The 461,373-nt window shown below is 49.3% G+C and carries 437 protein-coding genes, 25 tRNA genes, 3 rRNA genes, 1 other RNA gene, 14 pseudogenes and 11 riboswitches (2 of these 491 only partly in view); of the genes and pseudogenes, 114 read left to right on the forward strand and 366 right to left on the reverse strand.

The genetic code is table 11. The annotated features are described in order from the left end of the window. Positions 1 to 471 carry the final stretch of an NAD(P)/FAD-dependent oxidoreductase gene (locus D5E69_RS17615; RefSeq protein WP_048007028.1) on the forward strand. Its footprint begins 597 nt before the window's first position, so 471 of the gene's 1,068 nt are visible here — the last part of the coding sequence; the start codon falls outside the window, past its left edge; it ends in the stop codon at positions 469 to 471. Between the two features lie 69 nt (positions 472 to 540). Here the strand turns inward: D5E69_RS17615 and D5E69_RS17620 are convergent, their stop codons facing one another. Beyond that, entirely contained in the window at positions 541 to 861 is a 321-nt protein-coding gene (locus tag D5E69_RS17620; RefSeq protein WP_048007029.1) for a YuzD family protein, read from the reverse strand. A gap of 243 nt (positions 862 to 1,104) precedes the next feature. On the opposite strand from D5E69_RS17620, the gene D5E69_RS17625 reads away from it, so the two are divergent. Then, a complete protein-coding gene (locus tag D5E69_RS17625) occupies positions 1,105 to 1,344 on the forward strand; it encodes a NifU family protein (RefSeq protein WP_048007030.1) in 240 nt (79 codons plus the stop codon). Positions 1,345 to 1,387: 43 nt separating this feature from the next. Here the strand turns inward: D5E69_RS17625 and D5E69_RS17630 are convergent, their stop codons facing one another. Continuing rightward, on the reverse strand, positions 1,388 to 2,350 hold the full coding sequence (locus tag D5E69_RS17630; protein WP_048007031.1) for a 2-hydroxyacid dehydrogenase: 963 nt from the start codon (positions 2,348 to 2,350) through the stop codon (positions 1,388 to 1,390). Positions 2,351 to 2,419: 69 nt separating this feature from the next. Then, on the reverse strand, positions 2,420 to 3,421 hold the full coding sequence (gene yutH / locus D5E69_RS17635) for a spore coat putative kinase YutH (RefSeq protein ID WP_159129971.1): 1,002 nt from the start codon (positions 3,419 to 3,421) through the stop codon (positions 2,420 to 2,422). Positions 3,422 to 3,641: 220 nt separating this feature from the next. On the opposite strand from yutH, the gene D5E69_RS17640 reads away from it, so the two are divergent. Together D5E69_RS17640 and sda are read left to right on the forward strand one after the other, a co-directional pair. Beyond that, positions 3,642 to 4,124, forward strand: a complete 483-nt coding sequence (locus D5E69_RS17640) for a phosphatidylglycerophosphatase A family protein (protein WP_222115406.1) — start codon at positions 3,642 to 3,644, stop codon at positions 4,122 to 4,124. Positions 4,125 to 4,442: 318 nt separating this feature from the next. Then, positions 4,443 to 4,571 (forward strand): sporulation histidine kinase inhibitor Sda, encoded by a 129-nt coding sequence (gene sda / locus D5E69_RS17645; RefSeq protein WP_063191390.1) that lies wholly within the window; start codon positions 4,443 to 4,445, stop codon positions 4,569 to 4,571. On the opposite strand, the gene D5E69_RS17650 is transcribed toward sda, so the two are convergent. The 3 genes from D5E69_RS17650 to D5E69_RS17660 all read right to left on the reverse strand — a co-directional run bounded on the left by D5E69_RS17650 (position 4,560) and on the right by D5E69_RS17660 (position 6,647). After that, positions 4,560 to 4,808 (reverse strand): helix-turn-helix domain-containing protein, encoded by a 249-nt coding sequence (locus D5E69_RS17650; protein WP_053071949.1) that lies wholly within the window; start codon positions 4,806 to 4,808, stop codon positions 4,560 to 4,562. The two genes, sda and D5E69_RS17650, sit on opposite strands and share 12 nt — an antisense overlap. A 586-nt stretch (positions 4,809 to 5,394) precedes the next feature. Continuing rightward, positions 5,395 to 6,159 (reverse strand): TIGR01457 family HAD-type hydrolase, encoded by a 765-nt coding sequence (locus tag D5E69_RS17655; protein WP_048007035.1) that lies wholly within the window; start codon positions 6,157 to 6,159, stop codon positions 5,395 to 5,397. A gap of 50 nt (positions 6,160 to 6,209) precedes the next feature. After that, positions 6,210 to 6,647: a DUF86 domain-containing protein gene (locus D5E69_RS17660; RefSeq protein WP_048007036.1), complete on the reverse strand. Its 438-nt coding sequence runs from the start codon at positions 6,645 to 6,647 to the stop codon at positions 6,210 to 6,212. 131 nt (positions 6,648 to 6,778) lie between these two features. Here D5E69_RS17660 and D5E69_RS17665 point away from each other — a divergent pair, with 131 nt between their 5' ends. Continuing rightward, complete coding sequence (locus D5E69_RS17665) at positions 6,779 to 7,048, forward strand: DUF3055 domain-containing protein (RefSeq protein WP_048007037.1); 270 nt, start codon at positions 6,779 to 6,781, stop codon at positions 7,046 to 7,048. Positions 7,049 to 7,108: 60 nt separating this feature from the next. After that, entirely contained in the window at positions 7,109 to 7,399 is a 291-nt protein-coding gene (locus D5E69_RS17670) for a hypothetical protein (RefSeq protein ID WP_048007038.1), read from the forward strand. A 36-nt stretch (positions 7,400 to 7,435) separates the two neighbouring features. Here D5E69_RS17670 and D5E69_RS17675 read toward each other — a convergent pair whose 3' ends face one another. Then, a complete protein-coding gene (locus D5E69_RS17675; protein WP_048007039.1) occupies positions 7,436 to 7,711 on the reverse strand; it encodes a YutD family protein in 276 nt (91 codons plus the stop codon). 115 nt (positions 7,712 to 7,826) lie between these two features. Between D5E69_RS17675 and D5E69_RS17680 the strand changes: the two genes are divergently transcribed. Then, positions 7,827 to 8,528 carry a YhcN/YlaJ family sporulation lipoprotein gene (locus tag D5E69_RS17680; protein WP_048007040.1) on the forward strand — a complete coding sequence of 234 codons (702 nt, stop codon included), beginning with the start codon at positions 7,827 to 7,829 and terminating at the stop codon, positions 8,526 to 8,528. A 408-nt stretch (positions 8,529 to 8,936) separates the two neighbouring features. On the opposite strand, the gene lipA is transcribed toward D5E69_RS17680, so the two are convergent. Beyond that, complete coding sequence (gene lipA, locus D5E69_RS17685) at positions 8,937 to 9,854, reverse strand: lipoyl synthase (protein ID WP_048007041.1); 918 nt, start codon at positions 9,852 to 9,854, stop codon at positions 8,937 to 8,939. 257 nt (positions 9,855 to 10,111) lie between these two features. Here lipA and D5E69_RS17690 point away from each other — a divergent pair. Then, positions 10,112 to 11,076 (forward strand): annotated as a pseudogene (locus D5E69_RS17690) (M23 family metallopeptidase). A 42-nt stretch (positions 11,077 to 11,118) separates the two neighbouring features. On the opposite strand, the gene D5E69_RS17695 reads toward D5E69_RS17690, so the two are convergent. The 6 genes from D5E69_RS17695 to D5E69_RS17720 form a co-directional block, all read right to left on the reverse strand. After that, a complete protein-coding gene (locus D5E69_RS17695) occupies positions 11,119 to 11,232 on the reverse strand; it encodes a methionine/alanine import family NSS transporter small subunit (RefSeq protein WP_079515657.1) in 114 nt (37 codons plus the stop codon). Then, positions 11,232 to 12,761: a sodium-dependent transporter gene (locus D5E69_RS17700; protein WP_063190414.1), complete on the reverse strand. Its 1,530-nt coding sequence runs from the start codon at positions 12,759 to 12,761 to the stop codon at positions 11,232 to 11,234. Before D5E69_RS17700 ends, D5E69_RS17695 begins: the two co-directional genes overlap by 1 nt. Before the next feature lie 253 nt (positions 12,762 to 13,014). Then, the gene (locus D5E69_RS17705; protein WP_048007043.1) at positions 13,015 to 14,580 is read right to left on the reverse strand and encodes a Na+/H+ antiporter NhaC family protein; all 1,566 of its coding nucleotides are present in this window, start codon (positions 14,578 to 14,580) and stop codon (positions 13,015 to 13,017) included. A 114-nt stretch (positions 14,581 to 14,694) separates the two neighbouring features. Beyond that, positions 14,695 to 14,876: riboswitch (Lysine riboswitch) on the reverse strand. Between the two features lie 133 nt (positions 14,877 to 15,009). Further along, on the reverse strand, positions 15,010 to 16,119 hold the full coding sequence (locus D5E69_RS17710; protein ID WP_159129972.1) for an HD-GYP domain-containing protein: 1,110 nt from the start codon (positions 16,117 to 16,119) through the stop codon (positions 15,010 to 15,012). 135 nt (positions 16,120 to 16,254) lie between these two features. Beyond that, positions 16,255 to 17,616 (reverse strand): bifunctional metallophosphatase/5'-nucleotidase, encoded by a 1,362-nt coding sequence (locus tag D5E69_RS17715; RefSeq protein WP_063190416.1) that lies wholly within the window; start codon positions 17,614 to 17,616, stop codon positions 16,255 to 16,257. Positions 17,617 to 17,659: 43 nt separating this feature from the next. After that, positions 17,660 to 18,502 carry a DUF72 domain-containing protein gene (locus D5E69_RS17720; RefSeq protein WP_159129973.1) on the reverse strand — a complete coding sequence of 281 codons (843 nt, stop codon included), beginning with the start codon at positions 18,500 to 18,502 and terminating at the stop codon, positions 17,660 to 17,662. Positions 18,503 to 18,761: 259 nt separating this feature from the next. Between D5E69_RS17720 and D5E69_RS17725 the strand changes: the two genes are divergently transcribed. Continuing rightward, positions 18,762 to 19,271 carry a DoxX family protein gene (locus tag D5E69_RS17725; RefSeq protein WP_063190418.1) on the forward strand — a complete coding sequence of 170 codons (510 nt, stop codon included), beginning with the start codon at positions 18,762 to 18,764 and terminating at the stop codon, positions 19,269 to 19,271. A gap of 97 nt (positions 19,272 to 19,368) precedes the next feature. On the opposite strand, the gene sufB is transcribed toward D5E69_RS17725, so the two are convergent. The 19 genes from sufB to D5E69_RS17815 all read right to left on the reverse strand — a co-directional run bounded on the left by sufB (position 19,369) and on the right by D5E69_RS17815 (position 36,962). Then, positions 19,369 to 20,766 carry a Fe-S cluster assembly protein SufB gene (gene sufB / locus D5E69_RS17730; RefSeq protein ID WP_048007050.1) on the reverse strand — a complete coding sequence of 466 codons (1,398 nt, stop codon included), beginning with the start codon at positions 20,764 to 20,766 and terminating at the stop codon, positions 19,369 to 19,371. Positions 20,767 to 20,805: 39 nt separating this feature from the next. Further along, positions 20,806 to 21,246: a Fe-S cluster assembly sulfur transfer protein SufU gene (gene sufU / locus D5E69_RS17735; protein ID WP_048007051.1), complete on the reverse strand. Its 441-nt coding sequence runs from the start codon at positions 21,244 to 21,246 to the stop codon at positions 20,806 to 20,808. Beyond that, positions 21,236 to 22,465 (reverse strand): cysteine desulfurase, encoded by a 1,230-nt coding sequence (locus D5E69_RS17740; RefSeq protein ID WP_148796492.1) that lies wholly within the window; start codon positions 22,463 to 22,465, stop codon positions 21,236 to 21,238. The genes sufU and D5E69_RS17740 overlap by 11 nt, the downstream gene beginning before the upstream one ends. Beyond that, positions 22,465 to 23,775, reverse strand: coding sequence for a Fe-S cluster assembly protein SufD (gene sufD, locus D5E69_RS17745; protein ID WP_148796490.1), 1,311 nt, complete (start codon positions 23,773 to 23,775; stop codon positions 22,465 to 22,467). Before sufD ends, D5E69_RS17740 begins: the two co-directional genes overlap by 1 nt. A gap of 17 nt (positions 23,776 to 23,792) precedes the next feature. Next, complete coding sequence (sufC, locus tag D5E69_RS17750) at positions 23,793 to 24,578, reverse strand: Fe-S cluster assembly ATPase SufC (RefSeq protein WP_048007054.1); 786 nt, start codon at positions 24,576 to 24,578, stop codon at positions 23,793 to 23,795. Between the two features lie 306 nt (positions 24,579 to 24,884). After that, positions 24,885 to 25,061, reverse strand: a complete 177-nt coding sequence (locus D5E69_RS23415; RefSeq protein ID WP_162838966.1) for a YuzK family famiily protein — start codon at positions 25,059 to 25,061, stop codon at positions 24,885 to 24,887. A gap of 241 nt (positions 25,062 to 25,302) precedes the next feature. After that, the gene (locus D5E69_RS17755; RefSeq protein ID WP_048013290.1) at positions 25,303 to 25,668 is read right to left on the reverse strand and encodes a carboxymuconolactone decarboxylase family protein; all 366 of its coding nucleotides are present in this window, start codon (positions 25,666 to 25,668) and stop codon (positions 25,303 to 25,305) included. A gap of 74 nt (positions 25,669 to 25,742) precedes the next feature. Then, positions 25,743 to 26,570, reverse strand: coding sequence for a MetQ/NlpA family ABC transporter substrate-binding protein (locus D5E69_RS17760; protein WP_048007056.1), 828 nt, complete (start codon positions 26,568 to 26,570; stop codon positions 25,743 to 25,745). A 16-nt stretch (positions 26,571 to 26,586) separates the two neighbouring features. After that, positions 26,587 to 27,255, reverse strand: a complete 669-nt coding sequence (locus D5E69_RS17765) for a methionine ABC transporter permease (RefSeq protein ID WP_048013292.1) — start codon at positions 27,253 to 27,255, stop codon at positions 26,587 to 26,589. Next, positions 27,252 to 28,262: a methionine ABC transporter ATP-binding protein gene (locus D5E69_RS17770; protein ID WP_048007058.1), complete on the reverse strand. Its 1,011-nt coding sequence runs from the start codon at positions 28,260 to 28,262 to the stop codon at positions 27,252 to 27,254. The genes D5E69_RS17765 and D5E69_RS17770 overlap by 4 nt, the downstream gene beginning before the upstream one ends. A 154-nt stretch (positions 28,263 to 28,416) precedes the next feature. Continuing rightward, positions 28,417 to 28,523, reverse strand: a riboswitch (SAM riboswitch). 97 nt (positions 28,524 to 28,620) lie between these two features. Then, positions 28,621 to 28,974 carry a hypothetical protein gene (locus D5E69_RS17775; RefSeq protein ID WP_048007059.1) on the reverse strand — a complete coding sequence of 118 codons (354 nt, stop codon included), beginning with the start codon at positions 28,972 to 28,974 and terminating at the stop codon, positions 28,621 to 28,623. A 240-nt stretch (positions 28,975 to 29,214) separates the two neighbouring features. Beyond that, on the reverse strand, positions 29,215 to 29,526 hold the full coding sequence (locus tag D5E69_RS17780; protein WP_048007060.1) for a thioredoxin family protein: 312 nt from the start codon (positions 29,524 to 29,526) through the stop codon (positions 29,215 to 29,217). Positions 29,527 to 29,528: 2 nt separating this feature from the next. Next, positions 29,529 to 29,888, reverse strand: a complete 360-nt coding sequence (locus tag D5E69_RS17785) for a toprim domain-containing protein (RefSeq protein WP_048007061.1) — start codon at positions 29,886 to 29,888, stop codon at positions 29,529 to 29,531. A gap of 135 nt (positions 29,889 to 30,023) precedes the next feature. Next, positions 30,024 to 30,257: a YusG family protein gene (locus D5E69_RS17790; RefSeq protein WP_222115231.1), complete on the reverse strand. Its 234-nt coding sequence runs from the start codon at positions 30,255 to 30,257 to the stop codon at positions 30,024 to 30,026. A gap of 88 nt (positions 30,258 to 30,345) precedes the next feature. Then, positions 30,346 to 30,729 (reverse strand): glycine cleavage system protein GcvH, encoded by a 384-nt coding sequence (gene gcvH / locus D5E69_RS17795; RefSeq protein ID WP_048007063.1) that lies wholly within the window; start codon positions 30,727 to 30,729, stop codon positions 30,346 to 30,348. A gap of 95 nt (positions 30,730 to 30,824) precedes the next feature. Then, a complete protein-coding gene (locus tag D5E69_RS17800) occupies positions 30,825 to 31,181 on the reverse strand; it encodes an arsenate reductase family protein (protein ID WP_048007064.1) in 357 nt (118 codons plus the stop codon). Positions 31,182 to 31,527: 346 nt separating this feature from the next. Next, a complete protein-coding gene (locus D5E69_RS17805) occupies positions 31,528 to 33,312 on the reverse strand; it encodes an acyl-CoA dehydrogenase FadE (protein WP_048007065.1) in 1,785 nt (594 codons plus the stop codon). A 63-nt stretch (positions 33,313 to 33,375) separates the two neighbouring features. Further along, a complete protein-coding gene (locus D5E69_RS17810; protein WP_048007066.1) occupies positions 33,376 to 34,554 on the reverse strand; it encodes an acetyl-CoA C-acetyltransferase in 1,179 nt (392 codons plus the stop codon). Positions 34,555 to 34,577: 23 nt separating this feature from the next. Continuing rightward, positions 34,578 to 36,962 carry a 3-hydroxyacyl-CoA dehydrogenase/enoyl-CoA hydratase family protein gene (locus D5E69_RS17815; protein ID WP_283957836.1) on the reverse strand — a complete coding sequence of 795 codons (2,385 nt, stop codon included), beginning with the start codon at positions 36,960 to 36,962 and terminating at the stop codon, positions 34,578 to 34,580. 201 nt (positions 36,963 to 37,163) lie between these two features. On the opposite strand from D5E69_RS17815, the gene D5E69_RS17820 reads away from it, so the two are divergent. Next, a complete protein-coding gene (locus D5E69_RS17820; protein ID WP_082139392.1) occupies positions 37,164 to 37,295 on the forward strand; it encodes a YuzL family protein in 132 nt (43 codons plus the stop codon). Between the two features lie 32 nt (positions 37,296 to 37,327). Here the strand turns inward: D5E69_RS17820 and D5E69_RS17825 are convergent, their stop codons facing one another. Then, positions 37,328 to 37,825, reverse strand: coding sequence for a GNAT family N-acetyltransferase (locus tag D5E69_RS17825; protein ID WP_048013294.1), 498 nt, complete (start codon positions 37,823 to 37,825; stop codon positions 37,328 to 37,330). Between the two features lie 57 nt (positions 37,826 to 37,882). After that, positions 37,883 to 38,800, reverse strand: coding sequence for a proline dehydrogenase family protein (locus tag D5E69_RS17830; RefSeq protein ID WP_048007069.1), 918 nt, complete (start codon positions 38,798 to 38,800; stop codon positions 37,883 to 37,885). A gap of 229 nt (positions 38,801 to 39,029) precedes the next feature. Here D5E69_RS17830 and D5E69_RS17835 point away from each other — a divergent pair, with 229 nt between their 5' ends. The 5 genes from D5E69_RS17835 (at position 39,030) to D5E69_RS17850 (ending at position 41,202) form a co-directional block, all read left to right on the forward strand. Then, the gene (locus D5E69_RS17835; protein WP_048007070.1) at positions 39,030 to 39,281 is read left to right on the forward strand and encodes a ferritin family protein; all 252 of its coding nucleotides are present in this window, start codon (positions 39,030 to 39,032) and stop codon (positions 39,279 to 39,281) included. A 12-nt stretch (positions 39,282 to 39,293) separates the two neighbouring features. After that, positions 39,294 to 39,632 carry a spore coat protein gene (locus tag D5E69_RS17840; RefSeq protein WP_048013295.1) on the forward strand — a complete coding sequence of 113 codons (339 nt, stop codon included), beginning with the start codon at positions 39,294 to 39,296 and terminating at the stop codon, positions 39,630 to 39,632. A gap of 97 nt (positions 39,633 to 39,729) precedes the next feature. After that, positions 39,730 to 40,038, forward strand: coding sequence for a hypothetical protein (locus D5E69_RS17845; protein ID WP_048013296.1), 309 nt, complete (start codon positions 39,730 to 39,732; stop codon positions 40,036 to 40,038). Positions 40,039 to 40,555: 517 nt separating this feature from the next. Beyond that, positions 40,556 to 40,681 carry a hypothetical protein gene (locus D5E69_RS23900; protein ID WP_262370562.1) on the forward strand — a complete coding sequence of 42 codons (126 nt, stop codon included), beginning with the start codon at positions 40,556 to 40,558 and terminating at the stop codon, positions 40,679 to 40,681. Beyond that, positions 40,648 to 41,202 carry a hypothetical protein gene (locus D5E69_RS17850; protein ID WP_249931510.1) on the forward strand — a complete coding sequence of 185 codons (555 nt, stop codon included), beginning with the start codon at positions 40,648 to 40,650 and terminating at the stop codon, positions 41,200 to 41,202. Before D5E69_RS23900 ends, D5E69_RS17850 begins: the two co-directional genes overlap by 34 nt. 134 nt (positions 41,203 to 41,336) lie before the next feature. Here D5E69_RS17850 and D5E69_RS17855 read toward each other — a convergent pair whose 3' ends face one another. The 6 genes from D5E69_RS17855 to D5E69_RS17880 all read right to left on the reverse strand — a co-directional run bounded on the left by D5E69_RS17855 (position 41,337) and on the right by D5E69_RS17880 (position 46,053). Then, entirely contained in the window at positions 41,337 to 42,023 is a 687-nt protein-coding gene (locus D5E69_RS17855; protein WP_063190423.1) for a hypothetical protein, read from the reverse strand. Positions 42,024 to 42,158: 135 nt separating this feature from the next. Continuing rightward, the gene (locus tag D5E69_RS17860) at positions 42,159 to 42,419 is read right to left on the reverse strand and encodes a DUF2573 family protein (RefSeq protein ID WP_048007073.1); all 261 of its coding nucleotides are present in this window, start codon (positions 42,417 to 42,419) and stop codon (positions 42,159 to 42,161) included. A 3-nt stretch (positions 42,420 to 42,422) separates the two neighbouring features. Further along, on the reverse strand, positions 42,423 to 43,175 hold the full coding sequence (gene fhuF, locus D5E69_RS17865) for a siderophore-iron reductase FhuF (RefSeq protein WP_063190424.1): 753 nt from the start codon (positions 43,173 to 43,175) through the stop codon (positions 42,423 to 42,425). After that, positions 43,172 to 43,990 carry an ABC transporter ATP-binding protein gene (locus D5E69_RS17870; RefSeq protein WP_048013298.1) on the reverse strand — a complete coding sequence of 273 codons (819 nt, stop codon included), beginning with the start codon at positions 43,988 to 43,990 and terminating at the stop codon, positions 43,172 to 43,174. Before D5E69_RS17870 ends, fhuF begins: the two co-directional genes overlap by 4 nt. 14 nt (positions 43,991 to 44,004) lie before the next feature. Then, positions 44,005 to 45,060 (reverse strand): FecCD family ABC transporter permease, encoded by a 1,056-nt coding sequence (locus D5E69_RS17875; protein WP_063190425.1) that lies wholly within the window; start codon positions 45,058 to 45,060, stop codon positions 44,005 to 44,007. A 3-nt stretch (positions 45,061 to 45,063) separates the two neighbouring features. Continuing rightward, on the reverse strand, positions 45,064 to 46,053 hold the full coding sequence (locus D5E69_RS17880; protein WP_375540493.1) for a FecCD family ABC transporter permease: 990 nt from the start codon (positions 46,051 to 46,053) through the stop codon (positions 45,064 to 45,066). Between the two features lie 220 nt (positions 46,054 to 46,273). Between D5E69_RS17880 and D5E69_RS17885 the strand changes: the two genes are divergently transcribed. The 6 genes from D5E69_RS17885 (at position 46,274) to D5E69_RS23420 (ending at position 51,715) form a co-directional block, all read left to right on the forward strand. Further along, positions 46,274 to 47,218 (forward strand): ABC transporter substrate-binding protein, encoded by a 945-nt coding sequence (locus D5E69_RS17885; RefSeq protein ID WP_063190427.1) that lies wholly within the window; start codon positions 46,274 to 46,276, stop codon positions 47,216 to 47,218. Positions 47,219 to 47,357: 139 nt separating this feature from the next. Next, positions 47,358 to 48,869 (forward strand): spore germination protein, encoded by a 1,512-nt coding sequence (locus D5E69_RS17890; protein ID WP_082139393.1) that lies wholly within the window; start codon positions 47,358 to 47,360, stop codon positions 48,867 to 48,869. 19 nt (positions 48,870 to 48,888) lie between these two features. Further along, complete coding sequence (locus tag D5E69_RS17895) at positions 48,889 to 49,974, forward strand: GerAB/ArcD/ProY family transporter (RefSeq protein WP_159129974.1); 1,086 nt, start codon at positions 48,889 to 48,891, stop codon at positions 49,972 to 49,974. Continuing rightward, the gene (locus tag D5E69_RS17900) at positions 49,971 to 51,065 is read left to right on the forward strand and encodes a Ger(x)C family spore germination protein (protein ID WP_159129975.1); all 1,095 of its coding nucleotides are present in this window, start codon (positions 49,971 to 49,973) and stop codon (positions 51,063 to 51,065) included. The genes D5E69_RS17895 and D5E69_RS17900 overlap by 4 nt, the downstream gene beginning before the upstream one ends. Positions 51,066 to 51,125: 60 nt before the next feature. Beyond that, positions 51,126 to 51,440: a thioredoxin family protein gene (locus D5E69_RS17905; RefSeq protein WP_159129976.1), complete on the forward strand. Its 315-nt coding sequence runs from the start codon at positions 51,126 to 51,128 to the stop codon at positions 51,438 to 51,440. 125 nt (positions 51,441 to 51,565) lie between these two features. Beyond that, positions 51,566 to 51,715: a hypothetical protein gene (locus D5E69_RS23420; RefSeq protein ID WP_187427141.1), complete on the forward strand. Its 150-nt coding sequence runs from the start codon at positions 51,566 to 51,568 to the stop codon at positions 51,713 to 51,715. 65 nt (positions 51,716 to 51,780) lie between these two features. Here the strand turns inward: D5E69_RS23420 and D5E69_RS17910 are convergent, their stop codons facing one another. From D5E69_RS17910 to D5E69_RS17920, 3 genes are all read right to left on the reverse strand, one after another. Beyond that, on the reverse strand, positions 51,781 to 52,635 hold the full coding sequence (locus D5E69_RS17910) for a dimethylarginine dimethylaminohydrolase family protein (protein ID WP_048007082.1): 855 nt from the start codon (positions 52,633 to 52,635) through the stop codon (positions 51,781 to 51,783). Between the two features lie 156 nt (positions 52,636 to 52,791). Beyond that, positions 52,792 to 54,372: a long-chain-fatty-acid--CoA ligase gene (locus D5E69_RS17915; protein ID WP_048007083.1), complete on the reverse strand. Its 1,581-nt coding sequence runs from the start codon at positions 54,370 to 54,372 to the stop codon at positions 52,792 to 52,794. A gap of 167 nt (positions 54,373 to 54,539) precedes the next feature. Continuing rightward, positions 54,540 to 55,859 (reverse strand): DEAD/DEAH box helicase, encoded by a 1,320-nt coding sequence (locus D5E69_RS17920; protein WP_159129977.1) that lies wholly within the window; start codon positions 55,857 to 55,859, stop codon positions 54,540 to 54,542. A 95-nt stretch (positions 55,860 to 55,954) separates the two neighbouring features. Between D5E69_RS17920 and D5E69_RS17925 the strand changes: the two genes are divergently transcribed. The 3 genes from D5E69_RS17925 (at position 55,955) to D5E69_RS17935 (ending at position 57,453) form a co-directional block, all read left to right on the forward strand. Next, the gene (locus tag D5E69_RS17925) at positions 55,955 to 56,413 is read left to right on the forward strand and encodes a hypothetical protein (RefSeq protein ID WP_048007085.1); all 459 of its coding nucleotides are present in this window, start codon (positions 55,955 to 55,957) and stop codon (positions 56,411 to 56,413) included. A 79-nt stretch (positions 56,414 to 56,492) separates the two neighbouring features. Beyond that, positions 56,493 to 57,029 carry a flavodoxin family protein gene (locus tag D5E69_RS17930; protein ID WP_048007086.1) on the forward strand — a complete coding sequence of 179 codons (537 nt, stop codon included), beginning with the start codon at positions 56,493 to 56,495 and terminating at the stop codon, positions 57,027 to 57,029. A gap of 136 nt (positions 57,030 to 57,165) precedes the next feature. Then, positions 57,166 to 57,453 carry a hypothetical protein gene (locus D5E69_RS17935; protein ID WP_048007087.1) on the forward strand — a complete coding sequence of 96 codons (288 nt, stop codon included), beginning with the start codon at positions 57,166 to 57,168 and terminating at the stop codon, positions 57,451 to 57,453. Positions 57,454 to 57,455: 2 nt separating this feature from the next. Here D5E69_RS17935 and D5E69_RS17940 read toward each other — a convergent pair whose 3' ends face one another. Next, positions 57,456 to 57,890, reverse strand: a complete 435-nt coding sequence (locus D5E69_RS17940; RefSeq protein WP_053071946.1) for a MarR family winged helix-turn-helix transcriptional regulator — start codon at positions 57,888 to 57,890, stop codon at positions 57,456 to 57,458. A gap of 185 nt (positions 57,891 to 58,075) precedes the next feature. Between D5E69_RS17940 and D5E69_RS17945 the strand changes: the two genes are divergently transcribed. The 3 genes from D5E69_RS17945 to D5E69_RS17955 all read left to right on the forward strand — a co-directional run bounded on the left by D5E69_RS17945 (position 58,076) and on the right by D5E69_RS17955 (position 60,598). Next, positions 58,076 to 58,498 (forward strand): organic hydroperoxide resistance protein, encoded by a 423-nt coding sequence (locus D5E69_RS17945; RefSeq protein WP_048007089.1) that lies wholly within the window; start codon positions 58,076 to 58,078, stop codon positions 58,496 to 58,498. 502 nt (positions 58,499 to 59,000) lie between these two features. Next, the gene (locus tag D5E69_RS17950) at positions 59,001 to 59,216 is read left to right on the forward strand and encodes a hypothetical protein (protein WP_159129978.1); all 216 of its coding nucleotides are present in this window, start codon (positions 59,001 to 59,003) and stop codon (positions 59,214 to 59,216) included. 299 nt (positions 59,217 to 59,515) lie between these two features. Further along, on the forward strand, positions 59,516 to 60,598 hold the full coding sequence (locus tag D5E69_RS17955) for an MBL fold metallo-hydrolase (RefSeq protein ID WP_159129979.1): 1,083 nt from the start codon (positions 59,516 to 59,518) through the stop codon (positions 60,596 to 60,598). A 22-nt stretch (positions 60,599 to 60,620) separates the two neighbouring features. On the opposite strand, the gene D5E69_RS17960 is transcribed toward D5E69_RS17955, so the two are convergent. The 3 genes from D5E69_RS17960 to D5E69_RS17970 form a co-directional block, all read right to left on the reverse strand. Beyond that, entirely contained in the window at positions 60,621 to 61,598 is a 978-nt protein-coding gene (locus D5E69_RS17960; protein WP_159129980.1) for an LLM class flavin-dependent oxidoreductase, read from the reverse strand. A 119-nt stretch (positions 61,599 to 61,717) separates the two neighbouring features. Next, positions 61,718 to 62,569, reverse strand: a complete 852-nt coding sequence (locus tag D5E69_RS17965) for a VOC family protein (protein ID WP_048013311.1) — start codon at positions 62,567 to 62,569, stop codon at positions 61,718 to 61,720. A 15-nt stretch (positions 62,570 to 62,584) separates the two neighbouring features. Then, positions 62,585 to 62,959 (reverse strand): DoxX family protein, encoded by a 375-nt coding sequence (locus tag D5E69_RS17970; protein ID WP_048013312.1) that lies wholly within the window; start codon positions 62,957 to 62,959, stop codon positions 62,585 to 62,587. 146 nt (positions 62,960 to 63,105) lie between these two features. Between D5E69_RS17970 and D5E69_RS17975 the strand changes: the two genes are divergently transcribed. Together D5E69_RS17975 and D5E69_RS17980 are read left to right on the forward strand one after the other, a co-directional pair. Further along, positions 63,106 to 63,417 (forward strand): winged helix-turn-helix transcriptional regulator, encoded by a 312-nt coding sequence (locus D5E69_RS17975; protein ID WP_048007094.1) that lies wholly within the window; start codon positions 63,106 to 63,108, stop codon positions 63,415 to 63,417. 123 nt (positions 63,418 to 63,540) lie between these two features. After that, complete coding sequence (locus D5E69_RS17980; protein WP_159129981.1) at positions 63,541 to 64,737, forward strand: MFS transporter; 1,197 nt, start codon at positions 63,541 to 63,543, stop codon at positions 64,735 to 64,737. A 48-nt stretch (positions 64,738 to 64,785) separates the two neighbouring features. On the opposite strand, the gene D5E69_RS17985 is transcribed toward D5E69_RS17980, so the two are convergent. Next, entirely contained in the window at positions 64,786 to 65,973 is a 1,188-nt protein-coding gene (locus D5E69_RS17985) for an MFS transporter (RefSeq protein WP_048007096.1), read from the reverse strand. Positions 65,974 to 66,155: 182 nt separating this feature from the next. Between D5E69_RS17985 and D5E69_RS17990 the strand changes: the two genes are divergently transcribed. Both D5E69_RS17990 and D5E69_RS17995 read left to right on the forward strand, forming a co-directional pair. Next, positions 66,156 to 66,596 (forward strand): MarR family winged helix-turn-helix transcriptional regulator, encoded by a 441-nt coding sequence (locus D5E69_RS17990; protein WP_048007097.1) that lies wholly within the window; start codon positions 66,156 to 66,158, stop codon positions 66,594 to 66,596. A gap of 16 nt (positions 66,597 to 66,612) precedes the next feature. Then, positions 66,613 to 67,347 (forward strand): sugar phosphate isomerase/epimerase family protein, encoded by a 735-nt coding sequence (locus D5E69_RS17995; RefSeq protein ID WP_048013314.1) that lies wholly within the window; start codon positions 66,613 to 66,615, stop codon positions 67,345 to 67,347. A gap of 104 nt (positions 67,348 to 67,451) precedes the next feature. On the opposite strand, the gene D5E69_RS18000 is transcribed toward D5E69_RS17995, so the two are convergent. Next, positions 67,452 to 68,432: a zinc-binding dehydrogenase gene (locus D5E69_RS18000; RefSeq protein ID WP_159129982.1), complete on the reverse strand. Its 981-nt coding sequence runs from the start codon at positions 68,430 to 68,432 to the stop codon at positions 67,452 to 67,454. 138 nt (positions 68,433 to 68,570) lie between these two features. On the opposite strand from D5E69_RS18000, the gene D5E69_RS18005 reads away from it, so the two are divergent. Beyond that, on the forward strand, positions 68,571 to 68,948 hold the full coding sequence (locus tag D5E69_RS18005; protein WP_048007100.1) for a winged helix-turn-helix transcriptional regulator: 378 nt from the start codon (positions 68,571 to 68,573) through the stop codon (positions 68,946 to 68,948). A gap of 68 nt (positions 68,949 to 69,016) precedes the next feature. Here the strand turns inward: D5E69_RS18005 and D5E69_RS18010 are convergent, their stop codons facing one another. The 3 genes from D5E69_RS18010 to D5E69_RS18020 all read right to left on the reverse strand — a co-directional run bounded on the left by D5E69_RS18010 (position 69,017) and on the right by D5E69_RS18020 (position 71,461). Further along, positions 69,017 to 69,961, reverse strand: coding sequence for an arginine deiminase family protein (locus D5E69_RS18010; protein WP_159129983.1), 945 nt, complete (start codon positions 69,959 to 69,961; stop codon positions 69,017 to 69,019). Positions 69,962 to 70,042: 81 nt separating this feature from the next. Further along, entirely contained in the window at positions 70,043 to 70,771 is a 729-nt protein-coding gene (locus tag D5E69_RS18015) for a YqcI/YcgG family protein (RefSeq protein WP_048013317.1), read from the reverse strand. A gap of 60 nt (positions 70,772 to 70,831) precedes the next feature. Further along, a complete protein-coding gene (locus D5E69_RS18020; RefSeq protein WP_048007103.1) occupies positions 70,832 to 71,461 on the reverse strand; it encodes a LysE family transporter in 630 nt (209 codons plus the stop codon). Between the two features lie 148 nt (positions 71,462 to 71,609). Between D5E69_RS18020 and D5E69_RS18025 the strand changes: the two genes are divergently transcribed. Continuing rightward, complete coding sequence (locus D5E69_RS18025) at positions 71,610 to 72,206, forward strand: spore coat protein (protein WP_048007104.1); 597 nt, start codon at positions 71,610 to 71,612, stop codon at positions 72,204 to 72,206. A gap of 100 nt (positions 72,207 to 72,306) precedes the next feature. Beyond that, complete coding sequence (locus tag D5E69_RS18030; RefSeq protein ID WP_048014585.1) at positions 72,307 to 72,801, forward strand: L,D-transpeptidase family protein; 495 nt, start codon at positions 72,307 to 72,309, stop codon at positions 72,799 to 72,801. Here D5E69_RS18030 and D5E69_RS18035 read toward each other — a convergent pair whose 3' ends face one another. Both D5E69_RS18035 and D5E69_RS18040 read right to left on the reverse strand, forming a co-directional pair. Next, positions 72,802 to 74,013, reverse strand: a complete 1,212-nt coding sequence (locus D5E69_RS18035; RefSeq protein WP_159129984.1) for an aspartate kinase — start codon at positions 74,011 to 74,013, stop codon at positions 72,802 to 72,804. Between the two features lie 11 nt (positions 74,014 to 74,024). Further along, a complete protein-coding gene (locus tag D5E69_RS18040) occupies positions 74,025 to 75,266 on the reverse strand; it encodes a homoserine dehydrogenase (RefSeq protein ID WP_159129985.1) in 1,242 nt (413 codons plus the stop codon). 105 nt (positions 75,267 to 75,371) lie between these two features. Continuing rightward, a riboswitch (SAM riboswitch) is annotated at positions 75,372 to 75,476 on the reverse strand. A gap of 229 nt (positions 75,477 to 75,705) precedes the next feature. Here D5E69_RS18040 and D5E69_RS18045 point away from each other — a divergent pair. After that, a complete protein-coding gene (locus D5E69_RS18045) occupies positions 75,706 to 77,091 on the forward strand; it encodes a DUF2254 domain-containing protein (protein WP_048007107.1) in 1,386 nt (461 codons plus the stop codon). A gap of 76 nt (positions 77,092 to 77,167) precedes the next feature. Here D5E69_RS18045 and D5E69_RS18050 read toward each other — a convergent pair whose 3' ends face one another. Next, positions 77,168 to 78,871, reverse strand: a complete 1,704-nt coding sequence (locus D5E69_RS18050) for a M3 family oligoendopeptidase (RefSeq protein ID WP_159129986.1) — start codon at positions 78,869 to 78,871, stop codon at positions 77,168 to 77,170. 402 nt (positions 78,872 to 79,273) lie between these two features. On the opposite strand from D5E69_RS18050, the gene D5E69_RS18055 reads away from it, so the two are divergent. Then, positions 79,274 to 80,521, forward strand: a complete 1,248-nt coding sequence (locus tag D5E69_RS18055) for a DUF5068 domain-containing protein (protein WP_159129987.1) — start codon at positions 79,274 to 79,276, stop codon at positions 80,519 to 80,521. A 288-nt stretch (positions 80,522 to 80,809) separates the two neighbouring features. Further along, complete coding sequence (locus D5E69_RS18060; protein WP_048013323.1) at positions 80,810 to 81,223, forward strand: VOC family protein; 414 nt, start codon at positions 80,810 to 80,812, stop codon at positions 81,221 to 81,223. 38 nt (positions 81,224 to 81,261) lie between these two features. Here the strand turns inward: D5E69_RS18060 and D5E69_RS23905 are convergent, their stop codons facing one another. The 3 genes from D5E69_RS23905 to D5E69_RS18075 all read right to left on the reverse strand — a co-directional run bounded on the left by D5E69_RS23905 (position 81,262) and on the right by D5E69_RS18075 (position 84,633). Beyond that, positions 81,262 to 82,644, reverse strand: a complete 1,383-nt coding sequence (locus D5E69_RS23905) for a M28 family peptidase (RefSeq protein ID WP_159129988.1) — start codon at positions 82,642 to 82,644, stop codon at positions 81,262 to 81,264. Positions 82,645 to 82,733: 89 nt separating this feature from the next. Continuing rightward, positions 82,734 to 83,531 (reverse strand): alpha/beta hydrolase, encoded by a 798-nt coding sequence (locus D5E69_RS18070; protein ID WP_048007112.1) that lies wholly within the window; start codon positions 83,529 to 83,531, stop codon positions 82,734 to 82,736. A gap of 240 nt (positions 83,532 to 83,771) precedes the next feature. Further along, a riboswitch (SAM riboswitch) is annotated at positions 83,772 to 83,874 on the reverse strand. Between the two features lie 192 nt (positions 83,875 to 84,066). Then, positions 84,067 to 84,633, reverse strand: a complete 567-nt coding sequence (locus D5E69_RS18075) for a hypothetical protein (protein WP_048007113.1) — start codon at positions 84,631 to 84,633, stop codon at positions 84,067 to 84,069. A 164-nt stretch (positions 84,634 to 84,797) separates the two neighbouring features. Here D5E69_RS18075 and D5E69_RS18080 point away from each other — a divergent pair, with 164 nt between their 5' ends. Next, on the forward strand, positions 84,798 to 85,559 hold the full coding sequence (locus D5E69_RS18080) for an SDR family NAD(P)-dependent oxidoreductase (protein ID WP_048013326.1): 762 nt from the start codon (positions 84,798 to 84,800) through the stop codon (positions 85,557 to 85,559). 49 nt (positions 85,560 to 85,608) lie between these two features. On the opposite strand, the gene D5E69_RS18085 is transcribed toward D5E69_RS18080, so the two are convergent. Further along, complete coding sequence (locus D5E69_RS18085) at positions 85,609 to 87,342, reverse strand: ABC transporter ATP-binding protein (RefSeq protein WP_159129989.1); 1,734 nt, start codon at positions 87,340 to 87,342, stop codon at positions 85,609 to 85,611. A gap of 134 nt (positions 87,343 to 87,476) precedes the next feature. Here D5E69_RS18085 and D5E69_RS18090 point away from each other — a divergent pair, with 134 nt between their 5' ends. From D5E69_RS18090 to D5E69_RS18100, 3 genes and pseudogenes are all read left to right on the forward strand, one after another. Continuing rightward, entirely contained in the window at positions 87,477 to 88,919 is a 1,443-nt protein-coding gene (locus D5E69_RS18090) for an ABC transporter permease (RefSeq protein WP_159129990.1), read from the forward strand. Between the two features lie 13 nt (positions 88,920 to 88,932). After that, a pseudogene (locus D5E69_RS18095) lies at positions 88,933 to 90,437 on the forward strand (ABC transporter permease). A gap of 24 nt (positions 90,438 to 90,461) precedes the next feature. Next, a complete protein-coding gene (locus D5E69_RS18100) occupies positions 90,462 to 92,255 on the forward strand; it encodes an ABC transporter substrate-binding protein (RefSeq protein WP_159130382.1) in 1,794 nt (597 codons plus the stop codon). 46 nt (positions 92,256 to 92,301) lie between these two features. Here D5E69_RS18100 and D5E69_RS18105 read toward each other — a convergent pair whose 3' ends face one another. The 11 genes from D5E69_RS18105 to D5E69_RS18155 form a co-directional block, all read right to left on the reverse strand. Further along, positions 92,302 to 93,003, reverse strand: coding sequence for an ABC transporter permease (locus D5E69_RS18105; protein ID WP_159129991.1), 702 nt, complete (start codon positions 93,001 to 93,003; stop codon positions 92,302 to 92,304). Next, the gene (locus D5E69_RS18110) at positions 93,000 to 93,869 is read right to left on the reverse strand and encodes an ATP-binding cassette domain-containing protein (RefSeq protein ID WP_048014575.1); all 870 of its coding nucleotides are present in this window, start codon (positions 93,867 to 93,869) and stop codon (positions 93,000 to 93,002) included. Before D5E69_RS18110 ends, D5E69_RS18105 begins: the two co-directional genes overlap by 4 nt. Positions 93,870 to 94,000: 131 nt before the next feature. After that, on the reverse strand, positions 94,001 to 94,558 hold the full coding sequence (locus D5E69_RS18115; RefSeq protein ID WP_048014574.1) for an isochorismatase family protein: 558 nt from the start codon (positions 94,556 to 94,558) through the stop codon (positions 94,001 to 94,003). Positions 94,559 to 94,603: 45 nt separating this feature from the next. Beyond that, positions 94,604 to 95,005, reverse strand: a complete 402-nt coding sequence (locus D5E69_RS18120) for a DUF5360 family protein (protein ID WP_159129992.1) — start codon at positions 95,003 to 95,005, stop codon at positions 94,604 to 94,606. After that, a complete protein-coding gene (locus D5E69_RS18125) occupies positions 95,002 to 95,364 on the reverse strand; it encodes a DMT family transporter (protein WP_048007122.1) in 363 nt (120 codons plus the stop codon). Before D5E69_RS18125 ends, D5E69_RS18120 begins: the two co-directional genes overlap by 4 nt. A gap of 186 nt (positions 95,365 to 95,550) precedes the next feature. After that, positions 95,551 to 95,964, reverse strand: coding sequence for an NUDIX hydrolase (locus D5E69_RS18130; protein WP_159129993.1), 414 nt, complete (start codon positions 95,962 to 95,964; stop codon positions 95,551 to 95,553). 2 nt (positions 95,965 to 95,966) lie between these two features. Beyond that, positions 95,967 to 97,229 (reverse strand): MFS transporter, encoded by a 1,263-nt coding sequence (locus D5E69_RS18135; protein ID WP_231888667.1) that lies wholly within the window; start codon positions 97,227 to 97,229, stop codon positions 95,967 to 95,969. Continuing rightward, positions 97,223 to 97,846 carry a TetR/AcrR family transcriptional regulator gene (locus tag D5E69_RS18140; protein ID WP_048007125.1) on the reverse strand — a complete coding sequence of 208 codons (624 nt, stop codon included), beginning with the start codon at positions 97,844 to 97,846 and terminating at the stop codon, positions 97,223 to 97,225. Before D5E69_RS18140 ends, D5E69_RS18135 begins: the two co-directional genes overlap by 7 nt. Before the next feature lie 91 nt (positions 97,847 to 97,937). Then, a complete protein-coding gene (locus D5E69_RS18145; protein WP_159129994.1) occupies positions 97,938 to 98,429 on the reverse strand; it encodes a GNAT family N-acetyltransferase in 492 nt (163 codons plus the stop codon). Then, a complete protein-coding gene (locus D5E69_RS18150) occupies positions 98,416 to 99,255 on the reverse strand; it encodes an alpha/beta fold hydrolase (RefSeq protein WP_048013337.1) in 840 nt (279 codons plus the stop codon). The genes D5E69_RS18145 and D5E69_RS18150 overlap by 14 nt, the downstream gene beginning before the upstream one ends. 83 nt (positions 99,256 to 99,338) lie before the next feature. Continuing rightward, positions 99,339 to 100,439 (reverse strand): tartrate dehydrogenase, encoded by a 1,101-nt coding sequence (locus D5E69_RS18155; RefSeq protein WP_159129995.1) that lies wholly within the window; start codon positions 100,437 to 100,439, stop codon positions 99,339 to 99,341. A gap of 202 nt (positions 100,440 to 100,641) precedes the next feature. Between D5E69_RS18155 and D5E69_RS18160 the strand changes: the two genes are divergently transcribed. Then, the gene (locus D5E69_RS18160; RefSeq protein WP_249931511.1) at positions 100,642 to 102,267 is read left to right on the forward strand and encodes an SLC13 family permease; all 1,626 of its coding nucleotides are present in this window, start codon (positions 100,642 to 100,644) and stop codon (positions 102,265 to 102,267) included. Positions 102,268 to 102,334: 67 nt separating this feature from the next. Here the strand turns inward: D5E69_RS18160 and D5E69_RS18165 are convergent, their stop codons facing one another. The 4 genes from D5E69_RS18165 to D5E69_RS18180 all read right to left on the reverse strand — a co-directional run bounded on the left by D5E69_RS18165 (position 102,335) and on the right by D5E69_RS18180 (position 104,819). After that, the gene (locus D5E69_RS18165) at positions 102,335 to 103,084 is read right to left on the reverse strand and encodes a GntR family transcriptional regulator (protein WP_249931512.1); all 750 of its coding nucleotides are present in this window, start codon (positions 103,082 to 103,084) and stop codon (positions 102,335 to 102,337) included. Positions 103,085 to 103,229: 145 nt separating this feature from the next. Next, complete coding sequence (locus tag D5E69_RS18170; RefSeq protein WP_048007130.1) at positions 103,230 to 103,697, reverse strand: endolytic transglycosylase MltG; 468 nt, start codon at positions 103,695 to 103,697, stop codon at positions 103,230 to 103,232. Further along, positions 103,694 to 104,071 carry a beta/alpha barrel domain-containing protein gene (locus tag D5E69_RS18175; RefSeq protein ID WP_159129997.1) on the reverse strand — a complete coding sequence of 126 codons (378 nt, stop codon included), beginning with the start codon at positions 104,069 to 104,071 and terminating at the stop codon, positions 103,694 to 103,696. Before D5E69_RS18175 ends, D5E69_RS18170 begins: the two co-directional genes overlap by 4 nt. Positions 104,072 to 104,252: 181 nt before the next feature. Further along, the gene (locus D5E69_RS18180; protein ID WP_053071942.1) at positions 104,253 to 104,819 is read right to left on the reverse strand and encodes an XRE family transcriptional regulator; all 567 of its coding nucleotides are present in this window, start codon (positions 104,817 to 104,819) and stop codon (positions 104,253 to 104,255) included. 116 nt (positions 104,820 to 104,935) lie between these two features. Between D5E69_RS18180 and D5E69_RS18185 the strand changes: the two genes are divergently transcribed. Next, positions 104,936 to 105,904, forward strand: coding sequence for a DMT family transporter (locus tag D5E69_RS18185; RefSeq protein ID WP_159129998.1), 969 nt, complete (start codon positions 104,936 to 104,938; stop codon positions 105,902 to 105,904). A gap of 30 nt (positions 105,905 to 105,934) precedes the next feature. On the opposite strand, the gene D5E69_RS18190 is transcribed toward D5E69_RS18185, so the two are convergent. After that, a complete protein-coding gene (locus D5E69_RS18190) occupies positions 105,935 to 106,360 on the reverse strand; it encodes a MarR family winged helix-turn-helix transcriptional regulator (RefSeq protein ID WP_048007211.1) in 426 nt (141 codons plus the stop codon). Positions 106,361 to 106,374: 14 nt separating this feature from the next. Continuing rightward, on the reverse strand, positions 106,375 to 107,331 hold the full coding sequence (locus D5E69_RS18195) for a ring-cleaving dioxygenase (RefSeq protein WP_159129999.1): 957 nt from the start codon (positions 107,329 to 107,331) through the stop codon (positions 106,375 to 106,377). Between the two features lie 135 nt (positions 107,332 to 107,466). Between D5E69_RS18195 and D5E69_RS18200 the strand changes: the two genes are divergently transcribed. Then, on the forward strand, positions 107,467 to 108,450 hold the full coding sequence (locus D5E69_RS18200; RefSeq protein WP_159130000.1) for a ring-cleaving dioxygenase: 984 nt from the start codon (positions 107,467 to 107,469) through the stop codon (positions 108,448 to 108,450). Positions 108,451 to 108,744: 294 nt separating this feature from the next. Here the strand turns inward: D5E69_RS18200 and D5E69_RS18205 are convergent, their stop codons facing one another. Further along, positions 108,745 to 109,293, reverse strand: coding sequence for a hypothetical protein (locus D5E69_RS18205; protein WP_159130001.1), 549 nt, complete (start codon positions 109,291 to 109,293; stop codon positions 108,745 to 108,747). Between the two features lie 122 nt (positions 109,294 to 109,415). Continuing rightward, positions 109,416 to 109,724 carry a 2Fe-2S iron-sulfur cluster-binding protein gene (locus D5E69_RS18210; protein ID WP_159130002.1) on the reverse strand — a complete coding sequence of 103 codons (309 nt, stop codon included), beginning with the start codon at positions 109,722 to 109,724 and terminating at the stop codon, positions 109,416 to 109,418. A gap of 180 nt (positions 109,725 to 109,904) precedes the next feature. On the opposite strand from D5E69_RS18210, the gene D5E69_RS18215 reads away from it, so the two are divergent. The 5 genes from D5E69_RS18215 (at position 109,905) to D5E69_RS18230 (ending at position 112,301) form a co-directional block, all read left to right on the forward strand. Continuing rightward, positions 109,905 to 110,504 (forward strand): nitroreductase family protein, encoded by a 600-nt coding sequence (locus tag D5E69_RS18215; RefSeq protein ID WP_159130003.1) that lies wholly within the window; start codon positions 109,905 to 109,907, stop codon positions 110,502 to 110,504. Positions 110,505 to 110,770: 266 nt separating this feature from the next. Then, complete coding sequence (locus D5E69_RS23490) at positions 110,771 to 110,950, forward strand: hypothetical protein (protein ID WP_213085555.1); 180 nt, start codon at positions 110,771 to 110,773, stop codon at positions 110,948 to 110,950. Positions 110,951 to 111,175: 225 nt separating this feature from the next. Continuing rightward, positions 111,176 to 111,493 (forward strand): winged helix-turn-helix transcriptional regulator, encoded by a 318-nt coding sequence (locus D5E69_RS18220; protein WP_048007138.1) that lies wholly within the window; start codon positions 111,176 to 111,178, stop codon positions 111,491 to 111,493. Positions 111,494 to 111,517: 24 nt separating this feature from the next. After that, positions 111,518 to 112,153, forward strand: coding sequence for an NAD(P)H-dependent oxidoreductase (locus tag D5E69_RS18225; RefSeq protein ID WP_048007139.1), 636 nt, complete (start codon positions 111,518 to 111,520; stop codon positions 112,151 to 112,153). Then, positions 112,131 to 112,301 (forward strand): hypothetical protein, encoded by a 171-nt coding sequence (locus D5E69_RS18230; RefSeq protein WP_159130004.1) that lies wholly within the window; start codon positions 112,131 to 112,133, stop codon positions 112,299 to 112,301. Before D5E69_RS18225 ends, D5E69_RS18230 begins: the two co-directional genes overlap by 23 nt. Here the strand turns inward: D5E69_RS18230 and gdh are convergent. From gdh to D5E69_RS18275, 9 genes and pseudogenes are all read right to left on the reverse strand, one after another. Continuing rightward, positions 112,298 to 113,083, reverse strand: a complete 786-nt coding sequence (gene gdh, locus D5E69_RS18235) for a glucose 1-dehydrogenase (protein ID WP_048007140.1) — start codon at positions 113,081 to 113,083, stop codon at positions 112,298 to 112,300. The genes D5E69_RS18230 and gdh overlap by 4 nt on opposite strands. A gap of 45 nt (positions 113,084 to 113,128) precedes the next feature. Then, on the reverse strand, positions 113,129 to 113,989 hold the full coding sequence (locus D5E69_RS18240; RefSeq protein ID WP_048007141.1) for a RhaT/GlcU family sugar-proton symporter: 861 nt from the start codon (positions 113,987 to 113,989) through the stop codon (positions 113,129 to 113,131). A 503-nt stretch (positions 113,990 to 114,492) separates the two neighbouring features. Next, positions 114,493 to 115,632: a glycerate kinase gene (locus D5E69_RS18245; RefSeq protein ID WP_063190447.1), complete on the reverse strand. Its 1,140-nt coding sequence runs from the start codon at positions 115,630 to 115,632 to the stop codon at positions 114,493 to 114,495. Between the two features lie 19 nt (positions 115,633 to 115,651). Beyond that, positions 115,652 to 116,916: pseudogene (locus D5E69_RS18250) on the reverse strand (GntP family permease). A gap of 124 nt (positions 116,917 to 117,040) precedes the next feature. Beyond that, entirely contained in the window at positions 117,041 to 118,093 is a 1,053-nt protein-coding gene (locus tag D5E69_RS18255) for a CdaR family transcriptional regulator (RefSeq protein ID WP_159130005.1), read from the reverse strand. Positions 118,094 to 118,106: 13 nt separating this feature from the next. Next, a complete protein-coding gene (locus D5E69_RS18260) occupies positions 118,107 to 118,547 on the reverse strand; it encodes a polysaccharide biosynthesis C-terminal domain-containing protein (protein WP_249931513.1) in 441 nt (146 codons plus the stop codon). Positions 118,548 to 118,588: 41 nt separating this feature from the next. Continuing rightward, the gene (locus tag D5E69_RS18265) at positions 118,589 to 119,707 is read right to left on the reverse strand and encodes a putative polysaccharide biosynthesis protein (protein WP_159130006.1); all 1,119 of its coding nucleotides are present in this window, start codon (positions 119,705 to 119,707) and stop codon (positions 118,589 to 118,591) included. 66 nt (positions 119,708 to 119,773) lie between these two features. After that, positions 119,774 to 120,520, reverse strand: coding sequence for a class I SAM-dependent methyltransferase (locus D5E69_RS18270; RefSeq protein WP_048013346.1), 747 nt, complete (start codon positions 120,518 to 120,520; stop codon positions 119,774 to 119,776). Positions 120,521 to 120,991: 471 nt separating this feature from the next. After that, a pseudogene (locus D5E69_RS18275) lies at positions 120,992 to 122,238 on the reverse strand (MDR family MFS transporter). A 98-nt stretch (positions 122,239 to 122,336) separates the two neighbouring features. On the opposite strand from D5E69_RS18275, the gene D5E69_RS18280 reads away from it, so the two are divergent. The 5 genes and pseudogenes from D5E69_RS18280 to D5E69_RS18300 all read left to right on the forward strand — a co-directional run bounded on the left by D5E69_RS18280 (position 122,337) and on the right by D5E69_RS18300 (position 126,923). After that, positions 122,337 to 123,983 carry an ABC transporter substrate-binding protein gene (locus D5E69_RS18280; RefSeq protein ID WP_159130007.1) on the forward strand — a complete coding sequence of 549 codons (1,647 nt, stop codon included), beginning with the start codon at positions 122,337 to 122,339 and terminating at the stop codon, positions 123,981 to 123,983. Between the two features lie 83 nt (positions 123,984 to 124,066). After that, positions 124,067 to 124,444 carry a DUF3221 domain-containing protein gene (locus D5E69_RS18285; protein ID WP_159130008.1) on the forward strand — a complete coding sequence of 126 codons (378 nt, stop codon included), beginning with the start codon at positions 124,067 to 124,069 and terminating at the stop codon, positions 124,442 to 124,444. A gap of 85 nt (positions 124,445 to 124,529) precedes the next feature. Continuing rightward, a complete protein-coding gene (locus D5E69_RS18290) occupies positions 124,530 to 125,396 on the forward strand; it encodes an ABC transporter permease subunit (protein WP_159130009.1) in 867 nt (288 codons plus the stop codon). Further along, positions 125,393 to 126,400, forward strand: a complete 1,008-nt coding sequence (locus tag D5E69_RS18295) for an ABC transporter permease (RefSeq protein WP_159130010.1) — start codon at positions 125,393 to 125,395, stop codon at positions 126,398 to 126,400. The genes D5E69_RS18290 and D5E69_RS18295 overlap by 4 nt, the downstream gene beginning before the upstream one ends. A gap of 80 nt (positions 126,401 to 126,480) precedes the next feature. Beyond that, positions 126,481 to 126,923: pseudogene (locus D5E69_RS18300) on the forward strand (GNAT family N-acetyltransferase). A gap of 44 nt (positions 126,924 to 126,967) precedes the next feature. On the opposite strand, the gene D5E69_RS18305 reads toward D5E69_RS18300, so the two are convergent. From D5E69_RS18305 to kdpF, 7 genes are all read right to left on the reverse strand, one after another. Beyond that, on the reverse strand, positions 126,968 to 127,615 hold the full coding sequence (locus D5E69_RS18305) for a prolyl hydroxylase family protein (protein ID WP_152915683.1): 648 nt from the start codon (positions 127,613 to 127,615) through the stop codon (positions 126,968 to 126,970). A gap of 239 nt (positions 127,616 to 127,854) precedes the next feature. Continuing rightward, positions 127,855 to 128,046 (reverse strand): hypothetical protein, encoded by a 192-nt coding sequence (locus tag D5E69_RS18310; RefSeq protein ID WP_156183292.1) that lies wholly within the window; start codon positions 128,044 to 128,046, stop codon positions 127,855 to 127,857. Between the two features lie 86 nt (positions 128,047 to 128,132). Continuing rightward, a complete protein-coding gene (gene kdpDN / locus D5E69_RS18315) occupies positions 128,133 to 129,251 on the reverse strand; it encodes a KdpD-like non-kinase potassium sensor (RefSeq protein ID WP_159130011.1) in 1,119 nt (372 codons plus the stop codon). Between the two features lie 22 nt (positions 129,252 to 129,273). Next, entirely contained in the window at positions 129,274 to 129,843 is a 570-nt protein-coding gene (gene kdpC, locus D5E69_RS18320) for a potassium-transporting ATPase subunit KdpC (protein WP_159130012.1), read from the reverse strand. Between the two features lie 24 nt (positions 129,844 to 129,867). Then, positions 129,868 to 131,952 carry a potassium-transporting ATPase subunit KdpB gene (kdpB, locus tag D5E69_RS18325; RefSeq protein WP_159130013.1) on the reverse strand — a complete coding sequence of 695 codons (2,085 nt, stop codon included), beginning with the start codon at positions 131,950 to 131,952 and terminating at the stop codon, positions 129,868 to 129,870. Positions 131,953 to 131,968: 16 nt separating this feature from the next. Next, a complete protein-coding gene (gene kdpA / locus D5E69_RS18330; RefSeq protein WP_048013465.1) occupies positions 131,969 to 133,603 on the reverse strand; it encodes a potassium-transporting ATPase subunit KdpA in 1,635 nt (544 codons plus the stop codon). 49 nt (positions 133,604 to 133,652) lie between these two features. Then, on the reverse strand, positions 133,653 to 133,727 hold the full coding sequence (gene kdpF / locus D5E69_RS24080) for a K(+)-transporting ATPase subunit F (protein ID WP_082139404.1): 75 nt from the start codon (positions 133,725 to 133,727) through the stop codon (positions 133,653 to 133,655). Positions 133,728 to 134,110: 383 nt separating this feature from the next. After that, positions 134,111 to 134,247: riboswitch (cyclic di-AMP (ydaO/yuaA leader) on the reverse strand. A 233-nt stretch (positions 134,248 to 134,480) separates the two neighbouring features. Between kdpF and D5E69_RS18340 the strand changes: the two genes are divergently transcribed. Further along, on the forward strand, positions 134,481 to 134,846 hold the full coding sequence (locus tag D5E69_RS18340; RefSeq protein ID WP_159130014.1) for a Na-translocating system protein MpsC family protein: 366 nt from the start codon (positions 134,481 to 134,483) through the stop codon (positions 134,844 to 134,846). Positions 134,847 to 134,885: 39 nt separating this feature from the next. On the opposite strand, the gene wrbA is transcribed toward D5E69_RS18340, so the two are convergent. Genes wrbA through D5E69_RS18355 form a run of 3 tightly spaced genes read right to left on the reverse strand, consistent with a single transcriptional unit; the run spans position 134,886 to position 137,130 of the window. Beyond that, positions 134,886 to 135,548: an NAD(P)H:quinone oxidoreductase gene (wrbA, locus tag D5E69_RS18345; RefSeq protein WP_048007156.1), complete on the reverse strand. Its 663-nt coding sequence runs from the start codon at positions 135,546 to 135,548 to the stop codon at positions 134,886 to 134,888. 33 nt (positions 135,549 to 135,581) lie between these two features. Further along, entirely contained in the window at positions 135,582 to 136,175 is a 594-nt protein-coding gene (locus D5E69_RS18350; protein WP_159130385.1) for a flavin reductase family protein, read from the reverse strand. A gap of 16 nt (positions 136,176 to 136,191) precedes the next feature. Beyond that, positions 136,192 to 137,130 (reverse strand): ring-cleaving dioxygenase, encoded by a 939-nt coding sequence (locus D5E69_RS18355; RefSeq protein ID WP_159130015.1) that lies wholly within the window; start codon positions 137,128 to 137,130, stop codon positions 136,192 to 136,194. A gap of 730 nt (positions 137,131 to 137,860) precedes the next feature. Here D5E69_RS18355 and D5E69_RS18360 point away from each other — a divergent pair. Both D5E69_RS18360 and D5E69_RS18365 read left to right on the forward strand, forming a co-directional pair. Continuing rightward, the gene (locus tag D5E69_RS18360; protein ID WP_159130016.1) at positions 137,861 to 138,814 is read left to right on the forward strand and encodes an ABC transporter ATP-binding protein; all 954 of its coding nucleotides are present in this window, start codon (positions 137,861 to 137,863) and stop codon (positions 138,812 to 138,814) included. Then, complete coding sequence (locus tag D5E69_RS18365; protein ID WP_048013359.1) at positions 138,811 to 140,328, forward strand: ABC transporter permease/substrate-binding protein; 1,518 nt, start codon at positions 138,811 to 138,813, stop codon at positions 140,326 to 140,328. Before D5E69_RS18360 ends, D5E69_RS18365 begins: the two co-directional genes overlap by 4 nt. 37 nt (positions 140,329 to 140,365) lie before the next feature. On the opposite strand, the gene D5E69_RS18370 is transcribed toward D5E69_RS18365, so the two are convergent. From D5E69_RS18370 to rfbA, 8 genes and pseudogenes are all read right to left on the reverse strand, one after another. Continuing rightward, positions 140,366 to 140,878 (reverse strand): hypothetical protein, encoded by a 513-nt coding sequence (locus D5E69_RS18370; protein ID WP_156183291.1) that lies wholly within the window; start codon positions 140,876 to 140,878, stop codon positions 140,366 to 140,368. Continuing rightward, a complete protein-coding gene (locus D5E69_RS18375) occupies positions 140,875 to 141,069 on the reverse strand; it encodes a hypothetical protein (protein WP_048007162.1) in 195 nt (64 codons plus the stop codon). The genes D5E69_RS18370 and D5E69_RS18375 overlap by 4 nt, the downstream gene beginning before the upstream one ends. A gap of 245 nt (positions 141,070 to 141,314) precedes the next feature. Beyond that, positions 141,315 to 142,910 (reverse strand): glycosyltransferase, encoded by a 1,596-nt coding sequence (locus tag D5E69_RS18380; protein WP_347566743.1) that lies wholly within the window; start codon positions 142,908 to 142,910, stop codon positions 141,315 to 141,317. After that, positions 142,893 to 143,558, reverse strand: a pseudogene (locus D5E69_RS18385) (class I SAM-dependent methyltransferase); the annotation flags it as partial. The gene D5E69_RS18380 and the pseudogene D5E69_RS18385, both read right to left, overlap by 18 nt. Positions 143,559 to 143,626: 68 nt before the next feature. Further along, positions 143,627 to 144,448, reverse strand: coding sequence for a dTDP-4-dehydrorhamnose reductase (rfbD, locus tag D5E69_RS18390; RefSeq protein WP_249931622.1), 822 nt, complete (start codon positions 144,446 to 144,448; stop codon positions 143,627 to 143,629). A 5-nt stretch (positions 144,449 to 144,453) separates the two neighbouring features. After that, a complete protein-coding gene (gene rfbB, locus D5E69_RS18395; RefSeq protein ID WP_249931514.1) occupies positions 144,454 to 145,440 on the reverse strand; it encodes a dTDP-glucose 4,6-dehydratase in 987 nt (328 codons plus the stop codon). Continuing rightward, positions 145,433 to 145,975, reverse strand: coding sequence for a dTDP-4-dehydrorhamnose 3,5-epimerase (gene rfbC, locus D5E69_RS18400; protein ID WP_159130019.1), 543 nt, complete (start codon positions 145,973 to 145,975; stop codon positions 145,433 to 145,435). The genes rfbB and rfbC overlap by 8 nt, the downstream gene beginning before the upstream one ends. After that, positions 145,972 to 146,838 (reverse strand): glucose-1-phosphate thymidylyltransferase RfbA, encoded by an 867-nt coding sequence (rfbA, locus tag D5E69_RS18405; protein WP_048013363.1) that lies wholly within the window; start codon positions 146,836 to 146,838, stop codon positions 145,972 to 145,974. The genes rfbC and rfbA overlap by 4 nt, the downstream gene beginning before the upstream one ends. Positions 146,839 to 147,007: 169 nt before the next feature. On the opposite strand from rfbA, the gene D5E69_RS18410 reads away from it, so the two are divergent. Continuing rightward, positions 147,008 to 147,328 (forward strand): hypothetical protein, encoded by a 321-nt coding sequence (locus tag D5E69_RS18410; RefSeq protein WP_048013364.1) that lies wholly within the window; start codon positions 147,008 to 147,010, stop codon positions 147,326 to 147,328. Positions 147,329 to 147,537: 209 nt separating this feature from the next. Continuing rightward, a complete protein-coding gene (gene gad, locus D5E69_RS18415) occupies positions 147,538 to 149,007 on the forward strand; it encodes a glutamate decarboxylase (protein ID WP_159130020.1) in 1,470 nt (489 codons plus the stop codon). Positions 149,008 to 149,124: 117 nt separating this feature from the next. Here the strand turns inward: gad and D5E69_RS18420 are convergent, their stop codons facing one another. From D5E69_RS18420 to D5E69_RS18435, 4 genes are all read right to left on the reverse strand, one after another. Beyond that, positions 149,125 to 149,904, reverse strand: a complete 780-nt coding sequence (locus D5E69_RS18420) for an SDR family oxidoreductase (protein ID WP_148796425.1) — start codon at positions 149,902 to 149,904, stop codon at positions 149,125 to 149,127. 51 nt (positions 149,905 to 149,955) lie between these two features. Further along, positions 149,956 to 150,963 (reverse strand): ABC transporter permease, encoded by a 1,008-nt coding sequence (locus D5E69_RS18425; protein WP_048013366.1) that lies wholly within the window; start codon positions 150,961 to 150,963, stop codon positions 149,956 to 149,958. Further along, positions 150,960 to 151,817, reverse strand: coding sequence for an ABC transporter permease subunit (locus D5E69_RS18430; protein ID WP_331458356.1), 858 nt, complete (start codon positions 151,815 to 151,817; stop codon positions 150,960 to 150,962). Before D5E69_RS18430 ends, D5E69_RS18425 begins: the two co-directional genes overlap by 4 nt. A gap of 71 nt (positions 151,818 to 151,888) precedes the next feature. Then, entirely contained in the window at positions 151,889 to 153,613 is a 1,725-nt protein-coding gene (locus D5E69_RS18435) for an ABC transporter substrate-binding protein (protein WP_148796421.1), read from the reverse strand. 96 nt (positions 153,614 to 153,709) lie between these two features. On the opposite strand from D5E69_RS18435, the gene D5E69_RS18440 reads away from it, so the two are divergent. Next, the gene (locus tag D5E69_RS18440) at positions 153,710 to 154,963 is read left to right on the forward strand and encodes an MDR family MFS transporter (protein ID WP_159130021.1); all 1,254 of its coding nucleotides are present in this window, start codon (positions 153,710 to 153,712) and stop codon (positions 154,961 to 154,963) included. A gap of 42 nt (positions 154,964 to 155,005) precedes the next feature. Here D5E69_RS18440 and D5E69_RS18445 read toward each other — a convergent pair whose 3' ends face one another. Further along, positions 155,006 to 155,530 carry a GNAT family N-acetyltransferase gene (locus D5E69_RS18445; RefSeq protein WP_048007174.1) on the reverse strand — a complete coding sequence of 175 codons (525 nt, stop codon included), beginning with the start codon at positions 155,528 to 155,530 and terminating at the stop codon, positions 155,006 to 155,008. 38 nt (positions 155,531 to 155,568) lie between these two features. After that, entirely contained in the window at positions 155,569 to 156,324 is a 756-nt protein-coding gene (gene gpmA, locus D5E69_RS18450; RefSeq protein WP_048007175.1) for a 2,3-diphosphoglycerate-dependent phosphoglycerate mutase, read from the reverse strand. A gap of 114 nt (positions 156,325 to 156,438) precedes the next feature. Here gpmA and D5E69_RS18455 point away from each other — a divergent pair, with 114 nt between their 5' ends. Continuing rightward, a complete protein-coding gene (locus D5E69_RS18455) occupies positions 156,439 to 158,139 on the forward strand; it encodes a pyruvate oxidase (protein ID WP_048007176.1) in 1,701 nt (566 codons plus the stop codon). Between the two features lie 45 nt (positions 158,140 to 158,184). Here the strand turns inward: D5E69_RS18455 and D5E69_RS18460 are convergent, their stop codons facing one another. Beyond that, on the reverse strand, positions 158,185 to 158,655 hold the full coding sequence (locus tag D5E69_RS18460) for a DinB family protein (protein ID WP_148796419.1): 471 nt from the start codon (positions 158,653 to 158,655) through the stop codon (positions 158,185 to 158,187). 143 nt (positions 158,656 to 158,798) lie between these two features. Here D5E69_RS18460 and D5E69_RS18465 point away from each other — a divergent pair, with 143 nt between their 5' ends. Then, positions 158,799 to 159,347, forward strand: coding sequence for a hypothetical protein (locus tag D5E69_RS18465; protein WP_148796418.1), 549 nt, complete (start codon positions 158,799 to 158,801; stop codon positions 159,345 to 159,347). Positions 159,348 to 159,383: 36 nt separating this feature from the next. Here D5E69_RS18465 and D5E69_RS18470 read toward each other — a convergent pair whose 3' ends face one another. Beyond that, a complete protein-coding gene (locus D5E69_RS18470; protein ID WP_148796416.1) occupies positions 159,384 to 159,947 on the reverse strand; it encodes a GNAT family N-acetyltransferase in 564 nt (187 codons plus the stop codon). Between the two features lie 175 nt (positions 159,948 to 160,122). Here D5E69_RS18470 and D5E69_RS23495 point away from each other — a divergent pair, with 175 nt between their 5' ends. After that, complete coding sequence (locus tag D5E69_RS23495; protein WP_213085556.1) at positions 160,123 to 160,347, forward strand: hypothetical protein; 225 nt, start codon at positions 160,123 to 160,125, stop codon at positions 160,345 to 160,347. Between the two features lie 244 nt (positions 160,348 to 160,591). On the opposite strand, the gene D5E69_RS18480 is transcribed toward D5E69_RS23495, so the two are convergent. The 15 genes from D5E69_RS18480 to D5E69_RS18550 all read right to left on the reverse strand — a co-directional run bounded on the left by D5E69_RS18480 (position 160,592) and on the right by D5E69_RS18550 (position 175,757). Then, positions 160,592 to 161,563 carry an alpha/beta fold hydrolase gene (locus D5E69_RS18480; protein ID WP_148796414.1) on the reverse strand — a complete coding sequence of 324 codons (972 nt, stop codon included), beginning with the start codon at positions 161,561 to 161,563 and terminating at the stop codon, positions 160,592 to 160,594. A gap of 86 nt (positions 161,564 to 161,649) precedes the next feature. Next, on the reverse strand, positions 161,650 to 162,042 hold the full coding sequence (locus tag D5E69_RS18485; protein WP_148796412.1) for a hypothetical protein: 393 nt from the start codon (positions 162,040 to 162,042) through the stop codon (positions 161,650 to 161,652). Between the two features lie 135 nt (positions 162,043 to 162,177). Beyond that, positions 162,178 to 162,678, reverse strand: a complete 501-nt coding sequence (locus D5E69_RS18490; protein ID WP_148796410.1) for a DinB family protein — start codon at positions 162,676 to 162,678, stop codon at positions 162,178 to 162,180. A 1,131-nt stretch (positions 162,679 to 163,809) separates the two neighbouring features. Then, positions 163,810 to 164,739 carry a cation diffusion facilitator family transporter gene (locus tag D5E69_RS18495; RefSeq protein WP_048013378.1) on the reverse strand — a complete coding sequence of 310 codons (930 nt, stop codon included), beginning with the start codon at positions 164,737 to 164,739 and terminating at the stop codon, positions 163,810 to 163,812. 200 nt (positions 164,740 to 164,939) lie between these two features. Continuing rightward, positions 164,940 to 165,533, reverse strand: a complete 594-nt coding sequence (locus D5E69_RS18500; RefSeq protein ID WP_048013379.1) for a class D sortase — start codon at positions 165,531 to 165,533, stop codon at positions 164,940 to 164,942. Further along, positions 165,530 to 166,153, reverse strand: a complete 624-nt coding sequence (locus D5E69_RS18505) for an ECF transporter S component (RefSeq protein ID WP_375540504.1) — start codon at positions 166,151 to 166,153, stop codon at positions 165,530 to 165,532. The genes D5E69_RS18500 and D5E69_RS18505 overlap by 4 nt, the downstream gene beginning before the upstream one ends. Positions 166,154 to 166,221: 68 nt before the next feature. Continuing rightward, the gene (locus tag D5E69_RS18510; RefSeq protein ID WP_159130023.1) at positions 166,222 to 167,844 is read right to left on the reverse strand and encodes an ABC transporter ATP-binding protein; all 1,623 of its coding nucleotides are present in this window, start codon (positions 167,842 to 167,844) and stop codon (positions 166,222 to 166,224) included. Continuing rightward, a complete protein-coding gene (locus tag D5E69_RS18515) occupies positions 167,817 to 168,704 on the reverse strand; it encodes an energy-coupling factor transporter transmembrane component T (RefSeq protein ID WP_048007191.1) in 888 nt (295 codons plus the stop codon). The genes D5E69_RS18510 and D5E69_RS18515 overlap by 28 nt, the downstream gene beginning before the upstream one ends. 18 nt (positions 168,705 to 168,722) lie before the next feature. Next, entirely contained in the window at positions 168,723 to 169,649 is a 927-nt protein-coding gene (locus D5E69_RS18520) for a DUF4430 domain-containing protein (RefSeq protein WP_053072528.1), read from the reverse strand. 10 nt (positions 169,650 to 169,659) lie between these two features. Continuing rightward, positions 169,660 to 171,753 carry an LPXTG cell wall anchor domain-containing protein gene (locus D5E69_RS18525; RefSeq protein WP_156185281.1) on the reverse strand — a complete coding sequence of 698 codons (2,094 nt, stop codon included), beginning with the start codon at positions 171,751 to 171,753 and terminating at the stop codon, positions 169,660 to 169,662. A 161-nt stretch (positions 171,754 to 171,914) separates the two neighbouring features. Continuing rightward, positions 171,915 to 172,108: riboswitch (cobalamin riboswitch) on the reverse strand. A gap of 131 nt (positions 172,109 to 172,239) precedes the next feature. Continuing rightward, positions 172,240 to 172,719, reverse strand: coding sequence for a GNAT family N-acetyltransferase (locus D5E69_RS18530; RefSeq protein ID WP_249931515.1), 480 nt, complete (start codon positions 172,717 to 172,719; stop codon positions 172,240 to 172,242). Positions 172,720 to 172,844: 125 nt separating this feature from the next. Beyond that, a complete protein-coding gene (locus D5E69_RS18535; RefSeq protein WP_159130025.1) occupies positions 172,845 to 173,111 on the reverse strand; it encodes a CD3324 family protein in 267 nt (88 codons plus the stop codon). Positions 173,112 to 173,313: 202 nt separating this feature from the next. Next, positions 173,314 to 173,850, reverse strand: coding sequence for a nucleoside/nucleotide kinase family protein (locus tag D5E69_RS18540; protein WP_159130026.1), 537 nt, complete (start codon positions 173,848 to 173,850; stop codon positions 173,314 to 173,316). A gap of 45 nt (positions 173,851 to 173,895) precedes the next feature. Next, complete coding sequence (locus D5E69_RS18545) at positions 173,896 to 175,131, reverse strand: aminopeptidase (protein WP_159130027.1); 1,236 nt, start codon at positions 175,129 to 175,131, stop codon at positions 173,896 to 173,898. 95 nt (positions 175,132 to 175,226) lie between these two features. Continuing rightward, a complete protein-coding gene (locus tag D5E69_RS18550; protein ID WP_159130028.1) occupies positions 175,227 to 175,757 on the reverse strand; it encodes a nucleoside-triphosphatase in 531 nt (176 codons plus the stop codon). 246 nt (positions 175,758 to 176,003) lie between these two features. On the opposite strand from D5E69_RS18550, the gene D5E69_RS18555 reads away from it, so the two are divergent. Beyond that, positions 176,004 to 176,147 (forward strand): hypothetical protein, encoded by a 144-nt coding sequence (locus tag D5E69_RS18555; RefSeq protein WP_159130029.1) that lies wholly within the window; start codon positions 176,004 to 176,006, stop codon positions 176,145 to 176,147. Positions 176,148 to 176,231: 84 nt separating this feature from the next. Here D5E69_RS18555 and ssrA read toward each other — a convergent pair. The 13 genes from ssrA to rpoN form a co-directional block, all read right to left on the reverse strand. Beyond that, positions 176,232 to 176,595: a transfer-messenger RNA gene (ssrA, locus tag D5E69_RS18560) on the reverse strand. A 125-nt stretch (positions 176,596 to 176,720) separates the two neighbouring features. Then, positions 176,721 to 177,194 carry an SsrA-binding protein SmpB gene (smpB, locus tag D5E69_RS18565; RefSeq protein ID WP_048006753.1) on the reverse strand — a complete coding sequence of 158 codons (474 nt, stop codon included), beginning with the start codon at positions 177,192 to 177,194 and terminating at the stop codon, positions 176,721 to 176,723. 101 nt (positions 177,195 to 177,295) lie between these two features. Further along, positions 177,296 to 179,644 carry a ribonuclease R gene (rnr, locus tag D5E69_RS18570; RefSeq protein WP_048006752.1) on the reverse strand — a complete coding sequence of 783 codons (2,349 nt, stop codon included), beginning with the start codon at positions 179,642 to 179,644 and terminating at the stop codon, positions 177,296 to 177,298. Positions 179,645 to 179,665: 21 nt separating this feature from the next. Further along, a complete protein-coding gene (locus tag D5E69_RS18575) occupies positions 179,666 to 180,412 on the reverse strand; it encodes an alpha/beta hydrolase (protein WP_048006751.1) in 747 nt (248 codons plus the stop codon). 893 nt (positions 180,413 to 181,305) lie between these two features. After that, complete coding sequence (gene secG / locus D5E69_RS18580; protein ID WP_048006750.1) at positions 181,306 to 181,533, reverse strand: preprotein translocase subunit SecG; 228 nt, start codon at positions 181,531 to 181,533, stop codon at positions 181,306 to 181,308. Positions 181,534 to 181,677: 144 nt separating this feature from the next. Beyond that, complete coding sequence (gene eno, locus D5E69_RS18585; protein WP_048006749.1) at positions 181,678 to 182,970, reverse strand: phosphopyruvate hydratase; 1,293 nt, start codon at positions 182,968 to 182,970, stop codon at positions 181,678 to 181,680. Positions 182,971 to 183,054: 84 nt separating this feature from the next. After that, positions 183,055 to 184,590 (reverse strand): 2,3-bisphosphoglycerate-independent phosphoglycerate mutase, encoded by a 1,536-nt coding sequence (gene gpmI / locus D5E69_RS18590; RefSeq protein ID WP_048006748.1) that lies wholly within the window; start codon positions 184,588 to 184,590, stop codon positions 183,055 to 183,057. Beyond that, a complete protein-coding gene (gene tpiA / locus D5E69_RS18595; RefSeq protein WP_048006747.1) occupies positions 184,583 to 185,347 on the reverse strand; it encodes a triose-phosphate isomerase in 765 nt (254 codons plus the stop codon). Before tpiA ends, gpmI begins: the two co-directional genes overlap by 8 nt. A gap of 47 nt (positions 185,348 to 185,394) precedes the next feature. Next, positions 185,395 to 186,579: a phosphoglycerate kinase gene (locus D5E69_RS18600; RefSeq protein ID WP_048015739.1), complete on the reverse strand. Its 1,185-nt coding sequence runs from the start codon at positions 186,577 to 186,579 to the stop codon at positions 185,395 to 185,397. A 176-nt stretch (positions 186,580 to 186,755) separates the two neighbouring features. Then, positions 186,756 to 187,763 carry a type I glyceraldehyde-3-phosphate dehydrogenase gene (gene gap, locus D5E69_RS18605; RefSeq protein ID WP_048006745.1) on the reverse strand — a complete coding sequence of 336 codons (1,008 nt, stop codon included), beginning with the start codon at positions 187,761 to 187,763 and terminating at the stop codon, positions 186,756 to 186,758. 53 nt (positions 187,764 to 187,816) lie between these two features. After that, a complete protein-coding gene (locus tag D5E69_RS18610; protein ID WP_048006744.1) occupies positions 187,817 to 188,839 on the reverse strand; it encodes a sugar-binding transcriptional regulator in 1,023 nt (340 codons plus the stop codon). 159 nt (positions 188,840 to 188,998) lie between these two features. Next, positions 188,999 to 189,244 carry a glutaredoxin family protein gene (locus D5E69_RS18615; RefSeq protein WP_048006743.1) on the reverse strand — a complete coding sequence of 82 codons (246 nt, stop codon included), beginning with the start codon at positions 189,242 to 189,244 and terminating at the stop codon, positions 188,999 to 189,001. A 10-nt stretch (positions 189,245 to 189,254) separates the two neighbouring features. After that, positions 189,255 to 190,532: an RNA polymerase factor sigma-54 gene (gene rpoN / locus D5E69_RS18620; protein ID WP_048006742.1), complete on the reverse strand. Its 1,278-nt coding sequence runs from the start codon at positions 190,530 to 190,532 to the stop codon at positions 189,255 to 189,257. Positions 190,533 to 190,770: 238 nt separating this feature from the next. Between rpoN and D5E69_RS18625 the strand changes: the two genes are divergently transcribed. The 5 genes from D5E69_RS18625 (at position 190,771) to D5E69_RS18645 (ending at position 193,522) form a co-directional block, all read left to right on the forward strand. Then, complete coding sequence (locus D5E69_RS18625; protein ID WP_331458305.1) at positions 190,771 to 191,307, forward strand: GNAT family N-acetyltransferase; 537 nt, start codon at positions 190,771 to 190,773, stop codon at positions 191,305 to 191,307. 52 nt (positions 191,308 to 191,359) lie between these two features. Beyond that, on the forward strand, positions 191,360 to 191,812 hold the full coding sequence (locus D5E69_RS18630; RefSeq protein WP_048006740.1) for a hypothetical protein: 453 nt from the start codon (positions 191,360 to 191,362) through the stop codon (positions 191,810 to 191,812). Between the two features lie 232 nt (positions 191,813 to 192,044). Continuing rightward, entirely contained in the window at positions 192,045 to 192,377 is a 333-nt protein-coding gene (locus D5E69_RS18635; RefSeq protein WP_048006739.1) for a PadR family transcriptional regulator, read from the forward strand. Next, the gene (locus D5E69_RS18640) at positions 192,364 to 192,927 is read left to right on the forward strand and encodes an HAAS signaling domain-containing protein (RefSeq protein WP_048006738.1); all 564 of its coding nucleotides are present in this window, start codon (positions 192,364 to 192,366) and stop codon (positions 192,925 to 192,927) included. Before D5E69_RS18635 ends, D5E69_RS18640 begins: the two co-directional genes overlap by 14 nt. Before the next feature lies 1 nt (position 192,928). Then, entirely contained in the window at positions 192,929 to 193,522 is a 594-nt protein-coding gene (locus tag D5E69_RS18645; protein ID WP_048006737.1) for an NDxxF motif lipoprotein, read from the forward strand. A gap of 292 nt (positions 193,523 to 193,814) precedes the next feature. Here the strand turns inward: D5E69_RS18645 and D5E69_RS18650 are convergent, their stop codons facing one another. Both D5E69_RS18650 and D5E69_RS18655 read right to left on the reverse strand, forming a co-directional pair. After that, positions 193,815 to 195,164 (reverse strand): sensor histidine kinase, encoded by a 1,350-nt coding sequence (locus D5E69_RS18650; RefSeq protein WP_048006736.1) that lies wholly within the window; start codon positions 195,162 to 195,164, stop codon positions 193,815 to 193,817. Then, on the reverse strand, positions 195,142 to 195,852 hold the full coding sequence (locus D5E69_RS18655) for a response regulator transcription factor (protein ID WP_082139372.1): 711 nt from the start codon (positions 195,850 to 195,852) through the stop codon (positions 195,142 to 195,144). Before D5E69_RS18655 ends, D5E69_RS18650 begins: the two co-directional genes overlap by 23 nt. A gap of 327 nt (positions 195,853 to 196,179) precedes the next feature. Here D5E69_RS18655 and D5E69_RS18660 point away from each other — a divergent pair, with 327 nt between their 5' ends. Continuing rightward, complete coding sequence (locus D5E69_RS18660) at positions 196,180 to 196,770, forward strand: undecaprenyl-diphosphatase (protein WP_048006735.1); 591 nt, start codon at positions 196,180 to 196,182, stop codon at positions 196,768 to 196,770. Positions 196,771 to 196,825: 55 nt separating this feature from the next. On the opposite strand, the gene D5E69_RS18665 is transcribed toward D5E69_RS18660, so the two are convergent. From D5E69_RS18665 to D5E69_RS18685, 5 genes are all read right to left on the reverse strand, one after another. Beyond that, positions 196,826 to 197,464 carry a DedA family protein gene (locus D5E69_RS18665; protein WP_152915680.1) on the reverse strand — a complete coding sequence of 213 codons (639 nt, stop codon included), beginning with the start codon at positions 197,462 to 197,464 and terminating at the stop codon, positions 196,826 to 196,828. A gap of 84 nt (positions 197,465 to 197,548) precedes the next feature. After that, positions 197,549 to 198,238 (reverse strand): polysaccharide deacetylase family protein, encoded by a 690-nt coding sequence (locus D5E69_RS18670; protein WP_048006733.1) that lies wholly within the window; start codon positions 198,236 to 198,238, stop codon positions 197,549 to 197,551. Between the two features lie 39 nt (positions 198,239 to 198,277). Continuing rightward, positions 198,278 to 199,450, reverse strand: coding sequence for an MGDG synthase family glycosyltransferase (locus D5E69_RS18675; protein WP_048006732.1), 1,173 nt, complete (start codon positions 199,448 to 199,450; stop codon positions 198,278 to 198,280). Positions 199,451 to 199,585: 135 nt separating this feature from the next. Then, positions 199,586 to 200,197 carry a DedA family protein gene (locus D5E69_RS18680; protein WP_159130031.1) on the reverse strand — a complete coding sequence of 204 codons (612 nt, stop codon included), beginning with the start codon at positions 200,195 to 200,197 and terminating at the stop codon, positions 199,586 to 199,588. A 181-nt stretch (positions 200,198 to 200,378) separates the two neighbouring features. Continuing rightward, on the reverse strand, positions 200,379 to 201,575 hold the full coding sequence (locus tag D5E69_RS18685; protein WP_048006730.1) for a YhgE/Pip domain-containing protein: 1,197 nt from the start codon (positions 201,573 to 201,575) through the stop codon (positions 200,379 to 200,381). 153 nt (positions 201,576 to 201,728) lie between these two features. Between D5E69_RS18685 and D5E69_RS18690 the strand changes: the two genes are divergently transcribed. From D5E69_RS18690 to D5E69_RS18700, 3 genes are all read left to right on the forward strand, one after another. Then, positions 201,729 to 202,334, forward strand: coding sequence for a TetR/AcrR family transcriptional regulator (locus D5E69_RS18690; RefSeq protein WP_048006729.1), 606 nt, complete (start codon positions 201,729 to 201,731; stop codon positions 202,332 to 202,334). Between the two features lie 427 nt (positions 202,335 to 202,761). Further along, on the forward strand, positions 202,762 to 203,640 hold the full coding sequence (locus tag D5E69_RS18695) for an SDR family oxidoreductase (protein WP_048006728.1): 879 nt from the start codon (positions 202,762 to 202,764) through the stop codon (positions 203,638 to 203,640). Between the two features lie 78 nt (positions 203,641 to 203,718). Continuing rightward, positions 203,719 to 204,930 (forward strand): AGE family epimerase/isomerase, encoded by a 1,212-nt coding sequence (locus D5E69_RS18700; protein ID WP_048006727.1) that lies wholly within the window; start codon positions 203,719 to 203,721, stop codon positions 204,928 to 204,930. A 49-nt stretch (positions 204,931 to 204,979) separates the two neighbouring features. Here the strand turns inward: D5E69_RS18700 and ytvA are convergent, their stop codons facing one another. From ytvA to D5E69_RS18715, 3 genes are all read right to left on the reverse strand, one after another. After that, a complete protein-coding gene (ytvA, locus tag D5E69_RS18705) occupies positions 204,980 to 205,753 on the reverse strand; it encodes a YtvA family blue-light photoreceptor (RefSeq protein ID WP_159130032.1) in 774 nt (257 codons plus the stop codon). Positions 205,754 to 205,948: 195 nt separating this feature from the next. Beyond that, positions 205,949 to 206,020, reverse strand: a tRNA-Arg gene (locus tag D5E69_RS18710). A gap of 132 nt (positions 206,021 to 206,152) precedes the next feature. Then, the gene (locus D5E69_RS18715; protein WP_048006725.1) at positions 206,153 to 206,911 is read right to left on the reverse strand and encodes an MBL fold metallo-hydrolase; all 759 of its coding nucleotides are present in this window, start codon (positions 206,909 to 206,911) and stop codon (positions 206,153 to 206,155) included. A gap of 273 nt (positions 206,912 to 207,184) precedes the next feature. Here D5E69_RS18715 and clpP point away from each other — a divergent pair, with 273 nt between their 5' ends. Continuing rightward, positions 207,185 to 207,781 (forward strand): ATP-dependent Clp endopeptidase proteolytic subunit ClpP, encoded by a 597-nt coding sequence (clpP, locus tag D5E69_RS18720; RefSeq protein WP_048006724.1) that lies wholly within the window; start codon positions 207,185 to 207,187, stop codon positions 207,779 to 207,781. Positions 207,782 to 207,859: 78 nt separating this feature from the next. On the opposite strand, the gene D5E69_RS18725 is transcribed toward clpP, so the two are convergent. From D5E69_RS18725 to abc-f, 3 genes are read right to left on the reverse strand one after another with little or no spacing between them, the layout of a single operon-like run. Next, complete coding sequence (locus tag D5E69_RS18725; RefSeq protein ID WP_159130033.1) at positions 207,860 to 208,216, reverse strand: hypothetical protein; 357 nt, start codon at positions 208,214 to 208,216, stop codon at positions 207,860 to 207,862. Next, complete coding sequence (locus D5E69_RS18730; protein WP_048006722.1) at positions 208,213 to 208,794, reverse strand: histidine phosphatase family protein; 582 nt, start codon at positions 208,792 to 208,794, stop codon at positions 208,213 to 208,215. Before D5E69_RS18730 ends, D5E69_RS18725 begins: the two co-directional genes overlap by 4 nt. A gap of 45 nt (positions 208,795 to 208,839) precedes the next feature. Then, on the reverse strand, positions 208,840 to 210,471 hold the full coding sequence (gene abc-f, locus D5E69_RS18735; protein ID WP_048006721.1) for a ribosomal protection-like ABC-F family protein: 1,632 nt from the start codon (positions 210,469 to 210,471) through the stop codon (positions 208,840 to 208,842). A gap of 1,036 nt (positions 210,472 to 211,507) precedes the next feature. On the opposite strand from abc-f, the gene D5E69_RS18740 reads away from it, so the two are divergent. Beyond that, positions 211,508 to 212,062 carry a GNAT family N-acetyltransferase gene (locus tag D5E69_RS18740; RefSeq protein ID WP_048006719.1) on the forward strand — a complete coding sequence of 185 codons (555 nt, stop codon included), beginning with the start codon at positions 211,508 to 211,510 and terminating at the stop codon, positions 212,060 to 212,062. A gap of 118 nt (positions 212,063 to 212,180) precedes the next feature. Here the strand turns inward: D5E69_RS18740 and D5E69_RS18745 are convergent, their stop codons facing one another. The 13 genes and pseudogenes from D5E69_RS18745 to D5E69_RS18800 form a co-directional block, all read right to left on the reverse strand. Next, positions 212,181 to 215,042 (reverse strand): ATP-binding protein, encoded by a 2,862-nt coding sequence (locus tag D5E69_RS18745; RefSeq protein ID WP_159130034.1) that lies wholly within the window; start codon positions 215,040 to 215,042, stop codon positions 212,181 to 212,183. Continuing rightward, complete coding sequence (locus tag D5E69_RS18750) at positions 215,035 to 215,400, reverse strand: response regulator transcription factor (RefSeq protein ID WP_048006717.1); 366 nt, start codon at positions 215,398 to 215,400, stop codon at positions 215,035 to 215,037. Before D5E69_RS18750 ends, D5E69_RS18745 begins: the two co-directional genes overlap by 8 nt. Before the next feature lie 2 nt (positions 215,401 to 215,402). Next, positions 215,403 to 218,617: pseudogene (locus D5E69_RS18755) on the reverse strand (hypothetical protein). Further along, positions 218,614 to 220,026 carry a glycosyltransferase family 2 protein gene (locus tag D5E69_RS18760; RefSeq protein ID WP_159130035.1) on the reverse strand — a complete coding sequence of 471 codons (1,413 nt, stop codon included), beginning with the start codon at positions 220,024 to 220,026 and terminating at the stop codon, positions 218,614 to 218,616. Before D5E69_RS18760 ends, D5E69_RS18755 begins: the two are co-directional and overlap by 4 nt. Continuing rightward, positions 220,023 to 221,063, reverse strand: a complete 1,041-nt coding sequence (locus D5E69_RS18765; protein WP_159130036.1) for a HEAT repeat domain-containing protein — start codon at positions 221,061 to 221,063, stop codon at positions 220,023 to 220,025. The genes D5E69_RS18760 and D5E69_RS18765 overlap by 4 nt, the downstream gene beginning before the upstream one ends. Positions 221,064 to 221,068: 5 nt before the next feature. Then, complete coding sequence (locus tag D5E69_RS23710; RefSeq protein WP_249931517.1) at positions 221,069 to 221,488, reverse strand: response regulator transcription factor; 420 nt, start codon at positions 221,486 to 221,488, stop codon at positions 221,069 to 221,071. Next, positions 221,485 to 222,651, reverse strand: a complete 1,167-nt coding sequence (locus D5E69_RS18770) for a diguanylate cyclase (protein WP_249931518.1) — start codon at positions 222,649 to 222,651, stop codon at positions 221,485 to 221,487. The genes D5E69_RS23710 and D5E69_RS18770 overlap by 4 nt, the downstream gene beginning before the upstream one ends. 302 nt (positions 222,652 to 222,953) lie before the next feature. Continuing rightward, positions 222,954 to 223,211, reverse strand: a complete 258-nt coding sequence (locus tag D5E69_RS18775) for an HPr family phosphocarrier protein (protein WP_048006712.1) — start codon at positions 223,209 to 223,211, stop codon at positions 222,954 to 222,956. Between the two features lie 27 nt (positions 223,212 to 223,238). Next, complete coding sequence (gene whiA, locus D5E69_RS18780; protein ID WP_048006711.1) at positions 223,239 to 224,186, reverse strand: DNA-binding protein WhiA; 948 nt, start codon at positions 224,184 to 224,186, stop codon at positions 223,239 to 223,241. A gap of 25 nt (positions 224,187 to 224,211) precedes the next feature. After that, positions 224,212 to 225,177, reverse strand: coding sequence for a gluconeogenesis factor YvcK family protein (locus D5E69_RS18785; protein WP_048013413.1), 966 nt, complete (start codon positions 225,175 to 225,177; stop codon positions 224,212 to 224,214). Continuing rightward, complete coding sequence (rapZ, locus tag D5E69_RS18790; protein WP_048013414.1) at positions 225,174 to 226,067, reverse strand: RNase adapter RapZ; 894 nt, start codon at positions 226,065 to 226,067, stop codon at positions 225,174 to 225,176. Before rapZ ends, D5E69_RS18785 begins: the two co-directional genes overlap by 4 nt. A 51-nt stretch (positions 226,068 to 226,118) precedes the next feature. Continuing rightward, complete coding sequence (locus D5E69_RS18795) at positions 226,119 to 226,577, reverse strand: 8-oxo-dGTP diphosphatase (RefSeq protein WP_048013415.1); 459 nt, start codon at positions 226,575 to 226,577, stop codon at positions 226,119 to 226,121. A 378-nt stretch (positions 226,578 to 226,955) separates the two neighbouring features. Further along, a complete protein-coding gene (locus tag D5E69_RS18800) occupies positions 226,956 to 227,672 on the reverse strand; it encodes a GDSL-type esterase/lipase family protein (protein WP_159130037.1) in 717 nt (238 codons plus the stop codon). 544 nt (positions 227,673 to 228,216) lie between these two features. On the opposite strand from D5E69_RS18800, the gene D5E69_RS18805 reads away from it, so the two are divergent. Then, positions 228,217 to 228,588, forward strand: a complete 372-nt coding sequence (locus D5E69_RS18805; protein WP_048016200.1) for a VOC family protein — start codon at positions 228,217 to 228,219, stop codon at positions 228,586 to 228,588. Between the two features lie 209 nt (positions 228,589 to 228,797). Here the strand turns inward: D5E69_RS18805 and D5E69_RS18810 are convergent, their stop codons facing one another. Both D5E69_RS18810 and D5E69_RS18815 read right to left on the reverse strand, forming a co-directional pair. Further along, positions 228,798 to 228,965: a hypothetical protein gene (locus D5E69_RS18810; protein WP_156183433.1), complete on the reverse strand. Its 168-nt coding sequence runs from the start codon at positions 228,963 to 228,965 to the stop codon at positions 228,798 to 228,800. An 80-nt stretch (positions 228,966 to 229,045) separates the two neighbouring features. Continuing rightward, positions 229,046 to 229,360 carry a MerR family transcriptional regulator gene (locus tag D5E69_RS18815; RefSeq protein ID WP_048006705.1) on the reverse strand — a complete coding sequence of 105 codons (315 nt, stop codon included), beginning with the start codon at positions 229,358 to 229,360 and terminating at the stop codon, positions 229,046 to 229,048. Between the two features lie 183 nt (positions 229,361 to 229,543). On the opposite strand from D5E69_RS18815, the gene D5E69_RS18820 reads away from it, so the two are divergent. Beyond that, entirely contained in the window at positions 229,544 to 229,696 is a 153-nt protein-coding gene (locus tag D5E69_RS18820; protein ID WP_156185284.1) for a hypothetical protein, read from the forward strand. Positions 229,697 to 229,738: 42 nt separating this feature from the next. Here D5E69_RS18820 and trxB read toward each other — a convergent pair whose 3' ends face one another. The 27 genes from trxB to D5E69_RS18955 form a co-directional block, all read right to left on the reverse strand. Beyond that, positions 229,739 to 230,686: a thioredoxin-disulfide reductase gene (gene trxB / locus D5E69_RS18825; RefSeq protein ID WP_048013419.1), complete on the reverse strand. Its 948-nt coding sequence runs from the start codon at positions 230,684 to 230,686 to the stop codon at positions 229,739 to 229,741. A gap of 128 nt (positions 230,687 to 230,814) precedes the next feature. After that, complete coding sequence (locus D5E69_RS18830; RefSeq protein WP_048006703.1) at positions 230,815 to 232,326, reverse strand: tetratricopeptide repeat protein; 1,512 nt, start codon at positions 232,324 to 232,326, stop codon at positions 230,815 to 230,817. A 123-nt stretch (positions 232,327 to 232,449) separates the two neighbouring features. Continuing rightward, positions 232,450 to 233,073, reverse strand: coding sequence for a bifunctional phosphoribosyl-AMP cyclohydrolase/phosphoribosyl-ATP diphosphatase HisIE (gene hisIE / locus D5E69_RS18835; protein ID WP_159130038.1), 624 nt, complete (start codon positions 233,071 to 233,073; stop codon positions 232,450 to 232,452). Further along, complete coding sequence (gene hisF / locus D5E69_RS18840; RefSeq protein ID WP_159130039.1) at positions 233,070 to 233,828, reverse strand: imidazole glycerol phosphate synthase subunit HisF; 759 nt, start codon at positions 233,826 to 233,828, stop codon at positions 233,070 to 233,072. Before hisF ends, hisIE begins: the two co-directional genes overlap by 4 nt. Then, positions 233,822 to 234,550 carry a 1-(5-phosphoribosyl)-5-[(5-phosphoribosylamino)methylideneamino]imidazole-4-carboxamide isomerase gene (gene hisA, locus D5E69_RS18845; protein WP_159130040.1) on the reverse strand — a complete coding sequence of 243 codons (729 nt, stop codon included), beginning with the start codon at positions 234,548 to 234,550 and terminating at the stop codon, positions 233,822 to 233,824. Before hisA ends, hisF begins: the two co-directional genes overlap by 7 nt. After that, the gene (gene hisH, locus D5E69_RS18850) at positions 234,547 to 235,179 is read right to left on the reverse strand and encodes an imidazole glycerol phosphate synthase subunit HisH (RefSeq protein ID WP_063190649.1); all 633 of its coding nucleotides are present in this window, start codon (positions 235,177 to 235,179) and stop codon (positions 234,547 to 234,549) included. Before hisH ends, hisA begins: the two co-directional genes overlap by 4 nt. A 2-nt stretch (positions 235,180 to 235,181) precedes the next feature. Further along, positions 235,182 to 235,769, reverse strand: coding sequence for an imidazoleglycerol-phosphate dehydratase HisB (gene hisB, locus D5E69_RS18855; protein WP_159130041.1), 588 nt, complete (start codon positions 235,767 to 235,769; stop codon positions 235,182 to 235,184). 14 nt (positions 235,770 to 235,783) lie between these two features. Further along, the gene (hisD, locus tag D5E69_RS18860) at positions 235,784 to 237,058 is read right to left on the reverse strand and encodes a histidinol dehydrogenase (RefSeq protein ID WP_159130042.1); all 1,275 of its coding nucleotides are present in this window, start codon (positions 237,056 to 237,058) and stop codon (positions 235,784 to 235,786) included. Between the two features lie 21 nt (positions 237,059 to 237,079). Beyond that, positions 237,080 to 237,703 carry an ATP phosphoribosyltransferase gene (gene hisG / locus D5E69_RS18865; RefSeq protein ID WP_048013425.1) on the reverse strand — a complete coding sequence of 208 codons (624 nt, stop codon included), beginning with the start codon at positions 237,701 to 237,703 and terminating at the stop codon, positions 237,080 to 237,082. After that, a complete protein-coding gene (locus tag D5E69_RS18870; RefSeq protein WP_048006695.1) occupies positions 237,700 to 238,887 on the reverse strand; it encodes an ATP phosphoribosyltransferase regulatory subunit in 1,188 nt (395 codons plus the stop codon). The genes hisG and D5E69_RS18870 overlap by 4 nt, the downstream gene beginning before the upstream one ends. Positions 238,888 to 238,955: 68 nt before the next feature. Beyond that, positions 238,956 to 239,129, reverse strand: a complete 174-nt coding sequence (locus D5E69_RS18875; protein WP_156183429.1) for a hypothetical protein — start codon at positions 239,127 to 239,129, stop codon at positions 238,956 to 238,958. A gap of 74 nt (positions 239,130 to 239,203) precedes the next feature. Next, entirely contained in the window at positions 239,204 to 239,749 is a 546-nt protein-coding gene (locus tag D5E69_RS18880; RefSeq protein ID WP_048006694.1) for an acyltransferase, read from the reverse strand. Beyond that, a complete protein-coding gene (ppaX, locus tag D5E69_RS18885; RefSeq protein ID WP_048013428.1) occupies positions 239,749 to 240,393 on the reverse strand; it encodes a pyrophosphatase PpaX in 645 nt (214 codons plus the stop codon). Before ppaX ends, D5E69_RS18880 begins: the two co-directional genes overlap by 1 nt. Next, the gene (locus tag D5E69_RS18890; protein WP_048006692.1) at positions 240,365 to 241,327 is read right to left on the reverse strand and encodes a nucleoside recognition domain-containing protein; all 963 of its coding nucleotides are present in this window, start codon (positions 241,325 to 241,327) and stop codon (positions 240,365 to 240,367) included. The genes ppaX and D5E69_RS18890 overlap by 29 nt, the downstream gene beginning before the upstream one ends. Before the next feature lie 14 nt (positions 241,328 to 241,341). Then, positions 241,342 to 242,175 carry a prolipoprotein diacylglyceryl transferase gene (gene lgt, locus D5E69_RS18895; RefSeq protein WP_048006691.1) on the reverse strand — a complete coding sequence of 278 codons (834 nt, stop codon included), beginning with the start codon at positions 242,173 to 242,175 and terminating at the stop codon, positions 241,342 to 241,344. 39 nt (positions 242,176 to 242,214) lie between these two features. After that, the gene (gene hprK, locus D5E69_RS18900) at positions 242,215 to 243,153 is read right to left on the reverse strand and encodes an HPr(Ser) kinase/phosphatase (RefSeq protein ID WP_048006690.1); all 939 of its coding nucleotides are present in this window, start codon (positions 243,151 to 243,153) and stop codon (positions 242,215 to 242,217) included. Between the two features lie 129 nt (positions 243,154 to 243,282). Next, positions 243,283 to 243,633 carry a phage holin family protein gene (locus D5E69_RS18905; protein ID WP_048006689.1) on the reverse strand — a complete coding sequence of 117 codons (351 nt, stop codon included), beginning with the start codon at positions 243,631 to 243,633 and terminating at the stop codon, positions 243,283 to 243,285. Next, positions 243,633 to 243,836 carry a PspC domain-containing protein gene (locus tag D5E69_RS18910; RefSeq protein WP_048006688.1) on the reverse strand — a complete coding sequence of 68 codons (204 nt, stop codon included), beginning with the start codon at positions 243,834 to 243,836 and terminating at the stop codon, positions 243,633 to 243,635. Before D5E69_RS18910 ends, D5E69_RS18905 begins: the two co-directional genes overlap by 1 nt. Positions 243,837 to 243,851: 15 nt before the next feature. Next, the gene (locus D5E69_RS18915; protein ID WP_048006687.1) at positions 243,852 to 244,991 is read right to left on the reverse strand and encodes a DUF4097 family beta strand repeat-containing protein; all 1,140 of its coding nucleotides are present in this window, start codon (positions 244,989 to 244,991) and stop codon (positions 243,852 to 243,854) included. Positions 244,992 to 245,201: 210 nt separating this feature from the next. Continuing rightward, positions 245,202 to 248,075 (reverse strand): excinuclease ABC subunit UvrA, encoded by a 2,874-nt coding sequence (uvrA, locus tag D5E69_RS18920; protein ID WP_048006686.1) that lies wholly within the window; start codon positions 248,073 to 248,075, stop codon positions 245,202 to 245,204. 7 nt (positions 248,076 to 248,082) lie between these two features. Continuing rightward, complete coding sequence (gene uvrB / locus D5E69_RS18925) at positions 248,083 to 250,065, reverse strand: excinuclease ABC subunit UvrB (RefSeq protein ID WP_148796339.1); 1,983 nt, start codon at positions 250,063 to 250,065, stop codon at positions 248,083 to 248,085. A 389-nt stretch (positions 250,066 to 250,454) separates the two neighbouring features. Beyond that, entirely contained in the window at positions 250,455 to 250,685 is a 231-nt protein-coding gene (locus D5E69_RS18930; RefSeq protein WP_048006684.1) for a CsbA family protein, read from the reverse strand. Positions 250,686 to 250,752: 67 nt separating this feature from the next. Next, the gene (locus tag D5E69_RS18935) at positions 250,753 to 251,391 is read right to left on the reverse strand and encodes an HD domain-containing protein (protein WP_048006683.1); all 639 of its coding nucleotides are present in this window, start codon (positions 251,389 to 251,391) and stop codon (positions 250,753 to 250,755) included. Positions 251,392 to 251,533: 142 nt separating this feature from the next. After that, positions 251,534 to 252,709, reverse strand: a complete 1,176-nt coding sequence (locus D5E69_RS18940) for a phosphoglycerate dehydrogenase (RefSeq protein ID WP_159130043.1) — start codon at positions 252,707 to 252,709, stop codon at positions 251,534 to 251,536. Next, on the reverse strand, positions 252,696 to 253,784 hold the full coding sequence (gene serC, locus D5E69_RS18945; RefSeq protein WP_159130044.1) for a 3-phosphoserine/phosphohydroxythreonine transaminase: 1,089 nt from the start codon (positions 253,782 to 253,784) through the stop codon (positions 252,696 to 252,698). Before serC ends, D5E69_RS18940 begins: the two co-directional genes overlap by 14 nt. Before the next feature lie 193 nt (positions 253,785 to 253,977). Further along, complete coding sequence (locus tag D5E69_RS18950) at positions 253,978 to 255,300, reverse strand: TrkH family potassium uptake protein (protein ID WP_048006680.1); 1,323 nt, start codon at positions 255,298 to 255,300, stop codon at positions 253,978 to 253,980. A 2-nt stretch (positions 255,301 to 255,302) separates the two neighbouring features. Further along, entirely contained in the window at positions 255,303 to 255,959 is a 657-nt protein-coding gene (locus D5E69_RS18955; protein WP_159130045.1) for a potassium channel family protein, read from the reverse strand. A 163-nt stretch (positions 255,960 to 256,122) separates the two neighbouring features. Next, positions 256,123 to 256,253: riboswitch (cyclic di-AMP (ydaO/yuaA leader) on the reverse strand. Positions 256,254 to 256,445: 192 nt separating this feature from the next. On the opposite strand from D5E69_RS18955, the gene D5E69_RS18960 reads away from it, so the two are divergent. Together D5E69_RS18960 and D5E69_RS18965 are read left to right on the forward strand one after the other, a co-directional pair. After that, entirely contained in the window at positions 256,446 to 257,282 is an 837-nt protein-coding gene (locus D5E69_RS18960; protein ID WP_048006678.1) for a DUF1206 domain-containing protein, read from the forward strand. A 55-nt stretch (positions 257,283 to 257,337) separates the two neighbouring features. Further along, positions 257,338 to 258,555, forward strand: coding sequence for a dicarboxylate/amino acid:cation symporter (locus tag D5E69_RS18965; protein WP_063190643.1), 1,218 nt, complete (start codon positions 257,338 to 257,340; stop codon positions 258,553 to 258,555). Here D5E69_RS18965 and D5E69_RS23500 read toward each other — a convergent pair. From D5E69_RS23500 to D5E69_RS19015, 11 genes are all read right to left on the reverse strand, one after another. Then, a complete protein-coding gene (locus D5E69_RS23500) occupies positions 258,524 to 258,718 on the reverse strand; it encodes a hypothetical protein (RefSeq protein ID WP_213085558.1) in 195 nt (64 codons plus the stop codon). The genes D5E69_RS18965 and D5E69_RS23500 overlap by 32 nt on opposite strands. Before the next feature lie 988 nt (positions 258,719 to 259,706). Continuing rightward, a complete protein-coding gene (locus D5E69_RS18970; RefSeq protein WP_048006676.1) occupies positions 259,707 to 260,240 on the reverse strand; it encodes a chromate transporter in 534 nt (177 codons plus the stop codon). Further along, the gene (locus D5E69_RS18975; RefSeq protein WP_048006675.1) at positions 260,237 to 260,797 is read right to left on the reverse strand and encodes a chromate transporter; all 561 of its coding nucleotides are present in this window, start codon (positions 260,795 to 260,797) and stop codon (positions 260,237 to 260,239) included. Before D5E69_RS18975 ends, D5E69_RS18970 begins: the two co-directional genes overlap by 4 nt. A gap of 35 nt (positions 260,798 to 260,832) precedes the next feature. Beyond that, positions 260,833 to 262,443, reverse strand: coding sequence for a gamma-glutamyltransferase family protein (locus D5E69_RS18980; protein ID WP_063190642.1), 1,611 nt, complete (start codon positions 262,441 to 262,443; stop codon positions 260,833 to 260,835). Next, entirely contained in the window at positions 262,440 to 263,441 is a 1,002-nt protein-coding gene (locus D5E69_RS18985) for an ABC transporter ATP-binding protein (RefSeq protein ID WP_063190641.1), read from the reverse strand. The genes D5E69_RS18980 and D5E69_RS18985 overlap by 4 nt, the downstream gene beginning before the upstream one ends. Next, positions 263,407 to 264,414, reverse strand: coding sequence for an ABC transporter ATP-binding protein (locus D5E69_RS18990; protein ID WP_048006672.1), 1,008 nt, complete (start codon positions 264,412 to 264,414; stop codon positions 263,407 to 263,409). Before D5E69_RS18990 ends, D5E69_RS18985 begins: the two co-directional genes overlap by 35 nt. Before the next feature lie 8 nt (positions 264,415 to 264,422). Further along, positions 264,423 to 265,946: a glutathione ABC transporter substrate-binding protein gene (locus D5E69_RS18995; protein WP_048006671.1), complete on the reverse strand. Its 1,524-nt coding sequence runs from the start codon at positions 265,944 to 265,946 to the stop codon at positions 264,423 to 264,425. A gap of 19 nt (positions 265,947 to 265,965) precedes the next feature. Beyond that, a complete protein-coding gene (locus D5E69_RS19000) occupies positions 265,966 to 266,850 on the reverse strand; it encodes an ABC transporter permease (RefSeq protein ID WP_392398069.1) in 885 nt (294 codons plus the stop codon). Positions 266,851 to 266,882: 32 nt separating this feature from the next. Beyond that, complete coding sequence (gene nikB / locus D5E69_RS19005) at positions 266,883 to 267,824, reverse strand: nickel ABC transporter permease (protein WP_048006669.1); 942 nt, start codon at positions 267,822 to 267,824, stop codon at positions 266,883 to 266,885. 324 nt (positions 267,825 to 268,148) lie between these two features. After that, positions 268,149 to 268,598: an Lrp/AsnC family transcriptional regulator gene (locus D5E69_RS19010; RefSeq protein WP_048006668.1), complete on the reverse strand. Its 450-nt coding sequence runs from the start codon at positions 268,596 to 268,598 to the stop codon at positions 268,149 to 268,151. 417 nt (positions 268,599 to 269,015) lie between these two features. Beyond that, positions 269,016 to 269,756, reverse strand: a complete 741-nt coding sequence (locus tag D5E69_RS19015; protein ID WP_159130046.1) for an alpha/beta hydrolase — start codon at positions 269,754 to 269,756, stop codon at positions 269,016 to 269,018. Between the two features lie 166 nt (positions 269,757 to 269,922). On the opposite strand from D5E69_RS19015, the gene D5E69_RS19020 reads away from it, so the two are divergent. Both D5E69_RS19020 and D5E69_RS19025 read left to right on the forward strand, forming a co-directional pair. Next, complete coding sequence (locus tag D5E69_RS19020) at positions 269,923 to 270,819, forward strand: LysR family transcriptional regulator (protein WP_159130047.1); 897 nt, start codon at positions 269,923 to 269,925, stop codon at positions 270,817 to 270,819. Positions 270,820 to 270,824: 5 nt separating this feature from the next. Next, positions 270,825 to 272,021: an MFS transporter gene (locus D5E69_RS19025; RefSeq protein WP_159130048.1), complete on the forward strand. Its 1,197-nt coding sequence runs from the start codon at positions 270,825 to 270,827 to the stop codon at positions 272,019 to 272,021. A gap of 47 nt (positions 272,022 to 272,068) precedes the next feature. Here the strand turns inward: D5E69_RS19025 and qoxD are convergent, their stop codons facing one another. From qoxD to qoxA, 4 genes are read right to left on the reverse strand one after another with little or no spacing between them, the layout of a single operon-like run. Continuing rightward, complete coding sequence (qoxD, locus tag D5E69_RS19030) at positions 272,069 to 272,368, reverse strand: cytochrome aa3 quinol oxidase subunit IV (protein ID WP_048006664.1); 300 nt, start codon at positions 272,366 to 272,368, stop codon at positions 272,069 to 272,071. Beyond that, entirely contained in the window at positions 272,369 to 272,986 is a 618-nt protein-coding gene (qoxC, locus tag D5E69_RS19035) for a cytochrome aa3 quinol oxidase subunit III (protein ID WP_048006663.1), read from the reverse strand. Between the two features lie 3 nt (positions 272,987 to 272,989). After that, positions 272,990 to 274,960: a cytochrome aa3 quinol oxidase subunit I gene (gene qoxB, locus D5E69_RS19040; RefSeq protein ID WP_148796324.1), complete on the reverse strand. Its 1,971-nt coding sequence runs from the start codon at positions 274,958 to 274,960 to the stop codon at positions 272,990 to 272,992. A 16-nt stretch (positions 274,961 to 274,976) separates the two neighbouring features. Then, entirely contained in the window at positions 274,977 to 276,005 is a 1,029-nt protein-coding gene (gene qoxA / locus D5E69_RS19045) for a cytochrome aa3 quinol oxidase subunit II (RefSeq protein WP_159130049.1), read from the reverse strand. A gap of 510 nt (positions 276,006 to 276,515) precedes the next feature. Here qoxA and D5E69_RS19050 point away from each other — a divergent pair. Then, on the forward strand, positions 276,516 to 277,385 hold the full coding sequence (locus D5E69_RS19050) for a cation diffusion facilitator family transporter (protein WP_048006661.1): 870 nt from the start codon (positions 276,516 to 276,518) through the stop codon (positions 277,383 to 277,385). Between the two features lie 130 nt (positions 277,386 to 277,515). Here D5E69_RS19050 and D5E69_RS19055 read toward each other — a convergent pair whose 3' ends face one another. The 25 genes and pseudogenes from D5E69_RS19055 to hpf all read right to left on the reverse strand — a co-directional run bounded on the left by D5E69_RS19055 (position 277,516) and on the right by hpf (position 304,772). Further along, a complete protein-coding gene (locus D5E69_RS19055) occupies positions 277,516 to 278,724 on the reverse strand; it encodes a PDZ domain-containing protein (protein ID WP_249931519.1) in 1,209 nt (402 codons plus the stop codon). A gap of 2,021 nt (positions 278,725 to 280,745) precedes the next feature. Beyond that, a complete protein-coding gene (locus D5E69_RS19060; protein WP_063190638.1) occupies positions 280,746 to 281,762 on the reverse strand; it encodes an alpha/beta fold hydrolase in 1,017 nt (338 codons plus the stop codon). Continuing rightward, positions 281,762 to 281,968 carry a hypothetical protein gene (locus D5E69_RS19065; protein ID WP_048016177.1) on the reverse strand — a complete coding sequence of 69 codons (207 nt, stop codon included), beginning with the start codon at positions 281,966 to 281,968 and terminating at the stop codon, positions 281,762 to 281,764. The genes D5E69_RS19060 and D5E69_RS19065 overlap by 1 nt, the downstream gene beginning before the upstream one ends. Before the next feature lie 13 nt (positions 281,969 to 281,981). Continuing rightward, a pseudogene (locus D5E69_RS19070) lies at positions 281,982 to 282,745 on the reverse strand (glucose 1-dehydrogenase). 173 nt (positions 282,746 to 282,918) lie between these two features. Continuing rightward, positions 282,919 to 284,349, reverse strand: coding sequence for a S41 family peptidase (locus D5E69_RS19075; protein ID WP_048006657.1), 1,431 nt, complete (start codon positions 284,347 to 284,349; stop codon positions 282,919 to 282,921). 109 nt (positions 284,350 to 284,458) lie between these two features. Further along, entirely contained in the window at positions 284,459 to 285,526 is a 1,068-nt protein-coding gene (gene metX / locus D5E69_RS19080; RefSeq protein WP_159130050.1) for a homoserine O-acetyltransferase MetX, read from the reverse strand. 13 nt (positions 285,527 to 285,539) lie between these two features. After that, positions 285,540 to 286,835 carry an O-acetylhomoserine aminocarboxypropyltransferase/cysteine synthase family protein gene (locus tag D5E69_RS19085; RefSeq protein WP_048016175.1) on the reverse strand — a complete coding sequence of 432 codons (1,296 nt, stop codon included), beginning with the start codon at positions 286,833 to 286,835 and terminating at the stop codon, positions 285,540 to 285,542. A 128-nt stretch (positions 286,836 to 286,963) separates the two neighbouring features. Then, positions 286,964 to 287,077, reverse strand: a riboswitch (SAM riboswitch). 131 nt (positions 287,078 to 287,208) lie between these two features. Beyond that, positions 287,209 to 288,347, reverse strand: a pseudogene (locus D5E69_RS19090) (trans-sulfuration enzyme family protein). Positions 288,348 to 288,427: 80 nt separating this feature from the next. Further along, positions 288,428 to 289,000: a peroxiredoxin family protein gene (locus D5E69_RS19095; protein ID WP_048016173.1), complete on the reverse strand. Its 573-nt coding sequence runs from the start codon at positions 288,998 to 289,000 to the stop codon at positions 288,428 to 288,430. Between the two features lie 13 nt (positions 289,001 to 289,013). Continuing rightward, positions 289,014 to 289,538, reverse strand: a complete 525-nt coding sequence (locus D5E69_RS19100; protein ID WP_148796312.1) for a class I SAM-dependent methyltransferase — start codon at positions 289,536 to 289,538, stop codon at positions 289,014 to 289,016. A 200-nt stretch (positions 289,539 to 289,738) separates the two neighbouring features. Next, entirely contained in the window at positions 289,739 to 290,092 is a 354-nt protein-coding gene (locus D5E69_RS19105) for a hypothetical protein (RefSeq protein ID WP_159130051.1), read from the reverse strand. A 20-nt stretch (positions 290,093 to 290,112) separates the two neighbouring features. Beyond that, entirely contained in the window at positions 290,113 to 290,358 is a 246-nt protein-coding gene (locus tag D5E69_RS19110) for a type B 50S ribosomal protein L31 (RefSeq protein ID WP_048016172.1), read from the reverse strand. Positions 290,359 to 290,370: 12 nt separating this feature from the next. Further along, positions 290,371 to 290,640 carry a 30S ribosomal protein S14 gene (gene rpsN / locus D5E69_RS19115; protein ID WP_048006649.1) on the reverse strand — a complete coding sequence of 90 codons (270 nt, stop codon included), beginning with the start codon at positions 290,638 to 290,640 and terminating at the stop codon, positions 290,371 to 290,373. A 174-nt stretch (positions 290,641 to 290,814) separates the two neighbouring features. Further along, complete coding sequence (locus D5E69_RS19120; RefSeq protein ID WP_048006648.1) at positions 290,815 to 291,087, reverse strand: hypothetical protein; 273 nt, start codon at positions 291,085 to 291,087, stop codon at positions 290,815 to 290,817. 97 nt (positions 291,088 to 291,184) lie between these two features. Then, positions 291,185 to 291,271, reverse strand: a riboswitch (cyclic di-GMP riboswitch). 151 nt (positions 291,272 to 291,422) lie between these two features. Next, positions 291,423 to 292,748 carry a peptide MFS transporter gene (locus D5E69_RS19125; RefSeq protein WP_048006647.1) on the reverse strand — a complete coding sequence of 442 codons (1,326 nt, stop codon included), beginning with the start codon at positions 292,746 to 292,748 and terminating at the stop codon, positions 291,423 to 291,425. Positions 292,749 to 293,155: 407 nt separating this feature from the next. Then, on the reverse strand, positions 293,156 to 294,520 hold the full coding sequence (locus D5E69_RS19130; RefSeq protein ID WP_159130052.1) for a murein hydrolase activator EnvC family protein: 1,365 nt from the start codon (positions 294,518 to 294,520) through the stop codon (positions 293,156 to 293,158). A 39-nt stretch (positions 294,521 to 294,559) separates the two neighbouring features. Continuing rightward, positions 294,560 to 295,444 carry a permease-like cell division protein FtsX gene (gene ftsX, locus D5E69_RS19135; protein WP_048006645.1) on the reverse strand — a complete coding sequence of 295 codons (885 nt, stop codon included), beginning with the start codon at positions 295,442 to 295,444 and terminating at the stop codon, positions 294,560 to 294,562. Then, positions 295,434 to 296,120 (reverse strand): cell division ATP-binding protein FtsE, encoded by a 687-nt coding sequence (ftsE, locus tag D5E69_RS19140; RefSeq protein WP_048006644.1) that lies wholly within the window; start codon positions 296,118 to 296,120, stop codon positions 295,434 to 295,436. The genes ftsX and ftsE overlap by 11 nt, the downstream gene beginning before the upstream one ends. 471 nt (positions 296,121 to 296,591) lie before the next feature. Continuing rightward, positions 296,592 to 296,900 carry a cytochrome c551 gene (gene cccB, locus D5E69_RS19145; protein ID WP_048006643.1) on the reverse strand — a complete coding sequence of 103 codons (309 nt, stop codon included), beginning with the start codon at positions 296,898 to 296,900 and terminating at the stop codon, positions 296,592 to 296,594. A 65-nt stretch (positions 296,901 to 296,965) separates the two neighbouring features. After that, on the reverse strand, positions 296,966 to 297,832 hold the full coding sequence (locus D5E69_RS19150; RefSeq protein ID WP_048006642.1) for a YitT family protein: 867 nt from the start codon (positions 297,830 to 297,832) through the stop codon (positions 296,966 to 296,968). Positions 297,833 to 298,032: 200 nt separating this feature from the next. Beyond that, positions 298,033 to 299,134 (reverse strand): peptide chain release factor 2 gene (gene prfB, locus D5E69_RS19155; RefSeq protein WP_148796310.1). Its coding sequence is split into 2 segments (ribosomal slippage): positions 298,033 to 299,061 and positions 299,063 to 299,134, totalling 1,101 coding nucleotides; the frame shifts between segments, so codons are not numbered across the junction. A 76-nt stretch (positions 299,135 to 299,210) separates the two neighbouring features. After that, a complete protein-coding gene (gene secA, locus D5E69_RS19160) occupies positions 299,211 to 301,721 on the reverse strand; it encodes a preprotein translocase subunit SecA (RefSeq protein ID WP_048006640.1) in 2,511 nt (836 codons plus the stop codon). A gap of 237 nt (positions 301,722 to 301,958) precedes the next feature. Continuing rightward, complete coding sequence (locus tag D5E69_RS19165) at positions 301,959 to 303,071, reverse strand: YecA family protein (protein WP_159130053.1); 1,113 nt, start codon at positions 303,069 to 303,071, stop codon at positions 301,959 to 301,961. A gap of 129 nt (positions 303,072 to 303,200) precedes the next feature. Continuing rightward, positions 303,201 to 304,036 (reverse strand): annotated as a pseudogene (locus tag D5E69_RS19170) (DUF1028 domain-containing protein). Positions 304,037 to 304,190: 154 nt separating this feature from the next. Beyond that, positions 304,191 to 304,772 (reverse strand): ribosome hibernation-promoting factor, HPF/YfiA family, encoded by a 582-nt coding sequence (gene hpf / locus D5E69_RS19175; RefSeq protein ID WP_048006637.1) that lies wholly within the window; start codon positions 304,770 to 304,772, stop codon positions 304,191 to 304,193. Positions 304,773 to 304,884: 112 nt separating this feature from the next. Between hpf and D5E69_RS23425 the strand changes: the two genes are divergently transcribed. After that, entirely contained in the window at positions 304,885 to 305,160 is a 276-nt protein-coding gene (locus D5E69_RS23425) for a hypothetical protein (protein ID WP_200843190.1), read from the forward strand. Here the strand turns inward: D5E69_RS23425 and D5E69_RS24085 are convergent. From D5E69_RS24085 to D5E69_RS19275, 21 genes and pseudogenes are all read right to left on the reverse strand, one after another. Continuing rightward, positions 305,116 to 305,673, reverse strand: a complete 558-nt coding sequence (locus tag D5E69_RS24085) for an REP-associated tyrosine transposase (RefSeq protein WP_148796302.1) — start codon at positions 305,671 to 305,673, stop codon at positions 305,116 to 305,118. The two genes, D5E69_RS23425 and D5E69_RS24085, sit on opposite strands and share 45 nt — an antisense overlap. Positions 305,674 to 305,769: 96 nt before the next feature. Further along, a complete protein-coding gene (fliT, locus tag D5E69_RS19185) occupies positions 305,770 to 306,111 on the reverse strand; it encodes a flagellar protein FliT (protein WP_159130054.1) in 342 nt (113 codons plus the stop codon). Then, positions 306,111 to 306,515, reverse strand: coding sequence for a flagellar export chaperone FliS (gene fliS / locus D5E69_RS19190; protein WP_159130055.1), 405 nt, complete (start codon positions 306,513 to 306,515; stop codon positions 306,111 to 306,113). Before fliS ends, fliT begins: the two co-directional genes overlap by 1 nt. A 21-nt stretch (positions 306,516 to 306,536) precedes the next feature. Further along, positions 306,537 to 308,039 carry a flagellar hook-associated protein 2 gene (locus D5E69_RS19195; protein WP_159130056.1) on the reverse strand — a complete coding sequence of 501 codons (1,503 nt, stop codon included), beginning with the start codon at positions 308,037 to 308,039 and terminating at the stop codon, positions 306,537 to 306,539. Between the two features lie 18 nt (positions 308,040 to 308,057). Continuing rightward, on the reverse strand, positions 308,058 to 308,405 hold the full coding sequence (flaG, locus tag D5E69_RS19200) for a flagellar protein FlaG (RefSeq protein ID WP_159130057.1): 348 nt from the start codon (positions 308,403 to 308,405) through the stop codon (positions 308,058 to 308,060). Between the two features lie 159 nt (positions 308,406 to 308,564). Then, the gene (gene fliB / locus D5E69_RS19205; protein WP_159130058.1) at positions 308,565 to 309,785 is read right to left on the reverse strand and encodes a flagellin lysine-N-methylase; all 1,221 of its coding nucleotides are present in this window, start codon (positions 309,783 to 309,785) and stop codon (positions 308,565 to 308,567) included. A gap of 62 nt (positions 309,786 to 309,847) precedes the next feature. Beyond that, positions 309,848 to 310,672: a flagellin N-terminal helical domain-containing protein gene (locus D5E69_RS19210; RefSeq protein ID WP_159130059.1), complete on the reverse strand. Its 825-nt coding sequence runs from the start codon at positions 310,670 to 310,672 to the stop codon at positions 309,848 to 309,850. A gap of 153 nt (positions 310,673 to 310,825) precedes the next feature. Continuing rightward, positions 310,826 to 311,047, reverse strand: a complete 222-nt coding sequence (gene csrA, locus D5E69_RS19215) for a carbon storage regulator CsrA (protein ID WP_159130060.1) — start codon at positions 311,045 to 311,047, stop codon at positions 310,826 to 310,828. A gap of 4 nt (positions 311,048 to 311,051) precedes the next feature. Next, a complete protein-coding gene (gene fliW, locus D5E69_RS19220) occupies positions 311,052 to 311,495 on the reverse strand; it encodes a flagellar assembly protein FliW (protein ID WP_159130061.1) in 444 nt (147 codons plus the stop codon). 3 nt (positions 311,496 to 311,498) lie between these two features. Next, a complete protein-coding gene (locus D5E69_RS19225; RefSeq protein ID WP_159130062.1) occupies positions 311,499 to 312,080 on the reverse strand; it encodes a DUF6470 family protein in 582 nt (193 codons plus the stop codon). A gap of 60 nt (positions 312,081 to 312,140) precedes the next feature. After that, the gene (flgL, locus tag D5E69_RS19230) at positions 312,141 to 313,046 is read right to left on the reverse strand and encodes a flagellar hook-associated protein FlgL (protein ID WP_159130063.1); all 906 of its coding nucleotides are present in this window, start codon (positions 313,044 to 313,046) and stop codon (positions 312,141 to 312,143) included. A 15-nt stretch (positions 313,047 to 313,061) separates the two neighbouring features. Continuing rightward, a complete protein-coding gene (gene flgK, locus D5E69_RS19235; protein WP_159130064.1) occupies positions 313,062 to 314,639 on the reverse strand; it encodes a flagellar hook-associated protein FlgK in 1,578 nt (525 codons plus the stop codon). Positions 314,640 to 314,660: 21 nt separating this feature from the next. Beyond that, on the reverse strand, positions 314,661 to 315,158 hold the full coding sequence (locus D5E69_RS19240) for a flagellar protein FlgN (protein ID WP_148796286.1): 498 nt from the start codon (positions 315,156 to 315,158) through the stop codon (positions 314,661 to 314,663). Positions 315,159 to 315,175: 17 nt separating this feature from the next. After that, on the reverse strand, positions 315,176 to 315,442 hold the full coding sequence (flgM, locus tag D5E69_RS19245; protein WP_148796283.1) for a flagellar biosynthesis anti-sigma factor FlgM: 267 nt from the start codon (positions 315,440 to 315,442) through the stop codon (positions 315,176 to 315,178). A gap of 88 nt (positions 315,443 to 315,530) precedes the next feature. After that, positions 315,531 to 315,944 carry a TIGR03826 family flagellar region protein gene (locus D5E69_RS19250; RefSeq protein ID WP_148796282.1) on the reverse strand — a complete coding sequence of 138 codons (414 nt, stop codon included), beginning with the start codon at positions 315,942 to 315,944 and terminating at the stop codon, positions 315,531 to 315,533. Positions 315,945 to 316,003: 59 nt separating this feature from the next. Next, positions 316,004 to 316,495, reverse strand: a complete 492-nt coding sequence (locus D5E69_RS19255) for a ComF family protein (protein WP_249931520.1) — start codon at positions 316,493 to 316,495, stop codon at positions 316,004 to 316,006. A gap of 169 nt (positions 316,496 to 316,664) precedes the next feature. Continuing rightward, a complete protein-coding gene (locus tag D5E69_RS19260) occupies positions 316,665 to 318,152 on the reverse strand; it encodes an ATP-dependent helicase ComFA (RefSeq protein WP_159130066.1) in 1,488 nt (495 codons plus the stop codon). A gap of 93 nt (positions 318,153 to 318,245) precedes the next feature. Continuing rightward, positions 318,246 to 319,019: a S66 peptidase family protein gene (locus D5E69_RS19265; protein ID WP_347566711.1), complete on the reverse strand. Its 774-nt coding sequence runs from the start codon at positions 319,017 to 319,019 to the stop codon at positions 318,246 to 318,248. Beyond that, entirely contained in the window at positions 318,943 to 319,155 is a 213-nt protein-coding gene (locus D5E69_RS23715) for an LD-carboxypeptidase (protein ID WP_249931522.1), read from the reverse strand. The genes D5E69_RS19265 and D5E69_RS23715 overlap by 77 nt, the downstream gene beginning before the upstream one ends. 416 nt (positions 319,156 to 319,571) lie before the next feature. Beyond that, a pseudogene (locus D5E69_RS19270) lies at positions 319,572 to 320,422 on the reverse strand (DegV family protein). Between the two features lie 151 nt (positions 320,423 to 320,573). Beyond that, positions 320,574 to 321,491, reverse strand: a complete 918-nt coding sequence (locus tag D5E69_RS19275; RefSeq protein WP_159130067.1) for a DMT family transporter — start codon at positions 321,489 to 321,491, stop codon at positions 320,574 to 320,576. Positions 321,492 to 321,673: 182 nt separating this feature from the next. Here D5E69_RS19275 and D5E69_RS19280 point away from each other — a divergent pair. Beyond that, positions 321,674 to 323,682: pseudogene (locus tag D5E69_RS19280) on the forward strand (bifunctional 2',3'-cyclic-nucleotide 2'-phosphodiesterase/3'-nucleotidase). 357 nt (positions 323,683 to 324,039) lie between these two features. Here D5E69_RS19280 and D5E69_RS19285 read toward each other — a convergent pair. Beyond that, complete coding sequence (locus D5E69_RS19285) at positions 324,040 to 324,483, reverse strand: hypothetical protein (protein WP_063190612.1); 444 nt, start codon at positions 324,481 to 324,483, stop codon at positions 324,040 to 324,042. Positions 324,484 to 324,621: 138 nt separating this feature from the next. Here D5E69_RS19285 and murB point away from each other — a divergent pair, with 138 nt between their 5' ends. Next, the gene (gene murB / locus D5E69_RS19290; RefSeq protein ID WP_048013192.1) at positions 324,622 to 325,542 is read left to right on the forward strand and encodes a UDP-N-acetylmuramate dehydrogenase; all 921 of its coding nucleotides are present in this window, start codon (positions 324,622 to 324,624) and stop codon (positions 325,540 to 325,542) included. A 279-nt stretch (positions 325,543 to 325,821) separates the two neighbouring features. Here murB and D5E69_RS19295 read toward each other — a convergent pair whose 3' ends face one another. From D5E69_RS19295 to D5E69_RS19355, 13 genes are all read right to left on the reverse strand, one after another. Then, positions 325,822 to 326,289 (reverse strand): hypothetical protein, encoded by a 468-nt coding sequence (locus tag D5E69_RS19295; RefSeq protein WP_159130068.1) that lies wholly within the window; start codon positions 326,287 to 326,289, stop codon positions 325,822 to 325,824. 66 nt (positions 326,290 to 326,355) lie between these two features. Continuing rightward, the gene (locus D5E69_RS19300) at positions 326,356 to 327,285 is read right to left on the reverse strand and encodes a helix-turn-helix domain-containing protein (RefSeq protein ID WP_283957837.1); all 930 of its coding nucleotides are present in this window, start codon (positions 327,283 to 327,285) and stop codon (positions 326,356 to 326,358) included. Positions 327,286 to 327,331: 46 nt separating this feature from the next. Further along, a complete protein-coding gene (locus tag D5E69_RS19305) occupies positions 327,332 to 328,231 on the reverse strand; it encodes a helix-turn-helix domain-containing protein (RefSeq protein ID WP_159130070.1) in 900 nt (299 codons plus the stop codon). 23 nt (positions 328,232 to 328,254) lie between these two features. Continuing rightward, positions 328,255 to 329,160, reverse strand: coding sequence for a helix-turn-helix domain-containing protein (locus D5E69_RS19310; protein WP_213085559.1), 906 nt, complete (start codon positions 329,158 to 329,160; stop codon positions 328,255 to 328,257). 24 nt (positions 329,161 to 329,184) lie between these two features. Then, on the reverse strand, positions 329,185 to 330,084 hold the full coding sequence (locus tag D5E69_RS19315; RefSeq protein WP_159130072.1) for a helix-turn-helix transcriptional regulator: 900 nt from the start codon (positions 330,082 to 330,084) through the stop codon (positions 329,185 to 329,187). A gap of 376 nt (positions 330,085 to 330,460) precedes the next feature. Then, positions 330,461 to 331,012 carry a helix-turn-helix domain-containing protein gene (locus tag D5E69_RS19320; protein ID WP_159130073.1) on the reverse strand — a complete coding sequence of 184 codons (552 nt, stop codon included), beginning with the start codon at positions 331,010 to 331,012 and terminating at the stop codon, positions 330,461 to 330,463. Between the two features lie 38 nt (positions 331,013 to 331,050). After that, on the reverse strand, positions 331,051 to 331,389 hold the full coding sequence (locus D5E69_RS19325; RefSeq protein ID WP_159130074.1) for a hypothetical protein: 339 nt from the start codon (positions 331,387 to 331,389) through the stop codon (positions 331,051 to 331,053). 18 nt (positions 331,390 to 331,407) lie between these two features. Next, positions 331,408 to 331,950, reverse strand: a complete 543-nt coding sequence (locus D5E69_RS19330) for a helix-turn-helix domain-containing protein (RefSeq protein ID WP_159130075.1) — start codon at positions 331,948 to 331,950, stop codon at positions 331,408 to 331,410. 9 nt (positions 331,951 to 331,959) lie between these two features. Next, positions 331,960 to 332,853 (reverse strand): helix-turn-helix domain-containing protein, encoded by an 894-nt coding sequence (locus D5E69_RS19335; RefSeq protein WP_159130076.1) that lies wholly within the window; start codon positions 332,851 to 332,853, stop codon positions 331,960 to 331,962. Between the two features lie 22 nt (positions 332,854 to 332,875). Then, positions 332,876 to 333,784, reverse strand: a complete 909-nt coding sequence (locus D5E69_RS19340; RefSeq protein ID WP_159130077.1) for a helix-turn-helix domain-containing protein — start codon at positions 333,782 to 333,784, stop codon at positions 332,876 to 332,878. A gap of 868 nt (positions 333,785 to 334,652) precedes the next feature. Next, positions 334,653 to 335,039, reverse strand: coding sequence for an SMU1112c/YaeR family gloxylase I-like metalloprotein (gene gloA2, locus D5E69_RS19345; protein ID WP_159130078.1), 387 nt, complete (start codon positions 335,037 to 335,039; stop codon positions 334,653 to 334,655). Positions 335,040 to 335,091: 52 nt separating this feature from the next. Continuing rightward, a complete protein-coding gene (locus tag D5E69_RS19350) occupies positions 335,092 to 336,018 on the reverse strand; it encodes a manganese-dependent inorganic pyrophosphatase (RefSeq protein WP_048016121.1) in 927 nt (308 codons plus the stop codon). A 211-nt stretch (positions 336,019 to 336,229) separates the two neighbouring features. Next, entirely contained in the window at positions 336,230 to 338,203 is a 1,974-nt protein-coding gene (locus D5E69_RS19355; RefSeq protein WP_159130079.1) for a penicillin-binding transpeptidase domain-containing protein, read from the reverse strand. A gap of 235 nt (positions 338,204 to 338,438) precedes the next feature. Between D5E69_RS19355 and trhO the strand changes: the two genes are divergently transcribed. Next, entirely contained in the window at positions 338,439 to 339,404 is a 966-nt protein-coding gene (gene trhO, locus D5E69_RS19360) for an oxygen-dependent tRNA uridine(34) hydroxylase TrhO (protein WP_048006543.1), read from the forward strand. A 1,376-nt stretch (positions 339,405 to 340,780) separates the two neighbouring features. Next, the gene (locus tag D5E69_RS19365; RefSeq protein ID WP_159130080.1) at positions 340,781 to 341,899 is read left to right on the forward strand and encodes an NADH-dependent flavin oxidoreductase; all 1,119 of its coding nucleotides are present in this window, start codon (positions 340,781 to 340,783) and stop codon (positions 341,897 to 341,899) included. Positions 341,900 to 341,961: 62 nt separating this feature from the next. On the opposite strand, the gene D5E69_RS19370 is transcribed toward D5E69_RS19365, so the two are convergent. Next, positions 341,962 to 345,747 (reverse strand): 5'-nucleotidase C-terminal domain-containing protein, encoded by a 3,786-nt coding sequence (locus D5E69_RS19370; protein ID WP_159130388.1) that lies wholly within the window; start codon positions 345,745 to 345,747, stop codon positions 341,962 to 341,964. 650 nt (positions 345,748 to 346,397) lie between these two features. Between D5E69_RS19370 and D5E69_RS19375 the strand changes: the two genes are divergently transcribed. Together D5E69_RS19375 and D5E69_RS19380 are read left to right on the forward strand one after the other, a co-directional pair. Continuing rightward, positions 346,398 to 346,598, forward strand: a complete 201-nt coding sequence (locus tag D5E69_RS19375) for a helix-turn-helix transcriptional regulator (protein ID WP_159130081.1) — start codon at positions 346,398 to 346,400, stop codon at positions 346,596 to 346,598. Continuing rightward, positions 346,595 to 347,056 (forward strand): hypothetical protein, encoded by a 462-nt coding sequence (locus D5E69_RS19380; RefSeq protein ID WP_156489262.1) that lies wholly within the window; start codon positions 346,595 to 346,597, stop codon positions 347,054 to 347,056. The genes D5E69_RS19375 and D5E69_RS19380 overlap by 4 nt, the downstream gene beginning before the upstream one ends. A 539-nt stretch (positions 347,057 to 347,595) precedes the next feature. Here D5E69_RS19380 and D5E69_RS19385 read toward each other — a convergent pair. From D5E69_RS19385 to D5E69_RS19395, 3 genes are read right to left on the reverse strand one after another with little or no spacing between them, the layout of a single operon-like run. After that, the gene (locus D5E69_RS19385) at positions 347,596 to 348,408 is read right to left on the reverse strand and encodes a MetQ/NlpA family ABC transporter substrate-binding protein (RefSeq protein WP_048013201.1); all 813 of its coding nucleotides are present in this window, start codon (positions 348,406 to 348,408) and stop codon (positions 347,596 to 347,598) included. Between the two features lie 17 nt (positions 348,409 to 348,425). Then, positions 348,426 to 349,091 carry a methionine ABC transporter permease gene (locus tag D5E69_RS19390; protein WP_048006548.1) on the reverse strand — a complete coding sequence of 222 codons (666 nt, stop codon included), beginning with the start codon at positions 349,089 to 349,091 and terminating at the stop codon, positions 348,426 to 348,428. Further along, complete coding sequence (locus D5E69_RS19395; RefSeq protein WP_048006549.1) at positions 349,081 to 350,094, reverse strand: methionine ABC transporter ATP-binding protein; 1,014 nt, start codon at positions 350,092 to 350,094, stop codon at positions 349,081 to 349,083. The genes D5E69_RS19390 and D5E69_RS19395 overlap by 11 nt, the downstream gene beginning before the upstream one ends. Before the next feature lie 70 nt (positions 350,095 to 350,164). Further along, positions 350,165 to 350,269: riboswitch (SAM riboswitch) on the reverse strand. Between the two features lie 259 nt (positions 350,270 to 350,528). On the opposite strand from D5E69_RS19395, the gene D5E69_RS19400 reads away from it, so the two are divergent. From D5E69_RS19400 to D5E69_RS19415, 4 genes are all read left to right on the forward strand, one after another. After that, positions 350,529 to 351,209 (forward strand): response regulator transcription factor, encoded by a 681-nt coding sequence (locus D5E69_RS19400; protein WP_159130082.1) that lies wholly within the window; start codon positions 350,529 to 350,531, stop codon positions 351,207 to 351,209. Further along, positions 351,209 to 352,204 (forward strand): sensor histidine kinase, encoded by a 996-nt coding sequence (locus D5E69_RS19405; RefSeq protein ID WP_159130083.1) that lies wholly within the window; start codon positions 351,209 to 351,211, stop codon positions 352,202 to 352,204. The genes D5E69_RS19400 and D5E69_RS19405 overlap by 1 nt, the downstream gene beginning before the upstream one ends. A gap of 90 nt (positions 352,205 to 352,294) precedes the next feature. Then, positions 352,295 to 352,978: an ABC transporter ATP-binding protein gene (locus D5E69_RS19410; RefSeq protein WP_048015859.1), complete on the forward strand. Its 684-nt coding sequence runs from the start codon at positions 352,295 to 352,297 to the stop codon at positions 352,976 to 352,978. Then, positions 352,975 to 355,488 carry an FtsX-like permease family protein gene (locus tag D5E69_RS19415; RefSeq protein ID WP_159130084.1) on the forward strand — a complete coding sequence of 838 codons (2,514 nt, stop codon included), beginning with the start codon at positions 352,975 to 352,977 and terminating at the stop codon, positions 355,486 to 355,488. The genes D5E69_RS19410 and D5E69_RS19415 overlap by 4 nt, the downstream gene beginning before the upstream one ends. A gap of 314 nt (positions 355,489 to 355,802) precedes the next feature. Here the strand turns inward: D5E69_RS19415 and D5E69_RS19420 are convergent, their stop codons facing one another. Continuing rightward, positions 355,803 to 358,106, reverse strand: coding sequence for a glycerophosphodiester phosphodiesterase family protein (locus D5E69_RS19420; protein ID WP_159130085.1), 2,304 nt, complete (start codon positions 358,104 to 358,106; stop codon positions 355,803 to 355,805). Between the two features lie 168 nt (positions 358,107 to 358,274). Between D5E69_RS19420 and D5E69_RS19425 the strand changes: the two genes are divergently transcribed. Continuing rightward, positions 358,275 to 358,880, forward strand: a complete 606-nt coding sequence (locus D5E69_RS19425; protein ID WP_347566712.1) for a glycerol-3-phosphate responsive antiterminator — start codon at positions 358,275 to 358,277, stop codon at positions 358,878 to 358,880. Here D5E69_RS19425 and D5E69_RS19430 read toward each other — a convergent pair. The 5 genes from D5E69_RS19430 to D5E69_RS19450 all read right to left on the reverse strand — a co-directional run bounded on the left by D5E69_RS19430 (position 358,832) and on the right by D5E69_RS19450 (position 364,158). Continuing rightward, positions 358,832 to 359,608 carry an HAD-IIA family hydrolase gene (locus D5E69_RS19430; protein WP_053072167.1) on the reverse strand — a complete coding sequence of 259 codons (777 nt, stop codon included), beginning with the start codon at positions 359,606 to 359,608 and terminating at the stop codon, positions 358,832 to 358,834. The genes D5E69_RS19425 and D5E69_RS19430 overlap by 49 nt on opposite strands. A 17-nt stretch (positions 359,609 to 359,625) precedes the next feature. Beyond that, a complete protein-coding gene (locus tag D5E69_RS19435) occupies positions 359,626 to 361,317 on the reverse strand; it encodes an ABC transporter permease (protein ID WP_159130086.1) in 1,692 nt (563 codons plus the stop codon). Beyond that, the gene (locus tag D5E69_RS19440; RefSeq protein ID WP_249931523.1) at positions 361,314 to 362,426 is read right to left on the reverse strand and encodes an ABC transporter ATP-binding protein; all 1,113 of its coding nucleotides are present in this window, start codon (positions 362,424 to 362,426) and stop codon (positions 361,314 to 361,316) included. The genes D5E69_RS19435 and D5E69_RS19440 overlap by 4 nt, the downstream gene beginning before the upstream one ends. Positions 362,427 to 362,468: 42 nt before the next feature. Further along, a complete protein-coding gene (locus D5E69_RS19445) occupies positions 362,469 to 363,500 on the reverse strand; it encodes an ABC transporter substrate-binding protein (RefSeq protein WP_148794306.1) in 1,032 nt (343 codons plus the stop codon). A 229-nt stretch (positions 363,501 to 363,729) separates the two neighbouring features. Next, the gene (locus D5E69_RS19450) at positions 363,730 to 364,158 is read right to left on the reverse strand and encodes a VOC family protein (RefSeq protein WP_048013208.1); all 429 of its coding nucleotides are present in this window, start codon (positions 364,156 to 364,158) and stop codon (positions 363,730 to 363,732) included. 79 nt (positions 364,159 to 364,237) lie between these two features. Between D5E69_RS19450 and D5E69_RS19455 the strand changes: the two genes are divergently transcribed. Then, positions 364,238 to 365,161 carry a helix-turn-helix transcriptional regulator gene (locus D5E69_RS19455; protein WP_159130088.1) on the forward strand — a complete coding sequence of 308 codons (924 nt, stop codon included), beginning with the start codon at positions 364,238 to 364,240 and terminating at the stop codon, positions 365,159 to 365,161. Between the two features lie 41 nt (positions 365,162 to 365,202). Here D5E69_RS19455 and D5E69_RS19460 read toward each other — a convergent pair whose 3' ends face one another. The 13 genes from D5E69_RS19460 to D5E69_RS19520 form a co-directional block, all read right to left on the reverse strand. Continuing rightward, positions 365,203 to 366,216 carry a LacI family DNA-binding transcriptional regulator gene (locus tag D5E69_RS19460; RefSeq protein WP_048006561.1) on the reverse strand — a complete coding sequence of 338 codons (1,014 nt, stop codon included), beginning with the start codon at positions 366,214 to 366,216 and terminating at the stop codon, positions 365,203 to 365,205. A 78-nt stretch (positions 366,217 to 366,294) separates the two neighbouring features. After that, positions 366,295 to 368,232 carry a beta-galactosidase gene (locus D5E69_RS19465; RefSeq protein ID WP_159130089.1) on the reverse strand — a complete coding sequence of 646 codons (1,938 nt, stop codon included), beginning with the start codon at positions 368,230 to 368,232 and terminating at the stop codon, positions 366,295 to 366,297. Between the two features lie 21 nt (positions 368,233 to 368,253). After that, entirely contained in the window at positions 368,254 to 369,396 is a 1,143-nt protein-coding gene (locus tag D5E69_RS19470; protein ID WP_159130090.1) for a galactokinase, read from the reverse strand. Continuing rightward, the gene (locus D5E69_RS19475; protein WP_159130091.1) at positions 369,393 to 371,618 is read right to left on the reverse strand and encodes an alpha-galactosidase; all 2,226 of its coding nucleotides are present in this window, start codon (positions 371,616 to 371,618) and stop codon (positions 369,393 to 369,395) included. The genes D5E69_RS19470 and D5E69_RS19475 overlap by 4 nt, the downstream gene beginning before the upstream one ends. A 14-nt stretch (positions 371,619 to 371,632) precedes the next feature. Next, positions 371,633 to 372,454, reverse strand: a complete 822-nt coding sequence (locus tag D5E69_RS19480; protein WP_159130092.1) for a carbohydrate ABC transporter permease — start codon at positions 372,452 to 372,454, stop codon at positions 371,633 to 371,635. After that, positions 372,451 to 373,305 carry a carbohydrate ABC transporter permease gene (locus tag D5E69_RS19485; RefSeq protein ID WP_048006566.1) on the reverse strand — a complete coding sequence of 285 codons (855 nt, stop codon included), beginning with the start codon at positions 373,303 to 373,305 and terminating at the stop codon, positions 372,451 to 372,453. Before D5E69_RS19485 ends, D5E69_RS19480 begins: the two co-directional genes overlap by 4 nt. Before the next feature lie 93 nt (positions 373,306 to 373,398). Next, on the reverse strand, positions 373,399 to 374,691 hold the full coding sequence (locus tag D5E69_RS19490; RefSeq protein WP_231578871.1) for an ABC transporter substrate-binding protein: 1,293 nt from the start codon (positions 374,689 to 374,691) through the stop codon (positions 373,399 to 373,401). A gap of 1,841 nt (positions 374,692 to 376,532) precedes the next feature. Beyond that, positions 376,533 to 377,912: a Glu/Leu/Phe/Val family dehydrogenase gene (locus D5E69_RS19495; RefSeq protein ID WP_048006570.1), complete on the reverse strand. Its 1,380-nt coding sequence runs from the start codon at positions 377,910 to 377,912 to the stop codon at positions 376,533 to 376,535. A 125-nt stretch (positions 377,913 to 378,037) separates the two neighbouring features. Beyond that, entirely contained in the window at positions 378,038 to 379,030 is a 993-nt protein-coding gene (locus D5E69_RS19500; protein ID WP_053073027.1) for an aldose epimerase family protein, read from the reverse strand. Positions 379,031 to 379,042: 12 nt separating this feature from the next. Next, a complete protein-coding gene (gene galT, locus D5E69_RS19505) occupies positions 379,043 to 380,530 on the reverse strand; it encodes a UDP-glucose--hexose-1-phosphate uridylyltransferase (protein WP_159130093.1) in 1,488 nt (495 codons plus the stop codon). Next, the gene (gene galE / locus D5E69_RS19510) at positions 380,527 to 381,531 is read right to left on the reverse strand and encodes a UDP-glucose 4-epimerase GalE (RefSeq protein WP_159130094.1); all 1,005 of its coding nucleotides are present in this window, start codon (positions 381,529 to 381,531) and stop codon (positions 380,527 to 380,529) included. Before galE ends, galT begins: the two co-directional genes overlap by 4 nt. Beyond that, complete coding sequence (locus tag D5E69_RS19515; RefSeq protein ID WP_375540505.1) at positions 381,528 to 382,706, reverse strand: galactokinase; 1,179 nt, start codon at positions 382,704 to 382,706, stop codon at positions 381,528 to 381,530. Before D5E69_RS19515 ends, galE begins: the two co-directional genes overlap by 4 nt. Before the next feature lie 274 nt (positions 382,707 to 382,980). After that, positions 382,981 to 384,522 carry an AbgT family transporter gene (locus tag D5E69_RS19520; protein WP_283957838.1) on the reverse strand — a complete coding sequence of 514 codons (1,542 nt, stop codon included), beginning with the start codon at positions 384,520 to 384,522 and terminating at the stop codon, positions 382,981 to 382,983. Positions 384,523 to 384,774: 252 nt separating this feature from the next. Here D5E69_RS19520 and D5E69_RS19525 point away from each other — a divergent pair, with 252 nt between their 5' ends. Continuing rightward, positions 384,775 to 385,980 carry an amidohydrolase gene (locus D5E69_RS19525; RefSeq protein ID WP_159130095.1) on the forward strand — a complete coding sequence of 402 codons (1,206 nt, stop codon included), beginning with the start codon at positions 384,775 to 384,777 and terminating at the stop codon, positions 385,978 to 385,980. 52 nt (positions 385,981 to 386,032) lie between these two features. Here D5E69_RS19525 and D5E69_RS19530 read toward each other — a convergent pair whose 3' ends face one another. From D5E69_RS19530 to D5E69_RS19540, 3 genes are all read right to left on the reverse strand, one after another. Continuing rightward, positions 386,033 to 386,251 carry a DUF2922 domain-containing protein gene (locus D5E69_RS19530; protein WP_048006576.1) on the reverse strand — a complete coding sequence of 73 codons (219 nt, stop codon included), beginning with the start codon at positions 386,249 to 386,251 and terminating at the stop codon, positions 386,033 to 386,035. Between the two features lie 36 nt (positions 386,252 to 386,287). Further along, positions 386,288 to 386,506 (reverse strand): DUF1659 domain-containing protein, encoded by a 219-nt coding sequence (locus D5E69_RS19535; RefSeq protein WP_048006577.1) that lies wholly within the window; start codon positions 386,504 to 386,506, stop codon positions 386,288 to 386,290. Positions 386,507 to 386,610: 104 nt separating this feature from the next. Then, positions 386,611 to 387,717: a histidine kinase N-terminal domain-containing protein gene (locus D5E69_RS19540; protein WP_231578877.1), complete on the reverse strand. Its 1,107-nt coding sequence runs from the start codon at positions 387,715 to 387,717 to the stop codon at positions 386,611 to 386,613. A 461-nt stretch (positions 387,718 to 388,178) separates the two neighbouring features. Between D5E69_RS19540 and D5E69_RS19545 the strand changes: the two genes are divergently transcribed. From D5E69_RS19545 to D5E69_RS19560, 4 genes are read left to right on the forward strand one after another with little or no spacing between them, the layout of a single operon-like run. Further along, entirely contained in the window at positions 388,179 to 389,000 is an 822-nt protein-coding gene (locus tag D5E69_RS19545) for a glycoside hydrolase family 16 protein (protein ID WP_048006579.1), read from the forward strand. Between the two features lie 2 nt (positions 389,001 to 389,002). Beyond that, positions 389,003 to 390,349, forward strand: a complete 1,347-nt coding sequence (locus tag D5E69_RS19550; protein WP_048006580.1) for a glycosyltransferase family 2 protein — start codon at positions 389,003 to 389,005, stop codon at positions 390,347 to 390,349. Further along, complete coding sequence (locus D5E69_RS19555) at positions 390,346 to 391,008, forward strand: polysaccharide deacetylase family protein (protein WP_159130096.1); 663 nt, start codon at positions 390,346 to 390,348, stop codon at positions 391,006 to 391,008. Before D5E69_RS19550 ends, D5E69_RS19555 begins: the two co-directional genes overlap by 4 nt. After that, on the forward strand, positions 391,005 to 391,274 hold the full coding sequence (locus D5E69_RS19560) for a polysaccharide deacetylase family protein (protein ID WP_159130097.1): 270 nt from the start codon (positions 391,005 to 391,007) through the stop codon (positions 391,272 to 391,274). Before D5E69_RS19555 ends, D5E69_RS19560 begins: the two co-directional genes overlap by 4 nt. A gap of 35 nt (positions 391,275 to 391,309) precedes the next feature. Here the strand turns inward: D5E69_RS19560 and D5E69_RS19565 are convergent, their stop codons facing one another. The 9 genes and pseudogenes from D5E69_RS19565 to D5E69_RS19605 form a co-directional block, all read right to left on the reverse strand. Continuing rightward, on the reverse strand, positions 391,310 to 393,697 hold the full coding sequence (locus D5E69_RS19565; RefSeq protein ID WP_148794294.1) for a putative bifunctional diguanylate cyclase/phosphodiesterase: 2,388 nt from the start codon (positions 393,695 to 393,697) through the stop codon (positions 391,310 to 391,312). A 13-nt stretch (positions 393,698 to 393,710) separates the two neighbouring features. Continuing rightward, positions 393,711 to 394,883 (reverse strand): beta-ketoacyl synthase N-terminal-like domain-containing protein, encoded by a 1,173-nt coding sequence (locus D5E69_RS19570; protein WP_159130098.1) that lies wholly within the window; start codon positions 394,881 to 394,883, stop codon positions 393,711 to 393,713. A gap of 162 nt (positions 394,884 to 395,045) precedes the next feature. Next, positions 395,046 to 396,746: a laminin G domain-containing metallophosphoesterase family protein gene (locus tag D5E69_RS19575; RefSeq protein WP_063190585.1), complete on the reverse strand. Its 1,701-nt coding sequence runs from the start codon at positions 396,744 to 396,746 to the stop codon at positions 395,046 to 395,048. Positions 396,747 to 396,861: 115 nt separating this feature from the next. Beyond that, complete coding sequence (locus D5E69_RS19580) at positions 396,862 to 397,875, reverse strand: MupG family TIM beta-alpha barrel fold protein (protein ID WP_148794290.1); 1,014 nt, start codon at positions 397,873 to 397,875, stop codon at positions 396,862 to 396,864. Further along, positions 397,872 to 399,229 (reverse strand): annotated as a pseudogene (locus tag D5E69_RS19585) (PTS transporter subunit EIIC). Before D5E69_RS19585 ends, D5E69_RS19580 begins: the two are co-directional and overlap by 4 nt. A gap of 58 nt (positions 399,230 to 399,287) precedes the next feature. Beyond that, entirely contained in the window at positions 399,288 to 400,187 is a 900-nt protein-coding gene (gene murQ, locus D5E69_RS19590; RefSeq protein WP_048013223.1) for an N-acetylmuramic acid 6-phosphate etherase, read from the reverse strand. A 237-nt stretch (positions 400,188 to 400,424) separates the two neighbouring features. After that, positions 400,425 to 400,889, reverse strand: coding sequence for a competence protein ComK (locus D5E69_RS19595; protein ID WP_048006586.1), 465 nt, complete (start codon positions 400,887 to 400,889; stop codon positions 400,425 to 400,427). Between the two features lie 176 nt (positions 400,890 to 401,065). After that, the gene (locus D5E69_RS19600; protein WP_048013224.1) at positions 401,066 to 402,664 is read right to left on the reverse strand and encodes a M20/M25/M40 family metallo-hydrolase; all 1,599 of its coding nucleotides are present in this window, start codon (positions 402,662 to 402,664) and stop codon (positions 401,066 to 401,068) included. Positions 402,665 to 402,678: 14 nt separating this feature from the next. Further along, on the reverse strand, positions 402,679 to 403,329 hold the full coding sequence (locus tag D5E69_RS19605; protein WP_148794289.1) for a GntR family transcriptional regulator: 651 nt from the start codon (positions 403,327 to 403,329) through the stop codon (positions 402,679 to 402,681). A 119-nt stretch (positions 403,330 to 403,448) separates the two neighbouring features. Here D5E69_RS19605 and D5E69_RS19610 point away from each other — a divergent pair, with 119 nt between their 5' ends. Both D5E69_RS19610 and galU read left to right on the forward strand, forming a co-directional pair. Further along, on the forward strand, positions 403,449 to 404,813 hold the full coding sequence (locus D5E69_RS19610) for an FAD-binding oxidoreductase (protein ID WP_148794287.1): 1,365 nt from the start codon (positions 403,449 to 403,451) through the stop codon (positions 404,811 to 404,813). An 80-nt stretch (positions 404,814 to 404,893) separates the two neighbouring features. Continuing rightward, entirely contained in the window at positions 404,894 to 405,772 is an 879-nt protein-coding gene (gene galU, locus D5E69_RS19615; protein WP_200843170.1) for a UTP--glucose-1-phosphate uridylyltransferase GalU, read from the forward strand. A gap of 34 nt (positions 405,773 to 405,806) precedes the next feature. Here galU and D5E69_RS19620 read toward each other — a convergent pair whose 3' ends face one another. From D5E69_RS19620 to D5E69_RS19635, 4 genes are read right to left on the reverse strand one after another with little or no spacing between them, the layout of a single operon-like run. Beyond that, complete coding sequence (locus tag D5E69_RS19620) at positions 405,807 to 406,367, reverse strand: flavin reductase family protein (RefSeq protein ID WP_231578880.1); 561 nt, start codon at positions 406,365 to 406,367, stop codon at positions 405,807 to 405,809. A 59-nt stretch (positions 406,368 to 406,426) separates the two neighbouring features. Continuing rightward, positions 406,427 to 407,935: a sodium:solute symporter family protein gene (locus tag D5E69_RS19625; protein ID WP_048006590.1), complete on the reverse strand. Its 1,509-nt coding sequence runs from the start codon at positions 407,933 to 407,935 to the stop codon at positions 406,427 to 406,429. 3 nt (positions 407,936 to 407,938) lie between these two features. Then, positions 407,939 to 408,196: a hypothetical protein gene (locus D5E69_RS19630; protein WP_048006591.1), complete on the reverse strand. Its 258-nt coding sequence runs from the start codon at positions 408,194 to 408,196 to the stop codon at positions 407,939 to 407,941. 50 nt (positions 408,197 to 408,246) lie between these two features. Then, positions 408,247 to 409,449, reverse strand: a complete 1,203-nt coding sequence (locus D5E69_RS19635) for a CaiB/BaiF CoA transferase family protein (RefSeq protein ID WP_048006592.1) — start codon at positions 409,447 to 409,449, stop codon at positions 408,247 to 408,249. A 152-nt stretch (positions 409,450 to 409,601) separates the two neighbouring features. Here D5E69_RS19635 and D5E69_RS19640 point away from each other — a divergent pair, with 152 nt between their 5' ends. Beyond that, entirely contained in the window at positions 409,602 to 410,255 is a 654-nt protein-coding gene (locus D5E69_RS19640; protein ID WP_048006593.1) for a GntR family transcriptional regulator, read from the forward strand. 14 nt (positions 410,256 to 410,269) lie between these two features. Further along, complete coding sequence (locus D5E69_RS19645) at positions 410,270 to 411,154, forward strand: hydroxymethylglutaryl-CoA lyase (RefSeq protein WP_159130099.1); 885 nt, start codon at positions 410,270 to 410,272, stop codon at positions 411,152 to 411,154. 48 nt (positions 411,155 to 411,202) lie between these two features. Here D5E69_RS19645 and D5E69_RS19650 read toward each other — a convergent pair whose 3' ends face one another. From D5E69_RS19650 to D5E69_RS19660, 3 genes are all read right to left on the reverse strand, one after another. Further along, positions 411,203 to 411,772, reverse strand: coding sequence for a serine O-acetyltransferase (locus D5E69_RS19650; protein ID WP_053072506.1), 570 nt, complete (start codon positions 411,770 to 411,772; stop codon positions 411,203 to 411,205). 108 nt (positions 411,773 to 411,880) lie between these two features. Continuing rightward, the gene (gltT, locus tag D5E69_RS19655; RefSeq protein ID WP_048013228.1) at positions 411,881 to 413,140 is read right to left on the reverse strand and encodes a glutamate/proton symporter GltT; all 1,260 of its coding nucleotides are present in this window, start codon (positions 413,138 to 413,140) and stop codon (positions 411,881 to 411,883) included. 86 nt (positions 413,141 to 413,226) lie between these two features. Continuing rightward, positions 413,227 to 413,365, reverse strand: a riboswitch (cyclic di-AMP (ydaO/yuaA leader). Positions 413,366 to 413,575: 210 nt separating this feature from the next. After that, the gene (locus tag D5E69_RS19660) at positions 413,576 to 414,370 is read right to left on the reverse strand and encodes an SGNH/GDSL hydrolase family protein (RefSeq protein WP_063190576.1); all 795 of its coding nucleotides are present in this window, start codon (positions 414,368 to 414,370) and stop codon (positions 413,576 to 413,578) included. A gap of 293 nt (positions 414,371 to 414,663) precedes the next feature. Between D5E69_RS19660 and D5E69_RS19665 the strand changes: the two genes are divergently transcribed. Next, positions 414,664 to 415,152, forward strand: a complete 489-nt coding sequence (locus tag D5E69_RS19665; protein WP_048013230.1) for a sigma-70 family RNA polymerase sigma factor — start codon at positions 414,664 to 414,666, stop codon at positions 415,150 to 415,152. Between the two features lie 93 nt (positions 415,153 to 415,245). On the opposite strand, the gene D5E69_RS19670 is transcribed toward D5E69_RS19665, so the two are convergent. The 45 genes from D5E69_RS19670 to D5E69_RS19895 form a co-directional block, all read right to left on the reverse strand. After that, positions 415,246 to 415,698: a ZIP family metal transporter gene (locus D5E69_RS19670; RefSeq protein ID WP_063190575.1), complete on the reverse strand. Its 453-nt coding sequence runs from the start codon at positions 415,696 to 415,698 to the stop codon at positions 415,246 to 415,248. 79 nt (positions 415,699 to 415,777) lie between these two features. Then, positions 415,778 to 417,700, reverse strand: coding sequence for a BglG family transcription antiterminator (locus D5E69_RS19675; protein WP_048006617.1), 1,923 nt, complete (start codon positions 417,698 to 417,700; stop codon positions 415,778 to 415,780). 38 nt (positions 417,701 to 417,738) lie between these two features. Continuing rightward, the gene (locus D5E69_RS19680; RefSeq protein ID WP_048006598.1) at positions 417,739 to 419,115 is read right to left on the reverse strand and encodes a glycoside hydrolase family 1 protein; all 1,377 of its coding nucleotides are present in this window, start codon (positions 419,113 to 419,115) and stop codon (positions 417,739 to 417,741) included. After that, on the reverse strand, positions 419,112 to 419,441 hold the full coding sequence (locus D5E69_RS19685) for a PTS sugar transporter subunit IIA (RefSeq protein ID WP_048006599.1): 330 nt from the start codon (positions 419,439 to 419,441) through the stop codon (positions 419,112 to 419,114). The genes D5E69_RS19680 and D5E69_RS19685 overlap by 4 nt, the downstream gene beginning before the upstream one ends. Positions 419,442 to 419,474: 33 nt before the next feature. Beyond that, complete coding sequence (celB, locus tag D5E69_RS19690; RefSeq protein ID WP_048006600.1) at positions 419,475 to 420,779, reverse strand: PTS cellobiose transporter subunit IIC; 1,305 nt, start codon at positions 420,777 to 420,779, stop codon at positions 419,475 to 419,477. A gap of 16 nt (positions 420,780 to 420,795) precedes the next feature. Continuing rightward, positions 420,796 to 421,104, reverse strand: a complete 309-nt coding sequence (locus tag D5E69_RS19695) for a PTS sugar transporter subunit IIB (protein WP_048006618.1) — start codon at positions 421,102 to 421,104, stop codon at positions 420,796 to 420,798. A gap of 152 nt (positions 421,105 to 421,256) precedes the next feature. Further along, the gene (locus D5E69_RS19700) at positions 421,257 to 421,457 is read right to left on the reverse strand and encodes a hypothetical protein (RefSeq protein WP_048006601.1); all 201 of its coding nucleotides are present in this window, start codon (positions 421,455 to 421,457) and stop codon (positions 421,257 to 421,259) included. Between the two features lie 70 nt (positions 421,458 to 421,527). Continuing rightward, positions 421,528 to 422,253 carry a tyrosine-type recombinase/integrase gene (locus D5E69_RS19705; protein WP_213085560.1) on the reverse strand — a complete coding sequence of 242 codons (726 nt, stop codon included), beginning with the start codon at positions 422,251 to 422,253 and terminating at the stop codon, positions 421,528 to 421,530. 1,055 nt (positions 422,254 to 423,308) lie between these two features. Then, a 5S ribosomal RNA gene (gene rrf, locus D5E69_RS19715) occupies positions 423,309 to 423,425 on the reverse strand. A gap of 109 nt (positions 423,426 to 423,534) precedes the next feature. After that, a 23S ribosomal RNA gene (locus tag D5E69_RS19720) occupies positions 423,535 to 426,468 on the reverse strand. Positions 426,469 to 426,659: 191 nt separating this feature from the next. Continuing rightward, positions 426,660 to 428,210, reverse strand: a 16S ribosomal RNA gene (locus tag D5E69_RS19725). The 16S, 23S and 5S rRNA genes sit together here with 24 tRNA genes alongside, the layout of an rRNA operon. A gap of 261 nt (positions 428,211 to 428,471) precedes the next feature. Further along, positions 428,472 to 428,546: transfer RNA gene (locus D5E69_RS19730), tRNA-Asn, on the reverse strand. Between the two features lie 8 nt (positions 428,547 to 428,554). Continuing rightward, positions 428,555 to 428,631, reverse strand: a tRNA-Ile gene (locus tag D5E69_RS19735). Positions 428,632 to 428,645: 14 nt separating this feature from the next. Further along, positions 428,646 to 428,719 (reverse strand) — tRNA-Gly (locus D5E69_RS19740). Positions 428,720 to 428,734: 15 nt separating this feature from the next. Further along, positions 428,735 to 428,819, reverse strand: a tRNA-Leu gene (locus D5E69_RS19745). Positions 428,820 to 428,838: 19 nt separating this feature from the next. Then, a tRNA-Cys gene (locus D5E69_RS19750) sits at positions 428,839 to 428,912 on the reverse strand. 4 nt (positions 428,913 to 428,916) lie between these two features. Continuing rightward, positions 428,917 to 428,991, reverse strand: a tRNA-Gln gene (locus D5E69_RS19755). A gap of 6 nt (positions 428,992 to 428,997) precedes the next feature. Next, positions 428,998 to 429,073: transfer RNA gene (locus tag D5E69_RS19760), tRNA-His, on the reverse strand. A gap of 12 nt (positions 429,074 to 429,085) precedes the next feature. Further along, positions 429,086 to 429,159: transfer RNA gene (locus D5E69_RS19765), tRNA-Trp, on the reverse strand. Positions 429,160 to 429,201: 42 nt separating this feature from the next. Beyond that, positions 429,202 to 429,285, reverse strand: a tRNA-Tyr gene (locus tag D5E69_RS19770). 5 nt (positions 429,286 to 429,290) lie between these two features. Next, positions 429,291 to 429,366, reverse strand: a tRNA-Phe gene (locus D5E69_RS19775). Between the two features lie 33 nt (positions 429,367 to 429,399). Further along, positions 429,400 to 429,476 (reverse strand) — tRNA-Asp (locus tag D5E69_RS19780). Positions 429,477 to 429,578: 102 nt separating this feature from the next. After that, a tRNA-Met gene (locus D5E69_RS19785) sits at positions 429,579 to 429,652 on the reverse strand. 23 nt (positions 429,653 to 429,675) lie between these two features. Beyond that, positions 429,676 to 429,768 (reverse strand) — tRNA-Ser (locus D5E69_RS19790). 11 nt (positions 429,769 to 429,779) lie between these two features. Further along, a tRNA-Ile gene (locus D5E69_RS19795) sits at positions 429,780 to 429,853 on the reverse strand. 20 nt (positions 429,854 to 429,873) lie between these two features. Continuing rightward, a tRNA-Met gene (locus D5E69_RS19800) sits at positions 429,874 to 429,947 on the reverse strand. A 36-nt stretch (positions 429,948 to 429,983) separates the two neighbouring features. Next, positions 429,984 to 430,059: transfer RNA gene (locus D5E69_RS19805), tRNA-Ala, on the reverse strand. 8 nt (positions 430,060 to 430,067) lie between these two features. Beyond that, positions 430,068 to 430,144 (reverse strand) — tRNA-Pro (locus D5E69_RS19810). Positions 430,145 to 430,150: 6 nt separating this feature from the next. Continuing rightward, positions 430,151 to 430,227: transfer RNA gene (locus D5E69_RS19815), tRNA-Arg, on the reverse strand. Positions 430,228 to 430,317: 90 nt separating this feature from the next. Next, positions 430,318 to 430,392, reverse strand: a tRNA-Gly gene (locus D5E69_RS19820). Positions 430,393 to 430,395: 3 nt separating this feature from the next. Then, a tRNA-Leu gene (locus tag D5E69_RS19825) sits at positions 430,396 to 430,480 on the reverse strand. A 10-nt stretch (positions 430,481 to 430,490) separates the two neighbouring features. Further along, positions 430,491 to 430,566, reverse strand: a tRNA-Lys gene (locus D5E69_RS19830). Positions 430,567 to 430,598: 32 nt separating this feature from the next. Further along, positions 430,599 to 430,674, reverse strand: a tRNA-Thr gene (locus tag D5E69_RS19835). Positions 430,675 to 430,830: 156 nt separating this feature from the next. Then, a tRNA-Val gene (locus tag D5E69_RS19840) sits at positions 430,831 to 430,906 on the reverse strand. A gap of 4 nt (positions 430,907 to 430,910) precedes the next feature. Beyond that, positions 430,911 to 430,985 (reverse strand) — tRNA-Glu (locus tag D5E69_RS19845). 193 nt (positions 430,986 to 431,178) lie between these two features. Next, a complete protein-coding gene (locus tag D5E69_RS19850) occupies positions 431,179 to 431,325 on the reverse strand; it encodes a hypothetical protein (protein ID WP_156183389.1) in 147 nt (48 codons plus the stop codon). 135 nt (positions 431,326 to 431,460) lie between these two features. Beyond that, positions 431,461 to 432,861 (reverse strand): TcaA NTF2-like domain-containing protein, encoded by a 1,401-nt coding sequence (locus D5E69_RS19855; RefSeq protein WP_159130102.1) that lies wholly within the window; start codon positions 432,859 to 432,861, stop codon positions 431,461 to 431,463. Between the two features lie 39 nt (positions 432,862 to 432,900). Continuing rightward, a complete protein-coding gene (locus D5E69_RS19860) occupies positions 432,901 to 433,728 on the reverse strand; it encodes a DUF6574 domain-containing protein (protein WP_148794718.1) in 828 nt (275 codons plus the stop codon). A 256-nt stretch (positions 433,729 to 433,984) separates the two neighbouring features. Continuing rightward, positions 433,985 to 435,382 (reverse strand): TcaA NTF2-like domain-containing protein, encoded by a 1,398-nt coding sequence (locus D5E69_RS19865; protein ID WP_159130103.1) that lies wholly within the window; start codon positions 435,380 to 435,382, stop codon positions 433,985 to 433,987. A gap of 30 nt (positions 435,383 to 435,412) precedes the next feature. Further along, on the reverse strand, positions 435,413 to 436,102 hold the full coding sequence (locus tag D5E69_RS19870; RefSeq protein WP_213085561.1) for a hypothetical protein: 690 nt from the start codon (positions 436,100 to 436,102) through the stop codon (positions 435,413 to 435,415). A 265-nt stretch (positions 436,103 to 436,367) separates the two neighbouring features. Next, positions 436,368 to 437,168, reverse strand: coding sequence for a TasA family protein (locus tag D5E69_RS19875; protein WP_056538684.1), 801 nt, complete (start codon positions 437,166 to 437,168; stop codon positions 436,368 to 436,370). Positions 437,169 to 437,450: 282 nt separating this feature from the next. Continuing rightward, the gene (locus D5E69_RS19880) at positions 437,451 to 438,122 is read right to left on the reverse strand and encodes a TasA family protein (protein WP_056538687.1); all 672 of its coding nucleotides are present in this window, start codon (positions 438,120 to 438,122) and stop codon (positions 437,451 to 437,453) included. A 71-nt stretch (positions 438,123 to 438,193) separates the two neighbouring features. Then, positions 438,194 to 438,787, reverse strand: coding sequence for a signal peptidase I SipW (sipW, locus tag D5E69_RS19885; protein ID WP_056538690.1), 594 nt, complete (start codon positions 438,785 to 438,787; stop codon positions 438,194 to 438,196). Beyond that, positions 438,735 to 439,508 (reverse strand): amyloid fiber anchoring/assembly protein TapA, encoded by a 774-nt coding sequence (tapA, locus tag D5E69_RS19890; protein WP_213085562.1) that lies wholly within the window; start codon positions 439,506 to 439,508, stop codon positions 438,735 to 438,737. Before tapA ends, sipW begins: the two co-directional genes overlap by 53 nt. Before the next feature lie 246 nt (positions 439,509 to 439,754). Beyond that, positions 439,755 to 440,372, reverse strand: a complete 618-nt coding sequence (locus D5E69_RS19895; RefSeq protein WP_159130391.1) for a GntR family transcriptional regulator — start codon at positions 440,370 to 440,372, stop codon at positions 439,755 to 439,757. Between the two features lie 150 nt (positions 440,373 to 440,522). Here D5E69_RS19895 and garR point away from each other — a divergent pair, with 150 nt between their 5' ends. Genes garR through D5E69_RS19910 form a run of 3 tightly spaced genes read left to right on the forward strand, consistent with a single transcriptional unit; the run spans position 440,523 to position 444,259 of the window. Continuing rightward, entirely contained in the window at positions 440,523 to 441,470 is a 948-nt protein-coding gene (gene garR / locus D5E69_RS19900) for a 2-hydroxy-3-oxopropionate reductase (protein ID WP_159130105.1), read from the forward strand. Beyond that, a complete protein-coding gene (locus D5E69_RS19905; protein WP_148794703.1) occupies positions 441,467 to 442,885 on the forward strand; it encodes a four-carbon acid sugar kinase family protein in 1,419 nt (472 codons plus the stop codon). Before garR ends, D5E69_RS19905 begins: the two co-directional genes overlap by 4 nt. A 30-nt stretch (positions 442,886 to 442,915) precedes the next feature. After that, positions 442,916 to 444,259, forward strand: a complete 1,344-nt coding sequence (locus D5E69_RS19910) for a GntP family permease (RefSeq protein WP_048012425.1) — start codon at positions 442,916 to 442,918, stop codon at positions 444,257 to 444,259. 39 nt (positions 444,260 to 444,298) lie between these two features. On the opposite strand, the gene D5E69_RS19915 is transcribed toward D5E69_RS19910, so the two are convergent. Next, positions 444,299 to 444,979, reverse strand: a complete 681-nt coding sequence (locus D5E69_RS19915; protein ID WP_048006509.1) for a GntR family transcriptional regulator — start codon at positions 444,977 to 444,979, stop codon at positions 444,299 to 444,301. 180 nt (positions 444,980 to 445,159) lie between these two features. Here D5E69_RS19915 and D5E69_RS19920 point away from each other — a divergent pair, with 180 nt between their 5' ends. The 3 genes from D5E69_RS19920 (at position 445,160) to D5E69_RS19930 (ending at position 448,659) form a co-directional block, all read left to right on the forward strand. Continuing rightward, on the forward strand, positions 445,160 to 446,791 hold the full coding sequence (locus D5E69_RS19920) for an SLC13 family permease (RefSeq protein WP_159130106.1): 1,632 nt from the start codon (positions 445,160 to 445,162) through the stop codon (positions 446,789 to 446,791). Positions 446,792 to 446,809: 18 nt separating this feature from the next. Further along, entirely contained in the window at positions 446,810 to 447,877 is a 1,068-nt protein-coding gene (locus D5E69_RS19925) for a tartrate dehydrogenase (RefSeq protein ID WP_148794701.1), read from the forward strand. 140 nt (positions 447,878 to 448,017) lie between these two features. Continuing rightward, positions 448,018 to 448,659 (forward strand): glycosyltransferase, encoded by a 642-nt coding sequence (locus D5E69_RS19930; protein WP_249931525.1) that lies wholly within the window; start codon positions 448,018 to 448,020, stop codon positions 448,657 to 448,659. A gap of 70 nt (positions 448,660 to 448,729) precedes the next feature. Here the strand turns inward: D5E69_RS19930 and D5E69_RS19935 are convergent, their stop codons facing one another. The 6 genes and pseudogenes from D5E69_RS19935 to D5E69_RS19960 form a co-directional block, all read right to left on the reverse strand. After that, positions 448,730 to 449,557, reverse strand: coding sequence for a carbohydrate ABC transporter permease (locus D5E69_RS19935; RefSeq protein WP_048006506.1), 828 nt, complete (start codon positions 449,555 to 449,557; stop codon positions 448,730 to 448,732). A gap of 14 nt (positions 449,558 to 449,571) precedes the next feature. Further along, positions 449,572 to 450,467: pseudogene (locus D5E69_RS19940) on the reverse strand (carbohydrate ABC transporter permease). A 132-nt stretch (positions 450,468 to 450,599) separates the two neighbouring features. After that, positions 450,600 to 451,850 (reverse strand): ABC transporter substrate-binding protein, encoded by a 1,251-nt coding sequence (locus D5E69_RS19945; RefSeq protein WP_159130107.1) that lies wholly within the window; start codon positions 451,848 to 451,850, stop codon positions 450,600 to 450,602. 66 nt (positions 451,851 to 451,916) lie between these two features. Continuing rightward, positions 451,917 to 454,022, reverse strand: a complete 2,106-nt coding sequence (locus D5E69_RS19950) for an amylo-alpha-1,6-glucosidase (RefSeq protein WP_159130108.1) — start codon at positions 454,020 to 454,022, stop codon at positions 451,917 to 451,919. Positions 454,023 to 454,114: 92 nt separating this feature from the next. Beyond that, positions 454,115 to 455,119 carry a LacI family DNA-binding transcriptional regulator gene (locus tag D5E69_RS19955; protein ID WP_159130109.1) on the reverse strand — a complete coding sequence of 335 codons (1,005 nt, stop codon included), beginning with the start codon at positions 455,117 to 455,119 and terminating at the stop codon, positions 454,115 to 454,117. 143 nt (positions 455,120 to 455,262) lie between these two features. Next, positions 455,263 to 457,152 carry a S8 family serine peptidase gene (locus D5E69_RS19960; protein ID WP_159130110.1) on the reverse strand — a complete coding sequence of 630 codons (1,890 nt, stop codon included), beginning with the start codon at positions 457,150 to 457,152 and terminating at the stop codon, positions 455,263 to 455,265. 189 nt (positions 457,153 to 457,341) lie between these two features. Between D5E69_RS19960 and D5E69_RS19965 the strand changes: the two genes are divergently transcribed. The 3 genes from D5E69_RS19965 to D5E69_RS19975 form a co-directional block, all read left to right on the forward strand. Continuing rightward, on the forward strand, positions 457,342 to 458,574 hold the full coding sequence (locus tag D5E69_RS19965; protein WP_159130111.1) for an MFS transporter: 1,233 nt from the start codon (positions 457,342 to 457,344) through the stop codon (positions 458,572 to 458,574). Positions 458,575 to 458,804: 230 nt separating this feature from the next. Continuing rightward, positions 458,805 to 460,085: an IS110 family RNA-guided transposase gene (locus tag D5E69_RS19970; RefSeq protein WP_159129661.1), complete on the forward strand. Its 1,281-nt coding sequence runs from the start codon at positions 458,805 to 458,807 to the stop codon at positions 460,083 to 460,085. Positions 460,086 to 460,709: 624 nt separating this feature from the next. Beyond that, positions 460,710 to 461,373: the 5' portion of a hypothetical protein gene (locus tag D5E69_RS19975; protein WP_159130112.1), read on the forward strand. Its footprint extends 1,595 nt past the window's final position; 664 of the gene's 2,259 nt are visible here — the first part of the coding sequence; the start codon lies at positions 460,710 to 460,712; its stop codon lies off the right edge, out of view.

Here is a 461,373-nt window from a genome sequence, read left to right on the forward strand (position 1 = left end):
GAGATCGTGAACAATTCCAACATCACGAAGGTGGATCCGACAACCCTTCACAATCACGAAGAGCAGATTCACTGTGATGCCATCGTATGGACGGCGGGAATCCAACCGAGCAAGGTGGTCCGCGACATGGATGTCGAGACAGACGCGAGTGGGCGTGTCGTCATCAGCAAGTACCATAACCTTCCGAATGATGAACATGTATACATCGTCGGGGATTGCGCCAGCCTCCCACAGGCACCGAGTGCACAGCTCGCCGAAGGCCAGGCCGAACAGATCGTCACGATCCTGCTGAAGCGCTGGGCCAATGAACCCCTTCCGGAGACGCTTCCCAAGATCAAGCTGAAAGGGATCCTCGGCTCCCTCGGCAAGAAGCATGGCTTCGGGCTGGTGAACGAGCGCTCCATTACCGGGCGTGTCGCACGACTATTGAAGTCCGGCGTCCTCTGGATGTACAAATACCATAATGGATGATGGAAGCGCCTGGTGATCCCAGGCGTTTTCTTTATTGAAAAAAGCATTCCATCATCGGAATGCTCTTGTTCATATAGCCTTGTACCCGTACTTTTCCAGCTCTGAATACACATCCTTCAGGCGTGGGTTCCCTTCCCCCACGATGGTTCCTTCCACCGTCACTACGGGATAGAAGAGATCCTCTTCGATTACACGTGCGGAAAACTCCTTGAAGGCGTCATTCTCAGGAGGTGAATGGATATCGATATACGTGATGGTGAATGGCTGTTCGGGGTACTTCCTCCCGATTGCGGCCTCCAGCCACTCGTACGTTTCTTTTGATGACGGCAGATTCACACAGCTTGGACATGTGATCTCTGCTCCATACACACATAGCTCGACCGGTTTCATGACAGACTCCCCTTTGGCGTGGTTCTATGACCATTTTACAAAAATGCCGGTTGATTTGGAACTCCAATTTTGACATTGGAGGTGTTTTTATCATATCTTGGTAGTAATCCATTAACCACCAGCGGGTGGAGATGACGGGATCGTCGATCTATGCCACGAAAAAAATCACCATTCTTTTCAGGTTGATAGATTTTTTGTGGATATGTCATTATAATAGGAGATAAGGAAAGGAGTCGATCAAATATGACTGAACAAACAGATATGATGTCGTCCGTACAGGAAGTATTAGATAAATTGCGTCCGTTCCTCCTTCGCGATGGCGGTGACTGTGAGCTCGTCGACGTAGAAGACGGGATCGTCAAACTTCGCCTATTGGGTGCATGCGGAAGCTGCCCAAGTTCAACCATCACCCTCAAAGCAGGTATCGAGCGTGCCCTGGTTGAAGAAGTGCCTGGAATCGTCGAAGTAGAACAAGTCTTTTAATGACATGAAGAACAGCTCCGGAACCCCGAAGCTGTTCTTTTTTTTATAGGGCCGTTCTCGGTTCCTTTCCTTCGAGCACTGCCTGTATGTTTGCGGTGCATAACCTCACCATATCATACCTCGTATCGACGGATGAACTCCCGATATGAGGGAGCACCACGACCCTATCCAGTGAAAGGAGGGGGTGATCCATGTCAATCGGCTCCTTGGTGAACACATCCAGTCCTGCTCCGGCAATCATCCCTTCACGAATCGCTTCCACCAGCGCATCCTCATTAACAATGGGTCCCCTGGCGGCATTGATGAAAATCGCGCTGTTTTTCATCAGGGCAAACTGCTCTTTCTGGAACAAACCTTTCGTCTCCTCAGTGAGAGGGGCAAGGACCACAACGAAATCGGACTCCTTCAACAGATCATCAAGGGACCTGAAAGCAGCTCCCAAGGCTTCTTCCGCTTCCGGCCTGCGGTTCCGGTTGTGATACAGGACATCCATGCTGAACCCTTTGGCTCTCCTCGCCACCGCTTGCCCGATGCTGCCCATCCCGACGATCCCCAGGGTCTTGTGATGGATATCCGCTCCCGCAAGGAGGAGTGGCGACCAGCTTTTCCATTCGCCTTCCCTTATGTACCGATCACCTTCGACAATCCTCCTGGCCGTAGCCATCATCAAACCGAAGGCAAGATCGGCCGTCGTTTCTGTCAAGACGTCCGGGGTATTGCAGACCACGATGCCATTTTCCTTGGCGTACTCCACATCGATATTGTCATACCCCACTGCCAGATTGGCAACGACCTTCAGGTTCTCCGCTTGATCGAGCAGTTCACGATCGATCCGGTCTGAAAGCATCGTCAGGAGCGCGGACGCCTTCCCTGCTTTCTCCAACAGGATTTCCCTCGGTACTTGCACATCATCCTGCTCCCACATCTCCACTTCATACCGATCCTGAAGCGATTCAATCAATGTTCCAGGTAATTTACGCGTAATGTAAATGAACGGTTTCAACAGCTGTTCCCCACTTTCATGTTGGTAGTCGACTATACTACCAGTGTAGCATAAAAGCAGGGGATCTACTTTTTACAGCCAGTCGATCACAGGGATCCCCCATTTCTTCACCGGGACCTCGGACATATGGTAAAAGTCTGCGAGAAATGATTCATACTGACCAGAATTCCTTAAATGACCGTTCAATTGGTCCTCCACGAGCTTTTTTTGCTGCTCAGATGTAGAGATATAATACTCTTCGATACACTCGAAATAATGGAGCGGGAAAAGGAGGCGGGAATACATCAATCTCCACGCAAAGGGTGATAGGGGATTGATTTTTTCATACTCCCGGATGAATTCCTGCAGCTCGGGGTGGAACGTCTGACTCTTCTCGAAATACTTCTCCCTTACCCACTCGGCCAAATCCCGCGTACTGTGATCGAAGACCCACTGAAACGGGAAATGGATACAGTTCTCGGTCCCCCACGTATGCTGACCGAACCGTTCGTGACAGATCGTCCCGGCATCGGCGACATCGGGGTCCTCATCAAGCTCCGTATCCACAAGATACTGGATGGCATTCTCGGCGAGAGCGGTGTAATAGGGATAGCTTTCGACGAACCGCTCTTCGAATTCATCGACAGGTTGATCCTGGATCACTTGATAATACGCCTTCTCAAGCTGGGATAGCCTCCGTTCCCACAGCATCTTCCACTGCCCCATGCGGTTGATTTTTTCGACCTTTTCTTCATAAAGCCTACCCCTGAAGTGAAACTTGCCCAATTTCCTCCCGAGTGCATTCCCATCAGGAGGCTGAAGCGGTTCATTCCGGAGGACTACAAAATCCTTCTCCCCTTCCGTCACGAGGAATTTCCCCTCATTGCTCTGAACGAAACGGGAGGTATACCGATCCCCTTGAGCGCTGAGGTGCTCCGACAATTTGTAGATCTCCACCAGCGTTTCCTGTTCCGTATTCGATACGCCGACAATACTATATAAAGATCCCCCCGCCATGTAACGGTTCATCGTCCCATCAAAGAATGTTCGTTCTGGGCGCAAACCAAAGTGGTTCATCAATAATTCTGAAGACATCACGTTCTCTCCTTAACAACCAGAATAGTGGCCCATATAGTTATCATATATATGAATACGCTCATCGTGCCGAGGGCATGAATGAAATGAATGACTTATTAGTAAAGTCTATTTTCCATGCCATCATCATATGAGTAAAAAACAGGGCTTCGTCTAATCGAAACAGGGGCTATTATTATCTTCCAAGGAAAAGGTGAATAGGATGAAGGATAAAGAATCGATGGATTTATTAGAGAAAACAGCACGTAATTGGCTTCTGGAAAGAGGCGTGACAATCGAAGATATTGCAGAACTGGTCATGTTCCTGCAGAAGAAATATCATCCTGATCTTGAAATGAAGGAATGCATCCATAATGTCGAGAGGGTGCTGACGAAACGGGAAGTCCAAAATGCAATCCTGACCGGGATCCAGCTGGATAAGCTGGGGGAAAAGAAAATGCTTGAAGAACCCCTGCAAGCGATCATTGAAGTCGACGAAGGGTTATACGGGGTGGATGAAATCCTCGCATTTTCCATCGTAAATGTCTATGGGTCGATCGGTTTCACCAATTACGGATATATCGATAAATTAAAACCGGGAATCCTGGAACGCTTAAACGATAAGTCTACTGGTATGTGCCACACTTTCTTAGATGACATCGTCGGTGCCATCGCAGCAGCTGCTTCAAGCAGGCTTGCTCATCGGGCCAAGCATCAGGACTAAGGATAAAAGAAAAATCAGACGGGGCCCCGTCTGATTTTTTAGTGTGTTAAGAAGCGATGCCCAGTGACCTTTCTCCCAAGGAAACATTTCCCTCATTCAACCATCGTATAACCGATTAATAGAACCTTTTTACTAACTTACTGTTGCACTATGTGCTATACTTAGGATATAGTTACAATTATAGTTGTAATAATTATCACTATAGTGGTACTAAAGCATTGAACGGCAAAATACATCTAACAAGGCGATCACTTCATGCGTTTCGCAGAATTCGAATCAAATTTCACGCTACCCAAAACGGAAATAGAGGTGGATTCCATGAAAACATTAAGTGATCAAGCCCTTTTAGATGCATATAAAAAAGCAAAGTTATTAAACCTCAGCTCTGAATTCATTCTATTAATCGAAGAGGAATTGAAGAAGAGAAAATTGGGATCAACTCAATAGTTCTTTCTCGCAAATGACTTTTTGCTCATCCTTCGTCGGCATGATATCCGACCAATGAACTTCCAATGCATTGATGATCGCATGGAGTTTATTCAACGATGGATTCGCCTCCCCTTTTTCAATTAACGAGATGTAATTGACCGTTAATCCGCATACACGACTTAATTCCTGAATGGTGATCTCTTTCGACCTTCTATGATGTCTGATTTTCTTCCCGACAAGTTCTGTAACACTCATTACCTCACTACCCTTTTAAAATTCTTTAGAATTGATGTGTGTTGTTTCGCGTCCAAATAAGAAACAATGTCTTCCATTCTTAAAGTTGCCTTACTTTTCGTAAAGAATAGTTAGAAATTGAAAAGGTACCAATGCTAATAGTCCCCAATTTTCATCTTGTCTGTTGTATTTACCCGATTAGATATCATTTAACACATGAAAAGATTAGAAAAATTGTAGCTTTTTTAAACCTTTTCAAACTCTATCAGTATTGGCAAGAAGAAGACCTTCTGTTCAAAATTGATGGTACTGGGAAAGTTAGCTAGAGGGAGTAGTTAAATCCTGATGGAGTAAACGCAAATTCCACGAACGCTCATACGCTAAGTTGAATGAGGGATGTCACAATCATAGGGTTTGTAGGCTTTCCAAACAGAGATCTGTCTTTTTTGCTTCTTAAACACTAGTTCTATTTTACTTATACAAGACAACGTTGTCCACGGAAAATGTGTTATTTCTTATGGAATTTCCCTTTTAAATCCCAATAAATTCACACTTGATTATGAGAGAAGCCTGCCCTCCTTCAGGAGGGCAGGCTTCTCTCAAGAGATCATATCGTCCATTGGCCAAGATGGTCCAGAGAATAAGTGGGCTGTTCCTTTTTCTCCTTCAGCATCTCCTTCGGTGTCACACCCGTGTGCACCATCAGGGTATCGATTCCCGCACGGATCCCAGCCATGATGTCGGTGTCATAGTTATCTCCTACCATGAGGGTCTCTTCTTTACTGGTACCTAGTACCGTAAGAGCCTGTTCCATGATGATCGGTTCGGGTTTCCCGATAAATACTGGCTCCGTCCCCGTCGAAACGGTCACGACTGCCGTCAACGAGCCGTTCCCCGGGAGAAGTCCCCTTTCAGTGGGAATGGCGATGTCTCCATTGGTCGAGATAAACTCTGCCCCGTTCCGAACCGCAAGGCAGGCAAGCGATAATTTTTCATAATTGATCTCCCTGTCGATTCCAACAATGACGAAGTCCACACCTTCATCTTTCAGGGTGATTCCTTTATCCACGAGTGCATCGCGGATTCCTTCCTCACCAATGACATAGGCACTGCCACCGGCTTTACGATCATGTACGTATTGAGCGGTCGCCATCGACGTCGTAAACACTTGCGCGGCTTCCGCCGGGATATCAAATCCACGCAGCTTTTCTGCCACCTGTTCCGGTCTACGGGAGGAGTTATTCGTCACAAACAGATAAGGAATTCCCTTGTGTTGGAGACTGCGGATGAAATCACCCGCTTCTTCAATCTTTTCCGACCCTTTATACATCGTCCCATCCAAGTCGATGAGATACCCTTTATAATCCTTCATTTTCTTCACCTCATCAAGAAAACGCTTTCTGTACAGAAAGCGTTTTGTTATCAATTTTTAAATGCCGATACCGGTCCAAGCTCGTTCTCAAGATAGCTCCTGATTTGATAAGGGAACCGCTCCAGATTCGCCTTGATATCTTCCAGCAAGGCATGGATCTCCTGAATGTCGACAGACGGATAATCCTGAACAAGGTCCTTCCGTTTGGCAATGAACCGCTTGAAGTCTTCACTCATCGCTTCGTCGATCACGTTTTCATCGAGGAGGATATCAATGATATCATCATAACTCCCTGGATCCCTCATGATGAAACCATCGATCATGCTGTTGCCTACATCCAGGATCGATTCAATCAAGGTATGGGCAATCCGCTCAAGGGCAAGCTTCCCGTAGGGCTTGTCCCATCCCTGGCCTTCAGTATAGAGGACCAGTTGATGCTGCATGAATACGAGTCTTTCTTCAATCTTTTCCCTATCCACAAAATACATTATGTCCACCTCATCTCGCAGTACTGTCCCCATTTTATCACAGATTCCAGTAACCGACTAAGGACAGATGTTGCACATAAACCTGATTTTGTTATGATGAATGAAGCGATATACAAATGGAGGGAATACAAGTGGAAGAACGTTTTTATCTTTATGACGACATTGAACAGACCCGTACCCGCTTTGTCAGCTTCATGGGAGAAGAGCAGCGATACGACCTGGCCATCACCCAGACAGAACGCTACTACGGGAAATCCCTGGTTTTTGATCTGCAGGGTAACCGCTTCGCCATCATCGGGCGCGATGACCTGGATGAACCCGGTTATCTGGAAAGCACATTCAAGCTCACAGAAGAAGAAGCCATCGAATTAAGGGATTTCCTCTCTGAAGTCATCATGTAATCATGAATGAAGCTTCCCCGCCTTTCACATACTATTCCCAAACGAAAGTGAGGGAATACCATGCCGGATAAAGAGAATCAGTCGTATACAGACTTCTCCAATGTAGAAACGGGTAGAAACTTCCTCGTCCCTGAGACCCTTCCAGAAGGGCCGTATGGTTCGCCCATCGGGAAGAAGACCCCCGTTGAGAACAAAAGCACCCCCTGGAAAGACGGACAGCGCTATTATAGCGCCTTCAACTACGAAAACAAATCGCTCCATCAGGATATTCCTCGGCAAATGCCGGGTGCCCATCCTCCCCATGCGGATCCGGACCGGAATGAAGAACCGCCTTATACTGAAAATGAGTAAAAACAAAAGGAACAACATAGGCGTTGTTCCTTTTGTTCATTTCTTGACTTTTTTCACAAGAAAGTATGCACAACCGAAGTTACAGTACTCGTACAGGTAATCCTTATGGGTGCTCACCTTTGTATCAAAGGAAGACTTCTGGTTCTGATCATCGAAGAACCCCTTCAGCCGAAGCTGACCGTACCCCCAGTCCCCCAAGATGTAATCATATTTACTCAAGATATCACTGTAACGTTCCTTGAATGCTTCCTCATTGAATCCATCCCGATACTCATCTATGATTTCATAGCATGCATTCTGTATGCAGATCATATGCTCCCACCTACTTTCCTTTTTCTCTCTACTTTAAATTATAACGGATTGTCCATTAATTACTATGATAAATTGCATTTCAGGTTGGTCACCCTAGAAATAGGGGGTGTTTTGATTGAAGAAAACATTCGTAAGCTTTGCCATTCTCGGCCTAACTGTGACAAGTGCCGGCTGTAATGGCATCAACAAGTCGAATGAAGAAATGTTCCATGACAACGGAAATACGATCAATGTCAACGACAGAGAAGATCTCTATAACGAAGACAGCTGGACCAAAAAAGGCTCACAACGCGGGGAAGACTTCGGATACGTGCGACACCAAAAGAACCCCGGCAACAACGCCATGCCCATGAAGGATATGTACAGCATCAACAGGGAACAAGTGGCTGATACGATCAGTAAAATGAGCGTTGCCATCCCACATGTCAAAGACTGTGCGACCCTCGTTACCGACGAAGAGGTCCTCGTGTCATATGTAACGGATAAAACCGATAAAGACGGACGATTCAATGTCGCCGATCAGGTGAAAAAAACCGCCATGTCAGTCATCCCAAGATGGTACCACGTATATGTAACCGATGATAAAGCCCTCATGAGGGACGTCGAAAATCTGGCCAAGATGGATACCGATAGCGAGAACGTAAGCGACAGCATCGATAACACCATCAGCCTCATGCTACAGGATTCCCCCCAGGGCCGGGAAATAAACAACGGTGAAAACGCCAACGGCGAAATGTCCTCCGATTACGAAATGCAAGACGACGACGTCCACCAGATCAATCAGGATAAAATCAGAAAAGACTATATCATGGACTAACGAAAAGCGGAGGCGGGTCGCACTGAGGCGACAAGCATAAGGCGAAGCACTCAGAAAGGCGCCCTTTGCCTTTTTGAGTGCTTTGACTTATGACCTCGAGCCTCAACACGCCGGAGCTGGACATCACGAAAAGCGGAGGCGGGTCGCACTGAGGCGACAAGCATAAGGCGAAGCACTCGGAAAGGCGCCCTTTGCCTTTTTGAGTGCTTTGACTTATGACCTCGAGCCTCAACACGCCGGAGCTGGACATCACGAAAAGCGGAGGCGGGTCGCACTGAGGCGACAAGCATAAGGCGAGACATCCGGAAAGGAGTTCTTTGCCTTTTCGGTTGTCTTGACTTATGGCCTTGAGCCTCCCGTCCCCAAACATCAAGAAAGCATCCCGGGTTCCGGGATGCTTTTTGGGTATTATGCGTTTTGGATTTCTTGTTCACCAGCTGCCTGTCTTGCTTTGGCTGCCGCATTGACTTGTTCGTCCGCGTGGTACGAAGAACGTACAAGCGGGCCTGCTTCACAGTGGCTGAAGCCTTTTTCCATGGCGGCTTCACGAAGTTCTGCGAACTCATCTGGGTGGTAGTATTTTTGTACTTTGAGGTGCTTCTTGGAAGGCTGCAGATATTGACCGAGCGTCACGATATCCACATGGTTTGCACGAAGGTCGTCCATTGTTTCAAGGATCTCTTCCTTCGTTTCACCAAGCCCCACCATGATGCTTGATTTCGTCGGGATGTCAGGGTTGAGTTCTTTGGCACGGCGAAGGAACTCAAGGGTACGGTCGTACGTTGCACGGGCACGAACTCTTGGAGTCAAACGGCGTACCGTTTCCACGTTATAGTTCATGATATCCGGTTTCGCATCCATCAATGTTTTGATGTTTTCGAAAACTCCGCCCATATCGGATGGTAGTACTTCAATAGACGTGAAAGGACTCTTGCGGCGGATCGCACGCACCGTTTCAGCAAATACTTGGGATCCTCCATCTTTCAAATCATCACGAGCAACTGCTGTGACAACCACGTGTTTCAGGTTCATGAGCTGCACAGAATCCGCAACGCGTTCAGGTTCTGCCAGATCAAGTTCATTTGGAAGGCCTGTTTTGACCGCACAGAAGCGGCAGGCACGCGTACATACGTCACCAAGGATCATGAATGTAGCCGTACGGCGTGTTCCCCAGCATTCATGGATATTCGGACAGCGGGCTTCTTCACATACTGTGTGAAGATTCTTTTCCCTCATCATTTTCTTAAGACCCATATAATTATCATTCGTATTCAGCTTAATTTTAAGCCAATCCGGTTTTCTGATATGTTCTTCTTTCTTACTCATCCTCCACATCTCCTATCCTAAATAGTTGACTTAGGCAAAGAGTGAAACGCAAATACAGCTCGTTCATCTTATGTAAAAAAGCCATCATCAATAAGTCTCTTTTGTCACTTTATCATACTAAAAATGCGAAAACAAGCATGCTGACCATGATTACCATTTATTGATGTTAATGAAAATGCGTTCTGGAAACAAACTAAAAACAGATAGAAATCCTAGGAGGGTTGCCCTTGTTGAAAAAGGTGATATTCGCTGCTCTCATGTTCTTCTTCATTGTCATCCATCCGGTTCAACTGACCGTCGCAAAGGAAATGTCAGAGGAACAGATCCATAACAAAAGGATGGGGCTTTTCAAAAAAAATGAAGCCCTCACCCAGATTCCCTGGTATTATATGGCGGCCATCGATCAATACGAGAGGAGTTTACGCTTCTCCAGGCAGGACAGGGAAAAACCCACCTCGCCGATCTCCATTCACATCAGCCCTGAAACATGGACCGGCGCCCTCAATCCCAACCGGGAAGATGCCAATCCATTGACCATCTCCCTATTCGACGGGTTCGGTCGCGATGGAGACCTTGACGGGAAAGCCAGCCTGCTGAGTGATGAGGATCGCCTTGCATCCCTTTCCCACTTCATTCTCCGCTACGGGATCGATCACGATAATGTGAAGCTTGCCCTATGGGAGTATTACAAGCGGGATAAGACTGTCAGCATCATCATGGGGAAAGCACTGGTGTACAAGAAGTTCGACACGATCCACCTCAACGCGAAAGCATTCCCGCTCCCCCAGAGGTATAACTACAGCTACCGGAATACATGGGGTGATGCCCGGGGTTGGGGCGGTAAACGGATGCATGAAGGCACAGACCTGTTTGCCGATTACGGGGTACCGGTCCGGTCGACTTCATACGGCATCGTCGAAATGAAAGGATGGAATCGATATGGGGGATGGCGCATCGGAATACGTGATATCAATAATACGTATCACTATTATGCACATCTAAACGGATTCTCCAAAGATCTGAAGATCGGACAGGTCGTTAAGCCCGGCACGGTGATCGGAGGAGTGGGAAGTTCCGGATACGGCCCCCGGGGACGGCAGGAAAATTCCCGCCCCACCTTCATTATGGTATGTACAAAGACAATGGAATCACTGAGTGGTCCTTCGACCCGTATCCCCATCTGAAAATGTGGGAGCGGAAGGATCGGGCCAAGGGAGAATAAAAAAAGCAGACAAGGGAGGTCATCCCATCGTCTGCTTTTTCCTTATGCCTGCTTCTGCTTTTTCGAACTGATGACGGCATTGGCTATGCTCGCTACAAGTCCGCCCCAAATGATTACGATACCAACGATCATGCTGATGATTGCTCCTGTACCCATTAGCTTACCTCCTTGTATGTGGTGTCAGCTTCTGTTTTGGAGCTCCAACGCTTGACGGTAAAGAGGAATCCAAGTACAAGGGCAAAGGCTGCAACAGCCCATCCGCTTAAGTTGATGAACATATCTGGATACCCTTCATAGTTTCCGTTTTCAGTGTCAAATTGTTTCAGAAGATTGATTTTGAACAATCCAAACATCATGAAACCGAGGACAACCGGTGTGATGACTCCTAGACAAACCTTCCACCAGGCTCCGAGACGGATATCAGAGATTTCATTGGCATGCGCTTGAAGCGGGTTGAGCTTGCGCAAGAACCAAACGACCACGATGACTTCGATCAAGCCGACGAATGCCACTCCGAATTGATTGATGAAGTAGTCAGCTACATCGAGGAAGCGCAACCCGTTCTGAGTCGCAAATAGAATAGAGACAATTGCCGAAAGTCCACCGCCGAACAAGACAGCCTTCTTGCGGGAGATTCCAAATTTCTCTGAGACCGCTGCGACATATGTCTCTGTGATTGAAATAAGAGAGGTCAAACCGGCTAAGACGAGAGATGCGAAGAAAAGGAAGCCGAATAACCCATTGAGTGCAGGAAAAGAATTGATGATCTGCGGAAACACTACAAAGGCGAGACCAACGCCCCCACTAACGACATCCTGGACGGAAAGACCTTGGGATTGAGCCATGAATCCTAGTGCTGCAAAAACCCCAATACCGGCCAGCAACTCAAAACTGGAGTTACCAAATCCAGTGATGAACGCATTGTTGGTGATATCTGACTTCTTCGGAAGATAACTTGAGTACGTAATCATGATGGCGAATGCAATGGATAAACTGAAGAAAATCTGTCCATATGCTGCTACCCATACGCTTGGATCAGCGATCTTTGAGAAATCAGGTTTGAAGAATGCATCCAGACCTTCCATTGCACCAGGAAGAGTGACGGCTCTGATTACAATGATTAAAAAGATAATAACAAGTGCAGGAATGAAAATCTTATTGGCTACTTCAATTCCTTTCTTAACTCCCCGGAAGAGAATCCCCAACGCCACCGCCCAAACGATGACCAATGGAATGAACACTCCAGGTACAATGCTTCCCGTCTGTCCGGCATCCGCTGACAAATTCAAATATTTCCCGAAAAGAAACCCTTCTGTATCATCTCCCCATCCAAGATTGAAGGAGAATACGCTGTAAGACATGGCCCATGCAATGATGACCGAGTAGTAGGTCGAGATAATAAACGCAATGGCAACCTGCCACCAACCAAGCCATTCAAGCTTGCGGTTCATCCTGAAATAAGAGAGCGGAGCGGACCCTCGATATTTATGCCCGATCGTGAATTCCATGATCAAAAGTGGAATCCCCGCCGTTAAGAGGGCAAATAGATACGGGATGAAGAATGCCCCTCCTCCGTTCTCATAGGCGACTGCCGGGAATCGCCAGATATTCCCTAGTCCGATGGCGGATCCGACAGCCGCCATGATAAAACCTGCACGGGTGCCGAACTGACTGCGATTTTCCATCTTATTTCCCCCTGTGTCATTCCAATCGGATTCGATTGAAATTTTTATATTTTCTGAACATTAAATCTAAAGACAGTATAGCTAGTTCTAGGACAATTGTCAAAGAGATTTTTCATAATTCTGACACATTACAAGAGAATGCATTACTTATTCACCACGCCTCTTTCCCCATGTGAAGATGTACCTGCGGAGAACGGCTGACTCCCCATCATCCCCCAAAAAAAAGAAGCCGGGATGAATTCCCGGCTTCCTGCTAATGCTGTTCTGCCACTGTTTCTGATTTCTTCCCGATCAGGAACGACACACCCACGACAAGCACGATGACCGTCAGCAGCCCGAGCCACGTGTTCTCGGTGAATCCGAGGACAAGATAGCCGACTGCCGCTGCACCCGCTGCAATGAGGGCATATGGCAGCTGGGTGAGGACGTGGTCGATGTGATTGCTCCCTGCTCCGGTGGAGGAAAGGATGGTAGTATCCGAAATCGGAGAGCAGTGGTCTCCGAATACCGCTCCGGCAAGGACGGCCGCCATGGATGGAAGCAGGATCGTGATATCCGTATTGGCCGCGATCTCACCTGCAATCGGGAGAAGCAACCCGAAGGATCCCCAGGAAGTTCCCGTCGAAAAGGCCATGAATCCAGCCACAACGAACAGGATGAAAGGCAGGGCCGCTACAGGTATGCTCGATTGTTCAACGAGACCCGCAAGATACTTCCCTGTCTCCAATTCTCCGATCAGCGTAACGATCGTCCAAGCGAAGAACAGGATGTAAACGGCTGGCAACATCGACTTAACCCCCTCGATGATCCCTTTACCGAGTGCACTCCCTTCCACGCCTTTCATACTCACCTGTCTGAGGAAGAAGAGCAGGGAAACGATAAATCCGACAACCCCTCCGAGAATCAGCGAAAGTGTTACATCGGTGTTCTCGAACACTTTGAGAAGATCGAAGGATCCCACCGCACGGTATCCGGTCCACAGCATGGCACCGACCGTTCCGACGACGAGAGCAACAATCGGCCAGACAAGGTCACCGACTGTTCCCCTTGGGCTGACGGGAAGCTCATTTTTAAGTTCTCCTGGGATTTCTTTTGATGCATCATACAGCTCACCTGTCTGGATCGCTTTCACTTCATGCTCACGCATTTTCCCAAAGTCGATGCCCCTGATGGCAATCAACAATACGAAAAGGATCGTGGCCCAAACGTAAAAGTTCATCGGAACAACTTGCACGAAGGCAGAAAATGCCGAAATGTCGGTCACATTATGCGCAGCCAGGATCGTCCCCATGATGCCGATGATGTACGCCCCCCAGCTTGAAACCGGTGAAACCACACAAATGGGAGCTGAAGTCGAATCAATGATATAGGCAAGTTTTGCCCTTGAAATATTGTGACGGTCCGTGACAGGACGTGCTACCTGACCGACCGCAAGTGCATTAAAATAATCGTCGATGAAGATGATGATACCGAGTACGGCTGCAAGGAGTTGTGCACCCCTGCGGGTCTTCACTCGCTTGATGGCCCATTCACCGAAGGCACGGCTTCCGCCCGTGATATTGATGAATGCCGTGATGATACCAAGCAGAAGCAGGAAAAGGATGATGAAGATATTCCCTTTATTCCATTCTCCATCTGCGTATAGATTCCCGATGAAACCATCCCATACGAGGGAGATCGTTTCTACGATTGAAAAATTGGCTATTAAGAGTGCTGATGCTACAATCCCTACACCGAGGGATAAAAGTACCCTCCGCGTCAGTACGACCATCAAGATGGCCAAGAGTGGCGGGATCAATGAGTAAATGGTGTTTTCCATGAGTTCCTCCTATGAATTGATAGGGGGGAAGTGCTGAAACATGATAGAAGGCAAACAAAAAAGGCAATGATAGAGATACTATCATTACCTTGTCAGTAACGTAAGTGCTCCATCACGATCTGTAGCTCCCCATTATAGAGTACCTCTATAATGACAGTGTCATCCTTTTTCAAGATAACCCCAGCACCCATGCATTCGACATACATGGCTACTTCGGCAAAAGTTCCCTTTCATCTGTTCTCTCAGTTGTCATCCTCAAACAGCTTACTAATGAACCCTGCGCCTCTACCCCATCGGATTGATGATGTGGTTGCTTATAAAATTTTCTATACAACTATATCAAACTGCCGGGTCTTTGACAATGGATATTCCCTATATGGAAATATTTTAAACCATTCAACGCAAAAAAGACCCCACGATAGAGGGGGGTCATGTACGGGAAGGGATCCCGACTTCAAAATCCGGATCAAAGCCCGTGATGATGATATCAAATTCCTTGCTCAAATCGATTTCATAAGGGGTTTCCAGACGTTCTCCCAGCTCTTCGACGATCCGTACAACAGGACGGTCGGTCACCCCTTGATTCTGCTCGGCCACGATGGCTTTCCGATCATCATTCAGCTCGATGATCATCCCATTCGGATAGATGGCCACGGAGCGCCTGAAGGCTTCGATGACCTCCCTGTCGAACAGGGTCCCCGCTCCTGCATAAAGGATCTCGAGCGCCTGATGGGGAAGCATGGCATCCCGGTATACCCGGTTGGAGGTCATGGCATCAAAGACGTCAGCGACCGCGATGATCTTGGCGAATGGATGGATATCTTCTTCTGTGATTCCCCTTGGATACCCGGATCCGTCTAATCTCTCATGATGCTGATACGCACAGTGCGCTACCAGGATGGATACCGAATGGAGACCGCGGAGAATTTCGAATCCCCTCTCGGAATGGAGTTTGATTTCAGCAAATTCCGCTTCCGTCAGTCTGCCCGGCTTCATGAGGATTTCCTCCGATATGCACATTTTGCCGATATCATGAAGAATCGCTCCAACCCCGAGCTGTTCGAGCTGCTTTTGGGGAAGATTCAGCTTAAGGCCGATCGAAAGGGTATAGAGTGTCACATTGAACGAATGATGGAAGATATAAGAATCATAGGAGAAAACATCTGTCAGGATCGTCAGAAGGTCATTGTTCTCCTTGACTTCCTGCAGGACGACTCCGATGATGCCAGTCATTTGCCTAGCACTCTCCTCAAACAACACGCTTTTCGGGATGCCCGATTGCTTGACCTGACTGAATGCCTTCTCGATGCTTTTGATCGTCTCCTGTCTCACTTTCTTTGAAACGGTCTCTTTGACCTCGATTCCATGGGAAAGAGAATCTTCGATATAAACATATTGAATATTCAACTCTAACAGCCGCTGAATCATGCGGTCCGTGAGCGGCACGCGATCATGAATCAGCATCTTTCCTCTCATGTTATAGACCGGTGAACCTAGAACCATGCCGGATCTGATGGACCTTGTAGAAATGAGCATCATACTAATCTCCTATATATCCCCTTCATTTTTCGACAAAATTTACTAATATGTCCATTATAAAGGAAACCTGTAATTCTGCAAGGTATAATTACCTATTGCAAGGATTATTCATAGAAGAAAGGAAAACCTGTTGCTTCAATTATTCATTTTGCCGAGTTTCCACCCAAGGACATCCCGCAAGAACTCAGGCATGAAATACTTTTTCGGTTTTGTTTTTAGAGAAGGGAAGAAGTGACCGAATGTAAACATATCCGGCAGTGCCACCTTGTAGCTCTCATGAGGATCAAGACGCTCTCCTTCCACCAACAGATCACCTTCAGTAAAGCTGATATTGGTGTAAACGAATTGCCCGAGGACCTTACCCCTGAATCCCAGACCTTTCACTTCAAGAGCTGGCCACGATTCATTTAAGGTGAGCGTGATGATCTCCTTCAGCTCTTCTCCCGTGAGCGTGATCAGACACGGATTAATCGGGTGTGGCAGGATGTGATGCAGGTCCCTCTTTGTGACGGCCCCTGTTTGCAGGCCTTCCATGAGGAGTCCCGCATTCACGAACGAACAATCGGCATCTGTCCACTCCATGAGCGCTTCACTGAGAAGGAGTGGTAGCGGCGACGGAGCATACCAGTCGACGGAGAGCCCTGTTTTCAGATCAGCAATTTCTTCCTCCAGTAATGCTTGACCCTCCAGTACCCACCTTCGTTTTTCATCCGGCTCAACCCCGGTCTCAGGAAGATCTTCATACGCATAGAGCCCGGCTTTCCTCGTGAGGATTTTCTTGCTTGAAGAATCCACTTCGATCACCATATGACCGACAAAATTCCCGTACTTGCCCGCTGCACCGAGAAGGGTGCCGTTGACCTCCTTCCCTTCCTGAAGGATGTGATGGGTGTGGGCTCCGAGGATGACGTCCACTTCGGGGAACTCCTCCCCGATCCATTCATCATCACGGATGCCCAGATGGGATAAAAGGATGAGCACGTCCACTTTCGGCCTCAGTTCGTCCAACAGCTTCCTCAGCTCAGCGATCGGCTCGGTGACGGTCCAGCCCAGCGCCTGATAAAAAGGATAGAAAGGCGCCGTTAAACCAAGGACCCCGATCTTCACGTCCCCTTTCGTCCGGTAGATCTGATAAGGGGTGACCCAATCCGGCATCGCCATGGATTCGTCGAAGAGGTTCCCAAGGATGATCGGGAATGCCGCTTCATCATACAGGTGATTCAATTCTTCATGATCAAGGGTGATGCCCTCGTTGTTCCCGATCGTGACTCCGTCGTACCCTGCTTCGTTCAGGAACTTGATGTTACCCTTTCCGAGGGTGGCCTCTGTGAGAGGATGGGAGCGATCGACATGATCTCCTACATCAAATACGAAGACCTCTTCTCCTTCGCTCTCATGCAGCAGTCTCCGGTCCTTCATGAGGTCCCTTATCCTCGACCAGTGCTCAAAATGACTATGCAAATCATTGGTGTGATAAATATGGATCGTTTCTTTCAATTAAGTTCACTCCTGTAAGGCTTTGCCTTTTTCTACATGTGCATCAGAACAGATCCAGCTGCTTCGGTGCAAGGCCGCTGTACTGTATTCCAAGCAGTTCGATCATCTGTTTGGCATTATCCGCTGCGTCACCGCCTGAATTATTATTGAAAAGGATATACAGATCCTTCGATTCTTGCTCAAGCTTCCTGATATGGGGAATCCACTCCTCAAGCTCGGCCTGATTATACCGGTAGAGATAACGGACCTCACGCCAGTTTTCCTGACCCGTGTGATTCCAGCCATACACATTCCGTCCGTGGAACCGGATGAGGGTGGCATCTCCATTCGTCGCTTCGACCACTCTTGGGACAGATCCCTCTCCAGCCTGAGGCTCATCACAGATCGAATGGATCCAGTCTTCATCCTTCATGAAACCGAGCGTCCCCTGGCGGAAATCAGGTGAATACCAGCTTTGGTGACGAAACTCAAGAGACACCGGGATCCCCTGCATCTGTTCCCTACAATATCTGATATAGTTCACATTATCTTTTGTACAGTCGAACCATGGCGGGAATTGGAATAGGACCATGGCAAGCTTACCGCTCTCTAGGAATGGAACGAGGGATTCCTTGAATGCCTCAAACATGGCATCCTTTGATTCAAACGGGATCTCACCGCGCTGATGCCCCGTCATCCCCTGATAGGCCTTCACGATGAATCGGAACGCATCAGGTGTTTCATCCACCCATTTCCTTACATTCTTCACCGGCTGTACGGCATAAAAGGATGCATCCACTTCCACCACCGGGAAGTGGGCGCCGTACTCCTTCAGCTTATCCCTTGCCGGGACGTTTTCATAAAGGGTGTCATGGTCCCCCCACCCAGTCACGCCAACATAGATCATCGTTCAGCACCTGCCTTTTATGTGAATTCATTCTATCACACAACCCATTCGATTTCCGTTTGGAGGTGTCGGAATTGCTTATTAAAATGACCTCATGATCCCTTTTAACCCTTTCATCCAAAAGTTAACAAGTTTGTCATGAAGAAATGTCTAGTTTGTGAAATACTGAACAAACTTATCGTCTTTTTTCTCTTACTTGCTTATACTGAAAGTGTAGAGGAGCTAGCCCTCTTAAAACGGAATCAGGGAGTGAATGGTGATGGTAAACGCATTTTTACGTAACAATAAAGCAGTGGCAGGCGTATTGACGATTATCAGGCTGTATCTGGGGTACTTCTGGCTGACTTCCGGCATTGGGAAGATCACCGGTGGATTCGAAGTCACCGGGTTCCTCCAGGGAGCAATTGGCAAGGCGACAGGTGATCATCCGGCTGTACAGACGTGGTGGGCAACCTTCCTTGAACAGGTCGCACTCCCTAACCATGAGTTGTTCGCCACACTCGTCATGTGGGGAGAGGTTCTCGTCGGAATCGGCTTGATCCTCGGACTGTTCACGAATCTTGCAGCCCTCGGCGGCATCACGATGAACTTCAGCTTCCTTCTCAGCGGAACCACCAGCACCAACCCACAGATGGTCATCCTCACGATCTTCCTGCTTGTCGCAGGAGCGAATGCCGGCCGGTGTGGACTGGATCGGTGGGTAATGCCTTATGTGAAGAAACAGCGGCAAAATCGAAAAGGGCATAAGAAGTTAGCTCCGGCGGTATAGGACCCTGTGAACGGACCACCAACAGGAAATTTTCTTCCTTAAGAAGATAAAAAAGACGGAGCCGAAATGGGCTCCGTCTTATCATCTGCGTTGATTATTATCCGATTGAACCTTCCATCTCAAACTTGATCAGACGGTTCATTTCAACGGCATATTCCATTGGAAGTTCTTTCGTGAACGGCTCGATGAAGCCCATTACGATCATTTCCGTTGCTTCTTCTTCTGAGATTCCACGGCTCATCAAGTAGAAGAGCTGCTCTTCAGAAACCTTCGATACTTTCGCTTCGTGCTCAAGGGAAATGTTATCGTTCAGGATTTCGTTGTAAGGGATCGTATCAGAAGTGGATTGGTTATCCATGATCAGCGTGTCACACTCGATGTTCGAGCGTGCGCCTTCCGCTTTGCGTCCAAAATGCACGATTCCGCGATACGTTACTTTCCCACCGTGTTTCGAGATGGATTTGGAAACGATCGTAGAGGACGTGTTCGGTGCAAGGTGGATCATTTTGGCACCGGCATCCTGATGCTGCCCTTTACCCGCAAGTGCGATAGAAAGCGTCATACCACGGGCGCCTTCCCCTTTAAGGATGACAGCAGGGTATTTCATCGTCAGTTTTGAACCGATGTTTCCATCGACCCATTCCATCGTTGCGTTCTCTTCACATACTGCACGCTTCGTTACAAGGTTGTAAACGTTGTTCGCCCAGTTTTGGATCGTTGTATAACGGCAGTACGCATTTTTCTTGATGATGATCTCGACGACAGCCGAGTGGAGGGAGTTCGTTGTGTAGACAGGTGCTGTACATCCCTCTACGTAATGAACGCTCGCATCTTCATCAACGATGATGAGCGTACGCTCGAACTGACCCATATTCTCCGAGTTGATACGGAAGTAGGCTTGAAGTGGCGTATCCACTTTGATGCCCTTCGGTACATAGATGAAGGATCCACCTGACCATACAGCCGAGTTCAATGCTGCGAACTTGTTGTCTGTAGGCGGGATGACTTTCGCCCAATGCTCACGGAACAGCTCTTCATTTTCTTTAAGAGCAGAATCTGTGTCCTTGAAGACGATCCCCATTTCCTCGAGGTCTTCCTGCATGTTGTGGTAAACCACTTCGGACTCGTACTGAGCCGATACACCGGCAAGGTATTTTTGCTCTGCTTCAGGGATTCCAAGCTTATCGAACGTCTGCTTGATTTCTTCCGGAACTTCATCCCAGCTGCGCTCGGACTTCTCAGATGGCTTCACGTAGTACGTGATATCATCGAAATTCAGTTCCTGAAGATTTCCTCCCCACTGAGGCATCGCCATATTATAGAAATGATCCAATGATTTCAAGCGGAAATCAAGCATCCATTTCGGTTCATCTTTCATACGGGAGATCTCTTCAACGATTTCCCGCGTCAAACCGCGTTTTGAACGGAAAATCGATACGTCTTTATCGCTAAAACCGTATTTGTAATCTCCGATCTCAGGCATCTTCTTCGCCATGTTGATTCCTCCATTCGTTAATGGAGCAAGAAGAAAAGCTTAGTTCTGCTCTTCTTCACGCACTCCTTTTTCCATCGCCTTCCACGCGAGCGTCGCACACTTGATGCGGGCCGGGAACTTGGCGACTCCTTGTAATGCTTCTATATCTCCAAGATCGACATCATCGTCATAGTCATTTCCTTGCATCATATCCGAGAAGATCTTCGAAAGCTTGAGTGCTTCGTCGATCTCCTTGCCTTTGACCGCTTGGGTCATCATGGATGCCGAAGCCATGGAGATGGAACATCCTTCTCCGTCGAACTTCGCATCCTGGACGATCCCGTCTTCCACTTTCAGTGTAAGGTGGATGCGGTCACCGCACGTCGGGTTGTTCATATCGATGGTAAAGCTGCCATCATCGAGAGAACCCTTATTCCGTGGATTCTTGTAATGATCCATGATGACCTGCCGATAGAGCTGATCTAAGTTATTAAAAGACATCGCTGAAAAACTCCTTCGTCTTCACTAGCCCCGCGACCAATCTGTCGATTTCTTCTTCTGTGTTGTACAGATAGAAGCTGGCGCGGGCTGTTGCTGATACATTGAGCCATTTCATCAGCGGCTGTGCACAGTGATGGCCGGCACGGACGGCTATGCCTTCCGAGTCAAGGACGGTAGCGACATCGTGTGGATGGACGTCATCGATGTTGAACGTCACGAGTCCGGCACGCTGTGCAGGATCCTGTGGTCCGAAGATCTTCATGCCTTCCACAGCACTCATTTTTTCAAGGGCATAAGCGGCAAGCTTATGTTCATGGGCTTCAATGTTGGAAAGACCGATATCTTCGAGGAAGTCGATGGCGGCCCCAAGACCGATCGCACCAGCGATGATCGGGGTGCCCCCTTCGAACTTCCACGGGAGCTCTTTCCAGGTAGAGTCGTAAAGCCCGACGAAATCAATCATTTCGCCGCCGAACTCTACCGGCTCCATCGCTTCCAGGTGCTTCTTCTTCCCGTACAGAACACCGATTCCAGTAGGTCCGACCATCTTATGGCCTGAGAAGGCAAAGAAATCACAGTCGAGATCCTGCACGTCGATCTTCATATGCGGGGCAGCCTGGGCACCGTCCACCATCATGACCGCTCCGTTTTCATGGGCGATTTTCGTGATCTCCTTGATCGGATTCATCGTACCGAGTACGTTTGAGACCATCATGATGGCCACGATTTTCGTCTTGGACGTGATCGTTGCACGGACATCCTCCAGGGTGATGGTTCCATCTTCCTGCAGGGGAACGTACTTCAGGACGGCCCCTTTTTCCTTGGCAAGCTGCTGCCATGGAATGATGTTGCTATGGTGCTCCATGTGGGTGATGACGATTTCGTCGCCTTCTTCCACATTGGCGCGGCCGTAGCTTGCTGCGACGGTGTTGATGGATGTCGTCGTCCCACGGGTGAAGATCACTTCTTCCGTAGTCGCCGCATTGATGAAGTAGCGTACCTTTTCACGTGCTCCTTCATATCCATCCGTCGCCCTTGTACCGAGGGTATGGACCCCGCGGTGGACGTTCGAATTATAGCCTTTATAGTAGTCGCTCACAGCCTCGATGACCGAAATCGGTTTTTGAGAGGTGGCTGCACTATCCAGATACACCAATGGATGGCCGTTCACTTCCTGGTCGAGAATCGGAAAATGTTTACGAATCTCTTGAATATCCATTAGTTGACTTTCCTTTCGATTACCTCGACAAGCTGTTTCTTCACGCCCTCGATCGGCAGCTGGTTGACAACCGGCGCCAGGAATCCGTGAATCACGAGACGTTCAGCTTCTTTCTGAGGGATCCCGCGGCTCATGAGGTAGTAAAGTTGAAGCGGATCAACGCGCCCTACAGAGGCAGCATGTCCTGCAGTTACATCGTCTTCATCGATCAATAGGATCGGATTTGCATCTCCGCGCGCTTTTTCACTCAGCATGAGGACGCGTGATTCCTGCTCGGCATTCGATTTCGAAGCACCGTGCTCGATCTTTCCGATTCCATTGAAGATGGAAGAAGCTTCATCTTTCATCACACCATGTTTAAGGATGTAGCCTTCGGAATTTTTACCGAAATGAACAACCTTGGTGGTGAAATTCTGCTTTTGTTTACCGCGACCGACAACGACTGATTTCGTATCGCCGTAAGAACCGTCACCGATCAGGTTCGTCACGTTTTCAGAAACCGTATCTCCGTCGTTCATCAGGCCTAGTGCCCACTCGATGCGCGCATCACGTGATGCCACACCGCGTCGGTTGACGTATGTCGTCACTCCGCTGTTAAGGGTATCCACGGCACCGTAAGCGACCTTGGCATTATCCTTAGCCACGACTTCTGATACGATGTTGAACACGCCATTCTCCACGTCCACTGTAGAAAGATAGTTTTCCACATAAGTGACAGAACTATTGTCTTCTGCCACAACAAGTACGTGGTTGAACATGGCTACTTCCGCATCATCATGGATGAATACGGCCTGAACAGGTTCAGTCAGCTCCACATTTTTAGGAACGTAGAGGAACGTACCTCCGTTCATAAGGGCCGCATGAAGAGCGGTAAGCTTGTTCTCATCCACTTTCACACCATCGGTCATGAAGTATTTTTGGACAAGGTCACTGTGCTCTTTCACAGCAGTGAAGATATCGGTGAAGATGACGCCGTTGTCCTTCAGTTCATCCGTGATCTTCAAGTGGGCAGGAGTATTATTGCGCTGGATATACAGGCTCCCTGATTCACTTTCAGATTCTACTAGTGCTTTAATTTCTTCGGGCAGCTCGCTCATGGATGAAAACGCAGCACTTTCGACTGTATGCTTCTGGAATTGAGTGAAGTTCCAGTTGGTGATCTTCGTTTTATCCGCAACAGGGAGGTTCAGGTGTGAGACTTTGGCGAATGCGTCTGTACGCAGGGCCGTCATCCATTCTGGTTCTCCGAGTTGTTTTGAGTAGGAGCTGACATAGTCTTGATCTACTGGTAGTTTCGTTTCTACAGTCATATTCATCCTCCTAACTCTTACGCTTCTTGGCCGACAGTTTCGTCTTTGATTCCCAGTTCTTCTTTGATCCAGTCATAGCCTTCTGCTTCAAGGCGTTGAGCAAGTTCTTTACCGCCGGACTTCACAACGCGTCCTTGCATCATCACGTGAACGTGATCAGGTGTGATGTAGTTCAACAGACGTTGATAGTGAGTGATGATGAGGCAGCCGAAGTCTTCTCCGCGCATTTTGTTGATTCCTTTTGAAACGACTTTAAGGGCATCGATATCAAGTCCTGAATCGATCTCATCAAGGATGGCGATCTTAGGCTGAAGCATCATCAACTGAAGGATTTCGTTACGTTTCTTCTCCCCACCGGAGAATCCTTCGTTCAAGTAACGCTGTGCCATATCCGGATCCATTTCAAGGTATTCCATTTCGGAATCCATTTTGCGGATGAACTTCATAAGGGAGATTTCTTCCCCTTCTTCGCGTCGGCTGTTGATGGCAGAACGAAGGAAGTCGGCATTCGTCACACCGCTGATTTCACTTGGATATTGCATAGCCAGGAAAAGACCTACGCGTGCGCGTTCGTCCACTTCCATTTCAAGGACATCTTCACCGTCGAACGTGATGCTTCCTTTTGTCACTTCGTATTTCGGGTGACCCATGATTGCAGATGAAAGAGTGGATTTACCAGTACCATTCGGTCCCATGACCGCGTGAATTTCTCCACCTTTGATTTCAAGGTTGACACCCTTGAGGATTTCTTTACCTTCGATCTCAACATGAAGATCTTTGATTGTTAAAGTAGAACCTGCCATGTATATTACCTCCGTGACTTTATAAATGAAATAAAGGGATTCTTTATCCATTCTCAATTTATTATCATTACAATCTTATAACAAATAAAAGCTATAATCAACTTTTTCAGACAAAAGGGGACGGCATGGAAACGGGAAAAAATACCCTTCTATTGTTGGCCCAAACGCCCTTCTGCATACATGATTCGCCCTTTGACCGAATCATGTTCCCACATCCCCTACCTTATCACGGATGGATGACCATTTAAACCTCTATACATAAGAAAAACCAGTGATTCATCCATCACCGGCTCCTCCGTCATTCTTCTATATATTAGCATGCACTTTTCGATCGAGTGCAGCAATCATCCTGCGGCTTTCCCTATAATCCTTCTCTCTCTGCTTCTCTACTTGCATCCGAACTTCATGCTTTCGTTTGTACACCTCGTACCCTACTCCGTGGGCTCCATGCATGGCCTTTTCCATTTCGCTTGTGTACGACATACTGTCAAGAGAGTCGATAGTGAATCATTCCTTTCAGGTTTTTGTGTTACTCATTAAGGATACTACCCTGCCATTCTTTTGCCAAAACGTGTGTGGGGTGATTTTTTGAGAAAATCATCCTTCACTCCTGTTCTGCACTAAATTGTCAGACTTTCTTACACGTTTCCGCCTGTATCCTCCTGAAAGGAGTTCATCCTCTTTGAAAAGCGAAAAAAGAGAGTCCGAAGACCCTCCTTTCCGTTTAATGCTTCAGTTCATTGAGATCGTGCATGGATTGTTGTACAAGCGTGACAGCCTGGCTCATGGCTGCACCGCCGCCGAATGCAGCGGTCACACCCACGGCTTCAAGGATTTCTTCTTCCGTACACCCTTGATCGAGACAGCCCTTTGTATGGTAGATGATGCAGTACTCATCTTGAGAATACAAACTGATGCCAAGGGCGATCAGCTGCTTCTCTTTCTTCGATAGTACTCCTTCACGGAAACAATGCTCCGTGAAAGCATTGTATTGTTGCGCCAGCTCCGGCATTTTTTCAGTGAAGATCCCGAGCCCCGTCTTGTAATCGAGCAGGGCCGCTTCCGTTGTATTTCTAGGCTCTACCTGCATTCACTTTCAGCTCCATTCTAATTCGAGTGATCGAAAATAGTATGAGCTTATTGCAAAAAGATTATGTTTGGTATTTATTCTTTGACCGGAACGACGGACCCTTTCCACTCTTTATTGATGAAGTCCTGGATCTCATCAGACTGGAGCACCTTGACAAGCTCCTTGATCTCTTTTTTGTTTTCATCACCTTTTTTGACTGCAATGATGTTCACATACGGTGAATCCTTGTCTTCGATGGCAATGGAATCCTTGACCGGATCCAGTCCGCTATCGATGGCATAGTTGGAGTTGATGACGACGGCATCGCCTTCCTCGTTATTGTAAAGCTGAGTAAGAAGCGCCGGCTCATATTCGTAGTCAAATTTCAGCTTTTTAGGATTTTCGGCGATATCATCCAGTGTTGCTTGGGTTTTATCGATTCCATCCTTCAGTTTGATCAGCCCGTTTGCTTCAAGCAGGGTAAGGATCCTTCCGTGTTCTGCCACGGAGTTACTGAATAGAATGGTTCCGCCTTCCGGGATATCTTTAAGGGATTTATGCTTCTTCGAGTAGACAGCCATCGGTTCAATGTGAATTCCGCCGGCACTGACGAAATCATATCCGTGTTCTTTCTTTTGCCCCTCAAGGTAAGGAATGTGCTGGAAGTAGTTCGCATCCAGGTCCCCGCTGTCCAGATCTTTATTCGGAAGTACGTAATCCTGATACGTCTCGATCTTCAGGTCGATCCCTTCTTTTTCAAGGATCGGTTTTGCTTCTTCCAGAATCTCAGCATGAGGGACGTTAGATGCTCCGACCACGAGTTCCTTTGAATCGCCTGAGCTACCGTTGCTCCCGCTGGTTCCGCATGCTGCCAATCCTACAATACTTGCTGCTGCAATCGTGCCCACTAACCATTTTTTCATCTGATTTCTCTCCTTTTTATCGTTTATCTATTTTATTGGTGAAATAATCACCGACAAGCTGAATGATGAATACAAGAACCAGGATCAAGATGGTCGCCGCCAGGGTGACATCGGTCCTGCTGCGCTGGAATCCGTCCAGGAAAGCAAGGTTTCCCAGTCCCCCTGCACCGATGACGCCCGCCATTGCGGTGTAACCGACTAATGCGATGGCCGTCACTGTGATTCCGGAGATGAGGGCAGGCATGGATTCAGGAAGAAGGACCTTCATGATGATGGTGCTCGTTTTTGCTCCCATCGCTTTTGCCGCCTCGATGACCCCTTTATTGACTTCGCGCAGGGCGATCTCGACCATGCGGGCATAGAACGGGGCAGCCCCGATGATCAAAGCAGGCAACGCTGCGTTCGCCCCTCGGATCGTACCAATCAACACTTTGGTGAAGGGGATCAACAGGACGATCAGGATGATGAAGGGGATCGACCGGAAGACATTGACCACAGCGTTGGTGATGGAATAGGCCACCTTATTTTCCCAGATGTTCCCTTTTGATGTGAGGAACAATAAAATCCCTAGTGCGAGCCCGAGGACAAATGTTACGATCACCGACATACCAGTCATATACAGGGTCTCAAGAGTGGCTTCCCACATCTTTTCCCAATCGACGTTCGGAAAGATTTTCTCGATCATCGCTCCATCACCTCCACTTTCACCGATTGTTCTTCAGCGAAGGCGACCGCCTGATCGAGGATTTCACGTTCACCCTTCAGATGGATGAACAGCGTGCCGAATGCTCCTTTTTGAGTTTGCGAAATCTGGCCCTGAAGGATGTTCACCTCAAGATCGAACCTTCGGATCAGTGAGGTGATGAGAGGCTGATCCGTACCGCTTCCAACGAATGTAAGCTTCAACACTTTCCCATCCGGATACTGATCGAGGATGTCATCCGACTCCTGCTGCTGTGCGACCTCTTTCACGAAGCGCTTCGTCACTTCCTGACGCGGATTACGGAATACCTCTAGGACATCCCCCTCTTCGACCACTTTTCCCGCTTCCATGACCGCCACCCTGTGACAGATTTTACGGATGACGTGCATTTCGTGGGTGATGAGGACGATGGTGAGCCCAAGACGCTCATTGATATCAACAAGAAGATCCAGGATGCTGTCCGTGGTTTGGGGATCCAGTGCGGACGTAGCTTCATCACATAGGAGCACCTTCGGATCATTCGCAAGTGCCCTTGCAATCCCGACGCGCTGCTTCTGACCTCCACTGAGTTGCGCCGGATAAGCATCCCCCCTGCCTTCAAGTCCTACCAGATGGAGAAGTTCATTCGCCTTCCTGATCCGTTCTCCTCTTGGCACTCCGGCTATCTCGAGTGGGAACTGGATGTTTTCAAGTACCGTACGGGACCAAAGGAGATTGAAATGTTGAAAGATCATCCCCATGGACTGCCGGGCTTCACGGAGTTTACGTCCCTTCGCCTTTGATATCACTTGACCGTTCACATCCACAGATCCATCAGTGGGTAGCTCGAGCCCATTCAGCATCCGGATCAACGTGCTCTTTCCTGCACCGCTGTACCCGATGACACCGAAGATTTCCCCATCCTTGATGGTCATATCCACCCCATCGACAGCTGACACCGTACCATTTTTGGTTTGAAAGATTTTTTTTACATCAGAAATCGTAATCATGTTGTATCCACCTCGTCATCAGTAAAACCACCTGTTTACTAGGAATTATATCCAAATACGTCATTATTGTTAAAACATCCAACCTCATTTTTTGAAAAACAAAAATGCCTCCCTGCGATAAGCAGAAAGGCATACTATTTCAATAGTTGACTTTCCCTCATCTGTCGAAGCCTTCGCTTCGAGTGAATTGGCACCATTTCAATTTTAATTGACGGTTGCCGGGTTTCATCGGGCACTTCCCTCCACCACTCTAAATAAGAGATAAACGTTATTCAATTATTCATACTAAATACTCAGAAATTTGTTACTAAACAGATACTATCACCGAATAAACAAGGTGTCAATTCTTTTTTGCACATTATACGCTCACTGGTTCGACCATGTGAAATCGGGTCAACCAAAGCACCGATTCAGCAAACAACAGATGCCGGTAACCTCCACGGACTTCGATTTCCTTTTTATCGACAAGGGAAGTCAATCGTTCATTCCCTTCAAGTAAAGCAATCAACCGCCGGACATCTCCAGCCGTTATCGTCAGGTTGGGATCTGGGTGAGGATCGGGAAGTACGTTGCAGCCCTTATTAGAAATGGACAGACTGTGGCCGCTAGTGCCGCATTGGAAATGTAGGACGAACGGGGTGTCTGGAAATAACAATTGTAAGTGATACCTGGTCTCGCATTGATCTACGACTTTCTCTAAATACTCTCTCATGCAACCCCTCCAGTATCTCGGATACTTAACTAATTCCACTATTGGATAGTTTATCCTCCTGTACTTTCTCGACAGATTGTGGACGCACTGTCGAAGGAAGGACCCAACAGACAATAAGTTGGCGGGTTCGCTTCATTTCCCGAGAAATATGTCCCGGTATGTAGAAAAGTCGCAGTAGTTTCCGTGAGAATCTTTCAGTTTCTATTACCATTCGAACAAAAAAAAGGCCTTTTCGGCCCTTTATGCTACCTTATTCAAAGCTTCATACAAAAACGGTACAGATTGAAACGCATAGATCCGTTCCACCTCGACTCCATCTTTGAATAGCAGGAGGCAAGGAACGCTTTCGACCGCATGCTCTGTTGCAAATCCTGCCAGGTAATTCAGATTTGCCTTTGCAAAAACGAATGGTTGAGGCAGTTTCTCTACAATATCAATCATCCTACCTGCAACCTGGCAGGTGCCGCACATGGGGGTGTACAGATAGAGCGCAAGCAGTCTTTCATTCTCCCGTATCGTGTGCAGCGCTTCCTGGCTGTTCAACTCTTTCAAAGCTAATTCATCCTTTTTCCAAGATATTGTTTGTGGACATCAATGTTGGCTCCGATCAAGACGGAAGCGAGGTGATATTCAGGGGCAGCCGCCACTTCCTTGTACATCCTGTCGATATACAGGTGACCCGCTTCGGGGAACTCCCGCTTGAATTGCTTGCGGAGTTTCTCACCGGCTTCATCGGCATCCACCAAGATGTATACATCCCTGTCGAATAATGAATCGATTAGTTCGTCCATTTTGGTCAGACTGATCGTACCATTGGTACAGATGATTTCTACGGGCTCACTGATGATATCTTTAACCTTTCGTTTGTCGGATGTCCCTTCTACGATCAGAACTTTTTCATCCACGACTTCCATGACAATCACCTTGACTTTCAGTGAAGTAGTAAAAGATTTGATGGATCCACTTATTATCTCTATTTTCTCATGTCAGTGGGATTTTGCAAAGGATTTGATCCAAAAGAACACCGGGGGTGATCCCCCGATGTCATTCTAACACCATCCACCTTCATCGCAATCCGTATAGCGGGCATCATGCCCTTCTGATGAGGTATAGCTCTGGTAGATTTTGTTTTCTTTCGCCTCGAAATTCGGCTGCATGCTGATCCCCTCCAACGAAAGGGGGACTTTCCCGATTGACTGGTTATCGAGGAACAGCTCAATGGAGCCATCCTTCACTTTTCCAATGACACGATCGGTCACATCGGCCTGTTTGGGTGTAAGCATGACCATCATCCTTTCCTTAAAGGTTGAATTTATCTTGCCCCTCCGGATAAAAAAACACCTTGAGAATTTATCCCAAGGTGTTCCTGTTTTAGCCTTCGTTGATCATTTTATCGTATTCTTCAGATGTCATCAGTTTGTCCACTTCACCAGCGTCTGAAGGTTCCACAACAACCATCCATGCTTTCTCGTATGGAGATTCGTTGACGAATTCAGGGCTGTCAGACAGGTCTTCGTTCACTTCGACCACTTTTCCTGATACAGGAGCGTAAAGTTCAGAAACGGTCTTGACCGATTCAACGCTTCCGAAAGGCTCGTTCGCTTTGACTTCATCGCCGACTTCCGGCAGCTCGACAAAGACGATGTCACCAAGTTCTGATTGTGCGAATGCTGTGATTCCGATTCGGACGTTACCGCCTTCGGACTTTACCCATTCATGTTCTTCTGAATAACGCAGTTCTTTCGGTGTGCTCATCTTTATCCCTCCACATGCTAGTTATACAAACTAATATTGACACATTCTTTAAGAGAAAAGCAAGGAAGTCTTGCACAAATATTCTGTTGCTTCCATTACTTCCAAGCATCTTCAAACGTTTCTTCCTTGAAGCCGAGGGTCACCTTTTGACCATTGGTCGTGAGGGGGCGCTTGATCAGCATCCCATCTGAAGCCAGTAGTTCGAGGAGTTCGTCGTCTGAGGCGGTATTTATCTTGTCTTTCAAGCCTAATTCCCTGTATTTCATGCCGCTTGTATTGAAGAATTTTTTCAGGGGCAGTCCGCTTTTTTCATAAAGTTCTTTCAGCGTTTCCTTAGACGGTGGCTCCTCGACAATATGTATTTCGTTGAAGTCAACATCTTCTTGTTCAAGCCATTTTTTCGCCTTGCGGCATGTCCCGCATTTAGGGTAGGAATAGAATGTGATTGCCATTGTTTTCACCACCTTTCGTTTGAGTGCTTTCCTCTTCATTATATCCGTTTTTGTCCTTGGCGAACAATACCGGCTGTCGAATGTTGTAGAGAAATGACCGGCCATTATGGTCTGTTACATTTAATGAGAGATTTTCCTTCCTCAGCTATCCTGTTATTGCGCAACCTGCACACGTTCCCGCCTGGAGTGTCTCTCCCGCAGTTATCACATTGGGGCGAAATGGGGTGATGGTTGAACATGCTCTGCATGAAGTGACATTCTGTTCTGCATACCGGGCTCTTTCTCGATTTTCACACTCTATATGCCTCCATGAAAAAGGGGCTGCATACAGGCAGCCCTCTTCTCCTTACACGATATATTTTTCGGCGTCGATCAGTTTCACGGATGCATCGCGTTTGAGGGCGATGACGTTGACCGGCGTGTGGCGGGTGAATTTTTTCAAGGCCGACAGCATGATGCGGAGCGTGTCCCCTGATTCCGTCGCCACCAACGTTTCTTTTGCATGCTGCTCGATTTTATTGAAAGCCTCCTGACAGAAGATCTGCGTGTAAAGATGCTTCTGCTTGGCTTTCTCCAAACCGGCCGATGCAATTGCTTTTTCGGTTCTCAGTACCACGGATTCCATTGCATATGCTTCTGAGACGATGTCGGCGATATTCACAAGGACCTCCTGCTCTTTCTCCAGGTCCTTACCGAATTTTTGTGCTGCAAGTCCCGCAAGCATCAGGCCGATCTTTTTCGCATTGCGTACAAGATACTTTTCTTGTGCAAGAGGCTCGTCGCTCACTTCTTCAGGCATAAGCATCATCAGTTCTTCCTGCAGGGCCTGTGCTTTTTGAAGGAGTGGAAGTTCACCTTTCATGGCTTTTCGCAAATAGGTGCCTGGTACAAGGAGGCGATTGATCTCGTTCGTCCCCTCGAAGATCCGGTTGATGCGGGAATCCCTGTAGAGTCGCTCGATTTCATATTCCTGCATGAACCCGTAACCACCGTGAAGCTGGACGCCTTCATCCACGATGTAGTCCAGCACTTCCGTACCGAAGAATTTATTGAGTGAGCATTCGATCGCATATTCCGCAATGGATTTGGCCACTTCAGACCCGTTTTTGACTTCTTCATCAGAGAGCTTGCTCATCCGGTCCTCGAAGAGACCGACCGTACGGTAGACGGAGCTTTCTGCGGCATATAGCTTGGATGCCATCGTTGAAAGCTTTTCTTTTGTCAGGTTGAAAGAGGAGATTGGCGTCTTGAACTGCTGACGCTGATTCGTATAGGCAACCGTTACTTCAAGCGCACGCTTGCTCGCTCCGACTGCCCCCACCCCAAGCTTATAACGGCCGATGTTGAGGATGTTGAATGCGATGATGTGCCCTTTCCCTGCCTGACCAAGAAGGTTTTCAACCGGTACTTCTGCATCTTCAAGGATCAGCGTACGGGTGGAGGAACTCTTAATTCCCATCTTCTTCTCTTCCGGCCCTGTGGATACGCCAGGGAAATCTTTCTCTACGATGAAGGCAGAGAATTGCTCCCCATCGATCTTGGCGTATACGATGAAGACATCGGCAAACGCTGAGTTTGTGATCCACTGTTTCTCTCCGTTCAATACGTAATGAGTCCCGGCTTCGTTCAGCTTGGCCGTCGTTTTGGCCCCCAGTGCATCAGATCCGGATCCAGGCTCTGTCAGGGCGTACGCTGCAAGTTTTTCTCCCGTGGAAAGAGGCGGCAGATACTTTGTTTTCTGATCTTCATTCCCGAAGAGGACGATTGGAAGAGAACCGATCCCGACGTGGGCACCGTGGGAAATCGAGAATCCTCCTGCTCTGGACATACGCTCTGCAATCAGGGCTGAACTTACTTTATCGAGGCCGAGTCCGCCATACTCCTCTGGTACATCGGCACCGAGTAGTCCCAGTTCACCCGCTTCTTTCAACAAACGCACGGAGTGATCGAACTCGTGGTTTTCAAGATTCTCGATGACAGGAACGACTTCGTTCAGTACGTAGTCCTCCGTCGTCTTGGCGATCATTTTGTGCTCATCGCTGTAGTCTTCAGGCGTGAACACCTGCTCATACGTAACATCTTCAATCAGGAAGCTTCCGCCTTTGATCAATTTATCTGTTTGATTTGCCATTTTGGTCTCCTCCAATTTCTCTGGTTTCATAGAATAGTGTGATTCTTCATTGGCTGATACGCATCAGCCGATCAGTTCAAAGACTCCCGCGGCGCCCATTCCGCCACCGATACACATCGTGACGATCCCGAACTGTTCGTTGCGTCTTTTCATCTCGTGCATCAGGGTGAGGGTCAGCTTCGATCCCGTGCATCCAAGTGGGTGCCCGAGGGCGATGGCCCCTCCGTTCACGTTCACCTTCTCTTCATCCAGACCAAGATGACGGATCACCTGGAGGGACTGGGAGGCGAATGCTTCATTCAATTCGAACAGACCGATGTCTGAGAGCTCAAGCCCAGCCATCTTGAGTGCCTTTGGAATCGCCTCAACAGGACCGATCCCCATGATTTCAGGTGGAACACCTGCAACGGCAAAGCTTCTGAATTTCACCAATTGCTGAAGTCCAAGAGAGCCTGCTTTTTCGCGATCCATGACCATGACCGCAGCTGCCCCGTCACTCGTTTGGGATGAATTCCCGGCGGTGACCGATCCCCTTACGTTGAATGCCGGACGAAGTTTTGCCAGTACGTCGGCACTCGTTCCTTCCCGAACCCCCTCATCCGTAGCGAATGAGAAGGATTTTTCCACAAGTTTGTTGGCGTCTGACACGGAGCGTCTCACGACATCGACAGGAACGATTTCGTCGTTGAATTTCCCTTCAGCGATGGCCCTGGCCGCTTTTTGGTGGCTTTTAACTGCAAAGGCGTCTTGATCTTCACGTGAAATGCCGAATTTCCTGGCCACTTCTTCGGCTGTGTGGCCCATGCTCATATAGTATTCAGGAGCCGTTTCAGCCAAGGTTGGATTCGGTCTCGCCACATGCCCCATCATCGGGACCATGCTCATGCTTTCTGCACCGCCTGCGATGGCTGTGTCTGAATGGCCAAGCATGATTTTCTCCGCCGCGTAGGCAATGGATTGTAAACCGGAAGAACAATAACGGTTGATGGTTATGGCAGGTACCGTGTCCGGGAGTCCCGCAAGACCTCCGATGTTACGGGCCATATTCAACCCCTGCTCAGCTTCGGGCATGGCACAGCCGATGATGAGATCATCGATGTTCCCTTCATATCCGCCTGCACGTTTCAACGTTTCCTTGACGACCAGTGCTCCAAGATCGTCCGGTCTCACCCCGGCAAGCGAACCTTTCCTTGATTTCCCCACCGGTGTACGAGCACCGGCGACAATGACTGCTTCACGCATGATGATTCCCCCGCTTCCTTCGATTAGTTGCGCAATGGTTTTCCTTTAACGAGCATATGCTGCATCCGCTGCTGTGATTTCGGTTCTGCTACAAGACTGAGGAACGCTTCCCGTTCAAGGTCCAGAAGGTATTGTTCATCCACTTCCGTACCGAATGGAACTTTCCCGCCTGCAATTACGTAGGCAAGCTTCTTGGCGATCTTCAGGTCGTGCTCCGAGATATACCCGGAATGAAGCATGGCCTGTGCTCCGAGCAATAATGTCCCGTAGCCTGTTTCGCCTACCACCGGCACTTTTTTGCGTTGCGGGGCACGGTACCCGGTCTGATGGAGGGCAAGGACTGCCTGCTTTGCATCATAGAGCTGGTGATCCTGATTGACACTCACTCCGTCACGCTTATTGAGGAAGTTGTTTTCCCTCGCTTCATCACCCGACGTGGACACCTTTGCCATGGCGATTGTTTCGAATACTTTATTCGCTACCTTCTGAAGGTCGAAGTCCACTCCGTTCGGAAGGTCCTGCAGGTGCTTCATATAAAGCTCCTTATTGCCTCCCCCACCAGGGATCAATCCGACTCCGGCTTCAACAAGTCCCATATACGTTTCCATGGTTGCCTGGATGCGGGCTGCCGGCAGGCAAACTTCGCTTCCACCTCCGAGAGTCATACCGAATGGTGCAGCCACAACCGGTTTGGATGAATATTTGATCTTCATCATCGCCGATTGGAAATGACGGACGACCATATCCAATTCGTACACGTCATCCTGCGCTTCCATGAGGATCATGGCGAGGTTTGCCCCGACGCAGAAGTTCTTGCCCTGGTTCCCGATCACCAAGCCTTTGTAATTCTTCTCCACTTCGTCAACAGATGAGTTGATCATCTGAAGGATGTCGAGGCCGATGGCATTGTTCTGAGAATGGAACTCTAGGAGTGCTACGCCATCGCCGATATCGATCAGGCTGGCACCCGTGTTTTTCTTGATGACTTTCCCTTGCTTCTTCAGCTGTTTCAAACTGATATGCTTGGGATTTTTCTCTTCCGCTCTGTAGCTTCCTTCGTGGTAGAAGGAGCGCTGGCCCGATTCATCTTCGCTGTAGAACGTCGTGAATCCTGCTTCAAGCATTTGGTCTACCCAAACAGGGACGTTCAGCCCTTCTTCCTTCATTAAAGAGACGGAACGCTCCACCCCGATGGCATCCCATGTTTCAAACGGTCCCTTTTCCCAGCCGAAGCCCCATTTCATCGCCTGGTCGATGGCAACGATATCGTCGGCAATTTCACCGTGGAGCTCTGCGGAATAGAGAAGGACCGGAGATAATATATTCCATAGTAAGGAACCAGCACGATCCTTGGCATAGACCAATGCTTTCATCTTATTGTTCAAGCCTTTTTCATTACGGCTCAGCTCTGTTGAGGCCGTTTTCAATTTTTTCCTCGGGCCATATTCAAGTGTTTCCGGATCAAGCTCAAGGATCTCTTTACCCTGCTTCAAGTAAAAACCCTGACCGCTCTTGCTTCCATACCACCCTTTTTCAAGCATGGTCTGGATGAAGGCCGGGATCTCGAATACGTTTTTCTCATCTCCGTCCACCTGGTCGTACACGTTTTTCGCCACATGGGCGAATGTATCGAGCCCCACAACGTCAAGGGTCCGGAATGTCGCACTCTTCGGCCGTCCGATGGCAGGACCCGTAATGGAGTCCACCTCGCCGACGCTGTATCCGCCTTTGAGCATTTCCTGTACTGTGACGAGGAGGCCGTACGTCCCGATACGGTTGGCGATGAAGTTCGGCGTATCTTTCGCAAGGACGACGCCCTTCCCAAGCACATCTTCGCCGAATTCCTTCATGAATGACAGGACCTCAGGATCGGTTTCGCCCGTCGGGATGACCTCCAGCAGCTTCAGGTAGCGGGGAGGATTGAAGAAGTGGGTGCCGAGGAAGTGCTTGCGGAAGTCCTCAGATCGCCCTTCCTTCATCGCTTCGATGGAAATACCGGACGTATTGGAGCTGATGATGCTCCCCTCTTTTCTGAACGGCTCGATCTTCTCGAACACCTGTTTTTTCACATCCAAGTTCTCAACGACCACTTCAATGATCCAATCACAGTCTTTCAATGATTCAAGATCGTCTTCCAGGTTTCCTGGAGTGATCAAGCTGAGATTCCCTTTCACCGTGAGTGGTGCCGGTTTTTGTTTCAATAGCTTCTTTAAAGCGTTTTCACTAAATTGGTTCCTAAAAGAAGGATGCTCCATTGTCCATCCTTTTGCTGCGTCTTTGTCGGAGAGGTTTTTAGGGACGATGTCGAGAAGCATGGTGGGGATCCCGATATTTGCAAGGTGTGCAGCGATGCCGGAACCCATGACACCCGATCCCAATACTGCCGCTTTCTGAATTCTACGTACCAATCTATTTTCCCCCTTTGAAGGTTTTGAATGAATACTCATTCATTTTATGTCGAAAAAAAAGACCCGAATGAGTTTCTGTTACCTATAATATAAACGAAAATCAAAACTATCGCAATATTTAAACGTTTAAAAATTCTATTTTTTGTTAACGGTACATCTCCCTCTCCGCCTGCGGGCACGCTAAGGATGGAGGTGAGAAACGTGGCCAAACATAAGAAGGATCCATCAAAAGGCGGGGTCAGCGCAGCCAGCATCAAAGGTGATGCCGGTCCTGGTACTGAACCTGGCGGCAAGCGCAATAGCCAGAACAACCAATACAAAAAACAACCGTAATGCGAGAGGCGTTTCCTAAAGGGAACGCCTGTTTACGTAAGTCTTTTGCCCATGATGAAATATTCTTCCGGCACATGGGGGTAGAATCCTTCCTTTACGACCACCCAGCCTTTTCTTTCGTAAAATCGGATCGCACCTGTATTTTCCTTCCTGACGGTCAGGAGCGCCTTCTCTTCCCTTCTTCCTTCAAGGAGGGCATCCATGAGTCTCCCTGCAATCCCCTTCCCTCTATGTTCAGGAGCCACTCCCAGCTCCACTAGTTCCATGGCATGCCTCACCCATTCTTTATCAGGCAGCAGATGCCGGGCGAGAAGATCGTGATAATATTGGCCGGCAAGTGACGTGTAACCATAAATGTATCCGATGACAGCCCCATTCTCCACCACAAGATACCCTTCATGCCCCGGGTATTTCGCATGTTTTCTGAACTGGATCTCCATCGGTATGCGTTCCACGTTAAAAAGTCTGCTGTACAACCTCACCATCCTTGGAAAATAAGGACTGCGGATCTCCATCGGTATAAACTCCATCCCACCCCTCCATTCTCTCCAACCAAAAAGACCCCATTTGAGGGGTCCTTGACATTCTTATTTCTTCATGACCCCTTTTAGAACAAACGCGACGTTTGCCGGTCTTTCAGCGAGCCTCCTCATGAAGTATCCATACCAGTCGGTACCATACGGAACATAGACCCGCATTTTGTATCCTTCCTTCACGAGTTCATGCTGACGCTCCACCCTGATCCCGAACAGCATCTGGAATTCGAATTGATCATAAGGGATGTTATATTCTTCAACGAGCTGTTTCGTGTATTCGATCATGGCATCGTCATGAGTCGCGATGGCGGTATAATTTCCGTTAAGGAGGTGGGTCTTGATGATGCGCTTGAAGCTCTCATCTACGTCCTTTTTATCCGGAAATGCCACTTCAGGGGATTCTTTGTATGCCCCCTTCACCAATCGCAGATTGGGTGAATAGTGATTAAGATCGTCGATATCCTTTTCCGTTCTATATAGATAGGCTTGAATGACCGTACCGATGTTGTCATATTCGGATTTGAGCCTCTTGAAAATATCGATGGTCTGGCCGCATCGTCCGTAATCCTCCATGTCGATGGTGACGAATACATTTTGTCTTGTGGCCTCATCGAGGATCATCCTCATGTTCTTCATGACCACTTCTTCTGAGATATCCAGCCCCATGGACGTCATCTTCAAGGACAACTGGGAGTTCAGATGTTCTTTCCCGATGGCGCGGATCGCCTCTACGCACTCCTTCGCCATGGCATTCGCCTCTTCTTCGTTATCCACAAATTCACCAAGGTAATCGATGGTGACGGCAAGATTCTGTTTGTTGAGCTCCCGTATGACCTCTGTTGCCTGGACGATCGATGATCCTGCCACGAAACGTGCGGCACCGAATCGCAAACCATACTTTTTGGCGAGCTTCGTCATTGATTTATTTTTTGAAAGGAATAGAAAGAAATTACGCATTGCCTGTTCCATGTTGTTATGCCCCCTGTAGAACAATTATCTTTATCCGGAAAACGTTTTCTTTAATGCCAAAAAATAAAATGTTCAAACAATTATCATATTTACCAACATTCTATCACCTTTTGTCGATTTTGAATATAGCCTTTGATTACTTTATCAGGAGAACGTTCAAGCTGAATACTTGATGGGTATGGAGGCACAATAAGACCTGTTCGCCCATTAAGTAAAGGAGGAACCCATTTTGGAACAACCAATGAATATTTCCCAAGGCAACGTCTATCAACAACCGCCGCAAGTGATCACAACAAAGGATTCCCTTTATATAAACGATATGCTGGCGTGGAACCTCAATGCCATGAAAAAATGCCATTTTGCCGCTGCCCACACACAGGATCCATCCATCCGCTCCCTGCTGGATCGATGCGGTCAAATGCATCAGCGTCATTACGAACAATTGATGAATCATCTTCAGAAGCATACGATGCAACAATAAGGAGGAATTTACATGGATCAATCCAAGATTCAAAACCCCAAGACCCAAGTACCTGATACCCCTCAGATGAATGATCGGGATTTCATGACCGACATCTTGACACTGGAGAAGCATATGACCGCTTCCTATGGGACCGCGTTGAATGAAGCGAGCCACGATGGATTGTACCAGGATATCCTCTCCGTGTTCACGGAAACCCAGAACGCCCAACGGGACATCTACAACGAAATGTTCCGAAAAGGCTGGTATTCACTGGAAGCTGCGGATAACCAAACGCTGCAGCAGTCCCTCAAGCAACACCAGCAGACCGCAGCTCAGTTCCCTTATAAGGAGAACGGACCCATTCAATAACGATACAGCAGACAGGCGAACATTCCTGTCTGCTTTTTTTCTGCTCCTGACCGTCCGGCATGGTATGATTATCAAAAAGGTGAAAGGAGAGGAAAGAATGGGTACGATTACAATTTCAAGAGAATCACAATTCATGAACAAAATGCGCAGTTATGATATCTACGTGGATGGGGAAAAAATAGGTGAAATTAAAAATGGAGGCACTGAAGAGATACCCGTTCCTCCAGGAGAACACGTCATACAGCTGCAGATCGACTGGTGCAAAAGCAAAGAAATCCCCTTCCGTCTATCAGAAGGCGAAAAGCAATCCTTCCAGTGTGGAAGCAGGCTGAAGGGATGGAAAGTATTGAAGGCCTCTTCAAGCATGGATAAAGAGGATGTTTTTGTCTATCTGGATCAATTGTAAGGACTGGGGCGTTTCTATTCTTACAGAGAATCCCTCTTTATGAACCCTAGCAGAAGGCATCGTTCATCGGTGAGTGCTATCAGATAGGAAGCTTGAAAAGGGATGGGACAGGAGTCCGTTCCGTTCCGCTGCGGCCACCCGCTTACCATGGGTGTGCGGTCCAGCTGAGTCGGGTAACCTCCGCTGCACTGCACTCTCTGCATCTGGAGGGGTGATCGCTTTCTGGCAATCCACCTTTTCACACATACACCACCCATTACCATCACAGAGTGGACATCGTTCACTCCTACTTTTTTTGCATTCTCCTGAGGAAAAATGGCCAATTCACTTAGGACTCGCTCGGACAATTACTTCTGCACACTCACTACCCACGCCCTTTTATCAGGGCGTTTTTTTCATAGAGGGGAATCGCCGATCGGTAAGGGGCGATACTCGGAAATCTACTCTTCTAAATTCCACAGAAATAGTCCGAACACTTCTCTATCATTTTCATACACTATTACTAGAAACGGAGGTGATGACATGGCAAGAAACCGAAGACATCAAAGAGGGGAAGGTCCTCCTGCTTCTTCAGATCATGACGAAACGTGCATGGTTCACAAGGAGTGTATGGACAGGGCATTCCGTCTTCCTGTTTTCTTAAGTACTACCAACACCCTCAATCCCCGTCAGCAGCGCTTCCTTAATCGGCTGATCGCCGAGATGGAAGAAGCCCTTCTCTTTCCACGAACCGGCCCTATTACCGAAAACTACCCTGAAACCATATTAACCAACGTCCGAAGACTGGTTTCATCAAGCTACGGCATGCTGGCAATGAACTTCCGCCGCTTTCTAGTAGAAGTGGTGGATACCAACGTAGGAGGGACACCTTCTCCTGAACCATTTTGGCAGGGATCCAGCTTTGCTCAGATCGAGCCCGCGATGGCCTTCCAGCGAGGCATCCCGATCCTTCTGGTCAGGGAGAAAGGAACAGATTTGACGAACGGTCTATGGCTAGGAGGAATCCCACCACTCAACACGTTGATCGAATGGGATTCAGAGAACCAAACCGTGGATGAATTCTTCGAGAGCGTATCTTGGAGAGAGGTCTTTGCCTTCTGGACGGCGGAGGTCAGGACCACTTATTACAATCTGACTGAACCGGATGTACAATACAGGTGCTGATTCATGCGCACCGATAAAAGCCCATCCCGGCGAGTGGCACCACTCACTGGGACGGGCTTTTATTGTAATTCATTTGTAGGAAGGCGTTTATCTGCATCCCTCACTAAATCACTCATCAGAAAGAGCCCTCAATCTTAGTTTTCATCAACGGCACGCTGAATGGCATTGAAAGGATTCTTGTCTTCTGAATCAATGGTATAGACTGTTTTTCCATCCTGCCACTTCACTTCCGTACCGGGATGCTCCTTGAATCCATTGATGGTGATGATTCCCCGGTCATGCGGTGCAGGAAGAGTATGTTCTTCCAGGTATGCTACGACTTCCTTGGCCATATCAAGGCCTCCGTCATAGCCGTCAATGGCATATTGTTCGTCAGTGGGAAAATCGACCCTGATCAGCCAATTCCCCTCATTCCACGAGACATATTCATGCCCTGCCGCCCCTTCTTGAAGCGCTTTGAGACCGTGCCCCAAATCGGCATTGGTCTGTTCCACTGTCGAATAATTCTTGATAGATCCCGCTGCTTTTTCAGCCGTTTCAAACTTCTCTTCTTCAACCTTCAGCTGATTTTCCTCGGGTTGTTCTCCTGACGTCTGCTCATCCTTCTCTTCACTACTATCATCCATTTCATCTTTGTCGGATTCGGAAGTCCCTTGAGCCTCTTCCATTTCATCAGACTTCACGTCATCGGACTGGTCGGTTTGTTCCTGGGAGGCAGCCTTTTGATCCCCGTCAGCAGAAGCACTACTTTCCTGGCTGCACGCTGACAAAGCAAGGAATCCTGCCAAGAAAAACGCCGCTCCGGCATAATATCCTTTCATAGATTGGCACCACCTTTTCGTTGAATATATAGATTGTTTTCCCTTCTCCCTCCCTATAAAACATGGAGCCATACACAGATACAAAAAGAGCCACCCGAAACGGTCCGCATTCTGCGCCCCGTTTGGGAATGGCTCTTATGAATCATCCTGGCCTTTCGTTTGCTCGCGGTGGATCCTGTTCCACTCCTTGATCTGCTCCACCATCTCTTTCATATCCGCTTTTCCTTCTGGATATAGGGAGTTCCAATGCTTGACGAGGGCAGGCATATTTTTGGCAATGAAGGAATACAGCGCATAGCGGGTGACCATCTCTTTCTTTTCAGATGTGCTCTCACCAAGGAGCAGCTCCGTGTATTTCTCAATCAAGGCATCAAACTGATCGTCAAATTCACTCATGGTTCAACTCTCCTTTCTGTTCCCGTCATGAAGGGGACAGGTTATACATTTACCGGCGACTCCTCCGACCCGGTATGAAAAGCAACACGTCTTTCTCACTCTCACCAATTCCCCATCGACTGGAGATTTCTCTCCAAAAAAGCGGTTGAGGGGATTTTTCCTGCAGGTCCCGAACCAGTGGGCATGTTCTTCAGACAGAAGCATCCGGAAGTCCTCATCCCTGTCAGCTCCATTCCTTTCACCGGTAAAAAAATCGTCCGTCTCATAGATCCAATAGATATAGACTGCGACATTTTCCCAAAGAATCATCTCTGGCACGTTGAATGAAGATTTCGCGGCCTTGATCACTGGAACAATCGTTTCGTTAAAGAGGGCTTGAGTATATGTCCTTTTCTCTTCTGTAGAATGGAACGTTTCCATATCTGCGTTTTTCAAATGCACATGGGGGAGCCACAGTCCACTTTTCATGTGATCGACTAGAACCATGTTCTTGGGGTTCACGTCCACCTTACGATTCCAGCAGGTCATTGCCATGAGCGCCATGGCAGCGGTGAAAGCGTATCGTTTCATAAAGATTGATGAGGCTGCCGTACGGTCTTCCGTCCCGATTAAATGGAGCCTGTTTGAGATGTACACGTCCAATTCGGCAGGATCGAGTAAAGATGCCACATCGGTACCGTCTTCACCATCGTGCACCGTGAAACGATATTTCTCCAGTATGCGCCATTGGTCCCTGCTCAGACCGGCTACCGTCATCCCGTGACACCGACAGGTTTGAGGATGCAGCGCCCTTTCCCGAACGGAATGCAGAGCGGAGTGCCGAATAATGGATCACTTGAAACCTGACAGTCCATGCCGAATACATTCTTCACCAATTCACAGCTGATGACATCCTCCGGCTTACCTTGTGCATAGACTTCCCGGTCACGAATGGCCACGATATTGTGAGCATATCGACATGCAAGGTTGATGTCATGAAGGACCATGACGATCGTGCGGCCCTCCCTTTCATTCAACTCAAACAGGAGATCGAGGATTTCGATCTGGTGGGTCATGTCGAGATAGGTCGTCGGCTCATCCAGGAGGATGATATCCGTATCTTGTGCGAGGGTCAGGGCAATCCATGCACGCTGACGCTGACCGCCGGATAGTTCATCCACTTTACGATCGCGGAATTCCTCCATTCCCGTTGCACGAAGCGCATCTTCAACGATTTCTTCATCCTTTCGGGACCACTGCTTGAGCCATGACTGGTGGGGATACCTTCCCTGCTTCACAAGTTGAAGGACTGTCAATCCTTCAGGTGATACCGGAGTTTGCGGGAGAATGGCCATTTTCCGGGCAACTTCCTTCGTCGACAAACGGGAAATGGATTCACCATCAAGAAGGACGGACCCCTCCTTCGGTTTCAATAAGCGGGCGATAGAGCGCAGCAGCGTCGATTTCCCACAGCCATTCCCTCCGATGAAAACCGTGATTTCACCCTTGGGGATGTCGAGGTCCATCTGATCGATGATCGTTCTTTCTCCATATGCCAATGTCAGATCCTTCGTTTGAAGACACTTGCTCATTCTGGCCAACTCCTTTAAGAATGTCTGGTTTTGAATAATAGATAGATGAAGTAAGGGGCTCCGATCGCGGCGGTGAACACGCCAGCCGGTACTTCCAGGGGAAGGAACAGTGTCCTTCCGATCAGGTCTGCGAGCATCACAAGCAGTCCGCCGATCAGTGCCGCCACGGGAAGCAGTGCCCCGAATGACGAGCCCACGAGTCGCCGCGCCATATGGGGGGCCATCAATCCGACGAACCCGATCCCACCTGCGAAAGCGACCGCTCCCCCGACCAATGCCGTGGACATGAGGAGCAGGATGAATCTTTGTCGCTGGACGTTGGCACCTGCACTTGTCGCCACTTCCTCACCAAGCTCCTGAATGTTCAGCTGACGGGTGATCATGAAGCTCAGGAAGATGAAGATGATGCTCCACGGAAGCAGGATCCATACGTCCTGCCAGTCTGATCCATTCACCGTGCCGGTGATCCATATGTTTGCCTGACTTGCCCGGTAGATCGGACCCATGATCATCAAAAGCGTCGTGCATGCCTGGGTAAGGGCAGAGATCCCGATTCCGATGAGGACGAGCCTTACGGGGGAAACACCCTTCTTCCACGCCAGGAAATAGACGAGGAAAGCGATGATCGCCGCACCGATGAAAGCTGCCACCGGGAGCCATTTGATGCTGACCATCAATGTATTATCCTTGTTGCTGAAAATCGTCAGAAAAGCGACGACGGCTGCCCCTGCACCACCTGTCACCCCGATGATATCCGGGGAAGCAAGGGGGTTGCGGATCATGCCCTGAAGGATCCCACCTGCAACGGCAAGGGCCATCCCTGCCAGAAGCGCGATGAGGATCCTTGGAAGCCTGAAGGATGTGACCACTAGCTGATCGATGCTCGAACCGCCCCCGAAGAAGACGGATACCACCTTCCACGGCGCAATCTGCATATCACCGATGCCGGTGCTGATGATCACGGCAAGCATTGTGAGTACCATCAGCAGAACGATTTTCTTTAAAGCTGATGTATCCATAAGAACGGATACCCGTTCTTTCAACCATCTTTTCCCTGTAAAACGACTCATTGCTCAGTACCCCCTCCTGGCCACATACACGAAGAATGGTGCCCCGATGACAGCCGTCATCACGCCGACAGGCACTTCCTGCGGCATGATGATATAGCGGGCCCCGATATCTGCTGCCAATAGAAGGATGGCACCAAGCAGGCCGGAATACGGGATGAGCCAGCGGTGATCCACTCCGATCATCTTCCGGGCGATGTGGGGGATCACGATCCCGATGAAGCCGATCGGCCCTGCCACCGCCACGGATCCTCCTGCCAAAAGGACCACTGCAACGAGGGAGATCACCTTCAGGATATTCGTCTTGACGCCCAGTCCTTTGGCGACGTCTTCCCCCATGGCAAGTATATTCATCTTACCGGCTATCATGAGGGCAAGGATCCACCCTGCGAGGATATAAGGAAACACCCCTGCAAGGATTTCAAGGCTCCTTCCCTGGACCGAACCGGCCAACCAGAACAACACCTGTTCGAGTGCCGCTTCGTTCAGAACAAGAAGTCCCTGGGTGAAGGATGAAAACATAGCGGTGATGGCTGCGCCGGCAAGCGTCAGCTTCATGGGCGTCAATCCGTTGGAACCCGATGCGCCACCGATGATGAAGACTCCGACAGCAGCGATGGCCGCACCGAGGAATGAGAGCCATGCGAAGGATTGAAGGCTTGTGACGCCGAAAAGGGTCACGGCCATGACGACCATGAATCCTCCTCCCGCATTGATCCCGAAGATTCCGGGTGAAGCAAGGGGATTCTTCGTCAAGGTTTGCATAAGCACCCCTGAAATGGCCAGGGAAGCCCCGACTGCCGCAGCAATGAGCGCACGGGGAAGCCGGATATTTTGGATCACCAGGTGTTCAGTCGAGCCATCTGGTTCCATAAATGTATCGAACGCTGCCTTCCAGGACGTATCCGTGTATCCATACACGATGCTCAGTGCAATGAATGCGATCAGCACTACGACCGTCCCTGCGAATAGAAGCAGCTGATTCTTCGGTTTCATCATCTGTTTCCCTTTCCATTAACCAGGATCCGGACGCAGACCCGAGACCGATCTTTACGCCCGCCCGTTCTCTTTTTATCTCTATCTATTTTAAAGAAGTTTGAAGGTTGCGTCAATGACTTTGAAAATCATTATCAATTAAGGATTGACAATGAAACCCTTCTCAATTATTATAAAATTTGTAATTGATAACGATTATCACTCAGGAGGATACGTACATATGAAATGGAAAAGTTTACTGACGCTATTATTCATTTCTTCCATACTCTTGCTCGCTGCCTGCGGCAACAATGAAGAGAAGGAAGACTCTTCAGGCGGCAAGGAAGACAGCTATAAAGTCGAGCATGCCATGGGGACTGCAACCGTCAAAGGAACTCCGAAACGGGTCGTGATCTTGACGAATGAAGGAACCGAAGCCCTTCTCGCTCTTGGTGTGAAGCCGGTAGGAGCCGTTCAATCATGGACCGGTGACCCTTGGTATGATCATATCGCCGATGATATGAAGGATGTTGAAGTCGTCGGGACCGAAAGCGAACTGAATCTCGAAGCCATCGTCAAGCTCAAGCCGGATCTCATCATCGGGAACAAGATGAGACAGGAAGAGCAATATAACCAATTGAAGGAGATCGCTCCGACCGTCATGGCCGAGACCCTTCGAGGCAACTGGAAAGAAAACTTTGAGCTATACTCTAAAGCCGTGAATAAAGAAGAAGAGGGCAAGAAGGTCATCGCCGATTATGATCAGCGTGTGGAAGACTTGAAAGGGGAGCTGGGCGATCAGCTGAAGAAAGAAGTGTCCATGGTGCGCTTCATCTCTGGCGATGTCCGCATCTATCATAAGGACTCCTTCTCCGGTGTGATCCTCGACCAGCTCGGATTCGCACGTCCTGAATCACAGGAAGTCGATGACCTCGCCGAGCAAGGCGTGACGAAGGAACGGATCCCTGCCATGGATGGGGACGTCCTCTTCTACTTCACTTACGAAACCGGGGACGGCGAAGCCAACAAACTGGCTGAAGACTGGCTGAACGACCCCCTCTTCAAAAACCTGAACGTCTCAAAAGAAGACCAGGTGTATGAAGTGAGCGATGCCATCTGGAATACAGCAGGCGGCGTGCTTGCAGCGAACAAGATGCTGGATGATATTGAAAAGATTTTCCTCTAAAAACAGTGAATTCCTGCCCAGAAGGCTCCAGGCCTTTTGGGCTTTTTTTGCGTTCCTTCCTGTCTTGAACCATTCATTCATATTTCTTCTAAGTTCGGAAACACTACTCTTTAGACAAACATCGATAAGAGGGATCAACATGTTTCCATTTTTCAATTCTAAAAAAAAGAAAAAACCGGATTCGAAAAACAAAAAAGAAACCTTTGAAACCGTAGCAAAGATTGCCGGGAAGTCTGCGGATTTCAAGGAATCCCACTACCGGAATCCGTTCACTGGTAAAGATTTCAGCCTGTATTTCGTGACGACCATGATCGATCCGAAGATTCTTCAGGAAGACGTCCTTCCTTCCTTGTTATCCAAGGAATTCCATTCCATTGATGATCTCGTCACCTTGGTCCCGATCCTCGATATTCAGATTTCGAAAAAAGAAGAAGACATCGAGCAGAAATTGTATAACGGCTACACCCTTCTGAAAATGAAGGGCAGTCACAAATTCGCCTTCATCGCCACGAAAAATGAAATGGGACGGGAAGTGTCGCAACCTGAGGTCGAGTTCAGTGTCGTCGGACCGAAGGAAGCGTTCGTGGAGAATCTGAGTGATAACATCAACCTTGTGAGGAGAAGACTCCCTATCAAAGAGTTGGTGGTCGATGAAATGAACGTAGGTTCCATGACCCACACACGGGTGGCCATGATTTATCTTGATGGGCTGGCTGACGTAGCAAATGTGGAGATTGTGAAGAAACGACTGCAGGCAATCGACTTCGATCAAATCATGGATAGCTCCTTTATCGAGCAGATCATTGCAGACAACAACTATTCTCCCTTCCCCCAGCTCCTTGATTCCGAACGTCCTGACCGTGTGGCGTCAGTGCTTTCTGAAGGGAAAATCGGCATCATGGTCGATGGTTCCCCGCAAGTATTGATCGGCCCCACAACCTTGGTTGAATTTTTCAATGCCTATGAGGATTACTTCCTTAACTTCTCTATAGCCTCATTCTTCAGGCTGATCCGCGTCTTTGCCGTTGCGTTCTCGGTTCTGATCACTCCCATCTATGTGGCTGCACTCACTTATCATTATGAGCTGATTCCAAAAGACCTGACGGCCACTCTCGTCACATCAAGACAGGAAGTGCCTCTTCCGCCGATCCTAGAGGCGCTTTTCCTCGAACTAACCATCGAACTCCTCCGGGAAGCAGGGGCTCGGCTCCCGACCAAGGTTGGGCAGACCATTGGTATCGTAGGCGGTATCGTGATCGGGACAGCATCCGTAGAGGCGGGGATCACGAGTAACGTCCTGCTCATACTTGTTGCCCTTGCCGCACTGGCATCCTTTACTACGCCCGTATACCGGATGAGCAATACAATCAGGATCCTACGATTCCCTTTTCTACTATTTGCACAACTGTGGGGACTGCTCGGAATCGTATTCTGCTTCTGCCTCCTGATGGGACACCTCCTTCAGTTAACATCCATGGGCAGACCGATCCTTGCGCCGATTTATCCTCCAAGGCTAAAGGATTTAAGGGATTCCTTGATCAGATTTCCGTTCAGCACCCAGACAGAGCGCCCTCAATTCTTACGAACACAAAAGCCCTTCCGTTTCCGTGAAACGGAAGGAAGCAAAAAGAAGAAGGATATAGACGAGTGATTTCAGGAGGTGATACCGCATGCAGCCCGTACCGGAGAATCGAAAAATATCGCCTGGCCTAGTCTTCTTCCTTGTCCACTCGATTCAGGTGGGGACAGGAGTGCTTGGTTTTCAGCGAATCATTTCCATGCATGCGGGATATGATGGATGGATGTCGGTCATCCTTGCCGGGATGCTGACCCATGTCATCATGTTCTTGATGTACAAAATGCTGGGTACGGTGAAGGGTGATTTGGTGTCGATCCACACCTACGTGTTCGGTAAATGGATCGGTCACTTCTTTTCATTTCTTTACGCCCTGTATTTCAGCTTGCTGGTGATTACGATCATCCGCTCCTATGTAGAAGTCGTGCAGGTTTGGATGTATCCGCGCCTCAGCACCTTCCTGTTCTCCCTGTTCTTCCTATTGCTTGCATACTACATTATAAGCGGGGGTGTCAGGACGATAGCAGGGGTATCCTATCTCGGCACTCTGCTTCCAAGCTATCTGGTTCTGACCTTCGTGTTCACCTTTAAATATGCTGACTTCAGGAACCTACTCCCGGTGTTTGATCACAGCGTAATGGATATCCTCCTGTCGACGAGGGATATGTCATTAACCTATCTTGGTTACGAATCGATCCTGATGCTCTACCCATTCATAAAGGACCCTGAACGATCCCAGAAGTTCGCGCAGTGGGGACTGTTTTTGACTACGTCCATCTATACCGTCATCGCTATCATTTCCTTCGGATTCTTTGCACCTGCCCAGCTTGATAAGACCATCTGGGCAACCTTATCCATGTGGAAAATTGTCGAGATGCCGTTTGTGGAAAGATTTGAATATATCGGCATTGCGAACTGGTGCCTGATCATCCTGCCCAATGTGTGCATCACCCTTTGGTGTGCAAGCAGAGTGGTCAAACGGATGACCCCCATCAAGCACCGCCATACACTGATCCTTATAGCAGTCCTGTGCCTATGTGCCCTTACATTCATTGATAAACGTGATCAGGTCAATGTATTGAACACCATTTCGGGACAAACCGGGTTTTATTTCAACTTTCTCTATATCCCGCTGCTTTTTGTATTAGTGTATATCGCGAAGAAGGTGAAAAAACAATGAAGCGTCATGTCCTTCTGATTTTTATGGCAAGCGTGCTCCTTTCCGGATGCGTAGAAAAAGAGATTCTGGATGACCTCTATCTCGAAACCGGTAAAGCCTACGATTATGTATCGGAAAATCGGATCCGGGGCACAGCCGTCTTCCCGATCTATATGCCCGACAAGAGCATCGAGAACGGCTTCTTATCTGAGGAAGCTTCCTCCACACAAGAAGTCATCGAAAAGATCGAGCGGCGTGCGCAGCAGCCCCTTGTGCGCGGTGCCCTGGATGTCGTACTGATAGGGGAGAAACTGAGTGAAAAAGGGATCATCGACATCGCTGACTCCCTTCAGCGCGATGCGAGTGTCGGAGCGCGCGTTTTCCTGATTATCACGGAGGGGGATGCGAGCGATGTGATCCAGGGTACATATGGGAATCGCGGGAACGGGATCTATATCTACAATCTTATTGAACACAATATTTCCAAAAGAGAGTTGCCTGAGACAAATCTCCATATGTTCCTTTACGATTATTATCAAAAGGGGCAATCCTCTTATCTGCCTATCATTAAGAAGACACCTGATAACAACGTGGCCATAACTGGAATCGCCCTTCTAAGCTACGATAAGGTTGTAGGAAAAATTCCCGATGAAGACATGTTCTTCTTCAAGATCATGGTCGACAGGATCGCTGAAGGCAGTCATGTCATCAAGATGGGCAAGAATCCGAAAAAACCCGAGAAAAATATTGAAGCGTCCGTCACCAGCCTTCACTCTAAACAGAAGATCATCATGAATCGGAAGGCAGATCCCGTGAAAGTGGACGTGGAGATCAGCATCAGAGGCATCATCAAAGAATATACGGGGGATACCCTCGGTGCCAAACAGATGGCGGAAGTTGAGAACCGGATGAAGGCGGATATCGAGAATAAGTGCAATGCCATGGTAAAATCATTCCAGGAGCTTGGGATCGATCCATTGGGGATCGGGCAATATCAAAAGCACGGGGTCCGCGGATTCGATCTCAAAGAATGGAAAAAAGAGGTCTATCCGAAAGCCGACATCAAGGTGAAAGCCAAGGTGAAAATCCTTGAAGCCGGTACAGTCGAGTAGAACCGATTTACAATCTCTCATTATCCGGTATAATAAATGGGCATAAGGGGGTAATACATCATGCAATCCATTAAAAACGAAGAAACCTTTTATGAATTCATCAACTCTGGTGATCCGGTCATCGTTAAGTTTCATGCGGACTGGTGCCCTGACTGCCGCCGGATGGATATGTTCATCGACGACATCATGGCTGAGTACAATCAGTTCAAGTGGTACGATGTGAATAAGGACGAGCTTCCGGCACTGGCTGAAAAATACGACGTCATGGGGATTCCAAGCCTGCTTGTTTATAAGGATGGCGAGAAGATCGCCCATCTTCACAGTGCAAATGCCAAAACACCAGAGCAAGTAACCGAATTCCTCGGCAGCTTATAAATGCTCAACGGCCGGTCAGGTCCCATGTGGATCTGGCCGGCTTTTTTCGTCCTCGGGTCCCGAATAAGTTTTCTGTATGCGGAAATCCTACTTATGAATCTAAATTTATCAAGGAGGATTTGATCATGACCAGATCACCGAATGAGGGAAGCAAGAATCAAAATTCACCAAAGCGCGGAACAACTGAATTCGCCAAAGAAATCACAAGTGGCGATAACAGCAAGGGAAATAAACATAATAAAGATCAGCAGAATAAAACAAATAAGGACCATTGATTTAATCCGTATTGAAAAGACCGCATCCTTTACCACGGATGCGGTCTTTTCAATCGGTCTCATCATCATTGTCTGATTAACGGAAGCGTACAGCATCTGAAAGATCCACCAGATTTGATGATTTCAGACAGATCCACTTCCTTTACGGTAAACCCTTCAGCTGCAATGCGTCGGTTCAACTCTTTATTCTGTGGAAGGCTGATGATCTTGCCGTCCCCGATGGAAAGGACATTGGGTCCCATCCTGAACTGCTCTTCTTCAGAAACCGTGATGACGTTGTAATGCTTCCTGATTTCTTCATAATCGGATTCAGTGAATGCCGGCGGATAAACGAGGGCCCATTCACTTGATATGATCGTGAACACACAGTCGAGGTGGAGGATGCCTTCTTTCAGAGGCAGCGTATGGACCTTGAGATCCGGCAGCTGTTTCCTCAAATGCTGAGCCGCGAGGTCATTCGTGCGTCCGCTGATGCCTACCCAGACATGCTCCCCGTCAACAAGGACATCCCCACCCTCAATGGAATGCCGCAGTTCGTGATACGGAATATCCTCCTCGTCAAGCCATTTTTTCAACGTGATGACTTCATTCTGACGAATCTCCGTGTTCATGGCGGAAACGAAGAACCGGTTATGGATGGAGATTCCGATATCCCTAGTGAACACCTGCTCGTTCAGTTCTTTGGAAGGATCGAGATGGATGACCTCGGAACCGTTGCTTTCAAGGACCCTGACGAACTCACGGTGCTGCCTGACGGCTTTCTCCGTATCGATATTCTCTTTCAGGAAATGCTTTTGGGTTTCATTGATGATTTCTTCTATGTGCATGTACTCTGGTGAAACGACCACCACTTTTTTTAGTGGATCATATTCATTCGGGCAATGGATGGCATCCCCCATCACCGGGAAATGTAAACTCATAGTGACACCCCTTCAATAAAGATTCTCTGTCTGAACCTTTTCCCTTTTAGTATGAATCCAAAACGTCTAATTAAACCAATGGATCCTTTCAGCCCAGCATATCTCAATGGACTTTCCATATAAAGGAGTTGAGCAGGGTGTCTGACAAAGCGTTCGTTATTGCACCAACCGGTCCCGGTCTTTCCAAAATGCATTCCGGATGACGACCTTCTGGATCTTACCCGATGCAGTCTTTGGCAGCTCATCCGTGAAGGTGATCCCTTTAGGTGCCTTGAAGTGCGCCATCCTGTCCCGGCAGAAATCGATCAATTCTTCTTCCGTGACGTCCACCCCTCCCCTCACCACGACCACTGCATGGGGGACTTCCCCCCACCGCTCATGGGGTACGGCGACGACCGCAGCTTCCAACACACCCGGATGCTCATAAAGCATCCCCTCCACCTCAATAGAAGAGATGTTTTCCCCTCCACTGATGATGACATCCTTCTTACGGTCAACGATATCAATGTAGCCGTCGGCATCCACCGTCGCCATATCTCCCGTGTGGAGCCACCCATCCCGGATCGCAGCAGAGGTTGCATCCGGATTCTTAAAGTACCCTTCCATCACCGTGTTGGTCCGGGTGACAATCTCTCCTGTCGTCAACCCGTCATGAGGAACCTCCCTTCCGCGTTCATCCACAACCTTCACGCGGGATCCAATCATGGCATAACCGGCTTTCGCCTTCAACCGGTATTGGTCCTCCCGTTCGATTTCCTTTCCGGCTGAGCGGATCACTGAGGTGGTGATGAGGGGAGCGATTTCGGTCATTCCGTATACTTGGACGAACTCCCATCCAAGGTCCTCCTCCACTTTCCTCACAAAAGCAGGAGGAGGGGCAGAACCAGCAATGATAACCCTTACATTTTGGTTCAGGGTGGGATTCGATGCTTCGAACTCATCGAATATCATCGTAAGGACCGTCGGTGCCATATGCATGACCGTTACCTTGTGCTCGTTAAGAAGCCGGAAGATGTTTTTCGGGTCCACCTTCCTCAGCATCACCTGTGTGGCACCATTTGCCGTATAGTAGAAAGGCGAGCCCCAGCCGTTCACATGGAACATGGGGAGGACATGCAAAAGCGTATCCCTGTCGGATACACGTAAATGGTGCATGGCAGACATGGCGTGCAAGAAGTTGGTACGGTGCGTCAACAGGACGCCCTTCGGATCTCCAGTCGTTCCGCTCGTGTACAGAAGGGAGGCAATATCCGTCTCCTCAAGCGGCTCCCGATTGAAAGGGTCCCCTCCGAAAGAAGCAATCCATTCTTCATAATTGGCATACTCCCCCCTATACTCTCCATGTACCACTACCTTCTCCAGTGTAGGCACCCCATCAAGGATCGGCTCGACCAAATGAAGGAGCTCGCGATCAACAAGAAGCACCCTGCTTTCACTGTGAGTGAGGATGAACCGGTATTCTTCCGGTTTCAGACGGGTATTCAACGGAGTCATGATGCCGCCGACACTGAATACACCGTAAAACCCTTCAAGCATTTCCACCGAATTCGGAGCGAGGTATGCAACCTTATCCCCTTTCTCCACACCGGCGTTCTTCAATCCCCGTGCCAGACGATTCACCCGTCGATTCAAATCACTATAAGTAAACGTTCTTTCCTCATCGATGACCGCGACCTTATCACCGTACAATTCAACAGCCCTGTCCAAAAAATCCGTTAAAACCAATGGTACATGCATGAACTCCACCCCTTCATTTGTCCTTGATTCATTTATAAGGTAATTTTTGTGAATTTTCAATCATTTAGTTCCATAATAAAGGACCAGTGTCTCCCTTTTAAACAGGCGGCCGATTACATTTGTTTCTCCCTGGAATAAAAAAACGGAGGCAGTGGCCCCCGTTCACATTATCGACTTCTTCTTTGATCCGTGCTTCTCTTTCGCTCACCACCACGGCGGGATGAACCAGACCCTTGAGATTTCCCCGCTCTCGGTCTTTCCTTCGAGCGGTTCCCCCTGTTGCGGTCCCTGCTTTCGCGGATGTTCTTTTCCCTGCGATCTTTGGTGGACTCCCCACCTGACACCTTTGGAGTCGGCTGGGATAACGCTACTTCCACGATCCTGCGCGGAAGATTCAATCCCAGTCCTTTTTCAATCGTCTGGAGATCCTGCTTGTCCTTAAGCGCCACGAATGTGATGGCAAGGCCGTCTTTCCCCGCCCTTCCCGTACGACCGATCCGGTGGATGTAGCTTTCCACATCCTGAGGAATATCGTAATTGAAGACATGGGTGACGCCATCGATATCGAGACCTCGGGCGGCTACGTCGGTTGCGATCAGGTACTGGAGCTTCACTTCCCTGAACCGTTTCATCACGCCTTCACGTTTAGCCTGGGAAAGGTCTCCGTGGAGTTCGTCCACGAGGAAGCCACGTGCCTTGAGCTCTCCGTAAAGCTTTGATACCCTTCTTTTCGTCCTGCAGAAGATGATGCCAAGGAATGGTTGCTCTTCTTTGATCACCTTGGAGAGGGCATCGAGCTTTTTCCTGTCTGTTGTCTCGACGACTTCCTGACGGATCTCTTCGACGATCCGCTCCTTTGTCCTGATCTCCACATTGCTTGGGGACTTCATGTAGCGCTTCCCGATCTTGCGGATATCCTTGGACATGGTTGCCGAGAATAAAGCCGTCTGTCTTGTGAATGGCGTCTCCCTGATGATGGATTCCACTTCATCAAAGAATCCGATATGAAGCATCTGATCTGCTTCATCGAGTACAAGGAACGAGACATCGATGAATTCGATCGTTCCCCTCCGAACGTGATCAAGGATCCGCCCAGGAGTCCCGATCACCACATGGATGGCTTGATTTTTCAGCCTGTGGATCTGCTTTTCAACATCCTGACCACCATATACGGCGAGGACATTGATGTCTTCCTCGGTTGCAGCAAGAAGCTGCTTCAACTCTGCTGTGACTTGGATCGCCAATTCGCGCGTCGGAGTCACGATCAGTGATTGGATCGTGTCCTTGTTACTATCTATGGAATGAAGCATCGGAAGCAGGAAGGCCAAGGTCTTCCCTGTCCCCGTCTGGGCTTGCCCGATGACGTCCTTTCCTGCCATGAGCAAGGGGATCGTCTCTTTCTGGATCGGGGTCGGCTCCGTGATGGACTGCCCTTCCAATGCCTGGATATACTGTTGATCAATGCCTAACTCTTTAAACTCATTCATACTGTCACCTCTTGGTCCATTATACATGGAACGAACCAAGATACATAGGCTCTATGCTATAATGGGACAATCGAAAACAGAAATGAGGATGAAACATGCTGACGTTTGAACAAAAATGCACGATCATAGAAGGGTTCGAGGAGCTGACCCGCAAGGACGTATCCCTCGGCCGGGTGAACTATCACTTCGAAGACAGCCTGTACGAAAAAACGACCGTCGTTTATCACCTTCACCCGAATGGGAACGGCTTCGTCTATACAGGCAATCTTCCGGGTTATTCGCCAAATGCCAAAGGACTTGTGAATGTAAGGGACTTTGATGAAGAGCAATTACGCACAATCATCGCAGATTCAATCTCCTTCCTAAGTACGGAAGAAGAAATCCTTCCGCCTGAAGAACAGACCTGGATCGACGCAGAGGGACACACCCTCTTGCTCACTGAAGAAGATGATCGCTGGAATATTTATTCAGGGGAAAATCTCGAAGACAGTTTCGGCGGATATGAAGACGCTGCCCATTATCTCCGGGAAGAAGGCTTCAAGCGCCGGAAGTAAGAAAAGAAAGTGACACCTACCAAAGTGTGTTGACATACTAAATATACTATCGCCTATTTCACAAAAGGAGTGACTTCGATTGAAGATTTTGACTTTGCTAGGTAGTACGAGAAAAAATGGGAATTCAGAAACCCTTGCCCGTAAAGCAGTGGAAGGGACCGATCACACCATCGTCACCCTGGCAGACCTTACCATTGAAGCCATCACCGACCTCAGGCACACGCCTGAAGGATTCTCACCGGTGGATGATGATTACGAAAAACTCGTCACCCTCATGGAAGAGCATGATGTCCTATTATTCGCCACCCCTCTGTATTGGTACGGAATGAGCGGACCGATGAAGGACTTCTTCGATCGCTGGAGCCAGTATCTTCGCGATGACCGTTTCAACCTGAAGGAAGAACTGAAGAAAAAGAAAGCCTACGTTATCATCACAGGTGGTACCAGCGCCAAAGTGAAGGGGCTCCCCCTTGTACAGCAATTCAATTACATTTGCGAATTCGTAAACATGGAATTTGTCGACTATATCATAGGTGCCGGTGTCAAACCGGGCGAAATCCTGAATGATGAAGCATCCCTTCTTAAAGCAGCACGCTGGAATGAAGCATTCAAGTAACCGATATAAACACCATTTCAAAAAGCCAGGCATGGTCAATGCCTGGCTTTTTACGTTGTGCTCCACGTTTACAAAAGAATAAGCCATGGGAACCCGGTTATACTACTACTAATTCAGTTGAAGAGGTGGAGACAGCATGGACTTTCCGACGATCCATACGAATTTCTGGGATGCCGTCACGGCCATTCCCATCATCATCGTCCTGACCCAGTTGATCAAGATCACCATCAAACCACGCCCATTCTGGGTACCGACGATTGCCACCATCCTCGGACTTCTCCTCTCAATATTCGTCAGCCACAAAGGTCATCTTGCCACCGGGATCTTCATGGGCTTCTTTTATGGATATGCAGCCATCGGCAGCTTCGCATCCATGAAGACGTCTTTCCTGACTTACAGGGGGATGAAGGAAACAGCCGAATAACCTTATTCCTGATGCCGCAGCTTCTTCAAGATCGTTGATAGCGTGCCATCAAGCTGCATCAATTCCTCAGGGTTCATATCCAGGTTCTCAAGAAGGCGGGTCGGCACACATTCAGCTTTTTCCCTCATGTTTTCCCCTTCCTGTGTGAGGGTAATACATACACTACGTTCATCTTCAACAGAACGCCGGCGTTCCACCAACCCGTTCGCCTCCATCCTTTTCAGCATCGGAGTCAGCGTACCGGAATCAAGGAAAAGATGTGTCCCGAGCTCTTTGACGGTCACCGTCCCCTTCTCCCAAAGAACCAGCATGGCCAGATACTGAGGATATGTGAGGCCGATCTCATCCAAAAGTTCTCTATATAATTTCGTAATCTCCCGCTCGGCAGAGTAGATTTTAAAACAGATTTGATTTTCAAGAAGCAATAATTCCTTCATGGATTTCATGTCCTTTCTTATTAGAACTCATTATCGATATCATACAGAATAAAAACAAAATCATCAAATTTAATTGCACACAATTAAATTGTTGACAACTCAAACAAACGGATGTATCATAGGTTTTGTAGTAATTAATTGTGCACAACCTAATTAAAATAAAAAACCTCAAGGAGTGAATGAACATGGAAGCATTATACACAGCAAAATCAACAGCAGATGGCGGACGTACTGGTAAGGTGGTAAGCAGCGACGGATTGATCGATTTCGATTTGGCGATGCCTAAGTCTCTCGGCGGATCTGGAGACATTGATTCCACCAACCCGGAACAATTATTCTCAGCGGGTTACGCAGCATGTTTCGATAGCGCCCTCAACATGGTCGCACGCCAAGAACGCAAAAAAATCGACTCGCGCGTAACAGCAGAAGTCTCTATCGGTAAAGACACCGACGGCGGCTTCAAACTGGCAGTCGTCCTGACAGCTGCCATCAACGGCGTTGACGAAAGCGAAGCAAAAGACCTGATCGAAAAAGCCCACCAAGCTTGCCCTTACTCCAAAGCAACACGCGGCAACATCGACGTGGAATTGAAAACAGAAAGCTTCTGATTCATACCAAGCACATAAGAACCCGAGCCGATTCTCGTTATGAGATTCGGCTCGGGTTTTCTTTTTATACGATTTGATTGACTCCAAGCAAAGAAAGAAGGGCCACCTTCCTTTCTTATTCCGTGTATGAAGGATGTTGCGGCCGACTCCTGCGGTGGATCAGAGCCAAGGTTGAGACCCCGGAGGCTCCAGCCGAAGCGGCTCAGGCTACCTCCCCGCCGGAAAGCAGCCGCCGAAGCGTAATGGAACGGTCTTAATACTACTACTATCTACCTCAACAGCACAAAATCAATCATGATTTGTAAGGAAACAGTAACTTTCCCTTTCTGCAATGAAGTGGTGGCGGCTGACTCCTGCGTGAATCAGAGGCAAGGTTGAGACCCCGGAGGCGTCAACCGAAACGGCTCAGGCTACCTCCCCGCCGGAAAGCAGCCGCCGCAGCGAAATGGAACGGTCTTAGTATTACTACTCCCCACTTCAACAGCAAGAAATTAACTCGATTGTGAATGAAGCAACAACTTCCCTTCAACCACTGAAGAGTGCAATGAAGCGGAGGCGGCTGACTCCTGCGTGGATCAGAGGCAAGATTGAGACCCTGGAGGCGCCAGCCGAAGCGGCTCAAATGCCTCCCCGCCGGAAAGCAGCCGCCGCAGCGAAATGGAACGGTCTTAGTATTACTACTCCCCACTTCAACAGCAAGAAATTAACTCGATTGTGAATGAAGCAACAACTTCCCTTCAACCACTGAAGAGTGCAATGAAGCGGAGGCGGCTGACTCCTGCGTGGATCAGAGGCAAGGTTGAGACCCTGGAGGCGCCAGCCGAAACGGCTCAGGCTACCTCCCCGCCGGAAAGCAGCCGCCGCAGCGAAATGGAACGGTCTACTAATACAGACTCCACTCACAGTTCTTAGTACAAAATAACCAACACCACTTCTGACTATCCCCCATCTTGGACAGAATAACACCAATCAAGCTATACTTTTCCTATCTAAACCACTCTCGAAAGGAACGACGCCATGACTGCCATCATCACCATCGTCCTCATCCTGCTCATCTCAACCATTGCCATCCTGAGCTTCTACCCACCCCTGGGAAGAAAGCCTTCCAAAACCCGCGTGGAATCTTCCACAGCATTCAAGGATGGATCATTTAAAAATAAAGAAGAAATCAACATGGGCACCAGCTTCTCCTCCAGCGTCGGAATGTTCAAAGACTTCATGAAAAAAGACACGGAGCGGAAGCCTGCAGAGGCCATTCCCATGGTCCATGTCAAGCCGGGAACCCATATACATGAGACAGCCATCACGTGGTTCGGCCATTCAGCCACCCTACTTGAACTAGAAGGAAAACGACTTCTCTTGGATCCCATGTTCGGAAAAGCTCCCACTCCATTTCCGTGGCTTGCCGGAAACCGGTTCAGCAAAGGCCTTCCGTTCTCCACCGAGGATCTTTTGCCCATCGATGCCGTCCTTTTCACACATGATCATTACGATCACCTGGATTACGGCACCATCAAACGATTGAAAGATCACATCCCTCAATTCTTTGTCCCGATCGGGGTCGGAAGTCATTTAGAGCATTGGGGAGTCAAGGCAGAACGAATCACCGAAGCAGACTGGTGGGATGAAGAGGATTGGAAAGGGCTCAAGCTTGCCTTTACGCCGTCGAGACATTTTTCTGGACGGAGCCTGAATGATCGGAACGCTACGCTTTGGGGTTCCTGGTGCATACTGGGAAAATCGAAAAAGGTGTTTTATTCAGGCGATGGCGGTTACGGGTCTCATTTCAAGAAGATCGGGGAGCACTACGGACCGTTCAACCTGACCATCATGGAGTGCGGCCAATATGATCCCCGCTGGAAGGACGTCCACATGATGCCGGAAGAAACGGCCCAGGCCCACCTTGATGTGGGCGGTGACCTCATGCTTCCGGTCCACTGGGGTGCATTCGTCCTTTCATTCCATTCATGGACCGATCCGATCGAACGGGTATCGGCCGCTGCACAACAATTGGATATCCCCCTCCTCACCCCCAAAGTCGGGGAACGACTGATAATGGAAAAAAGAGAGAGAGGTACACCCTACTGGTGGAAAGCATAAGGAGGCGCCTCCTTATGCTTTTTTATAGAACGGCTTCTGCCAACAGTTCATACGACCTTTTCTTCGCCTCAAAGTCGGCTATGTTCGTGATGATCATGAACTCGTCCGTCCTGTATACTTCACTGAGCATATCCAGCTCTTCTTTCACCTTCTGGGGAGTTCCGATAAGCATCCGCTTTCGGTTTTCTTTGACCTTCTCTATTTCCGAAGGGCGTAGAATCCTGCTTTCCGACGATGCCTGTGTGGGGATGCGGGTATCGATGCCCCTTTCAACTTCAAGCAGCCAATGATCCTGCGTCATGGCAAGGCGCTCGGCTTCTTCCTGTGTCGGGGCACAGACGACGAATATGCACACGTTGCTCTTTGGATCCTGAAGTCCTGCTGATGGCCGGAACTGTTCATGATAAAGATCCATCGCCCTCTTCCCGTTGGCCGGTGAGATGAAATGACCGAAGGTGAACGCTGTCCCGAGCTCCGCCGCAAGCCTTGCTCCCCTGTGGGTGATGCCGAGGATCCACGGAAGCACACGTCCTTCTGTCATGGGGAATGCCCGGACCTTGGTTTCTTCCAGGTTCCACAAGTAGGATTTAAGGGCCTCTACTTGATGAGGGAATTCGTTCATGCTCTTTTTCACCCCATCAGTAAGGGCGATCCTGGTCTCATACGACCCACCCGGTGACCGACCGATTCCAAGGTCGATTCGGCCGGGAAAAAGCGTTTCGAGAACCTTGAAATCTTCCGCGATCTTCAGCGGGCTGTACTGAGGCAGGAGGACGCCTCCAGAACCGATCCGGATCTTCTCTGTAATGGAAGCAAGATGTGAGATAAGCACCTGTGGAGCAGTCCCAGCCATGCCGTTTGTATTATGATGCTCGGCCACCCAGAACCTTGTATAGCCCCATTCTTCTGCCAGCCGCGCAAGCTCCCCTGTCTGTTTGAACGCCTCCCCCGCCTCTTCTCCTACGGTCCGGACCGTTTGATCCAATACGCTTAATTTCATGAGTCACGCCCCTTTCTTGTTGTATCATTATCCCACTTTCATGAGTGGTTTAACACGGAATTGCTCATATCAGTTCAACCAAAAAAAGGGCTCCCGTACAGTGCGGGAGACCCTTCTTCTTAGATGGTGATCAACTTGATTTTATTACCTGCCGGGTCTTCGGTCAGGAACCCATCTTCAGATACGTCTGCCTTCGCTCCGATTGCCCGGAGGTTCGCTGCCGCTTCATCGAGCGCGGACTGAGATGGATATATGAGCGTATAGGCATCCAGGCCAACCTGGTTCTCTGCCGGACGCGGCGCCCCTGTCCCGTTCCACGTGTTCAGTCCGATATGATGGTGATAGCGCCCTGTCGACATGAAGATCGCCTGGCCACCGTAGCGGGTGACGACATCGAATCCGAGTCCGTCATGGTAGAACGCCTCGGCTGCCTTCAGGTCGTCTACATGGAGATGGATATGTCCCATGACCGTTTCGGCAGGAAGACCCGTCCACGGCTCGTCATTTGATTCAGCAAGGACGGCTCGTGCATCCACAGGCTCGGTACCCATCCTGACCTGATCGCCGTTCCATACCCAATCGGATGATGGGCGGTCGCGATAGATTTCGATTCCGTTGCCGTCCGGGTCAGAAAGATACAGGGCTTCGCTGACTTCATGATCCCCTGATCCGAGTTGGATGTTGGACGCGAGAAGATGATGGAGACTCTTGCCCAGTTCCTTCCGTGAAGGCAACAGGATGGCAAAATGATAGAGCCCTGTCGTTCTCCCCTGTTTTGCCTGCACTCCTTCCGGCTGGATGATCGTGAGAAGGGGCACCTTCCCATCAGCGGTCAGGACCACCTTATGGCCGCCGTGTTCCAAAACATCAAAACCGATGACCTCTTTGTAAAACGAGAGCGAGCGCTCCAGATCTGTCACCTTGATTGTCACATTCCCAACATACGTATTCGGAGATTCATGAAATCCCATTGCGCTGTTCCTCCTCTATGCTTTCTTCCAGCGATTATCTAATGCAAAAGCAGATTGACTTGATAAAATGAAGTAAACCGACATGGCCAGCAGGGCCACATCCAATTCATAGCCTCCCACAAAACCGGCAGAAAATTTAACCGTCACGATGGCACCGAGCATAACCAAGGTAAATAGGACGGCGATGATTCTTGTTCCAAGCCCGAGGATCATGGCCACGCCTCCCACTAGCTCGATGACTGCTACGATATAGGCCATGAATCCCGGGATTCCCATACTCGAGAAGAAGTCCGCAGTATTGGAGAGCCCTCCCTGAAATTTATCCAGCCCGTGGACAAAAAATGTAAATCCAAGAACGATACGTAAAATGAATGAAGCGATTGAGTGCATAAAGATCTGTTCCTCCTTGTTGTAATAAACCATAAGGTTACTTTATGTAACTTACTTTACTTAAATAACTAAGTTATGTCAAGTAAATAAATTACTAAAAAACTTCAAATGTGTTATACTAGGCATATAGAAGGAGGCGCAAGGCTGTGAAACAATCAGAAATTTGTCCTCGATTTGAGAAAGCGATCGGTATCCTCAGTCAAAGATGGACGACCTTGATCATCTATCAGCTATTGAACGGTCCTCAGCGGAACAGTGCCATCAAAGATGCCATCGGGATAAGCGGCAGACTGCTCTCGGAAAGACTGAAGGATCTTGAGGAAGAAGGAATCATCAAACGAACCGTATACCCCGAGACACCCGTAAGGATCGAATACTCCCTGACGGAAAAAGGGTATTCCCTTGAACCCCTCATGAAGGGGATCGAGAAATGGTCCCAGGACTGGATCGACCTATAAAAAGAGGCAGGGGCTCCATGTCTCTTTGTTTGTCATAAGGTTCATAAACATGAAAATACTTGTTCCAAACATAGCCCTTCCAGTGTATATTTAGAGGAGCGAAATAACGGAAGGAGGTTGCGTATGTGGAAAAACAAAAACGTATGGATCCTGCTGAGCGGTGAGTTCATCGCAGGACTCGGGCTGTGGCTCGGGATCATCGGGAACCTCGAGTTCATGCAGGAAAAAGTACCGTCAGATTTCATGAAATCACTGATTCTTGCTTCGGGATTGCTTGCCGGTCTCGCCGTCGGCCCCTATGCTGGGAAGCTGATTGACAGGATGAAGAAAAAAACGGTCATGCTGGCTGCAGGTTTCATCCGGGTGGTGAGCGTAGTGTTCATGCTGATCGCCATCCAGACCGGGTCCGTCCTGTGGATGGTCGTTTTCCTCATGGTTATCCAGCTGTCGGCGGCTTTCTATTTCCCTGCGCTTCAGGCAGCGATCCCCATGGTCGTAAAGGGAAAAGAGCTGCTGCAGATGAACGGGGTCCACATGAATGTGTCCACCCTCTCAAGGATTCTCGGGACGGCTCTTGGGGGCGTGCTCCTCGTCATCATGCCCCTCTATATGCTCTATATCCTTTCCCTCCTGGCGTATGCCATCCTATTCGGCCTTACCTGGTTCCTTTCATTCCAGGAAGAAGAGACATCAACGATGGCAAAAGGGAAAGCAGGTGGATTTAAAGAAGTCTTCCCGGTGCTGAAGAACCTTCCCATCGTCTCCATGACGCTCATCATGACCCTCATCCCCCTCCTTTTCATCGGGGGATTCAATCTGATGGTCATCAACATCAGCGAAATCCAGGACAGTACTGCCATCAAGGGATGGATCTATACGGCTGAGGGCCTCTCGTTCATGATCGGCGCCTTTGCCGTGAAGCGAATCGGGGAAAAGATCTCCCCTTACAGGATCCTGTTCACCTTCTCATTCATCATCGGGATTGCCCAGTTGGTTCTGTACTTTGCCGGGAACCCGGTACTTTCGGTGCTGTCGTTCATCATCTTCGGTTTTGCCGTCGGCTGCTTCTTCCCGACGGCGGCCACCATCTTCCAGACCCGGATCCCGAAGGACTATCACGGAAGGTTCTTCTCGTTCCGGAACATGCTCGACCGGATGGCCTTCCAGGTTGTCCTATTGATGACGGGGCTGCTCCTCGATCTTGTCGGGCTGCCGGTCATGACCGTCCTGTTCGGAGGATTCTCCCTGATCATGACCACGATCTTCTACGTGAGATTCAAGGCACTGCAAGAGGGAAAGACACAAGAAATCGAAGCATAAAAAAAAGACTGGGGCCTCCTCTGCGGGGGCTCCAGTCTTTCTTGTTTCTTATGAAGCTTCAGATGTTTCCAGCTGACGTCCACGGCGTTTCTTCGAGACAAATGCGTACGCAGCAATCGTAATGATGATGATGCTTCCGCATACCACATAAAGGGAAGAATAACCGAGATGGGATGAGACGATTCCGAGAGCGAATGAACCGATGGCAATTCCAAGATCGTACATGATAAAGAATGTAGACGTGGCATGCCCGGTCCGTTCTTTAGGTGCTTTCTGGATCGCCATGGTCTGATAACTTGGGAGAAGTGCCCCATATCCAAGACCGATCAATCCGGCGGAAACCAGCAGCAGGCCAGTGGTATGCGTCACGCTGAGCATGAACAGCCCGATGGCAAAGATCACAAGGGACGGGTAGATGACGGCACTTGGACCTGAACGGTCGAATAGTCGGCCAGTGAACGGTCTTGAGAGCAGCATGATTGCTGCAAACACAACGAAGAACAAACTGACTGATTCAAACAGGCCAAGGGATTTCGCGTAAACCGAGATGAACGACATGATCCCTGAATAGGCGAGGGACGTCAAGAATCCTACGAATGCGATCGGTAATGCCTTGAATTCAAAGATATCTTCGAGGGTCATGCGACCTTTCGGCGATACCTTCGTTTTCTCTTCTTCCACCACTTCGATCCCGAACGAACAGGCGAAGCCGATCAGCAATACGGCCGCAAGACCGAGGAAGATCATTTTAAACGGAAGGATCTGAAGCAGGGCCAGTGATAGGAATGGTCCTACAACTACGGCCAGGTTCATGGACATGGCGAAATAGCCGAGCCCTTCCCCTTTGCGCTCCGCCGGTACCATATCCGCTGCAAGCGTCATGAGGACGGTCGAACACAGGGCGAAAAAGATCCCGTGTACAAAACGCAACACCATCAATAGGAAGAAGCTATTGACGAATGGGTAAACGAACGTAAAGATACAAAATAAAAAAATGCCGGCGAGAAGTACTTTTCTCTTACCGAACACCTCAAGGATCTTACCTGCAAATAAACGGACGATGATGGCTGCAATCAAGAAAATCGTTGTCACGAGTCCTGCCTGGCCTTCATTTCCATGAAGATCATCCAGTACATATACCGGCAGTATGGTCAGCAACGAATAAAAGACGAGGAACATAAAGAAGTTATTAATGACGGTCATGATGAATGGCCGCGTCCAGATTGGCTTATTCATAACATTTCTCCTTACTATTATTTAATATACTTAATTAATGTCATACTAATTATAACGCGCATTTATGAATTTGTAAACATAATTGCCATGACAACTACTTACGTCTATGATAAAATTACCCTTCCTCATTCACTTTTACGTTATGATAGAGGCAAGAATCTACTACTAGCAGGTGATGAAAAATGAACACGACTTTTGATGAATCCATCGGTTTGAATACGAGTCATACCATTCGCAACGTCATCCGGTATCTTACCGTCCATTTGAAGGAATTTGATCTTACGCCGGAGCAGTGGACCGTACTGAAACGCCTGGCAGCCAATGACGGTATCAGTCAGAAAACACTAGCAGAGCTTGCCGACAAAGATCAGCCTACCGTCACAAGAATCCTCGATATCCTTGAGCGCAAAAATCTGATTTCAAAGAAAAAGAACGTCGACGATCGCCGCTCATTCCTCATCCACATCACGGAAAAAGGGAAGAACGTCCAGCAAGAACTCACCCCATTCATTGAAGATGTATTTGAAAATCAGATTTTGAAAGGGATTCCCGAAGAGAAGTTAGAAGTGTATAAGGAAGTCCTTCAACTCATCAATCAGAATATGAGGGACAGGACGGACTGAAGAAGGAGGCAGAACCTTGAGGAAAATACCTGTTGCCCTGCAGCTGTATACGCTGAGGGAGGAAGTGGAGAAGGATTTCAAAGGTACATTGAGAAAAGTGGCTGAGATGGGGTTCGACGGAGTCGAGCTTGCAGGTCACGGCGGGCTGGGTATCCTGGAGGTCAAGGAGGCACTTCAATCCTGTGGACTACAGGCCGTTTCCAGCCATGTGCCCCTCGCAGATCTGCGGAATGATCTGGAGAAGACCTTGGAGGAGCAACTGGAGCTCGGTGTGACGTTTATTGTATGCCCTTATCTGACTGAGGAGGAGCGGGACTATGCTCTTTTAATCTCAGACCTGAATGCCATCGGCAAACGATGTCATGAAGCGGGCCTTACTCTATGCTATCACCATCACGATTTTGAATTGCGGGCAGAATATAAAGGACGCCCGGCCCTTTCTTCCATATTGGAAGAAACGCAGGTAGAGCCGGAGCTTGATATTTACTGGCTGACATATGCCGGGGAACGTCCTTCTGAATGGATCGAGCGCTACAATCCTCCCCTCGTCCACTTGAAGGATATGACAACGGATGGTGAACGCTTCTTCGCAGAACTCGGGACAGGCGGCGTTGACCTGGATTCCGTCTTCGCTTCCGGAGAGAGCGCTGACATCCAATGGTGGATCGTCGAACAGGATGCCTCGAAGACGAGCCCGATCGAAAGCGTAAGGAAGAGCATGGACTATTTAATACAAATCGGATTAACGTAACAAAAAAGAATTCTGCTGCATCGCGGCAGGGTTCTTTTTTTGTTGCGGACAGGCCCACATAAAAAAGACCCCGGCCGCAGGGGCCGGGGTAGCTCTCGTGCAACTTACTTGATCAATGCCACGATCTTCCCTTTTACATGACGCTCGGAAAGACGTTTAAGGGCGCCTGGTACTTCTTCCAAGCCTACGGTTTCCGCCAGCATGGGATCGATCTTGCCGCTTGCCACAAGGTCTAGAAGTGCATCGCCGATCACTGCAAAATCTTTTTCGGCGTGAAGATCTCCCGCATGATGACCTGCCTGCAGGGCAATTTCATGCACCGATGGCACGATGGAAAATGAGGACACGCCAGAAAGGTCGGGGGCCCCGGCGATGTAAGCGATATGCCCCATATAGGCAAGCATGTCCAATGATTCCGTGGCACTTTGCCTGCTGACGGCGTCCACTACTGCGTCAACTCCGCGTCCATCGGTCAGTTCCCTCACCTTCTTCACGACATCTTCCTTTTTGTAGTCGACGACGTAATCCGCTCCAAGGGATTTCACATATTCATAGTTATGTTCAGACGCCGTGGAGATGATCGTTTTTCCTTGAAGCTTCGCAAGCTGGACGCCGAATCCACCGACGCCACCTGCTCCTCCGTGGATCAGGATCGTCTGGATTTGATCCAGTGGCAATTTCCGGTGAAGGGCCTGGTAGGCTGTGTATCCGGCAGTCGGCAATGCGGCTGCTTCTTCGAATGAAACCGAATCCGGAATAATGGATACCGTGTGCGCTTTCACCGTGCTGAATTCAGCAAATGCACCTTTCTTGGTCCAGTCTCCGTGATAAAGGACGCGGTCCCCTATCTTCAAATGCTCAACGCCTTCCCCAAGTTCAACCACAACCCCCGCCCCGTCAAGACCGAGGATATGAGGATAGCTCCAGGCGGCGTTTCCATTGGTACCCGTTTTGTAATCCACCGGATTCAATCCTGCCGCATGGATTTCCACAAGGATTTCTCCTTTTCCTGGTGAGGGACGATCCACTTCTTCCACCTTCATCTCTTCCCATTGATTCTTCCCTTTTAACAGCAGTGCTTTCATCTATAATTCCTCCTTCATTTTCATGCTATGAACTGAGTGCTTCTAGGTATATAATATATACTGTCCAACCAGACGGCAAGTAGGCACTATTCCGTGCCCCAGTTACCGAATGGAAACCATACAGGGAGGAAAAACACCATGAAAGAACTTCAGCAGGACTACCACTGTGCCATCGACATGGTCATTGAGTTGATCGGAGGGAAATGGAAAGTATTGATTTTGTGGAATCTGAACGAAGGGGACAAACGATTCAATGAGTTGAGGCGATCCATCCCCGACATCACCCAGAAAATGCTCACCCAGCAATTACGGGAGCTGGAGGCCCACGGACTTGTATCCAGGACCGTATTCCAGGAAGTCCCTCCCCGAGTGGAATATGCTACGACCGACCTCGGAAAAAAACTTCAGAAAACCCTTTTTGAAATGTGCAGATGGGGAGATGACTATGCGGAGGAGAAGGGCATCAACATGAACCGCTGCTGGACTACGTATGATTTCATGGGAAAACAGCCGTGATCCCAGGTCTGAATAAATGACAGCATTCAACGTCTATTTCCCGGGAAACATGTTGAATGCTGTAGAACTTACAGGCGTACGAAAGGAAGAGTCATGCAGCGGATTCCCCCGCCACCTTTTTCCAATTCATTCACATCCACCTCGATGATGCGTAATTTCTTTCGCTTCGGGTGGTCCTTCAGGATATGCCTGTTCATTTTCGTCGAGACAAGCAAGGTTTCAGGATTCAGATTCAGGAAATTGATATCCGCTACAGTATGGGACACGTCATCGGTCCAAAGGATGTCATAACCGTGCCGGGTCAGATAATCCCCCAGCATATAGTAATGGGATCCCCCCTCATGGACGACCTGAACTGGCAGGAAGCGCATATACCCCTTGGCCACGATCACCCCTTCACCGGCCGCATTGAGGTTCATATCCAGATGAAGGGTATCACCTCTCCGCGGGAGATCGATGATGGCGATTTCGCTATAGCCTGCGGCAAACATCTTCCCCTGCACGGCTTCAATGCTTTCGATACTCGTCCTTAGACCGGTATTGACAAGGATTGCGTCTTTATTAAGCAGCATGAGGTCTCCGTACTCCAATGCCTTCAGTTCATTGTTATCCTCGATCCGGAAGGTCTTCGGTTCGAACCACTCACTGAAGAGACGATGGGAATGGATATATTCGGGTGCCCTCATCGATGTCCCGGCATCTCCCGGTATTATTCGGTCACGAAACACGCAGGCAAGATCCCGCACAAAGATGCGGTTGATCAGCTGACGACTGAGAGCGGCCTCTTCCTCCTTCAGATAGTCCGCGTAATCAATGACCTTGACACCCTCGGATTCCATCGCTCCCTTCATTGCAAGGAAGTTCTCCAACGCGATGTCATGGTCTACGGGTTTCTCCCACTGTACATAATCCGCTGTTTTTTGGTCGGGAACGTCCAGGACGGACGGCGAACAAACCAGTACGGCCTTCAATTCCCCGAATTCATTCTCACATCTTGGCTGTATGTTATCCATGTCTTTGCCTCCATCACTTCATATGCTCATTAGATTCCCCTTTGTGTGAGCTGCCCATACAAAAAAAGAGACAAGGCATCCTCATCTCTTCGCGGCTTTCAAGCTATTCAAAAACGGACATTTACCAAGTGAAGTATCGTCATCCCCCAAGTAATATTGCTGCCATTCAAAATTATCTTCCTGACCGTACCACTTCAAACTGGGATGCACCGCCACCTCATCGTACTTCTCAAGGCGATCCCTGATGACTTTTTTCATTTTTTGACCGAGGGGTGTTCCGGAATTAATATCCTCGAACACCCATCGAGGCTGAAAGGCCATCATGAAATAGGGGAAATGCCTGCTCTTCCGCTTCTCATGAGCAGGTGTCGCGCAGAATGCAAAGTACGATTCTCCGTGATGGCAGAATTCCCATGAATGGTGGGCGGGGTCTTCTGAAATGCCTTCCGGCCATGGGATGGGGTCATCTGCATAAAGCTGATTCAACAGCGCCCAGAACCGATCCCTGAATCCATCCACAGTCCCTTCCTGCCATTCGAAAAATACGACGAGGGAGGTGTAGTTCCCGGCTGATCTCGAGGTGCGGGTATACTCTGACAACATGGAAGCGAGCTCTCCCCCTGCCGTTTCCGGTTCACCGGAAGCGAATCCATACCTTAACATATCTTTCTGAAATCCTTGAATTCCCGGAACGCAAGGGTATGGCTGATTCCGGTCTTCCATCATTGCCCTGAAATAGTCGAACGCCCCCTGCTCCCATCCCTTCATGGAGTCCCTGTTTCCTTCGATCCACTCTCTTGTCACAATCATCGGTGTCCCCCCTCGGAAATACACCACATGATATGTAACGTTCAGGAACTGGGTGTCTGTCTAGGCGAACAATACAGCCGCTGCCCGAATCGCAAAATAAATGCCGAAACCGAACATGACGACCCCAGAGAGAATCGAGATGAAGCGAAGGGCACCGGGATGTACGTATTTCCTAGCGCCCGTTGCAATGAAGGCCATGGTGATATCCCAAATCGTGATACCGATAAAGATCCCCAAGCTATATAAGAGGAGATGCCCTGTCCCATATGAAGTAGTGGTCTGGGCAAGGATCGAGCCATATATCCCAAGCCAGAAGATGATGCTGAGAGGATTGGAGAGAGCCATGATGAATCCTGTCCACAGTGATTTTTTCTTGGATTCCCCCTCCTCCCCCTGCTGCGGTTGAGTGAGCTCATGGGATTTCGCAATACTTTCAATACCGGTGAAGATCAGGATGAATGCTCCCGACATCCACAGGATCAACTGGATGACCGGCGTGTCGATGAACGGTGCAAGTCCAAAGTAAATGGCAAGCATAAAGATGGCGTCGGCTCCCATGCCTCCGACGCCTACGAGCCATGAATGCCAAAACCCATAGCGTATCCCCTTGTCCAGCTGAGCCGCATTGATCGGCCCCATCGGCGCAGACAACGATAATCCGAGGAAGATATAACTGAAGAAAATACTCATGAATGCCCACCTTTATCACGTCTTTCTTCCATTGTATTCAAGCTTGTCTCGAAATAGTCGTGGATATTGGGAGGGATCTGCTTGGTATGGCTCACCGGGCTCTGTACATACTAATATGCGAATGACATTTTACCAGGAGGGATACACAATGGACCAACAGTCCTTCAATCAGCCACACACGCAGACACCACCGAATCATGGGGGGCATGAACTATTTGACGCCCACGAAGTGATCGCAGGCATCATCTCCATGCTTGATCAGTACCAAATGTATGAGCCCCATATCCAGGATCCTGCCCTGAAGGACATCCTTCATCGTCAGTCCGCATTTGTAACAACCCTGTATAACACCATTGTCGAAAGCTTCTCAACAGGGAGTAAGCCTCCGGTTCCGACACAGGTATACGAGATGACTCAAGACCATCAGACAGTATATGGAATCAAGGCAGGAGCTCCTAAAAAGCCGAACGCATCCGTACAGGATCTATCGGATAATGGATTATCCGCCTACATGCTCGGTCAGACCAAGTCCCTTGCCTCGCTCCTTGCGATGACGGCCCTTGAAATGACCAATCCTGTTCTGAGAAGAGTGGTGGCCGACAGTGTGCCGAACTTCATCGAGATGAGCTATGAGATCTTCCTTTATCAGAATAAACATGGGTACTACCAGGTGCCCCAGCTACAGGCTCAGGACATGGCCCTTATGCTTCAAAGCTATGGCCCTGCCAGTCAAACAAAACATTGATCAAAAAATCCCGTCCTGCTGATCGAGGACGGGATTTTTTTCACATGCCCACCCATCCGGACATAGGATGGTTGATAAAAAGGCATGGAGGTGTATTTCGTTGATCCATATTGTCAAAACAGGAGAAACGCTGTATCAGATTGCCACCGATTTCCGTAAGCCCCTTAAGACCATCATCGATGCCAATCCCGGTGTGAGCCCGGGAGCGATCTACCCCGGTCAGCCCATCGTCATTCCGGGCATCCCGAATACCCATACCATCCCATACAGGATCGAGGTTTCAGTGAATAAACGGTGGCTCCGCCTTTATAAAAACGGGGCACTGGTCAAGCAATATCCTATAGCCGTAGGAAGGATGCTCCATGAAACCCCGATCGGTGAATTCATCGTGATTAACAAATCTCCCAATCCAGGTGGTCCATACGGGACGATGTGGATGAGCTTGTCGAAGCAAGGTTATGGCATCCACGGAACCAACGATCCAAGCTCGATTGGAAAAGCGGTGTCGGCTGGATGCATCCGGATGCAGAATAAGGACGTGGAGGAGCTGGCAGGGACCATACCGGTCGGGACACCCGTGATGATTACCCCTTGATCACCTCACGACCCTTTTGGCCCCAGAAGCATCGAGACCGGCAAACGTGTGGAGCACGTCAGCAGCTCTATAAATATCCTCCGATCCGATAAGGGCCGTTACCTTCTCCGGATCTTCATGGATGGAGAATACATCGATTCCGGAATCATCAAGAGTGGATCTCACCCCGAACCTCAGTATGTCTGAACCGGGAGATTTCACGATGGTCACTTTTGCCTGCTCCATCTTCTTCGAGTATCCCTGGCCAAGATCGCGCAACAGATGCTCAACGTCGCTGCGGTCAGACGCATCAACCGTCAAGGTCAGATCCTGCCCCTTCCATTGCAAATCTGGTTTTACGTGGATGACTTCCAGGGATTCCTTGAGAAGGGATTCCAACCCGTAAGCAGCATCCTCCATGCTGATGGACACGACCTCATCTTTGAACGCAACACCGACGGCATGGCCCCGATCAGCGATATGGATGTGGTCATCTACGAGTGTCCCTTCTCCTTTGATCAAGCCCGGAAGGATGCGGAACGGGATCCTGCTCTTTTTTGAATGAAAGACGGCCCTCGGATGGATGACGGCTGCCCCGGAATCGGCGAGACAGAGAACCTCACGGTAGGTAAGATGTGGGATTCTCGTCGCAGCGGGGACAACCCGGGGATCGGTCGTATAGATTCCATCTACATCCGTATAGATATCACAGCGCTCCGCACCAAGTGCTGCAGCAAGTGCCGTCGCCGTTGTATCGGACCCTCCCCTTCCAAGGGTCGTGATTTCCCCCGTATCGGTGATTCCCTGAAATCCTGCCACAACGGGGATGCTTCCTCTACGGAGCTCTTCCCTCACCCGGGATGGGTCAATACCTTTTATCCTGGCCTTCCCATGGACGCCATCAGTTCTGATCCCCGCTTGCCGCCCAGTAAGGGAGACGGCTTTGAATCCCGCCTCTTGAATCGACAGGGTCAAGAGGGCAATGGTGATCTGTTCACCTGTGGATAACAGGAGATCCATCTCCCGTTTTGGGGGATGGGCCGTGATCTCCCTCGCGAGCTTCGTCAAATGGTCGGTCGTGTCACCCATGGCAGACACGACGACCGCCACCTCTTTCCCCTTTTGCTTCTCACGGATGACATGTTGGGCCATCCGCTTGATTCTTTCCACCGATCCCACTGAAGTGCCTCCGAATTTCTGTACGATGATCTCCACCATGTCCCCTTCTTTCATTTAGTAAATGGTTAACGCACCGATGCTTCCCTTCTCAGACTCGACTCGAGGGGAAGTTCTTTCAACACAGGATAGGGCTGCAGCGTTTCATCCGCATGCTTCACCGCATCCCACGCTTCTTCACTTCCTCTGATGAAGAGATACAGGTGGCCGTTGAGCTTGATTCGATCCAATAGATCGAATCGTGCCACCCATTCCGGTAATGCTTCATCCGGAGTCCTCACCACCCATTCGCCATCCCGGCCGGTTAGGGCTTCGACTCCTACCCTGGCATGTGCTCCAGATGATGCGTATCTCCCTTCGATCAAGGATAGAAAATCCTCCACCATGGCACTTCCCGTCGGTAATTTGCCCGCTCCCGGTCCGGACAGGGTCACCCTTCCGACCAGGCTCCCTTTTACAGACACGACGTTTTCAACATCCTCCACTCCGTAGAAAGGATGGGACTCCTTCACCAATACCGGCTCCACTGCTCCACAGATGTCTTCTCCTTCCCTTTGAATCGACCCGATATGCTTGAACCGGAGGGAGAAGGATTCGGCAGCCTGCAGCCAATCACTTGTCAGATCCGTGATGCCCTTTCTCGGGACCGCTTCCCAATCAGGTTGACTACCAAAGGCAGCGCGGCTTAGGATCATCAGTTTATAGAAAGCATCCTGCCCTTCCACATCACTTGTGGGATCTGCCTCTGCGTATCCCTTTTCCTGTGCAGTGGAGAGGGCACGCTCAAAGGACACGCCTTCTTTCCTCATTTGGGAAAGGATGAAATTGGAGGTTCCGTTCAATATGCCTTGGATATGTGTGATTTCATTCACATTCAATAGTTGCCTGATGGCCCCGATAATGGGAAGCCCTCCTGCCGTAGTCGCTTCATATCCCACTGTTACTCCCCGTTCACGCGCACGCCTCAAGAGATCCTCACCCTTGGAGGAAAACATCGCCTTATTGGCAGTCACTACATGGATTCCCCTTTCGATGGCCTTCTTGAGATAGGTGTATCCAGGCTCTTCGCCGACAATCGCCTCGAAGACCACATTGATCCCTTCTTCTTCAAGGATTTCGTCAAAGTCCGTCGTAACCTTGATGCTTGGATCGATTTGTCTTTCCTTTGAGGGGTCTTTGATCAAGATGGCACGGATCCGCACCTCTTTTCCTGTGATCTCCTTGATCCTTTCTCGATGTGTGTCCAGGGCTTCGTACACCCCCTGGCCGACGGTTCCGAATCCGAGTAGTGCTACATGCAGTTCTGACATGGTTCTTCCTCCTAAAGGGTTGAATGACTTGGTTGAACGATGGCAGGGGATACAAAAAAGCCCCCTTCTTATGGTTAAGAAGAGGGCTTATCAGGCAGGCTCCTCCCCTTATCTTCCAGATCACCATCGATCTGTAGGAATTGGCACCTTTCATCATTGCAGGTTGCCGGGCTTCATCGGGCCTATTCCCTCCGCCGCTCTAGATAAGAGTGTGTGTTTTTCTGAATTGTTCAGTCAATAAGTATGAGTAGGATTATATAGGGAATCCGGTCTTCACGTCAATAGATTTTTTATCTTTTCTGATAATTAGACCCTTTTTCGCCCCTTTTGATACAGGGAGAAAAAGATTTATTTTAAATACCTAATTGGATGTTTTAACCCGGACATGTAGGGAAACAGATGACTACTCAACATCATTCAGAAAGGATCGGATTACATCATGTTCAAGAAATTCCTTCCAAACGACGTACAAAAGTACCTGCTCATGTCCAAAAGACAGCGGGCTCACGAAATCCAGCTCACCATCTGGTTCATGCCCTTCCTTTACATCTGCCTGTCCCTGCTGCTTGTGGCGTGCACCTTGTTCCTTGACCTGAAGGTGGAGCTGTCCCAGTATGTTCCCAAGCTCTTCAGCATGGATGCATCGGTGACCAGGACGCTTGTCAGCACCCTGATCGGCGGGGTGCTCACGCTGAGCGCCTTTACACTGAACTCCCTCCTCGTCGTCCTTACGACGTTCAGCGGACAGTTCTCGCCCCGCATGCTGCTGAACTTCATTTCCGATAAAAAGACCCAGCACGCGCTCGGCATCTTCAATGGAAGCTTTGTCTTTGTACTCTTCATCTTCCTCTTCATCGGAAGTTCAAAGAAAGAAATGTTCACCGCCGCACCCGTCTTGACCGTCATTGTCGCCTTCATCGCAGCCATCACCTTCATCTTCTTCATCAATCACGCCTCCACGTGGATGCAGGTACATAATATCACCTACAACATGAAGAAGGTATCCGAAGTCATGATCAATCAAACACTCAAAAAAGATCTGGAGTGCCACCGGACAAAAGATGATCATCCCCGGTTCGAACTGGATGAAAGCAAGTGCCTGAATGTCAAAGCAAAAGCATCGGGCTACGTACAGCTCATCGACTTCCACTCCATGATCGAGAAAGCCCGGGAGGACGGGATCATCGTCCGCCTGCACTTCAAGATCGGCGATTTCGTCCTCTGCGGCAACGACCTTATCTGCCTGTACGGAGCGGATGAAGAAAAGGTCGACCAGGAACAATACCTGGCCCTCATCGAAATCGGCCACAAGGAAACAGAAATACAGGATCTTCAAATGGGGATGCATAAACTGGCAGAAGTGGCTATCAAATCTCTCGGCAATGACGATCCGAAAACGGCGTCCAATACGATCCATCAGATTACAGACCTGATGCTCACCATCAATCATCACCTATCGTTCTCCCCTTATTTGATTGACGATGATGATGATGTCCGGGTCATTCTCGAGATTGAAGACTTTGATTATTACCTGTATCGAGGATTCGGATACGTACGGCATTATGCCAGAGGTAACCATCTGATCATCACGGATATCGTCAAAGCACTTTCCCGCCTTTCAGAAACCTTGCCGCGCGAACGGCATCAATGCCTATGGGATTTCGCCGCCAACACCATCGATCATATAGAAGAAGCCGTCATCTATGAACTTGATAAAACCTTCTTGCTCACCGAACTGAAAATCCTTGCCAAGATCACCGGTCATATGGAAGAGTACCGACACATCCACCAAAAATTCTATCCCGATGCCAATCGGAACGTTTAACCGGAGCTTCGTGTACGCATACAAAAAGAACCAATTGGAAACTGTAAATCCGCATCCAATTGGTTCTTTTATCATGTCATGAATTTTTCACGGTTGAACCTTCAAGCTCGGCAATCTCTTCTTCCACGAACGCCACAAGCCCCTTGATCATATCAGCGGAAAAATCAAATGAGAGTCCTGCCGCTTCATACACGTCGGATAGGGAGGTCGTATTCCCGAGGCGGAGCGCTTCCTTGTATCCTTCGATTGCCCGATCCGGGTCCTCTTTGTAAATCCTGTAGAGCTGCAAAGCCCCAAGCTGGGCAATGACATATTCGATGTAATAGAAAGGGACCTCAAAGATATGAAGGACAAAGAGCCATTGCTTCTTCTTCACCTCTTCATACCCACTCCAATCCTCTTCCGACGACAGATAGCTGTCTACGATCCTTCCGTACGCCTCTGATCGCTCCTCCTTGGAATGACCAGGGTTCTCGTACATCCAGTGCTGGAACTCATCGACCCTGATTCCTGACGGGAAGAATTGGATGATGTCCCTCAGCATATCAAGCTTGGCCTGACGCACCTGCTCATCGGAATAAAAATGATCCCAGTGATCCATGGACAATAACTCCATCCCCATGCTCGCAAGCTCAGCCGATTCCATCGGAGTGGCCCGGTCAAAAGCGAGTGGAAGCGTCCGCTTGAAATCATTGTGGATGCAGTGCCCCATTTCATGGATCAAGGTCGTCACATCCCCATGGGTGCCCGAAGCATTCATGAAAATGAACGACAGGCCGGAAACAGGAAGCGACTCACAAAATCCTCCCGGGGACTTATTCTTCCTGGTCTCAAGATCCAACAGCCCTTTTGTATCCATCAGGTGGATAAGTTCAGAAAATCGAGGGGAAATCTCGCCCAATACGCGTCCGGTCTTCTCCACCAGTTCGTCACCCGTCTTGAATGGCCGCAGTGGCTCTTTATCCAGGGGAACGGCCCTGTGGTCATAAGGACGGATGGATTCCACACCCAACTCTTCTGCTTTCTTGGACAAGATCCTTCCGATTGCCGGAACAACATGCTCACGGATTGAATCCGCCAGTTCCTTACAATCTTCTGGTGTATAGTCGAAACGATTGTATTTCTTGAACATATAATCCCGGTAGTTCGCCAGCCCGCTATTGGCAGCCTTCTGCTCGCGGATCACCATGAGCTCATCCATGATTGCCTGCAGTTCCTCTTCTACCCCTCTTAGGGCACCGAATAGTTGATCGTAGACCTTTTTCCGTTTGGTTCGATCCGGATCTTCGAGCAGTGGAAACAGCTGGGGAAGCGTCAGTTGCTCTCCTTCCCACTCTGCCGTCAGAGCACCCGTCAGTTCAAAGTATCGAGTGGCGAGCCGATCCTCCTTCACTTCAAGATCGATATTCTTCTCCCTGTAAAGCTCTGCAGCCGTTTGTTTACTTCTGATCAGGCGCCCATACACGTTGTTGTCCAATGCATGTGGACTCGATAACAACTTTTGATCCAGTTGTGCCTCATACCTCTTAAGGAGGGGAAGCACATGCTCTTGATCGAACTGATACGTTTCCTGAACCTCTTTGTCCTGATTGTGCGTCTGGAAATCGATGTAATGGCCATCGATGGCTTCCCGGAGTTCATCCTGATAATCCGACACCTGTTTCAACCAATCTTCCACCTCTTGCACCGTATGGAACGGAGCAGCCAGAAACTCTTCGAATCTCGTTTTCATCGTTTCTGTATCTCTCATATCATGGGTTTCTACATATGCGTTAGACATTTCCTCTCCCCCTTTTGACTCCCTCTACTTTACCATTAAAATCCATATGAGTTCAAATTCTCTTCAAATCTACCAACCTAGGTTTATAAAATGTAAGAAATGGGAAAAAACAGATCGAAAGAACCAGGTATAGGCAGTAAAAGGGAAATCATCTTTACTATCACAATTATTCCAGTATAAGGGTTTATATGGAAATCGCTGTCCTTATTGATTTCCAGCGTTCTACCATAATAGCAGTTACCACTTAAGTTTTATGATAGGGACTTTTTTCCTGATTGACTTCAAGGTGGTTTTACCTATTTCTCCCTTGTGGAATGGAGAACGGTTGAATAATGATGATTGATAGATTTTGGAGATTTCCCTTATACTGTTAGAGGTTCAAACTAGAAAGGAAGTCATAGCATGCAGAAGAAATGGATATTGGCAGGAACGATCGCCGGTATGCTCGCACTGACCACAGCATGTGGAAACAGCGACACGGCAGCAAAGAAAACAGATGATGATAAAAAATCCGAACAAAAAGCAGAAAAGAAGGAAGAAACAGAGAAAGAGACTTCAGGAGCAAAATTGGAGAAGAAGGATTCTTCTTCAAACCAATCACAATCAGGCTTGATCAATCCTGATCTCGAAGCAAATCTTCCAGACGCCACCCTGGATGTCGTCTATGAAAATGAAGAGCCAGGCATAGAATTGAAATCGAATAAAATGTCCTTCATGGTCGACCGTTATCAAGTGGTTCACGTCACCAATGCTCCTGCTGGTGAATTCGATGGAGATGAAGCGTATATCGTATCCATGAATGGAAGCATCGACAATCAGACCGATGGAGATCTCTATTTCAACAACCCGGATATTCTCGGCACGGATCAGTTCGATACCCATATGATGAAACTGGACTACTCAAGGGAAGTCAGGCTTCGCCCTGAGATGGACGGCACCGTGGATGACCCCGCTCACTACAAAAAAGGCGAAAAGCAAGAAGGCGTACTTGAATACATATTGACGAAAGAGGAATACGAGACACTTAAGGATGCCAATGTGAAGCTTCGTGTCGCCCAAAGCTCTGCCGATAAGGATTTCTCGAAGAAAGTCAGCGATGAAAAAGTCTTTGACCTTCCCCTTTCGGGAGAAAATGCTGAAAAGCAATCGGCTGTTTCCAAGGAATTCTACCCTGACAGCATCCTGAAAGACAATGTAGCAGAAAAAGAGATGCTCGCCGAAAATGAATCCATAGGCAAAACCGAAACAGGTGAAAAGGTGGACGTCACACTCGATGGCGTGCAATTCACGAAGCTGACGCCGACGGAAAGCTACCAGGATGCCTTCACAGGATTCGGTGACGAAAACATCGTGGCTGCCACTGTTAAAGTCACAGTGAAAAACAACACAGATGCTGACATTACCCTTGACCAGTTCAGCACGTTCCTATCTACCGACAAGGTGCAATACCTTGATGAAGGTTCCCTTGCTTTTGATACGGGAAGCATCAAACCTGGGGAAACCGGTGAGAAGTACCTCGTTTACCTCATGAAGGAAAAGAGCGACTACGGAGAAGCGAAGGATTTCACCTTCCGACTGACTCACCTCACCAATCAAGATGGAAAAGACCTGTTGAAAAACGAACTGTCATTTGATGTACCGAAACAATGAAAAATGGCACAAAACGAAAAGGGTCCATTTACTGACGAACACGATCAGTATAGGTTCTTAATACCGCTCATGATTTCCGTGCATTCGCTGGAAACGATGAAATCGTAATGGTCATGAAACAAACGAAAAACCCGAATTCATTTGCCAGATCCTAAGCAAATGAATTCGGGTTTTACTATGACAAAAACACTTTTGTCCCAGGCTCTTCTTTTCATATCCACTCCACACCCGCCATGGTATAATCACTTTTGTAAGCGTTATCTACCCTATACAATGAGGAGTGTTTACATGTCGATCAACATTTATCTCAACTTTAATGGAAACTGCCGCGAAGCCGTCCTTTTCTATGCAGATGTCTTCCGCACAGAACCCCCGCACATCATGACCTTCAAGGAAGCCCCGCCAAGCCCTGATTTCCCCCTCCCGGAAGAAGCAAAGGAACTGATCCTCCATGCCAATATCGTCATCGACGGCGAAAAGATCATGTTTTCAGACACTTTCCCCGGCACACCCTTCATTGAAGGAAATAACATCACTTTAGCCATTGTCAAAGACGATAAAGAAGTGCTCACCGCACTCTTCGATCGCCTTAAAGAGCATGGCAAGGTTGATATGCCACTGCAGGAAACGTTCTGGAGCCCCCTCTACGGCCAGGTCACAGACAAGTTCGGCATCCAGTGGCAGTTCAACTACGAAGAATGATAGAAGCCTGCTGGCCGATCGGCCAGCAGGCTATTTGATTATCTTATATTCTTTTCATGGACGGAATCTTTTGATGCTTTCACTTTAGAAGATGGCTTCGGCTTTGGACCCTGGTGATCAGGACGGGCCTGTTCATATACCGCAGCACCTACAATTTCAGCCACATCCTGCAGCTTCGCTTTGCTGATTTTATCAATGGTGTCCTCTGGAGTATGATACCATGGCTCAAACGGACTGTGGATGAAGGCTCCCGCAGGGATTCCCGCTTCAGCAAACGGAACATGATCACTCCTTCCGCCTTCACCGATCGGCGTCGGGAATCCATTCAAACGTTCGCTCGCTGCCTGTGATAGCTCCGTTACGAGGTTCGGACTCCCGTCGAGTGTGCGAAGGACCAGATCACCCGCATCCCTGCTTCCCACCATGTCGAGATTGAAGTACCCGATAATCCTGTCACGTTCTTTTTGCGGGAGGGAGTCTACATAGTGATAAGACCCAAGCAGACCCAATTCTTCAGCTCCGAATGTGATGAAGCGGATTTCTGTATCTGTCGGTACATTTTTGAACACCTTGGCCAGTTCCAAGGTGACAGCTGTTCCCGAGGCATCATCGTTCGCGCCCGGAGCACCTTCTACTGAATCATGATGGGCTCCGATGATGAGCACATCATCCGTGGCTTTTTTCTTATTGACCGGTGCCTTTTTAGCAATCACATTATGAGAGGTACGCTCAGATGTTTCAGCCCCCTCGATCGTCAGCCGGACGGTCTCTCCGATATGCCTGGTCAGTTCTTCTCCTTCAGCCTTGGAAAGGGTGATGGCCGGTATGTAGCGATCATCCGGTTCTCCCAAAGTCCCGCTCAGTTCTCCATCCGTATTGTTATAGATGATGACCCCTGCCGCTCCTGCTTCGGAAGCGTTGATGATCTTCTGTGCAAATGTGATTTCCCCTCTCTGGACAAGAACGATTTTCCCATTTACATCCAATCCATCAAAGTCTGCTTCTCTTCCAAGTCCTGCAGGTATGAGCTCGCCTGACACATCGCCACTGACCGAGTAGGTGAATGCAGTCGGAGCCCACTCGCCTTCCACCCCTGAAAGTTCGATTGCAGTAGGTGCCGTGTACCCTATAAAGGTAAAGGGTTGAAGGGTCACATCATACCCGTACGATTCAAATTGTCGTTTTACAAACCTGATGGCATTTGCCTCGGATTCTGTCCCGGCCACCCTGGGGGTTTGTTGAAGATGGTCGATCGTCTGATAGATTCGCTCCGAATCAATTTTCTTGATCAAGTTCCGCTCATGCGGATTTTGCAAGAGTTCCCTTCCTGATTCAGGTGCCCCTGCAATGGCTGGTTGAAGTCCGATAGCGCCAAATGACAGGGTCGTTGCAAGTGCAATGGATACGACAGATTTTTTCAAACGGTTTCCTCCTCTGCTAATTTAATAGAATAATACCAATATTTTGTCATTAATTGAAAGAGTAGGAATAACCGGTAGAAAACTACTATTTATAGACCGGTCGCACGATCATATCCTACATCTTGCACCTGTAAGAGCCATCTCCGGGTGGAATCAAGCAGTGCTTGAAAAGCATGTGAAGAAGAATAGGTATGGGTACCATTCGGAATGATGATCTTTTCCACCTTACCTGACGGCCGGTTGGAAAAGCCTGAATGATAAAGGGAACAATAGTCAACGGGGATTTCTTCATCACCGTCACCATGGGCGAGAAAGACATTGCCCTTATAGTCCCCTGCTCGTCGTATCGGGTCCCATCCTTGAAGGGTCGTGAGGAAATCACGCCTCAGCTCATATCCCAAATAATCTGCCTTCCCATCCTGCAAAACGGCTGCTTCCACTTCGTCGCCGATAATGCGCCCGAGATCCTTTCGCGGAGATCCGACCGCCGACCAGAGGGCGAGGTGGCGAACCTCTTCTTCGATGGCTGCTTCAAGGGCTACTGCACCCCCGAGGCTGTGTCCGATCAAGGCAATGCTTTCAGGGTCCACCCCTTTCAACCGTTTCACAAATCCGATGACTGCCTTCGTTTGTGCAATGAAGCGATCCTTTGTATTCAAGCCGTACTCCCCCATGCTTTCTCCGCAGCCATCGTAATCAAAACGAACGACGATGCTTGCGCTGAGTTCATTCGCCGCCTTCACGAATAATCGATCCACCCCCTCCTTTGAACCGACGAAACCATGACAGATGATGACGGCAGGGTGGATGCCGAGGCGCGTGGCGGGATACTGTATGGCTGCTGGAAGGTGGCTACCCTCCCATGGAATGGATGTATACCAACTCATCTTACCCTCTCCTTCTTCCTTGGTATGGTTTTTTCCTACGCTTTGTCGTACCCTCAAGGTCTGATTCCCGTGTGCAAAGATCCTGTACCTGATTCCTTACCAAACTACTTAACACGGACGCTCCCTCCTTTATCCTGACATTTAAAAGTAGTCACTGCGGTATGACTGATTAATCCAATCGTTTTAATCGGGTTTATATACAAAAAAAATCTCCCATAAGGAGATGCACGTCACTCTCTCTCCTTATCTGCCAGGCGGTGAAGCCTGCTGGAATGAGCACCTTCCACTTGGAGGTTGCTGCGGGATCGTTGGACCAGATTCCTTCCCCGACTCTTTATAAGGTAGTATAGACTAAATTATCTTACAATTCACTCTTTGTCAACCATAAATCCTACAGCAATACTATGAATTAAAACCAAATCCCCACTTGACAGGTTGGGTTTAACACTGTAAGATTGGCTCAACATCTTTACCCCCAATGATCCATATCGACCGAAGGCGCATCAACTGCCTTCGGTCCTTTTTTTTCGAGAAGTCAGTCTTCCATTTCATATCTCCCGTCTTCATAAATCCTGAACGACCCTACTTCCCCTGTCCCTCCTTCTTCTTTGAGGGTTTTTGATATCAGGTGGAGGATATAATAGGTCCCTTTTTCATCGGTCTTAGGCTTTCCATCACCATCATCGATTTGGATATCTCCTTCAGATGCCACGTTCAGCTCATCTTTTAAAAACTCAATGGCAGTCGCCGCATCCGTAATGCCTGCCGTGGTCCCGGGTTCCTCACCTGATCGTTGGGGTTCCGCACGCGCTGAGGATCCGTCGTCCTCTTCAGGCTCGTCCGTTTCCTGATCGTCGTCAGAAGGTTCCCCTGCTTCTTGATCTTCTTCCAGTATTACTTGATCGGATGCTTCATCAGGCTGTTCCGGGATGGCCTCTTCCGTTGCCGCTTCTGTAGCATCCGTTGCCTCCGTTTCCACCGGAGCCGTATTTCGTGGGGATTGTCCGCATGCACCCATCACCAACATGATGGGAATCAACGCGGTTAACAGTTTCCAGCCAGGCACGTTCATCGCCTTCTCCCCTTCCTCTTTTTTCCTCATACTCCCATTATTTCAGAAACAGGATGGCCGGACAACTCTCAGCCACAGGGGAAGGTCATTCTCTCGCCGGCATCATCAAAACAGACAGTCTGAGTATAAACATTGGCTCAACGTGCACCCTATGCCTTACAATTATTTTATAACCTATCCGAGGAGGAACTATCATGAAATATACAGTCATTACTGGAGCAAGCTCCGGAATCGGCTATGAAGCTGCCTTGGCATTCGCAGCGCGTGGGAAGAATCTGATTCTTGCTGCCAGAAGGCAAGAGAACCTGGAGGAGTTGAAGGACCGGGTCCTGAAGTCCCATCCCGACCTTGATGTGAAACTCTACTCTACCGACCTGTCAGTCACGGCCAACGTTCATTCTTTCTATGAAGAAATCAAGTCGTTTGATCTGGAGACGTTTGTGAACAATGCCGGTTTCGGCAATTTCGATCCCGTCGGCGAGCAAAATCTGGACAAGATCGAACAGATGATGAGACTCAATATCGAAGCCCTCACGATCCTCTCCACCCTATACGTGCGCGATTTCTCACAAGTCGAAGGAACGCAGCTCATCAATATTTCCTCAGGCGGCGGCTACACGATCGTTGCCGATGCGGTCACCTACTGTGCGACCAAATTCTATGTGAGTGCCTTCACGGAAGGACTTGCGAGAGAGCTTTCCGAATCCGGTGCGAAGATGACAGCGAAGGTTCTTGCCCCTGCCGCTACGGAAACGGAATTCGCCCAACGATCCATTGATTCCGATCAGTTTGACTATGAAAAAGCACTGCCCAAATACCATACTGCGAAGGAAATGGCACAATTCCTCCTTGACCTGTATGATGGGAATCATGTTGTTGGAATCGTGAATGGTGAAACCTATGAGTTCCTGCTTCGTGATCCGATCTACCCATACGCATCAAGAACAAGAAACTAACATCCATGCAGAAAGGGTGTCCCGAAATGTCGGGACACCCTTTCTTTGATTATGCGCCTGCTTCCACCGGTACTGCCACCCAGTGACCACTCGACACTTCGACAAGCTCGGATGTTTGCAGCCCATAGCGATCTTCATCGGTCTGCTCCTCCAGAAGGACGCGCTCCTTCTTCTTCTCGATCGCCGGGTCCGGAATCGGGATGGCGGAGAGGAGAGACTTCGTATACGGATGTTGAGGGTTAGCATAAAGCTCTTCGCTTTCGGCAAGCTCCACGATTTTCCCGGCATACATCACGGCGACCCGGTCACTGATATGCTTCACCATGGACAGATCATGGGCGATGAAGAGATACGTTAAGCCCAGACGCTTCTGAAGGTCCTGAAGAAGCTCCACGATCTGTGCCTGAATCGACACATCAAGGGCTGATAGAGGCTCATCGCACACGATGAACTTCGGTTCCACCGCCAGGGCACGCGCGATTCCGATCCGCTGTCGCTGTCCACCGGAGAACTCATGGGGATAGCGCTTCGCATGGGAAGCCTGAAGCCCCACCATTTCAAGCAGTTCCTCCACACGCCGCTTCCGGTCCTGCTTCGTTTTGCACAGCCCGTGGATATCAAGGGCCTGACCGATGATATCCATTACTTTGAAACGGGGATTGAGTGACGCATAGGGGTCCTGGAAGATCATCTGCATATGGCGCCTCATCGCTTTCATTTCACGCTTCGTCATGCCGTTGACCGACATTCCTTCGTAGGTGACGACGCCACCTGTCGGCTCGTTCAACCGCAGGATCGCCCGTCCTGTCGTCGACTTGCCTGAACCCGATTCCCCCACAAGCCCCAATGTCTCTCCTTCACGGATGAAGAATGAGATATCATCCACCGCCTTCAAGGTATGGCCTTTCCCAAGGTCGAAATGCTGCCGGAGAGACGATACGTCCAGAAGTGGCGGCTTATCAGGTGAGGGATCCTTTTTGGATTTTTTCGGTTCATCGAGACGCGGCAGGGCATTCAGAAGCTTCTTCGTATACGGGTGCCTTGGTGATGCGAAGATTTCCTCTGTCGTCCCCCGTTCCACAATCTCCCCTTCCTTCATGACCACGACAGAGTCACACATGCCGGCCACCACCCCAAGATCGTGGGTAATGAGGATGATGGACGTACCGAACCGCTCCTGCATGTGCTTCATGACATTCAGGATTTGTTTCTGGATCGTGACATCCAGTGCTGTCGTCGGCTCGTCGGCAATCAGGAGGGTCGGTCTGCAGGCAAGGGCGATGGCAATCATCACACGTTGGCGCATCCCCCCGGAGAACTCATGGGGATATTGACTATAACGTTCCTCGCTATTGCGTATGCCCACCTGTTTCAGAATATCGATGGCTTCTTTCTTCGCCTGTTCCCGGCTGAGATCCTGATGTTTCATGAGGCTCTCGGCAATCTGATTCCCGATCCGGATCGTCGGATTCAGGGACGTCATGGGATCCTGGAAGATCATTCCGATGTCCCGCCCGCGTATGGACTCCATCTCCTTCTCGGTCTTCTCCGCGAGATTCTCCCCGAGGAACGTGATCTCCCCTTCCTTCATATACGAGGGTGGGGATGGCAGCAGACGCATGATCGATCGTGCCGTCACGCTTTTCCCGCTGCCCGATTCCCCTACGATGCCAAGGGTCTCGCCTTTTTTCACTTCAAAACTCACACCGCGTACAGCATCGAATTCCTCTTCCTTTGATTGGAACGAGATATGCAAATTGTCTACTTTAAGAATTGATTCCACTATTTCCACCTGCCAGGACGATTTGTTAAATTTTCTAAAGTTTACATTGATTTTTCAAGAATGTGTATTTAAAATATACTAAACAGATCGGAATTATGCAATTTGAATTTTTATAAAGGAGGGCAACGCTTCACATGGAAACGGCGAAAGCTACTGGCACCTATGCACCAACCCCGATGTTCCAAGATACCTATCAAAAGATGCAACGACGGAATCTATATCACTTCTTCATTCTGATTCTGGGATTACCGGTCCATCTCGTCGTCTTTTTCATCTACCTTCACAGAAAGAAGAACGACCCGTATCAGAGGCTCCTTCATGACATGAAACAGGGACTAGTCAAGGAGGGATTAAAAGCCACTTATTTAAAACGAGCAGAAGAAGAACTTCAAAGAAAGAATATGTTCTTCAATCAACAGGCATCTCCTTCAAGCATCAAGGCAAAGGCCGAACGACTTGCTCAGGAAAGATTGAACGAAACAGCGGAGGAGCGAACGCTCAAACAGCTCACCCTGAAGGATGAACGGAAGATCACGTACAAAGAAACCTTCGGGTCTCTCCTGCAGAACCCGACGTTCTTGGTCCTATCCGCTCTGCCTGGTCTCCCTATGTATCTACTACTGCTCTTATACAGCAATCATTTTGTAAAATACATATTCGAACGCCTCGTCATGAGCTTATTCGTCATCGTAGGGGTCGCATTCCTTGTCTTCACCATCCTGTATCTATCCCCGTTCAATCCGGCAGCGAACATACTCGGGGAGACAGCGACAAAGGATCAGATCGCTGCATTCAATGCCATTCACGGTTTGGATCAGCCTTATCTCGTCCAGCTTTGGAATACGATCAAAGGGATTGCCACCTTTGACCTCGGCTCTTCCTTTACGGGAAATGAAGAAGTCGCATCAAGCATCGGGAGGAAGTTCCCCATCACCCTGACACTGGCCATCATTTCACTGGTCATGGCGATTGTGATCGCCATCCCGATCGGCATCGTTTCTGCCACGAAGCCAAGGTCATTCTTTGACTATACGTTTATGTTCGTGGCTCTGATCGGCCTGTCCATCCCGAACTTCTGGCAGGGGCTGATCTTCATCCTGAACTTCTCGATCAAGTTGAAATGGTTCCCGGCAACCTACTCCCCGGGCAACTGGCTGTCGATCGTGATGCCGGCCGTCGTCCTCGGAACCGCTTTGACTGCATCGATTGCCCGGATGATGAGATCATCCACCCTGGAAGTGATCAATGAGGACTATATCCTGACGGCCAAGGCGAAAGGATTGAACAAGCGGCAGGTGCTCTGGAAGCACGCAGTGAGTAACGCCATGATCCCCGTCATCACGGTCATCGGCCTCCTTTTCGGCGGAATGCTCGGAGGCGCCGCCGTGACGGAGAAAGTATTCAACATCAGCGGGATCGGAAGCTACATCGTCGATAAGCAGTTCATCCCTGATATTCCCGCCATCATGGGAGGGGTCGTCTATATTGCCATCACGATCTCCCTCGTCAATCTATTGATCGATATCCTGTATGCGTTCTTCGATCCGAGGATCCGCTCCAAGATGAAACAATATTAAAGCAGGTGCATGTATGACAACCAACGTGGAAGTACCGCATTACAAAAAGAAATTCGCACTGAAAATATCATCTGAATATACACAGTCCACCTTCACATGGGTGCTGTCCCTGGCCATCACGCTCATCTTCCTATTCAACAGTTTCGACCTGTCGGATGGGTCCATGAAGCCGGGTGCATTCACGTTCTTCGCGGCCTATGCATTCTTCACCATCGTACAGCTGGTGATCACGCGGCTGATCAAACGGGACCTGAACAGGGACGGGGTCATCCGAAAGAGCACGAGGCGCCTTGGCTATCTTCAACTTCTCAGCCTGTTGACGGCCAATGTCTTCACCGTCAGTGCCGCCTTTCTACTGATCAAAGAAAAGAAAACGCCCGAATACACATTCTCGGTTTATATGATTCTGACGCAGATCTTCGTCATTGCCGTATCCGCTCTTAATCTATTCAAACCGTACGTATCGGATACGTTCCTGCTGGGGATTTTCCTGCTCCTCGCCATCACGATGTTCCACCTCGCCGTTCTATGGATGGTGATCACGTTCGGTGAACGCCTGCCGAAATGGACCGGCATTGTGGCGGTTCTATTGATGCTCACGGGATTGACGGGCAATCTTTTCGCCATATTCCTCGGGTGGAACCTCCTCATGAAGTCACGGGGAGAACATCATCCCGTCACCGGCACATGGTACCGGGTGTGGGATAAGGTGACCGGCAATATGACATCCATGCTCGGATTGTTCTTCATTGTCTTCCTGTTCTCGATTTCCGTTTGCAGCTACCTGACGTTCGATTATGCCCTCGCCGTAGAGAATAATTACTCGGCGATCCTGCAGACGCCGAACCCTGCCTACCCCCTCGGAACCGATGATTACGGGCGGGACCTATTCTCCCGGATCATCTTCGGAGCACGGATTTCCCTCATCGTCGGGTTCCTCTCAACGTTGATCCCGTTCATCATCGGCGGCATCCTCGGGGCGATTTCGGGCTATTACGGTCAGCGGACCGACAATATCATCATGAGGCTACTGGATGTGCTCTACGCAATTCCAGGAATCCTCCTCGCCATCGTCATCATCGCAGCATTCGGGTCCAACACAACGACCCTTGTCCTCGCACTGAGTGTCGGATCGATCCCGACCTATGCCAGGACAATGAGAGCCAATGTGCTCATGGTATCAAACTATGAATATGTCGATTCCGCCCGCGCACTGGGCACAGGGAATTTCGAAATCATCTTCCGGCATGTGGTGCCGAACTCACTGGCACCGATGATCGTCAAATCGACCCTCACCATCGGGGGGCAGTGATCGCCACCAGCAGTCTGAGCTATCTCGGACTCGGTATCGAGCCTCATATACCCGAGTGGGGAAACATCCTGAAAATCGGCAGCACGTATCTTGAAACACATTCCTATCTCGCCATCTACCCGGGTCTTGCCATCATCCTCCTAGTCCTCTCCTTCAATTTCCTTGGAGACGGCCTGCGGGATGCCCTTGATCCGAAGTTAGACTAAAACCAACACCTTAGGAGGTCATTCATTTTGAAGAAATCCATTTTCGCCGTGTTCCTTGCGCTTGTCCTGTTTGCTGCAGGCTGCGTGAACACAAAATCAGATGTAGCAGAAGACAGCAAGAACGATGGGAAGAAGCCGACCATTGAAATCCTCGGCATGAGTTCAAGCGAGTCCGATATCAATATCCTTCGCGACCAGCTTGTGAAAAACGGCTTCGATGTGAAGCTGAATGTTCAACCGGACTACGGAAGCTTCAAATCACAGCAGGATGCAGGAAACTATGACGTCGCCCTCTCCAGTTGGACGACGGTGACAGGTAACCCTGACTATGCCGTTCGCTCCGTCTTCAAATCCGGCGGAGATTACAGCACCATCGCCGATGAGAAGGTCGACAAACTGATTGATGAAGCAAGTACGCAAACGCCTGAAGAATTCACCAAAACGTACAAAGCACTGGAAGACCGCCTTGTATTCGAAAAAGCGTACATCGCACCGCTCTATATCTCATACAAAGCACAGGGAATCAACAAGGATGTGCTGAACACCGATACCGTCCGCCTCTCCAAATCCCGTGCCCTTGCGTGGGAAACAATCGACTTCAATGACGAAGCGAAACGCGCTAACGATCCACTGATCATGCAGCAAAGCATCCCGACCCTGACGTCCCTTGACCCGATCAAAGGGAATGATGGTTCCATCAATACGATCAACACGAATATGTATGTAAGGCTTGTGAATCTGACCGATGATGACAATGTCACCGCTGACGGTTCCCTCTCCCGCAACTACACGATCGGCGAAGGAAATTCAGAGTACTATTTCCTACTTCGCGATGATATCAATTTTGCCCAAGTGACAGACAAAAAGGCCGTCGATTCTGGTGAGCGCGTCGGTGCCGACGATGTCATCTTCTCCCTGAACCGTGCAAAGGATAAGGATTCCGTTCCTGATCACCGTACGTACACCCTCCATGAGCATATCAAGGATGCAGAAGTCGTGACCGACCTGAAGGAACTCGACGGGAAGACCAATGACGGAAAAAAGATCCGTGAAAGCCTGGAGAATGGCCTTGATCAAAAAATCTCAAGTCTTGTAGACGATAAAAACGACGCAGATAACGGAAGCGGAAAATACCAGGTCGTTAAAATGACGACGACTGAACCATTCCCTCAAGTATTGAACTACCTTGCCCACCAATCAGCAGGGATCGTATCGAAGAAACAAGTGGAGAGCATCAACACCTATGATGTCGCATCCTTCGACGTGAAGAAAGACATCCCGTACGGTGACCAAAACACCGTCACGGAAGGCGATAAATACGATAACAGCCTTTACGCAAGCGGACCATACATCATGACGTACAAAAACGATTATGAAGCCGTCTTCCAGAAGAACCCTGCCTACATGAAAGGCACTGAAAACGAAGCGAAGATCAGCAACATCAATGTCCGCTTCATTGCAGAAGCCGACAGCGCCCTGTCCGCCCTGCGTAACGGGGAAATCCATTTCTACTACGGAGTCCCTGAAACGAAATACGAAACCGTCGAAAAAGACGACAAACTGAAGCTGCAGCGGATCGAAAGCAACGGCGTATCGTACCTGCTCTTCAATTCCAAAGGCCGTGACGTTTCCAAAAGCGAAGACCTAAGAAAAGCCGTCCTGTACTCCATCAACCAAGATGAGTTCATCGACTACTACCAAGGCAACAAAATCAAAGCCGTCTCCACCGTCAGCCCCCTTGTCGACACTGGCAACGAGCTGAAGGCCGACAGTGATAAAGTGAAGGAATTCCTGAAGAAATATCAAGAGAATAAGTAATCGGAAAGAGCCTGCCGGACGAGATCCGGCAGGCTCTTTAATTGCTTCATTTCTGTTTCCGGTACAGCAGGATAAAGTAAATACATATGAGGATGACGCTATATAAAAGGATCCACCCATAGTTTGCGTAAACAGACGCCGATATGGAAGACAGATCGTCGCCCATACCCATGATATCCAGCGAGCGATAGAGGGGAGGAAGGAACCACATCACCACTGGGGCAATCCATTTCCCCATGGATGCCAACGCCAGGGTGAGGATGAGCACCGAGAGCGTCCCCCACCATGTGTTTAACGGATTCCTCATCCATTCCCTTGTGAAGAGGGCCGACAAGGAGATGGACAAGACGCTCAGTGAGAAATGGGCAAGCACCCCCATTATGACATGATATTGATTCACCCCTTCCCCGAACCCTCCGATGACCAAGGGATACCCGACCGACAGGATGCTGAGGACGAAGCCATTAAGCAGGGCAATAGTATAAAGGGATGCATGATAGCGCCATACCGGCCTCGCATGCATGAGCGTCACTTCTTTTTGACCCTTGTCCTCCGCATGGAAGATGGTGATCGTGATCCACCCCATGATGAAGAACAGGGCGATGGACGTAAAGGAATAGCTGTCCAAAATGGGATTGGGGGTATATGTGTAATTCAGCATCAGGACGAATAGGTATACGAATAAGGGCGGTATAGATTTAAAGGTACGCAGATGAACAAGGAAGGAATAGCGGAACAGCGCCATCATGACTGAACCACCCCTCTTCCCTCGATCATTGAAGCGTCGACTCCTACTTCTTTGATGGACGCTCCTCTTTGCAGAAGTGCCAGGAGCACCCCGTCCATTTCATCCTCACCCAGCATCGCTTCCATGCGCAACCGGTCATCGGTTAGTTCGAGTGATTTTTTCATTTCAAGAAGAGGAGTTACATGATCCAGTTTTGTTGAATGGATATCAAAGACAATCCTGAATTTTCCCCTGAGTAAACGCTCCTCTTTCACCAGTCCCTTGTCTTTTATAACAAAGATCTGATCGGCAAGCCTGCTCAGCCTTCTGGATTCATGACAGGTGAAGACGATGCCCACCCCGGTTCCTTTCAACTGCCCAAACAATTCCTCTAACTCCTGCTGTGCACGGGCATCAAGTCCGGACAGGGGCTCATCCATGATAAGGAGATGCGGCTCTTCCAACATGGCCTGCATGATGAGGACCTTTTGCTTCATCCCTTTGGAAAAGGTGGAGATACGCTGATTTTTGACGGACTCCAGCCGGAAATCTTCCAGGAGCCCGGTTATCCGCATTTGAAGCAATCCATCTTCCATCCCGCGGATCTTCCCCATATGAGTCAAGTATTCTACCGGAGTGAATGGAATGCTCCCGGGCGTGATTTCCGGCACATAACTAATAGTCAGAGGCATCACGTCATGATAGATGGTTCCATCGTCCACCTTGCTCATGCCAGCTATCAATTTCAATAATGTACTCTTACCTGCCCCATTGTCTCCCCGGAGCATGACGATTTGATTGCTGTACAAAGAGAACGATATCTCTCTTAATACTTGGTGATGTTTATACTTTTTTGAGATATTCACAGCCGTAAGCAGTGCAGACACGCTCTCTACCCTCTTTCACTTCTTTTGGAAATATATTCTTATTCATTATTACAGAAATACCCATCGGTTTCCATAAAAAAAGCGACTCCCTTCCCATAAAGGAGGAGTCACTTATTTACTGTGTGCCCGGATTATCTGTACTGATCATGCGCCGGGATGAACAGATCCTCTTCCGATTTCCTGACCATGGCAAAATGCTCGACGTTATAATGGCCGTGAAGCGTCGCATTATGATGCGCAATGATCTTATCCGCAGGGAGTGCTTTCGAGTCAGAAGTGGTGTGACCATCTCCAACAAGTGTCACGTCAAATCCGTTGACCGTCGCTGTCCGGACCGCCGTATCAATGCAGTACTCCGTCTTGCAACCCATCACCACAAGGTGACCGATGCCGGCATCCTTCAAATGGGCGAGAAGCGGGGTACCGTGAAAAGAATTCGTCGCTGCTTTATCAAAAATCACAGCGTTCTCCGGTACATGGATCTCCTTGTGGATCTCAAATCCAGGACCCTTTCCTTCCGCCACATCCACATCGCGGATGAAGACCATATCAACCTGTTCCTCGTGCGCTTTGGCAATCACCCGATTGATTGTGGAGATGACCCGCTCCTTTTCCCAGACCGGCACCTCGACTTCGCTACCGTCCATGAGATCTTGCTGACAATCGATGATTAATAATGTTTGTTTCAACTCATCTTCCCCTTTATGTATGGCATGCTTATCCCTTCTATATTATCATACTATTCGGATATCTTTCTTTGTTTTTATGAGTCCGGGGATGAACAGGAAGGGGTAGAGTAGTAGATACAGATTGAATCCCCACCACGCCGCATCAAAGTCCTTCATCCATGCCCAGAAGGCAACCGCCTGCAGACCGGAACAGCTTGTGAGCACAAGGGAAATCAGGGCAAGGCCCTTCCAAGATGGATTGCCTCTCTTCAGTAGATAGAGACTGGTTAATCCGGTTGTGGAAATCAGAAGATCCAGTGGGAGGAACGACCAGTTCCATGCCACGATATGGGGATCATCATAATCCTTGAACGCCCATTCCTGCGGAATCCACCCCATGAATGTCACGAGCCAATAGATGATGAACCCGATGTCTGTGATGAGGAAAAATCCTTTCATGACCCTCAACTGTTCGTTTCCTCCCCAATCTGCGGAGCATCTGCCGTACTGTGACCACCTGCCACATTCAGGATCACCACACCGGCAATGATCAAGATGATCGCCACCGCCTTCAGCCAGGTGATGGTCTCACCGAAGTAAAACACCCCGATGAAAGTGATGATCACAATGCCCATCCCCGACCACACCGCATATGCAAGGGATACATCCAGTCCCTTCAAGGCAAGCGTCAAAAATGACAAACTCGCTATATAGAAAACCATCAATAAGATACTCGGTCCCACTCTCGTAAAGCCCTCCGACGCCTTCATGCTCGACGTCCCCGCGACCTCGAACAATATGGCCGCGATGAGATAGATCCAGTGCATGATAGATCACTCCTTTTAAATGGGTAGGGTTTGTGCCTGGCACCTTTCGTCTCTTTTGTGCCTGGCACCTTTCGCCTCTTTTGTGCCTGGCACCTTTTCCTCTTTTTGTGCCTGGCATCTATAAGGAAGCTCTTTTTAGCACGAACTGCGGAAGTCCAAATTCCCGCTTCAGTAGCTTAATGCATTTTAAAGGGATGACTTCTCGATCTCATCATATAAACTCGTAAGGAATGGAAGATCTTCGGGATACTGGTGATCGAGTATGCTGAGCTCATCAAACGAAAACCAGGCGGCTTCTTCCACTAACTGATCGGGGTCGTTCAGGGGCTTCGGGCTGCCATTCACCGCTACAAGGAAGTAATGAACGCAGACGTCGTAGCCTTTGACGACGGTCGTTTTGATCTTCAGTTTCTTCAGGATCTTCACGGGGTATCCCGTCTCCTCCATCATTTCCCTTACGCAACAGGCTTCAGGCGTTTCGTCTTCTTCGATGCCGCCTGATGGGATTGCCCACTCGTTGGAGTTGAATCCTCTTACGAGAAGGACTTCAAACTTATCATTGAAGCAGACACCTGCCGAACCATTCCATGTTTTTGTCATGGTTACATTTCCTCCGTTTTCAGTATGACTTCTTTCGATGCAGCTCCTGACATCCTGGCGGTGAGGATGCCATAACACAGTGATCCACCAAGGCCGATCAGGAGCAAGAGGCCGCCCATGTAGACCGGTGACAGCCACTCGCCGACGACGATGAGAAGGGAAGCAATGATCATGGCTCCGTAACCAGTGAGGCTATAGAAGGCCATGTAGGTACTCCTCCCGTTCTCGGGGGCCAAGTCACCAATCATCGCCTGTTTGATCGGTACATACATCAGCTCTCCCACGGTACCGAAGAACATGAGGATGAAGAGGAACAGGATATTGTTGGTGACCGCAAAAGCACTGAAACAGATTGTAAAAACAATAAGGCCAGTAAGCAGGGTGGTCCGGTCCTTCCACTTCCTGAACACGAGCAGAACGAGGGCTGATAGTGCCACGACCAGGAGTGTATTTTCCGTCCGTAGAAATCCAAGGAGCCGGGTCCCGTCGAGTTCAAAGCTTAAACCGAATACGCTTCCTGTCTGCTGCGGAATATCCCGCTCAAAACGGATGCCGATGTAGTTTGTGAGGGACTGTTCCAACGTAAGGATCAAAATGCCCCCGACGATGAAATACATGAACAGCTTATCTTTCAGCACGCTGCTGTAACTGATGGATACAGGAGGTACATCTTCATGGGAATCCTGAGGTGAATAGCTTTCCGAGATGAACAGGATCGTGACCAGTAAAGAAATAAACGTGATGGACGTGACGCCGATGAAGAGCTGGAACAAGTAGTCTTTGAAGAGAAATGCCCCGACGACACCTCCGATGGCATTGGCAAGATTGGCAAGCCAATAGCTGATGGTGAAGACGGTTTTCCGAGAAGCGGAGTCTGTAACGTCGATGATCATAGCTTGTGCTGCGGGACTGAACAGACCACCAAAGAACATATTGAAGATGAAGAGAAAGGCTGTTACATAGGGAAGATCGAACCATGGTGAGTTACACAGGGTGATGAAGACATAGGAGACCAGGAGCCCGAGCTCCCCGTACACCATGATCTTCTTCCTCCCCCATTTATCGGACAAGGTACCCCCGAGGAAACCGCCGGCAATGCCACTCAGGATCACGACCACCAGGACGATACCCGTGATTGCGGCCCCGAGCTTACCGGCAAAATAGATTGCCAGGAACGGCATGACGGCCATGGAGACAAGTCCGCCGAAAAACTGCATCACCAGCCGGAATTTGACGTTGGGATGGATTTCCTTCAGTTTCACCATTTCCTCGCACCGCCGGGGTGATGATACGGACCGAAGAGGCGTATGGCTTGTATCTTCAACGCTTCCCAGAGTCTGAGATTACTTGGGTCGTCTATGTAGGTGAGGCGCATTCCATTCAAAGTCGACATATAGGAGTGGGCCAGAAGGTCATGCGGGTCGGGATAGAACACCCCCATCTTCTGTCCCTCCTCCAGTACGGGACTCACCGATTCAATAAAATCGGACACAAAGCCGTCCAGCTCCTCGAACAAGGCCGGATAGCGATCGAGCCTAGCCAACACCTGCTGGACAAGGCGGAGGAATTCACTTTTTTCTGAAAAAATCGTGACATGACGGTCGACCATGGCCGTAATGATTTCCATAGGGTCACCGGTAAACGTCCCCTGGATGTCGAGGAAATGTGGTTTGATTTCCTCAAGCTGTTCCAGAATCACGGTCTCATAGAGCATTTCCTTCGTCTCGAAATAAGTGAAGACCGTTCCGAAGCTTACACCTGCTTCCTTTGCGATATCCGCTACAGTCGTCTCGAAATAGCCCTTTTCGCTGAAGATTTTGCTTGCAGCACGAAAGATCCGGTCGCGTTTAAGCCTCTTCTTTTCCTCCATCGATGGTTTCATGGCGTATCTCCCTTAAAATTGATTGATTGATCAATCAATAATATACACCCAAACATTTCCATCGTCAATGCCTATTTTCAAAAATTCAGAATCAAGAAGACAACAGCCATTCTTCCCTGGTCAATGCATAAATCGCCTGCCTCGCCCCGAATCGCTCCACTTCTTCTTCCACTCTCATCCCGAGATTTTCCAATAGCCTGCATGATCGTTCATTCAACACTTGGGTTTCAGCCACGATGCGATGGAGCTCCAGCTTCTGAAAGCCATGAGTCAACACTGCAGCCACGGCTTCCTTGGCGTATCCCTTCCCCCAGTACTCCGGTAAAAACTGATAGGACACCTCCGTATCCTGGCCATTATGATGGGTCGAAAGGGATACTCCTCCATGAAATGTACCGTCCTTCAAATCGCGAACAGCCCAGTGGAGCTGCTGTCCCATCACTGCCATCAACCCTTCAAAATCCAGATCGGTCCTGACTCCGCCAAGATATCGCCTGACCTCTTCGTCTGCATATAACCTCCTGATGGACGGGATATCCTTATCCGTCATACGCTCGATTGAACATCTCTCAGTTCTCATCATCTTTCTTACCCCAGCTTTCCCTGATTTCGTTCACGATGACATCCGGTCGGTCCCAATGAATCAAATGGGATGCCTGAGGGATATCCTTCACAATCGCCTTGGCACCATCTTTAAACAACGTAGCCATATGAATCCGGTTTTCCTCACGATGAGGCGGCAGTGTTGCACGCAAAAGGACGATCCCCCGTGGCAATCGATCATAATGCTCAAGGACTTCATGCCGGTGCATGGCCATGACGTATCCTGCACCCGTTTCCCCCCGTGCGTGCCAATAATATCGCCCATCCTTCATCAAAGCAAGATCTTCTCCTGCGCGGTCCAGAGCTTCTGACCTCCTGGTTCCGCTGTATACCGCTTCATTCAGGAACTCTTCCCATGTACTCCAAGAATCTTCAAAATCCTTGCGGTAATACGCGGCTTCATCGGCTTCACTAATACTTCCAAGGCTCTTCGCCTGGTAGCCTCCGTCAATCAGGATGGAGCCCCTTACCTTGTCACGGTTCTCCAACAGATAGAATAAATGGGCGAAACTTCCCCAGGAGTGGGAGAGAAAATAGAAGTCTTCCAGTTTCAGTGCTTGGATGACCCCCTCCAGCCACTCAGCCATCCTTGGCATTTCATAGTCTTCCGGATTTGCAAAAGGGGCAGTCCGGCCATGACCGGGTGCATCAACGGCGATGATCCTGAATTCATCTTTTAATTCCTCAGCAATTTCAATGAAACTGAGAGCCGTACTGCCCAGGCCGTGCAGGCAGAAAATCACAGGTCGATCTTGTTGCCCCCATTCCGTGATATGAATGGCATTGTCTATCCAATAATCTCTCATCTTGTACCTCCAATGGCATTTTTTTCTATTTTATTTTACCAAAAAAGTGCCCAAAAGGAAGGACCTTTTGGACACTCTGGACTTTATACGTTTGCATTGATGGTTTCCAAGTTTTTTAGAATGGCATCTGTGATTTCTTCAGTATCGTAATGCCCCCCGATATCCCTTGTCAAGATACCTTGGCGTGTTGTTTCGGCAATGGCCTGATGGATTTGCTCCGCTTCCTTCTTTAACCCCAGATGATCAAGCATCAGTGCTGCACTCCCGATGGCCCCGATCGGATTTGAAATGCCCTTGCCTGCAATATCAGGGGCAGATCCATGAACGGACTCGAACATACTTGGGCTCTTTTTCTCTGGATTGAGATTGGCACTTGCCGCCAGACCGAGGCTTCCTGCCAGGGCACTTCCCAGATCGGATAGAATATCGGCAAACAGATTGGAGGCAACGACGACTTCCAATTCTTCAGGTCGGAGGACGAAATTGGCTGCCATGGCATCCACCAGCCACTGATCCGTCTCCACATCCGGATAATCTAGACTCACCCGGGCAAATACTTCATCCCATAGGACCATACCGTACTGCTGGGCATTGCTTTTCGTGACACTTGTGACCTTCTTCCGCTTTCTGGTCCTTGCAAGGTCGAAGGCAAAACGGATAATTCTCTCACACCCATGCTCCGTGAAAAGCGCTGACTGGACGGCTACTTCCTTCCCCGGTCCCCTGCCTGAAAAATTCCGGCCGCCGATGCCTGAATATTCCCCTTCGGAATTCTCACGGATCAGTATCCAGTTCAGGGTATCCACACTGGGATGATTGAGCCTGCGTGGTACCCCGGGCAAAAATTCAATCGGTCTGATGTTCGCCCATTGATCCATCCCTTGACAGATGGCGAGCCTCAGGCCCCAAAGACTGACGTGATCGGGCACACCAGGGAATCCGACTGCTCCGAAATAGATGGCATCATATTCCCGGAGTGTATCCACACCATCCTCATCCATCATCTTCCCCGTCTTCAGATAGTACTCACATCCCCATGGAAAGTAGTCTGTTTGAAAGCTGAAGCGCCCATCCGAATTCTCTGCCAGATGATTCATCACCCTCAGCCCCTGCTCCACAACTTCCCCACCGATCCCGTCTCCCGGGATTACTGCGATCTTGAACACATTTGTTTGATCCACCATGTTTCCTCCCCCTCCATCTTCAACAGATGTTATTGCTTCCAATCATAATTAACGAATACATTATTGTCAATAAATTACGAAAAATAAGTTTTTATCTATCTTTATTGACATCAACGTATACATTAGTTTAATATTCAGAATAGTTAGACGTATAGATTGACAAAAATTGAAAGCGTTATCAATTAAAGGGGGAATGGTTGAAATGACATCCTTTCATGGTGCATGGAGTCAATTATGGAGGTGGAACGACCAGATCAAAGATCAGGTCCTGTATCTCACTGGATTGGGCGGGGCAGAGAGAGTCAAGCAAACAGGGGCAGGGCGGGAACTTCCTGCTGATCCGTCACCGGAAAACAAGCGGAACTATACGAATACTCAACGTGCAGGATTGATCACAGGACCCGTCCTTTTTGCACTGATCCATTTTTTCTTTACGTTCGGGAGCATCCCCGATCAGGCTTCCACTATGCTCGGGATTGTCGCATGGGTCGCCACATGGTGGGTGACAGAAGCTTTACCGATCCCTCTTACTTCATTACTTCCGCTGATTCTTTTCCCACTGCTGGGCATCATGGACACAGGATCTGTCTCTGCTTCATACGGTGATTCACTGATCTTTTTATTTGCCGGCAGTTTCATGATCGCCCTGTCCATGGAAAAGTGGAATCTTCATAAACGCATTGCACTGAGCATCATCGGGTTCATCGGTACCAATCCGGGAATGATCATCCTCGGGTTCATGACTGCTACCGGGTTCCTTTCTATGTGGATCTCCAATACGGCAACGACGATGCTGATGATCCCGATGGCCCTTGCCGTGATGAAGCAGCTCAGCCATTCATTAAAACAGTCCCAGAACCAATTGGACCAAGAGAATGCCGAGTTTAATTTCGGTCATTCCCTCATGCTCGGAACTGCCTATGCAGCGACTCTCGGAGGATTCGGTACATTGATCGGGGCCCCCGCCAATACGATTCTCGCTGCCACTGTGAAAAAACTATATGATGTTGAGATCTCCTTTGCACAATGGATGCTTTTCGGTATTCCATTGGTCGTAGTGCTCATTCCACTCGTGTGGTTTTATCTCACAAAGATTGCCTACCCGATCAGGATCAAACAGCTGTCCGGTGGTAAAGAAGTCATCAAGAATGAGCAACAATCATTAGGACGCATGGGGTATGAAGAAAAGGTGGTACTCACCATCTTCACCCTCACCGCCCTTGCCTGGATCACACGCAGCTTTTTTCTCTCGACATTCATCCCCGGGATAGACGACACCGTCATCGCACTCATCGCGGCGTTTGCGCTGTTTATCATTCCTGCGAAGACTCAATCGGGAAGTATCATGGACTGGGAGACTGCGAAGAAACTGCCATGGGGGATCTTGTGGCTATTCGGTGGGGGACTGGCGATTGCAGCCGGCATCACCAGCTCCGGACTTGCTCAATGGATCGGGGGGCTTCTGGTCAATTTCACGGAAGTACCCGTGTGGCTCACACTGCTTCTCATCATCAGTACCATCACAGCGCTAACTGAGTTCACATCAAACACGGCCACGGCCACGATGGTCTATCCGATCGTAGCCGCCGCGGCAACTGCCTTGAACGCAGATCCTATTCTATTAATGGTAGCGGGATGCATGGGGGCTACATTTGCTTTTATGTTCCCGGTAGCCGCCCCGCCAAATGCCATTGCGTTCGCAACTGGATACATTAAAATGAGTTCAATGGCAAAGACCGGTATTTGGTTAAACCTGCTTTGTCTTCTCTTCTCCCTTTTGATTATGACCACACTGGCTCCGGCCATTTTCAGCGGGATGATTCCGTAAGATCACAAAAATAACCAAGCCTGGAATCCTTAGTGTCAGGATCCTCGGCTTGGTTATGATCAGGATGCTATTGGTCAATCGTACTCATGACTCCGATGATTTCTTTCCTGGCCCGCTGACGATGTGATTGCATCACTTTTCTGGCAGCCTCACCATCCCTTGCCCTCATACAGGCGATGATTGCCTTGTGCTCAAGGATGGACCGTTCAGGTGCCGGACGATTATGTATGGTAAATAGCCTTGCCCGGTATAAATGATCTGAGTGGATATCGACGACAACATTCAGACGTTGATGCTGGGCAAGCTTTATGATCAGGCTATGAAATTCGTCATCCAGTTTGGCCCATTTCATGAGATCATCTTCCTCAATGGCCTGCTCCTGTTCCCTTACCAGCAGCTCCAACTGCTCTAAATCGGGCTCAGCCACTGTGCCTGTCGCCTTCTCTGCTGCCAGCCCGTCGAGGCTTTCGGCGATTTCATAAATCTCTTCAAGATCCTCCCGCACAATTGGTTCAACGATGAAACCTCTCCTTGGAATAATCTTGACCATCCCGTCTGTCTCTAATCTCACTAGAGCTTCCCTTACAGGTGTCCGGCTCATTTCCAACACCTCTGCCAGTTCCCTTTCCAATACAGCGCTTCCAGGAGGAAGAAGGAGTTCACGGATCGCCATCCGCATGATGTGATACGCTTTTTGCGGTAAGCGAAGCCCTGCCATCTCCTCCATCCCATCGATGAATCCCTTAAGCTTAGCCCCAATATCCGTCTCATGTATCGATACTTCCATGTATTTGAATGACTGATCTTTCTTTTCCATGATCTTTTCATTCCCTCTTTTCCTTACTGAAAGAATCTTTCTTCCCTTATTTTATCAGAAAACCCAAGCTTCGCCCATTCTCTCAACTATTCCTCCCATATAAAAAAGGGAGTCCGCTAAAACGGCTCCCTTCTCACCTTGCTGATTATTTCTTGAACACCTTATCAATGATCTCATCCGTCGTCATGCCGCTCTCGACTTCGAACGTTCCTGGACGAAGATTGTTCTCGAGTTTACGCTTTTCGACGCGCTTGTAGAAATCGAGACCGTCTTTGATGATATTGGCTTTTTCCAGTGCGTTCCCTACATCGATGCTGGTCATTCCGTCAGACACAGTAAGGACGGTTTTATATACGATCTTTTCTTTTGCAGGCTGATCGTCCGCTTTTTCTGCTTCCTGTTTATCCTCATCACCCTTATGGATGGCGAATCCTTTTGACGTAAGATGCTGGATCATTTCGTCATCCGTCATCTGTTCCTTGACGGTCTTGGTCTCGGGTTTGGCTGTCGTCGTTTTCGCTTCCGGTTGATCGGTGAAAAGGTAGACTCCGCCGGTCACGGTTGCGGCGACAAGAAGGCCTGAGGCAAAACTGCGCAATGTATTTGGTCTCATTGGGCAACCATGCTCCTTTCAGCCTTTTTTGTCATATATGGTGTAAGCATGCGTTCGACTTCTACGGTCGGGAGCTGCTGCTCTGATGCGATGCTTTCAATGGAGTATCCACGCTTATGAAGATCTAACATTTCTCGGAGCACGCGGCGTTCATCGGATGTTGCCGGTACTGCACCTGCCTGCTGTGCGGTAATTTCCGCGTCCAGCTGCATGGCGCGCATCTGCTTTTCCAATTCGTGCACCTCATTCATCACCGAAATCGACATGTGCTCAACCTGTTGTTCGAGCTGATATTTCGACTGGCTCGTCTTAACAAACGATAAAATGAGCAGCACAACAGCCGCACCAAACAAAATGGCGATTATCCATCCCATCTTATGTTCCTCCTTCTATGTAACAATTTATCAAACTAAATTATACCCTGAACCCTGTCACAATTCGATTTTTATCGACAAAACACGACTTTGATCCTGTACCTATACCATTATATAACAACCTCATTGGGATTTGTATCCTGTTTTTCTTTACAAGTTTATGACGATTCTTCACCCTATTTCACGAATAGATCATCACGAAATGCAGGACGGCTTCGGTTTCTTCCAGGTTCGAATAGCCATGGGGTTGATCAGCAGGGAATTGGATGGAATCGTATTGTTCAAGGGAATAAATCCGGTCACCCACCCTCACCTCCACCCTTCCTTCCATCACGGTTACATATTCCTTCACTCCCGTCTGATGGGCATCGGCCATATAATGACTGTGCGGCTTCAGGAAGGCCCTGTGGGTTTCAAGCGATCCATAGTGGGAGGTGGAAAACATCGGCTCAAGGGTCAGGGAACCATCGGCACTCAACACCTTGCTCCCTTCATTCTTCCTGGACACCTTTACCTGCTGCTTTTCCATCAGTAAAGAGGAAATCGGGATCGACAGGCCATTGGCGATCTTCCAGATGATCGTCAGTGAGGGATTGGCCTCCCCACGCTCGATGTTCCCAAGGGTCAGTTTGCTGACGCCGGTCAAATCGGCAAGGGCCTGCAAACTTAAATTCTGTTCCCCGCGCACGTCTCTCAGGATGGTTCCGATATGCTTGGCAAGCGATTCGGGATCTTCCCATGTGTTCATACTCATCTCTCCTTCCATTGTCGGAAAATTTCATCAACCAGCTGGTTGTCGGTTTGTAATTGGTATATTATAGTTATCATATAGTCTACTATACTTAACCAAAGGGTGACTGACTCATGAAAGAACTTCTTCTTGGCATTGTCTCGTCCATGTTCTTTGCCGTTACATTCATTTTGAATCGTTCCATGGAGCTGTCCGGGGGGAGCTGGATGTGGAGTGCGTCCCTCCGTTTCCTGTTCATGCTTCCGTTTTTCCTTCTCATTGTACTTGCAAGGAAGAATATGAAACAAGTATTTCTTGAACTCAAATCGAATCCTGGTGCGTGGCTGCTTTGGAGCTTTTTCGGTTTCGTCCTGTTCTATGCCCCATTGACCTACGCCGCCACCTATGGACCGGGCTGGCTCGTAGCGGGCACATGGCAGTTCACGATCGTAGCGGGGATCCTGCTCGCACCTCTCTTTTTCACCACTGGGCCAGACGGAAGCAAACAGCGTCATCGCATCCAAAAGAAAGCACTGATCATTTCCCTTCTCATCCTTACAGGTGTGATCTTCATCCAGCAGCAGCAAGCTGCCGAGCTGACACCCATCCAGATGTTGATGGGCATCCTGCCGGTTCTCATAGCGACCTTTGCCTATCCACTCGGTAACCGTAAAATGATGAGCTTATGCAACGGACGGCTGGATACGTTCCAGCGGATCCTCGGCATGACGATTGCAAGCCTTCCCTTCTGGCTGATCCTGAGCGCACTCGCCATATGGAAAGCGGGCTTCCCGAGTGGCGGGCAAGTGACTCAATCCTTTGTTGTAGCAGTGTGCTCAGGCGTGATTGCCACTACCCTGTTCTTTATTGCCACGAACCGGGTCCGTCATCATCAAGGGAAGCTCGCCTCAGTCGAAGCCACGCAGTCGACCCAGGTCCTGTTCGTCATGGCCGGTGAAGCCATCTTCCTGTCGAGCCCGCTTCCGACCGGCATTGCAGCCGTCGGGATCCTGTTGATCATCGCCGGGATCATCGGCCATACATTGAATATGAAAAAGATGAATGCCCTCCGCCCCGTCACCCTTCAGAAGAGCTCTTCATAAGAAAAAGCGTCCTGCCCTGGACGCTTTTCTTCATGATGACTCCATATTCTTCTGCACTTTCTTCAGTAACCCCAGCAGCTGATGCTGCTCCTCGCGATCGAGACCATGAAACTGGGTGGCTTGGACCTGCTCCTGCTGCGGCACCACTTCGTCGTAGAGCTCCCGCCCGCTTGCTGTAAGGGTGATGGTTTTCGTCTTCCACTGCTGTTCACGTTGCACGTATCCCAGTTTCTCCATCTTCGTGATGAGCTGCGTAATATTGCCTTTGGTGACGAACAATTTCTCACCGAGCTCCTTCTGTGTAAGCTTCCCGTGCACCCCCACCTGGGTCAGGCAGTCGAACTGTGCACTGGTGAGTCCCCATTTCTTGAGGTGATCATTGTTTTCCTTGATGCTGTGATTGTATACCCGTGAGAGACGGAACCATAGCATCAGGCCAAGGCGCTTTTCCTTCATGGAAAATGATTTGCTCATTTTCCTTCCCCCCCTCGTGCCTCTGGAAGGCGCTTGATCTTTGATTCGATTTCCCCTCTTCTTCCTTCGAGGAACGGCGGCAGGGAAAGGTTCCTGCCGAGACGGTCACGGGTCTCATCGGTTTCGAACCCCGGTCCGTCAGTGGCCAGTTCAAACAAGATGCCGCTTGGATCATGAAAATAGGTGGATCTGAAGTAATGTCGATCAATCAATCCCGACGTTTTGACCCCATGACTCTCCAGATGATCGATCCACTTATCGAGCTCTGCCTCATCGTTCACCCGGAATGCGACATGATGGACGCCACCGCGCCCTTGGCGTTCTTTCGGTCCATCTTGTTCGAGAAGATGCACCTCAGATCCTCTCCCGCCGGATCCTGTTGTGAACATCCGAACCTTCCCTTCATCCCCGCTGTCCTTTTTCACAAACCCTAGTATCTCTTCCAGGAAGCGTTCAGTCGCTCCCGTATCCTTTACCGTTAACTGCACAGGACCGAGGCCACTGATGGCATACGCCTGAGGAACCGTACTCCCTGACCACGCATTTCTCTCAGCACCCGAATCCGCCATCAGCTGCATCCGGTGACCTTCGCGGTCCCTGAACCCGAGGACGCTATATCCATACCGGTTGGAAATCCCGTCATGCTCAACCCCGAATTCCTGGAACCGGCTTCGCCAATAGTCCAGAATTTCTTCTGACGGCACTAGTAATGACACGAGGGAGATGCTGTCCGTTCCAGCATGATTCTTAGCCAGGTTGGGGATTTCAAAAAAGGTCAGCTCCGAGCCCGGACTTCCCGTTTCATCCCCATAGAATAGATGATAATAAAAGGGGTTGTCCTGGTTCACCGTCGTCTTTACGAGGCGCATGCCGAGGATGTCCCGATAAAAAGGCAGGTTCACTGCCGCATTGGCTGTAAGTGATGAGATATGATGGATTCCTTTGAGTTCCATGATGCGTCCTCCCTGAATGTTTCTTACTTGCATCTTTTCTTGTGATTATGTATTATCAGTTTAGTACTAAACTTAAAAACCGTCAAGCATGCGGCCCAGCCGCATTCAATAAGAAGGAAAAAGGAGAGATCTGCCTTGAACCATCTAAAAGGAATCCATCACGTGACCGCCATCACGAGCAGTGCGGAAAAGAATTATGAATTTTTCACCTACGTCCTCGGGATGCGCCTTGTGAAAAAGACCGTCAATCAGGATGATATCCAGACGTACCATCTTTTCTTTGCCGATGACAAAGGAAGTGCCGGAACCGATATGACGTTCTTTGACTTCCCTAACATTCCACGTGGGGTACACGGAACGAATGAAATCACGAAAACATCCTTCCGCGTACCGAGTGACGAAGCCCTTGACTACTGGGTCAAACGCTTCGATCGCTTGAAGATCGACCACAGTGGCATCACGACACGCTTCGGGAAAAAGACCCTTTCTTTCACCGACTTCGATGATCAGCAGTACCAATTGATCTCAGATGAGAAGAACGAAGGAGTCCCTGCAGGCACCCCATGGCAGGATGGACCGGTTCCATTGGAATATGCCATCACAGGTCTAGGACCGATCTTCATCCGCATCCAGGACCTCGACTATTTCAAAAAACTGATGGAAATGGTCCTTCAATTTAAGGAAATCGGTCATGAAGGAAGCTTCCACCTGTTCGAGGTCGGGGAAGGCGGAAACGGGGCGCAGGTCGTCGTGGAGCACAATACCGTCCTTCCGAGCGCCCAACAAGGCTTTGGTACCGTCCACCACGTGGCCTTCCGCGTCGAGGACCGTGCTGTTCTTGATGAATGGACCAAACGCATGGAAGAGTTCGGATTCCGTACGTCCGGGTATGTGAACCGCCACTTCTTCGAATCACTCTATGCCCCTGTGGCACCACAGATCCTATTCGAATTTGCAACGGATGGACCGGGATTCATGGGTGACGAGCCATACGAAACCCTCGGTGAGAAGTTATCCCTGCCTCCATTCCTCGAGCCGAAGCGCGAACAGATTGAAGCGCTCGTCAGACCGATCGATACGGTCAGGAGCACGAGGGATATCCAGAAAGAGTATGAGTGACCAAATCTCCGAATTCCCACAAAAAAATCTGGGATAGATTGTTTTAATCATGGTAAAACCCGAATTCATTTGCCTGCGATATGGCAAATGAATTCGGGTTTTTAGTTTGTTTCATGACCAAGTTTATAGCGGTTGATTGGAGTGCAAGACGAAGACTCCTACGAGAAGAGTAGCTGATGTGAGAAGGTCTGCCGAGGAGGCTCACGAGCTACCCCCGGAAAGCGTAGTCTTGCACGGAAATCATGAGTGGTATATAGAATTGATACTGATGATGTTTGTATGTAAATGGTACCTTCAGAATGTCACTTCAATCGCTTCATCCTTATAAGGGGAATGAAAGATCACCTTATGGTCGCCGATCCATTCAACATCGTTGATCCCCAGAACGGTCAGATCGTCTTCAAGTCCATCGGTATGCCTGGTCATGATCGACACTGAGTCTCCTTTTTGTTTTTGCACCACCATTGGAATGCTGGTCGACCGGTAAAACGTATAAAAATGAGATGTTTCACCATGTGTAGCATTCCTATATTCGATCATGACCGTCGCCCCTCCATCTGGGGATTGGATATCATGATAGGAATGCTTTAAAAGGAGATGTAGGAAGATGACCACCACTGAAAAAACAAGGAATATAACCGACACAGTAATCATCACATACCTATTGATCTTATACGCCCAGGCTACGATGTATAACGCCACGATCGTAAGGAACCACGGCACCAAAAGCCCTGTCGGCTTTAAAAAACTCACGTAATAATTGTACTTGTATAAAAAGATAAGAAGAATATCGATTCCGACGATGGCTAAAAACAAGATCATGGCCATGGTTTTCTTTTTCATTGCATTTGCTCCCTCCACGTGCGTGCCATCCTTATTTTAACATATCGATTCCACTCAGATTCAATAGTCTGAAGAATAAAAAACACCTACCAGTTCATACTGATAGGCTCGCAAATTCATGCTTAATCGGCCGGTCTTGGACCAGGCTTTTTCCCAGTCGATTCCACTGTCAGGACCGGAAGGACAGTGGCATCACCTTCGACTCTGATCTGGCAGGACAAGCGAAGGCGATCCTCATACGTCATCTCTGTCTCACCCGACGACACCTCACAGAAATCTCCGTCATGAATTTCGACCCTGCACGTGGTACAGCGTGCGTTGCCGCCACATCGATGCAGGATGTCCACTCCGTTGTCCTCCAGGGCCAGAACCAGCTTCGTACCCTTTTCAACCGTATATTTCCCGTAACCGATCACTGTCAACTTTGGCATGGATCCCGCCTCCTCATTCCTCATAGTGTAACCATTCTACGCTCATTTTTTCCGCCTTTGTGATGTTTTGATTAAACTTTATTAATTTTCAAATAATTGTTTGACTTCGTGTGTTGAGAAGATTATAATTACCCTATGTTTAAAATGTTTTAATTCGAGATAATTTGAGGAGGAAAAAATATGGCTGTTGATTTTTATGAAAGCCTGAAGTCCCGCCGTACGTATTATGGTATCGATAAGCAGGTAACTGTATCAGACGAACGGGTTAAAGAAATCGTTGAGTTTGCAGTAAAACACACGCCTTCTGCGTTCAATTCACAGACTGCACGTGTTGTCGTCCTTACAGGAGACGCTCATGACAAGCTATGGGATCTAACCACTTCCGCCCTGAAAAAAGCAGTAGGAGACGGAGATTTCACTGGAACCCAGCAGAAGATGGATTCCTTCAAAGCAGGCTACGGCACGGTTTTGTTCTTCGAAGAGGAAAGCATCGTCAAGTCCCTTCAGGAACAATTCGCCCTCTATGCCGATAACTTCCCGATCTGGTCCCACCAATCCTCCGGGATGCATCAGCTCGTTGTCTGGACCGCCCTTGAATCAGAAGGCCTCGGCGCCTCCCTTCAGCATTACAACCCGCTGATCGATGAAGACGTGAAAAACGAATGGAGCCTCCCGCAAAGTTGGAAGCTCATCGCCCAAATGCCATTCGGCAATCCGACAGCAGAGCCGGGTGAAAAGCAATTCCAGCCGCTTGATGAACGCGTGAAATTTTATAAATAAGACAGAAGCACAGCGATTCGCATGATCGCTGTGTTTTGTTTTGTTGGTCTACTTCCCTTCACGTAGGGATGGCAACCCGGTGCTGATTTCGACCTGATATGAACCCTCATCAGAAAGAGAGCAGAAGGAACCATACTCCCCCTTCCAGTAGTGAAGTATAGCGAAAGTCGACAACTTCCAAAGAAATAAGAGGGGCCCCCATCAATAAATGAATGATTATCCCATAAGCGGATTACCATCCCCCTCTTCCCAACCTTCATAGTGAAGTGCAGCGAAGGACGGCCGACTCCTTCGGGAATAGAGGCAAGGTTGAGACCCTGCAGCCGAAGCGGCTCAACTTACTCCCCGAGGAAAGCGGACGACCGCAGCGAAACGCAACGATCCTCTCACTCCTTCTCACCATTAAAAAGTGGCCGGGGTTCCTGGCTGAGACCCTTCTTGCATGAATCCTCCTTACAGAAAGCATCTGCCGGATCTGAACGGAGGTCCCTTCCACCCTTTACACTTATTAAAAAATATGCAAACTCACTTAAATACCCGATTCCAGCACATACTAAGCGGAACAACCCCATCCGATTGAATGGACAAAATTCGCCAGCCATCACCATTTTCTGTTACAATAAGTACATAAGTTATTTTTTTATCCAACCGTTTGAAAGGGGTTACATATAGTGGAGGACCGACAAGAACTTCACCCTAAAGTAGAGAAAAGCTTCGAACTGATCGGAAAAAAATGGACCGGTTTGATCATCTATGTTTTAATGAGTGGACCAAAGCGCTTCAGCGAATTGAGCGAAGCCATCCCCGCCCTGAGTAGACGATTATTGACCGAGCGCGTCAAAGAACTGGAAGAACACGGGATTGTCATCAGGGAAGTCATAGCGGATCGGCCGATACGATCGGAATATTCACTCACACAAAAGGGGATCGAACTGGGCAACATCCTCGGACCTATCAGCAAATGGGCAGAAAGCTGGGTCCATGACTAACCTCTAATAGAAAGGGTTGACATCATGACCAACGTTCTCTATATCACCGCTCATCCACTCAGTGAAACTGAATCCCTCAGCATGGCTGTTGGAAAAGAATTTTTCGATACATACAAACGATCTCACCCCGAAGATGAAATCGTTCACCTGGATCTGTATCAAAGTGACATCCCGTTCCTCGACAGGGATGTCTTCGACGGATGGGAGAAACTCAGGTCAGAGGCTTCGCTTACAGACCTTACCACCGCAGAGCGCCTTAAAGTCGGACGCCTTGCCGAACTTGGCGGTCAGTTCCTGATGGCAGATAAATATATCTTCGTCACTCCCATGTGGAACTTCTCTATTCCCGCCATCATGAAGGCCTACATCGATGCCGTCACCGTATCCGGTAAGACGTTCATCTACACAAAGGACGGAATCCAGGGAATGCTTGCAGGCAAAAAGGCCATCCATATCCAGTCACGGGGAGATATATACTCCGAAGGGCCGGAAGAACCGCGTGAGCTTGGGCATCGCTACATGGAAGTCATGATGGAATTTTTCGGAGTCGCTTCCTTTGAGAGCATCATCATTGAAGGCCAGATGAAATATCCTGAAAGAACGGAAGAAATCAAGGCCAGGGCGATGGCAGAGGCTCATGAGAAAGCTCAAACGTTTTAATGGACAAAGACACCCGGATTGGGTGTTTTTTCTTGATGGTTTCCTTGATGGGACCACCCCGACCATTCCCGTGACAGCTGGTACTGAAACAAAAAAATCCACAAAAAAACGGGAGGCAAAATGCCCCCGTTTTCGTTTTTTCTATTAACCTCTTCCTGCTTGGAAAGAAGGATATTTCGTCATACCACCATCTGCGAACAGTGTGATACCAGTTACATAGCTAGCTTCTTTAGAAGCAAGGAATGCAGCAACGGATGCTACTTCTTCCGGTTTACCGATGTAACCCATTGGGATCATGCTTTCAACGTCAGCGCGTTGTTCTGGATCGTCGAATTTCTCAGCGTTGATCGGTGTATACATCGCACCAGGTCCGATATTGTTCACGCGGATGCCTTTAGGTGCATATTCAAGAGCAAGTGTTTCGGTCATCAATTTGATTCCGCCTTTACTTGCTGCATAGTGAACGAATAGCGGCCAAGGAATCATTTCGTGGACAGAAGACATATTGATAACGTTCCCTTTGATGTCGTTTTCTACCCAGTATTTGATTGCTTCACGGCTACCAAGGAAGGCACCAGTCAAGTTTGTGTTGATGACTTTGTTCCAGTTATCAAGAGAAAGCTCGTGAGATGGAACAGGGTTTTCGATACCGGCATTGTTGACCATGACGTCAAGTGTACCGAATTCTTTTACAGCTGTTTCAACAAGGTTGATGACGTCTGCTTCTACTGTTACATCACCTTGAACGATGATCGCTTCCCCACCGGCTGCTTCTACTTCATTTTTCGCTTCGATTGCTTCTTCTTCATTTACATAGTAGTTGATGACTACTTTCGCTTGTTCTTGACCGAAACGGACAGCCATTGCACGTCCAAGACCAGTGGATCCGCCTGTGATGGCTACTACTTTACCTTTTAAATCTTCATACATAATAAATTCCTCCTTAGATTGTGTTGTTGCTGTACCTATGGATGATTATTGGCTTTTCGTGATTCCGAGAAGTACACCGCCGATGATGATCAGGATGATACCGAAGATGATTCCGACCATTTGACGTTTGGTTTTCTTCTCACCTAGAAGGAAGATTCCTCCGAGTGTTGAAATAACGATACCCATTTGAGAGAGGGAGAAGCTTGTTGCGACTCCGACTTTCGGTTGTGAGATGAAGAGGAACATATTCCCCGCAGCCCAGATCAATCCTGGAATGATGTTTTTAATTGCATATTTGTTGAATGGCTTATGTCTGTAAGTAAGAATGATTCCTCCGATGAACATCCCGATTGCTTGTGGGAATAGGGCTGTCCAGCCATCAACGTCGAATAGACGTGCAACGACAACATATACAAGGTAACCAATGGTTGAAACGATAAGCGTGATGATCGCTTTCTTGAATTGTTTTGAATTCTCTTCGTTCTTTTGTTCCTTGCTCTCCAGTGATGTCAGCACGATACCGACGATGATACAGATAAGGGCAATGATTCCTAATATGACAGTGACCGCTGTGGACCACTCATTAAATACAATGACACCGAACAATGCAGTTGAAACAAGCTGCATACCGGTTGAAATCGGCATTGTTTTTGAAACACCGATATATTCGATCGTTTTGAGCTGGTTACTTTGACCTACGGCCCAGAATAGACCCGAAACGATTCCGACGATAAAGATGGTTGGTGTTAGAACCGGATGAACAACCAAGAAGATGACAGCTGAGAAGATCAGCGCACCGATTGTTGTTCCTAGTGTCTGGCTATAAGCGCCTCCACCGAGTTTCACATTGAAAAGTACAATGCTCCCCCAGAATATCGCAGGAAGGATGGCTAAGAAAATATCCATGAATGTGAACCTTCTTTCCTAAACTGTTGATGTATTTGTGAGCGACTATTTGTTCACTCAATGTTACTAATAGTAACTAGGTAGAAAAAAATAGTCAATCGATTGAGCTCCTTTTTTTTCTTACCCATTTTCGTAAATATAAACCCTTTCATTTGTGAAATGTTGAGCGTACGCAACAAACCTTGTCATGCTAAGTAATTCAGGATTTGTCAGAAAAAACGGTGATTCCATTTACTTACATAAATGTGATAATACACGTAATACTCTGACTTCTTAAAGTAACCGTTTTCCTTGAAATGGCGCGGTTTTCAGAGGATTTTTTGGGTCTGCATCCCTCAGAAAAAGCGCAGGATGTAAGCGTTCCATTCTGTCACAAATTGATCAATCCATACAAAAAAACGACCCTTTTCAGAAGGTCGTCGGAATGGAAAAATTGAAATTTTTTGATGTACAGGATGATTTTACACGTAAAACAATGCTTTTTTCAGACGGTTTTTCCTGCATTACTTACTGAACGTCATACCCATTTTCAGGACCGCAGCCGCGTCCCTGGATGCACGCTCCAGAAGATGAGGAGCCTGGCTGAAGGCATCGGACAGTCCCATGATTCCGGGTACGATTGAAAACAGGGCATCTATACCGTGATCATAGACGATCACACTGTCTTCCGTGAGGGAACCGGCAATACCGATCACAGGAATACCGTACTTCTTTGAAGCCTTGGCGACCCCGATCGGTGTTTTCCCGTAAATGGTCTGGCCATCGATCCGCCCTTCTCCTGTTATGACAAGTGATGCATCCTTAATGTGCTCACTGAAGTTCACGGCCTCCAAAACGATATCGATTCCTCGGTTCAATTCAGCATTCAGGAAAGCAAGAAGGGCGAAACCGAGTCCTCCAGCAGCACCGGTGCCTGCTCGACTCGCAATGACTTGACCACCCGGCACAATGGAAGCCAGATGGGCAAGGTTTTGATCAAGGGTATCAACCATTTCCGGATCAGCACCCTTTTGCGGACCGAAGATCGCAGAGGCACCGGTGGGACCTGTAAGGGGATTGGTGACATCGCATGCCACTTCCAGTTTCACGGAGGCCAGCCTGGAATCGAGCTTGCTCAAGTCAATGGATTTTATAGTAGAGAGCGTGCCTCCACCCGGACCGATTTCTTCCCCATCTTCGTTCAAGAACCTGCCTCCGAGCGCCTGTACCATTCCCACACCGCCATCGTTTGTGGCACTGCCGCCGATCCCCACGATGATATGGCTGACGCCTTCATCGAGAGCTGCATGGATCAGCTCGCCCGTCCCCCTGGATGTAGTGATGAGTGGGTTGCGTTTCGCCGGTTCCACAAGATGGAGGCCTGACGCTGCTGCCATCTCAATGACAGCTGTTTTGCCATCACCCAGTAGTCCGAAAAAGGCAGGTACCTCCTCTCCAAGCGGACCTGTGACAGAACGTTCGATCAGGGCGCCACCAGTGGCGTCTACAAGGGATTGCACGGTCCCTTCCCCGCCGTCGGCCATGGGGAGGAGATGATATTCCGCGTCCGGGAATACAGCTTTCATCCCTTTTTCAATGGATTGCGCCGCTTCCAGAGCGGTCATACTCTCTTTAAATGAATCAGGTGCGATGACGATCTTCATCGTTTTCTCTCCTCTCAGATTATCCAAAAATCTTGAACACGCCGAACACTAACGTCGACAGAATGGCCAGCGTCAGTCCCACCAGGGATTCATACGGCATGAGTTTCAAGCGTTCTTTCATACTCATATTGACGCTCCCGCGGTTGCGTGGAAAAAGCTCCCGTGCGGCAAATGATCAAGTACGGTGGCTCCCGCATGAATCATGGCTGCTCCGGCCAATGCAGACACACCCATTTCAAGGATGGTGCCGCTGAATACGCTGCTTGCAACTGCAGTACCGGCCGTCGTCGATGCCGTTGCTGCCGACATGAAGATCCCAGATGCCGGTGCAAGCAGGTACGCTGGCAGACCGGATGCACTGAGGCCATTGATGATGACGTCCTTCAGAGTCGAGTTGGCAATGATACCGGCAAGCGTTCCCGTTCCGAGAAGCATGATTGCCACTCCGGACATTTTACCTAATCCGGATACAGCGTATTCGTTGATCTTTCTTGTCTTCTTCATGGCGATGGCCCCGATGATCCCGCCGATCGGCAAGGCCACCATCGGATCGATATTGATATCGAACAAAGGACGCAAGGCCAATAAGAGGATGGCTACAAGTGGTGCTACAAGTGCTGTAATGAAAAGAGGCATGGTAGAAGTGTCGACCACTGCGCTTTCTTCTTGAATAAAGGTTCCTTTACGGGCAAGTTTCTTGGCCACCAGATAGGTGACTGCGAGACCGAATAAGGCCGGGATGATTCCTGCCATCATGATGGAAGTGAGGGGAACACCGAACGCGTCGGATGCAGCAATGGCATTCGGATTCGGTGACATGATGTTCCCTGCCTTCCCTCCTCCGATCATGGCAAGGAGAATGGCCATCCTGGACAGCTTTGCCCGTTTTGCGATGGCAAGGGCAATCGGTGACACCGTGATGACGGCTACATCCACGAACACTCCGACTGCTGTCAGGATCATGGTGGCGAGGGCAAGGGCCAGAAGCGCCTTTGACTCACCAAGCTTCTTCACGATCGTCTCGGCAATGGAAAGGGCAGCACCTGACTCGATCAGAACACCTGCGAGAACGCCTGCGGCCATGATCCGGAGGACGGCGGGAATGATCCCTTTCGCTCCTTCCATCATAAGATTGACGGTATTGGCAATATCCACTCCGCCGATGAGACCGCCGATCAACGCACCGGCCACCATCCCATAAGCGGGTGGGACTTTTTTCAATATTAATACGATAGCGATGACAAGGGCACTCACTGCCCCTAAAGCGCTTACAGTTACATCCATTTCTGCTCCCCCTCAGACGAGTTTTCTCTATGCACTCATTGTAAGCGTTTTCTAATTTCTGTTCATTGGGCAATTGAATAAAAAAACCCAAATCTCCAGCGCGGATTTTTGGGCAAATGCACAACTAATGTGATTCATGAAAAAGTTTCGCTACATATAGTTCCATCAGATCCCTGATCTTACGCGGATCCTTCCCCGTCCACTGAAAGATCTTATCCAACCGGTAGCGAAGCGTGTTCCGATGAATAAACAGGCGATCCGCTGTCCGGTTCAGTTCCCCGTTTTCCTGTAGGTAGGCATCTAGTGTTTCTACTCCCTCTGCATGTTCAAGGAGGGGAAGATAATAGGCAAACCGCTCTATATCCGGATCCTGTTCAATCATCCGCAATAAAAGGGCCTCAATCCGGTACTCTTCATAGGAATAGACCGGCAAACCCGGTCGCATCCTCCGGCCGATTGCAAGGGCAAGTTTCCCCTGCTCATACGAGTTCCGCCAATCACGTGAGCTTTCTGTCACACCTCCGACACCGACTGGTCCCGACCTGAAACGTCGCGGGATCTTCAGACCTTTTCCCACGACTTTGAATAGGATGATTTCATTGGAAGGGGTAACTCCGAGAACATCTCCTTTGTCCAGTTCAAACTCGATGGAACGAAGCAGGTTCTGTTCATCGGGTTCCGTACCGCCTTCCAGGACCAAGGCGACACGAGGAAGGTCAAGGTTGATTCCCAGTGAGCCGGCCTTCTCCACAACAGCGGCCCCGCCAGTCCCTGTTATCAGTTGATTTACGAGATCATTTTGGATTCTTTGCTTCCATTGAAACTGTTCGAGAAGGAAGGATTGCTCGAGAACGAGTTCCGCCGACATCTTGATCAGCTCTGCGAAGGCTTGAACTTCTCGCGGATCCCCGGTGATGCCGACTACTCCGACAATCTGTTCGTAAAAGAAAATAGGAAAATTGATTCCCGGCTTCATCCCTTCCCTCTCTTCCCTTACTTCGATCTTCTTTTTGTGCCGAAGGACAAGGATTGCGCCCTCGTGGACATCCCCGATCCTATTCGCATCACCCGAACCGATGATAATGCCTTCTTCATTCATCACGTTGATGTTCCAATCAAGGATGGCCATCGTCCTGTTGACGATTTCCTGAGCCAGTTCACGCGTCATGAACGCCATACCTTCCCCTCCTTTAGCGCTGTTTCCTTGCAGATAAAATCCCTTGGACGACGGGCAAACGCCAGCTTCCCGCTATGAAAACGACCATCCCTGCGATAATCCCTGCAGATGTGACAATCAAATCGACTCCCTTATCACCCATTGAGGAAGGCACAGCGGCTTCCACACCCTTCTCCACTGCCAGAACAACCGCAGCCATTATGGCTGTGACGATGGCAATGGGAATCAACGACCGGATCAACTTCCTGATTGAAAAGCCGACTGCCTTCTTGATGTGAAGAAGAGTATATAAGACGGATACGCCCATCCCCGCATAGGTCGCCAGGATCGGTCCTATTTCTTTGAACGGCGGCACAAGAAGGATGTTCAGTACGACTTTCACAGCGATTCCGACGGCAATGGCCCACACGACTTTCTTTTGCTCATTGATTCCCTGCATGGTCGCAGTCGTCACGGTAAACAGGGCAATGATGATGGCCGCCGGCGCATACCATTCTAGAATGATACCCCGAGTTCAGCATCGGATGAGGAAGGAAACATCAGTCTGAAGAGATGAGTCCCCACCGCACTGAGTCCGATGGCAGCAGGGAAGGTAAAGAACAGGACCAGCTGGAATGTCTGATCGATGCTATCCCTTACTTCTTGGATCCTCCCGCTTTCAAATGATGATGTGATCCTCGGGATCAAGGTCATGCCAAAAGCAGTGGCCAGTGAGACGGGAACAAGGACGAGGATCTGGGCGATCCCGATGTTCCCATTGATGACCTCGACTTTTGAAAAGGCATATCCAATGTTCATGAACAGGCGATTGATCGTGAACGTATCGATGTTCTGATAAATCGGGATCGTCAAGCCCGTGATGACAAAGGGGATGGCATATCGCGTCAGCTCCTTGAACATAGGAAACACCGCAATCTTCGCATTGCCCACACTTTCATCCATTTGCTTGCGGATCAGGCGGCGTCTTTTCCAGAAAACCCATAAAAGAAGGACAAGGGAGGCCAGTCCCCCGATGAAGGCGGCAAACGTTGCAATGCCAACGGCCGCTTTTATCGTCCCATTCAACACGTTGAGGATGAGATAGCCCCCGGCAAGGATGAAGACGATTCGGACCACCTGCTCCATGACCGTACTCATGGCCGATGGCCCCATGGAATCACTCCCCTGGAAGTACCCCCTCAGCAAGCTCATGGGGGGCACGACGAGCAAGGCAAAACTGACCAGCCGGACAACGTAGATCATGTCTTCCCGTGAGTTCCCACTTCCCCCTTCTCCGAACGCCACCACTACCCATGGGGCAGAGAAGTATAATAGTAGAAACGAAACGATTCCGCTGATGATCATGGCAATCAGGCCATAACGGAGCAGGTTCAGCCCTGCGAGGTAGTTACCCCTTTCGTTGTATTTCGCCACGAACTTGGAAACAGCAAGGGGCAAGCCGACCGTCGACAGGCTGAGCAGGATCGTATACGGTCCGTATGCGTATTTGTACAGGGCATATCCCGTATCCCCTACCAGCAGGGTGAATGGGATGATGAATAGAAACCCGATGATTTTTGAGATAAAGGTGGCAGAGGTCAGGAAAAATGTCCCCCGCATCATCTTCTTGTCCATATGATACTCCTTCTGTGCTCACATCATGAAAAAGGAAGCCCTCCGCAAAGCGAAAGGCCCCCTTTCCTAAATCGCTTCCGCTTTGATGACGAAGCGATGCTGACTGGCATGGAAATATCCATCTTTCCTAATCGTACGATGGATTTCCTCCAGTTTATCCTGAAATCCCTCTACTGTAAATCCCGGGACCTGCCACGGGATCGCCTTCAAATAATACTGAAGGGCACCGATATCATAAAATCGCTGGCCGGCGGTTTCTTCCCGCTTCCAGATCACCTTGAAGCCGTTGGATTCCAGCTCTCTTACAGCCTGCTCCAGATTCCACCCGGAAAATTCCGGATTCAACGGCACCGCGAATGCATCGTTCAGTTCAAAGCAGTCGCAGCCTCCAACCTGCTGGGTAAGGAAAGTGCCTCCGGTCCGGATCACCCTTCTCACTTCACGTGCAGAAAAGGATTCATGTTGATTGATAATCAAGTCAAACTCTCCTGCGTCAAACGGAAGATCATCATCAGAATCGTAAGCACGCACGTCCACTCCGAGCGGTTCAAGTCTCGCTTTCGCCACAGGTACGTTCGGCGGATAGCCTTCCGTTGCACAAATCCTGGTTGGGAATGGCTTGAGCATAGAGAGGAACTCTCCTCCGCCGGTCCCCATATCAAGCATGGCCGAAGCCTCCCGCATCAGGGGAAGCACCAAGCTCCCATATGACCAGGAAAGCCCGTCACTCTTCATTCGTCCCGTTTCGGTTATATAAGAAAAATCCCAGCCTTCAAAGGCCTCGTCCTGTTTCATCCATTGTTCCATTTTCATATCAGATTCCCTCCATTTTTTTATTTATTCCGGTTCATTCCCCGGCCTTGGAGGTCCTCTGATCCATAAACAGCGTTGTTATGGCTCGTACTGATTCGGCATATTGGTAGCTCCTTCATTACATTTATATTTTGGTAGTGGAATTGATTAAGTCCGTCAACTATCGGTTAGTACAGTGGATACAAAAATCAAAACGCCCCATTCTTTGACTCTCCCATTACTAGGTAGAAAAGTGGATATTATCTACGCAATAAGAAACCTAGCCTCATCTTCTGCACAAGTGTAGTGCAGCGGAGGGAGGCCGACTCCTGCGGGAATAGAGGGAAGGTTGAGACCCTGGAGGCGCAGCCGAAGCGGCTCAACTCCCTCCCCGCCGGAAAGCGGCCTCCCGCAGCGGAACGAAACGTCTCAATATTTCACTAATACTCCAATACAAAGATTATTTAGAAAAATTATACCAATCTATCCCATTTAACTCAACACCGAACCACTCACTTGCTTTTTGGTTTTAATACCGAAGAGTCCCGTATAAACCAAGGCCGTACCGATCATGACAAGCGCACCCATGTAGACCGACATCATCGTCGGGATCAGGAAGGCACCAAGTATGATGGTGGAGCGGGCGATAAGGTCGGCTCCGCTGAATGACAGGTTCGAGAAAGCGGAGTAAGAGCCACGCTTATCTTCAGGAATCATATTCGCCTGCTCGGCATTCCGGATCGGTGATTAATCAGCTCTCCGATTGTCGCAATCAGATTGAACAGGATCAGGACATACCATGTGTTTGCAGATGTGACCACTGCATAACCCAATCCGTAAATCAGAAGACCGATCAGAATACCCTTCTGCTTCGAAACCTTATCCGTCCAACGGTTGATGAAGAAAGTCAAGCAGACAACAAGGAGCATGTTCTCGATATTCAGGAAACTGAGCATCCTCACCCCTGCAATTTCGAACCCGCCGACCGTGACGCTCCTGAACTCTTCAGCAAGACGGATGCCGATATAGCTGTTCAGTGAAAACTCTGCAGCCAAGATGAAGGTGGTGCCTGCGACCACTTTTACGAACGCAGAATCTTTGAACGCAATCCGATAATTGTTGATGAGGTCGACCAGGACATTCTTGTGCTTTTTTTCCAAGAACCCTTTGAACTCGTCCTTCAGCCAGATGCCATAAGCGATGGGGATGATGGTTGAAGTGACGGTCAGCATGATGAACAGTTCCTGCTTATGATGAAGGTATAGCAGGCCTCCAAGGGCGGCGCCGATTGCCATGGATAGGTTGATGAGCCAGTAGTCGAGTGCATAGACCGCCTTCCGGTTTTCAGGAGTCGTTGAATCGATGATGATGGCATGCATGGCGGGCCTTCCGAGACTGCTCGTGATGATGAATAAGATGTAGGCTCCTGCGAATACGATGATCCACTTCTCTTCAGGGAAGAGGCTGACGGTCATAAGCAGGAAGCAGGCTGCATTCAGCCACGATGTCACGAGGAGCACACGTTTACGCGGGAAGCGGTCAGACACGTATCCACCGATCAGATTGACGATGAAGCCGATGATGACGGTGGAGATGAGAAACATCCCTGCCCATACTTTACTCATTTCTGTAGCGAAAAATAGAGCCATGAACGGCATGACGGCCGATGAAACGGCACGATTGAAAAACGAGGCAATCATCCGTACCTTAATATTATGTGGATATTCCTTCCAACCCATATTGTCCCCTCCTCTTCTTTCTTGTATAGTAAACAAGACAAGAAAAATTAAAAACGGACAGTTTTCTACCCACATGTCCCCTTTTAAGGAGGAAACCGATGAATCAGCTCTTATTGAAGCTATGGAGGGCCTGCCCCACGGGGGAAGTCCGCGTAGAAAAAGTAGCAGATATTCTCGAACTTAGCCGCAAGCAAACGACGAGGAAGATGAAAAAATGGGAAGAAGACGGTTTCCTGACGTTTTCTCCGGGTAAAGGACGTGGACATCTTTCAAAAATCGAGTGGAAAGTGAATGTGGAAGAGAGCTTTGAAAAGGAAGCCATGAATCGAATGGAGCATGAACCGATGGAAAGCTTATCGGCATACTTCGCGTACGACTGGTCACCGGATACAAGGCACCGCCTCATGGATCTATTCGCGGCAAGATTCGGGTATAGCCGGGAAGGGCGCGACAAGCTTATCATCCCAAGGAGGCATCTGTTCCGTTCCTTCCATCCCCTGGAGGCCGCCGATGCCCAAAGTGCGCATCTCGTCGCCAATCTCTATAACCGTCTCGTATCCATTACAGAAATGGGAGAATGCCTACCAGAGCTCGCACACAGTTGGGATAAGCTTCCGGATAGACTTCGTCTTTATCTGAGGAAGGACGTACGATTCCATGATGGATCGACTATGAAAGCAGAGGATGTCCAGCGCTGCCTCGAAAAAATGGGCAAGCATCCTATCTACCGGGAATTATGGATTCCTGTGGAAGATATCACGATTCCCGGACCTCTCATCATCGATATCCACCATCCCGCAGGATGCTCCTATGTGTTGCAGATGCTGAGCATGATGTGCGCAAGCATCTATAAGGAGACCGCAGAGGGACCTGTCGGGACTGGATGTTTTTATCTCGGTGAAGATACGTTGGATAAGACCGTTCTTCTTGCTTTCAGGGATCATTTCAGGGAACGGCCGCTCCTCGACTCTGTGGAATTCGTCAAGGTGGAGCCGGACTTCCCTGTCCACTACCAGTCTCAAACGGAGGATCCTGCATCCATTGAAGTCGAGAGTGATTCCGGCTTTGGCATCGTTGTCATGAACGCTTACAGGGATTCCCCCATCCACCACAAGGATGTCAGGACCTACCTTCATCACATATTGGCGAGGCATCGTGACCGGATCGTGGATTTCCATCCCAGGATTACGCCGATTCGAGGCGGCTGTCTGAAAGGACACGAAGTGAATCCTGATCTACCACAAGTTCCACGTCCTGATTTCAAATCTCCTCTGATCATCAGGGCAACAGGCTATACAACAGACTCCACCCGCTGGCTTCAGCAGGTATTCGATGAGGAAGGAGTACCCTATGAGGTTCGCTGGTTCACTTTTGACGAGGTGGTGACCAATCATCCACGGGCATTGGAGTCGGATCTTTTTATCCACGGTGAGATCTTCGAAGAAAATGAGGATCTTTCTTTCTATCATTTTCTTATCAATGGATACTCCCCACTCCATCCTGTTCTAAAGCCTCTTGAAGAATGGAAGGAGAGATTGGACTTATACCGCCAAACCCCTTTCACGGAATGGAGGGCCCTTCATGAAGAGAACGAGAGGAAGCTCATGGAAGATTCCCTCATGATCCCACTCTACCATGTGAAGCGGGCGATCCCTTTTTCGACGGATCTTATGAATATCCACATCCGGCATTTCGGGTATGTGGACTTCTCCAAGATGTGGGTATGCCCCGGTGCAGAGGCTTGATTGTTTCCAGAAACATAGCATTTTCCACCCCCAGGAAAACGTGATAGATTGGACATACACTATCTAAATAGGAGCGATGAAACGTGAGAGCACTACTTATCACCCTTCCCCTTGCCTCCCTCCTCTTCACCGGAGGCTGCGGCATCTTCAAAGAAGGGGAAGAACCGGCGGAACCGATTGTAGAGCAGGAGCTTCAGGAAGCCGAAGGGGTACTGTTCTATGAAAACCCGAAAGAGAAAAAAGCCCTCATCGTGGATGAATCATTTGATGAAAACGATTTGGACCTTCCATTAAAGGAACTGAAGAAAAAGTATGATCTATGGTATGTCACGATTAAAGAACCAGTGAAGCTTGAGGATCTCCCTTCTGGCTCACACGTGAAGATCCGCTATCAGGAGATGCTCGGGTCTGATCCGAAAGCGACCGTAGCCGAGGAAATCGAGGTCACGTCAGGCTCTTAATAGCGTATACAAAATAAAACCTTCATTCCTTTCTCAATTTTGGTATAATTTAACTAAAATTGAAAGGGGTGGAGGTTTTTTGCGTTTGTTCCAGATCCTAAAAAACTTCTTCATCTCCATTGCAGGAATCTGGCTGATCGGCGGACTTCCCGTCCTTCTCGCCGGCCTATCTGTCGGCTCGTTCCGGTGGAAAGAATATTGGACTACCATCCTTGATATCTTATCGGCTTTCACCCATCCTTCTCAGCTGAAATACACAATCATCGGCGGACAGAAGGAACGTGATCTCTTCCCCTATCTGTGGGAACCGATCCAGTACTCGCTTACGATCCTGTTTGTGGCCTTTGCACTCGCCATCCTGGTTGCCCTTTGTCTCACCAACATGACGATGCTCTGTAACGAGCGCATACGAATGCGGATCAAATTCACCTTCTACCTTCTCGAAACGCTTCCCGATCTGCTCATCATCCTGTGCGCACAATTCACCATGATCGCCTTCTACCATCAATTCGGAACCATTCCCATCGGGATAGCAGCGACCGATGAGAGCAAGGTATATCTGCTTCCCATCGTGATCCTCGCGATCCTTCCCACTATCCACCTGTTCCGCTTATGCATGCTGATCTTTGAACAGGAGGAACGGAAGGACTATGTGCTCTTGGCACGATCGATCGGTCACGGCCCCTTTTTCGTCCTGGCCGTCCATATTCTCCGCAATGCCATCATCTCGGTCTTCTTTCAATCAAAGAAAACGATGTGGTTCATGCTGTCGAATCTGTATGTTGTCGAGCTTCTTTTCAATATCCCGGGCATCACGCGTTTCCTGATGTCCACACTGGATCCTCGCCTATTCACCTTGGCCCTCTTCAGCATCTTCGTTCCCCTATTCATCTTCTACAATGCCGGGGAATATCTTCTGTCCCGCCATGCCAATAAGGGGGAAGCACTATGAACCGTTCATTATGGAAAGATCCCTTTTTCCTTACAGGTTTCCTCTATCTGGCCGTCCTGATTTTGGCGAGTTTTTCTTATTATCTAATTTGGGATAATGAAATCCGGAGTCTGTATTTTATCACTATGGAAGATGGGAGCATGGCAGGAGCCCCGCTCCCACCCATGTGGTCCTACCCGTTCGGGACCGACGCCCTCGGACTCGACATGCTGGGGAAAATCCTGATCGGGGCAAAGTACACCATCCTGGCTGCCATCGTTATTGCGGCTTTAAGGGTCGCGATTTCCCTGCCGATCGGGTTCATCATCGCCGTCTATTTCAAGCCATTTAAACGCTCTATCAACGGGGTGATCGACTCGTTTCATTACATCCCCTTGGCAATCCTTGCGTATTATTTCCTTCATCCGATTCTTTGGATGCCGTTTGAAGGGTTCTCCACTTCCCTTTATGAACGTTTGGCGATTGAGGTGCTCATTCTTACCCTCTTGATCGTCCCAATCCTTTCTTCGTTATTGGGGAATGAAATAGCGAAGATCCACCGGGAAGAATTCATCCTCAGCGCCACGGTGCTAGGGGCAGGAAAGTTCAGGATCATGGTGAAGCATATCCTGCCTCTGATGAAAGCCAAACTTGTTCTCATCTTCGGACAGCAGATTCAGCAAACCCTGATTCTGTTCATCCATCTTGGTTTGTTGACATTATTCCTGGGAGGCACGTTCGTAGACTATTCCATGGTGCCTGATCCACCATCTTCCGTCACCTTGGAATGGTCCGGGCTCATCGGGGATTCCTTCCGTTTCCTCTACACTGCACCGTGGATCCCCCTTACGCCCATCCTGTTCTTTGCGAGCGTCATCCTGGCCGTTTCCCTCATGATGGAGGGATATGTGCGCGCTACATCAGGGTATTCATATTACAAAAAGAGATTCAAGGACCGCTATGAATCTGCTAAACTCAAGGAAACCAGCCTACACAAAAGCGACTTTAAGCGCATGGATGTATAGAAAGGGGACCGATGATGGAAACCATTGAATTAAGGGAACTTCGGGAAACAGACTGGCAGGCGGTGCACCGGTACGCTTCCATGGAAATCGTCAGTCGGCATCAGCCTTGGGGACCGAACAGCGAGGAAGAGACCCGGCAGTATGTGGATGAGGTTCTGCGGGATGCAGCGAAGAAAGACCGGACGCGTTTTACCTTTGCCGTCATTCTGGAAGGTGAGCTGATCGGATGCGGGGAGCTTACCATTTGTGACCGCTCCAACCTTACTGGGGAAATCGGCTACATCCTCCACCCGAGCACTGGGGGAAAGGGATTGCGACCCTCCTGGCCAAGAAGCTATTGAACATCGGCTTCCACGAACATGGTCTGCACCGAATTCAAGCAACCTGTGATCCGACCAATGCCGGCTCCTTGAGGGTGTTGGAGAAATGCGGAATGACACGTGAGGGCAGAATAAGGGATCATCTTAAGATGAATGACGGATGGCGGGATTCACTTCTATTCGGCAAGCTGGAGCACGAATAAGGCTGCGCACCCATGGGTGCACAGCCTTTTATTCTTCTATACGATCAATCGATCCGCTGCCTTCTCATCCACTGGGTAGCGGCCCATTTGTCACCGATGATGACGGGGCCCCCACCGTGAAGGGTCATGTCATTGAGCTCCTGGTTATCATAGAAGTACTCGAAGTAGACCGCCATCCCTTTTTGCGGAGACACGGAAAGGTTCAGTTTAGGAAAATACGTTTCTCCCCCTTGTTCCACATCGTTCAAATACATCACAAGGGTACTGATCCGAGGGTTCTTCACCGGTCTTGATGAAGAGAAAAAGTCAAAGTGGGCCTTGTATTCCTGGCCGATTTGATAATTGAGGATCTGTAATCCTTCTCCGTGGCTTTCAGGGATGTTCATGATCTGGGACACGCGTCTTGACACCCGTGAGACCACTTCATTCTCCCCTTCTTCAAGGAACGTACTGCTGCTCGTGCGGATTTGATCCACTTCACGGACCTTCCCGATCTTGGACCTGTCCATCCGGTCCTTCGATACGTTGATGAGTTCATCGCATTCTTCATGGCTCAGGACGTTCCCGAGGATGACGACAAGCGGCTCTTCTACTCTGGCAATAATGGAAATCTCTCTGTCTTCTGTTACGATCTTATTCCCTACATGAGGGAAGATCGTCTGTTCTTTAACCCCTATTTCCTTTGTGTGCATGATCATCGTTCTCCCTATTCAAATTTCACAAAGACGGCACGCCGCTTTACTTAAAAGCGCTTTCAATCCCAAGTTGAAAGCAGGCCTCGATTCCCTCTGTACAAGAGGGTAGAGATTAACTTTATTTTACTTCTATCGAAAGATTATGACTATGGTTTTCTTTTAAATATAATGTCGGTTTTCGGAATTGCTCATGAAGTTGTAACATTTCGATTTAAAAAAGCATGGGGGACCCATGCTCATTCTTTACACTCACCACTCCACTCGCCAAACCATCCGCCTTCTTTTTCAATACTCGGTAATTTGTCGCTGCTGTAACAAGCATCGGCGAAGGCATCTATTTCCTTATGGACCGTATAACTGTGGAAAAAGGCATTTCCCATGAAAAAGAAGATACCCATGGAAAGGACCAATCCCCATTTCTTATCCATTCTCCACTTAGTTGATTCGATCACAACCATCCCCTTAATTATGGATATTTATCCCATTGTAACATAATGGTACCGCCTCGGAAACATTATCTTCCATCTGCCACGATGTGAATATCCATGTTGGAGGACTCCCTCATGATGCGATTGATGATGGACCCTTTGCGGATTTCCTCCCAACGCGACCGTGCGGATTGGCCTAGCAGGATCTGGGTGACGTTGTGTCGGAAGGCTACATCTATAATGACGGTCGCTGCGTGTCGTTTCCCTCCATCTTCCACGATCATGATGGCTCCGAATTGATTGGCAAGGGTATGCCACTCCTCGATTTTCTTTTTCTGTTGTGGCGAGAGGGTACTGGCTTCAACGACTGTGAGGATGACCAATTCTGCCTTTAAACGATCCGCCATTCTCCAGCCCCTTCTGATGAGTTTTTCTGCTGTCGGACCATAGTGAACGCAGACCAGGATCCGTTCATGGACGCCGGTCGGAGCGCTCCCCCCTTTCATCCTTCCGTCTACATCATCTGCAAGCTCTCGAAGAGACAGTTCTCTCAGTGCTGATAGATTAGAAGAAGTAAAGAAGTTCGACAGGCTTTGTTCGATTTTCTGCGGGGGATAGATCCTGCCTTCCTTCATGCGCTTCCTGAGCGTCTCAGGCGTGATATCGATGAGCTGGATTTCCGCCGCCTGCTGAATGAAGGTGTCCGGCACCCTCTCCCGGACCGTGATGCCTGTGATTCTCTGAACGATGTCGTTCACACTTTCAAGATGCTGAATGTTCATGGCGGACCATACATCGATCCCTGCCTGAAGGATTTCTTCCACATCCTGATACCGTTTCACATGCCTCGCACCCGGGACGTTCGAATGAGCCAACTCATCGATGAGGACGATTTCCGGCTTACGCTCCTTGATCCGGGTGACGTCCAGTTCGTGGAACACTTTCCCTTTATAATGTACTTGCTTAAGCGGTACCTGCTCCAGGCCCCCGATGACGTCAGCCGTTTCCTTGCGGCCATGGGTTTCGATAAGGCCGATGACTACATCCCTTCCGTCATGCCTCCACTGGGCAGCATCCTGGAGCATCTTGAACGTCTTCCCCACACCGGGTGCGGCTCCCACATAAAGCTTCAATCTTCCCAGGGTGGAGCGGTGGATCTCCTCAAGGAATTCCTCCGGTCTCTTCTTCCTGAAATATGGATTCATACGCTTCCCTCCATCAGGATGGTCATTCCTTTTTCAGTGCCAGGTTCAACAAGAGCACGTTCACCCTCCTCTCTCCCAGGAACCCCCACTCTTTTCCTTCTGTGTGATCATCTATCAGCTCTTTAAGCCTGCTTTTGGATATGGATGTAGCTTCCGCGATACGATCAACCTGGGCCAGGGCCGCTTCCGGACTGATATGGGGGTCAAGGCCCGATCCGGAATCGGTCATAAGATCCATCGGGACCTGATTGAGCGGCACGCCTGGATTTTCCTTTTTCCATTCTTGCAGGGTCCCCTCTACCCGCTTGATCAGTTCCGGATTGGAAGGAGCATAGTTGTTGGAGCCCGATGCGGCTGCATCATATTCAATAGCCGATACCCGGCCATGAAACAATGCGGGATCTTGAACGTTTTGGCCGATGAGCGCAGAGCCCACCGGGTGGCCGTTTTCATAAATCAGGCTTCCATTCGCCCTTTCAGGCATCAAGAGTTTAGAAATCCCCGTCGTAGCAAGGGGATAGAGAAGCCCCCCAAGGATCATCGTCATGATGCTGACCCGTATGATCGGGCCAGCCAATCGTTGTTCTACCATTTTTCACGCCTTCTTCCGAATAGATTAGATTACGAGGGACATCATCAAGTCGATTACTTTTATTCCGGCAAATGGGGCCAGCATCCCACCGATTCCATAGATCAGCAGATTCCGTCTTAAAAGGATATCCGAGCGCACCGGCTTATACGCCACCCCTTTCATGGCCAAGGGCACGAGAAGGGGAATGATGATGGCATTGAAGATCAGGGCTGACAGGATGGCTGTGACGGGAGACGATAGCTTCATGATATTCAGTGCTTCCATCTCCGGGATGGCCGTCATGAACATGGCCGGTATGATGGCAAAATATTTGGCCACATCATTGGCGATGCTGAAGGTCGTCAAGGCTCCCCTTGTCATGAGCAGCTGTTTGCCGATGGAAACCACTTCGATGATCTTCGTCGGGTCAGAGTCCAGATCCACCATATTGGCCGCTTCTTTCGCCGCCGTGGTCCCGCTGTTCATGGCGAGTCCGACATCGGCCTGGGCGAGGGCAGGCGCATCATTCGTCCCGTCCCCGGTCATGGCGACCAACTTGCCCTGTGACTGTTCAAACCGGATCACCTCGATCTTATCTTCCGGTTTACACTCGGCAATGAACTCATCCACTCCCGCTTCCCTGGCGATCGTTGCCGCCGTCAGCGGGTTATCCCCCGTACACATCACAGTCTTGATCCCCATCTTCCTCAGCTGCTCGAATCGCTCCTTCATACCAGGCTTCACGGTATCTTTCAAATAGATCAGTCCGTAAATCCGATCATCCATGGCAACGGCAAGGGGAGTCCCCCCTTCCCCGGCTATGGCTGTCGATTTCGCCTCCAAATCGGCTGGGATGGATCCACCTTGGGATTTCACCCAGGCCTTCACCGCATCGACGGCTCCTTTTCTTACCCTACGGCCGTCAGGAAGATCCAACCCGCTCATCCTCGTCTCAGCCTTGAAGTCGATGAATGTACCACCTGTGACCTCGGGGATGACGACTCCTCTTCCCTTCAAGAGCTCCAGCACCGACCGTCCCTCTGGCGTCTCATCTTTCAGGGAACTCATTCCTGCCCAGTAAGGAAGCTCTTCTTCCCCTTCCCCAGTCGGAATGATATCACTTGCCATCCGGTTCCCGAATGTGATCGTCCCTGTTTTATCAAGGATGATGGTGTTGATATCCCCGGCTGCTTCCACCGCCTTTCCGGACATGGCCAGCACATTGAACTGTGTGACCCGGTCCATCCCGGCGATTCCGATGGCCGATAACAGCCCGCCGATCGTCGTCGGGATCAGGCATACGAGCAGGGCAATGAGGACTGCGGTATCTATCTGGAACCCAAGGTAGTTCGTGAAGAACGGGAGGGTCATCACCACGAACAGGAAGATCAATGTCAAACTGGTCAGGACGGTATTCAAGGCAATTTCATTTGGTGTCTTTTGACGCTCGGCCCCTTCTACAAGGGAAATCATCCGGTCCAGGAAGGATTCTCCCGGGTTGCTCGTAATCCGGATGGTGATGCTATCACTGACGACCCTCGTTCCTCCCGTTACGGAGTTGAAGTCCCCGCCTGCTTCCTTCATCACGGGAGCTGACTCCCCGGTAATGGCGGATTCATCCACCGATGCGATGCCTTTGATCACTTCTCCGTCCCCAGGTATCCATTCCCCTTGGGATACAATGACAATATCGTCGACTTTCAGTTTGTCAGAAGGCATGTGGCGGATCGATCCGTCCTTCATCCTGACGTTAGCGATCATCTCCTGCTTGGACTTCTTCAATGCCCCGGCCTGGGCCTTCCCCCTCCCTTCGGCCAACGCCTCGGCAAAGTTGGCGAACAAAACCGTAAAAAGCAGGATGAGTGCGACCGAGAGAGAGAACCATGTTCCCGTCCCTCCTGGGCTTTGTGGTAAAAACACCTGGATGAAGGAAATGAAGAACCCAATTTCCACTACGAACATGATGGGATTCTTGACCATCCTTCTAGGGTCCAGCTTCATGATTGATTCTTTCAGTGCGTTCCATAGTAACGATGAGTCCTTGCTATTCTTATCAACAGAAGGCGACGGCACCTCTCTTACCGGTGAGATGATGTCCTCCTCCTGATCCTTCAACAAATGGTTTCCCATTTCTTATCCCTCCAGCTTATAGTGTTAAATATTCTGCAACAGGTCCCAGCACGAGGACCGGGAAGAACGTCAGCGCTCCCACGATCATGATCGTCCCCACGAAGATGGTGCCGAATAGGGGAGAATCTGTACGGAAGGTTCCGATGCTTTCCGGAACAAGCCGCTTCTTGGCCAGGGATGCAGCGACAGCGAGCATGGTAATGACTCCGAAGTACCGCCCGATGAACATGACGATCCCCGTGGAAATGTTCCAAAATGGCGTGGCATCCCCCAGGCCTTCAAACCCTGATCCATTGTTGGCTGCAGACGACGTGAATTCATACATGACTTGCGTCAGTCCGTGGAACCCTTGATTGGAGATGGCATCCGTCCCTGCATGGACATAAAGGGCGATGGCCGATGCACCAAGTATGAGGAGCGGTTGGATCAGCATGGTGACGGCTATGAGCTTCATCTCGCGGGCTTCGATCTTCTTACCAAGAAACTCCGGAGTCCTGCCTATCATCAATCCCGATAGGAAAACGGCGATCAGGACATACATGATGACATTGAGGAACCCGGCACCCACACCACCGAATACGGCATTGAGGAGCATATTGGACAGAGCCAGCATCCCGCTCAAAGGCGTAAGCGTATCATGCATGGTATTGACCGCACCCGTTTCCGAAGCCGTCGTCACCATGGCATACAGGATCGACTCCCCGGGACCAAACCGGACTTCCTTCCCTTCCATGCTCGCCCCATTGATTCCGAGAGCATTCAATGCCGGGTTTCCATGCGATTCCGCCACCATTGACAGGGAGAGCATGACAACGAACATCATCATCATCGAGACGAATAAGAGGCGTCCTTGCTTCTCATTCCCGATCATCCTTCCATACGCGAAGGGAATCGCCGTAGGCAGAAGGAACATCAAAAGGATCTGGAGCATATTGCTGAACGACCCCGGATTCTCAAAAGGATGAGCCGAGTTGACTCCAAAGAATCCACCACCGTTGTTCCCGAGCTCCTTGATCGATAAGAATGAGCCTACGGGACCCCGTGCAATCTCCTGACTCCCACCATCCACGGTCTGCACGGTAACAGATGGTGAAAGCGTCTGTGGTACCCCAAGGGCCACGAAGATCAAGCCGGTGATGAACGCTAGGGGCAATAGCACCCTGGTGATGGAACGGATGAAATCAACGAAGAAATTCCCCGCCCCCTTTCCGGCTAACAACCGGATAAAGGCCATCACCCCGCTCAACGCGGTTGCAGGTGCAGCGAACATCATGAAGAGAACGCCCGCCATCTGGGCGAGATACGACAAACCGGTTTCACCGCTGTAGTGTTGAAGATTGGTATTCGTCATGAAGCTGATGGCCGTATTGAAAGCAAGGGACGCATCCATCCCTTTGATCCCTGCCGGATTCAGGGGAAGTACCCCCTGAAGTCTGAAAACCAGGTACACGAGCGCGATCATGAATACGTTCGTCAGAAGCAGGGAAGCAGCATACCTCTTCCAAGTCTGATTGATCGCCCGGACACCGCCGAGCCGGAAGAGGATGTTCTCTGCCGGGAGGAATACCCGGTCAAGGCGCGTCCGCTCCGTATTGAATGCCTGTGCTAGATAGAGCCCTACAGGCTTTGCCAATAGAATGACAATGAACATGATAAGTACAACTGAACCAATCGTGGAAACCACTTTCCTTCACCCCATATCAAAATTTCTCTGGATTTAGCAACACATAACACAGATAGAACACCAGGATCAGAGCGATCGCCAACATCATCATTTCTCTTCATCCTTTCCCGGTTCCACAATGGACCCGGACCATTTCAATAGTCCTGCCATCGCCAAGGTAAGTACGCCCGTGATGACCATCATCCACACATCCCCCATCTTGATTCCTCCTTTACTTTTTGGCCCAGACCGAAAAAAATAGACCAACGCACACTTCTTCCCCATGTGAAAATCATGAACATGATCTTCATAGAATTGGAGAAAAAGCACACATTGGTCTACTTAATGCCCAGCAGGCTTCATGCCTTCTTTGCATTCTGTCTTCCACGTATTCTTTTTCGTATAGGCATAATAAAAAGACCTACATACACAGGCTGCCCCTCACGTCACAGATGTCTGCAACAAGAGATGCCCCCTGATTAAGGCGGTCTTGTGGACCTCCTTCGCTTTAGCCGACGAAGTTAGCTGACGGGTAGGATGGCGAAAGAGTTTTCTCATCCCTTCTACACAGTAGAATTAACCCCAAAAAAATGGTTCCTCCGCTCTCATTCGAGATTAGGCCGGTTGATGCTGTTGTTTATGAAATTGATATTACTCCGAGTTCATTCCGTTGTAAACGAGGAAAAACCCGATAAAACAGTCATATTCAATCAAAATATTATAAATAACTTCAATTTACTCTCCATTACTCAATCAATCTCATTATTTCTATTATTTCAAAACAAAAAAAATAGGATTGACATCCCCTACCTTATGGACGTACGATTGTCGTTGAAAAGACGTACGCGGAATTCAGGAGGATCTTATGGCAACGAAAAAACGATTAGAGGCCGAGCTGAGCGAAGCCTTCATCAAGCTCCAAAGGGAATTGATCGGGAGGGGACCACAGGAAACGAGGACCTACATCGTCGAAGATATGGTGATCGCGCGGTTCAAGGGCGTCCTCACCGTAGAAGAAAAGCATCTGGTGGAACATGATAATGGACGGAAGCTCGTGAAGCAGATGAGGCAGATCCTCCGGGAGATGTACGGGGAAAAATTCGAAGCCGTCGTGGAAAAGCTGACGAACTGCCACGTCCTTACCAGTCATAGCGATATCAGCACCAGGTCCGGTGAAAGGATCGAAGTGTTCGTCCTTGACCGGAATCTCGAGAAGGAACTGATTCAATAAAAAAAGCCGCAGGGACCCATCCCTGCGGCTGATTCTGCGTTATTGGTTACCTTGCTTGACCCAGCCAGCGACGGTGACGGTACGTTTTGCCTGATGCTTCACGGCAGGCTCCACGTTTTCGACCATATTGCCTTCCTGGTCGACGGTCACACTCGTTCCGTATGGGTTTCCTCCTGTTGTAAAGAGAACAGGATCTGTGTATCCAGGTGATGCCACGATCGCTCCCCAGTGGTGCATCGTCGTGTATAGAGACAGGATGGTTTGCTCCTGGCCTCCGTGTGGATTCTGGGCTGAAGTCATAGCACTGACCACTTTGTTGGCAAGCTTGCCGTTGAACCAAAGTCCGCCTGTTGTATCGATGAACTGTTTCACCTGTCCAGGCACGTTTCCGAAGCGGGTCGGGATGCTGAAGATGATGGCGTCGGCCCATTCAAGATCGGCAAGCGTCACTTCCGGAACATCTTTCGTTGCCTCCACATGTGCTTTCCAAGCTGGATTGGATTCAATGGCACCTTGTGGCGCTGTTTCAGGCACCTTCAGTACTTTCACTTCTGCGCCGGCTTCCTTTGCCCCTTCTTCTGCCCATTGGGCCATCTTGTAGTTGGTACCTGTTGAACTATAATAAATCACTGCTACTTTTACGTTTTCCATCGTTGTTTCCTCCTTTTGTTGTGTTCCGAATAGTTTACTGAAAAATCCCATGTTCATTCTCCTCTGACTCTAGATGTGCTTCCTTCAGTCCGGCCGTTTGATTGTGAAGGTCTCACCGACCTTGGCATAGTCATTCCCCGCCAGACGGCTGACGGCCTGGAGCTTCTCCTTATCGATACGGCCGTTTTCATACAGGTCCTCACGGATATGGAACTTCACGATCCGACCGATGACAAGATCGGCTCCCCCGGCAGTGACGATCTGCTCCAGCACGCATTCCATCCGTACTTTCGCTTCCTCTACACCCGGTACCCCCACCACCTCACTCTGGATCGGGGTTAATCCGGCAAGCTCCACTTCACTCTCATCCGGCTTCAAGCTGGCGGCCGTTTCATTGATCTTGCTTACGTTGCCTTCATCCACGATGTGGACGACAAATTCCTTTGTTTGTGCGATATTCCTTGATGTATCCTTCTGTTCACCCGCTTTGCGTTGGACGGCAATGGAAACCATCGGCGGGTCCGCCGAAACGACATTGAAGAAGGAAAATGGTGCTCCGTTCACCGTTCCCGACGGCGACTGGGATGTCACGAATGCAATCGGCCTCGGGATGATGCTTCCGATGAGGAACTTGTAGTTATCCTTGGCCGATAGCTGCGATGGATCAATGGAAATCAATGAAATCACTCCCCGATTAGTCTAGCTCTTTCACTTCGATCGGGATCAGGGCCTGCTCGATCCTATCCCGATGTCCCTCATACTGCTCCGGCAGCATGAGCTTCTCTCCCATTGTTTCCACCGTTTCATCATGCGCAAACCCTGGTGGGTCCGTCGCGATCTCAAAGAGGATTTCTCCATGCTCACGGAAGTAGATCGCGTTGAAGTAGTTTCGGTCCTTCACTTCAGTGACGCCATAGCCGCTTTCGCCGACAAGGCGCTGCCATTGGAGCTGGTCTTGGTCATCTTCCGCCCGCCATGCGATATGGTGGACCGTCCCCACTCCAGAGCGTCCCCGGCCGACGGAGGTTTTCTTCACATCGATGAGGTTTCCGATGTCAGCCGTAGATCGGAAGCGGATATAGTCTCCTTCCTCGCCTACCTTCTCAAGACCCATCACCTGCTCCAGCAATTCAGCCGTTTTTTCAGGGCGTGCAGATAGAAGGATGGCTCCACCGAACCCTTTGATGGCGACGTCGGAAGATACCCCTCCGAACGACCAGCCGTTGTTCTCCCCGCCTTCTCGCTCCACGATTTCCAGATGAAGGCCGTGTGGATCATCGAACGTCAGATACGTTTCGCCGAAACGCTGTGATTCTTTTGCCTCAATGTTGAACGTCTTCAGGCGCTCTTCCCAAAATGCCAGGCTTCCTGCTGGTACGGCATAGGTGGTGACACCCACTTGCCCATCGCCGATCGCTCCTTGGCGTGCTCCTGCCCATGGGAAGAAGGTGATGATGGTTCCTGGACTTCCGCCTTCGTCTCCGAAGTAAAGATGATAGGTACCCGGGTCGTCGAAGTTGACGGTTTGTTTGACGAGGCGGAGTCCGAGGACGCCTGCATAGAAGTCGATGTTTTCCTGTGGATGGCCGACGATGGCGGTGATGTGGTGGATTCCAGCTGTTCGTTTTTGCATGGTGGATCTCCCCTTTGGTTCGGAATGGTTTATATGGATGATTCTTTTTGTGTTCATGGTGGATAGATTCGAGTCCGTTCGTGTTCGCTGCGGGGTGCCGCTTTCCGCGGGGAGGGAGTTGAGCCGCTTCGGCTATCGCCTGCAGGGTCTCAACCTTCCCTCCTTTTCCGCAGGAGTCGGCACCCCTCCGCTACCACTCACTTTTCGATGATTTAAAGTGAGTGTTCCTAACAGACCTTGATGGGTGTAACTCATTCAAAAACGATTTCTGATTTCTTTTCTGAAATGATCCTGCTCATTCCTTCCACTCTTTCGCAACTGAGATGATACCCAGAGTGCATTGGAGCGGAAGGTACTTGACTCCTACGGGAATAGAGGGATGTTCGAGACCCCGCAAGAATGAGGAGGCTCGACTTCCTCCCCGTGGAAAGCAAGTGCCTGCAGCGGAAAGGAACGGTCTTCGTGGTATTTATACTATTTTCAATATTTGCTTCTGTATTCCTTCTTTTGCTTTGAATTAAAATATCTTTAATTCGAGATAATTATATGATGGATGCTCTTTCGATGTCAATGGTTTGGGAGAAAAAACTTTTAATTCGAGATATTTTCTTGAATGTTTGCTCCTTATTTACTTGGAAAAAGCGTTTATCTTGTATGAATAAAAGGAATCTTATTAGGTAGGCTCCATTTTAAGGAGTACGTTACTTACGGTATAAGAAGGAGGTAAGAAATGATCCGATTTGAGAATGTTTCAAAAGTATTTGACGGAAATAAGAAGGCCGTGGACTCAGTCAGTTTCACGATTCCAAATGGGGAAATCTTCGTGCTGATCGGTCCGAGTGGATGCGGAAAGACAACGACGCTCAAAATGATCAACCGGCTCATTGAGTTATCTGATGGGACGATTTATATCAATGATGAGAAAGTCAGTACATACAATGTGCACGAGCTGAGATGGAACATCGGGTATGTGCTACAGAATATCGGACTGTTCCCACATATGACCATCGAGGAGAATATCACCATCGTCCCTGAGATGAAGAAGTGGCCGAAAGAAAAGACAAGCAAGCGTGTGGATGAGCTTTTACGGATGGTGGGTCTTAAACCCGCTGACTATAAAGACCGTAAGCCCGGTGAATTATCGGGTGGTCAGCAGCAGCGGATCGGAGTCGCGCGCGCCCTTGCGGCAGACCCGGAATTCATCCTGATGGATGAACCGTTCAGCGCCCTCGACCCCATCACGAGGGAAAAGCTCCAGGATGATATTCTGTCCCTCCAGAAGGAGATCAAGAAAACCATCGTGTTTGTCACCCATGATATGCAGGAGGCCCTGAAGCTCGGAGATCGCATCTGCCTCATGAAGGACGGCGAAGTCGCCCAGGTAGGGACACCCGAAGAGTTGATCCATCATCCTGCCAATGAATTTGTCCGGGATTTCATCGGAGGGAAAGGACATTCCCTTGAGAATGACTTCAACCTGGCCGATCTCCTCTCACCGATTGAAGAACCGATGGATGTGGACCGGGCATCTATCCCGATCGACAGCACGATTGACGAAACCCTTTCAGCCCTTGCACAGGAAGAGATCGCAATCGTGAAAAAAGACGGGACCCCCGTCGGATACGTTTCAAGGGAAACCATCATCCGGCATCTTGCAGGAGTGAAAGCAGGTGAAACAGGATGAATGGATTGATGGAAACGTTCAATAACCGGAAAGGCGAATTGCTTAACGATCTCTTACAGCATATCGAAATCTCCTTCATTGCCCTGTTCTTCGCACTCATCATATCCATTCCGCTGGGCATTTATCTGACCAGGAAACAGAAGGTGGCGGAGGCGATCATCGGCATCACGGCCGTATTCCAGACGATTCCGTCGCTGGCCCTCCTCGGACTCTTGATTCCTCTAGTGGGTATCGGAACCGTCCCTTCCATTATCGCCCTTGTCGCCTATGCGCTCCTCCCGATTCTGAGGAATGTGTATACGGGTATCAATGAAGTGGATCCCGCCTTGACAGAAGCGGCAAAGGGACTCGGGATGAACAGCTGGAGGCGCCTGATCAAAGTCGAGCTGCCACTTGCCATGCCTGTCATCATGGCCGGGATCCGGACGTCGATGGTCCTCATCATCGGCACGACGACGATCGCCGCCTTGATTGGAGCCGGTGGGCTCGGGGATCTCATCACCGTCGGGATCAGCCGGAACGATACCGACCTGATCCTTCTCGGTGCCATCCCCGCTGCCCTGCTAGCGCTTTTCTTCGATTTCCTATTGCGGATCATTGGAAGGCTACCATTCAAGAAATCCCTGATATCGGTTGCATCTGTCATCGTCATCGCCTTCTTGATCATCGGAGGTTCCGCCTTCTTAAAACCAAAGGAAGCCGATCTTGTCATCGGCGGGAAGCTTGGACCTGAGCCGGAGATCCTCATGAATATGTATAAACTCCTGATTGAAGATGAAACCAACATCACAGTTGAGGTGAAGCCGAATATGGGGCCGACCACCTTCATGTTCAATGCACTGAGGTCGGGGGATATCGACATCTACCCTGAATTCACAGGGACTGTCATTGCCGATCTCCTGAAGGAATCACCTGAGAGCACCGATGAGAAAGAGGTCTATACGCAGGCGAAAGAAGGTGCAAAGGATAAACTCGGCTTTGCGTTACTTGAGCCGATGAAGTACAACAATACCTATGCCCTTGCCGTTCCCGAGGAGCTGGCACAGCAGTACGACCTGAAGACCATTTCCGATCTGAAGGCCATCCAGGGCAGCATCAAGGCCGGATTCACACCGGAATTCCCTGAGCGGGACGACGGCTACCCTGGCATCCAGAATCGTTACGGCATCGAGTTCCCATCCGTAAAGGTCATGCAGCCCGAACTGCGGTACACAGCGATTGATTCAGGCAAGATCAATCTGGCCGACGCCTACTCCACTGATCCTGAAATCGAGAAATACAATCTGAAAGTACTCGAAGATGATAAGGGACTCTTCCCTCCGTATCAAGGTGCCCCGATCATGAAAGAGGAGCTCCTTGAAGAATATCCAGAGCTTGAGGACATCCTCAACAAATTGTCCGGCAAGATCACGGATGACGAGATGAGGGAAATGAACTATCAGGTTTCCGTCGAGGACCGCTCGGCAAGAGAAGTGGCCGAAGAGTATTTAAAGGAGAATAAGCTTATTCAATAAACCAAAAACCGGTCCGCCCATGTTGGCGCGTCCGGTTTTATTCGTCTTGCTCAATCAGATTTCCTTGCTCATCAAAAACTTCTATCTTCACATCATCATAGGAATCCTTCAGCGTATGCACCGTAATGGGCTCTTGGCTATCAAGAGCGAATTCTTCCGATTGACCGTCCGCATTCACTTTCACGTTCCCCATTTTCTGATCGGGGTGAAGGATGGCGAGAGTGGTTTTACCGTCCCCTGTCAGGACAGCGGTCGTCACCTTCTGCTTTTTTTCAACTTCCTGATAGTTATTCTCTTTGCCGTCGAATTCCATGATCCCAAACAGGTCATCAACAGTCTCATAGACGGCGACCAGGGAGCTTTCCCCGTCCTGGGGTACGGTCTGGCGATACAGATCCAAGCCATGTTCCACCCGGTATTCCGTGAACTGCTCCAAGAGCTTTTCAGATGGACTGGAACACGCGGAAAGAGCAGAAATGAACGCTACCAGCAAGGTGAGTTGTACACCGGGTCTAAAAATGCGTTGGAATCTCTTTACACAACGGCTCATTCAGGACTTTTTTCCTTCATGGCGATCAATATCTTATCTAGTTTATCTTCAACCGCCGCAAGTCGTTCCTCTTTTAAATCCGTCTTCTGTTTTCCATTGTTGACCAACCTCACCGCGACGGCTGTGACAAACACCAGTCCTGCACACAAGATCAACAATGACACCATGAATACACTATCTCCTCCGCCCATGTCAACACCCCCTCTGGAATATTTTTCTACATTATACCATTTAAACCGTATATGTACATCCCTTCGGATTCATGTTTACACAGAGGCCAATTTATATTCCCAGCGGGACAGTGAGACATACCCTCACGCATGTCTCACCTGCACCACTCTTTCATTGAAATACATGGCTCATATGACACCAAAAGTGTAAGAACCATCTTGGGGCCCATCCATCCTCTTACAAACCATCATACTACCCCTTCCCCTTATGTCAGGCTCCTCCCCACAACCACCTTTTCCTTACACGAAGCCATGTAGGTAGCGTACCGTAGACAGGTTTCCCAATCATCTTCCACTTCCATCGGCCACCACCTGATTGCCCCCATCGGCGCATTGGCCGCGTAGGTTTCCACAAGATGCGGTATCCTTCCGGCGATGACGATCTCATGATCTGAGAATCCGGTTTCCAGGCCTTCCCTGAGTGCTTCAAGAAGAAGAGTGTGATCATACTCTTCTTCTTCATGAGGGATGGGGAATAACAATGAGCGACGATCCTCCCTCTCATGGATGAGATGAGCCGTCTTCACACCGGCATCATCCGTTTTCCGCTTCCAGATCCGGTCATAGGGAATCTTACGGGGCAGTTCAAGGGACTCGAGCCTCTCCCCGATCCGGTTCCCATAATAGTTGTAAAGCTGCTGCACAAGAAGCTGAATCTGCTTGTTCCTTGTAAACGTCGTATTGCTCCCACCTGTGTTCCGGTATTGGATATAGAGAAGGTCCGGGATGGCCACGACACGGGTTGACAGGAACGTCCGGACGAGAAGGTCATAGTCATCTGCCACGAGCAGTTCCTCCCTGTGTCCTCCGATGAGATGGTAGCAGTCCCGCCTCCATGCACGGGGGTGGTTCGGAAGGCCGACGAGATGCCTGATGGTCGTTCCATTAAGGGCCGTGTGCTTATTCACATTCTGCCAGCGCTTCATCTTGTGGATCCACACCCGGTAGTACAGGTTATAGCCGTAGCCGCTGTCCCAGCCGTACCAATGGGCGTGGAGATTATCGGCATGGACCTCCGTACAATCTCCATAGGCAAAACCGCAGTCGGGATTCTCCTGGAAGGCCGACACGATTTTCTCCAGACAATCCTCCGTGAGCTCGTCATCATGATCAACCTCCACCAGGATTTCCCCGGTGCATAGACTTGCCGCATACCGTTTCACCGCTCCGATATAGCCGGACGATCCGTCTGGTCGGTAGCGCCTGACTCTTGAATCATCCAGCCCCATCAGATCCGTTTGGTACGTCTCATCTTCGTCACCGGAGTCATCCACGATGACCCATTCCCAGTTCGTATAGGTCTGCTTCAAGAGAGATTCATAGGGCCGCCTGATTTTGTTTCCCGACCGGTAGGCTGCCGTGAAGACTGACACGAGGGGCCGGTCGCTGATGGTGGAAGGAATGGAAATCTCCTCACCTTCAGGCAGGGGATCCGTCCGCTTCAACCAGCAGTGAAAGAGGTGATCCGCCTCAATTTCCTCTCCCGACTTGACATGGATCCATCGCCTGCGCTCCTCAAGGGGCAGGCCGTTCAACCCTTTGAATTCCTTCCAATCATCCCCTATGGATACATACACACGTGGATGTTTTGGATCGATCTCCGGCTGTGACGCATCGGCATCACACAGAACGATATCAATTCCCTTTTCCATCAGGCGATTGAAGATGATGTGAAGATAGTGATCCGTATAAGAATCAGAGATATAGAGATAGGCCGTGAACATGGAGGACTCCGCTCCCCCCTCCTCGTTGTTCCGCCTCAGGCGTCCAATCCGATCCGTCCCCCTGTAGACCTCTTCCATTTCTCCTTTCCGGATGAGCATATGCTCTTGCTGGGCATTGGTCCCTTTGGGAAACAGGACACCCAGCCCGTTGCTGTGGGTGAAATCGATGTGAGGATCCCCTTGTCGTTCCGCCCAGAATTTATATACTCCAAAGTCCCTTCCCCTCACATACGTGTCATGGAACAGGACGACCCCGTTCTCCGACAGCTTCGGCAACCACGTGGTGTAATCATGGCTGACGGCTTCATATGTGTGGTATCCGTCAATATGAAGAAGGTCGATGGATCCGTCTTCGAACTCCTTCAGTGCTTCATCGAAGGTTTTCCTCAGCAGCTTGCCGATCCCGGGGAACTCCCTTTCCGTCACAGCTTTGACGCCTTCATATACATCGTCACCATAATAGCCTGCGTGGGGATCACCTTCCCACGTATCCACTGCGTGACATGTGGATGACAGTCCCCCATCCTTCACTGCCTGGCAAAAGCTGAAAAATGACGTTCCATATTGAGTACCCAGCTCAACGATGCATTCAGGAGCAAGGTAGCGTACAAGGTCATAAGCAAACCTGCGATGACCTGACCATGGGCCATATCGGATGGCACCTGCAGGCAGTTCCTCCGCTTCGTCAACGGCAAATGTCGCATGGCGATAATCCCAGCCTTTCATCTCCCTCCTCCTCTCACAAAAAAACACATACCTCCTTACAAGGTATGTGAAAAAACGTTCATTATATCTTAAACCCGAATGGAATCGAGGTAGCGTTTGACCGCATCTTTCCACGGGGGAAGGGGTGGCGCTTTTTGGTTCGCGAGCACGGAGTATCGGGGTCTGGCTGCCTTGCTTGGGTATTCCTTTGAAGGGCAGGGTAGGATGATTGTCTTTTTACCTGAAAGCCGGATGGATTCATCAGCCAGCTCCCTCCACGAGCATGCCCCGGCATTAGCAAGATGGAATGTGCCGAATCGATGAGTTTCAACCAGCCGGATAATGGCCCCGGCGAGATCCACGGTATACGTCGGACTGCCAAGGACGTCGTCCACGACCTTCAGGGTGTCGTTCGTTTCCGATAAAGTCAAGATCTTCTTGATGAAATTCGGCCCCCCTCCCCCGAACACCCAGGACGTCCGCACAATATAGTGCCGGGGAGCCGCCTTCCTCACCGCCTCTTCCCCGGCAAGCTTCGACCTTCCATAGGCATTGAGGGGAGCCGGATGATCCCCCTCTTCATACGGGGCCTTCTTCTTCCCATCGAAGACATAGTCCGTGCTGATATAAACCAACACAGCTCCGACTGCACTTGCTGCTTCCGCTATATAACTGGTTCCCTCTTCATTCACAAGGAAAGCCCGTGCTTCCTCTTCTTCCGCCAGCTCCACATCCGTGAAGGCCGCACAGTGGATGATGATGTCGGGGGAGGACCGGTAAATGAAGCCCTTGGTCTGATCCACATCCGTCACATCGAGTTCGGCCCTGTGCGGTGCCAGGAATGGCCTGCCCGCATCCCTCAGCTGCCGGATGATTTCACTGCCGAGCTGGCCTGATCCACCCGTGATCATAATGGTCACAGTCCCACGCCCCTTTTCAACACATATTCCCACCATGGGCGATGCTCCTTGTACCATCGGATCGCCTTTTTCAAAGCCGGCTCAAATTCATATCGGGGGGCCCAGCCCAATTCATTCCTGATCTTATCCGAATCGAGTGCGTAGCGGTAATCATGTCCGGGGCGGTCATCAACATAGGTGATCCGGTTTTCATCCAATTCGAGCTCCTCCAGGATGAACCTCGCGATTTCGAGGTTTTTCCGCTCATTGGAAGAACCGATGTTGTAGACTTCCCCTGCAATCCCTTTTTCAATTACAGCGTCGATGGCCGTACAATGGTCGTGCACGTGGATCCAATCCCTGACGTTCTGTCCTGTTCCATAGAGTGAAAGAGAATGCCCTCTCAGTGCCTGGATGATCATCTTCGGGATGAACTTCTCCGGGAACTGCCGCGGTCCGTAATTGTTTGTACAGCGCGTAACATTGACGGGCAGGCCGAATGTATGGTGACAGGCGAGGACGAGGCAATCGGACGCCGCCTTGCTCGCAGCATACGGGCTTCGTGGTGCTAACGGGGATTCTTCTGTGAAGCTTCCTGTTTCCCCAAGGCTTCCGTATACTTCATCGGTGGAAATATGAATGAAGCGTACGCCGTGCTCCCTTGCCACGTCCAGAAGCACCTGGGTGCCGGCTACATTTGTATGGATGAAGGATGACGCCGAGGCAATGCTCCGGTCCACATGGGACTCGGCCGCAAAATGGACGATCAAATTGATGTTGAACTGCCTGATCAGATCATCGACGAGCTCCCCATTGTTGATATCCCCCTCCACGAATGTGTAGCGTGGGCTATTCTCCAGCTCTTTCAACGACTCAAGGTCTCCTGCATAGGTGAGCGCATCAAGATTCACGATCCTGTCCTCCGTCCCTCTCAATCTATGATGGATGAAGTGATGACCGATGAATCCCGCTCCCCCCGTTACAAGGATGCTATACTCATTCAAAATCGGCATCCTCCCAACCTGGCAGGCTTTCATCTTTTCCAGAAAGAATCGGCACATCCACCGGCCAGTCGATGGCAAGATGGGGGTCATCCCAGCGGATTCCCCGGTCGGACGCGGCGTGGTAATAGGAGTCCGCCTTATAAAGGACGGTCGTCCCTTCCTCCAACGTGCAAAAGCCATGGGCCATGCCCTTTGGAATATAGAGCTGCCGTTTATTCTGTGCACTGAGGACCGTCCCGAACCAACGTCCGAACGTACTCGATCCCTTCCGTATGTCCACCGCCACATCAAAGATCGATCCCGAAGCCACCCTCACCAGCTTCGTCTGGGCATGTTCCCCGATCTGATAGTGCAGGCCCCTCAGCACGCCCGCCTTCTCTGAAAACGATTCGTTATCCTGGACGAACCTGGCCATCAATCCGTGGATGCCTGCCCTCCGTTCGTTGTAGCTTTCGAAAAAATATCCCCGATGATCCCCGAGTACTTGTGGTTCCAGCACCACCACGCCATGGAGATTTGTCTCTATGACCTTCATCTTTTACTCCCCCTTGCTGCCACCCTCTTGAGATACTGTCCATATGGATTATTATGGAACTGATGACCGAGCTTCATCAGCTCTTCTGAAGTAATCCACCCCTTTCGGAAGGCTACTTCTTCCATACATCCGATTTTGACGTTTTTCGTCTCTTCCATCGTCTTGATAAACTGCGATGCCTTGAATAGGGACTCATGGGTACCTGCATCCATCCAGGCATCATGTTCCCCGAGGAGACGGACCGAAAGTTTCCCCGATTGCAGGTAGATACGGTTGATATCCGTAATCTCAAGCTCTCCACGCACGGATGGCCGCAGGCTTTTGGCAACTGCCACGACATCGCTGTCGTACACATATAACCCTGCGACAGCATAGTTGGACTTCGGGCAGGCCGGCTTTTCCTCGATTGACTCCACTTGCCCTTCGCTTGAAAAGCCCACCACCCCGAAACGCTCCGGATCTACTACATAAGCACCAAAGACAAGAGCATCATCCCCGTGCCACACGGGATCCTGAAACCCCGGCCCATAAAACACATTGTCTCCAAGAATTAACGCCGTACGCTCTTCTCCTATGAAGGCTTCCCCTATGATAAAAGCCTGAGCGATGCCCTCCGGTTTCGGTTGCAGTGCATACTGGATTGAGATCCCGAGCGTACTCCCATCACCGAGAAGCTGCCCGTATCGACCGAGATCCTGCTCCGTCGAAATGATCAAGATTTCACGGATTCCTGCTTCCATCAACGTACAGATGGGGTAGTAAATCATCGGCTTATCGTAAAGGGGAAGGAGATGTTTCGAGATTGATTTCGTCAATGGATACAAGCGCGTACCGCGCCCCCCTGCTAATATGATGCCTTTCATATGGAACGCTCCCAACATAAGAAGATATTTCTGCTGTGTTATCGTATGCAAGGCACAAAAAGAAGGTCCGCTGAGCACACATGTGATAAAACCAAAAAAAGGAAAATATCTATTACTGTCGAATATTTAAGAATCACGCTTAATCAAATAATGTAAAAAGGAGAAACCAATGCGCAAAAAGAAAAAAATCCTGTTGTTAGTGTTCCTTTCTGTAGCGGTCTTGATCGCCCTGCCACCCTTCCTTGCGCCCGTTGTACACGGCCAAAGCTCGCCTGAATCTGCTTTGAGGGCACACATCTATCAAGAAGGCCATCCGTACCAAAGCTTTTTCGCATGGATCAACGAGAACGACTACGTTGATGCTGAATTAGGGCAGCTCTATGATGTGAAATGGTTCGATTTTAATAGTCCGACCGGAGATACTTCCTCTGTCTGTTATGCACCCAAACAGGATGGCACTTACATGATCCAATGTGGCACCGGGCCATGAATGAAGGAATCGTGTATTTTTGTAGAGGACATTTACAAAAAAGCTAGGTCCATGGAAAAGATGATCGCTGTACAATACAGGGATCATCTTTTTTGATTGCATATCGGCAATGAGTAGCTGATTTTTTGAATGATCCTTTAAACGCTTGGTTAATTCCAATATTTTCAGCAAATAATAGAGTGGCTAACCAGTTCATAAGGGGGATTTATATGCCACAGGATCGAAAAGCAGACACTCAAAGCGATACATACGGAGGAAAAGAAATCAAGCCCTATCAGCAACAACGATTACCGCATCACATGGAAATGGAGCTTCCACACGAACTCTCCATTAACCCTCTGTTTGCCCGCGAAGGTGAATCCACCATTCCCCGCTTTCATCTGGCAGATGGGGGAATGCTACCAGAAACAGCCTATCAGATCGTCCATGATGAAATCACCCTTGATGGCAATGCACGCTTGAACCTCGCTACATTCGTCAGCACGTGGATGGAGCCGGCCGCAGAGCGCTTGTATGCCGAATCATTCGACAAAAACATGATAGACAAGGATGAATATCCGCAGACAGCCCAAATCGAGGAGAGATGCGTCCGCATTTTAGCCGATCTCTGGCATTCACCCGAGCCTTTGAAGACGATGGGGGTTTCCACAACGGGGTCGTCGGAAGCCTGTATGCTTGGAGGGCTGGCGTTGAAAAGGCGCTGGCAAAACGCACGCAAAAAGGAAGGGAAACCAGTAGATCGCCCCAATATCGTGTTTAGTTCTGCTGTTCAGGTCGTTTGGGAAAAATTCGCGAACTATTGGGAGGTGGAACCACGCTACGTAAAGGTCACCCCGGAGCATCCCAAATTGAATCCTGAGGGAGTCCTCGCTGCAGTGGACGAAAATACGATTGGGGTAGTCGCCATTCTTGGCGAAACGTATACCGGCCTATATGAACCAATAGTCGCGATTGCGAAAGCATTGGACGATCTGCAGGAGAAATCCGGCCTCAATATTCCGATGCATGTGGATGCCGCGTCAGGGGGATTTATCGCACCGTTCCTTCAACCTGACCTGGTTTGGGATTTCCAACTGCCAAGGGTGAAGTCCATCAATGTATCCGGACATAAGTATGGATTGGTCTACCCGGGATTGGGTTGGATCATCTGGAGGGAAGCCAAGGACCTCCCTGAGGAACTCATCTTCCGCGTCTCCTATCTGGGCGGGAATATGCCGACTTTCGCCTTGAATTTTTCCCGACCCGGCGCCCAAGTGCTGCTGCAATATTATAATTACCTGCGTCTGGGGAAAGAAGGGTACTATGAGGTCCAAAAGGCTTCACAGAACGTTGCCCTCTTCCTGAGCAAGGAGATTCAGAACATGGGACCGTTTGAACTTTTATCCGATGGTTCCGATATACCCGTCTTCGCTTGGCGACTGAGAGATGATGCCACATCCCATTGGACGCTATTTGATTTATCCAGACAAATGCGTGTGTTCGGCTGGCAGGTCCCCGCCTATCCATTGCCTCCTGACATGGCAACGGTGACGATAATGCGGGTGGTGGTCCGGAATGGTTTCTCCATGGACCTTGCCCATTTATTTTTGGTGAACCTCAAACAGGCCGTTGCTTTTCTCGATACACTGGACGCACCTATGCCACATGATACGAAGTATGATAATAGGTTTCATCATTAGAAGGTAAACATGAGCAGATCTACCGAGTAGTTCCTGGTACTACACAAAAAAGCACCCTATAGGCAGACTCAGGTCTGTTCTATAGGGTGCTTTTTTCAGTCCTAGGGACCGTTGTTATTAGATCGACTTCACCATGCCTCCATCCACGAGGAAGGAGCTTCCGGTCATATAGGTGTTGGCGTCTGATACAAGGAAGGTGACGACGTTGGAGAACTCTTCCGGTGTCCCGTAGCGTTTCAACGGGATCTTCGCCTTCGACTCTTCCTCCACCTCTTCCACGCTCTTCCCATGCTTTTCCGCATTGACCGAATCGAGATGGGCGACGCGGTCGGTGGCGATCCTTCCTGGGGCTACGGTATTGATCAGGATGCCGTACTCTGCGAACTCATCGGCAAGGGTCTTCGCCATGCCGATCATCCCCGTACGGAACGTATTGGAGAGGATCAGTCCCGGGATCGGCACCTTGATGGAAGAAGAAGCGATATTGATGATGCGCCCTCCATCCTTTTTCAGATGAGGCAAGGCCTCCCGGATGAGACGGACATAGCTCAATAGATTGAGCTGGAAGGCATTGATCCAGTCTTCATCGCTGAACTGCTCGAAGCTCCCTGCAGGAGGACCACCCGCATTGTTGATAAGGACATTGATCCCCCCGTACACGTCCACCGTCTGTTCCACAAGGCGGGTGATTTCTTCCGGCTTTGTAATATCTGCCGGACAATACTCCACTGTTCCATGGGCACTCAGCTCCTCCTTGACCTCTTTCAGAGTCCCCTCATTCCTGCTCGTGAGCATGACCCGCATGCCTTCTTTGACAAATTGGGTCGCAATGGCCTTGCCGAGCCCCTGGCTTGATGCCACCACCAAGGCCACTTTTCCATTCAGATTCAAGTTCATCCTGCTTCCTCCTTCTATGTATCCCTTCTATCACTCTATAACCTTCTCGGTTCAAGATGAAACTTCCTTCCCGACCCGATGGAAAGATTCCGCTGTTACAGCAGATGAAGCGTGAGAATGGGAGGAAATGACTTTTTTCTTTCGCGGTTTGACTGAAGGATCAAGGAGTCCTTCCAGTCCTTTCGTTGTTGCGGTCAAGGCAATGATGGCCAACGAGAAGAACAGCATCGGTGTCATGAAGATCCACCATGCATTATAGATTTCACTGTAGTTCGTCCCCATGATGCTTGCCCACTCCTGGACGAACGGTTTAGGTGGATCACATCCGGCCGGATCATAGCATACGTCCGTTCCCCCGAAGTAAATCGTGAAGAATCCGAGATGGGCGATGATCAGGAGTGCCTGGATGACGAGCTTCGGGAAGAGAATGAACAGCCGCCCCTTCAGATGGGGGAGCACATGCTTCCAGAATAGGAAGAACCGGCTGCCGCCGAGGACCCGCGCACCTGCAATGAATTCCTTGCCGAGGATTTCTTTTGTTTCGTTGGAAATCAGGATGGCCGTCGTGGGCAGCATGATGAAGGCCAGCACCAGAATTGTCCAGATAATCCGCTCATTCAAGGTGGTGGTAAAGCCATCCTCCGTCTCCCACAGCAACGGGTACAGGACGTTGTACGCGATGATGGACTGCGGGATGAAATAAAAGCCCATGAGCACCTTATCCGAGTAGCGCCTGACTGCCGGCTTCCAGAATCCCATGAGGACACCGACAAGAAACGCCAAAAGGAAGGCGACTAGGGAAATGGCAATCGCTGCACCGAGGGTATATACCGCTCCGTCCAGCACCTTATAGAACATATGATAGCCGTCCCGGTCGGTCCCGAACAGGATCTGTGATGACGGGCTGAACGGAGCTGCAGCGAACCCCTCATCTCCGTTTGTCATGACGGTCTTAGGAATCTTGGATCCTTGGGAATGGAAAAGGATGCTCCACCCCAGCATCAAAAGGATGAACCCTGCTCCAAATCCTATCAGTAGCCAATTTTTCAACGTCGTCATAAACTCATCTCCTTCCCGATCCGGTGCTTCACCGTGAACTGCATCGCTTTCAGCACCCCATAGATCGGGAGAAAGAGCAGAATAGACGTGATGGCAAAGATCGCCGGCGTATTATAGGTGAACAAGAACGACGTGACACCGAAGACATTATACAGATACTCGAGGATCAACAGGTTCGACAGCATCATCCACACAATCTGCTTGCCGTGGTACGTCAGGCTGACCAGGATGTTCCGGATCATATGGATGAACAGGATCCGGTATTTTGTCAGTCCTTTGCTCCGGGCAAGCTCGACATATGGCAGATCTTCCTCTTCTTTCACGAATGAAATCATCAGACCGAGGAAGAAGAAGGTCGGCAGTACGCTCAGGGTGACGGCCGGAAGGAAGATGATTTCATTTGGATCAAGGGAGGCCACATCACCGAGAAGGATCCCCGTCTTCTTGAAAAACCAGATGATGAAGAGCTGCAGTGTGGCAATGACAAAGATATCCGGCACAGACTCGAGAACGGCGGCGATGGATTTGATTGCATTTTTCACGATTCGCCCGGACACCGTATAGATGATTAAGAGAATAAGAGAAGCACCGAGGGATATGGCAATCGCCAGAAAAAGGATCCGCATACTGCTCCATAGTGCCAGCAGGATGACTGGGAACAGCGGTCTCTCCGTTTGCGTTATGGTATATACGAGATCAAACGGATGAGAGAGATCCCCCCACATACCCAGGAAGGTTTGTCCGTACGATGCGAAGGAGAGGGATTGGGTTTCAAACAGGCCGGACCCGGCACTGACCAGTAGAATTCCTGCAATGATCAAAACCGGCTCGAGCAACCAGGCGAATCGCTTCATTACATTCAAAATTAATCCTCCAATGCCTTTTTTTGTCATTATACCACATCAATTTTTCAAAAAAAGACTTTTTAGTGGGGTATCCACAGCTTAGAAAAATCGATGTGACTGAAAGAATGAAATGTTACGTCTTTAATCATCGGGTGGAAGGTTCTCTTTTTAATCGGATGATAAAGGAAGATTAGAAGATTTTTATGTCTAATGTGTTCTTCAATTCTTTCCATGATGGCTTCCCTGCCTGGCCAATCCTCCTTCTTGAACTTTTCAAGTTCCTTGTCAATCCATTCAATTGAATCAATGGGAAACATTTTTCTGAAGTATAGGAAATCATTCTTGAATGCACCCAGAAAAGAGAGATGTGAATCGAGCGATGATACTTCTCCAATTAAAACGACGTCTGCCATCTGATCAATGTTTGACTCATAAAAGTCCTTGTAAGAAAAAGGATGTAATTCAAATAAGATACCAAACTGGGCACCTCTCATCTTCAGCCATTCTGCAGTTTGAATGCCTTTACCGTAGTCGAGGTGATACAACTGTATCGCTTTACCACTATAACCAGACTCCTTTAGTAATGGATAGATTTTTTCTGACCGTTTTTCTTGTCGACATGACCTGGATGGTACAAAACTACTCGCCTCAACCCATTCTCCCCACCCTAGATCATTCCCCATTTCATTGATATCCACTAGATGATACAACGCTTTTCTAAATGAATGTTCTTTAATAATCGAATCTCTCTTACCATTACACAAAAGAAAGCGGAAACCCGATTCAATGGCTTGCTTGCTCTTCACCTGATCAGGTTGTGAATCGTCCAAATTGTAATTGACAATGGAAGCAGCTTCTTTAGTAACTCCATAAAAATGCAGTTCGTCCAAGAGCGGTCTCTCCAGAAAATAATGATCAAATGCCTCCAGAACAAGCTTGCTTGTCGTCCTTTCTTTTATTGCAAATGGACCACTGCCTATCCACTCGTACTCATTAAATATCATGGAAGCCGGAAGAATTGAAAAATGGGGAGATGCGATATATCTAAGGAAGAATGGATTGGGATTACGGAGAACAATCGTGACCTTATACGGACCCTCGCATTCTACCTCTTGAATATCGTCTGCCAGCCACTGACTCGCCGATCCTCTCGCATCCTTGATTCGGCTAACCGTTGATTCTACATCCCTACTCGTCAACTTATCATGGCTATGGAATAATACTCCTTTTCTAAGATAGAACGTAAACCGACGTTGCTCATCATCCACTTTGAAATGGTGAGCAAGATGGGGTAGAATTCGATCTTCTCCCACATCATACTTAACCAGTGTGTCACCAAGGTATTCAATCAAATGGGATTCAAATGTAATAGAGACATTGACGGGATTCAGTGTAGTCAGGTCCCGCTCAATGAATCCATGAAGGATGTCCTTGGACTCATTCCCACTCTGATACCCAAATATCTCCCTTATATCTGAAGATGCCTTCATAATCCATAGTTTAGGAATGGGTAAACGCAACAGATGAGCAGTGGCATCCAGCTGTCCCTTTTGCACGCAGTCTTTTATGACCTCCTCTACCTCACTTTGAAAATCATTTGAAAATAGGAGACGAGAAGAATTCCCTCTCCCCTCGCCAGGAAGGTACATAAGTTTGCCACGATCTTCGAACTGATGGAGAATCCGTTTTACATTCTTCCGTGAACAGAACCACAGCTCCTCCAGCTCTTGCAGTTTAAACGTACATGCTCGTTCTATTTCTCGCTCAAAAAACTGTGCTCGCATCGAAAAGTAGCGCTCGTCCATTTAATCATCCTCCTAAAAGGGGAAACTTTATCCATTATTGTACCCTTTTTACCCCTTTTCACCAATAGCATAATAGGGAGCAAGGAGGCGTTTAGCATGTTACGTACACTACATCCCAACATTCGAATTAGAATTTATACTACATTCTTAAGCAAAATAGGTGGGTCCACTGTCTTTCCATTCATGGCCATTTACTTCACGAGGGAGTTTAACGCCTCAGTAGCTGGAATTCTGGTCCTTATTCAAATAATTGCCCAGTTTCCGGCAGGTCTGTACGGTGGATATTTGGCAGATCTGCTTGGCAGGAAAAAAATCATGGTGGTAGGTGAATTCATGAAAGTGGCAGGGTTCATAGGCATGTTCGCTGTGAACTCTCCTCTCTTCATCTCTCCGACTATCACATTCCTTATGATGTTATTGACCAACGTCGCTTCCGGCTTGATCAGCCCCGCTGCTGAAGCGATGCTGATCGATGTAAGCACAAAAGAGACAAGGGCATTCATGTACTCTATCAATTATTGGGCGGTCAACCTCTCTGTCATGATCGGATTCATTGCGGGGGGATGGTTTTTTGAACATCACTTTTTCCAGTTGATCGGTGTGTTGATAGGGATGGGCCTCTTGACTCTATGTATGACGGCATTCTTCATTAAAGATACCTATCAGGTCCAAGTAAAGGGAACGAGCGGTCAATATGGGGTGAAGCCACTGATCAAAAGCTATGAAATTGTAATGAAGGATTGGACCTTCATGGCTTTTTCCCTTGGAGGAGTCGCTATTCTGGCTCTTGAATTCCAGAGGAATAATTTTATCTCCGTACGATTGAAGGACGAAATCATCCCTAGGACCGTTCACTTCTTCAATGTATTTTCATTCGACCTCGATGGAATTAAGCTTCTGAGCCTGCTGACCGTCATCAATACCCTCATGATTATCCTCTTCACAGGTATTGCTGCAAAATGGATTAGAGAGAAGAGGGAAGAACCGATTATGTATGCCGGTTTCACCCTTTTTGGGATAGGATTTTCCATCCTTGCCTTCAGCACATCCATTCCCGTTCTATTTTTAGCGGTTGTCATCCTATCGGTCGGGGAGTTACTCTATGTCCCAACACGCCAGTCCATGCTGGCAGAAATCGTCGATGACTCAAAGCGAGGTGCCTACATGGCAATGAACGGTCTCGTTGTTCAAGTCGCTAAGATGATGGGGGCGCTTGGACTAATGATCGGGACCTCCTTAGGTGGGGTGGTGATGGCACTTGCTTTCCTATTACTTACGTTTGTAGGAATCGTCATGAGCAGGATTGCACTGCTGAAGACCAATAGACAACTTAAAAAGGCTCTATCGTAAACAAAAGGCGCAGAAACCGCTTTAAGCGGAACTGCGCCTTTATCAGTCTTCATTAATGACTGCCAATATCAGATGATCCTCCCACTCCCCATTAATCTTAACGGACTTTCGCGAAATGCCTTCCTTCTCAAACCCGGCTTTCTCCAACACCCTGATGGAACCTCCATTCTTCGGCATCACTCCGGCTTCAATCCGGTGAAGTCCGAGGACGTCGAACCCATAGCGGACCAGTTGCCGGACGGCCTCGGTCGCATATCCTTTGCCGTTATGTTTCTGGCTCAGGCTGTAGCCGATGATGGCCATCTGCCTTGGCCCCCTTTCGATGCGGAACAAACCGATCGTGCCGATCAGTTCACCCCCATCAAGGAAGATACCAAAATGATAGTCCTGATCCTCTTCACTCTTCTCCAGTCTTGTTTTCAGCATTTCCCGCTGCCCTTCCAGCGTATAAAAGTCATCCGGTCGATGGACACTGAATTCTTGGAAGAACGTCCGATTCTCCTCCTCGAATGCCAACAGGCTCCCTTCGTCTCCTTCTTGCAGCAATCGTATCGATAGGTTCTCCATCCCTTTTCCTCCTTTTGTCTATGTAGTAGGCATCCCCATCACCCGATCCAATGATCGTCTTCATGTATGTGCTGCGGGATGTCCTTGTGTTCCATTTCGCCTTCTTCCCCTAGGTAATAGTGGCGGAGAGGGGTGAGATCATCATCCAGTTCATAGACAAGTGGAATGCCGTTCGGGATATTGAGCCCGGCCACTCCGTCATCCGGTATCCCGTCGAGATATTTCACGAGGGCCCTCAGTGTATTCCCATGAGCGGACAGGATGACGCGCTCGTTTTCCCGAAGGCACGGAACAATCTCATCCTTCCAATACTGAAGGGCACGCTTTTCCGTATCAATTAAACTCTCTGTCATGGGGAGGTCTTCGTCGCTAACCGACGCATACTTGGGATCGTCACGATCCTTTTGGTGTGCGTCATCCGTCACGGCAGGCGGCCTTACATCGGCGGACCGCCTCCACTCCGTCACCTGCTCTTCCCCGAACTTCTCCGTGATCTCATCCTTATTCAACCCCTGAAGCCTACCATAGTGGCGCTCATTGAGCTTCCAGGATTTATACACCGGTATCCAGACGAGGTCCATCTCATGAAGCATGATCCACAGCGTCCGGATCGCCCGTTTCAATACGGAGGTGTGCGCGACATCGAACCCGATCCCGTGCTTTTTCAGGATGGCCCCCGCTTTTCTTGCTTCTGCGTACCCGTCGTCCGTCAGATCCACGTCGATCCAGCCCGTGAAACGGTTCTCGAGATTGTACTGACTTTCTCCGTGCCGAATGAATACGATTTTCTTCATTGTCATCACCCACGTTTTTTTTACAGTATACACCTATTGAGAAAGAATTATGGAGTAATTTGACCTAATAAATCCCACACTAAGGGAAACTTGGAATTGAAAGGAGATAGGATCATGTTCAAACAAACGGCCGGGGAAAAGCTCATCGATATGCTCATTGAATGGGGCGTCGATCATATTTACGGCATGCCGGGAGATTCCATCAACTCCCTCATCGAACCCCTTCGGAAAGCACAGGATAAAATCAAATTCATCCAGGTCAGGCATGAGGAAGCGGGTGCCCTTGCTGCCGCCGCCTATGCCAAGCTCACCGGGAAACTCGGGGTATGTATGGCCATCGCAGGCCCGGGTGCCATCCACCTCTTGAACGGCCTGTACGATGCAAAGCTTGACAGTGCGCCGGTCCTTGCCATCACAGGTCAGGTGGAGTCCGACCTGATCGGGACGGATTCCTTCCAGGAGGTGAATCTGGAGCGGATGTTTGATGATGTGGCCGTTTATAATCAACGGATCATGTCGGCCGAGCAGCTGCCCGCCGTCGTGAATCAGGCAATCCGGACCGCCTATGCCAAGAAAGGGGTATCGGTCCTAACGATTCCGGACGACATCCCGCGGTTCGAAGTCGGGAAGGAAGCAAGGGTCACCGCCCAGTTCACGGCTAAACAGGTGGTACTCCCGATGAAGGAGGATCTCCTCAACGCGAAGAAGATCCTTGAAGAGGCTGTGAAACCGGTCATCCTCGCCGGTCGTGGTGCCCATGGACACCGTGATACCCTCCTCTCATTCGCCGAGAAGATCGGAGCCCCGGTCGTGCTTACCCTGCCCGGAAAAGGAGTCATCCCCGACAAGCATCCGTACTGCATCGGGGGACTCGGCCTGATCGGGACCAAGCCGTCATATGAAGCCATGCAGGAAGCCGACACCCTCATCATGATCGGCACCTCCTTCCCGTTCACGGCGTTTCTACCGGAGCACGCGAAGACGATCCATCTCGATATCGATCCTGCCCAGATTGGGAAGCGTTATCCCGTCGATGTGGGTCTTGCTGGAGATGCCGGTGCAACCCTCTCCTGGCTGACGGATCATCTGGCAACGAAAGAAGATTGCTCTTTCCTGGAAAAAAGCCAGGAGAGGATGAAACACTGGCTGGCAAAGCTTGATCATCAGGAAGAAGACGAGTCCGTCCCCTTGAAGCCCCAGCGGGTCATCCATGCCCTCCAGGAAGTGGCGGCCGATGATGCCGTCCTATCTGTGGACGTCGGGAACGTCACCGTCTGGATGGCGAGGCACTTCCATATCACCCATCAATCCTTTGTGATCTCGAGCTGGCTCGCAACACTCGGTTGCGGTCTTCCTGGCGCCCTTGCCGGCCAGATTGCCCACCCCGATAAACAGGTGTTCGCCGTGTGCGGGGATGGAGGGTTCGCCATGACCATGGCCGACTTCGTCACAGCAGTGAAATATGAGCTGCCGATCGTGGTCATCGTCCTGAACAACCATAAGATTGCCATGATCAAATTCGAGCAGGAGGTCATGGGAAATATTGAATTTGGGACCAATCTCCAAAATCCTGACTTCGCCCGCTACGCAGAAGCATGCGGTGGGGACGGGTACCGGGTGGAACGACCTGAGCAGCTGCTTCCTGCCATCCAGCAGGCCGTCCAGAACCGCAAGGCCTGCATCATCGATGTCCTTGTGGATCCGGAAGAAGCTCCGATGCCGGCCAAGATCCAGTTCTCCCAGGCAGCAGGGTATACGAAGCATATGATCAAGGAGTTGTTTGAGGAAGGGAAGATCGACTTGCCTCCCCTTTAAAACCTAAAGAAGACTGCGGGCATCCCATCCGCAGTCTTCTTTCTTCTATCTAGTAGCCGGCCATCCTCCCTGCATCTTCCTGGACTGCATGATCTGACCCGTATGATACGCATCGTGGATCAGGATATGATACAAGTACTCGGCCACTTCGTTTTCTTTCATCTCTTCCTCTGACATTCCCTGAAGGATTGCCTTCAATCTGCCTTGGGCCCTCTCCGCCCGGTCGACGAGTGCCTTCCAGGCCGCTTCATCCTCCCGGGGCTCCGTCAGCTGGAACGTATCATGCCCATCTAGCGGGTTCTCCCACGGTTCACCGAGCAGCTTGGCCGCATGCCGCTCTTTATAATACGTCAGATGGTTTACATTTTCCCAGATGGAGTTCATGGCACTTCCCTCCGGCTTCCAGACGGCCATGGACACCGTCACCCCGCTCACGGTATCCTTGAACGGCGCATACCAGCTTTCCAGATCGTACGTATGGTCGAGCATCCTGATCAATAAGTCTTTACTTATCATGGTTTCCCCTCCACGTTCTGTATTCATCTCTATACATTCCCCTTTCCACCGTGCAATTCCTCCCCCTATACGTTTACATTTATTTCATAAACCTCTATCATGGACATGAGGTTCCATATATTAGTAGCAGTGAGGTGAAAAAGATGAAAAAGCATTTTTGGGTGGGAATCTTACTCACAATTACCCTCCTGCTGATCGGGGGATGTTCATCTGATGAAAAAGGAGCAAAACCTGCTGATGATGACAGTTCAAACGAAGAGACCGTATCGGAAGAAAGCACGAGTGAGGAAAACGAGTCCGATTATGCTGTCACGGAGGATGATCGTGAGGAGGAGGTTAACGAAGAAACACCTGCCGAGCCTTCTGACGAAGAGGAAGAGACCGTTGATCTAGAGGATCAAGAAAACGAAGAAGAAGCAACTTCGACTCCTCAGACGATCGAGGACAATGCCACCCAGGACGAAAAAGACAAAGCGGTGGCCATCGTCACCGATTATCTGAAGGAAAAAGGGGAACTGGTGGAGGACAAGGATCACTTCGTCCAATATGACGGAACGTTCGATACCTATGTCATCGTCCGCTACTCAACCCTCGTATCAGGTCATTCTTCAACCAACGGACGATACGTCGTGGATCTTAAGACCAAGAAAGTGCAAGACTTCGACACTATCATGGATTCTATTACCGAATGAAGAAAAGAGGAGACCCGATGCGGTCTCCTCCTTCTCTTACCTGACAGTAGAATAAATGCATGTATCCGTCAGCTTTGTGCCGTCAACAGACGGCGACTCACTCCTGAGGATCCCTTCCAACTCGTAGCCAAGCTTCTCCGGAATCGCCCTGCTCTTAACGTTCATCGACTCACAGCGGATCTCCACCCTCCTGAAGCCGATATGGCTGAGGGCAAGTTCCGTCAATCCTTTTACCGCTTCCGTTATGTATCCGGCACCACCATGCTTTGTGTCAACCCAATAGCCGATTTCACCCTTTGGCACCTCCCAGTCCACATTATGAAACCCGGTGGACCCGATCAGTTCGCCGGATTCCTTATGAAAAATCAGGTAACGGAACGCTTCCCGTTTCCGGAAGCGGACATACGCCTCCCGGAGATTGATTTCTGTCTCTTCCACGGTGGGAGCAACCTGGGCAAACCCGAGCCAAGGCTTCAGTTCGTTCAGGGAACGGTTAATGGCTTCATTCACCACTCTTCCATCTCCCTGCGGAAGAGGTGCCCGCAACGTCAGCCTTTCCGTTTCAAATGATAATGGGACCTCTTTTAATATCGGATTCATATCCGTTCTCCTTTCGCTCATCATGTGCGCTGGATTGCCTCCACCCTTAATTGAAAATAAGGGCTACCAATCTACAAATTATAGAAATAATACTAATTTATTCTATCATTTTCATTTTCACACTGCTCATGATTACAGGCTTTATGCGGGGGTGAGGATCATTTCCATATTCCTTATGTTTTTGGGATACGACCTCATGACTGCCGATGGGAAAGAGTTCATCACAGGCACGATCCTGCCTGATTTCTTCTTTTTGGGATTCTTGTTCCTTGGCGCTTTTTTATATGATAAGCACAAAACGATACTCTATGGGCTGTGCGGGTGCTTATTTGTCCTTTTGATGGGTCACACTGCTCCCTCGTTTTACGGCAGCAAAAGAGTACACCGTCATCGACGATGAACAAGCGTCAGAGCAATATGCCATCACCTATTACTCTTTTACCAAATCGGGAAAAGAGTACTCAGGTCACACCATTCATGTTCAAGCAGATGGGAGAGTATATAAACAAAACGAATCAGGCAGCTGACATGACCAGCATTGTTTATAACAAGGAGTATCTTATTGACGGCGATTATTTACTAATGGGGGAGTTAAAGATCCCCTTACACTAAAACAAGACAGCAGATGGCTGTCTTGTTTGTTTTCATCTGAAAGATTTTACGAACCGGTCGACTTCCCGACTCATTTCCATCGAACGGGTCCAGTGGAGATAGTGATGGCCATCTAGAGGCACCACCCTACTTGTAGGGGCACTCGTCAGCTGCGTTTCAAGGAATGTGACATTGTTCTTCCCGTCAGCAGTCGTCTTGCCCGCTTCCTTCGTAAAGAATAATACCGGCATGTCTGCAGGGAAGGCCATATCCTTTGTCTGATCGATGTTCTTCTTGATCGCGTTGGCCTCGGCTACGACATTGCGGTTATATCCCTTCCAGGCTGAGATCGCCTTGGTCTGGTCGAGGTTTTCTTTTGAATATGTCCCTTCACCGGCCTCTGGTAAAAAGTTTCGGGAATCGATCATCAGTGCCAGCCTTCCGATTCCAGACGGCGCTACATACTTCAAGAATCCCGGCATGGATGGCGGTGATTCATTGAAATAGTCCAGTGCCCCCGGCAGCGTCGGGTCAATCCCGATCACCGCCTTCACTTCCTCCGGGTATTGATCCGCATAATACATGCTATAGATGCCTGACACAGAATGAGGCATGAGAATGTAAGGTCCCTGGATATCCGCCTTGCTCAGTGCCGCCCTCATCTCCCGTACAATGTTTTCCACCGTGCGATCCGTCTCGGCCAGGTCGCTCCATCCGTACCCGAATGGCTCCACGACCACGACTCGATGCTTCTTGGAAAGTTCATCAATCAGAGGGGCGAAATCCAGGACAGGCGCAGCCGTCCCCAATCCGCTCATGAGGACGATCGTTTCCTCCCCTGTCCCCTTTGAATACACATGCATCTTCTTCCCGTCCACTTCCACCCGTTCACCCGGCGGATGATAAGTCCCCTGCTCATATGCCGTCATGATCGTGCTGAACACCGACCACCCGATGCACAGGATGACGAGGATCGCTAGTCCTTTCCTCACGTACACCCATCCCCGTCTTCTCTTTTTCTTCATGATTTTGTCCTCCGCTGTAAGATGATTTCATCTTACCAAGTGGTCCTCAATAAGAAATGGAAACGGAGGAGTATCTTTTCCTACGTCTAGAGGCTGATGGACTTCTCTCTCTTTTCATTAATCGCCTCACACCAACCACGATTATCAGTAAACCCCGTGAAAAAGTTCCAATCAATCAGCAGATACATCTTACGGTCACCATGAGTCACGACCAGTGGCTCCCCTTTCCCAAAGAACCCGAGGCGGTCACTTGAATTCACAGTGAACCGACTAAACGCCTCATCATACTCGCAGGCCACGCGCTCGATCTCTCCCAGCGCCAGGTCTTCCCATCCATCCAATCTGAGTGTGTCCTCCGTCAGTTCAATGCTTCCGGTATGAGGGAATCTATACTTTGGATGGATCGTACCACTAATTTTATCTATCAACCCGTTTGTTTTCAGGTCTTTAGCTGTTGTGCCATAGTAAGTTGCTTTCATTTGGTTCTCCCCTTAAAAGTTCCATTTACTAGAAAATACACAAAAATAAGGATTTTTTCAATCAATAATGATAATGAAGGAAAATGAAGTTTGAGATGTAGGGCACTGCATTCATTAGTGAACACCCTTCAAATCCTACAGTCCTAGTCTTTGATCCAGTTCATACTTTTGACGAAGATGATGACGGAAATGCATCCCCACAAGTTCATACCATTCCTGTGCGTTTAACCAACCAAAACCTCCATGTGCTTCTTTGTTATTCGAATTTACATCCTTCAGCTTCCTCTCCAACCTCTCCATTCTCGTCATCAAGTGATCAAGCTCTCGCATCAGATCTTCTTTGGATGTCGGATTGTCGGGCGTTGCATTGAGTTCGGGTGGTAATTGAATCTTTATGGGAGGAAAGCAGCCGATATTAAATAGATATTCTCCAAATTCGGTTTTTCCTTTTTCTTGTTCTCCTTTGCCTGTGGCACAAGCTTCTGCACTATCCAAGTACTCATGGGCCACGCAAATTAGGTGGTTATACATTTGACCGATCGACCACACACCTTGCTCTGGTATATCGTTCAATTGCTCTAGGGAATACTTCTGTACAAATCCTTTGTATGTCTCAATCAACTTCAGATCATTCATGGGAATATCCCTCATCTAATTTAAGATTTTTAGTACTTTATCCTAAAATCCTGGCAGCTACCTAATCTATTCAATGAAAGAATCGATTTTCCTTTTAAAGAAATTTCCCGTAAAGATTGTTGCATGTGAGTATAACAAAAAGCGATTAACTTTTTATGGTATCAACTAGTAAGAGCCCTATTTGTCTAAGCCTTCTCCCCATCACGAAATTCCAATGTTGATGTGAAATATAGAGTAAGTTTTGCACAGATAGATGAAAGAAGTTTGTATAGGATAGGAGATTCCTTTGAAAAAACAATTGATTAGCCAAATGATTATTTCGATTAGTATTCTGCTCATTTTATTCAGTCAGCTACGTTCTTTTCAGCATTGGAGTTACTTATCTTCCATGCGCCAATGGGCTTACATCCTCATGATCAGCCTATGGGGACTGCACCTACTAGTCTTTTTAACCATGGCGGTACTCAGCAACAGAACTAAATCAGTTTGATAAAAAACATTCTATCAGAAAACGACCCTTTCTCAAGGGTCGTTTTCGTTTCAGCATTCACATATAAACTTCCTTTTACCTTTGCTCTGAAGCTTCCTGCCTTTTTTTCAGAATCTGAAAAAATACAATAAGCGCCAGGACAAAGCTAAGATTCAATAGCCGGAAAACAATATGGACACCATCAAACATATCCAATAATCCATGTGCCACAATAATGTACATGGTAAATAATACGATTGTACTCTTCACCATAACCTCACCCCCAGACGACGTCTTCATATATTTAAAATCAGAAACCTCATTACAACCCGTTGTGTTCACGCTTCCTTTTAAATGACCTCGGCTTGCTAAAGAAGAGGGCAAGAATAAAAAAGAGGAAGGTCAACCATATTCCAAGCCACGCTTTTCCGGCTGTGTGTAATAACGGAGTGATTCCTGCTGAAATAGAGGATAAAAGAAAGAAACGTTTCATCAAAATAAACAGACTCCCAGCTACATGGTTTAAAAGAATCCCAGCATGGAAAATTGAATGACACTGAGAAACCTTTGTTTATATGTAAACATTTTGCATAAAATCCATTCATCACACAAGCATTTACACAAAAAATCCGCTACCCGTTCCCAGGCAGCGGATTTTCCCATTAGTGTTCATGGCCATGCTCCATATCACAAAGAATCGCGGAATCATGGGGATTGTTTTCGGTTTCGAATTGCATCGTGATATGTTTGATGCCGAAGTGCTGCAGACGGGGTTCCAAGCGTCTCAGGACTTGCTCTGTTCCTTTGACGGTAAGGTCTTCAGCTACTACCGCATGACAAGACATGGCGATGAATCCACTTGTGATCGTCCAGATATGGAGGTCATGGATGTCGTCGATTCCATCTTCCCGTTTGATCACATCGATCACCTCTTCGACATCGATCTGTTCCGGTGTACCTTCCAAGAGGATATGAAGGGATTTTTTTACGACCCTGTATCCGCTGTTCAAGACAAGGACCGCGACGATGACGCTTGCCAGTGGATCGGCCCAGCCCCAGCCGAAGAACATGATGAGAAGGGCTGCGATCACCGCTCCAACCGAACCGAGCATATCACTGATGACGTGAAGGAAGGCACCCCTCATATTCAGATTCTCATCCGTATCGCCTCCACGCATCATGATCCACGCCACCAGGACGTTGACGAGAAGACCGATGATGGAGATGATGAGCATGCCGCTTGTAGCAACCTCAGGCGGATGGGTAAAACGCTTGATGGCTTCATAAAAGATGAAGAGTGCGATACCGATCAAGGTAAGGCCGTTCAATGTGGCTGCGATGATCTCAAACCGCTTGTAGCCGAATGTATTGCAATATGTAGCTGCCTTTTCCCCGAGCTTAAATGCGATCAGGGCAATCCCCAGGGATAGGGAGTCACTGAGCATATGGCCAGCATCTGAGAGTAGGGCCAAGCTGTTGGTCACGTACCCTCCGATGGCTTCCACCACCATATAAACGGTTATGATGATAAATGAGATCAGCATGGTTTTCGTATTGGCGTGATGAGTGTGATCACTGTGATCATGTGCCATGGGTATATTCCTCCTCTTCGGCTATGTTGTCTAACCTAGTTAGTCCTTCTTACGTTACCCCTTTTCCTATTTATGCAACCTCAAAAACTTATATATGACTATATATTCATATATTAATTCAATTGTTTTCAACTGTCAACGTTCGCAAAAGGAAGGCAAGCCCTCAAGAATATGGGCTTGCCTGTTAGGTGAAGCTATTCTCATTCCCCTACCTTTTCCCCACGCACGACCAATCGCTCTTCAAATTCATTCGTGCTCCAGTTATAGGTTTCACACGTGATCAGCGTGATCGTCTGATCCTCAGTATCCTCCAGGACCGTCAAATCATCAGGTGATACCATCCTTTGTTCCGTCACTTTGTACGTAGTGGTTTTCCCGCTGACATCCATTGCCATCACATCCCCTTCAGTCAGCTCATGAAGCCGATTGAAGAGAACACCGTATGCATTCATTTTATGTCCCGCAATGGAAATATTCGTTGCGGAAAAGGGAGTGTCCTCCTCGATGGTCGCGACTCCATTCTTGAGATGGGATTCACTTGCCCCCTTGAAGATGGGCTCCTCTAATTCAATGGATGGAATCCGGAGGACCGCCTTGATGTCAGAGGTCTCTACATCCGTGGAATCACTCAAGTATAGCTTCTCAAGCATGGTTTTTTTCACTTCCCCCTTCCCTTCACTCGCTGCGACGAGAAGTTTTTCGTTGAACCCTTTATAGACTCCACCCTTGATTTGGCTATGAAACAAAAGGGGAAGGGACATCAGAATGATCAAGATGCCAATCACTTTCTTCATTTATAGACCTCCTCTTTTGGCAAGTCTGGCGTCAGGATGCCGTATTTCCGTTTGAAACGTTCCAGGATCCGAATCCACCCCACACTGAAAAGCCCGAGAAAAAATACGTTTGATAACGCATGTGCAAGATCAAAGTAAAAGCTAGCGATATAGGCCGAGACGAACACTTCCCAAGAGGCATCACCAAGGAAGCCAAGGAGGAACCACAAATTCATGAACCACCCGAACAAAAAGCCTACGACAAATCCATATCCCATCAACCCCCATTTGGTATTGATGATCACGGTGTTGCGAAGAAATCCGGCCATCATGCCGGCCATCCCCCAGGCATACATTTGCCAAGGGGTCCATGGACCTTGACCCAAGAAGATATTGGAGACGATGGCCGCCATCGCTCCTATTAGAAAACCCGCTTCCGGTCCCAGAACGATGGCGCTCACAATGATCACGAAGGTAGTCGGCTGTACACTCGGCAGCGGAGCAAACGGTACCCTGCTCATGGCCGCAATGGCCGCAAGTACCGCCAGCAAGACGATTTCCTTACTCCCGATCGCACGGAGTTCGAATCTCGCAAACAACGGGATGACCGTTACAATCATGATGGCGATGCAGATCATCATATAAGGCTTATCGTCAAACAGAATGGCCGAAACAAATAAGAGAATCAACGTGATGACAGAGGAGGTGATCAGGACCGCACGTGAAGATTCCATGTCTCATATGCCTCCTCTACCGTCAGGACCGTTGGAACATCGGCATTCTGACTCAAGCGGTTGATCGTCGTGGTATAGAAGTAGTGATGATCCAACACCTCCCTCACCGTTCCGTCTGCCGTGATGCGACCGTCAAACAACCAAGCGCATCGTGAAGCATGCCTGGCCGCAAATTCGATGTCGTGGGTCACCATCAGGATGGTCATGCCATCTTGATGAAGGTCGTCCAACATGACCGAGAACTGATCTTTGGATACCGCATCCATTCCCTTCGTCGGTTCATCGATCAAGAGTAGATCTGGTTCAATGAATAACAGGGTGGCAAGTGCCGCCTTCTGCTGTTCTCCCCCACTGCAATCATGGATATGCTTTTCCAGGATCGACTCAATGCCGAGACGGTTCGCGATGGACCTCATTCGTTCTTCCGGAAGCGGGATGTCGTAACGGACGGCAAGCTCCAGGATTTCTTCCTGTAGCGTTTCACACATAAAGCAAAGCAACGGGTTTTGAGGAAGATAGCCCATTCTGAAGGATGACTTTTTTGAAACCTGCTTCCCATTCAGCCTTACCTTTCCGCTATACGGCTTCAGAATCGACGCAATGATTTTCAGGAGGGTTGTCTTTCCTGAGGCGTTTCCTCCCACCACAGTAAGAAAATCCCCTTTCCTCACCTCTAAGCTGATATCCTTCAGGATCATGGGTGCACGCTTTTCATACTTGAAGCTTACATGGTACATTTCGAGAAGGGGTAACGCCTGCCCAGAAGAGACTTCTCGCTTGTGCTCCACCATCCCGATGGATAGATCCGATAGCCAGCGCTGGGCCTCTTTGACAGACAGGGGCACCCGCGTATCGTAAGACAGGTCGGCAAAGGTATAGTATAGCTTCGCAATGGCTGGAAGGAATGGAAGAAACGTGTTGTCCTGGTTCTTCCACACAGTGGAAACAACTGTCCTTGCCGTCCCTTCATAGGCCACGCTTCCTTTCTCCATGAGGATCACCCGATCCGCGATGGGATAGAGCTCTTCCAATCGGTGCTCGACCATGATGATCGTCATCCCGAATTCTTCGTTCAGACGGTGGACAAATTGAATCAGTGCTTTTGCCTGGACCGGGTCTAGTTGGGACGTCGGTTCATCCAATAACAACAGGTCCGGCTTTTGCAGGAGGACGCTCGCCACGTTCATCAGCTGTTTCTGCCCGCCTGAGAGATGTCTTGTATCCTGATCGAGGAGGTCTTCCATACCGAAGAAATGAACCATTTCCGCCACGCGCTGCCGCATCTCCCCCGTCCCCAATTGCTCGTTTTCCATGCCGAATACAAGTTCACTAAGGACGTTATCCATGACAATCTGATTTTCCGGGTCCTGAAACACGAATCCTACTCCCATATCTGACATCCTGATCTGTCCCATCATCCTTCCTACCGGTGTGAGTTCCTTTTTCAACAGCTTCAGAAGGGTTGTCTTCCCACAGCCTGAAGGACCTCCGATCACAATGAAATCCCCTTTATCCACGGTAAGGGAAAGGGAGCGGATGGCTGCTTGTTCTTCCTCTGGATAGTGAAAGCTTAGTTTGTCGAGTTCAATACATGCCATCGAAGTTGACTGCCTCCTTCAAGTAAAATGGGGAATGCCATCAGACAAATGAACAGGATCAAGATCAGCCAGTCCGAAGGGGAAAATGAGAGTGTCTCAAGCTGGGGATACACATTGAGTGTCCCGATTCCGTTCTGTGCAGAATACACACACACGCCGGCTATCCCTGCTAAGACGATGGACGCTCCCCAATCGGAATAGCGGAATGGGAACAGCTGATAATGCGACCTCTTCCGCTCCCCGAACCCTCTTGCATTCATGGATTCAGCCGTTTGAAGCGCCTCCTCCAACGACCACGTGAGGAGCTTTTGCATATAGAGCATGCCCGTCCTGCTCCGCTTCTTCACGCTTCCGTTGAACATATCGTGTCCCCTGAGCTTTTGCGTGTGATACAGCTCCTTCCACCGGGTAATGAGCAGCGGTACGAAACGCACCGTAATCATCAGCAGGAGGGCGAGCTGTGGCCACACTTTTGAAAAGAGAAATAAGAATTTCCGCCCGTGGATCACATCATTGAATGAAATGAACAGGATGAAGATCCCCCATAGACTCATGGCCATGATCATCCCGTATGCCACTCCTTCCAATGTCACGGGATTATGACGGAAATAGAACAGCACGGTGGCTCCCCTTCGGACGAAAAGGGGATTCATGACGATGATGATGAGCCCCATGCAAGCGATCGCAGGCATAGATCGGATCAGTTTCCCCCAGGTTCCTTGAAGGATATTCACCCCGACCAGGATCAAGATGGATACAGACAGGAACAACGGATGGGTGAACATCATCATGCACACACCCGCACAAACGTAGTAGAGAAAGCTTACAAAGGGGTGAAGTTCTTTCAATCTGATTGTCACGTTGCGTACCCCTTTCTTCTAGCGGAACGGCTTGAGCTCCGCTCCGAGATCTTTCCCGAGGTCGATGGTGTAAAGCCACTCAATGCGATCTCCGTCCTGGAGGGGAACCACTCCTGCCCCTCTGTTAGGGAAGATCCCATTCACCCGGTACATCCAACCACTGCCGGATCCCCGGTCAAACTCAAATAGGTTGTTGATTCCTTCTACATAGGCATTCGCCCCTGTACCACCGCGGAACGACATGGGGATTCCTTGAGAACGTGTCACCTCGATGAGTACATCAAGGACCGTATCCCCATCCTCGATTTCGACTGAAGTCGGAGGGAGCACCGTACCCATTTGACTATCTGCCACAATGGAATAGGTGACTGTCGACGTTGCTGCCTGCTTTTCTTCCTTTTCAGGTTTTGGAGCGGGTGCAGGCTTTTTGGAAGGCTGAGGCGCCGGTGCCTTGCTTTCTGGTTGTGTTGATCCGGCACGTTCAGAGTCGGAAGGAGCTTTGGATTCTTTTGGGCTCTCTGTTTTTTGGTTTGACTCTGTCTTTGCTTCTTTCCTTGATGCCGATGATCCTTGTTTGTCTGGCTTTCCTTCAGATTCAAGACGTTCCGTTGTTCCGTTTCTTTCTTCTTGTTGCTGAGGATCAGCCTTGCCGTCCTCTTTTGTGCTTTTAGCGGTTGTGCTGTCCGATTTCTCGTTTTTTTCTTTTTCCTCTTTTTTTTCTTCCTGTTTCTCGGTCTTGGAATGTTCATCAGAGATAGCGTTTGGATCTTTTTGTTTTTCTTTAACCCCGGTCACGGAAGCGACTGAGTTTTCGCTACCCGCCACTTGCTTACTTGTTGGTGCCTTTTCTTCTTCGCCGGAGAAACCATAGGTGACCCCGATTACTCCAAGAGTAAGGAAGAACACCGTCAGGATCGACAGTATGAGCTTACGTTGCTTCTTCATCGAACTCCTCCTAACCTTTTATCTCCATCTTCCTCTTCTTCCGTGCACCCCAGAAATAGATCGAGAGGCCCGTGAGTAGAAGGAGCCCTCCCGCGACTGGAAGATACCATTCGTTCACGCCAGTATTGGGGAGCTTTTTCCCCGAAGAAGGGTTGGCTGCCGGTACAACAGTATCGTCTTTCTTGTTTTCCTTTGGAGACGAGCCCGTTTTTCCCTCATCCTGTGTTTTTTCTGGTTCATTTGTTTTCTCTTCCTCTTCCGTTCCCGTTGGTGCGGAGTTGAACACAGCAAATGTGCTCAGGTGATCAGGTTGTACATTGAACCACCCATCGGCATAGTCCCCTCCGACATGGTCCCACTTTTCCGTATCTGAATTATAGAAGTAAACGGCGGTAGATGTGCTGTCCACCTCTTCTTCCTTGACGGCGAAGGACAGTTCTACGGCATCTTTCACATCATGAATGCTTTCCCCATCCTGTTTGATGGTAAAGTCGTACACGTTACTAAGAGCTTCCTTCATGCCTTCCATGCGCTGGATGGAGAATTCAGCTTCTTTTTTTGAGAACCCTTTCAATTCAGTCTTCATTTTCACTTGAGATGATTCCAAGTGAAGCGTCGCCTCTTTATTGACCATCACACTCATGCTTTCATCCGGGAAGACGATGGTAACCGAATCGTCCGGGATCTCGATGATGATATCTCCCCCTGCCTTCAGGTTGCTGATACTATCCATCTCGATCGTGCCTTTTCCATCTTTCCATACAGGCTTTAGGGTCACCTGGTCCAGCAGCTTTGGCGGATCCTCATCTTTGGCTTCTTTTTTGTACTGTATCGTCACTTTCTTTGACACCACTTTTTCATTCTGATCTTGTGCGCTGACAATGAGAACATTCTTCCCCTCTTTTAACGAAAGGACGAACTCGCCCGATTTGTTACCTTCAAGGGCTTGATCATTCAACTTCGCGTCGACTACCAAGGCGTTTCCTTCTCCATCCTTTGCCTCAGCCGTGACCGTCATTTCTGGCGTTGTGACAATCTGGCCATCTTCTACCCCTTTTATCGTGAGGGTCGGATCAGGCATGGCCGTCGGTGGTTCCGGCTCCAATGGTTTAGGGAATGAATAAAGCTTCCCCTCCCCCTTTAAGAATTTCTGATACGCGACGAGGGCCTGCAGGGCTTGCTCGGTCGCCATCCCGTTGGAATTGCCTGGACTGACATGCATAAATCCGCCATCCTCCGACTTGAAGCTCAGAAGGTGGGTGACGAGATTATTGGATCCTTTCGTGAATGCCTTTGACGTCGGATCAATCCCGTTCGACGTCAGGGCAATGATCACCTGGGAAGTGGCTTCACTTGAAGTCCCCCCGACAAATGGATCGTCGAATCCTCCGCTTGATTGCTGTTCTGCAGATAGAAATGAGAGCGCACCATCTACCGCTTTCTTCACATTCCCCTGGGATGTATAGGGTGCCAAGGCAATCAAGGCCATGGCCGTGATATCATAGCTCGGGCCCGACATGTATGCACTGAGGGACCAGCTTCCATCCTCATTCTGCTGCTTCAAAAGCTCATCAATCAGCTTTTGACGTGTCCACTTGGCATCTGATGGCACCTCGAACTGTTGGCTGTCCAACGCGATCAAGGCGAAGATCGGTCCGTTATTCCCTTGAAGGGTCATCGTGTCATTCCCTGGTGACACATCATGACTGTTGTAGATCTTTTCAATCAAGTCCGTCCCGTTGACAGACAATGGATCCAAACCGATGGCCGCCGCCGCAATCACGTGGCGTTCAATATCCGTAATCTTAGCGTATCTCGATGGGTTGATGACCTGGCTATCCACCGATTGACTGAAATGATTCTGAAAATAGGCATCCGGCACTGGATATCCCGCTGCCGCAAGTCCTATGGCTTCCCACTCACTACTTACTCCGTTGTCCAGAATGTGATTCGCAGCACCTTCAATGGTTTTATTGATCTCAGCCAGCGAAACATCCGTACTTGTCGCTGCCTCTGCGTGTCCAGACGGAATCCCCGCAACCGGCACACCCAAAAACAACACAACGCTCAATACACTTGCCAACATTGCTTGAAGTATTCTCACTCACATATCCTCCCGTGTCCCTTATCCCCTGTACTAGATAAATAATATGTATATAAAAAAGCCCTGCTCTTCCCGAAAGAAGAACAAGGCTTTGAAATCCACGTGCACATACTAACCCCATGCATACTGATCCACCTCGCTTCACCTTTTACCGGAAGGCTCCACCACTACACATACAGGCAGGTCTCCTGACTCATGATTCATCGCTCCCTTCCGCCTTCCCGGACTCTAACATCCAGTGGCATTTCCGAAAGATCGCTCATCACTTACAGTGGCCGGACCGCTCAGGATTCACACCTGATTCCCTTTTAATCAGCCCCAAACCTGAGGCTGAACCAATATGCACCTATGAAGTTATACTCCTCTCCATCTTAATGGAAACATTCGCTCAATTCAATATACTGTTAATTGGAGGAATATCAGGAAATGGGGAAGGATGTTGATGGGTGGCGGGGTTTGTCGGGGGTTGTACCATTGAAAATTATTTCACCAATCTTTTTCCATGATGATGAACCTATACTCCTCCCCTCTAATGTTGTTCTGAAATTCATCTTTTTGTACAAATCCCGCACGTTCATACACCCTGATGGCACGGGTATTAAAGTCCACCACAGCCAACTCCAGATGGTTATAACCGAGTTTCCTTCTTCCCTCTTCGATGATGGAATGGAAAAACCTCCTCCCCTCACCCTTCCCTGTCAGTGCCGGTTTCATCTGTATCCCAACTCCCATGATATCCTCCGTTTCATCTCCGACCTGGAAAAACTCACAGTTCCCTGCCAATCTCCCCTCCCGGTCAATGACCGAATAAAATCCTTCCCGATTACCGCTCTCAAGAAATCCGTTCACCTTCTCCTCTTGAATCGGATTATCATAGAACGAATAGTTGCCTTCATACCTCCACGTGATGAACTCTTGGATGTCTTGGTCTGTCCTTTTTCTTAACGTATAGCTCAAACGTATCACCCTTTCTTATACCTATAGTGTAAAGGCAAGCACACGCTCATTCTCCCTCGTAAACGACTACATAAAATATTAGAGGAAAAATAAAAAGCGTCCTCCGGTAAAAACCATCAGACGCTTCATAAAGACTATTCTCGTTTATAAACAATCCGTTCAATGCTTTTCAGGGAAAGATGGTAGGCAGCAGCAAGCTGCTCCTTCTTCCACCCACACTTAAACCTCTCACAGATTTCCTTATTTCTCTCATCCAGAGTCTTCCTGGCTCCGCTCTGCTCTCCCCAGGATCGCTCGCTGCCGCTTTTTCTCGGGATGTATACATACTCACCATCCACATAGCCCTGAATGATGGCAATCAATTCATCCGGTAAAACATCCTTTGCCCGCTTATGGCTCATTTTCGCCCCTGCTTCCTTATTAGAATTGGAATAAGAAAGGCAAAGACTGCTCATTTATCATTTCCATCTCCCGGCAGCCTTTGCTGCTAACGGGAGAATACTTTCAGGTTGGGGTATTTGGCCATGGTTGACCTCCTCACGTGTTTTTCTTTATACTACCATATCCCTTGACAGAGTTCCTGGTTTCGGTCAGCCTAACTCATTATTCACCAATATGTTCTGCGATAATATCTGCAATCTCAGAGATAAAAAGTGTACCATCTACAACCAGGTCGGAATTTGGTTTAACTGTATGTAACATAGCAAGATACCCTTGCCTTCCTCTTGAAATGTAGTGATCTAGATCCCCTAATATATCTTCAAATGAAGCATGTTTAAAATCTCTGCTTATTCTACGCGCCAACGCAAGATCTAACGGTGTATCAATAAACACGGTGAAATCAATCAGGTTGCTACTTTCATCATGTAGATATGCAAATGGAAAATCCAATATGATGGTATCCAACGGTTCAGTTTGCAACGATTGTATCTCACAAATAAGAGGTGTTAGATCCCACTCATTCGGATCGCAACCATTCTCAATCCATTCAATCATGTCTTCTGGACCTTTGAAGTCATAGTCATCGAAATGAAGCGCTATACTATTTCCTAGCCTCTCCTTTAAGCAAGAGGCTATTGTTGATTTTCCCCCGCCTGATACCGCAGCAATCGCAATTACTTTAGGGATCTTTCTTTTCATTAAATGCCTCCTTTTTCAACATTATATTTTAAAGTTGTAAGGGATCTAGAAGTTAAACTTACCACCCTCCATTACTGGGATTTCCCTTCCTTCTTTCACTCCCACTACCTCCATATCGTCAGTACCAAAGGTTACATTGACGGACAAGAGAGAAGTATTCAGACCCGCATCCTTTAATTCATGCTCAGATTTGTGAAGGCCATCTATGATCGTGGAGGGAGATGCATCCCCGATTCCAATATGACAGGCCGTATTTTCATCAAACAAGGTCTTGTAAAAGAGCGTATTAGCCTGAGCAAGAGGTGCTTTAGTCGAAACCAACGCAATTTCCCCTAGATAATGTGAGCCTTCATCCGTTTCGATGAGATGTTGCAACGCTTCTTGTCCATTCGCGGCATAATAGTCGGTAATTCGGCCTTCTGTAAAAATCAGATGAAAGTCTTCTATGATATTCCCACCATAGATAAGAGGTTTAGTCCCTACCAGTTTGCCATTCACCCTATTTTTGTGTGGAGCAGTAAATATTTCTTCTGTAGGGATGTTCGGAAAGAAAGGGATCCCTTGTTCATCTGTGACAGCCCCACCGATAAAAACATGATTTTTGGCTAGACCCACTACTAAATCAGTTCCACGTTTATTTGTAAAATGCAGCGCTTCAAATCGGCTCTCGTTCAGGAATTTTTTTCGAGACTCGAAGGCTCTGTGGTGTTCTCTCCAATCATCAATGGGACTCTCCCCGTCTGCCCTAGCTCCACTTACAATCAATTCCCATAATGATTGTAAAGCTTCTTCTTTACTCAGGTTGGGGAATACTTTGGCTGCCCAAGCAACGTACGGGACAGCTATAAGACACCACCGGACCTTGTGGGATCTGACTTTGCTGTAATAATCCTTCAATTTTGTACGTGACGCTTTTTGGAAACGATGAATCCTTTCAGCAGAAACGTCTTCAAAGACATTTTCAGAAATAATATGAATGTAAGCAGCCCCTTCATCATCCCATTCTTTAAAACGGGCAGCCTGCCAATCGGGAATGTGATCGATGAAACGATCTGCTGCATGTATGTAAAACTCTTTGGTAGACTGTTCATCCTTCCAATCAATCACTACATTCGAGGCACCTGCCTCGTAGGCTGCCGTTTGGATCAGACGAGCAAACCCAGCATGTTGGATATCACTATAAATAATCAATAACTGATCCTTTTGGAGATTCACACCGGCTCTTACAGCAAGTTCTGCGTACTTTTTCAATTGTGGGTCGCTTATAATCCCTTTAACCATTTACGATCTCCCCTATACTGTTCTGCATCGTTTTGCTAAAGACTCCTGACCTGCATGGCACCGATCTTGGCGTGCGTCAGCTCTTCGTAATCATTTCAATCTATAACGTTCAACACTTCTCTTACTAACCATTCTGCGATCTTGTCCCGATTGAGTTCATCTACTGTTATGATGTTTGCTTCTTGAAGATTGTTTATGATATTCATTTCAGGATGACGGTTTAAAGGAATCGTCCCAAGTACCACCTTGTTTCCTGAAAAAATGTCTTGAACGTTTTTCTTAAATGAATGAGAGAACATCTGCATATACCCGATCTCATCAATCACGATGATGTCCTTGGTACGAAGCGCCACTTGTAAAATATCTTCGGCAAACAGATCAAACTCCTTTACATTAACACCATACCTTCCAACCCTGGTTGCGCTGCGACTTTCTACGTTGGCAATATCTACACTTTCTCCATCCATCGATACACACCGGAAACCTATCCGATCATCGAAGTTGGTCACTTCTTCTGTATAGAAGCCTCCACAACGATCGACGCCGATTTCATGAATGATTTGTTTGATCAACGTTGATTTGCCTATTCTCGGCTTTCCCGAGAGTAAAAAAAATGTGGAATTCATATGTCCTCCTTCACCCGATATGTTGCTTAATATGGATGGATGGATGGATTGATTTTTTCTGTGTAATAAACCCCCATCACCACTTTTACATATTATTACATACAATAGAGCTCACCAATACCCTAGTAGCTCATCTTCAATATTTCTAATACGACCCAGGTATATTGAGGACTTGTTTCGGCAAGTCCTTTTTTGTATGTTTCAAGCCCTCATTCTTGGTGCATATTAGCAAGAGGGGGTGATAGAGTGAAGGATGAAAAGAACAAATCAGAAAACCGGTCTGCAGTGGATAAGGCAAGACAAGACCAACACGACCGGAACAATGAAAATGCCAAGGCCAGAGCCGAACTCGAACCACGTACCCCTCGCATCAATACGGATAATCTCTAAATACTAAAAAAAGCCACCCCTGAAAGAAACCGGGATGGCTTGTATCATTTATTTAGACAAAATAAAAACCACCAAATATGTATTTGGTGGAGACGGAGGGAGTCGAACCCTCGTCCAGAAATAACGGCACTTGTGCGTCTACGAGCGTAGTCGATATATTCGCGGTTTCGCTGCAGCTTATGCCTACCGACTGGCGTCCGTGCAGCTAGTCTGGTTAATCTCTTCCTTTGTCCTCAGACGGTGGACTCCGGCGTAGCCTACTAAGAGTGAGTCCCTTACCCTACCACATAGGCAATGGAGGGAGGAACAGCTAAAGCGCTATTACGCAGCTAGAGCTAGGTTATTGTTAGTTTTGCCAGTTATTATTGGCTTTGACGTTTTAACGTAGACGATCCCTACGGCTCGCAACCCAAGCTCGAACTATCCCTGTCGAATCCGTAACGTCCCCATATGAGGAAGAACGGGAAAGAATAAGTTCTCACTGGTTACTTATTCAATTGTTCTTATCGCAGTCAGTTTGCCCTGCGACACTATTTATTATAACAAACTGAGCGCCAAATGCAACTGGAAGGATCAGTAATTCCCTTTTTGCCTTTGGGCGAGCTCGCGCTGGATCGAGCGGTTGGCTTCCTTGCGCTTCAGATCTTCACGTTTGTCATATTTCTTCTTACCGCGTGCAAGGCCGATGAGGAGCTTGGCGACGCCGTTTTTGATGTACAGCTTCAACGGGACGAGTGAATATCCTGCTTCTTTTGTTTCACCGATGAGCTTATTGATCTGCCTGCGGTGCAGGAGGAGCTTCCTCGTACGGAGCGGATCATGATTGTACCGGTTTCCTTGCTCGTACGGTGATACGTGCATGTTGTAGACGTATACTTCTCCGTTTCGGATACGGGCGAAGGAATCCTTCAAGTTGACGCGGCCGCCGCGGATCGATTTGATTTCCGTCCCCTGGAGGACGATGCCTGCTTCGAAGGTCTCTTCGACAGCGAAGTCATGGCGGGCTTTTTTATTCTGGGCAATGAGCTTGCCTTCTCCCTTTGGCATGTGAATCCCTCTCTCTCTTTCTGTGGTGCCATTATCTCATAAATACACCTGTATGGGTAGGATGAAACAGGAGCACGGGAGGATTCCCATGCTCCTTATGCTTACTTTTTCTTTTTGCGTTTGCTTTTTGGAGCATTATCGAAGAACTTTTTGTTCTTCTTTTTCTTCTTATTATTCTTCGGCGGGCGTGTGGACCATTCGCCGCCTTCTTTTTTGTCTTTATCAGCAGGCTTTTTGCCTGGCTTGCTTGTCGGTTTGCCTTTACGTTCCGGTCGGAATGAGCGGGCTTTGTCGTCGCGGCGACGGGTCCCTTTCATGCCGACGATCTCGAAGTCAATGGCGCGTTCGTCCTTGTTGACGTTCACGACGCGGACGGTGATCTCGTCACCGATGCGGTAGACGTTTGCCGTACGCTCTCCGATCATGGCCAGCTGACGCTCGTCGAACCGGTAATAGTCGTCGGTCATGTAGCTCACGTGAACAAGACCCTCGATTGTATTCGGAAGCTCGACGAACAGTCCGAAGTTGGTAACGGAGCTGATGATCCCGTCGTACTCTTCCCCGACCTTGTCTTCCATGTACTCTGCTTTCTTCAGCTCATCCGTCTCACGCTCAGCATCGACGGCACGGCGTTCGCGGCTGGAGGTATGCTGGGCGATGTTCCCCATCTGTGCTCCCCATTTGTCGCGCGTCGCTTGGTCGACCTTTCCTTCAATCAAGTATGTCCTGATCAATCGGTGGACGATCAGATCCGGATAACGGCGGATCGGCGAGGTAAAGTGGGTATAGAACTCCGTTGCCAGCCCGAAGTGACCAAGGCTTTCCGGATCGTACTTCGCCTGTTGCATGGAGCGCAGCATCATCGTGGAGACGACCATCTCCTCCGCTTTCCCCTGGACATCATCGATGATTTCCTGGAGGGCACGAGGATGGATCGAGTTCGCCGAGCCTTTCACGATGAGTCCGAAGTTCGTGATGAACTCGAAGAAACGCATAAGCTTATCTTCCTTCGGATCTTCATGGATACGATAGATGAACGGTACTTCCATCCAGTGGAAGTGTTCTGCGACAGTTTCATTCGCTGCCAGCATGAATTCCTCGATGAGCTTTTCGGCAACGGAACGCTCGCGCATGACGACTTCCGTCGGCTCGCCTTCTTCGTTCACGAGCACCTTCGCTTCTTTGAAATCGAAGTCGATGGCACCGCGCTTCTCACGCTTCGTGCGAAGGATCTGAGCAAGTTTCTCCATGTCCTCAAACATCGGGACGAGTGGCTCGTACTTGCTTCTCAGCTCTTCATCTTTGTCCACAAGGATCTTGTTGACGTCTGAGTAGGTCATCCGCTCAGCAGTCTTGATCACACTCTGGAAGATCTCATGCTTCACGACTTCCCCGCTAGGTGTGATCTCCATATCACATGAAAGCGTCAGGCGGTCGACTTTCGGGTTCAGTGAACAGATACCGTTCGACAGTCGGTGAGGGATCATCGGGATAACCCGGTCCACGAGGTAGACGGATGTACCACGATCGAATGCTTCCTCATCGATCGGTGAGCTTTCTTTCACATAGTAGGTAACATCGGCGATATGTACGCCGAGCTTGTAGTTTCCGTTGTCGAGCTTCGTGACCGTGACGGCATCATCGAGGTCCTTTGCGTCGGCCCCGTCAATGGTGACGATCGTTTGATCGCGCAAATCGCGGCGGTTCTCAAGCTCGGATGGGTTGATTTCATCAGGCACTTGATTCGTCTGCTCCATGACTTCTTCAGGGAACTCGACGGTGATGCCATGCTTATGGATGATGGAAAGGATATCGACGCCCGGATCATTTTTATGACCGAGTATTTCAATGACTTCCCCTTCTGCGCTCTTGCGTCCTTCCGGATAAGCCGTCAGCTTCACGACGACCTTATGTCCTTCCGTCGCACCCTTCTGGGCGGATTTCGGGATGAAGATGTCACTTGCGAACTTCTTATCATCAGGGATGACAAAGCCGAAATGTTTGCTTTCGGTGAATGTCCCGACAATCTGATCGACACCGCGCTCGACGATGCGGACGATGGTCCCTTCGCGTCTTGAGCCCGATGAAGCAGCCGATACCCGTACGAGGACGATATCCCCGTGCATCGCATTGCTTGTTTCATTCGGCGGGATGAAGATATCATCCATCCCCTGCTCTTCCGGGATGACAAAGGCGAAGCCCTTGGCATGTGCCGATACTTTCCCTCTTACCAGATTCATTTTTTCAGGAAGACCGTAGCGGTTGCTTCTTGTACGCACCACCAATCCCTTCTCTTCCATGACGACAAGCGCCTTGACGAAATCCTTGAAGTTCCCTGACCCCTCGATTCCGAATGCTTCCTCCAGCTCTTGTACCGTCAATGGCTTGTAGGCTTCTTCCTTCATGTAAGAAAGGAGCTTATCCACATGCCCTTTAATATTTTCGTCCATGACATTCCCTCCTGATCGTGATTATACCGTCCAGTCCAGTTTCTCCAGGAAGTTGTACACATCCTCGTGAAGCTGCTCTTTCTCTTTATCGAGCGTAATGACGTGCCCAGACTCTTCGTACCATTTGATCTCTTTATCATCAGACTCAACGCTGTCATAGATGATATTCGCAGAATCCGTGTTGATCATATGGTCGTTCCGTGCCTGCACGACAAACGTCGGCGAGTAGATCATATCCACATTCCCACGCACATCGGCGATGAGCTCCTGAAGGGCCTTCAACGTATCCATCGGCGTCTTCTTGAACTCTTCCATTTCCTTTTCAATCTGGTCTTCGGGTTTTCCTTCATATTTTTTAAATTCACGGGCGTATTCCACTACCCCGTCATACATGACTTCTTCGCTTTTTATATACATTGGTGCACACATTGGGACAATACCCTTTACAGGTACAGTGTAACCTAATTTCAATGAAAATACCCCTCCGAGCGAGAGGCCCGCAACGGCGATTTCCTCATACCCAAGGCTCTTCAGATGCTCATACCCGTCCATGACATCCTTCCACCAGTCTTCAGGACCTGTATGCACCAATTCCTCCGGCGGAACACCATGTCCCTTATAGTGAGGCGCATGAGACGTATAGCCCTTCTTCTCGAGGAATCGTCCGAGCATACGCACATCCGATGAGTTACCAGTGAATCCGTGCAACAGAAGGACAGCACGTTTCCCCGCTTCAAATGTAAATGGTTTCGGCAAATTGGTTTTCATGGTTTGATAGCTCCTTTTCGATCTCTTTGATGTCTAGTGGCTTGATGTAGCCGTTCAGATTCTTCTCACTTCTATTTTTAGCAAATATCGGTGGGACAATCCACCATTTCGCATTGTTGTGGCGGTTTTGATGGCGGAGGGTTGTTCATAGTGTGAGGCCGGGTCATCCTGATCGGTGGCTCTACGCAGGTAGAGGCTATTTGCTACTTTAATCGAGTATTTGCGAATTTTTTGGAATCATAGCGATTCATAATGGTTTACCATGCATTTACCATCGCCATTCCCCTCTACTTTCCCCTTATGACATAATTCGACTTTTTTCGCACTTGATTTATGACCCATTTCTCTATCCCGAGACTCGACGATTCTGATCAAGGCGAATTTATTTGCGATAATCAAAAAAATACTTGCGGAATTTTCGACTTAATTTGCGAAAAAAAGCATTCTATTTGCGAACCGACATGGTACCCTCGTTCCAATTTGCACATCATCCCCGGAACCAGCGTTCATTCGGAGTTATTTGCAAATGCGTCCAAATACGGATGAATCACCCTAACCATCACCTGACGACCACTTACATCGCAAACCCACAAACGAGATTTGCACATCATCCCTTGAACCAGCGTTCACTCGCAGTAATTTGCGAAAACCACCCCATACGGATGAACCACCCCATACGGATGAACCACCCTAACCATCACCTGAACACCACTTACATCGCAAACCCACAAACGAGATTTGCACACCATCTCCGGAACCAGCATTCACGCACAGTTATTTGCGAAACCACCCCATAAGGATGAATCGCTCCGCCCAGCACAAAACGGACAAGTACAACCCCGATAAAACAAAAAACCTGACCCACAAACGAGATCAGGTTTTTTAACGTTCATTTAGATACGGACGATGGCAACCGTAAGAATGAAGAATAGTACGGCCAATACGATTGTGATACGGTGCAAAATCAAGTCGAGTCCGCGCGCTTTCTGTTTACCGAATAGCTGTTCCGCACCACCTGAGATGGCCCCTGAAAGTCCAGCACTCTTACCTGATTGAAGCAATACCATGACGATCATGGCGATCGATACGATGATAAGTAACGTGACTAAAATAGTATGCATGAGTCCCACCTCCTGATCCGAACATAACATTGTCTTCATTTTACCATACGGGGGCTGGGGCAACAAGAACATAATGAATATTCGCTTAGATGACGTCCATTAAAAAATCCCCGTCCGAGGACGGGGATTTCGGCAAACCGGCTATTAGCGGTTAACGTTGTAGAATGTTTTTGCTCCAAGGTATTGAGCAGTGTGAGCCAATTGATCTTCGATGCGAAGAAGTTGGTTGTATTTCGCCACACGGTCAGTACGTGAAGGAGCACCAGTTTTGATTTGACCAGCGTTAGTAGCAACCGCGATGTCAGCGATTGTGCTGTCTTCTGTTTCACCAGAACGGTGAGAGATAACAGCTGTGTAACCAGCGCGTTTAGCCATTTCGATAGCATCGAATGTTTCAGTAAGTGTACCGATTTGGTTCACTTTGATAAGGATTGAGTTAGAGATTCCTTGCTCGATCCCTTGAGAAAGTTTTGTTGTGTTTGTTACGAATAGGTCATCCCCAACGAGTTGGACTTTGTTACCGATGCGCTCAGTAAGAAGTTTGTGTCCTTCCCAGTCGTTTTCGTCAAGACCATCTTCGATTGAGATGATTGGGTATTTGTTAACCATTTCTTCGTACCAGTCAACCATTTCTTCAGAAGTACGTACAACGCCTTCTCCAGAAAGATGATATTTACCGTCTTCTTTGTTGTAGATCTCAGAAGAAGCTACGTCCATTGCAAGAAGTACTTCTTCGCCTGGTTTGTAACCGGCTTTTTCGATTGCTTCGATGATTGTAGAAAGAGCTTCTTCGTTGGATTTAAGGTTAGGAGCGAATCCGCCTTCGTCACCAACAGCGGTGTTGTAACCTTTGTCTTTAAGAACTGATTTCAGGCTGTGGAAGATCTCCGCACCCATTCGAAGAGCTTCTTTGAATGTAGGAGCTCCTACAGGCATAACCATGAATTCCTGGATGTCTACGTTGTTGTCAGCGTGCTCTCCACCATTGACGATGTTCATCATTGGTACTGGAAGTTGCTTCGCGTTGAATCCACCAAGGTATTGGTACAATTCTACTCCGAAGAAGTCAGCAGCTGCGCGTGCAACGGCCATAGATACACCAAGGATTGCGTTGGCGCCTAGTTTACCTTTGTTTTCAGTTCCATCAAGAGCGATCATTGCTTGGTCGATGGCAACTTGTTCTGTTACATCGTAACCGATGATTTCTTCAGCGATTTCGTTGTTCACGTTATCGACTGCTTTTTCTACACCTTTACCTAGGTAGCGGCCTTTGTCGCCGTCACGAAGTTCAACTGCTTCGTATTCACCAGTTGAAGCACCAGATGGAACAAGTGCGCGTCCGAAAGCTCCGGATTGAGTGTAAACTTCTACTTCGATTGTCGGGTTACCACGGGAGTCAAGGACTTCGCGTGCGTATACATCAGTAATGATTGGCATGAAAAAACTCTCCTTTTTATAGGTGATTTTAGTTTAAAAGCTCTTACCGTCCGGGTACCCCTGCAGGTCGGCACGCCGGCAGGTTTACTTCTTAATGAGGGATTTACCCGTCATTTCTTCCGGTTGATCGACGTTCAAGAGGTCAAGCATCGTTGGGGCAAGATCACCAAGGATCCCTCCGTCACGAAGTTCAAGGCCTTCTTTTGTCACGATGACCGGTACCGGGTTGGTCGTGTGGGCAGTCATTGGGTCGCCGTCTTCTGTGATTACTTCATCTGCATTCCCATGGTCCGCAGTGATGATGGCCGTGCCACCTTTTTCAGTGATCAAGTCGATGATTTTGCCAAGACATTCGTCCACGGTTTCGATCGCTTTGATCGTTGGTTCAAGCATTCCGGAGTGACCAACCATATCAGGGTTGGCGAAGTTCAGGATGATGGCATCCTGGCGATCTTCACGGATCTCTTCAAGAAGGGCGTCCGTCACTTCGTATGCGCTCATTTCAGGTTTCAAGTCGTATGTTGCCACTTTAGGTGAGTCGATGAGGATGCGCTTTTCCCCTTCGAATTCCGCTTCACGGCCGCCGCTCATGAAGAATGTCACGTGCGGGTATTTTTCCGTTTCAGCGATACGGAGCTGTTTCAAGCCGTTTTGGGCAAGAACTTCCCCTAGTGTATTATCAAGGTTCGTCGGTTTGAATGCCACATATCCGTCAACCGTTTCACTGAACTTCGTCAGGCAGACAAAGTGCAGGTTCTTAGGGAACTTGTCCCCGCGGTCGAATGAACGGAAGTCCTGATTGGCAAACGTATTCGAGATCTGGATAGCACGGTCGGGACGGAAGTTGTAGAAGATCACAGAATCGTCATCCTGGATCGTTGCAACCGGCTCGCCGCTTTCCTTTGTGATCACGGATGGGATGACGAATTCGTCATAGATTCCATTTTCGTATGAATCGTTCACCAATTCGATTGGATCCGTGTACGTAGGGCCTTCGCCGTATACCATGGCACGATAGGATTTCTCCACGCGCTCCCAGCGCTTATCGCGGTCCATTGAGTAATAGCGGCCAGAAATCGTCGCGAATTGACCGATACCGATTTCTTTCATTTTTGCTTGTGCATCTTCAATGTACTTCTTCGCGGTCTTAGGACCGACATCACGACCATCAAGGAACGCATGGACATAAACCTCTTCCATTCCTTCTTTGGCTGCTAGGCGAAGGAGGGCATACATATGCTCGATATGACTGTGAACCCCTCCATCGGATAGAAGACCGAAGATGTGAAGCTTCTTGTCGTGCTTTTTCGCGTGCTCGATGGCATCTTTGAAGGTTTCGTTCTTCTCGAACTCTCCTTCACGGATGGCAAGGTTCACGCGCGTGAGGCTTTGATACACGATGCGGCCGGCACCGATGTTCAAGTGACCCACTTCAGAGTTACCCATCTGACCGTCAGGCAGACCTACTGCTTCACCGCTTGCAGTCAGCTGATTGTGAGGGTATTGGTTCCAAAGGCGGTCGAAGTTCGGCTTGTTGGCCTGAGCAACCGCATTTCCTTCTTTCACATCACGGAAGGCGAAGCCGTCCAGGATGATGAGTGCTACTGGAGACTTACTCATGAGAGCTCGCCCCTTCTAGAAGCTGAAGGAAGCTTTGTGGTTCAAGGCTTGCGCCACCGACCAATGCACCATCGATATCAGGCTGTGCCATGTATTCTTTGATGTTGGCAGGTTTTACGCTTCCGCCGTACTGGATGCGGACTGCATCGGCAGCTTCTTGACCGAACTCAGAAGCCACAACTTGACGGATGTGGGCACATACTTCGTTCGCATCTTCAGCCGTTGAAGATTTACCGGTACCGATTGCCCAGATTGGCTCATAGGCGATGACGGTATTCTTCACTTGATCAGCAGAAAGTCCGGCAAGGGCCTTCTTCACTTGATCTCCGACTAGCTCATTTGTTTCGTTGTTCTCACGTTGTTCAAGTGTTTCACCGACACATACGATCGGAGTCAGGCTGTGTTTGAAGGCAGCGATCGTCTTCTTGTTCACAGACTCATCCGTTTCGTTGAACATTTCACGGCGTTCTGAGTGTCCAAGGATGACATATTTCACTCCAAGATCTTGAAGGGCTACAGGGCTGACTTCGCCTGTGAACGCTCCGTTTTCTTCGAAGTGCATGTTTTGGGCACCGATTTCTACTTTGTAGTTCTTCGTGCTGTTTACAAGGCTTTCAAGGAAAAGCGCTGGTGAACAGATCACGGATTCAACTACATCTGTATCAGGAACGAGTCCTTGTACTTCTTCGGTGAAAGATTTAGCTTCACCGAGTGTTTTGTTCATCTTCCAGTTACCTGCGATGATCGGTTTACGCATTCTACTCATCCTTTCGATTGTTTTCTAAACGCATTTAGAAACAGGGATTATTTATCGTTCAGAGCTGTGACTCCAGGAAGTTCTTTCCCTTCCATGAACTCGAGAGATGCTCCTCCGCCTGTAGAAATATGACTCATTTTATCAGCATATCCGAACTTCTCGACTGCTGCTGCAGAGTCTCCGCCACCGATTACAGAGTATGTATCTGTTGAATCGGCCAATGCCTCTGCTACGGCTTTCGTACCGTTGGCGAATGTATCCATTTCGAATACGCCCATTGGTCCGTTCCAGATGACAAGTTTAGAGCTCTTGATTGCATCGCTGAAGATTTCACGCGTTTTAGGACCGATATCCATTGCTTCCCAATCAGATGGGATGGAGTCGATGCCCACTTCCTGTGTATTCGCATCATTAGAGAAGTCATCCCCAACAACCACGTCTACCGGCATAAGGAAGTTCACGCCTTTGTCTTTCGCTTTTTGCATGAATTGTTTCGCTAGATCGATTTTGTCTTCTTCAAGAAGGGATTGACCGATTTCGTAGCCGTTTGCTTTTACGAATGTGTAAGCAAGTCCGCCTCCGATGATCAAGTTGTCCACTTTATCGAGAAGGTTGTCGATGACACCGATCTTATCTTTTACTTTCGCTCCACCAACGATGGCCGTGAAAGGACGTTCTGGGTTTGATAGTGCCTTACCAAGGACTTCAAGCTCTTTCTCCATAAGAAGACCTGCAACTGCCGGGATGTGCTCGGCGATCCCTGCTGTTGAAGCGTGGGCACGGTGAGCTGCACCGAATGCATCGTTCACATAAAGATCTGCAAGTGCTGCAAATTCTTTCGCAAGCTCAGGATCGTTTTTCGTTTCACCTGGGTAGAAACGAACGTTTTCAAGGACAAGGACGTCTCCGTCTTTCATCTCTGAAACTTTTGCCTGAACGGCTTCACCGTATGCTTCGTCTGCTTTGGCAACGTCTTTGCCAAGAAGCTCTGATAGACGGTTTGCAACAGGTGTCAAACGGAGTTCTTCTACCACTTCACCATTTGGACGTCCAAGATGGCTTGCAAGAAGGACTTTCGCTCCGCCTTCTACTAGATGTTTGATGGTAGGCAGTGCTGCCTGGATACGCGTTTCATCGGTGATCTTCCCGTCTGCCATCGGCACGTTGAAGTCTACGCGGCAAAATACGCGTTTCCCTTTCACATCGACGTCTTTGATCGATTTTTTGTTCATGGAAAAAGGCCTCCTTCAGTTATCAAATTCTACTCTTTTTTCAAGAAACTTGAAATCAGAATAGGAAAGGGGAGAGGGGAATGTTCCCCGCTCCCCTTCGACACATCTTCATTATAGATGGTGGGACAAAATATATCCATCCATCACCTAGATGTCAAAAACCAAACGCGTTTGAATTATAGTCCTTTTGAAGCTACGAAGCCTGCAAGGTCAACGACACGGTTAGAGTATCCGCTCTCGTTATCGTACCAAGAGATTACTTTTACCATGTTGTCTTCAAGAACCATAGTAGATAGAGCATCGATTGTTGAAGAAGCAGGGCTGCCATTGTAGTCAGTAGATACTAGTGGCTCGTCGCTGTAAGCAAGGATTCCTTTAAGATCACCTTCAGCTGCTTCTTTAAGAGCTGCGTTTACATCTTCAGCTGTTACGTTTTTGTCCAATTCTGCAACAAGGTCAACTAGTGACACGTTTGGAGTTGGAACGCGGACAGCTCCACCGTTCAATTTGCCTTTAAGTTCTGGAAGAACTAGAGATACCGCTTTAGCTGCACCAGTTGTAGTTGGGATCATGTTCTCAGCAGCTGCACGTGCACGACGGTAGTCTTTGTGTGGCAAATCAAGGATTTGCTGATCATTTGTGTAAGAGTGGATTGTAGTCATCATTCCACGTTTTACGCCGAATTTATCGTTAAGTACTTTTGCGAATGGAGCAAGGCAGTTAGTAGTACAAGATGCGTTAGAGATAACATCATGGCTAGCTGCGTCGTATTTGTCGTGGTTAACGCCCATTACGATTGTGATGTCTTCATCAGATGCAGGGGCAGAGATGATGACTTTTTTAGCGCCAGCTTCGATATGTTTCGCAGCATCTGCACGTTTTGTGAAGCGACCAGTAGATTCTACGACGATTTCAACGCCAAGGTCTCCCCATCCAAGTTGAGCTGGGTCACGCTCAGCCAATACTTTTACTTTTTTGCCGCCGACTACTAGGTAGTCACCGTCAACAGTAACTTCTTGGTCAAGTTTCCCGTGAACTGTGTCATATTGTAAAAGGTGTGCAAGCATGTTTGCATCAGTCAAGTCGTTGACTGCCACTACCTCTACATCGTTGCTTTTAAGTGCTGCACGGAATACGTTACGTCCGATACGTCCAAATCCGTTAATACCAATTTTTGTTGCCATGATTAATTTCCTCCTTTAGATCGTTAAGGATGATTTTATATTTCAAAAGGGATTTACCCTTTCAAAAGCGCTTTTGCTGCTCCTTCGTCCGTAATGAGGACGGTTGAAGATGGAGCACTTTTCATATATGCCCGGATCGCTTTTGCCTTCGAGCTTCCGCCCGCTACGGCGATGACGTGCTCGATATGGCTCAGGTCCTCGAGCTGCAGTCCGATGGTCGGCACCTTATGTACCACTTCGCCTTCTTCATTGAAGTAGTAGCCGAATGATTCCCCGACGGCCTGCCCGTCGATGATCTTCTGATAATCGGCTTCCGACGTTTTCCGTCTCTCGGCCATGGTGATCGCATCTCCGATTCCATGGAGGACCATGTTGGCGGATTTGATCATGGTGAGGACTTCTTTGATCATCGGTTCCTTCAGGAAGGACTTGTAGACTTCTTTGCTTACCTGGTCAGGCACATAGAGGACGCGATGACGCGATTTCGTATGCTCGGCCATCTTGGAACAGATGGTGTTTGCCTGATTTTTGACGTCTTCCCCGATCCCCCCTCTTGCTGGAACGAATAAGGTTTCTGATGACGTCAGGTCCGGTGTCAGCATTTCAGCTACAGAGGCCATGGTTGAACCGCCAGTCACAGCGATTGTAGTATTCCCCTTTAGGCGGCGTTTCATACTGGATGCTGTCGCACGCCCCAATTCTTCCTTTACCCACGGTGACTCGTCGCTATTCCCCGGAACGATTACAATTTCATGAAGATTGAGTAACGATTTGAGCCGTTGCTCCATTTCATTAATTCCCGAAATCTCCCTCATCATGCATTCAATTTTTTCCAGTAGTTGCATGCCATCTTCGGTCATGATCATTCCGGACGTCTTGATGTCGATGAGATCTTGATTCTTCAGGAATTCAACTTCGCTCCTGAGTACACGCTCCGTCAGCCCCAGGTTCTGTGCCAGGCTTCTGCGGCCGACTGGCTGCATGAAGCGGATGGAACGGAGAATCTGATGCCTTTTTTGCATAACTTCAAGCAGGTCAGGTAATAATCGCTTTTGTATATCAATGATTGATTCCATGTACAAAGCCCCTTCAAAAACCGAAGTAAAAGGTACAATAATCTGCTGGACTATAAAAGTCCCGGTTAGACATATTGTGTCCCACTTACTCCAAAAAAAATTCACACCCTGCTTTCATCTTCAATTCTAGCAGGGTGTGAATGCGAATTCAACTGGAAACTATCGAGTTTTTTCATGTAAACGCTTGCTCATCGTAAAAAGATCGATTTGTCCATATTGGAGGATTTCGCCGTCCATTTCTACTACGGGAATCATGAGACCGAACCTCTCTGTCCACTCGTCCCGCTCCTCGATATCCCGCTCGATCAGCTTGAAAGGTAAATCGTCCCTCAGCAAGTTGATGGTACGCTTGGCCTCTTCACATAAACCACACCGACGGCGGGTGTAAAAAATCAATTCTTTCATCCAATCACCCTTACTCATATCGTTTGCGCTTCGAAGAAGACGGGATGCCGAGCTGGTCGCGGTACTTCGCCACCGTCCGCCTCGAGACGTCACAGCCCTTTTCTGTCAGCAGGGCCACAAGCTTCTGGTCAGAAAGGGGCTTTCGCTTGTCCTCTTGGTTGACAAGTTCCTGCAGCTCCCTCTTCACTGTACCGGCAGACACCGTTTCTTCAGCTGTGTCCACGGCACGAACAGCAGCCGTAAAAAAGCTCTTCAGTTCAAACACCCCATAAGGCGTCTGCACATACTTCCCCCTGACGGCCCTGCTGATGGTCGATTCATGGGCTCCGACCTCCTCAGCGATCTGCCTCAGCGTCAAAGGCTGGAGATGGCCCGGCCCATGGAGGAAGAATCCCCTCTGCTTCTCCACGATCGCCTTTCCCACCTTCAGCATCGTCTGCTTCCGCTGACGCAGGCTCAGGACGAGCCATTCAAATTCCTGGTTCTTTTCTTTTATATAAGATGCTACATCGCGGTCGGGATGATGACCGAGAAAATCCGTATATTCCTTATTAAAAGTGACCGTGATTGAAGTCCCATCGTACAGGGCGACCGTCACGTCGTCTCCCCAGACTCTTACATTGAGTTCAGGAACAATATAATGAGAGAAATCCTTCGCAAAGACCGCACCCGGCCGTGGATTGCACTGCGTGACGAAATCGGCCGCCGCCTGCACTTCCTTCAGCTCGATGCCCATGGCTTTTGCGATTTCCCTCCACTTCCGGTCCGCAAAGGCCTGGAAATGATCGCTCACGATGGTGAGGACGAAATCAGGCACCTCCCACCGACGGTCCAACTGTAAATGGATGCACTCCTGAAGGGAGCGGGCCCCAATGCCGGCAGGCTCCAACGATTGGATCATACTGATGGTGCTTTCAAGCTCTTCTTCCCCGATTTCATATTTTTTCAAAAAATACCCGGGTTCAATATGGAGATACCCATTGTCATCAAGGCTGAAGATCAATTCTTCCAAACAATCACGTTCAACGCTCGTAAGCGATTTCAAATTCAGTTGTATCAATAGAGCTTCCGACAGGCTTTTCGTTGTATCCGATACAAAGTCCTGCCACTCTGCAAGCTTCCGCTTGGGCGGTTTCAATTGGATCAGGGGGTTCTCCATCGCTTTCGATTCCAGGAAGTCATTCAGCTCCATCGTGGAGTACTGAAGGATCGTGATTGCCTGTGAAAGCTGCTGGGTCATCTGGAGCTTTTGTTGTTGCTGCTGAAAAAGTCCTGCACTCAAATTCATGATATGTACCCTCCCACTTCTCCATTTTACATGAAAACGTCTGATTCGTTAACGGGAATCTCCTGGAAGCGATTTACCTATTGCTATGAAGGCATTTTACTCATTATTCCTTGTGTTGAATCAAGTATGGATCTAAAATGGAAATATCTACTTATCGAAGGGACTGAATGATGCGCAGAGATCAATAGGAAGACTCCATGATGCAATCATTTTATAAAAACGGAGGGATCTATTGATAATGACATTACAAACCAAACGACTGGAATTACATGAAATGACACTGGACGATGCGCCTGCACTCTTTACGTTATGGTCACATCCCGATGTGACGCGATTCATGAACATCGACCGGTTCACAGACGAACAGCAGGCAAGGGATATGATCACCCTGCTGACAGAGCTTGCCGCCGAAAACAAGGCCTTGCGCTTTTCCATTTTTGATCGTGACTCCGGCGAACTCATCGGGTCATGCGGATACAATCACTTTGACCGGGACAATCTGATTACGGAAATCGGCTATGATCTGCTTCCAACCCACTGGGGAAAAGGACTTGGGACCGAAGCCGTCGGCATCTTGACGAAGCATGCCTTCGAAGTATTGGGAATGAATCGGATTGAAGCAAAGGTGGAAGCCGGTAACGACGCATCCTCTGCCCTTCTTGAAAAAGTCGGGTATCACTTTGAAGGGACACTCCGCGAAGGAGAGAAATCAAAGGGAAGGTACGTGGACATGAAACTGTACGCGATCCTGCGCTCTGATTGGATACCTGATTAATACTGAATAGGAGGGACATACTAAGGGCAAATGACAGAACGAAGGAGAGTTTATGTTTACACTACTCTTATTATGGTCCATGCTCATCCTGCCCTGGTTTGTCCTTATCCCTTTGAAATCCTATCAAGTGAAACGATTCTTCCCCGCCGGACTATTCGGGGCGCTGCTCCTGACGGTGGTCTTCCAGATGGCCGATGCCTTCGACTGGTGGAAAGTAACCAGGACGATTCCACTGTTCACGAACATCACCTCATTTGTGTACGGACTGTTCCTTGTCGGAACGATTGTGATTTTATACTTTACGTACGGACATTTTTGGCGGTATTTCATCACGAACCTGGTGGTGGATGCGTTTCTCGCGTTTTTGGTGAGTCCGTGGTTTGAGTACCTTGGGATTTATGAACTGCACCGGATCCATCCGCTTGGGGTGTATTGCATCACGACCATTTTGAGCGTGTTGATTTATCTGTATATGGAATGGCAGAATGGCGTGATGGCGAAGTAGGACTTCCTTGTAGGAAGTCCTACTTTTTTTTCTCCAGGACCAATAAAGTTACACTTTTAATAACCTGTTAATACTAAAGAAGAATTCTCCAAACTTGATGAGATAAACCATTTCGCCTTTTAAAAAATGGTATTTAATTACTTTAAAACACTTCTTTTTTTTAGTGAGATTCACTATACTACATTGTATAGTACCAAACAGTAACTAGTACATCAGGATTGGTGGAATCGAGATGAATGCGCAATTCAAGAAAGGGGTCCTTGAGCTTGTGGTGATGTCGATTATACGAAACGGAGATGCGTACGGATATGCGTTGATCAAGAAAATATCTGACCGGATCAATATATCAGAAGGCACAGTGTATCCGATCCTGAGAAAGCTCGTAAAAGAGGGACACTTGAGCACCTACTTCCAGGAGTCACATGAGGGCCCTGCCAGAAAGTATTATTCCCTAACTGATTCAGGAAGGGACCAGTACGAACGCTTGGCATCAGAATGGGAGGAATTTGCTGCTATTGTCCAATTTTTTATCAATAAGAAGGGTGATTCCGATGGGACGCAATGAATTTTTGAATCAACTAATGAAACACCTTCGATATATGTCCAGCGAAGAAAAGGCAGAAATCCTTCATGAATATGAGGCGCACTTTCATTATGACCTGAAAGCCGGACTGTCCGAACAGGAAACCTCCATCCGTTTGGGAGATCCGAAAGACATTGCGAAAGAATTGAATGCAGTATATGCGCTGGATAAAGCAGATGAACAGAGGACTTTGAGGAACATTGTCCATGCCGGTCTATCCATCATGGGCTTGAGTATGGCGAATTTCCTACTTCTACTGATGGGTTTATTCATTCTATTGCTCTTGTCACCATTCATCCTTGCCTTCGTCATTGCTGTGCCGATCATGATCCTATCCCCTCTGATTCTAGTCGGGATGGGGATTGTCAATGGCTTCGACACAGTCGGCACACCAGAAATAGTAGAAGTCATCAAAGGAGTAGTACTCGGAGGCGTTCTTGCTGTCCTTGGCTTCTATATAGGCAAGGGCCTTCTTGCCTTAATGATCCGGAATTTAAAATGGAATTTATCCATGATGAAGGGAAGAGCATAAGATGAGAAGGTTCTGTATTGGAATCATGACAGCACTACTCGTTCTCTGTGGTTGCCAGCAAGCTGAACCCTATCAAGACCTGGAGGATGAACCAGTTGCAACCTTATCGGAGGTGGACGTCCCGGACGCCATCTTTACGTCTGATCGTAAGGGCGCGTCCATTACAGAAGAAGAAATAAGGAGCGCCATCATCCTGTACCTGAATAGCAGTGAGGATCTGGATGCGGTCATGGAAGCATTCCAGGAAACCATCTATTCCGAGGAGGAGCTGACCCGCGAGGAGAAGGATAAAGTAAATAAGACCATTTCCTTGATTGAAGAGAATGATCAGAATTTCAGTGACTTTATCACATCCAACTCCCTGCCTGCCGATTATGACAAAGGTGCAGACCGCATAAGCCAATATATCACCGACTACAATGACTATATACGTTCCTTAGACAAAGCATTTGATCGCTTTGATAAGGGAGAGATGAAGGTCAGCGACCTGGAAACCATACTGGGATCAACTGGTACCGTGAACGGCCGGGAACAGAAGAAAATCGAAGACTTCCTGCGTGATAAGGACATTCAGACGCGTGCATTCCAACAATAAAGAGAGAGGCTGGGACAGAAGTGTTCTAGTCATAATAAAACCCGAATTCATTTGCTTGCCATAAGGCAAATGAATTCGGGTTTGAATTTGTTTAATGAACATTGTTTCCAGCGTTGATTCGAGTGCAAGACGTAGACTTCTGCGGGAAGAGTAGCTGATGTGAGACACCGCAGGCCCGCCGAGGAGGCTCACGGGCTACCCGCGAAAAGCGAAGTCTTGTACGGGAATCATAAGCGGCATAAAGAAGCTATATGAATCGCATTCTTCATGGAATGGTCCCTTTTTGGTTTTGTCATCCTACAAACACAAGTTCCACTTCGGTCCCTTTCCCTTCCTCACTCCGGATGTTGATCTCTCCGAGGTGGAGCTTCATGATGCTCCGGGCAATGTGGAGTCCGAGTCCGGTACCGCCGGTTTCCCTGCTTCTTGCTTTGTCGACCCTGTAGAATCGTTCGAAGATGTTGGTGATCTCTTCCTTGGGGATTCCGATCCCGTAGTCTTTGACGCGGAGGACGGCGAGGTCGCCTACCTTCTCGATATAGACATCGATTTTATCACTGCTGTATTTCATGGCGTTATCGAGGAGGATGATGATGACCTGCTTGATCTTCAGTTCATCTGCCGGAATGATCACCCGTGAAGCGTCCGTATGCAGGCTTATCTCGCGATGGTAGACCTCCTGAAGCTGCTTGATGCTGCTCCTTGAGAGGGCCACGAGGTCGATCTGGCTGATTTCAAGGACGTTTTCCTTCTCAAGATCCGCCAGATCGAGGAACGTATCGGTCATCTTCTGGATCCTCGTTGCTTCCGAATGGATGGCCTGGATGGCTTCGTCTGCAATTTCCTTGTTTTCGACCCCATGCCTCCGAAGCAGATTGGCATAGCTCTTGATGACAGTCAGCGGCGTCTTCAGCTCATGGGAAGCGTCAGATACGAACTGGGCCTGCTTCGCCATGTTCCCTTGGATCCTGCTGATCATCCGGTTGAATGTTTGAGCCATCGTTTGCAGCTCATCGTTTTCCCGTTTTTCAATGGAGATGGTCTTCGGCACCCCACTCGTTTCGATTTCTTCCATTGTCTTGATCATATTGGAGATCGGCCGCATGATCGTGTTGGCAAGCCACCTGCCCCCCAGAAGGGAGAAGACGGCGGCAAGGACCGTACAGGCAATGAGGATGCCCTTCAGGGTTTCCTTACGGGCCTCCAACCCTTCCAAGCGCTCGACGATTTCCAGGCTCCGCTCCCCATTTCCGAAGGGAACCCGGACAACCAGGACCTGCTCCTCATGACGCTGGTTCTTGATCACATGATTTTTCGCTTCTTTGTTCTCGGCAAACTTCCCTTCAATCTTGGAGGAAAGCATGCTGTCATTCGTCACCTGATGGATCAGTTCATCGCCCGGACCCATGATTCGGATGAAGGAGTGCTCGGTAAGATGCTTCTTCAGAGCCATATCAAGGTCGTTCGTGGTCGGTGCTCCTCCGACTTCCTTCATGATCTCCTTCGCTTTGTGGAATTGAACATCTTCTTCCATGGTTACAGTATTCTGAACGAACAGGAAGTACACGACAAAGTTGATGACCACCAGGATGCACAGCATCCAGGCAGTGGTGAGCAGGTTAATCTTGGTTGTGATCTTCATCCGAATTCTCCTTCATGGTGAAGCCGACCCCTCTGACGGTGGTGATCAGCTGCTTCGGGAATCCTTCGTCGACCTTGACCCTAAGATGCCTGATGAACACATCGATTACGTTCGTTTCCCCTTCATACTCATATCCCCATACGTTCAGGATGATGTTTTCCCTGGTCACGACTTTATTTTTATTGACCATCAAGTAGACGAGGAAATCATACTCTTTCGGAGTTAACGTAATGGATGACCCACCCCTGCACACTTCCCTCGTTTCCGTATTGACCACCAGATCCTCCACCGATACGAGCAGCTCATCTTTCACCTCACCCGGGGAATGGTTCCGCAGGCACGCCCTGATCCGCGCGAGCAACTCTTCGATTTCAAATGGCTTGGTCACATAATCGTTCGCTCCCTGATCAAGTCCCGACACCTTGTCAAACGTGGTGTTCCGTGCCGTCAGCAGGATCACCGGCGTATCACGGTCCTCTTTGCGGATGCGTCTCAGCACTTCGAATCCGCTGAGGCCCGGGAGCATCACGTCCAAGAGGATCAGATGGACCCCGGATTGCAGAGCCCGCTCCAGTCCTTTCTTCCCTTCATGCTCCACGGTCACCTCGTAGCCTTCATATTCAAGCTCCATTTTTAAGACACGGGCTATTTGCGTTTCATCTTCGACGACAAGTACATGCGTTTTCACCCTGGCTTCATCCCTTCTTTTCTTACAATCTATATCGTGTTTCGTTATCAACAGGTCCTTCTACCCTATACTGTAGCATGATAAAGGATGAACGCAGTCATTTTCATGGATTTTTAATGAACCCTTCATGTAAACCCAGCATCGCCCCGTCCTCCCATCACCCATACCTTTCACCATATCGAAAAATATGATACTCTCTATTTTAATTGTTTATTAATGTTTTCTTCATCGGGCGTTCAGGTTTCTTTTATATAGTGGCTGTACCCCTCAGAAGTCTGGAGCATGTACATGCGCTCCGACACATCATCATCTATAAAGGAGATCATTTTGAATTACTCACTCTTTAAATCCATCAATCAACATGCCGGGCATCATCCGTTTTGGGATGGTTTGATGGCAGGGGTTACGAACAATGCCCTGTTCATTTTTGCCATCGTCCTTGTACTGATGTGGCTGTTCGGAAAGAACGACATGAAGCGGACGGTGCTCTATGCAGGGATCACGGGTATTGTCGCCTTGATCCTCAATGCCGTCATTGCCCACATATATTTCGAACCAAGGCCGTTCGTCTCCCATGATGTGAATCTGCTTGTTCCTCATGATGCAGACGCATCGTTCCCGAGTGACCATACGACAGGTGCGATCGCTCTGGCCTTTGCCGTGCTTTACGTGCATCGCAAGCTCGGTTCCGTGATGCTCGCATTCGCCCTTTTGACCGGATTCTCCCGCATCTATGTAGGGAATCATTATCCCTTTGATGTGGCAGGAAGCATCGTCGTCGCAGGTATTGTCAGCCTGGTGATCTACAAGCTGTATCCGATCCTTGATCCACTCGTAAACGGGATCATCCGGATCTATAACCGCATTCCCTTTGTTCCTAAATCAAAGGAATCGGCGCGCACCATCGACTTCAAATAACAAAAGGAAAACATCGGTCCGTTTATACGACCGGTGTTTTCCTTTTTTCATCGTATCAGCCCTTCAGTGCCGTCCACTTGTTCTTCACGAAAGCAAATGCGACGGGTAAGAGGGAAACAGCGACAATGCCAAGTACGAGGACACTGAAGTTATCTTTGATCACCGGGATGTTCCCGAAGAAATAGCCGGCAAACAATGCGATGCTCACCCAAAGGATTCCCCCTATCACATTATAAGAAAGGAATTTCGCGTAGGGCATCTTCCCCACCCCTGCCGTGAAGGGTGCGAACGTCCGGATGATGGGAATGAATCGCGACAGGATGATGGTGGCCGAACCGTGCTTGTCGAAGAAGCGATTGGTCTTGTCCAACGACTCCCTTTTCACGAAAAACAATTTTTCCCGCGCCTCCACCTTGTTCCCGGAGTAATGACCAATGGTGTAGTTCAGCGTATCTCCGGCAATGGCCGCCACACAGAAGATCAGGAAGATCGGCAGCAGGTGAATCGACCCGGATGCTGCAAGGGCCCCGGTCGCGAAAAGCAGGGAGTCCCCCGGAAGGAACGGCAATACCACAAGCCCCGTCTCACAAAAAATGATGGCAAACAAGATGACGTAGATCCATACGCCGTATTCATTCATATACCCTGCTATATGCTGATCAAGATGCAGAAAAACATCGATGATAGTACTCACTCTATTAGCTCCTATCCTGATGGCCTATTACTCTATTCATGATAAACGAAGGACCGGCATTTCACCAATCCATCTGATTCAAGTCTACTGCATCTCATCCACGCGCACGCATGTGTATCCTTTCGCCTTGACTGCAGGAAGCACATCCTTCAGCGCATCGATCGTGATGGCCGGCGCCTCTATATCCGCTCCCGGTGTATCTCCACAATCATGGAGCAGGACAACGTCTCCCCCTTTGATTCCGGACAAGGCACTTCGGATCTTGTCACTACCGCCAGTCGTTTTCCAGTCTTCTGCCGAAATCGACCAGAGGATGATGCGGTAACGGCTATCCTTGATAAAATCGATCAGGTTCAAGATTCCCCAGGGCGGCCGGTAATAGACGGTTCGTTCACCCGTAATCTCTTCGATGATCGCCGCCGTTTTCTCGATTCCTTCCTTCACCTTCCAAGGACTCATGAGCCAATTGGACTTGTGCTCATAATTGTGGATGCCGAGGAGATGGCCTTCCCGGTGCATACGCCTGATGATGTCAGGATTCTTCTCAGCTTTGTTTCCGACCACGAAGAATGTGGCTTTCACCCCGTTCTCTTTCAGAACATCCAGCAGTACCGGCGTATAGGTGGGATCAGGTCCATCATCGAAGGTGAAGGCAATGTCCGTCGGACTCTCCGCCCTTTTCATCACCTTCCACCCGAGTCCACGTGACAATCCGTATGGAATGACGGTGTACAGGACCAGGAGGAAGAAGATACTTGCTATGATATACACCATTGTGTTCCCTCAATTTCATGTTGATTTTTATTCTGTTGATCAGGCTCTTGCAAGTCCGTACACGCCAGCCTGTTCTTCATAGCTTGGAGGCATGTGGACAGTCCCTTCGATGATGCTGTTCATGAATTCAGCAACCTTTTTCGGCCCTTCGGTTTCAATGCCGTTTTGGTAAAGCTGAATGGATGTCTTCCATTGATCCATGGTCTCGCGGTTCATCAAGATGCCAAGGAGTTCTTGTTCAAGGGAGTGATCCTGATTGAGTTTGAACACCAAGCCTTTTTCCGTCAGGTACCGCATATTGATCTCCTCTTGTCCGGGCAAAACCGATTGAACAAAGATCGGCAGCTTTTTATGCAGGGCTTCACTGATCGTGACACCCCCCGGCTTCGTGACGATCGCATCCACCTCATCGTAGAGCTCGTTCATCTCCTCCCTGGAGGAAAGATACGGAAGAGGGTTGATGTGATCCGCGTTCCATGATTGCAGCTCTTCATATAGGGCATGGTTGTTCCCACAGAGAACGTAGAGATCGAACGGCGAACTCTTTTTGAAGGCCTCAAGCTGTTTCATCATACAACCCAGCCCGCTGTTCCCTCCGGCCATTAAGACTTTTGGGCGTGCGCCCGCTGACTTGGAGCCGGTGGTGCCTGTGATCTGATGGTGCACAGGAATCCCTGTCACCATCATCCGCTGCTCTGCGATACGATAGCGTTCACCGTATTCGCGCTTCAATTCCGGAGTCGGAAGAAGGTGATACTCGATTTCCTCCCGACCCCACACGCTGTTGACGAAGAAGTCCGTGTAGGCATTCATCACCGGCGCTTCACATTTCCCCTGCCTCTTCAGCTCGCTGAGAAGGTAGGAAGGGAATCCGTGGGTGCAGACGATCAAGTCCGGCTCTTCTTCTACTAGAAGCTGCTCCATCTTCTTCAGAAAGAAGTAGTGACGGACCTTGAATGATCGGCTCTTTTCTGTTTCTTTATTAAAAAGGGTTTTATACGCAAGATTATAGGTGGCTGGCGCATAACGGATCCAATTCAGATAGCTTTTCGTCACCAGCTTTTCAATATGTGGATTGCTATAGCTCAGCAGATCCACCTTTTTCATTTCTATATCAGCCCGTGTTTCCTTGATGCAATCCATGAGTGCTTCGGCCACTTGATGATGCCCGGACCGCATTTGCAAGAACGGTAAGAATAGAATCTTTTTCATGTCGATTTCATCTCCTGTCAGCTCTCAACATGTGATTTCAATCTTTAATCTACCATCAAAAATCCGAAATGCGCCCTTCTTCATCAATTTTTAATGTAAAGAAAAGGAGATATTCAGGAAAAGGAAAACAGCCCGTCATTCCTGAGGGCTGTTCATTCGTTTCGCTTTTTTCTTTTTCACATAATTGATCAGGACGAACAGGAAGAAAATAGCCAGGAACACAAGGCCGAGGTACGGAACATACGCAGGATTGATATCCACCTTGCTGCCGACAAAAAGACCGGCGAGGATGAACGGGAGCGTCCAGATCAACGCCCCTACCAGGGACAAGAAGAAGAAGCTTCCGAATCCGATGCGGTTGATCCCGGCAAAATAGGGGCTGATCTGCCGGATGCCCGGCATGTAATAGCCGAGGAGGATCGTCCGCCGCACATTCTTCATATATTTCTCCTGCACCTTCTCCCACCTCTCTTCGGTGATGCCCACATACTTCCCGTACTTCCGTATGAACGGGCTTCCGATGTATCTTCCCACCACATACGCGGAGAGCATCCCGATGAAGGCACCGAAGAAGGCTGATAGCGTGGCGGGAACGAAAGAAAGACTGTGCTGGAAGATCAGTACGCCGATCAAGAAAAGCAGCGATTCTTCCGGAGCAGGGATCCCGACGATCCCCAGGAATAAGAAAAGAAAGATGATGGCATATCCGTATAGATCCAAGTAGTGTAAAAGCGTATCGATATTCATAATTCCTCTTTTCCGAGACTTCATGAAGTGTCTGTTGGATTTCATAATACTTCCATTAGTTTGCCTCGTCGGGAGGAGTTTTGCAAGGGGAAATGGGATTCCTTCATGGGAGCACCCTCATCAAATCCCGCACCCCTTCAACAAAGAAGCCCGATTTCTCATAAGGAAATCGAGCATGTAATCAATGGTTCAGTTCAGACGCAATCTCCTTTTCAGAGACATCCATCTCGACACCCAACGGCTTGAAGGCGGAGAGCAACAGCACGATCAAACTGACCACACCGATCGCCGTCATCGACTCAAGTGGACCATTCCATACAAGACCGTGATCGAAGAAGAACATCTCCCTCAAGCCCTCCACCATGAAACGCATCGGCAGCCAAGGATAGATCCAATCCTGATAGAAAGTCGGGAGCATTTCCGGAGCAAGCGTCAGAAGCGGAAGACCGAAGAACAACATCAACCCGAAGACCGGAAGACCCTTGGACCCGAGAATGGCAAGGACCGCCGAGATCATGAGGTAGAAGCTGTACGATGTGATGCTCAGGAAGATCGCCGTATCCAGGTAGGCCGGAATATGAATGCCCACAATATCGGAAGCTACCCAGCTTAAACCGAAGCCGACGGCCAGGGCGATCACCATCCCGATTGCTGCCTGCCCGACTTTGACCAACAGGCTCTGTTTCCGAGAGGACACCGTCTGTTTCCTGACGAGGAAGAAGATCAGGGCGGCTGTCCCGAGGCTCGCCATCCATAGCGGTTGGAACAGGGAAACAGGTGAGTTCCCATTGGCACTGTTCTCACCGGGAATATGGACATTGGTCACCTTTTTCTCGATCGGATTGGCAAGGACCTCTGCCTGCTCCATCGACAGGGAAGTGGCACCCTGATTCACCATACCGTCCATGACTTGTGTGCGGATCGATTGATTGAGCTGGTCGACCACCCCGTTGAGCATCTGACCGGCCATTGTGGAAGCGGCCGTGTTCATTCCCTGATTCACGACCACTTCCATCTGTGCCGCTTCAGGCTCTGTTGTCTGGAGCGATGCCTGCTTGGCGCTGAAATCCTTCGGGATGACCAGTCCGGCGTAGTAGTCCTGTCCGTCCATCCCCTTTTTCATTTCTTCCACGCTAGCCACCTGCACCCATTTCACCGATGTTCCGGACTTTTCACGGATGTTTTCCAAGACTTTCTCTCCAGTATTCATCTTTTCCTGATCCGGGGCCTTAAATCCTTCATCTGCATTGACTACGGCAATGGGCAGATCCTTCGGTGTAGGTTGCACGGTCGGTACCGCTGTAAGGGAAAAGATGAAGATAATCACAAATGCGATCACGGGCGATGCCCATACAATTTTGTTTTTGAAAAATTTCATATTGATCAACTCCTTATTATAATGAACATGCTGTTGATTAGTAATCACATTGTTGATTATAATGGAATATGACTTCCGTACAATACTCAATGTCCAACGATGTGTCCCATACTCAACACATCCTCACATACTGTCCAGTAAGGAGCGAAAAAAATGAAAAATGATCGCAGGCAGATCCGCACCAAGCAGTTGATCCGGGACGCCCTTCTCACCCTTATCCCGGAAAAAAGACTCTCCAAGATCACTGTCAAAGACCTGACCGAACGGGCCGACATCAACCGGGGAACGTTCTATCTTCACTATAAGGATGTCGCAGACCTCACCGATCAGTTGAAAGAAGAAATTTTTGCAGAACTTCCCCTCCTCACATCGAGGATTGATCCAACAGACATCCGAATCGCAGCTAAACAGAACAAACCTTACGAGCCGATCCAAGCGTTATTGGAATACCTCTTATCCCATAGCGACTTCCTCCGGGTCATGTTGCTGCCTGAAGGAGACCTTCATCTTGCCATGCAGCTAAAGGACTTCATGAAAGAAAACATGCTGAAAAAGTTTGAGCAGTACCTCGGACCCGAAACCGACTCACCCACCGTGCCCGCCGATTATTTCATGGCGTACATCACTTCGGCCAACATCGGTCTCCTGACGCACTGGATGACAAGTGGAAATGATCTTCCTGTCGAAGATATCGCCCTGATGATGACAAAGATCATGAGTCAGGGGCCTCTGGAGGCGATGATGGGTGGAGGGCAATGATCCTCACATAAAAAGCATTCAGCCATGATGGCTGAATGCTTTTTCAATAAAATGATGAATGTGTTTATACAGATACCCTCATCAGCATCTCTCCTCCCAATCTTACCGCTCCTCAATACCACAGGTTGTCCTCCTTTTCTACCCATTGTAAGAACAACATTTTATAACCATCGCTCAAGTATTCAGTGAGATTTTGATGGCATGTATCCCCTTACCCATCTTGAGTAATTTAAACGGATCTGAGATTGAAAAATGTTAGTCCATCTCCTTTATCTTCAAAACCGTACTCGATCCAAACATTATCCTAGAAAAACTTTCATCTATTAAAACGATTACATTCACAAAAAGGGTTTTAACCCAATATGAACGTGGAATGGTAAATACTGTACTTACTTGAACGAGGAAAATATACAAGGAGGAATCAGCAATGAGCGAACTGGACAAACAAACCTTTTTATCAAACGGAGTCACTCCCCAGACACAATCCAAACAGCCTGGAGTCGAAAAAGAGATGGATCCGACACCGATCTATGAACTGGAAAGCCATGTGGGTTCAGGAAAGCTGAAAGGCAAGGTGGCCCTCATCACAGGTGGCGACAGCGGAATCGGGAAAGCCGTGGCGATCGGCTATGCGAAAGAAGGCGCGGATATCGCCATTTCATACTTAGATGAACATGAGGATGCCGAACAGACGAAGAAACGCATCGAAGAAGAAGGCGTCAAATGCACCCTTCACCCCGGGGATGTAGCGGATGAAGAATTCTGCTTCAGTGTTGTTGAAGACGTCATCAAAGAGCACGGGAAATTAAATATCCTCGTGAACAACGCCGCACGTCAGGAAGTGAAGAACAGCGTCACGGAAATCAGCGCAGCGCAGTTGAAGCATACGTTTGACGTGAACTTCTTCTCCATGGTGTACTTCACGAAAGCAGCCATCCCTCATCTGACTGCAGGTGACAGCCTGATCTACACCTCTTCCATCAATCCCTACACAGGAAACAAAGCACTGATTGATTACACGTCTACCAAAGGCGCAATCGTGGCATTCGCCCGTTCCGTTGCACAAGAACTCGCTGAAAAAGCCATCCGTGTGAACGGAGTTGCACCAGGCCCGATCTGGACGCCGCTTATCCCGGCAACCATGACCACCGAACTACAGGAATCCTTTGGCGTATCCACTCCACTCGGCCGTCCGGGACAGCCCGCAGACCTTGTAGAGCCATACATCCTGCTCGCTTCAGAAGGATCCGCCTATATGACCGGCCAGTTCATCCACGTGAACGGTGGAGCGTACATGTCCTCTTAAGGATGAAAAAACTGCAGAAAATCACTCTTTTCTGCAGTTTTTATTATGGAATGAAGCAAACGAAGGAGGAGCAACACGATGAAGACTGTCACATCCGGTTCGTCCACCGATTTTCAGAATCAAGAAGAGCTGAAGAAGCATGTATTCAAGACGCTTGATTTCTATTACCCCGCCTGCATCGATCACGAAAAAGGCGGCTATATCAATGGCTTCCTGGACGACGGCACCATCAATGACACCACCACCAAGCACCTGGTTGCCACCAGCAGGTATATCTATAATTTCAGCATCGGTGCCATCCTTGGCGGAGGTGAACACTATCTTGAAGCAGCCCGCCACGGTATCCGGTTCTTGAATGAGCACCACCAGGATCATCAGTACAACGGATATTTCTTTGAAATGAACGGCGCCGAAGTGGAGAACCCTGCCAAGATGGCCTATGGTCACGCCTTTGTCCTGTTGGCATCGTCCATCGCTTACAAAGCAGGTTTAGAAGAAGCAAAAGATGTTATGGAAAATGTGTTTGATTTGCTCGAAACCCATTTCTGGGATGAGGAGCATGGATTGTATCAGGATGAGTGGAATGCGGATTGGACGAGTCTCTCCCCCTACAGAGGGCAAAACCCCAATATGCATCTGTGCGAAGCGATGCTGTCATCATACGAGGCAACCGGAAATGAGGTGTATCTTAGAAGGGCCTATAATCTAGCTAAAAAGGTAACAATCGATCTTTCCGACCGCTCAGGGGGACTTGTATGGGAAAACTACACCCCTAAGTGGGAGCCAGATTACGAGTTCAATAAAGGCGATACCAAGGATGAATTCCGCCCGTACGGCTTCATCCCCGGCCACCAGTTCGAGTGGGCAAAGCTTCTCATGTGGCTCGACCGTCACCGTTCTGAACCGTGGATGCTCGAGAAGGCGGAGGATATCTATGAAAGAGCCTGGAAGCTTGCATGGGATGAAGACTACGGTGGTCTCTTCTTTGCCGTTTCACCGGAGCTTGACGTAATCGACCGCGACAAAAATTACTGGGTGATGTCAGAAGCCATTGCCGCCTCTGCCCTGCTTGCTGCCAAAACGGAAAATCAGGCATACTGGGAGAAGTATCAACTGCTATTCTCGTACTCTGCTGATAATCTCATGGATCATGAGCACGGCGGCTGGTATAAGCTCCTCGACCGTGAGAATGAGAAATACAGCCAAGAGAAAAGTTCGCCTCCCAAGACGGACTATCATCCCGTGGCGGCTTGTTATCAGGCGATCATTGCGCTGGATGACCCAAGTTAATGAATACGTAAAGAAACAACAATGCCCCCTTGAAACAAGGGGGCCGTTTTTAGTAATAGATATCCTCAAGCATACGTTTAATCGTTGGAGCTGTTTTAAGCGAAGAAGGAAAGTCGATGTTCAGAGAATTGGCGAGCATGGCCATTTCTGCCGTGATACCGGTCACAAGCAGTTCGGTCCCCATTACGTTCATAAGGCTTTCCAATCGGAAGATTCCTTCAAGGTCATCAGACGAAGGGTAGGTCAAACCCGACACATCAATAATCAATTTCTCGATGTGATGGTCCGATACATGCTGAGAGGCCCCCTCGTATACGACCTCAAATCGATGTTCATTCATCGTCCCGACAAGAGGAAGAGCTGCAATATCACCGATTAAAGGGACAATGGGACAAGAAAGTTGCTCAATTTCTAACAGGGCCTTTTTATAGTTTTCCTCCGCCCTCTTTCTCGCGGTCACATCCCGCTGCACTCCTACAAAATAGTATTTATCTTCCTCTTCAATATATAAGGGATCCACCGACAGGCTATTCCAAAACGGCGTGCCGTCTTTCTTGTAGTTCAGGACTTCAATGAAGACGGATTCTTTATCCTTGATGGCCACACGAAGCTTATCAATCTCGTTCTGATCGGTTTCACTTCCTTGAAGGAAGCGACAATTCCGCCCCATCACTTCCTCCATGGAATACCCCGTCATCGCGGCAAAGCTTTTGTTTGCAAAAACGATGGGATTATCAGGTAGAACGGGATCGGTGATCAACACACCCGCCCCTGTATAGTTCAAGGCTTTTAATAATATATGTTCACTCAGGTTAATAGACACATTTCCCCCTAATGATTGGTTTGACATGGGTAACTTATTGATCCAATTATATCTACTAATAAGTATAATATAGTTGGAAAGGTGTCTACAAATTGTAATGTTTTACAGAAATTGTTGAGTGTTCAAGGAGAAAACAATAAAGACACATCAGAACGCTTTTGTTAGCATTCTGATGTGTCTTTATTCTAGTATGTACGCCCTCGGAGGGAATCGAACCCCCATTTTAAGAACCGGAATCTTACGTGCTATCCGTTGCACCACGAGGGCATGTTTTAGTTACTGTCACGAGAACTAATTATAATAGAGAAAACTCTCCAATGCAAGATGTTTTTGGGTTCTGTTGTGAATCCCTTTTGAAAAAGCCAAGATCCGTGGAGAGGATCTTGGCTTTTTGTATGGTTAGAACGTATAGGATTCTCCGTCATCCGGCACCAGGATGCGGGATTGGAGTCCTTTCTCTACGGCGGTGTTCTTGAGTTCTTCCCTTGAAAGCGTGCCGTGGTTGACGGCTTCCATATGGGTCGAGATGATGGTGGCTTCGGGTGCTGCGTTCGCTGTCTGAAGGACGTCTTCTTTGCCCATGACGATGGATCCTCCTTCGAGGAACTGGTTGTCGCCTGCGTTGACGACGATGATATCCGGATGGTGGGTGTGTATTTCTTCTTCCACCTCTTCATTCCATACGGTGTCGCCGGCTACGTAGAGGGTATTCTCGTTTTCATGTTTGAAGACGATGCCGCTGACGGTCCCGGTGCGCTTGAGGATCTCTCCCCTTCCGTGCTTGCCTTTGGTTTTGGTGAGGTGGATGCCGTTGAACTGCTCGTTATTTAGCACATGTACATTTGTGAAGCCTGCTTTTCGGACTTCTCCGGCATCGGCTTCGTTCTGAACATATACATTGATGGATTTAGGGAGTACTTCTTTTGCCGTGTCATCAAAGTGATCCAGGTGGAGATGGGTGAGGATTACGGCGTCGATCCCCTCCAGTATGGCGTCGACAGATTCCGGCAGATCGACGATGGGATTCTGGATGTCATCCCGTTTGGACGGTGTGAAGGGAGGATAGGTCCCTTTCGGTGCGAGCATGGGGTCAATGAGGAATCGCGTGCCTGCATAGTCAATGATCAGGGTAGCGTTTCTGATGAGTTGTAGGTTCATAGTATCGGCTCCTTTTGTTCTATTTCTGATCTGATTCCCATAGAGGGGTGCACTTCTCATTTTACCCGTTGGCAAGGGGGAGCAATCACGAAACTTTCGCCTTTTGTACCGTTTAAAAAAGGGATGAGTGGGTATGATGTAGAAAGGATTTACATACAGGTTAATAAAGGAAGCATTAGGTTTGACCTTTATTGACCAACAGTGTATGATAACAGTACAAAGTGAATATGAAATGATTCAAAAATACACAGATGCATTTAAGGAGGAACGAGGATGAACTTAATTCCTACAGTTATTGAACAAACAAACCGCGGTGAACGTGCTTATGACATCTATTCCCGTCTATTGAAGGACCGTGTGATCATGCTTGGGAGCGCCATCGATGATAATGTGGCGAACTCAATCGTATCCCAGCTTCTATTCCTAGAGTCTGAAAATCCGGAGAAAGACATCTCCATCTACATCAACTCACCAGGCGGAAGCATCACAGCCGGTATGGCGATCTACGATACGATTCAGTACATCAAACCTGATGTTCAAACGATCTGCATCGGTATGGCCGCTTCCATGGGTGCATTCCTTCTAGCTGCCGGAGCAAAAGGCAAACGTCTTGCCCTTCCAAACGCAGAAGTCATGATTCACCAACCACTTGGAGGAGCTCAAGGTCAAGCGACGGAAATCGAAATTGCAGCTAAACGCATTCTCTTCCTTCGCGAGAAATTGAACCAAATCCTTGCTGACCGCACTGGTCAACCACTTGACGTGATTTCTAAAGACACGGACCGCGACAACTTCATGACTGCGGACCGCGCTTTGGAATATGGTCTGATCGACCGTATCATCACTCGCAACGACGCAGAAACAAAATAAGTCTTGAATGAACCCCCTTGCATGAGTGCAAGGGGGTTTTTGTGTGGATTTGGATTCACAATAAAGCAAAGAACCGCCTCATCCAAGGCGGTTCTTCAACGATTCGATGGCCAGATCCAGTGCGGTCAGTCTCCGTTCATTCAATGTCAGCTGGGAGCTTCCATCTTTGGCCTTCGCTAGCTGTTTATGAATGGAAGGGAGGATGTCCTCCATCGTTTGTTGGGAAGTAGCGATGACGTCTCTTTCATATGAAAAATTGTTACCGTACCAATCGCTTCTCAGGCTGTCGATACCTGCCTTAATAGCATCGCGCCTCATTTTCACCAGGGTGGTGTTCGCTCCTTTCCCCTCCATACTTTCATAGGCGTTCGAGAGCTTGCGGTAGGTCGATTCCAGGGAGTTCAGGGACGCCTCCTGATCGGCCCTGCTTATCATGGCCTCTCCTCCCCTTCTGAACGGGGTTCCCACAACCGCGACACTTGCACCAGATCGACACCGTCAAAGGTCAGCCGATACACATCGGGCATATCGAGGCTCTCCCAAAACGCCAATCCATACCGGGGGTCAAAGTGATTCATGATGAGCACCATGATATTCCCATGTGTCCCGACGGCCACGCGCTTCCCTTCATATTCTTTTAGAAGTTCAAGCATGGCTGCGACGCCGCGCTTCTGGGCATCCACATTCGATTCTCCGCCTTCCCAGTGGAATGAAGGCTCTTCCCACACCTTGCGGATGGCTCCTTGAAAATCGTCTAGGGGCTCCGAAGATAGAAGCCGTTCTTTGAACCCATCTATCAGGATCACGTCTTGATTCAAGGAAGCCGCTGTCCCCTCCACCGTCTGCACCGCACGCAAGAACGGGCTGGACACCACATGGTCGAGTTTTTCGGATTCTAGTATCCTGGTCATACGTCTGGCATCCCTCAGCCCTTTCTCCGACAGAGGCCTGGTGAGCTCCTCCGGTGTGTAGGTGGAATGGGCATGTCTGACGAAATAGATTTCAGTTCTCATTGGTTTCTCCCCTGCCTGCTTTTCTTCTATCCTAGCATATTCCTCTTACATGTCCCTGATTCGTTTCGTCAGTTCATTGAACCTCTCATCAAGTTCAGCGTATTCCTTTTGGGCAGGCGTCATGAAGCTCAGCTTCCCGAGGACCTCCTGTCGCTCGGTCTCAAGCTGCATCTTGAGCTCTTCCCGTTCGTCCTTTGAAGGCTCTGCCTGTTCCCATTTTCTCACCATTTTTCTGTTTTCAATCGCAATTTCAGCCGATGTCGTCTTTTCTAAAAAGTAGCGATCGTGGGAAACGACGATGAGGGTGCCATCGTAGGCTGCCAGGGTATGTTCCAGCTGCTCGCGGCTCAGGAGGTCCAAATGATTGGTCGGTTCATCGAGGATCAGCACGTCCCGGTCCTCGAGGATATACTTGATGAGCTTGCACTTCACCCGCTCTCCCATGCTCATATGGCGGATCGGCTCCTCCCACTGGCTTTTGCCGAATCCGAGATAGGTCATGAGGTTCCTCACCTGCCCGCGGTCGTGAAACGTCTCCCTGTAAAAAAGATTCTCCGGTGTCTCATCGAGGGGTAAGTCGAAGACCTCCTGGGTGAGATAGCCGATCTTCGCCGCAGGTGAAAGCCACATCTCCCCTTCATCAGGCGTTTCGTTTCCCATGATCATATTGAGGAACGTCGTCTTCCCGCTCCCATTGCCACCGGTCACCGCCACCCGCTCCCCGTTTTGGATCGTGAAGGAGGCACCGCGGAAAAGCTCCTTGCTTCCATGGGCTTTACCAAGATCCTTTACTTCAAGGAGACGTTTGCCGGCCCTTCTGCCCGCACGGACGGAGAGGTGTTTCTTTTCCTCCACCTCGACAGGCTCGGCATTGATCCGCTCGATTTCTTTCTCAAGCCGCTTCCTCTTCGATTTCACCTGGGCGTCCATCCGTTTGGCCTTCGAACGGTAGAACTCCTTCGGAAATTCCTGCTTTGTCGACTGGGCATGGGCTTTTCCCGACCAGGAAGTAAGGTCCTGGATCTGTCCCTCGATCCGTTCGATGAGCTTCTGCTGCTTCTCATATGCCCGCTGCTGGGTGAGCCTGCGCTGCTCGACGATCTTCACGTATGCCGAGTAGTTCCCCTCATATGTCACAACCGTCTTGTTCTCGATGGACCAGATCACATCGGCCACCTCATCGAGGAACGACCGGTCGTGGGAGACCAGGATGACGGTCCCGCGATATCCCTTCAGCTCCTTGATCAGAAATCCGATTCCCTCTTCATCGAGATGGTTGGTTGGTTCATCCAGAAGCAGCAAGTGTGCATTCTGCGCGATTCCGCGTGCCAGTCTCACCTTCAGCTTCTCTCCACCGCTCAGCTGTTCATACGGTCCATCCGGCACATCCCATTTCTGAAGGAGCGCTGTTTCCCCAGGGGACAACGCTTCCCTTGACTGATTCATGGCTTCCTGCTCCACCATCACGGTCTTCAACCCTTGAATCAGCGGTGTGATACTTCCTGACGACGGTGCAATGTCACCGTTCAACAGCTTCAGAAGAGTCGATTTACCGGCCCCATTATTTCCGATGAGACCGATCACCTCCCCCCTTCTCACCCCTGCCTTCACCTGTTCCAACAATAGCGTTCCTTCTATTTCAATATTCACTGAATCGATTTTCACTAATTCCTGCATACAATCCTCTCCTCATTACGGGAGAACAAAAAAAATCCTCCCACGATTTCTGGAAGGATTAGCCGCAAACTACCATACACAAATAAGCCCGATGGAAATGGGACCTATGGGAAAAATGGGCAGACTAATCCTACTAAATATCATTCGAAATTCATTCAATTTCAAATTCTACCTACCAAGATTAGTTATCCATCGTTCACCCATCATCCCTTTCCCTTAACATTAGCCTAATCGTACCATCCACATCCCCATAAATCAATCCTCACCCATGGAAAAATAAGTATTGGAAAATACAAGAATGCGAGCTATAATACCTGTACCCATCCAAAAATATTTTCCACGGGGACAGGTAAGATTTTCAACGTATTACACCGAGGACAGATCGATTCAATCAAGATCTCGTCTCTCATCCCGTCGTGCCTTATAAAATTTGTACACAACCAATAGTACCAACGATACCCCCAACACAGCAGAAAGAACACCATTGGGTATCGTCATCACCTCCGTAAAATCCAACACCGCCATGATTACCACCAACAGAATCAAAGAAGCTTTTACAACAATCCTTTTATCCACCGTATCACCACCTCGGTTGGATATTTCCCTTTTTTTGTATATTTAATCGTAATACTTTTAAAAAGGATAGGCGGGAATGAGACTTCTACTAAACTCATCACATATATCGCAGAATATAGCACAGTACTGCTGGCCACAGCGAAACGAACTAAGACTTCCTTACCCTCACATATAAGGGGGATGGAGGGGAACTTAACCTACGGAACGAAACGAAGCCTTCCCTTCTTCACTCCCATAAATAGGGGGTGATAGGTGTGAAATTAACCTACAACACTCGTACATACCACAAAGTGAAGTGAAGCGGAGGCCGGCCGACTCCTATGGGAAAAGCGGGCAGGGTGAGACCCTGCAGGCTTGCCGAAGCGGCTCACCGCACGCCCCATGGAAAGCGGCCGGCCGCAGCGGAACGAAACGGACCAATAACCAACTACACAAACCACTATCAAAGGAGACCAACACCATGTTCACATTCCAAGTCCAACCAAACCTAACACTAGCCCTTCTCCAACCTCACCACGCCCAGGAAATCTACACCCTCGTCGACACCAACCGCCACCACCTCAAACACTGGCTCGGCTGGGTAGATAGCGTCCAATCACCCGACATCTACCGCGACTCCATCATCCCCGCCTGGCTCCAACAACTCGCCGCCAACGACGGATTCACCGCCGGCATCCGCCACCACGGCAAACTCGTCGGCATGATCAACCTCCACTTCATCAACTGGAAAACCCGAAGCACCAGCATCGGCTACTACCTATCAGAAGAAGCCCAAGGCAACGGAATCATGCAGGCCTGCGTCACCGCCCTTCTCCAGCACGCATTCGACGACCTCAGCCTGAACAAAGTCGACATCCAGTGCGCCGAAGGCAACAAGAGAAGCCGCCACATCCCCGAACGTCTCGGATTTAAACAGGAAGGCATCTCCCGCGACGCCGAATTCATCAACGGCCATTACAACGACATCGTCACCTACAGCCTACTTGCAAAAGAGTGGAGAGCAACTAGCAAATAGGGGGAACGGTTCCGATGTTACCTGAATGACGCACAAGAACCGTCCCCATGCGTCACATGAAAGCAAAAGGGACGGTTCCCATGCTTCCTGATGGAAGTACGGAAACCGCCCCTTCGTGTCATTCGATCGTTCGGTCTTCTGTCGGGACAAGGATATCTCCTTTTGTCCCTTTTTTCAATAGAAGGTGAAGAATGGTTTTTGATAGTTTGCTTGGATGATAGGGTTTCATCAGGTAGTCGCTTGCCCCTAGGGTCAACCCCTTTTCTTTCTCATCAAGGGCGGAGGAGATGATGATCGGTATGCCGGTCAGGCTCTCTTCCTTCTTGATTTCCTCAAGCACATCCCAGCCATTCAGTTTACCCCCAAGCATGATATCCAGGACGATGGCATCGGGTTTCGTCCGCTTCAGACGCTCGATGGCACTTGAGCCATTCGTCGTGTGATCCACCTGGAAGCCGCTCTCGGAAAGCTCTGTTGCGAGAAGGGATGCAAGGCTCATATCGTCTTCAATCACAAGGATGTTATGGCCGTTCCCCTGTTCTTCCTCCTTGAACGTATCAAGGGTGATGACCGGGAGGGTGACCGTGAAGGTGCTTCCTTTTCCGAGTTCAGACGACACGGTCACAGACCCGCCGTGGGCCTCGATGATTTCCTTGACGATGGTAAGGCCGAGGCCCGTGCCTCCGATCTTCCGCCGGTCTGAATTGTCGATCCGGTAGAATTTCGTGAAGAGCTTCCCGATTGCCTCTTCCGGGATGCCCAACCCTTCATCGCGGATCTCGATGGAGATCCGGTCTTCTTTTTCCTTCATGAGTATCGTGACGTCCCCTCCATCCGGTGAGTATTTCACCGCATTGCTGATGAGATTCGTGAACGCCTGTGTGAGTTTATCCCCGTCACCGAGGACGATGGTGCAATCCGTTTCCCTCCCGATCGTGAAGGTATGATGGGGGGAACTCACCTTCGTGAGGTCCACGATATTCCGGATGATGTCCAGGACGTCTTCATACTTCTTCTCAAATGTCTGTTTCCCTGATTCCATCCGTTGCACGTCAAGGAAGTCATTGATCAGGGAGGTCAGGCGCTGTGCTTCCTTGTAGATGGTGTTCAAGTATTTCTTCGTCCGCTCCGGCTTCAGGTCACGGGTCAGCATGAGTTCCGTAAAGCCCAGGACACTGGCAAGTGGTGTCCGCAGCTCATGGCTGACGGTGCTGACGAATTCCGATTTCATCTGGTCGACTTCGTATTCCTTTGTGATGTCCCGATGGACGAAAATGGTACCGACATGCTCCTCCTCGTGGTAAAGGGAGGTAGAATACACCTGGAAGACATCGTTTCCTTCTGTAAGCCTGTAGATCATGCTGTGACCCGTTTCCTGATTGCGGATGACATTTTGATAATAATCCTTGAGTTCATCACCGTTTTCCACCTGGGTGACAATGCTGCAGCCCCACTTTGAATATGGAGCATCTTTCAGGGCGCCCATGTCACTTCCGATGATCCTCGCAAACTTGGTATTCACCAGCAGGCTGTCGCCCATCGGGTCAACGAGCTGGATCCCTTCCTGGAGATTATTCAGGATATCCTGGTTCATGTGACGTACCCGTTCGGAATCCTCATAGAGTAGGATGTTCCTGAGAGAAATGGAGATCTGCTTCGCAAACCCTTTGTACTCCTGCTGTTCCTTGTCGGTGAATCCGTCACCGAAGCGGCTGAACACCATGAAGGCCTCCAGCTCTCCTTGAGCAGACAGGACCGGGATGAACAGGTCATAAGAATACATGGTTTCCTCATGATAGCCTTTTTCCGCTGTGACGAGCTCACGTTTTACACAGAACGGTTCCTTGGTCTCGAATAACCGCTGATGAAGACCATTCTGGATATGGGCAAGGAACTGACCGATGGCTTCCTTGGATACCCCGAAGGAAGCATGGGTATCCTGGTCATCCATGAGAACGATCATCCCCCGTGGTGCGCCCATGAGACTGCACATGCTCTTGACGATGCTTTCCAGTACCTCTTTCTTATTAAGGGAGTTCGAAATTCCATTGATGAATTCGTTCCGGCGTTCAAGCTGCTCTCCCCTGTCGCGCGCAAGATGAAGCAATCGTTCCAATTCCTCCTGCTGGACTTCGAGCTCATCCTGCTGGGCCTGGAGTTCTTCATTCTGGGACACAAGATGCTCTTCTTTTTCCTGGACGGTGAAGATCATTTTCTCAAATGCGCGGGACAGCTGGCCAATCTCATCATGGCGGTCCTTATTGAATGTCCAGTTTTGATACGTACCGGTCTCGGCGATATGTTGGGCGGAGGTGGCCACCTCTTCAAGGGGCTGACCGATCTGCTTGGCAATCGAGCGCATGATCCGCATCAGTAGGAGCAGCATGAGCAAGACGAACACAAGGAAGATGGTCTGACTCGTTGCTTCCTTAGCTCGGAGTTCTTCATAGGCTTCATCGGTGGATTGCTGGATGCCGTCATTATAATCATCGAGGTTCGTGAGAAAGTCCTCCACTTCTGCCGTGGCTCCATTTTTAGAGTTCTCCTGGATGGCCTCATCATCATTTTTATCCACCAAGTCAAACGTTTCATTAATGATGTTGTTGTAGTAAACATAGAAGTCTTTGACCGTTAAGGCAAAGGTGTCATCTTCCTCTGTAGTAGAGACGCGATCCAGTTCTTTGATCGTAATCTTTAATTCTTTCTTAAGGTCATTGATATTATCCTTGAACTCACTTCGTTTAAACGCCACATACCCGCGCCCCTCAAAGAAGATCCGGTTGAACTGCCGGTCAAGCTTCTGGGCGACTTCCTTCCGGTCATCGAGCTTGGCTTTCGTCTCATCGTACTCAACGGAAAGCCTATGATCGTACCAGTATAAACAGCCTGCTCCTATCAGGAACACGAGGATGAACCCTGTCATGAGGACAATGATCCTCCGTCTCAGGCTGGAATGGTAGAATTCAAGGAGTTTATCCATTCAGAATGTCCCCGATCTTCTCCATGAGTTCGACCGGGCTGTAGGGCTTCGACATGAAGTAGTCGGCACCGGCAGCAAGGACAAGGTCCTTATCCGCCTGCTGGTTCTTCGCCGATACCATCATGATCTTCACATCGCTCTTCCCATGGTGGTTCCTCACCTGATCGATGACCTCGAGGCCCGTATAGGCGGGCATCATATAATCAAGGACGATGAGGTCGTAATCGGTCCCGAGTATGTGCTCGATCGCTTCTTGTCCGTCGGCCGCTTCGTCGATGTCATATCCTTCATCTTCAAGGGTGTCGACCATGAGCATGCGCAGCACTTCTTCGTCTTCCGCAATCAAGATCTTCGCCATGTTCATTTCCCTCCTTTTCCATACGCTTCTTGCAGAATATAATAGGAATCTTTCAGTCTTTCATGGAAGGTCGGCTCTTCCCACTCTTTCCATGAATACCGGTAAAACGCCGTCGGATCCATGAAGCCGTCCTTCAATGCGGGATAGGCGTAGGATTCCCTCCCGTCTGTTTCATAAAGGCCGATATTGATGGAGTCGATTTTCTTCTTGCCTTCAATTCCCGTCTTCCACATATCCCCCATGGCATCCTTGAGGCTCGGATCCTTGATGTTCAGGAGCTGCCACGGGATGCGGATTTCGGTCATATCACCTTCAGGGATACGCTGATATCCGTGAGGGAGTCATATTCTTCATCCCCGGGGTTCGCCGTCCCGAACTGCATCTTGCCCGTTTCATAGGATTCGAACGGCAGGGTCTTGCCCTGGATCGTCAGTTCCTTATTCAAGGTCAGGCGGATCGGATGATAGACGCCGTTATCCTTCTTGCCCGCATACGGCTCCTTGTCGATCATCTCGAGGAGGTTCCCGTAGTGATAGTAGTAGCTGTCGTAATAGCTGTCGACGAGGAGTCGGGCGCTCTGATCCCCATTCATATGAAGGACGAAATCCACTCCTTTGGTCTTCACATCGTCGACCCCCGGGATGGTCGATTGACCTTGATCCGGGATCGTATCAAAGAGAAGATAAGAATCTTTATCTTTCACGGAATCCGTATCGACCCTCACGTATACATATCGTTCATCACTGGAAACGTAGAGGGCGTGGTCACCGTCCTCGAATGCAGGTTCAATGCCCTTGAACGCCCAGTCCTCTCTGCGTCCATCGACATGTAGGACGTCGGTTCGGTTCTTGCCGGGATCAAAGCTCAGGACGCCGAACTGCTGCTCATTGGTCTGGGCATTGGACCAGAACGGACGTCTGTCCGGATCATCGTAGTCCATCGTGTTCCATGTCCGTTTGAACCATTCATCCTGCCAGGTGAAGACCATTCCGCCGGCCAGGTTCTCCGCAATGATATCTTCAAAGAGCCTGCGGTCGATTTCACCCTGCTCTTTTTCAGAATGATGCCCTTGATCAAGTCCGTCGACATTCCGGTGGGTCAGGCCACGGGAGCCCGGCACACCAAATTCGGCAACGACGAGCGGCATGGTATGGTGCTTCTTCATATCATTCAGATAGCCTGCATAGTTGTTTTTCTCGCCGCGGTGATCGAGATAGTTGATGTACGCCGGCTCATAGTTGAGGAAGTCCGGGTAGTACGGATAAATATGATACGATGCGAACAAACCCGTATGCAGCTGATCCGTTGCTTTGATGACGTTCGGGTCCACCGATACCATGTCTTCCTTCTCAGAAGGTTCATACGGATGGTCGAGGAGATCCGTGGTCACCCAGTTGGTGAAGCTGACAGGGCGCTGCCACTTATAGGTGGAGGTCTCATACGATACGGCTTCATCCATCATGGTGGAGATCCATACCTCAAATGGCTGGGCCTTTTCCGTATAGAGATACTCACCCTTCAGATCCTTCATGCCCTTATGTTTTTCGTTCGTCGAGAGGACCACTTCCGGATCCCACTCGACCCCGAACACCCAGCCGAGGACGTAAGGCGAAATATCATATTTGTATTGACCAGAAGCATGGCCAGGACGATCGGGAATGTCTGCATTCCCGTGGATCAGATCGACCGTGCGTTTGATTTCATCCTGGAATTCTTCGGTGTTTTCCTTGGCGAAGGCATCCTTCGTCTTCAGGAAGATCTCTTCATTCACCCATACCCCGTGGAAGAGGTAGAGGGGTTTTTCAGCCATCTGATTGTATTCATAAAAGGCTTCATAGAACTCCGGAGGATGGATCGTATAGACCCGTAGGGAGTTGGCATTCATGGCTCCGATCTGCTTGAACCATCTCAGGTACTCTTCCTTGGTGATGGCCGTCTCGCCGGGGAAATGTCCGGGCTTGGCAATCCCCATGTTGACGCCCTTGATGGTCATATCCTTCCACTTGCCGTCCTGGTTGATCTGAACGTAGTCAGATCCCACCTTGCCCGCAAGCTTGATGCCGTCCACGACTTCCGTTTTCTGCGCTTTCGCCTTGGGCTCATCCTTCTGGCGATGGATCCTATCGAGGATTGTGTCCATCATCGGGGCATACGCCTTCCAGTAGAATGCCGTTTCTTCATCCGGTCCCGAGCGCCCCGTCCACTTCCGCCATGTCGGCAGTCCTGATGTCTGATACAGATTCGGTACGTCCGGCTGGTCGGCGAAATCACCGCTGAAGTAGTATGTTTCGAATTGACGGTTCTCTTGGTGGATCACAGCCGGGAAGCTTGTCGGCAGATTGATCCCCTTCAGCTTATCTTTTCCCTTGTCGGTAAGGGACATGGAATACTCGGCCAGCACCTCGTCCGGATTGATGGCTTCGACGATATCGAACCAGTAGGAATAGGCAACCGACATGTCTTCACCGAATTCCCCTTCCCCCTTTTTGGTGGTGGAGAAGATGGCTCCTTTATCGGTGATGTCGTCCCCGTTCAGGATCATCAGGCGATCCGACCGGTCGACGAGGACGAAGCCGCCACCTTTGAACGCATAATCCTTCCCGTACTGTTCTTTATAGTTGCTGCGGACCCACTCCGGGACCTCTTCGCTCGTCATGTCGGGGAAATAACGCCCGATCCACCCTGACCATTCAAGGTTGAAAAGGGAGTAGAACTTACGCCTGACCTTTTCATCCGTGGGATCGGCCATGGAGTTGAACTCGGCGATGATGGTCTTTCCTTCATTCAGGGCCATGGACTTCAGGGAATCGATTTCTTCTTCCTCAAGCCCTCCATACACCTTGGAGGAGCGGGAACCGGAGACATTTTCCGTATCCAGGTCTTCTTCATACACCCCGTATGTATCGGTGATGTAGACAGCATCATAGCCTTCAGCGGATTCCGGAACGGATGAACCCTTTTCTTCCTTAGGGTCATACCCGACATAATCTTGATTTTCTTGATAAATACCTCCGTCGCTCTTCCTATATTTCTGCTGATTCAATAGCCACATCAAGCCTTTATGCTCCCGGTAGCTTTCATCGGGAACGGTCTTATCCACGATCATCAGATCAAGATCTTTCTTCCCCTTCAGCTGCCACACCCAAAATGGGGAGGTCAGGAGCAGGACGATTCCTATGATGAAGATCAGGAAGCCATATCGTTTCAACTTGTTCATTTGGATACTCCTTTTCTCGCCATTTCACCCCAGCCCCGCTTCTTGCGGAGGAAGTCGATGATGCCTTCACAGCGCCACAGAACGGTCAACGGGCGATACCAGAGGGTCTCTGTTAGGGAATAGAAGAATAGTTTCATAATGTCAGATGCCTTCGGATACTTCCGGATCGTCCATTCCTCCAGCAGCACAGCTGACATGGAAAGGATCGAACCATAGAAGATTGATAATAAGAATAATAGGATGGCAAACTCCAGATATACGCCGCCGAACAGCAGCGAGACAATCATGATGAGATAGCCCGTGAGCTCCACGACCGGTCCGAGGAACTCGATGATGAGGAAATAGGGCATGGACACCATGCCGATGGAGCCGTATTTCGGATTGAACAGGAGCTTTTTGTGGATCCAAAGGCTCTCGAACAGTCCGCGGTGCCATCTGCTCCGCTGTCTCCGCAAGTATTTCATGGATTCCGGTGCTTCCGTCCAGCTGACGGGATCCGGGACGTAGACGATTTGTTTGTCTGCCTTCTCTTCTTTCACGAATCGATGGAGCCTCACGACGAGTTCCATGTCTTCCCCCACCGTATGGGCATAGCCCCCGGCCCGGATGACCCAGCTCTTCGAGAAGACGCCGAAGGCCCCGGATACGATGAGGAGGAGATTGTGCCGGCTGAGTCCGATTCGTCCCATCAGGAACGCTCTCAGGTACTCGATTACCTGCATGACGACAAGCGGAGAACGGGATAACCCGATCTTCACGATCTCTCCGCTCTCGATGTCACATCCATTGGCGATCCGTATGCTTCCACCTGAGGCGATGACGTCTCCATCAGATTCGATGATGGGCTTCATGACCTTGAGGAAGGCGGACCGCTCAAGGACCGAATCCCCGTCGATTGAGCAGAAATACGGGAAGTTGGACACATTGATCCCTGCATTCAGGGCATCGGCCTTCCCTCCGTTTGCTTTATCGACGACAAGGAGGTTCTTATACAGCTTCGATTGATAGACCGCTTTGACGGGCTGGGTTTCGAGCTGCTGCCGGATGACCCACTTGATCTTCACCAGCTGGAACGTCTCGATGAGCTTCTCAAGGGAATCATCCGTCGACCCGTCGTTCACGATGATCACTTCGTATTCCGGATACTCGATGCTCAGGAGGGACCGGACCGTGGCCATGATCCCGACGGATTCATTATAGGCGGGCACCAGGATCGATACCGGCTTCGTCTGGGAAAGATGAAGGAGCTCTTCATACGGCTCCCAGTCGTCAAGCTGATACGATTTCCGCAGCTGGAACATGGAGATCACAAGCAGGATTGTATAAAAAGAGATGACGAGAATCATATAAATGAGAACGAACCACCCGATGCCGAGCAGGACGTTTCCCCATGCGTCTGAAATGTTCATGTGATCCTGCCCCTTTCCAACCATTGTTCCGCCATATCCCTGGCATAAAGATCTTCTTCTGATACAGCCATTTCCTTCAGGATTTCTTGACCCCGTTCCAATCGCATGATGGCCTGGGCCGCCTGCGACCGCACATAGAAGGACGGATCCCTCATCAAGCCGATGAGAAGGCCTGTCAATTCGGGATTCCGTACGTATTCACATACCTTGATGGCCATGAGGCGTTCCTGCCATGAGTCTGACTCCAGGTGTTCGGCAAGTAAGTCAGGCGGAAGATAATGCTCCATGGCCACGATTGCTTTCAAGGCACGGATCCGGATTTCGGAAGATGCCGATCCGAGCTTCTCCTCCAAAAATCCTGCATAATGTGGATTCTGCCTCATGCCGATGCTATCAATAAGGGAATGATGCATGACCTCCGGCAACTCCCCTGCCGCCTCCATGAGTCCCTCAAAATCTTCATTTCCAAGGGCTTGGAACAGAAGGCTGTACTCAAATTCCGTGAATTCATGCTTCGGATGCATAAGGGCTTTCATCACATCGGATGATCCATTCTTGATGTAGATTTTGAGAATCTGTATTTCTTCCTGTTTGGTCAGTCTGCGTGATTGATAGACCCTGTCGAGTTCGACTGTCATGGTGCGCATCCCGAAGTCCTCGATCCAGTACAGACCATTCATCCGCATACTCCACCGCCGGTGACGGAGATGCTTCTTGATCTCCCCGTCAAAGTGGTCCTCTGCGAAAAGGCGGATCCTCATAAGGATATCTTCGCTTGCGAATGTTTGGGAGAAACCAGCCATCAGCTCGATCAATGCCCTGATTTGAAGGGGATCCCTTCCCACTTCAACTTCCTCCGCTCCTTCCCTGAGGAAATGGAAAAGAGGAAGCTGGAGTTCCTCTTTATATGCCTCTATACTTTCACGCTTCTTCGTTTCTCTTATTTTTTTCATGACGAGATAAAGAAAGATCGAGAATAAGATGATCAGGAAAATCCCGAGCATCACGACAAAAAACAACAGCTCATCTTTGAACAATGGCCTTACCTCATTCTTTTCAGTATTTGATTCAAACGCGCCTCGAGCTCAAGAAGCTTGAAGGGCTTGGTGATGTAATCATCGGCTCCAAGCTGCAGGGATCTCGAGATGTCACGTTCGCTTCTTCTCGAGGTCAGCATGATTACTTTGTAGCGATCGGAATCCTGACGGCGTCGCAGGTGTTCCAGTACCTCCAGGCCATCCATCTTCGGCATCACCCCATCTAGGACGACGAGGGTCTGTTCACGGCCATGCCATTCATCATAGAGGAAGGATTCGCCGTTATCGAATGTGTTGACGTCGTAACGCACCCCCGCCTGTTGCGGAAGCTTCTCCACGATGTCACTCATCACCGTCCGGATGATGGGGTCATCATCCACGATGGCCACCTTGATGATCTTCTCGTGGGAAGGGTCGAGCTTCAAGACCTCGGATTTAACCCGGTTCCGCCCCCTTCCTTCGCTTCATACAGAGCCGTATCAGCGAGACCAAGCCAGTGTTCGAACGGTTGGCCGGGATCGGTGATCTCGGCCACTCCCGCTGAAAACGTACAGCTGAACGCCTCTCCGGCAAAGAAAGTATGAAGGCTGAAATCTTCACGGAGGACATTCAATTTGGCCACCGCTTCATGAAGGGAAGCTCCGTGAAACAGGATGACGAACTCTTCTCCACCGTAACGGAAGATGATGTCCTGTGCCCCCACCTTTTGTTTAAGGTAGCCGGCAAACTCCCTAAGCACTTGATCTCCGATTAGATGGCCATATGTATCATTCACCTTCTTGAAGTGATCGATATCGAGGATCGCCACGCATAGCTGACGATCCCCTTGATCCTTCAGTCTGGAATACGCTTGTTGAAGATACTTCCGGTTATACACATGGGTGAGCTCGTCAATGAGGACGAGGGCTTCGAGGTGTTTCTTCCGTTGAAGCTGACGGTCGACCCTGACAAGGAATTCATCCATATCCACAGGCTTTGCCATGAAGTCATCGGCCCCCACCCTATAAGCCTTGACCCGTACATCCTTGCTTCTATCGGCACTCATCATCACAGCAGGAACATAGTGGCTTTTCAGATTCTGCTTGAAGGAATCAAGCTCTTCATCATCCGCCATATCCACATTGAGGATCGCGCAGTCGGGGCGGACATCATAGTAGAGACCAATCGCCTTTTCCGTACTGACGACAGGCACCACATGCCATCCCTCTGCTTCTCCTTTTTCTTTTGCCTCCATCAAAAACTGGGTATCCGTATCCATGATGAGGACAACCGGCCCCTCTCCCCTACGCTCGTACTTCCCGGAGAAATCGGGGATCTCTCCTTCTACATGAAGATAGCAGGCTTCGATGATGTCAAAGAGTTCATCCCGTATTTCGGACATACTCCAGATACGTGAATCCTTCTCCTTGAGCCCATCCATGATGATACGTGCCTTCTTACCGATTGCATCCAAGCCCAAAACAGAGGCAGACCCCGCCAGTGAATGGATGAAACGATAGACCTCTTCATGCGGAATCTTCTCTACCGCTTCCCATTCCGACAGCTTCTTGCGAATATTTTCAAAGAAATGCTTTGTATACTTATCCATATACCCGTCTTCCTTTTCTCATTGATCGGCTGATCTTTCAGCCGTAGACCGTCAACATAGCTAACTAATTATACTCCTGCCAAATCATCTTATCTAGATACTTTATTAAGCATTTTTTCTTCATATGTAAGAAAAAACCTCTCACTCCCCAATGTACCAAATTCCGTAATCCTCTTCCATGAAAGAATGGCTGAAACAGGGTAAAATGAGACATTTTTAAGGGGTCTCCTCTTCTTTTAGAAAAATAAGGATGTTTGACCCATTAAAAAATCGGCGCCCTATGGTACGGACGCCGATTTTCATTACCCCTCGGTCGAAACAAATTCTTCAAGTGCTTTCACTGCCTCATCCTCATCGCTTCCATCCGCAATCAGGTTGACGGAAACGCCGGTGCCGACAGCCAGGCTCATGAGTCCCATGATGCTTTTGGCATTCACTTTCTTCCCATCCTTCTCAAGAAAAATATCGGATGAGAAGCGATTTGCCTCCTGAACGAATAGTGCAGCGGGCCTTGCTTGAAGACCGGTTTTCAATTTCACTTCTATGCGTTTTTCTACCATTGGACACTCTCTCCCCTTTGTCGTCGATTACGAATGGATTTTCTCGCCCGCCCTGATTTTTTCAGCAAGCTGATCGATTTTGCGCAAGCGATGGTTGATTCCTGATTTACTGATTGTCCCTCCGGATACCATTTCACCTAGTTCCTTCAGGGTCACATCCTGATACGTCACGCGCAGCTCGGCAATTTCCCGGAGCTTATCCGGGAGCACCTGGAGCCCCACGTGCTTCTCGATGAACTTGATGTTCTCGACCTGTCTCAATGCTGCACCGATGGTCTTATTCAGATTGGCGGTTTCACAGTTTACAAGCCGGTTGACCGAATTCCTCATATCCCTGACGATCCGGACATCCTCGAATCTCATGAGGGCATTATGGGCCCCGATGACATTCAGGAACTCCGTGATCTTCTCTGCTTCCTTCAGATAGGTGATGAAGCCCTTCTTGCGCTCAAGGGTCTTGCTGTTGAGCCCGAATGAGTTCATCACCTCTGACAACGCTTCGTTGTGTTCTGCGTAAAGAGAGAAGATTTCTAGATGGTAGGACGAGGTTTCCGGATTGTTCACGGATCCCCCTGCAAGGAAGGCCCCGCGCAGATAAGAACGCTTACAGCACTTCTTCTTGATCAGGTCTTCGGATATATTATGGATGAAGGTGAAGCCCTCACCGAGTATCTTCAAATCCTCCAGGATCATCTTCGAGTCTTCCTTGATCCGGACGATGTAGACGTTATTCTTCTTCAGCCTCATTTTCTTCCGGACAAGGAGTTCCACGGGGGTGTCGTATCCCTTTTTGATCAATGTGTAGATCCTTCTGGCGATGGCAGCATTCTCGGTCTGGATGTTCACCACAAGCTGCTGATTGGAAAAGGACAGTGATCCGTTCATCCGGATCAGTGCTGAAAGCTCGGCATTCGCACAGCAATCCTTCACCTCGATATTGGTAAGTTCCTTTTTCGTTTCTGACGCAAACGACATCCCCATCACCTCCTAGCAAACAACATTATTTCTCCAGTGACTCCTTCAGATATGAAAAGATCATATCGGCCACCTTCTCTGTATTATGACGCACAAGCTGGTTTTCGTAGGATAGAATATCCTCCGCCACCACTTCGAGCCCCATGGACGACAGCTTCTCCACATCGTAATGGACAGGCTTTGCCTGCTCTTCACGGTAGAGGGCCTTCACTTCTTCCGGCACCTGCTTCTTATTCACAAGCACGCAGTCGATGCACGGCACTTCCATATGATCAAAGATCGCCTTCACATGGTCACTCGCGGAGTAATCAAGCGTTTCTCCCGCCTGGGTCATGATATTGCATATATAAAGCTTCTTCGCTTCTGACCGGCAGATCGCTTCACCGATACCCGGTACAAGAAGATTCGGCAATATACTAGTATATAGACTTCCCGGTCCCATCACAATCAAATCGGCTTCGTCGATGGCGCGGACTGTTTCACGCAGCGGTTTCACCGAATCCGCGTCGATGAAGACGCGCTTGATCCGTTTCCCCGCTTCAGGGATACTTGATTCTCCCGTCACGATGGAACCGTCCTCCATCTCGGCTTTTAGCACCACGCTCTGATTTGCAGAAGGAAGGACCTTCCCGTTCACATTCAGGACGCGGCTCATCTCCTGGATCGCGTGGACAAAGTCCCCCGTGATCGACGTCATGGCAGCAATGATCAGATTGCCTAGTGCATGACCGGACAGCTCATTTTCCGTCTCGAATCGATGCTGAAACATCTGTTCAATCAATGGCTCTACTTCAGACAGGGCCGCGAGTACGTTCCGGACGTCTCCAGGCGGAGGGATGTCCAGGCTGTCACGCAGCCGGCCGGAGCTCCCGCCATCATCTGCGACGGTCACAATGGCCGAAATATCGATCGGGTGCCGCTTCAATCCCCGGAGGAGGACAGGAAGTCCTGTCCCTCCACCGATTACGACAACCTTAGGCTGATAGGTCATGTTGTTATGCCCTTTCTCTTCTGGATGTCCCGGTGGGAAATGATGGTCTCATAATCCACTTCAAAATGATGACCGATATACTCCGCCAGGGCGACGGAACGATGCTGACCGCCCGTGCAGCCGATGGCGATCACAAGCTGGCTCTTCCCTTCCCGCTTATACTGAGGAAGCATGAAGGAAAGGAGATCCGTCACCTTCTCGATGAACTTCGACGTCTCATTCCACTTCAGAACGTAAGTCGATACATCCTCATCGAGGCCCGTCCGTGGACGCATGGACTCGATGTAATGGGGATTCGGCAGGAAGCGCACATCGAACACCAAATCGGCATCGATCGGAATGCCGTGCTTGAATCCGAATGAGACGACATTCACAGTGAAGATACTCTGTTTATTCACGGAGAACTCCGTCAAAATCTTCTCGCGGAGCTCACGCGGCTTCATATCCGACGTCATATAAATCATCTGGGCGCGACCTTTCAATTCCTCCAACAGCTCCCGCTCCTGCTTGATTCCCTCAAGTGGAAGACCTGCAGGTGCCAGCGGATGGGTACGGCGCGTTTCTTTGTAGCGGCGGACAAGGGCCGCATCATCGGCATCCAGATATAGGATCTGAGGCGTCACCCAAGACGTTTCCGCCAGTTCATCCAGTGATTTAAAGAGGTGGTCGAAGAACTCCCTTCCCCTGAGGTCCATGACGACCGCGACTTTATTCATCTTATTACCCGACTCTTTCATCAGTTCCAGGAACTTCGGAAGCAGGGTCGGCGGCAGGTTGTCTACGCAGAAGAATCCCAGATCTTCAAAGCTCTGCATGGCGACCGTCTTGCCGGCACCCGACATCCCGGTGATGATGACTAATTGTACTTCATTTACTGAACCCGTACTCATGCTCTTCCCCCCTGTAAGGTTTCTATCTATCTGCTTTCGTGTAAACCCTATTCAGCTCGGATCCAATCGGTAGGACAAAAGCTTGAAATCTGGTGTATAGGTGAAGGTTCCATAAATGGTCTTCTTTCCGTGCAGGAGGTAATCGAGGATATGGAAATCCCCTTCTGCCATCGGAAGCTCCCGGATCTCTTCGATATTATGCCACTTGATCGTTCCTTCCTCCGACTCCTGGAAGTTCACGCCATCGGCTTCCGTTGCGAAGAACGAGAACATCATCCACTCCTGGACAATCTGATCTCCGTCTTTGATGATGAAGGTGAAAACCCCCTTCAAATCAGGATTCTTCAAGTAGATCCCCGTCTCTTCCCGATATTCGCGGATGACGGCGTCACGGATCGATTCACCGGACTCCATCTTGCCGCCGGGCGCGACCCACCAGTTCCTTCTCGGTTTCTGAAGAAGGAGAACCTTGTCTCCATCCTGATATAAACAATTCGTAACTCTCTGCACTCCATTCACCTCAATCCGACTATGGGGATGTACAGCTCCCCCATTCTTTATCATTCTTTTCATTATACTATGAACGCATACAAGCTACAATGTCTGCGGTGGCGGGACAATGTCGATAAACATCGAATAATTTGTCCAAATCCCGTTGCCCGCAGACCAATACAGGCCATCCAGCTTCACTGTTACAGTTTTGTGGCAAAAAAAAGAGACACAGGCGAGTCCTGTGTCTTAAAAGGGATTTATTACTTAAAAGGGGGTCAATTTCTTATTTTCTATATTACCCGATAAATATTGCACCTGTGTTACAGCAGATTTAAAACGGTATTACGGAATTGTTAACCTTTGTCGAATCCTTGCTGACCCTTGTCGAAATGCGCATTAAAAGGTATAAGAGTCCATAATTTGATCCGCGATCAGGTCGTATCCCTTCCCGTTCGGATGAAGGGAATCAGAGAAATATTCTCCCTTCGATTTTCCTTTGAACAGGGGATTGGACGAAACGTATTTCACATTTTCTTTCTTCTTCACTTCCTTGATGATCGTCTCATTCCAATCATCCACATAGGCTTCGATCTTGTCGCTGTCCCGGTCCGGATACGGATTATACAGCCCGATCACGAGAATCGGAGCATCTTCATTCATCGTGTGAAGGGTATCAATGATTTCGTCAAGATTGTCCAGGTACTCTTCCTTCGCCGCCATGATTTTATCATGGTGAAGGGGCTTGAAGTCTCCGCCATTGCTTTTGATGAGATCATTCGTCCCGATATTGATGATGAACAGATCGGCATCGGGCAGATCCTTCGTCACGTCCGGCTTCATGAGCTGCTTTTGCAGCTGGCTGGACTTTTGACCAGGGATGCCCAGGTTTTCGAATGAGTAGGTTTCATCCGTCTTTTCTTTGTTCACCTTGTCCTCCAGGCGACCGATGTAACCTGAGTTCTCCTTGTCCCCTTTTCCGTATACGAGGGAGTCTCCGAGGGCGACCACATATTTTTTGTCTGCGGCTTCTTTTTTATCTGTGAAGAATAAATAATATGCTCCGGCCAGGAGGACCACAACCACCAGCACTCCGACCATTTTCCACACTTTCATCTTACCCCGACCTTCCGTTTAAACTTGGATGTATGTGTGGTTATTTTCCCTGAAAATGCGGTTATAATCCTGTTTATTTTTGGATGGGTGGATTTTGTGAGGGAAGTCCTATTTTTGAATGGGGGTCCCGTTGTGATGGGGGCGTTTCGCTGCGGCCGGCCGCTTTCCATGGGGCGTGCGGTGAGCCGCTTCGGCAAGCCTGCAGGGTCTCACCCTGCCCGCTTTTCCCATAGGAGTCGGCCGGCCTCCGCTTCACTTCACTTTGTGCGTGGTAGAAAATCGTGCTGGATTTTACAGGGTGGGTTCATCATTTTCTTTGTTTATCGGGATGCGGTGTGGCGTGCGGGACCGGTTCGCTTCGCTTCGGTCTACTAGGCTAGCAGGGATAAATTGAACTTCATTGTTTGTCTCATCCCAACTCTGATGATTAACGGAAGCATTCAGTAGATAAACAAATCTTTTTACATGCGCAATGAAGGAAAATGATGGGATAACAAAGAATGAGAACATTGAACATGTTAATCTATTTCAAGGAGTGAAACGTATGAGTACATCGTTTATTGAACAAGTGCATTATAACCGAATCCCCGTAAAAGACCTGGAGCTGTCCGCGCATTGGTATAGGGATATCCTGGGGCTCCAATTGCTGTCCCATAACGAGGAGCTTGCGATATTGAAGATCAATGAAGGTCCCTCCCTCCTCATCCTCGTTCCTACGCGGGATGAAACATATGCTCATTTCACCATCGATCAGGAACAAGCGTTCAGCATCGCATTCACCTCCCCGGACATACCCGGATTTCATCAGCACCTAACGGACCACCAAGTCAAAGTCGATAACATCCAACACGATGAAGGCCACGCCTACTTCCACTTTCACGACCCCGACGGTAACAAATTTCAAGTTCATTGGTGAGGATGTTCCCATCACATGTTCGCAAATAGACTAAGGTGAAGAGGGTTTATCATATAGGACTGCAATGAAGAAGAGGGCCTCTATTTTTTCGAGGATCTGGAACAAGTGAACCATAGAGCAGCGGAAATCAAAGCAGTCTCCTATCACCTACCCATGCAACAGCAAGTGACCCCACAGGACATCAAATGACCAGAACAGCACAATCACCATCAATCATCGAAGAGTGCAGTGCAGCGGAGGACGGCCGACTCCTTCGGGAATAGAGGCAAGGTTGAGAGCCTGCAGGCGCAGCCGAAGCGGCTCAACTGCCTCCCAGCAGGAAAAGCGGCCGACCGCAGCGAAACGGAACGGTCCCTTACAATCACACACCAATCCAAACACTCTTCCTCACGCCACTCTCATGAACAAAATAAAAACCGGACTCTCCGCGGAAAGAGTCCGATTTTCATTTGATTCCCTATTTCTTTTGTACTCCGAACCGTGCATTCAATTGACCCCTAATCATTTTCTGCTTCGCTTCGTTTTTCTCTTTTTTAGACAGCTCGTGTTTGATTTCCTTGGTCGTGACGCCTTCCTCCCGCTGGTCGGCAATATCCATCAATCGCTCCACATCACGGAACGAATACTTTCGGTACCCCCGATTGGACCGCTCAGGGAAAATCAGATTCTTCTCTTCATAATACCGGATTTTTCTCTCTGTCAAACCGGTGAGCTCACTGACGACCCCAATGGAAATCACTTTTTTATCCTTATAGGAAGGCTCCTTCTCCACACTCACTCATCCTCCTGAAAAGGGAATACCCTGATTATACATGAAACATCCTGAATTTGGATTGTTATGTGAGGAAACCTGACAAGAAAAATAGAATTTAGGTAGAAAAGCTTACATAAAGGATGAAATCGCCTGTAGAATCTCTTACACTTTTCTCAATTAGGTAGAAAGGGAGTGGATTTGTTGCCTTTTTTGCGCGAAGCCGTTGAGAAACAGAAGGAGCAGTTCATCTGTCGACTGGTGAAGGAAGGGGTATACGAGCGGAAGGAAGATGCGGAAACGTTGACCTTGACCGAGCTTGCCCTGCTTTTGGAGAACCATTTGAGAAAGAAATAAAAAAAGCCCTGCGGACTTTGAGTCTGCAGGGCTTTCACCGTATTATACCGGCTTAACCTTTTCTTTCAGTTCTTCTACATAGTGCTGGACGGCTTGAGCCGCGATGCTTCCATCACCGGTTGCGGTAACGATCTGACGAAGCTGTTTCTCACGTACGTCACCAGCCGCGAAGATGCCGGGCACTTTCGTTTCCATTTGTTCGTTCGTTTCGATGTAGCCTTCTGCATTTGTAATGCCGAGGCTTTCGAATGGTTTTGTCAGCGGAAGCATACCGATGTAGATGAACACACCGTCTGCTTTAAATTCTGTTTCTTCTCCGCTTTCAGTGGACACGAGTGTCACACTTCCGACTTTCCCGTTGCCTTCGTTGATTTCTTTGATGGTATGGTTCCAGATGAAATCAACTTTTTCGTTATCGAATGCGCGCTGTTGAAGGATCTTCTGGGCGCGCAGCTCATCGCGACGGTGAACGATGGTCACTTTGTTCGCGAAACGGGTGAGGTATACCCCTTCTTCTACGGCAGAGTCTCCTCCTCCGATGACAACGAGGTCTTTGTTTTTGAAGAAGGCACCATCACATACAGCACAGTACGAAACACCGCGTCCGCCGAGTTCTTTTTCACCAGGGACACCGATTTTTTTGTATTCGGCACCTGTTGTGATGATCACGGCACGTGCTTTGAATTCTTTTGAACCGGTTTTGATGATCTTGTACTCTTCCCCGTCGATGATTTCCTTGATGTCGCCGTATGCGTATTCCGCTCCGAATTTCTTCGCGTGGTCGAACATCTTGTTGGAAAGGTCAGGACCGAGGATCGTATCGAATCCAGGGTAGTTTTCGACCTCTTCCGTGTTGGCCATCTGCCCGCCTGGAACTCCCCTTTCAAGCATGAGGGTGGAAAGGTTCGCACGGGATGTATATACTGCAGCCGTCATGCCTGCAGGTCCTGCTCCGGCAATGATGACATCATAAATTTGCTCTTCTGACATAGCTGATTCTCCTTCCGAACAGAGTTCTTATTTAAATACTATGGAGGGTGGACCGTTTGGTTTCCTCCTTAGTATGAACTTCCTACGTCTATCCTATAAAATTAGGAAAGAACCGTCCAAATATATGCTCAGGAGAGGTAATCCTCAACGGTAGCGATATATTTTGTCAATGTGGACGGGGAAATCCCGTATCGTCCGCTGACTTCCTTCTTTGTCTTCGCTTCGCTTCTGAGGCGATACCACGTGTACTCCAACGCAGCCGCGAAGGCCTTTGTATTCTTAAAGTCTTCTCCTTCTTTTAAGCCCCTATACGCAACGGTGAACCATGTAAGGTACAGGCCGGACGTGACACTTGAAATCGGATGGTGGTTCTTATACAAGTGAAGGGCGGTCGCATGGATGGACTCAAGCATCTCATTCACCTGCACCGACTTCCCTCCCCGGCCATTCAGGATCTGGGCAAGGTAAAGCTTCTCCACAATGGACAAATCATCGATTTCACAAAAATCGGCATGGGAAAGAATCGCTTCCTGATAATCAGACACAGACAGCAGGAATAGCCCGAATAGGCGCTCTTCAGCATCTTCGCTTTTGAGCTTTTTCAGGATCGATGAGATATGATTCTCAAATCCTTCGCCTTTCGGTTTCCCGCTCCATGGTTCCTGTCCTTCTTTTTCCGGGGCCAGGTCGAGCACCTTCTTCCATGCCTTCCGGGCCGTATCGTGCCTTCCGGTTTCAAACGCTGAATGTGAAAGCCAGTAAAAGAAGCTTGCATCTCCTTCAAAGCCCGTCTTTTGCAGTGACTTCAGCCATTCATAGCCTTTCTCCGCATGACCGATGAGGGCAAAGGTCGCGCCGAGCTTATAGCGATGCTCAAAGTTGATCGGACGCACTTTTTCCAGGCCGAGAATGAGCTCATCCAACTCATCGAATCTCCGCTGATAAAAGTAGAAGACGGCGGTATTGCACAAGGCGTGCAGATTCCCCGGGTTCTTCTCCAACACTTCTTCCAGAGTGGAAGCGGCCTGTTCCACTTCACCAAGGTAAAAGTACGCGAGGGCCAGATTGTTATAAGCAGACCAGAATTCGGGATACTCCTTGATCACACCTTGAAGGGTATCGGCCGCCTTCTGGAAGTTGCCTGCCTCCAGCTGCGTTTTCGCTTTTTCCTGCTTGGCGATCAGGTCATCATGTTCGTACAGCTCATCGGTGATCAGGTCGGAATCCAATTCGAGGAGCTCGAGGAGGTCTTCGGCGTCTTCGGCAAATTCACCGAAGCGGTCCTTTTCAAGGTAGGCGGACACCTGTTCATATGCTTCCTTGAACAAACCGAGATGCGCATAGTTGTTTGCAAGGAAATAATGGCACTCGCTCATGCGCGGATCAAGATCCTTCAGGATTTCATGCAGCAGCTCATTGGCTTTTTTAAAATCACCGAGTTCTGTGAGGACGATGGAAAGCTGACATGCGATCATCGGCTCCAATGGTTCCAGTTGTAATGCTCTATTTAAATATTTTAATGATTTTTTCAGTTCACGATGGTGGTATGCTTTCATCCCTTTCGTGAAGTAATACTCACCAGTTGGGACGAAGGACAGCACCTTTGCTTGCTCACTGACTGTTTTTGACCCTTTTTTCATCAAAATCCTCCGAAACGTTCGTAATGTAACTACCGTAGTATAACACACAACGCACCTCTACTGAACTACCATATTTTAAGGGGCGGCCACCTGCAGGATATGCAGGGACCGCCCCTTGAGGGATTACTTATTATGACGCTCCAGCAACACGTTGAATACGTCATCCAATGGAAGTTTCTGCTCTCTCAGGAGGACCAGGACGTGGTAGAAGAGATCGGCGGTTTCCCACTTCAGCTCTTCCGGGTCGCGGTTCTTCGCCGCGATGATGACTTCTGATGCTTCCTCTCCGACTTTCTTGAGGATCTTATCGACTCCTTTTTCAAAAAGGTAGGTCGTGTAGGCCCCTTCCGGACGCTCTGCGTCGCGGTCGGCGATGAGCGTTTCCAGCGTCTTCAGGATTTCTGCCCCGGTCGAAGCCTTCTCCCCGTGTACGGTTTCACTGAAGCAGCTTTCTGCACCGGTGTGGCACGCCGGTCCTGCCTTCTCGACCATCACGAGGAGGGCATCCTTATCGCAGTCCCACGTGATGTTCCGTACCTTCTGGGTGTTCCCGCTCGTTTCCCCTTTATGCCAAAGTTCCTGACGGGACCGTGAATAGAACCAGGTCTCTCCGGTCTCCACCGTCTTCTTCAATGATGTTTCATTCATATAAGCCAGGGTCAGTACTTCCTTCGTCCCTGCATCCTGGATGATGGCAGGTACGAGTCCCGCCTCATCATAGACGACATCTGCAAGCCATTCTGTCATCGTACATGCACCTCCTGCGTTCGTAAGTATCGTTTGACTTCTTCTATGCTTGTTTCTTTATAGTGGAAAATCGATGCAGCAAGGGCGGCATCGGACCGTCCTTCAGTGAAGGCTTCCTTGAAGTGCCCGGCATTGCCTGCCCCACCGGATGCGATGACCGGGATCGAGACGGCTTCACTCACCGCCTTTGTCAGTTCAAGATGGAAGCCGTTTTTCTCCCCGTCGCTGTCCATGCTGGTAAGGAGGATCTCACCGGCCCCAAGGGATTCTGCTGTCTTTGCCCACTCGATGGCATCGAGGTCGGTCAGCTTTCTGCCACCGTGGGTGTAGACGCCGAATGTCCCGTTCTCTACATCCTTCTTCGCATCGATGGCGACGACGATGCACTGGGAACCGAAATAATCTGCGCCTTCCTTGATCAAATCCGGTCTCAGCACCGCCGCCGTGTTAAGGGAAACTTTATCGGCACCGGCACGGAGGATCCGCTTCATGTCATCGACGGAATTGATCCCGCCGCCGACGGTGAACGGGATTGCAAGCTCTGCTGCTACCTGCCGCACCACTTCGACCATCGTTTCGCGCCCTTCATGGGACGCGGAGATATCAAGGAATACAAGCTCGTCTGCTCCCTGCTCATCATAGGCCTTTGCCAGCTCCACCGGGTCGCCTGCGTCACGCAGTTCGATGAACTGGATGCCTTTGACGACGCGTCCTTCCTTTACATCGAGGCAGGGGATGATTCGTTTCGTCAGCATGATGTCACCTCTTTGATGGCTTCAGCCACGGTGAATTTCCCCGTGTAGAGGGATTTGCCGCAGATGGCTCCACCCACGCCGCTTTCCTTCAGCGTCTTCAGGTCATGAAGGGAGCTTACCCCACCTGAAGCAATGACGGAGGCGCCGGTCGCCTTTGCCAGTTCCCGGTTCGCCTCGACGTTGGGTCCGGACAACATCCCGTCTGTTGCGATATCCGTGAAGATGAATGTCTTCGCCCCTGCATCGGCAAGGTCCTTCCCGAGGTCAATGGCGGTAAGCTCCGACGTCTCAAGCCAGCCATGGGTGGCCACATAGCCATCCTTCGCATCAAGCCCGATGACGATCCGGTCTCCCCCGTAGCGCTTGATCCAGGTTTTCACGAGTTCCGTTTGGGATACAGCGATGCTTCCAAGGATGACCCGGTCGACCCCTGCATCAAGGTAATAGTCAATATCGTTTTCGGTACGGATCCCTCCACCGATCTGCACCTTGGCACCGAGGTTTTTGGCGACGTTCAGGACATGCTCCCCGTTGACCCGGGAGCCTGCTTTCGCCCCGTCCAGATCCACCATATGGATCCAGGACGCCCCTTGGTCCACGAAGCCTGCCGCCATGTCGAACGGAGAGTCTCCGTAGATGGTTTCCTGATTGTAATCCCCTTGGATCAGTCTGACACATTTGCCTCCGCGCATATCAATGGCGGGATAGATGGTAAAACTCATGCTCTAACCTCCACACGTGTTGTGAAATTCTTGAGAAGTTCCATGCCCAATTCTCCGCTTTTCTCAGGGTGGAACTGCATGCCGTATACATTGTCACGGCTCACGACAGCCGGGATCCGCACGCCGGCGTAGTCGGCGGACGCGACAGTCACATCCGGCTCTCCCTCGTGAACGTAGTAGGAGTGGACGAAATAAACGTACCCTTCTTCCAATCCTTCGGTCAGGATGGACGGCTTGGCGTAGTTGAGGTGATTCCAGCCCATATGGGGCACTTTATACGTGTTCCCGTCCTGATCTTCCTTGGGGATGCGGACGACCGTTCCCGGCAGGAGCCCAAGTCCCTTTGTACGGCCGTTTTCTTCACTATCATCAAACAGGAGCTGCATGCCGAGGCAGATGCCAAGGAGCGGCTTCCCTGTGTGTACAAAGGCCGTGATCGTTTCCTTCAGATGAGTGGACTCCAACAGGGCCATGGCATCCTTGAACGCCCCGACACCAGGGAGGATGATCCCGTCCGCCTTCAAGAGTTCTTCTTGATCATCGCTGATCACATACGGGACACCGAGCCTTTCCAGTGCTTTGCTCACACTGAATAAATTCCCCATGCCATAATCGACGATTCCGATCATGATTACAGCATCCCCTTCGTCGACGGGATCCCTTTCACGCGGGGATCGATCGTCGTTGCTTCATCAAGGGCGCGCCCGAGAGCCTTGAAGATCGCCTCGATGATGTGGTGGGTATTGTGGCCGTAATGAACGATGACGTGAAGATTCATCCGCGCTTCCAGGGCGAGCTTCCAGAGGAATTCGTGGACAAGCTCCGTATCGAATGTCCCCACTTTCTGACTCGGTAGCTCGGCACGGAATTCCAGATGCGGACGATTGCTCAAGTCCACCACGACTTGGGCCAAGGCCTCATCCATCGGAACAAGGGCAGAACCGTATCGCTTGATCCCCCGTTTGTCACCCAGGGCTTCCATCAGTGCCTGTCCAAGACAGATGCCGATATCCTCCGTTGTATGGTGATCATCCACTTCGATATCCCCATTCGCTTCGATGACCGTATCGAACTGGCCGTGCTTGGTAAAGAGGTCGAGCATATGGGTCATGAACGGCACCCCGGTCTCGATCTTCGAGTTCCCTTCCCCGTCGACTCCAAAAGACAGGCTGATATTGGTTTCATTCGTCTTACGTGTGATGGTCGCATTTCTCGTCATGGTCTGCACTCCTTTTACTTTTCACCCTTGAATCGGATCTCTACCGCTCTTGCATGGGCTTCGAGCCCTTCGAGTCTGGCAAGCTTTGCAATCTTGTCTCCATGTTCCTTCAGGGCTGCTTCACTATATGAAATGATGCTTGTCTTCTTCATGAATTCATCTACATTCAACGGACTTGAGAATCGTGCCGTTCCGTTGGTGGGCAAGACGTGATTCGGGCCGGCAAAATAATCGCCCACAGGCTCTGAACTGAACCTTCCGAGGAAGACCGCACCCGCATGGCGGATCGTGGCCATCGTCTCGAACGGCTTGGCCGTCAGGATTTCAAGATGCTCCGGCGCAAGATGATTCACGACCTCTACGCCTTCCTCCATGGAATCAACGACATAGATGGTGCCGTACTCTTCAATGGACCTTCTGGCAATCGCTTCTCGCGGAAGGCTTGAAAGCTGCTCCTCCACCTCACGGGAAACTTTTTCTGCAAGCTCCCTCGAATCGGTCACAAGGACCGCTGATGCTAGGACGTCATGCTCAGCCTGTGAAAGCAGGTCTGCCGCGATTTCATCGGCATGCTGATGCTCATCGGCAAGGATGACGATTTCACTCGGTCCGGCGATCATATCGATATCCACATCGCCGAATACTTCCCGCTTGGCTAGGGCCACGTAGATATTTCCAGGTCCGGTGATCTTATCGACGGATGCGATTGATTCGGTTCCATAGGCAAGGGCCGCAACCCCCTGGGCGCCTCCGACCTTATAGATTTCCTTCACGCCGGCGATCTCCGCTGCCACGAGGACACCCGCCGGGACCTTCCCGTCCTTGCCCGGTGGAGAAACCATGACGATCCGCTCCACTCCCGCGACTTTTGCAGGAAGGACATTCATCAGGACCGAAGACGGATAGGCGGCGGTTCCGCCCGGCACATACACCCCGACAGAGTCGAGTGGGGTCATCTTCTGACCGAGCATGGTGCCGTCCGCTTTTGTTTCAAACCAAGAAGGGCGCTTCTGCTTTTCATGAAAGTCCCGGATGTTGCATGCCGCCTCCTCGATGATCGTGATCAACTCGGGATCAAGGCTCGAGAAGGCGTCCTCGATTTCTTCATTAGAAACAGCCAGGCTTTCGAGGTCCACTCCGTCAAATTTACCGGTGAGGCGGAAGAGGGCATCATCGCCAGCTTCCTTCACCTCTGCAATGATCGCCTGTACGGCTCTTCTCTGTTCTTCGGTTCCACTGTCCACGGAACGCTTGATGGACGCTCCTTTGATGTTATCGACGATTTTCACTGAGGTTCCCCCTTCCCGATTTCATTCCCCGATCACCTTTGATAATCGGTCCACAAGGTCTTCTATTTTCTCGTCCTTCATCCGGTAGCTCACCGGATTGACGATCAGTCTCGATGTGATATCCACAATCGTTTCGAACTCCACAAGTCCATTCTCTTTCAAGGTCCTGCCCGTGGAGACGATATCCACGATGCGGTCGGCCAGTCCGATGAGCGGTGCGAGCTCGATGGAACCATTCAGCTTGATGATTTCCACCTGCTCCCCTTGTTCACGGAAGTAGGATGAGGCAACATTCGGATATTTTGTTGCGATTTTTGGTGCCACATCGCTCATCTTCGTATCAGGCAGTCCCGCGACGGCCAGATAGCAGTCGCTGATTCGGAGGTCGAGGAGCTCGTATACATCCCGTTCTTCCTCCAGCATCACATCCTTGCCTGCAATCCCGAGGTCTGCTACACCGTGTTCGACATAAGTTGGTACATCCATCGGCTTGGCGAGGATGAATCGGAGATCTTCTGCCGGCACCTCGATGATCAGCTTCCGTGAATCATCGAATTCCGGCGGCAGATCGTATCCGGCTCTCCTCAACAGCTCTACGGCCTCTTCAAAAATTCTACCTTTCGGCATGGCAATGGTCAGACTCATCGGATGCCACCACCTTTCCCGCCGGCTCCGATACAGTAATGAACCGAGTTGAATAGTTTCGTATACTCATCCACGTCACTCACACCACGCAGGCTCTGCAGGACGACGGATCGTCCTTCATCCCTCAGCTCACGGGCGAGTCCGAACGCTTCCTTCCTGCGCTCATCACTGTACAGGATGCATTCCTGCTCCGGACGCTCCAGGTTCACCTGAAGGGCCTCCAGTACGTAATCGAGGCGGAGTCCGAAGCCCGTCGCCCCGGAATCCTTCCCGAATTTCTCAAGAAGCTTATTGTAGCGGCCTCCATTCCCGATGGCGAAGCCGACGTTCTCACCGTACACCTCGAACAGGATGCCGGAATAGTAGCTCATATGACTTATCAGGCTGAGGTCGAATTTGATATGATCCTCCACGCCGTGATCTTTCAAGATCCCCCACAGCTCACGGAGTTCATCCAATGCTTCCCTTCCTTTGCTGCCTTCAAGGAGTGCTTCCGCTTCTTCGAGGACACCGTCTGCTCCCCTCAGATTCAAGAATCCCTTCAGGCGTTCCTTATCGATGGAAGACAGGGAGAGGTCTTCCACGTGTCGGCGATACCCGACATAGTTCTTCTCATAAAGGAAACGGCGCAGGATATCGGCCCGCTCGTCCGTTCCCACGATCCCTTTGAACAATTCCTGGACGAAACCGATGTGACCGACCGAGACTTTGAAATGCTTCAGCCCCGCTTCCCTCAAGGTTTCGACCATCAGGGCGATCACTTCCCCGTCTGCACTGACGGACGGATCACCGATGCACTCGATTCCCACCTGTTCAAATTCCGCCGGCCTGCCGCCTTCTCGCTGCTGGGCCCGGAACACGCTGTCGGAATAAGCGAGCCTCAGCGGCGCTTCGTCCTTCAACAGTTTGGATGCCGCGATCCTTGCGATGGGAGCCGTCATATCCGGACGCAGGACGAGGGTATGACCCTGCTGGTCCAGGAGCTTGAACAATTGTTGATCCAGGATGGCAGAAGCATCCCCGACCGTTTCGTGGTATTCCAGGGTCGGTGTCTCGATGAAGCGATAACCCCAACGCGACATTTCCGCCACCATCCTGCTTTTCGTCTGGTCTTTCACCTCATATAAATCAGGGAATGTATCTCTCATCCCCAATGGTTTTTCGAACATGAATAGCTTTGTCATACGAACCACCTTTTGAACGTAGTATCTGATCTTTTCCCTTGATTGAACTTTCTCAATCCTTTAGTTCGCTAATATACTAATAAAATAAAGTTACATGTAGTGTAGCGCTTCTTACCGATTCCGTCAACCGATTTGAAGCTGATTCCGGCAAGGATTTTCATTACCGACTTCCGTTCCTGGGGAGCGGGAACTGGATACTCCCATTCTTGCCAGAACAGATGACCGTATTTCATTCGTTTCAAAAGATACCCTATCCTTCTATCGGTCCCTGAGCTCACCCCCACCATCTACATGATCAAAAAAACCGGAAAGGACATCAGTCCCTTCCGGTTTTGGCGGTTCCATAAATCTCGTCGTCATTCCAGCGATCGGCGAGTTCTTCTTTTGTATAGATGATGCGCATGGGGTTTCCTCCGACGAAGGCACCCGGGGGCACATCTTTATGCACGAGGGTTCCGGCAGACACGATGGCTCCGTCCCCGATGGCGACACCGGGGAGGATCGTCGTGTTTGCTCCGATCATGACCTCGGAACCGATCTCAACGTTCCCCAACCGGTACTCCTTGATCAAATACTCGTGGGCAAGGATGGTCGTGTTATAGCCGATGACCGTATTCCGGCCGACGGAGATCTTCTCCGGGAACATGACGTCCAGCATGACCATCAGGGCGAAAGACGTCTGCTCCCCGATCTCCATCTTGAGGAACGTGCGGTAAAGCCGGTTCTTCAATGCGAGGAACGGGGTGTACCGCGCTGCCTGTATGACAAGGAAGTTCTTCACCACTTTGGCGAAGGGGACGGTTTTGTACACATGCCATAGGGAGTTCGCTCCCTCGACCGGGTACCTTGTCGTCCGTCTCATCACTCTGCCCCTACGATCGCCAGGATGTCCTTCATCGTATCGAGCATGAAGTCTGGTTCATACTGCTCCAGATGGGCTTTGCCTTTCGCACTCCAAGCCACCCCTGCAGACAGCACTCCCGCGTTCCGTCCACCAAGGATATCATGGTGGTTGTCACCGACCATGAGCGCTTCCTCAGGTTTGGATCCGAGTGCCTCCAATGCTTTTTGGACAGGTTCCGGATGCGGCTTCGGATGCTCCACTTCATCAAGGCTGATGATAACATCGAAGTATGGTTTCAGCCCCATGAGCTCCAGTCCGCGGATAACCATCATACGCGACTTCGTGGAGACGATGGCAAGCTTGTAGCCCTGATCATGAAGGGTTTCGATCGTTTCCGTGACCCCTTCGAATTCCGTTACGAGTTCATCGTGATGCGCCCGGTTGTGCTCCCGGTAGTGGGCACACATGTCATCACATTTTTCCGGATTCAATTTTCCGAATGATTCTTGAAGGGGCGGCCCCATGAACGGGAGGACACTCTCGCGATCATAATCACCCGGGTAAAAGTGATTCAAGGTGTGGAGGAACGAAGAGATGATCAGTTCGTTTGTATCGATCAGTGTTCCGTCCAGGTCAAACAGTATGGTTGTAATCTTCCTCATATTGACGCTCCTTTTCTTTCTTCACATCGACTTTTCGCCAGAAGTAGGCGATTGTCACCGTAAGCAGGATGGCCGTGGTGAGTCGTATGGCCAGCAGCGGCCACACCGGGATTCCAAGAGGGATGAAGATCAACGTATCCTCTACCACTGCATGGCAGGCAACAAGGAAGATGAAGGCAAGGGTCACATCCCGCTTGCTTACACCTTCTTCTTTCACCGCCTGGATCATGACCCCTGCCCCGTAGGCAAGACCCACGACCAGACCCGTCACCATGGTGGAGGACGTGTTGGCATTCATACCGAGGGCACGGGTGACAGGCGCCATCCATCTCGAGAAAACATCCATCCACTTGAGATCCTTCATGATCTGGATGATCATCATGAGGGGAATGACGATGATGGCGAGCTGAATCACCCCATATCCCGCTTTTTGCAGTCCAAGGAGGATGATTTGTCCCCAGCCATCAGGGTCAGCCTGCTCCGCAGGCATCATTCCGTACTGGGCAAGCTCTGCTCCGCCATCCCATACAAGGTTGATGACAATGGCAGACAAGAGGGCAAGGCCGATCCTGACGAGCAGGATCAGCCAAATCTTCACGCCAACTTTGGAAGCCACAGTGGATTCGATGAATAGATTATGGGAGAAAGACAGCATGACGGCAATGATGAACACTTCCTTCACCGTCAGGTCCAGGGAAAGGATTCCCCCGATTCCTGCGTAGAGGTTCAGGAAATTCCCCAGAACCAATGGAATCGCCGCGTCCCCAGAAAGGCCGAGGACCTTCATGAATGGAGCGATCCTGTCCATGACCCACGGCAGGACAGGGGTGTACTGGAGAATGAAGACGAGAAGCGTGATCGGGAAGATCACCTTCCCGAGGGACCAGGTCGTTTTCAAGCCGACGAGGCCGCCAGTTCTGATCGATCCGAGCATGCTATCTTCCCCCTTTAACTTTTTGCGTTTTCTTTCTCTTCGTAGTAGTGATTGGCGAGACCTGTTTTCCTTCTATAGATCATCGTCACGATTGCTACAACGATCAGAGCGATGGAAATGACCTGTGCAAATCTGAAGTCTCCAAGCATCAAGCTGTCCGTACGCATGCCTTCAACGAAGAAACGACCGATCGAATATCCGATTACATACGTCAGGAACAATTCTCCCCTTCTCAGTGATTTCACCTTCCGGCGGATGATCAACAAAAGGATGAGGACGACAACATTCCAGAGTGATTCATACAAGAATGTAGGGTGATAGTAGGATCCGTCGATATACATCTGATCAATGATGAATCTCGGCAGATGCAGATTCTCAAGGAACTGACGTGATACTTCACGGCCGTGGGCTTCCTGATTGATGAAGTTCCCCCAGCGTCCGATTGCCTGGCCGACGATCAGACTCGGAGCCGCAATGTCGGCGAGCTTCCAGAAGGAAAGTCCCTTCACCTTGGCAAATATGATGGTCGTGAGTACGGAGCCGATCAGGGCTCCATGGATGGCGATCCCGCCGTTCCAGATTTTGATGATGTCCTCTGGATGGTCGGCATAATAGTTATTCCACTCGAATGCTACATAGTAAATGCGGGCAGAGATGATGGCGATGGGGATCGCCCATACGAGTAGATCGATGAATGTATCAGGGTGAAGTCCCTGGCGTTTGCTTTCGCGGATGACCATATACATCCCGAGTGCGATGCCAAGGCCGATGATGACCCCATACCAATGGACCGAGATGGGACCGAGCTGAAAGGCAATGGGATCGATCGGCGTGATTGTCTCGTTCATAGTTTTTCTCCTTCGTCAACGGGCCCGTGACCCGGTTTTTCAATCCATGTCGTCATGGTCGCCGTCTTCGATGACATCTGATAGACGATTGGTGAATTGCTCGGCTGCGTTCACACCCATCCGCTTCAAACGGAAGTTCATGGCGGCCACTTCGATGATGACGGCCAGATTTCGTCCTGGTCGTACAGGCACCGTCAGCTTTGTGATTTCCGTGTCGATGATTTTCATTTTCTCTTCGTCAAGACCGAGGCGGTCATACTGCTTCGCTTTATCCCAAAGCTCGAGATTGATGCAAAGGGTGATGCGCTTATGACTTCTCACCGCTCCCGCACCGAACAGGGTCATGACGTTGATGATACCAAGACCACGGATCTCAAGGAGATGCTCGATGAGATCAGGGGAATTCCCGATGAGGGTATCCATATCTTCCTGTCTGATTTCCACACAATCATCGGCAACAAGACGGTGGCCGCGTTTCACAAGTTCGAGTGCGGTTTCACTTTTACCGACGCCGCTTTTACCGGTGATGAGTACGCCGACTCCATAGATATCGACAAGGACCCCGTGGATCGCCGTTGTCGGTGCCAGCTTGCTTTCCAGGTAGTTCGTGAGATGCGAAGAAAATCTCGTCGTCTTCATGGGTGATCTCATGACCGGAACATCATAGCGATTGGCCGCTTCGATCAATTCAGGGGGTACTTCCAGTTCCCTAGAGATGATGATGCCTGGGGTGATATCGGTACAGAGGGATTCGAGCCTTCTTTTCCGCTCTGCGTCGTCTAGCAAGTCAAGGAACGTGATTTCCGTCTTCCCAAGAAGCTGAATCCGCTCTGCAGGATAATAGTTGAAATAACCGGCGATTTCAAGGCCGGGTCTTGAAATATCACTCATCGTGATCGGTCTATGTAATCCTTCTTCTCCACCTACAAGCTCAAGATGGAACTTATCCATGATGTCTTTTGTGCGCACTTTTGCCACTCTTTACTCCTCCTTCAACTTGCTGTACCTCTAACCTATTTTAGCAATTATGTGGAAAAGCGCAAGGTAATGGTAAGCATGCAAAAAAGCGGCCCGTGCCTGATGATGGCACGGGCCACTTACTTATGCTTATCGTTTCGGTTCGAATACCGCTTTTTGAATGATCAGGTTGCACACGGATAGAATGATGCTCGCCACGAGGGCCATTCCGAATCCTGAAATTTCAAAGCTGCTTCCCATGATCTTATCCGTCAGCATCAAGGTGATGGCATTGATGACAAACAGGAATAGTCCGAGGGAAAGAATCGTAACCGGCAGCGTCAGGATGATCAAGATCGGCCTGACAAGCACATTCAAGAATGACAGGATGATGCTCGCCAAGATGGCGGCTCCGATCCCCGTCACCTGGAATCCTTCAAAAAAACCAGCTAATGCAATAAAGATGACTGCATTAATAAGTATACCTATAATCCACCTCATTATCTGATGGAATCCTCCTCATTTGGCAGTACAAAGGCAAGTAGGGCATACACCACGATCAGGGGGAAGAAGCCCGTCGGGATCAAAAGCAGGATGAAGGCGACCCTCAGGATGATGGGGTCGATCCCCACCGTCCTCGACAAGCCCCCGAGCACCCCTGCCAGCTTTCTATCAGACCTTGTTCGTGCCAATGTTTTCTTCATGTTGATACCCTCTTTCTAGTTCGTCTCTTTGTTGCTATTAACATTCTTCGATTCGTACTTTTTTATGAGCACGGAACCGGTTTTTGTTTCAGCAAAGAGATGAAGCTTATCCGGAGAGGCAGTTTTACGAGAGAAGCGGATCGATTTCTGCACCACTTCATTTTTTTCTTCCAATACATCGATACCCTCAAGTTCCATTTTGAAACCACCGAGATTCGATTTCGCTTCACCGGATATGTTGATGTTCTCCGGTACGTAGAAGTCGACGCTTCCCGTCACGGTCTTCGCATGGACGGTATCGGCTTTCTCACCCGTCAGGGAGCAGACGATGTTCCCATTCAATGACTGGGCATCCGTATGAAGGATATCACCTTCGACGAGGACCTTCCCGTTGATGGACTCTGCTTCCACATGCTCGGCTGAGACACGGGTGAGGGTGATGGCTCCGTTGGAGGTTTCCACATCGGCCCTCTTCGCCTTCAATCCCTCGACGATGATCTTACCGTTTGCCGCCTTTGCCTTCAGATCTTCCACTTCCAGGTTGTTTGCGTTCAGCCCTCCGTTAAACAGTCGGACAGAGATCTTTTTATACTGATGTTCGGGCACATAGAATTTCGCATTCACCTTCATCCATTTGGACTGGGTGCCAAAATAAAGCGTATCACCGTCAATGGAGAAGGAAGAGGTATCATGGAACTGCTTAAGGCCTTCTTCCCGGTCTTCTGTCCGATATACCTTTGCGTCGCATTCCACCCGGACCTCCCCACCGCTCCAAGGATGGATCTCGACCTTGCCGTTCGCCACATCAATATCGATCTTATCAAAGGATACCTCGGGCTGCTGGAACACATGGGACACTTCGACCGATTGACTCCATTGGAAATCGAAATCGAAGTTTTTAATCTTATTGAGGGCCGTATTCATGAAATCAACGACTTTATCCTTGGAATTAGACGAACCGGATGTTGTCGACTTTTGCTTGTGGTTATCGTCCGGATCCTGGAAGATCGAAACAAATTCATCCACGAAGCTTTTCTCCTTCGGTTTCGGTTCTTCCGGTTTCTTTTCCAGTGCTTCCAAAAGGGCCACGGCTTCCTGAGCAGAAATCGTTCCGTTCTCCAACATATCCAAAATACGTTTACGCTCTTCATTCATACCCGTTCAACTCCCATTTTCAGATTATCTGAGTACTATCATGAATATAACCGACGAGGCAAAGTTATACCTGATCCGTCATTCATTGCTTCTATAGTATGTACGTTTTAAGCGCCCAAAGGTTTCATTCCCGTAAAAAAATATCATCACTGTCCCATACCCTCCTGACAAAAAAATAAAACGGAGGCGCACCGGGCACCTCCGCTTCTATCAGTTCGTCACGCCTTCTTTTTCCCTGACTTTCCTTTTCATCCGTTCGCGCTCACGCTCGAGGACAGGTTTCAAGTATTTACCTGTATACGACCCCTTCGCTTCGGCCACCTTCTCAGGAGTTCCGGTAGCAACGATCGTGCCTCCTTTATCTCCCCCTTCAGGACCAAGGTCGACAAGATAGTCGGCGGCTTTGATGACATCGAGGTTGTGTTCGATGACAAGGACCGTGTCTCCGTTTTCCACTAGACGCTGAAGGACGACAAGGAGACGTGAAATATCATCCACATGCAAGCCCGTCGTCGGCTCGTCGAGGATATACAGGGAGCGGCCCGTCGAGCGGCGATGAAGCTCGGATGCAAGCTTCACGCGCTGCGCTTCCCCTCCGGAAAGGGTCGTGGCAGGCTGTCCGAGGGTGATGTAGCCGAGGCCGACATCATAGATGGTCTGAAGCTTCCTTCTGATCTTCGGAATGTTTTCGAAGAACTGCAAGGAGTCCTCCACCGTCATCTCAAGGACATCGGCGATATTTTTATCTTTGTATTTCACTTCGAGGGTTTCACGGTTATATCGTTTCCCGTGGCAAACCTCACAAGGGACGTAAACATCAGGAAGGAAATGCATCTCGATCTTGATGATCCCGTCACCGCGGCAGGCTTCACAGCGACCGCCCTTCACGTTGAAGCTGAAGCGGCCTTTTTTATAACCGCGCACTTTCGCTTCATTCGTGGTAGCGAATACGTCACGGATATCATCGAATACCCCCGTATAGGTCGCTGGATTCGATCGAGGCGTACGGCCGATCGGGGATTGGTCGATGTCGATGACCTTATCGAGATGCTCGATCCCCTTGATTTCTTTATGAATCCCAGGCTTCGACTTGGCGTTATGAAGCTTCTGGGCAAGGGATTTGTGGAGAATCTCATTGATAAGGGTACTCTTACCCGAACCCGAGACGCCCGTCACCGCCATGAACAGGCCGAGGGGCAGCTTCACTTTTACGTTATTCAAGTTGTTCTGCTTCGCTCCGAGGATCTCCAGATAACGGCCGTCCGGTTTGCGTCTTTCCTGCGGAAGCGGGATGAATTTCTTCCCTGACAGGTATTGTCCGGTCAAAGATTTGTCATCATCCATGACTTCCTGAGGGGTTCCTGCCGAGATAATCTCTCCCCCGTGGGCCCCTGCACCAGGACCGATATCGACGAGATAGTCGGCGGCCATCATCGTGTCTTCATCATGCTCGACGACGATGAGGGTGTTTCCGATATCCCTCATATTCTTGAGGGTATCGATGAGCCTGTCATTATCGCGCTGATGAAGTCCGATCGACGGCTCATCGAGGATATAGAGGACGCCAGTCAGACGCGAACCGATCTGGGTCGCAAGCCGGATCCTCTGTGCTTCCCCGCCTGACAGTGTACCGGCAGCCCGACTGAGGGTCAGGTATTCAAGCCCGACGTTCACGAGGAAACCGAGACGCTCGCGGATTTCCCTCAGGATAAGTCTCGCGATCTGCATATCTTTCTCCGAAAGTTCCAGCGCATCAAAGAATTGATCTGCTTCCTGGATCGAGAAGGCCGTTACCTGACCGATATGAAGGGAATCGACCTTCACGGCGAGGGACTCTTCCTTGAGCCTGTGACCATCGCAGCTCGGACAGTTTTGTGTAGCCATGTATTTCTCCATCTGCTCACGCACGTAATCGGAGCTTGTCTCGCGGTAACGTCTCTCCACGTTCGCCATGACGCCTTCGAACCGAAGGTAATTCTCCCTGACTTGACCGAAGTCATTCTCATAGCGGAAATAGATCTCGTCTTTTCCGCTCCCGTGAAGGATTTTGTCCATATCGTGCTTCGGCAGGTTCTTCACCGGTACATCCATGGGGATCCCGTAATGATCACAAACCGCCTTCAACAGGGAAGGGTAATACTGTGAACTTGTCGGCTCCCACGGAGCGATGGCATGCTCATCAAGGGTCTTATCCCAGTTCGGGATCACAAGCTCTTTATCGACTTCGAGTTTCGTTCCAAGACCGTCGCATGTCGGACATGCCCCGAACGGACTGTTGAATGAGAACATCCTCGGTTCGAGCTCTGAAATCGAGAATCCGCAGTACGGGCACGCATGATGCTCGCTAAACAGAAGCTCCTCTTCCCCGATCACATCGATGATCACCTGACCGTCGGAAAGGCGCAGTGCTGATTCAAGGGAGTCAGATAGGCGGGCCGCCACGCCCTCTTTTACCACGACGCGGTCGATGATGACTTCGATGGTGTGCTTTTTATTTTTCTCAAGGGTGATTTCTTCGCCGAGGTCTTCCACCTCTCCGTCGATCCGCACCCTTACGTATCCCTGCTTCTTGATATCCTCAAGGGTCTTCGCATGAGTTCCCTTGCGGCCCGATACAACGGGAGCAAGCACCTGTAGCTTCGTGCGTTCCGGATACTCAAGGATGCGGTCCACCATCTGTTCGATCGTTTGTGAAGTAATTTCGATTCCATGATTCGGACAGATCGGCTTCCCTACCCTTGCATACAGGAGTCGGAGATAATCATAGATCTCGGTTACGGTCCCTACTGTGGAACGGGGATTCCGGCTCGTCGTCTTCTGATCGATGGAAATCGCCGGTGACAGCCCTTCAATGGCATCCACATCCGGCTTATCCATTTGACCGAGGAACTGCCTGGCATAGGCAGACAGGGACTCCACGTAACGCCTTTGACCTTCCGCATAGATCGTGTCGAAGGCAAGGGATGATTTCCCTGAACCCGAAAGGCCGGTCAATACGACCAGCTTATCCCTCGGGATGGTGATATCTATATTTTTAAGATTATGAGCGCGAGCTCCTTGTACAATAATATTTTCCTGCGCCATAAGTCGTTCATCCTTCCGCTTTCAGCTCGAGAATGGTATCGCGAAGCTGGGCTGCCCGTTCGAAATCGAGGGCTTTGGCCGCTTCCTTCATTTCCCCTTCTAGGCTGGCAATAAGTTTTTGTCTCTCCGGTTTGGACAGTTTCGACACATTTGTGCGACCTCCGTCCATCTCCTCTGTATCCTCCACTTCGCGAGTGGCCTTGATGGCATCACGGATTTCCTTCTGGATCGTCGTCGGGGTGATGCCGTGCTTCTCGTTGTATTCTTCCTGGATTTCCCGGCGACGCTTCGTCTCGCTGATCGCCTTCTCCATGGAATCGGTCATCTTATCTGCATACATGATGACTTTCCCTTCGCTGTTACGGGCCGCACGTCCGATGGTCTGGATCAAGGATCGTTCGGACCGGAGGAAACCTTCCTTATCGGCGTCGAGTATCGTCACCAAGGACACTTCAGGTATATCCAGCCCCTCCCTTAGGAGGTTGATCCCGATGAGAACATCATATTTTCCGAGGCGGAGGTCACGGATGATCTCGATCCGCTCCAGGGTCTTGATCTCGGAATGCAGGTATTGGACCTTGATGCCGATTTCCTTCAGATAGGCACTGAGGTCCTCGGACATCTTCTTCGTGAGGGTGGTGACTAGGACACGTTCGTCCTTTTCCACCCGTTCATTGATTTCACCGATAAGGTCATCGATCTGCCCTTCGATGGGACGCACTTCGATAATCGGATCGAGCAGACCCGTCGGACGGATGATCTGCTCGACCATTTCCGGACTGTGCTCAAGCTCATAAGGACCCGGCGTCGCAGACACGTAAAGAAGCTGATTCGTCTTCCCTTCGAACTCATCGAACTTCAACGGACGGTTATCCATGGCGGATGGCAGGCGGAATCCGTGGTCCACGAGCACTTTTTTACGCGCCTGGTCCCCGTTGAACATACCGCGGACCTGCGGAAGCGTCACATGGGACTCATCGATGACGATGAGGAAGTCTTCCGGGAAGTAATCCATCAGGGTGTAAGGCGTAGAGCCGGGCGGTCTCAGCGTAAGATGACGGGAATAGTTCTCGATTCCTGAACAGAAGCCCATCTCCCTCATCATCTCAAGGTCATATCGGGTCCGCTGCTCCAGACGCTGTGCTTCGAGGAGCTTATCTTCCTCCCTCATGACCTTGAGCTGTTCTTCAAGCTCCTTCTCGATGTTTTCGATGGCCACCTTCATCTTCTCTTCGCGGGTGACGAAGTGGGAAGCCGGGAAAATCGCGACATGATCGCGGTCACCCATGATTTCCCCCGTGAGGGCATCGACTTCACGGATCCGGTCGATTTCATCACCGAAAAACTCGACCCTCATGCAGTGTTCATCCCGTGATGCCGGGAAGATTTCCACCACGTCACCGCGGACCCTGAACGTCCCGCGCTGAAAGTCGATATCATTTCGTTCATATTGTATATCCACAAGCTTCCTCAAAAGCTGATTACGTTCAATTTCCATCCCAACGCGCAGGGACAGGACAAGCTCCCTGTATTCTTCCGGATTACCCAACCCGTAGATACAGGATACACTTGCGATGATAATGACATCCTTCCGTTCAAACAGTGCGGAGGTGGCAGAGTGGCGAAGCTTATCGATCTCATCATTGATGCTCGCATCCTTCTCGATGAACGTATCGGTCTGAGGGACATATGCCTCCGGCTGGTAGTAATCGTAGTAACTTACGAAGTACTCTACGGCATTGTCGGGAAAGAATTCCTTGAACTCGCTGTAGAGCTGTCCGGCCAGCGTTTTATTGTGGGCAATGATAAGAGTGGGCTTCTCCACTTCCTTGATGACATTGGAAACGGTGAACGTCTTTCCCGTTCCCGTCGCCCCGAGGAGCGTCTGGTGGCGTTTGCCTTCCTTGATGCCCTCTACCAGCTTCTTGATTGCCAGGGGCTGGTCCCCTTCAGGTTTGTATTTAGACTTTAGCTCGAATTGATCTTTCACCGTGAAACCTCCTATAGGTAAGGAACAGTATGTTCTATGCTTGTCTATACCCATCCCTTGCACTGTCCATTCGTCTCTTCCCATTTTACCACAATCGGTCGGAATTTAACCATCAATAAGCGAACAAAAGTTCGTTTTTATTCCACAGGACGCCTTAAACTGTGGACAATCTCCGGTTCGACAATCTTCCTGCTGGCAATCGACAGCATTCGACGACTTTTACACACACCTTGTGGATATATCTGTTGATAACCACTATGGTGCTGTGGAAAAGAAGACCCTTTACCCACAATTCGTCAAAATTCTTGTGTACTTTAAAATTGAGAACGCATACAAACTGTGCATAACTCAAGAAAACAAAAAAAGCACTCCCTACTGGGAATGCCCGGTTATTCACTTTTTCGCCCTTTTCCCTTCATCCGCCCGCTGTACCAAAAACCCGCTGTCAAACTGGCTGCGTCGATCACGATCAGCAGAATGGAGTCCGTATATCCTTTGGAAACGGAAGCGGCGATCAGTGCCACGGTCAAGAGAAGTCCGATATATCGATTATAGGTCACCCTCGAAAAGAATACGACGAGGAGGCCGGGCAGGAAGGCTGCCAGAATGATCTTGGACACATTCAACTCTCCTTAAAGAAGGAATATCAATTAGTTTAACGGATATTCCCTCTTCTGGAAAGAGGCATCAGACCCCTGATGACAGAATCCGTTCCGTCCTCTCTTTCAATTCACTGTGGGGGATGAATTTCTCGGCCAGCATGTCCGGCAAGACGTACTCAAGGAAGTATTTCACACTCGCAAGCTCCTTGAATTTAATGATCGTCGAAAGGGCTTCCTGATAGATCTCCATAAAAAGCGGCTCCGGATTCCCTTTTTGGATCTCGCCGAACGATTCATACAGAAGATCAACTTTGTCGGCTACGGATAAAATCCTGCCTTCCAGTGTCTCGTCCTTCCCTTCTTTGAAGCGATTCCTGTATACATCATGGAATTGCGGAGGGAATTCTGTTGTGATGAACTTTTTCACCATCTGATCCTCCACCTGGCTGAACAGTTCCCTGAGTTCCTTCGACGCATATTTCACAGGCGTCTTGATGTCCCCGGTGAAAAGCTCTGCATAATCATGATTCAACGCCTTTTCATACAGGGACTTCCAATCGACATCCTGTCCCTCTTGTTCTTCCACGGTTCCGAGAAATTGTGCAATCTTCGTCACCTTGAAAGAGTGGCTGGCCACATTGTGCTGATGATATTTGAACCGACCTGGACAACGGATGAGCGTCTCGAGGTCTGATAGACTTTTAAAGTAGTGATGGATCCCCATTTCGATTCTCCTCTCTAAGGCATACTATGATGTGCCGGATGTATTGCCAATGGCAGAAGCCCTTTGCCATAGACTTCCCCGCTTACCTGAATATAAACAAATCCCCCTTGCACGGTGCAAGGGAGGATTTGTGGGGTCTATATTAAATCAATCTGACCGATACGACCCCATCGATGCCTTCAATCTTCTGTTTCAGTCCCACCTGCTCTTCTTCGGTCAGGACGTGATCAAGATCGATCATCGTGTAGGCCCATGTGGCTTTGCTTCGATTGATCATGTCGGCAATATTGACAGCGAAGCCGGAGAGGGCCGTCGTGATCTGCCCCACCATGTTCGGGATATTCTGATGCATGACGGTGAGCCTCATCTTTCCGCTGTACGGAAGCTCGACATCAGGCAGATTCACGGCATGCTTGATGTTCCCTGTTTCCAGATAGGTCTTCAACTGCTTCGTCGCCATGACGGCACAGTTTTCTTCGGACTCCACGGTCGAAGCGCCCAGGTGGGGTACGGGGACGACATTCTTCATGGAAAGGACCCGGGAATTCGGGAAGTCGGTCACATACTTACTTACCGTTCCGGACTCGAGAGCCTGCCCGAGGGTACTCTCATCCACCAGCTCACCACGTGAGAAGTTCAGGATGGTCATTCCTTGTTTCATCTTGTTGAAGCTCGATTCGTTCACGAGGCGATTTGTCTTATCAGTCAACGGGATATGAAGGGTGACGAAATCGCATTCCGCCCATACTTCATCGATGTGCATGGCACGATTGACGTCGCGCGAAAGCCTCCAGGCCGCATCCACCGAAATGAACGGATCATACGCAACCACGTCCATCCCAAGGGCGAGTGCATCGTTGGCCACAAGGACACCGATGGCCCCAAGACCGACGACGCCCAGCTTCTTGCCTTTGATTTCACTTCCTACAAACTCCTTCTTCTTCGCTTCCACGACAGCTGCCACATCATCCCCATGTTCCTGAAGGGTTTTTGCCCATCCCACCGCCGAAAAAAGATTCCTCGAAGAAGCAATGAGATTGGCAAGAACGAGTTCCTTCACGGCATTGGCATTGGCACCAGGCGTATTGAATACGACAATCCCTTTTTCCGTACACTCGTCAATGGGGATATTATTCACTCCGGCACCGGCCCTCGCAATGGCTTTCACAGATTGTGGAAACTCGAAGTCATGGAGATTCTTGGATCTGACAAGAATTCCATCGGGATCACCGCTTCCGTTCAGATAATAATTCAAATCTTCTTCAATAAGGGACAACCCCCGTTGGCTGATGGCATTGAATGTATTAATGGTCAACATGTGATGTTCCTCCTTGGTCTGCTTCGAATTCTTTCATGAAATCCACCAATGCCCTGACTCCTTCAAGGGGCATGGCGTTATAGAGGCTCGCCCGCATGCCGCCAACGGAACGATGTCCCTTCAGGAACTCGAATCCTCGCCCTTTCGCTTGTTCCAGGAAGAGCTTGTTCCGTTCATCACTGTCTGTGGTGAACGGGATGTTCATCAGTGAGCGGCTTGCTTCCGGTACAGGATTGGAGAACAGGCTTGATTCGTCGATACAGCTATATAGCAGCCCCGCTTTCTCCCGGTTGAGTGCCTCCATACCTGCCACCCCGCCGTTTTCCTTCACCCACTCAAGAACGAGCTTAAGCACATAGATAGCGAAGGTAGGAGGCGTATTGAACATGGATCCGTTCTTCACGTACGTTTCATAATTCAACATGGTCGGGCATGTGTCCGGTGCTTTCCCGATGAGATCCCTGCGGACGATCGCAACGGTGACACCCGATGGACCAAGGTTCTTCTGGGCCCCGGCATAAATCAGGCCGAACGAAGACACATCGATCGGTTCCGACAGGATATGGGATGACATATCCGCCACGAGGGGAATGCCGCCTGTTTCGGGATAAGTGGCGTACCTTGTCCCTTCTATTGTATTGTTGGACGTGATGTGGACGTACGCTGCCTCAGGAGAGAAATCTTCTTTTGTATACGCAGGGATATCTTCCGGTGACTCAATTTGATGGATGCTTCCGAGTTTTCCCGCTTCCTTGACCGCTTTCTTCGACCAGCTTCCCGTCACGATATAGTCAGCGACACCATGTTCAGCAAGAAGATTCATCGGGACCATGGAAAACTGCAGAGAAGCGCCTCCCTGAAGGAAAAGGACTTCATACTCTTCAGGGATGGTCATAAGCTCCCTCAGCAGGGCTTCTGCCCCCTCGATGACTTCTTCGAACGGACCGGAACGATGGCTCAATTCCATGATAGACATGCCCGTCCCGTCGTAGTTCAATAATTCCTGTTGCACTTTTTCCAATACTGGACGGGGAAGAACGGCTGGACCTGCAGAAAAATTGAACACTTGCTTCAACAAAAACACCACCTACACAATCGTTCAGAATTTTTCCAAAGTATATGAAGAAACATGACATTCGTCAACAACCCTGACGAACGAAGAAAACGCTTACGAAGTAAGATTTTAAGAGATAGCGCAAAAATTGCGGGGTTCTTATTGTTTTTGGAATAATCACTCAAACATAAAAAATAAGGCAGCAATAGCTGCCTTATCCTGTAAGGATATCTTCTTTCGGGTATCGGATTTTCTCTTTACCCGGTCGCGAGAGGGAGTATGCGAGGGTCAACGGACCCATTTTCCCTGCGAACATGACGAAGATGATGACCCACTTCCCGACGGTACTTAACTCCGGACTGAAATTCATGGATAAGCCGACGGTGCCGAATGCCGATACCACTTCGAATAATAGCGTGAGGAAATCCGCTCCTTTTTCCGAGATGGTAAGGATGAATAAGGCCCCTACAACCAAAAGGACGCTAAGGGTGGATATCGCCAGGGATTTCAGGATGACCGTTTGATCAATGGAGCGCCGGAAGATCTTGACTTCTTTTTTATCCCTCAAGAAGGCACCTACCGCGAGAAGGATCATGAGGAATGTCGTAAGCTTGATCCCCCCACCTGTGGATGCACTTCCTGCCCCGATGAACATGAGAAGGACCGTAAAGAAAAGAGTCGGACTTTCCATCTCACCATAATCAAGCGTATTGAACCCTGCGGTCCTCGGTGTCACGGCCTGAAAGTAGGAAGCCAATCCTTTGTCACCTAGAGAAAGAGGTCCCAGTGTACCCGGGTTGTTATACTCCAGGACGAAGATGATGATCGTTGCTACCACATTGATCAAAAGCGTACCCAGGATCATGATCTTCGAGTGGAGGGACAGCTTCTTAAACGCACGTGATTTCCACCCGTCCACCAAGACGGTGAATCCTATCCCACCGATGATGAAAAGGAAGGATAGAGTGAAGGTGATGACCGGATTCCCCACAAATCGCATCATGTTGTCGGGCCACAAACCGAATCCGGCGTTATTAAAAGCGGAAACAGAATGGAAAAGGCTATAAAACAAGCCTTCTGACCACCCGTATCGGGGCACCCATTGAGTGGCAAGGAAGGTCATTCCGATCCCCTCCACCAGCAATGAAAAGGTGAAAAGGTATTTCACGAGCATGATCACCCCGCCCACAGAGGTCTGATTCAACGACTGTTGCAGCAACAGCCGTTCCTTGAATCCGATCTTCTTCCCGAGCATCATGACGATCAGGACAGCGAACGACATGATGCCCAGCCCTCCAAGCTGGATCAGACACATGACGACAATCTGACCGAAAATGGTATAGACGGAACCGGTATCGACAACGGCAAGCCCCGTCACGGTCATGGCTGAGGTTGTCGTAAAAAGGGCTTCGAGCCACGTGATCGGCTCTGTCGTCGAGATGGGAAGCTTCAAGAGAGCCATACCCACCATGATGAAAAAGGCAAAGACTGCCACCAGCAGCTGCGGTGGACTTAAATGGATGACCCTGTACTTCATGGTTATACCCCTTCTTTTTCAAATCGATTGATATCGCGATTATGTCCGATCACAATCAACAGATCTCCCAGTTCAACCGTATCGTCTGCACTCGGTGAGACAATGACCTCATCCCCGCGATGGATGGCAATGATATTGCATCCATACCGCGCACGGACGTCAAGATCCATGAGCGTAAGGTTCGCAACTTTGGACGAAGCCCTGACCTCTACGATGCTATGCTCCTTTGAAAGTTCGATGTAGTCGATGATTTTCTCCGATGTCATATGATGAGCGATTTTTTTCGCCATGTCCCGTTCAGGATGGATGACCTTGTCGGCACCGATCCTTTCAAGCACCTTTTGATGGTACGCATTCGACGCCTTCACCCAGACCTCCTTGACACCCAGCTCTTTCAGAAGCAGTGTCGTCAGGATGCTCGCCTCCACGCTTTCTCCGAATGATACGATCACGTGATCGAAATTACGGAGGCCGAGGGATCTCAATACGGACTCATCCATGGCATTGGCCTGGACGGCGTGAGTCGCCACATCCGCGTAGCGCTGAACCACCTCTTCGTGCAGATCGATTGCCAGCACCTCTGTATCAAGCCTGCTCAATTCCTCCACCAGGTTCCCCCCGAATTTTCCAAGACCGATAACGGCGAATTGCTTTTTCATGATGTACTCCTCCAACTGACTTTACTGATATTTTCGTATCTTTTGTTGTTTTCCACTTGTTCATTCATCTTCCATGATGAATCATGCTGATTCATTAAATGAAGGCACAAAAAAGACCGCAGGAACTAAGCCTGTGGCCATCGTCTATACGATTCCAAGGTTCATTCACTCCCATTTACGCTTACGAGGTTAGCTGACGGATTCGGGCCATGGAAGCAGCCCTACCTTAAAAAGGATTCACCCCTAATGAACTCGGGTCCCCCGCTTCTTTGCAGAATTAAGCGATGATATGATATAAAGCAACCAGCTTTGATGATAGATATATTACTCCTAGACACATTCGTTGTCTATAACTATTTTAGCCTTTTTTTCGCGGGGAATGAGAAATGGATGAACCACCATCATTTACTTGCTCCGTCCATGGTTTCGAACCCTGCGTTTAGGGAATATTGCTTATAAAATGCAAACTGAAGGGAAGAAGTAGCCATGGCTGACATTACATCGGTCCTGCCTTCCGGTAAGGACAACTCAAAGGATATCAAACCATGGATCAGGGGGTTCGCCCGCATAGGATTCATATCAAGGGGACTCGTCTACATGCTGATTGGCGCCCTGGCCGTCATGGCAGCATTCGGAGTGGGCGGAAGCACATCTGACTCGAACGGCGCATTCGCAGCCATTGCATCCAAGCCTTTCGGTGAGGTATTATTATGGATCGTCGGCATCGGACTTCTCGGCGTGGTCATCTGGAGCTTCATCCAAGCCATTACCGATCCTGAATACCACGGAGACCAGGGAAAATCCATCGTGCGGAGGATTACCCACATCTTTACGGGTGCAGCTTACGGGATCCTCGGCTTCAATGCCATTGCCATCGCCCTTCACGCCAAAGGCGGCTCGAGTTCTGAGCAGACCATGTCTGCAAAGCTCCTTTCCCAACCTTTCGGTCAATGGATTGTCGGCATCATCGGGCTGGCTATCATCGGATTCGCGCTTCACGAGCTTTACTCGGCTTATACAGAAAAATTCGCGAAGCAATTCAAGAAAGGAAGCATGTCAAAGCACGAGTGGAAGTTCAGTAAAAGGACCGGAAAAATCGGCCTCACTGCCCGAGGCATTGTATTCCTACTCGTAGGATACTTCTTCATCCGGACCGCCATCACGGCTGACCCTGATAAAACCAAGGGACTGGACGGGGCACTATCCGAAATTGCCCAGCAGCCTTTCGGACAATGGATGCTGGCCATCGTGGCGGCCGGACTGTTACTCTACGGGGTCTTTGAGATCCTCCGAGGAAAGAATCGACATTTAAGCATATTCTGAGCCCCTCTCCGGGCTTTTTTGTATGATGACAATCGTAAGAAAAGAGGGACCAACTATGAAGTCATTATGGACGAAATACAAAAGCATATCCCTGATCACGAAAATTACCGTTGCCCTGGTCCTTGGGGTCATCGCAGGCGTAATCTTCGGAGAGCGTGCCGCCTCCATATCCATCCTGGGGGACATCCTCATCCATCTCCTGTCGTTCCTGATCATCCCCCTTATCCTCTTCACACTCATGACAGGTGTGAACCAAACGAGTATCAAGGAACTTGGGAAGACGGGGAGCAAAGTGTTCCTCTACTACGTTCTTTCATCCGCTTTCGCCATCATCGTGGGGTTAGCCGTCGCGAGCATATTCCAACCCGGGACCGGAATGGAGCTCGATCAATCTCAGTCATTCGACGTTCCCGATGACCCCGGCTTGAAGAGCGTATTCCTGTCGATCATTCCCGACAATATCATAAAGGCCTTTACCGAGCTGAACCTGTTGGGGATCATCTTCACCGCCATCGTATTCGGGACCGCCATCTCCTATTTGCGTTCCACGAAAGAATACGGCGAACTCGGTGAACACGTCTTTAAAGTCATTGAGGGGCTCAATGAAGCAAGCCTCGCCATCATGAAGGCGATCCTGCACTATCTCCCAATCGGCATTTTCGCCATCATGGCCAAAACGGTGGGAGAACAGGGCGCGGGGACACTCCTGTCCCTGGGCAATATGATCATGGTCCTTTATATCGCACTCATCGTCCAGTTGCTTCTCTACACCGTTGCCATGGTCATGGTCAAGATCAATCCCCTTTCGTTTTATTCAAAGGCACGCACTCCCATGATCACGGCCTTCGTGACACAGAGCAGCACCGGCACCCTGCCTTTATCCCTTCAAGCCGCCAGGGAAATGGGGATCCCGAAGAGCCTCTACGGGTTGAGTCTCCCACTTGGTGCAACAATTAACATGGACGGGGCCGCCATCCGCATTGCCGTATCCGCCGTTTTCGCCGCAAATGTCGTCGGAGATCCATTGAGCCTGACGGACATGGCCCTTGTGGTAGTGGTCGGAACGCTTGCATCCATTGGAACGGCAGGCGTCCCGGGAGCCGGCATCCTCATGATCGCCACCGTCTTCACCCAAATCGGCCTTCCCATGGAAGCCGTTGCCCTCCTGACCGCCATCGACGCCCTTGTCGGCATGGGCTGCACGGCCATCAACATCACAGGTGACCTCGCAGGAACGTCGATCATTCATCGGCTGAGCGGTAGAAAGAAATGAAATAGGGTAAAAGGCTGTCGTGGTGAGCGACAGCCTTTTTGGTGGGGAAAAAGTACGGGTATATGGGTGAATGGCTGAGAAAGCTGAAATCTATTTCAAAGTAACCAGAGCTGATTGGTTTTTCGGGAAAACACTCTTCGTTACCCAAACCCGTTTCCTTCATGATAGTGTGCTTGGGTATGGGACCGTTCCTTTCCGCTGCAATTCACTCTTTGGTTCGAGATGAGGTGAGTTTTTATTACTTCTGCACAGTTATCAGAGCTGATTGGTTTTTCGGGGGGACACTGTCCGTTACCTAAACCGGTTTCCTTCATGATAGTGTGCTGAGGTTTGGGACCGTTCCTTTCCGCTGCAGACGCCTGCTTTCCTGCGGGAAGGGCGTCAAGCCTCCTCGTGCCTGCGGGGTCTTGCCACTCCTTCTTTTCCGCTGGAGTCAGGCGCCTTCCACTTCAATCCACTCTTTGGTTCGGGATTAGAGATAAAGGAACCTTAGACTGGTGGGTTTATTGTGAGGAATAAGTCTTTCTCATACGATTTGGGGAAGGATGAGGAAACTTCATGGTATCCCCATCACATAGTGCAGCGATACGAAACGGTCCTCTCTTTTCACTCCACCCTCTACCTACTGGATGGGAATGAAGATAGTCCTGTCACCAACTCCCTTAAGTAGAGAACTCCATCTGACTACCACCACACAGTGCAGTGCTGCGGAGGGAGACCGACTCCAACGGAAATAGCGGGCAGGGTGAGACCCCGCAAGCATGAGGAGGCTCACCGCACGCCCCGTGGAAAGCGGGCTCCCGCAGCGAAACGGAACGATCCCCTCTTTTCACTCCACCCCCTAAAAATGGGACGAGGAATTGTTGATAGCCCATACTACCCGCTAACAACAGAGAATTGGATTTACCTATAACCACAAAGTGCAGTGCAGCGGAGGGAGACCGACTCCAGCGGGAAATAGCGGGCAGGGTGAGACCCCGCAAGTATGAGGAGGCTCACCGCACGCCCCGTGGAAAGCGGGCTCCCGCAGCGAAACGGAACGGTCCCCTCTTTCACCCACCCCATAACCACTGATGAAACTAATCCAGAGTCCACTCGCCAACCCTAACAAAAAAATCCCCCGCTGGCATCACACCAGCGAGGGATTCCCCTTATCCTCCAAGGAACACAGCACCGTACACGAGCGCCCCGCCGATCACCAACGCAGGACTCACCTTCCACCTCTCCAACAAGAGATAGCTGGCAACCCCGATGATCAACGTCTGCACAATCCCGATCCCACCATACGAATCCACCAGGAATTCCATCGTCATGATACCAAGCAGGATCGCAATCGTCGGCCTGACGATCGTCGTCATGTTCTTCACCTTAGGAGAATCTTTAAATTTCATCAACAACCCGAGCAAGAACAGCATCAGCAGCAGCGAAGGAGCAATCGTCGAGAACAACCCGATCGCGGCCCCCAGCACACCGCCCTGCTGATAGCCGATATAGCCGGCCATTTTCGTATTGATCGGACCAGGAAGCGCATTGGCAAGGGCGAGCATTTCGCTGAACTGACTATCCGTCAGCCAGCCGTATCGGTCCACGACCTCCGCCTGGATGAGCGGGATCGAGGACGGCCCGCCGCCATACCCCAAAATATTCGGAACAAAGAAAGCCATGAATATATGCACGTACGTCATGAAGCTTTCACCTGCTTTTCATTCACAGGTTTCTTGGACATCAGGGCAAGACCGAGAAGGACTGCAATGACAATCCCAGGGTGCACCCCAAGGCCTGAGAGAAGAAGAAGGCTTACGGCAAGGAGACCGATCGTGATCTTCCAGCCAAGACTTTTCTTCGACTTCTTCACAAAGTCCCACGTCAGGACACCGAGCATGACAGCGACCACCGGGACGACGGCCTGGGACATTCCGTGTACCCAAGGGCGATCTTTATAGGAATTCAGGGCGGTCAGCATCAGGATCAAGAGCAGGACGGTCGGAACGCTTGTAGCAATGATGCTCACAAGCATGCCGATCACTCCTCCGACCCGGTGTCCGATATATCCGGCCATCTTCGTTGCAATCGGTCCCGGAAGGGCATTTGCCAAAGCGAGGGTATCCGAAAACTCATCATCACTCATCCATTTATATTTCTCGACTACTTCTTTATGAAATAGTGGTATGGAGGAGGGACCTCCCCCGAATCCAAGCATCCCTACGCGGAAAAATGCCAGAAATAACTGCCACTGTTTCATTCATCACACCTCATTTCAATCGTTAGCGGGGTCTCCTACCAAGCGGAGATGGCCCCGTCCGTACGGGATTCCGTCCCTCCCATTAAAACACCATTGGTAGGGTTTCTCCAAATGATTTGCCCCCGGCCAAATGAACCGTGATCGGTCGCGACCTGAATCTCGTGACCGCGCCGGGCGAGTGCTTGTGCGATGTGATTCGGGAATGTCGGTTCGACAGCCACCTGTTTCCCCTTCATCCACTGCCATCTTGGTGCATCGAGGGCAGCCTGTGGATTCAAATGAAAATCAATGGTGTTCATGACGACTTGAAAATGACCTTGAGGCTGCATGTAGCCCCCCATGACGCCGAATGGCCCCACAGCCTCACCTGCTTTCGTCAGGAAGCCGGGAATGATTGTATGGTACGTCTTCTTTCCAGGTTGAAGGGCATTCGGATGGGTTGGATCCAACGAGAAATCATGTCCGCGGTTCTGCAGTCCGATCCCCGTGCCAGGCACCACGATGCCGGATCCGAAGCCCATGTAGTTGCTTTGGATAAATGAAACCATATTCCCTTCCCCATCAGCAGTGGCTAGGTATACGGTTCCCCCTTTGGGAGGCTCATATTCCGTCGGCGTGATGGCGTCTTCCCCGATGACAGAGCGCCTTGCTTCGGCATATTCATCACTGAGCAGATGCTCAACGGAGACAGGCATATCCTTTTCTTCTGTAATGAACGCTTTTCCGTCGGTAAAGGCCAGCTTCATGGCTTCGATTTGTTTATGATATGTATCGATGCTCTCCTTCTCCGTGACGTCAAATCCCTTCATGATATTCAGACCCATGAGGGTAACAAGGCCCTGGCCGTTCGGCGGGATTTCCCACACGTCGTATCCTTTATAATCAGTGGATATCGGCTTCACCCATTGTGGACGGTAGGAGGCGAGGTCCTCTTTTGACAGGAATCCTCCCCCTTTTTGGACAGCTTCCGCTATTTGTCCGGCCAATTCACCCCGGTAGAAGCTTTCTGCCTTCGTTTCAGCAATGGAGCGGAGGGTTTCCGCATGGCCTTTCGAGGACCACACTTCCCCGATTTCCGGGGCCCTGCCTTCAGGGGCAAATGTGTCGAACCACGCTTGATATTCCTCCCCTTTAAAAATCTCGCTGAACTTCTTATGGGCGAGACTCCAGTACTTGCCGAGTACAGGGCTGATCGGGTAGCCTTCTTCCGCATAGGCGATCGCCGGTGCCAATACCTCGGTCAATGGCAGCTTGCCGAAGCGTTCCGAGAGTTCTGCCCACGCCGACGGTGCTCCCGGGACCGTGATGGGAATCGCGCCGTGTACCGGCATGGTCTCGTGTCCCTTCTCCTCCACAGCCTCAATGGAAATGGATGCAGGCGATGGACCACTTGCATTGAGTCCGTGCAATTCTCCCTTCACCCATACAAGGGCGAATGCGTCACCGCCGATTCCGTTCGAAGTCGGTTCGACGACCGTTAGGGCTGCAGCTGTGGCGATGGCTGCATCAATGGCGTTCCCTCCTTTCTGGAGGATCTCCAGGCCGGCCTGGGAGGCAAGTGGCTGAGAAGTCGCCACCATTCCTTTTTTGGCAAATACCGTGTTCCGGATGGAGGAATACGGTTGATACAGGTGATCCATGTTCATAAAACGTCACGTCCTTTTTCTACATGATGACAGGCGACATAATGCTGATCGCCCATGTCCCGCCATTCGGGTTTCTTCTGTTTGCACAAGTCTGTAGCGATGGGACATCTGGTATGGAATGCGCATCCTGACGGTGGATTTGCCGGGTTTGGAATCTCTCCCTCCAGTCGGATGCGCTTACGGTCCTTTTGAATGGACGGTCTTGGAATCGATGATAATAGTGCTTTCGTATAAGGATGTAGCGGATTGGTGTATAGCTGTTCCGCAGAAGCAAGCTCAGCCGTATTGCCAAGGTACATCACCATCACCCGACTGCAGAAGTAGCGAACGACACCGAGATCATGGGAGATGAAGAGATACGTCAATCCATACTTGGACTGCAGGGTCTTCAGGAGCTTCAGAACCTGCGCCTGGACGGATACATCAAGTGCCGACACGGCTTCATCACATACAACCACGGATGGATTCAACGCAATCGCACGGGCAATGCCGATCCGTTGGCGCTGACCGCCACTGAATTCATGGGGGAGACGATCATAGTGATCTTCCTTCAATCCGACCTCTTTCAATAAGTCTATCACTTTTTTCTTCCGCTCTGAGGCGGAAAGATCCGTGTGGATGACAAATACTTCTTCAAGCGCCGCTCCGATCTTTTGCCTTGGGTTAAGGGAAGCGTACGGGTCCTGGAAGATCATCTGCATCTGTTTCTTGAATGGAAGGCGCTGGCGATTCGACAGGCTCTGGACCTCTTTCCCCTGGAAGATGACCTTCCCGTCCGTGACATCCTCAAGTCCCAGGATCGTCCGGCCGAGGGTCGACTTCCCGCACCCGGATTCCCCTACGACCCCAAGGCTCTCTCCTTCGAATAATTCAAGGGAAACCTCTTCTACAGCCTTCACATGACCTTGGATGCGTTTCAGCATCCCGCCTTTGATGGGGTAATATTTTTTGACTCCTTCGAGTTTAAGAATGGACGGTTTCTCTCGTAGTGCAGACATCCTGATCAGCCTCCTGTAGCCAACATTTTACCTTGTGTTCACCCGCCACGGTGTATTCCGGCGGTGTCTCGGATTTGCAACGATCCATTGCAAATGGGCAGCGGGGGTGGAACCTGCAACCACTGATTTTCTCATCGATGTTCGGCAGGGATCCCGGGATCGCTTCAAGTTCGAAATCCGGGTCATCCAGATTCGGAACCGAATTCAGCAGCCCCTTTGTGTAGGGATGCTGCGGATTTTCAAAAATGGACTCTACGTCCCCTTCCTCAATCTTTTCTCCTGCATACATGACCATGACGCGGTCGGCGACTTCCGCGACGACACCCATATCATGGGTGATCATCATGACACCCATCCCGTACTGCTCTTTTGCGTCCTGGATCAAGTCGAGGATCTGGGCCTGAATCGTCACATCCAGCGCCGTCGTCGGTTCATCGGCAATCAGCAGCTTCGGGGAGCAGGCGAGGGCGATGGCAATCATCACCCTCTGCCTCATCCCGCCGCTCAGTTCATGAGGATACTGCTTCATCCGTTTTTCGGGATAGGGTATCCCTACCTGCTTCAAGAGATCGATCCCTTGCTTGGTCGCCTCGCTCTTACCGATTTGCTTATGCAGCATCAGCGGCTCCCTGAGCTGGTAGCCGATCGTAAGGACCGGATTCAAGGCGGTCATCGGTTCCTGGAAGATCATTGACATATCTTTTCCCCTGATCTTCCTGAGCTGCTCAGGTGAATAGGTAACAAGATCATTCCCGTCGAATTCAATGCTTCCTTCTTTAATCGAGCCATTGCTTGGAAGCAGCCCCATGACGGAGAGGGAGGTGATGCTCTTCCCGCATCCCGACTCTCCTACGACACAAAGCGTCTCACCCTTTTTCACGGAAAAGGAGATGCCCCGCACGGCGGAAACTTCTCCGTTAGCCGTGCGGAAGGCTGTGACCATATTCTTTACAGATAATAGATCTGTCTTCATCGTTATCCCTACTCTCTGTAAACGTTATAGAGTTTCCAAGAACCTGTCGGATCGAGCTTCAAGCCTTTGACGCTCTTATCAGTTGCGGATGTATTCACACCGTGGTTCATGACGACGATCGGGGCATCTTTCACGATCAGCTTGTTGGCTTCATCAAGCTTCTTCGCACGGACGTCTTCATCAATATTCTCACGTGATTCATCTACAAGCTTATCGAAGTCTGGGTTGTTATACTGAACGCGGTTGGATGAACCGATATTATCTGAATGGAAGTTCGGGTAAAGAAGTTCACTTCCGTCAGAGGTCGAGTTTGCCCATCCGAGGAATGTGATGTCGTACTTGCCGTCACGGACCGTGTCGAGGAACGTCCCCCATTCCATGGATTCGATCTTCACGTTGAAGCCTGCATCCTGAAGCTGTGATTGCGCAATTTCAGCCATGAGCATGTAGTTATCACGATTCGGCGTCAGGATGGTCAGCGCTTTGCTTCCAAAGTCGTTTTTCTTCACCATCTCTTTTGCTTTCTCAGGATCATAGGCATATCCTGCATCATCTGCTGATGCATCATATCCGAATACTTTCGGGCCGATGAGGCTGTTGCCCTCGACGCCAAGGCCATTCATTTTCTTCACATAGGATGCACGATCAAGGGAATAAGCCACTGCTTGGCGGAATTCAGGGTTGTTCATCGGTTCTTTACTCATATTGAAGCCAAGATACGAAACCGGTGTCCCTTCTTCCTTGGAAACATTGACGTTCTTCAAGGCTTCAATCCGTTTGACCTGTTCCGTTGGAAGGGCATCAAGGAATTGAACCTTCCCGGTTTGCAGCATGGAGATCGCCGTCGATACTTCAGGTACGACTTTGTAGGTCACCTTGTCTAGCTTTGCTGGATCTCTCCAGTAGTCTTTGTTTTTCTCAAGAACGATCTGATCGCCAGGCGTCCAGCTGACGAATTTGAATGGTCCGGTCCCAACCGGCTCTTTCATGAGATCCTGGGATTGATCCGCTTCAGGGCTGACAATCGCTGCGTTCGAGTGGCTCAACGCGGCAAGAAGGGGTCCGTACGGATATTTGGTCTTGATCTCCACCGTGTAGTCATCGACCACATTCACAGACTCGATCGGCTCGAGGAGGGAAGCCCTCGGTGCCGCTGTCTTTGGATCTCTGAACTTATCAAAGGTATATTTGACGGCCTCAGCATTGAAGTCCGTTCCGTCCTGGAATTTGATGTCCTTCTTCAATTTGATGACCCATGTCTGGTCATCAGGCGTTTCATATGATTCTGCGAGGAGCGGTTCAATTTCATTGGTCTTGATGTTGCGTTCGAACAATGTCTCATACACTTGATCAATGACATTTGCCGAGACGGAATCATTTGTCATGATCGGAGAAAGTCCTACGGCATCAGATGTTGTCGCATAGGTCAACTCCTGGGCTGCGCTTCCCCCACTCTTCTTCTGTCCGCCCCCGCTACAGGCAGCGGTTACCATCATTACGATTGCGACCACTAGTACCAACCATTTCTTCATCTCTTCATTCCTCCTCTGATTATTGGTTCAAGTTCATATTCGGATCGAGGGCATCCCGAAGGCCGTCCCCGACAACATTAAAAGCAAATACAATCAGCATGATGGCGATACCTGGAACGATTGTCATATGTGGTGACGTCCACATGAAATCCTGCCCTTGTGAGATCATTGCTCCCCACTCCGGTGTCGGAGGCTGTGCCCCGAGGCCGAGGTAGCTGAGGGAAGCGGTGGACAGGATGGCCGTCGCCATCCTCATCGTAGCGAAGACGATGATCGGTGCCGAGCAATTGGGCAGGATGTGCTTCACAAGGATCCGGAAATCACTCGCACCGAGGGATTTCATCGCCTGCACGTACTCCTGCTTTTTCACGGATAAAACTGATCCCCTGACGATTCGTGCACACGTCGGAATCGACCAGATCGAGATGGCGATGGCTACGTTCACCAGGCTTGTGCCAAGAACGGCGATGATCAGCATGGCCAGCAGGATCCCCGGGAAAGCGAATAGAAGGTCGACGATCCGCATGATGATACCGTCAAGCTTCCTATAGTAGCCTGCGAGTAACCCAAGGGTCACGCCTCCCGCCAATCCAAGGCCGACTGCTGTAATTCCTACCAGCAGGGAAATCCTTGCTCCGTACACGATCCGGCTCCACAGGTCGCGCCCGAAATTATCGGTCCCGAGGAAATGCCCTTCCGAGAAGAGAGGCAGTTCGCTTTCTGCGAGATTCTGCTTGAACGGACTATGTATCGTGATGACCGGGGCTGCAATGGCCATGATCACCTGAAGCAGGATGATGATGAGACCGATGATCGCCAGTTTATTCTTCAGCAATCGTTTCATAGTGGTGACAAACGTACGGTCTTTTTTCTTTTTCGTCTGGATGGCTGTTGTACCAGCCACGGCTTCTGCACTCAATTGCTTCTCCCCCTCTATTAGTCGTAGCTGATCCGCGGATCAACGAAGACGTAGATGATATCCACGATCAGATTAACAAGAACAAACAGCGTTGCGACCAGGAGTACCGACCCCTGTACCATCGGGAAATCCCTGGCAGCGATGGCATCGATCATCAAGCGGCCGACACCGTTGATGGCAAATACCTGCTCTGTGATGATCGTGCCCCCGAGAAGGAAACCGAAGTTCAATCCGATGACCGTGATGACCGGTATCATGGAGTTTTTCAATGCATGGATCCAGACGATCGTTTTTTCCTTCATCCCCTTGGCCCTGGCCGTCCGGATATAATCTGCCCGGATGACCTCCAGCATGGAGGAACGGCTCATTCGGGCAATCATGGCGGCCGATCCTGTCCCTAGCGTAATGGCCGGAAGGATCAGCTGTTTAAATCCTTCCGCCGTCCAGAACGGAGCGTCCAGCCCGCCCACCGGCAGGATCTGCAGGTTCACTCCGAAGACGAGGATGAGGAGTGCGCCCAACCAGAAGTTAGGAATGGAAATCCCTGCGAGTGCAACTACTGTACTCGATACATCCAGCCAGGAATTTTGTTTCAGCGCCGAAATGATCCCTGCACCGAGCCCGATGATCACAGCCACGATCATACTGGCCACGGCCAAATTCAGCGTATTGGGGAACCGGACAGCGAGAGCTTCTGAAACGGATTGCTTCGTCTGATAGGAATACCCAAAGTCCCCTTGGAAAATATTCTTAAGATAGTCCCAGTACTGCACCAGGAATGGGTCATTCAATCCAAGGCTATCGCGTATGGCGGCGATATCTGACTTCGTCGCCGTAGGTCCTCCGATGATCGATGCCGGATCACCGGGTGCCAGATGCATGCTACCAAATACCAAAAATGAAATTCCCACCAGTAACAGCAGGAGTTCTATAAATCTTCGTCCAATCATTGCAGCCACGTGGACCCTTCCCCCTTTATAAAATAGAGAATAATAGAATTTCATTTGTTAGGAAAAATATTTGATTAACCTAACAAACGTAACCGTAATTACGATAAATCCGATTATATCGGATGCCGAAAGAAAAATCTATACATTTTTCTAAAAAATAAATTAATTGTGAATATTCACTAATTGTTAGCGTTTTCACTGATATATAAAGAATGGCGGAGTGACGATTTCACAACCTTACCATGACCTTGGTCGCATAAAAATGTTGACGTTTGCATATTTAGTCGCACATACAAAAAAAGAACCCAACCATCGTTGGATTCTTCCTGTTTCCTATAGTTTCAAGCCACTGCGGCTTTTAAATCTCCGGAGAAGGATATGACTCTCCACACGGGTAATGCCCTCCAATGAATAAAGCTCATTGTTGATGAATTGTTCAAGAGCCGCGAAGTCCTCTACCAGTACATGCATATGAAGGGTACTGGGGCCCGTCATCTGATAGCAGCTGGCTACGGTGGGATTGTCAGCGAGATTCTGAGCGACTTCCACGAGGAATGCAGGCTCGCAGTCGACCTCGAAGAAGGCCGATACCCGCTTCCCCACTTTCTCCGAATTGATGACAACACTGAAGCGCTCGATCACGCCGTTATCCTTCAGTTGATGAACCCTCTCCCTCACCGTGACCCTGGACAGTCCGAGTGACTTTCCAATATCGGCATAGGACAACCTCCCATCTTCCGTCAGGAGCTGCAGTATTTTTCGATCCGTCTCATCTATTTTCATTCCAACACCTCTCAGTTTCTGACCCTCAATCGTATCCCTATTATATCGATAAACTAGTCTTGTGCAAGCATTTTATCAGAATCTTCCAATAAAATACCGTAAAAAAGAGGTTGAGACAAATCAAAAAAGGGATCAAGTAATGACGACCATTATCAGTATAGGTTCTTACTACCGCTCATGATTTCCGTGCAAGACTTCGCTTTCCGCGGGTAGCCCGTGAGCCTCCTCGGCACGCCTGCGGGGTCTCACATCAGCTACTCTTCCCGCTGGTGTCTTTGTCTTGTACTCCAATCAACCGCTGGAAATAATGACATCAAAATACTCATAAATGAAAAAACCGAACTTATTTGCCTGATCGAAGGCAAATAAGTTCGGTTTTTACTATGACTAAAACACGTTTGTCCCAGCCACCTTCCATTACCAGTCCAGTCGCAGTAAAAAATCCTTCACATCTTCATACACTTGCTGTCGCTCCTGATCCAGGGTAATGATATGACCCGATTCCCCGTACCATTTCAATTCCTTCTCTTCACTGAGGATCTCATCATGGATCCTGAAGGCACTTTCCTTATACAAAGAAGCATCCTTGGCTCCTTGCAAGATGAGAGTCGGATCCTTGATGGCGGAGAGGCGATTGCCTGTATCATCAATGAAGGATTGAAGCTCATCAAGAAAACTCATGTCCCTTTGTGCCAGTCGATCCATCTCTTCCTTCTGCAGGTCTTCCTGTTTACCTTCGAATGTCTTGAACCGCTCCGCGTAATCAATGACCCTGGCTGCAAGATCAAAGCGGCTTTTACCTCTTGTCGGTGCGCACATGGAAACCATGCCGGAGACAGGGTGCATCATGGCAAGTCGCAGTGCGTAGGTTCCTCCCAACGATACACCGGCAACGGCAATCTTTCTGTATCCCTGCTCCTGAAGATACCTGAATCCATCCTGCGCATCCTGCCACCACTCCTCGGGTGATGTGCCGATCAGGACTTCTGCTTCCCCGCCGTGGCCCGTATAAAGCGGTGCGTGACACGTGAATCCGGCTTGCCGAAGCACTCTCCCGAGACCCTTCACATCGATCGTCGATCCTGTAAAGCCATGAAGCAGAAGGACGGCCCGATCCCCTTCTTTATATGTAAATGGTTTTGGCGCCACCACTTTCATTTCGCCATTCCCCGCTTTCGCTTTTTGATGATTTCATTATAGGCTAAGAACATTGTCCTGAATAATGCCTGGTAGACATCGATTTGATGCATAACAACCATTAGAAGTCATTGCCAATCAGGTGTATGATGGAATTAAAAACATTTTATTAAAGAGAGGTCTCGGCGTGGATTGGCATCAAATCAATTATTTTAGAACGGTTGCATACACACAGCACATCACAAAGGCCGCCAAGGAGCTTGCCATTTCACAGCCGGCCCTTAGCCGCTCGATTGCAAAGCTCGAAGACGAACTTGGCGTCTCCTTATTCGACCGCAAAGGACGTCGGATCTACCTGAACCGGTACGGAAAGATGTTTTTAACGCGCGTGGAGGAATCCATCATGCAGATTGAAGAAGGGAAGCGGGAAATATGGCGGGAAACCCATCCAGAACACGGTACCATCTCCCTTTCATTCCTGCCGTCCCTCGGGGCAAGCATGATTCCGGAAATGGTGAGTGCCTATCAGAAGGAACACCCCCATGTGAAATTCCAGCTGGCACAGTCGTCCAATCGACAGATCATCCATCAGCTCAAGGAGCGTCAGGCAGACCTTGCGCTGATCTCTTATTATCAAGAGGATGAGGATATTCTATGCTTTCCTCTCCTTACAGAAGAACTTTTTCTCGTTGTCGCAAACGATCATCCCCTTGCCTCCGAAGAAAAAGTGGATCTCCACATGGTGAAAGATGAACCTTTCATCTCGTTCAAAGAAGCGAATGAGCTTGGAACCATCATCCATGAACTGTGTGTATCGGCCGGCTTCATCCCGAATGTCGTATTTGAAGGGGAAGACATCGGGACGGTGGCCGGACTCGCGGGCGCACGCCTGGGCGTCTCACTTGTTCCGGACCTGAAGCTTCTTGACAAGGAGAAAGTCACCCTCGTGCCGGTGACCTCGCCGGTTTGCACACGGGAGCTTGGACTGGCCAGTTTAAAAAACACCTATCAATCTCCGGTTGTGAGAGAATTTGTTTCGTTCGTCCAAACCTTCATGACCGAAAAACAGAATCAAAAGGAATGACAGCCATGAGCTATTTACAACGCAATACCCCGGCTTTCAGGAGGGCCAATCTTGCCCTCTTCGCCGGAGGCTTCAGTACATTTGCCATCCTGTGGGGAACCCAGCCGCTCCTGCCGGAGATTGCGGAGGAGTTTCACGTGTCACCTGCGATGGCGAGCCTGACCCAATCATCGGCAACCATCGCATTGGCGGTTGGGCTTCTCGTTGCAGGATCGCTCTCGGAAGTCTTCGGCCGCAAATCGATCATGGCCTTTTCTCTCTTCATCTCATCCGTCATCGCCCTTTTCACCGGGCTTTCATCAAGCTTTGAATTACTCGTGCTGTCCCGGGCTCTGCAGGGTCTGACGCTAGCAGGACTTCCCGCTGTCGCCATGGCCTATCTCGGGGAGGAGGTTGAGTTCAAGAGCCTGGGAATGGCCATGGGTCTCTATATCAGTGGGAACTCCATAGGCGGGATGTCAGGAAGGATCCTCAGCGGGATCTTGACGGACTACTTCAGCTGGCATGTCGCCTTGGCCGGAGTCGGTGCCCTGAGCCTCTTGGCAAGTTTCGCATTTTTCTTCCTTTTACCGCCCTCCAGGCATTTCGAAGCGAAATCGTTCAATCTGCTTCCCTTGATCCGCTCCATGGGAAGTCACCTAAAGGTAAGGGGGCTTGTGTATCTGTTCTTGATCGGATTCCTGCTGATGAGCGGATTCGTGTCCCTATACAACTATATCGGGTTCGAGCTGACCGCCCCGCCTTATTCCCTGAGTCAGACCCTTGTGGGCTTCATCTTCATCGTATACATCGTTGGCACATTCAGCTCCACCTGGATGGGGATGCTTGCAGACCAGATGGGGAAGAAGAAGATCCTGTTGCTCTGCTTGTTCATTTTTCTCGTCGGAACGGTATGCACCCTTCATCCGGCTCTGTGGATCAAGATCCTTGGCATCGCCATCTTCACATTCGGCTTCTTCGCCGCCCACTCCATTGCGAGCAGCTGGGTCGGTCTCCTCGCCACCCACGATAAAGCTCAGGCGTCCTCGTTATATCTGTTCGGATATTATGCAGGATCGAGTATCGGAGGAACCGTCAGCGGTTCCTTCTACCACGGTTTCGGCTGGGCCGGGATTGTCGGGATGATTGTGATCCTCGGAGCGATTTCAGTGATTTTGGCCCTGTCGTTAAGCGAACGGGGAAAAATGCAGGAAATACACTAAAAAAAACATCCCGCGGGAACCCCCGCGGGATGTTTTTTGTTCTGCAATCAGTGCATGCTGACCATGACCCAGATCGTTCCAAGAACGATGATGAGTACGATCACCGTGGCGGAAATCATCTTTCCGACCTGCCATTTACCTTCGCCTTCGGTCACGTGCATGAACATGAACAGCTGGATCGCTGCTTGAATGAATGCAAGGACGAATACGAGTGGTACCATGACATTGTATGCAAGACCTGCATATAAACCGAACCAGATGGCTAAAAAGGTCAACGCGATCGATAGGATGAACCCTACCACCTGCGTCCAAGGAAATTTACTGTGATTCGCTGTGTTATGTTCCATTTATCCCACCATCCCTAACAGGTACACACTTGTGAATACGAAGATCCAGACGAAGTCAAGGAAATGCCAATATAGACTTGAGATAAAGATCTTTTTGGCATTGTCCGGGTTCAATCCGTTCTTCATCACTTGGATAACCACAAGTATGATCCATAGAATACCTAAAGATACATGGAGACCATGCGTTCCGGTCAACAAGTAGAAGGAAGACCAGTATGCGTTCGTACCGAGTGCCGCGCCTTCATGAACAAGGTGGATGAACTCAGTGATCTCCATATAAAGGAAACCAAGACCGAATAGCAATGTGACGGCGATCCAGAAGATCATGGCCTTCACGTTTCTTCTTCTAAGCTCATTGATGGATAAACCGGATGTAAAACTACTGAAAAGTAGCAGTAAAGTCATAATGAGTGTGTTTTTCAGTTCGAATAAATCACTTGGGAGTGGTCCTCCCGCCATGACGCCGTGATCCTTAAGGGCAAAGAATGTGGCGAAGATCGTTGCGAACAACGCCATCTCCGCACCAAGGAAAACCCAGAATCCGAAGATATTCAGTTTACCTGTTTCGGATTGATATTCTAACGGCGTGTTTGGATCTACATTTGTATTATGTGCCATACATCACGCCTCCCTATTCGTCGGATTTTCAAGTTCTTTGATTTCTTCCACCGTTACATAGTAACCTTCATCCTGCTTACTTGAAGTCATTGAACGGTATGCCATGCATCCAACGGTACCGATACCGCCGAGGATGGCCATCCACCAGATTTCAAAGACAAGACCAAATCCTGCGATGAAGAAGAAGATGCTCATGATGAAAGGTGTACCCGAGTTGCTAGGCATGTGGATCGGCTTGTATTCAACTTCAGGCTTCTCATCGATCTTGAGTGCATGACCGTCTTGTTTAGAGTACCAGAACGTATCAACACCAGTGACTTCAGGAAGTTTAGAGAAGTTGTAGTGAGGTGGTACTGCTGTTGTTGTAGCCCACTCAAGTGTACGGCCACCCCAAGCATCACCAGTAGTCTCACGTTTTTCAAAGCGATAGCTGTAGTATACGTTGTATACGAAGATCAAGAATGCTACACCCATTGCGAATCCACCGATTGTGGATACAACGTTCAGTGCTGTCCAACCGTCTTCTGCTCCGTATGTGTACACACGACGTGGCATACCGGCAAATCCAAGGATGAATTGCGGTAGGAAACATACGTTGAATCCGATTGTGAAGAACCAGAACGCCCAGCGACCGATGCGCTCATTCATCTTAAGACCAAACATTTTCGGATACCAGTAGATGAGACCCGCGAAGCAGGCAAATACAACACCGGCAATCAATGTGTAGTGGAAGTGAGCCACTAGGAAATAGTTATTGTGATATTGGAAATCGGCTGCGGCCATACCAAGCATAACCCCGGTAACCCCACCGATCAGGAATGTCGGAATGAACGCGAGAGACCAAAGCATCGGGGTGGTAACCTCGATCCGTCCCTTATAAAGCGTACCGAGCCAGTTGAAGATCTTGATTCCCGTCGGGATCGCAATGGCCATTGTCGTGATGGAGAAGACGCTGTTTACTGCGGCTGTTCCACCCATTGTGAAGAAGTGATGGACCCAAACGACGAATGACAAACCTGAGATCGCCACAAGGGAGATGATCATGGATTTGTAACCGAATAGCGTTTTTCTTGAGAATGTTGCAATGATTTCTGAGAAGATACCGAACGCCGGCAAAACGACGATGTATACTTCCGGATGTCCCCATAGCCAGAACAAGTTCGCCCAAAGCATGGAGTTTCCTCCACCCGCCAAGGTGAAGAAGTGGGAACCGAATAGACGGTCAAATGTCATAAGGGCAAGCGTCACAGTCAAGATCGGGAATGCAAACACGATGATGAAAGCTGTGATAAGCGTTGTCCAAGTGAACATCGGCATGCGAAGAAGCGTCATGCCTGGTGCACGCATCTTGATGATGGTCACAACGAAGTTGATCCCCGTCAGAAGCGTACCGATACCTGAAATCTGAAGTCCCATCAGGTAGTAGTTGATTCCTGGCCCGGAGCTTCCTTCAACGGCCAGCGGTGCATAGTTTGTCCAACCTGCATCCGGTGAACCACCGAATACGAAGGAGATATTGAAGATCATGGCACCAATCATGAATGCCCAGAAACTCAAGTTGTTCAAATAAGGGAATGCAACGTCACGCGCCCCGATTTGAAGCGGTACGGCAACGTTCATCAAACCAATCAAAAACGGCATCGCCATGAAGAGGATCATGATCGTACCGTGCGTAGTGAAGATTTCATTGTAATGCTGAGAGGATAGGAAATCGTTGTCTGGGACTGTCAATTGAGCCCTCATCAACAACGCATCGACTCCTCCGCGGAATAACATAAGAAGTGCTGCGATAATATACATGATACCGATTTTTTTATGATCGACACTTGTGATCCACTCGGTCCAAAGCCATTTCCATTTTTTGAAATAGGTAAGGACGGCTACAACGGCGACGACTGTAAATGCTATGGATACGTTCGCCCCAAGGATGAGGGGATCGTTTAAAATCAAATTATCCTTAATAAAGTCAAACACCTAGATTCCTCCCTTCTTAATGTGCATGCTCGTGAGAGTCGGAGCTGTCCATGTCCATGTCGCTGTGATCCATGTCACTGTGGTCCATGTCACTATGGTCCATGTCACTATGGTCCATGTCGTGATCCATCTCTTGATCGGATTCACCATGTTTGCTCTTCTCTTTCACGCCATATTTCTCTCGTACTTTCATGGCATAGTCGGCAGAACCCATCTTGCCATGGTCGACATACTCAAGGTGAGTAGAAGAGAATGTCATCTTATCTGATGAACCTGGGAGAAGAAGTTTTTCATACTGTTCCTTCGTCAGTTTCGGTTCATTTTCTTGTGCGTCTTTCACCCACGCGTTATACTCGTCGTCACTCATGGCGACAAAGTCGAATTTCTGCTGTGCCATTCCTTCACCAGTGAAGTTGGAGTTACGGCCGTCATAGACACCGTCGTGGTCAGCCTGGAGATACATTTCATTCATCATCCCCGGCATGCCGTAGATTTGACCACCAAGTTCAGGAACCCAGAAAGACGCCATTGAGTCAGCAGCACTGATTTTGAAAAGGACCGGATGACCTGTAGGAACGTTGACATAGTTGACTGTCTCGACGTTTTCTTCAGGATAAGAGAAGACCCATTTCCAATCGACGGCTGTTGCATGAATGACGATAGGTTCTTTATGTGCGGTGGCTTTAGGAGCCTCTTTCAATTCATAGAGCGCCTGTGTATTCGGAATGCTCAATGCGATGACGATAGCAACAGGAATAAGCGTCCAGATGATTTCAAGCTTATTGCTACCGTGCATGTTCGGCTGATAATCACCGTTTTTACCCTTACGATACTTAATGACGATAAAGGTAAAGAAAGATAATACAACAATCATGATTGCAAGCATATAGTAGATTGATAGCATGATTAAATCCTTTTGAATTTCCCCGACAGGTCCTTTAGGATTCAGGATGATCATATCCGTCCCGGCTCCCAGGATGACGATGACGAATAGGGAAATCAAACTAATCAATATGATCAGAAAAGGTTTGAATTTATTAAACATGTATAATCACCTTCCTTTATATAAGATTTGTATCGACTAGACATATACTATCAAATTCTCGGGAAAACGAAATACGTTAGAGATCATTTCATGTCGATTTGAGTAGATTTTCGAAATTTAGACAAATTTTTTTCACATATCAGTAACATTCGTGGAAAAAATTTCTCTAAGCACAAAAATATAGCCCACCATGGATGATCTTCCAAGAAGATAGATAGACTAGCGGTGAGGTCATACCTGTTACATAACCCCAATTGTTTCATTCTAAACTATTCACAAGCCTATTTAAACAAATAAACCTTTCCAAATATGTACTTGAAATTTTCCGAACATAGTCATTATTCTGTTCTGCATTGAAATCCCGCTAGAACCGCATCATTTCACACCTTTGATAATCACTGTTCCGATGTATATTTTGCAGATGCCTTGCGCATTCTTTTACATATGGGGATGAACGTACATACTATTCCAAAATAACATCCCGACCTTCCGTGAAGGAGACCTCGCATAATGAACAGCACACCGAAAATTGCTTTTTTATCCGTTATCAGTAACTCGTTCGTCGTCATCTTGAAAATCGTGGTCGGACTCATTACAGGGTCTGTAGCCGTCCTGTCTGAAGCCATCCATTCTTCTCTGGACCTGATGGCTTCCCTCATCGCCTTCATCTCCGTCAGGGTATCCGGAAAACCAGCGGATCCCGAGCATCCGTACGGCCATGGAAAGGTGGAGAATATATCCGGCACGATCGAGACCCTGCTAATCTTCGTGGCCGGATTCTGGATCATCTACGAGTGTATCCACAAGCTGATCCACCCTGAACCGATCAAGCTTCCTATCCTTGGCATATCCGTCATGATCATCGGTGCCACCATCAACTTCATCGTCTCCCGGATCGTAAGCAAGGAAGCGGACCGCGTCCATTCTGTGGCCATGAAATCGAACGCTTTCCATCTCCTGACCGATGTGTACACATCTCTCGGGGTTGCAGGAAGCCTTCTCCTCGTGACCTTGACCGGCTGGCACTTCCTGGATCCGATCATCGGGATTGCACTGGCTATCTATATCATGATCGAAGCCGTCAAACTGATGAAAGAAGCCTTCCCTCCCCTCATTGACGCGAGTCTGACGAAGGAAGAGGAGGCAGAGATCATGTCGATGATCCAAAGCTTCCATGATGAGTACATCGAGGTCCACGACCTGCGCACAAGGAGATCCGGTGCCCATGAATACATCGACTTCCATCTGGTGGTGAAATCAACTGACAGCATCGAGAAGACGCACCGCCTCTGCGACCGCATGGAAGAGATGATCATGAAGCATTTCCCCCATGCCCACGTCCTGATCCATCCGGAACCGGAGAGCAAGCGGAAATCGTGATCAAAGGTTGGGACAAAACGAAATTGTAATGGCCATGAAACAAATTAAAAACCCGAATTCATTTGCCTGATCGGCAAATGAATTCGGGTTTTACTATGACTGAAACACGTTTGTCCCAGCCTCTTTCCCTTTAGGACACCTGGTCGGTTTCCCACCGTTCATCCTGATACGTAAATAACAGACCGAGTTCATGATGGTCCCCTTCATAAAGGGCACCCTGGGTGAAACGATTCTCTCCATTCGTCCCGACGACTTCGAGTTTGCAGTATGCACCGTTCTTCTGCAGGGCCTCATAAAACTCCCTCTCATTGGAAATCTCATTCCCATTCACCTTCAGGATGACCTCACCCACTCTAAGGGATAGGGTTTCAGCAGGTGAACCTGGGATAATCCCAAGGATCATCAGTCCGGCAGGCTGACGTTTGAAGTAATACGGTTTCTCTGCTTCTTTTCTTGAAATGCTGACGGCCATCCAGATGCGGCCGAGCACCGCCAGTGCTCCGGCAGCGATGGATGCCTCTGTCACCCAGTAGCCCGCAGCGGCCACCGTGGTGATGAAAGCACCGAACCAGAATACATTTCCTCCGACCGGTCTTACCACGATCGCCGGCAGCGCGCTTCGAACGAGAAGGCTGAAACCAAGCAGGAATGGTACGCATACAAGAGCCAGATCCGTCGTCCCGAGTGAGACGACAGGCCACCAGTCAAAGATCGGAGGCAGGCTCCCCTCCGGCACGAACAGGATCATCGGCACCAACCAGAGCTTCTTGCTCTGAAGCGCCCCGACCTTCATTCCCCGCGGACTTTTTATCCATCTAGGCGAGGTGTTCTTCCAACCCGAAAGCCTGATAAGGGACCCCTCAATCATAAGGAGCAGCCCTGCCAATAGTGGAAGGAACCCTAACAGATTCCCATTTTCGAGTTCAGATATGTACGGGATGTCAAAGCCAGAAAATTCCCATGCCCACAGGAGCAGATAAGAGACACCGACCGTGATGCCGGCCGAGAGCAATTGAAAACGGCCTGTAAGGGCAAACAGGATCGTGACGGCTCCGATAACGACGAGTGAGATGACCGGTACGGTTAATCCGATGGCCAGGGTCACAATGGAAAAGGCAAGGCCCAGTACAAGCCCATATGACAGCAGGACCCTCAAATCATTGTAGCCGTCTAGCAGCCTTGTATGAAAATCGCTTCTTTCCCGCTTCACCCGGAAGTATCCTACCAGGATGGCGAATAGGAGCGAGAGGGGAAATAATGGGTTCAAGACAAATTTCCCGAGGCTTTTTGCGATTTCAAGCAACCATGTTTCCAGCAACGAAACGTCACCACCTTTCATGTGTGTATCTATGTTTCATTCTATCAAATTCCCCTACTAAAGCCTATTGCAACTTTGTGGGATTGTGCCTTTGTTTTCGACACCATTCCCCGGGAAATGATGGGGAGGTATGTAGAAAGAACGGGGTTGCCGTTCTTTTGTAGGGGGTTCTACATCCCATTTATGACTGGTGGCGAGTCCTTCATTAAGCATTATTTCCTATGCAAAGCGTTCCGTTTCGCTGCGGCAGCCCGATTTCCACGGGGCTCGCGGTGAGCCTCCTCATTCTTGCGGGGTCTCACCCTGCTCGCTATTCCCGTTGGAGTCGGACTCCCTCCGCTGCACTTCACTCTGTGATATTGGAAGGGGCTAGGAAATGTATGTGGCACTGGTTGTTTGATTCACGTCATCCTGTCCTATGGGAATGTTGAGGTTTAATTGCTGGTTCATAGCAAGTTTAATATTGTTTTGAGAAACAACATTTTTCAGGAAGCATTTACATCACATTTATAATTGGCGACGAGTCCTCATTAATCATTATTTCCTATGCAGAGCGTTCCGTTTCGCTGCGGCAGCCCGCTTTCCACGGGGCTCGCGGTGAGCCTCCTCATTCTTGCGGGGTCTCACCCTGCTCGCTATTCCCGTTGGAGTCGGACTCCCTCCGATTCACTTCACTCTTTGATATTGGAGGGGCTAGGAAATGTATGTGGCACTGGTTGTTTGACTCATTCTGTCCTATGGAAATGTTGAGGTTTAATGGCTTGCTGGTTCATAGCAAGTTTAATTTTGTTTTGAGAAACAACATTTTTCAGGAAGCATTTACATCACATTTATAATTGGCGATGAGTCCTCATTAATCATTATTTCCTATGCAGAGCGTTCCGTTTCGCTGCGGCAGCCCGCTTTCCACGGGGCTCGCGGTGAGCCTCCTCATTCTTGCGGGGTCTCACCCTGCTCGCTATTCCCGTTGGAGTCGGGCTCCCTCCGCTGCTCTTCACTCTGTGAAATGGCAGGTGGCTATAAGAACAGGTCGAGTATTCCTTGTTTAATTTATTTCCTTCTCTTCTGTGAGGTAGCGATGTGCAACGACTGGCTGATCCACGGTGGGTCCAATATAGTTCTGAAAAACTCCAATCGTTATGGAACCCATCTACTTTATCCTTCTATTGGTAGCTTATTTCATCTTGAGGTGACTCACATTAACTAGTATAGGAACTATCCTGCACCCATATATAAATCACTGAGTGGATTGAAGCGGAAGGCGCTTGACTCCTGTGGAATAGGAGGGTGGCGAGACCCCGCAGGCACGAGGAGGCTCGACACCCTCCCCACTGGAAAGCAAGCGCCTGCAGCGAAAAGAAACGGTCTCTCTTTTCCAACTCTGACTAACTACTATAAATAAGTATCCATTACGATTACGGAGGGCTAAAAACCTCCGCTTCCCCTTTTAAAACCCAAGAGTGCAGTGAAGTGAAAAGGAACGGTCTATTTTCCGACTTTCACTAATATAGATACGGATCTACCATTCACCCTGAAAGATAATAGCCCTGCTAGCCTTTTTCCAAAAAGTTCATGCCACTCTCATTATAATGTTGTCGTTCCTGTTGTCCCCATTAATAACCACAGAGTGGATTGAAGCGGAAGGCGCTTGACTCCTGTGGAATCGGAGGGTGACGAGACCCCGCAGGCACGAGGAGGCTCGACACCCTCCCCACTGGAAAGCAAGCGCCTGCAGTGAAAAAGGAACGGTCTCTTTTCAACCTCTCACTACTATACATAAGGACCCATCACTCAGACTGCGTTATAAACCTTTTCTTCCATATATATATCACAAAGTGCATTGAAAAAAGACGCTTGATTCCAGCTGAGAATATCGATCTCCTCCCCGCAGAAAGCAAGCGCCCGTAGCGGAAAGGAACGGTCCCTTTCCACTCTTTCATTCATATAAAATCACCATCAATACCAAATACTCTTCACAGTCTCCCTAAACACAAAATAACCAAACCCTAAATACTCATACGGATACATAATGCACCTCCTTTCTACGAATGCTCTTTCAGCCAGTCCATAAGACGGGAAGACACCCCATCCTTGATAAGGCTCGCGTGCCCCCCTGGAACCTCGATGAACTGTTTCTCCTCACTTGAAGCAAGCTCCATCAGTGGATAACTGATCGCAGCCGGTACCATCTGATCAAACTTTGAACAAACCATATAAAGATTCGATTGAATCGTTGCGGGATTGATTTCCCTCCCCCTGAGTGTCATGCCTCCGTTCATCATGGCATTTTGCTTAATGAAGTAATGAAGCAGATCACGGAGGAACGCCCCCGTCATCGGGATGTGGTCATTAGTCCACTGATTGAATCGGTACCAGTGCTCCGTGTAGGCAGGGTCGTATCCGCGATTGAGGAGGGACAGATACGGGGAATAGTAGACGGGTGCCGTGATGAGGCGCATTCCGTAGCGGATCTGTTCGGCAGGGATGATGCCTGTGACCGGTGCAAGGACAGCCGGATCGATGTCCCCAGATTGGATGGCTTTGATCCACTCCCGGAAGTCCGGCAGCTGGTTGAAGTCGATGGGGGTCACAAATAAGAGAAGGTTATGGATGCGGTCCGGGTAGAGGGCTGCATAAAGAGCTGCAAGGGTTCCGCCGAGGCAGAAGCCCGCAAGCGTCAGCCGGCCGGTTTGTTGATGCTGTAATACCGTCTTCACGGCTCCATCAATATAATCGAAGAGATAGGATTCAAGACCTGTATCCTTGTCCCGCTCATCCGGTATCCCGAAGTCGAGGAGGAATACGTCATAGCCATTTCTCAGGAACTCTCCGATCATGCTATGCTGTTCCGTAAGGTCAAGTATGCTTGGCTTATTGATATGGGAGTAGACCATCAAGATCGGGAGTGCCCCGTTCCTATCTACCGACGGATAATGCCATAGGGTGGCCCTGCCGATTTCCTGGATGGCATTCCGCGGGTGATGAGGTTTCCATTCTTCTTTTCTTGTCAGGGTTTCGAAAAAACCCATCCATCTGTCTTTCTCGGTTTTCCTTTCCATTACAGTTCCCCCTCTGACCGGACGAACTGCGGGAAGAGCCAGTCGATGATCTTGCGGATGAAGGTGATGATCAAGTCGGCCAGGACCATCCAGTTCTTTGCCATTTCCACTACCTCAGGCTGATCGAGTTCTGATTTGATCAGCTGATTTGCGGCATATTCCCACTCCCTCCCCGTCAGTTTCAGTTGCTCATAAAGTGCTTCCATTTTCCTTTCCTCCTTATGCCATGGCCTGGATGCCGCCGTCGACGACGAGGATATGGCCGTTCATGTAGTTTGATGCCCTTGATGAAAGAAACACGGCTGCGCCTCTCAGGTCATCGCCTTCACCGAATCGTCTTGCCGGGATGAACTTCCGGATTTGATCGCCTTGCTTAGCGAAGAGCTCTTTCGTGATCTTGGTCGGGAAGAATCCCGGTGCGATGGCGTTCACTTGGATATTGTGATACGCCAGCTTCACGGCGAGATCTTTTGTGAGGGTCATGACGGCACCTTTGCTCGTGTTGTAAGGAAGGGTGTCCATCACAAGAGGGCTCGTCCCCCGAATCCCGAGACGGAAGCGATATTGATGATTTTCCCTGCCTTGCGGGCCATCATGGACGGTGCCACTGCCTGGGAAAATAAAAAAGCCCCTTTCACATTCACTTCCATGACTTTGTCCCACTTATCCTCTGGAATATCCACCATCGGACCGGCCCACGATGTGCCGCTGTTGTTGATGAGGATATCGATCTTCCCGAAGACCTCCAATGTCTTTTCGACCACGGATGTGACCGATGCTTTATCGGTGACATCGCATGCCATGGCGAGGGACCGTACCCCCAGCGCTTCGATTTCCTTCGCTGTGGCATCGCAAGCAGGCAGATTCCTTGAACATACCACTACATGTGCACCTGCCTCTGCTAGAGCGAGTGCCATCTCGCGCCCGAGACCCCTGCCTCCTCCAGTGACGATCGCCACTTGATCTGTCAATGTAAACATCATCTTGCTCCTTTCTAGTAATCGAGGCTGCACTCATGCAGACCATGATTGTCTTCTAGTAAACTAGTTCTCTTTCTATAATAGTGAGGATTGATAGAATCGGTTCCTCTTTTGCGAAAGAAAAGGCGCTCATCACCAAAAAAGGACTGCAGGCCATGGCCCGCAGTCCTTCCTCCCTATCGATTCGAACGCTGGATGTATTCAAGTGCCGCCTGCAGCTGGGTATCGTTCTCTTCATCTTTAACAGCTTCATAGATATCCGACTGAAGTTTTTCAGCTGTATCAGGCGTGATGGTCCCGGTTGCTTTCATCTCATTTTTCTTCTGGAATTGCTTTACGGCCGCTTCGGTCTTCTTGCTGTAGTACCCGTCGGTCCGGTCGATCTCATATCCGAGGCCCTGGAGCATTTCCTGGGCGTTCTTCACCTGTTCATTATTCATCTCGGCCTTCAGCGGTTCTTCCACTTGAAGCGGATGGGCGTAAAAATAGGCAGGCTGCCTGACCGGGATATCCGGTTTGATCCCTTTCTTATGGATCCAGTTGCCGTCCGGCGTCAGCCACTTGAACATGGTCAGCTTGATGTTGCTTCCATCCCCCATCGGCACGGCCTGCTGGACGGTTCCCTTCCCGAAGCTCTTCGTACCGATCAATGGATAGCCTTCCGTTTCCTTCAGGGCACCGGCTAGGATCTCGGAAGCGGACGCACTTCCTTCATCGATGAGGACCACCACCGGGTAGGTTTTTTTCTTCTCTTTATCGGAGAAGCTCTTCATCACTTCACCGCTCCGCTCTTGGATCTGGACGAACGGCTTATCTTTCGTCACGAACTCCTTGAGGATTTCATTGACGGATGACAACAGGCCGCCGGGATTTCCACGGACGTCGATGACCAGACCCCCGAGATCCTTCCCTTCAAGCTCTTTGAGCTGTTTCTTGAAGTCCTTCGCCGTATTCTCGGAGAACGTCGTGATCTGGATGTAGCCCATCTCCTTTCCGTCCACTTTCTTTACGTCGGAGTGGACGGTTTCAACCGGGATGTCGTCCCGTTTGACCCCGATGGTGAGAGGTTCAGACAAGCCTTCCCTCTTGATGCCGAGCTTGACTTCGGTCCCTTTTTTGCCTCGGATCTTCAAAGTGGACTCAAACAAATTGAGTCCCTTGATGCTCTCCCCGTTCACGGAGATGATTTCATCATTCGGCTTGAGTCCCGCTTTTTCTGCCGGTGAATTTTTAAATGGCGCGACGATTACGAGCTTCCCGTCAAGAATCGTGATTTCAGCTCCGATCCCTTCGAAGGAAGAATCCAATGCGTCATTGAACTGCGCTGCGGTTGCCGCGTTCATATAGACCGAATACGGATCATCGAGCGTTTCGAGCATGCCCTGGATGGCTCCTTCCACCAGCTCCGATTTATCGACGTCCTGGAAGAATTTATCGCTGATGAGGTCATAGGCGACCTCCACCTTATGGAGCTTATCATTCGCGCTCTGATCCAGTTCCGCACTTTCATCGGGACTGCCCGTCCATTCCAGTCCCCCATACATGGCTCCCGCCCCCACAAGCATGCTGAGTGTGATGGTCATGAGCTTCTGGCCCTTCCTGTTCATACGTCTCCCCCCGCCTCTTCATAGAAAAAGACACCGCACAAGAACGCGCTGGTCAGCGGTGCGATGTCTTTGCTTATTCCACTATATGATGACGGGGGACAAGTTATGATCATTTCACCCTTGAAACAAGGGGCTTGTTTTCTTCAAGATGGGAAGACAGGAGACCTCCCCATTTCTCGAACTCAACCAAGAATCCATCATGGCCGAACTTCGTCGGGATGAAATAATGCCTTCCCTTCGGCACGGAGCGAGCGAATGCTTCCAGGGAGGCAGATGGATACACGAGATCTCCTTCGTAGCTGATGGCAATCAGTTCCGGATAAAAGGAGTCAGCGGGATCGTGATCGCGCCCCCTCTGGAGGTCATGTGAGTTCATCGCCTTCAAGAGGGTCAGATAGCTGTTGGGGTCAAATCGCCTTCCGAGCTTCACACCCTGATAGTCCAGGTAGCTCTCCACGTTATAGACGCCTTCCTTCTCCTGCCGCTGAAAGCGGTCATCGAATAATTCCGATGTGCGGTAGGTGACCATCCCCACCATGCGCGCCACTTCGAGCCCCTTCAGCCTGGTGCCGGGAGGATAGTCTCCTCCGTTGAAATCAGGATCCTGCTCGATGGCCGTGATGCCGATATGATTGAAGGCGAGGCCATAATCGTTCAGTGCAGGCGTGACGGCGAGGGCGAAGATCTTTTTCATGAAGCGGGGATGCAGGATGCCCCATTCCAGGGCCTGCATTCCCCCGAGTGATCCTCCAACAACGGCTTCCACGTTGGTGATAGCAAGCTCCCGGAGGGCCAGGTACTGGGCATTCACCATATCCCGGATCGTGATGGTGGGGAAACGGGAGCCGTACCGCCTGCCGGTGCCTGGATTTTCGGATGCGGGACCCGTGGCCCCCTCGCAGCCCCCGAGGACGTTGAAAGCGATGACGTTGTAGCGGTTGGTATCGATGTAGGAGCCGGCACCGATCAAGCCGTCCCACCATCCCCTGTCTTCACTCGTCCCTTTCACGATATGGGTGCCGGTGAGGGCATGGCAGACAAGGATGACGGGACCTGATTGATTTCCCGTGCGTTCGTAGGGCAACTTTACATGCCGGAGGGTTTCTCCATTTTCAAGAACAAGGGACGGGAGGGTGACGATGTTCAATTCGTATGGTGTCGTATCGCTATGGCTCATTCCTCCGCCTCCTTCACACGTTTGACGTTTCGCGCGCCTTCTCGATGGCTTCATCCAGGGAAGAAATCAGATCCTTCGCCGATTCCAGGCCGACAGACAGCCTCACAAGGTCTTCCGTCACGCCCGTGGCCCTGATCTCCTCATCGTTCAGCTGCTGATGGGTCGTGGAGGCCGGGTGGATGATCAGGGACTTCGCATCCCCTACGTTGGCCACATGGGACCATAATGAAATATTGTCCACCACCTTGCGTCCCGAATCGCGGCCGCCTTTGATGCCGAAGACGACGATGGAGCCCGCACCGTTCTCCAAGTATTTCTTGGCAAGGCTGTGGGACGGGTGTGAAGGGAGGCCAGGATAGGAAACCCACGCAACCCCTTCATGGGATTCAAGATGCTCGGCGATTTTCCGTGCATTCTCTGTATGACGTTCGATGCGGAGGTGTAGCGTCTCCAGTCCCTGCAGGAGGAGGAAGGCATTCTGCGGGCTCAGGCAGGCGCCAAGGTCACGCAGCAGCTGGACCCTGAGCTTAGTGATGAACGCGGCTGCCCCCACATCCTGCGCATAGCGGAGGCCATTGTAGCTGCGGTCCTCTTCGATGAATCCAGGGAACTTCTTATTGTTCCAATCGAACTTCCCTCCGTCGATGACGACGCCTCCGATCGCGGTCCCGTGACCGCCGATCCACTTGGTGGCCGAATGGATGACGATGTCTGCCCCCCATTCAATGGGCCTCGTCACATATGGTGTGGCGAAGGTGTTATCGATGATAAGCGGGATTTCATGTTCGTGAGCGACTTTGGCGACCGCTTCGATATCAAGGACATGAAGGCTAGGGTTGCCGATCGTTTCGGCGAATACGGCCTTCGTCTTCTCGTTGATGGCACTCCGGAAGTTTTCCGGATCCGTCGGGTCGACGAAGCGCACGGTGATGCCGTATTTCGGCAGGGTGGTGGAGAAGAGATTATAGGTGCCTCCGTACAGATTCGTCGCAGCTACGATCTCGTCCCCGGCTCCTGCGATATTCAAGATCGAGAGGGAGATGGCCGCCATGCCCGAAGATACCCCTAGGGCTCCGATGCCGCCTTCAAGAAGGGCCAGGCGTTTCTCAAGAACGTCCACCGTCGGATTCATGATCCGCGTATAAATGTTCCCCGGCTCTTCCAGTCCGAAAAGCTTAGCTGCGTGCTCGCTGCTGTCAAACACATACGACGTAGTCTGATAGATCGGCACCGCGCGCGATCCCGTCGCAGGATCCGCTTCCTGTCCTCCGTGAAGCAAAAGTGTGTCAAAATCGAATGAATTCGTCATGGTACATTCCTCCTGAGTGTTTGTTTTAATGGTCGGGTTTGATCTGTGATGGATGATGGTCGGGGCTGAAAAGGGGCAAAAATAAAAACCCCCTTCCTAAGAAGAGGGTCTAATTGAATAGGGTCCTCCTCTTATCTTTCAGGCAATGCGCCTGCAGGAATTAGCACCTTTTCATGGCAAGTATGCACATGAAGGTTGCCGGGTTTCATCGGGCCTAGTCCCTCCACCTCTCTGGATAAGAGCATTAAGTTGTAAGTGTTCGTTAGCATGAATTATAAAGGGTTGCCATGCCGGGAGTCAAGGGTATTTTTAGAATTTTTCGTCTTATTATCCATTGACGCCTGTCACGGCTGGTTTCATTACTTGTTCTTTTTTAGATTTCATGGCATTTGCTGATGGCTGAAAGCATTTGGGATTTGATGTCTTCGGGGTCTTCGATCCCAAGTGAGATGCGGACCACATGCGGATTGATCCCGAGCTTCTTCTGTGCTTCCTCCGGCAGGGACCTGTGAGATGTACCCAACGGATAAGAAACAGTCGTTTCAACCCCGGCAAGGGACGGAATGATCTTGATCCAGCCAAGGGACTTAAAGAAGATACTCATATCGGCAGATGGTTCAAGCTCGATGGTGACGATGGCTCCGTGACCTTTTTCAGATAGATCATTAGGGTAGTAGACGTGTTTGACCCATTCGTGCCTCCTGAGTTCGACGGCAAGGAGCTCCGCATTCAGGGCCTGCCTTTCCATACGGAGGGCAAGGGTCTTCGCCCCCGGCATGTGAGCCATGCTTCAAACGGGCTGAGGTTGGCACCAAGGTTGACGATCTTTGCCCTCGCCTTATCCACCAGATCCTGCCTTCCGGTCACAACACCTGCTGTGACGTCGCTATGTCCGCCTATGTACTTCGTTGCGCTGTGGGCAACGATATCAATGCCCTCAGTAAACGGCTTCCGGAGGAACGGCGTCGCAAATGTGTTATCGATCATCGTCGTGAGCCCGTATTCTTTGGCCATTGCCACCATGGCCGGGATATCCTCGACCCGCATGAACGGATTCGTGACCGTTTCACTGTAGAGCAGCTTTGTCGAGTCCGTAATCGCCGACTTAACCGCATCGCGATCGGTGAAGTCCACGAATGAAGTGGAGATGCCGAAGCCCGCAAGCTCTTCCTTCAGCATATGGAAGGTACCGCCGTATAGATCTTCAGCGGCGATGATATGGTCCCCCGCCTGGACGACAGACAGGATCCCTACGAGGATCGCAGATAACCCGGATGAAGCAGCGACTCCCGCCGGTGCCCCTTCAAGGGCTGCTACGAGACCACCCAATTCATCAGGATTGGGATTCCCCGTCCTTGTATATAGATAAGGTGATTTCCCTTCATAGAACCCTTCCAGTTCCTCCAGTGAGGAAAAGGAAAAGGCGGATGTTTGATAGATCGGTGTTGTTTTACTTTTGATTTCTTCTGTTCCTTTTAGCTGGCTATGTACGACCTTGGTGGTGAAATTCATCTTGTGGCCATCCTCTCTCTACGAAAATAGGTATGTAGAAAAGTGTACCATATTCAGAAGATTCCGAGAAGAAAAGAGGTTCAATTCATGCCTTCTACCATCTCTTTCATCATTTCCTGATTCATCGGGCCAAGGATTTTGTGCTGGATGATCCCCTTCGAGTCGATCATGAACGTGGTCGGAATCGTAATGATGCTGTAGGCATCCCCGACGGCTCCGTCTTCATCAAGAAGCACCGGGAAGGTGATCTTGTATCCGTCCACGAACTTTTGCGCCGCACCATCCACATGCTCCTGAGACGTGAGATTCACGGCCAGGATCTCTGCGTCGGGTTCTTCCTGATAATAATCCTCCATATGGGGCATCTCAGCTTTGCAGGGAGGACACCACGTCGCCCAGAAGTTCAAGATGACCTTCTGTCCCTTGTAATCCGAGAGGCGCACTTCTTTTCCCTCCAGTGTGGTCAAGGTGAAATCCGGGGGCTGATCGCCCTTTGAAAGCCCCTTCTCCACATCGGACAAATCCATGGATTCACTCGCAAGCTGGGCTGCTGCTTCCTTTTCCTTCTGATCCTGCTGATGCCGGACAAAATTCACCAGGAAGATGGCGATCAGGACACCGATGAGTGCCAATGATAGTATTCGTTTGTTCATATGATCCCTTCCTTTATACGCCGGGCCTCCGCACAGCCTTTCTGGCAATCAAATAGTAAATGGTCTCTCTCAAATAGCCTTTTTCCACTTCATATCCCGCCGACTGAAGCTTCCTCATCAGATCATCGGAAGGAAGGCGGTCCTCCTGTGGGAGCGCTTCCGTTTCAATGATCAGCCACAGACCGTCATCCCTGAGCATATCCCTCAGATCCTGGATCACTTTGACGAGGTTCGGCAGCTCATGCAGCACGAATCTCGTAATGACCTTATGAAGCGTGTTCTGTGAAAAATGGATGTATTCAAGTGACATATGTTCATATAAGATGTTTTCTACCCGCATTTCATCTGCGCGCCTCTTCAGTTCTTCAAGGGCTCCCCGATCGAGGTCGACGGCATGCACATCTGTATTCACGATGCGCGCAATCGGAATCGTCAGAAAGCCTGTGCCACAGCCAAGGTCGGCTACATGATCCCTTTCATTCAACTTCAGTAGGTCCAGCAGCTCTTCTGGCGTAATCGGTTTTGTTTCGGCAGCCATGGGGACTCCTCCTTTAGCATGAAGATATCCCTAGCTTGCCCCTCATATGAATTATTACAGATGGAGGCGAAAAATCAACCCGGATCAACACAAAAAGATCCCATGAATGGGATCTTTTTGTGAAAGTACGTTGGGTTGTGGCGGGATGAAATAATACTTAAAACAAAATCATTCCGATTTAAACCATATAGAAAGGGATTTTACTTTTCCTCAGGTTCCATGGAGAAATAAAAGTATTGGGTATCCCCCTTGTTGAATCGGTCTGTGCAATCGATCCAGGTCATGCGGCTGAGCCGAAGATCCATTTCATGATTGATTGTCTCTTCAATCCTTCTCATCGTCTGGATGAATTCACCGAATGACAGGCTGAAATGGGCTGCTGCCTGCCTGTGAGGGGCATGTTTGACCAGGAGCTGCATGAACTCCTCTGATGTGGCAGACATGCTCGCATATTCATCCTCCAGGGCCGTGACGAACTCATACATGCTTCTCTCCGGTGCCGGCAGTGCCGCCACGATTTCCCTTCCGATGATTTCCATTAAATGCTCATTCATCCCAACCACTCCGATCGTCCTTACTTCATATTGTATTTTTTCATGAATCGTTCTGCGCGTCCATCCCTGTCGGTGAATTTTTCCCTGCCGGTATAGAATGGGTGACTGTCAGAGCTGATTTCTACCTTCAAGAGTGGATAGGTTTTCCCGTCTTCCCACTCCATGGTTTCATTCGACTGTTTTGTTGAGCCTGTCAGGAAGGTGAATCCGCTGTTTGTATCCATGAACAGGACCTCTCGATACTCTGGATGTATGTTCGTTTTCATGTTTCTTCCTCCTTACCAGCTTGATTTTTTGACGCCAGGGATCTGACCCTTATGTGCATATTCCCGGAAGGCAATCCGTGACATGTTGAATTTCCTCATATACGCCCGCGGTCTGCCGGTCACTTCACAGCGGCTTTTGAGCCTGGTGGGGGATGAATCCCTCGGCAGCTTGGCAAGGGCCGCAAAATCTCCCTTTTCTTTCAATTCCCTGCGGAGTTCCGCGTATCTTTCCACCATTTCACGGCGTTTCTTTTCTTTGACCACTTTTGACTTCTTGGCCATGTCTTCACCTCTATTTCTTATATTCGTCGAATCAACAAATCGTAATCATTACGCTTTATAACGTATGACTATATTAAACCACATCATTTTATGAAATGCAACCACCCTGCTTCGCACATGAAAAAGACCCCTTCCACTAAGAGAACGGGTCCATCTGCACAGGTCCATCAGTCATCAATGAACCAGCGAATCTTCATTTTCCAAGTATTCCTTCAGGGCATCCAGAATCAGGATCAAGTAAGAGGTCGAGTTTCCTCCCCGCTGGTCGATGAGGCGGATATCTTGTACAATCCGTTTGACTTCTTTCAATTCGAGCGTTTGGACAAGGATGTCGCTGACCTGTTCTGCTGAGTAGTTACCAAGATAGGTTTGCTTGAGGGTGGTGCGGCTTCTTCTGCAGAAGCTCTTCAGTAGCCTTCTAGCTTCATGTGCCTTGAGCGTTTCCATGTTTTCACCTCGCAAATGAAAATCGTATGTACCATAAAAAAAGCCTGCCAAAAAAGAATGGCAGGATTAAATGCTTGGCATTTAATGGTCATTCCTTTTCGGTAACCCGGCGATCGTAGTTTTTCCAAACCTTAGACCCGTGGCTTTGCGTCCCGGCCTTTCAACCGGTTTGCCTTTATCGAAGAAATTCGCTGGCTGGCTTTCCTATTACTAGGTATTAAAACAATTATACTAGAAAACGTAATGCTTGAAAACAGAGAGTTCATATATGTTCTAAAATAGACATTTTTTCACTCTGTGACCACTCTTTAGCAGGTACAAGCAACTACTTGAGGCTACTCCATCAACTTCGCAATCGGTTTTGATACGAAAAGGACGATGACCCCAAGGACAATCGTGACGATCCCGATCAAACCGAAGATATCGAAATATCCAAGAGACTGGGTATAAGTGGCGAGTACACTTGCCAGCTTATTGGCTACGGCAGAACTTGCAAGCCAAACGCCCATGAGTACCGACGTCAATTTGAGCGGAGACAGTCTGCTGACCATGGATAGGCCGACAGGTGAAATCATCAGTTCCGCCAATGTATGAAGGAAGTAGGTGAAAACCATGAACAGCATGTTCACCCTCACCTGTGAATCATCGCCGACCATCACAACAGCCGGGATCAGGACAAGGAATCCAAGTCCAACGGTGATGAGACCCATTCCCATTTTAGTCGGCGTCTTGAAATCACCGTTTTTCGTCTGGGAAAGCTTGAACCACAGCATGGACATGACAGGTGCCAGGAGCATGATGAACAGTGAGTTCAGTGACTGGAACCATTCTGTCGGAATAATGAAATCTCCGAGATGGCGGTCGATGTTTTCTTCTGTGAACAAGGTAAGTGAGCTTCCTGCCTGCTCAAATGCCGTCCAGAACGCGATGGTGATCACGGCCAGGATGACGATAGCAATCGTACGGCGCACTTCCTGCTTCGTCAGGGGTGCCTTGCTGACGGCCTGTGTGTGCTGCTGCACTTTCTTGGCAGACTCTTTGCCGATATCACCAAGGTATCTGTTCCCCAGCGCATTGAATAGCACCTGACCGACGACCATACCGATCGCGGCTGTCAGGAAGCCGTATCTGTAGTCCATGAGACCGACTACAAGTGGAGCGACGAACGCACCCAGGTTTACACCCATATAGAAGATGGTGAACGCGCCATCCCGTTTCGGGTCATTGATATGATAAAGCTCGCCGACAATGGTCGAGATATTCGGCTTGAAGAATCCGTTCCCGATGATCAAAAGGGCAAGACCCAAGTAAAGGGCTCCCATGCTTTGATGAAGGAAGATCGAGAAGTTCCCGAGTGCCATGAGGACTCCACCGATGGTGATGGCCGTCCGCCTCGGCAGGAACCGGTCCGTTAGATAACCCCCGATGATCGGGGTGAGATATACCGCAGAGGTGAACGTACCGTACAAACTGATGGCGGTCGTCTTATCGGTGCCCAATCCTCCGTTGACGGCTGTAGCAGTAAGATAAAGAACAAGGATGGCCCTCATCCCATAATAACTGAATCGTTCCCACGCTTCTGTTGCAAATAGAAGATAAAGTCCAGGAGGATGCTTCTTTCTGAACTCCGTTGACTGCTCTTGATGAATGTTTGCTTCCACGATGATGAATCCTCCTTTGAAACTGTAAAACACGAACTCTGCACATATAGCAGAAAACGCAGACCGGCGCCCTGAGGCAGCCAGTGAGACTTTTTGAAATTGAAAGAAAATAACCTAGCTGCGAGGGGGTATTTATTCATTTTAATGAATGTTTATAATAATTGTCAAACATATATTATGAATTCATAATATTAAATTAATAATAGTTAGGTTAGTTATCTATTATTTAACACATATTCCGGTATTATCCTTACGTAATGATGAAATGATTGAGGAATTCTTTTTAAAAGAGTGAAACTTTCAGTGGGTTTTTGCGTACGTATTAGTAGGGAAGCCTGGAAGATACCCGAAAAAACAGCATAAAAAAAACACCCCCTCCGATTGGAAGGGATGCTTGGGAATTAAAATTAGAAGTTGATGTATTGACGCGGGTTGACAGCATTGGATTTCGCTGCGTTCCAAGGTCCTGCGTGAAGCTCGAAGTGCAGATGCTGACCGAATGAGTAACCTGTGTCACCCATGTATCCGATCTGCTGTCCTTTTTTGACCGATTGACCATTACCCACAAGTGCAGAAGACATATGAGCATATACAGTGGTGAAGGTTTTACCGTTGATGGAGTGAGTCATGTACACAACGTTACCGTAGCTTGAGCTGTACTCACTGCGGATGACGATTCCATCAGCTGCTGCAACGATCGGAACACTTCCGCGGGCGGCAACATCGATACCCCAGTGCATACGTGGCTTGCCGTTCAGGATATCTGTACCAAAGTTTGTTGTGATGGCTCCAGATGCCGGACGAGTCCATGCACCTGAGCTAACTGTTGGTGCTGGTGCGGCTGCAGCCGATTTAGCTGGTGCTGAAGAGGCTGATGCAGATGATGAGCTGCTGCTTGCACTTGACTGAGCTGCTGCCTGCTCTGCTGCACGTTTCTTGGCTGCTTCAGCTTCCTGACGCTTACGCTCTTCTTCTTGCTTACGAGCAAGTTCTGCAAGACGCTCTTGTTCAGCCTGGATTTCACCTTCGATGCTCTTTTCACGCTTGGAAAGCTCATCTGATTCTTGTTGAAGGTCAGCTTTTTCAACTTCCAATGATTTCTGTTGTTTTTCAAGCTGCTTGAACAATGAAGCTTTTTCAGCTTTTTGGCTGTCCAGTTCTTTTTTCAAGGTTTGAAGGCTCGCTTTATCCTTTTCAAGAGATGCAAGCTTCTCTTCTACCTGTTTTTGTTTCTTTTCAAGTTCTGCTTGATCACGTTTTTGCTCGTCCATGATCTTTTTGTCCGCACTTACAATTGTGTTGACTGCTGTTACACGGTTGACGAAGTCTCCGAAGCTATCAGCTCCAAGAAGGACGTCTACATAGTTGGCTGAGCCGCCTTTTTCCTGGATGGCACGCGCACGCTCTTTCAGAAGTTCATTACGCTCTTCGATCTTCTGTTTCAATACCTCAATCTCTTCTTTTAGCTTATTGATTTTGGCGGTCGTATCATCGATTTCTTTCTCTTTGTCTTTGATCTTTGATTCTGTATCATTCAGCTGTTTACCAAGGACATCGATCTGTTCTTGGATATCTTTCTGTTTGCTGATGTTATCATTGATCTCAGACTTCTTTGAATCGATTTTACCGTTGACTTCCTCTTTCTTTGAAGAAACGTCATCCTGTTGCTTCTTCAGATCGTCCACTGAAGAGTGGGCGCTTGCAGAGGTGCCAAGACCTCCGATTGTCAATACTGCTGCGATGGATAATGAGACGAAATACTTCCTGTTCAAGCGGCATGCTCCTTTCAGCTTCTATCAACCTATCAAATTTTACACTCTCAAGAATTTACGTACGGACATGAAGCTTCCCCATGCCCCGATGAGACAACCCATCAATAGGATCAATCCGTTTACCTGGTAGATGAACGGGGTAAAATCTAATACCTGAATAAAGTGACCTTGTAGTTTTGGTTTAATAAACTCATATGCGTAGTAATAGCCTGTTGTAACAAGAGCAATCGGGATAATAGAACCGAGGATTCCGAGCCAAAGCCCTTCCAGTATGAATGGCCAGCGTACGAACCAGTTGGTTGCACCGACCAGTTTCATTATCTCGATTTCTCTTCTTCTGGCAACAATCGTAATCTTGATGGTATTCGAGATGAGGAACATCGCCGTGAATAGTAGTCCGATGATGAGGACGAGCCCCACGTTCCTGCTCATTTCCAATACATTGAATAACTTCTCTACTTTCGCTTCCCCGTACAAGGCTTCATCGACGTGATCATACGTGCTGATCTCTTTTGCGATTTTACCGGTTTCGACTGGGTTGGTCGCTTTTACTACATATACATCGGATAGTGGATTATCCTGTTCAAAGAGTCGGAAGTCATCTCCCATATCCTTGACAAGGTTCTTGAGTTCATCTTCTTTGGAAGAATACTCGATCGATTCCACTCCGTTGAGTTTTTCAATCTTATCATTGATTTCCTGTGACTGTTCTTTTGTCGTCCCGATATCAAGGAGTACCCGTACTTCTACGTCTTTCTCGATATCTGTCGCGACTTTGTTCATATTGAGCATCAGTACGACGAATACTCCTACCAACAGGAGCGTCACCGTCACTGCACTGACCGATGCAAAGGTCATCCAGCCGTTACGTCCGATACTCTTGAAACTTTCCCTGAAATGCCGGCCATACGTTCTAGCTTTCATAACCGTAGTCACCTCGCTGTTCGTCTCGCACGATCCTGCCGTTTTCGATGGCAATGACACGGTGCTTGATTGTATTTACGATTTCCCGGTTATGAGTAGCCATGATGACCGTAGTCCCACGGTTGCTGATTTCTTCAAATATATTCATGATGTCCCAAGAAGTCTCTGGATCGAGGTTCCCGGTCGGCTCATCGGCAATGACCAGCTGCGGGGTGTTGACGATGGATCGTGCAATCGATACCCTTTGCTGTTCCCCTCCGGACAATTCATCCGGCAGCATCCTTGCCTTGTGTTTGAGTCCCACGAGATCCAACACTTCCATCACACGCTTCTTGATGTTCTTAGGGTGCTCTTCGATTACTTCTAATGCGAAGGCTACATTCTCGTATACGTTCATCTTTGGAAGCAGTTTGAAGTCCTGGAAGACCACTCCGACATTCCTTCTGAGGAATGGAACCCTACCATTTTTCAGCTTCGCCAGATTAATACCGTTTACGACGATATCGCCCTTGGTCGGTTTCTCTTCGCGGTACATCATCTTAATGAAGGTCGACTTACCGGCCCCACTTGGTCCGACGACATAAACAAACTCTCCTTGTTTGATGTTGACGTTGAACCCGTTCGCAGCCATGACCCCATTGGAGTACTGCTTATATACGTCTTTCATTTCGATCATTCAATCACCTAATTTTTTATGTAGTTCCCCTCTTGGCTGTCGGTCATATGTACACGCAGGGATGATTCTGTTCTGTTCTCCCATTTTGGTGAAAAAACTCGAATCGTGCTCCCGAAAATTATTATAACATCACTTCTTTCGATGTTAAGGAAAAAAATTATTACAGTTTCGTTTCAAGAAAAGGGTAAATGTGTAATATATCCCTTTTTTCACGTGGTTTTTGAAGGGTTTTCATGAGTTTGATAGGAGGAATTGACTAGTACCTGGTAATAATGACTGATCATGATACCTGAAGGGGTTAAGGGGATAAACGTTGATAGATAAGAGGTTTACTATAGTAGAGTTGGTTATAAAAAAGGGAATATTCTGACGAATAATAGGGGAGGTCAAGTTGTTTCGAGGTTTGTAATCTAATCTTAAAGAAAGGATTGGGGTAAGAAGAATCCACTGGGGATCCTTCTTGATGTTGCGTTATTTTTTGTTGGAAAGCCACTCGGCAACGGCATCCGCCTCTTCACCTTTTATCAGGTTCTTCGGCATTTGGCCTTTTCCATTTTCAATGACGTGAAGGATTTCATCCTTACTGAGCCTTTCGCCTACGTTATTGAGGGCCGGACCCATGCCGCCTTCAAGGTTGCCGCCATGACAGCTTGTACACTTGTTGTTTACGATCTTCTCGGGATCTACCTGACCGGTACTTGTTTCCGTACTTTCGTCATTGCCACAAGCAGCGAGGACAAGTGAAGCGCCAAGGAGGGCACCAATGAGTTTCTTCTTCATCCATTCTCCCCCTAGGAATAATTTAGTGAGGTTCACTTCCCCATTATACGATCATTATACCAGCGTTAGACCCGTTTGAAACCTTCCCCGAGGACCTCTGAAGCATCCATGGTGACGACAAATGCTGATGGATCAATGGTTTTAACCAGTTGTTTCAGTTTTGTGAATTCCGTTTGATCGACGACGACCATAAGGATCGGGCGTTCATCATCGGTATAACCACCGTATGCTGATAGTTTTGTCACACCGCGATCAATCTTATGCAGGATCCCTTCACGGATCTCTTCCTGTTTGTTCGTAATGACCAGCGCCATCTTCGACCGGCTGATGCCGACTTGGACGAGGTCGATGGTCTTGCTTGTCACGTATAGTCCGATGAGGGCGTAGAGACCACGCTCGATATCGAAGACGATGGCCGCCGAAAGGACGATCATCCCGTCGATGAGGGCTACACATGTACCAAGGGAAAGACCGGTAAACTTATTGACGATCTGAGCTGCCAGATCGGTCCCTCCAGTAGATGCTTTCCCCCTGAAGACGATTCCTAAACCTAACCCGACTCCGATTCCACCAAAAAGTGCACCCAGGAGCGGATCCGTGGTCCACGGTTCCCAGTCCTCCGTTAAGAAGACAACTAATGGAAGAAAAATGGTTCCAATCGCTGTTTTAACACCGAACTGAAGTCCAAGGAAAATCAAGCCGGCAATGAATAAGGGAATATTGAACGCCCATTGCACGTAGGCAGGCTTCCAGTCGAGGACCCCTTTCAGGATCGTGGAAATTCCGCTTACTCCTCCGGAAGCGACTTCATTCGGCAATAGGAACACATTGAAGGCAATGGCCACGATGGCCGAGCCGATGATCACAAATACATATTCAAGCCATTTCTCACGGACGGGATCCAAATCCCGCCTTCTCCCCTTCAGTACCATGTATCTCCGACTCCTTTTTATCCGTTACGTTAGTATGAGTACTCTGAACGCTTTACATGCAGGGGATGGATCCCCTCCATATCAACCTTTGAGAGTATAGCATGGGGTCGGGGCGGTGTAAATGACAGTCCAATGCCGTATTAAAGTGGTAGTGCAGCAGGATGAAAAAAGCCGATCCCTCTTTGGGACCGGCCTCTGTCTTATTGGATTTTCGAACGCAGGTACGCGTTGATGAACGGATCAAGATCTCCGTCCATGACCCCTTGAACATTTCCTGATTCCGTATTCGTACGGTGATCTTTCACCATGGAGTACGGATGGAATACGTACGAACGGATCTGGCTTCCCCATCCGATCTCTTTCTGCTCTCCGCGGATCTCGGCAAGCTCTTGCTCCTGCTCTTCGATCCTGCGCTGATAAAGCTTCGCTTTCAGCATCTTCATGGCTGATTCACGGTTCTTGATCTGTGAACGCTCGGACTGGCAGGTCACGACGACGTTCGTCGGAAGATGCGTGATCCGCACAGCGGAGTCGGTCGTATTGATATGCTGACCACCGGCACCACTTGCACGGTACGTATCGATCTTCAGATCCTCGGTACGGATTTCAATGTTGATTTCTTCATTGAACTCCGGCATGACCTCACATGACACAAAGGACGTGTGACGGCGGCCTGACGAATCGAACGGCGAGATACGGACCAGACGGTGAACGCCTTTTTCCGCTTTCAGATAGCCGTAGGCGTTATGCCCCTTGATGCTGAGCGTGACGCTCTTGATTCCGGCTTCATCGCCTGGAAGATAATCCAGGGTTTCCACTTTGAATCCGCGTTTCTCTGCCCAGCGCGTGTACATACGGAGAAGCATGGAGCCCCAGTCCTGTGACTCGGTACCACCAGCACCCGGATGAAGCTCGAGGATGGCATTGTTCTTATCATGTTCTTCACTCAATAGAAGCTGAAGTTCGTAGTCGTTCAAACGGGTGATGAGCTCTTCAAGCTCGCCTTCAAGCTCCTGTTGAAGCTCTGCATCCGGCTCTTCCTTCAATAGTTCGAGGGTCAGCTCGAGATTCTCATGAGATTCAAGGAGTGCCTTGTATTCATTCACGAGATCTTTCAGGCCGTTCCCTTCATTGATCAAGCCTTGTGCTTTCTGCTGGTCATCCCAAAAATCGGGTTGGACCATGATTTCATCGAGCTCCTGGATTCGTGCCTCTTTGTTTTCTAAGTCAAAGAGACCCCCTGAAGTCCGCTAATGTCTTAGCTGATTTTTCTAACTCTGATCGAATTTCTGCATGTTCCATTTTATTCACCTCAAGTAGTATTTGGGTCCTTCTTTTCAGAAAAGTACCCGGAGCAAGGCTCCAGGCAGTTTTTCTCTTATCCGGTTATCCCATGGCAATGCTTATATTTCTTCCCGCTTCCGCATGGGCATGGATCATTTCGTCCGATGCTTTCTTTGCGGCGGAGCGGCTTCCTTTTCGCCTTCTCACCGTCTTCCTTCGGGTTGACGGCCTGGCCTTTGGCCACTTCCTGGCGCTCAAGGTTGTTTTTGATTTCAGCCTTCATGATGTATTTCGCGACATCTTCCTCGATGGAGATGATCATGTTTTCGAACATGGCGAATCCTTCATGCTGGTATTCACGAAGCGGATCGGTCTGACCGTACGCACGGAGGTGGATACCTTGTCTGAGCTGATCCATGGCATCGATATGATCGATCCACTTTTGATCGACAGCGCGGAGAAGGATGACTTTCTCGAACTCACGCATCTGTTCTTCAGACATCTCGGCTTCTTTTTCATTAAGCTGGTGGTGGACATCCTGGAAGATGATGTCGACGATCTCTTCCGGCTCTTTGCCACGTAGCTCGTTTTCATTCACTTCACCTTCAGGGAGCAGGTTCGCATTGACGTAATCAATGAGACCTTGAAGGTTCCAGTTTTCCATCTCTTCTTCCTGCGTATGGGCAGCCACCTGACGCTCAATGACCGATTTGATCATGCCGTCCACGATGTCGCGGAGGTTTTCGGAATCGATGACTTCATAACGCTGCTTGTAGATGATCTCACGCTGCTGGCGAAGGACATCATCATATTGAAGGAGCTGCTTACGGGCATCGAAGTTATTCCCCTCGACCCGTTTCTGGGCGGACTCAACGGCACGGCTGACCATCTTGCTTTGGATCGGCTGCGTATCATCCATCCCGAGGCGCTCCATCATGCTCTTCATGTTGTCGGAGCCGAAGCGGCGCATCAGCTCATCTTCCATGGAGAGATAGAATTGAGTGACACCCGGGTCCCCTTGACGTCCAGAACGTCCACGGAGCTGGTTATCGATCCGGCGGGATTCGTGACGTTCTGTACCGATGACGGCCAGTCCGCCAAGCTCGATGACGCCTTCACCCAGTTTGATATCCGTACCACGACCGGCCATGTTCGTGGCGATCGTAACGGATCCAGGTTGTCCCGCTTCCAGGATGATTTCCGCCTCGCGACCGTGGTTCTTCGCGTTAAGGACGTTATGGCGTACGCCTTTTTTCGTCAGGAGCTTCGAGATGAGCTCGGATGTTTCGACGGCGACTGTACCGACAAGGACCGGCTGCCCCTTCTCATGACGCTCTTTGATATCCTCGACCACTGCAAGGAACTTCCCTTCCATGGACGCATAGATCAGATCGGCACGGTCATCACGGACGATTTCCTTATTCGTCGGGATGACGATGACGTTCATGTTATAGATATTGCGGAATTCCTCTTCTTCCGTCTTTGCCGTACCGGTCATACCGGAAAGCTTTTCGTACATACGGAAGTAGTTCTGGAATGTGATGGTGGCCATGGTCATGCTTTCGTTCTGGATCTCCAGGCCTTCCTTCGCTTCGATGGACTGGTGAAGACCGTCGCTGTAACGGCGTCCTTTCATCAGACGTCCCGTGAAGGAATCGACGATGATGATCTCGCCTTCCTGTACCACATAGTCCACGTCGCGGTGCATGCTCACATGAGCCTTCAGCGCTTGCGTGATATGGTGGTTCAGGGTGACATGGGTGATATCGAAGAGGTTGTCGATATGGAATGCCTTCTCGACCTTGCTGATTCCGTCTTCGGTCAGCTGGACGCTCTTCGTCTTCTCATCATACGTATAATCGTCCTCTTTGTTCAGGGTGCGCACGACGGCGTTCGCCTGGATGTAGAGCTGAGGCGTACGCTGTGCGTTTCCGGAGATGATAAGCGGCGTACGGGCTTCATCGATCAAGATGGAATCGACCTCATCGATCACGGCGAAGTGAAGGGGACGCTGTACCATCTGCTCTTTGTAAAGGACCATGTTATCACGCAGGTAGTCGAACCCGAATTCATTGTTCGTACCGTAGGTGATGTCGGCGCTGTATGCTTCGCGCTTCTCTTCTTTCCCCATGGAGTTGAGGTTCAACCCAACGGAAAGACCGAGGAACTCATACAGTCTGCCCATCTCTTCGGCATCACGGCTGGCCAGGTATTCATTGACCGTGACCACGTGGACGCCTTTGCCTGTGATGGCATTCAGGTAGACCGGCATCGTCGCCGTCAATGTTTTACCTTCACCGGTTTTCATCTCGGAGATGTTTCCTCCATGAAGGGCGGCACCCCCCATGAGCTGGACGCGATACGGATAAAGACCGAGTACACGGCGTGCCGCTTCACGAACAACGGCAAACGCCTCGACGAGCATATCATCGAGTGTTTCCCCTTTTTGATAGCGCTCCTGGAAGCGGACCGTACGCTCACGGATTTGATCATCCGTCAGGCGCTCCATTTCAGGACCGAGGGCTTCTATTTGATCAGCAAGCTTTTCGAGCTTCTTGATTTCTCTTTTATTTCCATCAAACACTTTATTCAATAATCCAAGCATTCATAAACGCTCCTTTATCTGTGTTTACGGTGAGGGCTTCATCCATTATAAACGTCTTACATGAGATTCCCATGAGAAATGTGCTCTATCCTTATTCGAGACAGAGTCCTTGAATTCCTTCATGCGTATACCTACTAATCTTACCACTATCATAGGGGGGTTACAACATATTGGGAAAATGGGACCCTTGTAAAAAGACCGCCACTTCTGAATGAAAGGGCGGTCTCCTTTTATGTCTTAAGCCTTTTGTTCCTTCAGCATGCTGTACACAGTGTCCTGATAGCTCTCCCAGATCTGCTTGCTCCGTCTCGAGATGCTGTTGGCCGACACGTCGAAATGCTCGGCAAGCTCCTTCTGCACGTGACGGATGCTGATTTCGTCGATATTCTTCGCCATATCGACCATGGCACCTGAATAGATCTTCGGATTGCGGATCGTCGGACGCTCGGTGTAGAAGTACTTCTCAAGCACCGCAACAAGAAGGGCACTCTCCTTCTTGTTCTCCCCTTTTTCCTCCAGGTAATCCTGAAGGGCCTTAATGGCCTCTATGTACTCAGGGGTCTTCCAGATCTCGACGCCTTCGATGGCTCCCGTCGTCTCCTCTTTCTCTTCTGCCGGGGCAGGCGTTTTCGCAGCCTTGCGTTTCTCGGCACCGTACAGGACGAAGCCGACGTCGGCAAGCTCAAGATACTGCCCGGCAAGATACTCTTGCAAGTCGTCAAACTCGCCTTGCTCGAAGCGGATCTTCACCATCTCCGAAGCCCCTTTCTCGATGATCGGATAGATGAAGTACTGAGCGAACGGGATGTAGCTGTCGCCATTCGGCAGCAGAAGCCCAAGGAAGAAGCTGCCCTCTTCCATGTGTCCGAACGCTTCCTTCACCAACAGCTCTTCACCCGTAATGGCTTCCGTCACGCGAAGCGTCTCGTCATCGACCTTCTCCACGCTACCCGCTGTGATCCGTACCTTCTTCCAAGACTCAAGACGTTCTGCCGTCTGTGGACGGGTCACCGTCTGCTTGTCCACGAACCGGTCGATGAGACGAAGACCTCCCTCATCCTTCTGGGTCACCCCATACCAGCTCACAAACGCCATCTCATAAATATCGGGATCGGCCTTCATCAGCTCCATCTTGGAAAGATAATGATGATATAGCTCCTCCATATGCGGTGATTGCGTCGTCGCAATGAAATCATACGCCTGTGCCTGAAGCACATCCAGCTCCTGCTTCACCAGCGCATCGATATCGATGGCATTTTCTTTTCCATGACATTTCTTATATTTTTTCCCGCTACCGCATGGGCAAGGTTCATTTCGTCCAACTGTATTCATTCCTGTTACCTCATTCATTGTTGTTACCTCCAAAATAGTTCACGACCTTCACACAAACATTCATTATATAACAAGTAAGCCTTACTATAAACCGTTTTAACGCAAGAAAAAAGAACCAGCCCCTGTTCCAGGCCGGTTCCCGTCTCCTCAACGTCCCTGATTTTTCATGAAATCGAGGACATCGAGGTCGATATAGCTTTCATCCTGCTCCCGCATCTCGAAGTTCTCTGTATGAAGATAATCCGTCAGGCTCTGCTGCAGCGACTTCTTAGGGTCCTTGTACCCTAAGCGCGTGAGTTCCCTGTCCAATTCATCACGGAGCGTCCCTTCAATCAGGACGACCCTACCGGAATCGGACGGTTTGAAGTAGAGCTGGTGCATGCGGAAAATCCGTTGAAGCTCCTCGATTGGCGATGGATGGTCGTCCACGCGAAGATCGATGTAGCGATCATTGAATCCTCCGTAGCCACCCTCTTCTTTTACGACGAGAAGGGCAGCAGACTGCATCCCCCTCGAGTCCCCACCCGCATCCTGTCCGGCACTCAGGGCGGTGAGAAGCCTATCGGCAAGGGTGCCGGGTGCTGCTTCGAACGTATCGAGCATCGCTTGGACCGTTTGTTCATCCACGAGGATATTCCCCTGAACGGCCACATGCTTCCCTGTCATCCCCCAGCCCAGGCATAACAGCCTTCTCCTGTATACGTGGCCGGATTGCCATGGGCGTCGATGATTCCTACCTGGCGCAGATGGCGTTCAGGATCGTCTTTCGTGATGATCTCCAAGGCTTCCTCTGCCGTCTTCCCTTCTTCGAGGAGACGGAGCGCTTCGGGACCATATGCGGTATTGGCATAGGACTGGGTGGCGATGGCGCCGATGCCCGCTTTCGCAAACGGGACGACGGAGCCGACGGCCAGGAATTTGGACTGGACGGCGATGCCCCATTCCTGGGTTTCGGGGTCGTGGGCGATGATGGAGTAGGTCATGAGTGGGTTCCTCCTTTATGGTGGGTTGTGCAGATCATGTCATTTAGGATTATGTGTACGTCATGCTACACCGTTTAGCGTGCTGGCCGGACGCCGTCTCGTAAACGGAAAGGGTCCTGCGGTCTGATGAGACCGCAGGACCCTTGGCTATTCATTAATGCGTTTCGATCAGGCCGTACTTGCCGTCTCTACGCTTGTATACGATATTGGTTGCATTCGTCTCCGCATCCGTGAAGATGAAGAACGTGTGCCCGAGCATATTCATCTGAAGGATCGCTTCCTCGCTGTCCATCGGCTTCAGATTGAAATTCTTCGTACGCACTACTTCCGTGTCATCCTCGAGCTCATCCACCTCAGGCTCTGCCACCCCGTTCGGTGCCACATTCCCAAGATCCTCCTGAGCCGCAAAGAACTCCTTCGGACTGCCCTTCTCACGCATCTTGCGGTTCACCCGCGTCTTATGCTTACGGATCTGACGCTCAAGCTTATCGACTATTAAATCGATCGCCGCATACATATCCGTGTTCCGCTCTTCCGCGCGAAGCACCAGATTCGGCATCGGGATCGTCACTTCCGTCTTCGTATTTTTATCAGGATAGACTTTCAAGTTAACGTGCACATTTGCATCAGGAGTTTCATTGAAATAACGTTCCAACTTACTGATTTTCTTCTCCACGTGCTCTCGAATAGCTGGAGTTACCTCAATGTTCTCGCCACGAATGTTGTAATTCAACATGTAAACTCCTCCTTTAAAAATAAAGCTATGTTGTATATATTCTGCATTCCCTTTCGTATTCCTGCTTAAACTTTCTTAATTATTTGTCAATATTGTGGAGGTGGTGTAGAAAATGGTAGATTGGTGGCGGGGATTTGGGGATTGGGGCGGGTTGTTGTGGAGTAGATTGGCGGGGTTTGTCGAGGATTGGTGGATTATCGCCTTTTTGTGCCTGGCACCTTGTTGCCTTTTTGTGCCTGGCACCTTGTTGCCTTTTTGTGCCTGGCACCTTTTTGCCTTTTTGTGCCTGGCACCTTTTTGCCTTTTTGTGCCTGGCTCACTCAAAATGTATCTAAATGCTTTATTAGATATTCCATTCATTAATCTTCCGCCGGGTTTCTACAAATAATTGATATTTATGATGAGGATCCTCACCCAGTAACGATAGAATCTTATCTGTGTGTATGATTGTTGACTTAGATGGAGCAAGGAAGGCTCCGTAACTACTCCACAGGTAATCTTCCGGTAGTTTCGTATAGTTTGCTTTTACAGGGTTGAGGTGAATGTAGGCACTTGTGTCGAGGAGTTGCTTGTGGTTGCGGATTTGTTTTGAATAGAATCTGCCTTGAAACAGGTGACCGACGTAGTCATAACGGTGGTTGAAGTAACGGGCATAGACGGAGTGAAGGTAATGGATTAAATCAGTGGGGGTATGGTTTATCGTGCCGAGGATAAGATGAAGGTGGTTAGGCATAAGACAGTAAGCGTGGAGATCTGAGGGGTAACGTTGAAGAGCCTTTTGTAGAAGTTCCATGTAATGTTGATAGTCCTTTTTGTCTCTGAACAAGTTGCTTTTCCGATTTCCTCTTGCAGTAATATGATAGGTAGCACCGGGTATCCAAATTCTTTTCGGTCTTGGCATATCATTCTCCTTTCAAACTAAGTTAGGTTTTGTATTCGACAACTTTCCACAAAACCCTCCAAATGAAACGAAAAAAACCTCCCAATCAAGAGAGGTCTAATTCCGTTTATCGTAAAACATTCCATCCGTTTGCATGGATTCATATGGATTAGTATATTTCTGAACGGTCGTTTTGGTTTTACTGACGCCATTCATATCCCGCTTTATATCAATCTTCAAACCTGCCAGCTTTTGATCAATCTGTTTGTTCCATAGTACGATTTCTCTTCCCATACGCTGTTCCTCTAAAGAGTACGGTGGAGTGATTGAGGGCAGAAGCTGCTCTCTTTTGTCCAGAAGGACTTCAATTGACTCGATTCTGGAGTCACGCTCCTCCTGCCCTTCAAATAGGTCTTTCAGCTGTTTCGTAAGCGCGTGGCACTGGAGGACAGAGCTCATTATGCTTGTCCGCCTTGACCGGCGTATTGTTTTTGTCTATTCATTTGAATAGCTTGTTTCCATGTATTACGGAAATCGGTGACGAGTCCTTCGACTTCTTCCAGAATGGACAGGTCATTTTTTATGTTGGCTTCTGTCAGCCTACGGTTGATATATTCGTAGAGTGATAAGAGATTGGCAGAGATGTTGACATTTGTGTCCAAGGTGACCATGAGTTCATTGATGATGGCCTGGACCTTTTGAATGTTGGTGTTCTTTACCTCGATGTTTTTATCGGTCATGGCTTGTTTGGCGATGTGAAGAAACTTCAGGCAGCCGTTATACAGCATGAGAGTGAGCTCTCCCGGTGCTGCCGTGTTGACTGAGTTGTTCTGGTAGGCTGCGTAAGGGTTGTTGATTGCCATGGTGACACTCCTTTATTTCAATTATGAGAACTGTTGCATGAGATAAGCAGACTGGGAATTTGCTCGTTGTACCGCTTTCTCCATGGCGGTGAATTGGCTCCAATAGCGGCTTTCAACTTGCTTCATTCTATCTTCGAATCGAGAAATTTGAGAATCCATGTTTTTAAGCAGCTTCCCTATGGAAAACGTATCGTTAACTGCTGACGTTTTCCCCGCTTTCTTTTCGACACTTTCCATGGTCGATTTTAAGGTATCCCTCATTCGACGAGCAATGCCTTGTTCAACTGAAGTCGATCCATTCTTGGCAAATAGTTCATAGATAGCGTTAGGATCTTTAGAAATTGCCTCTTTAAGCTTGGATTCATTAATGATCAGTTTACCCCTATCAAGATAGTTACTAGATGTGGTAATCCCAATTTGAGAAAGCTGGTTAGTATCCTTCGTTCCACCAGATACGGATGTGTATAAATCAGTACGCATCTTGTTCAATCCAGATGAAAGCACTGAATCGTTGCGGAGTGTCCCGCTGCGTGCTTTTTCTTCCCACAATTTGATTTCATCTTCTGACATGTCCTTCTTCTGTTCTGCAGTCAAAGGCTGGTAGTCACGGAATTTCTTCTCATTTACCTCTCCGTTGACCTTCTCGATAAGCTTATTATACTCATCTACAAACTTAACGATAGACTCCATGATCTTGTCAACATCAGGAGCTGAGGAGAATGTTACATTCGTATTGGAGGCATTTTTAAGAGTGATCTCTACCCCATTAATGACAAAGGTATTGGATGATCTCTCTGTCTGCATACCGTTATATGTGAATATAGCGTTCTCTCCTCTTGACCCTCTTCCAGCATTTGCTGCCGCTATATTAGTAGAATCGATGCCCATTTGGCTAAAGAATTCCCCTTCAAGCTGAATTTCCGCCTCAGTGCCGCTGTTTCCACTGTTTTTACTCATGACAGACATTTGCTTTGTCTTCTCATCAAAAAACATCGTAACGCCTGTTTTTGAATTTATTTTTGAAAGAAGGCTCTCCATGGTATCTGCAGTTGGATCAAAGGTCACTTCTGTAAATTTATCCGGCATTGTACCGTCTTTGTTAATCGTTTTTACTCTAATCGTTTGTTCTCCTGATAAGCCCAATGAATCACTAAGCTTCTTTTTTGGATCAAAACTTCCGTCCACGGCCCGGCCGAACATCGTGGCTGAAGTCGCCAGTTTTTCCACCTTGATGGTACCGTTAAAGTCAGAAGTGGATGCGAGGTTCTTAACAGAAATGTCGTTGGGATTTGAGACATTCACTGTTTTTTGAATATAAGTCGACTGCTTCATGACCCCATCAAAGATCAAATTGCTAAAATTGAGCATGAGACTATTCACATCACGGTAATCATCCCGCTGCCATTCAAGGTACTGCTTCTTCTGGTTCAGTTTATCTAAAGGAATACGCTCCGCCTTCATCAGGTCGCTGATGATCTGGTCTGTATCCATACCGCTGGCGAGTCCGCCTACTCTCATAGCCATGAGTCACACTTCCTTTTCTTATCCTTTTTTATCCACTAGCAAGCCCATGAATTCAGCCATATCTGCATGCATATCCAAGAATTTTTTTGCAGGAATTTCCTTTACGACCTCTTGAGTGATATCGTCTACGATTGTCACATAATACTCGTTAAGTCGATCATGGTATTTAAATTTGAGATGTGTATTCGCAGATGAAACAACTTCATTCATTCCGCTCACAGCATTTTGCAGGGACTTTTTTAAGACAGGTTTCTCTAATGGTGTGGATTCTTGCTGCTTCTCTTCTACCCTTGCATTCTGTATTAACTGGTTCATGAAATTGTTCACTTTCTGCTGTGTATGTACGCCTATTGCTCCACCTGTCATGATTAAAAAATCCTCCTGATCTTTATAGGAATTATATCGGATTAAATATTGTAATAGTTTAGGTTAAACTTAGATAGGTATTCTCGCAGTAAAAAATAAAATTCTTACTAATCGCTACCACACAGGGATATACGACAATAAGAATTTAATAAAAAATATTTAGTTTTTAACTAATAATGAATAAGAACCCAAATTATTAAGTTTATTTTCTTTCAAGAAATTATAGACCTTGTTTAAATATGCTTTGTTATGACCTATATTTCTAGCAAACGATTGAATAAAAGAAACAATATCTTGATCACTGAAAGAATCTTCCAAACTACTTTTAATACCGATCAAATGTAACTTTATTAAAGAATAATGCAAAATCAAATAACTATATTCCTTTAAATAATCCCCCTCTGTGTTCAATGGAAACATCGTTTGAAATACGTAGTTTACTACATAATTTTCAAAAATATATTCATAATTCTCTTCTTCTTTTCTAAAATGTTCCAAGCTAATGTTATAATTTTTAAAATTTTCTTCACCAGAGTTTTCATTAGAATATTTTATACCGTTTAAAAATTTAGAGTAATACTCCTTAAACCTCGGATGATGAATTCCTTCAATGCTTCTTGATTCCGTAATAAGTTTTAATACTTTAAATTGCATCTCTAAGTTAACTGGAACGTTTTTAAATAAATCTGACACATTTCCTGCTACCAGATTATTCTTAAAAGTCGATACTACACTATGTACTTGAACACTTTCATTTTTAGTTTCCTGTAGTTTTTGTACAAATAACCCTATGTATAAAAGTCGCTCCCACAGTTTAATACTTCGATTTTGAAGTACTTGTATAATAAAGTATCTGATATCCCAGTAATTCCTCTCAATACTATCTTCCTTATAAAGGTTAGTACTGAGTTCTCCATTTAAAAATGTAGTCTTCTTGTCTAGTTCGACAACTTTATAATCTATACCCTCTTTGTTTAACAATGCTAATCGAGCTATTTCTGGACAGGATACCAAACCAGATTTTTCAATACTATCGTTCAATTTGTTTATTATTCTAGGGTAGATTGCACAGGTATTACACAGATGATTTTCTCCATATTGTTGTTGAATGCCACATAGTTTTTCCTCTGTTAAAAAGCTACACTGACCCTGATCATTTAAATTCATTCTTGCAAAAAAGCTATCCTGAGAATTGGACAAGGTTTTATTTTTTGATACACCACTTTTAAATTTCTCTTTAAAATCCAAATCATTAATTTTACGATATTTTTTGTATGATTTTTTATCGATGGATATTGTCCAATTTGCACAACACGTATCCTCACACTGGGGGCCAATACAAGCGAATTTCTCCATATAAATCGGTTGTAAAGTTTTCATTGTACCGAACTCCTTTTAAAAAAAGAAAGAGCTTGATAAACAAGCTCCTTCTCTGAAATAGATTAACGAAGTAATTGTAGAACACCTTGAGGCTGTTGGTTCGCTTGTGCCAACATCGCTTGTGCTGCTTGAGATAGGATTGAGTTTTTGGTTTGGTCCATCATCTCTTTTGCCATATCTACGTCGCGAATACGAGATTCAGCAGCAGTTAAGTTTTCTGAAGAAGTATTCAAGTTATTAATTGTATGTTCCAAACGATTTTGTTTAGCCCCAAGTTGTGCACGCTCATCAGAAACTTTGGCAATTGCTTTATCAATTGTGTCTACTGCTGTAGTTGCATCTGTATGTCCACCTGAGATGTCTATAGCGTTTACTCCAAGTGCTGCTGATTGCATGTCTGCAAAAGAAACTTCTAATTTTTGGTCTTTATTAGCACCAATTTGGAATGTAAATTTACCAGCATCTCCACCAGTAACATCCAGCAAGTTTTGAGTATTGAATTGAGTAGTTGTAGCAATCCTATCAACTTCTTCTATCAGGTCTGCAACTTCTTTTTGTAATTGAGCTCTATCTTCATCTGTATTGGTATCATTACCTGCTTGAACAGCAAGCTCGCGCATGCGTTGAAGGATTGAGTGAGTTTCATTCAATGCACCTTCACCAGTTTGAATCATGGAGATAGCATCTTGAGAGTTTTTAGATGCCATATCCAACCCTCGAATTTGTCCACGCATTTTTTCAGATATTGCTAGTCCTGCAGCATCGTCGCCTGCACGGTTAATACGAAGACCAGAAGATAGTTTTTCCATAGATTTAGATTGTGCATTAGTAGCACTGTTCAACTGACGGTGCGTGTTCATTGCAGCTATATTGTGATTGATTCTCATTGTGTTATTTCCTCCTTGAAAGTGAGTTCACGTCCTTGTGAACTATATGATTTGGTTTGCCGGGGAGGTTGAGGTCGGCCGCCCTTTCCTCTTTGGCTTACATAAGTAGTATCGGTCGTTTTTCCTGGGTGTTTAGTCGTTTTAAAAAACTTTTTATTCGTTTTTCGGGAGGAGATTTAGTAGGTTTTGGATGCCTTTTGAGGCTTCGGTGTTTTGTTTTTGTATGGATACATAGACTTCCTTTCGGTGGATGTCTATATGTTTAGGAGCATCGATGCTGAGTTTGATTTGGTCTCCTTGAATAGAGACGACTTTGATTTCGATGTTGTCGCCGATTTGGATGCTTTCGCCGGTTTTCCTGGTGAGTACGAGCATGCGGTCACCCCTTTTTCCCGTCTGGCTGTGCCAGGATTTGGTGTTGGGTGCGGTAGTTCGTGTCGGTTAAGATGACTTGCTTCCCGCTTTTGTTAGCTGTGTTGATAATGATTGGTGCTTGGAGGTTAGCCGTCGATTCATTGAAAGGATTCTTTACGGTCAAGATTGCCAGGACTTGAATATCTGCGGTTGTAGGATTGCCTAGTTGTTCAAGGTTTGCCCCGTCCAGTTCAAAGTCATATTCCGAAAAATAGAGAAATGGGTTTGTTGTGATGAAAGCAAGATCGGGTGTCATAGTGGACTGGAGGATTTGGAACCAATTATTATCCTCTAAGGGTATTAGAACAAACTGCTTTTCTTCATGAAAACCGGGTACCCCTTGTGGGAATGAAAGAAGATCTTCGTCATTGACGGTGAAGCTGCCGTGATAGGCTGTTTGAATGTTCATGTGTCACATTCCTTTGTTTAAATTTTCACCTGGTGCGACCCAGTCGATTTTGAGGTCGGCATATCGCTGCATACCGATGTTTACCTTTGCTGGAGTGAAGTCGACGATCGGTTTATATGTCCGGGTATTGTTGATGACACGCTGGGGCTCAATGTTCACCCTTACGCTTCCAGGATCATAACCGATTTTGACGCTACCCGCCGAAGGGATAAAGGCTATATTAAAGTCATAGATTGGACTCGTGCTATTGCGGTCAGCCTGTTCGGCCAAGGCATTTCCACCGTTTTCGATCATCATGAGCTCATCGCCGTCTCCAGAGACTCGCTCCATGCCCTCGAGCCAGTCCTGATACCCTTGATTTGCAAAGTCTTCGATCCGCCTTCTAATTGATTTGAGATCCATATCGGCTCTGGCTTCAGTCTGATCGATGGTTAATTTAGACGGAGTGCGTTCAATATCCATCTTGGCCTGTGGTTGCTGGATGTCTACAATCGCATTTGGTTGCTGCATATCGAATTGGCCCGGAGTGGTCTCAATGGATATCGCGGCATTGGTTGATTGGATCCGGATTTGCGGGACATTCATTCTGTTCACCTCTCTATGGTAAAAGGGACCGACCGCGGATGGTCGGTCCCTTTATTTAACTTATCGTAAAAAGTCCATCAAGGTCGGCTGCATGATTCTTGCCCCGACACTGAGTGCTGCACGGTGGACACTTTCTTGTGATTTTAAATCAGTGATGACCCGTTCAATTTCAGCATCTTCATTATCAGACATGATACGCTTTGCCATCGTTTCCTGTTGAGAAAGGCGGTCATCCACCATTTCTAAACGGTTATATCGGGCACCTAGATCAGAACGTTCAGAAGATAGGTTGCCAATAACAGAGTCTAATTGTTCCAACATACTGTCAAGGTCAGCTCCGTCTGTCGATTCTATTGCTTTTTCAATGGAATGAAGCGTATCAAACATTTCCTGATTGAATACCTTCCCTGGTGTAACGTTCGCCTTTAAAGTAACACCTGGCGACACTTCAACGATGTAGTCCCCTATTGCGGCAGTGCCTAGATTGTCGGCCACTTGTGGCGCACTTCCATCTGCTGGCGCTTTATCCTTGATTGGAGATTTATTCACGTCTGTCCCGTGATAAATATAACGACTGCCGACTTTCGTCTCAGCGATAGTGACCATATCCTGCTTGATTTGGCCAATTTCAGCTGCAACCGCTTTTTTGTCGTCTTCAGACAGAGTACCGTTCTTCCCCTGGAGAACAAGCTCTCGAACACGCTGGAGTCCCTGATTTGCCTGTTCCAGACCTGCCTCCGAATTATCCATCCACAAATACAATTCAGACAAATTCCGCTTATACTGCTCCACTCCACTTACATTGGAGCGGTAGAACATCCCCTTCATAGCGACAACCGGATCGTCTGAGGGACGGGTGATTTTTTTACCGGTGGAGAGCTGATCCTGGAGCTGGCCCATCCGGCTGTAAGAGGAGCTGAGATTCCTCATTGAGTTGTTGGTCAGCATGCTTTGGGTTACGCGCATGGTTCATTCACCTGCTTATCTTCCAACGGTTCCCATGCCGTTGATGATTTTGTCGAGCATTTCGTCCTGGAGGGTGATCATCCGGGCAGAGGCGTTGTAGGCGTGCTGGAATTTGATCATATCGGTCATTTCTTCGTCAAGGGAAACACCGCTTACGGACATGCGGCGTTCGTCCACGGAAGAACGCAGGACATTTGAGTTCTTGGCAAGCTTGACGGACTCCTGGGATTCAACCGCCATTTTGCCGATGACGGATTCAAAGTGCCCTTGGAAGGAGGACTCTTTTTCGCCGTATGGCAGCTTTGTAGTAGTGATGAGATCAGCCAGTTTTTGAACATTGGAGGTATCACCTGCTGTCGGATTTCCGGTTCCGGCTGTGGCGATATTATCAGGGTTGCTCATTTCATCCGCGATCTGGATCCGCTGGGCGAAGCCTTCTTTATTTACGTCTTCAAGGTCCGCACCAGGGGCCTTTCCATCCTTAAAGAATTTCGGCGTAGTCGACTCAAAGTTTTCAGGATCGAAGTTCGGATCTTCCATCTGCGCCACTGTGAGCCCTTGCTGATGCTGTTCATTGAATGCTTTTGCGAATACATAGGCCATATTGTCAAGCTCATCGAGCATCGCCACATAGGATCCCGTAGCTTTGCCGTCTTTGTTGGTATAGCCATAAGAGTCGATTATTCCGCGCAGTTTCCCTTCACCTTGGCTGAGGAAGCTGTTGATATCAAGGGTTTGATTGCCGATTTTCACAGAGTCGACGGATTCTTGAGGTCCTTTGGTCGAAAGGGAGAGTTCATTCACACCGGCTTTATCCACCAGTTTGATGGCGAAATCCCCATCTTTCCCAACGAGACTCACAGATACCGAGCCTTCTGCTATAGCAGAGGAAGCTCCTCCATTCGACTGATAGCTTGTCTTGATTGGCACAAGGGTTGAGAGTTGATCCAATAGGCGATCACGCTCATCGTAGAGATCATTCGGAAGATAGCCGTGTGGTTCTACTTCAGCAATCTGCTTGTTCACTTGATCGATCTGCCTTGTGAGGGAATTGATTTGCTTTTCAGTCACGGCCAGTTCATTTTGAAGGTCTTTTCTAACGCTTGTCAGTGAGGTGGACAAATAGTTAAAGGTTTCTGCCACGGCTTTTCCGCGCTGAATGACAACGGACCTTGCACCTGTATTGGAGGTGTCACTCGCCAAATCCTGAAGGGACTTCCAGAAAGAGTCCATTGTACTGGACAATCCTGATTCAGAAGGCTCGTTCATGATTTCTTCCATCTTCTGCATGGATTCCATCTTGTTTTCCCAGTATCCGAGTTTATTGTTTTCATTGCGGTATTGAAGGTCAAGGAAGGAGTCCCTTACGCGCTGGATTGAACCCGCTTCGACTCCTGTCCCCAGCTGTCCGGGAATCCTGGGACTGTTAAAGCCCGGGGATGGGAAAGCTTCAGTTGGGTTGAAGTTCACGCGTTGTCGGGAATAGCCCGGTGTGTTGGCATTTGAAATATTATGTCCGGTCGTGTAAAGGGCCCCCTGCTGGGTGTACATGCCCCGTTTGGCTGTTTCAAGGCCCATGAATGTGGATCGCATCTTGATGCCTCCGTTTCTGATCTATGCTTTGGAATCAAACAAAGACCGGCTCGGCGCCGGGACTTTATTCTCATCGTTCGGTCTTGTATAGTTGGTCCGCTCATCTTTCGGCTGCAGAGCCGACAAACTCATATTCACAAATTGAAGAGATTGATAGACGAGCTTTTGATTGAGTTCATTTTGCTCTTTTAATTCTGTAATGACGGCGGTCAGCTTCCTGTGCCAATCGGAGAGTTCTTCTTTCTCTTCTTGGGGAGCCGTTTCCATGCACTGTAAAAGGGTCGGGGGCTCATCAAATGATCGACCATTCGATTCAGTATATTGCTTTGAATGGATTTGACGATCATTCTCTACCGTCTGAATGGCGGCAAGATGTCGTTGTTCATCTTTTAATAGGCCATCCAATTGGTCCATCTCACTCGCCTTGATGATGTTGGTTTTTCGTTTGGAGAGGTCGAGGAGGCTCATATGCAGTTTATGGAGTCTGTCTAATGTTGTGGTTAAGGCATTGAGTGACATGGTGATCCCCTTTCCTATTATTCTCCGTGGTAGAATTGCTTCAGGCTTTTGGCGATGGACCCTGCCTGGATCGTATAGTTTCCACTCTGTACCTGTTCTTTCAATGCGTCTACTTTCACTTGGCGATCTTTTTCCAATTTGGACACTTCCTGCATCTCTTTAGCCCGTGAAGAAATTTCCACCTTATCTGAAGGAGCGCTTCCCCCTTTGGCAGATTGGTCGGCTTTGTTTTGTTGTTGCTTATATGCCTGGATATTGTAGTTCCCGATCTGATTAATCTTCAAATCCGTCTACCTCCTTTTTCCGTTCTTTCCGAGTCTTATAGTAAGTATATCGGATGATTGAGAGGTTTGTTTAGTGATAGGATATGGTTCATTTTTCCTTTCTGCGGGTGTAGTACGTATGACCTGATTCTTTGAGGGTTTGCTTCCATTGTTCGTCTGATTCGTGCTGTTTAAGGTCTTGGATGAGGGACGTTTGGCACCCTTCGCAGATCCGTGCACTGTGGATGATCTTGCCGCACCGGTCGCAAGGGTAGCCCATATTCGGGAATTGTCTTGACTGGATGCGACCTTTTCTTACCCAATTATGAAGGAGTTCTTCCTCTACACCAGTGACATCGACGACGCGTGCGATGGACGCGGCCCGGTTTTCGCGTTTTTTCAGGAAACGGATGACAGAGTCGAATAGCGTTTCTTCTGCTTTATGGCATGCTTCACACACTTCGCGGAAGCGGGTTTTCATGAATAGCGCGTTACAGCGCGGACAGTTGTTCACTTCTGACATGATTCATTCCTCCGTGTTTGGCAGGTTCCCTTCTTTTATCGGCAGGTTGGGGTAAGGATTTAACCCCTGGCAATCGTGAAGGATGAGACTTCCCTTGAACCCGCTTTTTTCAAGAGGATAGCTGCATGCCTGAGGGTCGTGCCCGTCGTATAGATGTCGTCGATGAGGAGAATCTTCTTGCCTGATAGATTCGTCTCGGAAAGGCGGAATACCTGCGCGCCTGTCATCCGCTCCCGTCTCGTCTTCTTCGATTGCTTTTCGGTGTGGGTCCTCGTGAGGAGGTCATGACAAGGTAGTCCCGCTTCGATCAGGAGGGCCTTTGACTGATTGAATCCGCGCTCGTATAATCGCTCGGGACTTAGAGGAATGGGAACAAAATGATCAGCTTTCGGGATAGCCGTTTGCATAAAAGACGCCAGTGCCTTAGCAAGAACGTAATCTCCTCTGTATTTGTAGCGTGCGAGGACCTCTTTCATGAACTCGTTGTATTGGAATAGGGAGACATTCCGCTCCAACACCCCGTTCCATTCAGGTTTTCGGTTCCACTCCATGCAATCGGAGCAAAGGCCTCCATCCATTCCAGTGCGCGAACAGCCGGGGCAGCCGTCTTCGATCCGCACTAACCCTCTGTCACATTCGTCGCACAAAAGTCTGGTGTCCCTTTGAAATATAGCTCCCCAACTCATTTTTTCATCAAGGGCACCTTCGCAATACAGGCAATCACCTGGCATCAATGAGCCCCCTTTTCCCAGCCTCCCTGTTCATTTCATTGATATGGGCACGGGCTTTGATCATCTCACCGGTCTTGCCGTGGTGAAAGTACACGATATCACCGCCCGGGTGATCGGAACTCCTCCCCACCCGGCCCGAGATTTGCACAAGGGCACTCTCGGTGAAGATGGTTTCTTCTGCCCCGAGGACCGCCACATCAATGCCAGGAATGGTGACTCCCCGTTCCAGGATTGTCGTGGTAAGGAGAATCGGCATCTCAAACTTACGCATCCTCATGACTTTCTCTTTTCGTTTCGGATCTTGGGCATGGACGGACTCGATCAGGGGGTGAATGGCTTTGAACAGGGAGAGCGCTTTGTTCATGATGGCTACGCTGGGGAAAAAGATGAGGGCTGGGGTTGAGGTATGCAATCTTTGCAGCATCCACTTCTTCAGTGGCGGCGGGATCTTTCCTTTTTCCAATGATTTCTGCCAGTTACCACACCAGGCAAAGCGCGGAGAAGGAATGGGGTGACGATGAAAGCGGGCCGGGATCCTGAAGTGGTGTCGCCGTCCTGATCGGCACTCCCGCTGCGTTGCACCATCGGGCGTTGCCGTGAGGTGGATGAGGGATGAGGACGGTTTTCTTGCTTTCTCCACGGCGAACTGAAGGGATGAATCGAAGGAATAGGGAAAGGCATCGACCTCGTCGACGATCATGACATCGAATGCCTCCTTGAACCGAAACAGCTGATGCGTGGTGGTCAGCACGATTTGCCCGAATGACTGGCGTTCCTCGGAACCACCGTACAGGGTGATCAGATCCGTCTCAGGAAACACCTTCTTCAAACGCGGTGAAAGCTCCAGGATCACATCGGTTCTAGGAGTTGCAAGGCAGACGCGCTTACCGCCCCTGATAGCCTCATGGATCCCCTCGAACAGCACCTCCGTCTTCCCGGCACCGCACACGGCCCATATCAGCAGGTCCCGATCCTCTTTCACCGCCGTAACGAGCTCGGTGGATGCTTCCTGTTGCGCAGGCGACAGCGTCCCTTCCCAGGCAAAGAAGACATCCTCTTTCGTACGGGGCGGCGGACCATTCCAGGTCAGGAGGGGTGTGCACTCAGACACCCTCCCCATCATCAGACAGTTCCGGCAATAGCGGCATGACTTCCCGCAGCGGGCGCATTCAAACTCACCAAAACTTCCGCGCGAACCGTTCCCGCAGCGCTGACAAATGCCAGCCTGCACACCAGGACCGTATGATACGTATCCATGACGATAATGCGCATGAACGAGCGCCCCATCGAACAGGATCTCATCCATCAACAAAGCCCTGCCGCAAAGAAGCAGTTGTAAATCTTGAGAATAAGAGAAGGATTCATTAAAAGGAGGAGAAGGGATTGCTGGAAAATCTGAAATACGTAAAGCCTTGGAGTCAGGGTGACCAAATGGGGGAATCGGGGTGATAAAACCATCTTGATCTGTAAAAAGCATGGCTTCATTCCTTTCTATAGGGGATGTAAGAGTAATTCTTCACAGGATCGGCAAACTCCTTTATTTTTAAAGAGGGGCTGTCCCCCTCTGTGCTCACCTTACCCCTGATTCAATCAACAATCTCGGTGGCGATGTGGTCAGCTTCGCCTGTACTCCCAGCGGAACGCTGTAATTAGGCTGACAGTGACCGATTGAGAAGTTCTCGACAACAGGAAAAGGTGCGCCTACAAAGAAATCCTGTAGCACTCTGCGTATCCTTGAATATTCATCCGGTTCCACTTGAAGATTCCCAATCACCACTCCTTGGACGTCATTGAATACTCCTGCCTGATGAAGATGGGTCAGCATCATATCAATTTTGAAGGCAGGTTCCCCGACATCTTCAAGCAGCAGGATCGCTCCCGCAGCATCCACCTGATAAGGAGTACCCAGTCCATTGGTGAGGAGGGTCATATTTCCGCCCACCAAATGCCCCTCTCCTGTACCCTTCGAAATAATATTGAGAGAGGAATGGGACGAGTCGTATACTTGGGGTTCTCCACTAAATAAGGCCTGAAAAGAGGACAAGGTTTCGGCCGTTCGTTGCTCCACATTCAAATCAGATGCGACCATGGGACCATGGAACGTAGTCAAACCGCTCCACTTCTGAATGGCATTCAAGAGATAGGTGATATCGCTGTACCCCCAGAACACCTTTGGATTTTTAGCAATCCTTTCATAATCGAGCATGGGAGCAATCCGAGCTGAACCGAATCCGCCGTTAGCGCAAAAAACACCTCTGATGGATGGATCAAAAAAAAGCGTCATGGAGATCAGCCACACGCTTCCGGTCCATCTCAGCCCCATTCTCTTCCACATCAAACACATGCCGGCCGATCATCACCTCTAGCCCCATCTCTTCAAGGGCCTTCACACCCTGCATGAGGTGCTCTTTTACTGGTGCCCCAGCCGGCGCAACAACTGCTACGCGGTCACCTTTATGTAAAGCCACTGGTTTCATCATTGGTTCGCCTCCTAATTCTTTTTCTAAATTTACAAAGCGCTTTTTTTTTGGTGATTTATACCCCTATCCATTTAATCTGTTCACAGACTTGCAAAAGTCGTTCATTTTTTGTAGAATCCTAATTGAAGTCCCCCTTCGGTACTTAATTCGAGGTCAGCAATGACACTCTCTATCTTACCAAGGGGGGCTTTTTTATATCCTCACCAGCATCCATATCCTACCATTACATTCATCCAAGGAACTTATACGTATCACAGAGATCAACGAAAGGTTGTCCGACTAGCCACCCCGTGACCCGAAGATGCTCACGCGTCAGCCGCAGAAAAACGGAACCACACCTCAAGAACAATCTTTCAAAACGATTCCCTCTCCATGCAAAAAAGGCTTGGACCAAAGTCCAAACCTTCACTCTACAATCAATCCGTCATCTTGCGCGCCCATCCCATACCCATGGATCCTTCTCCAAGATGCGTCCCGATAACGGGACCAAAATAACTCACACCAAAATCCACATTCGGGAACTGCTCCTCAAGCTGTGCCTTCCACTCCATCGCCTCTTCCTCACGATTGGCATGGATGATCGATGCTTGATAACGTCCACCGTCGGAAACAGCTTCACCCAACAGGTTTTCGACGCGCTTCAGTGCTTTCTTCCGCGTACGAATCTTCTCGAACGGGACGATGACCTTGTCCACAAAATGGAGCAGCGGCTTCACCTGCAGCAGGCTCCCGATGATTGCCTGGGCGTTCGACAGCCGTCCTCCCCGTTGAAGATGGGCGAGGTTGTCTACCATGAAGTAAGCCCTCACCGTTTCCTTCATTTCATCAAGAAGGCTGACGATTTCTTTGGCATCCCGGCCTTCACGGCTCAGCTTCGCCCCTTCAAGAACATAGAAGCCCTGGACCATACAGCTGATCTCGGAATCATACGGGTACACCTCGATGCCGCTTACCATTTCCCCTGCCTGCACGGCTCCTTGGTAGGTGCCGCTGATGCCGCTTGAGAGATGGATGGAGATGACGGCGTCGTAATCGTGTGAGAGCTTCTCGAAAAGCTCCACGAACTGGCCGACGGGCGGTTGTGAAGTGGTTGGCAGTCGATCCGAGCTCCGTACTTCTTCAAAGAACTGACTTGCGGTGATATCAACTTCTTCCTGATAGGTTTCCCCCCGATGATGACGCTCAAAGGGATCATATATATGTCCAGCTGATCACGCAATTCTTTCGGGATGTAGGCTGTACTATCCGTTACAATTGCCGTTTTCATAGAATTATTACCATCCTTATATGTTATTTTCATCGCTATCTGTAATAGCTTATCTTATGTATCCCTCTCATTTTATATGAAAAGGAATCGATTTGCACCCGTTAAAAGGCTATGAATGTCTAAACGGCTGTTTAGACAAAGGACGTGATCATTACGATCTTCCCACCGTTCCATCAAACGTTTGTTTAACCTTGGTCGCCCTCTTTTTCCGTGATGAAAGGTACACACCCGTGAAGATGATGAGGAGCCCGATGATCAGGTTCGGGGTGATTTCCTCCTGTAGAAGGACGAATCCCCATACCATGGCGCTTGCCGGGATGAGGTACGTCACAGTGGACGCGAGCTCAGGGCTTCCCTTCGTGACAATATAGAAAAACAACAGGGCCGCTATACCCGAACCCAGGCATCCGAGACCGATGACGCCTGCCAGTACCTCAAGGCTGAAAAGTCCCTCATACGAGTTCGGTCCGCCCGTGGCGGCAAGCCCGATGAAGCTGAAGACACTTCCGATCAGTAGCTGGAAGGTGGAGATGACGACGACGCTTGTTCCACCGAGGTACTTTTTCGTGAAATGGGACGAGAACGCATAGCACATCGTGGCGGCAAGCATCGTTCCCACCCCAACAAAGTCCGATGAGAAGAGACCGGTGATCTGAAAGTCCATCAGCACCAAGATCCCGAAGAACCCGATGGCGATGCCCAGCCACTGCGAGCCGGTCAGGATGACGGAAAACAATAAAAATCCGATCACCCCTGTCCAGATCGGCGTCGTCGCGTTCAGGATCGACGCCGTATTGCTGTTGATCTGGGTTTCACTGAGAGCGATGAGCGTCCACGGTAAGGCTGCGTTCCCGATGCCCACGACGAGGAGTTTCTTCAAAGGAAGCCTGGTCTTCCCGGACTTCTTTCTGTGTATGAAATAGATTGGAAGCAGAATCAGAGCTCCTGCAAAGCAGCGGATGAATACGGTCCCCCATATACCTGCAGGCTCCACGAGCCATTTAATGAACACAAACGACATCCCCCAGATGAGGCTGAGCCCCACGAGGGCACTATACAATCGGACCACTCTGGTCCCTCCTCCCTTTTACCTTCTATCATCCTATCCTATGCGCCAGGAAATGGATAGACCCCACTGTAAAATCCCGGTTTCCGGTTTACACAAATGATACTTTTCCACCATTTCAACTTTACAGCTTTATGCTAGGATGGAATTGCTTTCATATCATGACAACATTAGGAGAGATGAACATGCAGTATACGAAACTGAAGTGGATCACCGGTACCTCCCTTGCCCTCACCCTCCTCACCCCGAATGTACATAGCGCCAAGGCTGCAGAAACGGATCTCGTCAACCTCCGCATCCTTGAGACGACGGATATCCATGTGAACCTGGCCAACTACGACTACTATCAGGACGCGGAAACGGACAAGTACGGACTTGTCAAAACCGCAAGCCTCATCAAACAGGCCCGCAGCGAAGCAAAAAACAGCCTCCTTTTCGATAACGGGGACTTAATCCAAGGAAATCCACTCGGCGATTATGTCGCGAAAATCGACCCGCTGCAGCCGGGGGAAACCCATCCTGTATACAAAGCCATGAACCTGCTTGATTATGATGCCGGGAATATCGGAAACCACGAATTTAACTATGGACTCGATTTCCTGAAAACGTCCCTTTCAGGCTCCAACTTCCCGTACGTGAATGCGAACGTGTACGTGGATGATGGAACCGGGGAAAAGAATTACTTCAAGCCTTATGAAATCCTCGACCGCGAAGTCGTCGATGAAGACGGTGAAACCCACTCAATCAAAGTAGGCGTCATCGGGTTCGTCCCTCCTCAAATCATGCAATGGGACAAAGCCAATCTTGAAGGGAAAGTCGTCACAAAGGATATCGTAGAGACCGCCGAGCATTTCATTCCAAAGATGAAGGCTGACGGAGCCGACATCATCGTCGCCATCCCCCATTCCGGAATCGGGACGGTAACGAGCGAAGGCATGGAGGAAAACGCGACCTATGACCTCTCAAAAGTGGACGGCATCGATGCGATCCTCTTCGGCCATTCCCACGGGACCTTCCCCTCTGCCGCTTATGATGGCATTGAAGGCGTCGATACGGCGAACGGGACCATCAACGGAACCCCAGCCGTCATGCCAGGCTACTGGGGCAGCCACCTCGGCCTCGTCGATCTTCAGCTGCAGCACGCAGACGGAAACTGGACCGTATTGAACGGGAAATCATCCACCCGTGGCATCGCCGATAAAGACGGAAAACCACTTGTCGCACGAGATGAAGAAGTGTACAAAGCCATTGAGGACGATCATCAGCACACCATCGACTGGGTACGCAGTGCCGTTGGCGAAACGACGGCTCCTATCACATCGTACTTCTCACAGGTGAAAGATGATCCATCGATCCAGATCGTGACCAATGCCCAGAAATGGTACGTGGAGAAATATATCCAAGGTACGGAATACGAAAACATCCCGGTCCTTTCAGCCGGTGCACCGTTCAAAGCAGGTACCCGTGGGGACCCGACCTACTACACCGATATCCCTCAGGGAGAGCTTGCCATCAAGAACGTCGCTGACCTTTATCTCTATCCGAACACCCTGCAGGCCGTCCTCATCAAAGGCTCTGACGTAAAAGAGTGGCTCGAGATGTCTGCCGGTCAGTTCAACCAGATCGATCCGAAAAAACGCGGCGAACAATCCCTGATCAATCAGGAGTTCCGCTCCTACAACTATGATGTCATCGATGGCGTCACGTACGAAATTGATGTCACCAAGCCTGCAAAATATGATGCTGACGGGAATGTCATCAATCCGAAATCACAGCGGATCAAGAACCTGAAGTTCAACGGCAAAAAAATCAATCCTAAGCAGTCCTTCCTGGTTGCAACCAACAACTACCGTGCAAGCGGGGCGGTCACTTCCCGGGCATCGATGGCACCAACATCGCCATCCAGGCACCGGATGAAAACCGCAACGTCGTCATCGACTACATCATGGAGCAAGGCAGCATCAACCCGGAAGCGGACGGGAACTGGTCCTTCTCTCCAATCAAAGGTCCGGCCACCGTCACCTTTGAATCATCACCAAAAGCAAAAGAGTACATCAAAGATTCTCGCACATTCAAATACATCGAAACCAAGGAAGATGGCTTCGCTAAGTACACCATCAAGCTTAAGAATTCAGGCAAAGACGAACAACCAAAAGGGTTCATCGCGAACCTCATTTCTTCCATCTTCAAGTAAAATTAGAGAAAGCGCCCGATGAATGGGTGCTTTTTTTGTATGCAATTTTATAGGAAATATCGTTAGTAAAAGGTTCGTTCCTTTTCGCTGCAGGTGCTTGCTTTCCTGCGGGGAGGGTGTCGAGCCTCCTCGTGCCTGCGGGGTCTCGCCACTCCTCCTTTTCCGCTGGAGTCAAGCACCTTTCGCTTCAATCCACTCTGTGGTTTTAATATGGGAGTCGTGGATGGTTAATAGAAGAATTGTTTCATGTTGACCCTTCAGAAACCTATTATTATACAGTAATTCCCAATTTAATGAAGAATTAGCGTCTTGGCAAAGACGATTTTCTTATAGAGGTAAGGGCTATTAACTCCTTCATTAATAAATGAATCTTGTACCTTCCCAAATAGGAAAAGCAATCGCTACTGCTAAAGCACACAGTGCAGTGCAGCGGAGGACGACCGACTCCCGCGGGAATAGTGGGCAGGTGAGACCCTGCAAGCGCAGCTGAAGCGGCTCACCGTCCACCCCGCAGGAAAGCGGTCGGCCGCAGCGGAACGGAACGAACCCTTCTTTTCCCCACCACTTATCAAAACAGAGGTGGTTGATTTTCGTCACATACATAAGCAATCTCTCCTTCAAAAGCACATAGTGCAGTGCAGCGGAGGACAGCCGACTCCCGCGGGAATAGTGGGCAGGTGAGACCCTGCAGGCGCAGCTGAAGCGGCTCACCGTCCACCCCGCAGGAAAGCGGCCGACCGCAGCGAAACAGAACGGACTCTTCTCCTCTTCACCCCTAATCAAAAGTAACAGCAGACCCAAAAGAATCCCTCCAAACAACGACGCTCACCCCTAATTCACCCAACTGTCAAACGAAACCATTTAACTTTCATGGGTTTTCGTCATATAATGGTGTGGTAACTTCATTCACGGTTAAAATATTCTATAGGACTGATAGAGATGTACAATAAAGAAATCGTTTACCAAGAACTCTCAAACGTAATGAAAAAAGAAAACATCAAACGCGACGAACCGCTTCGCGATCACCTCTACACGCGACTTGGCGGCAACGCCGACTTCTTCCTCACGCCGACCACTTATGAAGAAGTCCAGGAAATCGTGAAACTCGCAAACAAGAGCGACGTGCCCTTCACTCTTCTCGGGAACGGATCCAACCTCATCGTCAAAGACGGTGGGATCCGCGGGATCGTCCTTCATTTGAAAAACTTCTCCGACATCAGTGCAACCGACCAGCAGATCGTTGCCCAGAGTGGAGCTGCCATCATCGATGTATCGAGACGTGCCCTTGATGAGACCCTTTCCGGGCTTGAATTCGCCTGCGGCATCCCTGGAACCGTCGGCGGTGCCCTCTTCATGAATGCCGGAGCGTACGGCGGTGAAATCAAGGACGTGCTGGACTACTGCTATGTCGTCGACCGTGAAGGCAACCTTGTAAAAAGGACTGCACTGGAGCTTGAGCTCGATTATCGCCACAGCAACATTTCCGAAAAGGGCGACATCGTCCTTGAAGCGACATTCAGCCTGAAGCCGGGAGACCATAAGGATATTAAGGCCGTCATGGACGACCTCACGTTCAAGCGTGAGTCGAAGCAGCCCCTTGAATATCCTTCATGCGGAAGTGTCTTCAAACGTCCTCCAGGCTATTTTGCCGGGAAGCTGATCCAGGACAGCGAACTGCAGGGCACGAACTTCGGTGGAGCAGAAGTATCCACGAAGCATGCCGGCTTCATCGTCAACAAAGATAACGCATCAGCATCCGATTACATCGCCCTCATCGAACACGTCCAAAAGACGGTCAAAGAAAAATTCGATGTAGAGCTTGAGCGTGAAGTACGCATCATCGGGGAAGATCCCCAATAACACAAATAAGGCGCCGGGGAGTTGATCCCCGGCGCCTTATTTCTATCCCATAGATGACCCCTTAACGTCCGCTATTTCTTCGAAACTTTCTCCACTGACTTCTGTTTGTTGTCGTCTTTCATGCTCGCGGCCAGAGAAGCCTTGGAATCACGATCATATGCTTCACGAGCCTTCATATACAACAAGGACACGGGGATGCCTCCTTCTCTTTGGGATTATATGGTCTCAGTTTAACACACACACCTTCACTAAAACCATTAAAATGGAAATTTCCCTTTATCATTTAAAGTGATAATTCCACAGGACCTTCCATTTGCCTTTATAAATGGCCACATAGCAGGGCTGACTGACGATCAGCTCACCGAACTGGCTATCGTAAAACATATCCACTTGCGCTTTCCTCACATCTTTGAATACAATTCCCTCATCGTCAAAAGCAAAGCGCTCCACCTTTTCGAGCTTACCGATTTCCACATCGAATTCCTCCACACCCATATGCCCCATGAATACATGGTTCTTGGTCTGGATGTAATTCGATTTGGAGAACTTTTTCTTCATTTCAGGATGAAACAACTCCCACGCATTGCCGAAATCGCCCGTCGACTCAAACTCATAAAAGTCCCGGATCACCTCCTCCGGTGAACCCGAAGCATCCCCCCTGCCAAACAGCATGAACGCGACGACCGAGAGGAACAGCACGGCCCCGACCACGACAGCCACCAGAGGGAAAGGGCTCCTCCTTCTCATCGGTCACCACTCCCTGCTTTTCCTTACATAAATATGAGGGACGCGCTTGGTGTATGTAGAAAGATTTTATCCGTTTGAATTTTTTTGGTTTCCTGTGTAGTCTAATTTCTTCACGATTTGGAGATAGGTAGATTTTTTTTCAGAAAGAAACTCTTTATAAGGGTAATCCGGATTCAGTTCGAACAGTTGAATGGAATACATAAGATATTCTAATGCTTTTTCATAGTTATTCTGGAGTTCGAAATTGTAGCTGACCTGGTAATGAAATTCAGCCATGATATAGAGTTCTCCGCATTCTACGCCCCATTCGATACCGCTTGTTAACAGGTCGATTGATTCTTCCAGTTTACCCAAATGTGTATACACCCGGGCAAGATTGTAGAAGTACCTGCTTTTAATCGTCGGATCCGTCAGCATTCGGTTGGTTTCCGTCACGATAGATTCAACTTTTTTATAATAGAATATTGCTTCCTCATAATTCTCTATGGTTTCCTCAAACACACCTTGAGTCAAAAGCATCTCCAGTTCCTGCTCTGTATAGGCTCTTTTGGACTTGGGCACCAAAGTAAAGGCCTTTTCCAACAGCGAAGTTGCCTGCTCATAGTCTTTTTCAACTTCCATCGAATAGATACTTTTGTGCCAGTACAGATACTGTAGCTTTGATGGATCTTGATAAAACAACGGATTCTTTTCTTCCGTTTCAACAATCTCCATCATGTCCTCATATCGTAAGAGGATCCGTAAATCCCTTAACTGTCTCTCCACTTCGGTTATGTAGTCCAATCTGGGCGTGGAGCTTATAGCAAAAAAGTAGTTCACATCTACGCCCAGTTTTTTTGAAATTTGGTAGAGAATCGTCGCGTTTGGATCCAACTCACCTTTTTCAATCAGACTGATCAGTGCCTGCGTGCAGATCCCTTGTGCCAGCTCCCCTTGAGTTAAATTCATTTCTCTTCTCAGTTCACTGATTTTCTTTCCGATTTCAGCTAGTTTCAATAGAATCCACCGTCCTCCCGAACCATGCTGTGATAAAGGTTTTTCTTTATGGAGAGATATGTAAGGCTTCCAAAAAACGTGTCCTTTTATCTGCCAGGAATGTTTTATAGGGGTTTTCAGATCTTAAATTGAATAAATCAATGCTTAGATCCAGAAACTCCAGTGCATGCTTATAATCGTTCATTCTTTCATAGTTATAGCCGATCTGGTAATGAAATTCAGCCATGGTGTACAGCTCTTCATTTTCAATCCCCCACTCTATTCCTTCCGTTAGAAGGGCTGTGGATTCCTCGAGTTTCCCTATATTGGTATAGGCTCTTGCCAGATTGTAATAGTATCTGCTTTTGATTGATTTATCATGGAGGATCCGGCTGGTTCCCTCTAGCACCTTGCTCACCTTTTTATAATAGTCAATGGCTTCTTCCACATGTCCCACGTTGTACTCAAATGCGCCACGGGTCATGATCATTTCGATTTCATGCTCTGTAAAGGCCCTATTTACAGCCGGTACCAAAGTAATGGCAATATCCAGCTGTTCAACTGCTTTTTCATAGTCCTTCTTCACTTCGAAATAATAGATGCTCTTATGCCAATACAAATACTGAAGCCTGGCGTGATCGCGATAAAAAATCGGATTCTTTTCTTCTACCTTGACGATCCGCATCATGTCTTCATACTTCTGCATGATCCGGAGTTCCCTGAGCTGCTTCTCCACTTCATACACATAATCCAACCTCGGGGTGGAACCGATATGGAAAAAGTAGTTCACATCGACCCCAAGTTTTTTAGCAATTTGATATAAGGTCGTCGCATTGGGATCTAATTCGCCCTTTTCAATCAGACTGATGGATGCTTGAGTGCATATACCCTCTGCCAAATCCCACTGGGTCAGGTTCATTTCCGTACGCAACTCACTTATTTTTCTTCCGATATCCATTAATTTCATTGAAGTCACCTACTAATAAGTGATTAATAACCTTTTAACTTTTCTATGTAATGAGCTCTTCTACCTGATAAGAATCCTTGAAGTGGATACTCTGGGTTTAATTCAAATAAAGAAATGCTATAGTCGAGGTATTCCAATGCTTTATCATAGTCACCCATAAGTTCGTGGTTATAGCCGACCTGATAGTGAAGGGCCGGCATTAAATATAAATCCCCGCACTCGATACACCAGTCGATTCCCTTATTCAGAATGACATTGGATTCCTCATAGTTCCCTATCTTCGTATGTGCTCTTCCAAGATTGGAATATACTCTCGTTCTAATGGTTGTATCAGAAAGGATGCGATGAGTGGAGTTGATAATGGTTTCGACTTTTTGATACAGACAAATCATCTCTTCAAAATGCTCAAGCCTATATTCAAATCCACCAAGGCTCATCATCATTTCCATCTCTAATTCCGTATACGCCCTATTTTTAGCCGGCACGAGATCGATGGCCTTTTTTAATAAATCTATCGCCTTGCTGTACTCCTTTTTCTCTTCTGCAAAATAGATGCTTTTATGCCAGTACAGTAGTTGTAGTTTTCTGGGATCATGGTAGAACATCGGGTTCTTTTCTTCCGCTGCAACAATCTCCATCATCTCGTTGTATCGATAAAATATCCTCGTTCTTCTCAGCTGCTTTTCCACTTCATTGACATAATCCAGCCTCGCTGTAGATCCTATCTCAAAAAAATAATTGACGTCTACCCCCAGCTTCTTTGCTATTTGATAAAGGACCGCGGCACTCGGATCCGTTTCTCCTTTTTCTATTAAACTGATTAGAGCCTGTGTGCACGTTCCACGGGCAAGCTCTCCTTGTGTCAAATTCATTTCTTTGCGCAATTCACTAATTTTTTTACCGATCTCCACAAGTTTCAATCTTCCCACCTCCAAGATGTAAAGCTCACGTTGTTACGCTTTCTCCCGCAACGCTTCAATGTAAGTCGATCTTTTCTCAGAGAGGAATTCTTCCACAGGATGGCCCGGGGTCAAGTCATAGAGCTGTATACTGTAATCGAGATATTCGAGGGCTTTCTCATAGTTCTCCATCCGTTCATACGTATACCCCGTTAAGTAATGAAGGGGAGGCATAAGATACAGCCCCTCGCTTTCTATACACCAGTCGATTCCCTCATTCAATAAAGCTAAGGACTTTTCAAAGTTTCCCAACATGGTATGGGCTCTTGCGAGATTATAATAAAACCTTGTCTTGATCGATTTATTCGTTAGTATCCTTTTCGTTCCAACTAGAATATGTTCAAGTCTGGAATAAAGCTCTACAACGGTTTCATATTGACCAAGTTGGTAACGGTAATTACAGCGCGTCATCATCATTTCCATTTCAATTTCAGAGTAGGCCCTTTTGTGTCTGGGAAAAATATCAAATGCTTTCTCAAGCATGGATTCTGCTTTTTCGTGATCCTTTTCGACTTCGAAATAATAGATGCTTTTATGCCAGTATAAAAACTGCAATTTCTGCGGGTCATTGTAAAATAGTGGATTCTTCTCCTCTGTTCGGACAATGTCCATCATTTCCTTATATTGATACACCACCCGCAAATTCCTCACTTGTTTTTCAACTTCATGTACATAATCCAGTCTTGGGGTGGAACCTATATGAAAGAAATAGTTCACATCCACGCCAAGCTTCTTCGCAATCTGATATAGGATCGTAGCGTTCGGATCCGATTCCCCCTTTTCAATCAGGCTGATCAGGGCTTGTGTACAAATCCCATCTGCCAGTTCTCCTTGAGTCAGGTTCATTTCATTCCGAAGCTCACATATCTTTTTTCCGATTTCGGCTAGTTTCATTGATTCCACCTCCACCTAGGTTAGAAGATGCTTCACTGTTGCTTTCCCCTTCTAACATATTCAGCTCTTTTTCCCCGAACGAATTCTCCACCAGGATTATCAGGGTAAAATTCAAATAGTTGAAGACTGTAATCCAGATATTCCAGTGCTTTTTCAAATTGGTTCATCAGCTCATAATTGTATGCGATTTGATAGTGTAGGACTGGCATCAGATATAGCTGCTCATATTGGATATTCCATTGAATACCCTTGTTCGCCAATGAAATCGATTGTACGTAATGTCCCAATCGTGTATGCGCTCTTGCTAAGTGATAATACAGTCGACTTTGTATCGTTTTATCGGAAACAATCCTCTTTTTTCCACATAATGCTGTTTCTACCTTATTGAAATAATCAATGGCTTGTTCATATCGATTTGATCGATGCTCATATCCCCAAGTGACATAAACAGTTCCAGTTCAAGCTCTGTATAGGCTCTTTTCTGATTCGGCATCAATGCCAGTGCCTCCTCAATAATCGATACAGCTTTTGGATAGTCCTTCTCCACTTCAAAAGAATAGATGCTCTTATGCCAAAGCATATATTGCATATTATGAGGATCATTATAAAACAGAGGATTTTTCTCTTCCGACCTTATCATTTCTTTCAAGCCCTCAAATTTATAATTGATGCGCAGGGCTCTTAGCTGCTTTTTTACTTCCTCAATATAATCCAATCTAGGGGTGGAACCAATATGAAAGAAATAGTTCACATCCACGCCAAGCTTCTTCGCAATCTGATATAGGATCGTAGCGTTCGGATCCAATTCACCCTTTTCAATCAAGCTGATTGATGCTTGGGTGCAAATTCCTTCTGCCAGTTCCCCTTGGGTAAGAGTCATTTCTTTTCGCAGTTCATTTATCTTTTTTCCAATTTCGGCTAGTTTCATTGATTCCACCTCCGTACCGGTAAATGTCTCTACCCAAATTACTTTGGTTGATCCAATACCCTTAAATAGTGGGACCTTTTTTCAGATAAGAATGTTGAGTAGTTATGGCCCGGGAACAATTCAAATAAAGAAATACTATAATCAAGAAACTCTAGTGCTTTTGCATAGTCCCCCATCAGCTCATAATTGTAACCAATTTGATAGTGAAGAGCCGGCAACAGGTGAAGTTCCTCACTTTCAATACACCAATTGATCCCTTCGTGAAGGAGAGCTTGGGAATCTTCCAGATTCCCCAATCTGGTATGAGCTCTTGAAGAATTATAATATAGTCTTGTCTTTATGGTTTTATCTACAGGCTCTCTATTTGTTTCATCCAATATGGCTTGGACTTTCTTCTATTGATCTATAACTTCTTGATAACGCCCTAATGTAAATTGATAAGTGCCAAGAGCCATCATCATCTCCATTTCAAGTTCAGTGATAGCTCTTTTTTTGTTCGGTAATAAAGTAAAAGCTTCTTCAATAACAGACACAGCCTGTTCGTGATCTTTTTTCACTTCAAATAAAAAGATACTTTTGTGCCAATATAAGAATTGAAGCTTTGTGGGATTGTTATAAAATAAAGGATTCCTTTCCTCTATTGAAACAATCTCCATCATCTCTTTATATTTATATGTTATACGCAGGGCTCTGAGCTGCTTCTCCACCTCGTTGATATAATCCAACCTCGGTGTGGAACCAATATGAAAGAAATAGTTCACATCCACACCAAGCTTCTTCGCAATCTGATAAAGGATCGTAGCGTTCGGATCCAATTCACCCTTTTCAATCAAGCTGATTGACGCTTGAGTGCAGATCCCTTCTGCCAGTTCCCCTTGGGTAAGAGTCATTTCTTTTCGCAGTTCGCTGATTTTCTTACCGATTTCAGTCAGTTTCATCCGTCTTCCCTACCTTCTTGATTGCAGCTCAAGCACGTCCTCCATCTTCTGGTCAATAAAAGCCACGAATCGGGTGTTTTTCTGAATGTGGAAGTAGTTCCTTCCTTTTTGAAAATAGGAGAGGGCTGTCTCATATTCTCCTTTCAGCTCAAAGTTATAGCCGATTTGATAATATAATTGAGCAATTCCGTACAGGCGTTCTTCCCTAATCGTCAATTTCAACCCTTCCCTGCAGTATTCGATTGATTGGTCATAGTCTCCCAGTCGTGTGATGACACGTGCCGTATGATAATAGATGCGGGTCTTGATGGATTTATCCTGAAGATAGGGATTGTGCTTCGCTGCCTCCAGGGCATTTCCGTAAACTTGTAACGCTTCTTCGTATTTCTCCAGAAGGGCCATCATATTCCCCAGTGTGATTTGAAGACGCATCTCCCTCTCCGTCATGGCCCTTTTAGGATCTTCGGTCAGTTTGATGGCCGCACGCACCATCTCGATTGCTCTCTCTTTATCCCCTTCGACTTCGCTCACGTAGATGGCTTTATTCCATTCCAACAGTTGCTTATTTTCCTTATTAGTTGTAAACAAGGGATTCTGTTCTTCCTTTTTAATCAGCTTGATCATCTCTTCGTATTGTAAGTTGAATCGAAAGGTGTGAAATTGGCGCTCCACATTTTTGATATAGTCATGTCGTTCGGTCGACCCAATTTCAAAAAAGTAATTCACATCTACCCCAAGTCTTTGGGAGATCCGATAGAGAACCGTGGCGCTGGGATAAATGTCTCCCTTTTCGATTCGGCTAATCAAGGCCTGGGTGCAAATTCCTTCTGCCAGCTCGCCTTGCGTGATACCGATTGCTTTCCTAAGTTCTTTAATCTTCTTACCAATAACTGAGTAGTCCATGTCCTCTCATCCTTACTTCGTTCTAATTTTCCAATCCTTTTGTTTCAGCCAGATTTGCTTTCACTTCCTCTATCTTTCGATCAATGAAGTCGACAAACTTCCTATTCTTTTGGATATGAAAGTAATTCCGCCCCTTTTGAAAATACGGTAAAGAGTCTTCCAGTTCACCTTTCAATTCGAGATTAAATCCAATCTGATAGAACAAGTCTGCTATTCCAAACAATCGTTCTTCACCGATGGTCCATTTCAATCCTTTTCTACAGTATTCCATGGATTCGTCGTACCGCCCCAAGCGCGTCAAAATCCTGGCTGTATGATAATAAATTCTTGTCTGGATCGACTTATCCTGGAGATAGGGATTGGGTCCAAGCGCATCTTGCACCCTCTCATAAACCGCTAGCGCCTCTTCATACTTGTCTTGAAGAGATAGGAAATTGCCGAGTGATAACTGTAACCGCATCTCCCTCTCCGACATCGCCCTCTTCGGGTCAGCCGTCAGGTGGTAGGCATCCAGCAATACGCTGATGGCCCGGTCTTTGTCGTTTTCGACTTCTGCTATGTAGATGGCCTTATTCCATTCGAGCAGCTGCTTGTTTTCTTTGTGATTGATGAAAATCGGATTTTTTTCTTCTTTTCGCACGAGCTCGATCAATTCGTCATACTGCAGTTTAAATCGGTAATTGTTCAATAATCGTTCCACGTTTTTTATGTAGTCAAAGCGCTCGGTGGATCCGATTTCGAAGAAGTAGTTCACATCCACCCCGAGCTTTTGCGAAATGCGGTAGAGCACCGTGGCGCTGGGATAGATATCCCCTTTCTCCATGCGACTGACCAGTGCCTGCGTACAGATTCCATCAGCGAGTTCCCCTTGGGTGATGCCGATGGCTTTTCTCAATTCCCTTATTTTCTTTCCTATGATTGAATAGTCCATTCTAATCCACCCCTGCTGTAGATATGTTCGTTTCGAATATGGGTTTGCACAATGAGTAAATATTAATATTCTTATAGATTCTGAGATTTCCGCAATGCCCTATCATATTGACCTCCTACACCGGTCAAGGTAGGACGAGAGCAGAATTACATGTACTTTTGGAATATGGTTTAATGAATTCAACGACAAATTACAATACCTTTGGACGGCGCTCTTGCTTAGGGAGCGTCCTTTTTTTATGCAAAAGAAAAATATTAATATCCTTATAACTTCTGAGAAATTCGCGCTTTGATTATGAAATATTGAAGGTCCTGCCCTGCCGTGTGTCGAGAATGGAAATCCACTGAATTTCCGGATATGGTTTAATGAATTCAACGACAAATTACAATACCTTTGGACGACGCTCTTGCTTAGGGGGCGTCCTTTTTTTATGTAAGAAAAATATTAATATCCTTATAACTTCTAAGAAATGCACGCTTTCATTATGAAATACTGAAGGTCCCGACCTTCCGTGTGTCGAGAGGCGGAATTCACTGATTTTCCGAATGTGGTTTAATGGATTCAACGACAAGTTACAATACCTTTGGACGACGCTCTTGCTTAGGGGCGTCCTTTTTTTTTGGGCCCATAAATATTAATATCCTTATATTCTTTTAGGAATAAAGGCTTTTATTTCGCAAAATACGTTTTATCCCGAAGGTATTCCTTCACAGCAGGATTCCATCCATTTTTGATTTATGGTTAAATAGACCCAACGACAAATTTCAATACCTGTGGATGACGCTCTTGATTAGAGCGTCTTTTTTTATTCTTTTATACGTACGAAGCAGCCGGTGGTTTCAGGCCGCCGATTGGTGAGCGTCTTTACTCAGATTTCATACAGTTCCAACGGGAGACCATCGGGGTCCGAAAAAAAGGTGAAGCGTCTGGAGGTGTAAGGATCGGTGCGTATATCCTCGACTTCGATGCCGTAGTGGCGTAGTTCGTCCACTGCGTCTTTTATATTCATCACTTCAAAGGCGAGGTGCCTGAGTCCCCTGGCTTCCGGATAGCTGGGTCGCTCCGGGGCATCCGGGAAGGAAAAGAGTTCGATGATGTAGGAACCGTTCAGGGCAAGGTCGAGCTTATACGAGTCACGGTCTTCCCGGTATACTTCCCTGATGATCGTGAAACCAAGGAGATCGGTGTAGAAGGCCTTGGAGGCTTCGTAGTCTGAACAGATGATGGCAATATGATGAACAGCCTGTAGTTGCATATGTCTCCTCCATGTAAAAAAGGAGCAGCATGTTTCAGCTGCTCCTTGATGATTATTTGATGGTTTCGGTCAGGACCGGTACGATTTGTTTTTTACGTGAAACGACGCCTTTAAGAAGCGCACGGTTGTTCTCAAGCTTCACGTTGAAGGCTTTCTCGACTTCTCCTGCCTTGCTTCCAAGTGCAAGGGCCGTCGAGTCGTTCTCAAGGATGTCAGTGACAACAAGAAGGAATAGATCCAGGCCTTTTTGTTTGATGAGGGTTTCGATGGCTGCCTCCACTTCTGCTTGGCGGCCGAAGACATCGTTCAGGTCGACGACATTGATCTGAGCGACTTCAACCTTTGCTGTACCCATGGAGAACTCCTTGGCATCAAGCGTTACAAGCTCGGCAACCGTCTTCGTGCTCATATTGGCTCCTGCTTTCAGCATTTCAAGACCGTATACCTGTGCGTCAACACCGGCGATTTCAGCCAGTTCATTCGCTGCAGCCACGTCTTCATCCGTGCAGGTCGGCGATTTGAACAGGAGTGAATCTGAGATGATGGCAGACAGCATGAGGCCCGCCATTTCCTTCGTCACTTCCACGCCTTTCTCTTTGTACATCTTATTCAGGATCGTCGCCGTGCAACCAACCGGCTCGGCGCGGTAATACAACGGGTCAGCCGTTTCAAAGTTGGCGATACGGTGATGATCGATGACTTCGAGGACGCGTACTTCTTCAATGTCTACGGCACTTTGCTGGCGTTCGTTGTGATCAACCAGGATGACCGTGTCTGCTTCAGGCGCGACCTTTTCCACAAGGCGTGGGGCCTCCACTTTGAAGTGGTCGAGGGCGTATTGGGTTTCCCCGTTCACGTCGCCGAGGCGTACTGCTTCCACTTCTGCTCCAAGTTTGCTCTTGAGATCAGCATAGACAAGGGCGGATGTAATCGTATCGGTATCGGGATTCTTGTGTCCGAAAATAAGCGTTTTACTCATGATCATACTCCTTTTATGTAAGGTTTGGTGAATTCTCTTATTCATTTTCTTATATTACCATATTTGACGACAAAACCGAACGGAGATCCGACGAATTTTTCATGGAAAAATGGCACGTTATAGGGAATTGGGACCCTTCCTGATTCAAAAGAAGCCCGCCGGGAGCACCGGCAGGCCATCTCTTATTTCAAGCTGTCGTAGAACTTCTTCGTCACCTGGACGGTATGGGTGCTCCCCCGTTGTCCTGGACATTTTCCAGGAGCATGGCAAGGACCATATCGGGATTGTTCTGGTCATAAGAGACGAACAGTCCATTTTCTCTTCCTTTTGATCCTTGTTCCGATTTGATTTCAGCTGTACCGGTTTTTCCGGCAATGGCTTTACCGGCAGAGTTCGCTTTTGTGGCGATTCCTTCTGATACGACCTTCCTCAAATCCGTTTGCAGCAGTTTTGCCTGTTCCGTTGTCACGACTTCTTTCTTCCACACCTTCGGCTCCTGGTCGAGAACGAGCTGAGGTTCCATCATGTTCCCGTCATTGATGATCCCTCCGTAAGCACTGGCAAGGTGGACGATATTCATGAGCACCTGCCCCTGCCCGAAAGCGGAATCCGCAAGCTGGACTTCTTTCTCGATCTTTCCGTCATTGGATACTTGGGAGTTATAGAGTGGATACTCAAACGGGATATCCTCTCCGAATCCGAAGTTCTCTTTCAGACCCTTCACGAAGGTGTCGGCACCCATATCAAGTCCGGCACGGGCAAAATAGATATTATCTGAGTATTTCAGGCCGCTTTCGAGATCCACCGAGCTGTCGTTATCAAATACGCGGACGACCTTGTAATTCCCCCATGACTCATCCTTCTTCCACGTCTTCCCTTTGATGTCATACGCCTTATCCGGATCAAGCTTGCCGGATTTCAACCCTACGGATGCGGTGATCCCTTTCATTGTGGATCCAGGTGAATAGGTGATCTGGAAGCGATTCTCAAATGGCTTATCCGGATCTTCCGAAAGTTCTTTATAGCGGTCAGAAGATATTCCGAGAATCATTTCATTCGGGTCAAAGGACGGGGTGCTGACCAATGCCAGGGCTTCACCCGTCTTCGGATTCATGGCTGCCGCCGTGCCCGGTTCCTTCTTCATCTGGGCATAGATTTTCTTCTGCAGGTCTGCATCTATGGTAAGCTTGACGTTCTTGCCGTTCTCCACTTCCTGCTCGGCGACCGTCACTTCATCGCCATTTTCCTTCGTGAGGAAAATGCGCTGGCCGTCTTTCCCCCGGAGTTTGTCTTCAAATACCTCTTCCGTTCCACTGACCCCGATGAGGGAATCGGCTGTGTATCCTTTATCCTTCACTTTCTCCAGCTTCTCTGCTGTAAGCTTTCCGATATAGCCCGTCAAGTGGGCCGTCGCTTCTCCGAACGGATACTCCCTTGCTTTCACACGCTTGGAGTAGAGCCCATCAAGATCGATGACTTCCAGGGCAAGGGGGCGCTCGGAAAGGGGCAGCTTCTTGATCGGAACGAAATACTCCGGCTGCACCCAGCTTTGATCGAGTTCTTTTTTTATCGCCTCTTCCGACGTATCAAGGAGATCGGCGACCTTTTTCAAATTGCCTTCATCAAATTCACCAGGTACGATCCCGATCTGGAACGCTTCACCGTTCACGGCAAGGGGCTGATCATTACGGTCGTAGATTTCCCCGCGCTGAGCGGTGATCGTGTCGATCCCGACCTTATCCCCATCCTCAAGTTCAGGCAGAATAAAGGAAGGATCCCAGTTGACATACCAATCCTCTTTATCATCCCGCTCTTCTTTTGTAAGCTTCACGTTCTGATCGTACTTCACTTCACCGGCCGAAGTGTTGAAGCTGATGGTGACGGGGAACTCAGCTTCCTTCTTTTTATCCCAGTCCGTATCATCCTTCGGTGCTTTGAACGTCACCTTCAGATCCGATACACCGGTGTCCTCATAAATTTTCTTATACCGGTCGACAAAATCCTTCTTTTTATACGAGTCCTTTGTCTCGGTACTCAAGTAGCTGCCGTACATGTCATCAAACGTCTGTTTATTCCACAATTTCACATAATCCTTCAGGCGATCATCGGGCTTCGATTGCTCCTGACACCCCGCCAGTACAAGTCCGAATACCAAAAGGAAACATAGTAAGAGTATCTTGCGCATGAAATCGTCATCCCCTAATGTAGATTTTTCCTCTATTTTCATTCTTTCAAAAAGACCGGTAACTTTCAATAAAAAGTCACCGATCTGTACCATTAAAATCCACCGCTTCCTAAGGATTCTCTTCAATGGATGATGCATTTTATAAAAAATTTGTTATAATAGACAATCGTAAGAGTAATAAGGAAGAAATCCTAAGATTATATCTTGCAAATATTAATCGACAGGTGGAATAAAAATGAACGACTATCGCGTTTTACTGTATTACAACTATGTAAATGTGGAAAATGCAGAGGAATACGCTCCTCAGCATAAAGCCAAGTGTGAAGAAATCGGACTGCTCGGACGCATCCTGATTTCTGAAGAAGGAATCAACGGAACATGCTCCGGAACAGTTGAACAGACTGACGCTTACATGGAGTATATGAGAAACGACCCGCGTTTCAAAGACACGGTCTTCAAAATTGAAGAAACAGATGGCCACGCGTTCAAGAAATTGAAGGTCAAATACCGTAAAGAACTGGTTACCCTTCGCCTTGAAGATGATGTAGATCCGAATAAACTTACTGGCCAATACCTTGAGCCGAAAGAATTCTACGAACAAATCCAGCGCGAAGACACCATCGTCCTCGACGCACGGAATGATTATGAATATGACCTTGGACACTTCAGAGGCGCGATCCGCCCGGATATCCGCAACTTCCGCGACCTTCCGCAATGGATCCGCGACAACAAAGAAAAGTTCATGGATAAAAAGATCATCACCTATTGCACAGGCGGAATCCGCTGTGAGAAATTCTCCGGCTGGCTCCTGAAAGAAGGATTCGAAGACGTTGCACAGCTTCACGGAGGCATCGTGACGTACGGTCAGGATCCAGAAGTGCAGGGTGACCTATGGGACGGCCAGCTCTACGTATTCGATGAGCGTATCTCAGTACCGGTCAACCGTAAAGAGCACGTGGTCATTGCCCGTGACTTCTACGACGGCGAACCATGTGAACGCTACGTCAACTGCGCGTACCCGCCATGTAACCAAAAAATTATCTGCTCTGAAGAAAATGAGCACAAATATATGAGAAGCTGCTCTCACGAATGCCGCACACATCCTGAAAACCGTTATGTACAAGAATACGGTCTCACAGAAGAAGAAGTGGCAGAACGCCTCGCTGTAATCGAGCGTGAGAAAGAAACAGCTGCGATCTAAATAGAATCACAAACAAGCTGCCGGATGTCGGCAGCTTGTTTTTTTATTTTGACAGTTTCGAGTTTCTTTAATAGATTTTTGAGGGATTAGGGGAAAATTCCAGTTCGCTTATTACTTTTAAGTTCATCTACTTTGGTAAACATTAGTACTGTTATTTTTAAGAGTGAGCGGTTTGTATCTAGTCCGTTCCTTTTCGCTGCAGGCGCTTGCTTTCCTGCGGGGAGGGTGTCGAGCCTCCTCGTGCCTGCGGGGTCTCGCCACTCCTCCTTTTCCGCTGGAGTCAAGCGCCTTGCGCTTCAATCCACTCTTTGGTTTTAATGCCGATATGAGTGGTAATCGACGAGGATTCGAACATACGACATTCACGGTGGCAGGTTTTTTTAGTTAGGCATTTGTCTTATATGGCTCGCAGTCGCGATGGTTGTTCTTCAAAAGCGTGTAAAAGGCACAGGAGCGTTCCTTTCCGCTGCAGGCGCTTGCTTTCCTGCGGGGAGGGCGGCAAGCCTCCTCGTGCCTGCGGGGTCTCGCCGCTCCTCCTTTTCCGCTGGAGTCAAGCGCCTTCCGCTTCAATCCACTCTTTGGTTTTAATAGAGGGTGGTATATGAATTGATTTTTAATTGAGATTTTTAGAGCATCCTGAATAAATTGTCTTAAACAAATCAGTATAGAAAAATGTACTGTGGCCCCCTCTTGTTCTAATCACCTTGAAAAGATAGTATCATTTCCAAGAACAATAGCAATTGCTCCTCCAAAATACACAGTGCAGCGGAGGCCGACCGACTCCAGCGGGAATAGCGGGCAGGGTGAGACCCTGCAGGCGCAGGTAAAGCGGCTCACCGTCCACCCCGCAGAAAAGCGGACGGCCGCAGCGAAACGGAACGCCACTTCTCCCCTCTAAACCTAATACAAAGGTGGATTGTCAGACAGCGATCACTCATCCTCTTCCACACAATGCAGTGCAGCGGAGGCCACCCGACTCCTATGGGAATAGCGGGCAGGGTGAGACCCTGCAGGCTTGCCGAAGCGGCTCACCGCACGCCCCATGGAAAGCGGGTGGCCGCAGCGAAACGGAACGCCCCTTTTCTCATCTATACCTAATGAAAATGTGGGTTGTCAGACAGCGATCACTCATCCTCTCCCACACAGTGCAGTGCAGCGGAGGCCGGCCGACTCCCGCGGGAATAGTGGGCAGGTGAGACCCTGCAAGCGCAGCGGAACGGAACGTCCCATCCCCCATCCATTACTAATCAAAAAGAGAACCAGCTTATCCTCCTCCAATACAAAACCTTCCAACCACTAACCCAAGCAGATTATTAGTCAAACACCCCGTCCAACCACTATGATTATTCCCGTACCAAACGAAGGAGGCAAACCACATGAACGAAAAATTCAAAGAACTGCTATCTCCATATACATTCAAAAATGGAATCGAACTCAAAAACCGCGTGATCATGGCACCGATGACGAACTTCTCATCCGATGACAACGGCAACGTGACAGATGCAGAAGTCGACTATTACGCCCGCCGCTCACAAGGTGTCAGCATGGTCATCACGGCCTGCACCAATGTGACACCGAACGGAAAAGGGTTCCCAGGTGAATTCGCCGGTCATTCAGATGACATGATCCCAAGCCTTGAGCGTCTTGCTAAAGGCATCAAGGACCAAGGCGCCAAAGCCATCCTGCAAATCTTCCACGGCGGCGTTCAATGTCCACCGGAACTCGTGGATGGCGACGTCGTGAGTGCAAGTGACCTCACAGGCGAAAACGGCGAGAAAAAAGCCCGCGGTTTATCTCAAGGTGAAATCGAAGAAATCATCGAAGCATTCGGTGAAACAACACGCCGTGCCATTGAAGCCGGATACGACGGAGTCGAGATCCACGGTGCGAACGGATATCTTCTTCACCAGTTCTTCTCTCCGATGACAAATCAGCGTGAAGATCAATTTGGTGGAAGCCTTGAAAACCGCATGGCATTCCCACTTGCTGTTGTAGATAAAATCAAGAGTGTGGTGGATGAGCATGCCACTGCTCCATTCCTTGTCGGCTACCGCTTCTCTCCTGAAGAGCCGGAAGAGAACGGCTTCACCATGGGTGAAACCTTGAAGTTTGTCGATGCCCTAGCGGATAAAGAACTTGATTATCTCCACGTATCACTCTTTGACTTCTTCTCTACACCGCGCAGCGGAGTGGATGATCTTGAGAAAACCCGTATCGACTACCTGCTTGAAACCATCGGTGACCGTGCGCCCCTTATCGGCGTAGGTTCCATCTATTCAGCAGAGGATGCGTATAAAGCATTCCAGACCGATGTACCGCTTCTAGCAATCGGCCGCGAGCTCATCATCGATCCTGACTGGGTTCAGAAGATCGAAGAAGGTCGCGAGAATGAAATCATCACGGAAATCGATAAAGAAAAACAAAAAGAACTCGTCATCCCGGATCCACTCTGGAATGCCGTCTTGAATACTCCAGGCTGGTTCCCTGGCGTTTAATACGTGATATTCAACAAAAAGGACCCTTGCGCTGCATGTTGCACGCAAGGGTCCTTTTTCTATTATGGTCGGCCACATACTCCTAAGAGCTTGCAGAGCCAGTTTTTCAATTTCTTGATGATGTCACGGATGTGATCTCCCCAGCCGCCGTGGCCGTCGTCGTCACCGTCTCCATCATCACCGCCGCCGTCACCTGGATCATCTTGCTTGACCTCTTGTACGATGCGGTCTTCCAGCTCCGGTGAAACCGGGCTATTCTTCTCAAGGTATTCTGTCATGACTTCGAAGTCCACTTGGAACAGCTCCGTCATGCGTCCATCGTCTTTTGCTTCCTTCAGCATGGAGTATCCGTCTCCACCATCTGCTGTGAACGCATTTGTTGCCACTGTGTACATCGCTGCTGGATCAAGCTTTTCAAATCCGTTGTCTGTTTTCACATCAACAGACCATACACGCTCTCCAACAGGCTGATTCACATCATACTTGAATTTGATTCCTGAAACCTGCAGGAAGCGACCCTCGCCGGACTCGACGGCGCTTACGCTATGCTCGAGTGCCTGCTTGATTTCTTCTCCTGTCAGATCGATCGCAACCAAGTTGTTGCCGAAAGGCAGGGTTGTCAATACATCTCCGAGCGTGATGTCTCCTTCATCGATTGACGCCCTGATTCCTCCACCATTTTGGAAGGCGATATGTGTCTTCACCGATTCGTTGGCTTTAGCCACCATTCCATCGGTGATCAGATTTCCAAGGTTCGTTTCCTTCGTACGGACGTCAGCGCGTTCTCCATTCAATGGAACGTCACTTGAACCGACCACTTCAGACATAAGCTCATCAAGAGGTGCTTTGTACTCCTGTACTTTTGCTTCTGCTTCAGGGTCTTTTTCATAATTGGCAAGTGGGACAAGTTCCCCTTTGTATTCCTTGATGACACCTTCAGGATCGAATGTGACATCGAGATTACCGATGTTGTTCAAGTATTCTCCTGTCTGCACGATCAGTGTAGGTTCGTCCTTTTCAACGAATGTCGGTTCTTTCAAAGCCGTGTGGGAGTGACCACCGACGATTACATCAATGCCGTCCACTTCTTCTGCAAGATCCTGATCAGGTCCGTATCCAAGGTGGGACAGGACGACGATCTTATTCACACCTTCTTCTTGGAGCATGGAGATCGTCGCATTGGAAGATTCCACGACATCCTCGAACACGATGTCTTCACTTGGGTTGGCAAGGAAAGAGGTGTCAGGCGTCGTCAATCCGAAGATTCCGACCTTCTCACCGTCGATTTCCTTGATGATGGCAGGGTAGATCTTCCCGCCTTCAGCCGGGTCACCGATTTCATCTTTGTAAAGCGGGGACAGGTCCTTATCGGCTGTCACGTTCACGTTTGATGATACCATCGGGAATCTCATTTCTTTGATGAAATTGGCCAGGACGTTTGAATCTTTATCAAATTCATGGTTACCGAATGTCATGGCATCGAAATTCAGGTCGTTCATGAATGACAGATCTGCCAGACCAAGATACTGGCGGAAATAAAGTGTGCCGGAGAATACATCCCCTGCATCCACCAGGAGGGAATTCGGTTTACGAAGATCATCCACTGCCGTCACAAGCTGCGGGTATTGCTCCACATGGGCATGGCTGTCATTCGTATGAAGAATCGATAGATCAAAGTCCTTCGGCTCTTCAGGTTCCTGTTGCGCATTCAGGTCAAGCTGTGCCACCAGGGCATCATGATCGCTTGCACGCCCATGCTCTTCCATATAAGGAGAGTTGAAGTTGACGATGTCAAACTCGGCTTGATCAGCCAGGCGATTCGACACAAGCATATGATCGAGCACCTGTGCATTTCCTTGATACGAATACGTATAGCGCTCGTTTGCAGGAAGTGTCTCGATTAAGTTCGTGAGCTCTTCCCCTTTAAGTTTTTGAAGCGGTGCAGAGAATTCAAAGTCATTCAAGTCGCCAAGTACCACGACGTTTGCCTCTTCATTCTTCGCTTCGATATCTGACACGAAGCCGTTGATGACTTCTGCAATCTTCAGACGTTGTGTTTCACTTCCAAGGGTAGGAGGCTGGTTGCGTCCGAATAGCGGCTCGTCTCCACCTTTGGAGTTGAAGTGGTTGGCGATGACGATGACGTCTTCACCGTTGAAATCAAACTGTGCTGCAAGGGACTTACGGCTACTGCGGAATGCATCGTTCGTCGGATCGATACGCCCAGGGTTAAGGGTCAGGGAGCCGTTTTCGTATCCCACTGCAGTCGTTTGATCTCCTTTTTCACCTTCTGCCAGGGTGACGCGCTCAGGGTTGTAGAGATACCCTACGCGGATATTCCCTCCTGGAACCCCTCCGTCCTGCTTATCCTGTGGAGCGATTTCCGTCCACTTGTAAGCTGGGCCGCCGAATTTCACGGAAGCATCGCTCAGTGCTTTATAGTTTCCATCAGCCTTCACCGTACCGTCATCTTTCGTTCCGCTGTCATCTAGTACTTCCACAAGACCGATGATATCAGGAGAACCAAGATTTTCGACCATGGATTTGGCCAGTTTGTCACGCTTGGTGGTGTCAGACGCGTCAAAGTTTTCGATATTGTAGGAAGCAATCGTGAGCTTGTCTTCATCTTTTTCAATCGTCGTCGTTTCAGGAGTGAACTCACGCTCGTTCAGAGCAGGAAGCTCATCATCATTCACAAGAATTTTGAAGTTGCTGAAGCTGTAGCTGATGACACCCGTCACGGTACCGTCGAACTGATCGCCGGTCTTCGCTACGTAATTGCGGTCTTGAAGCTGGATGAACATTCTTTCCGGGTTTTGGTTGTCCGCCGTCAGGAGCGGAGCACCTTCTTTGGTATAGTTCTTCCCTTCCACCTGTTCAGTGATGACCGGAAGCTCTCCATACTTCTGAGGTCCTGTAACCGTTGGGTCTTCTAGGGAAATGCGCATGCCTTCAATGCTTTCATAGAAATCGATGGCATCCACATCAGGGTTGAATTCTTCCAGGCCGTCACTGTCGATGACATCTGTCGGAGGGAAGATATCCTTTCCGATCACGAGGGCTTCAGGAAGCTCGTTACCGGAAGACTGGACAACCACATTCCCGTTCTGGGAATTGATTTCCGTCGTGGTAAGGTCGGTTTGAAGCTTTTCCGCATACCCATCAAGGACCCATTCTTTCACCTGTCCGTCAACCTTCACGGCATCCCCTGTACGGACTCCGTGGGACGGTTTATAGACAAGGATCCCTTCTGATGTCTTCTCGTTATCATCAGGCTGATCATCCTGCATGTAGAAATTGCTTCCATCCACAACGTGAGTGACGATCCCTTCTACCTCTTTGACGTTTTTCAGGTTATAAGGGGACGTATGACTTTCACCTTGGATGTCATGGATACGAAGCCCTTCAATCCCTTCAAAAGGATCGGGTTCACCCGGCTCCGCTCCATCAACGGTGATGGCCGTCGGATTTTTCAGCCCGGGTACGTTGAAATAGGCTGTAAGCTGGCCCGTCACGACGATTTTTTCGCCGATCATATCCGGGTTGGTCTGCAAACCGAACTGTGCACGGAACGAGCTTGGAAGCTGAACCGGCAAAATCTTCGCCGGATCCGTCTCATTTGCCGAATCGGCTATGGCAATATTGAAATCATTACTGAAAGGAGCTTTATTATTATAATTGGAACCAGATATCGTGTGGCCCACGATATATCCAGTGACCGTTCCGTTGCCTGTGTTGTTATCGATGGCTTTTTGTACCGTCATGGTGCCGGCTGCACCAGCCGCTGCAGGAAGCATGGCAATCAACATGACAAAAACGGTCATCAAAGCGAATAATGGCTTTTTCATGGTTTTCACTATTTCTTTCCTCCTCCGAATTCAACAATCGGAAATGAGCTGATATCGTCATTATGTGCCCATTTCAAAAAACCTACCCTCGAATAACCCTGTACCTCCAAAATGTAAGCGCTTTCTTTTATCTACATTCCTTTTGCCGATAAACCCGATTCTCTCTCTGCATATAGGTCCGGCAACCCACCACCGATCCTTTCTTCCCGCATGGTTTCAGCGGAACATACCAAGTTTCCCATTTAATATATCATTTTTCTGTCGAAGATTAAGGAATAATGAAAAGATTAACAAAAATGAGACGATTGGTTTATGAAACCTTCGTATCTAAATGTGTATTTTTAGTGAAATAGTCTTACATCTGGTAAGACTTCTTTACAAATTCGGTATTCCGTAAGCACATGAACGAGCTTCCGAACCTCTCTCCAATGGCGTCATTAGGTACAAGTGTTTATCTTGCAAACGGAATCGCCTCCTCCTTCATTCCCCCAGTTGTTGAAAATAAGAATCCTCCTTTCTTTACTAAAAAGAAGTCCGAAGAACCCAGATCACAACCTCCTGATTAATCTTTTTATTGTTTTTTCCACGAAGACAATGTAATATATACATTACATTAAGCAATATATATATTACATACAATAGGAGGAACTATGCAGACGAAGGTTAAGCAGGCCCGTATGGAAAAAGGAATGACACAGGCAGAGCTCGCCAGGTGCGTTAATGCAACGCGGCAGACAATCGGACTGATTGAAAAGGGATCATTCAATCCAAGCCTTCAGCTCTGCATCGCCATATGCAAAGCAGTAGGAAAGACACTGGACGAATTATTTTGGGAGGATGATGAACAATGAGTTGGTTGACTATATTTTTACCAGAGGATGAATACAAACAAAGGAGATTGATGTCATTTTTGGCAGAAGCGGCCGTCATCGCTTTTCTCACGACATTGATCGGGGCAGCATTGATTCGCTTTACGCTCATACCCGTGATTGGTTCGGAAAAATCTTTTCTGATCATAGCGGCCGTCCTGATCCTCTACCCCCTTATCCGCTACATTCTTTCAGGCATGGAGTATGGTGATATCTTCACACCACAGCAATACAAAAAGCAGATGAAGCACATCACCTTCCGATCCATCACATTCTTCATCCTATTCAACCTGATTTATACCGTCGCCACCAACTACCAAGGATGGGCATCCACCCTCCAAACAGCAGGTCTCGCCCTCATCGCCACGACCCTGCTCTTCCTGATCGACATGAGCTCACTCACCACTTCATACAAGAAAAACAAGAATTTGGAACCGTAATACTCGTTAGGGCCAAAATAAATACGAATTGAAAAAAAGACGTAGAAGGGCTTTAACCCTCCTACGTCTTTTTAATCGAATAACGCGATATTCGATAACAGCGATGATCGGCATGAACGTTCAAGAGAATACAATGAACTTTGCTTTAATGGGAAATATTCATTGGACTTCCTTTTGACAATCGATGCAGAAAAATGCTTTATTGTTTTCAATTTATCGAGGGCGGAAAGCACCACCCCCAGCAGAAAGGCACGGACCTTCCACAGCACCATCCCCTTCCCAAAAAAGAGAGGGAAGAACGGATACATATCAATCAAAAACTCCTACAAGCCCGTCATCTGAACAGAGTGCCTTGCAGCGGAGGTGGGCTGACTCCTGCGGAAAAGGAGGAGCGGTGAGACCCCGCAGGCACGAGGAGGCTCAACGCCCTCCCCTCGGAAAGCAGTCCACCGCAGCGGAAAGGCACGGACCCTTACCCAATAAGACCCCATCAAAAACAAAAAAAGAGCATGACCCAAAAGGCCACACTCCCCTAAAACTCATTCCATCCAATCCGGTTTCCCGAACCCTTTAAACTCTTCATCAATCACTTTCTCAAACTCATCCGACTCCACAACCGCCTTGATATCCTTCGACACCTGTGAATCCTTATCATCCGTATTCACAACCACCCGGTTGCGATACTCATCCGGCATATTCTCAAGCTGAAGTGCATCTAGCAAATCCATATCCGCCGCAAGAGCAAAGTTACCCGGCACAGCCGCTAAATCCACACTATCCACCGTACGTGGAAGCTGAGCCGCTTCAATTGCCTTGAACTTCAGGTTCTTCGCATTCGTCTCGATATCCTTCTCCGAAACCGTCAACGGATTGCTGTCCGCCTTCAGCGTGATCAGCTTTGCATCGGCAAGGATCTGGAACGCACGCGCCGCATTCGTAGGATCATTCGGGATCGTGATTTCGCTTCCTTCCTTGATGCTGTCGATGGAATCAAATTTATCAGAATAAATGCCCATCGGAGCCGTCGGAACGGAAATCAGCTCGGAAAGCTCGATTTTGTTTTCTTTCGCAAAGTTTTCCATGTAGATTTTGTGCTGGAACAGGTTGGCATCAAGATCTCCCTGTGCCAATGCATTATTCGGCTGGATGTAATCATTGAATTCCTTGACCGTCACTTTGTAGCCCTTTTCCTCAAGACCAGGCTTGATGGCTTTTGTCACCATATCGCTATATGGTCCGGTTGTCGCTCCGATGGTGATATCTTTTTCATCTTTTTTGTCGCTGCTGTTGCCGCATGCCGCCATGAGGCTGACTGCGATGGCAAGGCCGAGTAGTAATGTCCATTTCTTCATTGTGTTTCCTCCATTATCTATCGTTTGTCTACTGCTTTGGCGAAAATGTCGCCGGCATATTGGATGACTTGTACAAGACAGATCAGGACGACGACCGTCGTGAACATGACGGTGTTGTCATATCGGTAGTATCCGAACCGGATGGCAAGGTCACCGACTCCTCCCCCGCCGATCGTACCCGCCATGGCGGAGTAGGCGATGAGGGAGATCGCCGTGATGGTGACGCCTTGGATGACCGCCGGTTTGGCTTCCGGAAGAAGCACGTCCTTGATGATCATCCACGGGCTTGCCCCGACCGATACAGACGCTTCGATGACGCCCTTGTCGATTTCCTTCAGGGCGGTTTCGACGATCCGCGCGAAGAACGGAATCCCCGCGACGGATAGGGAGACTGAAGCCGCCGTCGGTCCGATCACATCCCCTGTGAGGAACTTCGTCAGGGGAAGGAGCGCCACCAGAAGGATGATGAACGGGATTGACCGGACCATATTCACAATGAATCCGACGATGGATTTCACGAAGCGGTTCTCGAGGAACAGGCCCTTATCCGTGGTAAAAAGGAGCACTCCGAGAGGAAGTCCGATGACAACGGCAATCAACAGGGAGATCCCCACCATATACAACGTTTCTAAAAATGCCTGATTCAGGTCCGGCAAAATATCAATGATGGCTTCAGGCAGCATCTTCAAGCACCTCCAGACTTTGTGTGCGCTGGGTGATGAACTCGATTGCGGCATCGATCTCGGCACGTTCTCCGATCAGTTCCATGATGAAGATACCGAGTGGCACTTCCTGGATGTATTCGATCTTCCCGTGAAGGATATTCCCTTTCACGTGGTACCGCTGGAAGACATCGGATACGACGCTTTCTTCTGCAATGGAGCCTTTGAATTGGATCTTGATCAAGGTTCCTTTCCTCGCTTTCGCCAAGTGATCCGGCAGATCGAACTGAAGGATCGTCTCGATGAACTGCCTGGTCAGGGGCTCCTTCGGATTCGAAAAGAGGTCATATACGGGACCTTCTTCAATGATCCGTCCATCCTGCATCACGGCCATGCGATCGCAGATCTCCTTGACGACTTCCATCTCATGGGTGATGAGGACGATAGTCAGTCCGAGCTCTTCGTTCAGCTTTTTCAATAATTTCAGGATCGACCTTGTGGTATTCGGGTCGAGGGCGGATGTTGCTTCGTCGCACAGAAGAACGGATGGATTGTTCGCAAGCGCCCGGGCAATGCCGACGCGCTGCTTCTGGCCTCCGCTCAGCTGAGCGGGATAGGCATCTGCCTTATCCGATAGACCCACCATGGCGAGAAGCTCTTCCACACGTGGCCGGATCTCGGCCTTTGGTACCTTGGCCGCTTTCAGGGCGAATGCCAGATTACCGTAGACCGTCTTTGCTTTGATCAGGTGGAAGTGCTGGAAGATCATACTCGTCTTCTGTCTTGCCGACCTGAGCTCGCGCGGAGACAGCTTCGTAAAGTCCAATCCGTCAATGATGACTTCTCCAGAAGTAGGTCTCTCCAACAGATTCAAGCAGCGGATGAGGGAGCTTTTCCCCGCTCCGCTATACCCGACGATTCCAAAGATTTCACCCTTTTCAATCTTGACGGAAACGTCATTGACGCCGATCACTGTTTGTTTTTTCGTTTTATACTCTTTCACAAGATGGTTGATCTCGATCATTGCGCTTCACCTCTTATTTCCAATAAAAAATGCCTCTTTCAGCTGAAAGAAGCATCGCATATCGATCATCGACTTATCTCTCAGAATGAAAAACATCCTGCAGGAATTAGCACCGTTCCATATGGAGGTTGCCGGACGTCATAGGGCCTGATCCCTCGGTCGCTCTTGATAATTTGAATACTATATAATTTTAGAAGATTTCATCTAAAGAGATATTAATGGGTATTTGGTTGGGTGTCAACTGCCATCCCTACCTACGGAAGCTATGTAAGCGCTACCTTTACTTTAAGATTAGGCTTAAAATTTTTTTGGTCCTTTCAAAATGTTTGCTCATTTTCGCCAATGAATGGTCCCTCTTCATGCTGCCACCACTTTGACGAAGCCTTTCATTTTCCATATGATAGGCTTACATAATCATTGATCCGGAGGTCACTATGAACATTCTATTAGTAGAAGACGATAAGACGATCGCAGCAGGACTCGAATACTCCCTGCAGAACGAGCAATTCGGCACATTTGTTTGCCATAATGTCGCTGCCGCTGAGGACATGATCAACACCCGCTGGACAGAGATCGATCTGTTCCTATTTGACCTGTCCCTTCCCGACGGCAGCGGCTATGATCTGTGCTCCCTTGTGAAAAAAAAGAGCGATAAACCGGTGATCTTCCTGACGGCCATGGACGAAGAAGTCAATGTTGTCATGGGGCTCGATATGGGGGCAGATGATTACATTACAAAGCCATTCCGTGTCAGGGAGCTCCTGTCGCGGATCAAATCAGTCCTCCGACGCTATGACAAGCAGACGCCGGCCCATTTCACACTCGGCGACATCAGGGTCCTGCCGGCTGATGGCAAAGCATATAAGGGTGGCGAGGAGATCCAGCTGACGGCCCTCGAGTATCGGCTCCTCCTGATCTTCGCCCAGCATAAGGACCAAGTGCTCACACGCACACAGCTCCTTGAGAAGATCTGGGATGTGGCAGGCGACTTCGTCAACGATAACACCCTTACCGTCTACATCAAACGGCTCCGCGAAAAACTCGAAGACGATCCGCAGAAACCGATCATCATCAAGACGATCCGCGGAATGGGCTATAAGGCAGGCGACCGCTGATGATGAGGAATAAAGAAATACGACTGTTCCTTGTGACGGTCGTGTTCATCGCGGGCATCGGCATCCTTTGCACGTTTTACATAAGTCGATTAGCGCCCCTGATCACGGCGGTCACCTCCCTCCTGCTCATCGCATGCTTCATGCTTTACACTGCATGGCGCTACCGTGAGATCGGGAAGCTTTCGAACTACCTTCGAAAGATATCAAATGGAGACTACTCCCTGGATGTCCGGGACAACCATGAAGGAGAGCTCAGCATCCTGAAGTCCGATATGTACAAGGTGACGCTCCGGTTATCGGAAAACAGCTCCCGTCTCCAGGAAGACAAGCTTAAACTGACCGATGCCATCTCGGATATCTCCCATCAGCTGAAAACGCCCCTCACTTCCATGATGGTCATGTCCGACCTATTGAGGGACCCCGGCCTGGATGAAGGAAAGCGCAGGGAATTCACACTCCGTATCCAGGTACAGCTTGAACGGATCGAATGGCTCGTCTCCTCCCTATTGAAGCTTTCAAAGATCGATGCGGGAACGGCACGTTTCAAGAAGGAAAAGGTGGACGTGTCTGCCCTCATACAGGACGCCGTCGACCCTCTTCTCATCCCCATGGAGATCAAGGGTGTCACACTCCAGCTTGAAGGCGAACCGGCCTCTTTTGTAGGCGATGCGAACTGGACGAAGGAAGCCATCATCAATATCTTGAAAAATAGCATCGAGCACTCAGCAGAAGGCGGGCTCATCACGATTACATCACAAGAAAACGCCCTTTTCACCGAACTCAGAATCTCCGATGACGGGAAAGGGATCTCGAAGGAGGACCTGCCCCATATCTTCAAGCGCTTCTACCGGGGAAAGAATGCATCAGAAGACAGCGTTGGAATCGGCCTCGCCATGGCACATAGCATCATGAAGAACCAGGACGGTGACATTGAAGTATCAAGCAGCCCTGCGGGAACGACCTTCTCACTAAAAATCTACAAACATACCATCTAACCAGGTGACAGAATTGTCACTTTCATAGTCACAGAGAAGTCATTTTAGGCAGATATACTAAAAGCATCAACCAACTGGAGGTACAATTTCGTGAATATCTTACAAATTGAAAATCTGTCTAAAGTGTACGGAAAAGGGGAAACGGCGGTCAAAGCACTCGATAATGTTTCGTTCACAGTGAAACAAGGGGAATTCGTCGTCATCATCGGACCGTCGGGTTCTGGAAAATCGACGTTACTTCACATGCTCGGCGGAGTCGATCGTCCAAGCTCGGGACGCGTCCTCGTCAACGACACCGATATGTACAGCCTGAACGAAACCCAGCTTGCCATATTCAGAAGGCGGCAGATCGGGCTCATCTATCAATTCTACAATTTGATCCCGATCCTGTCGGTGGAAGAAAATATCACACTTCCAATGCTTCTTGATAAGCAGAAAGTGGATCCGAAGCAACTCAATGACATCACAACCAGACTCGGATTGACTGAAAGGCTCGGCCATCTGCCGAATCAGCTCTCCGGTGGACAACAGCAGCGTGTATCCATCGGCCGAGCCCTCATCAGCAACCCGGCTCTCATGCTTGCCGATGAGCCGACGGGGAACCTTGACAGCAAGAACTCCGAGGAGATCATGGAACTCCTCAAAATGTTCAACAAGACATACAAACAGACGCTGATCGTCATCACCCATGACGAGCGCATCGCCATGCAGGCGGACCGCGTCATCTCCATCGAAGACGGCAAGATTTCTAAAGATGAGGTTCTCCGTCCATGAATATCGTAAACAAACTGACCCTCAGACATTTGAAAGAAAACAAGCGCAGGACTATGGTCACCATCATCGGTGTCATCATTTCCGTCGCCATGGTGACCGCCGTATCGACCCTGTTCGTCTCCTTCCTTGATCTCATGAAGCAAGACAACATCAACAAAGGCGGAGAATGGCACGTCCAGTACAAAAACATCAACCAGGAGCAGCTGGATGCCATTAAGAGTGAAAAGAATACAGATCATGTTTTTCTCCGCAAGGACCTGGGGTATTCGAAAATCGAGGATCCTCCGAATGCTTCAAAGCCTTATTTATTCTTTACTTCATTTGATGAAAAAGGCCTGAAGGAAATGCCCATCAAGCTGAAAGACGGCCGCTTCCCTAAGAATGATGGGGAAATCGTAGTTTCAGAGGATGTCCTGAATCAGAAAAACAAGCTTAAAATCGGCGACTCCTTATCCGTCGAGCTCGGTGACCGATTGATGGATGACACGACATTGTTTCAGGACAATTCATTCAATGGAGAGGAAGAAGAATTTCGCACGAAAGAAAAAGCTTCCTTTACTATTGTAGGGACAATAAAGCAGCCTGAATGGGAATACCCATGGGCTCCGGGCTATACGGTGATCAGTTCCTTAGACGATAAGCAGGCAGGAAGCACGGCGTTTGTAGCGGAGAAAAAGTTGAGCAAACATCTCTTTGATGATGCTAAAGCCTTCGCAAAAAAGCATGACATCCAGACCGTTGAGTTCAACCACGAGCTTCTGCGCTATTATGGAGTTTCCAATAACGATAACCTTAATGCGACACTTTTTGGGATGGCTTCCATCATTGTCGGGATCATCCTGATCGGCTCCGTCGCTTTGATCTATAACGCTTTTGCTATCAGCGTTTCGGAGCGCGCCCGCCACCTGGGTATGCTTTCAAGCGTGGGGGCGACAAAAATCCAGAAGCGAAACTCCGTCTTCTTTGAAGGGGCTATCATCGGCTTGATTTCCATCCCGATTGGCCTGATTGCCGGAATTGGTGGTATGGCCGTCACCTTCTGGTTCATGAATACCACTTTAACGAACGTATTTGCAGACGGATTAAAAATATCTGTTTCCATTACTCCCCTTTCTATCCTTGCGGCATGTGCAGTCTCGATTGTTACCATTTTCATCTCCACATTGATCCCTGCGAGAAGAGCATCGAAGGTATCAGCCATTGATGCGATCAGGCAGACACAGGATGTAAAAATGAGCGGTCGTAGTGTGAAAACTTCCAAACTCACCCGCAAACTGTTTGGCATTGAAGGAGAAATAGGGTTAAAAAACCTGAAGCGTAACAAGAAGCGATACATCGCTACTGTGTTCTCACTCGTCATCTCCATCATTTTGTTCCTCTCGGTATCGTTTTTCACTGACAACATTAAGAAATCAGCGGGCATGACACAGGAGAACTATGATTTTGACATTCAACTTACTGGTCCATCCAACAACCTTGAAAGCCTGAAGCCATTTGTGAATGCCGAAAACGTCACCGATTCCGTTTTATTGGAATATGTCTCGTTCCAAAGCTGGCTAACCAGTAAGGACGTTCCATCGGCATTAAAGAAAGATCCTGATTACCATGCGAACTTAAATGATGGGAAGTATGCGTATAACCTCCAGCTGCATGGCCTTGACGAGGAAGATTTCAAGGAGTACCTCAAGAAAACCGGTAGTAAAGTCGATCCTGACGGGGTTGTTGTAATCAACATGCTTAAATATCAGGGATCAGATCGCAAATTCTATCAATCGGAAGCACTGGATCTTCAAAAAACGAAGAAGCTGGACTTGTATGACTTCAACGGTGAGGAAGATGAAAAAGTCGGATCCATTCAAATCGACGGAGAAACTGATGAGGCACCAATGGGCGTCAGAGTCGGTTATGGGCTAAACCTGATCATGAGCCGTGATACACTTCAGAAAATCCAAAAGGAAACCGGCTCAACTAATTCCATCCCTTTCCTTTATCTGAACAGCTCTGATCCTTCCGCAACCCAGGAGGCGATTGATGAATCGAAAGGCGGAGACGTTGAGGTGTTTAACATCACGAAAATGAAGGAAGAAAACGAACAATTCTCCCTTCTGGTCTCCATCTTCGCCTACGGATTCATCACTCTGATTTCAGCCATTTCAATCGCGAATATCTTCAATACGATCTCGACGAGCATCTCGCTCCGGAAACGTGAATTCGCCATGCTGAAATCTGTGGGCATGACGCCGAAGGGCTTCAATAAGATGATTCATTATGAGAGCATCTTCTATGGGTTGAAATCGCTCCTTTACGGTCTACCAATCGGGTTTGCAGCCATGTATCTCATGCATATGGCCCTGAATGAATCATTTGAATACATCTTCTCCCCTCCTTGGATGAGCGTGCTGTTCGTGGTCGTTGCCATCTTTGCAATCGTGGGATCCGCCATGCTCTATTCCACAGGGAAGATCAAAAAACAGAACATCATCGATGGATTGAAGCAGGAAAACATTTAATAGGAAAAATCGGCTGTTAGCCATAGTAAAACCCGAATTCATTTGCCTGTGATGCAAATGAATTCGGGTTTTTAATTTATTTCATGAACATGACCATTTTATTGTCTCTAGCGGTTGATTGGAGTGCAAGACGAAGACTCCTGCGGGAAGAGTAGCTAATGTGAGAAGGCCTGCCGAGGAGGCTCACGGGCTACCCGCGGAAAGCGAAGTCTTGCACGGAAATCATGAGCGGTAGTAAGAACCTATACTGATATTGGTCGTCATTAAATGGCTACTTTTAAATTTTGTCCCACTCTCTTTTTCCTTACATATCCTTACTTCACCGTCACTTCAATCGGCTCTGACACCACATTCCACTCTTCCCCGAGCATGGTGAACGTATGCTTTGCGAATACTTGTGCCGTTCCTGGGGCGGTGGCTTCAATCGTATTGCCGTTGACTGTCACGACGCCATTTCCTTCGGCGACGAACAGTCCGGTCTCGATCTTCTCACGCTCGGCGACGCGGTAGCTGACGCGTGCTTTTGCATGGATGGTGCGTGTTTTTCCAGCTTTCAGATTTACTTTTTTGATTGGGATTTCAAGCTGCACAGGCGATTCTGTCAACCACTGCGTATAATCCGTAATCGGCCCGATGAGTCCGTCTTTCAGCTTATCGGCAAACGGAGGCTCGGCACGGAACGTCCAGTGCATGCTCAGCATCCCACGCTGCCTCATGTATTGAATGAACTCTTTGTACAGGGAACCATAACTGGAATTAAGGGTCACATCGTTGATCGTTCCGTAATCCACGAGCTTCTTCGCATTCTTCAGCTTTTCCTGCAGGGTGCTTGGGACGGCAGAAGAGAACAGATATCCTCCCGGCAGTTCAGGGGCAAGCTCATTGGAGCGCTGCATGCTGTCGAGGTAGAAGCTTTGAAGGACCACCTGATCCATCATGCCTTCTTCCTTGATCTCCTGAATCGTCTGCTCCTCCACATCATGGGCTTTCAACTCCACAAGGAGCATGACATTCTTGCCTTTGAACTCCTGGAGATATTCCTTGAAGGTAGGTACCTTTTCACCTGCGAATTTCTCGTCAAATTTGATACCGGCATCGAGCGCGCGAATTTCAGCGAGGGTCAGATCTTTGACCGCACCCGTTCCATTCGTGGTCCGGTCTACCGTTTCATCATGGATGACCACGAGGTGACCGTCTTTCGTGCGCTGCACATCGGTCTCAATCTGATCGGCACCGAGCTCATAGGCAAGGCGGTACCCCGCCATGGTGTTCTCAGGTGCAAGGGACGGCACGCCGCGATGGGCTGCTACCATCGGTCGTTGGACGATCGTCTGGTCCGGATACTGACCGAATGCCTTCACGGCAAGCTCAGGTGCGTTCGTGACGATCCCGTCGACGCCAAGGTGGATAAGCTCATGTGTCGAGGCCATTGTATCACCGCCTACGCCCCATACAGCAACCATCCGGTTATGAAGATAATACATGCCTTCTTCCGTCAGGACATTCTGAGGGATCATGACCATCTTGCTTTCACTCTTGTGGACATCCTGAACGATCTTCTTCAGATCATGTTTATTGAGATGGCGCTGATCATAATAGAGGCCCCCACGGATCCTCGGGTTCAGGTCTTTCACTGCTTCAATGATCCCCGTCTGACTGGACACGACATGGACATCACTGATGGACAGATCATTGAGCAAACCGACGACGGATTCTTCAAGACCACCCTTTTCCATATGTAGCACCGGGATTTTCTTTCCTTTGAGCGTCATCAGGACGCTCCGAAGATCCTTTCCATTTCCTTTCAGATTGCCTGAATCCCCGTCCACTTTGATCAGGGCAGAAGCCGTCTCATCATGAGGTACATCGACATTCTCCCCGTTGATGATGGTAGGGGCGTTGATCATGGATGTTTGAGCTTCCTGAGGCAGAAGGGCCCCTTCACCGTCTACAGGCGGCAGTTCACCTTCGAATGAGGTCAGCTTCACATTATCGTATTCCACCTTAGACCCACTCGTCTGGAACCCGACATCGCCATTGAGATATTTCCCGGCTTGGTCTGTATCGATGACCAGCTGCCCGTTGACATACTGCTGGACGCGTTTTCCGCTTGCGACCACTTTCAACCGGTACGTCTTCCCGTATTCCATGTTTTCAGTGTAAAAGTTACGCTCCGGCACGAGCCATTTATCAGCCGGCGTCCGCTCTGCGAATTCCAATCCGTTCACGTCCGAAGCTCCCCGGCGCACGGCAAACTGATAGTATGGATAGTTTTCGTGTTGGATCCGGTACATGAGCGATGCCCATCGCTTATCTTCCACGGCAGACTGGAACGTCACGTCCGCTTCGAATACATAGTCCCCTTCATCTTCTTCCAAAGGGACGATGACCCTGGCCGGTTTCGAGGTGGAGGAGGAATTCAGGACGAGCTTTCCGCCCTGGACGGCCCCTTGTCCTTCTAAGAGCTTCCATCCATCGGGCAAACGGCCATTCGCGATATCATCAAAATCCTCTTCCAATAGAACCGGGCTTGCGGCTTGTACGGAACTGGTCTGGACAGGGGCAAATAAGCCCAATGCCAATGTGGAAACGGCCATTGTACTGAATAATTTCTTCACGTGTAAAACTCCTCCCATGATTGGTTTTACTAGACTGATAGACGGACTGATCCAAAGGGCCGCACCCCACCTCCTTTCGTTCTGGTATGTTGCATTTAAGGGCAGATATGGTACACTTCAAATAGGTAAATAGACAGATAATTCTTAATATGACTGGGTGTGACTTCTTTGGAAATTGTAAACATGGTAGAGTCTCAGATCATCGCTTCCATCAAAGAAGAAAAGGATATTGATAAAGCGATCCGGAGCTCGGCGAACATCGCCTTTCTATTGATTGGGGATATCCTGACGGTCAAACCCTACATAGAGAAACTGAAAGAAGCGAATATGTATATCTTTATCCACCTCGACTTCATCGAGGGGTTGTCCAATACCAAGGGAGCGGTGAAATTCGTCGCAGACGTCTGGAACCCGACGGGCATCATTTCAACCAAAACCAATATGATCCGCTATGCCAAAGAAGAAGGACTCGTGACCATCCAGCGCATCTTCCTCATAGACAGGGGTGCCCTGCAAAAGGGGATTGAAATGATCAAGTCGTGCAAACCCGATGCTGTTGAAGTGCTCCCGGGACTCATGCCGAGGGTGATCGACCAGCTGTCGCACCAGCTCAAGCTCCCCCTCATCGTCGGGGACTCATCCAGGAGAAGAAAGATATCCTGGATGCCCTTGAAGCCGGTGCCCTGGCTGTCTCATCCGGTGACCCGAATATGTGGAAATTCGACTTATAGATTCACGATCTCCTTAATGCTATCAAGCACATATGAAGGCTGATATGAAGATTTTGTTAACATTTCTTTATTTGTTACCCCGGTGAGCACAAGGACCGATTGCAATCCATTTTCGATTCCCATCCGGATATCCGTCTCGAGGCGGTCCCCGACCATGTAACAGTCTGCTGGATCCAGCTTCAACACTTGAGAGACTACGTATTCCGCCATCCATTTCGACGGTTTGCCCGTGATGGACTCGATCCTCTCACCTGTCACCCCCTCAAGGGCACCGATCATCGCGCCGCAATCAGGAATCTGTCCGCCGAGTACGGGACAGGTCCGGTCAGGATTCGTTGCGATGATCGTCGCCTTATTGAGCCATGCCTGAAAGGCCAGATTGATTTTTTCATAGCTGAACTCCCGGTCCCAACCAAGGACGACGACCTTCGCCTGTCCTGCATCCTGGGTGAGGGTGATCCCCTCCTCCTGCAGTTCATCCAACAGGGGCTTTTCCCCGATGACAAGTGCCGCTTCCCCCGATTCCAGTGCATCCTTCAGAAACTTTGCCGTGATGAAATTGGAATTGATCACTTCATCAAGCTCCACTTCAATCCCGAGCTTCCTCAGCTTCTGCACATAGTCCATCCTAGTGGAGATGGACTTATTGGTCAGGAAGACGACCTTATCGCCCCGTTGTTTCAGGGCAGCGATGGCATCTGCCGCCCCTTCGATCATTTCTTCATCCAAATACACCGTTCCATCCAAATCAAAGATAAATCCTCTAGTCACGTTCTATCTTCACCATCCTACAGTTGATTTTTCGACATGCGATTGGCTATTGCCTGGAGCAGGAGGACAATGATGACAAGCACCACAGACATCGCTGCCGCCGTGTAATATTCCCCTCGCAGGATATTCTGGAAGATTGCCAGACTCATAGGCGCCCAGTCGGCAGGTGCCAATAATATAGATATACTCGTTTCCTTGATAACGGTGATGAAAACGAGGATCGATCCGGCTGCGATTCCCGGAAGCATCAGCGGACCGATGATCGTGATCGCCGCCGTCAGGGACGTCGCCCCGAGGTTCACGGCCGCTTCTTCAATATCCTGCTTGATGGCCCTCATCGTTCCCATCGTGGATCGCACCATATACGGAAGCCTGCGGATCGTATAGGCGACGATGAGGAGGACCGCAGTCCCTGTCAGGTGAAGAGGCGCCGTGTTGAACGTCTGGATCAAGGCAATCCCGAATGCGATCCCCGGTACGACGAGTGGGATCGACGTCATGAAATCGAGCTTATTGGAATTCTGCCTGACGACGAAATAGGATACAAACGTCGCGATGATCACGCTCAGAACAAGGGCTCCGAGAGCCAGAACAATACTGTTCTGGATATTCCCAAGGGAACTCGTGAAGATCGTCTTATAGTGGTCAAGAGTATAGCCGTTCGGCAAAGGATTCTTCCCCCAGGTGGTCGCAAGGGACTGTAGCACGATCGACAGCATGGCAAGAAGCGGGAACAGGACGAGTACGAAAGAATAAACGGAAAGCGTGCGCGTCAATCCCTTTGAATCATTCAGCTTCTGCTGCTTCGGTTTCCCTGAAACGGAGCCATAGTTCTTCCCCTTCGTGAACAGATGCTGCAGCCAGAAGAAGAAGGCCGCCACGAGGACCATGATCACCGTCAGGATCGCAGCTCCGCCCCAGTTGAAGAATCCAGCGATTTCCCGGTACGCTTCGACCACGAGGAGGTTCATCTCCTTCGGTGCCAGGATGATCGGCGTCCCGAAATCGGAGAACGAAACCGTGAAGATCAAGAGTGCACTTGAGATCACACCCGGAATGGCCAGGGGAAACGTGACGAAGATAAACGTGAACCAGTTCTTCGCTCCAAGGTTCAAGGATGCCTCCTCAAGGGAGATATCACTCACCTTGAATGCCGCCACCATCGGCCACAGGGCATACGGGAAGAAGAAAAACACCTGCACCAGGACGATTCCGGCCATGGAATAAGGGTCGATCAGCATCCCTTCCCCGCCGAGCTTCTGATAGATGTACGTCACCCACCCCGAACGGCCGAACATGATGATCACGGCATACGCCGAGATGAACGTCGGAACGATGAGGGGGATCGTACAGAGTGCTGAAATCGTCTTCTTGAGCGGCATCGTCGTCCGTGCAATCCCATAGGCGATCGGCACGCACATGACGATGACGATCAGTGCGACCAGGACGGCGAGCCCAAGACTGTTTTTAACCGCTGAGAAATAGGTTTTATTCGTGAAGATCTTTTCATAGTTTTCAAGGGACACGGCCTTGAACTTCTCCACCGTGGAGCTGAAGATCGTCGGATCCGTGATGGAGCCGAGTAGGTTCACGGGCTGCCCCGTGAAGCTGACAAGGAACACCGACAGGAGCGGAAGGATCAGGAATACACCAAAGAAAAGATAAATGAGGATCTTGACGACGCTTAGTCCATTCCACCGTCCCTTCATATGAGAAGCACCCTTTCAGGATCGATGGTGAGCTGGATCATTTCCCCTTCGGTAAGAATTGGTTCACCCGGTACGAATGTCGTATCCACGACAAGCTGATACTCATCGACTTGAACGTCATAGCGGACGATGGACCCGAGGTAGGTGGAGACGAGCACTTTTCCTTCGATGATGTTTGTCGCTTCACTTGTGATGGTCCCGGGCTTGAAGGTATTGATGTTTTCCGGACGGACGATGACATTGACCTCTTTATGGTCCACGCGGTGGGTCGATTTCAGCACATAACCTGCACCCTTCACGACGGAATAGCCGTTTTCCGTATCCACGACGGTCCCCTTCATGACGTTCGACGTACCGACAAAATTCGCAATGAAGGGAGTCGAAGGCCTGCTGTAGAGCTCGATGGGCGTCCCGATCTGTTTCACTTCCCCGCTGTCCATGACCGCTACCCTGTCCGCCATGCTCATGGCCTCCTCCTGGTCATGGGTAACGAAGATTGTCGTGATGCCGAGGTCCTGCTGGATGCGCCTGATCGTGTTCCGCATGGAATGGCGAAGCTTTTGGTCAAGGTTTGAAAGTGGCTCATCCATGAGGAGGACCGCTGGCTCCATGATCAGGGCGCGGGCAAGGGCGACACGCTGCTGCTGGCCTCCTGAAAGCTCGCTCGTCAGACGCTTCGCATGCTTGTCGAGTTCTACGTATTCCAGGATCTCCATGACCTTTTGCTCCATGGCTTTCGGATACCGGCCGAGCTTCCGGTTCAAAAGCCGCATGTAAATCGGAAGCTTGGCGGCTACGTTGCTCGCATTCAGCTGTTTGATGTTGAGGCTGTAGGCGACGTTTTCAAACACATTCATGTGGGGGAACAAGGCGTAGCTCTGGAACACCATCCCGCAGTTCCGCTGATTGGGCGGAATGCGGTTCACCTCTTTTTGTCCGATGGTGATGATGCCGGATGTCGGCTGTTCAAAACCTGCAATACAGCGCATCGTGGTCGTCTTCCCGCACCCCGAAGGGCCGAGGAGGGCGAAGAATTCCCCCTCCTGAATATCAAGATCGACGTTCTTTAGCGCCTGCACTCCGGAAAATTCTTTTGTTAGTTGTGTCACTTTGACTGATCCCATTCTTATCTCATCCCCTATTTTGGTGTATTACTGAAACTTATCTTTCCATTCGTTCCTTACGCGATCGTAATTCTCATTCACCCAGTCGATATCAAGATCGACGGCATGCGGTTTGACTTTTTCAAGTGTAAGAGGGGTCTTGGACTCCACTTCCGGGTTGATCGGGATATGATACCAGTTGGCTAGGATCTGCTGACCATCCTTGGAGAGAAGGAAATCCATGAGCTTCTTGCCGCCATCGGGATTCGGTCCGCCTTCAACAATGGATACAGGGTTCGTCAGGATCGGTGTTTTATCCGGAACAACGAAATCGACGCTTTCCCCTTTTGCTTTCTGCTCGTAAGCCATGAAGTCGAAGCCGACTCCGATATGGGCTTCACCCATTGAGACCGCTTTCGTTGGAGCGGAACCTGAATCCGGCATGGAGTTTGCCTGATCTACGAGCTTTTCAAAGTACTCCCAGCCCTCTTTCTCACCGCGTTGCATCATCTGATTCAGCACCATGAGGGTTGCGGTCCCAGATGCAGCCGGGTTGGAGAATTGGATCTTTCCTTTCCACTTCGGATCAAGAAGATCATCCCATGTCTTCGGCGCTTCTTCCTCCGATACAAGCTCTGTATTATAAGCAAATCCGAGAACGAAGATTTCCGTACCCACATATTTGCCGTCTTCATGCTTCACCTTGATGCCATCTTCCACTGTGTCCCAATCTTTGGCGAAATCCGGAATGTAGGAACCGATGATCCCTTTATCCGCTGCCGCTTCAAACGGAAGGATCCCGCCGCCCCCATACCAGACGTCCCCTTGGGGATTATCCTTTTCTGCCATCATCCGGTTTACCAATACGTTCGTTCCCGCATACTGAACGTCAACGGAACCACCGTGGAGTTCCTCGAATTTTTGACCGAGCTCCTTCGTCATATCCGGTGTTTCCGGAGAATAGAACGTAATCTGTCCCGTTTTGCCGTCTCCATCACCGGAACTCTTGTCTCCTGCGCAACCTGCAAGCAGGCTTCCTGCCAGGATCATGGAAGCCACGACCGATAGTGATTTTTTCATCTTGAAATCCCCCTATTTTGTTTTTCGAGTTTCCGGGCAAAGAAAAAGAGAAGACGCACCAATGTAAACCCTTACATTTTAAGGGTTATCAATTGGGCTTCTTCTCAAAGTCTCTTCCCAGTCCTATTCGATTACATTTATTATACAAAAATATCTGAATTTTACAACATATAATTTACAAATTGTTTACAAATGGGAATAAGGGCATGGATGCCCACGCCCTTCTCTCTTACTCTATTCGTTTCGTAAATAAGTGGAATGAAACGCCAAATGGATCCCTCACGAACCCATATCCTTCCGTATAAAACTCCGGGGTGAACGGCTTCAGGATCTCAGCTCCACGGCTCACCAGCTTATCATATATTCCCCTTGCTTCTTCAACCGTTTCAAATGTGAGACATAAGGAAATATGACTACCTGGTGTAACGGGTAATCCTTCCGTATCATCGGCAAGCATCAATGTGATGTTTCCGAATGAGAGGACAGCTTGGTCGATCCGATTCAATCGATCTTGCTCTATGCCGATTTTCGCACCTTCAGGTCTATCGCTTATTCGTTGGATGTATCGTGTTTCGGCACCAAATATGTCTTCATAAAACGTTCTTGCTTCTTCTGCCTCGCTTGTCATAAGTACATAAGGTGATACGTCGAATGTCATGATTCATGCCCTCCTTTTCGGTATACTGATAGTATAGAACTGATCGGTGTCAGTTTCCGGCACCGTTGGGAGGATGACAGTGAAAAAATCTACTCGTTTGTATCATATGATCCATTACATGAATGAGGTGCATCATTTCACGTTGAGTGATTTGATGGAAGAATTCAATATTTCTAAAAGCACGGCACTTCGAGATATGAGAGACCTGGAAGAGCTTGGCGTTCCATTCTACAGTGAAAGCGGTCAGCATGGCGGGTATCACATCATCCGCGAAAGGGGCTTAACGAAGATCGATCTCACTCCTCAGGAGCTCCTCGCCCTTCTCTTCGCCTTCGGAAGTATCTCCCAGCTTCCAACGATCCCCTTCAACGCTACATATGACGGGATATATCGCAAAATCATCAGCCATTCAAGTACTGAACAAAAGGCGGAAATCAACCGGTTTTTAGGCAAATTTCAGTATTTCAACAAAAGTGGCCAGGCAACGATTCCACACTTTGAGCAAATGGTTCAAGCCTCATTCAGCCAGCAAATCTGCATGATCCATTATCAAGGCCGATCCCTGGCCTCCCCCTACTCAGTGGTCGGTTTCCTATTCAAAAACAGCAAATGGTATGCAGTGGTGCTGGAGATTCAAACGGATCGTGTCAGACTGTTCAGTATGGAAAAGATTGAAGATGTAGAGCTGAAAGACGATGTGACCGATGCTGGCGGCGTTACCCTTGAAAACTTCACTCACTATATGAGTCAAGGTGATATGGAAATCGTAGTCCAATGCACGGAAAAGGGGCTGTCCGATCTGACCTCTTATTTATGGTCAGATCAAAAAGTAATCAACCAAGAAGGACGGATAATCTTCACATCCTCCATACATCCTCGGGACATTCCTTTTATCGCCAAGCTTCTCACGAGATCAGGAAGGGAAGTGAAAGTCCTCTCCCCTCCGGAGCTAATAGAGGCCGTGAAAGAAGAACTCGCCCTCTCCCTCGCCCAGTACCAATAAAAAAACACCCGTGAGGCGAACAGTCTCACGGGTGCCTGATCCTATTTTCTTTCTTCACAGCTCTCCCGCTTCACCAGATGATTCGGGACAACCACCTTCTTGGCGAGCTCCCGCTTGGATTGGATCTGATCCAGGAGAAGCTCAACAGCGGATTCGCCCATGAATTCCGTGTACACTTTCACCGTGGTAAGGGACGGCTGCAGGAATTTTGATGTGGCGATATCATTAAATCCGACGATCGATACCTGCTCTGGCACCTGATACCCTGCTTCATGAAGGGCGCGGATCGCCCCGATCGCCATGGAGTCGGAGGCGATGAAGAAGGCGGTTGGAAGACGTTCCCCCTTCAAGGCTTCCTTCATGAGGCGGTAGCCGTCTTCCGAAGTGAAGTTCCCCTTCGTCCACGTGAATTCCGGATGGTACATCCCCCGGAGGGCCTGGTACTGGTAGAACGAGCATTCACGCTCGTCACGGATCGGCTGGTCTTTCGTGACGAACTCCTGTCCGCCTATGTATCCGATATCTTCGTGACCGAGGGAGGAAAGGTAATCAAGGACTTCATTCATCGCCTTCCGGAAGTCCACTACCACGCAGTCATAATCATCACTCGGGGAGTAATCGACCAGGACGAGATGGCGGGCGGCGCCTTCGAACAGATCGATTTCCTCCTGGCTGTATTTACCGACGGCAATGATGCCGTCCAGTCCTTCAAGGCGGGAAGGATCGAGGTCGTCCCCGCTCTTGAACAACTTGATGAGGTCGATGTTCCTCTCCTGGCATTCCCGTTCGACACCTGACCGGATCGCCATATAATACGGATCCGCCATCTCCTGCTGCTCGGAGTACCAGTAGACCAGGCCGAACAGCATGCGTTCCTTCATCTGCTGGGGATCTTTACGGTTGCGGAGTGTCTTATAGTTCATATCCTGAGCGATCTGGAAGACCCGCTTCTTTGTTTCATCGGCGACAGAGAGCGTTTCATCGTAGTTCAGGACCCTGGAGACCGTAGCAAGTGAGACACCTGCCTTTTTTGCAATATCCTTCAAAGTGGCCATCCCACTTCCTCCTTCTGATTACAAGCATTCGTTTCTATTATAGCGAAGAAGCGGGCATCACACACTTCATTCTCTGAGTTATTTCCATTCCACGATGGTGCTGGCATAGGGTGCAAGCGTGTGGTTCCCAACGGTTTTTTCGTCTCCCGTATGATTGAGGAGGAACAGATGGTCCTTGCCATCCAGCGTCCGCTTATACACTTCGACACCTGGCCCTGTTTCCATGGACCAGATCCCGTGGCGATCGATGACGCTCTTTCCGATTTCCTTCATCGACTCCCGGTCAAGTCCTCCACCGATGTAATACACCTGCCCTTTGCCATAGCTGTTCCGTGTAACGGCAGCTTTCTCTTCATAGAATGGATCCTGATAGCGATAGAGGACCTCGGCAGTGTCTGGTGTGATGAGATCACGCCAGACCGTGACCGTCCCTGACCTCTCCCCTTTGACGGTCAATTCCTGCCCATCGGCAAGCGCCTCGGTTTCGTGGATCCGGATGCCGCACAGATCGGTCACCATGCCTGGCAAGGCTTCCCCGAGACGGATGTTATTGTCCTCATCCCTCAACCCCGTCCTGAAGGAGAAGAGAATCGTCCCGCCGTTATCGGCAAACGTCCGCAATCTGTCAGACAGCTTAGAATCCATCATCTGCATCACCGGCACGACCAGTACTTTATAGGAATCAAACGGTCGGTCAACGGGGATCACATCAATCGAAGCGTTCCAATCGTAGAAGGCCTGATACATCCGCGTCAATTCCTTCGTGAAGTCGAAGCCTGAGCTTTGGACCTGCGAGCGCCATGACCAGATGTTTTCATAGCTGTACAGCACGGCGACATCGGCCTGGATCGGAGCGTTCAACAGCTCTTCATAAGGCTTGATCTCGGAGAAAAGGGACTGGACTTCCTTGTATTTGCGTCCCCGATGATTATCATGGTCCACGACCCCGAAGCAGAACTGCTCTGCTCCCTTGGTCATCCCCCTCCAGCGGAAGTACAGAAGGTCGGTACAGCCGTGTGCAAATGCCTGGTATGACCACATCTTGGCCTGATTCGGACGCGGCAGATACCCGATGACGTCATGTCCCTGTGCCCCCATGAGTTCCTCCACGATCCAGTAGTTCTTCCCGAGGAGACCACGGTTGAAGTCATGGTTCATGGCCACTTCTGCCGGGGAAATCGGTTCCGTCAGACCACCCCACACCGGATAGTTATCGTACGAAACGACATCAAGCTCCCGGGCATGTTCCGGGTGATCGAACCACTTATCAAAGAATCCTCCTGACACATTCGTCGTGACAAGCTGATGATCGCCTTTGAATTCCCTGACGATCTTCACCATTTCCTTCGCATAGCGATTCACGGAGAACGAACGGAATTTCGCCCAATCGAGCTTCAGGGACGGGTTGTGCGTCGTAACGGTAGGCGTCGGCATCGGGATTTCGTCGAATCCATTATACGTCTGCCCCCAGAAGATGGTCCCCCAGCGCTCATTGAGCTCGTCGACCGTCTTGTATTTATCCTGCAAGAATGTCTGGAACCCTTCATGACACTGATCACAGTAGCACTGATCACTGCCTTCGTGGCCGAACTCATTGTCGATCTGCCAGACGGTGATGCCCGTCTCCGTGCTGTAATGCTTCACGAGTTCCTCTGTGATGCGCGAACTGTAGGTCCAATAGTCCTTGGAGTTGAAGCAATACTGCCTCCTGCCCCCAAAGCTCCTGGTAAGTCCCCTCTCGTCCTTGGACAGGATGGACGGATGCTTCTTCGCTAGCCATGCCGGGAACGTTGCCGTCGGGGTCCCGAACATGACGGACAGATCCCTCTTTTTTGCTTTCTTGATCACTTCGTCAAAGAAGGAAAAGTCGAATTCCCCTTCCTTGCTTTCCATCAGATGCCAGGCGAATTCACCGATCCGGATCATGGTGGACCCCATTTCCTTGATGCCATCAAGGTCTTCATCCATCATCTCTTTCGGCCAATGCTCCGGATAATAATCCACTCCCAAATACATATCGTTTCCTCCATTCTATCGTTACCTGATCGGTGTCACTTCACTTGCTCCCGCTCCGGCTTTCACCACATAGAAACTGGCGGTCCTGCCGGTCGAGCCCTCATAGGCACTTCCTACTTCCTGAATAAAAGACGGAACGGCGGTTTCCGCCACCAGATTTACGGTGCAGCCCCCGAATCCCGCTCCCGTCATGCGCGCCCCGATCGTTCCATGATGCTGCCAGGCCGCATCGACAAGCGCATCAAGGGCATCACCGGTCACCTCATAATCGACCCGCAGGGATTCATGGGACTCCTTCATCAATTGTCCGAATCCATAAATGTCCCCATTTCTTAAAAGCTCTGCTCCTCTGCGCGTACGGTCATTCTCCGTTACCACGTGTCGGACCCGCCTTGTTTCCTCGTCCGATAATTGCGCCATCACCCGTGAGAAGTCCTCCGGCGTCAGCTCTCCAAGCGACGCAATGCCTTCAAGTTTCAAAAGCGCATCCTCACATGTTTTCCGCCGCTCATTATAGGCAGAACCCGCGAGTTCACGTCGTACATTCGAATTGGCAATCACGATGGAGATGCCTTCAAGAGGCAAAGGGATGTAGTCATACTTCAAGCTGCCACAGTCAAGGAGGATCCCCCGCTGTGCTTTCCCGAACCCTACGGCAAACTGATCCATGATGCCGCAGTTCACCCCGATATATCGGTTCTCCACTTCTTGACTGATCAGTACGAGATCTAGGGTGGAATGCTCGAGGCTGTACCACTCATTCACCATGACCGCGGTCGCAATCTCGATGGAAGCAGATGAGGATAGTCCGGCCCCATTGGGGATATTCCCCTGATAGTACAGGTCCATCCCACGTGGTTCCCCTTGAAGCAGATGGTGAAAGATGCCCTTCGGGTAGTTCGCCCAGCCATCCTCCGGATCATACGCGAGGTGATAAACCGGGACTTCAATGATTCCCGCTTCAGGAAAGTTTTCTGAGAACAGGCGAATCAGATCGGTTCCATTTTCCCTGGCCGATACATAGGTGCCGACACCGAGAGCGCACGGCAGGACAAGGCCCCCTGTATAATCCGTGTGTTCACCGATCAGATTGACCCTGCCGGGGGCGAAGAAGGTACGGATTCCTTCGTCCTTTCCTCCAAATACATCGGTCAGTTTCTTCATCGTGCATCCCCCACTTTTTCAAACTTCCAGATCGCCGATTGGAAATCTCCTGTCATTATGGTATTCTCTGTCCTCACAGTCCCACTGAAGAACGGTGGAATCAGGAAGCCGACATTCATCAGTTCATCTCCATAGTAGCGGGTCCCGCTTCCCTTCAGCTCATAAAGGCCATCGGGGTCAAGTCCCCGCATGGGAACGCGGATGAGAGAAGGATTCGGCTTCGCCAGTACCCGGTAAAAGGCAAGAATGGCCTCATTGGCATCGGATACCATCCACGCTGCATCACTTCCTTCGAATGGACTCACAAGGCGGTGGAACGATCCGAACTGAATGAGCTTGCGATTGGCTTTGAAGAAGGTCACCTGCTCCCTTACCGCCGCTTTCTCTTCATGGGAAAGGGCCGTTGCATCAAGCTCATAGCCGAAAGCCCCGAACATGGCCGTATGGAATCGCATCTCGATCGGTGTCGAGCGCCCTGTCTGGTGATTCGGTGAATTGGAAACATGGGCCCCCATGGAAGACAGGGGATAGACAAGTGAAGTTCCCCATTGAATCTTCAATCGTTCCACAGCGTCAGTATTGTCACTCGTCCACGTCTGGGGCATGTAATGAAGCATGCCTGGATCGAAACGATTGCCACCGCTTGCACAGGATTCAAACAAAATATGCGGGAACGCCTTCGTCAATCTTTCCAAAAGGGAGTACAACCCCAATACATAGCGGTGGGCCACCTCTCCCTGCAGATGTTCCCTGGAACCGACTTCCGTCATATTCCGGTTCATATCCCATTTCACATACATGATATCCGCCGAGCTGAACACATCGCTGAGTACGCGATACAAATGCTCGACCACTTCATCCCGGGAAAGATCGAGAATGAACTGATTACGCCCGTGGGACAGGGGACGGTCCTCCACGCCCAGCACCCAATCGGGGTGTTCTTCATAAAGGGAACTCTTCACTGAAATCATTTCCGGTTCCACCCAGATCCCGAACCCCTGATGCGCAGGCATCCCTTCTCGCAAACCATCCAGTCCACGAGGCAGTTTCCTTTTGTCCGGCGTCCAGTCGCCGAGGGAGGATGTATCATGATTCCGTCCTTCAAACCACCCGTCATCGAGGACGAACAGTTCTATGCCAAGATCCGCTGCCTCCCCGGCAATGTCGAGGAGTTTATCTTCATGAAAATCAAAATACGTTGCTTCCCAGTTATTGATCAGGACCGGACGCTCACGATCGCGCCACTCCCCTCTTGCCAATCGGGTGCGATAAAGCTCGTGATACGTGGCACTCATCCCTCCAAGTCCCCGGTCGGAGTAGACCATGACCGCTTCCGGCGACTGCAGGCTCTCACCCTTTTCCAGTCGCCACTCAAAACCGAACGGATTGATTCCGATCATGGCACGTGACACATCATGGGCATCGACTTCGACGCCCCCGAAGAAGTTCCCGCTGTAAACGAGGCTGAATCCGTAGACCTCTCCCGCATATTCCGTCGACGCTTTAGAACAAAGGGCAAAGAACGGATTATGCTTGGAGCTTGAAACCCCCTTCTTGCTGTCGATGGACTGCAGTCCTTTCCTCAAGGCCGTCTTTTCCACATGCCCTTCCCGGATCCACGCTCCGTTCAAATGAAGGAAGTCATAGTCTTTAACTGGAAAGTCCACTGACGCACTCAGCAGACGCTCCACCGTAATCGGTATATCTCCACCGTTCACGATGCGGGAGCTCCTGATCACTGCATCGCGATCATGGAACACGGTGTAGAGAAGCTCCAGACTGACATCGGCAACCCCATCCTGCAAGGTCAGGACGAGAGTCTCCGCTTCCTCCCCGGAATGCACATACACACCCGGAAGCCCTTCCAAAGAGGGCTTCCCCTTTTCGATTCTATGAGATTGATAGACAAACCCTGATGTCCGGCTGCCGTTTGCATGCTTCACCACGACGGCGGGCTCCCGGAAATCGGATGTGCCGTACACAGGGAATTCCTGTTTTAAGAACTCCAAGGAAAAGAGCTGATCCCCCTCATAGGGGAAGCACATATTCCCAAGCGGCTCAGACGGGAGCTGAAGCAGATGGGAGAAGTCCTCGCGGTGGCGGATTTTTTTCCCGTAATATAAATGCCCAGGGTTCCCGTTTTTCAGGATGGTTAAGATATAGCTGACGTTCTTCCCCTGGAGGTGGAATTGATTGGTTTCTTTATTGACAAAGATCGGCACTCAAATGGCCTCCTTTATTTCACCGCGCTTCCGAGCATGCCAGAGATGAACTGGCGCTGAAGGGCGAGGAAGAAGATGATGATCGGGATGGTGGCAATGGTGACCCCTGACATGACCTGACCGTAGTCGATCCTCGACAGGCCGAACAGGGAGGACAGTGCAACCGGGAATGTGTACATTTCATTCGATGACAAGGCAATCAATGGCCACAGGAAGCTGTTCCACTGATACAAGAATAGGAAGATTGCCGTCGCGGCAAGAGCGGGCTTCATGGACGGCATGACGATCCGGAAGAAGATCTTCCATTCCCCGGAGCCGTCGATACGCGCCGCCTCGATCAAGGAATTCGGGAACGCCAGCATATTCTGCCTCATGAGGAAGATGGCGAATGGATACGCCAGGTTCGGCAGGATCAACGCTTGATACGTATCGAGCCAGCCGAAGTTCGCCATCATCTTGAAGAGCGGGATGATCGTCGCATGATACGGCACCATCATGGATAGCAGGAAGATACCAAAGATGATGTTGCGTCCCCTGAAACGGAATTTGGCAAAGGCATAGGCTGCCATGGAACAGATCAGGAGACTGAGGACCGTATAGACAATCGCCACGAACAAGGAGTTGAACATGACCCGTCCGATATCAATCGCTTCGTTGAGATTCTTCACATTTTCCACGAGCTTTGCACCCGGGATGAGGACCGGCGGCTTCGAGAACAACTTCCCGCTCTCGTTCGTCGCTCCGATCGCTGCCCAGTAGAACGGGAAGAGGGAAATCAATGCACCGATGACAAGGACGACATACATGGTGATTTTTTTACCGATTGATTTTCTCATTCTTGATCCCCCGTTACTTTGAATTGGATGAATGTCATGATGGCGATGAGCACCACGATGACATAGGCAATGGTTGAGGCATATCCGAAGTCGAAATACCGGAAACCGGTTTGATACAGGTACATCCCGATCGTCAGCGTCGCATCACTCGGTCCGCCTTTCGTGAGCACGAACGGCTCATCGAATAGCTGCAGGGTCCCGATCGTCGACAGGACGACGGTGAAAAGGATGACCGGCTTCAGCTGCGGGATGGTGATGGAGAAGAACTGGCGGACCTTCGATGCCCCGTCCATGCTCGCTGCTTCGTACATTTCTTCAGGGATGTTCTGGAGCCCTGCAAGATAAATGACCATATTGTACCCGACCCATCTCCACGTCATGGCGAGGATCAGGGAAGCTTTCGCCCAGAATGGATCGTTCAGCCATGGGATGGCATCAAGTCCGACGGCCGCCAGCACCTGGTTGATGACTCCATCGTTCATGAGCATGATGGAGAAGATGATGGAATAGGCAACCAGCGAGGTGACCGCAGGCAGGAAGAATGTGACCCGGAAGAACCCTTTCATCCTGAGCAATGCGGAATTAAGAATGGAAGATAAGATGAGGGCGAGCAGTACCATGATCGGTACCTGAATGATCAGGAGGATGAACGTATTCTTCAATGCTTTATGGAAGATTTCATCCGACATGAGCCGCTTGTAGTTATCAATGCCGACAAAGGCAAGATTCGCCCCCTGTCCCGATTGAAAACTCATGATCAGGGACGAGATGATCGGATACAGCATGAACACACTGAACAGCACAAGTGCCGGTGCGACAAATAAGTAGGGAATATAGGCTTTCGTCTTCATACATCAACCTTCTCTCTATGATTCAATAAAAAAAGAGAGAGACACGAGGTCCCGGATTGATCCTGGCTCTATCTCTCTCATCATCGTGAATCGTCAGTTATTGATATCCCGCTTCGTACGGTCCTTCAATCGTTTGGCCGCATCTTCAAGGGCCTTATCTGCTTTGGCGCCATTGAACATATCAGCCTGTGCTTTGATCGCTTCATCCAAAGCCAGGGAATAATCCTTTGTATAGTACGCAGTCGGGATATCCTTCATCTCATCTGCGAACAATGACCAGATTTCCTGACCTCCGAAGAACTCGACGCCTTCAGTGAACACTTCAGAATCATAGGCCGTATTCAAGGAAGGGAACAGACCGTAGTCTTCCATGGCCATGATCTGCGTATCAGTATCTGTGGAGAAGAACTCCATGAACTTATAAGCAGCATCGGCATTTTTAGAGGAAGCAGGAATCATCCAGCCACCGCCGCCGAGGTTTGCTGCACGATTGCCACCTTCTTCAATGGCAGGAAGCGGGAACACACCCCAGTCGCCGCTTGTATCTTTCGCTTGATCCACAATCGTTCCGTAGTACCATGCACCGAATGGAATTGTTGCAACCGATCCGTCAGCCGTGGCAGAAACCGTTCCGTTCCATCCATCGACGTTCTTGATCAAGTCGGCATCGGCGAATTTCTTCTGAATTTCCATCGCCTTCACGGCTTTAGGATTTGTCAGGTCGATATTGCCTTTTTCATCAAAGTAGAATGCACCTTGCTGGTTCAGCATCATCCGGAACGTCGGATCATCCTTAAACATATCAAGCGGCATCGCAGCTACACCTGTTTTATCCTTGATGGTCTTACCTGCTTCCAAGAAATCATCCCATGTCTCGATGTCTTCTGCTTTCACGCCCGCTTCTTCAAAAATGCTTCTGCGGTAGAACATTCCTGAAGGACCGGCATCGAATGGCATGGCATAGTAATCGCCGTCCACTTGGGCAAGGTCATTCTTGAAGGAAGGGAACTTATCTTCATGGTCCTTGAATCCTTTTTCGGAAAGGTTTACGAATCCATCCGGAAACGCTTCCACATAGCCGTGGATCCGGTCATCTTCCACAAGTACGATGTCCGGCAGGCCGACACCGCCGGCTGCAAGGCCAGTGGAGAGTTTGTCATATACGTCAAGGCGTCCGATATCCTCGACTTTCAACTTCACATCAGGATTTTCTTTTTCATATGTTTTGATTGCTTCGTTCAATGCCCCGACGTTCACGTTCCACGCCCAGGCTGTGAGGGTCACTTTGCCGTCCTTGCCTTTTCCATCGCCACCGCTGCTATTGGAGCTGCATCCGGCAATGATCAGGGTCGCGATGATCCCCATCAATACGACTAACTTTTTCATCCTCTTCATCCCCTTTGTGTTTCGATATGTGTTAAAGGTTATTACCAAGCTGAAAAACTTCTAGTAAGCGTTTACATCTTACTTTTGATTTTAGTAAACTAGTTCGATCAGGTCAAGAGATTTTTTACTAAAAATTTTAATAGTTTTTTACTTTGTGAAAATAGAAGTCGTTTTGGTCGTTTGATCCTCGTTTATTCAAGGAGTTTGATTGCCGATAAGGACGTTCCTTTTCGCTACGGCGGCTCGCTTTGAGGCGGAGGCAGTTGAGCCGCTTTGGCTACGCCTCCAGGATCTCCACCTTGCCTCTTTTCCCGCAGGAGTCGAGCCGCCTAAACTTCAATGCGCTCTTGGTTAAGAGTAAAACAAACCTTATGTATTTGGTACAAGCTCAAATATTAGAGATTGATAGACCTTGAGGGTGCTTGCTTGGGGAAGGATGATGAATGCACGGAAGATTTAGCATGGAATCTGGATTCAATGGCCGATAAGGACGCTCCTTTTCGCTGCGGCGGCTCGCTTTCCGGCGGGAGGTAGTTGAGCCGCTTCGGCTGCGCCTCCAGGGTCTCAACCTTGCCTCTTTTTCCGCAGGAGTCGAGCCGCCTCCGCTTCAATACGCTCTTGGTTGGGATGATGGTGGCCATTCTTTATGGGGAGAGACCTTTCGTGCGGATAGCCTAACTGGAAAGAACGAGTTTCAGAGATCTTAACCTATTACTTTACTAAAATATTTTATCTGCATCTAAAAAAGGAGAGTGAGTCTCGGACAGAGTTACTTACCCTATCCTGGAACGCCCCCCATCACTTCTCTACCTTATTAAATTAATCCAGGGGCTGGATGCAATCAGGGCCATTCACCCTATCTTTACCAAAAAGTGCAGTGCAGCGGAGGACGGCCGCAGCGGAATGGAGCGATCCCATCTTTCCACTCCCTACATTCCAATTTCAATAAAGGGGTGCCCGCAATCAGAACCATTCACCCTATCTTTACCGAAGAGTACAGTGCAGCGGAGGCCGGCCGACTCAGAAGGGAATAGAGTGCGGGAGAGATCCCGCAGGTACGAGGAAGCTCGACCCACTCCCCTCGGAAAGCGGACGGCCGCAGCGGAACGGAACGCACCCATCTTTCCACTCCCTACATTTCAATTTCAATAAAGGGGTGCCCGCAATCAGAACCACTCACCCCATCTCCACCAAAAAGTGCAGTGCAGCGGAGGCCGGCCGACACCGAAGGGAATAGAGTGCGGGAGAGATCCCGCAGGCACGAGGAAGCTCGACCCACTCCCCCCGCCGCAGCGGAACGGAACAAACCCATCTTTCCTCTCCCTCCATCCCACTTTCAAAAAAGAAGGGTAGTCTGCGGATAGAATCACTCACCCCATCTTCACCAAAAAGTGCAGTGCAGCGGAGGCCGGCCGACTCCGAAGGGAATAGAGTACGGGAGAGATCCCACAGGCACGAGGAAGCTCGAACCACTCCCCTCGGAATGCGGACGGCCGCAGCGGAACGGAACAAACCCATCTTTCCTCTCCCTCCATCCCACTTTCAAAAAAGAAGGGTGGTCTGCGGATAGAATCACTCACCCCATCTTCACCAAAAAGTGCAGTGCAGCGGAGGCCGGCCGACTCCGAAGGGAATAGAGTGCGGGAGAGATCCCGCAGGCACGAGGAAGCTCGACCCACTCCCCTCGGAAAGCGGACGGCCGCAGCGGAACGGAACGCACCCATCTTTCCTCTCCCTCCATCCCACTTTCAAAAAAGAAGGGTAGTCTGCGGATAGAACCACTCACCCCATCTCTACAAACCAAAACAAAAAGAGCCCCTACCAAAGGGCTCTCTCCTCCATCAGTACAGCTTCCCCTGCCGATACAGCACGGTGGACAGCTTCATGACGGAATGAATATAGCAATTCTGCCGCAGGGAGAACGGGTCGCCGAAGAACATCGGAAGCACCGTATCGAACGTATGCGTCATCTTTTCATACAGCATCTTGAACACTTCTTCCTCCGAGTAAAACTGCGTCTCCCTGCCCTGCAGCCACTCGAAGTACGACACGATCACCCCGCCGGCATTCGCCAAGATATCCGGGATGACAATGACACCGCGGTCATTGAGAGAAGCGTCGGCCTCCGACTCAATCGGGGCATTCGCTCCTTCAACGATGATATTCGCCTTCACTTTTTCCACATTATCCTTATGGATCTGGTCTTCCAGCGCGGCCAGGATCAGCGCATCCAACTCGAGATAGAGCACGTCGTCTCGGTCGTGGACCTCGGCTTTGACCTCTGCTTCCTCCAGGGCCACCTCTGTATCAGGCAGATCGCCGCGGTTCTTCTGGGCGTATTCGATGAGACCCGGTATGTCGAGTCCGTCTTCATTGTATAGCATTACATTCCGGTCGCTGACGGCCACGACCTTGATGGACAGGTGGGTGGACTGATGCGCTTCGAGGGCCGCGACCGATCCCACATTCCCGAATCCCTGGACGGCCACCTTCAAGGGGCGGTCTTCATGTTTCAACAGATTTTTGGCGAATAGGCCATCGTTTTTCGTCAGGAAGCTTTTCTTATCCTTCATGAAGTCATGGAGAAGATACTTCAAGGAAAAGAATACCCCTTTCCCGGTTGCTTCCCTCCTGCCGAGGGAGCCCCCGTTCACGACGCTTTTGCCCGTGAAGCTCCCCCTGTATGGGTGCCCGGGGCGGATGCTTTTGTATTCTGCCATCATCCAGTCCATCTCCCGCTCCCCGGATCCCATGTCGGGCGCCGGGATGTCTTTGTCGGGACCGAGGATATCACTGAAGTATTGGACATATTTCTTTGAGATCAGATGAAGCTCCTTCTCGGAGTAGTCCCTCGGATCAAGGAGGATGCCCCCTTTCCCTCCTCCGAACGGCACGTCATGAAGGGCATTCTTCAGGGTCATGAGGGAAGCGAGATTCTCCACTTCCTCTTCATTGACGGATTCATGGAAGCGGATCCCTCCCTTATAAGGACCGAGGGCATTGTTATGCTGCACGCGGAATGCAGGGATCCTTTCGACACGGCCGTCCTCGAGGGCGATCCTCAGGAAGGACTTATGTATATGATTGGGGGTCGACAGGATCGAGGTGAGGGAGCTGAATGCCTTCTTCCTCGATTCACCCTTCACCCCGGGTAAAAATGATTCATCTTCAAGCAGTGCATCCAATGATTTTTGAACGATCTTCCTTGTTTGACTGATCACGCAATCCCTCCCAGTATGAAAATGCTTTCTTTATCACCTTCCCCTCCAGTATATGTTAAAAACATTTCAAGCTCAAAAAGATGGAAGCGCAAAAAAAGAGTGCGCCGACACAGCACACCCTCCGTTCAATCCTGAAGCATAAATCGATACCTGGTCCTTGCCCGGTACTCTCCGCCCGCTCTGACCATGATAGTCGGGAAATCGGAATGGTTCGGGGCATCAGGATAGCCTTGGGCCTCAAGAGCAATCCCGGGATGACGGCTACCATCTCCACCAGCAAGCTGAGCCCCCTCCAGATCGGTACCCGTATAGACAATGACGACAGGCTGATCCGTTTCAATGACCACTTTCCTCCCAGAAGCGGGATGATGCAAAGAGATTTCTTCACTGAAGTGCTCATCAAGCAGGAAGGGATGATCGATGTCGGGTCTGTTTTCCGAAAACGGCCCTTCAAACCGGAAGCCTCCTTGTGACAGGGGAAGGATATTCCCGGTGGGAAGCTGCTCATCGTCAAGCTCCAAAAACCTCTTGGATTTCAACCGAAGCTCGTGATCGGTACTATCGGAGCGGGGATCGCCGCTCAGGTTGAAATAGCTGTGATTTGTCAGATTGATCGGGGTATCTTGATCCGGGATGGCCAAATAAGAAAGGGTGAGTTCATCCTTGTCGGAAAGGGTATACGTGACCTGGATCATGACGTTTCCGGGGTAACCGCCTTCCCCGTCTTCACATGCGACCTCCAACGTCACAGAATTTTCCGTCACTTCTTTCTCCGACCACACCTTTTGATTGAGTCCGTTCCATCCTCCGTGTAAATGATTTTCCCCTTCATTGCGATCAAGCAGGAATTCGTTGCCCTCATACGAATATCGGGCTGCGGATAGGCGACCGGCCACCCGGCCGATCATCGCCCCGATACAATACTCATCCCTGCGGTACCCTTCAAGGGAATCGTAGGAGAGCACGACATTTGCACGATTCCCTTCATGGTCCGGCATCATGATCGAGGAGATGATGCCGCCATAGGTCAGGATGGATACCTTCATGCCCGCGGCATTTTCCAGCGTGTATTCAAATACCGCTTCTCCGTTGTGTTCGCCTATTTCATTTTTCATCATGCGTATCCCACCTTATTCAAATTGAGCCATGAACCGCCGGAATGCTTGCATCCCTTCTTCTGTCCACTTAAATACCCCCGCATCCTCCAGCACCCTGGAGAACTTTTTCCCCAGTTCTTCCTTGACGATCGACGCTGAAGTGTCTTCAGTAATCTCTTCACCACGCCTTTCCCGGATCTCCCTTACCCATTCCCGGTGATGGGCAGGAGCCTTTTCCACATTTCCATGAAGGGCATCCTCCACCAGTGAGAGCTCTGTTTTCAGACGTGCCGGGAGGACGGCCAGCCCCATCACCTCGATCAGGCCAATGTTTTCTTTTTTGATATGATGGACATCTTCATGGGGATGAAAGATGCCTGAGGGATGCTCATCACTTTTCCGATTGTTGCGGAGGACGAGATCAAGCTCATATCGCCCATCCCGCTTCCTGGCAATGGGGGTGATGGTATTATGGGGTTCTCCATCTGTGGATGCGAAGATACCTACGGAAGGATCACTATAGGCCCTCCATCCCTGCAGGATATCATCTGCGGCATCGAGGAGCGGTCCCGCTTCATCTGCGCTCAGCCTCACGACCGACATCGGCCACTTTACGATGGCGGCACGGACGGACGGATGGGACGTAAGAGGATACGTCGCCTCTTCCTCCGCTCTTGCCATGGCAAATTCGTAACGTCCACCCTGATAATGGTCGTGGGAAAGGATCGAACCTCCCACAATCGGCAAGTCGGCATTGGAACCGGCAAAATAATGCGGGAATTGCTTCACGAAATCCAGGAGCCTCCCAAAGCCATCGCGGTTGATTTCCATCGGTCGATGCTCCTCTGAGAGGATGATGCAATGCTCGTCATAATACACATACGGCGAATACTGAAGCATCCAGTCCTCCCCGCCGAGACCGAGTCTGATCATGCGGTGATGGGCTCTCCCGGGATGATCCAACCTGCCTTTATATCCTTCGTTTTCTACACAGAGGAGGCACGCGGGATAACGGTGATCGTGCTTCGGCAACAGCCGTTCCCTCGCGATCTGGGCAGGATCTTTCTCCGGCTTCGACAGATTGATGGTGATGTCGAGTTCACCATACAGACTATCTACCTTGTAATGGACATTTTGGGCAATGCGTTTCGTCTGGATGTAATTGCTCAGGCGGCTCAACTTATAGAAATAGTCCGTCGCCCGGATAGGATCTTCCCTGTAGAGGGTGCGGAATTGGGCATTCACTTCGGACGGCTTCGGCATGAAGCAGTCCATCAGCTCAGCCATCAACACCTCTTCCCCTCCCGGCTCGATGACCCCTTGATCCAGGGCTTCCGCCGCAAGGGCGGAAAGCAGATCGGGGATGTCCATTTCCGCATCCACTCCGCCTTCTTCTACATAGGAATCCCGGTCAAGGACGGCGAGGAGCCGGTTCCTGACGTATACCATATCTTCTTCCCTTATGAGTCCCGCTAAAAACCCCTTACCAACGAGGGAATGGAGCAGGCGATTGATCGTCATGAAAGATCAGCACCTTTCTGATCGTTATATCCACGGGGATGGCCCTTATGCCATTCCCACGCGTCTGAGATGATCCGTTCGATGGTCGTCCTGGAAGGAGTCCATCCAAGGACAGACCGTGCTTTGTCAGAAGAAGCGATCAGCCTTGCAGGATCGCCCTTCCTTCGCGGAGCAACCTTCTCCTGGATCTGCCTCCCCGTCACCTGCCGTGACGTTTCAATGATGTCCTTGACGGAAAACCCCTGGCTGCTCCCGAGGTTGAAGATCCCACTCCCGTTGCCTTCTTCGAGGTAGCGGATCGCAAGAAGATGGGCATCAATGAGATCTTCTACATGAACGTAGTCCCTGATACATGTTCCATCTGGAGTGTCATAATCGTTCCCGAAAATCGAGATGCTCTCCCGCTGCCCCAGTGCCGTCTTCAGTACCAGCGGGATCAGATGCGTTTCGGGATCATGATCCTCCCCGATCGAACCACCGGCTCCCGCCACATTGAAGTAGCGCAGGGATACATAGCGGATCCCGTATGCCTCATCACACCAGCGCATGAGTTTTTCCATGGCGAGCTTCGTTTCGCCATACGGATTCGTCGGTCGCTCCGGCATATCCTCTGTAATCGGGACACGCTCCGGCTCTCCATACGTCGCAGCCGTCGACGAGAACACGATATGCTTCACGCCCGCCTCCTTCATCACATCCAGGACCACACGGGTACCCGAGACGTTATTATCCCAGTATTTAAGCGGCTCCGTCACGGATTCCCCAACCAGGGAAGAGGCGGCAAAATGAATGACCGCTTCCACGTCTTCCCGATGGAATACCGATGTCAAAAATGACTGATCCCTTATATCCCCCTCATAGAATCTCGCTTTCTCGTTTACCGCCTCTCGATGACCTGTTACGAGGTTATCTACGACTGCCGTGTCATATCCTCTTTCCACCAAAGCCTTGACGGCATGGGACCCGACGTATCCAGCTCCTCCCAGTACCAAGATGCTCATACGATCACCCTCCCTTTCCATTCTTTGGCGCCATCTGCGCTTTCTGCTGTAAAAAATGATGCCTCATATCCTATCACTCTCTTATATTCATCCCCTACCGACCGGACAAACGCCTGAACATGATCATTCTCCACGAGGGCAATGGCACATCCTCCGAACCCTGCACCCGTCATCCTCGCCCCGAGTACACCGGTTTGTCTCCATGCCGCCTCCACAAGGACATCCAGTTCACGTCCCGTCACATCGTAGTCTTCTTTCAGGGAGACATGGGATTGATTCATGAGCTGCCCGAATTCAGCTAATCGATGCTGATTCAACAGATGGAACGCCTTCACCGTGCGGACATTCTCTGATACCGCATGCCGGGCCCTTTTTTTCAGGACGGCATCCGGGATGGCATGCTCGTACTTCTCGAACTCACCAAGGCTCAAATCCCCGAGGGTCTCGATCCCGACAACCCGTCGCAGATAAGACAGTGCCTCCTCACACTCCTGCCGGCGCTCATTGTACTTGGAAGAAGCGAGCTCTCGGCGCTTATTCGTATTCAAGATGATAAGGCTGTGCCCTTCAAAGGGTAACGGAGCATATTCATGTTCAAGGGACTGGACATCCAGAAGGATCCCATAGCCTTCCCTTCCCATGCCGATGGCAAACTGATCCATGATCCCACTGTTCACACCGATAAAGTCGTTCTCCGTCTTCATGCCCAGCTGCACCAATCGGATCCGATCCACATCGAGGTGAAACAACTCCTGTAAAGCCACCCCCGTCACAAGCTCAATGGATGCTGAAGAAGACAATCCCGCTCCGTTGGGAAGATTTCCGTAGAATAAGAGATCGATACCCGTTTCCAACCGATGCCCATCCTGTATAAGGGAAGCCATCATCCCTTTTGGATAGTTGGCCCATCCATCGCTTTTATCATAGTTCAGGTCATCAACAGAGAACGTGATGATCCCCGCTTCGGAAAAGTTCAGGGAATGTACCCTGACCAGCCGGTCTTTCCGTTTCTTCGCTGCCACATATGTGCCGAGACTGATGGCACAGGGAAACACATGGCCTCCGTTATAATCAGTGTGCTCGCCTATCAAATTGACCCGGCCCGGAGCAAAGAACACCCGGTCTGCCGCCGACCCAAACACCCGTTGAAAATCGTTCAGTAATTCCACCCTGATCCCCCACTTTCACGCACAATAGAAATCGCTTTCATTTAAATCATAAAGGAAGTCGGGTAAAAGCGTCAATTTATTTTAGTAAAACTTTTACTAATCGAGTCTTTAGAACGATGACGGCGAATGGGGGAAGAAGAGAATAACGGCATCCGGAAATCAGGATACCCCTTCCTATTCAAACTATAAACAGAGCCTGGGACAAACGTGTTTCAGTCATAGTAAAACCCGAATTCACTTGCCTGCGATCAAGCAAGTGAATTCGGGCTTTTACTTTGTTTCATTTCAAGAATATCCCTGATCCAGGTCCAAGAGGTAATCCGAGATAATACCATAGGACAAAGAACAAGGCCCATGAGATGGCGAAGAAGATCGTATACGGAAGCATCACCGATATGAGTGAGCCGAGTCCGAGGTTCTTATCGTATTTCTTCGCCAAGGCGAGCAGGATGGCAAAGTAGGCGAACATCGGTGTGATCGGGTTCGTGATGGAATCGCCGATCCGGTAGGCGAGCTGCGTCATGGCCGGGTCAAAGCCGAGGATCATGAACATCGGGACGAATACAGGTCCGAGGATGGCCCATTTCGCCGAAGCGCTTCCGATGAAAAGATTGAGGAAGGCCGTGATGGCGATGAATCCAAGGATGAGGGGCAGCCCTTCAAGTCCAAGGCCCTCGAGGACGCCCGCTCCTTTGATGGCAAGGATGACACCCAGGTTGCTCCAGTTGAAATAGGTAATGAACTGTGCCGAGAAGAAGGCGAGGACGATATACATCCCCATTGTCCCCATGGAGGTGGCCATCGCCTGTGCCACATCCTTATCGTTGCGCAGCTCTTTCGTGATGAAGCCGTAGACCACTGCCGGGAGGAGGAACAATCCCATTATCAGCGGTACAAGGGAGTTCATGAACGGGGAGATGATGATGGAACCATTCTCTCCCCTAAGGGCACCGTTTTCCGGCACGATCGTCCAGGCGACGAGTGCGAGGAACAGAAGCGTTGTGACTCCTGCCCACTTCAATCCCCTGGACTCGAGGGCCGACAGCTTGTCCATTTTCATCTGCGGTCCCGTATAGGCAGGCAGACGCGGTTCGACGATTCTTTCAGTCACCCATACGGCAACGGGAATGATGATGACGCAGGATGCCATGAGGAAGTACCAGTTCATGGCCGGATTTGCGACGAAATCCTTGTCGATGATTTGAGCCGATGACTCAGTGAAGCCGGCCAAAAGGGCATCAAGCATGTTGACGATGAGATTGGCACTGAAACCGCCCGCGACCGAAGCGTACGCAGCCACCATTCCGGCGATCGGGTGCCGCCCGACGCTTGCAAACACCATGGCAGCGATCGGAGGAAGCACGATGAATCCGGCGTCCCCGGCGATATTGGCCAGGATTCCCGAGAAGACGATACTGATGGTGATCAGTTTAGGTGACGTGGAGTAGACAACCTTTTTCAAGAGCGCTGAAATGAGCCCGACTCCTTCTGCGACACCGACACCGATCATGGTAACTAGTACCACCCCGAGTGGCGGGAAATCGGCAAAGTTTTTGACCATATTGGTCATCATCCGCTGCAATCCTTCTGCCGAAAGGAGGCTGACCACGGTGACTTTTTCACCCGTGGACGGATGGATTGCTCTCCAGCCCGCTGCAGAGCCTATGTAGGATACGATAATGACAATGAAGGCGAAGAGGATGAATAAGGTGACGGGATCGGGAAGCTTATTCCCCGTTTTCTCCACAACGTCCAGCATTTTTCCAAACCAGTTCTTTTTTGTTCTGTTCATCTCCTGATTCGTCTTTCGAACCGATTCCATCTGATCACTCCTGTTGTTTTCTGAAAATTTGTATTACGACCGATTATAAAGGAGTGAATGAAAATTGCCATGTGATATTCCACAAAATAGAAGCTTATTTTTTGTGTAATTATACAAATTTTCATATTTAATCGTTTACATTCAAACTTTTCCCTAATAATCCCCACAATCCTTGTAATTTTTGATATGATTTTACCTATTATTCAAACTATTTATACTATTTCACTCTACATAACGAAAAGGGGTTTTTTCATGGAACAACTACTCAGTCAGCTTGAACAGCATGCACAGGAAATGATCTCGATTCGCCGTTATTTGCACGAACGTCCCGAACTCTCTTTCCAAGAAGTCCATACGCCTGAATACATCGCGAACTACCTGAGCGAGCTCGGTATCGAGGTGCGGACCGGCGTAGGCGGGAACGGTGTCGTCGGGAAGATCAAGGGCGGACTGCCGGGGAAGACGGTGGCCCTGCGAGCAGACTTCGATGCCCTCCCCCTTCACGATGAAAAGGATGTCCCGTACCGTTCTAAGATTGACGGCGCCATGCACGCATGCGGCCATGACGCCCATACGGCAACCCTTCTGGTCGCAGCCAAAGTCCTCCAGCAGAACCGGGAGCACCTAAAGGGCGACGTTGTCCTGATCCATCAATTCGGGGAAGAAATCGCCCCGGGCGGAGCCAAGCCCATGATCGAGGACGGCTGCCTGGACGGAGTGGATGCCATTTTCGGCACCCATTTATGGAGTACGATCCCTGTCGGGAAGATCGGCTACAATGCAGGTCCGATCATGGCGGCAGCTGATAAGTTCGAGGTGACCATCCAGGGTAAAGGTGGTCACGGTGCGTCTCCCCACGAGACCGTGGACAGCATCATGCTCGGCACGAACTACATCCAGTGGTTGCAGCAGATCGTAAGCAGGCGCATCAATCCATTGTCCCCGGCGGTCATCACCGTCGGTTCATTCCACGCAGGGGATGCATTCAATATCATTGCCGACAAAGCGTCCATTGTCGGAACGGTGCGGACATTCGATGAGGGTACCCAGGAATTCATCATCAAAGAGATGGAGACCTTCTTGAATGCCCTTTGCTCAGGCAGTGGCGCTTCGTACGAATTCAAGTACGATAAAGGATATCCGGCGGTCATCAATCATATAGCCGAAACGGCACACCTCGTTTCATGTGCGAAGGAGCTTTTCGGGGACGACGTATTCAAACTTGAACCGATGATGGGTGGGGAAGACTTCTCCCACTATTTGAACGAGGTGCCTGGCACCTTCTTCTTCACAGGTGCCGGCAACCCCGAGAAGAATGCCATCTACCCGCATCATCACCCGAAGTTCGATATCGATGAGGATGCCATGATGAATGCAGCCAAGGTCCTTCTCAGCGCATCCGTTTCATACTTGGAGAAGGCGGCCTCCACTCCGGAAGCTGCAGTGAAAGAAAGCTGACGGATCCATATCAAAAAGGGGAGTGTGTCGATAGACACACTCCCCTTTTTGATTACATCAGTTCGTAGTCAGTTACATTCCGTTCCACGATGCGCGCTCCTTCGATGGAAACGAGCGATCCGCCTGAACTTCCGAAGACATCCTTTGCGATCAGATTCTCCATGGCGGCTTTCACCGCGTCCTGATCCACCGGCTCTTTCGGCTCGATAACGGAGATCTTAGCCTGTTTGCCCATTTCGTTCTTGAAAATCAATTCCAATGTTTTTGCCATCCTTTTCCCCTCCCCTCTTCATGATAAGCACATGAATTACGCGTTCACGTCGAATCGTTTGACCACTTCCACATTGGAAAGCGTCTTTTCCGAAAGACCCGCCACTGATTCAGCGGCGCTGTTGACATCATCTGCAGATGCGGTTCCGTTGATGTAGCTGTAGGACTTGTACTCGAAAACCGGCTTGCCATCACCATCAAGTCCTTCATAAAACTGGAATCGGAGACGCGTATCCTTTAAGTCGATCGCTGCCATGTTTATCACCCCCTTCACCCTTTATATAGGATTCGGGAGCGTTTAGGGGTACCTGCCCCGTAAACTTTTTTCAAACAAAAAAAGAACCGGCATCAGCCGGCAGATCATGGTTGAAAAACGGAGGATTCAACCGGTATGCGTATGATAAAAGTCGTCTTCTCGTCGGTGGAACGACAGGTGAGGGTGCCGTTATGCTTCTCCACAAGCTTTCTGCAAATGTAGAGACCGATGCCTGTACCAAGATCCTTCGTCGTGAAGAAAGGCTCGAAGATCGCTTCGATTCTCTCTTCCTCGATGCGGGGCCCGTTATTGCAGAACGTGACCACCACATCATCCTCTTTCATTTCGCAGCTCACATTGATATGGCGATATCCTTGCACTTCCTGAAGCGCATCGATGGAGTTCATGATCAGATTCAGGAATACCTGTCTGATCTCATCCTTGTTCCCCACGATTGTTACATCCGGGGAGCAGTGACTCTGAATGGACACATCTCCATCCAGGAGGGTCGGATAGAGAAACTCGATCAGTTCTTCAAGAAGGCTCATGAGGCTCATGCTTTCCTGCTTGCTTTCGATGAGCTCCTTACGGGAAACATGGAGAAACTGGGAGATGCGATAGTTCAATTGATCAAGCTCATGCTGCATGATATCCATGTATGGGAGCTCGGGATAGTCATTTTTCAAAAGCTTCATGAATCCGATGATGGAGGTCAGGGGATTCCTGAATTCATGGACAAAGCTTGAGCTCATCTGTCCAAGGATGGTCAAACGCTCTTTATGGGTCTGGTCGATATAGAGCTCCTTTTCCTTCAGCACCTGATCCTTGATCTCCGTATACCGTCTCACCGCCAGATAGGAAAAACGATCAAACAGCTCATTCACAAAGTCAAGCTTGGGCTGAAATCCACCATGCTCCATAAAGGAGTGATTCAACCATTTGATGATCGTGCTTTTCCCGATGTTGACGTTGTACACGAACTCACTGATGTTCACATCGGCATCGACACGCTCCTGGGCTGTCTTATTGGCAAGGAAGAGCATTTCCTCTTCCGTCAGTGGCCTTTCCACCGCGCGCACGACAAGGTGGAACATCCGCCTCGCATTTCGCTCAACCTCTTCCTTATGCTTATCTGTATCTGAAATCACGATGTCATCGAGCCAGTTCTGGATCATCTCATTTTCGTGCCGCTTCAAAAAATCTATCATCATTTCACTGGGACTAGTCATCTTTTGGTCAATCTCCTTCATTCAAACACGATACTCACTAGTAATAACCCTATCATACCATTAATAAAGGCGGTAAACGGATGAGTTTGGTTTTTGGTGATACTTTCTTCTACTGTAAAAAGTGGAATTCCCCTTCCACCTGGCAGAATACTGTGTATTCCTCTGCTAGTCTCCTATTTCTATAGAATATTTCATTATAAAGAACTAGTAAACGTATAATAAAACACAAAAAACGACACTATATGACAAGGTTCTTTGCAAACTATTTCTTTACCTGATGAAAAATACCTGCTACTATAGTTCTTAATAAAGAACAAACCCTCTTATTCCTCACTCTCACGTATGAATCTTGAAGCCACTATACTCTCACACCCCCATTCGAATATGAACGATCGGCCCATCAAAGTTTTTCTGTTCACTATTAAGAACTTGAGGTGATTTCGTTGAAGGTAATCATCGGTATTCTGTTCCTATCGCTTATCCTCTCTCTCACATCCGACGTGACACCGGAGCGCCACGTTGAAGTACAGACAGACGAGCCCTTCCCTCTTACATTGCGGGATTCTCCCCCACGCCCCCATTCCCAAGAAGAGTGGACCATGATCTTTGAAGAAGAATTCAGCGGGGACGCATGGAGAGATAAATGGAACATCCAGGACTGGCCTTCCGACAAGAACGAGGAACTCCAGTATTATACGCCCGATAATGTCTCGACGAAGAACGGATACCTCGTCCTTTCCTCGAAGTCGGAGCGGTATAAAGGCAGACATTATACATCAGGGGCCGTGACCACGGAAGATTTGTTTGAATTCACGTACGGTAAAGTGGAAATACGTGCAAAGCTCCCTACATCAAGGGGGGTATTCCCCGCCCTCTGGCTCGTGAACTCCGAAACCGGGGATTGGTTGCCGGAGATCGATGTAATGGAGAACATCGGACAGGAACCGAACAACCTCTACTTCGTCCTTCACTGGAAAGATGATCAAGACGTTCAGAAGCGGGATTACCTCACCTATACAGGAAAGGAAGCCTTTTATGAACATTTCCATACGTACGGGATGATTTGGGAAAAAGACAGAGTCTCCTGGACGCTTGATGGAGAGGTAGTATTCGAAACCACCTCCTTCTCTCCGGATCTTCCACTCTTTCTATATATGAATACCGCCATCGGCGGAACGTGGCCGGGGGATCCCGAGCCTGGGGATTTACAAGAAGAATTCCTGATCGACTATGTGCGGGTCTATCAACACCGCGGGGAGGAATGAATATGGTATTGCTCTTACTCACCTTCACACTTTTTATCGCCTTCGTCCTGTTTCAAACCGTCTATATCCTGATTCCACTGTTCAAGAATGAAAAGAAGAAACGGAGCCCCATTACAAGACAGCACTCCTTCTCCATCATCGTTCCCGCTTATAATGAAGAGAAGGTGATCGAGAATTGCATTCAAGGATATTTGCATCAGGCCCATGGGGATGCAGAGCTCATCATCGTGAACGACGGGTCGACCGACGCCACCTTCGATGTCCTGAAGGAGCTGCTCGATCTACATCTTTACCATAGACCGTGTGAAGGCGGATTGGTTCATAAGGAGGTCATCAATGTCTTCCGTTCTTCCCTCCACCCCTCGATCTATGTCCTAGATAAAGTGAACGGCGGGAAAGCCGATGCCCTGAATGCAGGCATAACTTTCAGCCGCAATGAGCTGGTGGTCACCCTGGATGCCGACAGCATCCTCGGGGAAGATGCGTTAGTGGAGATGAACGCTGCCTTCCAGGATCACAGGGTCATCGCCTGCGGTGGAAACGTGCTGATCTCTCAGGCATTCTCAGGTGAGATGGGCCATTTGAAGCCAACATTTACGATCCCGAATGTGATCCGCTATCAGTTCCTCCAGTATCTGACCGCTTTCCTTCTCCACAAGCGGGTACAGGCAGCGGTCGGAGCCATCACGGTCATCGCAGGGGCTTTCGGCACGTTCCGCAGGGAAACCCTCTTCCACATACAAGGCTTCCGCAGTACGATCGGTGAAGATATGGATATCACCCTCAAGCTTCACCGATGGATCGAAGAGAATGGCCGCAGTTCCCGGATTTCCTTCGTACCTTCCGCTGTCTGCTACACGGAATGCCCCGATACATTAAAGTCCATGTTCAAGCAGCGGGTCCGCTGGCAAAAGGCGTTCATCGACTGCCTGATTCACTACCGCTCCTCCTATTTCACCCGATTTTCCTGGAGATTCTCTCTTTTCTTCCTGGTCGACCAGTTCGTCATCGGTACGTTGAATGCTTTCACTGTGATCGCGGCACCTATCGTCTTCATCTTCCGCCATGATGGGATGACGCTGTTCCTGTTCCTCGGGCTGACGGCCGTCATGCTCTTCATGTATCAAAGCATCACCACCATCTATATCAGCAGGCTTCACGGCATCCGGTTTTCCAAACGGGACATCATCCGGATCCTCTGCTTCCTCCCTGTGGAAATCGGCGTTTACCGGATGATCAATCTTGTCTTCGTCGTGTACGGCACCCTCTCCTACTTCCATCAGCCCCAGTCATGGGATAAGTTTGAACGGAGCGGTACGGTGGGCTGGAAGGGAGTGAAACGGGCATGATTCTGAAGAGCCTTTTTGCATCCGGTTTCCTCGCCCTTCTTTTCAGCATCTTCGCAGGCATCTTCCTGTATCTCACCGAGCTTCACCTCCCTGAGCATGCCACCACTGCCTCGGCAGACAGCAACATCGAGATCGATTCCTGTGCGAAGGAGCCAAGGAGGTTCAACGCGAGCACGAGACATGACGGTACGGTCCCGATCCTCACCTATCATCGCATCGTGGATGAGAGCGACCTCTCTTCCCGGCACATGGTCGATGGAAGGGTGAACCAGATGATTGTCACAAAGGAGGAATTCAAGAAACAGATCGCGTTTTTGAAAGAAGAAGGGTTCACCTCCCTCACCCTTCCCGAGCTCCATGAATTCCTTATAAACAAACAGGAGATTCCGAAGAAAAGCGTGGTCATCACCTTCGACGACGGGTATAAGGACAACGTAATCGAAGCATATCCGATCTTGAAGAAGTACGGATTTCAAGCTGCGAGCTTCCTGATCGCAGGTATGATCACTGCGGAAGATCGTCCCTTCACCCCGAGTACGTACAGTACGCGACCACGGAAGAACTTGCCTCCGCCTGTAGCGTCTTTTCCTATTACAGTCACACATTTGACTTCCATCACCGGAAAGGGTCTTCCACGAAGGATGAAAAAAGCTTTTTGATCACGGAAGAAGCAGGCGCCATCAGGAAAGATGTTGCGAAAAGCATCGGGGTCCTGAAGGGGGAAAGCCTTGCTTTTGCTTATCCTTACGGGGAGTATTCACCCAAGTCAATCAGGATCCTGAATGAACTCGGCATCGACATGGCTTTCACAACGGAAGAACGTGACGCTTCTCAAGACGATCATCTCTATGAGCTCCCGCGGCATTCGATCTTTCACGATACCACCATGACCCGATTCCAATCCATCTTCAGGCCCCATCATTGAAAAAAGCCGTCCCGGAATGATCGGGACGGCTTTCATTATAGTTTCATCTTGCCGAAGACATTCTTCTCGAAGTCCTCAGGAGATAGAGGTCTGCTGATGGCATACCCTTGGATCACATCGCACTCGGTCTGTTTCAGGAAGTCGTATTCCCCCATATCCTCGACCCCTTCCGCTGTGACCTTCAGCTGCAGATGCTTTGCCATGGAAATGATACTCATGACGATGGCTTTGTGGTCTTCGTGGGAGGTGATCCCCTTGATGAAGGAACGGTCGATCTTCAACGTATCTAGGGGATACTGCTTCAGATAGCTCAAGCTTGAGTAGCCTGTACCGAAATCATCCATGGAGATGGACACACCGATCGCCTTCAGTTCATTCAGCTTCCGGATCATGATATCGAGCTCGTACATGGCGATGCTCTCGGTGACTTCAAGGTCAAGATAATCTGGATTGAGGCCCGTCCGGCTCAGAACGTCCTTCACCATGCAGGCGAATGATTCGTCGAGGAGCTGCTTGATCGATACATTGACCCCCACCTTCATCGGAGGGTAACCAGCACGCTGCCAGCGTACGTTTTGCTTGCATGCTTCCTTCAGCACCCATTCCCCGATTGGAATGATGAGTCCCGTTTCTTCAGCCACCGGGATGAACTCAGACGGCGAGACCGGACCGAGGGTTTGGTTCGTCCATCGCAGGAGCGCCTCCATCCCGCATACCTTTTCGGAAGAAAGATTCCAGGACGGCTGATAGTGCAAGACCAATTCGTTGCGGGAGAGGGCCGATCGGAGTTCTTTCTCAATCACCATTTTCCGGTAAAACTGATGGTTCATTTCATCAGAGAAGAACTGGAAGCTGTTCTTGCCTTTCTCTTTCACATAGTACATGGCCGTATCGGCATTTTTCATGAGCGTCTTGGCATCTCGGGCATCTTGAGGATAAAGGCTGATCCCGATGCTCGGTGTGATGGTATATTCCTGCCCCTGGATCCAGAACTCCCTCCTGAACTGATCGAGCAGGTCATTGGCGATCACCACCGCCTCCTCCTTGGAACGATCCGGGAAGAGAAGAGTGAACTCATCGCCGCCAAGACGATAGACGTTCGCCCCATACGGCCGCAGGAAGGCTGCCAAACGCTCGGCAACTTCAATGAGGAGAAGATCCCCGAAGTCGTGACCGAGGGTGTCATTGATGTATTTGAATCGGTCCAGGTCAATGAGCATGAGGGCTCCCCTGGAGGCGTCCTCGAGGAACCCCGTAAGGTCGTCATTGAACTGCCGGCGATTCGGGAGACGCGTCAGTACATCGTGGTTCGCTTGGTAAGCGAGCTCTTCTTCATGCTCCTTCCGCTCCGTGATGTCTGTGGAAACACAGAGTACCAGGGTAGTGTCATCTGTCACAATGGGGATCTTTGACGTCTGGAGCCAGCGGACACCGCCGCACGTGTCGACGAACTTTTCTTCTTCGACATCGATCCCCTTCATCGTCCGCAGAATGAACCGGTCCATTTCCACGATATCCCTGCCCGTCTGTCTGCTCTCCTGTAGCTCAAGATCGGTCATTCCGATCATCTCATCCTTGGAGAGTCCGAACAGGGAGGCATACGCGAGATTCACCAGGGAATACCGACCGTCCTCATCTTTCGCATAAATATAGCTCGGATTCATATCGATCACCGTCCTGAGGAAGGTATGCTGCTCATCGATCCGTTCATTCATCTTCTTCACGGTTTCAACGTGGATGCGATTCGATAAGATCAGGATGGAGATGGCGAACAACAGCACCGCGAATGAACTCGGGAGCAACATGGAACCGGGATAGAGATTCAACACGCCAAGGGAATAACCCACCACGGTGGAGATGGTGAAGTGGATCAGGAAAGAACGCTGGGCCGGACTCTCGATCCATCTCGATAACAAATACGATACGGCCAGACTGACGGCGAACATGATCGTATTCAGGTAAAACACCCACGAATACTCGCCCGGCACTGGGAAGTAGAAGGGGAATGCATGACCGGGATTGATCACCCGCAGGGAAGCGACCCCCTTCTCTGTCCACCCGATCACATACACGATGAAACTCCAGCAATAGAAGAAGACGAGTATGCCCCTATTCATGAAGAAGCGCCATCTGGTCCTCTTCAAGTGCTTCAGCTCCTGCATATAGACGGTGTAAGCCACATGGAAGAGAATCGGTGCGATCATGATGCTCCCGAACCGGAAGAGCCTGAAGAGAAACTCGACTACTTCCTCAGGGAGTAACGTATAAGCAAATAATACTGATACATCCAACTGCCAGAATGTGGCGAAAACCAGGAATAAGAAAAGCACCCTCGACAAACTGCTTCCCTTGAACATACGAAGTATGGTGGCGCCGATGATGATCGGGATCAATGCGACGATTATTGAGTATAAAAAAAACATGATGCCATCCCTCCTACTTCGAAATTAACATACAGGCGTTATTTCCGCTTATGCCGTGTGTCGTGATACTGACTGTTGAAACCGGCTGATAGCGCGTCTCTCTTACCAAAGGAAGGGACTCAAATCCTTCCTGACTGGTTTTGATGGTGGGGGGGATAAACCCGTACTCCATGGAGAGGATGGAAGAGATCGTCTGGATCGCCCCCATGGCGGCAAAGGAATGACCCGTCATTCCTTTAATCGAGGTGATGGGCACATCCCTGTTGAACATGCGATGATGATTCATGGATTCAATCCGGTCATTCACCTTCAGGCCGAGTGCCTGGCTGTTCACATAGGTGGGGGTCACATCCCCGATGGCATCATGGAGGACCGAGAGCATTTCTTCACCCGTATCGTCCACTTGGAGCATCGGCTTCCCTTCATTGCGTGAAACCACCTTTCCGATACTGCCGTGGATCGGGTGCCCCTTCTTCAGCGCATCTTCCCTTCTTTCGAGTACCAGCATGGCCGCCCCTTCTGCAAGGACAAAGCCGTCATGCTGATTAGAGAAGGGGACGCCAGCATCCGAGATGGAGCGTGCTGATTGGATGGCTTTCATCTTCAGGAAGCCATTGATGCTCCACTGTCCAAGAGGAGCATCGGTCCCCCCGACAAGGCAGGCATCGACCTGACCGGTCTTAAGCAGTAACTTCCCGAGGGACACCGCATCAAGACTCGCCGTACAGCCTGTAGTAAGTGTATAGGCGGGGCCTTTTGCCCCGATATGCTCCGATACCGTAGAGGAAATCGTGTGCGAATCCACGATGGACACCCCGTGGACCGGATAACCTTTTAATCCTGATGCCACTGGAGCATATGCTTCCACTTCCAGGATCGCTCCTGCCGATGTACCGATGATGACGCCGATCCGCCTGGGATCCGCCGACAATCCGCTCATGTCGACTGCATCCCGTGCCGCTGCGACGGCAAGTCTTGCCGATCTCGGATACCGCCGGTAGTTCCTGTTGCCAAGCGTCTCGAACTCATCGTCGATTAGCCCCGCAATGATATCCCCCTGATTCCTTCCCTTTCCTTTCAGGATGGAATGCGTGCAGATCCCTTTCTCCAATACGTGATGGAATTCCTGTTTATTGTTGGCACCGGGTATCTTCAGACCATACCCGGTCACGACTATATCTTCCAATCGAACCATCCTTTACATATAGTTGAACATATACCCACAATACATATTATATAAGGAAAAGAGACATATTCCATTATAATTCGACATAAATAGGAGTGTCCCTGCTTACGATGCAGGGAAAACGTTGATCCGAAAATAGAAATAGCGCCCGGAGTCCGGACGCTAAAAATTAAATCGTTCTTTAAATCGAAATGGGACCGTGAATTGATGTTCATCACCGGTCAGATAAGGGGCATCGAAATAGCTCCGCTCCTTTTCAGAGATGGAATCGGCCCAAGGGGAATAGGTCTTGAACCGGATCTTATCATGCTTTTCGTCGAACTCAGCGAGCCTCATCCAACCGTTCCCGCCGTTGTAGCTTGATTGATAATCGACGAGTACCTGGATGACGGGATGACCGAAGCGGTTTTCCTTTATGCGGTGGACGGTTCCCTGGTGGTGTCCGTTCACCGTCATGAAGACCTGATCATTCCCATCCACAAGGCCTTCCCACAGGCGGTTCCCACGATTCGTATCGACCGGGAACGTACCGTCACTTGTGAGGATCTCATGGGATAAGAGGATGGTCGGGATCCCGGGGTGCTCCTTCAGTACCTTTTTGGCCCACGGCAGGTCTTTCTTCAGATGGCCCATATCCACCGAGAGGAAGAGATATTCATAACTTCCGGCTTCTGTAATGGAATAGGAGCTGAATTTTGAGGGGGACGTTCCCTTATAATAAGGCTTATCCGTATAGCGCTTCGGTCCGTAATAGTAGAGATAGGGGTTGCCAAGCCCGTAATCATGATTCCCTGCGAGGGTGATATAGGGAACTCGGCGTCGGTCGAGGACGCTGAGGCTAAGGGATGAGTGCTCCCACTGCCTGGCCGAATCACTTTGATCCACCATGTCTCCAAGGAATGCCGTCATGGCGATATTCAACTTCTCCTGCATGGTGGAGATCCATTTCACCTGCTGATGGAACAACGCAGGCATATAGCGGACCGTCTTCTGCGGATCGGGCACAAAGAGGAAGTTATAGTTTTCCTTGTTGCCGAGAAGATGACCTTTGCTGCTCATCCCGCTGCGAAGATTGTTTTTCCTCGGTTCTGGAATGAGCCACTTCCCTTTTGGGAGTGCCTGATCCGAAATGCGGATTTCCTGGATGCTTCCGGCGAATAATGAACCCTTGCCGCTTCCCTTCCCGACCGTCCATACCCCCTTATTGGGTGCCAGGAGTCCGGTGACGGTGGATGCATTTTGGCGGAAATCTTCCGCACCGTTGATGAATACCCTCGTCTTCTTACCGTCATTGACCACCGCGATGTGATACCAGTCCTTTTTCCCCGGGAGGGCAAAGGATCCGAAGACCCTTGATTTCTTGCCGTTTGCAGGTGTTCCCGTCCACTGCACCTGTTTGAAATGGGTGATGGTCAGCTCAGACCCCTTCCTGCCGAGGATCCCCATTCCACTGTATTCATCCCTTGTGAACGGATCGGGAAGCTTGATGACCGCTTCAATGGTATAGCCTTTCAAGAATGCCTCCCCATTGAGGGGAGCATCTTTCCCTGTCTGAAAGTATTGGCCGCCCTTCAAGCTTTTGCGGTTATGAAAGTCGAGGCTCCCCACGATGAATTTCCGTGCGATATCGTCCTTCGACCAGTTCAAGAGCCCGTCCGTTCCATCGTTGACCAGGACGAGCTCATTTCCTTTCCCGCTCCGATCCTTCAAGATCAGTTTTCCCCCATCAAGGGATCCGCTCTTCACTTCACTTTTGGAGAAACGCCAATGAGCCACCGTGCTATCATTGCCGGCTTCAGCCGTGAAGGGAGAGCCCAGACCCACGAACGCGACAAGGACGCATGCCACCCATATTCTTTTCACTATTCCCCCTCCTCCGTCGTGAATGGTTTGCTCTTAGTATGGACGAAGAGGGTGTATGTATGTGCCATTTTTCCATTACAAAAAGGACCCTGCCGCCAAGACAGGGTCCACTGGATCAAATATATTTTTTAAAGCGAATCCGCTGGGACGGTTTCAAGAATTGAAGGAGCGGCATATGCCGTTCATGGACCCAGCCCACCACGTTGACGGAAGGATCGGCTTCCAATGGGCGGATGACGATCCCCATCTCCCCGCGGTAGCGCCCATAGTCATCATTATCCCTCGTGATGGCTCCCGGCGTGCGCTCAATGCATGCTTCAGGCGAAACGCCGGCAGCCATCCTTGTGTTCATGATCCTGAGAACATCCCGCCCCGGGTCCGGTCTCAGCGCATACTCTCCGTCCACCTCGTCCGCGCCTTCATAGGAAAGGGTGATGATCCCATTCCCGTCCAGCTCGTGAAGATGGTGCAGAAGCTCTGCCGACCATCCAGGATCACCGATGAATACACCGCTGACCCCTTCATGGAAAAGACCGGCCGCATGTACATACGGATCCCCGTGCCTGTGATCTTCAAGCGTCGGGAGCCCCTGGAATAACGGTCCCCTCTGTTCCTCATCACCGGGTACGAAAGCATACACGGGAATCCCGAATGAGTCGAACATCCTCTGCTGGGACCGGAAAAACGCTGAGCTGATCCCCGTTTCCCTTCGCGGATAAAAATTGTGCCACGCAATCAGGGCGGAAGGATCGATTCCCATCCCCAACCAGTCCTCGACTTCTTCCTTCCTGACGGTACTGGCATTGATGGCAAGCTTGAAGTGATGGGAAAGATGCTCCACATCCTCGCGTGAGAACCCATCATCCAGTCTCAGTGCCGTGACCCCAAGCGACCTCATCTCCCTGAAGCATGTAAGGCCGAGCATCTCCGGAGTCTGCCGTGAGACATCGGCGAACACTTCGAAACCTTCATCATGGAAAAGGGAAAGGAGCTGGCGTATCCGCTCCTGCCCGGCAGGTTCCTCCGGAATATGAAAGGATGTGAAAGCCTGTTTGATCCCCATGGCAGAGGCCCGGATGATTCGTTCTTCTGCACGTGGATCAGACAGATAAATCGAAATACCGATCATTCAAACTCACTCGCCATCTCATCTTTGAATCCGAATGCATACGTCAACAGGAAGCCTGCGAGATAGGCAATAAGCAATCCAATGACATAATAGAGGATTTCCCCTGCGTTCACAAGGAAGATCAGCGGTACACCCGAGACACCGATGGCGAAAGTCGCCACATCGAAATGCGCCTGGAAAGCTCCGCCGAAACCGGCGCCGAGACAAGCTGTCAGGAACGGACGGCCAAGAGGCAGCGTCACCCCGAAGATCAACGGCTCACCGATGCCGAGGATCCCGGCAGGAAGGGACCCCCGATGGCCCGCTTCAGCTTCGGTTTCTTTGTTTTGAAGAAAATGGCAAAGGCCGCTCCAACCTGACCGGCCCCACCCATGGCGAGGATCGGCAGAAGGGGATCATCCCCGATGGAATTGATGAGCTCAAGATGCACAGGCGTCAAGCCCTGATGCAGTCCGGTCACGACGAGGGGAAGGAATGTCGCCCCAAGGACGAATCCTGCACCGATTCCGCCGACTTCGATCAATGATAATAATCCTTTAGTAATAATATCAGATATGAATCCACCCACAGGCATGAATACGGTATATGTCAGTAAACCTGTGACCAAGAGTGCAATTGTCGGTGTGAAAATGATATCGATGGCCTGAGGCATGATCTTCCGTACGTTCTTCTCCACGAAGGCCATGAAGACTGCTGCAATCAAGACCCCGATCAAGCCGCCCCTGCCCGGAAGGAGATTTTCCCCGAAGAGGGCGATGTCACCGATGGCCGGATTGATGATCAGAATCCCCGCAAGGCCCCCGAGTGCCGGTGAACCACCGAACTCCTTGGCAGCATTCACCCCGACAAGGATGCCGAGGTAGGCAAACAACCCGCTACCGATTACGGACAGCATCATGACAAGATTAGATTCACCATTCAGCCATCCGGCCTGGACGAAGAATTTTGTGAAGCCTGTGATCAGACCCGAAGCGATCAGGGCCGGAATGAGAGGGATGAAGATATTGGCAATCCTTCTCAGTAAAAGCTTGACCGGTGTACTGTTCTTTTTCTTCAGTTCGGCTTTCCGATCGGCGGCCCGTGCTTTCAGGTCGATGTCACTGCCATCTTCTGCAACGAGTTTCCCGAACTCTTCCGTGACCTTGTTCACTTTCCCCGGTCCCAAAATGACCTGATAGGTGTCATCTTCCACAAATCCGATGACGCCGTCGATGTCTTTCATCGTTGCCTTCTCGACAAGGCTTTCATCTGCAACCTTCACACGAAGCCTTGTCATGCAATGCTCATAGCTCGTGATGTTCCCCGCACCACCGAACTTCCTCAATATCGCCGCTGCCAGTTCTCTGTTTGTCACTGCGACCCTCTCCTCTCGACCCCTTTTATTTTTTTATATCTGACGCCAGCGGGTGGGACTATTCTTCAATAGCCACCCGAACGTACCCGTTGGCATCCCGCAGCCGGTCCTTCGCCTCGTCATACCCGCAGCCGAGCTTGATCATGACGATTGATGCCTTGACCTCATTATGGGCAAGCTTCAACGTCTTCAGCGCCGTATCTTCGTCGGTCCCCGTGATATCACGGATGATGCCGACGGCCCTTCGTTCCAGCTTATAGTTGCTGATATTCACATCAACCATGAGGTTGCCGTAAGCTTTTCCAAGTTTGATCATGGAAGCAGTGGAGATCATGTTGAGCACGAGCTTCTGAGCAGTCCCCGCTTTGAGCCTGGTTGAACCCGTCAGTGCTTCGGGACCTACATTCACTTCAATTTTATGCTCGGCTTCCTCAGATATTCTCGCCCCTTCGTTGCAGGAGAGCGCGACGGTAACGGCCCCGACTTCCCTTGCGTACCTGAGTCCCCCGATGACATACGGTGTCCGCCCGCTTGCCGCAATCCCAACGACCGTATCTTCAGGAGCAAGTTGAAGTGCAGCAAGATCCGATGCACCGAGCCCTTCATTGTCTTCCGCTCCCTCTACCGCTTTGACGAACGCCCGTTCACCACCGGCAATCAAGCCGACGACCACATCGCTCCCCACGCTGAATGTCGGTGGGCATTCCACAGCATCCAGGACGCCGAGCCTGCCGCTTGTACCTGCCCCCATATAGATGAGCCTGCCCCCGGCAGAGATGGAAGCTACCACCTTATCCACGACTTCTTCCACGACGGGAAGGACTTTTTTAACGGCTTCCGCCACTTTATGATCTTCGTCATTCATCATCCGCAACACTTCACCGGTACTGGCAGTATCGATCTTTAACGTATCCGGATTGACCTTCTCGGTTCCCAGTTCATACACATTATCCTGCATTTCAATTCCTCCTAAATCTCGTACGCGCTTTCATTCTTATTATAATCCCTTTTAAAATTATATTTCAACGGATTTGTAAAATTCATAAAATTATATTTTAACATTACCTCGACAACTAAAAAACCCGGTTCATCAAGGAATGGTGACAGTCAAAGAAGAGAAAGTTCTCCTTATGCCATCCTTGATCAACAGGGTTCCAGCAGAAACGATTCTATTTCATACGGATCTTCAAAAGCTTCAATGCGGTCTCGGATAGCGGCTGAAATAATTCATCGTCACCGCGCCGCGTTGGAGCTGTCTATGTAGCACGTCATACGAACAATTCACTTCCATTTTCATCCCGTTGGAGAAATGGACAAACGTCTTACCGCAGGCGACGGTCGTTGAATGGATATGACGGCAGAATAACCAGATGCAATCATCATTATCGGGTGATTGTGTAGGGATGGCCAGGATGTAGTCCATCAGACTGACCAAAAGCGGCGTTTTTCGATCGTACGACAATACTCTTCGAACCGCCCTGATTCGTCCGTTATAATCGGACCCGTGGACGATGCAGGATTCTTCAAGCACTTCTTTCACAGACTTCTTGCTGTACGTGATTTCCCCTGAACAATCGACAACCTTTGACTGATGCACTCCGTCATAGGAAGGATAAATCGCTGCCGTTCTTCCGTTTATCAACACCTCAAACTTTTTCACATGATCACCCCATATTTTTTAGTCCTAAAGAACTAGAACTTTATCATTATTATAGGTATATCATTAAAAACTTCCACTATATTGTTAAAAAGTTTAACTTTATTTGTAAAAAAAGTTTTTAGTCGCCATTTTCCTATAAAAAAACCGCGCAGGGGATGATCCCTGATCGCGGTCATTCAATCATTCATTACCTCTTTGATCACAGCTTCCACAAAAGCAGGCGTCTTCACAAATGCGCTCTCGATATGAAGCCTTTCGGTGCGCTTATGGGCATCCTTCCCGAACGGTCCCACGTTCAGGACGGGGGCGTCAAGGCTTGTCATGGCATCGAACGGAATGGAGTACGTCGTTTCCCACACCGGGGTATTTTCCTCATACACGGTCCAGCCGTGATGCTCATCCTTGAAATTCACATAGCTCAAGTCTGAGATCCCGTTGAAGTAGTGGATCTGCTCCACCTCCAGTCCGAAAGACTTCTCCGCCTCCTTGGTCACCTTCTCCACCAGCTTCTGCACAAGCGGATGGTCAGACGTGTTCACCGCAGGGTAATACGGGGGGGTGTACATCAAGACGATGGCAGGCGTCAACTCCTGACAGTCGATGAGAAGGGTGTCGGCCATCTTGAATGATTTCTCCCGATCATCCCCGATGTATGAGCGGATATCCTGCCTCAATGCTTCGATATATTCCTTCCCCATCTTCATCTCGGCATAACGGAGAAGCTCCCCGTAGCGCAGGACGGATACGTCGCCGATCGACGGGATCCCTTCCCTTTCGCACAGCTCCCGGTACCACTCATTGCACTCTTCTGCCGCTTCCCTGGCCACCTCTTCAAAGGTATTCATCACATCGGCGGCCGAACGCTTCATCGTGAACACATTGTACATGGCCACGGTACCGAACGGCGTCTGGGCCGAATAATTCAGGCGCAGGTCTTCCTGGAGCAATGTGATGGGAAGCGGTGTCGATTCTCCTTGGTCGCTTTCCCGGAACAGGGGATTCCATTCCATCTTCCGGGTCAGGAATGACGCCATGAACGATGAGGTCAACCCGCTGAGAGGCTCTCCGACATGGGTTTCCTTCCCATAGAAAAGCGCTGACGGCATGATTTTCCCGATGGAGCCCGAATAGATCTTATAAGCCGTATCCGTCGGGTTCTGGGAAAAGACCGGCTCCCCGTTCAGGAAGAGGGTGTACGTAAGTCCATGTTCATCCCTCATGTCATTGAGGGCCGTCACGGCAGCCCTCATACCGGAAGAGTTGATCTCCTCATCCGGAACCGTCAAAAGGACCAGATTCACCGGCCACCCCTCTGCTGAAGCTTTCTCGATGGTCGCCATATGGACGGCAAGTCCCGCCTTCATGTCCATCGTGCCGCGTCCCCACAGGAACGTGCCGGCTTCGAGATCCTTCTTCGCTTCGGGATGAAGTTCGGCCGCATATTGAGGGAGCTCTTTTGTGAGCGCCTCTGGATTGAATGCAAGTGCTTCGAGCACCCCGTATTCTTCCGTACTCACCGTGTCGAAGTGACTGATGAGGACAATGGTCTTCGTTGCTTGCGGATGCTTATAAAGGGCCGTCAGGAACGACCGTCCAAGATCGGCTTCCCCAAGCTTAAGCTGCTGCGGATGCTCGGTAAAATACGAAATGCCCTTCATTTTCTCCATCAGCTTCCTCGGGAACTCGATTTCCCCTTCCGTCAATGTCCTGCTGTGCCAGCTGACGAGCTCACAAAGCAGTGCCCGCAATGCTTCCGGCGTTTGCCACTGTGCCATGACCCTTCCCCCTTTTATCGATCTTCTCTATAGTATCCCTGCATGCGCTGTCTGATCTGAGTCATATGATGACGCATTTGCCTTTTCGCTGATTCCCGGTCGCCGACCTTGAGGAATCGGACAAGGCGAACATGCTCTTCGTAGGCTTCCATCGCACTCATCCTGAGCCTTCCCGACAGACCGAGGAAGGCTCGGTTCACTCCCGTATTGGATGATTTGATCATTTCCTTCAGCTTCGGATTCGGATTAGGCGCTGCCAACAGGAGATGGAAGCGCCGGTCCAGGTCAATGAATGCATCGTATCGGTCTTCGAGTATCGCACGGTGCTGTGCTTCCAGATTGTCATCAAGTTCACCCATGAGGCCCTCACCCAATCCCGGGATCACATCGAGGTTATATACCTCGAGAAGCTCCCTGATCTCCAGATGCTGCAGCCCATCCTCCTCGGTAAAGGAAGCGACAACGGCGACCTTCGCTTCAGAAATCGTCACCAGCCCCTCGGCGGCGAGTTTCCTCAGCGCTTCCCTGATCGGCGTCCGGCTGATCCCATATTCTTCGGCAAGCCTTTTCTCCGGAAGCTCATCCCCTGAGGACAGCTCCCCTGAAAGAATCTGTTTCCTGAGCATCTGGAACGCCTGACCTGCAAGTGTTTTCTTTATGATCAAACCCGTCCCCCCTCGTTTGAATCATTCCCGGTATACCGTATACATGTATCGTACGGTATGATACCCTACCTGTAAATAGACTTTTTTGAAAATTAGTAAAACGAGGAAGGTGTGATCCCATGGATCCCCAATGGATCAATGAATTAATAGAAGCAATTGGAGCAGACGGCGTAACCATCAACGAAACCGCCTTGCTTCAGCACAGCCATGATGAGTCCCATCATCCCGGGGTCAACCCGGATGTGGTCGCTTCACCGGAAGATACGGAAGGTGTAGTGGCCATTCTTCGAACCGCTTCCCGGTACGGGATCCCCGTGACCCCATACGGAGCGGGATCCGGATTGGACGGAGGCGCAATCCCGGTCCAGAACGGAATCTCCCTCGATTTCACGCGGATGGACCGCATCCTCCATTTCAGCCCCGAGGATATGAGCGTCACCGTCCAGCCCGGCATCACCCGCCTTGCCCTGAACAAACAGATCAACCGCCATGGTCTCTACTTCCCCATCGACCCGGGAGCGGATGCAAGCATCGGCGGCATGACTGCAACGAACGCAAGCGGGACAACGGCCGTCCGATACGGATCCATGAGGGATCAGGTACTCGACCTTGAAGTGGTACTGGCTGACGGCAGAGTCATCCACACCGGCAGCCGTGCCAAAAAATCTTCCAGCGGATATCACCTCAATGGCCTCTTCACAGGATCAGAAGGAACCCTCGGCATCATCACCGGCATCACCCTGAAGCTGCATGGAACGCCGGAGCATCTGATCGCCGCGCGTTGTACGTTTCCTTCCCCGAAAGCCTGTGCAGAAGCGGCCCACATGATCCTCATGAGCGGGATCCCCGTCCAGCGGATCGAGCTGGTCGACTCCGAGAGCATCCGTCAGGTGAATGCATATGGTCAGTACGAGTTCCCCGAGGAACATTCCCTCTTCTTCGAATTCGCCGGAACGAAGGGCGGCGCTGAGGAAGAAGCAAGTCTCGCAGAAGAGCTCATGAAGGATGCAGGATGCAGCCACTGGGAACGAGCTGCGGGCTCGAAGGAACGGAGCGAAATCTGGCGGGCAAGACATGAGCTCTCCTATGCCTTCAGCCATATTCCCGGGAAGAAGATGCTCGGCTCCGATGTGTGCGTTCCCCTATCCCATCTCGCCGAACTCGTCGTCCATGCCCGGACTCTCATCGAAGACAGCGGGCTCCTTGGGGGCGTCTTCGGACACGTCGGAGACGGAAACTTCCACACGAGCATCGTCTATGATCCGAAGAAACCGGAAGAAAGGAAAAAAGCCCTTCATATCAATGAAGAGCTCGTATTGAAGGCTCTGGGATCAGGAGGGACCAGCACAGGCGAACACGGTGTAGGCATCGGCAAGAAAAAGTATCAGGAGCAGGAACATGGAGAGGCCGCCAAGGTCATGAAATCCTTCAAGCTTCTCCTCGACCCTGAAGGAATCCTGAATCCGGGAAAAATCTTCGACTGATGGCGAAGGAGAGCATCCAATGTCATATCCCCGCTCCTATTCTGATAAGATAGGAGAAAAAGAAGAGGAGGCTGATAGGATTGAAGAATGTCACGAAAGTCATCATTCCCGCTGCCGGTCTGGGGACACGGTTCCTGCCGGCGACGAAAGCGCAGCCCAAGGAAATGCTCCCCATCGTCGACAAGCCGACGATCCAATACATCATCGAGGAAGCCGTCACTTCCGGTATCACGGATATCATCATCATCACCGGCCGGGGAAAAAGAAGCATCGAAGATCACTTCGATAAATCCTATGAACTCGAATCCACCTTGGCAGACAAGGAGAAATGGGAGGAGCTTGAAGAAATCCAATCGATTTCGAACCTCGCAAACATCCATTATATCAGGCAGAAGGAGCCCCTCGGACTCGGGCATGCCGTCCTGTGCGCACGCTCGTTCATCGGGGACTCCCCCTTTGCCGTCATGCTCGGCGATGATCTCATCGACTCCGAGGTCCCGTGCCTGAAGCAGCTCGTCAGCGCTTACGATGAGCTGGGCGGTCCCATCCTCGGGGTCCAGCGCATCAACCGCGACGAAACCGGAAAATATGGGATCGTCCAAAAAGGTCCCAAAACTGCGCGATCGGGCTGCCACCTCGTCGACGGACTCATTGAAAAACCCGACCCTTCCCATGCCCCATCAGACCTTGCCATCATGGGCCGTTACATCCTCACACCCGAGATCTTCTCCTACCTTGAAGACCTCGGACCCGGAGCAGGAGGCGAATACCAGCTCACCGATGCCATCAATCACTATAGCAGGACACATCCAGTCTATGCGCAGGAATTCGACGGGGAGCGGTATGACATCGGCGATAAGTTCGGCTTTATACGTGCAACAGTGGACTTTGCGTTGAAGAGGGATGGACTCGGGGACGACCTGCGTGCCTACCTTCGGCAAGTTGGGAGACAAGGATAAAGGAAAAAGGCCGGATCCGGCCTTTTTCCTTTTGTCATCTGGGAAGCGTAAAGATCTCTCCCACCTCACTATAATTCCCTGCCAAGCGCCCCAGGGGAGAAAGACGGTCCAAGTCCACCTTATAATCCCCCAGATACACGTCTTCCTGAATGTGATAATGGGTCACTCTTCCGATGATCAACCAGTCAGAGCCAAGGGAAATCATCTGCTCCAAGCAGCACTCCATCTGGATCGGCGCTTCTTTCACCCGTTTCGCCCTTACGGTACGACTCTCGACAGGAGTAACGCCTGCCCTTTTAAATTCATCTATTGCTTCCTCCACGTTTTCAGCTGTAACCTGCATTTGATTCCCGAGAGAGGAAGGAACCACATTTACGACGAACTCACCGATCGCTTTTATATTCACGAATGTATCCTTTTCCGTACCTGTCCTCTCCCCTACACCTGGTCCGATGGAGAAACAGAGCATCGGAGGATTACGCGAAGCGACCGTAAAGAAACTGAATGGAGCCAGATTCAACCCCCCTGCCTCGGAAATGGTCGACACCCAGGCAATCGGCCTTGGAACAACCGATCCACTTAATAGTTTATACATTTGATTATCATGTAACTGACTGGGGTTGAATTCTATCAATCTGCCATTCTCCTTCCCTGCTAATTGGCTTTAGAGCGTAATGTTTGATATTCCTCCTGTTCAACCGGCTTATCGGCAGCCGACGGAAGCAACCATGATCCTACCACACAGATGACAAAGTTCAATCCAAGACCGATCACACCCCCGTGGATACCATAAATCGTTTTATTGCCTGTAAGAGTAAGGACCCCAGCAAGTAACGCACCGAAAAGCATTCCCCAGAAAACCGCCTTCTTATCAAGCCCTTTCCAATAAAGACCGAGGACAAACGCCGGGAAAACCTGAACCAGCAGTTCAAATTTCAAAATAAAGATTTCATACAGAGTACCTGGAGGATTCCACGCCACCCATAGAAGCAGGAAGACAGCCACAACCCCGACCACCTTTCCAACCATGACCTTCCTGTGCTCAGACGCACGCGGATTCATAAAGCGCCCGTACACATCATTGGAAATCATGGAAGAGAAGCTCAGGAGGACTGAATCCGCAGTCGACACGATGGCCGCCACGATGCCACCGAAGAAAATGATCATCATCCAATAATAAAATGGATTGATGGCCGCAATGTCATTAGCCAGCATGCCGACGATCTGCTCTGAACCGACGGTATCCAGGCCTGGATACAACATGATGGCTGTAATACCTACGATAAACACCAAGCCTGTTGTAATGAGGGGCATCCACGCCATCCTGGAAAATGATTTCTTAAGCGTCCTTTCACTCTGTGCCGAATAGATCCGCTGCACCGCATGTGGGTATATACTTGCACCTAATCCGACCAGGAGCAGCATGCTAAACCAGTTAATGGATACTTCTGTCGGCGGAACGGCGGTTTTGACCGGCTCCATTTCATGAATATACCGGGTAACATCTGCAAAATTGCCACCCACAAGATAAAGACCACCGATGAGGAATACAATGATGCCCACCATTAGGATGATCCCCTGCATGACATCGGTAAAAGCAACCGCTTTCATTCCTCCCATCCATTCATAAGCCAACATCACGAAGATAAAAGCAAGAACAGCGATCTGATAGGGGATTGTCCCTCCCGTCATACCTGAAACCGCATGACCAATCGCTACAAGCTGCTCTAATAGATAGTTTCCAAGACCCCACAGCATGAGAAAGATACTCAACAATGTCACGGCCTTTGATTGAAAACGATGATGCACCCAATCCGTTGGTGTAATGAAGTTGCGGCGCTTCGCTACAACATAGAGTCTGGGAGCAAATAAAAGATAGATCCCGATGATGATGGTCATGAAGGAAATGGATTGAAGCCAAGAAAATCCGGTCCGATAGGCCGAAGGGGCGTACCCCACTATCGTATTCCCACTGTATTGAGTCGCATATAAAGTAAAGAATAGCGCGATGATTCCAAGATTCCGCCCAGCTAGATAATATCCTGAAAGAGAATGGTGAAGGTTCTTCTCACCCCTGCCCGAAAAATACCCGATCACCAGCATGATCACGGCAAAAGCCGAGAGTATGATAATCCCATCAGCACCTGCAAACGTAAGTTCCATCCCTTATCGCTCCTCCTTCATTCGCTCAGACTCTTCTTCATCTTCAACAAGATTCCACTGAGTTCGGCACAGCCAGCTCAAATAGCCACACAGAGCAATCGAAAAAATGAGGGAAATAAACGCCCATAAGGGAAAGCCGAGTATGAATGGTTCAACGGCAGCAGAGGGAAAGTACCACGGTACTACGGCCATGACTAATAAAACCATGAAGACCCAAATCCACTTCTTACGAATCGGTTCCTTAATCGATTTCTCTTTCATTCTTCCTCCTCCTGTTCTTTGAACGAATAAAATCAAGCGCTTACATTTTTTCAGATGATATTCTCTTTTTTGAGCGTTTCCATTTCCTCTTCCTTCATCCCTAACATGCCTGAATAGATTTCCATATTATGCTTGCCCATTTTCTCTGCCCCGGCTTCTTTGACCCTTCCAGGTGTTCGACTGAGCTTTGGAACGATTCCAGGCATGGGGAATTCACCCAGATCAGGATGGTCAACCTTGAGAATCATCTCCCTCTCCTTATAATGAGGATCCTCCAGGATTTCCTTTGCCGTGTAAATCAACCCCGAAGGCACTCCTTTCTCAGCAAGGATCTCCAGTGCCTCTTGTGCATCCAAGGATTTTGTCCATTCCTCTATGATGGAATCAATGAGCTTCATATTTTCACCCCGGGCATAATGAGTGGAAAACCGCTCATCCTCTGCAAGGCCAGGGTTCCCCATTGCCTCACACAAGCGCGAAAATACCCCATCAGAGTTTGCCCCTATCACGATATAGGTGCGATCTTTTGTGAAATAGATATTGGACGGGGCTACTCCCGGCAGGATATTCCCCATCCGTTCCCTTACATACCCGGCAAGGAGATAATCGGGAATCAGACTTTCCATAATGGAGAAAACCGATTCATACAGGGCCGTATCCACCACCTGACCTTTACCCGAATGATTTCTCTCATGTACCGCCACCAAACAACCGATCGTGGCAAAGAGAGCGGCCAGCGTATCTCCTACCGATACTCCTATGCGGGAGGGAGGACGATCCTCAAATCCTGTCACATTCCTCAGCCCACCCATGGCCTCTCCGACACTTCCAAAACCCGCACGATTTTTATATGGGCCCGTTTGACCGAAACCTGATGTCCGTACCATGATGAGGCGGGGGTTGATGGCAGAGAGTTCCTCATATGATAGATTCCACTTTTCCATCGTTCCAGGTCGGAAGTTTTCAATGATGATATCTGTTTCTTTCACAAGCTCCTTTAAGATTTCCTGTCCTTTCTCTTCTCTGAGATTGAGCGTGATCGACTTCTTATTCCTCGATTGAATCGGCCACCATAGACCGATCCCGTCTTTGGACTTCCCCCAATTTCTCATGGGATCCGATTTGCCCGGAGGCTCCACCTTGATCACTTCAGCTCCGAAATCAGCCAGCATCCTGCCGCTGAAAGGTCCGGCCAGCAAGGTCCCCAGTTCCACCACTCGCAAGTCCTCCAATGGAAGCTTTTGTTCCTCCACATGATCCTCTCCTTGTTAGAATTTTCTTAATCTTGTATACAAATTTAACTTCTTGTATACAATTAGTCAATAACTATTTAAATAAAGCGCTTTTATTTATTAAATATTGTGAATTTTATTTTTATTGTATACAATGTACATGAGGTGTTGGTATGGATGCATACAAATATATTAAAGGCGCAATCATTGACGGTCGTTATACCCCGGGTATGCGATTGGGAGAAGAATTCCTTGCCAAGGAACTGAATCTTAGCAGAACACCGATCAGGGAAGCCATCCGGCACCTTGAAGCAGACGGGTTGGTTGTCCCCCTGAAACGGGGCGTGAGTGTCCGAAACTTCACTAATGAAGACATCCGGCAGATCTATGACCTCAGGACTCTCCTCGAGGGGTATGCTGCAAGCCAGGCAGCCATCCATCGGACAGAAGAGGATTTAGTCAAAATGGAGAGCGCGAACATTCAATATGAAAAGGTCATTCAAGATTATGGGGAATCCGACCTGGTCAGGGTCAAGGAAATCGTTGATGTGAACCAGCAGTTTCATGAAGTGATCATCCACGCAGCGAACAACGCCCATCTGCATTTTCATCTGTCGAAAGTTGTTGTCGTCCCTATCGTTTATAGATCATTCTATTGGTATGATGACAATCAATTAAAACGATCATTGGAAATCCACAAAATCATTCTGCAGGCCATACAGAATAAAGAGCCTGAAAGGGCCAGAATCGCCATGCACGAACACATCTACCAGGGACGGGATCATGTCTTGAAGCATTTGGATAAGATAAAAAGCGCCAAACAGTAAAAGGAGGATCCAGGATGATAGAAATCTGTGAAGTAGGTCCACGTGACGGGCTCCAGAATGAGCCTAAAATCCTCAGCATTGCGGAAAAAGCCGAGCTGATTACACGTCTGATTGAATCTGGTGTTCGTTATTTCGAAGCTGTTTCGTTCGTCAACCCTACCGTCGTCCCTCAAATGGCAGATGCAGAAGAGGTGCTCAACGCACTCCCCAAAGGCGACGGGGTCACATACGCAGGACTCATCCTGAGTCGCTCGGGCCTGACAAGGGCCCTTACGACGGATGTCGACTGTCTCCATGTCGTCACGACTACAAGCGACAGCTTCAATCTCAAGAATGTCAAACGGACGGTCGCCCAATCGGTTACCGAGCTTGAGGACGTCATCCGTGAAGGCTCCGCTGCCTCCAAGGACGTGCTCGGTGTCCTCGGCACCGCTTTCGGATGCCCTTTCGAAGGCAAGGTGGAATCCAGCACTGTCCTTCATGTGGCTGAACGTTTCCTTCATGCAGGATGTACAGGGATCACCCTGGCCGATACAACAGGCATGGCGAATCCCCAGCAGGTCCATGATCTGGTGAAGATGTTCCACAGGGAGTTTGGAGAAGACATGAAACTCGGCCTCCACTTCCATAACACCCGCGGGCTGGGACTTGCCAATACGTTGGCTGGCTACCAGGCTGGGGTCCGCCGCTTTGATTCTTCGATTTCCGGCCTCGGAGGCTGTCCATTTGCCCCTAAGGCAGTCGGTAACGTGTGCACAGAAGATATGGTCAATATGTTTCATCAGATGGGGATTGATACTGGAACCGATCTCTCGACATTATTGCAGACATCATCCTGGACAGAAACCATCATGGGAAGACCTCTTGATGGAATGCTGCTGAAAGCTGGAACGGCTTGATAGACTAATAGTATAGAAAAGACCGTCCAATCTCTTGGACGGTCTTTCCTATACGCTCATACTCCTCAAAGAATGCGCCACCTCTACCTTCCCCACCGGCCTGGCAGGCGCTCCCGCAACGATCACATCCGGCTGGATATCCTTCGTCACGACTGAATTCGCCCCGACTGACACATTATCCCCGATGATGACGGGACCGGCAACGACGGCCCCCGTGAAGATGGTCACATTATCACCGATGATCGGCTTTATTTGACCATTCCGCTCCTGGTCCCTGCCCCCGATCGTGACATTTTGGAACACCTCCAGGTTTGCCCCGGCCTTCACTTTCGTTCCGATCACCACCCCAACCGAGTGGGCAATCCGGAAGCCGGGACCGATTTCGGCACCGTAGGAAATCTCGGCACCATAGAAGATGATACCTGCCGACCGGAGGATCCTGGGAATGAGCGGCACCCGCTTTACATGAAGGGCGTGCCCGATCCGGTACATCACGACAAGCCAGAAGGTCGAAGCATTGAAGAAGCTGATGATCAATCCTTTCGGGGATAACCCATATGCCCTGTAGTCTGATTTGATCAAATGGAACATGCGGTCCACATCCTTCGCCTTTTTCATCCAGTCTAGCCCCTGGATATGAAGGGAATATGGAAGAGATATTAGGGATTTGTAAAGAATGAATGACAAAAAACCTCCGCTCAATCGATTCTTGAGCGGAGGTTTTTCCTAACCAGCCTTCATGACTTCATTTCCATGATCTGCGTCATACTGTCCTTCTGATTTGGACATGACGATAGCGGCAAGTGTGTTACCTGTTAAGTTGACGACGGTACGGGCCATATCCATGATCCTGTCGACCCCTGCGATGAAGGCAAGGCCTTCTGCCGGTACCCCGATGGTACCAAGGGTGGCAAGGAGGACGACGAAGGATGTACCAGGTACAGCAGCCATCCCTTTCGATGTCACCATAAGGACAAGGATGAGGGTGATCTGTTGCATGATGGAAAGGTCGATGCCGTAGACCTGCGCGAGGAACAGGGCGGCGATGGCCTGATACAGGACCGATCCATCAAGGTTGAAGGTGTACCCGATCGGTACGACGAAGGATACGATGGCCTTCGGGCAACCCATCTTTTCAAGCTTCTCCATGACGCGTGGAAGTACGGTCTCGGAGCTCGATGTACTGAAGGCGAGTAGAAGCTCATCCTTCAAGTATTTAAGTAGAGTGAAGATGTTCACTCCGGCCCATTTGGCCACCAGTCCCAATACGACGATCAGGAAGAAGATCAAGGCCGCATAGACGAGGCCGACAAGCTTGCCGAGTGACACCAGGGAATCGATCCCGAATTTAGATACGGTTACCCCGATCAGGGCGAATACGCCGAGTGGTGCGACCTTCATGACCATGTTGACGACGTGGAACATGGCATGGGAAACGGCGTCAAAGAATTGAACGACCGGTTTCCCCCGTTCCCCGATGGCTGCTACTCCAAGTCCGAATAGCACGGAGAAGAAGATGATGGCCAGCATGTCCCCTTCCGCGATGGATTGGAAGAAGTTTGTCGGAACGATATGCAGGAAGGTTTCTGCGATGGTTTTGTCTTTCTGGTCTTCTGATGTATCCACGTAGGATTGGATGTCTGTCTTCTCAACAGATCCTAGGTTGACGTGACTTCCAGGATGGAACACGTTCGCCAGGATGATCCCGAGGATGATGGCGACGGTCGTGATGACCTCGAAGTAGATGATCGTCTTTGCCCCAAGACGGCCGAAAGCCTTTCCGTTCCCGGTACCTGCCACACCGACGATGAGAGTGGAGATGACGATCGGAATGACGATCATTTTAATCAAACGAAGGAAAAGGTCTCCCAACGGCTGGAGATACGTAGCAACACGCGGGTCATTAAACCAGATGACCCCGACAAGGATACCCAGGATCAACCCGACGAAGATCTGGGTGGCTAAACCGAAACGAATTTTTTTCATAGATGGTCCCCCTCTTGGATGATGTGCGTAAAGCAAAAAAAGACCGTTCTTAAGAAAGAACAGCCTTTTGGTTGAAAAATAAAGGTTCTTTCTCTCAACTGGCATACGGAGTTAACTGTCGGATTCGGGATTGAGAGTTCCCTACCTGGTAAAAGGATTCACCCCAAGGTATTGAAATACCACTTGCATGATTCCTCCGCTCGATCGATTAAGCCATACTATTTAGTTGTAGTGGGTTAACTTTATTATCCTAATAAAGTTTTATTTAGAAGTCCACAAAATATAATATACAACTTTAATTGATAGACTGTCAAATGTTTTTTAAATAAAGATATTTCAGAATAGTTATTTATTAGTTTTTTTACCTTTTGCAGGATATTTCGTGTATACAAAGATCTATTTAAAGCTAAAAGTAAAACCCGGCACACGCCGGGTTCAATGGGACTTATCCACAAAATAATCCACCATGAAGGACGCCCATACTGCATTCCCATCCTTATTCGGCAGCTCCTTCTTTGTCACCTGAGACTCGACATCCTTCCAAGCCTTCCAATGATCTATGTATGGATAGTGATGATCCTTGGCATACTCTCTCAGCTTCTTCTCTTCCATTGGGTAATAGTGAGCATCGGGGATGGGGTTGGAAGGCTGTAGAAGAATCTTGATATCAGGATTCTCTTTCTTGAACGCATCCAGGATGGCAGTAAGATTCTTCAGCCTTTCCTTCATATCGATGCGACTATTATCCGCAAGAAGAAACGGTTCCAAAAGAAGTAGATCCGGCTTTTCTTTCGCCAGTGGAAGATGAAGTCCATCCTTCACCACCTCTCTGGATGTCTTTCTTCCGACTTCATGGATGGAGACGGAGAGGAGCTCTTCTCCGTATTCTTTCGTCAAGGCCTCTTTCACCGTATCCGGCCAGGCTCCTGCTTCATCCGATGTCGAGGATGACCCGGCAATCATCATGCGTACAGGCTTTCCTTGGGCCGCTTTTTCCCTGAAGAGCGGCTGAACATCACGTGGTAACCCATTGATCCTGTCCAATATCTGCATCCGATGCCTTTCCTTTTCTGCTTTCTCCTCCGCTTCTGCACGTTCTCCTGCCAGCACATCCTGGTGCGAGGCATAAGCCGACGCCTGCACTTCCTTCACCTCCCCTTCCCAGTGATACTTGCCTCCGATCACCACCGAGGAGGTCAATAGTCCCAATACAACCAATCCGATTCTCATCCACTCGTCCCTCCAATCTATGAACTCTATCATATAGGAAGACAGTGGCAATATTTGTATATCTGTGTAGACAACCTCACCATAAATTATGACAAATTCATTAATCAATTTTCACTTTTCTTGAATTGACAGAAAACTTGAGGTTTTCTTAAAAGAAACTTCCGTTATCCACAGGTCCAAGCGGCTTTATCCCCTGATGCAGGGCTGATTGGGGCTTTTGCCACCCATCCTTTTCTCCCTTACTGTGGATATACCGGGAAAACAGAGCGGCGCCTGCTCAAAAGGAATCGAAGATGGAACCATTTGAACTCGTCCATGAACAATACAGCCAGATGATCCACAAAATCATCCACACCCTGCGCATCTACAAAAATCATCATGACTATTACCAGACCGGCTTGATCGCCCTCTGGGAGGCATATATGAAATTTGAACCATCTAAAGGAACGTTCACGTCCTTCGCTTATTCGTATATCAGGGGACGGATTCTGTCTGAGCTGAAGAGGGAAGTACAGGTAGAAGAGCGTGGGGTCGCACTGGAGGAGGGAGCCACGGAAGCAGGCGGTGACGATTTGGACACCCTATCGGTGGAAATCCTCCTCTCCTACTGCGAGAACCTTACGGCCAATCAGAAGAAATGGGTCATCGCTCACTCCCTTCATATGCTGTCGATCAGCGAAATCGCCGACATAGAAGGTGTGTCACCCGAAGCTGTGAAGAAGTGGCGAAAGGGGGCAAAGGAAAGGATCCGGCAGGCCATTTTTAATCAAACGTTTGTTTAAAGTGGATAACCTGTTGATAAACCGGATGTCATTTGCTTAAACGGTCGTATAACAGAACAAAAAAGAAGGATGACCCTATCGTCATCCTTCTTTTTAAAACGTCAATCCATCTTTTTTGCTTTTCGCGTCAAGTCCGGCACCGATGGCGATACCGATTGAAATCCCCAAGGTGAAGCCATAGACCATATTCTCGAGGAATCCCAGGCCGATCAGCATTCCGAAAGTCAGTCCAAGCGGCATGAATACACCAATATAGTAGTTCTGGGGCACCACCTTATGAACCTTATGGACATGATTCAACAGCTTGTTCAGCACTTTCCTATGTGAACGAAAATCCGCTTTCTCCAGTTCAGGCAATCTTGCTCTCAATCTCTTATATTCTTCTCCAAGCTCCATCAGCCCCGATTCACACTCATCGCAGGGTTCCAAATCCGCCATCCTGTTTAGGAGGCGCTCCTCCTTTTCCAGGTCGAGCTTTTGGATCACTCCCTGGCCGGCATCATACTTGAAAGCATGGAGGTGTTTCCTTACTTCTTCGACGTGCACCTGCATCCTCTCCCTAAAGCCATTCATACCAGATTATACCGCCCAGGGCGGATGAGGTCAAAAGGGATCGATGGCATATTCAGACGCCGGTCAGGATCTCCCACAGCTCGCTTACAGACCGTGACCTGAGACATTTTTGAACCAGCTCCTGGTTCTCCACCAAACCGGTTAAAAAGGCATAGACCATTTGCAGGTCTTCGGTACTTTCCTTTTTTACATTCAGGATACAGACGAGCTGCACAGGCTCACCATTCCATACTACCGGCTTTTCAAGGGAACAGATGGCGAGAAAGGTCTCATCCCACTGTGGAGAAATCGGATGGGGAACGGCCAAAAGAGGGCCGAAAGAGGTGGAGGCAATCTCTTCCCGTCGCATTACGCTGTCAAAAAAGGTAGGGTCGACGAGCCCTTTTTTCACCAGTTTATCTGTCAGTCCGGAGAGTACTTCTTCCTTTGTGGAATAGTGTTCATTTACCCACAGGCAATCCCTCCTCAAATAGGCCAGGTGTGAATGCGGCTGGAGATCCAGATGAGACTGGATCCTGGCATAGTCTTCTCCTGATAAGATGGTTCTTACATGTATGACGGGCACGGGGAGGTCTTCTTCCAGGGGAATGGAGGAAATGATGAAGTCGATTTCCTCCAAGTTGTGGTTCTTCAGATGGTAGTATTCGGTGGTGGCCACTACGTCCATTTCATGGCGGAATTTCGATTGAAGCTTATACTTGATCATACGGGCGCTTCCTGCACCGGATGCACAAACGATGATGACGCGCTTTGGCCCTGATCCGGCTAGATTTTGCCGTTCGATGGCCGCTCCCAGGTGCAGAGCCAAGTAACCGATCTCGTTTTCATCGATCTGCACCTCCATGTTTTCATCGATGATCCTGCCGGCGACGACCCCTGCTTCGAATGCAACGGGATAGTTCTTCTTGATATCGTCCAATAGGGGATTGCGGATATTCATGCCGTAGCGGAATCGGTTGATGGCTGGCTTCAGATGGATGAGGAGGGCTGCGCGCAGTTCTTCATCTTCCGTCAGGCGGATCTTCCATTCACGCTCGACTGCGAGAAGGATATCATCAACGAGCGTGGCATACCCCTCACCTTTTGCATCTTGCAGATACTCGACTTCAAGCCGCTGCTCCGTCACAAGGCGCGTACCCAATAAATGAAGGGCAATATAGGCGATCTCAACCTGCGGAAAACGCACCTCCAGCACTTCATTGAGCTCCTCCACCATCTTCTCTGCGATGGTGTACTCTTTTTCCTTAAGGATCTCCTCCATCTGGAGGGTGATGGCGGATATGAGATTCCCCGACATCATCCGCTTACAGGCAATCGCAATGTGGATAACCAGGTTGTTCATAGCAATATCGGACATCTGAAGTCCGTGGCGATCCACATACTTTTCCACCACCGTCCAGATCAAAGCCAGACGCTCCTCATCATGCAGATCGGGAAGGGTCTGGATCTGCCTGCGGACCGGCGTGGTACGATCGATGACGTATTCGGCAAGGCAGAACCGGACGTTCACTTCCTCGCCTTCCACCTTCAGGCCGTAATTCGGCTTTTTGACCAGCAGCAGGTCATAGCGGCTGAGGATATCCTTAACATCCTTCAAATCATTCTGCAGCGTGGAAAAGCTCACGTGGATCTCATCGGCGAGGTCCTGGATCTTCAAGTAGCCATCTGTCTGAAGGAAGCGTCTGACAAGATAGCCTACGCGCTGCTCAGGAGCAACCGGCTTATCAGTCCCGACCTCAAGAAGTTGCTGCAGGAAGGTCTTAAAGACGGATTCCTCCTTGACCTCAAGGGTATAGCCCCTTCCACGGACCGCCCTGATGACGGCACCGTGTCCCTCCAGGCAATCATTCAATTGCTTCACATCTTCCCGGACCGTCCGGGAGGAAACCCGGGACACACCGGCCAGATGACTGCCCGTCACCAGGCCGTCAACCGCCATCAATTCTTTTAAAATCCGTTTGAATCGCGTATTCATGCCCCGTTCCTCCCTTCCGCCATCCTTCTTGCCACTGCTCAGAATCCATTTTGCATCGATACTTCCCTGAACCAATGGGCACTCTTCTTCGGCTTCCTCTCCATTGTATCGAGATCCACCTGATAGAATCCATAACGATTTTTATACGCGTTCATCCAGGACCAGTTGTCCATGAACGTCCACAGATGATACCCCTTCGCCTGACATCCTTCTTGAATGGCCGTATGGAGCCACTCGAGATGGCCCCGGATGAAGTCGATCCGGTAATCGTCATGGATCATGCCTTCTTTCTCGAAGCGCCCCTCATCCTGGACACCCATCCCGTTCTCGGAAACGAACGACTCGATATTCCCGTAGTTTTCTTTCAGATTCATCATGATATCGTAGATGCCTTTTTCGTAGATTTCCCACCCACGATACGGATTCATCTTCCTGCCCGGCATCTCATAGTGATCGAAGAACCATTCAGGCATGAACGGTGCCTCCGGATTCGGCAAATACTCTTTCGCCTTGACCCTCCTCGGCTGATAGTAATTCACCCCAAGGAGATCGATGGTGTTCTGCTTCAGAAGCTCCCGGTCTCCTTCAAGTACAGCCGGAAGATGATCATGGTCAGCAAGAAGATCGATCAGTTCCTGTGGATATTCCCCGAGAACCGATGGATCAAGGAAGCTTCGGTTGAAGAAAAGATCCGCTATCCTGGACGCCTTGACGTCAGCAGGGTGCTCACTCCTCGGATAAGAAGGCGTCAGGTTGAGGATGATCCCGATCTTGCCGTCTCCTACTTTCCTATATTCCGAGATCGCCAGTGCGCTTGCAATCATCGTGTGATACGCCACCTGAGAAGCCTTCTTCCCATCCACGATATTGGGATAGTGGAAATCATACAGGTAGCCGCCCTCAACAGGAACAATGGGCTCGTTGAATGTGAACCACTTCTTCACCCGATCACCATACCGCTCAAAGCAGATGTTTGCGTAGCGTGCAAACGCCTCGGCGACACGGCGGTTCTCAAAGCCCCCTTGATCCTGCATCTCCTTCGGCATATCGAAGTGATACAGTGTGACGAACGGCTCGATGCCATGCCTCAGGAGCTCATCGATGACATTCCCATAAAAGGTGGCCGCCTCTTCGTTCACCGGGCCTTCTCCCCCTGGGATAAGGCGTGACCATGAGATCGAGAATCGATACGTATTGTGACCGATCTCCTTCATTAATGCAATATCGTCACGATAGCGATGATAGAAGCCCGACGTTTGCTCCGGGCCCACACCGTCAAAGAAACGACCGGGTTCGATTTCATACCAATGATCCCATATATTCTTTCCTTTGCCGCCTTCAGATGCGGCCCCTTCGAGCTGGGTGGAGGACGTCGCGCTTCCCCACCAAAAGCCCTCTGGAAATTCCCTTTTCATTTATCCCACTCCTTGTATCGGTAGATTTCAATGATTTCTACAGCCAGATCCCTGACGGTCATCGAGGTCATGAGATGATCCTGCGAATGGATGAGCAGCACATTGAGCGGATTGCTCTGCCCCATGGCTTCCTGCTGGATGAGCTTTGTTTGGTACTCATGGGCTTTCGCCAGTTCCTCCCCAGCCTGGACGATCAGTTCATCTGCACGCTTGAAATCTTTCCGCTTCGCTTCCTGTATGGCTTCCATGGCAAATGACTTTCCGTTTCCTGCATAGAGGATGATTTGAAAGGATATTTCCGTAAGATCTGCTTGCTGCTGTTCCATTACATTCGCCACCTTTTTTGAAATCGCATTGCGTTATGCACTCTTATTGACATCCGTTGATCCTTCTCCTCTGCGTTCAAGCTCATAGTATTGTTTATCCATGAGTCGCAGGAACGGCCACCAAATGGTGAAGACGATGAAGATATTCACTGCCTGCAGCACGCCACCCTGCCATGAATTCGTCGCCAGGGCCCCGTTCAGGATCGTCGGTGTGGTCCATGGGACGATGACCCCTGTCGGTGGGGGAACGATTCCCGTTGCCATGACAAAGTACGTAAATACGGCCACGATCACCGGTGCCAGCAGCCATGGGATGAAGGCAAGGGGATTCATGATGATGGGGAGACCGAAGATGATCGGCTCATTCACATTGAAGAGCCCGGCCGGCGCCCCGATCTTACCCAGTTCTTTCATTTGTCTGCTCTTCCCGATGATGAAGATGCCGAGAATGACGGCAAGGGTCATACCCGATCCCCCCATCCCCACGATGAAGGAATCGATAAACTGCTTGCTGACGATATGCGGTAGCTCTTCACCCGCCTGGAATGCCTGCAGATTTTCATTCGCTAGGGCATACCAGATCGGGTCGAATACAGAGTTCACGATGATCTGTCCATGTAGTCCGAAGAACCAGAACACCTGGATGAGAAGGACCGCCACGATGGTTGCAGGAAGTCCTGAACCAAGCGAGGTAAGGGGAGCCTGAACCACATCATATACAAAGCTCTGTACGCTTCCATATGGAAGGTATTCAAAAATGATCCGGACAATCAGGAAGGTACTCAAGGTCAGGGTAATCGGAATCAACGCGCTGAACGAGCGGGCTACGGCATCCGGGACCCCGTTCGGCATTTTCAGCGTCCACCCTCTCTGGGTGAAGAACCGGTAGAGCTCCGCTGCCGTAAAAGCAGTCAAAATCCCTACGAACATCCCCTGCGCACCCAGACTTGATGTCGGAATCACCCCATTGACCCCTTCAAACGTCTGCGGCGTGAGGATCAGGAAGGCAGCAAGGGCAGCCACTCCTCCATAAAGACTTTCTCCCCCGTAATGTTCCGTCAGCTTGCTTCCGATGCCGATGATCACGAACAAGCCCATAATCGTAAGCGTCGCAGCAGATGCAGGCCCGAGTGCCGACTGATACGTGGCATAGGCATCTTTCCCGATCAGTTTATCCAAGAACGGAAGATTGGCGAGTACCACGAAGATCGATCCGAAGATGATCAACGGCAGGGCCACCATGAATCCGTCCCTAAGCGCCGTCAAATACCGATTATTATTCAATTTATCTGCAACCGGAAGCAACACATTTTCCAATACCTGCATAAATTTGTTCATCCCAGGTCCCCCCTGATCATTTTTTTATAAGATCCATCGCTTTTTCCAGCACCGATTTTCCGTCTACCCTTCCATAGGAAACAGGGTCGATCGAATCCACCGGGATTCCATAGTCTTTCGCCTTCTCCTCATACTTCCGCTTCATGAACCTCATCTGAGGCCCAATCAGAAGCACATCTGCCCGTTCCATGTCGACGAAGGCCTTATCCTGAGCCACAGCCCAAATCTCAGCCTCCATCCCCTTTGATTCAGCTGCTTCCTTCATCTTCGACACAAGCAGGCTGGTGGACATCCCAGCAGAGCATGCCAATAATATTCTTACCACTGTCATCATCCCCTCTTTCAATCGTACTTTGATTATATTTTAAAAGCGCTTTCATAAACACGTATTGATTTTCCTTAATCCAACGGAAGTGATTCCATATGGCAAATAAAAAAAACGGATGGTCTCCCATCCGCCTTGCATGTGCTCTCTTCTTAATCAATAACGCGGCTAACAGGCCCTCCACATTGAGCGCAGGTGCCTATCAACAAGACTTTAAAGTCCGCCGAATCCACGATGTAATCAATAATCCTTGTAACCCCGCAGGTCCGGCAAAATACGTTCCCTTCAAACTTTTCACGGATATGGGCCGGAACCGCCATCCATCGTTTCCTTGCCAATTCATCTTTATCCATAAGCGACACCTCTCATCACGTATCGATTTTTCCCTATTACTATATCATACCGCGGAGGAGAATGATGCCCTCATCCCTTATGGGAAAATGTCTCCCTGATGGCACGCTCTAGCTCAGACCCCCCCACCGCTGTCTTGACGTATCGCCGCGTCACATTGATATCCCGGTGACCAGCAAGCCTTGAGACCACCTCCAGGCTCACTCCCTGGTCCACAAGCTGCTGACAGAAGGTATGGCGCAGCTTCTGGGCATTGACGTGAAACTTCTTCAACATATATTGAACCGATCTCTCCGTCAATCGTTCACGGGACCGCGACACAAACAGGGGTCCAACAGGCTGCACTTCATCCAGGTAGGCTTTCAGAACGGATTTCAACGCATCCGTCAGCGGGATCACCCTCTCATCGCCATGGGTATCCGTCACCCTCACGACTCCCCGGTCCAGCTCCAGATCCGTCAAATCCAGTCCGCACAGCTCCGACACACGTACACCTGTGTGAAGAAGAGTGAGAACGATTGCTTCATTACGTGCATTCCGGCTTTCCCGCACCTCGGCAAGGAGGCTCTCACACTCTTCCTTGGTCAGCACATCAATCTCATCCTTCTTGGGCGCATGCTTGATCCTGATATCAAGGCCAACGTCCGGCCGTTTCAAAAAACGGGTCAACGTCCGGATCACACCAAGCACCTTATCGGTCGTAATCGGACTCTTCCCCTGCTCTTCCAAATGAATCATATATTCCTGAACATCATCATGGCCGATTTCTTCAAGGACCACACCGCGCTCCCCAGCCACTGATCAAACTTCTTAAGCTCCTGCTGATACGTCAAAATCGTCTTGCCTGACTTTCCCTCTTCCTCAAGCCACCTTAAAAACAATTCAATCGTACTGCCAGAAGTTCCTCTCAAGAGACCCACCCTTTCACAGCGAAAACGTTCTTTTGTATAATCCTAGAGAATTGGAAGGAAGAAGTCAACTTCTGTGAAGTTCAGGTATCATGGTGGAGAGCGTTTCATGTAAGTACCCTATCATAAACGCAAACTAAAATGAGACGTGAAAGAAGGAAGCTATTTCGCAAATAAGCGTGATTCCGGACATGGCCTCATCTCCGGACAACGTTTCTGACCTTTCCACTTCAATGATTACATATTATCTTAAGTCATGAAACCTCTAACGGCTTTTATGAGTCAATTGGCCATGTTTCTATTAAAATCATTTGCATCGACGATTATCCAGTTGCTAGTATATAGAGTTGTTCGCAAATAAGGAGAATGAATCGCAAATTGAAAAATGCACAGTGGTACGTTTCGCAAGTAAAAAGTGGAATTCCACAAATAATTTTAAAAATGTCGCAAGTAAATGGTTGAATCTCGCAGGTGTTTTCGCGCCAGGAGGGGAACGACGGTTCTTCGAGTGCGCAAAATGGTGAAAAGACGTTGCGAGGAATGTCGAATTGGGTCACACGCAAATCTAGATACATTTATTGGAAAAGCATCACTGATACAAGCACCCTATCCGCAGGTATCATTACCCTTTCGCAAGAAAAGAAATAAAGTCGCAATTAAGCGTGACTCCCCCCATAGCCTCATCTCCAGATAACGCCTCTGTCCATCCCACTTGGCTCATCATATACTCCCACAGGTCATTAAAGCTCTAAAAGTCTGTCTCTTCGCCCTTGCTCACCAATATCATCCCATACTCTAACCGTAATTTCGCCCTCCTAACCAACAACAAAATCTTTCTACCTACCCTATTTCAAACGGTCAACATCACCACCATCAACATTCCCCGCCAACAAAAAAAACCAACAAAAAAAGCAGCCCATCAAATGAGCTGCTTTTCTCTACATTGCCTGGCGACGTCCTACTCTCACAGGGGGAGATCCCCCAACTACCATCGGCGCTGAAGAGCTTAACTTCCGTGTTCGGCATGGGAACGGGTGTGACCTCTTCGCCAATGTCACCAGACAGGTATTCAGTTGAAAGAATTATTCTTTCAAAACTAGATAAAGGTTTGATAGTCAATCATTACCGGCGTATCGGCCAGTCTGGCAGGCGCAACGCGCCTGCATTACGTTTGGTTAAGTCCTCGATCGATTAGTATCAGTCAGCTCCATGTGTCGCCACACTTCCACCTCTGACCTATCTACCTGATCATCTTTCAGGGATCTTACTCACATAAAGTGATGGGAAATCTCATCTCGAGGGGGGCTTCATGCTTAGATGCTTTCAGCACTTATCCCTTCCGCACATAGCTACCCAGCGATGCCTTTGGCAAGACAACTGGTACACCAGCGGTGCGTCCATCCCGGTCCTCTCGTACTAAGGACAGCTCCTCTCAAATTTCCTGCGCCCACGACGGATAGGGACCGAACTGTCTCACGACGTTCTGAACCCAGCTCGCGTACCGCTTTAATGGGCGAACAGCCCAACCCTTGGGACCGACTACAGCCCCAGGATGCGATGAGCCGACATCGAGGTGCCAAACCTCCCCGTCGATGTGGACTCTTGGGGGAGATAAGCCTGTTATCCCCGGGGTAGCTTTTATCCGTTGAGCGATGGCCCTTCCATGCGGAACCACCGGATCACTAAGCCCGACTTTCGTCCCTGCTCGACTTGTAGGTCTCGCAGTCAAGCTCCCTTGTGCCTTTACACTCTGCGAATGATTTCCAACCATTCTGAGGGAACCTTTGGGCGCCTCCGTTACTCTTTAGGAGGCGACCGCCCCAGTCAAACTGCCCACCTGACACTGTCTCCCACCCCGATAAGGGGCGCGGGTTAGAATGTCAACACAGCCAGGGTAGTATCCCACCGACGCCTCCACCGAAGCTAGCGCTCCGGCTTCCAAGGCTCCTACCTATCCTGTACAAGCTGTGCCAAAATTCAATATCAGGCTACAGTAAAGCTCCACGGGGTCTTTCCGTCCTGTCGCGGGTAACCTGCATCTTCACAGGTACTATAATTTCACCGAGTCTCTCGTTGAGACAGTGCCCAGATCGTTACGCCTTTCGTGCGGGTCGGAACTTACCCGACAAGGAATTTCGCTACCTTAGGACCGTTATAGTTACGGCCGCCGTTTACTGGGGCTTCGATTCGCACCTTCGCTTGCGCTAAGCACTCCTCTTAACCTTCCAGCACCGGGCAGGCGTCAGCCCCTATACTTCGCCTTACGGCTTCGCAGAGACCTGTGTTTTTGCTAAACAGTCGCCTGGGCCTATTCACTGCGGCTCTCTCGGGCTTGCACCCTACCAGAGCACCCCTTCTCCCGAAGTTACGGGGTCATTTTGCCGAGTTCCTTAACGAGAGTTCTCTCGCTCACCTTAGGATTCTCTCCTCGCCTACCTGTGTCGGTTTGCGGTACGGGCACCATCTTCCTCGCTAGAGGCTTTTCTTGGCAGTGTGGAATCAGGAACTTCGCTACTATAATTCGCTCGCTATCACAGCTCAGCCTTCACGATGATGGGATTTGCCTCATCATCAGCCTAACTGCTTAGACGCACATATCCAGCAGTGCGCTTACCCTATCCTCCTGCGTCCCCCCATTGCTCAAATGGAAGAAAGGTGGTACAGGAATATCAACCTGTTGTCCATCGTCTACGCCTATCGGCCTCGACTTAGGTCCCGACTAACCCTGAGCGGACGAGCCTTCCTCAGGAAACCTTAGGCATTCGGTGGATGGGATTCTCACCCATCTTTCGCTACTCATACCGGCATTCTCACTTCTAAGCACTCCACCAGTCCTTACGGTCTAGCTTCGCAGTCCTTAGAACGCTCTCCTACCACTGACACCAAACGGTGTCAATCCACAGCTTCGGTGATACGTTTAGCCCCGGTACATTTTCGGCGCAGAGTCACTCGACCAGTGAGCTATTACGCACTCTTTAAATGGTGGCTGCTTCTAAGCCAACATCCTGGTTGTCTAAGCAACTCCACATCCTTTTCCACTTAACGTATACTTTGGGACCTTAGCTGGTGGTCTGGGCTGTTTCCCTTTCGACTACGGATCTTATCACTCGCAGTCTGACTCCCATGGATAAGTCTTTGGCATTCGGAGTTTGTCTGAATTCGGTAACCCGATGAGGGCCCCTAGTCCAAACAGTGCTCTACCTCCAAGACTCTTACAACATGAGGCTAGCCCTAAAGCTATTTCGGAGAGAACCAGCTATCTCCAGGTTCGATTGGAATTTCTCCGCTACCCACACCTCATCCCCGCACTTTTCAACGTGCGTGGGTTCGGACCTCCATCCAGTGTTACCTGGACTTCATCCTGGACATGGGTAGATCACCTGGTTTCGGGTCTACGACCACATACTCATTCGCCCTATTCAGACTCGCTTTCGCTGCGGCTCCGTCTTCTCGACTTAACCTTGCATGGGATCGTAACTCGCCGGTTCATTCTACAAAAGGCACGCCATCACCCGTTAACGGGCTCTGACTACTTGTAGGCACACGGTTTCAGGTTCTATTTCACTCCCCTTCCGGGGTGCTTTTCACCTTTCCCTCACGGTACTGGTTCACTATCGGTCACTAGGGAGTATTTAGCCTTGGGAGATGGTCCTCCCAGCTTCCGACGGGATTTCACGTGTCCCGCCGTACTCAGGATCCACTCAAGAGGGAACGAAGTTTCGACTACAGGGTTGTTACCTTCTTTGACGAGCCTTTCCAGACTTCTTCGTCTACCCCGTTCCTTTGTAACTCCGTATAGAGTGTCCTACAACCCCAAGAGGCAAGCCTCTTGGTTTGGGCTAATCCCGTTTCGCTCGCCGCTACTCAGGGAATCGCATTTGCTTTCTCTTCCTCCAGGTACTTAGATGTTTCAGTTCCCTGGGTCTGCCTTCCAAGCTCTATGTATTCAAGCAAGGATACTGTTCCATTACGAACAGTGGGTTCCCCCATTCGGAAATCTTCGGATCAGCTCACTTACAGCTCCCCGAAGCATATCGGTGTTAGTCCCGTCCTTCATCGGCTCCTAGTGCCAAGGCATCCACCGTGCGCCCTTATTAACTTAACCGAATTGGTTAAAAACCTAAAATGGCGATACTCGGTAATTTCTTGACTATCAATAAAACTTTATCTAGTTTTCAAAGAACAATATAGAAGATGGATGTTTATTTTACTCCGCTTGCGCTTCGTAAAAAACTTAAACCATCAAAACTGAACAAAACTTCGACGTCGTCAAACGTTTTAGTAAATCTTCCTTAGAAAGGAGGTGATCCAGCCGCACCTTCCGATACGGCTACCTTGTTACGACTTCACCCCAATCATCTGTCCCACCTTAGGCGGCTGGCTCCAAAAGGTTACCTCACCGACTTCGGGTGTTACAAACTCTCGTGGTGTGACGGGCGGTGTGTACAAGGCCCGGGAACGTATTCACCGCGGCATGCTGATCCGCGATTACTAGCGATTCCAGCTTCATGTAGGCGAGTTGCAGCCTACAATCCGAACTGAGAACGGTTTTATGGGATTGGCTAAACCTCGCGGTCTTGCAGCCCTTTGTACCGTCCATTGTAGCACGTGTGTAGCCCAGGTCATAAGGGGCATGATGATTTGACGTCATCCCCACCTTCCTCCGGTTTGTCACCGGCAGTCATCTTAGAGTGCCCAACTGAATGCTGGCAACTAAGATCAAGGGTTGCGCTCGTTGCGGGACTTAACCCAACATCTCACGACACGAGCTGACGACAACCATGCACCACCTGTCACTCTGTCCCCCGAAGGGGAAAGCCCTATCTCTAGGGTTGTCAGAGGATGTCAAGACCTGGTAAGGTTCTTCGCGTTGCTTCGAATTAAACCACATGCTCCACCGCTTGTGCGGGCCCCCGTCAATTCCTTTGAGTTTCAGTCTTGCGACCGTACTCCCCAGGCGGAGTGCTTAATGCGTTAGCTGCAGCACTAAAGGGCGGAAACCCTCTAACACTTAGCACTCATCGTTTACGGCGTGGACTACCAGGGTATCTAATCCTGTTTGCTCCCCACGCTTTCGCGCCTCAGTGTCAGTTACAGACCAGAAAGTCGCCTTCGCCACTGGTGTTCCTCCAAATATCTACGCATTTCACCGCTACACTTGGAATTCCACTTTCCTCTTCTGCACTCAAGTTCCCCAGTTTCCAATGACCCTCCACGGTTGAGCCGTGGGCTTTCACATCAGACTTAAGAAACCACCTGCGCGCGCTTTACGCCCAATAATTCCGGACAACGCTTGCCACCTACGTATTACCGCGGCTGCTGGCACGTAGTTAGCCGTGGCTTTCTGGTTAGGTACCGTCAAGGTACCGCCCTATTCGAACGGTACTTGTTCTTCCCTAACAACAGAGTTTTACGATCCGAAAACCTTCTTCACTCACGCGGCGTTGCTCCGTCAGACTTTCGTCCATTGCGGAAGATTCCCTACTGCTGCCTCCCGTAGGAGTCTGGGCCGTGTCTCAGTCCCAGTGTGGCCGATCACCCTCTCAGGTCGGCTACGCATCGTTGCCTTGGTGAGCCGTTACCTCACCAACTAGCTAATGCGCCGCGGGTCCATCTGTAAGTGATAGCCGAAGCCACCTTTCAACCTTCCCCCATGCGGGGGTAGGTGTTATCCGGTATTAGCCCCGGTTTCCCGGAGTTATCCCAGTCTTACAGGCAGGTTACCCACGTGTTACTCACCCGTCCGCCGCTGATCTCAGGGAGCAAGCTCCCATCAATCCGCTCGACTTGCATGTATTAGGCACGCCGCCAGCGTTCGTCCTGAGCCAGGATCAAACTCTCCATAAAAAGTTTGAATAGCTCTTAAAATAAATCTAGAATTAACGTTGACGTGTTTGTCTTGTTTTGTTCAGTTTTCAAGGTTCAAATGTCGAGCACTTCTTTCGAAGCGACCCTTACTATGTTACAGTGTTTCATGTTTGTTGTCAACACTTTTTTTGAAAAAGTTTTTGACGATCATTGCCTTAGCAACAATTACTAGCTTACCAATTAACTTCGCAGAAGTCAACTTCTTTTTAAAACTTTCTCAAAAAATTTTTAAAAAGAAAATGGCTCCGCAGGCAAGATTCGAACTTGCGACCGATCGGTTAACAGCCGATAGCTCTACCACTGAGCTACTGCGGAATGGTAGATGGTGGGCCTAAGTGGACTCGAACCACCGACCTCACGCTTATCAGGCGTGCGCTCTAACCAGCTGAGCTATAGGCCCGCATGAAAATAAATTGGAGCGGGTGATGGGAATCGAACCCACGACATCAGCTTGGAAGGCTGAGGTTTTACCATTAAACTACACCCGCATGTTAAATTGAAAATGGTACCGGTGGCCGGGGTCGAACCGGCACTCCTTACGGAACACGATTTTGAGTCGTGCGCGTCTGCCTATTCCGCCACACCGGCAGGTGCTAAAAAATAAAATTGGAGGCGGTAACCGGATTTGAACCGGTGGTGAAGGTTTTGCAGACCTCTGCCTTACCACTTGGCTATACCGCCTTATTGGCTGGGCTAGCTGGATTCGAACCAACGCATGTCGCAGTCAAAGTGCGATGCCTTACCGCTTGGCTATAGCCCAATAATATGGGGCGACTGATGGGAATCGAACCCACGAATGCCGGAACCACAATCCGGTGCGTTAACCACTTCGCCACAATCGCCATGTGTTTTTTTGGCAGGGGCAGTAGGAATCGAACCCACACCAAAGGTTTTGGAGACCTTCGTTCTACCGTTAAACTATGCCCCTATATAGATCGTTCTATACTTGAACCTAGTTCAAGAAAACAAATGGTGGAGGGGGGCAGATTCGAACTGCCGAACCCGAAGGAGCGGATTTACAGTCCGCCGCGTTTAGCCACTTCGCTACCCCTCCATCAATGGTGGCTCAGGACGGAATCGAACCGCCGACACATGGATTTTCAGTCCATTGCTCTACCAACTGAGCTACTGAGCCATTAAAGGTCTTTGTTACATATAAGAATATAAATGGCGGTCCGGACGGGACTCGAACCCGCGACCTCCTGCGTGACAGGCAGGCATTCTAACCAACTGAACTACCGGACCAACTTTTTTTCGCGTCAGCGAAAATAAAGATCAATGTTCTTTTCGACAGCAAATCCTGCTATCAATGTCACTACATCCCGATCCTCTCGGATCAAAACGGTATTGCGGGGACAGGATTTGAACCTGCGACCTTCGGGTTATGAGCCCGACGAGCTACCGAACTGCTCCACCCCGCGACGATAAAAGATGAAAGGAATTATGGAGGAGGAAGGGGGATTCGAACCCCCGCGGGCTTTGACACCCCTGTCGGTTTTCAAGACCGATCCCTTCAGCCGGACTTGGGTATTCCTCCGTATGTATAAATGGACCCTGCAGGACTCGAACCTGCGACCGGACGGTTATGAGCCGTCTGCTCTAACCAACTGAGCTAAGGGTCCAAAGCATAACCGTATGTAAATAGCGGCGGAGGGGATCGAACCCCCGACCTCACGGGTATGAACCGTACGCTCTAGCCAGCTGAGCTACACCGCCATGATGAATAAACTATGTCTTCGATCAAAGGATCGTTGGTGGAGCCTAGCGGGATCGAACCGCTGACCTCCTGCGTGCAAAGCAGGCGCTCTCCCAGCTGAGCTAAGGCCCCAAAGAAAGTGGTCGGGAAGACAGGATTCGAACCTGCGACCCCTTGGTCCCAAACCAAGTGCTCTACCAAGCTGAGCTACTTCCCGATACTATGGCGCGCCCGAGAGGAGTCGAACCCCTAACCTTTTGATCCGTAGTCAAACGCTCTATCCAATTGAGCTACGGGCGCACGTATTTATCATCCTGCATCAAGTGAATCCAATGAAGGATTGTAAACCTGTGCTTCTGTCGGTCCACCACTGCGGCGAGGCAACAATTATGGAGCGGAAGACGGGATTCGAACCCGCGACCCCCACCTTGGCAAGGTGGTGTTCTACCACTGAACTACTTCCGCATATGGTGCGGGTGAAGGGACTTGAACCCCCACGCCTTGCGGCGCCAGATCCTAAGTCTGGTGCGTCTGCCAATTCCGCCACACCCGCATGATACAAATGGTGAGCCATGAAGGATTCGAACCTTCGACCCTCTGATTAAAAGTCAGATGCTCTACCAACTGAGCTAATGGCTCGTGCTGTTTCGTCCAAACCAATCGAACAAAAGTGGTGCCGGCAAGAGGACTTGAACCCCCAACCTACTGATTACAAGTCAGTTGCTCTACCAGTTGAGCTACACCGGCATGGTGTATAGTGTATCCTTTTCGATTCACCTTAGTTGCAGCGAAAAGGGAAAAAGTTTTTATGGTAAGTTATTTTCACTCCGCTTCGCTACGAGGAAAAATTCAATAACTTTAAGGTAAGTTATTTTCACTACGCTTCGCTACGTGAAAAAACTATGGTGGAGGATGACGGGATCGAACCGCCGACCCTCTGCTTGTAAGGCAGATGCTCTCCCAGCTGAGCTAATCCTCCAAAATGGTGACCCATACGGGATTCGAACCCGTGTTACCGCCGTGAAAGGGCGGTGTCTTAACCGCTTGACCAATGGGCCGTTATGCACGCGTCTCTTAAGGACAAGAATTACTATATCATCATATTTCGCAGAAGTCAACTTCTTTTCAAAAATATTTCTTTGAACTAGATGTTTTTTTCAGCAGGTTAACCGCTAGAAGATTAAGATACCATATATACGAGTGTTTCCACAATATAAATGTGGAGGTTTTTCTTGAAAATAAAAAAGACAGCTACAAGAGCTGTACAAGTTTGTCTCCGTGATACCTGGACTTTTCCTGATATTTATTCAACAAACTGCTGTCGCGGGTCGTATCCAGACGATAATTGAAGGTGAAGAACCAGAACTTATGCCATTCCCTTAAAAAAGTACGAAGCATCGCGATCCCTCCTGGTTGGTTGATCTTGTTGCCTTTAGTTTATCAAAGGAATGTAAAGATTATGCTAAGGACGGGTTTGAATGATGTAAAGTTTAATTTGCAACCATACTGCCCGGCCTTCACCGGGCAGCCCACTTAGATTTCATTGGTCTCGATCAGCTCCCATACCTGCAGGACGCCAGTAGAATCTGTGATCCTATACGTTGTCTTGTAGCTTTTACGGGACACTTCTCCAGCCGAATCCTCGATATCGAAGGTTTCCTGTGTGGTGACAAGGTAGCCCTCCCCGTCTTCTTCTATACTAATAACCTTAAAATCAATGACTTCCTCCTTTATATCATTTTCATAAAGATACTCAATGAAATCCCTGGACTCAGCGTAAGCTTCTCCATCCGGATGATGCATGTACTCGACGAGCCAAAAATCTCCCTCGTTCCTTGCCTGTACGCTCTCATACGTATAATCTTCTATAAAGGTGCGGATATTTTCCTCAGTCCGTTCTGCTTCGAGAGCCTCTTCGGCTTCCTGTTCGAAAGCTTCTTCTTCTGCTTCACGGATGCCATCGAGTTCAGGATACTCAAACGACAGGAAGTTGGATCCGGACGTTTGAATCTTCAGCGGTTCAGACTTGTAGGTCTTTCCTTTATACTCGAACTCCCCTGTCGCTGTGACGGAACCATCCGTAGCAAACGGACCTAATGGCGTATCATAAGGAAGCTTCTCTTGCTTCTTTCCGTTGATGAGTAGCATACTGATCTCGCCGTACTCATCTAAATAGACATATCCCGCTCCAAAATCCATGCTCACCTCAAGTTCATTGTCATAGGCCTCTGTGAAGGAAAGATCCTGTTTTTCTTCAAAAGTGGAATAGCTCCCGTCAAACGTCCCTATAAGCGGCCGTCCCCCCGGCAGCACTCCTTTTATGACGTGATTTCCCTCACTGATCGTGACCTTCTCTCCATCAAGAATCACCTCGAAGGTCTCAATATCGGAATACACGGCCATATTGAACGGAATGACTTTAAGTGTATACGTATCATATATTCCGAATGCCTTCTCTCCTTTCATGAAGGTGAAGAGCCCATTCCCGTTTTCATCGGTGATCGTGGCCGGGGCAAGTTTCCCGTCACGGAAGGATCTGGCATGCTCTTCGAGTTGATCCGTCAGGTAGGGTAGATCAGTATCCAGATAGGCAAGATACGACTTCATCCCCTTCTCATCTTTCCCCTGTTTTATACTGTCGAGGTCCATGATCTTCTCCGCTCTTTTAACGTCTGCTTTCGACACGGCCGCTGCAAAGCTCTCGACCGTCTTATCCGGTGTATAAAGGGACTTCATATATTGATGTCCACCGTACAAGCCACCCATGAGGAGAAGGGCGGTGATCAGGAGGATCTTATGAGATTTCTTCCATGGTTTTCGCTGTTCAGACTGGGACAATGGCACCTCTTGCTTTCCCTTGATGGGTACCCCGCATTCTTTGCAAAACGTCTGTCCTTCTGCATACTCTTTGCCACATTGTTTACAAAAGCCCATTCGGCATGCCTCCTCTATATTCATCTGGAGAGAGATTGCTTATAAGATATCGTCGAAGTTAATGGACCTTAATCCTGCAACAAGAGCATCCAACAGATACTCCCCGATCAATCCAAGGACCACCAGGGAAACCACATAGATCAACAAAGTGGTAAGAACGACATCCAGCCCTCCCTTATTCGTCTGATCGAGACTCCTCAGGATAAATGGCGGAATAAGGAAGATGGCACCCATGATCGACAGGAGGAAGATGTAGCCGAATACATTGAATCCGAGTAGGGATAGGATGATGCCTGCTACGCAGAGTGCCATCAGCGGGACGAGAAGGGCCCCATAGCGTGCCGCGACTAATTGGAAGGATGCATTCAGCTTCGAAAGCTTAGCGCCCAGGAACGTAAGGGAAACCATGACCAGCATGAGAAGCATTAAAGCTAGGACGGGTTTGGTGATGACGGAAATCTTGAGGGAATCATCGAGTAGCCCGTTAATGGTAAAAAAGAAATCCTCGATCTCCCAGCCAATCAGCTTATCCATATCTTTGACGAAACCTTTAATATTCTCCTTTATCCCGTAATAGATCAATGCGGGAAGAAACAGCGAAAAAAGAGCGATCGTGATGAGGCCATTGATCAGATGGGCATTTCCCGTTTCACGTATCTTGGCATGGGGCGCCTTCAGCTGATCGAGGAAATAGCCGAAATAAATCTTCGAGGCATTTTTAGCGGTCTCGAGCTGCTGATTGGGCTGGATCTGCACTTGAGCACTCGCAGCTGCAGGGATCTCCCCTTCCCCCAGTCTCGCCCCGCAATTTTCACAGAAGTTCCCTTCGTCGTTCGCATGCTGACAATTTCCACAGATTTTCATCATTCCACTCCCTTGTTATCAATCTTTATCTCTACGACTTTTATCATATTGACCCTTTTGGAAAATATTCCTTTTTTCACCTTCAAAAAAGATGACCTTAAATATTGAAGGTCACCCTACTATGTACCATAGTGGTCTTTTTCTAAGGATCCCATCAGTCCCACACATCGTTTCTATCAATATAGTAGATCGAGGATCGATTCATAAAAAAAGATGATCCCCTCTTGGATGGGGATCATCTTCTTCATGCATTTCATATCTATTGTTCGTTCGTATCGATCAGCTTATTGACCTGATAGCCATCATCCGTCGATATCACTTTGTAGACCGTATCATACGTTTTCTCATTCTCGCTGCCGTCAGCGGTAGTGATGCTGAAGGTGTCTTCGAGATGAACAATGTAGGCATCGCCGTCCTCTTCGATATCACCGACGGTCACATCGATGACATCTTCCTTCGTACCTGCCTTAAACAGGTCCGCCGCGTATTGTTCAGCCTGTCCGTATGCTTCACCGTCCGGATCATGATATGCTGCGGCACCGGAGAAGTCCCCGGTGTTCCTGGCTTCTACGATTGCATAGGTGTAGTCTTCTATGAACTCCGTCAGTTCGGCATCCACATCAGGTTCCTCTTCTTCCTCGTCCCATGAGCCGTACCATGCGGCATCCTGCTCCTTGATGAGCTCAGGATACTCAAAGTATAGATATTCAGAAGAAAGATTCGTCACTTTGATAGCATCGGATGTATAGGTTTTATCCTTGACCGTATGCTCGGCGACGATTTCTACTGAACCGTCCGTCGGGAACGGTCCGATCGGCGTCTCATATTTCACCTGATCTTTCATCTTCTTACCGTTAATCAGAAGCGCAGACACTTCCTCGCTGTCATATTCATCAAGGAAGACATATTTCCCTGCAAAATCAATGGTCAGATCGAGCTGGTTTTCCGTTGCACCGGTGAAATCCAGCTCCTCTTCTTCCTTGAACGTCGAGTACGGGGTTGTCAATGAAGCTGCAAGCTTCGATTTACCTGGTAAAAGCCCAGTAAGCTCTGCTTGCTTATCCTTTGCTTCTTTTTCCTGGCCTTTCAGGGTAACGGTATATGTGTCGAGGTTGGCATCCGTCACCACATCGAATGGGATGACTTTCAGTGTGTATGTATCATAGATTCCAAGGAACTTCTTCCCCTTGGTAAAATGGAAGAGTTCATTCCCTTGCTCATCGGTAATCTCCGCTGCAGCTGAAGTCCCTTCTTCAAAGGAAGCAGCCTGTCCTTCGAGTTGATTCACAAGATCCGGTAGATCTCCTTGAAGATAGGCAAGATACTTCTTCACTTCTTTGTCGCCTGTATCCTGTTTAATATCCTGAAGATCGAATACTTCCCTTGCCTTCTTCAAATCCTTGTCCTTCACGGCTACCGTGAACCCATCGACCAATTTATCCGGAGAGTGGGTTGCCTTCAGGAAGAAATGGCCGGCTGTCCCTGCTGCAACCAAAACGAGGATGCTCGCAGTAATAATTTTCTGCAGCGTAGTCCACTGCTTTCGTGGCTTTGACGGTGCCTGCTTTTCTACCGATGCTGAAAGAGGAGTCCCACAGTTCTTACAGAACTTCTTCCCTTCTTCAAACTCTGCACCGCAATTCTTACAAAATCCCATTTGCATGTCCCTCTTTCTTTCATTGCTCTATTAGAATGGAGAAGAAAAGATACCAAGGTTATCAATCATATTCATGATGAACCCTCTTAAAATCAAAGCGAATACGATAAATGATGCCACGTACGTCAGGATGATCCCGTAAAGAGGGTCAAACTTAGAGGCAATGTTCCTTGTATAACTCATGACAACGATCGCAGGGGCAGTGAAGATGGCACCGAACAATCCGAGTCCCAAAACAAATACAAATTCATAAATCTCAAATAGGGACATGAGCAGTCCAAGTACAAACACAGCAATGAACGGTACTAAAATGGCACCGAATCTGGCTACGGCAGACCTGAATGTCACTTGCACCCCAACCACCTTCACTGCACAGAATGTGAAGACACTCATAAGGAAAACGAAAACTGCCATTGCAAGGGTGGGCTTAATCACGATGGTAAGGAAAGCTGAATCCATATACCTCCCATAATCTCCAAGTGCAACATACATGGAAAGGGGCAGGATCAGAGAATAAAGGATAATCGTAATAAGACCGTTCACAAAATGCTCTTCACCGATCCGGCTCCCCTTGGCAAGCGGTGATTTTAATAGACTCATAAAATAACCGAAATACAACTTGGACACATTCTTCGCTTTCTCAAGATGCTCGTTGGGACGGACAGCCTCTACACTCGCTGCAGAAGCCCCTCCCACCACAACCGCTTCCCCTTCTGTCAATCTCGTACCGCACTTCTCACAAAAGTTTCCGCCATCATTCTGATGATGACAATTCGGACATGTTATCATTCAAACAACCCTTCCTGATTCTTATTAACTAATACTTTAGAATTACACTTCCACTTTTTAGTTTCGGCAGGAAAAGGGAATTTGTGAAGTTTTTTTGTGAAAAAATAGAGGTTTATTTAAAGTAGGGAAGTGAATACACCACACGATTTTTCACATACAAAAAAACAGACCACTAGGGCCTGTTTTTTCAAAAAGGTCAGTCGGTTACTGGATTGTCATCAAATTCTCCAGATCCAGAGGTATTATCCCGTGGCAATCTATTGTCTTGTACTTGTTTTCCATTGTTTATTTTTCCATTCGCATCATCTTTTTTAATCTTAATACCCTTCCATTGAGTGGCTTCGAGATCGAAGAAGAAATCAATGCTATTGTTCATGAATTGATTTTGATCATACTCACCATCCGCATTTTTCGATTTATCATCCTTGAATGATATTTCAATTTTCACCGAGTTTTTACTATCACTGATTAAACCTTGATCGGTGTGCTTTGAACCGATTGGTGCCAAATTAATGCGATTGCCTACTAAATACTCTTTCTTCACCTTACCAGTTAAGTTCCCTGTATAGAGATCATATAATGTAACATCTTTTGATGCCAAGATGGAGTCCCGCCCATAGTTGTAACCTTCATGGTCTTGATCCACTTTAAACACTTGGATTTCAAACTGCTTTAAGTAATCCTCCAATGTAGAACCATTTTCTCCGTTTGTGAATTCCTCTGCCCTCACATTCATCAATACCTCTTTAATGGCTACCGATCCAACATTTCTTAGTTTAAATACCCTTTCCACACTGTCTCCTGGCTTCATATTACCCAGATCAAAGTTAACGGGTTTATTCTTGCCGCCCTTTACATCGAGCTCTAATGTGCCAGACGCAAAGTGATTGTTAACTGTCTTTACATCATTGAACGCCGCGAAGGTACCTCCACCAATCAAAGATAATCCCAATGCTGCCGTTGCTACACCAAGTCCCAGTTTCTTTTTAATACTCATGTTTCATTTCCTCCCTCTGCCCATTCCGGGTATGTATAATCTATTGAATCCTAATTAAATAGGAGAACAATCATTTTATAATAGAATGAAGTGAGTTTAGGGGGATAATAGATGAAAAACCACCTCACTAAATTCTTTAACGAACTAAATTTCTTTTATAATGAACAAACTCCTTAAAAAATTTTCCCTTTCTTTCTTCACTTATAGAGCTATAACTTTACTTATGGTTTTCCTTATTAATACTCATGCTTAATTTTCCCGTTTACTTTTTACATATTACATTTATTGAGTTGCTTCAAAATTAATATCGAAGTTTACTGTATTATTCATAAATTTATTCTGATAAAACTCACCGTTATCAGTTTTACTGCTATCCTCTTTAAATTTGATCATTATGACAAGTGTATTACCTTTCGATGTAGAGGATCTTGAATTGTTACTTATACCAATAGGTGCCAAATTCACTTTGCCTTCAGTCATATACCTACCTTTAATTTTACCACTCAAATCACCCTTTACTAGATCCTTAAGAGTGACACTCGTATTTTCCTTAATCAGAGAGTTTTTGTCATTATATTCACCATCATTCTTAGAATGAACATTGTATAATGTTATTTCAAATTGGTTCAAAAACTCCTCTAATGTTGCACCACTATCATTATTTGAATACTCTTTAGCTTTGACTGTCATAAAAATATTCTCTATTAATATTGTTCCAGCATTTTCAAGCCTATATTTCCTTTGCACGCTATCCCCTGGTTTCATATTTGAAATATCGAAGTTGTTCGGTTTATTACCTTCATTACTCCCCACACTAAGTTTTAGTGTCCCAGATGCAAAATGATTATTCACTGTGGCCGTATCATTAAACGCCGCAAATGTCCCTCCACCGATTAAAGATAGCCCCAATACTGCTGATGCCATCCCAACCCCTAACTTTTTCTTGATAGTCATTTCCTATCCTCCACTCTATTACCGATTATCTGGTGTCCTGATTGATTCATAAAATGGTGTCTCAGAAATAATCACGCTGGTTTGTCGAGCTCTTTTTTCGTTTGATTTTGATCGATTTCTTTAAGGGCCGAGCGGATGGTGAAGGCTGAGTACCCCAGGAGGAAAACGCCCGGGATGATCATGAGAAGGGCCATTCCTTTATTGGACTTGGCAAAGTCTACAAAATAGCCAAGATAGGGAATCGTGAATCCTGTGTATTTAGCTACTACATTTTGAGAGAGGACGGGTTCAGTATCTGCTTCTTTGTTGTTATCCCCTTTGGTTTGGAATAGCGTCTGATCTCCATTTTTCGTGACGTCTGTAATTCTATGGGTGACCATGGTGCCATCCGGGACTACGAACGAGATGACATCTCCCTTTTTCAAGGCTTCTGCATCTTGAACAGGCTCCACTGCGATGACCGATCCTGTTTGGAACTCAGGCTCCATCGAACCTGAAAGTACGGTCTTCAGCTGCTTGCCGAAGAGCTGCGGCTCTCCTCCCGATGCCATGGATGAAATGACGATGAACATCATTCCAATGAACACGATGAATAGAATGGCTGTGATACTATTACTCAGAAACTTTTTCAACCGATTCCTCCCCTTCCTTTTTCGCTTCACCATTCAACGGTGGTACCACTTCAGATTCTCCTGTCGGCTTTTCTTCTATAGTAGTGGATTGCTTGTTCGTTTGATTGGATTCTTGCTTTTCTTTCTCACTGGTCGCTTCCTGTTTATCGGCATCACTGTTAGGGAGAGTCTCCTCTACCGATTGTGACTTGTCTGTTTCTTCCTCTGCCTTCTCCAATTTTTCTACGGCTTTCGGCTTCGCACACTTCCCAATGGTCAAGTCACCTGTAGGGTCTGATTTCCCCGGATGATTCGGATGCTGGAATAGCGTGAACCGGTATTTGCCTTCTTTATCAGGCTTATGGGTAAGCGTGATGGATTCGCCGGATTTCAGTCCCCGCTGAAGGACTTCTTCCTTCACAATCGTTCCGTCCTTACCATTTCCGCCTGGCGCCCACTGTATTTTATATCGGAGTGGACCTTTTGCATCCCCGGAACCTGTATTTGTAAACGCTGCTTCTATTTTCGTACAGTCCCCTTTTATCGTGACGAATTCAAAAGAACTCTTATCCCAATCTTCTGTATCTGATTCAACTTCCCAATCCACATGAATAGAACCAGCAATCACTTCTACATCATTATATTGAGCCTTCGTCTCAGAAGTAAGATATATCCCCGTAAAAATCGCTGTATACCAAATGAGTACGCCTCCTAATAACATGAGGACTCTTTTAAATGATTTTTCTGACCATCCTTTGTTTCTAACGACGCTCACCTCAATGTCAACAAGAGTAATATGGATACCTCAAAGAATATTTTGTTCTTTTTAAAGAACACTCTCACAGTATAATCTAATGATTATGTGAATAAAAATCTCTTAAATGGTCAAATATTCTTTAAAATATTCAATTTTTCAATATTTCCTTCCACTTACTCACCTTTTCTACCTTTTCCACAATTTACTAGTCCTTTATGACTAACTTTCAGAAAAATAAAAACCCCTCAACAGAGGGGCCTCACACTACCCTATATAGTTCAAACAAAATTCCAGATCCGCCTTCAGATGTTCTTTCATAAGAACCTCTGCCTTAGCACCATCATGAGCGGCGATGGCCTGATAGATTTCTTCATGTTCGTCGATTAGGAATGGACGCTTGTAGGCGACGACAGTTTTCCTGAAGAGGTAGATGATAGACTGCATGCGGTCGATGATATCAACCATGACGGGGTTACGGGTGGCCTGGATGATGATGTCATGGAATTCGAAGTTGGCTTTCATGATTTCTTCCTTGGTGCCGTTCCTTCCGATCTCTACGCACTCTTGCAGCCGTGCAAGCTGCTCTTCGTTGAGGTATTGTGCGGCGCTTCTGGCGGCGGCCCCTTCGAGGAGGATCCGGACCTCGAAGACATGGCGGAGATCGGTTTCCGTCGGATTCACGACCCTTTTCTTCTCGAGGAGGCCTTCTTCGTCCAGCTTGCGGATCGCTTCCCTCACGGGGGTGCGGCTCAGGCCCAGTTCTTCGGCGAGGCGCTCCTCCACAAGCTTGGTACCCCCTGGAAAACTGCCGTTCAATATTTTGTCCCGTATATACTCATATGCTTGCAGGTACGCTGTTTGTGATGCTTTCGGCAATGTAATCGACCTCTACTCCAAGAGATTCGGTCTTCCTCCCTTTTCCAAACGTGTCATGTTCAAAGTATAGGACGATTTCCACCTTTTTAAAAGGATTTTTAGAAATAGTATACATTTTAATATTTTTTGTATACAAAAATAATGTAAACGTGTACAATGAAATCAACCAAACTGAAAGCACTTACAAAAGGAGTGGAATTCATCATGAAAACGATTGGATTTATTGGACTCGGAATCATGGGGAAGCCGATGGCGCTGAACCTCATCAAAGGTGGATATGACGTAAAGGTCTTCGATATTAACGAAAATGCCGTAGCGGAACTTGCTTCACAAGGAGCGACACCTGCTGTATCTCCAAAGGCAACGGCGGAAGGCAGCGATGTCATCATCACAATGCTTCCAAAATCGGAACATGTATTGAGTGTTGTCTTGAATGAAAACGGTATCATCCATGGTGCGAAACCTGGAAGCATCGTCATCGATATGAGCTCCATCACGCCGGTCGTATCAAAGCAGATTGCCGAAACCCTTGCTGCTTCAGGCGTGCATATGATGGATGCCCCGGTGAGCGGCGGGGAACCGAAAGCGATCGACGGGACCCTCGCCATCATGGTCGGGGGCAAGCCTGACGTATTTGAGAGCGCCCTTCCTGTTCTTCAGTGCATGGGCACATCCATTACCCTCGTCGGCGATCACGGATGTGGCACGACGGCGAAGCTTGCGAATCAGATCATGGTGAACGTGAATATCGCCGCCATGTCGGAAGCTCTCGTCCTCGCAGCCAAAGCAGGGATCGACGTGGAGAAGATGTACGAAGCGATCCGCGGCGGACTTGCCGGCAGTGCCGTCCTCGATGCCAAGGTGCCCCTCATCCTTGAGCGGAACTTTGAAGCAGGCGGACGAATCGATATCAATCTGAAGGATCTGACCAACGTCATGGATACTGCTCACTCCATCGGGGTGCCCCTTCCGATCTCGTCTCAGGTACTCGAGATCTTCCACAGCATGGCCCTTGACGGGAAAGCGGCGGATGACCACGGCGGCATCGTCCAGTACTATGAGAAACTGGCAAAAGTCGAAGTCCGAAAGGGTGTTTCCATATGAGGGAAGCAAGCATCCTCGAACACTATCAACCTTATAATCAATCAGAACTCGACACACTGTGGGAAAAGAACCGCCCTGCCCTCCAACATAAGATCGTCGTTCTAGATGATGACCCGACAGGCGTCCAGACTGTCCACGGTGTTTCTGTCTATACGGATTGGACGGAGGAAACGATCACGAGCGGATTCAAGGAAGAGAATCAGATCTTCTTCATCCTGACGAACTCCAGGGCATTCACAGAGAACGAAACAACCAAGGTACACCAGGATATCGCCAACCGGGTGGAAGCCATTTCGAAAAAGCTCGGCGTCCCTTACCTGATTATCAGCAGGGGAGACTCCACCTTGAGGGGGCATTACCCACTTGAGACGGAGGTCATGAAAGACACCATCGAACAGCGCGGAGGTATCATCCAGGACGGCGAAGTCATCCTTCCCTTCTTTAAAGAAGGCGGGCGCTACACGATCGATGACACCCATTATGTGCAGGATGGTGACAGTCTCATCCCTGCCGGTGATACAGAGTTTGCAAAGGACCGGAGCTTCGGCTACCGTGCCAGCCACCTCGGGGAATGGGTGGAAGAAAAGACGGACGGTCGCTTCAAGAAAAGCGATGTGACCTCCATCACCCTTGAAGAACTGCGAAGCCTGTCCATCGGCTCCATCAAAGAAAAGCTCATGGGGGTTCACGATTTCGGTAAGGTAATCGTGAATGCCATCGATGAGAACGACGTCAAAGTTTTCGTCCTTGCCCTGATTGAAGCGATCAACTCTGGGAAGCAGTTCATGTTCCGCACCGCAGCAGCCTTCACGAAGGTAATCGGTAACATCTCCAGCCGCCCGCTCCTTGAACGTGAGGAACTCATACTAGAAGATTCCGAGCACGGCGGACTGATCATCGTAGGATCCCATGTCAAGAAGACGACGGATCAGCTCAATGCACTCAAAGAACTGAGCAGCCTCGAGTTCATCGAATTCGACTGTCACCTTGTCGGAAATCAATCAGCATTCGCAGGAGAAACAGACCGGGTCCTGCACCTGGTGGAGAACAAACTTTCAGCAGGCGTGACGACCGTCGTCTATACGAAACGGGAACGCCTCGACCTTGGGGAAGGGATGGAAGAACAGGAATTGATCCAGTCTGTACGGATCTCGGAGGCCCTGACAAGCATCGTGCGGAACTGCGCCGTCCGTCCAAATTACATCATCGCAAAGGGCGGGATCACCTCGAGCGACGTCGGCACCAAAGGGCTTCAGGTCAAGCGGGCAACCGTTGCCGGCCAGATCGCACCGGGTATCCCGGTCTGGAAAACGGGTCAGGAAAGCACCTTCCCGCATATCCCATATGTCATCTTCCCCGGCAATGTCGGCGGGATCGAGACATTGAAGGATGTTGTACTGAAACTGGAAAACTAACTTAGGGGAACAACAAAGGGGGACACATTCATGGTCACTGGGAATATGTTAATCGTCATCTTCATTCTTTCTTTAGCCGCACTCTTCTTCTTGATTCTAAAACTGAAGCTCGAGCCGTTTCTGGCCCTTATCGGTGTCGCACTCGCCACGGCCGTGGTCATCGGCATCCCGGTAACGGAAGCACCGAAGATCGTCACGACCGGATTCGGGAACACATTGGCAGGAGTCGGGATCCTGATCGGACTCGGCGTCATCTTCGGTCAGTTCCTGGCTGCTTCGGGAGCCGTTGAAAAGATTGCCCAGGCTGTCCTTCGCGTCTTCGGCGTCAAGAAATCTCCTGCCGGCCTTGCCTTGACCGGTACAGCCGTATCCATCCCGGTCTTCTTCGATGCTGCCTTCGTCATCCTGAGCGGGTTGATCAAGAGCCTATCGAAGAAAACGGGCATTTCCATCGTTTCATTCGTCACTGCACTCGGAGTCGGCTTGATCGTCTCTCACAGCATGATCGCACCGACACCAGGCCCGCTTGTGGTCGCAGAGAATACCGGTGCAGACCTTGGGCTCTTCATTCTGTACGGCATCATTTGCGCCATCCCGGCTACCCTTGTGGGAGGATATCTCTACGGGATGTTCATCGGAAAACGCGTCAAGCATGACGGAGAAATCGAAGAAGGCGTCATCGACCCTGTCGTGAAGCCGAAAAAAGAGATCAGCACGGGCCTCTCGTTCTTCATGCTCGGTCTACCGATCATCTTGATCCTGGCCAATACTGTCTCTCAGCTTGTCCTACCTGAATCAGGCATCTCGACCATCCTCAGCTTTGTAGGGGAAAAGAACGTCGCCCTCTTCATCTCGGTGATTGTCGGTGTGATCGTTTTGACTCCGTACATCTCACAGCCAAAGAGTGAATTGTACTCAGAAGCCATCAACTCGGCGGGAATCATCATCCTCATCACCGGTGCCGGCGGCGCATTCGGGGCTGTGATCAATGAAAGCGGAATCGGTCAGTACCTGATCGATACGATGCAAAACTGGAGCATCCCTGTACTCCTCCTTGCCTTCATCTTCTCCCAGATCCTGAGGGCATCCCTCGGATCATCGACGGTGGCACTTGTGACAACCTCCAGCATCATGGGGCCCCTAGCGGTGGATCTCGGTGTGACACCGATCCTGCTCGGGCTCGCGATCTGTGCCGGTGCGGTCGGACTCTCCATGCCGAATGACTCAGGTTTCTGGGTGGTGAAGAACTTCGGGAAGCTCACCATCCCGCAGACATTGCAGGCGTGGACGATCGGTGGATTCGTGGCTGGCGTCACGGCCCTTATCACCGTCTATATCCTGAGCCTCTTCTCCGGAATACTACCGGGACTGTAATCAAAACGGCCCAACCTCAATGGTTGGGCCGTTTCTCTTTCATCCTGCCTCTTCCCCGTCTCTCTCCAGCAGCTTGACAAGAAAACGAAGATCCGTGGCCACATGATCATGCATGGCCTTTGCCGCTTTTTCCCCATCCCGGTTGGTGAGGTGCCGGGAAATCTCCATATGCTGATCAAGGATTTCCCGGCATCGCATCCGGTCTTCCACATTCATCCGCCGGTAGAAAAACGTCAAGGCACGCATCTGCTCCAACTGATCATGGAGGCGTGTATTATGGCTTCCTATGATGATGGCGTCATGGAACTTACTATTCAACGATATCAATTGAACCGATGAATCCTCCAGATTCTCCTCATATACCTTTTGCGCGATTTGCACGCGCTCATGAGCCGTACGGATTTCCTCATCCGACGCATGCTCGCAGGCAAGGGAAACGGCGAGGGACTCAAGGACCTGACGACACTGATAAATATCCTGCACATCTTTAATAGAAGGTTTATACACGCTCAATCCCTTTTTCGGGTCGAACAGGATCAACCCTTCCTGCTCCAATGTTTTCATCGCTTCCCTCACCGGACTTCGGCTTACGCCGAACTCCCTGGCAAGCTGCGCTTCGAACAGACGCTCTCCCGGTTCATAATGACCCGTCACGATCCTTTCCTTGATGGTCATATGAAGCTGTTCATGATAGGATAGGGGTTTCTCAATGGATGTCATCCGTGTCACCTCATCAACTGAATTGTTTAATGATTCATAATACTCATTATGTTAGAAAAATATTGACGCGTAAAGCCGGAAGCTTGTACGATAGATACAATAGCTGTCGACAGTCGACAACATGTCTTTACACTCAATTATAATGTAAGCGTTTTACATTCACAAGAGGGGGGAAAGGTTATGAACGCTGTATCAATGTGGGACTCCATGTGGAAAGCCCATGACAAGACAAAGCAATTATTATTATTCGCTATTCCAAGCAAGAAGGAACGGACGGTTCCAGGAAGGGACGATGCCTCCCAGCATTCCAATGAGCCGGGGAACCGGAGCTACAAAAGGGGGCAGATGATCGGTCTGATCCTCGGACCCCTTCTATTCCTGCTTTCAGTCCTATTTGTAAATCCAAGTGACCTGAGCCAGGAAGGTCGCATGGTCCTCGCTGTCACCCTTTGGGTCGCCACGTGGTGGATCACGGAAGCGATTCCGATCCCGGCCACTTCCCTGCTGCCGATCATCCTGCTGCCCATCTTGAATGCAGTCCCGATGGCGAATGTCACGGCAAGCTACGGGAATCCCATCGTCTTCCTTTTCCTGGGCGGATTCATGATTGCCCTCGCCATGGAAAAATGGGATCTTCATAAGCGGATCGCTTTGAACATCATTTCGGTGGTGGGAACGAGCACATCCAATATCGTCCTCGGCTTCATGATCGCCACCGGGTTCCTTTCGATGTGGGTATCCAATACGGCTGCGGTCATGATGATGATCCCGATCGGGACTGCCATCACCTACCAGGTGTCCCAAGCCCTTAAAGGCAGCAAGGAAGACCTTTCTGCTGAAGAAGAGAAGTTCTCGAAAGTCCTAATCTTCGCGATCGGATACGCCGGTACCATCGGTGGACTCGGTACGCTCATCGGTACACCGCCGAACATCATCCTGGCAGGGATCGTGTCCGAACTTTACGGAGTACAGATCTCCTTCGGAGGTTGGATGCTCTTCGCCGTACCAGTCGTCATCCTTCTTCTCATCTCGACATGGTTGTATTTGATCAAAGTGGCCCACCCGGTGAAAATCAAATCGATTCCCGGAGGCAAAGAACTGATCCAAAATGAAAAAGCTGCCCTTGGCCGTATGAGCTTTGAAGAAAAAGCCGTCAGCGCCGTATTCGTCTTCGCCGCCTTCATGTGGGTATCCCAATCCTTCCTATGGAAAGGGATCATCCCGGGAATCGACGATACGATGGTCGCCATCACCGCGGGAGTTCTCTTGTTCCTGATCCCCGCCAAACGAAAAGGCGGTCGCATCCTCGATTGGAACGTGGCCAAAGATATCCCTTGGGGAATCCTCCTTCTTTTCGGAGGCGGACTTGCCATCGCAGGGGGCTTCAGTGCCACCGGTCTAGCAGAGTGGCTCGGCAACCAGCTGAAGGTCCTTGACGGAGTAAGCTTCCTTGTCATGATCATTGTGGTGACGACATTCGTCCTGTTCCTGACAGAAATCACGTCCAACACGGCTACGGCAACCATGATCCTGCCGGTACTCGCTTCTCTCGCCATGGCCATCAATGTTCATCCGTTTGCCATCATGATCCCGGCTGCCATGGCAGCAAACTGTGCCTTCATGCTCCCGGTCGGAACACCACCGAACGCCATCATCTTCGCAACAGGCAAGCTGAAGATCACGGAAATGGTGAAGAATGGATTCTGGATCAACATCTTCTGCGTCATCCTGATTGTCGGAGCCGTTTATACACTGGTGCCACTCCTATGGGGAGTCGATCTTCATGTCTTCCCTGAAGCATTCAAATCATAAGAAAGAAGTGTGACTCACATGAGGAAAATTGAACTTGCCGCACTGCCCGGAGACGGAGTCGGAATCGAAGTCGTAGAATCTGCAAAGGACGTGCTGCATACGCTGGCCGATGCCCACGGGGGAGTGGAGTTTTCCTTCACCACCTTCCCTTGGAGCTGCGACTACTACGTCGAACACGGTGAAATGATGCCGAAGGATGCCATGAACACCTTGAAGCAGTTCGAGGCGCTGTTCCTCGGTGCCGTCGGGAATCCTGCTCTAGTCCCTGATCATATATCCCTGTGGGGGATGCTCATCAAGATCCGCCGCGAGTTCGAGCTTTCCGTCAATGTCAGGCCGGCCAAACGGATGAAAGGCATCGCCTCTCCCCTTGCCAACCCGAAAGACTTTGATTTCGTCGTCGTTCGTGAAAACAGCGAAGGCGAGTACAGTGAAGTCGGTGGACGCATTCATCAAGGAGAAAACGAAGTGGCCATCCAAAACGCCGTGTTCACACGCAGAGCCACGGAAAAAGTGATGCGCTATGCATTCCAGCTTGCCGAAAAGCGCAACAGCCGTCTCGTGAGCGCAACGAAATCCAATGGCATCGTCCATTCCATGCCGTTCTGGGATGAAGTGACGAAAGCCGTTGCCACTGAGTACCCGCATGTGGATGTACAGTCGAATCACATCGACGCCCTTGCCGCCTTCTTCGTCACGAAGCCGTCCGAGTTCGATGTGGTTGTAGCAAGCAATTTGTTCGGCGACATTCTCACTGACGTGGGATCCGCCATCATGGGCAGCATCGGCATCGCCCCTTCGGCGAACATCAACCTTGAAGGTCGCTATCCATCCATGTTCGAGCCTGTCCACGGGTCGGCTCCCGATATCGCAGGGAAGGGACTTGCCAATCCGATCGGTCAAATCTGGACGGCGAAGATGATGCTTGACCACTTCGGATACGATAAGCTTGGTCAAACTCTTCTGGATGCAATCGAGGACGTAACCGAGTCAGGTATCAAGACAAGGGATATCGGCGGTACCTCGACGACAAAAGAAGTAACAGAAGCCATTAAATCAAGTATCCTTCAAGCTGCTCGAGTATAAAATAATAAACATAGCATGAAAGCCCAAGGAGAACCTTCCTTGGGCTTTTTTAGATTTTCCACTCCAACTATTCACGAATAAAATCATGGCATCTATCCATAATAAAAACCATCTTGATGATACTGAAAGGAGCACATGTATTGAATAGAATATACCTATACGGATTCACCCTATTCTTCAGTTTCCAGATGTTGATGGCCCCTGCCAATGTATACGCAAAACCGCAGGAATCATGCATAAGCCAATCAAAAGTTGAATTCGAAAACCAGTTTAGAAGACTATGGGTGGACCATGTATTGTGGACGAGTAACTATATAACCAGTGCGACCACTGCAGATGCGAAGGATCAAAAGCAAGTGCTGAACAGGCTTTTGAAGAACCAAGAAGATATCGGCAACTCCCTCAAACCACTTTACGGAGAAAAAGCGGGAAACGAGCTGACCACTTTGCTAAAAGAACATATTGTTCTAGCCGGTAAGATTGTAGAAGCAGCTAAACAGAAAGATGAACCCCTTGTCGGTCAATTGACCAAAGAGTGGAACAGAAACGCCGATCAAATAGCTGACTTCTTGTCCAAGGCCAATCCTTATCTAAAGAATGATGAGCTGAAACAACTGCTTCGCACCCATCTTACATTAGTGACCAATGACTTAGTATCAAGTCTTGAAAAGAACTGGGATGGGAGAATCGCTTCTATTGATGAAGGCGTCTCACATATTATAATGATGTCGGATGTCATTTCAAAAGCGGTCGAGAAACAGTTCCCTGATGCATTCAATTAAAGAACGGCCCCCTGCTTTGCAGTAGAGGGGGCCGTTCTTTTCTATCCCAGTTTGACTTTTTCTCCCTTGATCATTTCCCACCTGTAAAGGAAATCCCCTTGATGAAGTAACGGTTAAAGAAAGCATAGATCAAGAGAACAGGCAGGGTAAACACCATCGATGCGGCCATGATGTAGTTCCAGTAGCTGACATACTGACCCTTGAACGTATTCAAGCCCAGAGGAAGTGTGAACATCTCAATATCCGTCATCACGATCAGCGGTCTCATGAAATCATTCCAAGACCCCATGAATACAAAGATGGCCTGCGCTGCGAGAGCTGGTCTGGCAAGAGGCAGCACAATCTTGAAAAATGTCCCAAGCTTGCTCAATCCGTCCATTTCGGCCGCTTCCTCCAACTCTTTCGGGAAGTTGATGAAGAACTGTCTCATCATGAAGATGAATGTCGCATTGATCATGGCCGGGACAATCATTCCCTGGTAGGAATTCAGCCACCCAAGTTCCTTTAAGATGAGATAATTGGGAATCATGGTCACTTGTGCAGGGATCATCAGGACAGCCAGGATCGTGATGAACAATGCTTTCTTCCCTGGAAAACGAAGTCTCGCCAGAGCATAGCCTGCCATGGAATTGAATAGCAGATTCAGCGCCGTGCCGATAACGGCAATGAAGATACTATTGAACATCCACCGTGGAAAGAGCTCTTGCTCAATGAAGATCTGCCTGTAGTTATCCAGGGTGAACTGTTTAGGGATGAAGTTGATCGTACCTCCGACAATTTCCTGAAGTGTTTTAAAGGAAGACGATAGTGCCCATAGGAAGGGAACCAATGTTGTAATCGCGTAGAGGATCAAAATGGCATATACAAGAATACGAACCGCTCCAAGCTTCTTTTTCACTTGTTCTTCCCCCCTTAGTAAAGTGATTCTTCTTTTGAAAATTTCCGTTGGATCAAGGTCGCTACAAGGATGACAATGGCCAGCATGAGGACCAGTGCAGCAGCATATCCCATTGTCCCGAGGTTCTTGAATGCATATTGATAGACTAATAGAACGACGGTGAGTGTCGAATTATCGGGCCCACCCGATCCTCCCGAGAAGATGTACGACTGATCGAATAGTTGAAATGTCCCGATCAATCCCATGATGGCCACAAAGGACGTCACAGGCCGAAGGTGCGGAACCGTGATCTTCGTGAACTTCTGAATGGTGCTTGCCCCGTCCAGTTCCGCCGCTTCATAGAGAGAATCGGGGATATCTTGCAGGGCAGCCAGATAGATGACCATGAAGAAAGGGGCCGTCGACCATATATTCATGATCATGATGGCATTGAGGGCAATGTTGGGATCTCCAAGAAAGTTATAGGTTGGAAGGCCGATAGCATCCAACACATTATTGATCAGACCATTCTTGTTATACATCCACATGAAGATGAGCGTCAGGACAGCCGAGGAAGTCAACGTTGGCAGGAAGTAGACGATCCTGAAGAAGCTCTGCCCTTTCATACCGGCATTCAGTGTAGCTGCCAGGATCAGGGCCAGGATAGTCTGACATGGCACCACAATGACGACATATTTAAATGTATTCCATAACGCAATTTGAGCCCTCGTATCATCAAGGATGCGTGCGAAGTTATTGAAAGCGACGAAATCATAGCTCGCTCCCCCAGAAGCTGTACCTTGTGGAAAGAAAGAAAAATGACATAAAAGATTGGACCGATGATGAAAAGTAGAAGGACAAATAATGCCGGTGACATGAACAAGTATCCTTGACCAGATTCCCGCAGTGCTCTTCTTGAGAATGGTTTCATACGTTTTTTTCACACTCCTTTTGCAACGAATGTGCACAACTTCTTTCCAACGAGCTTTGACCTCGGCAGAAAGAAGCTGTGCAGATCTTGTTGGAAAGAGGGAGGGGCCTGCCCCTCCTGTTCTTTCTCTCATCAGTTCGAATCGATTTCACTATTTGCTTGCTTTTGGGCTTCCTTCAGCGCATCGTCCAGCGGCCGATCGCCAAGGAACGCACTCAGAAACTGATTATTGAAGTTGTTCGTGATGGTCGGAAGATTGGTTCCTTCAGACCAGACCGTTGCATAGGAAGCTCCAGCCACAAGCGGCCCCCGAAGTTCATCTTGATCATACCCAAGCTTTTCTGCTACGGATTTCCGCGTTGGCAGGGCATACCCTTTACTCGTCCACGTCTCCATCCCCTCTTTACCTGTCAGGTAGGAAAGGAGTTTCCATGATGCTTTCTTCTTCTCCGATGCTGCATTCATGACGTATGCCACACTATACGCCATCGTCGATTTCTTCCCGTCGATGGTCGGCAGCTCAGCTGTACCGTATTCTACATCAGGAAAAGTATCAGCCAGGAACGGGATGGCCCAGTTCCCTTCGATTACCATTGCGGCTTTCTCCTGTCCGAATACTTCACCGCCCCAGGTTGCACCGACCTCTTTCGGTTCCACAGCTGACTGATCTTCGTTGTGCATATCGATGACCGGTTTCAGTGCAGTCACTACATCATCAGAGGCGAAGTTGGCCTTTCCGTCCTTTACGACGTCTCCACCAAGGGACTGGGCCACCCAGAATTGTCGGGCAAGCTCTGGAGCCACACCAAAACCGTACTTCCCGTCTTTCGTGAGGGTCTTAGCGGCTTCTTGGAAATCATCCCACGTTTGTGGGACCTCAACCCCTGCTTCATCAAGCATTTTTTTGTTATAGAATAATGCGAGCGTCGAGTAGTCTTTCGGGAATCCATAAGTTTGATCATCCGAAATGAATGCTTCCAACAGAGGTTTCTCAAAGTCATCGACATCGAATTCATCTGTCACATACTCATCAAGCGGTTCGATGACACCCGTCTCGATCAAGGCCGGGGCTTCAAATGCATCAAGATAAAAGACATCCGGTCCCTCTCCCCCAATCAAACGCGTCTTGATGACATCCATATATTGTTCAGTGATGACTTCAAGCTTCACATCGATATCCGGATTCTTCTCTTCGAAGTCTGCAATAGTCTGCTTCAGCAGCTTCTCTTCAGTCGGGTTTCCACCCCATCCGGCAAGCGTCACCTGCGTTTTTTCCCCGTCTTTCCCTTCCGTGGAGGCTCCTTCCGAGCTGCACCCCGAAAGAACTCCGGCCATCAACATTGAAGCAACACCAAGTCCCGCCATCCATTTCCTTGATTTCATTATTCCAGTCCCCTTCCATTTTTTTATCATCTAAAGGAAGTGTTCTTCCCCGAGATCCAAATGAGATCAAACCATTTGTTCTGATGAGCTGATCTGATAACCGGTGGTATTCTTGAGCACCTCTAAGCGGCAGCCACCTTCCACCCTCTTGATGGAGACGGACAGTTTCCCTGTGCCGATGGAAATGTCATGCACCTCTAAGCTATTCATGTTTGCAAGGAGTACAGGTGAAAGCCTGATCTCTTCTTTCAAACTATCAGGAAACAATCCAAGGAGAGATTGTATGAATACGAGCGGGGTTCCGGCTGCCCAAGCCTGGGGAGAACAAGCCACGGGATATTTGACGACTTTCCCGCCGCTCCCATATCCACAGAACAGCTCGGGAAGACGGTCATACTCAAAGTGAGCAGCCGCAGCAACGAGCCCTTCGATCACCCGGTTTGCCTGTGGTTGGTAGCCACTTTTGCTCATCCCGAGAATGGAGAGGCTGTTGTCATGGGGCCATACACTGCCGTCATGATAACTCATGGGATTATAGCCTGCTTCCCCCTCTGCCATCGTTCGAATGCCATAACCTGAAAACATTTTTGTTGAGACGAGCTTTTCTGTGACAGCTTTTGCCCGCTCTTCATCCAGCATGCCTGAAAACAGGACGTGACCAGGATTGGAGGTGATGGTCCCTACCTGTTCCTTCCGGTCATCCAGCGCAATCGCATAGTAGCGGACATCGTCCATCCAAAAAGCTTCATCGAACCGCTGTTTGAGAGCATCAGCCTGACTGCGCAAACGCCCGGCTTCATCGGACCGCTTCATATGGTCATAAATATCCGCCAGTCCGGTCTTCGCTTGATAGACATAGCCTTGTACTTCTGCAAGGGCAATCGGCGTCTTGGCGTATTCCCCGTCCCGATGGACAACGGAGTCCCCAGAATCCTTCCAGCCTTGATTGGCAATCCCCTTACTGGATTCCTGATGATATTCCACGAACAGATCACCATCACGGTCCCCATAGGAATCAATCCACGTTAAAGCGTTTTCAATTTCTTGTTCGAGTGTATGGACAATCCCTACATCCCCCGTCCACTTCACATATTCCGTCAAGAGGATAAGGAATAACGGGGTAGCATCCACTGTTCCGTAGTACGGTGTAAAGGGGATTTGTCCTGTCGCAGCCAGCTCACCGAAGCGGATCTCATGCATGATCTTACCGGGCTGCTCATCCCTCCACGGGTCCAGTTTGCTCCCTTGGTAGTGTGCCATCGTCAACAGGGTCCCCCTGGCGATGTCGGCATTGAAAGGAAGGGTTTGGAGGGCGGCAATCAGACTGTCGCGGCCAAACGGGACCCCGAACCACGGAAGACCTGCAACAGGAAAGGCGCCATGCCCTAAATCCGTGAGAAGCACCCGCATGTCATTCAACCCTCGTTCGACAAGACGCTTCAAAGGAAAGCAGTCTGTCTCCACTGTTGCAACACTCTCATTCCAACGTTCATAAGAGGCTTCCAGGTTTGCAAGGGCTGCTTCTTTCTGCACATGCTTGATGGCAGTACCTTTGCCGATCATGGGTTGAACTGATAAGGTCACGGAATCGGATCCTCCATGATCCAATTCAAATCCAAAGGAAATGATCCCTTTATCGTCATGATCCAGAGCCTCCTTATCCCAAGTGATCACCGTACTCCGATTCAGGCCATCCGCTCCTTCGTATGAAAAAGAAAGAGACTCCTCCTTGCGCATCTGACCCGTCCTTTGACCCAGATTCCCGTTCAAAAAACCTCGAACGACAAACATATCAAGGAAGTCCGCATCTGCATGGATACTGATCTCAAACGCCACACGCTTCGGGAAATAACTCTTCACCTTCACTTCTTCATACAGGACATCATCATAGATGAATCGTGTCCGCTTGATTTCAATGGACTCACGCCATAGAACCAGGTTCCCTTCCTGTTCCATATGAGGGTTCGTCAGCAAGATCGTAGATTTATAGTTCTGATCTGCTTCAGAGGAAAGGAGAATCGGATCTTCCCCATTAATCTTCAGGTCCAGCTTACTTAAGAATCGTGTGTCCTTTGAATACAACCCCAATCCATATGGATGATCCTCCGGAATATTTCCGTTTGTATCTGTAAGCAAAAATAGGTCATTTTCTTTTATCACGCGATAATCCATGATGGTCCTCCTTCTCCCTACCGAAACGTTTTGATTTGATCTTGAACAGACCCGAAACGTTTCGGATTTCACCCTCATCGAAAGAGCGCCTTTTATTGAACAGACTCCCTAACGATGAGTTCGGTTTCCAATGTAATGATTGTTGCAGGTCCTTCTTCTTCCAGCATATCGATGAGGGCATTCGCCGCTTTATAGCCAAGATCGAATTTGTCCTGTGCAATCGTTGTCAGTGGCGGTGAAGCGTAGCCTGCGAGCAGGATGTTATCGTACCCGATGACGGACAGCTGCTCCGGAATGGAACGCCCTGATAATTTGGCGCTCTTCATTACCCCAAGGGCCATCAGGTCGCTCGCACAAAAAATGGCCGTGATGTCGGGATGTTCATCCAGAAGTTTTGCCGCTTCCTCTTCTGCTTTGTCTTCAAGAAAATCCCCGTTTCGGACGTACTCTTCCCTAAAGTCGATCCCCGCTTCCCCAAGGGCATCCCGGTATCCCTTCAACCTTTGCTGGCTGACGTATGCCTGATCGTGGCCGTTCATGAAGGCAATCTTCTTGTGTCCTGATTGAATCAGGTAGTCCACGGCCCGCTTCGCACCAAGGACACTGTCTGTTGTCACGTACCCCACACTCTCCGAGGAGATGGGAATATCGATCAACATACATGGGATATCACTCTCGACCACTTCCTTCAGATACGGATCATCGATTTTCATCCCTTGAAGGATAACACCATCGACCCGTCGTTCCCTGCATAGCTGTGAATAGGTCTTCTCACGCTGCTTGGTTGTGGTCGTACTGAACAATACAAGGTCATAATCCCTCTCAGAGATGCATTCATTGACACCTGATAGGACTTCAAACGTAAAATTATCCTTTGAATTCGCCCGATTCATCCCCGAAACCAGCATCCCGATGGTCTTGGTTTTTTTCATCACAAGACCCCTGGCCAGCGTATTGGGACTGTAATTCATCTCCTTGGCAATATCTGAAATCTTGCGTCTCGTCTTTTCATTCACATCTGAATAGCCATTCAATGCGCGTGATACGGTCGTCACCGATACGCCCGCTTCTTTTGCAATATCTTTAATCGTCGTCAAAATCATTTCCTCCAAAACGTTTCGGATACCTTTGAAGTCATCTTACCTGATTGTGTTAGCGTTTGCAATATATTTTGAGTAATCTGATTTTTATTTGTTCACCTAATGAATAACTCCCCCTTGTTGGTACAAGGGGAGTGTCCTTACTTCACAGTCACATTGTTCGCCTTACTCGTATTCTTCGCTTTATCGGTGGCCGTCACTGACAGCTTCTTCCCTTTCTTCTGCTTCTTGATGGTCACGGAGTAGCTGCCTTTCTTATTCGCTTTCGCCGAGCCGAGCTTCGTTTTCCCCACTTTCACTGTTACGGTGGAATTCACTTCCGCCTTTCCCGTCACCTTGGTGGCTTTAGGGGAGACCGGATTAACGGATGGCGCTTTCGGAGGCGTATTGTCTACCACGGTGACGGTGTTTCCCTTGCTCACGTTTTTGGCTTTATCCGTGGCCGTGACCGTCAATTTAGTGCCCGCTTTCTGCTTGGCGATCTTCACCGAATAACTGCCGTTCGACGATGCGACGATGCTGCCGAGCTTCTTGCTTCCTGCCTTGACCGTTACCGTCGAACTGGCTTCTGCTTTCCCCTTCACGGCCGTGTCACGATCACCGACTTTATTCACAGTTGGAGCCTTTGGAGGGGTTCCGTCAAGGACAGTGGCGGTCGCTTCTTTCGTGACATCGTCCTCGAACGTGACCACGACGGAGATCGTTGCACCCACTTTCTGTTTTGGAATGCTCACGGAAAAGGTTCCGTTGTTGGCATTTCCTTTTCCGATCACTTCTTTCCCCCGCTTGATGCTAACTTTCCCCGCCTCTGTAAGGGAGGTTTTCCCCTCCACCAGCGTCGTATGATCGTACACCTTCTTCGATAATGATGGTGCTTTGATGATTCTCTTCAGATCAAGTGCCCTTCTGGCATTGACGATCCCTTTGCCGAAATAGGCTTCATATTTCGGACCGTACCAGTCGGCGGTATTTGATAGCTTATTGATCACATCTTGCTTTGTATAGGTAGGATGGGCTGCGAGTATGAGGGCTGCCGTTCCCGATACAACCGGGGCAGCCATCGAGGTCCCGTCCATATAGCCGTACATATTGTAAGGAATGGTTGAAAGGATGCTGACCCCAGGAGCGGACAGGTCCACCTTACCGTAATTGGAGAAGTCGGCATCCAAGGCCTGGTCATCTGTAGCCGCAATGGAAAGGACCGATTTGTAGGATGCCGGATAGTATGGATACTTCCTCGTATCCAGGGAATCATTTCCTGCCGCTGCGATGACGAGGATGCCCATTTGATCTGCCTTTTTCAGGACCTCTTCAAGAGCCGTGCTCTTCTCGTAGCTTCCAAGGCTCAAGTTGATGATGGATGCGTGCTGGTCGATGGCGTATTGGATGCCTTTGACCACATCGGACATATACCCTTCTTCCCCATCGAATACTTGAACGGGCATGATGCCCGTATTCGGGGCGACTCCGGCTCCACCGATCTTGTTGTTGCCTGCAGCACCGATGATCCCTGCTACATGGGTCCCGTGATCACCAGGAGTGACATCCGCCGTTTCAGTCAGGACATTGTAGGGTGCCGTAATATTCCGCTTCAGGTCGAGATGATTCACATCCACCCCGTTGTCCACGACGGCTACGACCACCTTCTTCGAACCCATTGTACGGTCCCAAGAGCGCGGTGCTTCAATGGATTGAAGATGCCACTGATCCTTCAGGAGCTTATCATTGGTGGCAGAAGACAGAGTCACGATGGAATCCTTTTCTGCATACGCCACATCCTGCCGATTTTCAAGATCCTCTACGAAAGCGCTCGTATCCATGCCTTCCGGTACTTCCAGCGTCACAATAGGCTGCGGCTGATCGTCAGAGACCGCTGCGACCCCATAGCCCTTAAGCTCGCCTGCAGCATGAGGGGATTTCAGCTTTACGATCACCCGGTCCGGCGTGTCCCCAATCGAAGCTCCGGCATTTCCTGTCCATCCAAAAGCGATGCTTCCTACCATCAGTACAGAAATCAGGATCCTCTTCATGACCACTCCTCGTTTCTCATCAAATATTAAATTGTATGTTCATCTTACTTTCGTCCTTCCCCGCCGTTTATCCTTTATTTCCACTAAAAGATTAAGTGTCTGAAAGATTCGTTTCTCCCTTCCTTGTCCCCTGCTATACAATGGAAACAACAGGAAGTCAGTTTCAAGGTGAAAGGAGCTTCTTCTCCCATGAAAAAAGCCAAGCGTCAATCCCCGATTATCATCGTGGCACTCATCACCGCTCTCAGCCTCCTGGGTGATTCCATGCTTTATATCGTCCTCCCCATCTACTGGAGGGAAGCAGGGCTTGATTCGATCTGGCAGGTCGGACTGCTGCTTTCTGTCAACCGATTCATCCGCCTCCCCTTCAACCCCATTGTCGGGTGGCTGTACCAGCGGATCACCTTGAGGACAGGACTCATGATCGCCGTCATACTCGGGACGGTGACCACGATCGGGTACGGACTCGCCCAGGGATTCATCGCCTGGCTGATCCTTCGTTCTCTTTGGGGGATCGCCTGGTCCTTCTTCCGGATCGGTGGCCTATCCACCGTCGTCTTTTATTCAAAAGATCAGAGCAGGGGCCAATCCATGGGCCTTTACAACGGTCTTCACCGTACAGGAAGCCTTGCCGGGATGCTTCTCGGGGGACTGCTCGTCCCTTTCATAGGCTTACAGTCCGTCGCCATCGGATTCGGCTGCCTCACACTCATCGGCCTCCCCCTCATCTTTTTCGCTCTGAAATCCGGAGCCAGTGGAGAGTCCGATCATTCAAGCCGAACAGCCAAAGTCTCCTTCTCCCGTCACACCCTTTTGATTATAATTAGCGGCTTCATTGTCACCATGCTGTTCCAAGGAGTTTTCGCCTCCACCATCAGTTCTCTCCTTGAACATCTATACGGGGTGGAGATCAATGTTTTGGGTCTTCTTCTCAGCGTCGCTTTTTACTCAGGGCTGCTCCAGTCCCTTCGCTGGATCTGGGAGCCGTATCTTGCCAGTCGCTTCGGGCACTGGTCCGATGGCCGTTCGGGAAGACTTCCGATCCTTATCGTTTCCCTTGCTGGTACTGCCCTCATCTTCGGGCTGATGTCTGTACCCATGTCGATTGGCTTGTGGACCATCCTTGCCATCGCTGCCATGATCGGAGCCACGGCCCTTACCACCCTAACCGATGCTTTGGCTTCAGATGCCGCCAAGAACTCCAATGTCGTTTCCTTTCTGACTCTGTACTCCATCTGTCAGGATGTCGGAGCCGCTCTCGGACCGTTCCTTGGGTACTTACTGATTGGACTGCATCATGGTTTCTTTGCTCTTTACTGGGGTGGGTCTTTGATTTTTGCTGTTCTTACTATTGTATGGCTCGTCATTTATAGGAGGCAACAGAGGGTTGGTGCGATGAACAGCAGAGGAATGGGGCTTTAGTTCATAATAAAGAAGGTTGAATTTTAAACAAGACCGTTCCTTTGCGCTTCAGGTGCTTGCTTTCCGCGGGGAGGAAGTCGAGCTTCCTCGGCTGCGCCTGCGGGATCTCGACCTTTCCTCCTTTTCCGCAGGAGCTATTCCTGTGGGGAAAGTATGGACCTATTGCACAAAAAAAGATCCTCCTTTATGATGCAGGTGCGAAGCCACACACAAAAAGGAGGATCTTTAACATGCATGATAATCGAAATGAACGCATTAATCAAATTTCTGAGGACACATTGGTGATTGGCGTCGACATCGCCAAGTGTGTACATTATGCCTGCGCAGTGGATGAACGAGGTAGGGAGGTCAAGAAAAGCTTCTCATTCCGTCAGTCCAGACAAGGCTTTGAAACCTTTTACGCTACCATCCTAAAGGTGATGGAATCTCATCAAAAGAAGAATGTAGTCGTTGGATTTGAACCTACCGGTCATTACTGGATGAATTTATCCTCGTACCTTACGGATCGGGGCATTCGCTTTGTTCTCGTCAACCCTCTCCATGTGAAGCAAACCAAAGAATTGGATGACAACCTACAGAGTAAAAACGATCCGAAAGACGCTCGTGTCATTGCCAAGATGATACCGCAAGGCTATTACAGTATTCCTCGTGACATGACTCCTATTGAAGCAGAGTTGCGTCATGGTTCGGCATTTAGGGCTCGTCTGAAAAAACAAGGAGCGTCGACTCAAAACCGGATCAAGCGATGGATTGATCTATACTTCCCTGAGTTTATTTCGGTTTATAAGTCCATTGGAATGAACGCCTCCACTGTTCTTTCTTCTTATCCTCTTCCGGAAGACCTTGTGAGAGAAGATCCTGAGAAGCTCTTGGAGAACCTCAAGAACCTGGGAGGTAAGCATTTCTCGGTTAAAAACCTTACTAAGCTTCTTGATGTCGCGGCCACATCTATTGGCTATCAGGAGAGTCCTGAAATGGCACGGGCAGAAATCCAAATTCTATTGACACAGATGAAGCTGCTTGAAGAACAACTGGTAAGCATAGAAAAGCAGTTAGTGACGTTGGCGAAACAGATGACAGATTTCGATCTGTTCCTTTCGGTCCCTGGTATTGGAGAAAACACCGTAGTAGAGATCCTTTCAGAAATAGGAGCCTTTTCACACTATAAGAGTCCACGCCAAATCCTAAAATTAGCGGGTCTTACGTTAGTCACCAATTCCTCGGGAAAAAAAGAAGGGAACAAGCGATTGTCTAAACGCGGGCGGAAACGGCTACGCTCCTTGATATATAAGGCGATTTTCCCGATTTTACACGCCATACCAGCGTTTCGGTCCCTGTACGATTACTATAGTGAACATCGCGAACACCCCGTCGCTAAGAAAGAAGCGTTGTTAATCCTATGTCGGAAATTGATTCAAGTCCTTCATGGTTTAAGCAAAAGGGGCGAAACATTCAATGAAGAGCGTATGGTAGCTGATATCTCCTTCTTTGGTAATCAAGAAGCTGCGTAACATCTACGCTCGCTTAATTAAAACAACCTAGACACTGAGAAGCCGGCACACACAAGACTTTCGACGATCATCTTAGATCAGTCCATGCAGGAGCATAAGCTGGCCTCTGCGTTAAGGCGAGACCCAACGAAGGAATGTGAGCACATAGATGCCAGGAGATATGGGAGGGTGAGTCCCCTTAACAAGCAGAGATCAAAGGTGCCCATAAGAATTAAAAAGGGGGGATTTATCCAATCTCCTGACGCAACGCGTAGGCTCGATCCCCTTTATTTTGAATAAATGATAAATGAAGGAATGAAGAAAATCCGAAAGGATATTCAAAAAAATTTTTCACCTAAGAAAAGTGTTGGGAACACCCGTCATAATAACTTTTTCCGAGGGAGTCAAGCGCCTTCCGCTCCAATCCACTCTGCGTTTTCTATTAAGGATAGTAACGGTGGGACACTCCGAACCATCCCTCCTTTACAAACCATTCACAAAAAATGAGAATAATAGATGGGCACATCACCCATTTTATGAACCATCTTGAAATCCATCACCACGACCTCAACACCATCCATCTTGAAACCAACCCAATAACTGAATCGTAAATAAGGAAAAGCATCCAGCGAAAGGAGCACCCACGTGAAAAAGATCATCCGATTCCTCACCTTCAACGGCGTCTTCTTCATCCCGGCCATTATCCTGAGTGTTATGCTCTGGAGCGGATACAATGACTCTATCTCAGATGGGAAACTCAAAACGGACGACATCGATCGGCTCTACACATTTGATGGAGGAAACCGTGTCATTGGCATTACATTTGACCATGTACCAATGACACAAATGACTGCCAGTATGTACGATACGAAAACCAAGCAAAAACTCCGGTCCTGGACATCCGGAAGCTACTCTTTTGATGAAATGTCGGCGACAATTCAAGGAAAACAGCTTCTGCTCGCATCCAAAAGCCCTGCAGAAGATCTTGAGATCTACAATTATTTTCCCGATGATGACCGAAAGGAACTGGTCAAAAAAAGACTCACCATCCCTTCTTTCCTGAACTCGAATACATATCAGTGGAATGGTCGAATGATTTTCTCTGGAGGAAGCGAAGGGACCGCTCTCATACTCGGGGAACTGAAAGATGGAAGATTCCTTCTTCACAATCTGAATGAGGAAGACCTCCCGGCAAGACCCACCAGGATGGAACCTGTCATGAATACCTTTAACGGCCAGACCCGCATCCCGATCTTTGAAGTCACGCTTAAAAATGATCAAAAGGCCTTTGTCAGCGCCATATCAGACG

The sequence above is a fragment of the Rossellomorea marisflavi genome, from assembly GCF_009806575.1.
Taxonomy (GTDB): domain Bacteria; phylum Bacillota; class Bacilli; order Bacillales; family Bacillaceae_B; genus Rossellomorea; species Rossellomorea marisflavi_A.

Coding starts and splice junctions, on each gene's coding strand:
- D5E69_RS19380 (WP_156489262.1), top strand. CDS start 346,595: ATGAGTTGGTTGACTATATTTTTACCAGAGGATGAATACAAACAAAGG.
- D5E69_RS17875 (WP_063190425.1), bottom strand. CDS start 45,060: ATGAGTCGTTTTACAGGGAAAAGATGGTTGAAAGAACGGGTATCCGTT.
- D5E69_RS17700 (WP_063190414.1), bottom strand. CDS start 12,761: ATGGAAAATCGCAGTCAGTTCGGCACCCGTGCAGGTTTTATCATGGCG.
- D5E69_RS19335 (WP_159130076.1), bottom strand. CDS start 332,853: ATGGACTACTCAGTTATTGGTAAGAAGATTAAAGAACTTAGGAAAGCA.
- D5E69_RS18470 (WP_148796416.1), bottom strand. CDS start 159,947: ATGAATCCGATATTAAAAGAGGTCCCATTATCATTTGAAACGGAAAGG.
- D5E69_RS17725 (WP_063190418.1), top strand. CDS start 18,762: ATGGTAAACGCATTTTTACGTAACAATAAAGCAGTGGCAGGCGTATTG.
- D5E69_RS18230 (WP_159130004.1), top strand. CDS start 112,131: ATGAGAAAGCTCAAACGTTTTAATGGACAAAGACACCCGGATTGGGTG.
- D5E69_RS18510 (WP_159130023.1), bottom strand. CDS start 167,844: ATGGCATGTATTGAACTCGACAAACTAAGCTTTCACTATCCAGAGGAA.
- D5E69_RS17675 (WP_048007039.1), bottom strand. CDS start 7,711: ATGATCTGCATACAGAATGCATGCTATGAAATCATAGATGAGTATCGG.
- D5E69_RS19925 (WP_148794701.1), top strand. CDS start 446,810: ATGAGGAAAATTGAACTTGCCGCACTGCCCGGAGACGGAGTCGGAATC.
- D5E69_RS17905 (WP_159129976.1), top strand. CDS start 51,126: ATGCAATCCATTAAAAACGAAGAAACCTTTTATGAATTCATCAACTCT.
- rnr (WP_048006752.1), bottom strand. CDS start 179,644: ATGGACGAAAATATTAAAGGGCATGTGGATAAGCTCCTTTCTTACATG.
- D5E69_RS23500 (WP_213085558.1), bottom strand. CDS start 258,718: ATGAAGGAAACGGGTTTGGGTAACGAAGAGTGTTTTCCCGAAAAACCA.
- D5E69_RS19110 (WP_048016172.1), bottom strand. CDS start 290,358: ATGAAAACGAACATACATCCAGAGTATCGAGAGGTCCTGTTCATGGAT.
- D5E69_RS18225 (WP_048007139.1), top strand. CDS start 111,518: ATGACCAACGTTCTCTATATCACCGCTCATCCACTCAGTGAAACTGAA.
- D5E69_RS18050 (WP_159129986.1), bottom strand. CDS start 78,871: ATGTCTAACGCATATGTAGAAACCCATGATATGAGAGATACAGAAACG.
- D5E69_RS19520 (WP_283957838.1), bottom strand. CDS start 384,522: ATGGAATCGGTTCGAAAGACGAATCAGGAGATGAACAGAACAAAAAAG.
- D5E69_RS23420 (WP_187427141.1), top strand. CDS start 51,566: ATGACCAGATCACCGAATGAGGGAAGCAAGAATCAAAATTCACCAAAG.
- sufB (WP_048007050.1), bottom strand. CDS start 20,766: ATGGCGAAGAAGATGCCTGAGATCGGAGATTACAAATACGGTTTTAGC.
- D5E69_RS18645 (WP_048006737.1), top strand. CDS start 192,929: ATGAGAAGGTTCTGTATTGGAATCATGACAGCACTACTCGTTCTCTGT.
- D5E69_RS18490 (WP_148796410.1), bottom strand. CDS start 162,678: ATGAATGATCTGAAGTTGATTGAGACATACAAAGGATTTGTACAGAAG.
- D5E69_RS18175 (WP_159129997.1), bottom strand. CDS start 104,071: ATGGGATGGATAATCGCCATTTTGTTTGGTGCGGCTGTTGTGCTGCTC.
- D5E69_RS19625 (WP_048006590.1), bottom strand. CDS start 407,935: ATGGAACTTACGTTTGCAGGTGCTGATGGGATTATCATACTCTCGGCT.
- lgt (WP_048006691.1), bottom strand. CDS start 242,175: ATGAACGAGACAATCACGCCGATCGATCCCATTGCCTTTCAGCTCGGT.
- D5E69_RS18000 (WP_159129982.1), bottom strand. CDS start 68,432: ATGAAAGCACTGCTGTTAAAAGGGAAGAATCAATGGGAAGAGATGAAG.
- D5E69_RS19350 (WP_048016121.1), bottom strand. CDS start 336,018: ATGAGTAAAACGCTTATTTTCGGACACAAGAATCCCGATACCGATACG.
- sufU (WP_048007051.1), bottom strand. CDS start 21,246: ATGTCTTTTAATAACTTAGATCAGCTCTATCGGCAGGTCATCATGGAT.
- D5E69_RS18680 (WP_159130031.1), bottom strand. CDS start 200,197: ATGAATATCGATACGCTTTTACACTACTTGGATCTATACGGATATGCC.
- D5E69_RS19060 (WP_063190638.1), bottom strand. CDS start 281,762: ATGGAAAGGAAAACCGAGAAAGACAGATGGATGGGTTTTTTCGAAACC.
- D5E69_RS17885 (WP_063190427.1), top strand. CDS start 46,274: ATGAAATGGAAAAGTTTACTGACGCTATTATTCATTTCTTCCATACTC.
- D5E69_RS18940 (WP_159130043.1), bottom strand. CDS start 252,709: ATGTTGACCATTAATACATTCAATGCCATCAGCCAACGGGGGTTGTCC.
- ftsE (WP_048006644.1), bottom strand. CDS start 296,120: ATGATCGAAATGAAAGACGTATATAAGCAGTACTCCAATGGGGTCATG.
- D5E69_RS18435 (WP_148796421.1), bottom strand. CDS start 153,613: ATGGACGAGCGCTACTTTTCGATGCGAGCACAGTTTTTTGAGCGAGAA.
- D5E69_RS18090 (WP_159129990.1), top strand. CDS start 87,477: ATGGAAACGGCGAAAGCTACTGGCACCTATGCACCAACCCCGATGTTC.
- D5E69_RS18520 (WP_053072528.1), bottom strand. CDS start 169,649: ATGAAGAAGCAACGTAAGCTCATACTGTCGATCCTGACGGTGTTCTTC.
- flaG (WP_159130057.1), bottom strand. CDS start 308,405: ATGACAGGTGGAGCAATAGGCGTACATACACAGCAGAAAGTGAACAAT.
- murB (WP_048013192.1), top strand. CDS start 324,622: ATGTACAATAAAGAAATCGTTTACCAAGAACTCTCAAACGTAATGAAA.
- D5E69_RS19490 (WP_231578871.1), bottom strand. CDS start 374,691: ATGAAAAAGTTAGTCGTATTGATGGGGATCATCGCGACCCTGATCATT.
- gcvH (WP_048007063.1), bottom strand. CDS start 30,729: ATGAGCACACCGAAAGAACTGCGTTATTCAGAAGAACATGAATGGGTA.
- D5E69_RS18245 (WP_063190447.1), bottom strand. CDS start 115,632: ATGAAGATCGTCATCGCACCTGATTCATTTAAAGAGAGTATGACCGCT.
- D5E69_RS18575 (WP_048006751.1), bottom strand. CDS start 180,412: ATGAAAACCAATTTGCCGAAACCATTTACATTTGAAGCGGGGAAACGT.
- D5E69_RS17740 (WP_148796492.1), bottom strand. CDS start 22,465: ATGGATATTCAAGAGATTCGTAAACATTTTCCGATTCTCGACCAGGAA.
- hisF (WP_159130039.1), bottom strand. CDS start 233,828: ATGCTGACGAAACGAATCATCCCCTGCCTCGATGTAAAGGAAGGACGC.
- D5E69_RS23415 (WP_162838966.1), bottom strand. CDS start 25,061: ATGTCGTACACAAGCGAAATGGAAAAGGCCATGCATGGAGCCCACGGA.
- D5E69_RS18035 (WP_159129984.1), bottom strand. CDS start 74,013: ATGAAAGAAGGGGACATGGTGGAGATCATCGTACAGAAATTCGGAGGC.
- D5E69_RS19865 (WP_159130103.1), bottom strand. CDS start 435,382: ATGGGATTTTGTAAGAATTGCGGTGCAGAGTTTGAAGAAGGGAAGAAG.
- D5E69_RS19330 (WP_159130075.1), bottom strand. CDS start 331,950: ATGAAACTGACTGAAATCGGTAAGAAAATCAGCGAACTGCGAAAAGAA.
- D5E69_RS18975 (WP_048006675.1), bottom strand. CDS start 260,797: ATGAAACAGTGGCAGTTATTTCTGGCATTTTTCCGCGTAGGGATGCTT.
- D5E69_RS18410 (WP_048013364.1), top strand. CDS start 147,008: ATGCGCAAAAAGAAAAAAATCCTGTTGTTAGTGTTCCTTTCTGTAGCG.
- D5E69_RS19225 (WP_159130062.1), bottom strand. CDS start 312,080: ATGAATGTCCCGCAAATCCGGATCCAATCAACCAATGCCGCGATATCC.
- D5E69_RS18380 (WP_347566743.1), bottom strand. CDS start 142,910: ATGGAAGAGGTCTACAGGGGGACGGATCGGATTGGACGCCTGAGGCGG.
- D5E69_RS18485 (WP_148796412.1), bottom strand. CDS start 162,042: ATGAAAGCAACTTACTATGGCACAACAGCTAAAGACCTGAAAACAAAC.
- rfbD (WP_249931622.1), bottom strand. CDS start 144,448: ATGATCACGGGTGGATCAGGCCAGCTCGGCAGTGAAATCATCCGGCAG.
- D5E69_RS18360 (WP_159130016.1), top strand. CDS start 137,861: ATGATCCGATTTGAGAATGTTTCAAAAGTATTTGACGGAAATAAGAAG.
- D5E69_RS18130 (WP_159129993.1), bottom strand. CDS start 95,964: ATGACAAAAACATGGAATGGTTCGGCAGGTGTCTGCTTCAATGATAAG.
- D5E69_RS18010 (WP_159129983.1), bottom strand. CDS start 69,961: ATGGATAACATACAGCCAAGATGTGAGAATGAATTCGGGGAATTGAAG.
- D5E69_RS19860 (WP_148794718.1), bottom strand. CDS start 433,728: ATGATGAAAATCTGTGGAAATTGTCAGCATGCGAACGACGAAGGGAAC.
- D5E69_RS18870 (WP_048006695.1), bottom strand. CDS start 238,887: ATGACAAAGCTATTCATGTTCGAAAAACCATTGGGGATGAGAGATACA.
- D5E69_RS18800 (WP_159130037.1), bottom strand. CDS start 227,672: ATGAAAGTGTGGAAAATGGTCGGAGTGCTGGTGGTTGTGGTCCTCCTG.
- D5E69_RS19315 (WP_159130072.1), bottom strand. CDS start 330,084: ATGAAACTAGCCGAAATCGGAAAAAAGATATGTGAGCTTCGGAATGAA.
- rpoN (WP_048006742.1), bottom strand. CDS start 190,532: ATGAATTTGAGTGCAGGACTTTTTCAGCAGCAACAACAAAAGCTCCAG.
- qoxC (WP_048006663.1), bottom strand. CDS start 272,986: ATGGCACATAATACAAATGTAGATCCAAACACGCCGTTAGAATATCAA.
- D5E69_RS18255 (WP_159130005.1), bottom strand. CDS start 118,093: ATGGCGTTCATGACGCGTGAACTGGCTCAGGAAATCGTCAACAGGACG.
- D5E69_RS17895 (WP_159129974.1), top strand. CDS start 48,889: ATGCAGCCCGTACCGGAGAATCGAAAAATATCGCCTGGCCTAGTCTTC.
- D5E69_RS19305 (WP_159130070.1), bottom strand. CDS start 328,231: ATGAAATTAATGGATATCGGAAGAAAAATAAGTGAGTTGCGTACGGAA.
- D5E69_RS18210 (WP_159130002.1), bottom strand. CDS start 109,724: ATGCCAAAGTTGACAGTGATCGGTTACGGGAAATATACGGTTGAAAAG.
- D5E69_RS17760 (WP_048007056.1), bottom strand. CDS start 26,570: ATGAAAAAATGGTTAGTGGGCACGATTGCAGCAGCAAGTATTGTAGGA.
- D5E69_RS18375 (WP_048007162.1), bottom strand. CDS start 141,069: ATGGGCGGAGGAGATAGTGTATTCATGGTGTCATTGTTGATCTTGTGT.
- D5E69_RS17915 (WP_048007083.1), bottom strand. CDS start 54,372: ATGCATGTACCATTGGTTTTAACGGATTTTTTGGACAGGGCTGTTGAA.
- D5E69_RS17860 (WP_048007073.1), bottom strand. CDS start 42,419: ATGAGTGAATTTGACGATCAGTTTGATGCCTTGATTGAGAAATACACG.
- D5E69_RS18695 (WP_048006728.1), top strand. CDS start 202,762: ATGAGCGAACTGGACAAACAAACCTTTTTATCAAACGGAGTCACTCCC.
- D5E69_RS19640 (WP_048006593.1), top strand. CDS start 409,602: ATGGATGCATACAAATATATTAAAGGCGCAATCATTGACGGTCGTTAT.
- D5E69_RS18535 (WP_159130025.1), bottom strand. CDS start 173,111: ATGAGCCATAAGCGGGCAAAGGATGTTTTACCGGATGAATTGATTGCC.
- D5E69_RS19565 (WP_148794294.1), bottom strand. CDS start 393,697: ATGTTTTTTTTATACTCAATAATCGTCGCATTGATCCCGATCATCATC.
- D5E69_RS18280 (WP_159130007.1), top strand. CDS start 122,337: ATGAATCAGCTCTTATTGAAGCTATGGAGGGCCTGCCCCACGGGGGAA.
- D5E69_RS19195 (WP_159130056.1), bottom strand. CDS start 308,039: ATGGCTATGAGAGTAGGCGGACTCGCCAGCGGTATGGATACAGACCAG.
- D5E69_RS18505 (WP_375540504.1), bottom strand. CDS start 166,153: ATGATGATCTGCATCGCCATCATGATTGTAACGGTCATCCCGTTGTTT.
- tpiA (WP_048006747.1), bottom strand. CDS start 185,347: ATGCGTAAACCGATCATCGCAGGTAACTGGAAGATGAACAAAACACTC.
- D5E69_RS18055 (WP_159129987.1), top strand. CDS start 79,274: ATGCAGAAGAAATGGATATTGGCAGGAACGATCGCCGGTATGCTCGCA.
- D5E69_RS18740 (WP_048006719.1), top strand. CDS start 211,508: ATGTTCACATTCCAAGTCCAACCAAACCTAACACTAGCCCTTCTCCAA.
- D5E69_RS18965 (WP_063190643.1), top strand. CDS start 257,338: ATGAAGTCATTATGGACGAAATACAAAAGCATATCCCTGATCACGAAA.
- rpsN (WP_048006649.1), bottom strand. CDS start 290,640: ATGGCCAAGAAGTCAAAAGTGGTCAAAGAAAAGAAACGCCGTGAAATG.
- hisH (WP_063190649.1), bottom strand. CDS start 235,179: ATGATCGGAATCGTCGATTATGGCATGGGGAATTTATTCAGTGTGAGC.
- D5E69_RS19555 (WP_159130096.1), top strand. CDS start 390,346: ATGATTCTGAAGAGCCTTTTTGCATCCGGTTTCCTCGCCCTTCTTTTC.
- D5E69_RS18550 (WP_159130028.1), bottom strand. CDS start 175,757: ATGAATTCCACATTTTTTTTACTCTCGGGAAAGCCGAGAATAGGCAAA.
- D5E69_RS18650 (WP_048006736.1), bottom strand. CDS start 195,164: ATGAAGATCACAACCAAGATTAACCTGCTCACCACTGCCTGGATGCTG.
- D5E69_RS18540 (WP_159130026.1), bottom strand. CDS start 173,850: ATGAAAAGAAAGATCCCTAAAGTAATTGCGATTGCTGCGGTATCAGGC.
- D5E69_RS18730 (WP_048006722.1), bottom strand. CDS start 208,794: ATGAGAACTGAAATCTATTTCGTCAGACATGCCCATTCCACCTACACA.
- D5E69_RS18995 (WP_048006671.1), bottom strand. CDS start 265,946: ATGAAGAAATGGTTGGTACTAGTGGTCGCAATCGTAATGATGGTAACC.
- D5E69_RS17620 (WP_048007029.1), bottom strand. CDS start 861: ATGAAACCGGTCGAGCTATGTGTGTATGGAGCAGAGATCACATGTCCA.
- D5E69_RS18305 (WP_152915683.1), bottom strand. CDS start 127,615: ATGCACACAAAGGAAATAGGGGTTAAAGAACAGACGATCTTCCCTCAT.
- D5E69_RS19500 (WP_053073027.1), bottom strand. CDS start 379,030: ATGATGAAAAATGAAATAGGCGAACACAACGGAGAAGCGGTATTTGAA.
- D5E69_RS18690 (WP_048006729.1), top strand. CDS start 201,729: ATGAAAAATGATCGCAGGCAGATCCGCACCAAGCAGTTGATCCGGGAC.
- D5E69_RS19105 (WP_159130051.1), bottom strand. CDS start 290,092: ATGAATGAGCATTTAATGGAAATCATCGGAAGGGAAATCGTGGCGGCA.
- D5E69_RS18500 (WP_048013379.1), bottom strand. CDS start 165,533: ATGAAGAAAGTGATTGGCATCTTGATCATTCTGATGTCCCTTCCCCTT.
- D5E69_RS19095 (WP_048016173.1), bottom strand. CDS start 289,000: ATGAACAAACGAATACTATCATTGGCACTCATCGGTGTCCTGATCGCC.
- smpB (WP_048006753.1), bottom strand. CDS start 177,194: ATGCCAAAGGGAGAAGGCAAGCTCATTGCCCAGAATAAAAAAGCCCGC.
- rfbA (WP_048013363.1), bottom strand. CDS start 146,838: ATGAAAGGCATCATATTAGCAGGGGGGCGCGGTACGCGCTTGTATCCA.
- D5E69_RS17840 (WP_048013295.1), top strand. CDS start 39,294: ATGGATCAATCCAAGATTCAAAACCCCAAGACCCAAGTACCTGATACC.
- D5E69_RS18495 (WP_048013378.1), bottom strand. CDS start 164,739: ATGGCACATGATCACAGTGATCACACTCATCACGCCAATACGAAAACC.
- D5E69_RS17625 (WP_048007030.1), top strand. CDS start 1,105: ATGACTGAACAAACAGATATGATGTCGTCCGTACAGGAAGTATTAGAT.
- D5E69_RS18890 (WP_048006692.1), bottom strand. CDS start 241,327: ATGCTCGGATCGATCAGAACTGGCGGCCTCGTCGGCTTGAAAACGACC.
- D5E69_RS19945 (WP_159130107.1), bottom strand. CDS start 451,850: ATGAAATCAAGGAAATGGATGGCGGGACTTGGTGTTGCTTCAATGTTG.
- murQ (WP_048013223.1), bottom strand. CDS start 400,187: ATGCAGGATAATGTGTATGAACTGGGAACCGAGAAGGTCAATCCGGAT.
- D5E69_RS19650 (WP_053072506.1), bottom strand. CDS start 411,772: ATGAAAAAGGCGAAGGATGTGGACCGCATGTTCCATTTGATCAAATCA.
- D5E69_RS18960 (WP_048006678.1), top strand. CDS start 256,446: ATGGCTGACATTACATCGGTCCTGCCTTCCGGTAAGGACAACTCAAAG.
- D5E69_RS19460 (WP_048006561.1), bottom strand. CDS start 366,216: ATGGCCACTTTGAAGGATATTGCAAAAAAGGCAGGTGTCTCACTTGCT.
- rapZ (WP_048013414.1), bottom strand. CDS start 226,067: ATGAGTACGGGTTCAGTAAATGAAGTACAATTAGTCATCATCACCGGG.
- D5E69_RS19355 (WP_159130079.1), bottom strand. CDS start 338,203: ATGCGCAAGATACTCTTACTATGTTTCCTTTTGGTATTCGGACTTGTA.
- D5E69_RS18020 (WP_048007103.1), bottom strand. CDS start 71,461: ATGAGTATTTTCTTCAGTTATATCTTCCTCGGATTATCGTTGTCTGCG.
- garR (WP_159130105.1), top strand. CDS start 440,523: ATGAAATCAACCAAACTGAAAGCACTTACAAAAGGAGTGGAATTCATC.
- D5E69_RS19395 (WP_048006549.1), bottom strand. CDS start 350,094: ATGATCGAGATCAACCATCTTGTGAAAGAGTATAAAACGAAAAAACAA.
- D5E69_RS17800 (WP_048007064.1), bottom strand. CDS start 31,181: ATGGCAATCACATTCTATTCCTACCCTAAATGCGGGACATGCCGCAAG.
- D5E69_RS17945 (WP_048007089.1), top strand. CDS start 58,076: ATGGAAGCATTATACACAGCAAAATCAACAGCAGATGGCGGACGTACT.
- D5E69_RS19480 (WP_159130092.1), bottom strand. CDS start 372,454: ATGAGAAAATCAATCGGTAAAAAAATCACCATGTATGTCGTCCTTGTC.
- D5E69_RS18715 (WP_048006725.1), bottom strand. CDS start 206,911: ATGAACCTACAACTCATCAGAAACGCTACCCTGATCATTGACTATGCA.
- kdpA (WP_048013465.1), bottom strand. CDS start 133,603: ATGTTCATTGTCATTCTATTGGCAAAGCCTGTAGGGCTCTATCTAGCA.
- D5E69_RS17650 (WP_053071949.1), bottom strand. CDS start 4,808: ATGAGTGTTACAGAACTTGTCGGGAAGAAAATCAGACATCATAGAAGG.
- D5E69_RS19580 (WP_148794290.1), bottom strand. CDS start 397,875: ATGATCGGTATTTCGATTTATCTGTCTGATCCACGTGCAGAAGAACGA.
- D5E69_RS18045 (WP_048007107.1), top strand. CDS start 75,706: ATGTTCAAGAAATTCCTTCCAAACGACGTACAAAAGTACCTGCTCATG.
- trxB (WP_048013419.1), bottom strand. CDS start 230,686: ATGTCAGAAGAGCAAATTTATGATGTCATCATTGCCGGAGCAGGACCT.
- D5E69_RS19055 (WP_249931519.1), bottom strand. CDS start 278,724: ATGAAAGGTGGTGACGTTTCGTTGCTGGAAACATGGTTGCTTGAAATC.
- D5E69_RS18040 (WP_159129985.1), bottom strand. CDS start 75,266: ATGTCAGAACTGCATGTAGCACTACTCGGATTCGGAACCGTCGGCCAG.
- D5E69_RS17720 (WP_159129973.1), bottom strand. CDS start 18,502: ATGATCTATGTTGGCGTGACTGGGTGGGGGGACCATGACACCCTTTAT.
- D5E69_RS17755 (WP_048013290.1), bottom strand. CDS start 25,668: ATGCAGGTAGAGCCTAGAAATACAACGGAAGCGGCCCTGCTCGATTAC.
- cccB (WP_048006643.1), bottom strand. CDS start 296,900: ATGAAGAAGAAACTCATTGGTGCCCTCCTTGGCGCTTCACTTGTCCTC.
- D5E69_RS17935 (WP_048007087.1), top strand. CDS start 57,166: ATGGACTTTCCGACGATCCATACGAATTTCTGGGATGCCGTCACGGCC.
- D5E69_RS17985 (WP_048007096.1), bottom strand. CDS start 65,973: ATGAATAAGCCAATCTGGACGCGGCCATTCATCATGACCGTCATTAAT.
- D5E69_RS19910 (WP_048012425.1), top strand. CDS start 442,916: ATGGTCACTGGGAATATGTTAATCGTCATCTTCATTCTTTCTTTAGCC.
- D5E69_RS18970 (WP_048006676.1), bottom strand. CDS start 260,240: ATGACGTACGTGCATATATTCATGGCTTTCTTTGTTCCGAATATTTTG.
- D5E69_RS17845 (WP_048013296.1), top strand. CDS start 39,730: ATGGGTACGATTACAATTTCAAGAGAATCACAATTCATGAACAAAATG.
- D5E69_RS18150 (WP_048013337.1), bottom strand. CDS start 99,255: ATGAGAGATTATTGGATAGACAATGCCATTCATATCACGGAATGGGGG.
- D5E69_RS18160 (WP_249931511.1), top strand. CDS start 100,642: ATGACATCCTTTCATGGTGCATGGAGTCAATTATGGAGGTGGAACGAC.
- D5E69_RS18760 (WP_159130035.1), bottom strand. CDS start 220,026: ATGAACATTTCAGACGCATGGGGAAACGTCCTGCTCGGCATCGGGTGG.
- D5E69_RS18080 (WP_048013326.1), top strand. CDS start 84,798: ATGAAATATACAGTCATTACTGGAGCAAGCTCCGGAATCGGCTATGAA.
- D5E69_RS18205 (WP_159130001.1), bottom strand. CDS start 109,293: ATGAAAAAGAAAACCATGGCCATGATCTTGTTTTTAGCCATCGTCGGA.
- D5E69_RS19320 (WP_159130073.1), bottom strand. CDS start 331,012: ATGAAACTAGCCGAAATTGGAAAAAAGATAAATGAACTGCGAAAAGAA.
- D5E69_RS19685 (WP_048006599.1), bottom strand. CDS start 419,441: ATGGAACAGCAGCAAGCAGATCTTACGGAAATATCCTTTCAAATCATC.
- D5E69_RS18805 (WP_048016200.1), top strand. CDS start 228,217: ATGAGTACATCGTTTATTGAACAAGTGCATTATAACCGAATCCCCGTA.
- D5E69_RS18905 (WP_048006689.1), bottom strand. CDS start 243,633: ATGAGGTGGATTATAGGTATACTTATTAATGCAGTCATCTTTATTGCA.
- D5E69_RS17785 (WP_048007061.1), bottom strand. CDS start 29,888: ATGGAAGTCGTGGATGAAAAAGTTCTGATCGTAGAAGGGACATCCGAC.
- D5E69_RS17880 (WP_375540493.1), bottom strand. CDS start 46,053: ATGAAACCGAAGAATCAGCTGCTTCTATTCGCAGGGACGGTCGTAGTG.
- metX (WP_159130050.1), bottom strand. CDS start 285,526: ATGAGCCATAGCGATACGACACCATACGAATTGAACATCGTCACCCTC.
- csrA (WP_159130060.1), bottom strand. CDS start 311,047: ATGCTCGTACTCACCAGGAAAACCGGCGAAAGCATCCAAATCGGCGAC.
- kdpDN (WP_159130011.1), bottom strand. CDS start 129,251: ATGAATCCATATTTCAGGAAGAAGAGACCGGAGGAATTCCTTGAGGAG.
- D5E69_RS18455 (WP_048007176.1), top strand. CDS start 156,439: ATGTTCAAACAAACGGCCGGGGAAAAGCTCATCGATATGCTCATTGAA.
- D5E69_RS19485 (WP_048006566.1), bottom strand. CDS start 373,305: ATGAAGACGAAAGCCTATATTCCCTACTTATTTGTCGCACCGGCACTT.
- D5E69_RS17805 (WP_048007065.1), bottom strand. CDS start 33,312: ATGGCAAATCAAACAGATAAATTGATCAAAGGCGGAAGCTTCCTGATT.
- D5E69_RS18670 (WP_048006733.1), bottom strand. CDS start 198,238: ATGGTGTATATCATAGCAAGTATCTTCTTCCTCCTGGTCCTGTACACC.
- D5E69_RS18600 (WP_048015739.1), bottom strand. CDS start 186,579: ATGAACAAAAAATCGATCAAAGACGTCGATGTGAAAGGGAAACGCGTA.
- D5E69_RS18635 (WP_048006739.1), top strand. CDS start 192,045: ATGAATGCGCAATTCAAGAAAGGGGTCCTTGAGCTTGTGGTGATGTCG.
- D5E69_RS17830 (WP_048007069.1), bottom strand. CDS start 38,800: ATGGAACAGGCAATGCGTAATTTCTTTCTATTCCTTTCAAAAAATAAA.
- abc-f (WP_048006721.1), bottom strand. CDS start 210,471: ATGCAGGAATTAGTGAAAATCGATTCAGTGAATATTGAAATAGAAGGA.
- D5E69_RS18420 (WP_148796425.1), bottom strand. CDS start 149,904: ATGAACTTGAATCTGAATGGAAAAGTGGCCTTGGTGGTGGCATCAAGC.
- D5E69_RS19950 (WP_159130108.1), bottom strand. CDS start 454,022: ATGGATTATCGCGTGATAAAAGAAAATGACCTATTTTTGCTTACAGAT.
- gad (WP_159130020.1), top strand. CDS start 147,538: ATGCCACAGGATCGAAAAGCAGACACTCAAAGCGATACATACGGAGGA.
- flgK (WP_159130064.1), bottom strand. CDS start 314,639: ATGCGATCCACATTCATGGGCCTTGAAACAGCCAAACGGGGCATGTAC.
- hpf (WP_048006637.1), bottom strand. CDS start 304,772: ATGTTGAATTACAACATTCGTGGCGAGAACATTGAGGTAACTCCAGCT.
- D5E69_RS17655 (WP_048007035.1), bottom strand. CDS start 6,159: ATGAAGGATTATAAAGGGTATCTCATCGACTTGGATGGGACGATGTAT.
- D5E69_RS19920 (WP_159130106.1), top strand. CDS start 445,160: ATGAACGCTGTATCAATGTGGGACTCCATGTGGAAAGCCCATGACAAG.
- D5E69_RS18075 (WP_048007113.1), bottom strand. CDS start 84,633: ATGAGGAAAAAAGAGGAAGGGGAGAAGGCGATGAACGTGCCTGGCTGG.
- D5E69_RS17670 (WP_048007038.1), top strand. CDS start 7,109: ATGCCGGATAAAGAGAATCAGTCGTATACAGACTTCTCCAATGTAGAA.
- D5E69_RS18310 (WP_156183292.1), bottom strand. CDS start 128,046: ATGGATAAGAAATGGGGATTGGTCCTTTCCATGGGTATCTTCTTTTTC.
- kdpB (WP_159130013.1), bottom strand. CDS start 131,952: ATGGGAAACCATTTGTTGAAGGATCAGGAGGAGGACATCATCTCACCG.
- D5E69_RS19600 (WP_048013224.1), bottom strand. CDS start 402,664: ATGGCACAGTGGCAAACGCCGGAAGCATTGCGGGCACTGCTTTGTGAG.
- D5E69_RS18265 (WP_159130006.1), bottom strand. CDS start 119,707: ATGGACAAGAAGATGATGCGGGGGACATTTTTCCTGACCTCTGCCACC.
- D5E69_RS18950 (WP_048006680.1), bottom strand. CDS start 255,300: ATGAAGTACAGGGTCATCCATTTAAGTCCACCGCAGCTGCTGGTGGCA.
- D5E69_RS17695 (WP_079515657.1), bottom strand. CDS start 11,232: ATGGGTACAGGAGCAATCATCAGCATGATCGTTGGTATCGTAATCATT.
- D5E69_RS19675 (WP_048006617.1), bottom strand. CDS start 417,700: ATGAATACGCGATTCAAACGGATTTTAAAAGAATTGATGGCGGTTGAC.
- D5E69_RS18915 (WP_048006687.1), bottom strand. CDS start 244,991: ATGAATGAAGAGCGTAAACGTATTTTGGATATGTTGGAGAACGGAACG.
- gpmI (WP_048006748.1), bottom strand. CDS start 184,590: ATGAGTAAGTCTCCAGTAGCACTCATCATCCTGGACGGCTTCGCCTTC.
- D5E69_RS23425 (WP_200843190.1), top strand. CDS start 304,885: ATGGTAGATTGGTGGCGGGGATTTGGGGATTGGGGCGGGTTGTTGTGG.
- D5E69_RS19120 (WP_048006648.1), bottom strand. CDS start 291,087: ATGGAAACGCTCAAGGCACATGAAGCTAGAAGGCTACTGAAGAGCTTC.
- D5E69_RS18070 (WP_048007112.1), bottom strand. CDS start 83,531: ATGAGTTGGTATACATCCATTCCATGGGAGGGTAGCCACCTTCCAGCA.
- yutH (WP_159129971.1), bottom strand. CDS start 3,421: ATGTCTTCAGAATTATTGATGAACCACTTTGGTTTGCGCCCAGAACGA.
- hisA (WP_159130040.1), bottom strand. CDS start 234,550: ATGAGTTTTACCATCTATCCCGCCATTGATATGCGCGGAGGCAAATGT.
- D5E69_RS18545 (WP_159130027.1), bottom strand. CDS start 175,131: ATGGTTAAAGGGATTATAAGCGACCCACAATTGAAAAAGTACGCAGAA.
- D5E69_RS18135 (WP_231888667.1), bottom strand. CDS start 97,229: ATGGTGAAACTGAAGGAAATCCATCCCAACGTCAAATTCCGGCTGGTG.
- galE (WP_159130094.1), bottom strand. CDS start 381,531: ATGAGCATCTTGGTACTGGGAGGAGCTGGATACGTCGGGTCCCATGCC.
- sipW (WP_056538690.1), bottom strand. CDS start 438,787: ATGGTGAAGCGAAAAAGGAAGGGGAGGAATCGGTTGAAAAAGTTTCTG.
- hisB (WP_159130041.1), bottom strand. CDS start 235,769: ATGACGAGAAATGCGACCATCACACGTAAGACGAATGAAACCAATATC.
- D5E69_RS18215 (WP_159130003.1), top strand. CDS start 109,905: ATGGCTGTTGATTTTTATGAAAGCCTGAAGTCCCGCCGTACGTATTAT.
- D5E69_RS17855 (WP_063190423.1), bottom strand. CDS start 42,023: ATGAAAGGATATTATGCCGGAGCGGCGTTTTTCTTGGCAGGATTCCTT.
- D5E69_RS19875 (WP_056538684.1), bottom strand. CDS start 437,168: ATGAGTATTAAAAAGAAACTGGGACTTGGTGTAGCAACGGCAGCATTG.
- ftsX (WP_048006645.1), bottom strand. CDS start 295,444: ATGAAAGCTAGAACGTATGGCCGGCATTTCAGGGAAAGTTTCAAGAGT.
- D5E69_RS18425 (WP_048013366.1), bottom strand. CDS start 150,963: ATGACGACGTTGAAAAATTGGCTACTGATAGGATTTGGAGCAGGGTTC.
- D5E69_RS18440 (WP_159130021.1), top strand. CDS start 153,710: ATGTTACGTACACTACATCCCAACATTCGAATTAGAATTTATACTACA.
- D5E69_RS18015 (WP_048013317.1), bottom strand. CDS start 70,771: ATGATTGTGACAAGAGAGTGGATCGAAGGAAACAGGGACTCCATGAAG.
- D5E69_RS17775 (WP_048007059.1), bottom strand. CDS start 28,974: ATGAGAGAGTATTTAGAGAAAGTCGTAGATCAATGCGAGACCAGGTAT.
- galT (WP_159130093.1), bottom strand. CDS start 380,530: ATGACGATCAATCGCCTGCTCCATTCCCTCGTTGGTAAGGGGTTTTTA.
- D5E69_RS19295 (WP_159130068.1), bottom strand. CDS start 326,289: ATGAGAAGGAGGAGCCCTTTCCCTCTGGTGGCTGTCGTGGTCGGGGCC.
- D5E69_RS18640 (WP_048006738.1), top strand. CDS start 192,364: ATGGGACGCAATGAATTTTTGAATCAACTAATGAAACACCTTCGATAT.
- D5E69_RS18005 (WP_048007100.1), top strand. CDS start 68,571: ATGAAAGAACTTCAGCAGGACTACCACTGTGCCATCGACATGGTCATT.
- D5E69_RS19960 (WP_159130110.1), bottom strand. CDS start 457,152: ATGAAGAGGATCCTGATTTCTGTACTGATGGTAGGAAGCATCGCTTTT.
- D5E69_RS17660 (WP_048007036.1), bottom strand. CDS start 6,647: ATGTATTTTGTGGATAGGGAAAAGATTGAAGAAAGACTCGTATTCATG.
- qoxD (WP_048006664.1), bottom strand. CDS start 272,368: ATGGAACATAACACAGCGAATCACAGTAAATTTCCTTGGACGCAGGTG.
- clpP (WP_048006724.1), top strand. CDS start 207,185: ATGAACTTAATTCCTACAGTTATTGAACAAACAAACCGCGGTGAACGT.
- fliB (WP_159130058.1), bottom strand. CDS start 309,785: ATGAAAACTTTACAACCGATTTATATGGAGAAATTCGCTTGTATTGGC.
- D5E69_RS19390 (WP_048006548.1), bottom strand. CDS start 349,091: ATGCTGCCTGAAGCCATCATTGATATTTTGCCGGACCTGAATCAGGCA.
- D5E69_RS18430 (WP_331458356.1), bottom strand. CDS start 151,817: ATGAAGCGATTCGCCTGGTTGCTCGAGCCGGTTTTGATCATTGCAGGA.
- D5E69_RS17890 (WP_082139393.1), top strand. CDS start 47,358: ATGTTTCCATTTTTCAATTCTAAAAAAAAGAAAAAACCGGATTCGAAA.
- lipA (WP_048007041.1), bottom strand. CDS start 9,854: ATGAGTAAGAAAGAAGAACATATCAGAAAACCGGATTGGCTTAAAATT.
- D5E69_RS18370 (WP_156183291.1), bottom strand. CDS start 140,878: ATGAGCCGTTGTGTAAAGAGATTCCAACGCATTTTTAGACCCGGTGTA.
- D5E69_RS18685 (WP_048006730.1), bottom strand. CDS start 201,575: ATGAAATTTTTCAAAAACAAAATTGTATGGGCATCGCCCGTGATCGCA.
- D5E69_RS17810 (WP_048007066.1), bottom strand. CDS start 34,554: ATGCGTGAAGCAGTCATTGTCGCCGGTGCTCGTACACCGGTGGGGAAA.
- D5E69_RS23715 (WP_249931522.1), bottom strand. CDS start 319,155: ATGATGAAACCAGTGGCTTTACATAAAGGTGACCGCGTAGCAGTTGTT.
- D5E69_RS19250 (WP_148796282.1), bottom strand. CDS start 315,944: ATGTCAGAAGTGAACAACTGTCCGCGCTGTAACGCGCTATTCATGAAA.
- fhuF (WP_063190424.1), bottom strand. CDS start 43,175: ATGACGGTAGCCGGTCTGAGCAGGGACCAATGGCGCATACTGGAGAAA.
- D5E69_RS19365 (WP_159130080.1), top strand. CDS start 340,781: ATGAACGAAAAATTCAAAGAACTGCTATCTCCATATACATTCAAAAAT.
- D5E69_RS18980 (WP_063190642.1), bottom strand. CDS start 262,443: ATGAACATGGATCACCTGTATCAACCGTATTCCTCCATCCGGAACACG.
- D5E69_RS19375 (WP_159130081.1), top strand. CDS start 346,398: ATGCAGACGAAGGTTAAGCAGGCCCGTATGGAAAAAGGAATGACACAG.
- D5E69_RS18025 (WP_048007104.1), top strand. CDS start 71,610: ATGGACCAACAGTCCTTCAATCAGCCACACACGCAGACACCACCGAAT.
- D5E69_RS19265 (WP_347566711.1), bottom strand. CDS start 319,019: ATGTGTTTGATGTGGAAGAGAATGGGGCTGAGATGGACCGGAAGCGTG.
- D5E69_RS17825 (WP_048013294.1), bottom strand. CDS start 37,825: ATGGAGTTTATACCGATGGAGATCCGCAGTCCTTATTTTCCAAGGATG.
- sufD (WP_148796490.1), bottom strand. CDS start 23,775: ATGACTGTAGAAACGAAACTACCAGTAGATCAAGACTATGTCAGCTCC.
- D5E69_RS19015 (WP_159130046.1), bottom strand. CDS start 269,756: ATGAAAGTGGTGGCGCCAAAACCATTTACATATAAAGAAGGGGATCGG.
- D5E69_RS17790 (WP_222115231.1), bottom strand. CDS start 30,257: ATGCTTACACCCAAACAGGCCGATGTGACCGATCGTGTCATTGGAAAA.
- ppaX (WP_048013428.1), bottom strand. CDS start 240,393: ATGAGGAAGATTACAACCATACTGTTTGACCTGGACGGAACACTGATC.
- D5E69_RS17920 (WP_159129977.1), bottom strand. CDS start 55,859: ATGAATGAGTTTAAAGAGTTAGGCATTGATCAACAGTATATCCAGGCA.
- D5E69_RS19010 (WP_048006668.1), bottom strand. CDS start 268,598: ATGAAAATAGATGAGACGGATCGAAAAATACTGCAGCTCCTGACGGAA.
- kdpC (WP_159130012.1), bottom strand. CDS start 129,843: ATGGTAGAACAACGATTGGCTGGCCCGATCATACGGGTCAGCATCATG.
- trhO (WP_048006543.1), top strand. CDS start 338,439: ATGAACGACTATCGCGTTTTACTGTATTACAACTATGTAAATGTGGAA.
- D5E69_RS19075 (WP_048006657.1), bottom strand. CDS start 284,349: ATGAACAGGAAGGGCCAGAAGCTCATGACCATCACACTCAGCATGCTT.
- D5E69_RS18165 (WP_249931512.1), bottom strand. CDS start 103,084: ATGGAAAAGAAAGATCAGTCATTCAAATACATGGAAGTATCGATACAT.
- D5E69_RS19260 (WP_159130066.1), bottom strand. CDS start 318,152: ATGCTTTTTACAGATCAAGATGGTTTTATCACCCCGATTCCCCCATTT.
- D5E69_RS17710 (WP_159129972.1), bottom strand. CDS start 16,119: ATGATGCTCATTTCTACAAGGTCCATCAGATCCGGCATGGTTCTAGGT.
- D5E69_RS18125 (WP_048007122.1), bottom strand. CDS start 95,364: ATGCACTGGATCTATCTCATCGCGGCCATATTGTTCGAGGTCGCGGGG.
- sda (WP_063191390.1), top strand. CDS start 4,443: ATGAAAACATTAAGTGATCAAGCCCTTTTAGATGCATATAAAAAAGCA.
- D5E69_RS19450 (WP_048013208.1), bottom strand. CDS start 364,158: ATGACATTCGACGTATCACCTTATGTACTTATGACAAGCGAGGCAGAA.
- D5E69_RS19065 (WP_048016177.1), bottom strand. CDS start 281,968: ATGGAAGCACTTTATGAGCAACTGAAACTGACGGGGAGGGAGTGGGAA.
- D5E69_RS18985 (WP_063190641.1), bottom strand. CDS start 263,441: ATGTCTGCACTACGAGAGAAACCGTCCATTCTTAAACTCGAAGGAGTC.
- D5E69_RS19630 (WP_048006591.1), bottom strand. CDS start 408,196: ATGAAAGAGAAATCGATTAAGGAACCGATTCGTAAGAAGTGGATTTGG.
- D5E69_RS23900 (WP_262370562.1), top strand. CDS start 40,556: ATGACATGGCAAGAAACCGAAGACATCAAAGAGGGGAAGGTCCTCCTG.
- D5E69_RS18180 (WP_053071942.1), bottom strand. CDS start 104,819: ATGAACACATGGGAAGATCCCGAATCGCTTGCCAAGCATATCGGAACC.
- D5E69_RS18750 (WP_048006717.1), bottom strand. CDS start 215,400: ATGGCGAAGATCTTGATTGCGGAAGACGAAGAAGTGCTGCGCATGCTC.
- D5E69_RS19610 (WP_148794287.1), top strand. CDS start 403,449: ATGGATCCCCAATGGATCAATGAATTAATAGAAGCAATTGGAGCAGAC.
- D5E69_RS17925 (WP_048007085.1), top strand. CDS start 55,955: ATGCTGACGTTTGAACAAAAATGCACGATCATAGAAGGGTTCGAGGAG.
- fliW (WP_159130061.1), bottom strand. CDS start 311,495: ATGAACATTCAAACAGCCTATCACGGCAGCTTCACCGTCAATGACGAA.
- D5E69_RS18365 (WP_048013359.1), top strand. CDS start 138,811: ATGAATGGATTGATGGAAACGTTCAATAACCGGAAAGGCGAATTGCTT.
- D5E69_RS19445 (WP_148794306.1), bottom strand. CDS start 363,500: ATGAAAAAATCACTATCGGTCGTGGCTTCCATGATCCTGGCAGGAAGC.
- celB (WP_048006600.1), bottom strand. CDS start 420,779: ATGAACAAATTTATGCAGGTATTGGAAAATGTGTTGCTTCCGGTTGCA.
- D5E69_RS19660 (WP_063190576.1), bottom strand. CDS start 414,370: ATGAGAATCGGATTGGTTGTATTGGGACTATTGACCTCCTCGGTGGTG.
- D5E69_RS18465 (WP_148796418.1), top strand. CDS start 158,799: ATGAAAAAGCATTTTTGGGTGGGAATCTTACTCACAATTACCCTCCTG.
- sufC (WP_048007054.1), bottom strand. CDS start 24,578: ATGGCAGGTTCTACTTTAACAATCAAAGATCTTCATGTTGAGATCGAA.
- hisIE (WP_159130038.1), bottom strand. CDS start 233,073: ATGACAGAATGGCTTGCAGATGTCGTCTATGATGAGGCGGGACTCGTA.
- D5E69_RS19970 (WP_159129661.1), top strand. CDS start 458,805: ATGCATGATAATCGAAATGAACGCATTAATCAAATTTCTGAGGACACA.
- D5E69_RS19535 (WP_048006577.1), bottom strand. CDS start 386,506: ATGGCAGCGATCGACTTAAAGGATACGCGTCTCCGATTCCAGTTTTAT.
- D5E69_RS17765 (WP_048013292.1), bottom strand. CDS start 27,255: ATGATCGAGAAAATCTTTCCGAACGTCGATTGGGAAAAGATGTGGGAA.
- D5E69_RS19385 (WP_048013201.1), bottom strand. CDS start 348,408: ATGAAGAAATGGACATTACTACTCGGCCTTGCCATCGCAGTCAGCCTC.
- secG (WP_048006750.1), bottom strand. CDS start 181,533: ATGCATACTATTTTAGTCACGTTACTTATCATCGTATCGATCGCCATG.
- D5E69_RS19100 (WP_148796312.1), bottom strand. CDS start 289,538: ATGGCTGCCGAAACAAAACCGATTACGCCAGAAGAGCTGCTGGACCTA.
- uvrA (WP_048006686.1), bottom strand. CDS start 248,075: ATGGCGCAGGAAAATATTATTGTACAAGGAGCTCGCGCTCATAATCTT.
- D5E69_RS19850 (WP_156183389.1), bottom strand. CDS start 431,325: ATGCTTCGTACTTTTTTAAGGGAATGGCATAAGTTCTGGTTCTTCACC.
- D5E69_RS19700 (WP_048006601.1), bottom strand. CDS start 421,457: ATGGATAAAGATGAATTGGCAAGGAAACGATGGATGGCGGTTCCGGCC.
- hisG (WP_048013425.1), bottom strand. CDS start 237,703: ATGAGTCTGACCATTGCCATGCCGAAAGGTAGAATTTTTGAAGAGGCC.
- D5E69_RS17940 (WP_053071946.1), bottom strand. CDS start 57,890: ATGAAGGAATTATTGCTTCTTGAAAATCAAATCTGTTTTAAAATCTAC.
- D5E69_RS17770 (WP_048007058.1), bottom strand. CDS start 28,262: ATGATTACGATTTCTGATGTAAAAAAAATCTTTCAAACCAAAAATGGT.
- D5E69_RS19645 (WP_159130099.1), top strand. CDS start 410,270: ATGATAGAAATCTGTGAAGTAGGTCCACGTGACGGGCTCCAGAATGAG.
- D5E69_RS18880 (WP_048006694.1), bottom strand. CDS start 239,749: ATGAGACGGACGACAAGGTACCCGGTCGAGGGAGCGAACTCCCTATGG.
- D5E69_RS17910 (WP_048007082.1), bottom strand. CDS start 52,635: ATGAGTTTACATTTCCCGGTGATGGGGGATGCCATCCATTGCCCGAAT.
- D5E69_RS17640 (WP_222115406.1), top strand. CDS start 3,642: ATGGATTTATTAGAGAAAACAGCACGTAATTGGCTTCTGGAAAGAGGC.
- D5E69_RS18445 (WP_048007174.1), bottom strand. CDS start 155,530: ATGGAGAACCTATCGATACGATTGCTGCAAGAAGGAGACGAAGGGAGC.
- D5E69_RS18145 (WP_159129994.1), bottom strand. CDS start 98,429: ATGATGAGAACTGAGAGATGTTCAATCGAGCGTATGACGGATAAGGAT.
- D5E69_RS18745 (WP_159130034.1), bottom strand. CDS start 215,042: ATGGATAAACTCCTTGAATTCTACCATTCCAGCCTGAGACGGAGGATC.
- D5E69_RS19240 (WP_148796286.1), bottom strand. CDS start 315,158: ATGTCACTCAATGCCTTAACCACAACATTAGACAGACTCCATAAACTG.
- D5E69_RS17900 (WP_159129975.1), top strand. CDS start 49,971: ATGAAGCGTCATGTCCTTCTGATTTTTATGGCAAGCGTGCTCCTTTCC.
- D5E69_RS17955 (WP_159129979.1), top strand. CDS start 59,516: ATGACTGCCATCATCACCATCGTCCTCATCCTGCTCATCTCAACCATT.
- qoxA (WP_159130049.1), bottom strand. CDS start 276,005: ATGTTTAATAAATTCAAACCTTTTCTGATCATATTGATTAGTTTGATT.
- D5E69_RS19165 (WP_159130053.1), bottom strand. CDS start 303,071: ATGAATGAGGTAACAGGAATGAATACAGTTGGACGAAATGAACCTTGC.
- D5E69_RS19470 (WP_159130090.1), bottom strand. CDS start 369,396: ATGAAGAAACTGACCGATGTATTTGGAGGAAAGGACGAAGGAATCCGT.
- D5E69_RS18340 (WP_159130014.1), top strand. CDS start 134,481: ATGGCAACGAAAAAACGATTAGAGGCCGAGCTGAGCGAAGCCTTCATC.
- D5E69_RS19540 (WP_231578877.1), bottom strand. CDS start 387,717: ATGATGATAGATTTTTTGAAGCGGCACGAAAATGAGATGATCCAGAAC.
- D5E69_RS17970 (WP_048013312.1), bottom strand. CDS start 62,959: ATGCACTCAATCGCTTCATTCATTTTACGTATCGTTCTTGGATTTACA.
- D5E69_RS19880 (WP_056538687.1), bottom strand. CDS start 438,122: ATGACTATCAAGAAAAAGTTAGGGGTTGGGATGGCATCAGCAGTATTG.
- D5E69_RS19465 (WP_159130089.1), bottom strand. CDS start 368,232: ATGTATTTGGGAGTGGATTATTATCCGGAGCATTGGCCGAAAGAGATG.
- D5E69_RS18610 (WP_048006744.1), bottom strand. CDS start 188,839: ATGGAATCAATCATTGATATACAAAAGCGATTATTACCTGACCTGCTT.
- D5E69_RS17965 (WP_048013311.1), bottom strand. CDS start 62,569: ATGGGATTTCATGAATCTCCGAATACGTATGTTGGGAATGTGACAATC.
- D5E69_RS19525 (WP_159130095.1), top strand. CDS start 384,775: ATGGAACAACTACTCAGTCAGCTTGAACAGCATGCACAGGAAATGATC.
- D5E69_RS19435 (WP_159130086.1), bottom strand. CDS start 361,317: ATGAAGGGACGGTGGAATGGACTAAGCGTCGTCAAGATCCTCATTTAT.
- D5E69_RS18910 (WP_048006688.1), bottom strand. CDS start 243,836: ATGAAGAAAACATTGGCACGAACAAGGTCTGATAGAAAGCTGGCAGGG.
- D5E69_RS19415 (WP_159130084.1), top strand. CDS start 352,975: ATGAATATCGTAAACAAACTGACCCTCAGACATTTGAAAGAAAACAAG.
- D5E69_RS23495 (WP_213085556.1), top strand. CDS start 160,123: ATGTTTTTGGGATACGACCTCATGACTGCCGATGGGAAAGAGTTCATC.
- D5E69_RS18240 (WP_048007141.1), bottom strand. CDS start 113,989: ATGGATATTTTCTTAGCCATCCTTCCTGCGATATTCTGGGGGAGCATT.
- D5E69_RS17850 (WP_249931510.1), top strand. CDS start 40,648: ATGGACAGGGCATTCCGTCTTCCTGTTTTCTTAAGTACTACCAACACC.
- rfbC (WP_159130019.1), bottom strand. CDS start 145,975: ATGAAGGTCATAGAGACAAATCTCCATGGCGTGGTGGTGCTGGAACCA.
- D5E69_RS17705 (WP_048007043.1), bottom strand. CDS start 14,580: ATGGAAAACACCATTTACTCATTGATCCCGCCACTCTTGGCCATCTTG.
- D5E69_RS19150 (WP_048006642.1), bottom strand. CDS start 297,832: ATGGTACTGAAGGGGAGAAGGCGGGATTTGGATCCCGTCCGTGAGAAA.
- D5E69_RS19680 (WP_048006598.1), bottom strand. CDS start 419,115: ATGAAAAGGGAATTTCCAGAGGGCTTTTGGTGGGGAAGCGCGACGTCC.
- D5E69_RS18170 (WP_048007130.1), bottom strand. CDS start 103,697: ATGAGACCAAATACATTGCGCAGTTTTGCCTCAGGCCTTCTTGTCGCC.
- D5E69_RS18785 (WP_048013413.1), bottom strand. CDS start 225,177: ATGACCTATCAGCCTAAGGTTGTCGTAATCGGTGGAGGGACAGGACTT.
- D5E69_RS19665 (WP_048013230.1), top strand. CDS start 414,664: ATGGAACCATTTGAACTCGTCCATGAACAATACAGCCAGATGATCCAC.
- D5E69_RS18630 (WP_048006740.1), top strand. CDS start 191,360: ATGTTTACACTACTCTTATTATGGTCCATGCTCATCCTGCCCTGGTTT.
- D5E69_RS19405 (WP_159130083.1), top strand. CDS start 351,209: ATGATGAGGAATAAAGAAATACGACTGTTCCTTGTGACGGTCGTGTTC.
- D5E69_RS19905 (WP_148794703.1), top strand. CDS start 441,467: ATGAGGGAAGCAAGCATCCTCGAACACTATCAACCTTATAATCAATCA.
- D5E69_RS18190 (WP_048007211.1), bottom strand. CDS start 106,360: ATGAAGGAAAAGCGCCTTGGCCTGATGCTATGGTTCCGTCTCTCACGG.
- D5E69_RS18185 (WP_159129998.1), top strand. CDS start 104,936: ATGAAAGAACTTCTTCTTGGCATTGTCTCGTCCATGTTCTTTGCCGTT.
- D5E69_RS18770 (WP_249931518.1), bottom strand. CDS start 222,651: ATGGATAAGTATACAAAGCATTTCTTTGAAAATATTCGCAAGAAGCTG.
- D5E69_RS17870 (WP_048013298.1), bottom strand. CDS start 43,990: ATGAGCAAGTGTCTTCAAACGAAGGATCTGACATTGGCATATGGAGAA.
- D5E69_RS18935 (WP_048006683.1), bottom strand. CDS start 251,391: ATGGGGATCCATCACTACTTTAAAAGTCTATCAGACCTCGAGACGCTC.
- D5E69_RS19340 (WP_159130077.1), bottom strand. CDS start 333,784: ATGGACTATTCAATCATAGGAAAGAAAATAAGGGAATTGAGAAAAGCC.
- D5E69_RS19965 (WP_159130111.1), top strand. CDS start 457,342: ATGAAAAAAGCCAAGCGTCAATCCCCGATTATCATCGTGGCACTCATC.
- D5E69_RS19620 (WP_231578880.1), bottom strand. CDS start 406,367: ATGTATAAACTATTAAGTGGATCGGTTGTTCCAAGGCCGATTGCCTGG.
- gpmA (WP_048007175.1), bottom strand. CDS start 156,324: ATGAAGAAAATCGTATTCATTCGGCACGGAGAAAGTCAGTACAATCTC.
- D5E69_RS18480 (WP_148796414.1), bottom strand. CDS start 161,563: ATGAAGAAAAAGAGAAGACGGGGATGGGTGTACGTGAGGAAAGGACTA.
- D5E69_RS19855 (WP_159130102.1), bottom strand. CDS start 432,861: ATGGGCTTTTGTAAACAATGTGGCAAAGAGTATGCAGAAGGACAGACG.
- D5E69_RS24085 (WP_148796302.1), bottom strand. CDS start 305,673: ATGCCAAGACCGAAAAGAATTTGGATACCCGGTGCTACCTATCATATT.
- flgL (WP_159130063.1), bottom strand. CDS start 313,046: ATGCGCGTAACCCAAAGCATGCTGACCAACAACTCAATGAGGAATCTC.
- D5E69_RS18675 (WP_048006732.1), bottom strand. CDS start 199,450: ATGAAAAAGATTCTATTCTTACCGTTCTTGCAAATGCGGTCCGGGCAT.
- D5E69_RS18615 (WP_048006743.1), bottom strand. CDS start 189,244: ATGAAAGAATTGATTTTTTACACCCGCCGTCGGTGTGGTTTATGTGAA.
- D5E69_RS17980 (WP_159129981.1), top strand. CDS start 63,541: ATGTGGAAAAACAAAAACGTATGGATCCTGCTGAGCGGTGAGTTCATC.
- D5E69_RS19255 (WP_249931520.1), bottom strand. CDS start 316,495: ATGGAGTGGAACCGAAAACCTGAATGGAACGGGGTGTTGGAGCGGAAT.
- D5E69_RS18270 (WP_048013346.1), bottom strand. CDS start 120,520: ATGAAAATGGAACAATGGATGAAACAGGACGAGGCCTTTGAAGGCTGG.
- D5E69_RS18155 (WP_159129995.1), bottom strand. CDS start 100,439: ATGGTGGATCAAACAAATGTGTTCAAGATCGCAGTAATCCCGGGAGAC.
- gltT (WP_048013228.1), bottom strand. CDS start 413,140: ATGAAAAAAATTCGTTTCGGTTTAGCCACCCAGATCTTCGTCGGGTTG.
- D5E69_RS18625 (WP_331458305.1), top strand. CDS start 190,771: ATGACATTACAAACCAAACGACTGGAATTACATGAAATGACACTGGAC.
- D5E69_RS19530 (WP_048006576.1), bottom strand. CDS start 386,251: ATGGCAAAAACATTGGAATTGATTTTCAAGAACGAAATGGGCAAACAG.
- gap (WP_048006745.1), bottom strand. CDS start 187,763: ATGGCAACAAAAATTGGTATTAACGGATTTGGACGTATCGGACGTAAC.
- fliT (WP_159130054.1), bottom strand. CDS start 306,111: ATGAGCTCTGTCCTCCAGTGCCACGCGCTTACGAAACAGCTGAAAGAC.
- D5E69_RS19050 (WP_048006661.1), top strand. CDS start 276,516: ATGAACAGCACACCGAAAATTGCTTTTTTATCCGTTATCAGTAACTCG.
- D5E69_RS19210 (WP_159130059.1), bottom strand. CDS start 310,672: ATGAGAATCAATCACAATATAGCTGCAATGAACACGCACCGTCAGTTG.
- D5E69_RS18295 (WP_159130010.1), top strand. CDS start 125,393: ATGAACCGTTCATTATGGAAAGATCCCTTTTTCCTTACAGGTTTCCTC.
- D5E69_RS17960 (WP_159129980.1), bottom strand. CDS start 61,598: ATGAAATTAAGCGTATTGGATCAAACGGTCCGGACCGTAGGAGAAGAG.
- gloA2 (WP_159130078.1), bottom strand. CDS start 335,039: ATGCAACTACAGGCTGTTCATCATATTGCCATCATCTGTTCAGACTAC.
- eno (WP_048006749.1), bottom strand. CDS start 182,970: ATGCCAATCATTACTGATGTATACGCACGCGAAGTCCTTGACTCCCGT.
- D5E69_RS18460 (WP_148796419.1), bottom strand. CDS start 158,655: ATGATAAGTAAAGACTTATTGATCAGGATGCTCGACCATACGTACGAT.
- D5E69_RS18775 (WP_048006712.1), bottom strand. CDS start 223,211: ATGGTAGAAAAACGCATAGAAGTGAAATTGAAAACCGGTCTTCAAGCA.
- D5E69_RS18355 (WP_159130015.1), bottom strand. CDS start 137,130: ATGCAAAAACGAACAGCTGGAATCCACCACATCACCGCCATCGTCGGC.
- D5E69_RS18990 (WP_048006672.1), bottom strand. CDS start 264,414: ATGAAGACAGATCTATTATCTGTAAAGAATATGGTCACAGCCTTCCGC.
- secA (WP_048006640.1), bottom strand. CDS start 301,721: ATGCTTGGATTATTGAATAAAGTGTTTGATGGAAATAAAAGAGAAATC.
- D5E69_RS19915 (WP_048006509.1), bottom strand. CDS start 444,979: ATGACATCCATTGAGAAACCCCTATCCTATCATGAACAGCTTCATATG.
- D5E69_RS18105 (WP_159129991.1), bottom strand. CDS start 93,003: ATGATGGCGCTGTTCCGCTATTCCTTCCTTGTTCATCTGCGTACCTTT.
- D5E69_RS18955 (WP_159130045.1), bottom strand. CDS start 255,959: ATGAAAAAGCAATTCGCCGTTATCGGTCTTGGAAAATTCGGGGGGAAC.
- D5E69_RS19400 (WP_159130082.1), top strand. CDS start 350,529: ATGAACATTCTATTAGTAGAAGACGATAAGACGATCGCAGCAGGACTC.
- D5E69_RS18725 (WP_159130033.1), bottom strand. CDS start 208,216: ATGATAAGCAGGGCCGATCAGGAGGCGTCCCTGAACTCCCTGGAATCG.
- D5E69_RS19025 (WP_159130048.1), top strand. CDS start 270,825: ATGAGCTATTTACAACGCAATACCCCGGCTTTCAGGAGGGCCAATCTT.
- D5E69_RS18060 (WP_048013323.1), top strand. CDS start 80,810: ATGTCGATCAACATTTATCTCAACTTTAATGGAAACTGCCGCGAAGCC.
- D5E69_RS18195 (WP_159129999.1), bottom strand. CDS start 107,331: ATGGAACTCAAAGGAATCCATCATATCTCATCACTTACAGCCAATGCG.
- whiA (WP_048006711.1), bottom strand. CDS start 224,186: ATGTCGTTTGCGTCAGAAACGAAAAAGGAACTTACCAATATCGAGGTG.
- D5E69_RS19550 (WP_048006580.1), top strand. CDS start 389,003: ATGGTATTGCTCTTACTCACCTTCACACTTTTTATCGCCTTCGTCCTG.
- D5E69_RS18140 (WP_048007125.1), bottom strand. CDS start 97,846: ATGAAACCATCGATGGAGGAAAAGAAGAGGCTTAAACGCGACCGGATC.
- D5E69_RS19085 (WP_048016175.1), bottom strand. CDS start 286,835: ATGACGAATTCATTCGATTTTGACACACTTTTGCTTCACGGAGGACAG.
- D5E69_RS19370 (WP_159130388.1), bottom strand. CDS start 345,747: ATGAAAAAGCCATTATTCGCTTTGATGACCGTTTTTGTCATGTTGATT.
- D5E69_RS17990 (WP_048007097.1), top strand. CDS start 66,156: ATGAACACGACTTTTGATGAATCCATCGGTTTGAATACGAGTCATACC.
- wrbA (WP_048007156.1), bottom strand. CDS start 135,548: ATGGGATTTTTCAGTAAACTATTCGGAACACAACAAAAGGAGGAAACA.
- fliS (WP_159130055.1), bottom strand. CDS start 306,515: ATGGCAATCAACAACCCTTACGCAGCCTACCAGAACAACTCAGTCAAC.
- D5E69_RS18830 (WP_048006703.1), bottom strand. CDS start 232,326: ATGAAAAAAGGGTCAAAAACAGTCAGTGAGCAAGCAAAGGTGCTGTCC.
- gdh (WP_048007140.1), bottom strand. CDS start 113,083: ATGTATGAAGATTTAAAAGGTAAAGTAGTAGCCATCACAGGCGGATCC.
- D5E69_RS18700 (WP_048006727.1), top strand. CDS start 203,719: ATGAAGACTGTCACATCCGGTTCGTCCACCGATTTTCAGAATCAAGAA.